The organism is Streptomyces sp. SudanB5_2050 (assembly GCF_964272335.1).
Classification (GTDB): Bacteria; Actinomycetota; Actinomycetes; order Streptomycetales; family Streptomycetaceae; genus Streptomyces; species Streptomyces rochei.
In genome coordinates this window covers 1,071,561-1,460,000 of record NZ_OZ186760.1, presented here as the reverse complement: position 1 = coordinate 1,460,000, position 388,440 = coordinate 1,071,561, and the positions used below count along the sequence as shown (strand labels likewise).

Sequence of the window (388,440 nt, the reverse complement as noted above, 5' to 3'; positions counted from 1 at the left end):
AGGCGAAGCTGAGAACTTAAGCGCCAGTAAACGGCGGTGGTAACTATAACCATCCTAAGGTAGCGAAATTCCTTGTCGGGTAAGTTCCGACCTGCACGAATGGCGTAACGACTTCTCGACTGTCTCAACCATAGGCCCGGTGAAATTGCACTACGAGTAAAGATGCTCGTTTCGCGCAGCAGGACGGAAAGACCCCGGGACCTTTACTACAGTTTGATATTGGTGTTCGGTTCGGCTTGTGTAGGATAGCTGGGAGACTTTGAAGCTCGCACGCCAGTGTGGGTGGAGTCGTCGTTGAAATACCAGTCTGGTCGTGCTGGATGTCTAACCTGGGTCCGTGATCCGGATCAGGGACAGTGTCTGATGGGTAGTTTAACTGGGGCGGTTGCCTCCTAAAGGGTAACGGAGGCGCCCAAAGGTTCCCTCAGCCTGGTTGGCAATCAGGTGTTGAGTGTAAGTGCACAAGGGAGCTTGACTGTGAGACCGACGGGTCGAGCAGGGACGAAAGTCGGGACTAGTGATCCGGCGGTGGCTTGTGGAAGCGCCGTCGCTCAACGGATAAAAGGTACCCCGGGGATAACAGGCTGATCTTCCCCAAGAGTCCATATCGACGGGATGGTTTGGCACCTCGATGTCGGCTCGTCGCATCCTGGGGCTGGAGTCGGTCCCAAGGGTTGGGCTGTTCGCCCATTAAAGCGGTACGCGAGCTGGGTTTAGAACGTCGTGAGACAGTTCGGTCCCTATCCGCTGTGCGCGTAGGAGTCTTGAGAAGGGCTGTCCCTAGTACGAGAGGACCGGGACGGACGAACCTCTGGTGTGCCAGTTGTTCTGCCAAGGGCATGGCTGGTTGGCTACGTTCGGGAGGGATAACCGCTGAAAGCATCTAAGCGGGAAGCCTGCTTCGAGATGAGGACTCCCACCTCCTAGAGAGGGTAAGGCTCCCAGTAGACGACTGGGTTGATAGGCCAGATATGGAAGCCGGGTAACCGGTGGAGTTGACTGGTACTAATAGGCCGAGGGCTTGTCCTCAGTTGCTCGCGTCCACTGTGTTGGTTCTGAAACCACGAACAACCCCGTCCATGGTCACGGACGGTGCGGTTGTCAGTTTCATAGTGTTTCGGTGGTCATAGCGTAGGGGAAACGCCCGGTTACATTCCGAACCCGGAAGCTAAGCCTTACAGCGCCGATGGTACTGCAGGGGGGACCCTGTGGGAGAGTAGGACGCCGCCGAACTCCTCTTAGAGCTCTGGCTCTTGGGCACACAGCCCGAGAGCCAGAGCTTTTTTGCGTTGAGGTAAGGTCAGGGAGCATCATTGGCTCGTTTCACCCCAGGAGGCCCCCGCGTGGAGGTCCAGGAGACCCGCGTGCAGACCGACCGGGTCCTCACCATCCCGAACATCCTCAGCATGGCGCGTCTCGTCGGCGTGCCGCTGTTCCTGTGGCTGATCCTTCGCCCGGAGTTCGGGGGCCCGCAGAGCGACGGCTGGGCGCTGTTGGTGCTGGCCCTGAGCGGTGTCAGCGACTACCTGGACGGAAAGCTCGCCCGGCGCTGGAACCAGATCAGCAGCCTCGGCCGGCTCCTGGACCCCGCGGCCGACCGGCTGTACATCCTGTCGACCCTGGTGGGCCTCACCTGGAGGGAGATCCTTCCGCTCTGGCTGACCGTCGTACTGCTGGCCCGCGAGGCGGTCCTGCTCGTCATGGTCGGCATCCTGCGACGGCACGGCTATCCGCCGCCGCAGGTGAACTTCCTGGGGAAGGCAGCCACCTTCAACCTGATGTACGCCTTCCCCTTGCTGCTGCTCAGTGACGGAAGCGGGTGGATCGCGTCACTCGCTGCCATTTTCGGATGGGCGTTCGCCGGATGGGGTACAACCCTGTACTGGTGGGCAGGTGTTCTCTACGTGGTACAGGTCCGCCGTTTGGTCCGAGCGGACACCACGACCGATTGAACTCGTCCGCCTGTTGAGCGGCCCCGGCGGCCGGATGGCCCGCACTGCAAAAGTGCGGGACCCTGGACGGGGGAAGTCGGTCAATCCGTCTCTTAGAGGAGGACGCTTCCGACATGAAGGCCGTCGTGATGGCCGGAGGCGAAGGCACGCGCCTTCGCCCAATGACCTCGAGCATGCCCAAGCCGCTCCTGCCGGTGGCCAACCGGCCGATCATGGAGCACGTTCTGCGGCTGCTCAAAAGGCATGGGCTCAACGAGACCGTGGTCACCGTGCAGTTCCTGGCCTCGCTGGTCAAGAACTACTTCGGTGACGGCGAGGAGCTCGGAATGGAGCTCACCTATGCCAACGAGGAGAAGCCACTCGGTACCGCCGGAAGCGTCAAGAACGCCGAGGAGGCGTTGAAGGACGATGCCTTCCTCGTCATTTCCGGTGACGCCCTGACCGACTTCGATCTCACCGACCTCATCAATTTCCACAAGGAAAAGGGCGCGCTCGTCACCGTCTGTCTGACACGCGTGCCCAACCCGCTCGAATTCGGCATCACCATCGTCGACGAAGAGGGCAAGGTCGAGCGGTTCCTGGAGAAGCCGACCTGGGGTCAGGTCTTCTCCGACACCGTGAACACCGGCATCTACGTCATGGAGCCCGAGGTCTTCGACTACGTCGACCCCGATGTGCCCGTGGACTGGTCCGGTGACGTCTTCCCGCAGCTGATGAAGGAGGGCAAGCCCGTCTACGGCTACGTCGCCGAGGGCTACTGGGAGGACGTCGGCACGCACGAGAGCTATGTGAAGGCCCAGGCCGACGTTCTGGAACGCAAGGTCGACGTCGACATCGACGGCTTCGAGATCTCCCCCGGCGTCTGGGTCGCCGAGGGCGCCGAGGTGCACCCCGACGCCGTACTGCGCGGGCCCCTGTACATCGGCGACTACGCCAAGGTCGAGGCCGGCGCCGAAATCCGGGAACACACCATCGTCGGCTCCAACGTCGTCGTCAAGAGCGGTGCCTTCCTGCACAAGGCGGTCGTGGCCGACAACGTCTACGTCGGACCGCACAGCAATCTGCGCGGCTGTGTCGTCGGCAAGAACACCGACATCATGCGCGCCGCGCGGATCGAGGACGGCGCCGTCATCGGGGACGAGTGCCTGGTCGGTGAAGAATCGATCATCCAGGGCAATGTGCGGGTCTACCCGTTCAAGACCATCGAGGCCGGTGCCTTCGTCAACACCTCGGTGATCTGGGAATCGAGGGGACAGGCCCACCTCTTCGGGGCGCGCGGGGTCTCCGGAATCCTGAACGTGGAGATCACCCCGGAACTCGCGGTACGCCTGGCCGGCGCCTACGCGACGACCCTGAAGAAGGGCTCCACCGTCACCACGGCCCGCGACCACTCCCGCGGCGCCCGCGCACTGAAGCGAGCGGTGATCTCCGCCCTGCAGGCCAGCGCCATCGACGTACGGGACCTGGAGAACGTTCCGCTGCCCGTGGCGCGGCAGCAGACGGCGCGCGGCAGTGCCGGCGGCATCATGATCCGGACCACGCCCGGGGTGCCGGACTCCGTGGACATCATGTTCTTCGACGGACAGGGCGCCGACCTCTCCCAGGGCAGCCAGCGCAAGCTGGACCGGGTGTTCGCGCGACAGGAGTACCGGCGGGCCTTCCCCGGCGAGATCGGTGACCTGCACTTCCCGTCCAGCGTCTTCGACTCGTACACCGGGTCGCTGCTGCGGGACGTCGACATCACCGGGATCGCGGACTCCGGGCTCAAGGTGGTCGTCGACGCCTCCAACGGCAGCGCCGGCCTGGTGCTGCCCAGCCTGCTCGGCAAGCTGGGCGTGGACTCGCTGACGATCAACCCCGGACTCGACGAGTCCAGGCCCACCGAGTCGGCCGACATGCGGCGCTCCGGGCTGGTGCGGCTCGGTGAGATCGTGGCGTCCTCGCGGGCGGCCTTCGGCGTGCGGTTCGACCCGGTCGGTGAGCGGCTCTCGCTCGTCGACGAGAAGGGCCGCATCATCGAGGACGACCGGGCGCTGCTGGTGATGCTCGACCTGATCGCGGCCGAGCGGCGCAGCGGACGGGTCGCGCTGCCGGTGACGACCACCAGGATCGCCGAGCAGGTGGCCGCGTACCACGGCACCCAGGTCGAGTGGACGACCACCTCGCCCGACGACCTCACCCGGGTCGGAGGCGAGGAAGGGGCGATCTTCGGCGGTGACGGCAAGGGCGGCTTCATCGTCCCGGAGTTCAGCAGCGTCTACGACGGCACGGCCGCCTTCGTACGGCTGATCGGGCTGGTGGCGCGCACGCAGCTCACGCTGAGCCAGATCGACGCGCGGATCCCCCGTGCGCACGTCCTCAAGCGCGACCTGGCGACCCCGTGGGCCGTCAAGGGCCTCGTGATGCGGCGGGTCGTGGAGGCGGCCGGAGACCGCTTCGTGGACACCACCGACGGCGTGCGTGTGGTGGAGGCCGACGGCCGCTGGGTGATGGTGCTGCCCGACCCGGCCGAGGCCGTCACCCACCTGTGGGCCGAGGGCCCGGACGACGCCTCCGCGCAGGCGCTGCTCGACGAGTGGTCCGCCGTGGTGGACAGCGCGGGCCGCTAGAAACACCCCGCACGCGTGCGTGCCGGACAAGTGTCCCCAAGGGGGCCTGTCCGGCACGCCGGTGGGGCCGTTCGGAGGTAGTGGCCGGGGCGTGCGACGATGTGCGGCATGCCGCAGCAACCCCCCGTTCGGAGCACATCCACGCGGCCCGCGCGCCCGGACGCGTCCATGTCCTTGCTGACCAACGTCATGGACCACAGCCTCGACGACGGATACGCCGAGGCCGCCGCGCGGAAGAAGGCCCAGGACGGCGGCGGGCTGCCCAGGACCCTTCGTGCCAAGCTCGGCCTGGCCGCCGGTCTCGTGCTGGCGGCCCTGGTCGTGACGGTCGGCGCCGCACAGGCGAGGGTCGCGGCGCCCGCCGTCGCCAAGGAGCGCGAGGAACTGGTCGACCGCATCGAGGAGGAGACCTCCGCGGCCGACAAGCTCCAGGAGAGCATCGAGGAGCTGCGCGGCGACGTGAGCGCGCGGCAGCGCGAGGCCCTCGAGAAGAACGGTGACAGCGACCGGTCCGACCTGGTCGGCATCCTGTCCGGCGCCATCGAGGTGCACGGGCCCGGAGTGAAGCTCGTCGTGGACGACGCCAAGGACGCCGGCACCGGCGGCGACGGGCAGCCGCGCGGCACCTCCGGATTCTCCGACACGGGCCGGGTGCGCGACCGGGACATGCAGCGTGTGGTCAACGGTCTGTGGGAATCGGGGGCCGAGGCGATCTCCATCAACGGGCAGCGCCTGACGGCGCTGTCGGCGATCCGGGCCGCGGGTGACGCGATCCTGGTCGACAACCGGCCGCTGGTACCGCCGTACACGGTGCTCGCGGTGGGGGACGGCGAACGGCTCAGCAGCCGGTTCCAGGACAGCGTGGACGGGTTCTACCTGCACGCACTCCAGGAGAACTACGGCATCCGCACCGCCATCTCCGTCGCGGACGACCTCGAACTGCCGGCCGCACCGAGCGTGATCGTACGTACAGCACAGCCGATAACCGAGAAGGGCACATCGTGATCGCCGTACTGGGCCTCGTCGTGGGAGTCGTGGCCGGCCTGCTGGTCCGGCCGGAGGTGCCGGCCGCCGTCGAGCCTTATCTGCCGATCGCCGTCGTCGCGGCGCTCGACGCCGTCTTCGGTGGTCTGCGGGCCATGCTCGACGGGATCTTCGACGACAAGGTCTTCGTGGTGTCCTTCCTGTCGAACGTGGTCGTGGCCGCCCTGATCGTGTTCCTGGGTGACAAGCTCGGTGTCGGGGCACAGCTGTCCACCGGTGTCGTGGTCGTCCTCGGCATCCGCATCTTCTCCAACGCCGCGGCGATCCGCCGCCACGTCTTCCGGGCGTGAGGCCGATGAGCGAACAGGACGAGCAGCGGGCGGCGAGCGGCCTGCGCAGGGAACTGCCCGACGAGGTACCGCCCTCGAAGTCCCCGGCGGGCGCGGCCGGGCCCGCCGACGCCCCGGGCACGGAACGCACGCAGGGGGAGCGGGCCGGACTGACCGGCAGGCAGCGCCTCGTGAAGGGGCTGTGGCCGCCGCGGCTGACCCGGGCGCAACTCATCGTGGCCCTCCTCCTGTTCGGCCTCGGATTCGGCCTCGCGGTCCAGGTCGCCTCCAACAGCGAGGGCGACGGCGCGCTGCGCGGCGCGCGGCAGGAGGATCTGGTCCGCATCCTCGATGAACTGGACGACCGAAGTCAGCGTCTAGAAGACGAGAAGCAGGGTCTCGAGAAGCAGCGCGACGAGCTGGAGAACAGCTCCGACCAGGCGGAGGAGGCCCGCAGGCAGACGCTCGAGAAGGAGCGGCAACTGGGCATCCTCGCGGGCACCGTGGCCGCGCAGGGGCCCGGCATCACGGTGACCATCGAGGACACGAAGGGGACGGTCGAGGCGAACATGCTGCTCGACGCCATCCAGGAGCTGCGCGCGGCGGGGGCGGAGGCGATCCAGGTGAACGGTGTCCGGGTCGTCGCCGGCACGTACCTGGCGGACTCCGACGAGTCCGTGAGCGTGGACGGGAACAAGATCAACGCGCCCTATCGTTTCCAGGTCATCGGCAAGCCGCAGGACCTCGAACCGGCTCTCAACATTCCTGGAGGTGTGGTGCAGACTCTGGAGAAGGAACAGGCCACCGTTACTGTTGAGAGGTCGAGCAAGATCGTCGTGGACGCCTTGCGAGCGGCGAAGCGGCCTGACTACGCTCGGTCGTCCTCCCAGTGAACCGGCGGTGCATGGGGGGCATCCGGCGAGGGCATGAGGTTGCGGGGGGTCGGCGCACCGATTGGGTGGTGCGTGGTGGAAACTGTCTGGTGGAGACGGACGTTGTGAAGGTGTCCGGGTCGGCCAGTACGTTCAGTCAGGGTTCGTCCTGCCCCACGGGCGGGTCTGTTTCGGTCAAGGGGAATCGCCCGTGAAGTTGTTTGCGAAGTTGTTCGGCAAGAGCGCGCGAGAGGGCCGCGAGAACGCGACCGCTCGCCATCGGGCACAGCCCGACGCGGAGGGCGGGCGCCCGATGTTCCGGGACCAGGTCGCTGGTCCGGGCGGTGACATTTCCGGTGGTCAGGGCGCGGCGTCTGTTGACCCTGCGCAGTCCGGCGGCATAGGTTTCGGCCAACCGTCAGCCTCAGGTGCGGGTGGAGGGTTCGCTCCCGGCCCGTACGCGTCGAATGCCCCGGCGGGGCAGCCGCGGCAGGAGGATCCGTCCATGTCGGCCCTGGTCTGTACGAGGTGCGGTAACCGCAACGCGGAGAACAGCCGCTTCTGCTCCAACTGCGGCGCGCCGCTGCGCCCCGGAGCCGTTCCGGAGCGTGCCTCCGAGACGACCTCCACGATCTCCATCTCGGGCCTGGAGGCGTACGACGCCGAGGCCACCGGCCAGACCGCGATGCCGTCGCTGTCCCCCGAGGCGCAGGCCGCCGTCGACGCGCTGCCGCTGGGCTCCGCGCTCCTGGTCGTGCGCCGCGGCCCGAACTCGGGCAGCCGCTTCCTGCTGGACGGCGAGCTGACCACCGCCGGGCGTCACCCGCAGAGCGACATCTTCCTGGACGACGTGACGGTCTCGCGCCGGCACGTGGAGTTCCGCCGCAGCCACGACGGCTCGTTCACGGTCGCCGACGTCGGCAGCCTGAACGGCACGTACGTCAACCGCGAGCGCATCGACCAGGTCGCCCTGTCGAACGGTGACGAGGTGCAGATCGGCAAGTACCGGCTGGTCTTCTACGCGAGCCAGCGGGGCTACTGACCGCCCCCGGGCCATCGCCCGGGGAACCCCCAGGGAAGGTCCATGCTTCAAACACCGAGCGGCGGTGCCGGGAACGGCACCGTCGCCCCGGACAGTGGGCTGATGAGCATCGGCGCGGTGCTGAACGCGCTGCGTGACGAGTTTCCCGACATCACCATCTCCAAGATCCGTTTCCTGGAGTCGGAGGGGCTCGTCGAGCCGCGGCGGACGCCGGCCGGGTACCGGAAGTTCAGCGCCCACGACGTCGAGCGTCTCGCCCGGGTGCTGCGCATGCAGCGCGACCACTACCTGCCGCTGAAGGTGATCCGGGAACACCTGGACGCCATGGAGCGCGGTGAGGCCGTCCCCTTGCCCGCGCTGGGCAGGCAGCGGGACGGAGAGCCGGCGCAGGAGCCGGCCGAGGGGCCCACCGTGGCCCGGATCGGCCGCGAGGAACTGCTCGCCGCCGCCGATATCGGCGAGCGGGAACTGGAGGAATGGGAGTCCTACGGGCTCCTGGCCCCGCTGCCCGACGGGAGCTACGACGCCGAGGCGGTGACCGTGGCCTCGCTGGTGGTCCAGCTGGGCGCGTTCGGCATCGAGCCGCGGCACCTGCGGGTGATGAAGGCCGCCGCCGACCGGGAGGCCGGTCTGGTGGACCAGGTGGTGGCGCCGCTGAAGCGTCACCGCAACCCGCAGACCCGGGCCCACGCCGAGGCCCGCACCAAGGAACTGGCGGGGTTGGCGGTGAAGCTGCACGCGGCGCTGGTGCAGACGGCCCTGGGCGTGCGGCTGCCCTGATCACACCCTCGTCCCGTCCCGACGCGCCTCGACGGGCCCCGGACACGTCCTGACCGCCGTGGCGCACGGGCTCCGGTCCGCGGCCGGATCGCCCACCCGGGCCCGGCCCGACTACCCAAATGTCCCGGGTACGGCCTAGGGTTGCTGTGTGAACGAGCTCGATGTCGTAGGTGTCCGGGTCGAGATGCCCTCCAACCAGCCGATCGTGCTGCTGCGCGAGGTGGGGGGCGAACGCTACCTGCCCATCTGGATCGGCCCGGGGGAGGCGACGGCGATCGCCTTCGCACAGCAGGGCATGGCTCCCGCGCGCCCGCTGACTCACGACCTGTTCAAGGACGTGCTGGAAGCCGTGGGCCAGGAGCTCACGGAAGTGCGCATCACGGACCTGCGGGACTCCGTCTTCTACGCCGAGCTGGTCTTCGCCAGCGGCGTCGAGGTGAGCGCGAGGCCCTCGGACGCGATAGCGCTGGCGCTGCGCACCGGAACGCCGATCTACGGCAGCGACACGGTGCTCGACGACGCGGGGATCGCCATCCCGGACGAGCAGGAGGACGAGGTGGAGAAGTTCCGCGAGTTCCTCGACCAGATCTCGCCGGAGGACTTCGGGACCAGCAACCAGTGAGCCGCGTGGGCCGGGACGCCGGAGGCGGCGCACGGCCCTCTCCGAGCACATTCGGCTAGCCTTTCCCCGCGATGGGCACGGGAAACCACTCGTAGGGTGATTATCACTCGGCGTGCCGAGTGTGGCGATCGTTGACGCACCCTTGGTGACTGCCTACCGTCGAGGAGGCAGGTCAAGGACGGAGGTCGGCGTGAGGATCAGCGGCGACGGTACGGCTGGGGGTGGCCCCGGGCACAGCCTCGGGGCGGGTGGTCCGTACCCTCCCCCCGGCACCCGGTTGCGTGCGGGCGGGGGCTATCCGCAGCACGGCGCGGCCGACCCGGTTCCGCAGCGCCCGGCGGCGGTGCCGAGTGGCGGAGGAGCGACGTCCATGGCGTCCGACCAGATCGGTTACCGGGGACCGACGGCCTGCGCGGCCGCCGGCATCACCTATCGGCAGCTCGACTACTGGGCCCGCACCGGCCTCGTCGAGCCCAGTGTGCGACCCGCGCACGGTTCCGGCACCCAGCGTCTGTACAGCTTCCGCGACGTGGTGGTGCTGAAGATCGTCAAGCGCTTCCTCGACACCGGTGTCTCCCTGCAGAACATTCGCACGGCCGTCCAGCACCTCAGGGAGCGCGGTTTCCGCGACCTGGAGCGGATGACGCTGATGAGCGACGGCGCCACGGTCTACGAGTGCACCTCTCCCGACGAGGTGCACGCCCTGCTCCAGGGCGGCCAGGGCATCTTCGGCATCGCCGTCGGAGTGGTGTGGCGGGACGTGGAGAGCGCGCTGTCCCAGCTGCACGGTGAGCGGATCGACACGGGCGAGACCCTGGTCGGGCACAATCCCGCCGACGAGCTGGCGCGGCGGCGCAACCGGGCGGTCTGAACGACGCCGCGCGCGGACGGGGCGTTGTCAGTGGCGTAGGGCACCATCGGAAGCGTGAGAACCGCGCCCACGATCCTGCATCTCGACATGGATGCCTTCTTCGCCTCGGTGGAGCAGGCGTCCAAGCCGAGTCTGCGGGGGAAGGCCGTGGTCGTGGGTGGCCTCGGGCCGCGCGGGGTGGTGGCCACCGCCTCGTACGAGGCGCGGGTCTTCGGTGTCCACTCGGCGATGCCCATGGGGCAGGCCCGGCGCCTCGCTCCCAACGCCGCGTACCTCGTCCCGCGCTTCGAGCTGTACCGGACGATCAGCGAGCAGGTGATGCGGCTCCTGCGGGCCCTGTCGCCGCTGGTGGAGCCGCTGAGCCTGGACGAGGCGTTCGTGGACCTGGAGGCGGGCGGGGCGGCGTGGGACGCGGCCTCGGCCCGGCTGGCGGGGGAGAAGCTGCGCGCGGACATCCGCGCGGTCACCGGCATCACCGGGTCGGTGGGGCTGGCCGCGTCCAAGATGCTGGCCAAGATCGCCTCGGAGGAGGCCAAGCCCGACGGGCTGGTCCTGATCCCGCCGGGGACGGAGCGGGCCAAGCTGGAGCCGATGTCCGTGCGCACGCTGCCCGGCGTCGGCCCGGCCACCGGCGACCATCTGCGGCGGGCCGGGATCACCACGGTCGGCGAACTCGCCGAGGCGGGCGAGGACGAGCTGGTGCGACTGCTGGGCAAGGCGCACGGGCACGCCCTGTACGCCATGGCCCTGGCCCGCGACGAGCGGCCGGTGGTGGCCGAGCGGGAGACCAAGTCGGTGTCGGTGGAGGACACCTATGACATCGACATCCATGACCGCACGCGGGTCGGCATGGAGGTGCGGCGGCTGGCGGACCGGTGTGTGCGCCGGCTGCGGGGTTCCGGGCTGTCCGGGCGGACCATCGTCCTCAAGGTGCGCAGGTACGACTTCTCCACGCTGACCCGGTCGGAGACGCTGCGCGGGCCGACGGACGACCCGGCGGTGGTGCGGGAGGCGGCGGCCCGCCTGCTGGACCTGGTGGACACCACGGGCGGGGTGCGCCTGCTGGGCGTCGGCGTCACCGGGCTCGCCGACTACACGCAGGAGGACCTCTTCGCACAGGCGGCGGGAGACCGTGCCGCCGAGATCGCCGACGACTCCGAGACCACGGCCGAGCCGGCCGCGGAACAGCGCCCGGCACCCGGTGAGCGCCGGTGGCCGGCCGGGCACGACGTGCGGCACACGGAGCACGGGCACGGCTGGGTGCAGGGCAGCGGCCTCGGCCGGGTCACCGTGCGCTTCGAGACGCCGTACTCGGAGACCGGCCGCGTCCGGACCTTCCCGGTCGACGACCCGGACCTGACTCCGGCGGATCCGCTGCCGCTGGTGCCGCCGGTCCCCATGGTCGCGGCCGTCCCGTGCAGACCCGGCGGCCCCGGGCCGGCGTCCGAGATCCACGGGGCGTCCGGGGCAGCCGCCGATGCGGCCTGGGCCGGCACGGGGTCGAGGGCCGAGGTGGAGACAGGTCCTGGGACTTGACGGGGGTCGGGATGCCCCGGGGCCGATGCCCGGGCCGGGTCCGGGGCCGGGGGAGTGACCGGCCCGGCAGCCGCGGGGCCGGACCCCGCGGGACGTGCGTCTCCGACTGCCGACTGCCGACTGCCGACTGCTGGCTGACGGCTGCCCGGCTGCCCGGCTGACGGGCGGTGCGGCGGGCCGGCGGCGCGGGTCCGAGCGTCAGGCGTCTTCCTTGCCCCGGCCGGCCAGCTTGCCGAAGTCGTGGTCGGGCGGCGGGGGAGGGGAGGCCACGTCCAGGCCGTAGTGGTGGTAGAGCTGGAGTTCCTGCTCCGGCGAGAGGTGGCGGCCGACGCCGAAGTCGGGGGCCTCCTTGATGAGGGAGCGGTCGAAGGGCACCCGCAGCGCGCCGTCCACCAGCTCACTCGGCTCCAGGGGCACGAACGCGTCCCTGCTGAACAGACCGGTGCGGATGGCCGCCCATTCGGGGACGCCGGTGGCGTCGTCGAGATAGACCTCGTCGACGGTGCCGATCCGGGCGCCGTTGCGGTCGAACGCCTTGCGGCCGATCAGGTTGCGCGGGTCTATCTCGGTACGCACGGGCCCTCCACATGGTCGTACTGGGGTCGTGCACCAGCCGACCCGCCAGCCGCCGAAATCATCCGTAGTCACTACGAAAGAGCACATAGGGCCGCTCGGCCACTCGAAGGTCCGTGCGGCGACCTCGCTGGTACTCTGGCAACGGCTGCTGACCCCGTGCGGGAGAGTCCTCCGGGCATCACCGGAGGCGCCGAAGGAGCAAATCCTCCCCGGAATCTCTCAGGCTCACGTACCGCACGGACGAGGTCACTCTGGAAAGCAGGGCGGGTGTCGACGGCTTCCGCTCTCACCGACGGTGAAAGCCGGGAGAGCCCTCGGGCCCCCGGTGAAGCTCTCAGGTCGAGATGACAGAGGGGGAGGCCGTCCGGGTACCCGCGCCGTGGTGCCCCTCGCAGGTCGTCAGACCAGGAGGCCTCCGCAATGACCGCCCATCGCACCCCGCTCACCGAACTCGAACAGGCCATGCCGTTCGAGCAGCGCCACATCGGCCCCGACCACGAGGCCCGGGCCAAGATGCTCGCGCAGGTCGGTTACGGTTCGCTCGACGAGCTGACGGCCGCCGCGGTGCCGGATGTGATCAAGAACGCCGACGCGCTGGACCTGCCCGGTGCCCGCTCCGAGGCCGAGGTGCTGGCCGAGCTGCGCTCGCTGGCCGATCGCAACCAGGTCCTCGACTCCATGATCGGCCTGGGTTACTACGGCACGTTCACCCCGCCGGTGATCCTGCGCAACGTCATGGAGAACCCGGCCTGGTACACCGCGTACACGCCGTATCAGCCGGAGATCTCCCAGGGCCGTCTGGAGGCCCTGCTGAACTTCCAGACGATGGTCGCCGAGCTGACCGGCCTGCCCACCTCCGGCGCCTCGCTGCTGGACGAGGGCACCGCCGCCGCCGAGGCGATGGCGCTGTCCCGGCGCATGGGCAAGAACAAGAAGGGCCTCTTCCTGGTCGACGCGGACGCCCTGCCGCAGACCATCGCCGTCATCCGGACCCGTGCCGAGCCGACCGGGGTCGAGGTCGTCGTCGCCGACCTCGCCGAGGGCATCCCCGCCGAGGTCGCCGAGCGGGAGATCAACGGCGTCCTGATCCAGTACCCGGGCGCCTCCGGTGCCGTCCGCGACATCAAGCCGGTGATCGACCGGGCGCACGAGCTGGGTGCCCTCGTCACCGTCGCCGCCGACCTGCTCGCCCTCACGCTGCTCACCTCGCCCGGCGAACTGGGCGCGGACATCGCGGTCGGCACGACCCAGCGCTTCGGTGTGCCGATGGGCTTCGGCGGACCGCACGCCGGTTACATGGCGGTGCACGAGAAGTTCGCCCGCAGCCTGCCGGGCCGCCTGGTCGGCGTCTCCGTGGACGCCGACGGCAACAAGGCCTACCGCCTGGCCCTGCAGACCCGCGAGCAGCACATCCGCCGCGAGAAGGCCACCAGCAACATCTGCACCGCCCAGGTGCTGCTCGCCGTGATGGCCGGCATGTACGCCGTCTACCACGGCCCTGAGGGGCTGCGGGCCATCGCCCGCCGCACCCACCGCTACGCCTCCGTCACCGCCGCGGGCCTCGCGGCCGGCGGCGTCGAGATCGTGCACGGCGCCTACTTCGACACGGTCACCGCGCGGGTGCCCGGCCGGGCCGACGCGATCGTCCACGCCGCCCGCGAGAACGGCATCAACCTGCGCCTCGTCGACGCCGACCACGTCTCGTTCGCCTGCGACGAGACCACCACGCGCGCCCAGGTCGGCGGCGTGTGGAACGCCTTCGGCGTCGAAGGTGACATCGAGGCGCTGGACGCCGCCACCGAGGAGACGCTGCCCGAGGCGCTGCTGCGCACCGACGACTTCCTCACCCACCCGGTCTTCCACCAGCACCGCTCCGAGACGGCGATGCTGCGCTACCTGCGCCGCCTCGCCGACCGGGACTACGCGCTGGACCGCGGCATGATCCCGCTGGGCTCCTGCACCATGAAGCTCAACGCGACCACCGAGATGGAGCCGGTCACCTGGCCCGAGTTCGGCCAGCTGCACCCCTTCGCGCCCGCCGAGCAGGCGCAGGGCTACCTGACGCTCATCCGCGAGCTGGAGGAGCGGCTCGCCGAGGTCACCGGGTACGACAAGGTCTCGCTCCAGCCGAACGCCGGGTCGCAGGGCGAGTTCGCCGGCCTGCTCGCCGTCCGCGGCTACCACCGCGCCAACGGCGACGACCAGCGCACCGTCTGCCTCATCCCGTCCTCCGCGCACGGCACCAACGCGGCGAGCGCCGTCATGGCCGGCATGAAGGTCGTCGTCGTCAAGACCGCCGAGGACGGCGAGATCGACGTCGAGGACCTGCGCGCCAAGATCGAGAAGCACCGCGACGAGCTGGCCGTGCTGATGATCACCTACCCGTCCACGCACGGGGTCTTCGAGGAGCACGTCGCCGACATCTGCGCCCGGGTGCACGACGCCGGCGGCCAGGTCTACGTGGACGGCGCCAACCTCAACGCCCTGGTCGGCCTCGCCAAGCCGGGCCACTTCGGCGGCGACGTCTCCCACCTGAACCTGCACAAGACCTTCTGCATCCCGCACGGCGGCGGCGGTCCCGGCGTCGGCCCCGTGGCCGTACGGTCGCACCTGGCGCCGTACCTGCCCAACCACCCGCTGCAGCCCGCGGCCGGTCCGCAGACGGGCGTCGGCCCGATCTCGGCGGCGCCCTGGGGCTCGGCCGGCATCCTGCCGATCTCCTGGTCGTACGTCCGGCTGATGGGCGGCGAGGGCCTCAAGCGGGCCACGCAGGTGGCCGTGCTGTCCGCCAACTACATCGCCAAGCGCCTGGAGCCGCACTACCCGGTGCTGTACACCGGTCCGGGCGGCCTGGTCGCGCACGAGTGCATCATCGACCTGCGCCCGCTGACCAAGGCGACCGGCGTCAGCGTCGACGACGTCGCCAAGCGGCTGATCGACTACGGCTTCCACGCGCCGACGATGTCCTTCCCGGTGGCCGGCACGCTGATGATCGAGCCGACCGAGTCCGAGGACCTGACCGAGCTGGACCGTTTCTGCGAGGCGATGATCGCCATCCGCGCGGAGATCGAGAAGGTCGGCTCCGGTGCCTGGCCCGCCGAGGACAACCCGCTGCGCGGCGCCCCGCACACCGCGGGCGCGCTGGGCGGCGACTGGGACCACGCCTACTCGCGCGAGGAGGCCGTCTTCCCGGCCGGGGTGTCCGCCGCCGACAAGTACTGGCCGCCGGTCCGCCGGATCGACCAGGCCTACGGTGACCGGAACCTCGTCTGCTCCTGCCCGCCGCTGGACGCGTACGAGGACTGAGCCGTCGTGCCGAGGCCCCGCCCGGACCCGCAGGGGGACCGGGCGGGGCCTCGACCGTCTTCGTGGTCACACCGTGGCCAGGGAGACCTCCGTCGACTTCACCAGCGCGACGACCGGGGCCCCGACGGCGAGACCGAGGTCGTCGGCGGCGTCCCGGGTGATGGCCGCGGTGAGTTCGGCGCCCTCGACGGCGACCTGGACGGACGCCATCGCCGCGCCGGTGCTCAGGGCGGTGACCGTGCCCGGGAGCCGGTTGCGGATGGACAGGCCCTCGACGCGGCCGGTGGCCAGGGAGACCTCCGTCGACTTCACCAGGGCGTGGACGGCGGTCCCGGGGGCCAGCGCGAGGTCGTCGGCGGCGTCCCGGGTGATCGCCGCCGTGACGTCCTGGCCGCCCGAGAGGCGGACCCGGACCGTCGCCATCGCCTCGCCCGAGGTGACGGTGGTGACGGTGCCGGGGAGCTGGTTGCGGATGCTCAGGCTCATGGAGGGCACGGTAGCCCGGCGAGGGCGTCATGCCGGGTATGCGTGCGTCTGCGTCGCCTTGACCGTCGCCCACACCGGTGCCCCCGGGTGGAGGCCGAGTTCGGCGGCGGCGACCGTGGTGAGGTCGGCGGCCAGCGGGAGTTCGCCCGTCAGGTCCGCGCGGATCTGGTCGCCGTGGGGCTCCAGGCCCGCGACCTCGCAGCGCCACAGGTTGCGCGCGCTGGCGCCCTCGGGGCGTTCCCCGTACAGGGTCACGGCACTCGGCGGGAAGGCCACGAAGACCGCCCCGGAGAGGTTCTCGGTGGTGGTGATGGCCGGGCCGGCGTCCAGGCGGACGGTGTGGCCGTCGGCGTGCCCGCGGTAGAGGTTCAGGCCGACCAGCCGGGCGATGTAGTCCGTGCGCGGCCGGCGGGCGATGTCGCCGGGGGCGCCCTCCTGCACGACGCGACCGTGCTCGACCACGACCAGCCGGTCGGCGAGCACCATGGCGTCCAGCGGGTCGTGGGTCACCAGTACGGCGACGGCCTCGAACTCGGCCAGGTGACGGCGGAGCTGGGCGCGCACCTCCAGCCGGGTGCGGGCGTCCAGTGCCGCGAGGGGCTCGTCCAGGAGGAGCAGCCGGGGGTGCGTGGCGAGGGCCCGGGCGAGCGCGACGCGCTGGGCCTGGCCGCCGGAGAGGCGGCGGGGCTTGGCACCCGCGTGCTCGGCCAGGCCCATGCGGTCCAGCCAGCCGGCGGCCAGCGCACGGGCCTGTGCCTTGCTCGCACCCCGGCAGCGCGGCCCGAACGCGACGTTGTCGAGCGCGGACAGGTGCGGGAAGAGCAGGTAGTCCTGGAAGACCACGCCGACCGGCCGGGATTCGGGGGGCGTGCGGTCCAGGTCGGTGCCGCCCAGGCGCAGGTGGCCGTCGCCGAGCGGCACGAGCCCGGCCAGTGCGCGCAGGGCGGTGGTCTTGCCCGCTCCGTTGGGGCCGAGCAGCGCGACGACGTCGCCGGGTGCGGCGGTCAGCGTGACGTCGAGCCGGAAGGTGCCGCGGTCCACGACGAGCCGGGCGTCGAGGCCACCGTCGGGACAGCGGCCGCCGGGCGGCTCCGTGACGGCGGGTTCTCGCGCGGGGACGGTCCGTCCCGCGCCGGTGGCGGGTCCGCCGGTATCGTTCATGTCGCCCTCGTCCGGTCCGCCGGACGCCTTCGCCCGGCCCGTCATGACGCCCTCATCCAGCGGTCCCGCAGCCCGGCCAGCACGGCGATGGAGACGGCCAGCAACACCAGACTGAGGGCGATCGCCGCCGCCGGGTCGTTCTGCAGGGCGAGGTACACCGCCAGCGGCATGGTCTGGGTCCGGCCCGGGAAGTTGCCCGCGAAGGTGATCGTCGCCCCGAACTCGCCCAGTGCCCGCGCCCACGCCAGCACGGCGCCCGCCGCGATGCCCGGCGCGATCAACGGCAGCGTGACCCGGCGGAAGGCGGTGAAACGGGAGGCGCCCAGCGTCGTGGCGGCCTCCTCGAAGCGGGGGTCGGCCGCACGCAGGGTGCCCTCGACGCTGATCACCAGGAACGGCATCGCCACGAAGGTCTCGGCGAGCACGACACCCGTCGTCGTGAAGGGCAGGGTGATCCCGAACCACGCGTCCAGCCACTGCCCGACGACGCCGTTGCGGCCGAACGCCAGCAGGAGCGCCACGCCGCCCACCACCGGGGGGAGGACGAGCGGCAGCGTCACCAGCGCCCGTACGAAGCCGCGGCCGGGGAACTCGGTGCGGGCCAGCAGCCAGGCCAGGGGCACGCCGACGACCAGACTCAACACGGTCGCCGAGGTGGCGCACAGCAGCGACAACCGCAGTGCCTGCCACACCTCCGGGCTGGTCAGCTGGTCGGGCAGATCGCGCCACGGAGCGCGGACCAGCAGCGCGACCAGCGGCAGCAGCAGGAAGGCCAGGCCGGCGAGCGCGGGCACCAGCAGCGGGACCGGCACCGTGCGGGTGCCGGACCGGCGGGGGCCGTGCTTGGTCATGGCGTGCCGAACCCGGCGTCCGTCAGCACCCGTTGCCCCTCGGCGGACTTCACCAGCGCGACGAACGCCTTCGCCGCGCCCGGGTTGGGCGCGTCCTCGAGGACGGTGATCGGGTAGTCGTTGACGGCCTCGGCCGCCTCGGGGAAGTCCACGCCCGCCACCTTGCCGCCGGCCGCCCTGACGTCGGTCCGGTAGACGAGGGCGGCGTCGGCCTCCTTCAGCTCGACCTTCGTCAGGGCGGCCTTGACGTCCTGCTCGTAGGAGACCGGGGTGAGGTCGAGACCGCCGGCCGCCAGTGCCTTCTGTGCCGCGGCGCCGCACGGCACGCTCTTGTCGCACAGCACCACCTTGAGGCCGGAGGCGGTGAGGTCCTCCAGGGAGGAGATCCGCTCGGGGTTGCCCGGCAGGGTGGCGATCTCCAGCCGGTTGCGTACGAAGGTGGAGGGTTCGCCGGCCGCGGCGCCGGCGTCGGTGACGGTGGCCATCGTCTTCGGGCTGGCGGAGGCGAAGACGTCCGCCGGGGCGCCGCTGGTGATGCCCGCGGCCAGGGAGTCGCTGCCGCCGAAGTTGAAGCTGACCTCGGTGCCCGGGTGCCGCTGCTCGAACGTCTCGCCGAGCTTCGTGAAGCTCTCCTTGAGCGAGGCGGCGGCGAAGACGGTGACCTGGCCGGAGACCTTCGACGAGGACCCGGCCGAGCCCGCGTCCTCGTCCGCGCCCGAGGACGACGAACAGGCGCTCAGGGTCAGCAGCACGGCGGCGCCCGCGCCGCTCACTCGCAGACTCCGGCGGATGCCGCCGCTCACTCGCAGACTACGGCGGATGCGGCGGGTCCTGGGCACGGAACGGGTCATCACGGGGCCACTCCCTCTGCGTCCTGGGCAGGAGCCCGGCAGGCCCGGTGACCGTGACCGGACGCACGGCGGACTCCCCGTTGCGTCGATCATACTGGCGCATCTGCCAGGTGTAAGTCTGCTGTGTCATCGCATGAGCGAGCCTCATGCGCCGAACACCTTGCATGTGCGTTCGTACAGCACGCCTCGGGCCGCGGGTCAGGTCCTGTCGACATGGACGTTCGTCGACTTCACGCGGGCCGTGGCCTCCATGCCGACCTCCAGGCCGAGTTCCTCCACCGCCTCCCGGGTCAGAAGGGAGACCAGGCGGTGCGGGCCGGCCTGGATCTCGACCTGTGCGGCCACGTCACCGAGCTTGATCGCCGTGACGATGCCGGGGAACGCGTTGCGCACCGAGGTGTGCGGCGTTTCCTCGTCGGTGCCCGCGGAACGGGCGAGTTCGACCGAGAAGGCGGCCAGGTCCCGCCCGTCGACCAGGCGCCGTCCGCCCTCGTCGCGGTGGGTGGTGATCCGGCCCGCGTCGGCCCAGCGGCGGGCGGTGTCCGGGCTGACGCCGAGCAGCCGCGCCGCCTGGCCGATCGTGTAGGACTGCATGCCGGTCACGATAGGGCCCGGGTGCGAGTGCGGTGGTCAGGGGGCGACCGTGGGCGGGGCGCGGTGCCGCGCGGTGGGCGCCGGAACGCGTCGCACGGGAGCGCCGTAAGAGAACCGTCAAAGGCGCGCAGACCACCGTATGGGACCCGTCAACAGCGGGCGTATCCGGTCACTTCCGGGGGTTTGCTCGAAGCGTCCTAGTCGCAACCGAACCTCACTCCAGGAGCTCACGATGGCCGACCTGGCCTTCGTCGTCGCCACGATCGCGGTGTTCGCGCTCGTGGCTCTCGTCGCCAAGGGGGTGACGAAGCTGTGACCGCCGAGAACGTCGTCGGCCTGGTCGTGGCCGTCGCCCTGCTGGGTTATCTCGTCCTCGCCCTGATCTTCCCGGAGAGGTTCTGAGAACTGACATGGGTCCCGTAACCGCCGGCGTGCTCCAGGCGCTGGCCCTGATCGGCGCACTGGCGCTCGCGCACATTCCGCTGGGCAACCACATGGTCCGGGTCTACACCTCCCCCCGCCACCTGCGGATCGAGAAGTGGATCTACCGGGGCATCGGCGCCGACCCGGACACGGAGATGCGCTGGCCCGCCTATCTGCGCGGCGTGCTCGCCTTCTCCTTCGCCGGTGTCCTCTTCCTCTACCTGCTCCAGCGCCTCCAGGGCGTCCTGCCGGGCTCGCTCGGCTTCGACTCCGTCGCCCCGGCGCAGGCCTTCAACACCGCCGCGTCCTTCGTCGCCAACACCAACTGGCAGTCGTACTACGGCGAGCAGACGATGGGGCACGTCGTGCAGACCGCCGGTCTCGCCGTGCAGAACTTCGTCTCCGCGGCGGTCGGCATGGCGGTCGCCGTCGCCCTCGTCCGCGGATTCGCGCGGGCCCGCACCGGCGAGCTGGGCAACTTCTGGTCGGACCTGGTGCGCGGGGTCACCCGGGTGCTGGTGCCGCTGGCCGTCGTCGGGGCGCTGATCCTGGTCGCCTGCGGGGTCGTCCAGAACTTCTCCGGGATCCACGAGGTCGGACAGTTCACGGGCGGCGTTCAGCAGTGGAACGGCGGGGCGGTCGCCTCGCAGGAGGTCATCAAGGAGCTGGGCACCAACGGCGGCGGGTACTTCAACGCCAACAGCGCCCACCCCTTCGAGAACCCGACGCCCTTCAGCAACCTGTTCGAGATCTTCCTGATCCTGCTGATCCCCGTCGCCCTCACCCGGACCTTCGGCCTGATGGTCGGCTCGGTGCGCCAGGGCTACGCGATCCTCGCGACCATGGCCGCCCTCTGGATCGGCTTCGTCGCGCTGATGATGTGGACCGAGTTCGCCCACCCGGGCCCCGCTCCGCAGGCGGCCGGCGGCGCGATGGAGGGCAAGGAACTGCGCTTCGGGATCGGCGGCTCGTCGCTCTTCGCGGTGACCACGACGCTCACCTCCACCGGCGCCGTCAACTCCTTCCACTCCTCGTACACCGGGTTCGGCGGCGGTATCACCATGCTGGGCATGATGCTCGGGGAGATCGCGCCCGGCGGCGTCGGCTCCGGGCTCTACGGCATGCTGATCATGGCGGTCGTCGCGGTCTTCATCGCCGGACTCATGGTCGGGCGGACACCGGAGTACCTGGGCAAGAAGATCGGCCCCCGCGAGATCAAGCTGGCGGCCTTGTACATCCTGATCACCCCGGCCCTGGTGCTGGTGTTCACCTCGCTCTCCATGGCCCTGCCCACGCCGCCCGACTCGATGCTCAACCCCGGCGCCCACGGGTTCTCCGAGATCCTCTACGCCTTCACCTCCGCCGCGAACAACAACGGCTCGGCCTTCGCCGGGCTGAACGCCGACACCGACTGGTTCAACACCACCACCGGCCTCGCCATGCTGCTCGGCCGCTTCCTGCCCATGGTCCTCGTCCTGGCCCTGGCCGGTTCGCTGGCCGCACAGCAGCCGGTGCCGGCCACCGCGGGCACCCTGCGGACCGAGAAGCCGATGTTCAGCGGCCTGCTGGCCGGCGCCGTCCTGATCATCGTCGGGCTCACCTACTTCCCCGCGCTGGCCCTGGGCCCGCTGGCCGAAGGGCTCGCCTGATGACCACCCGCGTACAGGAGCACGAGGACGCCATGTCCGCAGCCACCACCCCAACCGCCTCCGCACCCTCCGGCGCCGGGGTCCTCAAGCCCGCGCAGCTGCTCGCGTCGCTGCCCGAGGCGTTCCGCAAGCTCGACCCCAGGGTGATGGTCACGTCGCCCGTGATGTTCGTGGTGTGGATCGGCTCGGTGCTGACCACGGTCTTCTCCTTCAAGGACCCCGGGGACTGGTTCGGCTGGACGATCAGCGCCTGGCTCTGGCTCACCGTGCTCTTCGCCAACCTCGCGGAGGCGGTCGCCGAGGGCCGGGGCAGGGCGCAGGCCGACACGCTCCGCAAGGCCAAGACCGACACCGTCGCCCGCCGCGTCGACGGCGGCACCGTCCCCGGCACCGCCCTGCGCGTCGGTGATCTGGTGGTCTGCGAGGCCGGGGACGTCATCCCCGGGGACGGCGACGTCGTCGAGGGCGTCGCGTCGGTCGACGAGTCGGCGATCACCGGCGAGTCGGCCCCCGTCATCCGTGAGTCCGGCGGTGACCGCAGCGCCGTCACCGGTGGGACCAAGGTGCTCTCCGACCGCATCGTCGTCCGGATCACCACCGAGCCGGGCAAGACCTTCATCGACCGGATGATCAGCCTGGTCGAGGGCGCGGCACGGCAGAAGACGCCGAACGAGATCGCGCTGAACATCCTGCTGGCCTCGCTGACCGTCGTCTTCCTGCTGGCCTGTGCCACCCTGCCGTCCTTCGCCGACTATGCGGGCGCCCGTCTGACGCTGGTGGTGCTGGTGGCCCTGTTGGTGTGCCTGATCCCGACCACGATCGGCGCCTTGCTCTCCGCGATCGGCATCGCGGGCATGGACCGTCTGGTCCAGCGCAATGTGCTGGCCATGTCGGGCCGTGCCGTCGAGGCCGCCGGTGACGTCTCCACGCTGCTGCTGGACAAGACCGGCACCATCACGCTCGGCAACCGGCAGGCGGCGGCGTTCGTGCCGGTGCGCGGCACCACCGAGGCCGAGGTGGCGGACGCGGCGCAGCTCTCCTCGCTGGCCGACGAGACGCCCGAGGGCCGCTCGGTCGTCGTGCTCGCCAAGGAGAGGTACGGGCTGCGCGAGCGGCACCGGGGGGAGCTGGCCGGCGCGGAGTGGATCTCCTTCACGGCCCAGACCCGCATGTCCGGCGTGGACGTCGACGGCCGGCGCATCCGCAAGGGCGCGGCCGGCTCGGTGACCGCCTGGGTGCGCGAGCGCGGCGGGGAGGTCGCCGAGGACACGGAGCGGCTGGCCGACGGCATCGCCGAGGCGGGCGGAACGCCGCTGCTGGTCGCCGTGGAGGACGCCGACGGCGCCCGGATACTGGGCGTCGTCCACCTCAAGGACGTCGTCAAGCACGGCATGCGGGAGCGGTTCGAGGAACTGCGGCGCATGGGCATCAAGACCGTCATGATCACGGGCGACAACCCGCTGACGGCCAAGGCGATCGCGGACGAGGCGGGCGTCGACGACTTCCTCGCGGAGGCGACGCCCGAGGACAAGATGGCCCTGATCAAACGGGAGCAGGCGGGCGGCAAGCTGGTCGCGATGACCGGGGACGGCACCAACGACGCGCCCGCGCTCGCCCAGGCCGACGTCGGCGTGGCGATGAACACGGGCACCTCGGCGGCCAAGGAGGCCGGCAACATGGTCGACCTCGACTCCAACCCGACCAAGCTCATCGAGATCGTCGAGATCGGCAAGCAGCTCCTCATCACCCGGGGCGCGCTCACCACGTTCTCCATCGCCAACGACGTGGCCAAGTACTTCGCGATCATCCCGGCGCTGTTCGCGGCGGTCCACCCCGGCCTCGACAAGCTCAACATCATGCGCCTGTCCTCGCCGGACTCGGCGATCCTCTCGGCGGTGATCTTCAACGCGCTGATCATCATGGTGCTGGTGCCCCTGGCCCTGCGCGGCGTGCGGTACCGGCCGATGAGCGCGGACCGGATGCTGCGGCGCAACCTCGCGGTCTACGGCCTCGGCGGCCTGGTCGCCCCCTTCGTCGGCATCAAGCTCATCGACCTGCTCCTGTCCCTCATTCCCGGAATCGGTTGACCGCCATGAACAACTCGGTATCGAACACCGCCCGGTTGCTCGGCGCCGGACTGCGCGCCCTGCTCGTGCTGACCGTGGTGACGGGTGTCCTCTACCCGCTCGCGGTCACGGGTGCCGCCCAGGCCCTCTTCCGCGACCGGGCCAACGGCTCGCGGGTGGAGGCGGACGGCCGCGTCGTCGGCTCCTCGCTGATCGGCCAGTCCTACACCCTGCCGCCGGCGCCGGGGCAGGAGACGCCGGCGCCGGATCCGAAGTGGTTCCAGGGTCGCCCCGCCGACGGGCTGGGGGAGAACACCCTCAACACCCGGTACCGGCTGCTGCTGTCCGGCGCCACCAACCTGGCCGCCGACAACCCCGAACTGGTCGAGCGGATCAGGGCCGCGCAGACGGCCGTCATCGAGGACAACTCGGTGCCGGGCCACACCGTCGAGCGGTCCGACGTACCCGCCGACGCGGTGACCTCCTCGGGCTCGGGACTGGACCCCCACATCTCCCCGGCCTACGCCGAACTGCAGGTCCCGCGGGTCGCCCGGAACAACGGCCTGCCCGTCGAACAGGTCGGGAAGCTGGTCGAGGAGCACACCGAGGGCCGCACCCTCGGCTTCCTCGGCGAGCCGAGGGTGAACGTCCTGGAACTGAACATCGCCCTCGAGGAGCTGGCCTCCCGGAGCTGAGGGCGGGTGACCGCGCCGGAGGCGGCCCGGGGTACGGGCCACCTCGCGCGGTGACCGGCCGCGGACGCACGTCGGGGCCGGCGCGCGGACCGCACGTCCGCGGGCCGGCCCCTCGGTTCGCCGGGCGGAGCGGTGCCCGCCGCCCGGCCGGTGCTCAGGCGGCGGTCGTCAGACCCGCACCGAGGGGGCGGTGCGGCGCGATGACCCGGCCGTCCGGCAGGAGCTCACCGGTGTCCTCGAACAGGACGACGCCGTTGCACAGCAGGCTCCAACCCTGCTCCGGGTGGTGCGCCACGAGGCGGGCGGATTCCCGGTCGGCGGAGTCGGCTGAGGGGCACGGTGGCTGGTGCTGACACATGAGTGGGGTCTCTCGGTCTGTCGTGACGGGTGAGTGTGCTGTCTTGTCTGTCCCGCGGCGTGAAACGTCGTTCATGGCCGCCCCCCGTTGTTTCGGTCGGTCCGAACCAGTGTTGCCCCACGGGCGTCGTTCCGCAGGGATTTCGCGGCACCGCTTCTCACAGGTTGATGACGCGTCACCCGCGCGGACGGTTCATCCCAACTGCACTGTCCCTTCGGGTGGTTCGGCATGGCCGAATGGGGCTAGTCCGCGCGGGTGGGGTGACCAGGACCGGTCAGACGGGCGAGCGCAGCAACCGCGTCGGCGCCACCCGGTGCGTGAGGACCGGCAGCAGGTCGGCGACCCGGTGCGGCAGGTGGGCCGCGATGCCGGGAGGCGCCGGTGCCAGCGGCACCAGCAGATCGGTCGCCGCGGGGTGCCCGGCGGCGGCGTCCGCGGCGGTGTCGCCGTGCAGCCACAGCGTCAGCATGTACAGGCCGGGGACCGACAGCAGTCGCGGCTGGTACGCCTGGGGAACCGACTCGGCCTGGCGCAGCGCGCGCTCGGTCGAGGTGACGTACGGGCCTTCGAAGAAGCGCGAGAAGGCCCAGCCGTCCGGTGTCAGCACGGTCTCCGCCGCCGCCACGGCCCGGTCGCCGCAGCGGATCAGGAACCGCCACCCGGTCAGACGGGTCGCCGTCACGCCCTCCGGGGTGAGCCGCTCCAGCACATGTACCGGCAACGGGAGTTCGGGCGTGGTGGGTCCCTGCGCGCGCAGCAGCGAGGGCGTCCGGGCCTCCCGGACCGCGGTCGGAGAGGAGAGGGCGGTGAGGACGGTGCGCAGGGCGGGCGCGGGGGCCGGCGGGACATGCAGGGGCATGATGGGTCGCCTCTCATTCGAAGGCAGGGTGGCGCGAGGGCGGGGCGGACGACGCTGTCGGCTCACGGGGCTGGGGGAGGCAGGGGCCGGGGTCCGGAAACCGAGAAGTGGGTGGGACCTGTCGCGCCTCGACCGGCGGCAGGATCCATCGACCGTGGGCGCCGGTCATCTGCCTGTCAGCGGAGTTTATACGACATGTGTTCAGACTGTGTTTCCGCTAGCCGATTTCGGTAACCCGTTCAAGCTTGTATCCGGCCGCCGATATGCGGGAATCCTCCGGATTTCGAACCGGGTGTGCGACGGTGACCTCGGGGAATGCGCGCCGAGCGGTCGGCCGATTGTCATCGGCGTTTTTCACGAGTTACCGGGCCGGGAAACTGCTGGAGGTGCCATGCCCGGTGAATGTGCCAGCGGTCACATCGGCACAGCGTAGCGGGTGCCGGGCCGCCGCGACGACGTTATCGATCGCTTCGGCTGGGCATCATCCATCCTGACCGGTCGCCGGCGACCGGATCTTCGACGCACCGCTCCGAGAAGGGAAGCCTCCATGGGGGAGAAGGTCGTGGCAGGTCAGTTCGACCTGTCCGATCGCCAGCGCTACCGCGAGAAGCTCCAGCGGTGCCTGACCGGCCTGGAGCGACTGCTGGCGGAGAAGCGGTTCGACCGCCCGAAGAACCTGATGGGGCTGGAGATCGAATTGAATCTCGTCGGTACCGACGGGATGCCGAAAATGTTGAATGCGCAAGTCCTGGAACGCATCGCGAGTCGCGACTTCCAAACGGAACTCGCGATGTTCAACCTGGAAGTGAACATCGCGCCCCACCGGCTGGGCGGCCGGGTATTCGATCGTCTCGCCGAGGAGATCCGTACGTCCCTGGCATATGCGGACCGCAAGGCCGGCGAGGTGGACGCGGGAATCGCGATGATCGGAATCCTGCCGACGCTGGACCGCGACGACCTCGTCTCGTCGAACCTTTCCGCCGTCGACCGCTACGCCTTGCTCAACGAGCAGATCGTGGCCGCCCGCGGCGAGGACTTCACCCTCGACATCGAAGGTGTCGAGCGCCTGACCTGCACCTCCAAGTCCATCGCCCCGGAGGCGGCCTGCACCTCGGTGCAACTGCACCTCCAGGTCACCCCCGACCGCTTCGCCGCCGTGTGGAACGCCGCCCAGGCGGTCACCGCCGCGCAGATCGCCGTCGGTGCCAACGCGCCCTTCCTGTTCGGCCGCGAGCTGTGGCGGGAGTCCCGGCCCCCGCTGTTCCAGCAGTCCACCGACACCCGCCCGCCCGAGCTCCAGGCCCAGGGCGTCCGCCCGCGCACCTGGTTCGGCGAGCGGTGGGTCACCTCGGCGTACGACCTCTTCGAGGAGAACCGGCGCTACTTCCCGGCCCTGCTGCCGATCTGCGACGACGAGGACCCGCTGGAGGTCCTGGACGCGGGCGGCGTGCCCTCGCTCTCCGAACTCGTCCTGCACAACGGCACCGTCTACCGCTGGAACCGCCCCGTCTACGACATCGCCGACGGCGTGCCGCACCTGCGCGTGGAGAACCGCGTCCTGCCGGCCGGCCCCACCGTCACCGACGTCATCGCCAACGCGGCCTTCTACTACGGCGTGGTGCGGGCGCTCGCCGAGGAGCCCCGGCCGCTGTGGCACCGGCTGCCCTTCGAGGCCGCCGCGGCCAACTTCGAAGCCGCCTGCCGGCACGGCATCGACGCCCGCTTCGAGTGGCCCCGGCGCGGCCGGCTCGGCGGGACCACGGAGGTCGACGCCGCCGTCCTCGTCCGCGACGAACTGCTGCCGCTCGCAGAGGCCGGTCTCGACGCGTGGGGTGTGGAGCCCGCCGACCGGGACTTCTACCTCGGCGTCATCGAGGAGCGGTGCCGTCGCCGGGTCAACGGCGCGTCCTGGCAGGCCGCCACCTTCCACCGGGCACTGGAGGCGGGCCTGTCCCGGGAGGACGCGCTGGCCGCCACCACCCGCCGCTACGTCGAGCTGATGCGCGAGGGCGACCCCGTGCACCTGTGGCCGGTGGGCCTGCCGGAGCCGGCGACGACGGGCTGAGGGCCCCGGGCCGCCGCCTCGCCGCACGCGGACACCGGGCCCGCACCCCGCCGCGCACCGCCCCATACTGATCGGGCAAGCTGTGACGTCCCAGCTGGAGGCAGGTGTGCATGGCGGAGGCGGGCCCGGTGGACGATTCCTTCCCTCGACAGGCGGCGCACGGGGAGCCGGCTCCCCAGGAGCGGCCGTCGCGACGCACGCTGCGTGACGAGACGCTGCTCGTCCTGGCGCTCTCGCTCGGCGCGAGCGGGGTCTCCGCCCTGATCAGCTTCGTCGGCTCGGTCACCCGCCCCGGCGGGCTCAAGGACCAGGCGGCCACCCTCAACTCCTCCGCCGCGCCCGGCCGTCCCTGGCTGGACCTCGCCTGGCAGCTCTTCGGGATCACCACGGCCCTCGTCCCGGTCGCCCTCGTCGCCCACTTCCTGCTGCGCGAAGGGCAGGGCCTGCGCACCCTCGGCTTCGACCGCACCCGTCCGTGGCCGGACCTGGGCCGCGGTGCCGTGATCGCGGCCGTCATCGGCAGCACCGGCATCGCCTTCTACCTGGCCGCCCGGGGACTCGGTTTCAACCTCACCGTCGTTCCCGAGGCGCTTCCGGACGTCTGGTGGAAGTACCCGGTGCTGATCCTCTCGGCGGCGCAGAACTCCGTCCTGGAGGAGGTCATCGTCGTCGGCTATCTGCTGCGGCGGCTCGACCAGCTCGGCTGGAGTCCCGGCGCCTCGCTGGCGGCCAGTTCGGTGCTGCGCGGGTCGTACCACCTCTACCAGGGCATCGGCGGCTTCATCGGCAACATGGTCATGGGCGTGGTGTTCGTGTACCTGTACCGCCGGTGGGGACGCGTGGGCCCGCTGGTGGTGGCGCACACGCTGCTCGACATCGGCGCCTTCGTCGGCTACGCGCTGCTCGCCGGGAAGGTGGACTGGCTGCCGACGGCCTGACGCCGCTTCGGTGGAGGGGCGCACCCTGCTGGGCGGCCGCGCCCCTCCACCGGTTCAGGCCAGCAGTTCTCCCTCGATCACCGTCACCGCGCGGCCGCACAGCAGGGTGCGCTCGCCGCGCAGTTCGGTGCGGACCCGGCCGGAGCGGGGCGAGGCCTGGAGCCCGGTGAGGTCCGGACGGCCCAGGAGCCCGGACCAGTAGGGGGCGAGGGCCGTGTGGGCGCTGCCGGTGACCGGGTCCTCGTCGATGCCGACGTTCGGGAAGAAGCACCGGGAGACGTAGTCGTAGCCGCGGGCGGGGTCCTCCGCGCGGGCGGTGGCGATGATGCCGCGTTCGGAGTGGGCGGCCAGGGCCCTGTGGTCCGGGGTCAGAGCGCGCACGGTCTTCTCGTCGGCGACCTCGACCAGCAGGTCCCCGAGGTTCGGTCCGGTGTCGAGGACCGCGCGGGGCTCGGCGCCGAGTGCCTCGGCGACCCCCGCCGGGGCGTCGACCGGGGTGAGCGGCGCGGTCGGGAAGTCCAGGGTGATCGAGCCGTCCGCGGCCGGTGACGCGACGAGGACGCCGCTGCGGGTGGCGAACCGCACCGGCCCCTCGTGAGCGCCGGTGGTGTGCAGGACGTGGGCGGTGGCGAGGGTCGCGTGGCCGCACATCGCGACCTCGGTGGCCGGGGTGAACCAGCGCAGCGCCCAGTCGGCCTCGCCGCCGGCGGGCAGCCGGTGGGCGAACGCGGTCTCGGCGTGATTGACCTCCAGGGCGACCTGCTGGAGCCGGTCGTCGTCCGGGAACGCGTCGAGGAGCAGGACTCCGGCGGGGTTGCCCGCGAAGGGCCGGTCGGTGAAGGCGTCGACGATTCGGATGCGCATGCCCCGACGCTAGGCGCTCGCCGGAGCGGTGGACCAAGGCCAATCCCGAAGTTCTGGACCGATGCCCGGGGAACGCTTGCCGACCGACAGCTTCCGATATATCGTCGAGGCATCGGGATGGTTCGCGATTGGTTCGCGAAAGATCGCCGACTGAAACGACGAAGAACACATGGATGGAGTGATCGTCATGAACACCCACGGATACGAGCGTGGACACGGTGGGCACGGCCGCGGCGAGGCCGGCCCCTTCGGTCGCGGTGGCCGCGGCGACTTCGACGGCCGGCGCGCCGCCTTCGGCCCCTTCGGACCGGGCGGCCCCGGCGGCGGCCCCGGCGGCCTCTTCGGACCGGGATTCGGCCACGGGGGGCCCTGGGGCGCCCGAGGGCGCGGCGGACCCAGGGGCAGGGCCCGGCGCGGAGACGTACGGGCATCGATCCTGGCCCTGCTGAGGGACCGGCCGATGCACGGTTACGAGATGATCCAGGAGATCGCCGAGCGCAGCGGCGGGGCGTGGAAGCCCAGCCCCGGCTCGGTGTACCCGACCCTTCAGCTCCTGGAGGACGAGGGCCTGATCGCCAGCGAGAGCGAGGGCGGCAAGAAGCTGTTCGCGCTCACCGAGGCCGGCCGCGCCGCCGCCGAGGAGGGCCCCGAGGCTCCCTGGGAGGAGGCTTCGCGGGGCGTCGACTGGGAAGCCCTGAGCGAGGTCCGGCAGGCCGGGTTCGGGCTGCTGGAGGCGTTCGGCCAGGTCTGGAAGACCGGCAGCAAGGAGCAGCGGGAGAAGGCGCTCACCGTCATCGGCGACGCCCGCAAGAAGCTGTACCTGATCCTCGCCGACGAGGACTGACCGCCGGTCTCCCCGGTGCCCCGCGGATCCCTTCCGCGGGGCACCTCGGCGTCCGGGCGGCTCAGCGCAGGCGCCGTATCACCGCCGCGTCGAAGAGGTCCCAGGCGCGCGGGAGGGCGCTCTCGTCGTGGCAGTGCCACGCCTCCCAGAACAGATCGGCGAGCAGTGCTTCCTCGGGTGCGTACACCCGGTACACGTACTCCCTGCCGTCGACGGCGGGGAGGGACACGAGCCAGCAATCGCTCCTCATACCCCTGTCGGACCCGCGACGGCACGGATGGGTTGCCCCCGTGGGGCGCGGCAAGGCGGCGCGCCCCGAGAAGGGCGAAACGGCTTGATCTCATCCGTAAGGAGGAGATTCCGGCCGAGCGCGTCCACTCGGCGTGGGACGCCGAAATGCTCCCCTCCGGGGATGCTCCGGGCCCGTGCGGCTGATGAGCTAGGGGTTGTGCAACCCCGTATCCCCCGGCAGTCGGCCGGCGAGCAAGACCCCCGGCCCCCGGTCGGCACCGACGCCGATGACCGGTTCGGCCCGGAACTGGCGCCGGTGGTCACGGGCGCCCGCCGCCGAGCGGTGCGGGACGGCGACCGGCAGATCGACACCGCCCACCTGCTGCACTCACTTCTGGAGCACGACGCCGACGCCCGGGCCGTCCTCGGCGACGGCCCTCGGATCGCCCGGCTGCTCGGCTACCTCGTGCAGCGCAGCATCGGCTACGGCCTGCGCTGGCAGAGCGCCGTGGAGGACTCCGGCGCCGTACCCGTGGTGCCCGGGGCCGCCGGCTTCTCACCGCTGGCCGCTGCCGCTATGGAGGACGCCGGCGAGCGGGCCGCCCGGCGTGGACGGGACCGGGCCGGCGGCCTCGATCTGCTCGCCGCCCTCGTCGCCGACCCGCAGGCGCGCGCCGTGGAGGTGCTGGCCCGCGCCGCGATCGAACCCCGCGCGGTCCTCGCCGGGGTGACGGAGCACCAGGGCACGTCCAGTCGGTGAGACAGGTGTCAATGGGGATGACGCTCATGTCATCCCCTGTCATCATGTGCCGGTGCATACGTCTGACAGCGCCCGCGGCAGCAGCGGGAAGGGAGCCGGGCTCGGTCTGGCGCTCGCGTCCGCGGTCGCCTTCGGCGGGTCCGGGGTCGCGGCCAAGCCGCTGATCGAGGCGGGACTGGACCCGCTCCACGTGGTCTGGCTGCGCGTGGCCGGGGCGGCGCTGGTGATGCTGCCGCTCGCCGTGCGCCACCGCGCGCTGCTGCGCAGCCGGCCGGCCCTGCTCGCCGGGTTCGGCCTGTTCGCCGTGGCCGGGGTCCAGGCCTGCTACTTCGCGGCGATCTCCCGCATCCCCGTGGGGGTCGCGCTGCTCGTCGAGTACCTGGCGCCGGCGCTGGTGCTCGGCTGGGTGCGGTTCGTGCAGCGACGGCCGGTGACACGGGCGGCGGCGCTCGGGGTGGTCCTCGCGGTCGGCGGCCTGGCCTGTGTCGTGGAGGTCTGGTCGGGACTGCGCTTCGACGCCCTCGGGCTGCTGCTCGCGCTCGGTGCCGCCTGCTGCCAGGTCGGCTACTTCGTCCTGTCCGACCAGGGCAGCGACGCCGGCGAGGAGGCACCCGACCCCCTCGGCGTCATCGCCTACGGTCTGCTCGTCGGCGCTGCCGTGCTCACCGTCGTGGCCCGCCCCTGGTCGATGGAGTGGTCCGTCCTCGCGCACAGCGCCCCCATGGACGGGACTCCCGTCGCCGCCGCCCTGCTGCTGGCCTGGATCGTGCTCATCGCCACCGTGCTCGCCTACGTCACCGGCGTGGTCGCCGTGCGCCGCCTGTCGCCGCAGGTCGCCGGTGTGGTGGCCTGCCTGGAGGCCGTCGTCGCGACCGTGCTGGCCTGGGTGCTGCTCGGCGAGCACCTGTCCGCCCCGCAGATCGTCGGCGGCGCGGTGGTCCTGGTCGGCGCCTTCATCGCGCAGTCCTCGACACCCGCCAAGGGCTCCGCCGCCCCGGTGGCGAGCGGCGGACCGGAACGGGAGTTGTCCGGCCGCGGCACGGCGACCTAAGGTACGGATCATGCACTCCGACGCGCTCGTCCTCCCGCCTCCGGCCGCCTGAGGCGGGCCCTGTGACCAGTCCGGCGCGAGACCGCCGGGCCGGTCGGTGCTGCCCGCAGACGCAGTCCACGCGCCCCCGGTCGTCCCGGGGCCGCTCACCACTCCCGCGCCCCGTGCGCGTCTGCGGAGAGAAATCGTGTCGAATGCCGTTGCCGGCCTGCCCGTCGGGCGTGGCCTCCTCTATCTGATCGTCGCCGGTGTCGCCTGGGGCACCGCCGGTGCCGCCGCCTCGCTGGTCTACCGGGCCAGCGACATGGGGCCCGTCACCCTGTCGTTCTGGCGCTGTGCGATCGGGCTCCTCCTGCTGCTCGCCGCCCGCCCGCTCAGGCGCCGCCGCGAACGCCCCGCCGTGCGCGAACCGTTCGCCCGCAAGGCCCTGCGCGCCCTCGTGACGGGGCTGGGCCTCGCGGTGTTCCAGACCGCCTACTTCGCCGCGGTGCAGTCGACCGGCCTGGCGGTGGCCACCGTCGTCACGCTCGGCGCGGGCCCGGTGCTGATCGCGCTCGGCGCCCGCCTCGCGCTCGGGGAGCACCTGGGCCTGGGCGGAGTCACGGCCGTGGCCGGGGCGCTCGCCGGGCTCGCGGTGCTCGTCCTCGGCGGCGGGGGAACCACCGTGCGCCTGTCCGGGGTGCTCCTCGCGTTGCTGTCCGCGGCCGGGTACTCGGTGATGACCCTGCTCACCCGCTGGTGGGGACGGGACGGCGGGGCGGACGCGGCCGGTACGTCCGTCGGCGCGTTCGCCGTGACCAGCCTGTGCCTGCTGCCGCTCGCCCTCGCGGAGGGGCTGGTCCCGCACACTGCGGACCCGGCCCGGCTGCTGTGGCTCCTGGCGTACGTCGCCGCCGTGCCGACCGCCCTCGCCTACGGGCTCTACTTCGCCGGCGCCGCCGTCGTCCGGTCCGCCACCGTCTCCGTGATCATGCTCCTCGAGCCCGTCAGCGCGGCGGCGCTCGCCGTGCTGCTGCTCGGTGAGCACCTCACCGCGGCGACCCTCGCCGGCACGCTGCTGATGCTCGGCTCGGTGGCGGGGCTCGCGGTGGCGGAGACCCGGGCGGCGAGGACCCGGCCGGCCCCGGCGTGACCTCCGGCCTCCCTCCCGCCGGGTGAGTCTCCTCGCCCGGCGGGAGCGGGGGCGCGCGGTCGTACGGCGGGGCCCGGACGGACGGGTCAGCGCACCGCCAGGTAGTCCGGCAGTCCGGTGCCGGCCGCGAGGCCGGGGTCGGCGACCGGCGCGTCGTAGCCCTTGCGCAGCGGAAGGAGACCGGCCCAGTGCGCGAGGCCGAGGTCCTCGGGCTCGTCGTTCACGCCCCCGGTGCGCAGCTTGGCGGAGACCTCGTCCAGGTCCAGGCGGATGACGGCGGTGGCGGCCAGTTCCTTCTTGTTGGCGGGCCGCGAGTCCCGGGACCGCCCAGGGACGACCTGGTCGACCAGCGCGTCCAGGGCCGTGCGCTTCTCCTGCGGGTCCGTCACCTCGTACGCGGTGCCGTGCACCACCACCGACCGGTAGTTGATCGAGTGGTGGAAGGCCGAGCGGGCCAGCACCAGCGCGTCCACGTGCGTGACCGTCAGGCAGACCGGCAGCCCCGGGTCGGCGGCGCCCGTCATCCGCAGCGGGCGCGAGCCCGTCGAGCCGTGCACGTAGAGCCGTTCGCCGATCCGGCCGTAGAGCGTCGGCAGCACCACCGGGGCGCCGTCGCGGACGAAGCCGAGATGGCAGACGTAGCCCTCGTCGAGTATCGAGTGCACCAGCTCCTTGTCGTAGGACGCCCGGTCGGCGGAGCGGGTGGGGACGGTGCGGTCGGTGGGCGGGTAGGTGGAGCCGGGCTGTGGCTGCGTCCGCGTGGTCCCCTGCATGGCGCTCTCCATTGCACTAGTGCATAATTGGCTTTGTGCTAGGAGAATATCTGATCACGGGGCGGGGCGCAGCGGAGATTTCCGCGAGCGTGGAGCGCGCGGTGGGCTCCGGCGAGCTGGAGCCGGGCCAGGCGCTGCCGCCGATGCGGGAGCTGGCCGAGCGGCTGGGGGTGAACCCGAACACGGTCGCCGCCGCCTACCGCACGCTGCGCGAGCGCGGGGTCATCGAGACGGCCGGGCGCCGGGGGAGCCGGGTGCGCGCGCAGCCGGCCACCACCGGACGCGACTTCATCCAGGTCGACGTGCCGGAAGGGGTGCGCGACGTCTCCGACGGCAACCCCGATCCGGCGCTGCTGCCGCCGCTGGGTCCCGCCTTCGCCGCGGCGGCCGAGCAGGGGGACCGGGAGCCGGTGCTGTACGGCAGTTCGCCCGTGGAGCCGGACCTGCTGCGCCTCGCCCGGGCCGAACTCGACGCCGACGGCGTGCCGGACAGGCCCCTGGCCGTCACGTCCGGGGCGCTGGACGCGATGGAGCGGGTCCTCGCGGCGCACCTCAGACCGGGCGACGCCGTCGCCGTCGAGGACCCGTCCTGGGGCAGCCTGCTCGACCTCGTCCCCGCGCTCGGCCTGCGCACGGTCGCCGTCGGGGTCGACGACGAGGGGCCGCTGCCCGACGACGTACGGCGGGTCCTCGCGGCCGGCGCCCGTGCCCTGGTCGTCACGGACCGCGCGCAGAACCCCACCGGCGCCGCGCTGAGCGCCCCGCGCGCCCGCGCCCTGCGCGCCGTGCTGCGCGACCACCCCGACACGCTGCTGATCGAGGACGACCACGGCCACCGCATCGTCGACCTGCCCCTGCATCCCCTCGCCGGTACGACGCACCACTGGGCCTTCGTCCGCTCCGCCGCCAAGGCCTACGGTCCCGACCTGCGCCTCGCCGTGCTCACCGGGGACTCCGTCACCCTCGACCGGGTGCGCGGGCGGCAGCGGCTGGGCCCCGGCTGGGTCAGCCGCGTCACCCAGCGCGCCGTGGTCCGGCTGTGGGCGGACGGCTCGGTAGACACGTCGGCGGTGGCCGCGGCGTACGGGAGGCGTCGGGAGGCGCTGATCGGCGCGCTCGCCGACCGCGGGATCGCCGCGTACGGACGCAGCGGCATGAACGTGTGGATCCCGGTGCCGGACGAGACCGGCGCCGTCGCCCGCCTGCTGCAGGCGGGCTGGGCCGTCGCCCCCGGCGCCCGCTTCCGCCTGGGTACGCCGCCCGGCGTCCGGATCACCGTGTCGACCCTGGGGGAGGAGGACATCGGGCCGCTCGCGGAGGCGGTCGCCTCGGCGGTGGGGCCCGGGGCGGGACGGCTGCGCAGTCACGTCTGACGCAAGGGCCGCCCGTCGTGCCCGGCTGCCTGAGCCGTCGCCTTCTGGCGCTCCGCCCGGCGCTCCGGGGGCCGGGGCGGCTGCTTCCCGGCCTCTGGGGCCGTCCGCGGCCGGGACTGGGTCAGCGCCGCGCCCGCCAGGACGATCGCCGCGCCGACCGGCGTCGACCAGGACAGGGACTCGCCGAGGACCACGACACCGGCGGCCGTGGCGATGACGGGCGTGAAGTACGTGACCATCTGGGCCGTCGTCGGCCCGACCTCGGCGACCAGGGCGTACTGCAGCAGGAACGCGAACCCGGTGCCGAGGGTGCCCAGCGCCGCGACCGCCAGCACCGGCACCACTGGGAAGCCGGCCGGCATCGAGGTGAACAGCGGTGTCACCACCGCCAGTTGCAGCGTGGCGAGGCCCAGTTGCGCTCCCGTCAGCGAGAGGTGGGAGTGGCCGGAGCCGGCCAGCGTGCGGCGGACGTAGATCCAGCCGATCGGATAGCTGAGCGAGGCCAGCAGCGCCAGCGCCGTGCCCGTGACGTCCAGGCCGTCGAAGCCCTGCCAGACCCCCAGGACCGTCAGGACGCCGAGGAAGCCGATGCCGAGGCCCGCCACCCGTCGCCGCGTCGGCCGGTCCTCCGACAGGGCCACCAGCGACAGGGCCATGCCCCACAGCGGCGAGGTCGCGTTGCAGATGCCCGCGAGGGACGACGGAATGGTCAGCTCCGAGAAGGCGAACAGGGAGAACGGCAGCGCGTTGAGCAGGAGACCGGCGACCGCCAGATGCAGCCAGGTCCACGCCCCGCGCGGCAGCCGCTCCCGCTTCACCGCCATCGCCACGGCCACCACCGCCGTGCCGAAGACCAGCCGCCCCAGGGTGACCTGGAAGGGGGCGAACGCCTCGGTCCCCACCTTCATGAAGAGGAAGCTGAAACCCCAGACGAGGGAGAGGAGCCCGAAGCGCAGCCGCCAGTCGACGGTGCGGCGGACCGGGAGGGAGGAGAGGACACCGCTGCTCATGCGATCAACGATGGGGGAGCCGTTCTCGTAGCACAATCGAGATTTCGCACGCAGTATCTCGTAGCATCGCTTACATGTTGAACCTGGAGCGCCTGCGCACGCTCGACGCCCTGGCCCGGCACGGATCGGTCAGCGGCGCCGCCGCCGGTCTGCACATCACCACCTCGGCCGTCTCCCAGCAGCTGGCCAAGCTGGAGCGCGAGGCCGGACAGCGGCTGCTCGCCAAGAACGGGCGCGGTGTACGGCTCACCGACGCCGGCCGGCTGCTCGCCGAGCACGCGGCCCGCATCCTCTCCCAGGTCGAGCTGGCCCAGGCCGACCTGGAGGCACAGCGCGGGCAGGTGGCGGGCGAGCTGCGGCTGTCGGCGTTCCCCACGGCCGCCCGCGGGCTCTTCCCCGCGGCCCTGGCCGCCCTGCGCGCCGAGCACACCGCGCTGCGCCTGCGCTCCTGCGAGCTGGAGCCGGAGCGCGGCATCAACGGCGTGGTCCGCGGCGACCTCGACCTGGCCGTCGTACTGGACTGGTACAACAAGCCGATGCCGCTGCCCGACGGCCTGGTCAAGGCGCCGCTCCTGGACGACCCGGCCGACGTGGCCATGCCGGCCGGGCACCGGCTGGCGGACCGGGAGGAGGTGGACCTGGCCGAGTTCGCCGAGGACGAGTGGATCACGTGGGGAGAGGGCGAGTTCTGCCACGAGTGGCTGATGTTCACGCTGCGGTCCAAGGGCATCGAGCCGATCATCGGCCACCGCGCCGCCGAGACCCACACCCAGCTCGGGCTGGTCGCCGCGGGCCTGGGCGTCTGCATCGCCCCGCTGCTCGGCCGTCACCCGATGCCCGAGGGCGTCCTCACCGTGCCGATCAGACAACGGGTGCGCCGCCACGTGTACGTCGTTTGGCGCGCGGACGCCGACCGCCGCCCGTCGATCCGGGCGGCGGTCCAGGCGCTGCGGACGGCGGCGGAGCGGCTCGGCTGACCGGCCCTAGGGTGACGCCAGCTTGCGGAAGTCCCAGGAGACGACCTTCTCGGGCGTCAGCCGCAGCCAGGCGTGCCGGCCGTCGTGCGGCATCTCCTCCAGCCGGAAGTGCTTGCGGGCGAACAGTGTCTCCGGCAGGTCGAGTTCGGCGCACAGCTCCCCGGTGCGCGGCACCTCGCCCACGAACTCCACCCGGCCGGACAGCTCCGCGCCCCGCAACTCGTCGTACTCCTCGCCGGTGTCGACGACGATCGCCACCCGTGGGTCGCGCCGCAGATCGGCCCAGCGCCGGCTGCGGACCACCGAGTACAGCCACAGGGAGGCACCGTCCCAGGCGAACCAGAGCGTGCTCACGTGCGGAGTGCCGTCGGCCGAGACCGTGGCCACGCGGCAGGTGCGCTGCGCGGTGAGGAAGGCGTCCAGCTCGCCGGGCGTCATCATGATCCTCCGGCCCCGGCGCTGGGCGACGGTCATCCGGCCAGCCGGATCGAGTCCCCGCTGACCGTGATCCCCACGGCCGGCAGCGGCTTGGTCGCCGGGCCGCCCTGCACACTGCCGTCGGTGATCGAGAAGTTGCTGTTGTGGCAGGGGCAGTTGATGACGCCGTCGGACACGCTCTTCACGGCGCATCCCTGGTGCGTGCAGGTGGCGGAGAACGCCTTGAACTCTCCCGCCGTCGGCTGGGTGACCACCACCTTCTGGTCGGCGAACACCTTCCCGCCGCCCTCGGGGATGTCGGCGGTGGCCGCCAGCGCGGCTCCGGCGGCCTCGCCACCGCCCGAGTCGGCACCGGCACCCTCGGAGGCGGGCGGCGCGGCACCGTCGCCCGACGCGTCGTCGTCGGAGCCCGAGCAGGCGCTCAACGCGACGGCGAGTCCCGCCGCTCCGGCCGCCGCCACGACGGTACGACGGGCCGGGCCCGCGGGCTGAAAGGGGGCGCTGGTCATGCTGGGGTTCCTTCCGGGACGGATGCGTGATGATCTGCCGAGAGGTACGGCCCCGGGGCACATGCTGTTCAGACCGTGCCGAGATGCTGTCGTGCCGACGGTCGGACGGGCGTAAAACACGGCTGTCGATTCGCTGTCGACGCGGTCCCGGCCACGGTCCGCCGGTCCGCGCCACGCCGGTAACCTGGGGCGATGCTCAAGGAAGTCACCGCGACCCGCTACATCGCCCCCCTGCGCGAGGGCGGTTCGCTGCCGGGTCTCGTCGAGGCCGACGACCTGGGGACCTACGTCCTGAAGTTCACCGGCGCCGGGCAGGGCCGCAAGACGCTCGTCGCCGAGGTGGTCTGCGGGGAACTCGCCCGCCGGCTGGGCTTCCGGGTGCCGCGGCTGGTGACGGTCGAGGTCGATCCGGTGCTGGGGCTCGGCGAACCCGACCCGCAGGTGCAGGAGCTGCTGAAGGCGAGCGGCGGCACCAACCTCGGCATGGAGTTCCTGTCCGGCGCTCTCGGCTACGATCCGCTCGCCTTCGAGGTCGGCCCCGAGGAGGCCGGGCGGATCGTGTGGTTCGACGCGCTGGTCAACAACGTCGACCGGTCCTGGCGCAATCCCAACCTGCTGCGCTGGCAGGGCGAGGTGTGGCTGGTCGACCACGGCGCGACCATGATCTGGCACCACAACTGGCCGGGCGCCCGGACCTCCGCCGCCCGCCCCTACGACGCCACCGACCACGCCCTGAGCCGCTTCGCCCCCGACGTCGCGTCGGCCGCCGTCGCGCTCGCGCCGCTGGTCACCGAGGAGCTGCTCGCCGAGGTCACCGCCCGCGTCCCCGACGTATGGCTGCTGGACGAACCCGGATTCGCGAACCCGGACGAACTGCGGCGTGCCTACGCCCGGCCGCTGATCGAGCGGGCCGCCACCATCCACGAGCGCATCAGGACCGAGGGGGACCGGTGAGCGACCGCCACGTCTACGAGTACGCGCTGCTGCGCGTCGTGCCCCGCGTCGAGCGCGGGGAGTGCGTCAACGCCGGAGTGCTCGTGTACTGCCGGGCCCGGTCCTACGTCGGTGTCCGCACCCACCTCGACGAGGCGCGTCTGCTGGCCCTCGACCCGCGCGTCGACCTGCCCGGCGTCCACGCCGCGCTGCGTGCCGTGGAGGGCGTGTGCGCCGGCGGGGCGGCGGCGGGGCAGGCGGCCGGGGACGACCCGGGCCGTCGCTTCCGCTGGCTGATCGCGCCGCGCTCCACGATCGTCCAGCCGGGCCCGGTGCACACCGGTCTCACCACCGACCCGGCGGCGGAGACGGAGCGGCTGCTCGACCTGCTGGTCCGGTAGCCGCCCCGCGCGCCCTCCCGGGTCAGACGCGGCGACGGAGCCGGAACACGCACGCGGCGGCGAACGCGGCGCCCGCCACGCAGGCCAGTCCGATGCCGATGTCCCGGGCGCCCGGCCCGGCGCCCGCGGCTCCGCCCAGTCCGCCCCGGGTCCCGAGCGTCGGGGTGACGGCCGGGGAAGTGGCGGGGGCCGGGACGGCCGAGTTCGCTGTGGGCGTGGCGGCCGGGGCCGGGGTGGTGGGGGTCGGGCGCGGCTTGGACGTCGCGGAGATCGTCGGGTCCTGCCGCCGCGGCGCCCCGCCGGCCGAGCCGCCGGCCGCCTCCCGGGCGGCGTCGAAGCCGGCCTGATCGAACGAGCCCTGGTCGAAGGAACCCTGGTCGGTCCGGCCCTCGTCGGGCCACTCGGCGTCCGCACCGCCCTGGCCGAAGCCGCCTTGGTCGAAGCCGCCCTGGCCGAAGCCGCTCGGGTCGAGGTCGTCCCGGCCGTTCCCGCCCTGGCCGTTGCCGCCCTGGTCGGGCCGGTACTCGTCCGGACCGCCCGTGCCGGCTCCGGCTCCGTCGGTCCCTCCCTCGCCGGACGGGCCGTCGCCGAACGCGTCCGGCGAGAGCGCGTCCGGGGAGTACGCGTCCGGCGAGAGCGCACCGGGCGCGTACGGGTCGGCGGCGAACGGGTCCGCGCCGAGCGGGTCGCTGTCGGAGACGGACCGGGCCGCCTCGACGGGGGTGCGGGTCCAGGAATCCGGCTCCTGGGCGTGTGCGGGATCGGCCAGCGGCACGATCGCGGCGATCGCGACGGCTATGCCTGCGGCACCGGTACGACGGCGCATGGACGCCTCCTTTCCGGCCACGAGGGGCTCGGCCTCCGACGCTAGGGCTCCGGCGGCGCGTCGGCCCGCAGCGCTGGGCCGATCGGGTTGGGGCCGGCGGGGTGGCGCGGTGGTGGGCCCAGGTAATGGATCACACCGGGCCGGTGTCCCGTTGACACCGGGTGCCAGGGCTTCTAGCGTCACGTCTGCGGAAGGTACTAAGCGGTCGCTCACCCACGGTGGCAGGCCGTGGAATCCCGCACGGGCCGCATCCCCAGGACGAGGAGAAGCAGCAGATGTCCACCACTGAGCAGCGGGTAGCAGTCGTCACCGGAGCCGCGCGCGGCATCGGCGCCGCCACCGCCGTACGACTGGCCGCCGAAGGCCGCGCCGTCGCCGTCCTCGACCTCGACGAGGCGGCCTGCAAGGACACCGTCGAGAAGATCACCGCGGCCGGCGGCAAAGCGATCGCGGTCGGCTGCGACGTCTCCGACGAGGCGCAGGTCGAGGCGGCCGTCGCCCGGATCACCGAGGAACTGGGCGCGCCGACGATCCTCGTCAACAACGCGGGCGTGCTCCGCGACAACCTGCTGTTCAAGATGAGCGTCTCCGACTGGGACACCGTCATGAACGTGCACCTGCGCGGCGCCTTCCTGATGTCCAAGGCGTGCCAGAAGCACATGGTGGACGCCGGCTTCGGACGCATCGTCAACCTGTCCTCCTCGTCCGCGCTCGGCAACCGCGGCCAGGTCAACTACTCCGCCGCCAAGGCCGGTCTGCAGGGCTTCACCAAGACCCTCGCCAAGGAACTCGGCAAGTTCGGCGTCACCGCCAACGCCGTCGCCCCCGGCTTCATCGCCACCGAGATGACCAAGGCCACCGCCGACCGCGTCGGCATGGGCTTCGAGGACTTCAAGGCCGCCGCCGCCACCCAGATCCCGGTCGCCCGGGTCGGTGAGCCCGACGACATCGCCAACGCCATCGCCTTCTTCACCGGCGAGGCGGCCGGTTTCGTCTCCGGCCAGGTGCTGTACGTGGCCGGCGGACCGCTCGACTAGGGCGCGCGGAGAACAGGGAAGACTGGACACAGGGACCACTGACATGACTGAACTCCCCGCCCTCTCCGGCAAGGTCGCGCTGGTCACCGGCGCCAGCCGCGGCATCGGCTACGGCGTCGCCGAGGCACTGGTCGCGCGCGGCGACCGGGTCTGCATCACCGGTCGCAACGAGGAGGCCCTGAAGGAGGCCGTCGACAAGCTCGGCGCCGACCGGGTGATCGGCGTCGCCGGCAAGGCGCACGACGAGGCCCACCAGGCCGTCGCCGTCGAGCGCACGATGGAGGCCTTCGGCCGGGTCGACTTCCTCGTCAACAACGCCGGCACCAACCCGGTCTTCGGGCCGATCGCCGACCTCGACCTGAACGTCGCGCGCAAGGTCTTCGAGACCAACGTGATCTCCGCGCTCGGTTTCGCCCAGCGCACCTGGCACGCCTGGCAGAAGGACAACGGCGGCGCGATCGTCAACATCGCCTCCGTCGCCGGCCTGTCGCCCTCGCCCTTCATCGCCGCCTACGGCGTCAGCAAGGCCGCGCTGATCAACCTCACGGCACAGCTGGCGCACGAGTTCGCGCCGGGCGTGCGGGTCAACGCCATCGCCCCGGCGGTGGTGAAGACCAAGTTCGCCGCCGCGCTCTACGAGGGCCGCGAGGAGGAGGCCGCCGCGGGCTACCCGCTCGGCCGGCTCGGCGTGCCCTCCGACATCGGCGGCGCCGCCGCCTTCCTCACCTCCGAGCAGTCCGCCTGGGTCACCGGTCAGACGCTCGTGGTCGACGGCGGCATCTTCCTCAACGCCGGCGTGGCCTGATCCCGCCCGTCCCCGCTCCGCGGGGGCACGCGCCGCACACGGGCGCCGTCGATGACGACGGCGCCCGTGTCCGCGTGTCGAGACCACGGGGTCATGACAACGTAGTCATCGCCAAATGATCAAAACCCCTGTTCAGAAGGGGGTTCAGGTGACGTGGGGCTGCGGTATGGTCTGCCGACCCTTGGTACGGCGGATCGAGGAGCGTGCGCGTGTTCAACCGGAACCGAGGCCTGCGGCGGATCGCGGCCATCGTGTCCATATCTACGCTGGTCACCGGATGCGGCATCCTGTCGTCCGACAGCTCGGAGGACGAGGGACCCATCATCGTGGGCACGACCAGCGCGCCCAGCACCCTCGACCCGGCCGCCTCCTGGGACGGTTCCTGGGAGCTGTTCCGCAACGTGTACCAGACGCTCCTCAGCTACCCCAACGGCGCGACCGCTCCGCAGCCCGACGCGGCCGAGAGCTGCGCGTTCACCGACTCGACGAACCAGGTGTACCGCTGCGAGCTGCGCGAGGGCCTCACCTTCTCCAACGGGAAGCCGCTGGACGCCCAGGCGGTCAAGCACTCGATCGACCGCATCAAGGACATCAACGTCAACGGCGGTCCCGCCGGCCTGCTGGGCACCCTCGACCGGGTCCAGGCGCCGAGCGAGCGGGAGGTGGTCTTCCACCTCGCCGAGCCCGACGCCACCTTCCCCTTCGTCCTCGCCACGCCCGCGATGTCGATCGTCGAACCCGGCGGCTACCCGGCCGACGCCCTGCGCGAGGACGGGAAGGTCGTCGGCTCCGGCCCGTACGCGCTCCAGTCGTACGAGGACGGTGAGCGGGCCGAACTCGTCCGCAACGACCGCTACAAGGGGTTCGCCGACCGCCACAACGACGCGGTGACCATCCGGTACTTCAAGGACTCCGCCGGCATGGTGAAGGCGCTGCGCGACGGGGAGATCCAGGTCACCTACCGCGGCCTCGCGGCCGACGACGTCATCACCCTCCAGGGCAAGGCCAGCAAGGACGAGGACCTGCAACTGGTCGAGGGCAGCGGCACGGAGATCCGCTATCTGGTCTTCAACCCCGAGGACCCGTGGGCCGGCAAGAAGGAGGTCCGCCAGGCCGTGGCCCAGGTGATCGACCGCGCGGCGATCGCCCACAAGATCTACCAGGACACCGTCGACCCGCTGTACTCGATGGTCCCCAAGGGCCTGACCGGTCACACCACGGGCTTCTTCGACGATTACGGCGACCCGAGCGCCGACAAGGCCCGCGACATCCTCACCGACGCCGGCATCACCGAGCCCGTCCCGCTCACCCTCTGGTACACGAGCGACCGCTACGGCTCCGAGACCGCGCTGGAGTTCCAGGAGATCAAGCGCCAGCTCGACGCCTCGGGCCTGTTCGAGGTCAAGCTCGAGAGCCGCCCCTGGAAGACGTACGTCACCGGCTACCAGAAGGGCGAGTACCCGGTGTTCGGGCGCGGCTGGTCGCCCGACTTCCCGGACGCGGAGAACTTCATCGCGCCCTTCGTCGGCGAGCAGAACGCGCTCGGCACGCCCTACCCGGCGCCGGAGATCACCGGCGAGCTGCTGCCGCGCTCCCGCCGGGAGAGCGACCGCGCCAACGTCGAGAAGGACTTCGAGCGCGCGCAGCAGATCCTCGTGGAGGACGCGCGGCTGCTGCCGCTGTGGCAGGGCAAGCAGTACGTGGCCACCAGCACGGACATCTCCGGCGCGGAACGGGCCATGGACCCGTCGACGATCATGATGATGTGGCAGCTGTACCGCAAGACCAGCTGGTAGGCGCGGGCGGGCGGCGGGGCCGTTGTCAGTGGTCGCCGGTAGGTTTTGAGGACCGGAAGCGACCGCACAGCGTAAGGAAGTTGACGTGACCGACATCGCCATGCTGCCCGAGTCCTGGCGCGAGGTGCTGGGCGGCGAGCTGCAGCAGCCCTACTTCAAGGAGCTGATGGAGTTCGTCGAGGAGGAGCGGGCGAAGGGCCCCGTCTACCCCCCGCGCGAGGAGGTCTTCGCCGCGCTGGAGGCCACGCCGTACGACCGGGTGAAGGTGCTGGTCCTCGGGCAGGACCCGTACCACGGCGAGGGCCAGGGCCACGGCCTGTGCTTCTCGGTGCGGCCGGGTGTGAAGGTCCCGCCGTCCCTGCGGAACATCTACAAGGAGATGCACGCCGAGCTGGGCACCCCGATCCCGGACAACGGCTATCTGATGCCGTGGGCGAAGCAGGGCGTCCTCCTGCTCAACGCGGTGCTCACGGTCCGGGCCGGCGAGGCCAACTCGCACAAGGCACGCGGCTGGGAGCTGTTCACCGACGCGGTGATCCGCGCCGTGGCCGACCGGCCCGACCCGGCCGTGTTCGTCCTGTGGGGGAACTACGCGCAGAAGAAGCTGCCGCTGATCGACGAGGAGCGGCACGTGGTGGTGAAGGGCGCGCACCCCTCGCCGCTGTCGGCGAAGAAGTTCTTCGGCTCCCGGCCGTTCACGCAGATCAACGCGGCGGTCGAGAAGCAGGGCCACGAGGCGATCGACTGGACCATCCCGAATCTGGGCTGATCCGGGCGGCGGGCGGGCCGGCACCGACCGGCCCGCGCGCGTCACGGGCCGCCTGACCGGGATTACCGGTATGTGCCGTTAGCGTCGTCGGGGACAGCCGACGACGGGCACGGAGGACGCGGTGGCCAAGGGACAGGAGCAGGCGGCGCCGGACGCCGTCCTGACGCGGATCGGACAGGTCGCCATGCTGCACCACGCGGGCGACCGTGAGGAGGCCCGGTCCCGGTTCCTCGGCCTCTGGGCGGAGATCGGCGAGCACGGCGCCCCGCTGCACCGCTGCACCCTGGCCCACTACCTCGCGGACACCCAGGACGACCCGGGCGACGAACTGGCCTGGGACCTGCGGGCCCTGTCGGCCGCCGAGGAGCTGGCGGGGGAGGGCTCCGGGGACCGGGAGGGAGGCGGGGGCGAGCCGGCGGCCGCGCGGGCCCTGTACCCCTCGCTCCATCTGAACCTGGCCGCCGACTACGACCGGCTCGGCCACCGTGAGGCCGCCCGGCTGCATCTGCGACGGGCCCGCCGCGCCGCCGCCTTCCTGGCCGCCGACCGCTACGGCGACCGGGTGCGCGCGCAGATCGACCGGCTGGCCCGGCGGCTGGCCGACACCGGCCCGGACGGCGAGGCCGGTCCCGCCACGGAGGGGCCCGACCGTCCCGACGGCTGGTGGGGGCCGCCGCGGCAGCGCCCGTAGCGCCGCTCCGGCGTTCCCCGCCGCCGTACCGACGGTGCGCTTCCGCGCCCCGCCCCCGGCGCGGTGGGACCGGCGGCGGCCGAGGGGAGTCCACGCGAGCGCGGGACACGGGGCACGCGGTCGCGCGGACTCAGCGCCCGTACGTCTGCTCGCAGATGACCGACTCCGGGCTTCCCGGACGCCAGCCGCCGTACTGCTTCCCGAGGGAGCAGATGTTCGCGTCGGCTCCGGGGTCCTTGCCGGGCGACCGCGGGACGTCCGGGACCACGGCACGGGGCCGCTCGGGGGCCCGGGCCGGCGCCGACGCCTCGGGGCGGGCCGGGGGCGGCTGCTGCCCGGCGCGCTCCCGGGGGACCGGTGCCCGCTCCCGCGGCGGCGGCGCCGGGGGCGCGGTCCGACGCGGTTCGTCGGCCGTGCGGCCGGGGCTCCGGGAGGGGCCGATCATCTCCAGTGCCTCACGGGCCGGCGCCTGTACGACCCGTGGTTCGGACGGGCCGTCCGGGTGCGGCGCGGCCGAGCGGGCCCCGGCCGCCGACGGGTCGGCCGGGGCCGGACTCCGGACCGTCGTACAGCCGGTCAGGGACGCGGCCACGGTCACCAGGAGAGCTGCGGTGGTCGTCGTTCGATGCACCCGCGCCACTCTGGCGGGTCGGATCGCCGCCGCGGCGCCGGACAGGCGGAGGTTGCCCCGCACGGGTGATCCGCGGCCCCTTACGGAGGCCCGGGGGCCGGCCGGGCTGACGTCACTCGCCCGTGGCGCCGTCGAGGCGTTCGCGGATCAGGTCGGCGTGCCCGTTGTGGCGGGCGTACTCCTCGATCATGTGGGTGTGGATCCAGCGCAGGGTGTAGCGCTCACCGGTGCGCCGGTGCCTGCCCCGGGTCGGTGCGTCGAGGGGGACGTCGGCCGCGTTGCGCCGGGCCGCCTCGATCTCCGCCTGCCAGGTGGCCTCGGCCTCCTGGAAGGTGTCGGTCTCGGTCACCCGGAAGTCGCCGTCCGGGTCCTCGTCCGTGTAGTAGATCGGGTCGGCGTCCTCGTCCGCCAGCACCCTGCGGTACCAGCTCCGCTCCACCTCGGCCATGTGCCGCACCAGCCCCATGAGGGACAGCGTGGAGGGAGCGACGGCGGCGGTCCTGAGCTGCGCGTCGGTGAGGCCCTCGCACTTCCACGCGAGGGTCTGCCGGTGGTACTCCAACCAGCCTTCCAGCATGGTGCGTTCGTCGAGGTCGGGGACGGGTTCACGGCGTTCGGTCGTCATGTCCGCATCCTTGCCCACCCGGCCGCGCGCCACCACGTGATTTCAGCGGCCGATCATGCCGCCCAGCACCTCGCGCAGCCCCGCCCGCACCTCGGCGAGGCCCGGCACCTCGGCGTGGAAGGTCCCGGCCACGCAGCTGAACATCAGCCCGTCCGCCCACGCGACCAGCGACAGCACGTGCCGCGCGGGGTCGGCCGAGCCCATGGCCGTGACGAGGGCGCCCAGCTGCTCCCGGAAGCGGGCGCCCGCCGCGTCGAAGTGGGCGCGCAGCTCCGGGCGGCGCGTCGCCTCCAGGGCCAGCTCGTACCGCGCCAGCGTCAGATCGCGGTTGCGGGTCAGCGCCCGGTGCGTGGCCAGCGCCAACGCGTCCACCAGGGCGTCCAGGCCGGCCCGGGGGTCCGGCATCTCGTGCAGCGCCAGCGCCTTCGCCTCCCGGTCGGCCAGCCGGCGCACCGTCAGTTCCAGCAGCGCCTGCCGGGTCCGCGCGAGGTTGGAGGTGGAGCCCTGGGGGAGACCGGCGGCCTCGTCGACCGCGCGGTGCGTGAGTCCGCGCATCCCGCGCTCGGCGAGCAGGGCGAGCGCGGTGTCGGCGACGAGGTCGGCGCGGGAGGCGCCCGCAGGAGACGGGGGAGACGCGGGGGACACGGTGCGTGCGGACATGCACGCCAACCTACCTCGCTCACTACGGCTGTAGTACAGTCGAGGGGAAGGTGCACTACAGCTGTAGTGTCCGCGGTGGTCCGGAGGAGGAGCGGAGTCATGACAGCGACGAAGCGGGCGGTCGTGATCGGCGGCGGCATCGGGGGCCTCACCGCCGCGGCGGCCCTGCACCTGCGCGGCCTGCGCGTCACCGTCCTGGAGCGGGCGCCCTCGCTGCGGCCGATCGGCGCGGCCATCTCCCTGTCGCCCAACGCCCTGCGCGCCCTGGACGTCATCGGCCTCGGCGACGAGATCCGTGACCTCGCCGCCTGGCAGGGGGACGGGGGACTGCGCACGCCGGGCGGGCGCTGGCTCTCCCGCTCGAACGCCGAGGCCGCGGCGGCGCGTTTCGGCGGGCCGCTGGTGCTGCTGCACCGGGCCACGCTCATCGACCACCTGGCCGCCCGGCTGCCCGGGGGCGCCGTCCGCACGGCCGCCGACGCGCTGCTCGCCGACCCCGGCGACCGCGACCGGCCGGCCAGGGTGCGCACGCCGGAGGGCGAGCTGGAGGCCGATCTGGTCGTCGCCGCCGACGGCATCCACTCCGGCGTACGCGCCACCCTCTTCCCGGACCACCCCGGTCCCGTCTACTCCGGCTTCACCACCTGGCGGGTGGTGATCCCGGTCCCCGGCGCCGACTTCGCCTCGCACGAGACCTGGGGCCGGGGCCGGATCTGGGGGACGCACCCGCTCAAGGACGGCCGGGTCTACGCCTATGCCGCCGCCGTCACCCCGGCCGGCGGCCACGCGGCCGACGAGAGGGCCGAGCTGCTGCACCGGTACGGCGACTGGCACCACCCCGTCCCCGCCGTCCTCGCCGCCGCCCGCCCCGAGGACGTGCTCCGTCACGACGTGCACCACATCGCCGAGCCCCTGCCCGCCTACCACCGGGGCAGGGTCGCCCTGGTAGGCGACGCCGCGCACGCCATGCCGCCGACCCTCGGGCAGGGCGGCAACCAGGCGATCGAGGACGCGATCGTCCTCGCCCACCACCACGACGACCTGAGCGCCTACACGGCCGCACGCCTGCCCCGTACGACCGCCGTCGCCCGCCAGGCCGTCAAGGTGGCCCGGCTCAACCTGATGACCAACCGGGCCGGCGTCGTCGTCCGGGACGCGGCCCTGGCCGCCCTCTCCAAGGCCGGACCCGCTCTGTTCCTGCGGAGCTTCGACGGCATCGCCGACTGGCGGCCGCCGCAGCCCCCGTATGCTTCCCGGCAGACCCAGGTCGGCGAGCGTTAGAGGAGTGCACCCCGTGAAGGTCGGCGTCATCGGACTCGGCGACATCGCGCAGAAGGCGTACCTGCCGGTGCTCGCCGTCCTGCCCGGGGTCGAGCTGCACCTGCAGACCCGCACCCCGGCCACGCTCACCCGCGTGGGCGGGCGACTGCACCTGCCGCCCGCCCAGCTCCACGCCGACCTCGACGCGCTCCTCGGCGCCGGCCTCGACGCCGCCTTCGTGCACGCGCCGACCGCCGTCCACCCCGAGATCGTGACCCGGCTGCTGGAGGCAGGCGTCCCGACCTACGTCGACAAGCCGCTCGCCTACGAACTGGCGGACTCCGAGCGCCTGGTCACCCTCGCCGAGGAGCGCGGCACCAGCCTCGCCGTCGGCTTCAACCGGCGCCACGCACCCGGGTACGCGCAGTGCGCCGAGCACCCGCGCGAGCTGATCCTCATGCAGAAGAACCGCACCGGGCTGCCCGAGGACCCGCGCACCATGATCCTCGACGACTTCGTCCATGTCGTCGACACCCTGCGCTTCCTGGTGCCGGGGCCGGTCGACGACGTGACCGTGCGCGCCCGCGTCCGGGACGGTCTGCTCCACCACGTCGTCCTCCAGCTCGCCGGGGACGGCTTCACCGCCCTCGGCGTCATGAACCGGCTCAGCGGCTCGGCGGAGGAGATCCTCGAGGTCTCCGGCCAGGACACCAAGCGCCAGGTGGTCAACCTCGCCGAGGTGATCGACCACAAGGGCCAGCCGACCGTGCGGCGACGCGGCGACTGGGTCCCGGTGGCCCGCCAGCGCGGCATCGAACAGGCGGTGCTGGTCTTCCTGGAGGCCGTGCGCGCCGGCGAGGTGCTCAGCGCCCGGGACGCGCTGGAGACCCATGAGCTGTGTGAGCGGGTGGTACGCGCGGTGCACGAGCGTTCCGCCTGAGCCGCACCGTCCGTACGCCCTCGCCGACGCCCCAGGCCGCGAGGACCAGCAGTGACGCGTGCAGCGTCCAGTCACCGAAGCGGACATACGGCGTCGTCCCGTGCGTCACCGGGATGTCGTACACCCGCGACTCGCTCGCGTCCGTGCCGAGCCACGACCCGACGCGGGTGCCGTTCGCGTCGTAGACGGCGGAGACGCCCGTCAGCGTGGAGTGCACCATCGGCCGGCCGGTCTCGGCGGCGCGCAGGGCGGCGAGCGAGGCGTGCTGCGCCGGCGCCCAGGTGTGCTGGAAGGTCGACGTCGACGACTGGGCGAGCAGCACCTCGGCGCCGTCGGCGGCGAGCCGGCGGCTCATGTCGGGGAACGCGCTCTCGAAGCACACCATCGGGCCGATCCGCAGCCCGTCCCCGACGTCCATCACCACCTGCCGGTCGCCCCGCCTGCGGTCCTCGCCGGCGGCCTCGCCCACGGACGTGGCCCAGCCCAGCAGGGACCGGGCCGGGACGTACTCCCCGAAGGGGACCAGCCGCATCTTGTCGTACCGGTCGCCGGTCGGACCGTCGGGGCCGACGAGCACCGAACTCTTGTAGATGCCCGGCTTGTCCGAGCGCCGCGCGTCCACGTTGACCAGGATGTCCGCGCCGGTCTCCCGGGACAGCGCGGCGAGCCGCCGGGCCAGGTCGGGCCGGTCGTCCAGATCGAAGCCGACGCTGCTCTCGCCCCAGACGATCAGGTCGAGGTCCCGGCCGGCGAGTCCCCGGGTCAGCTCCTCCTCGCGGTCGAAGCGCCGCTCGGCACTGTCCGCCCCGGCGACGACCCCCGGCTGCACCACCCCGATCGCCACCCGCTCACCGTCGTCGGGCCGCGGTGCCCAGACCCAGGCGGCGGAGGTGGCCGCGGCGGTGGCCAGCAGCCCCGCGAGGGCGGGCACCCGCGCCCGGCGGACGGCGACGAGCACCGCGACGGCCACGTTCACGGCCACCACCAGGAAACTCAGCAGCCACACCCCGCCCACCGAGGCGAGTCGCAGCGCCGGCGCCACCTGCCACTGACTGGCCCCGAGCACCCCCCAGGGGCCGCCGAGCCCCTCCCAGGAGCGGACCAGTTCCACCGCCAGCCAGCCCGAGGGCAGCACCACGAGGGCCGCGGCCACCCGGCCGGCGGAGGCCGCCCCACCCAGCATCCGGCGCACCAGCCAGCCCCAGGGCGCCCACAACGCGCCGAGCAGCGCGGCGACGACGAAGGTGAACACGTGCAGGTTGGGCAGCAGCCAGTGGTGCATGGCCAGCATGAACCCGAAGCCGCCGCACCACCCGTCGTACGCCGCGCGCTTCCCGCCCGGCGCGGTCCGGGCCAGCAGCAGCCAGGGCACCAGGGCGACCCAGGCCCACCACCACAGGGCCGGGCCCGGGAAGGCGAGTACCGGGAGCGCGCCGGCGAGCACGGCGGCGGCCGAGCGGCGCCACGGGGAGGCGAGCCAGTGACCGAGCGTCTTCATGGGCGCCTCCCTACCCCGTGGTCCCTTCAGTGTGCGCTCTCGACGAGGGCGGATTCAGTTGATCACATCGGGTGTCCAGGCCCGGTGAAGCGCGGCCTCGCCTAGGATGATCGATGATCGATCAAACGCGCCGGGGTGCTCGCCCCGCCGATCCTCGCTGGAGGCAGTCATGGCACGTCCCATCACGGTGGTCACCGGTGGCAGCCGGGGTATCGGCGCGGCGACCTGTCTGCGGCTCGCGGCCGACGGCCACGACGTCGCCGTGGGTTACGTACGGGACGCCTCGGCCGCGGAGGCGGTGGTGGCCGGGGTGCGCGAGGCGGGCGGACGCGGCCTCGCGGTGCGGGCGGACACCTCGGTCGAGGCCGACGTCGAGCGGCTCTTCGACGTGGCGGAGGAGCGGCTGGGACCGGTGACGGGGCTGGTGAACAACGCGGCGGTGACCGGTCCGCTCGGCCGGCTCACCGACACCGACACCGACACCCTGCGCCGGGTCCTCGACGTCAATCTGCTGGGCGTGCTGCTGTGCGCCCGGCGCGCCGCGCGGCTGATGACCGCACGGGGCGGCGGCGTGATCGTGAACGTGTCGTCGGGGGCCGCGACCATCGGCAGCCCGGGGGAGTACGTCCACTACGCGGCGAGCAAGGCGGGCGTCGATGCCCTCACCGTGGGGCTGTCCAAGGAGCTGGGCCCGGACGGCATCCGCGTCAACGCGGTCGCGCCCGGGGTCACCGACACCGAGATGCACGCGGCCATGGGCGATGCGGATCGTGCCCGGCGGATGGGGGCGGCCGTCCCGCTGGGGCGGCCCGGCCGGGCGGAGGAGATCGCCGCGGCCATCGCCTGGCTGATGTCGCCGGACGCCTCCTACACCACGGGGGCGGTCCTGCGGGTGGCCGGCGGACGCTAGGGCCTGTCGTTCGGATCGGGGCGGCCGAGAGCGACGGTGCGTGCCACGCCCCGCGACGCCGACTTGATTGGAACGACAGGCCCGGGGGAGCGCCGGACGGGCCTCTCGGCCGAGGCGGCCGGTCAGGCCGCCTCGACGACCTCGCCGCGGATCGCCGAGGCCCATTCGACCACCAGCAGCTCGTACTCCGCGCGCTCCTGTGCCGACAGGGTCCCGCCCGCACGCCGCCACAGGGCACGGATCTGATCGTTCAGCTCCGCCGCGGAGCGCACGGAACCAGGGGTCACGGAATCGGGGGACATGCGGACAAGCCTAGGGGCAAGCACTGACAGTCCGCTACCGGACGGCTACGGAAGCGAGGGTCAGCCGGCCGACTCCGCGGCGTGCGGGCTCAGGACCCCCGCGAAGACCAGCACGATGATGACGATCCCGAGCGCGATGCGGTACCAGACGAACGGCATGAAGCTCTTGGTCGAGATGAACTTCATGAACCACGCGATCACCGCGTACCCGGTGACGAAGGCGATGACGGTCGCGAAGAGCGTCGGGCCCCAGGAGACGTGGTCGCTCTCCATCGCGTCGCTCAGCTCGAACAGCCCGGACGCCAGCACCGCCGGGATGGCAAGCAGGAACGAGTACCGGGCCGCCGCCTCGCGCCGGTAGCCCATGAAGAGGCCGCCGCTGATGGTCGCCCCGGAGCGGGAGACGCCGGGGATGAGGGCCATCGCCTGGCAGAGGCCGTAGATCAGACCGTCCCGGACGGACAGGTCCGTCAGTTCCTTGCGCTGCTGCGGCGCACGGTGCCGGCCGCCCTTCTCGTCCCGGGCCGCCATGCGGTCCGCGACGCCGATGATCACACCGACGACGATCAGCATGGTCGCGGTGATCCGCAGGTCGCGGAACGGACCCTCGATCTGGTCCTTGAGCGTCAGCCCCAGCACGCCGATCGGGATGGAGCCGACGATCACCAGCCAGCCCATGCGCGCGTCGGGGTCGCGGCGCATCTCCTTGTTCGTCAGCGACCGCGTCCAGGCGGAGAGGATCCGCCCGATGTCCTTGCGGAAGTAGATGAGCACGGCGGCCTCGGTGCCGATCTGCGTGATGGCGGTGAAGGCCGCGCCCGGGTCGTGCCAGCCGGAGAACGCCGCGGTCAGGCGCAGGTGCGCGCTGGAGGACACGGGAAGGAACTCGGTCAGCCCCTGGACGAGTCCGAGGATGAGTGATTCGAACCAAGACATGAAGTTACGGAGTCCAAGTGCCGGGCGAAAACGGGCATGGGCACACCGAACCGGCGTGCGGTGATCGGGATCAGGCGTGTCGAGGGGCAGCGTAGCGCCCCAAAGTGAAGATCAGCCCACAGGGGGGAGACGCCTTCCGGTCTCTCTTCCGGCTCTCTTCCGGCGCTCGTCCGCCCGTCGGCGGGCCCCGGCGCGAGCCCCCGTCAGCGCCCGCGCAGCCGGTGCCGCTTGCGCCAGGCCACCACCGCGCCCGCCAGGCCCGGCAGCGCGATGCAGGCCAGCGCGATCAGGAAGGCCGGCGAGGTCGGCGTCGAGGCACGGGCGCCGGCCACCACGTAGGCGGCGGTGTTGGGGATCGAGCCGAGCGCCGTCGCCAGCAGGAACGGCAGCAGCCCCATGCGGGAGACGGCCGCGCAGTAGTTGGCGGCGGCGAACGGCACACCCGGGAAGAGCCGGGCGGCCAGCATCGAGCGGAAACCGTGCCGGCTGAGCTGCCCGTCCGCCGCCTTCAGCCACTTGCCCCGCAGCAGCGGACGCAGCGCCTCCTGGCCCAGCACCCGGCCCAGGCAGAAGGCGATGCCCGCGCCGAGCACCGTCCCCGCCAGCGCCGAGGCGAGGCCGAGCTGCGAACCGAACAGGGCACCCGCGGCCAGGTTCAGCAGCGGACGCGGCACGAACGCGACGGTGCACAGCCCGTACGCCACCGCGTACGCGACCGCCGCGGCGGCCCCGCCGAGCTGCGGAGGCCAGCCGTCGGTCAGTAACTGCTGCGGCTGGAACAGCAGGACCGCCGTCGCGGCGGAGGCCAGCAGCAGGACGAGCAGGGAGAGCCGGGACCACGGGGAGAGCAGGACTCTGGTCAGGCGGGCGGCGAATCCGGTCGGCGGGACCGGCCCGGCGGCCGTGGCGACGGCGAGCTCTGCCGCAGCGGTCCGGGGAGAGACCGTGGCGGTGCCCCCAGAGCGGGTGGTGGCATCGAACATCCGGCGACACTAACCGACATATGTGTGTGATCGCCGTATGGTGCGTCTCATGAGCGTCACAGCCAGGGGAATTCCGGACGTGCCGCACAGCCCCTACGCGGACGCCGTGACGGAGCGGCTCACCGCCGTCTACGGTGCCGCCGCCGATCCCGAACGGGCCGCCGGCATGCGGGCGTACATGCGGGACGTCGCGCCCTTCCTGGGCCTGACCTCGCCCGTTCGCCGTTCCCTGTCCCGCACCGTGCTCGAGGGAACGCCCCGGCCCGACGAGCGGGACCTCATCGCCGTCGCGCTCCGCTGCTGGCGGATGCCCGAGCGCGAGTACCACTACTTCGCCGTCGACCTCCTGCGCCGGCATGTGACGCATTGCTCGTCCGGATTCCTGCCCGTGGCCCGGCATCTGGTCACCACGGTGCCGTGGTGGGACACCGTCGACCTGCTCGCCGCCCACGTCGTCGGGGCACTGGTCGCCGCCGACCGCGGACTCACCGCCGACATGGACGCCTGGAGCGCCGACGACGACCTGTGGCTGGTCCGCACGGCGCTGCTGCACCAGCTGCGCTACAAGGAACGCACCGACACCGAACGGCTCTTCGGCTACTGCCTGCGCCAGGGCGGCCACGGCGACTTCTTCGTCCGCAAGGCGATCGGCTGGAGCCTGCGCGAGTACGCCAAGACCGATCCGGACGCCGTACGCGCCTTCCTCGCCCGGCACGGCCGGCGCCTGGCACCGCTGTCCGTGCGCGAGGCCCTGCGCACCATCGGCCCCTAGCGGACCGGCGCACGCTCCCGCCCGCCCGGGCGTACTCCTGCCTGGGCGTACTCCCGCCCGGGCGAACTCCCGGGCGGCGAAAACCGTTCGACGCCGGACAGGGCCTCGGCGATGATCGACGTCATGTTCCGGCACGCCTTCCCCCTCGCAGCATCCGCGGTCGCGGATGCCCCGAAGGCTGCCGTCGTCCTCTTCCCGGCAGCCGTCGGCGGCGCCCGAAGCTGACCCTCCCCGGATCGTCCGGCGGACCCCGCAGGGGGAGGGTCGGCCCGTCCTCCCCGGGGTCCCACCACCGCCACGAGGCTTCGAGGAACCGCCATGTCCAAGACGGCGTACGTCCGCACCAAACCGCATCTGAACATCGGCACCATGGGCCATGTCGACCACGGCAAGACCACCCTGACCGCCGCCATCACCAAGGTCCTGGCCGAGCGCGGCGCCAGCAGCACCACCCACTACGTGTCGTTCGACCGCATCGACCGCGCCCCCGAGGAGGTGGCGCGCGGCATCACCATCGACCTCGCGCACGTCGAGTACGAGACCGACACCCGGCACTACGCCCACGTCGACATGCCGGGCCACGCCGACTACGTGAAGAACATGGTCACCGGCGCCGCCCAGCTCGACGGGGCGATCCTGGTCGTCTCCGCGCTCGACGGGATCATGCCGCAGACCGCCGAACACGTGCTGCTCGCCCGGCAGGTGGGCGTCGACCACATCGTGGTCGCGCTCAACAAGGCCGACGCGGGCGACGAGGAGCTGACCGACCTGGTGGAACTGGAGGTGCGGGACCTGCTCACCGCGCACGGCTACGGCGGCGACGCCGTGCCCGTCGTACGGGTCTCCGGGCTGAAGGCCCTGGAGGGCGACCCGCGGTGGACGGCCTCCGTGGAGGCGCTGCTCGACGCCGTGGACACGTACGTGCCCCTGCCCGAGCGGTACCTGGACGCGCCGTTCCTGCTGTCGGTGGAGAACGTGCTCACCGTCACCGGCCGCGGCACGGTCGTCACCGGCGCCGTCGAACGCGGCACCGTCCGCGTCGGCGACCGGGTCGAGGTGCTCGGCGCGTCCGTCGAGACGGTCGTCACCGGTCTGGAGACCTTCGGCAAGCCGATGGAGGAGGCGCAGGCCGGGGACAACGTGGCGCTGCTGCTGCGCGGGGTCGCCCGCGCCGCGGTGCGCCGCGGCCACGTGGTCGCCGCGCCCGGCAGTGTCGTCCCGGCGCGGCGCTTCCGGGCTCGGGTGTACGTGCTGTCGGCGCGCGAGGGCGGACGGTCGACGCCGGTCGCCACCGGATACCGGCCGCAGTTCTACATCCGGACCGCGGACGTGGTCGGGGACGTGGACCTCGGCGCGGCCGCCGTGGCCCGGCCCGGGGACACGGTCACCATGACCGTGGAGCTGGGGCGGGAGGTGCCGCTGGAGACCGGGCTCGGTTTCGCGATCCGTGAGGGCGGGCGGACCGTGGGGGCGGGGACCGTGACCGCCGTCGGCTGAGCCGGTCCTTGACACAATGGGCGGGTGAACGAAGCCGTACCCGTCAGCCGTGTCACCGACCACGGCACCGCCAAGCTCATGCCCGACGTCGACCGGGAACGGGCCTGGCTGCTCACCGTCGACGGGGCCCCGCAGTCGTACGTCGACCTGGACGAGCCGGCGCACCTGGAGTTCGAGTACACGCGCCGGCTCGGCCACGTCCTGGACACGGTCGCCGAGCCGGGGCGCGCGCTGGACGTGCTGCACCTCGGCGGGGGCGCGCTCACCCTGCCCCGGTACCTGGCCGCGACCCGGCCCGGTTGCCGGCAGGACGTGGTGGAGGCCGACCGGGGGCTGCTGGAACTGGTCGCCGAGCACCTGCCGCTGCCGGACGGCTCGGACGTCACCGCGCACGCCGCGGACGCCCGGGCCTGGCTGGAGAGCGCCCCCGCCGACTCGGCCGACGTCCTGGTCGCCGACGTCTTCGGGGGCTCGCGGGTGCCCGCGCACCTGACCTCCGTCGGGTACGCCCGCCAGGCCGCACGGGTCCTGCGCCCCGACGGCGTGTACGTCGCCAACCTGGCCGACACCGCGCCGTTCGGCTTCCTGCGCGGCCAACTGGCGACGTTCGCCACGCTCTTCGAGGAGCTGGCGATCATCGCCGAACCGGGCGTGCTGCGCGGACGCCGCTTCGGCAACGTCGTCCTCGTCGCCGCGCACCGGCCCGTGGACACGGCGGAGCTGGCCCGGCGCACCGCCGCCGACGCCTTCCCGGCCAGGGTCGAGCACGGGCGTGCCCTGCGGGACTTCACCGGCGGCGCGCGGCCGGTGCGGGAGGAGGACGCCGTGCCGTCGCCCGTGCCTCCGTCGGGGGCGTTCGGGATCGGCTGAGCGCCGCCCCGCGCCCCCCACGACGCCGTGTGCCGCGTGCCTACGACTCGGTCGGCGGCTCCTCGGTGAGGCGGACGGTGCTCAGGATCTTCTGGATCGTCGCCTCCGGCACCTCCTCCTTGACGCCCTTGGCGCCGTACAGGTTCCAGGTGACGAAGTCGCCCGCGCCGTTCTTGAAGGCGAAGGTGATCGCCTTGCCCTCGGTGTCGCACTTGCCCTTCTGGGGCGTGCCCTCGGAGTGCGCCGTGATGACGCTGCCCTCGAGACCGGAGGCGGTCTTGTACGCCTTCGCCTTGCCGTACTTGACGCTCTTCTTGTCCGGCTGGGTGTAACCGCCGTAGATCCACCACGGGACCCGGGTCTCGGCCGCCATGGTCGCGTCCTTGGCGCCGTTCTCCCCGCGGGTGCCGGCGGTGGCGAGGGCGGTGCTCTCCTTGCGGCCGTCCTTGTTCTCGTCCGTCGTGCACCACTCGGACTTGAGGTACGCCGGGGCGGTGACGGTGGTGCGGTCGGTCTTGCCGTCCTCGTCCCACTCGAAACCGACGCTGGTGTCGGTGCTGTCCAGCTCCCAGTCCGCCGGCACGTCGAACATGGTGCCGAAGCGCGGGTTGGCGACGACCTGCCAGCCCTCGACGGTGGCCTCCAGCTCGCCGCCGCCGCGCGGGTTGTCCCCGGAGCCGGAAGCGCTCGGGTCGGCGGTCGGGGACTGCGACGTGCCCTCCGTCGCGGTCGCCGTCGGCTTCGGGTCCTTGCCGTCGTCGGCCTGGTCGTCCTTGTCACCGCCCAGCACCAGGAAGCCGGTGACTCCGGCGGCCACCACCACCGCGAGCGCCGCGACGATCGCGACCAGCTTCGTCCGGTTCCCGCCACCGCCGCCGCTGCCGCCGGAGGCCGGCATCGGGGTGGTGACGGGCTGCGGAGTGCTCCACTGCTGCTGCCCGTACGCCCCGGGCTGCTGCTGGTAGCCGGGCTGCTGGTACGGATTCGGCTGCTGGTACCCCGGCTGCTGGTACGGATTGTTCTGCGGGTTCTGCTCGCCCCCGGGCGGCTGCTGTCCTGGCCACATGAGCAGTCACCCTAATGCCGCCGAGGACACGATTCGGTCACTGCCCTTTGTCAGGGACGTACCGAACGGTGGAGAGGATCTTCCGGACGGTGCCGTCCGGCACCTCGTCGGCGACGTCCGCCGCACCGTAGAACGACCAGGAGGCCAGGTCGCCGTCGGCGGTCTCGAAGGCGAACGTCGTGGCCTTGCCGTCCACGTCGCACTTGTCCCGCTTCTCCACCCCGGACGACCGGGAGGTGGCGACACTGCCCGCGATGCCGGAGGACGTGGTGAAGGAGGACACCGGTCCCGTCGTCACCTTGTCGCGCGCCGGCTGGGCGAAGGCCCCGTAGACCCAGGCCGCCGCGTTCTTCCGGGCGATCTCCTCCGTACCGCGCGCCCCGTCCTCGCCCCGGGTGCCCGCACCGGCCAGGGGGACGTGGTCGAGCCGGCCGTCCCGGTCGCTGTCCGCCGCGCACCACTGCTCCTGGAGGACGGCCGGGGCCCTCATGGCCACCAGGGGCTTGTCGTCGGGGTCGTCGTTCTCCGCCACGTACGTCACCCAGGTGGGCGCCTTCGGCACCCAGGAGTCCGGCACGTCGAAGGCGATGCCGAGGTCGGGGTTGGTGACGACCCGCCAGCCCGCCACGGTCGGCCGCGGGCCCTCCGCGCCGTCCGCCGGGTCGTCGGCCTCGGACGCGGACGGAGCGGAAGCGGGGTCGGCCCGGTCGTCCCCGCCGCGCAGCAGGACCGTCCCGGTGACGGCCGCGACGGCCACGACCACCGCGGCGGCCACGACCGCCACCACCGTCGTACGGCTGCCGCCCCCGCGCCCGCCGGGCGGCGGTCCACCCGGGAACGCGGGGGAGTGCCCGGTGTCCGCGGGCGGCTGTTGTCCTGGCCACATGGCCGGCAAGCATACGGCGATCATGCCGGGTGCCTGGCCCTCGGATGCTACTCGTGGGTAACCTTCGGTCATGAGCGCAGACCAGATGTCGATAGGCGAGTTGCTCGCCGCCACGGTGCCGATGGTCAGGACCCTGAACCTCGCGTACCTGGAGACCACACCGGAGAAGGCCGTGCTGGCCCTCCCCGACCAGAGCGAGTACCGCAACCACGTCGGCGGACCGCACGCCGGAGCCATGTTCACGCTGGGCGAGTCGGCCAGTGGCGCGATCGTGCTGGCGGCCTTCGGCGACCAGCTCTCCCGGGCGGTGCCGCTGCCGGTCAACGCGGAGATCGCCTTCAAGAAGATCGCGCTCGGTCCGGTCACGGCCACGGCCACGCTCGGCCGCCCGATCGCCGACGTGGTGGCGGAACTGGACGCGGGCAGCCGTCCCGAATTCCCGGTCAGTGTCGCCATCCAGCGGGAGGACGGCGCCGTCACCGGTGAGATGACCGTCACCTGGACCCTGCGTCCCAACGGCTGACACGCGCTGAACAGGTAGGCTTCCCGGGTCGCCTCGATCGAGGCGACCCGGGAAGCGGCGGAGCCCACCCGGACCCAGCCGCGGGGACGCGAATCGGAGGGTGTGGCGTTGCACGTCCAGGAGTGGCTCGACACGGTGCCCGCGGTGGCGGTCTACGCCGTGGTGGGGCTCGTCATCGGTCTGGAGAGCCTGGGCATCCCGCTGCCGGGCGAGATCATCCTGGTCTCGGCGGCCCTGCTCTCCTCCCAGCACGGCGGCATCGACCCGCTCGTCCTGGGCGCCTGCGCCAGCGCCGGCGCGGTGATCGGCGACTCGATCGGGTACGCCATCGGCCGCAAGGGCGGCCGGCCGCTGCTCGCCTGGCTGGGGAGGAAGTTCCCCAGGCACTTCAGCGAGGGCCACATCGCCACCGCGGAACGGTCCTTCCAGAAGTGGGGCATGTGGGCCGTGTTCTTCGGCCGCTTCGTCGCGCTCCTGCGCATCTTCGCCGGACCGCTCGCCGGTGTGCTGCGGATGCCGTACTGGAAGTTCCTGATCGCCAACGTCCTCGGCGGCATCGTCTGGGCGGGCGGCACCACCGCGGTCATCTACTACGTCGGCGTCGTCGCCGAGTCGTGGCTGAAGCGCTTCTCCTGGCTGGGCCTGGTGCTGGCGGTGGCCATCGGCATCGCCTCGATGCTGGTCCTCAAGCGCAAGGCGAAGAAGGCCCAGCCCCTCCCCGCCGCCGAGTAGGAGCGCCCCCGGAGCGCGGCGAACGGCGCGCCCGGCCGGGCGCGCCCCCCGACCGGCCTCCTACAGACCGCCCCCCACCGCTCCCCGGTGCTCCTCGGCCAGCGCCGCGTACATCGTGCCGTTCAGCGTGACCCCCTGACGCTCCTCCTCCGTCAGCTCCCGCTTCACCTTCGCCGGCACCCCCGCCACCAGCGACCCCGGCGGCACCCGCATCCCCTGCGGCACCAGCGCCTGCGCGGCCACCAGCGACCCGGCGCCGATCACCGCGCCGTTCAGGACCGTGGCGCCCATGCCGATCAGGCAGTCGTCCTCGACGGTCGCCCCGTGCACCACGGCGTTGTGCCCGATGGACACCCGCTCCCCGACGGCGACGGGGAAGCCGGGGTCGGCGTGGAGCGTGCAGTTGTCCTGGACGTTGCTGTCCGCGCCGACGGTGATCCGCTCGACGTCGCCGCGCAGCACCGCCCCGTACCAGACGCTCGTCCCGGCGTGCAGCGTCACATCGCCGACGACCGAGGACGTCGGAGCCACGAACGCTCCCGCGTCCACCTTCGGTTCCCTGCCGCCGATGCCCGTGATCAGCGCCTGCCGCGTCATCTTCGCCTCCTGCTCGGGTGGTGCCCCGGTGATGTAGGGGCACCGTACGCCACCCGGTGGGGTGAAGATCACAGCGCTCCCGCCTCATGGCCGCAGGGCGCGCGGACTACCGTGAGCGGGTGCCGAAGCGCAAGAACTCGACCCCGTCCTGGCGGACCCGCCTCGCGCAGCGGGCCGTCCACGCGGGCTGGGCCTGGGTGCAGCGCACCGGCTCCGTCACCGCCGCCCACCCCGGACGCTTCCGCTTCGGCGCGCTGGGCACGGGCACCCGCCTCGCCTTCCCGCTGGGCACGGTCTTCGGCGAGCCCTGGATCCACGTCGGCGCCCACTGCATCATCGGCGAGCAGGTCACCCTCACCGCCGGGCTCATGCCCGACCTCGACCTCGGCCCCGAACCGATCCTGCGCATCGGCGACGGGGTCGTCCTCGGCCGCGGCAGCCACGTCATCGCCGACACCTCGGTCACCATCGGCAGCGACTGCTACTTCGGCCCCTATGTCTACGTCACCTCCACCAACCACTCCTACGACGACCCGCACCAGCCCATCGGCAAGCAGTGGCCGCGGATGGACCCGGTGGAGATCGGCCCCGGCTGCTGGATCGGCACCGGCGCGGTGATCCTGCCCGGCGCCCGCGTCGGACGGAACGTGGTGGTCGCCGCCGGTGCCGTGGTCCGGGGCACGGTCCCCGACCACGCCGTGGTGGCGGGCGCCCCCGCCCGCGTCGTGCGGCGCTGGACGCCCGACGAGGGCTGGCAGCCACCCCTGCGGACCCCGGCGCCGGTGCCGATACCCGACGGGATCACGCCCGGTCAGCTCCGGGCACTGTCGCAGCTGGACGACGAGGCGGTGGCCCGGCTCGCCGAGTTGGACGACCCCGCGGAGCCGGCGCGGAGACTGGCGGAACCGGCGGGCGAGAGCTGAGCGTTCGGGTGCCCGCCGTGGTCGCGGGCGCCCCGCAGTACAGTGCGGTGAACCTTCGGACGGCCGGCGGCGGTCCACGGCCCGCACCGCGTCGTCCGAACCAGTGAACCAACGCATGGACGGAACGTGGCGGACCTCGACCTGCTGACCCAGTCCCTGGCGCGCAACGTCAGGCGCTGGCGCACCGAGCGCGGCTTCACCCTGGACGCGCTCGCCGCGCGGGCCGGCGTCAGCCGCGGCATGCTCATCCAGATCGAGCAGGCCCGCACCAACCCCAGCCTCGGCACGGTGGTGAAGATCGGCGACGCCCTGGGCGTCAGCATCACCACCCTCCTCGACTGGGAACAGGGCCCCACCGTCCGCGTCGTCCCCGCCGAGCAGGCGGTACGGCTGTGGCACACGGACGCCGGCAGTTTCAGCCGGCTGCTCGCCGGGAGGGAGGCACCCGGCCCGCTGGAGATGTGGCAGTGGCGGCTGATGCCGGGCGAGAGCAGCCCGTCCGACCCGCACCCCACCGGCACGGTCGAGCTGGTGCACGTCACCGCCGGGGAGCTGACGCTCACCGTCGACGGCGTGGCGCACCGCGTCCCGGCGGGGGCCAGCGCGTCCTTCGAGTCCGACACCCCGCACACCTACGGCAACGAGGGCGAGGAGCCGATGGAGATGATCATGGCGGTCTCGGTGCCGCCCGTCCGCTGAGACGGCCGTTCACCGAGGCCCCCGCCGTTGTTAGCGTGCGGCCATGCACGCACCCATCGGGAACTTCGACAGCGCCAAGCCCGCCCCGGACGTCCTCGACGAACTGACCCGCCCGGTCGCCGACGCCGTGCGCCACTGGCACGGCAGCGTCCCGGCCGACCAGATCGTCTACGTCGACACCGCGCCGGAGTGGGCCGACACCGCCACCTTCGTCGAGCACTACGGCCCTGAGCTGCTCGAACAGTCCGCCAACTGCGTGGTGGTCACCGGCAAGCGGGGCGGCGGCACGACCCTGGCGGCCTGCGTGGTCCTCTCCACCACCCGGGTCGACGTCAACGGAGTCGTGCGCCGTCATCTGGGCGCCCGCAAGGCGTCGTTCGCCCCCATGGACACGGCGACCGGCGAGACCGGCATGGAGTACGGCGGCATCACCCCGGTCGGACTGCCCGCCGACTGGCCCGTACTGGTGGACTCCGCCGTCGTCGACCTGCCGTACGTCCTCGTCGGCAGCGGACGCCGGCGCGGCAAGCTGCTGGTGCCGGGCAAGGCCTTCGCGGAGCTGCCGGGGGCCGTGGTCCTCGACGGGCTGGGCGTCGCCTGACGCTCACCCGGTGGTGTGGTGGGCGAGCGGCAGGTGCGGGTCGGCCTCGCCGGGCGCCGGTGCCGGGTCGGCGTGGACCAGGGCCGCGGTGAGGCGGGGCACGGCGTGCAGCAGGGCGTGCTCGGCCTCGACGGCGATGCGGTGGGCCCGGCGGACCGTCACCTCGCCGTCCACCACCAGCGCCACCTCGGCGCGCAACCGGTGCCCGATCCAGCGCAGGCGCAGCTCACCCACCCCGCGCACGCCGGGGACCTGGACCAGTGCCCGCTCGGCACGGTCCACCAGATCCGGGTCGACGGCGTCCATCAGCCGCCGGAACACCTCGCGGGCCGCGTCGCGGAGCACCAGCGCGATCGCGGCGGTGATCGCCAGCCCGACGACCGGGTCCGCGTGCCGCCATCCCAGCGCCGCCCCGCCCGCGCCCAGCAGCACGGCCAGTGACGTGAAGCCGTCCGTGCGGGCGTGCAGCCCGTCGGCGACCAGCGCGGCGGAGCCGATCTCCCGGCCCACGCGGATGCGGTACCGGGCCACCCACTCGTTGCCGGCGAAACCGGCCAGGGCGGCCCCGGCCACCGCCGGGAGGTGCGCCACCGGACGGGGATCGAGCAGCCGCTCCACCGCCGTCCACCCCGCGAGGACCGCGGAGGCGGCGATGGCCAGGACGACGACGATGCCCGCCAGATCCTCCGCACGCCCGTAGCCGTAGGTGAACCGCCGGGTGGCCGCGCGCCGGCCCAGCACGAAGGCGACGCCCAGCGGTACGGCCGTCAGCGCGTCCGCCGCGTTGTGCACCGTGTCGCCCAGCAGCGCCACCGACCCGGAGACCACCACCACGACCGCCTGGACCGCCGCCGTCGCACCGAGCACCGCCAGCGACACCCACAGCGCGCGCAGCCCCAGCGCCGAGGACTCCAACGCCCGGTCCACCTTGCCGGCGCTCTCGTGGGAGTGCGGGGTGAGACGGTGCGCGAGACGGTGCCACCGGCGGGCGCCCGTCCCGTCGTGACGGCGGTGGGAAGAGCGGTGGTGATCGTGGTGGTGCCGGTGCGGGTCGCTCACGGGGTGCCCCTTCCGGTGTGCCGGTGCGGTGGGTGGACGCCGGACGCCCACGGAGCCATTATGTGCGTATGAGCGCACGCATGCACCTGTCACCTGCGGACGACGCGCACCCGCGCACGCCGGGCGAGGAGCAGTTGGCGCTCGCCGCCGAACTCCTCGCCCTCCTGGGGGACCGCACCCGCCTCGCCCTGCTGCACGCCCTGATGGACGGCGAGGCCGACGTCACCACCCTCACCGAGGAGTGCGGGGCGGCGCGGCCGGCGGTCAGTCAGCACCTGGCCCGGCTGCGGCTCGCCGGGCTCGTGAGCACCCGCAAGGAGGGCCGCAGGGTCGTGTACGCGCTGCGCGACGGGCACCTGCGCCGGCTGGTCGGCGAGGCGCTGAGCGTGGCCGACCACCGGCTGCGCGACCGGCCGCCGCACGACTGACCGGCGGACTCGAACGCGGTGTGCCGCTGCGCCCGCTCCAGCAGGAACCGGGCCGGGCCGCGCCGCTCCAGGCCCCGCACGGCCCGTTCCTCGATGACCTCGGCGCGCGGGCGCCCCTCGATGGAGGCACAGGTCCCCGTCTCCAGGACCAGGCAGTCGATCCCGGATGGCGGCGTGCGTGGCCCGCGGGGAGAGCCGGGAAAGGGCCGGCCGCCTCGGCGTCGGCCGAGGGGCGGGTCGGGCCCGGACGGGGGAGTGCCGGCGTCAGCCGAGGCGCGGGATCTCGATGGCGGGGCAGCGGTCCATCACCATCTCCAGGCCCGCCGCCCGCGTCCGCTCGTAGGCGTCCTCGTCGATCACGCCGAGCTGGAACCAGACCGCCGCGGCGCCCTTCGCGACCGCCTCGTCGGCCACCGCTCCGGCCAGCTCGCTGTTGACGAAGACGTCCACGACGTCCACCTCGAAGGGGATGTCCGCGAGGGAGGCGTAACCCTGCTCGCCGTGCACCGTCTCCGCCTTGGGGTGCACCGGCACGACGCGCTTGCCGAAGCGCCGCAGCACCTCGGCGACCCCGTACGCCGCGCGCTGCCGGTTGGACGACAGGCCGACCACGGCCCAGGTGTCGCCCAGCTCGGTGAGGATCTTGCGGACCGTTGCCTCGTCGCCGTACACCGGCGGCCTCCTCGTACTCCCGGACGGCCCGCGTGCCGGGCCTTCGCACCGATCAACGGACCGCACCGCCCCGGGATTCCCCAGTGCGAGGCCGGGACGGGTGAGCGCGCCCCGGTGCGACGCGCCCCCGCCCCGCCTACGCTCGCCCCGTGCTGCGCATCGCCGACGCCCGAACGGGCCGTACCGTCCCCGCCGCCCCCGCCCGACGCGGGCCGACCCGTGTCCTGGCCCACCCGCCGGGCCCCGGCACGACCGGTCTGCGCGTGCTCCTCGTCGCCGACCTGCTGGTGCGGGCCCTGGAACTCGACGGCACGCCCGCCTGGGCGCTGCGATCCGGCGCGGACGGGGGTCACCGCCTGCGCGAGGAGGCGGAAGCCCTCGGCATCCGGCCGTTCGAGGACGTCGGCTCCGCGGGTCCGCGCACCGGGCAGACGGTGCACGTCGTGGGGGAGGGCGCCACCGTGCCGGAGGGAACGGTGGTCGCGGTGGCCCCCGTGACCCCGTCCGCACCCGATCTCTCCCATCCGGACGCCCTGCGCCTCGCCCTGCTGGCACAGAGCCACCACGCGCGCGTACGGCTGGACGCGACCGCGCTGGGCGAGGCCCGCGACACCCTCGCCCGGTGGCGCCGCGCGGTCGCCGACTGGGCGAGGCGGCCCTCGCGCCCCGTCCCCGGCGCGGTGCGCGACCGGCTGCGGGCCGCCTGGGAGGACGACGTGGACGCCCCCGGGGTGTTGGGGGTGCTGCGCGCGGTGGAGACCGATCCGGACCTGTCCGACGGAGCCCGGTTCGAGACCTTCGCCCACGCCGACCGGTTCCTCGGCCTCCACCTCACCCGGGACATCGGGGCTCCGGACTGACCCTCCCGCCGGCATCCGCCGATCCGCCGAGACCGCTGAGCCTCGTCGAGGTCCGCCGATCCGCCGATCCGCCGATCCGCCGATCCGCCGATCCGCCGAGATCCGCCGAGACCCGTGGAGGCCCGCCGCCCCCCGGCCGCGACGACCGGGCCGAGGGGCGCGGCGGGTGAGCGCATAGGCTGGCCGCATGCAGGACGAGTACCGCACGGTCGCCCGCGCGGGTGTGCACGAGACCGAGATCAACCGCTCCCGTTTCCTGTGCGCCCTCGCCCCGGCCGCCACCGAGCGGGAGGCCCAGGAGTTCATCGCGGGCGTGCGCAAGGAGCACGCGGACGCCACCCACAACTGCTGGGCGTACGTCATCGGGGCCGACGCCGCCGTGCAGAAGGCCAGTGACGACGGCGAGCCCGGCGGCACCGCCGGCGTCCCCATGCTGCAGATGCTGCTGCGCCGGGACATGCGGTACGTCGTCGCCGTCGTCACCCGCTACTACGGCGGCGTCAAGCTCGGCGCGGGCGGGCTCATCCGCGCCTACGGCGGCGCGGTCGGCGAGGCCCTGGACGACCTCGGCACCCTCACCCGGCGACGGTTCCGCCTGGCCACCGTGACCGTCGACCACCAGCGGGCCGGAAAGCTCGAGAACGACCTGCGCACGACGGGACGGGCGGTCCGCGACGTCCGCTACGCCGAGGCCGTCACCATCGAGATCGGCCTCCCCGAGGCCGACGTCGACGCCTTCCGGGGCTGGCTCGCGGACGCCACCGCCGGCTCGGCCCGGTTCGAGCTGGGCGGGGAGGCGTACGCGGATGCCTGACCAAGCACGGGCGAAAGGCGCGTAACGGACACCGTGCGGACGCTGGTCCCGGGCGAAACGGGAGTAACCACCCGGGCTGTCGGACCCTGCCGTTAGTCTCGGGGCTCATGCGACTGCTGCACACTTCCGACTGGCACCTGGGCCGGGCGTTCCACCGGGTGAACATGCTCGGCGCCCAGGCCGGGTTCATCGACCACCTCGTCGACACCGTGCGCGAGCACGACGTCGAGGCCGTGGTCGTGTCGGGGGACGTGTACGACCGCGCGGTCCCGCCGCTCGCCGCCGTCGAGCTGTTCGACGACGCCCTGCACCGCCTCGCCGCCCTCGGCGTGCCCACGGTGATGATCTCCGGCAACCACGACTCGGCCCGCCGCCTCGGCGTCGGCGCCGGACTCATCGACCGCGCCGGCATCCACCTGCGCACCGACCCGGCCGGATGCGGCACCCCGGTGGTGCTGCACGACGCGCACGGCGACGTGGCCTTCTACGGACTGCCCTACCTCGAACCGGCCCTGGTGAAGACCGAGTTCGGCGTGGACAAGCCCGGACACGAGGCCGTGCTCGCCGCCGCCATGGACCGGGTGCGGGCCGACCTCGCCGGCCGCGCGCCGGGCACCCGGTCGGTCGTCCTCGCGCACGCCTTCGTCACCGGCGGCGAGCCGAGCGACAGCGAGCGGGACATCACCGTCGGCGGCGTGGCCGCCGTGCCCCGCGGCGTCTTCGACGGCGTCGACTACGTGGCGCTCGGCCACCTCCACGGCTGCCAGACCCTCACCGAGCGCGTCCGCTACTCCGGCTCCCCGCTGCCGTACTCCTTCTCGGAGGCCGCGCACCGCAAGAGCACCTGGATCGTCGACCTGGACGCCGCGGGCGAGGTCACCGCCGAACGCGTCGACTGCCCGGTGCCGCGTCCGCTGGCCCGGCTGCGCGGCACCCTGGACGAACTGCTCGCCGATCCGGAGCTGACCGCGCACGAGGAGGCGTGGGTCGAGGCGACCCTCACCGACCCGGTCCGCCCGGCCGACCCCATGGCCCGGATCACCGACCGCTTCCCGCACACCCTGAGCCTCGCCTTCGACCCCGAGCGCGCCCCGGACGACCCGGCGGTGTCCTACGCGCGGCGGCTCGCGGGCCGCAGCGACCAGCAGATCGCGGAGGACTTCGTGAGCCATGTGCGCGGCGCCGGCCCCGACGACGACGAACGGACCGTGCTGCGGGACGCCTTCGACGCGGTGCGCGCCGACGAGACCCTGCGGGAGGTGGCCCGGTGAGGCTGCACCGGCTGGACATCACCGCCTTCGGCCCCTTCGGCGGATCGCAGAGCGTCGACTTCGACGACCTGTCGGCGGCCGGGCTCTTCCTGCTCCACGGCCCGACCGGCGCCGGAAAGACCTCCGTCCTGGACGCCGTCTGCTACGCGCTCTACGGCTCGGTGCCCGGCGCCCGCCAGAGCGGCCAGGGCATGAGCCTGCGCAGCGACCACGCCGCCGTCGGCACCCGCACCGAGGTGCGCCTCGAACTCACCGTCGCCGGACGGCGGCTGGAGGTCACCCGGCAGCCGCCGTGGGAGCGGCCCAAGCTGCGCGGCCGGGGCACCACCGTCGACAAGGCCCAGAGCCTGCTGCGCGAGTACGACGCGGGCGCCGGGACCTGGAAGGACCTCAGCCGCTCCCACCAGGAGATCGGCGAGGAGATCACCCAGCTGCTCGGCATGAGCCGCGAGCAGTTCTGCCAGGTCGTGCTGTTGCCCCAGGGCGACTTCGCGCGTTTCCTGCGCGCCGACGCCGAGGCGCGGGGCAAGCTGCTGGGCCGGCTCTTCGACACCCGGCGCTTCGCCGAGGTCGAGAAGTACCTCGCCGAGCGGCGTCGCGCCACCGAGGCGCGGGTGCGTGAGGGGGACGCCGCGCTGCTGGCCGACGCCCACCGGATGCAGCAGGCCGCCGGCGACACCATGGAGCTGCCGGAGCTGGCCCCGGGCGAGCCCGGCCTGGCCGACGCCGTGCTCGGCGCGGCCGCCGTCGCCCGCTCCACGGCCCGGGAGCTGCTGGCCGTCGCCGACAGCCGGCTCGCCGCCGCGGAATCCGTCCACGCCGCCGCCGAGCGCGACCTGGCCGGGGTGCGGGAGCTGGACCGGCTGCAGCGGCGCTTCGCCGAGGCGACGGAGCGGTCGCGGCGGCTGGCCGAGCGCGCCGACGTCCACCGCGCCGCGCAGGAGCGCATGGAGCGGGGCCGCAAGGCCGAAGCGGTGGCCCCCGCCCTGGAGTTGCGGGACGCCGCCGACGCCGAGCACCGGCGGGCGGCGGACACCGAGGCACAGGCGCGGGCCCTGCTCCCGCAGGACCTCGCCGACGCCGGTGCGACGGGCCTCGCCGCCGCCGCGCGCCGGGCCGCCGAGGAGCTGGGCGGTCTCGACGCGGCCCGGCGGGCCGAGCGGCGGCTCGCCGAGCTGACCGAGGAGCGCGCCGGTCTCGACCGCCAGGAACGCGCCGACGAGGAGGCCCTGCACGAGGCCGAAGCCTGGCTGGCCGGCTGGGAACAGACCCGCGACCGGCTCCAGGCCCGCGTCGAGGACGCCCAGGAGGCCGCGACCCGTGCCGAACAGCTCGCCGTGCAGCGCGACCCGGCGCGGCGCCGGCTGGCCGCGGCCCGGGAGCGGGACCGGCTCACCCACGACACCGAGGAGACCGCGCGGCGGGCGCTGGACGCGGCCGAGCGCGCCGTCGAGGCCCGAGCCCACTGGCTCGACCTCAAGGAGCAGCGGCTGAGCGGCATCGCCGCCGAACTCGCCGCCGACCTCACCGACGGCACGCCCTGCGCGGTGTGCGGGGCCACCGAACACCCGGCCCCCGCCCGGAAGATCGCCGGGCACGTCGACCGCGAGGCGGAGGAGCGCGCGCTGGCGCGCTACCAGGAGGCCGACGAGCGCCGCGCGGACGCCGAACGGCGGCTGAGCGCCGTACGGGAGGCGCTCGCCGCCGCCACGGCGGAGGCCGGGGACGCGCCCACCGCACGGCTCGCCGAGGAGACCGAGGAACTGGAGCGGCTGTACGCGGACGCCCGGACGGCCGCCTCGGGGCTGCACGCCGCCCAGGAGGAGCTGCGCGGGGCGGAGCGGGAGCGGGAGCGGCGGATCGCGGCCCAGCAGCAGGCGGCCGTCCGGGCCGCCTCCCGGGTCGCCCACCGGGAACGGCTGGAGACGGAACGCGCGGCACTGGAGGAGGAACTGGTCCGGGTCCGCGGCACCGCCGGCAGCGTGGCGGCCCGGGCCGCCCAGCTGGAGTGCCGCGCCGCGCTGCTCACGGAGGCCGCCGACGCCGCCCGGAACGCCGAGGACACCGCGCGGCGGCTCAAGGACGCCGACGCCCGCCTGGCCGACGCGGCCTTCCGCGCGGGCTTCGCCACCCCGAGCGAAGCCGCCGCCGCACTCCTCACCGACGACGCCCACCGCGAACTGCGGCGCCGGCTCGACGCCTGGGACGCGGAGGAGGCCGCCGTCCGCGCCGTCCTCACCGAGGCCGACACCGCCGCCGCGGCCCGGCGCCCGCCCGCCGACCCGGCCGCGGCGGAACGCGCCGCCGCCGACGCGGACCGCCGGCTGCGCGACGCCGTATCGGCACGCGACGCCGCCGTCCGGCGCTGCGCCGAGCTGGACCGGCTGTCCGCCCGCGCCACCACCGCCGCGCGCGGGCTCGCCCCGCTGCGCGAGGAGCACGACCGCGTCGCCCGCCTCGCCACCCTCACCGCGGGCACCTCGGCGGTCAACGAGCGCCGGATGCGGCTGGAGTCGTACGTGCTGGCGGCCCGTCTCGAACAGGTCGCCGCCGCCGCGACCGCGCGACTGCGGCGCATGTCCTCGGGCCGCTACACCCTCGTCCACTCCGACGACCGCGCCGGACGCGGGCGCAGCGGCCTCGGTCTGCACGTGGTCGACGCCTGGACCGGCCGCGAGCGCGACACGGCCACGCTCTCCGGCGGCGAGACGTTCTTCGCCTCGCTCGCCCTCGCGCTCGGCCTCGCCGACGTCGTCACGGACGAGGCCGGCGGAGTGCGCCTGGACACCCTCTTCATCGACGAGGGCTTCGGCAGCCTCGACGACCAGACCCTCGACGAGGTCCTCGACGTCCTCGACGCGCTGCGCGAGCGGGACCGCAGCGTCGGCATCGTCAGCCACGTCGCCGACCTCCGCAGGCGCGTCCACGCCCAACTGGAGGTCGTCAAGGGGCGGACCGGTTCCGTGCTGCGGCAACGGGGCACCGGCTGAGCCGTGCCCGGCGCCCGGACCGTGACGCGGTGGCTCAGCGGCCCAGCGGCCGGCGGGGGAGCGGCGAGGAGTAGACGACGCTCGTGGTGACCGATCCCAGCGCGCTGATCCGGCCGGACACCTCCTCCAGGTGCCGCATGGAGCGGGCCGCGACCTTGATGACGAAGCAGTCGTCCCCCGTCACGTGGTGCGCCTCCAGGATCTCCGGAGTGACCGCCACCAGGTCGTGGAACGGCTTGTAGTTGGCGGTCGGATGGCGCAGCCGCACGAAGGCCAGGATCGGCAGCCCCAGCCGCTCGGGGTCGACGACCGCCGCGTAGCCCTGGATGATCCCCGCCTCCTCCATCCGGCGCACCCGCTCGGTCACCGCGCTCGCGGACATCGAGACGGCACGGGCCAACTCGGCGTATCCCGCTCGCCCGTTGCGCTGGAGGGCGTCGAGGAGGAGCCAGTCGGTGGCGTCCGGGGTATACGTGGTCACCCGCGACAACTACCAGGGAATCACCGGCGAGAGCAAGGCATCGCCGGGGATTCTCCCTTCTGGCGGTGGGCCCGCCCGCCATAGGTTTGCGGTCAGGAGATCCACCGAGAACCGAGAAGGGGCCCCGACCATGAGTGCCGCCACCACCAACCCCGTGCTGCTCGTCGCCCCGGCGTCCCCCGCCGAAGCCGCCGCCCACTTCCGCGCGAGTCTCGCCTTCCACACCGACGTCTCCGACGTCGCCGCCGCCCTCGCGGCCGACGGCGACCCGGGTTTCGTCCTCGTGGACACCCGCTCCACCGAGGCATGGGACCAGGGGCACGTCCCCGGCGCCGTTCACCTGCCCACCGCGCTCGTCCCGGTGGAGGCCGGTCGACTCCTCGACCCGGCCGTGCCGGTGGTGACGTACTGCTGGGGTCCCGGGTGCGACGGAGCGGCCCGTGCCGCCCTCGCCCTGGCCGAACTCGGCTACCGGGTCAAGGAGATGCTCGGCGGCTACGAGTACTGGGTGCGCGAGGGCTTCGCCCACGAGACCGGGCGGGGCGTCGAGCGCCGTCCCGCCGACCCCCTGACCGCCCCGGTGGACGCGGCCGACTGCGGCTGCTGAGGGGCGGGCGGGTTCTCCCGCACGGCGGGACGCGCGGAGCCGGGCCCGCGCACCTCCCCGAGGCGCCCCGGGCCGGCACCTCCCGCGAGCGCACCGGTCGCGCGCCCATCGCCCCGGACCGGGGGCCGCAGGCGGTGCCGGCCCCCGAGGCGGAGGCGATAACGGCATGCGCGGCGGCGACCCGCCGTCCATCATGGGTGCCCATGCCCCGACTTCCGCACCCCACCCCCGACGAACTGCGCCGCGACCCCCTGCCCCTGCGCGGCCGCACCGCCCTGGTCACCGGAGCCAGCCGCCGCGGCGGCATCGGCCACGCCGTGGCCCGGCGGCTCGCCGCCTACGGGGCGAGCGTCTACCTGCACCACCACGTCCCGCACGACGCCGCCATGCCCTGGGGCGCCGACCGCACCGAGGACGTCGTCGCCTCCGTGCGCGCCGCGCTCGGCGACCCCGAGGCCACCGTGGTCGCCGGACCGGGAGACCTCTCCGACCCCGCGGCGCCCGGCGAACTCCTCGCCACGGCCGCCGAAGCGCTCGGCGGACGGCTGGACATCCTGGTCGCCAATCACGCCCTCAGCGGCTCGGACGGCACCCTCGACACCGTCGACGCGGCGATGCTCGACGCCCACTGGCAGGTCGACACCCGGTCGGTGCTGCTGCTCGTCCAGGCGTTCGCCCGGCACCGCGCCGCGCTCCCGGCCCGCACGCCCGGCGGACGCGTGGTGATGATGACCTCCGGCCAGGACATCGCGGGCGGCATGCCGGGCGAGATCGCCTACGCGCTGCAGAAGGGCGCGCTCGCCTCCATCACCCGCTCCCTGTCGACGGCCCTCGCCGACCACGCGGTCACCGTGAACGCGGTCAACCCCGGCCCCGTGGACACCGACTACATGACCGGCGAGGACTACGACGCCATCGCCGCGCTCTTCCCGGCCGGCCGGTGGGGCATGCCCGACGACCCGGCCCGCCTCGTCGCGTGGCTGGCCACGGACGAGGCGGAGTGGGTGACCGGTCAGGTCGTCGACTCGGAGGGAGGATTCAGGCGGTGACCGGCGGCCCGGCTCAGAGCCGGGACAGCTCGTCCACCAGATCGTCCAGACCCAGCGAACCCTGGGAGAGCGCCGCCATGTGCCACGCCTTCGGGTCGAAGGCGTCACCGTGCCGCTTGCGGGCGTTCTCCCGGCCCAGCAGCCACGCCCGTTCGCCGAGCTTGTAGCCGATCGCCTGGCCCGGGATCGTCAGGTACCGGGTCAGCTCGCTCTCCACGAAGTCCGCCGGGCGGCTGCTGTGCGCGCCGAAGAACTCCTGCGCCAGCTCCGGCGTCCAGCGCTCGCCCGGGTGGAACGGCGAGTCCGCGGGGATCTCCAGCTCCAGGTGCATGCCGATGTCCACGATGACCCGGGCGGCCCGCATCATCTGCGCGTCCAGGTAGCCGAGCCGCTGCTCCGCGTCCGTGAGGAAGCCCAGCTCGTCCATCAGCCGCTCCGCGTACAGCGCCCAGCCCTCGGCGTTGGCGCTCACCATGCCGACCGACGCCTGGTACCGGGACAGGTCCTCGGCGACGTGCGCCCACTGGGCGAGCTGGAGGTGGTGGCCGGGAACGCCCTCGTGGTACCAGGTCGAGACCAGGTCGTACACCGGGAAGCGGGTCTGTCCCATCGTCGGCAGCCAGGTGCGGCCGGGGCGGGAGAAGTCCTCCGACGGAGGCGTGTAGTACGGGGCCGCCGCGCTGCCGGGCGGGGCGATGCGCGACTCCACCTTCCGCACCCGCTCGGCCAGTTCGAAGTGGGTGCCGTCCAGCGCCTCGATCGCCTGGTCCATCAGGCCCTGCAGCCAGTCGCGGACCTCGTCGACGCCCTCGATGTGCTTGCCGTGCTCGTCCAGGTGTGCCAGCGCCACCCAGGGCGTCTCGGCGCCCGGCAGGATCTTCTCCGCCTCCCGCCTCATCTCGCCCAGCAGGCGGTGGTACTCGGCCCAGCCGTACGCGTACGCCTCGTCCAGGTCCAGGTCGGTGCCGTTGTAGTAGCGCGACCAGCGGGCGTAGCGCTCGCGGCCCACGGTGTCCGGGGCGCCCTCGATCCCCGGGGCGTACACGTCGCGCATCCAGTCCCGCAGCTCCACCACCGCCGCCGTGGCGCCCCGGGCCGCCTCGTCCAGTTCGGCGCGCAGCGCGTCGGGTCCGGCGGACGCGAAGTCCTCGAACCAGCCCCGGCTCTCGCCCGTGTCCGCCCACTCGCCGAGCTGCTCCACGAAGGTGGCGGTCGGCCGCGGCGACGCGTACAGCTTGCGCTCCAGGCCCAGGGCCAGGGACTCCCGGTACCCCCCGAGCGCCGCCGGCACCGCGCGCAGCCGCTCGGCGATCCGCGCCCAGTCCTCCTCCGTCTGAGTCGGCGTCACCGTGAAGACCTCGCGCACCGCGTGCGCGGCGGTGCCCATGTTGCCGACCGAGCGCAGACCCTCGTCCGCCTCGTGCACCGCGAGTTCCGCCGTCAGGCGCTCGCGCAGCAGCCGGGCGCAGCGGCGCTCCACGTCGCTGTCCCCGCCCGGCCGGCGCTCCGCCTCGTCCAGCCGCACGAGCGTGGCCCGCGCCAGCTCCGCGAGCGCCTCCTGCCCCGCGGGCGAGAAGTCGGGCAGACGGCTGGAGCTCTCCGGGACACCGAGGAACGTACCGGTGACCGGGTCGAGGGCGATGAGTTCGTCGACGTAGGCGTCGGCGACCTGGCGGGGCAGCGGGCTCTTGGTCTCTGACATGCGGACATAGTCATACGGATACCGGTGCCGCGTCAGCCCGCTTCGCCCGCCCGACGCCGCGGGCGGCCGGATTTCGCTCAGGGCGTGGCGGCGGGCGCGGCGGGCGGCAGCAGGGGACCGCACTCCCACTGCTGGAAGATCAGCCGGGTCTCGACCCGGGCCACCTCCCGCCGCGAGGTGAACTCGTCCAGGACCAGCCGCTGCAGATCGGTCATGTCCGCGACCGCGACATGGACCAGATAGTCGTCCGGGCCGGTCAGATGGAAGACGGTGCGCGACTCCGGGAGCGCCCGGATCCGCTCCACGAACGGCCCGACCAGCTCCCGCCGGTGCGGGCGTACCTGCACCGACAGCAGCGCCTGGAGGCCGCGCCCCAGCTTCGCCGGGTCCAGTTCGAGCCGGTGCCCGAGGATCACCCCGGCACGCCGCAGCCGGGACACCCGGTCCAGGCAGGTCGACGGTGCGACCCCGACCTGGGCCGCGAGGTCGCGGTAGGTGGTCCGGGCGTCGTTCTGCAGCAGCCGCAGCAGGTGGAGATCGACCGGATCCAGTACGACAGATTCCGCCATCGGCCGAACGTAGCACGGTCACCGGCCCGGCCGACCCGGTCGGTGTTCACCCTTCGGCCCATGGACTCTGCGCGCACGCACTCGACGTCACCGTCCGACGACGTACGCACCACCGGCCCCACGGGCAGGGCACTGGCCACCGAGGCCGTGCACGCCGGCCGCGACGATCTCGCGGCCCTGGGACTGCACGCCCCGCCCATCGACCTGTCCACGACCTACCCCTCGTACGACAGCCGCGGCGAGGCCGCCCGCATCGACGCGTTCGCCACCACCGGCGCCGACCCGGACGGCCCGCCGGTCTACGGCCGGCTCGGCAATCCGACCGTCGCCCGCTTCGAGACGGCGCTGGCCCGGCTGGAGGGGACCGAGGCCGCGGTCGCCTTCGCCAGCGGCATGGCCGCGCTGAGCGCCGTCCTGCTGGTGCGGGCGTCGGCGGGACTGCGGCACGTCGTCGCGGTGCGGCCCCTGTACGGCTGCAGCGACCACCTGCTGACCGCCGGGCTGCTCGGGTCCGAGGTCACCTGGACCGACCCGGCGGGCATCGCGGACGCGCTGCGCCCGGACACCGGTCTGGTGCTCGTGGAGTCGCCGGCCAACCCCACGCTGGCCGAGGTGGACCTGCGGGCCGTCGCCCACGCCTGCGGGTCGGTGCCGCTGCTCGTGGACAACACCTTCGCCACCCCCGTGCTCCAGCGCCCGGCCGGCCACGGTGCCCGGCTGGTGCTGCACAGCGCCACCAAGTACCTCGGCGGGCACGGGGACGTGCTGGCCGGAGTCGTGGCCTGCGACGAGGAACTGGCCGGGCGGCTGCGCCAGGTCCGCTTCGCCACGGGCGGCGTACTGCACCCGCTCGCCGGCTACCTCCTGCTGCGCGGGCTGTCGACCCTGCCCGTGCGGGTGCGGGCCGCCTCCGCCAACGCCGCCGTGCTGGTGGAGCGTCTCGCCGCCGACCCCCGGGTGGCCCGCGTGCACTATCCGCGCATCGGCGGCGCGATGGTCTCCTTCGAGGTCCACGGCGACCCGCACGAGGTCATCGGCCGCGTCCGTCTGATCACCCCCGCCGTCAGCCTCGGCAGCGTCGACACGCTCATCCAGCACCCGGCGTCCATCAGCCACCGCATCGTGGACGCCGACGACCGGCGGGGCGCCGGGGTCGGCGACCGGCTGCTGCGGCTGTCGGTCGGCCTGGAGGACGTCGACGACCTCTGGGCCGACCTGGACCGGGCCCTGGGGGAGCGGACCGCCGGGGCGTCCTCCTCGCGGGAGGCGCTGGTGCGGGCCGACTGACGGCCGCGGCCGGTCCACTCCCGGCGACGCCACGATCGGTCCACTCCCGGCGACGCCGCGACCGGTCCACTCCCGGCGACGCCGGGGGCCGGTTCAGTCCCGGCCGATCCGCTGTCCCTGCGGCAGTCGCGCCGCGGCCCGGGACGCGGAGTCCAGACGGGCCGTGATGACCAGGGTCCCCTCCTCGATCTGGTAGTCGAGGGGGAGGCCCAGGCCGCGCATCGCGGCGACCATGCCGGTGTTCGACGCCTGGGTCACCGCGTACACGCTCGCGCAGTCCGTCTCGGCCGCCATGGCCACGAGCCGGCCGAGGAGTTCGCCGCCGATGCCCCGGTGCTGCCAGGCGTCCTCGACCAGCAGGGCGACCTCCGTCTCGTCCCCGTCCCACAGCAGGTGCCCGAGTCCGACGATCCGCCCCGACGCCGTCTGCGCGGCGAGGGTGCGGCCGAAGCGCGGGCTGAGCAGGTGGTTGAGGTACCGGTCCGCGTCACCGACCGGACCGTGGTAGCGCATCCCCAGCGTCCGCGCGGAGCACCGTTCGTGCATCGCCTTCGCCGCCGGGACGTCACGCGTGTCGGCCCGGCGGACGGTGATGTCGCTCCCCTCCGCGAGCGTCAGCACGTCCCGGCCGCGCGGGAGGCGCGGACCGAGGCGGGCGTCCAGCTCCACCAGGGCCCGTGCCCGGGCGAACTCGGCCGGGGTGAAGGGCAGGTACGGACGCTCCACGGTGATCACGCCGCCCTCCGGGGCGCGCAGCCGCAGCACGGTGTCCTCCAGCGAGCCCTCCGGCGGCACCTCGCCGCCCGGTCGCCCGCCGGCCGCGGCGGGCAGCGAGCGGATGGTGCAGCGGCCCAGCAACTGGCGCAGCGCCAGCGGCAGTTCCGCCGCGTCCTGGGCGGTACGGGCCGCCAGAGCGAGCACCCGGGTGGGCGCGTCCACCAGGTCGTGGGCGTCCGCCCGCTCGGTCCAGGTGTCGGCGCCGCCCGCCGCCGACACCACCTCCACCAGTTCGGTCGCGGTCAGCTCGCCCGGGGCGCGCAGCAGGAACTCGTCCACCGTGCCCTCGGCCAGCGGGTGCGTCTGCAGGCTCAGGATGTCCACCCGCCGTTCCGCGAGGGCGGCGCACAGCGCGGCCAGTGATCCGGGCGCGTCGCGCACCGTGGTCCGCATCCGCCACAGGGCGCTGTCGACGCCCTCGCCGCCGTCGTCGGCGCGGCCGTCGGCGGCGGTCGTGGCGGCGGTGTCGTTCCCGATCCCGGCCCCGGCCCCGGACCCGGCGCCCGCCCCGCTCCCGGCCGCCGGCGCGGACGGCGGCCGGGAGCCGGTATCGTCCGTCGGCGGCGCGTGTCCGTGGCGCCGTGTCCACCGGGTACGGAAGCCCGCCGTGACCGCCAGTGCCGCCATCGAGGCGAGCAGCATCACCGGTACCCCGGGGACGTGTTCGGCGAGGTGGGCCACGGCATGCGTCACATCGGACATGTCTCGACTCATGCGGCCACTGTGAAGGAACGGTGTTGCGTGATCACGAACGCCCTGTGACGTCTGGGTAAAGAAGGCTTCCCGGGTATTCGTCGCATTTCGCCCGACGGGCGTCGCCGGACCGCGCACCGGGGGATGACGCCGGTGCGCGACCCGACCGACAGGCTACGGGACGCTACTGACCGACGCGGCCCGGCTGGAGCACCTTGGTGAACAGCACCGTGCCGTCCTGCTCGCGCAGCCGGACCGTCATCTCCGCGCTGTCACCGTCGATCTGGACCTCGCCGAAGAACTGGTAACCGCCCGCGGGCGACACGTTCGAGGCGGTCGGCGCCTTCACGAAGACCCGCTCGGGTCCGAAGGTCCCGTCGAGCGCGCTGGCCGGGAAGGCACCCGCGTTGAGCGGCCCCGACACGAACTCCCAGAACGGCTCGAAGTCCGCGAACGCCGCCCGCGAGGGCTGGTAGTGCTGGGCCGACGTGTGGTGGACGTCCGCCGTCAGCCACACCGTCCCGGTGATCCGCCGGTGCTTGACGAACCGCAGCAACTCGGCGATCTGCAGCTCGCGTCCGAGCGGCGCGCCGGGGTCGCCCTGCGCGATCGCCTCGATGTTCGCCTTCCCCTCGCCGCCGTCCGGCACGACGAGGCCGATCGGCATGTCGGCGGCGATGACCTTCCACACCGCGCGCGAGCGCGACAGTTCCCGCTTGAGCCACTCCAACTGCTCGCGGCCCAGGATGCCCTGCGGGTCTGTCCTCTGGTCGCCGGCGGAGTTGGCGTTGCGGTACGTGCGCATGTCCAGGACGAACACGTCCAGCAGCGGGCCCTGGCGCAGCACCCGGTGCACGCGGCCCTCCCGCCCGCCGGGGCGCAGGGTGGAGATCGGGAAGTACTCGGCGAACGCGCGCCGGGCCCGGGCGGCCAGCACGTCCACGCTCTTCTCCGTGTACCGGCCGTCGGTCTCCGCGATGGTCTGCCCCGGGTACCAGTTGTTGCGCACCTCGTGGTCGTCCCACTGGACGACCGACGGCACCCGGGCGTTGAAGCGGCGCAGGTTCTCGTCGAGCAGGTTGTAGCGGAAGTTGCCTCGGAACTCGGCGAGGGTCTCGGCGACCTTCGACTTCTCCTCGGTGGTGATGTTCCGCCAGGTGCTGCCGTCGGGCAGCTCGGCCGTCGCGGAGATGGGGCCGTCGGCGTAGATGGTGTCGCCGCTGCACAGGAAGAAGTCCGGGTCCAGGGCGCCCATCGCCTCGTAGATGCGGTAGCCGCCGAGGTCCGGGTTGATGCCCCAGCCCTGGCCCGCCAGGTCGCCGGACCACACGAAGCGCACCCCCTCGCGCCGGCGCACCGGCACCGTGCGGAAGGTGCCCGGCACCGGCTCGCCGGTGCGGCGCGGGTCGTCCGGGTCGGCGAGGAGCACGCGGTAGTGGATCTGCTCGCCGGGCGGCAGGCCGCGCAGCCGGGTCGTGCCGGTGAAGTCGGTGTCCGCCCCGAGCAGCGGCCCGTGCCAGCGGCGCGGGTTGCGGAACGACTCGGTCGCGGACGTCTCGACGATCATCCGGGCCGGCCGGTCGGACCGCACCCACACCAGACCCGAGTGGGAGGTCACGTCTCCCGTCTGCACGCCCCACCCCGCACCCGGCCGCCCGGAACGCGCGAACGCCGGCGCGGCCCCGAGGGCGGTGGGCAGGGTCAGGGCCGCGGACGCGGCCAGGGAGCCGCGCAGCACACTGCGACGGCCGGGCAACGGACGGTGTGACATGGATGCGCCTCCAGCGACGTCCAGGGACGGGATCCGGCCAGTGTGTCGGGCCGGTGTGCGCAGTCAGACCTACTGGGGCGGCGCGGCGCCCACGGAAACGGCGCGTGAACAACCGGCCGCCCGCGCCACCGCGCCGGCCCCCTCACACGGCCCTCGCCAGCGACTCCACTGCCGCCCGGATCCGTCCCGGCGTCAGATGCGCGTACCCCAGGACCAGGCGCACCGCCCGGCGAGCCGCCTCGTCGTCGCCCGCCCCGTGCCCGTACTCGGCCAGCGCGCGCACCGCGATCCCGGCGTCCGCGGCGCGCGCGAGGAAGTGCTTCTCGGGGCCGTACCGCTCGGGGAGGGTGGCGATGGCGTGGAGCCCGGCGGCGATGCCGGACACCCGCGAACCGGGGAAGTGCTCCTCGAGGGCGGCGACCAGCACATCGCGCCGCTCCCGGTAGGCGCGCTGGCACAGGCGCAGTTGGCGGTCGTACTCGCCGCGCTCCACGAAATGGGCGAAGAGCGCCTGGTCGAGAGCGGGATGACCGAGGTCGGTGGTGCGCTTGCGCTCGACGACGTCGTCCGCCAGCCACTCCGGCACCAGCAGCCAGCCCAGCCGCAGTCCGGGGGCCAGGGACTTGCTGACCGAACCGGTGTAGGCGACGCGTTCGGGATCGAGCCCCTGGAGCGCGCCCACGGGAGCCCGGTCGTAGCGGAAGTCGCCGTCGTAGTCGTCCTCCAGGAGGATCCCGTCCACGGACCGCGCCCAGTCCAGCAGCGCGGCGCGGCGCCGGGCCGAGTAGGCGATCCCGGTGGGGAACTGGTGGGCCGGCGTCGTCACCACGGCCCGGACGCCCGAGTCGTGCAGCGGACCGAGGGCGAGACCCTCGTCGTCCAGGGGCAGGGGCACGGTACGGACACCGGCCGAGGCGTACAGGTCGTCGTGCTGGGGGCTGCCCGGGTCCTCGACGCCGGCCGTGCGCACGCCGCGCGCGTGGAGCACGCTCGCGAGCAGCGCCGACGCCTGCGCCACACCGGAGACGACCAGGAGCCGCTCCGGGTCGGCCACCACGCCCCGGCGCCGCGTCAGCAACTCGGCCAGCGCGGTCCGCAGCCGCGGCAGTCCGCGCGGGTCCGGGTAGCCGAGGGCCTCGTGCGGCAACTCCGCCAGCACGCTGCGCTGCGCGGCGGCCCACGCCGAGCGCGGGAACAGCGACAGGTCCGGTGTCCCCGGCACGAAGCCCGTCCGGCCGCCGCCGGAGCGCGGGGCGAGATCGCGCGCGCGGGGCCGGGCCGCCCGCGCGGCGTCACCGACCCAGGTGCCGGCGCCCCGCCCGCTGCGCAGGTAGCCCTCGGCCGTCAGCTGCTCGTACGCCTCCGTGACCAGGCCCCGCGAGACCTTGAGGTCGGCCGCCAGGTCCCGGCTCGACGGCAGGCGGGTGCCCGGCGCGAGCCGGCCCGAGCGGACCGCGTCGCGCAGGGCCGCCTGCAGGGCCCGGCCGCGTGAGCGAGCCGGTGCCGCGGCGGCGGGCAGCAGCAACTCCCAGGCCGCGCTCGCGTCGACGGGATCCGGACGGCCGTCCGGACCGGTCGGTACTGGCACCATCGTCGATTCCCCCCCGCTTCCCCGTCCCCCAAAGGCCCCCACTTTACGAGGGGTTGGCGGCGAGGGGTGGCAGCCGCCGACGCGTAAACCGGAGTGACAGACCACAGCGAGGGGGCAGGCCGACGTGGATGCCAAGAACCGTTTCGAGACGAAGACCACCTTCGCTCTCTCCCGACTCGAATGGCTGGGCTTTCTCACCGTGTCGCTCGTGCTCGCGGTCCAGCACCATGACGAGATCCGCTGGGGCGTCTTCGTGCTGCTGTTCGCGGTGATCGACGTCGTCGGTTACCTGCCCGGCGCGATCGCCTACCGCCGCAGTCCGGACGGACGCGTCCCGCGCGGCTGCTACGTGGCCTACAACACGATGCACAGCCTGGTCACGGCGGGTCTCATCGCCGGGGCGTGGGCCCTGTTCGTCCGGCCGGAATGGGCCCTGCTCGCCCTTCCCGTCCACCTCATGGGCGACCGCGCCCTCTTCGGGAACTCCCTCAAGCCCTTCGGCGTCGCCTTCGAACCGGAGACCGTGCCGGCCTTCCGGGCCTTCGAACAGCGGTACCGCTCGGCGGCGGATTCCGAGGAAGGCGCCGCGCCGCGGACCTCCGTGGAGGACACCGATGCCGTCCGTGCTTGACACCCTGGCCGCGCACAGCGACAACCCCAGCGCGTTCCTGGCCCTCAACAGCGGGAACTCCTACTTCCACGACGACCGTTTCGAGGGTGCCTGCGCCTATCGCACCTCCGGTCGCTACGTGCTCCAGTTCGGCGGCCCGTTCACCGCGCCCGAACACCGCGCGCGGCTGCTCGACGCCTTCACCGCCCACGCCGGCCGCCGCGTGGTGGCCGTCCAGCTCCAGCGGGCGGACGCGGAGCTGTACGCGGCCCACGGCTTCACGGTCAACCAGATCGGCGCGTCGTACGCCGTCGACCTGAGCCGCTTCTCCCTGCGCGGCTCGCGCTTCGTCCGGCTGCGGAACAAGATCTCACGCGCCCGGCGGGCGGGCCTGGAGGTCGTCGAGGCGGCGCCCGGTGACGACGGCGCGGACCTGGAGCGGATCGACCGGAGCTGGCTGCGCGAGAAGGGGCGGCACGTCAAGGAGCTGAGGTTCCTCGTCGGTGAGCGCGACGGGAGCCTGCAGAAGCACCGCCGGCTCTTCGTCGGCCGCGTCGAGGGCGAGGCCGTCGGGTACATCAACTACTCGCCGGTCTACGGCAGCCGCCCCGGCTGGCTGCACGACCTGAGCCGGCGCCGCCCCGACGCCCCGCCCGGCGTGATGGAGGCGCTCAACGCCACCGTCATGGAACGGCTGACCGCCGACGGCGCCGGCTGGCTGCACTTCGGCTTCACCCCGTTCACCGGACTCGACCCCGGACACGAACTGCCCGGCGCCAGCCGCCTGTTCGGCCGGTTCGCCCGTCTGCTCGCCGAGAAGGGCGACGCGGTGTACCCCGCCGCCTCCCAGCTCGAGTACAAGCAGAAGTGGGCCCCGCACGCCGTCCTGCCGGAGTACATCGCCTTCCGCGGCAGGCCCCGCCCGGGCGCCGTCTGGCAGCTGCTGCGCGCCACCAACGCCCTGTGAGCCACCGCGTCCCGTCGCGGTGCCGAGCCCGTCCCGTCCCTCACCACCGAAGGACCGCATGCCCATGAGATTCCTCGAGCGTGAACGCGCCACCCTCGCCAAGCTGCTGCCCGACCTGGACCCCGCCCTGCGCGAGATCCCGCTGATGGAGCTGGAGCGGCCCGGCAGCCCGGGCATCCGGCACTTCCGTGCCGCCAAGGGCCCGGGGCTGCTCGTGCCCGAGTGCCACCGGGGCCGCGGCGCCACCGCGCTCGACGCCCTGCGGGTCCAGCGGGCCATCGGCAGCCGGTCACCGTCCCTGGCCGTGGCCACCACGATGCACCACTTCTCGATGGCCACCCTGGTGGGACTCGGCGGCCTCGGCGAGGGACCGGAGTGGATGCTGATCGAGGGCGTCGCCTCGACCGACCGCGTCATCGCCTCCGGCTTCGCCGAGGGCCGCAGCGGCGCCGGCATCCTCGACCCCTCGATGACCGCCACGGTGACCGCCGAGGGGATCAGGATCAACGGCGTGAAACGGCCGTGCAGCCTCGCCCGCTCCATGGACGTCCTCACCGCGAGCGTCCTGATCCCGCGCGAGGACGGCCGGGGCGACGAACTGGCCGTCGCCCTGGTGCCCGCCGAGAGCGAGGGCCTGAGCGTCAGCGGCTTCTGGTCCAGCGCCTTCCTGGCCGGAGCCGAGAGCGAACAGGTCACGCTCACCGACGTCCTCGTCCCGCCGGAGTTGCTGCTGCGCACCGCGACCGCCTCCGGCGAGCGGCTGGACGAACTCCAGACGGCCGGACTGGTCTGGTTCCAGGTGCTGATGACCGGCAGCTATCTGGGCGCCGCGAGCGCGCTGGTGGAACGGGTGCTGCTCAACGACCGCATCCCCGAGCACGAACGCGTGCGCCTCTTCGTGGAGACCGAGGCCGCCGCGGCCGCCGCCGAGGGCGTCGCCCGCCGCGTCGACGCCGGTGAGCTGGACGAGTCCGCGCTCGCCCAGGCGCTGTACGTGCGCTACGGCGTCCAGGACGCCCTCGCCCGCATCGTCCCGCGCGCGGTCGAACTGCTCGGCGGGCTGAACTTCATGACCTCCGACGAGGTGGGCCACCTCGCGGCCTGCGCCAACGGGCTCTCCCTGCACCCGCCCTCGCGGTCCCGGATGACCGGCCCGCTCTCCGCCTATCTGGCCGACCGGCCGCTCGCCGTCGCCTGACGCCCGCGCGCCCTCGCCCGACCTCACCCCACCACCGGTGACCGGTGGCCGAGACCCGTTGGGAGAACACACCCATGCAGTCGGACAACCCGCGTCTCACCGTGCTGCCCGCCGGCCGTACGGGGCCGCGCGACCGCCCCACCCTGCTGCTCACCGGCGGCTCCGGGGTGCTGGGGCGGGCCCTGATCGACGAACTGGCGCCCGACTTCGACCTGCTGTGCCTGCGCCGCAACACACCGCTGCGCGACCCGCGGGTGCGCGAGATCCAGGGCGACCTCGTCGCACCACGCCTCGGTCTGAGCCCGCTGGCCTGGCACGAGCTGGCCCTGGAGGTGGACGTGGTCCTGCACTCCGCCGCCGAGACCAACTGGCGCACCCCGCCCGAGGACATCGTCCGCACCAACCTGCGCGGCACGGACGCCATGCTCGACCTGGCGGCGCGGGCCGACGCCCCGCTGTACCTGGTCAGCACCGCCTTCGTGGCCAACACCCCGACCGAGGAGGACCACCGGCGCTTCCCCGGCGCCGCCGCCTACCTGGACTCCAAGGCGCGCGCCGAGCGCATGACCCGGGACGCGGGCGTGCCGGGCGCCATCGTGCGGCCCTCGGTGGTCATGGGCGACTCCGTCACCGGGCGGATCGCCGGTCAGCAGGGCCTGACCAAGACCATCGGGTCGATGATCCTCGGCCAGGTCCCCGTGCTGCCCGGCGCTCCGGACGCCCGGATCGACATGGTCCCCCAGGACCATGTGGCGCGGGCCGTCGGCGATCTGGTCCGGGGCGGTGTGGGGGACGGCGAGTTCTGGCTGACGGCGGGCAAGGACGCCATCGAGCTGCGCGAGTTCGCCGACGTCTGCGCGGACGTCGCCGAGCGCCACGGCCTGCCCCGGCCGCAGCGTCCCCGGCTCATCCCGGTCGAGGCGGTGCACCGGCTGCTGCTGCCCATGCTGGAGGGGACCGCGCTGCCCACGGCGGTCCGCCGACGGCTGGAGCACTACGCGGAACTGCTGCTGGTCTTCCAGCGGGAGCTGCCCTTCGACACCTCCCTGGGCGAACCCCACTGCGGCACCCGCCCGTCCCGCGCCGACCTCCGCGCCGCGCTGGAACGCAACGCGGAGAGCTGGGCGGCGGACCGGGCCGGACTGCTCGCCCGGCACCGGGCCGCCGGCCGCGCCCCGCGAGAGGCGGCGTCATGACGGTGTCGCCACCGCCGACGGGGACCAGCGCGTCCGGGCCCGCGCCTGCCCCGCCCGGCCGGGCCGACGTCGTCGGCCTCTACATGGAGCACATCGGCTCCGGCCGCGCCGTCATGGGCCGGGTCATGGGCGGCATGGCCGAGGTCCGTTCCGAGGGGGCGTGGATCCACGCCGACGACGGCCGCCGCTTCCTGGACTTCGGCGGCTACGGGGTCTTCCTCCTGGGCCACCGCCACCCGGCCGTCGTCGAGGCGGTGCACCGCCAGATCGACACCCACCCCCTGGCCAGCCGCGTCTTCCTGGAACCCGTCGCCGCCCTCGCCGCCCAGGCCCTCGCCGCCCACACCCCGCCCGGCCTCGACTACGTCCACTTCGTCAACTCCGGTGCCGAGGCCACCGAGGCGGCCCTGAAACTGGCCCGCGCCCACGGACGCACCTCGGTGATCACCACGCGCGGCGGCTTCCACGGCAAGACCCTCGGCGCGCTGAGCGTCACCGCCAACCCCACCTACCAGACCCCCTTCCAGCCCCTGCTCCCGGACGTCACCCAGGTCGCCTACGACGACCCGGCCGACCTCGAACGGGCGCTGGCCGCCCGCCGCGACCGGGCCTGCGTCGTCATCGAGCCCGTCCAGGGCGAGGGCGGCGTGCACATTCCCCGCCCCGGCTACCTCAGCCAGGTGCGCGCGCTGTGCCGCGCCTACGGCGCCCTGATGGTCGTCGACGAGATCCAGACCGGTATGGGACGGCTCGGCACCTGGTGGGGAGTGGACGCCGAGGGCGTCAGCCCCGACGTCCTGCTGGCCGGCAAGGGGCTGAGCGGCGGTGTGGTGCCCGTCGCCGCGATGACCGCTACCGCCGAGGCGTACGCGCCCTTCAGCCGCGACCCCTACCTGCACACCTCCACCTTCGGAGCCTCCCCGATCGCCTGCGCCGCCGCCCTCGCCACCGTACGGGCGATGGAGGAGGAGAACACCGTCGCCCGGGCCGCCGCCCTCGGGCTGCGCATCCTGGGCGGCGTGCGGGACGTCTGCGCCCCGTACGAGGGCGGGCTGGTCCGCGAGGTGCGCGGCCGGGGACTGCTGATCGGCATCGAGTTCGCGCGGGAGCAGGCGGTCGGCGAGATGCTGCTGGAGCTGATCGCCCGGGGCGTGCTCGTCAATCACTCCCTCAACTCCACCAGGGTGCTGCGGCTGACCCCGCCGGCCGCGGTGGGCGAAGCCGAGACCGGCCTGTTCCTCACCACCCTCGCCGAGGCCCTGCACACCACGGCCGGCCGCATGGCCGACTGACCCCGCCCCCGGCGCCCCCGCCCCGCGGCCTCCCGCCCCCGCGTCACGGCCCCCGGCCTCCCGCCCCCACCCCCGCGTCACGGCCCCCGGCCTCCCGTCCCCGACCCAAGCCTCCGGCAACCTCCGGGAAGGAACCCAACCCCCCATGCGCCACGTGGTCCTGCACGCCCTCGCCGACGGCCTGGCCCCCGCCGAGGTCTACCGCCGCATCAGCGACTTCCGCCGCTATCCCGAGTACAGCGACACCTTCCGGGAGGTGCGCGTCGAGCCGCCCCTGCCCGACGGCTCCACCGTGTCGGACTGGACCGTCGAGTTCCGGGGCGGGCTGATGCGGTGGCGGGAGCGCGACACCTACGCACCCGAGACCTTCTCCCTCGCCTTCGAGCAGCTCAGCGGCGACTTCCAGTCCTTCGAGGGGAGCTGGCGCTGCGAACCGCACGGCGGGGGCACCCTCGTCGTCTTCACCGCCGCCTTCGACCTCGGCATCCCCTCCCTCGCCGAGATCCTCGACCCGGTCGCCGAGTCGACCGTGCGGACCAACATCGCCCGCGTGCTGCGGGGCCTGGCGGACGCGGAGGTGATCGATGAACGCGCGACTGCGGCTCGTGGCTGACCGGACGGCGGTCGCCGGCGCCCCGCCCGGCACCGCCGGACAGCCGACCGGAGGGGGACCGCACGAGGAGCCGCTGCACGAGGAACCCGGCCCGGGCGCCGCCCGCTGCCTCGGGCTCTACGCCAAGCTGGCCGCCGGCGTGACCGTCGTGACCGCGCGCGGTGAGGACGGCCCGCTGGGCATGACGGTCTCCGCCGTCACCTCGCTCTCCGCCCGGCCCCCGCTGCTCCTGGCCTGTCTGCGCGACGGCTCCCGGACCCTGGCCGCCGTCCGGGCCCGCCGGGCCTTCGCCGTGCACCTGCTGCGCGAGGAACAGCAGGAACTGGCCGGGCGGTTCGCCAGTCCCACGACGACCGCCGCCCAGCGGTTCGCCGGCACCGACACCCGGCAGGTGCTCGGCGTCCCGGTGCTGGCGGGCGCCCTCGCCTGGTCGGTGTGCCTGACCGAGGACGTACGCCGCTACGGCGACCACCACCTCGTCGTCGGCCGGCTCGCCGCCGTGCACGTGGGCGGCGGGCGCCCGCTGCTGTGGCACGACCGCCGGTTCGGCGCGCTCACCGGGCCGCTGCCGGACGCCGTCGGATGACCGGGGAGCCGGCCGGAACGCCGTACTGGGAACCGTCGGAACTGCCGCCGCAACCCCAGCTGCACGGCGTGGTCACCGCGGACGTCGCCGTCGTCGGTGCCGGACTGGCCGGGCTGTCCTGCGCCTACCACCTCGCCGAACGCGCCCCCGGACTGGACATCGCCGTGCTGGACGCCGAGCAGCCGGCCGCCGGGGCCAGCGGCCGGGGCACCGGACTGCTGGGCCCCCGGGCCGGCCCCGCCGTGGACCGCGCGGTGCGCCGCTTCGGCCCGCGGACCGCGCGGCGCATGCACCGGGCCAGCGAGCGGGCGGTGCGGGACGTCCTCGACCTGTGCGCCCGGCTCGACGTGCCGTGCGGGCTGCGGCCCGGCGAACAGCTCATGGCCACCCGCTCGGCCGCGGGCCTGATCGCCCTCGCCCGCCGGGCCCGCGCCTGCCGTGACATCGGCCTGGACGTCCCCGTCCTCACCCCGGCGGGCATCCGCGACCGCGTCGGCGTGCCCTACCGGGCCGCCCTGCTGCACCGCCCCGCCGCCACCCTCGACCCGGCGGCCCTGACCTGTGCTCTCGCCCGCGCCTGCGCCGACCGGGGCGTACGGTTCTACGGCCGCAGCCCGCTGCTGGCCCTGCGGCCCGGCGACCTGGTCGGCCCCGAGCTGGTCCTCCCGCACGGCCGGCTCTACGCGGGACAGGCCGTGCTGGCCGTCAACTCCGCGGCCCAGGCGCTGGACCTGCCGGTCGGCACGGTGCTGCCCGTGGAGGTGTACGCCCTCGCCACCGAGCCGCTGAGCGCCTCCGCCTACGACGAACTGGGCGGGCGCGCCGGGCACTCGGTGGTGGACGCCGTGGCCCTGGCACCGTACTTCCGGCTGCTCCCCGACCGGGGTCTCGTGGCGGGCGGCGGCGCGGCCACGCTGCCGTCCGGACTCGGTGCCCCCCGGCTGAGAGTCCTGCGGGAGCGGGCGTGGGCGGGGCTGGAGCGCTGGCTGCGGTCGCTGCACCCCGAACTCGCCCGGGTGCGGATCAGCCACCGCTGGTCCGGCCGCATCGGCATGACCGCCGACGACCTGCCGGTGGTCGGGCCCGTGCCGGGCCACGAGGACGTCTGGTACATCGGCGGCTGCTGCGGGCACGGCCTGGCCCTCTCCGTGGCGCACGGCGCGCACGTCGCCGCCGCCCTGCTCGGCGAACCCGAAGAGGGCGAGCCGCTCCCGTGGCACCGCTCCCGGGCCCCGCGCCTGCCCGTCCGCGGACCCGTTCGGCCCCTGCTGCGGGCCTACGTGGACACGCTGGGGAGCCTTGCGCGGCATACATGCTGACGGCGGGCACCGTCCGCGTCCCGACCGCACCACCCCGATCCGATCAGGAGGACCCATGACGCGACCCCACCCCGGCACGGACGGCCGGCTGCCGCCGTCCCTGGCCATGGGCACCGCGGACGTCGCCTTTCACCTGGCCGCGGGCGGCAGGCCGCTGCCCGTGGTGTTCGCCTTCGGCTTCGAGGGCCGCGCGCCCACGCTGGACTCCGTCCGCGCGCGGGTCGCCGAGCGCGTCCACCGCGTCCCGACGTCGCGCTACCGCATCGCGCGGGACCGCCGCAGATTCCGGCGGGTGGACCGGATCGAGGCGGACCGCCATGTGCACGAGGCGTGGCTGCCCGAGGACACCGACGGTTCGGCGACCGGCCGCCTGATGCTGTCGCGGCCCCTGGCCACGGACGACCGGCCGGCCTGGGACGTGTGGCTGGTCCACGGCCCGGCGGGCCGGCACACCCTGGTCTACCGCACCGACCACGCCTACCAGGACGGTGTGGGCGCCGCCTGGACGGCCCGCGCGCTCCTCGGCGACGACCCGGGCGGCGGACCCGTTCCACGTCCCGCCGCCCGCCCCACCGCGCGCGGTCTGGCGGACGCCCTGGCCGAGGTGGCGGCGGCCTTCCGCGCACCCACCGCCAAACCGGCCTTCGACGGGGTCTCGACGGGCCGCGTCGACGTGTGCCACACCCGGACCCCGCTGGCCCGGCTCCGCGCCGTCGCCCGCGCCCACGGCGGCACGGTGACGGACGTGTACCTCGCCGCCCTGTCCCAGGCTGTGCGCACCTGGTACCTGAAGGACACCGGTCTGGTCCATCCGCCGCTGCCCGTGTCGATCCCGATGTCGGTGCGGGCCCCGGGGGAGGAGTTCGTCCCGGGCAACCGCATGGTGACCGCGCGGCTCCTGCTGCCCTGCGACGAGGAGTCACCGCGGCGGGCACTGGCCCGGATCGTGGCCGCCACCGGCCGGCTGCGCGAGAGCCGGCGGCGCGACGCCATGCGGCTGCTGCTGGCCGCCGCGCCCCGGGCGCTCGGTGCCCGCGTCGGCACCCGGCTCGTGCACGGCGCCGTCGTCGCCGGGCCGGTCAGCAGCGTGGACTTCGGCCCGGCCCTCATCCACCAGGGGGTCGCGGCCCGGCACGCGGCGGTCTTCACCAGCGTCGCCTCGGGCATCCGGTGCGTGACGACGCTGACCAGCCAGCACGACACCGCGTGCCTGAGCGTGGTGCACGACGTGGCCCTGGCGACCGCGGACGAGCTTCCCGACCTGTGGCTGGCGGCGCTGCTGGAGCTGGAACGGCCGTAGCCGCGGCGTCACGTGGGGCCCCGGACCGGTGTCCGGGGCCCCACGCGTGGCGGCTCAGGCACTGCCGCGCAGCGTCCCGGTCGTCAGGAACACGCACTTCGCCGCGGCCGTGCCCACCAGCGGAATGTACGGGGACAGCCGCTCCCTCACATAGGGCAGCGTGAACAGATCGGCGACGCCGGCGTCCCAGCCGTGCCGCGCCCACCAGCCTTCCGGCTCGGCGAGCCGCCAGTGCCAGGCCAGCCCGATCGTCGCCAGCGCCTCCATGAACGGCGCCACGAACGACGAGGACAGGGTCGCGGAGTTCACGCACTCGGCGCCGAACGTGCTGCCGGGCGCGGAGAGTTCGGTCATCGCGGTGACGACGGCCTCCACCTGAGGGGGCGGGAGGAAATAGAGGGGCGCCTCGCAGAGCCACGCCGTGCGCCGGCCGGGGTCGAAGCCCGCTGAGACCAGCTCCGCACCCCAGGACGCGGTGCCGTCGGCCTCGACGAGGGTGCGGCGCCCGCAGGAGGGGCGGCTCAGGTCCAGTACGTGTTCCTTGAAGGCCAGTACGGCGGGCTCCTCGACCTCGAAGACGTGGACCCCGGTGGGCCAGTCGAGGCGGAACGCGCGGGTGTCCAGGCCGGCGCCGAGCAGCACCACCTGGCGGCAGCCCTCCCGGGCGGTGGCGAGCAGGTGGTCGTCGAAGAAGCGGCTGCGCACCACCTGCCAGTCCGGCAGCAGCCGCTGCATCGGCCCGTCACCGGGCGGGCCCCCGGCGAACCCGGCGGCGTGCAGGAAGTCGGCCGCCCACGGGTCGCGGACCAGCGGCGCGGGCCGGCGGTACTCCGCGGCGTGTGCGGCGGCCGTCCACAGCGCGGCGCGTGAGATGCCGTCCGGGTCCCGGGCGGCGGCCGGCGCGGACGATGACTGCGCGGGTGCGGATTCCGGCATGGGTCCTCCTCGGAGTGGGGTGAGGGCGGGGCGGTGCGCGGCCCGGGTCAGCCGGAGCGGCGACGGCCCAGCAGGAAGGCCGCGGCACCCAGCGCGAGCATGCCCCTGGAGGGGCGGGTGGGCCGCTGGCCGCCCATCGCGGCGGGGGTGCGCGGCTCGTGGATGTTCAGCGCGAACTGGCGGTTGGCCACGTCGGACAGGACGCCCCGTACCTGATCGGGACTGGTGACCGCGGCCAGGAGCAGTTCCATGGAGTTGCGGGCGAACTGGTTGCGGCCGAGGAACTCCCGGCCCAGGGCGAACAGGATCTTCGGCACCTCTCCCTGGAACACCTCCGGCAACGTGATCTCGGGTGCCAGGCAGCGCACCGAGCCGTCCAGGTTCGCGAACGACTTGCCGAGCAGCGACACCGCCGGCGGCGAGCCGATGCCCCGTTTCGTCGCCTTGGCCAGCACGGTGGTGAGCGAGACGCCGAAGTTCATGTCCTCCAGGGCCAGATGGGAGACCTTGGGCACGAAGGCCGCCATGTCGGCGGCGAACGCGGGCATGTTGGCCCACGGCGTCATCCGGCCCATCTCCGCCCAGTGCTGCGCCAGTCCGGCGCCGTCGTTCTGCGCCAGCGTCATGAACAGCGGGAGCAGTTGCAGGCTGGTCCGCCGGTCGAGCCGGCCGACCATGCCCCAGTCGATCAGCGTCGCGGGCCCGCCGGGCGCCGCGAAGACGTTGCCGGCGTGCGGGTCGGCGTGGAAGAAGCGGTGGACGAAGTACCCGTGGTACATGAACCGCAGCAGATCCTTGCCGATCTCCACGCGCTCCTCGTCCGCGAAGTGCGCGCGGTCCACGTGCCGCACCGACTTCCCGTCGGCCAGCGACTGGACGAGGACCCGCGGACTGGCGTGCAGGACCCGGGGCACCTCCAGCGAGCGGAACGGCCGCACGTGCTCGCGGGCCTCGTCCATGTTGCGGGCCTCGCCGGTGAAGTCCAGCTCCGGCTCCATCGCGTCGAAGACCGAGCCCAGCATCGCCTCGACGTCGATGACCTCGTTGAACCGGGGCGCGACCCGGGCCACGATCCGCGAGGCCCGCCGCATCAGGGCCATGTCCGCGAGCACGCCCTCGCGGATGCCGGGGCGCTGGATCTTGACCACGGCCGGGCGCCCGCCGGGCAGCGTGACGCGGTACACCTGGGCGAGGGACGCCGCCCCGAGCGGGGCGGCGGTCTCGATGTCGTCGAAGCGCAGCTTCCAGTCCGCCCCGAGGTCCCGCGCCAGCACCGGCTCGAACTCCGAGAACGGCTGGACGTCGACCTCGTCGTGCAGGTTCTGCAGTTCGTCCCGGATGGACTGCGGCACCATGTCGGGCCGGGTGGACAGGATCTGGCCGAGCTTCACGTAGAAGGGGCCGAGGCTCTCCAGGGCGTGCCGTACCGCCTTGGCACGCCGCTGCTCCGGGCCCTCGGTCGGTCCGGAGTCGGGCCCGGCGGAGGCGGCGATGTCCTCCGCCGGGTGCCCCGTGTCCCGCCCGGTCCGCCTCCGCAGCCCGGTCGCCCGGCCCACCTCGTCGGCCACGAGGCTGCCCAGGACCTTGACCACGAGACGCAGCCGGTCTCCCACGACGGTCGTCATCGTGCGTGAGCCTCCTTGGGTGGATCGGACGCGGGGAACGGACGGCGTGCGCGGCAGCGGCCGGCCGGGGGGCGGGGAGCCTGCGCGACGGGTCAGCCGGAGGTGGAGGACTGGCCGCCCTGGGACTGGCCGCCACCCCCCTGCCCGGTCAGCCCCTGCAGCGCCGCGAGGCCCTGCTGCCCGGCCTGGGCCGGCAGGTTGGTCAGGTTCTGCAGGCCCTGGAGGGCGTCGAGGAGCTTGGGCAGCATCTGGAGCAGCTGGGTGAGCTGCGTCGGCAGGGACATGAGGTCACCGACGCCGCCGGCCGCCTGGCCGAGGCCCCCGGCGAGCTGCCCGAGCCCCCCGAGGGCCCCGGCCGCACCGCCGACCGCGGCGAGCGGATTGGCCGCACCGCCGAGCGCGGCCAGCGGATTGCCCGCCCCGCTCAGCGCGGCCAGCGGGTTGGCGGCGCCGGCGACGGCCGCGAGCGGGTTGCCGACGCCCCCGGCCCCGGTGAGCGCGGCCAGCGGGTTCTGCGCCGCGCCCGCGATCTGGGCCAGCTGGTGCGCGGCCCCTCCGCCGAGGGCGGCCAGCGGGTTGGCGGCACCCGCGAGGGCGGTCGCGGGATTGACGGCTCCCGCCAGCGCCCCCAGGGCGTTCGCGGGCAGGCCGGCCAGCGTGTCGATGGCGTTGCCCGAGCCGGACGTCCCGGGTTTGTCGGCCCGGTTGAGCATGTCGTCGAACGCCTCCTTCCCGCTGTCGGCCATGTTGCCGACCAGGTCCTTGAAGATGTCCTGGATGTTCTTGTTGTTGGACATGGGTGCGCTTCCTTTCCGTTTCGCTGTTTCTTCGCGGTGGGAGCGGTACGGGTGCGGGGCGTTATCGGGCGCGGCCCTCCAGTGCTTTGGCGCACACGTTCTTCAAGCGCGCCCGGCCCCTGGTGAAGGCGGCCTCGGCCGCCTTGACGGAAATGTTGTGGATGCGGGCGAATTCCGCAGTGGAAATCCCCTTGGCGCGGGCGAGTATGACCTCCTGTTCCCGTCCCCGCAGGTGTTGCACCTGGCCCAGCAGCCATCGACCGAAGTCCTCGTCGCAGACGTCCTCCTCGGTGGTGCCGGGGGAGTCGTGGAACGCCGCGCGCTGCAGCAGTCTGCTGCGTCTTTCCATGTCGCGGTAGAAATCGATGCAGAGGCGAAGCGCCACGGACGTCAGAAAGGCACCGAGTCGATTCCTGTCCAACGCGGCGTGGGCGGCTGCGCGGGCCATCGTTTCCTGAACGCAGTCCTCGGCGTCCTGAAAACTGGGCAGTCTTCGCCGAACCAACCGCATGAGGCGGTCCTGATGTTGGAAGATGTCTTCCCAGGAGCATTCAGCGGGCGATTGGCAGGTGGAATGTCGCACCATTGTTTATTGCAGCCCGTTGTCTCTCGGATTGAGCAGGGAGAACCGTGGCCGACTTTCTATTCGATCGGCCATGTGCTTTTCCTACCCGAGGCATTGGGGCGGCAAACCGGAATTTGTGCCTCCGGCAGTCGGCAGGAATGATTCTTCGCGGTCATTTCCGGGAGGCCGGACGCCGGGTCCAGTCGCGGTTCCAGTTGAACCACATGTCCCTTACGGTCTGGTGCACTTGGGAGCCGCCGGCGCGCAACTCGGTGGTGTACGCCTGGAGGGCCTCCTTGCCCACCAGCCGGGCGCCGCCGGTGAAATAGGAGCCCCGCACGTGCCGCGGTGAGCGGAACTTGCCCCACAGCAGGATCTTCATCAGCGGCCACAGGGTGAAGACCCCGGCCGGGCAGCGGTCGTCGGGGTCCAGCGTCCCCCACACCGACGGGGCCAGTCCGCTCTCGCCCAGCACCTCGTAGATACGGGCGATGGTCCTCTCCTTCGTCGACTCGCCCGCCCGATAGGCGAGTACGGCGTCCCGCGCCTGGTCGAACATCCGCTCGACCCAGGGGTTGTCCATCCCCTGGAGGCCCCGGTACGGCGGCTGCTCCAGCGCGTCGAAGCAGGCCGGGTCATGGGTCTTCTCGAACTCCACGGCGACCTGGTTCTGCGCGTTGGTGCCGTACAGGGTGGTGAGGGTCCACACCCGGTTCCAGGCGTTCCACAGCTCGAAGTCGTCGAAAGCGATGTAACTGCAGGACACCAGGTCGTCGTAGAACCGGAACATGCGCTTGGTCCAGTGGTCCAGGTACGCGAAGCGCGCGGTGTCGAAGTCGTCCTTGCGCACCGCCTCGATGAGCCGGTGGCCCAGCGCGTTGAGCGCCATCACGGTGACCGCGAGTCCGCTGGAGAAGAGCGGGTCGATGAAGTCACTGGCGTGCGGCAGCAGGCACCACCGCTCGCCGACCACCTTCTGCGAGGCGAACTGGGTGCGGTCGGTGGACACGTACGGCCGGACCGCCCGCGCGTGCTCGAACTGCTTCGCCACACTGGGGAACCGGCGCGCGTGGTGCCAGAACTCGTCCTGCGCCGAGAGGTCGTCCGGGCGCGGGTGCCGGTCGAGGTCGAGGTTGAGGCCGACGCTGCACAGCCCGTTCGTGCTGGTCGACTGGTTGTCGAAGGGGATCACCCAGAACCAGCCGCCCGGGAACATGTGGTGGAGCGTCCCCTGGCTGAACGGGCTGGGCATGCGGTGCTGTTCGCGGGGCGGCGACACGGCGTCGAAGGGCCGCACGTCCACCATGTGCGTGAAGATCGTGCGCGAGCGGGTGCGGTACGGCGGCTCCTGCCGCAGCCCCAGCCGCTCCGGCAGCACCGCCCGCATGCCGCCGGCGTCGACCACGTACGACGCCCGGAAGCTGCCGCGGTCGCGGGTGACGAGGGTGGCGCCGTCCTCCTCGAACTTCACGTCGTCCACCATGGTGTGGGTGTACGCGGTGACCCCGTAGGAGACGGCGACGTGGAACATGTAGGCGTCGACGTCCTGGCGGAAGTAGTGCGAGTCGGGGCCAAGCGGCGGCCCCCACGTCGGGTACTGGGTGCACTCGTCGGGCCGGGTGGGCTCGCCCTCCCGATGGTGGACGAAACTGAAGTTCCGCTTGACCCCGCAGTTCGACGAGACGTGGCGGCGCAGCGCCGCGTTGGTCGCCAGGTGCTCCAGCTCCGGGACGTCGTAGCGGCGGGCCAGCACCCGCAGGCCGAAGGTGGTCTCGGGGACGGTGGACTCTCCGATGGCGAAGCGGGGGTGGCCGCTGCCCTCGAGCAGCAGCACGCGCACACCGTGGCGTGCGAGCACGGTCCCCAGCATCGTCCCGCCGATGCCGCCTCCGACGATGACGACATCGAAAACACGCTGGTCCTCTTGCATGTCTGCGGTTCCTTTCGCGACGGGAAGGGCGAGTCGCCGGGCCTCGGTCACCGCCCGGTGGTCGAGGAGCCCGGCAGCACCCGGCGCAGCCCGCAGGCCACCACCCGGGCGGAGAAGGACACGGGGAACCAGGGGGTGGGGGCCTGTTCGGCCAGCACCCGCCGCAGCCCGGGGACCCGGCGCTCGCCGCGCCCGGTGACGTCGAGCCACGCACCGAAGTGCAGCAGCCGCGCCTCGGGCCCGGCGTCACGCGCGGGGAACGGCCGCATGTGCTCGCGCACCGCGCGGGTCAGCGTCGCGCGCCGTCCCGCCCCGACCTCGTGCTCGGTCAGGAAGCGATCGAGCAACTCGGCGCCCCGGCCCGCGAACCCACCGGGCCCGAGCGGCCCCCGTCCCACCAGCCCGGCGTCGTGGAACGCCGCGGCGGCCAGCAGGCCGACCCGGTCGTAGGCGGTCCCGAGGGACCGCGCACGCGCGTCGGCCAGCAGGAAGGTGCGCAGGGAGTGCACGGCGACGCGCGGCGGCAGTCCGCGCAGCGCCGTCAGGGCGGCACCCGCGAGGGGGTGTCCGAGCAGTTCCGCCAGGGCGGGCCGGCCGAGCAGCGGCTGCCACGCGGCGGGCAGCTCCCGCGGCGGTACCCCCATGGCCAACTCCTCTTTCCCCGCAGTGCGTTCCGGCTGTGTCGGTCTCATCTGTCCTTACGCTCGGCCCCGGTCGCACCCCCCAACGCACAACAGCCCTGCGAGCACCGCGCGTTGGCGCATGAGAGACGGCGCGCGGCGGGCGACACGCGCTCCGGGTGCGTCCGGCCCCGTGAATCGGTCGAATGAACGAACCCTAATAACCCGATGGGTGGAATTCTTTCCCCCGGTCGAGGGATAGGTGCCGAATTCGATGGACGCGACACTGGCGAACGAGGGGGACCCCGACCGAATTCCCAGCGGTATTCCCGACGACAGGGAGAGCGTCATGAGTTTTCTCAACCCCCGCCTGCCCGGAATCAATACGGACGACGTCACCACGGATCTCACCGAAGCCCCGCACCGGGTCGTGGGACTCACCCAGGCCGGCTCCGCGCAGGTCATCGCCACCGTCGACGTACAGGCCGGTGAGGACGACTGGAACGTCCCCGCCGGTGAGGAGCACCCCCGCCCCGTCGTGCTCGTCCACGGCACCTTCGGCAACCGCGGCTACACCTGGAACACGGCCACGCCGCTGCTGCGCCGGCACGGGCACCGCGTCTTCCGGCTCGACTACGGCCAGCACGGCAATCCCGTGATCTTCGGCCTCGGCGACATCAAGCACTCCGCCCGGCAGCTCGCGGACTTCGTCGACGAGGTGCTGCGGCGCACCGGGGCGCAGCAGGTCGACCTCGTCGGCTTCTCGCAGGGCGGCATGATGCCGCGCTACTTCCTCAACGCGCTCGGCGGAGGGCCCAAGGTGCACAACTTCGTCGGCATCGCGCCCAGCAACCACGGAGTCACCGCCCAGGGGCTGATGAACCTCGCCCGCCAGATCCCCGGCGCGGTGGAACTGCTCGAACAGGGCGCCGTCGGGGAGGTCGTGCCGGCCTGGCCGCAACTCCAGCACGACCACCCCTTCCAGCGCGAGCTGGCCGAACTGGGCGAGACGACGGAGGGCGTGCGGCACACCGTGATCGCCACCCGGTACGACGACGTGGTCACCCCGTACACGTCGTGCGCCCTGGAGGAGACCGAGGGCCGCTACGTGAAGAACGTCGTCCTCCAGGACATCGACCCGGACGACCGCACGCCGCACGTGAGCATGCCCTACAACCCGACCGTGCTGCGGGTGGTCCTCGAGGCGCTGGCCGGCTGAGGGCGGCTGCCGTCGAGCAGGACGCGGGCGACCAGCGCCGGGTCGTCGTTCATCGGGACGTGGCCGCACCCGGGCAGGCGCACCAGCCGGGCCCGCGGGAGGACGCGCTTGGCGCGCACGCCCTGCCGGGGCACGAGCAGCCGGTCCCGGCTGCCCCACGCCACGGTCACGGGGATGCCGGGGACGTCGTCGGTGAACTGCACGGTCCGCCCGGCCCGCAGGGTCTCGACGAAGCCCTCGGCGTGCGCGAGCGCGCGTGTCTCGGCGACCACGGCCTCGGGGGAGCGACGGGCGGGGCGGGCGTAGATCGTGCTGGTGAGCGCGGTACGGCCGGCCGCCGTACGGGACATGCGCTCGACCAGGGGGAGCGGCAGGGCCCGGGCGGTCCGGCGCATCCCCGTCAGCACCCCGAAGGCGTAGCGCCGCTCGGCCTGGCTCCAGAAGCCGGCCGGGGACAGGGCGGTCACCGACCGTGCCAGCCCGTCGCGGCCCATCTCCAGGGCCAGCAGGCCGCCCAGGGAGTTGCCCGCGACGTGCGGACGGTCCAGCCCCAGCGCCGCGCAGAAGGCGCCGAGGACCGCGGTGGTCGTCGGCAGGTCGTGCGGCAGCGACGGCGGCAGCGCGGCCGACTGTCCGAACCCGGGCAGGTCCACGGCTATCACCTCCCGTTCGGTCGCGAGGATGTCGGCCACCGGGTCCCAGGCCTGCCGGTGGTGGCCTATGCCGTGCAGCAGGAGCAGCGGTTCCCCGGCGCCCAGGCGGGCGTAGGAGAGGGTGACGTCCTGCGGGCCGTGCGCGGTGGGGGCGGTGAAGGAGAGCGTCGCGGACATGGGGCTCCTTGTCGGGAACGCGTGTACGAGGACGGTGTTGCGTAGACACCCTGTCAGCAATAGCTACCGACGGGTAGCCCCCGGGCGCCGCCGAGGTGCGCGAAGTCCGCGCGCGGTGGGCGATTTCACCTGGACACGGCCGGACGCGTGGGCTGGGATGGAGCGGTGACCACCGAAACCCCGACCGACGTCTTCGAAGAGCACCGCCCCGTCCTCGTGGGAGTCGCCTACCGCATGCTGGGCCGCCTGGCCGACGCGGAGGACGTGGTCCAGGAGGCATGGCTGCGCTGGTCCGGCGCCGACCGGTCCGCGGTCCGCGAGCCCCGCGGCTACCTGGTGCGGACCACCACCCGGCTCGCCATCGACCGGCTGCGCCAGATCAAGTCGCGCGGTGAGACGTACGTGGGTCCCTGGCTGCCCGAGCCCTACGTCACGGACTTCGGCGCCACCGTGCCCGACACCGCCGACCGGGCCGTCCTGGCCGACTCCGTGTCCCTCGCCGTCCTGGTGGTGATGGAGTCGCTGTCCCCGCTGGAGCGGGCGGTCTTCGTGCTCCGGGAGGCGTTCGGCTACCCCTACGCCGAGATCGCCGCGATGCTGGACCGCGGGGAGGCCGCGGTGCGCCAGCTCGCCGGACGGGCCCGCAAACACGTCGACGAGCGCCGGCCCCGCTACGACGTCGACCCGGTGCAACGCCGCGACCTCACCGAACGCTTCCTCGCGGCGGCGACCGACGGCGACCTCGACGGACTGCTGGCGCTGCTCGCTCCGGACGTGCGGCTGGTCGGCGACAGCGGCGGCAAGTCCCGGGCGCCGCTGCGCGTCGTGGAGAGCGCCGACAAGGTGGGCCGCTTCCTGCTCGGCGCCGCGCGCCGGACGATCCCGGACGTCTCCTTCCGCTTCCTGGAACTCAACGGAGGTCCGGCCCTGCTGGTCCTGTCCGGGGACGAGCCGGACTCCGTCCTCCAGGTGGACGTCGCCGACGGGCGTGCCCAGTCGGTCTACATCATCCGCAACCCCGACAAGCTGCGTCACCTGGCCGACGCCTAGACGCGTCCGGCCCACCGGCCACGCGGCCCGCCGACCCCTGCCGGTCCCGGCGGGGCCCGGCCCGTCCCCGCCGGTCCCGGTCCAGAGCCCCCGTCCCGTGCGACGGGGGCTTTCGCCGTCCGGCCACCGGATTGGTCTTGACCAAGGGTGCGGGCCGCCTTATCGTCGCAGAGAACTGCAACAACCTTTAATAAACAAGGGCGTCAAAACGCCGCCGGACCACGGCGATTGCGGAGGACAGGGTGGGGACCACGCAGTTGGAATCGGTACCGGAGCCCAAGTACTGGCATCTCAGGACCGTGCTGAGCGAGGCCCTGGACTCGGAGTTCTCGGTGGGCGAGGTCCTGCCCAACGAGCGCGACCTCGCCGCCCGCTTCGGCGTCGCCCGCGCGACGCTCCGCCAGGCCCTGGAACAGCTGGAACTGGAGGGCCGCCTCCAGCGCCGCCGCGGCGTCGGCACGACCGTCGCCCCGCCCCGCGTGGGCGTGGCCGTCGACACCGCGGGGCACGCCTGGCCGGGGACCGCCGACGAGGGCTGGGAAGCCGTCGACTGCGACCTCGCCGCGCCGCCCGCGGCCGTCGCCGACACCCTCGGCACCGCCCGCGACGAGCCGGTGCACACCGTCCGCCGCACCCGTGTGACGCACGGCCGGCCGGTCGCCGCCGAACTGCTCTACGTCCCGTCGGCCTCGGTGCCCGACCTCACCGCCATCGACGCGCCCTCGGGCGCCGCCCGCGCCCGTGCCGTGCTGCGCGAACTGCGGCGCGGCGAAGTGGAGCGCCGGGAGAGCGCCGTGGAGCTGGGCTCGGCCGGCGCCGAGGACGCCAAGGAGCTGGACCGCCTCCCGGGAGCGCCCGTCCTCGTCGTCACCACCCGCTACCTCGCCGAGGGGCGCACCGCCGCGCTCTCCGTCGCCACCTACCGCGCGGACACCTGCCGGCTCACCTTCGGGGACTCCGGCGACGTGGAGATCCACCACGGACCCCAGAGCCGCGCCTCCTGATCCGCCCCGGCGGCGGACGGCGGGTCAGCGGCGAGCCGTCGTGTTCTCCACGGCGAACAACTGCTCCTCCACCTGGTCGAGGGCCAGCCGCAGCGCGCCCGTCGCCACCGCGGCCTCCCCGAGGATCGACAGGGCGACCCTCGGCGGACGCAGGCAGTAGCGGGCCAGCTCGCGACGGAGCGGCTCAAGCACCCCGTCCAGCCCGGCCGCCCAGCCGCCCACGACGACCAGTTCCGGGTCGAGGGCCAGCACCAGGGCCGCCACGTCGTGCACCAGCCGCTGGATGAAACGCTCGACGGCCGCACGGGCCCGCTGGTCGCCGCCGCGGGCCTCGGCGAACACCTTGGCGACCGCCTGCTCGTCCAGCGGATGCAGCGGCTCGTCCGTGGTGGACAGCAGCGTCTCCGGCGTCACGTCCCGGCCCAGCAGGTGCAGCGCGCCGATCTCACCGGCGGCCCCGCCGTACCCGCGGTGCAGCCGGCCGCCGATCAGCGAACCGGCGCCCGGACTGAGGCCGGCCAGCACGAACACGATGTCGTCGGACTCCGTCGCCGCGCCCTTCCAGTGCTCGGCGACCGCCGCCGCGTTCGCGTCGTTCTCCACCAGCACCGGACACTTGAAGGAACGGCTCAGCCGCTCGCCCAGCCGCAGCCCCGTCCACTCCGGCAGCGCGGTGCTCAGCCGCACCGTGCCGTCCGCCTCGACGATCCCGGGCGAGGCGGCGCCCACGGCCCGCAGCGAGCCGCGCGCCACCCCGGCCCGGCGCAGCAGCTCGGCGACCGCGGTGCGCAGCCGCTCCAGCCGCTCGTCGGCCGGGGCGCTCTCGTCGACGTCCTTGGCCTGCGCGCCGATCACCCGGCCGTCCAGGTCGGACAGGAGCGCGGCCACCCGGTGCGGACCGATCTCCAGGCCCAGCAGGTGCCCGGCCTCCGCCCGGAAACGGAACCGCCGCGCGGGCCGTCCCTGCCGCCGGGCCGTGCCCTCGTCGGCGGCCGCCTCGACGACCAGGCCCGCCTCGATCAGCCCGTCCACGACGCCCTCGACGGTGGGCCGGGACAGCCCCGTCACCCGGGTGATCTCGGTCAGCGTCGCGCAGTCCGTGGACCGCAACGCGTGCAGCACCACGGCGGAGTTGATCCTCCGCAGCAGCGACGGGTCCCCGCCGGTCAGCCCGCCCAACGTCCGTCCTCCCAGCTCGTGCGCGTGTTCGCCGGATCGTACTCGGCCCGCTCGGCCCCGGCGAGTGCCGGTCCGCCCGCGAGCGGCCGGCCCGGTCGCCTCACCCGGGTGCCACGAACCCCGACTCGTACGCCGTGATCACCGCCTGCGTGCGGTCGCGTGCCCCCAGCTTCCCCAGAACCGCGCTCACGTGCGACTTCACCGTCTCCGTGCCCACGACCAGCCGGGCGGCGATCTCGGCGTTCGACAGCCCGCGCGCCATCAGCCGCAGCACGTCGCCCTCCCGCTCGGTCAGCCGCGCCCCCTCCAGCAGCGCCCGGGCGGCGCGGTTGCCGCCCCCGTCGGCGTACTCGGCGGCCAGTTGCCGCACCGACGCCGGGAACAGCAGCGACTCGCCCTCCGCGATCAACCGCACGGCGTGCACGATCTCCGCCGGCCGGGCCCGCTTCAGCAGGAACCCGTCGGCGCCCGCGCGCAGCGCCTCGTACACGTACTCGTCGTTCTCGAAGGTCGTCACCACGAGGATCTTCGGCGGATCGGCCACCGTCCGCAGCAGCGCCCGCGTGGCCTCGATCCCGTCCAGCAGCGGCATCCGTACGTCCATGGCGACCACGTCCGGCCGCACCTGCCGCACCAGCGGAATCACCGCCGCCCCGTCGGCCGCCTCCCCGACCACCTCGATGTCCGGCTGCGCCTCCAGCACGGCCCGCAGACCCGTGCGCACCAGGGGTTCGTCGTCCACGAGGAGCACTCTGATGGGCATCGGACCAGCGTAGATCAGCCCCGGGGCAGCTCCACACACACCTCCCAGTCACCGGCGCCGTCGGGGCCGGTGCGCGCCCGCCCTCCCAGCAGCGCGGCCCGCTCCCGTATGCCCCGCAGCCCGCTGCCGCGGCCGGGAGCGGCTCGGCCGTCCGGCAGCGGATTGCGCACCTCCAGGGTGAGCGCGCCCTCCGCCACCTCGACCCGCACCCGGGTCGGCACGGCACCCGCGTGCCGCAGGACATTGGTCAGCGCCTCCTGGAGGATGCGGTAGCCCTCGCGGGAGACCGGGCCCGGCAGGGTGTCCAGCGGGCCGCTGACCTCGGCGTCGACCTTGGCGCCGGAAGCCCGGGCGGACTCCAGCAGACGGTCGGCGTCCGCCAGGGTCGGCCGGGCGCCCACCGGCGGTCGCGCCTCCCGCAGGACGCCGAGCACCCGTTCCAGATCCTCCAGCGCGGCCCGGCCCGTCTCCTCGATCGCGGTCAGCGCGCGGTCCGTGAACTCCGGACTGTTCGCCGCCCGGGCGGCTCCCGCCTGCACGACGGCGACGGTCAGCGCGTGGCCGATGGAGTCGTGCAGCTCGCGGGCGATGCGGTTGCGTTCCAGGAGCTGCTCGGTGCGTTCCTCCAGCGCGGCGAGCCGCTCGGCGGCGGAGGGGCCGAGGAGTCGGCGCGCCGCGGCGGTGGCCAGCGCGCCGAGTCCGACCAGGACCGCGTACAGCACGACCAGCGGCACCGGCACCAACAGGGCGTAGGCCCAGTGCGGCTGCGTCCCGGCCACGACGCGCATGTCCTCCGGGACGTGGCCGACGGCGCAGGAGGCCGCGGTGTACGACAGGATCGGCAGCCAGACCGTGGCGAACGCGGTCACCGTGCCGAGCACCAGGCGCGTCTCCAGCCACAGCACGGTCCGGATCCGGTCGCGCCAGGTCGTGGCGGGCCGCACGGAGAACTCCGGCCGCTCGTCGCCCGGCGCCAGCAGCAGCCGCGCCTGCACGCCCTCGGCCACCCGGACGACCGGCACCAGACCGACCGCCGCCACCACCAGGACCGGCACCCAGTGGTTGCCGGGCTGGACGAACAACCACAGGCTGTACGCCGCCACGGGCGTCCACAGGTGCAGCAGACGCGTGTACGTCCTCCCGCTCAGCAGCGGGCGCAGGAACCGTGCCATCGCGCCATCGTGCCAGTCCGCGCGGACGACCGGTTCCCCCGAGCGGGGGAGACGCCGTCCACCGGCGGGGGAGGACCCGGCCCGCCGTCACCGGCGACGCTGTGTCCATGACCAGCATCGACGTCCAGAACCTCACCAAGGAGTACGGCACCCGACGAGTCGTCGACGACCTCACCTTCACGGTCCGGCCCGGCCGCGTCACCGGCTTCCTCGGTCCCAACGGCGCGGGGAAGTCCACCACCATGCGGCTGGTGCTCGGCCTGGGCCGGCCGACCTCCGGCACCGCGACCGTCGGCGGACGCCCCTACGCCGCCCTAGACGAGCCGCTGCGGCACGTCGGCGCCCTGCTCGACGCGGACGCCGCCCACGGCTCCCGCACCGGCCGCGACCACCTGCGCGTCCTGGCCGCGAGCAACCGCCTTCCCGAACGCAGGGTCGACGAGGTGCTGGAGGAGACCGGCATCGCGTCGGTGGCGCGCCGCCGGGTCAAGACGTACTCCCTGGGGATGCGTCAGCGGCTCGGCATCGCCGCCGCGTTGCTGGGCGACCCCGAGGTGGTGATGCTGGACGAGCCCTCCAACGGGCTGGACCCCGAGGGCATCATCTGGATCCGCGGCCTGCTGCGCCGGCTCGCGGCCGAGGGACGCACCGTCCTGGTCTCCAGTCACCTGATGAACGAGACCGCGTCCTTCGCCGATCACCTGGTCGTCCTCGGCCGGGGCAGGCTGCTCGCCGACACCCCGATGCGGGAGTTCATCGAGGCGCGGGTGCGGCCGAGCGTCCGTGTCCGGACCTCGGACGACACCGCGCTCCAGGCCGCTCTCGCCGACCACGGGCACGAGGCGGTGCGCCAGGAGGACGGGTCCTGGACCGTGCCGCACGCTCGGGTGGACGACATCGGCCGCGCCGTCTCCAAAGCCGGGGTGCCGATCCTCGAACTCAGCTCAGCCGAGGGCACCCTGGAGCAGGCCTACCTGGACCTGACCGCCGCCGAGACCGAGTTCGCCGCCCAGTCACCGTCCCAGGAGGTCTGACCCATGCCCTTCACGCCCGTACTCCGCTCCGAGGCGCTCAAGGTGCTCACCCTGCGCTCGCTGTGCGGCACCCTGCTCGCCGTCTTCGCGGTCACCACGGCGTTCTCGGCGCTGGCCGGGTCCTCCGGCACGTCCGAACCGGACTTCGACCCGCTGTACACGTCGCTGTCCGGAGTGATGCCCGGTCAGATCGCCGCCATCGCCTTCGGCGCCATGGTCGTCTCCTCGGAGTACCACCGGGCCGGGATCCGCGTCTCCCTGGCCGCCGTGCCCCGGAGAGGCCGCTGGTTCGCGGCGAAGATGACGGTCGTCGCCCTGCCGGTCCTCGTCGTGGGAACGGCCACCGCGTTCGCCGCCCTGCTCGCGGCGCGCGCCGGACTCGGCCCGGCCGCGGACGGTCTCACCACCGGGGAACAGGTGCGCGCGGTGGTGGGCTGCGGCGTCTACCTCACGCTGATCGCCCTGTTCGCCGCCGGACTCACGACCCTGTTCCGCAGCGGTGTGGCCACCCTGTCCGTCCTGATCCCGTTCATCCTCATCGTGTCCTTCGTGATCGGGGACGCGGCGGGCGGCGCCGCCGACTTCCTGCCCGACAAGGCGGGACAGATCGTCCTGCACCAGTCGTACGAGGGGCCTCTGGGACCCGCGACGGGACTCGCCGTCACCGCCGCGTGGGCGGCGGCCGCCCTCCTCGCCGGGGCCTGGCGCCTGCGCCACCGGGACGCCTGACGCCGAAGGCCGCCTGACGGCCCGCCAATTGTCAGTGGCGGCCGGTTTACTGGACGGCATGGACATCGCGCGGCACATCGCCCTCATCGACGAGCTGTGCTTCCGCCCCTTCCCGGCGGAGCACGGCCCGTCGGACGGGGACACGGCGGGGCCCGGCCACTTCACGGCGGTGCTGGAGAGCAGCCGCGGCCCGCGCGACGGCGACCAGGGGGAGCGCGCGGTGACCGTGGAGCAGTACGAGAAGTACCGCGACGCCCTCCACGAGCGCCTCGCCTCGCGCTGGGGGGAGACGGAGCCCTGGAATCTGCAGACGGTCCTCCTGCGCACGGAGCTGGAGGAGATACCCGAGCCGTGGGCGGCCCTCAGCGCCCGCGCGCGCCTGGCGTACGTGTGGGAGGCGGCGGGGACCGGCCGCTGGGTCGCGGTCGCCGTCGCCGACCGGGACGAGACGGACGAGGTGCGGCTGCTGGCCGTCGTCACCCAGGAGGCGCCCCCGTGACCTCGGGAGCGCCGACTACGCCTCCGGGTCCGACTCCGCCGCGACCCGCAGCCGGGCGAACTCCTCCGCCATGGTCTGCGCCGTCCAGTGCGCGTTGAGACCGCTCGGGTTGGGCAGCACCCAGACCCGCGTGTCCCCGATCGTCCGCTCCTGCGGTCCCACCTGGGCCTTCTTGTCGTCGAACGCCGCGCGGTACGCGGTGACACCGACGACGGCCAGCCAACGCGGCCGCAGCCGCGCCACCTTCAGCGCCAGCAGCCGGCCGCCCTCCCGGTACTCCTCGGCGGTCAGTTCGTCCGCCCGCGCGCTGGCCCGCTGGACGACGTTCGTGATGCCGAGCCCGTACGACAGCAGTTCGTCCTGCTCCGACGGCTTGAGCAGCCGCGGGGTGAACCCGGACAGATGCAGCACCGGCCAGAAGCGGTTGCCCGGACGGGCGAAGTGGTGGCCGGTCGCCGCCGTCATCAGTCCGGGGTTGATCCCGCAGAACAGCACGCGCAGGCCGTCCGCGACGACGTCCGGGACGAGACGGTCGCGGGCGGCCTCCAGCTCCGCCGGGGTGAAGCGCGTCAGAGGATCGCTCCGGGGGTGTACCCGGCGGCCTCCGGGCGCTGCTTCACGATCTCCTCGATCCGGCCGACGACGACGCCGACCTGGGCGGCCGCGGCGCCCGTGAAGGACAGCTTGTCGGCCATCAGCGCCTCCAGATCCGCCCGGTCCAGCGGGATGCGCTCGTCGGCGGCCAGCTTGTCGAGCAGTTCGTTGCGCTCGGCGCCCCGCTCGCGCATCGCCAGCGCGGAGGCGACGGCGTTCTCCTTGATCGCCTCGTGCGCGAGCTCGCGGCCGACACCGGCCCGCACCGCGCCCATCAGCACCTTGGTGGTGGCCAGGAACGGCAGGTAGCGGTCCAGCTCCCGGGCGACGACGGCCGGGAAGGCACCGAACTCGTCGAGCACGGTCAGGAACGTCTCCAGCAGCCCGTCCAGGGCGAAGAACGCGTCGGGGAGGGCCACCCGGCGCACCACCGAGCAGGACACGTCGCCCTCGTTCCACTGGTCGCCCGCCAGCTCGCCGGTCATCGACGCGTAGCCGCGCAGGATCACCGTCAGGCCGTTGACGCGCTCGCAGGAGCGGGTGTTCATCTTGTGCGGCATCGCCGAGGAGCCGACCTGGCCGGGCTTGAAGCCCTCGGTGACCAGCTCGTGCCCGGCCATCAGCCGGATCGTCTTGGCCAGCGACGACGGCGCCGCCGCCAGCTGCACCAGCGCGGTGACGACCTCGTAGTCCAGCGAGCGCGGGTAGACCTGGCCGACCGAGATGAAGGCCTCGGAGAAGCCCAGGTGACCGGCGATCCGCCGCTCCAGCTCGGCCAGCTTGTCCGCGTCCCCGCCGAGCAGGTCCAGCATGTCCTGGGCGGTGCCGACCGGGCCCTTGATGCCGCGCAGCGGGTAGCGGCCCAGCAGCTCCTCCACCCGGCCGTACGCCACCAGCAGCTCGTCGGCGGCGGTGGCGAAGCGCTTGCCCAGCGTCGTGGCCTGCGCGGCGACGTTGTGGGAGCGGCCGGCCATGACCAGCTCGGCGTACTCGCCGGCCAGCTTGCCGAGCCGGGCGAGCACCGCCACCGTGCGGTCGCGGACCAGCTCCAGCGACAGCCGGATCTGGAGCTGCTCGACGTTCTCCGTCAGGTCCCGGGAGGTCATGCCCTTGTGCACGTGCTCGTGCCCGGCGAGGTCGTTGAACTCCTCGATCCGCGCCTTCACGTCGTGCCGCGTCACCTTCTCGCGCTCGGCGATGGAGGCCAGGTCGACCTGGTCCAGGACGCGCTCGTAGTCGGCGATCGCGGCGTCGGGCACCTCGATGCCGAGGTCCTTCTGGGCCCGCAGCACGGCGAGCCAGAGCTGCCGCTCCAGCCTCACCTTCTGCTCGGGCGACCAGAGCGTGGCGAGCTCGGCGGAGGCGTAGCGTCCGGCGAGGACGTTCGGGATGCGGGGCTTGGCGGGAGCGGAAGTCACGTAGCGGAATTCTACTGGCGATTCCTGCAGGCCGGCGCCACGGGGTTCCTCGTCGGAACCTACGAAACCGCCGTGACCTGGACGATCAGGGGGTCAGGTCCTCGTACGGCAGCAGCTCGGGACGCTTCGGCGGGCGCCCGTCCCCGGACGAGCGGCCGGTCAGCCTGCGGCCGATCCAGGGCAGCAGGTGCTGCCGGGCGAACCGGACGTCCGCGCTCCGGCGCATGACCCAGCCGGGCGGGGGCGTCGGCGGGACCGGCGCGTGCCACTCCGGGTCCTCGGGCTCGTAGCCCAGCGACTGCCACACGGCCTCCGCGACCCGGCGGTGCCCCTCGGCGGTCAGGTGCAGCCGGTCCACGTCCCACAGGCGCGGGTCGGCCAGCGACCGGGCGCCGTAGAGGTCGACGACGACGGCGCCGTGCTCCCGGGACAGGTCGTCGATGATCGCGAACAGCGCCTCCATGCGCGGCCGGAACCGCTCCAGCACCGGACCCTGGCGGCCCGGGCTGCGCATCAGCACCAGCTGCTTGCAGTTCGGGGCGAGCCGCTCCACGGCCTGCGTCAGCAGGTCCCGCACCCGGGCCATGTCGCACTTGGGCCGCAGGGTGTCGTTGAGGCCGCCGACCAGCGTGATCACGTCGGCCCCCATGGCCGCCGCCACGTCGACCTGCTCGTCGACGATCTGCCCGATCAGCTTGCCGCGCACCGCGAGGTTCGCGTACCGGAAACCGGGGGCGCGGGCCGCCATCCGGGCGGCGAGGAGGTCGGCCCAGCCCCGGTAGGAGCCGTCGGGCAGCAGGTCCGACATGCCCTCGGTGAAGGAGTCGCCGACGGCGACGAGACTGGTGTGGGTGGGATTCGTCTGCATGGCGACAGAAATGGTAGCCCCACGCACATACCCGGCGGTCGGTCGCCCTCCGCCTCAGGCCCGCTGCCCGAACAGCTCCCTCAGCACGTCCTCCATGGTCACCAGCCCCGCCAGCCGCCCGTCGGAGCCCAGGACGGCCGCCAGATGGGTGCGGCTGCGGCGCATCGCGGTGAGCACGTCGTCCAGCGGGGTGCTCTCCCGCACCCGTGCGATGGGCCGCATGTCGCCGAGCCGGAACGGCAGGTCCCGCGGCGAGGCGTCCAGGGCGTCCTTCACGTGCAGATAGCCGACGATCCGCCGACCGTCGTCCACCACCGGGAAGCGGGAGAACCCGGACTGCGCCGACAGCCGCTCCAACTGCTCCGGGGTGATGCCCACCCGCGCGTGGACGACGCGTTCCAGCGGGAGCACCACGTCCCGCACCGGCCGCCGGCCCAGCTCCAGCGCGTCGTGCAGCCGCTCCTGGGCGCGGTCGTCGATCAGCCCGGCCTCGCTGGCGTCCTTGACGATCTGAGCCAGTTCCGCGTCCGTGAAGGTCGCCGAGACCTCGTCCTTGGTCTCCACCCTCAGCAGCTTGAGCAGCGCGTTCGCGAAGGCGTTGATGGTGAAGATCACCGGGCGCAGCGCCCGGGACAGGGCCACCAGCGGCGGCCCCAGCAGCAGCGCGCTGCGCACCGGCTCGGCCAGGGCGATGTTCTTCGGGACCATCTCGCCGAGCAGCATGTGCAGATAGGTCGCCAGCGCCAGGGCGATCACGAACGACACCGCGTGCCCCGCGCCGGAGGGCACGCCCACCGCGTGGAACACCGGCTCCAGCAGGTGCGCGATGGCCGGCTCGGCGACCACGCCGAGCACCAGCGTGCACAGCGTGATGCCGAGCTGGGCGGCCGCCATCAGCGCCGACACGTGCTGCAGACCCCACAGCACGCTCTTCGCCCGCCGGTCGCCCTCCTCGGCGTACGGCTCCACCTGGCTGCGGCGCACGGAGATCAGCGCGAACTCCGCGCCCACGAAGAACGCGTTGACGACGAGCGTCGCCAGACCGATCAGCAGCTGCAGTGCGGTCACCGCCCCGCCCCCCTCTCCTGCTCACCGGCGCGCGCGTCGTCGAGCGGCGCGTGCAGCAGGACCCGGGCCGCCCTGCGTCCCGTGGCGTCCTCGACGTCCAGCCGCCAGCCCTCGACCTCCAGGGTGTCGCCGACGGCGGGGATGCGGCCCAGCTCGGCCGCGACCAGCCCGGCCACCGTCTCGTACGGCCCCTCGGGCACCTTGAACCCCAGACGTGCCAGCCGGTCCACGCGTGCCGCGCCGTCGGCCCGGTACAGCGCGCGGCCCCGCCCGTCGGTGCCGGCCGGGGCCAGCTCGGGCGTCTCGTGCGGATCGTGCTCGTCCCGCACCTCGCCGACGACCTCCTCGACGATGTCCTCCAGCGTCGCCACGCCGGCCGTCCCGCCGTACTCGTCGATCACGACGGCCATGGTGCGCCGGCCGGAGAGCCGGTCCAGCAGCCGGTCGACGGTCAGTGACTCCGGCACCAGCAGCGGCTCGCGCATCAGCTCGGCCACCGGCATCCGCGCCCGCCGCTCGGCGGGCACCGCCAGCACGTCCTTGACGTGCGCGGTCCCCACCACGGCGTCGAGGGTGTCCCGGTAGACGGGGAACCGGGACAGCCCGGTCGCCCGCGTCGCGTTCGCCACGTCCGCGCACGTCGCCCGGGCGTCGAGGGCGACGACCTGGACGCGCGGGGTCATCACGTTCTGCGCCGTCAGATCGGCCAGGTTCAGCGTCCGGACGAACAGTTCCGCGGTGTCGGCCTCCAGCGCGCCCTCCTTGGCCGAGTGCCGGGCGAGCGCCGCCAGCTCCTGCGGTCCGCGGGCGGACGCCAGCTCCTCGGCGGGCTCGACGCCGAACCGGCGCACGACGCGGTTGGCCGTGTTGTTCAGATGGGTGATGAAGGGGCGGAAGGCCGCGCTGAACCAGCGTTGCGGACCGCCCACCCGCCTGGCCACGGCCAGCGGTGAGGAGATCGCCCAGTTCTTGGGCACCAGCTCGCCGACGATCATCAAGAAGACCGTCGACAGGGCCGTGCCCAGCACCAACGCCAGCGAGGAGGCCGCCGAGCCGGACATGCCCGCGCTCTCCAGCGGCCCCGAGATCAGGGCCGCGACCGACGGCTCGGCCAGCATGCCGACCACCAGGTTGGTGACCGTGATGCCGAGCTGCGCGCCCGAGAGCTGGAACGTCAGGTTCCGGACGGCCTTGAGCGCACTCGCCGCGCCCCGCTCACCGCGTTCCACGGCTCGTTCCAGCTCACCGCGCTCGACCGTGGTCAGCGAGAACTCGGCCGCCACGAAGGCGCCGCACATGAGCGAGAGCAGGACCGCCACCAGCAGCAGGAGCACTTCGGTCATCGGGTCACCTCGGATCCATGATCGGCCAGGAGGCGGAGGTGCGCGCGATGTCGTCCGCCGACGGTGGCACCGGCCGGGGTATCGCCGAGGAGGGCTCGCTCATGCGCCGTCGGTCACGACCTTTCCGTCGGTGAGGGGCTTCACCCACCGTCGCCACTGTTCCTCGGGCGCGTACCCGGCGGCCCGCCAGGCATGCTGGGCCCGCTCGTTGCGCCGCAGCACCATCGCGTCCCCGCGCCGCCCGCCGAGCCGGAGGAACCGCTCCTCCGCCGCCGCCAGCAGCGCGGAGCCGATCCCCTGACGCCGGTGGTCGGGGTGGACGGCCAGCCGGTACAGATGACAGCGCCAGCCGTCGAAGCCGGCGATCACCGTGCCGACCAGCTCGCCGTCCCGCTCGGCCAGGACCAGTGCCTCGGGGTCACGGGCGACGAGCCGTTCCACCCCCTCCCGGTCGTCGCTGATGCTCGTCCCCTCGGCGGCGGTCTTCCAGAAGGCCAGCACGGCGTCCAGGTCCTCGGGCCCGGCGGCCCGTACGCGCAGATCGGTCATGCCCCCGATCCCACCACGCACCGCGCGGGCCCACGCCCCCGTTCCGGCATGCGGACGGCCGGGCCCACCGGGACCGTCACTCGTCGCGCAGCGCCCGCATCACCGGCGCGAACGCCTCCATCGAGGGCTCCAGCACCGTCAGATACGTGAACCCGTACCGCTCGCGCTGGGCCCGCACCTGGGCCGTGACCTCCTCCAGGGTCCCCGCCAGGAAGATGGGCAGCTCCAGCACCTGCTCCACGCTCAGGTGCGGCACGTGCTCCAGGAGAGGCCGGACGGCGGCCTCACGGTCCTCGGTCACGACGACCGTCTGGACGAGCAGGTTCAGCTCGGCCGGTTCCGCGCGGCCCGCCGCGAACTCCCGGTACCGGCCGACGCGCTCCTCGAGGTCCTCGGCGGTGACGGGCGCCAGTTGCCCCGTCCGGCTGCCCCGCACCGTACGCGCGCCGGTGAACGCGGCGATGTCGGCGTGCCGGGCGGTCAGCTCCAGCATCCGGTCGCCGTTGCCCCCGATCAGGAGCGGCACACCGGACGTCTGCGCGGGGCGCGGCCGGTACTCCTCGTCGCCGAACAGCCGCTCCAGCTCCTCCACGGTGCGCCGCAGGTGGTCGACCCGCTCGCCCGGCGAGCCGAACGGCAGCCCGGCCGCCTCGTGCTCCGCCCGTACGTAGCCCGTGCCCAGCCCGAGTTCCAGACGTCCGCCCGTCAGGGCGTCCGTGGTGGCGACCTCGCGCGCGAGCAGGACCGGGTTCCACAGGCCCGCGTTGAGCACGAAGGTGCCCAGCCGGGGGCGCTCGGTGGCGCGCGCCGCCGCGACCAGCGCCGGGAACGGCGCCACCATGCCGAGATGGTCGGGGACCTGGATCACGTCGTACCCCAGCTCCTCCGCCCGCCGGCACTTCGCACCCCACTCCTCGGCCGGGGCGGGCACCGTCAGGTTGACACCGAAGCGGTACGGACGGGACATGAACTCTCCTCGCGCGGGCGGGAATTCGGGCTCCCGCAGTCAACCACCCGCGCCCGGCGGCCGTCAGCGCCTTCGCCCGCCCCGCCCCGCCCTTGCCGTTGCTAGCGTTCCGGCGCTAGCTTCGAGGTATGGCGAAGACCAGGAAGGCCCAGCTGAACGTCCGGGTGGACGAGGGCACCGCCCGGGCCGCCCGGGAGCGGGCCGTGGCCCGGGGGATGAGCGTCAACCGCTACATCGAGGAACTGGTCCGGCAGGACACCGGTGAGTCCGGCCGCGCCTTCGTGGAGGCGGCCGCCGACTTCATGCGGCAGTACGAGAAGGTCTTCGCCGAGGAGGTCGGCGAGGGACAGGGCCGCCGCTGAGCCGTCGCGCGCACCCCGATGAACGACCTCACGATCGATCTCGCCTGGCTGCTCATGCTCGCCGAACAGCGCACCCCCGGCGACCCCCAGGTCACCGACTGGGGCGCGCTGGTGGCGGCCGTCGCCCGCCACCGGGCCGAGATATTCGACACCCCCGTCTACGACGGTCCGCACGCCCGGGCGGCCGCGCTGCTCCAGCTGCTGATCCACGTCCCCGCCCTGGAGCGTTCCAACGCCCTGTTCGCCTCCGCCGTCGCCTACGCCTATCTGGTCGCCAGCGGCGTCGAGATCACCACCACCGCCGAGCGGGTGCGGGACCTCGCCCTGCTGGTCAAGAAGGGCGACGCGTCGGTCGACGCCATCGCGGACGAGCTGCGCCGGTGGAGCGCGTGACTACGCCCCGTCGCCGGGCGGGCGCCACGCCGTACCGAGCACGCAGTAGGAACTCGGCAGCGCCGGGCCGTTCTCCGGCATCGTCATCCGCCGGTAGGGCCCCAGCGTGAAGCCGGCCTCGCGCAGCGAGGCGACCGGCTCCCGGGACAGGTGGCAGCCACCGCTCAGCGGCGGCCACAGCGTCCGGTCGAGCGCACGCTGGGTGAAGGCCATCACCCGGCCGCCGCCGGCGCCGTGCTCGAAGAACCGCACCTCACCGCCGGGGCGCAGCACCCGCCGCACTTCGCTCAGGGCCCGCGGTACGTCGCGGACACTGCACAGCACCAGCGACACCACGGCCGCGTCGAACGCCTCGCTCTTGACCGGCAGCGCCTCGGCCGCGCCCGGTGCCACGTCCACCGGCACGTGGGCGCGCAGCGCCGCCTCGACGGCCAACTGCCGCAGCACGCGCTCCGGTTCGACGGCCACGACCTCGGAGACGGTGCCCGGGTAGTGGGAGAAGTTCAGTCCGTTGCCCGCGCCGATCTCGATCACCCGCCCGGACAGCCCGGCGAGCAGCCGCTCGCGCACGCGCCCCATGCCCATACGGGTCTCGGCGCGCACGCTGAACCGGGCGTAGCAGCGGGCGAACAGCGGATGGTGCACGGCGTCCCGCGGAACGGCGCGGGAACGGGCGGATCGGGCCGGCATGGGGGCCTCCCTCACGAGGTGGTGCCTCACCGTGATTGTCCCCCGCCCGCCCGTCCCGCATCCACCGCACACCCGTCCGTTTCCGTGCCCCGGGCGTGCCGGCCGGCGGACCCGGGGCACGGACGCGGAGGCGTTCGCCCGGCGGCGCGCGGTCAGGGCGCCTCCCGCCGGGCGAACACCTCCGCGTCCCACGTGCCCTCCAGCCGAGGCGCCAGCCAGTGCGGCGCCGAGGAGCGGAAGGCGGCGGGCGCGAGGGCGGCCGCCCCGGCCGGAACGGCGCCCAGGAGCGGCGCGCCGGCCACGTCGGGGAGGTCCGCGAGGTTGCAGCGCGCGGCGAGGTCCGGGGCCTCGGGCCAGCTGCCGATCACCACGCCCGGCAGGTCCAGGCCGCGGGAGCGCAGCTCGCGCGCGGTCAGCTCCGTGGTGTTGAGCGTGCCCAGCCCGGCCGGGACCACGAGCAGCACCGGCGCGCCCAGCAGCCCGGCGACGTCCGCCAGGGTCCCGCCGGCCGCGTCGAACCGCACGAGCAATCCGCCCGCGCCCTCGACCAGCACCAGGTCGTGCTCGGTGGCCAGCTTCGCCGCCGCCTCCGCCACGTCGTGCGGACGCACCGGCGCCAGGCGGGCCCGGCGCGCCGCCGTGGCCGGCGCCAGCGGCTCCGGGTAGCGGGCGACCTCCGCCGCCGTCACGCCGCCCGCGAGACGCGCCACCTCCCGCGCGTCCCCCGGCTCGTCCGGCCCCACGCCCGTCTGCGCGGCCTTCAGCACGGCCACCGACCGGCCGGCCGCCAGCGCCGTGGCGGCGACGGCCGCGGTCACGACCGTCTTGCCGATCTCCGTGCCCGTCCCCGTGATCACCAGTACCGGCATGTCATCCCTCCCGTGCCGCCGCGCACACGGCGCGCGCGATCCGTGCCACGTCCGCGTCGCCCGTCACGTACGGCGGCATCGTGTAGACCAGATCGCGGAACGGCCGCAGCCACACACCCTCGCGCACCGCCGCGGCCGTCGCCGCGCGCATGTCGACGGCGTGGTCGAGCTGCACCACGCCGATCGCCCCGAGCACGCGTACGTCCCTCACTCCCGGCAGTTCGCCGGCGGGCGCCAGACCCTCGCGCAGCCCCGACTCGATCCGCTTGACCTCCGCGAGCCAGTCCTGGCCGAGCAGCAGTCCGATGGAAGCGCAGGCCACGGCGGCCGCCAGCGGATTCCCCATGAACGTCGGCCCGTGGGCCAGCACCGGCACCTCGCCCCGCGAGATCCCCTCGGCCACCTCGGAGGTGCACAGCGTGGCCGCCATCGTCAGATAGCCGCCGGTCAGTGCCTTGCCCACGCACATCACGTCCGGCGTCACGGCCGCGTGCTCCGCCGCGAACAGCGCGCCCGTGCGCCCGAAGCCGGTCGCGATCTCGTCGAACACCAGCAGCACGCCGTGCGCGTCGCACGCCTCCCGGAGCACCCGCAGATACGCGGGGGAGTGGAACCGCATCCCGCCCGCGCCCTGCACCACGGGCTCGACGATCACGGCGGCCAGTTCGCCGGCGTGCCGCTCGATCGAGGCGCGCAGATGATCCGCGTACGTCTCCTCGTACTCCGTCGGCGGCGCGTCCGCGAAGACCTGGCGCGGCAGGACGCCCTGCCACAGCTCGTGCATCCCGCCCTCGGGGTCGCACACCGACATCGGCTGCCAGGTGTCGCCGTGATAGCCGCCGCGCCAGGTCAGCAGGCGCCGCTTCTCCGGCCGGCCCAGCGAGCGCCAGTACTGCAGGCACATCTTCACCGCGACCTCGACGGAGACCGAGCCGGAGTCGGCGAGGAAGACGTGCTCCAGGCCCTCGGGCGACATGTCGACAAGGATTTTCGCCAGTCGCACGGCCGGCTCGTGGGTGAGCCCGCCGAACATCACGTGGCTCATGCGCTCCAACTGCTCGCGCGCGGCCTCGTTGAGGACCGGATGGTTGTAGCCGTGGATCGCCGACCACCAGGACGACATCCCGTCGACCAGCTCGCCCGAGCCGTCGGCCGGGCGCAGCCGCACCCCGCTCGCCGACTCCACGACGAGCGGGTCCTGCCGGCCGGGCATGGGGCCGTACGGATGCCAGACGTGCCGCCGGTCGAGCGCCAGCAGCTCGTCCACGGTCAGCGCGGGCTCAGGCATTGGGCGCGAGGTCCGTTCCGGCACCACGGCGGCGCACGGCGACCAGGTCCGTGCGCGGCTCGCCGGCCACCGCGGGCACGGCGCCGGCGCCCTTCTCGGCCGGGGCGGAGCCGCAGAGGCTCCCTCCCTCGTGCGCGGAGCCGCAGCCCCCGCCCTCACCGTGCGACCCGCAGCCCGCGCCTTCCCCGTGCGAACCGCATCCGCCCCGGTCCGCGACCCGGTGCTCCGGCAGCGTCACCTCTCCGGCGCCCTCCACCTCGAACCCGGCGTCCGCGATCATCTCCAGGTCCGCCCGGCCGGCCTGCCCCTCGCTGGTGAGGTAGTCGCCGAGGAAGATGGAGTTGGCCAGGTGCAGGGCGAGCGGCTGCATCGTGCGCAGATGGACCTCGCGCCCACCCGCGATGCGCACCTCGACGTCCGGGCAGACGAACCGCGTCATCGCCAGGATGCGCAGGCACCGCTGCGGGGTGAGGTGCCACTCCTTGGCGAGCGGCGTGCCCTCCATCGGGATCAGGAAGTTGACCGGCACCGAGTCCGGGTCCAGCTCCCGCAGCGAGAAGACCACGTCGACCAGGTCCTCGTCGCTCTCGCCCATGCCCGCGATCAGCCCGGAGCAGGCGGACAGCCCGGCGGCGTGCGCCTTGTTGACCGTGTCCACCCGGTCGGCGTACGTGTGCGTGGTCGTGATGTCCCCGTACGTCGCCTCGGACGTGTTGAGGTTGTGGTTGTAGGCGTCGGCACCGGCCTCGCGCAGCCGCTCCGCCTGGCCGTCGGAGAGCAGGCCCAGACAGGCGCACACCTCGACGGCCTCGTTCTGCTCCTTGATGGCCTTGATGGTGTCCGAGACCCGGTCCACGTCCCGGTCGGTCGGACCGCGCCCGCTGGCCACCAGGCACACCCGCTTGGCACCCCCGGCCACGCCCGCGGCGGCGGCCTGCGACGCCTGGTCGGGCTTGAGCCAGGTGTACTTGAGGATCTCGGCCTTGGAGCCGAGCCGCTGCGAGCAGTAGGAGCAGTCCTCGGGGCACAGGCCCGACTTGAGGTTGACGAGGTAGTTGAGCTTCACCCGGCGGCCGAACCAGTGCCGGCGCACCTTGCCGGCCGCGGCCACCACATCGAGCAGGTCGTCGTCGGAAGTGGCGAGGACGGCAAGGGCCTCCTCGCGGGTCGGCGACTCACGCCGAAGCCCCTTGTTCACCAGCGTGTTCAGCAGGTCCATGAGAGCCGATCCTGTCCTACGGGGCCACCCGGGGCCAAGGAGAGTTTGCACAACACTGACAGATCACCGTGTGGGTATTGCCACACCTCGCGGGGGTGGCGGTACCGCTATCGTCTGTCCACTGCCTACAAAACCGACGGAGGACCGATCCATGGCGTTCGGCTGGATCGACGAGCAGGCCCTGGTGCGCCGCCGGGCGGGCCTCGTACGGACTCTGCGCCCCCGGCCGGCCGACTCGCCGCTGCTGGACCTGGCCAGCAACGACTACCTCGGACTGGCCCGGCACCCGGAGGTCACCGAGGGCGCGGCGCGGGCCGCGCGGGCCTGGGGCGCCGGGGCGACCGGCTCCCGGCTGGTGACCGGGACGACCGAACTGCACGCCGAACTCGAACGCGAACTCGCCGACTTCTGCGGCTTCGAGGCCGCGCTCGTCTTCTCCTCCGGCTACGCGGCCAACCTCGCCGCGGTGACCGCGCTGGCCCCGCACGGCTCCCTCGTCGTCTCCGACGCGGGCAACCACGCCTCGCTGATCGACGGCTGCCGGCTGGCGCGCGGCACGACCCAGGTGGTGGGGCACGCGGACCCGGACGCCGTGCGCAAGGCCCTGGCGACGCACGAGGGGCCCGCGGTCGCCGTCTCCGACACGGTCTTCTCGGTCGACGGCGACGCGGCGCCGCTGGCCGCGCTCGCGCAGGTGTGCCGCGCGTACGGGGCCGGACTGGTCGTGGACGACGCGCACGGCCTCGGGGTCCTCGGCGAGGGCGGGCGGGGTGCCGCGCGGGAGGCGGGTCTCGCGGGCGCGGACGACGTCGTCGTGACGGTGACGCTGTCCAAGTCGCTCGGCAGCCAGGGCGGCGCCGTGCTCGGGCCCGCCGAGGTGATCGAGCATCTGGTCAACGCGGCCCGCACGTTCATCTTCGACACCGGTCTCGCCCCCGCGGCGGCGGGCGGGGCGCTGGCGGCGCTGACACTGCTGCGCCGCGAGCCCGAACGGGCGGCGCGGGCGCGGGCGGTGGCGGCCGAACTGCACGCACGCCTGACCGCCGAGGGGCTGTCCGCGGTGCGTCCGGACGCCGCGGTCGTCTCGGTGCGCGCGCCCTCCCCGGAGGGGGCCGTCCGGTGGGCGGCCGACTGTCGTGCGGCCGGCCTGGCCGTGGGGTGCTTCCGCCCTCCCTCCGTGCCCGACGGCATCTCACGGCTCAGGCTGACCGCCCGTGCGGACCTCTCCGGGGTACAGATCGAACGCGCTGTGCGGGTCATCGGCGAAACGCGACCATGAGTCGGCGTGACACGGCCGTGCGCCGTCCGATGCCCGCCCGGATCAGCCGCTGTGGATGGCGGCGGTGAACGACGCCCAGCTCCCCGGGGAGAAGAGCAGCGCGGGTCCGGCCGGATCCTTGGAGTCGCGTACGGCGAGCAGACCGGCCCAGGGGCCGTCCGACGGCCGGGCCGTCTCCACACAGTTGTTCGCTCCGGTGCTGTAGCTGCTGCGCAGCCATCGCGCACCGGGCAGCGCCGTACTCACGGGGACGTTCCGGGGACGTGCCGACGTGGAATCCGACGTGGTGCCTGACATGGTGCCTCCTTACGCGCCTGCCGCGGTCGCGGCGATGAAGTCCAACGAGTCCTCGGGCGAAAGGGCATGAACCAGAAGGGCGTTGAAGGCCTCGGTGTAGGCCTCTACGTCTTCTTTCCGTTCGAGGTGCAGGCTACTCGTCAAGTGGTCGAGAACAACCACGTCCAGATCAGAAGTGCTCGAAAAAGAGAAGATTACGAAAGGGCCGGTGACACCGATGTGCGCCCCGGCGGCGAACGGCAGGACCCGGAGCGCGACATGGGGGAGGCGTGCGGCCTCGACCAGCCGCTCCAGCTGACGGGCCATGACCCCGGGCCCGCCCACCTCGCGCCGCAGCACCGCCTCGTCCAGGACCGCGCTCAGCTCAAGCGGCGGCTCGGCCCGCAGCACGTCCTGGCGGGCCAGCCGCACCTCCACCAGCGTGTCCAGCCGCTCCTCCGACAGTCCGTCCACCGCGGCGTGCGTCACCGCGCGGGCGTACTCGGGCGTCTGGAGCAGGCCGGGGACCACCGTGGTCTCCAGCGTGCGCATCGCGCTCGCCTGCGACTCCAGGCTGATGAAGTCGCGGTAGGTCGGCGGGAGCACCCCGCGATAGGCGTGCCACCAGTGATTCCGGCCCCCGCCCGGCCCGTCGGTGCCGGCCAGCACCTCCAGCAGCTCCCGCAACTGGGCGTCGTCCACGCCATAGGCGTCCAGCAGTAACCGCACGTCGGCCGGTTTCGCCCCGCTCGTGCCGGTCTCGATCCGGCTGACCTTCGACTGGTGCCAGCCCACCAGCCGGGCCGCCTCACCGCTGGTGATCCCCGCCGATGTGCGCAGGGCGCGCAGTTCGGCGCCCAGCTTCCGGCGGCGCACCACGGGACCGTGCTGCATGGGCCACTCCTCTACTCCTGACGAGCCGCCCACATACGCTCTGGGGTCGCAGAGTTCACCGCATCGAGCGACAGATATATGCATATCTTGGTGGATCGCCGCCCTTCGCGGGCCGGGTGATGGCAGTCTGGCGGCGAAGCACCAGTCCGGGACCGTACTCGAACCAGCCGCTCCGTGTCGGACTGCGGTCCCGTGGGAAAGGGACGACGTCGCCATGGCAGACCATCTGGAAGCATCCGTCACTCTGCCGAGCGATCCCGCCTCGGTGGCCGCCGCGCGGTCCTACGTGGTCGGCACACTGGCGGAGTGGGGACTGCCGGCGGAGGCGGAGGTGTCGGAGACCGTTCGGCTCATCGTCTCGGAGCTGGCGACCAACGCGGTCCAGCACACGTTCGGCCAGTCGCCCACGTTCACGGTGGACCTCGCGCTCGACCGCGACGAGCGGCTGCGCCTGGGCGTCACCGACAGCCATCCCCGGTTCCCCAAACGCCTGCCGGCCGCCGTCCAGCAGGACAACGGCCGGGGCATGGTGATCATCCGCTGGCTGACGGCGGAGTGCGGCGGCAAGCTGAGGGTGCGCCCGACACGCGAGGGCGGCAAGACCGTCTCCATCGAGCTTCCCTGGACGCCGCCGGACGGCGCCGGAGGGGTGACGGCGGGTCAGGACACCGTCACCCTCCCCGGCCGGGCTACTTGACCCGGCCGTACCAGACGCTGCCGGTCCAGATCTTCTGCAGGCGCACCACGTCCCCGGTCTTCGGGGCGTGCCAGATCTTGCCCTTCCCGGCGTAGATGCCGACGTGGTAGACACTGCGGCCCGAGTGGAAGAAGACCAGGTCACCGGCCTTGCGGTTGCCGGCCGAAATGTGCCGGGTCTTGTTGTACTGCTGGGCCGCCGTGCGCGGCAGCTTCTTGCCGGCCTTCTTGAACGAATACAGCGTCAGCCCGGAGCAGTCGAACCTGTGTGGTCCCACGGCGCCCCATGCGTACGGTGAGCCCTTCTTGGAGGCCGCGATCTGGAGCGCCTTGGTGGCGTGGGCGGCCGCGGACGCCTCGGAGGCGGCACCGGGGACCACGACGGAGCCGCCCACGGCGGCGAGGGTGAGAGCGGAGGCCGTACCGGCACGGGCCATCAGGGACGGGACTCGATTGAGCGCAGACATGCGCAACCCTTCGTCAGCCGCCTGTGAAGGATGACCTGTCGGATTCGGGCTGGCGAAGTTGCCCGGCCGCACGGATGCGGCTTCACCCCAAGGGTCACTCGGCCCGGCGTCGTCCTCCCGGAGACGGCCGTACCGGCGACCCGTCGTGCTCGGGTCCTCCACTCCTGCCGATCCACTCCTGTCGACCGGTCGTCCGGACGGCGGCAGGACTCGGCGTCCGCCCGGACCGCCCCGCCGCTGCGGCGGGGGCTTGTCGTCAGTCACGGATCTTGTCCCGTCCGGTGGGAAAATCCCAACGGAACGTGCCCTTTGTGTTGTTACTCACCACTCACCCGTTCGGGTGGACGCCCCTTCGTTCGACGTCTCGCCGCCCGTCAGGGCGACGTCGGGACCAGCGGCGCGAGCCGAAACGGCGGTGCCGGGGCGGACGGCCCGCGCAACCCGGGGCGGTCCCGAATCGGAGGTGTTCCTACGCTGAAAGGGGGTAAGCCGTTTGGTCCGTTTCGATGCCGTGCGCACGGGGGCCCGGACGGCGGGTCTCAGTCGGCGGGGTGCCGCGGGATGGCGATCCGTGCCGTCCGCCGCTCGCCGTCCAGTACCCGAAGGGCCCGGGCGAGCGTGCTCGCGTGCACTTCCGTCTCGCCCCTGCGGTGCATCAGTGCCAGCGCGTCGCGCAGGGCGCTCGCCTTGCCGACCAGCGCCTGGGCGGCGCGCAGTCCGCCGTAGGTGTCGCCGTCCCGTGCCGGGTTGATGCGTCCGAGCAGGTCCACGACCTCCAGGTAACGGTCGATCAGCTCGGCCTCCGCGCGGGTCAGGGCCGGCAGCGGAGGGGGCTCCGGTGGCAGCATCGGCGGCTCACCTCGCGCCGGGCGTGTGCCGCGGCGGGACCCCGCGGCCGGGCACGATCCGGTCCACCAGGCCGTACTCCAGCGCCTGGCGCGCGTCCAGCACGGTCTCCCGTTCGAGGTCCGCGCCCACCTGCTCCGGGGTGCGGCCGGTGTGCCGTACGAGGATCTCCTCCAGCCGGGCGCGGACGCGGGCCAGTTCGCCCGCCCGGACGGCCAGGTCGCGGGCCTGCCCGTGGACCGGCTCGGTCAGGGAGGGCTGGTGGATCACCACCCGTGCGCCGGGCAGCACGGCGCGCTTGCCGGGCGTGCCCGCCGCGAGCAGGACCGCGGCGGGCGGACCGGCCTGTCCCAGACAGGTCGTCGCCACGTCGCAGGCGATGTGGCGCATCGTGTCGTAGATCGCCGTCATGGCGGTGAAGGAGCCGCCGGGGGAGTTGACGTACAGGGCGATGTCGCGGTCCGGGTCCTGGTGCTCCAGGTACAGGAGCTGTGCCGGCACGTCGTTCGCCGAGGTGTCGTCGATCGGTGTTCCCAGGAAGACGATCCGTTCCTCCAGCAGCTTGGCGTACGGGTCCAGCGCCCGCTGCCCGGCACCGGTGCGCTCGGTGAACTCGGGCAGGACGTGACGGGCGGACGGCCTGGTCATGGCGAACCCCTCTCCTGACGGACGTGACGGAACCGGCTGCGGCTCCGCCACCTCTGTAGAAAATGTACAGGACGTACGTCGGTGGAGGGTGGTGTTCGCCGGATCGCCGTGCTCGCCGGTCGCGCAGGGGCGAACCGTAAGCTGGGGTCATGGCCTACGAGATTCCGGTGACGCAAGCCAGGGCTGAACTCGCCGACCTGATCAACCGGGTGGTCTACGGCGGTGAACGCGTCGTCGTGACGCGCCACGGCAAGCCTCTCGTCGCCCTCGTCTCCGCCGCCGACCTGGAGCGACTGGAACAGCTCCAGGAGCCCGCCGGGGACCAGGTGGTCACCTCGGTCTCCCGGGTCCGCGACGCCTCCGCCGGGGCCCCGCGCGAGCACCACCGCTTCGGCATCGCGGCGGAACACCGGGGGCCCGACCCGTCCTAGGCCCTGTCGGCACACTCCCGGACCGCTTGCCCCCACCCGCCCCGCGACGCGGGGTGCACGGCAGCGGTGACCCCCGCCCTGCGGGTGGGGGCGGGGGCGCGGTGGCGCGGTGGGGTCAGCTGACCGGAGTGGCGGCCGGTGCCGGGGCGGGGGCCGGGTCGGCGTCCGGTGTGCGGCGGCGCAGGGCGCCGCCGACGCACACGGCGGCCAGGCCCAGCACCGCCCACCAGGTCAGCGTCAGCGCCGACCCGGTCGCCGCGGCGCCGTCGAAGAAGGACACCGAGCGCAGCAGTGAGGTGCCCGCGCCCGGCGGCAGCCACTGGCCGATCGCCCCCGCCGGGCGCGGCAGCAGCTCGGGCGCCGAGGACGCCGCCGAGAAGGGGTTGCCCAGCAGCATCATCACCGCACCGCCCAGCACGAGCCCCGGACGGCCCAGCAGTGCGGCCGATCCGGCGACGCCCGCGCCCACGGCCAGGGCGGACAGCCCGAACACACCGGCCGCGGCCCACCAGTCCCCGGCGACCGCGCCGAGCCAGCTGTGTGCGATCGCCGCCGCGACCAGCCCGGTCAGCCCGGCGGCGCCCACCAGGGCGACCACGGCCCGGACGCCGCGCAGTCCCAGCAGGGTCGTCACCGCTCCCGTCGCGATCCCGGCCAGCGCCAGCGGCAGCACGCTCGCGCCCAGTGCCGCGCCGCGCGGGTCCGCGGCGGGCGCGGGCACCACGTCGACGACGCGCACCGCGGTCCCCGAGGCCGAGGTCCGTTCGGTCACGGCCTGCCGCAGCAACTGCGCGACGGCGGGGCCGGCGGCGGACGCCGTGAGCAGCTTCGGGCCCCGGTCGTCGGCCACCAGCGCGCCGTACACGGCCCGGTCCTCGACGGCCTCACGGGCCGCGGACTCGTCGGCGTAGCGATGGATCTCGAAGGCGTCCCCGCGCCCGGCGAGCCGCTGCTCCAGCTGCGCCACCGCGGCGGGCGGCCCCGCCACGCCGAGCGGCAGGTCGCGGGGTGCCGTACGGGCGGCCGGCCAGGCGAAGGCCCACAGGGCCAGTGAGACCAGCACCGGGACCAGGACGATCACGGCGATCAGGCGACGCGTGTCCATGGGGACTCCCTAAAAAGAAGGATCGTTCGTTTTGGCTACGCCCTCACCGTGCGACCGGGAGGGGCGCCTTGTCAAGAAGGAACGTTCGTTTTAGATTGGGCGTCATGGCCCGCGTATCCCAGGAACACCTCGACGCCCGTCGCCGGCAGATCCTCGACGGCGCCGCGCTCTGCTTCGCCCGCAACGGCTTCCACGCCACCTCGATGCAGGACGTGCTGAAGGAGGTCGACCTCTCGGCGGGTGCCGTCTACCGCTACTTCAGCGGCAAGGACGAGCTGATCGAGGCGATCGTCGCCGAGGTGCTGGGCGCCGTCCGGGACGTGTACGAGCGCGCGGCGCGGGAGGACCCGCCCGCCATGCCCGACGAACTCATCGCCCGCACCCTGGCGCACATGGCCCGGGAGCGGCCGGCGCTGACGGACGACGGCCAGTGGCTGTTCCCGCGGCTCATGATCCAGGCCTGGACCGAGACGCTGCGCAACGAGACGCTCTCCGCCCTCCTGGACGAGGGCTTCGCCAAGGTGCTGGCGGCCTGGGCGAAGGTCGTCGTCCGCTATCAGGAGGCGGGCATGATGCGTGACGACGTCGACCCGGACGCCGTCGCGCGGACGCTGATGGCGACGGTGCAGGGCTTCGGGGCCCAGTACGCGCTGTTCGGCAGCTTCTCGCCGGAGGCCCTGCAGGCAGGCGTGCGAGGGCTGTTGAGCATGCGGGAGGCACCCGACGCCACCGGTAATCAGTCGGTCAAGAATGCGTGACGCGGCGGAAACACTCTAGCCCTACTCTCCACCTCGATCCACCTGCGGTTTTTGAGCACCGGCGTGTGCATTCCGGCGCATTCCTGTGTGTTACATCTAGAGCCGTCGCGGTGGACGCGGCAGCCGGACGTCCGGTCCTGGCGTCATGCCCTGTGAGGTGGTAAATGCAACTGACCCCGCACGAGCAGGAGAGACTGCTCATCCATGTGGCCGCGGACGTGGCCGAGAAGCGCCGCGCACGAGGCGTGAAGCTCAACCATCCCGAGGTGGTCGCCCTGATCACCTCGCACATCCTCGAGGGTGCCCGGGACGGCCGCACGGTCGGCGAACTCATGGCCTCCGGACGCAAGTTGATCCAGCGCGTGGAGGTCATGGAGGGCGTGCCCGAGATGATCCACGACGTGCAGGTCGAAGCCACCTTCCCCGACGGCACCAAGCTGGTCACCGTCCACGATCCGATCATCTGACGGGAACGACAGCGCCATGATTCCCGGAGAGATCCTCTTCGCCGACGAGCCGGTCGCCTTCAACGAGGGCCGCGAGAGCGTCCGTCTGACCGTGCTCAACACCGCCGACCGGCCCGTCCAGGTCGGCTCCCACTACCACTTCGCCGAGGCCAACCCCGGTCTCGACTTCGACCGAGAAGCGGCCCGCGGCAGGCGGCTGGACATCGCCGCCGGCACCGCCGTCCGGTTCGAGCCCGGCATCCCGGTCGACGTGGACCTGATCGCCCTCGCGGGCGCCCGCGTCGTCGCGGGTCTGCGCGGCGAGACCGGAGGTGCCCTCGATGCCTGAGCTTTCCCGTACCGCCTACGCCGACCTGTTCGGCCCGACCACCGGCGACCGCGTCCGCCTCGCCGACACCGACCTCTTCGTCGAGATCGAGGAGGACCGCTCGGGCGGCCCCGGCCGCTCCGGCGACGAGGCCGTCTTCGGCGGCGGCAAGGTGCTGCGCGAGTCCATGGGCCAGTCGCGTGCCACCCGCGCCGAGGGCGCTCCCGACACCGTTGTCACCGGCGCCGTCGTCATCGACCACTGGGGCGTCGTCAAGGCCGACATCGGCATCCGCGACGGCCGCATCACCGGCATCGGCAAGGCCGGCAACCCCGAGACCATGGACGGCGTCCACCCGGACCTCGTCATCGGCCCCGAGACGGAGATCATCGCGGGCAACGGCAAGATCGTCACCGCGGGCGGCATCGACACCCACGTCCACTTCATCGCGCCGGCCGCCGTCGACGAGGCCCTGGCCTCCGGCATCACCACACTCATCGGCGGCGGCACCGGCCCCGCCGAGGGCAGCAAGGCGACGACCGTCACGCCCGGTTCCTGGCACCTCGCCCGGATGTTCGCCGCCCTGGAGTCCAGCCCCGTCAACATCGGCTTCCTGGGCAAGGGCTCCACCATGTCCAAGGAGTCCATGCGCGACCAACTGCGCGCCGGCATCCTCGGCTTCAAGATCCACGAGGACTGGGGCGCGACTCCGGCGGTGATCTCCGCCTGCCTGGACGTGTGCGAGGAGTCCGGTGTACAGCTCGCCGTCCACACCGACACCCTGAACGAGGCCGGCTTCGTCGGCGACACCTTCGACGCGGTGGCCGGCCGCACCCTGCACGCCTTCCACGTCGAGGGAGCCGGCGGCGGCCACGCACCTGACATGATCACGGCGGTGTCGCTGCCCAACATGCTGCCGGCGTCCACCAACCCGACCCGGCCGCACACCGTCAACACCGTCGAGGAACACCTCGACATGCTGATGGTCTGCCACCACCTGAACCCGGCGGTCCCCGAGGACCTGGCCTTCGCCGAGTCCCGCATCCGGCCCACCACCATCGCGGCCGAGGACATCCTGCACGACATGGGGGCGATCTCCATCATGTCGTCGGACGCCCAGGCCATGGGCCGCATCGGCGAGGTGATCCTGCGCACCTGGCAGACGGCGCACGTGATGAAGCGGCGGCGCGGATTCCTCCCCGGCGACCACCGGGCCGACAACCTGCGCGCACGTCGCTATGTCGCCAAGTACACCATCAACCCCGCCGTCGCCCAGGGCATCGAGCACGAGGTCGGCTCCGTGGAGACCGGCAAGCTCGCCGACCTGGTGCTGTGGGAACCGAAGTTCTTCGGGGTGAAGCCCCAACTGGTCCTCAAGGGCGGGCAGATCGCCTACGCGCAGGTCGGTGACGCCAACGCCTCCATCCCCACCCCGCAGCCGATCCTGCCGCGCCCGATGTTCGGGGCGCAGGGTACGGCGCCGGCCGCCAACTCGGTGGCCTTCGTGGCCGAGGCGGCCATCGACGACGGATTGCCGGAGCGCCTGGGCATCGGCCGGGAGCTGGTGCCCATCCGGTCGACCCGCGGCCGGACCAAGGCCGACATGCGGCAGAACGACGCCCTGCCGCGCGTCGAGGTCGCCGCGGACTCCTTCGCGGTGACCATCGACGGGGAGCTGGTCGAACCCGCCCCGGTTGCCGAACTGCCGCTCGCGCAGCGGTACTTCCTCTTCTGAGCGGCGACATGAGCCGCGCAGCGCTGCTCGTCCTCGCGGACGGCCGCTTCCCCGCCGGAGGGCACGCGCACTCCGGCGGGGCGGAGGCCGCCGTCCGGGCGGGACACATCACCGACGCCGCGAGCCTGGAGGAGTTCTGCCGAGGGCGGCTGCACACGAGCGGGGCCGTGGCGGCCTCGCTCGCGGCGGCCGCGTCCCTCGGCGTCGACCCCGCGGAACTCGACCTCGCCGCGGACGCCCGCACACCGTCGCCCGCCCTGCGGGTGGCGGCACGCAGACTCGGCCGGCAGCTGATGCGGGCCGCCCGCACCACCTGGCCGCATCCGGAACTGGACGCGCTGGCACGTCGGTTGCCGAAGGGAGCCCACCAGCCCGTCGTCCTCGGCCTGACCGCCCGCGCGGCGGGGCTCGAACCGCTGGACGCGGCGTACTGCTCCGCCTACGAGGGGGTGAGCGGGCCGGCCACGGCCGTCGTGCGGCTGCTCTCGCTCGACCCGTTCGACGCGACCGGCGTACTCGCGCGGCTCGCGCCCGACCTGGACCGGGTGGCGCGGGACGCCGTGGAGGCGGGACGGGCGGCCGTGGCCGAGGGGGTCGACGTGCTGCCCGCGCGGTCCGCGCCGCTGTTGGAGATCGGCGCGGAGGCGCATGCCGCCTGGGCGGTGCGGTTGTTCGCCTCCTAGCGGCGTCCTTCTCGCCCCCGCCGCCCCTTCCCTTCCCGCCTTCCCCGGGGCTCTGCCCCCTTCGACCCCGCCAGGGGGCTCCACCCCCTGGCCCCCCCGTCGGCCTGACGGCCCCGTCCTCGAACGCCGGACGGGCCGAAGCGGCCGGCCCAAGATTTCACAGGAGCCGTACCGTGCATCTCGGTGATCACCACACCACCCCCGCCGTCTCCGCCGACGCCCACCGGCCCGACGGGACCCGTCGCGCCCTGCGGATCGGGCTCGGCGGGCCGGTCGGGTCCGGCAAGACCGCGACCGTCGCCGCGCTCTGCCGGGCGCTGCGCGAGGAGTTGTCCCTCGCCGTCGTCACCAACGACATCTACACCCGCGAGGACGCCGAGTTCCTGCTGCGCGAGGCGGTGCTGCCGCCGGAGCGGATCAGCGCCGTCGAGACCGGCGCCTGCCCGCACACCGCGATCCGGGACGACATCTCCGCCAACCTCGAAGCGGTGGAGGACCTGGAGGAGGAGGTCGGACCGCTGGACCTCGTCCTGGTCGAATCCGGTGGCGACAACCTCACCGCCACCTTCTCCAAGGGACTGGTCGACGCCCAGATCTTCGTCATCGACGTGGCGGGCGGCGACGACATCCCGCGCAAGGGCGGGCCCGGCGTCAGCACCGCCGACCTGCTGATCGTCAACAAGACCGACCTCGCGCCGTACGTCGGCTCGGACCTCGCCCGGATGGCCGCCGACGCCAAGGCCCAGCGCGGTGAACTGCCGGTGATCCTGCAGTCCCTGCGCGGCGAGGACGGGGTCCGCGACGTGGCCGACTGGGTGCGGGGCCGGATCGCCGCGTGGACCGCGTGACCACCCCCGGCGGCGTCCGGGCGCGGGCACGCGTCCTCGCCCGGGGCGACGGGCGGGGCGGCACCGCCCTGCCCGTCCTGGAGGGCGAGGGGCCGCTCGCGGTGCGGCGGACCCGGGGGAGCGGTGCCGAGGCCCACGTCATGCTGGTCGGCGCGATGAGCGGGCCGCTCGGCGGCGACCACTTCACGGTGACCGCCGAGGCGGCACCCGGCGCCCGGCTGCGGGTCGGTTCGGCCGCCGCCACCCTCGCGCTGCCCGGCCAGGACAAGGCCCCGGCCCGTTACGACGTGCGTCTGACCGTCGGCGACGACGCAGAACTACGCTGGCTGCCCGAGCAGTTGATCTCCGCGCACGGCAGTGAACTGACCGTCGCCACGCGCGTCGACGTCGCCGCCGGCGGACGGCTCCTGCTGCGCGAGGAGCAGGTGCTCGGCCGGTCCGGTGAGGAACCCGGGCGGCTCACCAGCCGTCTGACCGTACGGGTCGCCGGACGGTGCGTCCTGGACCAGGAACTGGCCTGCGGACCCGGCGCGCCGGGCGGCTGGGACGGGCCCGCCGGGCTGGCGGGCCATCGGGCCGCCGGTCAGCTCGTCGTCGTACGGCCTCAGTTCGCCGCCGGTCCGCCGCCGGCGAGGCACTTCGCGCAGGGCGCGGCGGTGATGCCGCTCGCCGGGCCCGCGGTGCTGGTGACGGCCGTGGCACCGGACGGGCTGCGGCTGCGGCGGCTGCTGGAGGAAGGGCTGGCCTCGCTGGACTGAGGCCCGCCGATCGAACGCGAACATCCGTTTATCGGATTGGCAAAGAAGTAGTACCGCCCCTGTTCTCAGGTAACGCACAGCCGCGAGGATCCCCGTACTTGTCGCGAACACGTACGGGGAGGGCCACTTGAGCACGAGCAGACTGGGGCGGAGGACGACGGCGCTCGGCACGGCCGGAGCGCTCGTCACCGCCACGCTGATAGCCGGCGCCCTCGCGGCGCCCGCCGCGAGCGCCGCTCCGTCCACCGGCCAGGGCCACGGCAAGGGCGGGGACCGAGAGGCCCGGGGCGCCGCCATCGCCGCGGCCCGCGCCGCGAAGGCCGGCGTCGACTGGCAGGACTGCCCGGCCGACTGGAACCTGCCGAAGCCCATCCAGTGCGGCTACGTCACCGTCCCGCTCGACTACGCCCAGCCGTTCGGCAAGCAGATCCGGATCGCCGTCGACCGCATCGGCAACACCGGCACCGAGGCCGAGCGGCAGGGCGCGCTCATCTACAACCCCGGCGGCCCCGGCGGCTCCGGCCTGCGCTTCCCGGCCCGGGTGACGAGCAAGAGCGCGGTGTGGGCGAAGACGGCGAAGGCCTACGACTTCGTCGGTTTCGACCCGCGCGGCGTCGGCAAGTCCACGCCCATCTCCTGCGTCGACCCGCAGGAGTTCGTCAAGGCGCCCAAGATGGACCCCGTGCCCGACTCCGAGGCCGACAAGCGGGCCCAGCGCAAGCTCGCCCGCGAGTACGCCGAGGGCTGCCACGAGCGCAGCGGCTGGATGCTGCCGCACATGACCACCCCGAACACCGCGCGCGACCTCGACGTCGTCCGCGCCGCTCTCGGCGAGAAGAAGCTCAACTACCTAGGCGTCTCCTACGGGACCTACCTCGGCGCGGTCTACGGCACCCTCTTCCCGGACCACGTGCGCCGGATGGTCGTCGACAGCGTCGTCAACCCGTCCCGCGAGAAGATCTGGTACCAGGCCAACCTGGACCAGGACGTCGCCTTCGAGCAGCGCTGGAGGGACTGGCAGGACTGGGTCGCGGAGAACGACGCGACCTTCCACCTGGGCGACACCCGCGCCGAGGTCCAGGAGCAGTGGCTGAAGCTGCGCGCCACCGCGAAGAAGGCGCCGCTGGGCGGGGTCGTCGGCCCGGCCGAACTGATCTCCTTCTTCCAGAGCGCCCCGTACTACGACTCGGCGTGGGTGCCGGTCGCGACGATCTTCAGCAAGTACGTCGCCGGTGACACCCAGGCACTGGTCGACGCCGCCGCCCCCGACCCGTCCGACACCGCGGGCAACGCCTCGGCGGAGAACGGCAACGCCGTCTACACCGCCGTCGAGTGCGCCGACGCCAAGTGGCCCACCAACTGGCGCACATGGGACCGGGACAACACCCGGCTGCACCGCGACCACCCGTTCATGACCTGGGCCAACGCCTGGATGAACCTGCCGTGCGCCACCTGGCCGGTCAAGCAGCACACACCGGTGGACGTGAAGACCGGCAAGGGACTGCCGCCGGTGCTGATCGTCCAGTCCGAGCGGGACGCGGCCACCCCGTACGCGGGCGCCGTCGAACTGCACAAGCGGTTCGCGGGCTCGCGCCTGATCACCGAGCGGGACGCCGGTTCGCACGGTGTGACCGGTCTGGTCAACCCGTGCGTCAACGACCGGGTGGACACCTATCTGCTCACCGGGAAGGTGGACGCCGGGGACGTGACCTGCGCCCCGCACGCCACGCCCAAGCCGTAACGTCCGCGAGGCACGGGGGAGGGGCGGCCGGTCCGATCCGGCCGCCCCTCCCGCCGTCCCGCCACCGTCCTCACGCCCGCCGTGCCGCCGGCCAGGCGTCCTCCGCCGCGTAGTCGAAGAGGTCGCCGTAGTTCTCGAACATCTTCGGGTACGCCTCCCGCCAGTCCCGCCCGGCCAGCCGGTCCTCGATGAAGGCGACCGTCTCCGGCAGGGTCTCCGCGTACCGGACCACCGGGCGGTAGCCCAGCTGCCGCCGTGCCTCGGTCATGTCGCACACCACCGGCACCGGCACCGACCACGGCGTCCCGCCCACACCGCCCGGCGCCGGCGGGCCGTCCAGCAGCACGTCCTCGGTCTCCACGCCCATCACGGCGTCGATCGCCGCCGCGATCTCGGCCACCGTCGGCGCCTCGGGGTCCACCGCGTTCAGGACGCGGGTCCCGGGGCGCGGCGCGGCCAGCCGGATCAGCTCGGCGATGTTGTGCACGCTCGCCGGGTGGAAACGGCTCGCGCCGCCGTACGCGAGGACGCGCCGGCGCCGCCCGTCGAGGTTGCGCTTGACGAAGTACAGCTCGCGCGGCGTGCGGCAGTACGGGCCGTGGATCGCGCCCGCCCGCAGCAGCGTGACCGGCAGCCGGTCGCCCGCCGCGAGCAGGTCCCGCTCCAGCGCCGCCTTGCGGGTGCTGTACGAGGCGTTGCCCGGACGGACGGTGCGCTGCTTCTCGGTGACCGGGACCGGGTACTCGGGGAATCCGTCCGGCTCGGCCTGGGTGTCGAAGTTGCGGCCCTGGTCGTCCTCGTAGACCGACACGCTGGAGATCACCACCGCCGAGCCGACCCGCCCGGCGAGCGAGACCAACTGCCGGGCGTGCGCCCGTCCGAAGGCCACCATGTCCACCAGCACGTCGCAGCCGTCGCCGACCGCCGCCGCGAGCGCCGCGTCGTCCTCCCGGTCGGCCCGCACCACGCGTACGCCCTCCGGCCAGCCCCCGTCCCGGCCGCCGCCCCGCGAGACGGCCGTCACCTCCCAGCCGTCCCGGGCCAGCGCACCCACGGCCACCCGTCCGATCTGTCCCGTCGCTCCGAGCACCACAGCACGTGTCATACGGCGACCGTAGGCGCGTCCCCGGCCGCTCGGCCACGCCCTTCTGCCGACGGCAGACAACGGCCCTCTCCCATAGTGGCCCCTCCCGCGGCGGCCCCTACCGGGACGGCCGCCGCGGGAACCTCGGTCCCTTGGCGGCCCGCTCGGCCTCCTCGGCCTTCACCTCGGCCGCGTACCGGTCGACGTACTCCTGCCCGGACAGCGACAGGATCGCGTACATGATCTCGTCGGTGACGGCACGCAGCACGGCCTTCTCGCCCTCCATGCCCGCGTAGCGGGAGAAGTCCAGGGGCTCGCCGAACCGGATCACCACCGGGTGCAGCCGGGGGATCTTGCGGCCCGGGGGCTGCGCCTCGAAGGTGCCGATCATCGCGCACGGCACCACCGGCACCCCGGCCCTGAGCGCCATCACCGCGACACCGACCTTGCCCTTGTAGAGCCGGCCGTCGTGGGAACGGGTGCCCTCGGGGTAGATCCCGAGCAGTTCGTCCCTGCCCAGCACGCCGAGACCCTCGCGGATCGCGGCCTGCCCGGCCTCCTTGCCGGTGCGGTCGACGGGGATCTGCCCGGCGCTGCGGAAGAAGAACGCGGTCAGCCGGCCCTTGAGTCCCGGACCGGTGAAGTACTCGGCCTTGGCGAGGAAGGTGATGCGGCGCCTGAGCACCGCGGGCATCAGGAAGTGGTCCGAGAAGGAGAGGTGATTGCCCGCGACGATGGCCGCCCCCGACGCCGGCACATGGTCCAGGCCCTCGATCCGAGGGCGGAAGAGCACTCTCAGCAGGGGGCCGAGCAGCACGTATTTGAGGACGTAGTAGAACAAGGCGGCGCTCCTCACCCCGACGGGACGGCTCGTTCGCCGTGTTCTCACTGGTCAACCGGCGTCTGCCGGGCTGCCAGTGTAGGTGCGGGCCGGGCCGTCCGGAACCGGACGTGCCCGGCCCGCGGGCCGCTTCGTGGGCGTCAGAACTTCGGCGTCGGCGCCTGCGCCTCGACGATCTCCGCGGCCTCCTCGTCGGTCTGCACCGAGGGCGGGGAGCCCTCGAGGGGCTGCTGCGCCGTCTCCTTCATGCAGGCCACGGCCACCACACCGATCAGGGCGGCGGCCATCGCGTAGTACGCGGGCATCATGTCGGAGCCGGTCACGCTGATCAGCGCGGTGATCACCAGCGGCGTCGTGCCGCCGAAGAGGGAGGCCGAGAGGTTGTAGCCGACCGACAGGGACCCGTACCGCACATTGGTCGGGAACATCGCCGGGAGCGCCGCCGACATCGTGCCCAGCAGGCAGACCAGGGACAGGCCCAGCATCAGCATGCCGGCCGAGACGGCGAGCAGGCTGCCCTCCCGCACCAGCACGAACGCCGGGGCGGACAGCACGAAGAAGCCGATCATGCCGGCCATGAGCAGCGGCTTGCGGCCGAAGCGGTCGGAGAGCCGGCCCACCTGGTTGATGATCAGCATCAGCAGCACCATGGTCGCCACCAGGATCATCAGGCCGTGGCTCTCGCTGTAGTGCAGCTCGTCCGACAGGTACGTCGGCATGTACGACAGCAGCATGTAGTCGGTGATGTTGTACGCGCCGACCAGCGCGATGCACAGGATCAGCATGCGCCAGTGCGTGCGGAAGATCTTCGCCAGGTCGCCCCGCGCGGTGGTCTCCACCGCGGTCGCCGCCTCCGAGATGTGGACGTTGGAGTCCTCCAGCTTCAGGAAGGCGGGCGTGTCGTCCAGCTTCAGCCGCAGATAGATACCGACGATGCCGAGCGGCGCCGCCACCAGGAAGGGGATGCGCCAGCCCCAGGCGTCCATGGTGTCGCTGCCCAGCCACGCCGTCAGCGCGGTCACCAGGCTCGCGGCGCCGGTGTACCCGGCCAGCGTGCCCAGCTCCAGGAAGCTGCCGAAGAACCCGCGCCGCTTGTCCGGCGCGTACTCGGCGATGAAGGTGGAGGCGCCGCCGTACTCGCCGCCGGTCGAGAAGCCCTGGAGCAGCCGGAAGACGATCAGCAGGACCGGGGCCCAGAAGCCGATCGAGTCGTAGCTCGGGATGAGTCCGATGGCGGCCGTGCCGATCGCCATGAGGATCATCGTCAGCGCCAGCACCTTCTTGCGGCCGATCTTGTCGCCCATGGGCCCGAAGACCATGCCGCCGAGCGGGCGCACCAGGAACGCCACCGCGAAGGTGGCGAACGAGGAGAGCAGCTGCGCCGTGTCACTCCCGGACGGGAAGAAGACCCGCCCGATGGTGCCCGCCAGATAGGCGTAGATGCCGAAGTCGAACCACTCCATGGCATTGCCGAGCGAGGCCGCCTTCACGGCTCTCTTGACCGCGGCCTCGTCCGTGACCGTGATGTCCGACCGGCGCAGTCGGGGGTTCTGCCGGCGCCTGATGGCCCGGAACAGGGCCGGGTGACGGCGGATCGCCGCGGCGTCGGATTCCTGGCCGTTCTCGTTGGGGGACGTGGCGGCCTCCCTTTCCACGTGCAGACACCCGGGCGGGGCGCTGCTCGGTCGTACGATTCTCAGCTCGTACCCGTTCCCCCGATCATGCTGGTTATGGGCGTGACGTCGGTCATGTGGTTGGGCCGATGAGGTGAGCGGGCGAACCGATTAGGCTTCGCACATGCGGATCGCCGTCTCCTCCGACATGGACGAACCCGTGGCCCGGCTCCTCGTCGAGGAGCTGCGCGGACGCGGCCACGAGGTGCTGGCCCACGGTGCCCTGGACCCCGGGGCGGACCCCCAGTGGGCGGTGTGCTCGGAGCGGGCCGCGCGCGAGGTCGCCGACGGCACCGCCGACCAGGCGGTGGTGTGCTGCTGGACCGGCACGGGCGCGTCGATCGCGGCCAACAAGGTGCCGGGCGTACGGGCGGCCCTGTGCACGGACGCGTACTCGGCGGACGGCGCCCGCCGCTGGAACGACGCCAACGTCCTCGCCCTGAGCCTGCGGCTGACCTCGGGGCCGCTGCTGGCGGAGATCCTCGACGCCTGGTTCGCGGGCGCGCCCAGCGAGGACGCCGAGGACCGGGACAACGTGACGTACGTGGAGCGGCTCGACCGGGGCCGGGCCGCTCCCTGACGGGACGCTCAGGAGGTCAGGACCTTCTCCAGCGTCGCGAGCGCACCCCGCAGCTCCTCGGCGGTCACCGTCAGCGGCGGGGCCAGCCGGATCGTCGAGCCGTGGGTGTCCTTGACCAGGACCCCCTCGCGCATCAGCCGCTCGCTGACCTCGCGGCCGGTGCCGAGCGCCGGGTCGACGTCGACGCCCGCCCACAGCCCGCGCGCCCGGAAACCCACCACGCCCCTGCCGACCAGGGCGTCCAGCCCCTCGCGCAGCACCACGCCCAGCTCGGTCGCCCGGCGCTGGAACTCGCCCGTCTCCAGCAGCTCCACCACCGCCGTGCCCACCGCGGCCGCCAGCGGATTGCCGCCGAACGTCGACCCGTGCTCGCCCGGGTGCAGCACCCCCAGCACCTCCCGGCTGCCGACCACCGCCGACACCGGCACGATGCCGCCGCCCAGCGCCTTGCCGAGCAGCACCACGTCCGGCACCACCGACTCGTGCTCGACGGCGAGGGTGTGCCCGGTGCGGCCCAGCCCCGACTGGATCTCGTCGGCGACGAACAGGCAGCCGGCCCGGCGGGTCAGCTCCCGCACGCCCGCCAGATAGCCGTCGTCCGGGATGTTCACCCCCGCCTCGCCCTGGATCGGCTCGATCAGCACCGCCGCCGTCGTCCCGTCGACCGCGGCCTCCAGGGCCGCCAGGTCGTTGTACGGAACGATCTTGAAGCCGGGCGTGAAGGGGCCGAAACCGGCGCGGGCCGTCTCGTCCGTCGAGAAGCTCACGATCGTCGTCGTACGGCCGTGGAAGTTGTCCGCCGCGACCACGATCGTCGCCCGGTCGGCCGGGACACCCTTGACGTCGTAGGCCCACTTGCGGGCCACCTTGATGCCGCTCTCCACCGCCTCCGCGCCGGTGTTCATCGGCAGGACCATGTCCGTGCCGGTCAGCGCGGACAGCCGCTCGGCGAAGCCCGCGAGCCGGTCGTTGTGGAAGGCGCGGGAGGTGAGGGTCAGCCGGTCCAGCTGGCGGTGGGCGGCCTCGATCAGCGCCGGGTGGCGGTGGCCGAAGTTGAGCGCCGAGTACCCGGCCAGCATGTCCAGGTAGCGGCGGCCCTCCACGTCCTCGACCCAGGCGCCCTCGGCGCGGGCGACCACGACGGGCAGCGGGTGGTAGTTGTGCGCGAGGACGGGCTCCTCGGCGCGGATCAGCTCCTCGGAGCCGCGGGCGGTGCGGACGGGTGCGGTCATGAACGGGTCTCCCGGATCTCCTGGGTGCAGCACTTGATGCCGCCACCGGCCTTGTGGAACTCGGACAGGTCGACGGGGACGGGGACGTAGCCGCGGTCGCTGAGCCGGTCGGCGAGTTCCCCGGCCCCGGGGGCGATGAACACGTTGCGTCCGTCACTGACGGAGTTCAGCCCGAAGGCCATGGCGTCCTCGCGGGTCGCGATCACCGCGTCCGGGTACAGCCGCTCCAGCACCTCCCGGCTGCCCGGCGAGAAGGCCCCCGGGTAGTACGCCACGTTCTCGTCGTCGAGGACGAACAGAGCGGTGTCCAGGTGGTAGAAGTACGGGTCCACCAGCGTCAGCGAGATCACCGGCACGCCGAAGAACTCCTGCGCCTCGCGGTGCGCCTCGGGGGTCGTGCGGAAGCCCGTGCCGGCCAGGATCCACCGCCCGGCCGGGACCAGGTCCCCCTCGCCCTCGCAGACCGCCTCCGGATGCTGGACCTCGAAGCCCTCCGTCTTGAACCACGCCTCGTAGGCCACGGACTCGCCCCGGCGCTCGGGCGCGTGGAAGTGCGAGCCGAAGACCCGGCCCTCGACCACCACCGCGCAGTTCGCGGCGAAGACCATGTCGGGCAGGCCCGGGACCGGCGCGACGGTGTCCACGGTGTGGCCGTGCGCGCGGTAGGCGTCGACCAGTGCCTGCCACTGGTCCAGGGCGCGGATGACGTCGACCGGTCGGCCGGTGCTCATCCACGGGTTGATCGCGTACTGCACGGCGAAGTGTCTGGGTTCGCAGACCACGAAGCGCCGCCGGCGCGGCACACGGTTCTCGGGCACAGAGGGGTACCTCCGCTTCCTCACGGTGTGTGACGGGGGGTTGACACCACGGTAGGAAGCGGCGACCGCGCCCGACAAGCGACAAAGGCTGCGTGTCCACGCACCATCGCTGCGTTGTGTGCCAGGTCAGCGCACGTCTGCTGCGCCCTCCGGGGCGAGGAGGCCGGCTCCCGCCTCCGGACTCTCCGGGATCAGGTGGGACAGCACCATCACGCTGATCGTCTTGCGGATGAACGGCTCGGCACGGATGCGCTCCAGCACCTCCTCGAAGTGCTCCACGTCCCGCGCCCGCACGTGCAGCAGCGCGTCCGCGCCGCCCGTCACCGTCATCGCCGCCGTGATCTCCGGATACCCGCGCACCACCTCCGCCAGCCGCCTGGGCGGGGCCGCGCCCTCGCAGTACACCTCCACGTACGCCTCGGTGCGCCAGCCGAGCGCGGAGGGTCGCACCGTCGCCGTGAACCCCGTGATCACACCCGTCTCGCGCAGCCGGTCCACCCGGCGCTTCACGGCCGTGGAGGACAGCCCGATCTCCGCGCCGATCTCGGCGAAGGACGTCCTGGCGTTCGCCATCAGGGCGGTGACGATCTTCCGGTCGAGTTCGTCGAACGGGCTGGGCCTGCTGTTCATGCGGGCACTGTATCCAGCGGATACGTCCACCTCGGGGGCGTGTTCAGGCGTACGGATTACTCCTACACTCCACCTTCATGCTGCGCGCCCTGGCTGTCGACGACGAACGCCCCACGCTCGAGGAACTCGTGTACCTGCTGAACGCCGACCCCCGCATCGGCACGGCGGAGGGCGCGGGCGACGCGACCGAGGCGCTGCGCCGCATCAACCGGGCCCTGGAGTCGGGCCCCGACGGACCGGACGCCATCGACGTCGTCTTCCTCGACATCCAGATGCCGGGCCTCGACGGACTGGACCTCGCCCGGCTGCTGACCGGCTTCGCCCGGCCGCCGCTGGTCGTCTTCGTCACCGCACACGAGGACTTCGCCGTCCAGGCCTTCGACCTCAAGGCCGTCGACTACGTGCTCAAACCCGTCCGCAGGGAGCGGCTGGCCGAAGCGGTCCGCCGGGCCGTCGAACGCCGCGGCACCGCCTCCTCCCCGGCCCCGCGCATCCCCGTGCACGAGCCCGACCCCGACCACATCACCGTCGAACTCGGCGGCGTCACCCGCTTCGTCCCCGTCGACGACATCACCCACGTCGAGGCCCAGGGCGACTACGCCCGGCTGCACACCGACCGGGGCAGCCACCTCGTCCGCATCCCCCTGTCCACCCTGGAGGAGCGCTGGCGCGCCCGCGGCTTCGTCCGCATCCACCGCCGCCACCTCGTCGCCCTGCGCCACATCGGGGAACTCCGCCTGGACGCCGGCAGCGTCAGCGTCCTGGTCGGCACCGAGGAACTCCAGGTCAGCCGCCGCCACGCCCGCGAACTGCGGGACCTGCTCATGCGGAGGCCGTGAACCGTGCCCCAGGACCCCACCGAGCGCCGCGTCACCGTCACCGGCCCGCCCAGGCGCACCACGCGCGCCTCCGGCTACTACCGCCCCCGCACCGAGATCGACGAGCAGACCACCCTCGGCCACACCTACGTCCGCTCCCTCATGCGCAGCCAGCTGCGCGCCGGCCTCGCCGCGTTCGCGGTCCTCGGGCTGCTCGTCGGACCGCTGCCGCTGCTCTTCGCGGCGATGCCCGACGCCCGCCGCCTGGAATGGGCCGTCCTCGGCTTCGGCCTGTACGCCCCCCTCGTCCTCCTCGCCCGCTGGTACGTGCGCCGCGCCGAACGCAATGAGCGCGACTTCGTGCGCCTGGTCGAGGACCGATGACCCGCCGGACGAGGCCGTGAAGCCGTCATGAACTCCAGCTACGCCATACCCGCCGTCGCCCTCGTCGTCGTGGCCACCGTCCTCGTCGGCGCCTTCGGCCTGCGCATCTCCCGCACCACCTCCGACTTCTACGTCGCCTCCCGCACCGTCGGCCCGCGCCTGAACGCCGCCGCCATCAGCGGCGAGTACCTCTCCGCCGCGTCCTTCCTCGGCATCGCCGGCCTGGTCCTCGTCCAGGGCCCCGACATGCTCTGGTACCCGGTCGGCTACACCGCCGGCTACCTCGTGCTGCTCCTCTTCGTCGCCGCCCCGCTGCGCCGCTCCGGCGCCTACACGCTGCCCGACTTCGCCGAGGCCCGGCTCGCCTCCCAGGGGGTGCGGCGGCTGGCGGGCGCCTTCGTCGTCGGCGTCGGCTGGCTGTACCTGCTGCCCCAGCTCCAGGGCGCGGGACTGACCCTGACGGTGCTCAGCGGCGCGCCCGACTGGCTCGGCGGGGTGATCGTCGCCGTCGTCGTCACCGCCATCGTCGCCGCCGGCGGCATGCGCAGCATCACCTTCGTCCAGGCGTTCCAGTACTGGCTCAAGCTGACCGCCCTGCTCGTCCCCGCCCTCTTCCTGGTCCTCGCCTGGCAGGGCGACGGTGCCCCGGGCCGCCCCTTCGAGGAACCGGCCACCTTCCGCGAGCAGCGCTCCGTACGGGTCGACGACACCCTCACCCTCAAGCTGGAGCGGCCGCTCGCCGTCACCGTCGACGGCACCGTGGACGGCCGCGCCCACGACGGCACCCGGCTCCACCTGCCCACCGGCACCCATCGCATCGAGGCCGGCACCCGCCTCACCTTCGCCGAGGGCACCGCCGTCCCGGCCGCCGGACGCGGCGCCGACGACGCCCTGTCGCCCTCGCGGGCCGAGAGCCGCACCGAACGCCCGCTGTACGCCACGTACGGTCTGATCCTCGCCACCTTCCTGGGCACCATGGGCCTGCCCCACGTCGTGGTCCGCTTCTACACCAGTCCGCACGGCGTCGCCGCCCGCCGCACCACCGTCGCCGTCCTCGCCCTGATCGGCGCCTTCTACCTGCTGCCGCCCGTCTACGGCGCCCTCGGCCGCCTCTACGCCCCCGAGCTGACCCTCACCGGGGACGCCGACGCCGCCGTCCTGCTGCTGCCCGACCGGGTCATCGGGGGAGTGGGCGGCGACCTGCTGGGCGCGCTGGTGGCGGGCGGCGCCTTCGCCGCGTTCCTGTCCACCGCGTCCGGGCTGACCATGGCCGTCGCGGGCGTCCTCACCCAGGACGTGCTGCCGTCCCGGGGCGTGCCGCACTTCCGGCTCGGCACGGTCCTCGCCATGGCGGTGCCGCTGGCGGCGAGCGCCCTGGTCGGCGGGTTGCCGGTGGCCGACGCGGTGGGCCTCGCCTTCGCGGTGTCCGCCTCCTCCTTCTGCCCGCTGCTGGTCCTCGGCATCTGGTGGCGGCGGCTGACCCCGCCCGGCGCGGCGGCCGGGATGGTGGTGGGCGGCGGTTCCGCGCTGCTCGCCGTCGCCGCCACCATGGGCGGCTTCCCGGGCGGCGGCGGCGCCCTGCACGCGCTGCTGGCCTGGCCCGCGCTGTGGTCGGTGCCGCTGGGCTTCCTCACCATGGTGCTGGTCTCGCTGGCCACGCCGGCGCGGGTGCCGGCCGGGACGGCGGCGATCCTGGCCCGGTTCCACCTGCCGGAGGAGTTGCGCGCGGACGAACTGCGCAAGGAGGTGTCCCCGTGAGCGGCTCCGTCAGCGGTTTCCTGGCCGGTCTGGCCGTCGCCGTGCTGCCCCTGCTGGCCGCGGGTTTCTGGCTGGGGCGCCGCACGGCCCGCCCGCAGCACCTGGGCGGGCTCGGCACCCCGGTCGAGCACGCCACCTTCCAGACCCTGCACACCGCCTCCCTGGCCACGCCCCCGCTCAGGGCCGGTCTGACCGAGGAGACGGCCGGGAAGTCCGCCCGCAAGCTGCGCTCCCTGCTCGGCACGGACGCGCTGTGCCTGACCGACCTGGAGAAGGTCCTGGTCTGGGACGGCGCGGGCGCCCACCACCGCACCGAGATCATGGAACGCCTCGCCGGTCCGCTGGAGACCGGCCGCGGCGAGGCGTTCCCGCTCACCTGCGACACCCCCGACTGCGCGGTGCGCTGGGCGGTCGTCGCCCCGCTCACCGTCGACGACCGCGTCCACGGCGCCCTGGTCGCCTGCGCGCCCCGCGAGTCCGCGGTCCTGGTCCGGGCGGCCGGGGAGGTGGCCCGCTGGGTGTCGGTCCAGCTGGAGCTGGCCGACCTAGACCAGTCCCGCACCCGGCTCATCGAGGCCGAGATCAAGGCCCTGCGGGCCCAGATCTCCCCGCACTTCATCTTCAACTCGCTCGCGGTGATCGCGTCCTTCGTCCGCACCGACCCCGAGCGCGCCCGCGAGCTGCTGCTGGAGTTCGCCGACTTCACCCGTTACTCGTTCCGCCGGCACGGCGACTTCACCACCCTCGCCGACGAGCTGCACGCCATCGACCACTACCTGGCGCTCGTACGGGCCCGCTTCGGCGACCGCCTCTCCGTCACCCTCCAGGTCGCCCCGGAGGTGCTGCCGGTCACCCTGCCCTTCCTCTGCCTCCAGCCACTGGTCGAGAACGCCGTCAAGCACGGCCTGGAGGGCAAGTCCGACCGCTGCCGCATCCAGATCACCGCGCAGGACGCCGGCGCCGAGGCCCTGGTCGTCATCGAGGACGACGGCGCCGGCATGGACCCCGAGCTGCTGCGCCGCATCCTGGCGCGCGAGATCAGCCCCTCGGGCGGCATCGGGCTGTCCAACGTCGACGACCGTCTCCGCCAGGTCTACGGGGACGACCACGGCCTGGTCATCGAGACGGCCGTCGGCGCGGGCATGAAGATCACCGTCCGGCTGCCTAAGTACCAGCCGGGCGTGCACTCGGCGGGCCGCGTCGGCCGCCCGTGACACGGTGCGGAGGCCCCTGCGCGGGGCTCAGGCGCTGCGGGTGGCGACCATCCCCACGGTGATCAGTCCCAGCACGACCCAGCCGAACCACAGCCAGCCGTTGCTCCCGAGCGCCACCGTGTAGGCCGTCACCGCGACCAGGCCGCCGATGGTGAGCGCCCCCATCGTCTTCGTCGAACTGTCCGTGGAACCGGGCATCGCAACACCCTCCTCATGGTCCGTTCCCCTCCATGGTGCCCCCGTTCCGCCTCCGTACGGTGCGGACGACGAGATGCGGCCAGGATTTCCACGGACCCGCGGGCGCCTCGGCGAGCGCCACGCCGTCGGCCGATCGGGTGAAAGCGAGCACCCGGGCCCGGCCCGGCGGCCCGTACACACCGGTACGGACGGCCGGCCGGGGCCCCCGTTCAGCCGCCGCGTGTGTTCAGCGAGGCCAGATAGGCGTTGTACGCCTCGAGTTCCTTGTCGCCGTCGCGGTCGGCGGCCCGGTCCTTGCGACGGGCCTGCCGCTCCTCGGAGGCGTACCACTGGAACAGCAGGGCGAGCAGCACCAGCACGGACGGGACCTCGCTGAACGCCCAGGCGATGCCGCCGGCCGCGTTCTGGTCGGAGAGGGCGTCGATGCCGAGCGAGGCGGGCGGGTTCTCGAACGTCTCCACCATCGGCGAGGACGCCATCATCAGCGCGATGCCGAAGAACGCGTGGAACGGCATGCCGGCGAACAGCTCCAGCATCCGCATCACGTAGCCCGGCCGGTGCGGACCGGGGTCCACGCCCATGATCGGCCAGAAGAACACCAGCCCGACGGCGAGGAAGTGCACCATCATCCCGATGTGCCCGACCTTGGAGCCCATCAGGAAGTCGAAGAGGGGGGTGAAGTACAGCGCGTACAGGCTCGCGATGAACAGCGGGATGGTGAACGCGGGGTGCGTGATGATCCGCATGTAGCGGCTGTGCAGCAGCATCAGCAGCAGCTCGCGGGGGCCCTTGCGGCCACGGCCCGCCGTGGGCAGCGCGCGCAGGGCCAGGGTGATCGGCGCGCCGAGCAGCAGCAGGATCGGCGACACCATGCTGATGATCATGTGCTGCACCATGTGCACGCTGAACATGACCATGCCGTAGTCGTTGAGCTTGGTGCACATCATCAGCAGGACGCTCAGCACACCGACGACGAACGACACGGTCCGGCCCACCGGCCACTTGTCCCCGCGCCGGGTCAGCCGGACGACACCCCAGCCGTACAGCGCCAGTCCCAGGAGACAGGCGACGAGGAAGAAGGGGTCCGCCGACCACGCGAGACCTCGCCCCAGCGTGAACGGCGGCAGATCCGTCATCATGCCGTGCCCGCTGTGATCCATCCGCCGGCTCCTGTTTCGTGGGGGTTGAGCGCGGTTCAACGCCGCTTGTCCGAAGCCAAGCGTAGAACTGCCCCCGGCCACACTTGTGACCGGGGGGCAGTGAAACGCGCTCCGAAGGGGCGCGGGGAACTGCGCGATCAACCACACACGGTCCGCAGCCCGCGACGAACCTCGTGTCCCGAGGTCTCAGCGGCCCCGGGGGATCACAGCACGCACTCCGCCTCCGCGTAGCGCGCGTCCGGCACCGTCTTGAGCGACTCCACGGCCTCCGCGAGCGGCACCATCCTGATGTCCGTGCCGCGCAGCGCCGTCATCATCCCGAACTCGCCGCGGTGCACCGCCTCCACCGCGTGCCACCCGAACCGCGTCGCCAGCACCCGGTCGTACGCCGTGGGCGTCCCGCCCCGCTGCACGTGACCGAGGATCACCGGCCGCGCCTCCTTGCCGAGCCGCTCCTCCAGCTCGACGGAGAGCTGGCGGGCGATGCCGGCGAAGCGCTCGTGGCCGTAGACGTCCTTGCCGCCCTCGTCGAAGTCCATGGTGCCGGGCTTCGGCTTGGCACCCTCCGCGGCCACCACGATCGCGAACCGCTTGCCCGCCGAGAACCGCTCGCCGACCTTGGCGGTCAGCTCCTCGATGTCGAAGGGCCGCTCGGGGACGACGACGGCGTGCGCGCCGGCCGCCATGCCCGAGTGCAGCGCGATCCAGCCGGTGTGCCGGCCCATGACCTCGACGATCAGCACCCGCTGGTGGGACTCGGCGGTGGTCTTCAGCCGGTCCAGCGCCTCGGTGGCGACGGTGACCGCCGTGTCGAAGCCGAAGGTGACGTCGGTGACCGCTATGTCGTTGTCGATGGTCTTCGGCACCCCGACGATCGGCAGCCCGTTGTCGGACAGCAGCCGGGCCGCCTTGAGCGTGCCCTCGCCGCCGATCGGGATGATCGCGTCCAGGCCCAGTTCCTCGACGTGGCCGCGGGCCCGCTCCACGCCGTCCCGCAGGTGCTCGGGACGGACCCGGGAGGAGCCGAGGATGGTGCCGCCGCGGGCGAGTATGCCGCCCACCGCGTCGAGGTCGAGCTTGAGGTAGTCGCACTCCAGGAGGCCCTTCCAGCCGTCCCGGAAGCCGATGACCTCGTCGCCGTGGTCGACGACGGCACGGTGCACGACGGACCGGATGACGGCGTTCAGGCCGGGGCAGTCGCCGCCGGACGTGAGGACACCAATGCGCATAGCCCGAAATACCTTCTCAACGTGGCACGGGTCCGGACCGCGCTGTCCGGCTCGATCCCCGCCACCCTAGCGGCAACGGGGGGCGGGACCGAACCGTGCGTCCGCCTACTGGACGTGCCCGCTCACCTGTGCGGATGACGCATCAGACGGGTCGTCCGGGCAGGGGTCTCGCAGGTGTCGGGCAGGCGTCGGGCAGCCGTCAGGCGGGCTGCTGCGCCGCCGCGATGCGCTCGTTGCGCAGCGCCTCGTACCACCGGTCGTCCGTCGGCGGCAGCGCGTTCACGTCGAGGGCCAGCTTCAGCAGCAGGTCCGCGATCTGCGGGTTGCGGGCCAGCACCGGGCCGTGCATGTACGTGCCGAAGACCGTGTCGTTGTACGCGCCCTCCGTGCCGTCCCCGGTGCCGTTGCCGTTGCCGAAGCGGACCTGGGCGAGCGGACGGGCGGTGGGGCCCAGGTGGGTGACGCCCTGGTGGTTCTCGAAACCGGTCAGCGGGGGCAGGCCCAGGCGCGGGTCGATGTCGCCGAGGACGTCGCCGACGCACCGGGCGCCCTCGCCGCGGGTCGAGACCACGTCGAGCAGCCCGAGGCCCGGCTCGCGCTGGCCCAGGTCGTTGATGAACTCGTGACCCAGGATCTGGTAGCCGGCGCAGACGGAGAAGACGATGGCGCCGTTCTCCACCGCCCGGTGCAGACCGCCGTCGCGGCGCAGCCGCTCGGCCGCGAGCCGCTGCGGGCGGTCCTCGCCGCCGCCGATGAGGTAGATGTCGCCGGAGGTCGGGATCGGCTGGTCGCTGCGCACGTCGAGCCGTGCCACGTCGAGGCCGCGCTGCCGCGCCCGGCGCTCCACGACGAGGGCGTTGCCCTGGTCGCCGTACGTGCTGAGCAGGTCCGGGTAGATCCAGACGATCCGCAGTTGGTTGTCGCTCACGAAAGTCCCCTGAAGTCTCGCGGTCAGTTGCCGACGCGGCGGCGCAGGTCCTGGAAGGCGGTGTAGTTCGCGATGACCTCGATGCGTCCCGGCGGGCACATCGACACCGCCTGGTCGAGGTCCTCGCACACCTGGAACTGCTGGTTCGCGACCTCCAGGCGCACCGCGAGGTCCAGCTTCCGGTCCCCGATCACACAGATCGGGTGGCCGGTCAGCCGGGTGTAGTCCACGTCCCACAGCCAGGACGTGTCGGTGCCGTCGGCGCCGCGAGCGTTCACCGAGAGGATCACCGGGGCGGGCGGCGGGTCGATCAGGGAGAAGGTCTCCAGCCAGCCCGCCGGGTTCTTGGCGAGCAGCAGACGCAGGTCGCGGCCCTGGAACTGCACGACGTCGTAGCGGCCGGCGACCGCCTGCACCTGGTACATGCGCTCCAGCGCGACCTGCGGCGGCACCCCGAAGACGGCGGCGACGGCGGCCGAGGAGGCGGCGTTGGCCTTGTTGGCGCGGCCGGGCAGCTGGAGGTGGATCGGCCAGGCGGAGCCGTGCGGGTCCAGGACGTGGTCGCCGGAGAGCGCCCAGCTCGGCGTGGGACGCCGGAAGCCGCACTCGCCGCAGAACCAGTCGTCCCCGGGGCGCTGCATCACACCGCCGCACGCCGGGCAGGACCAGGCGTCGTCCTTCCACATCTGCCCGGCGGCGACCCAGATCACGTTGGGGGAGGAGGACGCGGCCCACACCACCAACGGGTCGTCGGCGTTGGCCACGATCACGGCCTTGGAGCCGGCCAGGCCCTCGCGCCAGTTCTCGGCGAGCATCCGGGTCTCGGCGGCGCGGTCGAGCTGGTCGCGGGAGAGGTTCAGGAGTGCGATGCACTTGGGCTCGGTGGCCTGGGCGACGCCCACGAGGTACTTCTCGTCGACCTCGATGACCCCGTACCGGGCGTCCGAACCGCCCGCGAGGGCCGAGGTGATGCCGGCCGGCATGTTGGCGCCGAGCGCGTTGGAGACGACCGGACCGGCCGCCTTCAGCGCCTCGGCGATGAGCCGGGTCGTGGTGGTCTTGCCGTTGGTCGCCGAGACCAGGGTCACGTCCAGGTGCTGGGCGAGCCGGGCCAGGAGGTCGGGGTCGAGTTTCAGCGCGACCCGGCCGCCGATCACCGAACCGCTGCCGCGCCCCGCGGCGCGAGACGCCGCCGCGACCGCCTTGCCCGCGGTCACGGCGATCTTGGCCCGCGGCGTGAGCGGGTCCGAGTTGCCTGCCATCAGTTCTCGATCCTCCTTGCGTACGCGCCGCGCCTTAGCCTGACCGGCCACGTGGTGGGGACCTCAGCCTATCGAGATCCATTCGCACTCCCGAATCGCGGCACCGGCCACGGGCTTCCGGCGGTGGGCGCGAGCCGCCGGGGGACACAGGGACCTTACTCTTGCCGCCATGCGACACGGCTCCATCCCGGGCGCCCACGGGCGCGTCCGGCCCCTCAGTCTCCTCGGAGACCCCGTCCTGCACGCCCCCTGCGCCGAGGTGACGGACTTCGGTCCGGAACTCGCCGCGCTCGTGGAGGACTTGTTCGCCACGATGTACGCCGCCCGCGGCGTGGGTCTGGCGGCCAACCAGATCGGCGAGCCGGTCCGGGTCTTCGTCTACGACTGCCCGGACGACGAGGACGAGCGCCACCTCGGCCATCTGGTGAACCCGCGGCTGGTGGAGACCGGCGGGGTGGTGGTGCGCGGGCCCGAGGGCTGTCTGTCGCTGCCCGGGCTGGAGGCCGGGACCGAGCGCCACGACGAGGCGGTGGTGACGGGCTTCACCGCGACCGGGGAACCGGTCACCGTGCGCGGCACGGGATTCTTCGCCCGGTGCCTCCAGCACGAGTGCGACCACCTGGAGGGCGGCATCTACGTCGACCGGCTCACGGGGTGGCGCAGGCGCCGGGTGCTGCGGCAGGCGGCCAGGGCGTCCTGGAGCCGTGCGGCGGACGTGCCGGAGGGCACACGGTAACGCGGTCAGAACCCGGGGCCGCCCGCCTTGTCCCCGGCCTCGGCGAGCCGGCCCCACAGCAGGTCGGCCAGGCTGCGCACCAGCTCCGCCCGGGAACAGGGGCGTTCGCCCAGCCACCAGTCCCCGGCGGCGTGCATCATGCCGACGATCCCGTGGCCCCAGACCCGGGCCAGCTGCTGGGTGCCCGGCCCCACGTCCAGGCGCTCCTCGATGACCTGCGCCAGCTCCTCACCCATGCGGCGCAGCAGCGGGGCGGAGTGCTTGCCGACGTCGAAGCCCTGCTCGGCCTGGTCGCCCGGGGAGGTGCTGCCCTCGGCCGGATGCATCAGGAAGCGGTACACCTGCGGGCGTGCCTCGATGGCCGCCAGATAGGTGTCCAGGGTGGACTCGACGCGCCTGCGCCGCTCCGCCGGGGCGTCCAGGGCGGCCCGCAGCGAGGAGAGGAGGGCGTCCGTGTGCCGCTGCGCGAGGGCGGCGTAGAGTCCGCCCTTGTCGCCGAAGTGCCGGTACAGGATGGGTTTGGTGATGCCGGCCTCGGCGGCGATGGCGTTCATCGAGGCCTGGGGGCCGTCGCGCAGCACCACCCGGTCGGCGGCCTCCAGCAGCTCGCGCCGTCTGCGGTCGGCAGACCGCTGCTGATCGGTCCGCTGTGTGGTGTCCATGTGCTCTCCCCACCCGTGCTCGTTCGGTGACGCCTGCGCAAACTAACACCCACAGGACGTGTGGCATCGAACGGGAGGGCGACGGGGTTTCGGGAGTTGACTTTTCCTACCCGTCGGTAACAGACTCGTGTTACCGCAAGTAACATGCACGTGCGTCACTGGAGGGGACATGGCCGAGTTCACCATGGAGCTGAGCGACGAACAGAAGGAGGTCCGGGACTGGCTGCACGGCTTCGCGGCCGACGTCATCCGTCCCGCGGCCGCCGAATGGGACGAGCGCGAGGAGACTCCCTGGCCGGTCATCCAGGAGGCCGCCAAGGTCGGCATCTACTCCCTCGACTTCTACGCCCAGCAGTACTTCGACCCCACCGGCCTCGGCATCCCCATGGCGATGGAGGAGCTGTTCTGGGGTGACGCCGGCATCGCCCTGTCCATCGTCGGCACCGGTCTCGCCGCCGTCGGCGTCCTCGCCAACGGCACCGAGGAGCAGATCGGCACCTGGATCCCCCAGATGTACGGCGACGCGAACGACGTGAAGGTCGCCGCCTTCTGCTCCTCCGAGCCCGACGCCGGCTCCGACGTCGCCTCCATGCGCACCCGCGCGGTGTACGACGAGGCCAAGGACGAGTGGGTGCTCAACGGCACCAAGACCTGGGCCACCAACGGCGGCATCGCCAACGTCCACGTGGTGGTCGCGGTCGTCGACCCGGAGATGGGCTCCAAGGGCCACGCGTCCTTCATCGTCCCGCCGAACACCCCCGGGCTGTCCCAGGGCCAGAAGTTCAAGAAGCACGGCATCCGCGCCTCGCACACCGCCGAGGTGATCCTGGACAACGTGCGCGTCCCCGGCTCCTGCCTGCTCGGCGGCAAGGAGAAGCTGGACGCGCGCCTGGCCCGCGCCCGGGAGAAGGCCAAGAAGGGCGGCGAGCGCGTCAAGAACGCGGCGATGGCCACCTTCGAGGCGTCCCGCCCGGCGGTCGGCGCCATGGCGGTGGGCACCGCCCGTGCCGCCTACGAGGTGGCGCTGGAGTACGCCCAGACGCGTGAGCAGTTCGGCCGCCCGATCATCGACAACCAGGGCGTCGCCTTCCAGCTGGCGGACATGCGCACGTCGATCGACGCGGCGCGGCTGCTGGTGTGGCGGGCGTCCTGGATGGCGATCAACGGCAAGCCGTTCACGGCGGCCGAGGGGTCGATGTCCAAGCTCTTCGCGAGCGAGACGGCGAAGAAGGTCACCGCCCAGGCGATCCAGATCCTGGGCGGCAACGGCTACACGCGGGAGTACCCGGTGGAGCGGATGCACCGGGACTCCGCGATCTACACCATCTTCGAGGGCACCAGCGAGATCCAGCGGCTGGTGATCGCCCGCACGCTCGCCGGGATGCCGATCCGCTAACGGTGCCTGAGCGGCGTCAGCTGCTCGATGTCGTACCTGGCCCGCAGTGCCTCGATCGCCGCGTGGTCCGGGGGACCCCCGCTCCCGAGGATCTCCAGCAGCTCCTCGAAGTAGCGCTCGTGGTCCGGGGGCGGGCTGGCCTGGAAGAACATCTTGGCCGGCTCGCCCGTCGGGTTCGCGAACGCGTGGGGGCAGCCGGGCGGTACGACGATGACCGTGCCCGGCGTGGCGCGGACCACCCGGTTGCCGGAACTCGACTCCCATTTCTGCCAGTTGTCCGGCGTACGGACGCGGGGCTCGAAGGCGAGCACGTCCAGCTCGCCCTCCAGCACGTAGAACAGCTCCTCGCTGCGGGTGTGCACATGGGCGCCGACGTCGAACCCCGGCGGCACGATCACCTCGAAGGTCGAGGCCATGCGCGAGTGCGAACCGGTCACCTTGAAGGTGACGTGCTGGGCCGGCGCCTGGACGACCCGTCCGTGCCCCGGCGGCACCAGCAGCCCCTCCGTCGCCGCCGCGAGCCCGCTCACCAGGTCACCGGCAGGGCCTCGGGCCCGCGGATCAACGCGCCCTTCTTGAAGGGGACCTCCTCGGGCGGCACCGCGAGCCTCAGGCCGGGCACCCGGTCCAGCAGGATGTCGACCAGCAGCTCCGACTCCAGCCGGGCCAGCATGCCGCCGGGGCAGTAGTGCGGGCCGAAGCCGAAGGACACGTGCGGGTTGGGAGCGCGGGAGAAGTCGATGGTGTCCGGGTCCGGGAAGACCTCCGGGTCCCGGTTGGCCGCCAGGTACGACACGTAGACCGCGTCGCCCGCCCGGATCCGCACCCCGCGCAGCTCCACGTCCTCCAGGGCGATCCGGGACAGCCCGACCGCGTTGCGATGGGGAATCCAGCGCAGCAGCTCGTCGATGGCCCGCGGACGGATCTCCGGCTCCGAGCGCAGGTGCTCGGCGAGTTCCGGGCGGGTCAGCAGCAGGTAGAACATCTGCCCGCTGTTGTTGGTGACCGCCTCGCCGCCGATCTGGAGCAGGACGGCGAGCCCGACCGCCTCGGTGAGGGTGACCTCCTCCCGGGCCACGGCGGCACCGAGGAGCGAGGCGACGTCCTCGCCGGTGCTGTCGGACCGCAGGCCGATCAGATCGGCGAAGTAGTCGTTCATCTCCCGCTTCGCCCGCTCGCTGACCTCCGCGCCGTGCGACGAGGAGAGGATCAGCTGCGTCCAGGTGTGCATGCTGTGCCGGTCGGCGGCCGGAACGCCCATCAGCTCGCAGATCACCGCGATGGGGAAGGGGCTCAGGACCGCCTCCGTGAGGTCGGCGGGCGGGCCGGCCCTCAGCATGGCGTCGACCAGTTCGTCGAGCATCCCGCGCGAGCGGGAGCGCACCCGCTCGACGCCCCTGGCCGTGAAGGCGGCGGCGACCGAGCGGCGCAGCCGGGTGTGGTCGGGCGGGTCCAGGAAGCCGACCGCGCCACGCGCCGGGATGAAGTGCGGGGCGAGCCGGGTGACCTGCCGGTCCATCACCGCCTCGCGGCCGAAACGGGGGTCGTTGGTGACCATGCGGACGTCGTCGTGCCGGGTCACCAGCCACGCCCAGCCCTCGCCGTTGGGCAGCGAGATCCGGGTGACGGGCCCCTCCCGCATCAGCTCGGTCAGGACGGGGTCGAAGTCGGTTCCGGCCAGGTCGAGGGCCGGCCAGTCGCGGACCGGGGGAGCGGTCCGGTCGATCGTGTCTTCACTCACGCTTGCCTCACGCCTCGCGATTCGTCGGCGGTCCGCCCGACGGCGGCCCGTTCGTCGGCGGTCTGCCAGCGGCCCAGGGACATCTCCGCGGTGATGCCCGGACCGAAACCGGCCAGCAGCCCGCGGGCCCCGTCCTGGACGCCGCCCTCGTCGAAGAGCCTGCGCAGCGCGTCCAGGACCACGGCGCTGGCGATGTTCCCGTACTCGGTGAGCGTGGCCCGGCTGAACCGGAAGGCGTGCGGATCGACCTTCAGGAACTTGCTGAGGTCGTCCAGAATCCGCGGCCCGCCCGCGTGCACCACGTAGAAGTCCAGGTCGGAGGCGTTCCACCCGTGGGTGCCCGCGAGGTCCATCAGGGCCGGTGCGAGCGGTTCCATGGTGGCCGGCACCCGCTTGTCCAGCAGGAAGTGGAAGCCGGTCGCCTTCACGTCGTACATGATCCACTCCTCGGTCTTGGGGATCAGGTACGAGCCGTTGCGCTCCAGCCGCACGCCGGTGCCGCCCCGGCCGCGGACCACGGCCGCGGCGATGCCGTCGCCGAACAGACCGTTGGAGAGCAGGGAGCCCACGCCGATGTCGGTGGGCTGGTAGCACAGCGAGCAGAACTCGCAGGCGACGATCAGCGCGTTGGCCTCGGGGTAGGCGGTGCAGAAGTCGTGCGCCCGGTTGACGGCGGCACCGCCGGCCGCGCAGCCGAGCTGGGCGATGGGTATCTGCCGCGTGGTGCTCTCGAAGCCCATCTCGTTGATCAGCCACGCCGTCAGCGAGGGCATCATGAAGCCCGTGCACGAGACGTAGATGATCACGTCGATGTCGGTGGTGAGCAGTTCCGCGTCGTCCAGCGCCCGCTGGACCACCGCGGGGACCCGGGCCTTGGCCTCCCGCTCGTAAAGCCGGTTGCGGTCCTCGAAGCCGGGGTGCTTCAGGGTCTCCTCGATGGGCTGCACGATGTGCCGGGTGCGGACCCCGGTGTTCTCTATCAGCCGGAGGGCCAGCGGCAGTTGGGGGTGGCCGGCGTGGCGCTCACGCGCCAGCTCCAGCGTCTCCTCCATCGTGATCACGTGCTCCGGGACGGACACCGAAGGTCTGCACAACGTCGCCATGAACCGTGCCTGCTTTCGCCTCGCGGAAGGCTCGCGCCCCCCGGCCGGAACGTGCCGCACCCTTTTCGGGATGCTCACCCACGATCACTCAGCGGGGCGGCGATCTCTCGCGGGACTACTCCGTCTCAGGGACCTGCCGGACGGCGCCGGCGGGGCAGGCCGGTGCCGTCAGGAGGACTGGCCGCTGCTGTGGGCGATGCAGGCCACGTCGATCCGGTCGGCCAGCTTGGCCAGCTCGATGGTCAGGGCCGCGACCGTGTCCTCGTCGAGACTCTCCTCGCCCGCCTCCACCAGCCGCAGCCAGCGCCCGCCCACCGTGCGCAGCAGCTTGCTCACGTCGGACGCGGCGACCTGGAGCGTGCCGCGGTCGTCGACGATCAGAGGCAGGGTCACTTCGCGGTTCACAAGGGGGATCGTAGTCGCGGAAGGCTCACGCTCCGTGCCACACGGTGGTGATGTTGCAGAACTCCCGGATTCCGTGCCCGGACAGCTCACGCCCGTAGCCCGACCGCTTGACCCCGCCGAACGGGAACGCCGGATGGGACGCCGTCATCCCGTTGACGTACACGCCGCCCGCCTCCAGGTCCCGCACGAAGCGCTCGACGTCGGCGTCGTCGCGGGTCCAGACATTGGAACTGAGCCCGAAGTCCGTGTCGTTGGCGATCAGCACCGCCTCGTCCAGATCGGCGGCGCGGTAGAGCGTGGCGACCGGGCCGAACGCCTCCTCGCGGTGGATGCGCATCTCGCGGGTCACGCCGGCCAGCACGGTCGGCGGGTAGTACCAGCCGGGCCCGTCCGGGCGTTCGCCTCCGCACAGCACCTCGGCGCCGCCGCGCACCGCGTCGTCGACCAGCTCCACCAGGTCCTCGACACCCTGCTCGCTGGAGAGCGGGCCCACCTCGGTCTCCTCGTCCATGGGGTCGCCCACCCTCAGCGCCTTCATGCCCTCGGTGAAGCGGGCGGCGAAGGCGTCGTAGACGTCGGCGTGCACGATGAACCGCTTGGCGGCGATGCAGGACTGCCCGGCGTTCTGCGTGCGCGCGGTCACCGCGACCTCGGCGGCCCGGTCGACGTCGGCGGACGGCATGACGACGAACGGGTCGCTGCCGCCCAGCTCCAGCACCGTCTTCTTGATCATCTCGCCGGCGGTGGAGGCGACCGCGCGGCCGGCCGGCTCGCTGCCGGTCAGGGTCGCGGCCCGCACGCGCTCGTCGCGCAGGACGTCGTCCACGGCCGCCGAGCCGATCAGCAGCGTCTGGAAGCAGCCCTCCGGGAAGCCGGCCCGGTGGAACAGGTCCTCCAGGTACAGGGCCGTCTGCGGCACGTTCGAGGCGTGCTTGAGCAGCCCGACGTTGCCCGCCATCAGCGCGGGGGCGGCGAACCGGATCACCTGCCACAGCGGGAAGTTCCACGGCATCACCGCGAGCACCGGGCCGAGCGGCCGGTAGCGGACCAGGGCACGGGAGGCGCCGGAGTCCTTCACATCGGCCTCGGCCGGCTCCTCGTCGGCGAGCAGCTCCGCCGCGTGGTCGGCGTACCAGCGCATCGCCTTGGCACACTTCGCGGCCTCGGCGCGGGCCTGCTTCACCGGCTTGCCCATCTCCGTGGTGATGACTTTGCCGATCTCCTCCCGGTCCGCCTCCAGCAGGTCGGCGGCGCGGTGCATCAGCCGGGCCCGCTCGTCGAACGCCGTCGTCCGGTACGTGCGGAAGGTGGCCTCCGCGAGCTGGAGCCGGCGCTCGATCTCCTCCTCGCCCATGGCCTCGTACGTCCTGAGCGTCTCGCCGTTCGCCGGGTTCACCGTCGCGATGGGCATGACCGACCTCCCTGGGTGCGCGTGCGTGCTTCGACCTTGGCGCGCGGTGGGGGGCGCCGCAACGCGGACGGGTCCCGTCGCCGCCGGTCGACTCTCGTCAGTGCGAGTGCTCAGCCAGCCGGTCGAGAAACGCGGCCTGCGCCTTGACGATCACCTCGCGCGCCCGGTCCACCGGGAACCACGCCACCCGGTCCAGCTCGGGGAACTCCACGATCCGCCCCGACCGCGGCGGCCACTCCATGCGGAAGGTGCCCGGTGCGACCGTCGCCGGGTCGAGGTCGGCCGCCACGGCCCAGGCGGTGACGACCTTCCCGCCGGCCTGCCGCACCTCGCCGAGCGGGACGGCCTCGCCCTCGGGCGGCGGCAGCCCCAGCTCCTCCTCGAACTCGCGCCGGGCCGCCTCCCACGCGGGCTCCGCCGGGTCGTACTCGCCCTTCGGGATCGTCCACGCCCCGGCGTCACGGCGGGCGTAGAAGGGGCCGCCCATGTGACCGAGCAGGACTTCGGTGCCCTCGGCGCCGGGCCGGTGCAGCAGCAGGCCCGCGCTGCGCCTCACGGGGCCGCCCCGGGGTGGGCGGCGAGCAGGGCCTCCACCGTGTCGGCCTCCTCGGGGCGCTTGTCCTCGCGGTAGCGGATCACGCGGGCGAAGCGGAGGGTGACGCCGGCCGGGTAGCGGGAGGAGCGCTGGAGGCCGTCGTAGGCGATCTCGACGACGAGTTCGGGGCGTACGGTCACGCCCCAGGGGTGCTCCTGGACGGCCAGCTCGCGGAGGCGTTCGGTCTGCCAGGCCAGCAGCGCGTCGGTCATGCCCTTGAAGGTCTTGCCGAGCATGGCGAAGGAGCCGTCCGAGGCGCGGGCCCCCAGGTGGAGGTTGGAGAGCTTGCCGGTGCGGCGGCCGTGGCCCCACTCGGCGGCCAGCACCACCAGGTCGAGCGTGTGGACGGGTTTCACCTTGAGCCAGGACGCGCCGCGCCGGCCCGCGCTGTAGGCGCCGTCGAGCCCCTTGACCACGACGCCCTCGTGGCCGCGCTCCAGCGTCGCGGCGAGGAACCGCTCGGCCTCCGGAACGCCTTCCGGTCCCTCCACCACCGTGCGCCGCACCCTGGTCGCCGCGGGCACCAGCCGGGCCAGCTCCGCGTGCCGCTCGGCCAGCGGCAGGTCGAGCAGGTCGCGGCCGTCGACGCGGAGCGCGTCGAAGAACACGACGGAGACGGGGACCGTCCGCGCCGCCGTGGCGACGTCCGTGCGGGAACCGACCCGGCCGGCGGTCTCCTGGAAGGACCGGGGGCGGCCGTCCGCGTCGAAGGAGATCACCTCGCCGTCGAGGACGAAACTCCCGCCGGGCAGTTCGAGGGCCGCCGCCCTCACCTCGGGGAGCCGGTCGGTGATGTCGTCGAGGGTGCGGGTGTAGAGGTGCACCGCGTCGCCGTCCCGGTGCACCTGGACGCGGATGCCGTCCAGCTTCTCCTCGACCGCGCAGGCGCCCAGCTTGCCGACCGCCTCGGCGACCGACGAGGCGCTGTGCGCCAGCATCGGCAGGACCGGGCGGCCCACGGTGAGCCGGAACCGGTCCAGGACGCCGGGGCCGTCCGCGAGCAGCGCCTCGGCGACCGTCTGCAGCGAGCCCGCGAGCATCACCGCCCGCCGTACGTCCGCCGGGGGCGCCCCGGTCGCCGCCGCGAGGCCCTCGACGGCCGCCGCGTCCAGGGCGCCCTGCCGGACCTCGCCGGTGAGCAGCCCGATCAGGAAGCGCTGCTCGTCCTCGGTCGCCGCGCCCATCAGCTCGCCGACCTGACGGGCCCGCTCGGCCTGCGCACCGGCTCCGGAGACCGCGCCGAGCCGGGTGAGCCGGGCGTCCACGTCGCGCACGGTCAAGGTCGGTGCGGCGGCCGGGGCGACCGGGCGGCTCAGCACCTTCCAGCCGACGCCGATCCGGCCCTGGGGGAGCCGTCCCGCCAGGTACGGGATGACGACCGGTACGTCCGCCGCCTCCGCCTCCCGGAACAGCTCCGCGAGCAGGGCGGTCTTCCGGGACCGCGCCGAGGTGGCGGCGACCTCCCGGGACACCTGGGCCAGCCGGGCAAGCAGCATGCAGTCATGGTGCACCGGGAAGGGCGGGTTCACACCCGAGAGCGCGCCGCGGCGTCTCACCCGGCGATCGCCGCGTCCAGGTCCGACATGATCAGGTCGCCGACGATCGCGGAGGCCGCGCGGTAGCCGCCGCTCGCCGCGTGGATCACCTGCTCGGCGAAGCCCAGCGCGTTGCCGGCGGTCCACAGGCCCGGCACGGAGGTCCGGCCCGTGGCGTCCACCACCGGGTAGGCCCCGAACGGGGTCTCCTGCAGCTCGGCGCCGAGCTGCTCCATCAGACCGGTCTGCGGCACGGCCTTCGGGGCGACGAACACCACCGAGCGGTCGTGCACCGTGCCGTCGGCCAGCCGTACGCCGGTGAGCCGGTCCTCCTCGACGCGCAGCCCGGCGACCTCGCCCGGCACCACCTTGACCCCGGCGGCGGCGAGCCGGCGCAGGTCCTCGTCGGACAGCTCCTCCTCGGCGACCCGGTGCAGGAAGAGGACGACGTCGTCCGACCAGCCGGACACCATCAACGCCTGGTGCACGCTCATCGGGCTCGCCGCCAGCACGCCGAAGCGCTCGTCGCGCACCTCCCAGCCGTGGCAGAACGGGCAGTGCAGCACGTCCCGGCCGAACCGCTCGGCGACGCCGGGCACCTCGGGCAGCTCGTCCTTGAGCCCGGTGGTGACGACGAGCCGACGTGCCCGCACGCTCCGCCCGCCGGCCAGCGACACCGTGAAGTCCTCCTCCCGCGCCACGTCCACCGCCCGGTCGCGGACGAGTTCCACGCCGTACCGGGCGATCTCCTCACGGCCGAGCGCCAGGAACTCCGCCGGCGCCATCCCGTCCCGGGTCAGGAAACCCTGCATGTGGTCCGAGGGCGCGTTGCGCGGCTCACCGGCGTCGACGACCAGGGTGCGCAGCCGGGAGCGGCCGAGGACGAGCGCGGCGGACAGTCCGGCCGCGCCACCGCCCACGACGACGACGTCGTACCGGTCGGCGGTGTCCGGGTCGTTGCTCAGGCCCTTGTTGTCCTTGTTGTCCTTGTTGCGGGTCACGGTGACCACCTCCACGGACAAGGTCCCTCGACCGCGCGGGATTGACAAATGAAGTTGCCGGTTCTGCAATAAACGCATGACTGCAGACGACGTCCTCGCCGGTGTCGGACCCAGGCTCCGCCAGGTGCGCAAGGAGCGGGAGGTGACCTTGGCGGCGCTCTCCGAGACCACCGGCATCTCGGTGAGCACCCTGTCCCGGCTGGAGTCGGGGCTGCGCAAGCCCAGCCTCGAACTGCTGCTGCCGATCGCCCAGGCCCACCAGGTGCCGCTGGACGAGCTGGTGGGCGCGCCGCCGGTCGGCGACCCGAGGGTGCGCGCCGAGCCGATCGTGCGGCACGGCCGGACCCACTGGCCCCTCACCCGTCAGCCGGGCGGGCTCCAGGCGTTCAAGGTGCTGGAGCCGCAGCGCAAGGAGGAGCCGGACCCCCGCACCCACGAGGGCTACGAGTGGCTGTACGTCCTCTCCGGCCGGCTCCGGCTCGTGCTGGGCGACCACGACGTGGTCCTGTCGGCCGGGGAGGCCGCCGAGTTCGACACCCGGGTCCCGCACTGGTTCGGGTCGACGGGGGAGGGGCCGGTGGAGTTCCTGAGCCTGTTCGGACCGCAGGGCGAACGGATGCACGTACGGGCGCGACCGGCGCGGGGGTGACCTCCGGACCGTGACGGACGACTGCCCGCGACCTGTTCCCTGATCGGCAAGCGACCGCTTAGTATGCGGGAGACCGGACGGACGACGCAGTCGGTGGAGGCCCCGCATGCAGGCATGGCAGGTGCACGAGAACGGTGAGCCGGGCGAGGTGATGCGCCTCGCGGAGGTGGCGCCGCCGACCCCCGGCGAGGGCCAGGTCCTGCTGAGGGTCCGCGCCGCCAACATCAACTTCCCGGACGCGCTGCTGTGCCGCGGCCAGTACCAGGTCAGGCCGCCGCTGCCGTTCACGCCGGGCGTGGAGATCTGCGGCGAGACCGAGGACGGGCGCCGCGTCCTCGCCAACCCGGCGCTGCCGCACGGCGGCTTCGCGGAGTACGCCCTCGCGGACGCCCGCGCGCTGCTGCCCGCGCCGGAGGCCCTGGACGACGCCGAGGCCGCCGCCCTGCACATCGGCTACCAGACCGGCTGGTTCGGCCTGCACCGCCGGGCCCGGCTCCAGGCCGGCGAGACCCTGCTGGTCCACGCCGCCGCCGGAGGGGTCGGCAGCGCGGCCGTGCAGCTCGGCAAGGCCGCCGGCGCCACCGTCATCGGGGTCGTCGGCGGCCCCGAGAAGGCGGCCGTCGCCCGCGAACTGGGCTGCGACGTGGTCGTCGACCGGCACGGCGAGGATGTCATCGCCGCCTTGAAGGAGGCCACCGGCGGCCGGGGCGCCGACGTGATCTACGACCCGGTGGGCGGCCCGGCCTACGCCCAGTCCGCCAAGACCGTCGCCTTCGAGGGCCGGATCGTCGTCGTCGGCTTCGCGAGCGGCACGATCCCCAGCCCCGCGCTGAACCACGCCCTGGTGAAGAACTACGCGATCCTCGGCCTCCACTGGGGCCTCTACAACACCAAGAACCCCGAGCTGGTCCGGCACTGCCACGACCAGCTCACCGAGCTGGCCGCGCGCGGCGCGATCAAGCCGCTGGTCAGCGAGCGGGTCAAGCTCGCGGAGGCCGCGGACGCCGTGCAGCGCGTCGCCGACGGCAGGACGACCGGCCGTGTGGCCGTCGTGCCCGAGACGTCCGTCGCACCGGAGAACCTGGACAAGGGAGCCGCCGCATGACCGACGCAGCACACCTGCGCCGCCGTACCGAGGAGCTGCTGGCCGCTCACCCGCCGGCGACCACCGACCGACTGGACTTCCTCCGGGCCCGCTTCGACGCGGGACTCGCCTGGGTCCACTTCCCGCAGGGCCTCGGCGGGCTCGGCGTCCCCCGCTCCCTCCAGGCGGTCGTCGACGCCGAACTGGCGGCCGCGGGCGCCCCCGACAACGACCCCCGGCGCATCGGCATCGGCCTCGGCATGGCCGCCCCGACCATCCTCCAGTACGGCACCGAGGAGCAGAAGAGCCGCCTGCTGCGACCGCTGTGGACCGGCGAGGAGGTCTGGTGCCAGCTCTTCAGCGAGCCGGGCGCCGGATCCGACCTGGCCGCGCTCGGCACCCGGGCCGTCCGGGACGGCGAGGACTGGGTCGTCAACGGGCAGAAGGTGTGGACCTCCAGCGCGCACCTCGCCCGCTGGGCCATCCTCATCGCCCGCACCGACCCGGACCTGCCCAAGCACAAGGGCATCACCTACTTCCTCTGCGACATGACCGACCCCGGCGTCGAGGTCCGGCCGCTGCGCCAGATCACCGGCGAGGCCGAGTTCAACGAGGTCTTCCTCACGGACGTCCGCATTCCCGACGCCATGCGCCTCGGTGAGGTCGGTGACGGCTGGCGGGTCGCGCAGACCACGCTCAACAACGAGCGCGTCGCCATCGGCGGCACCGCCGTCCCGCGCGAGGGCGGCATGATCGGCAAGATCGCCGCGACCTGGCGCGAACGCCCCGACCTGCGCACCCACGACCTGCACCAGCGGCTGCTCGGCCTGTGGGTGGAGGCCGAGGTCGCCCGGCTCACCGGAGTGCGGCTGCGCCAGCAGCTCGTGGCCGGGCAGCCCGGCCCCGAGGGCGCCGGCATGAAGCTGAACTTCGCCCGGCTCAACCAGGAGATCAGCGGCCTGGAGGTCGAACTCCTCGGCGAGGAGGGCTTGCTGTACGACGACTGGACCATGCGCCGTCCCGAACTGGTGGACTTCACCGGCCGCGACGCCGGATACCGCTACCTCCGGTCCAAGGGCAACAGCATCGAGGGCGGGACCAGCGAGGTCCTGCTGAACATCGTCGCCGAGCGCGTCCTGGGCCTGCCCGCCGAGCCGCGCACCGACAAGGACGTCGCATGGAAGGACCTCGCCCGATGAGCGCACAGCCGGATCTGCTCTACTCGGAGGAGGAAGAGGCGCTGCGCGCCGCCGTCCGGGACCTGCTCACCGACCACTGCGACCCGGCCGGCGTCATCGCCCGCACCGAGTCGGACACCCCGCACGACCTGCCGCTGTGGAAGACGCTGGCCGGCTCGATGGGCCTCGTGGGCCTCCTGGTCCCGGAGTCGCTGGGCGGTCAGGGCGCCACCCACCGGGAAGCGGCCGTGGTGCTGGAGGAGCTGGGCCGGGCCGTCGCCCCGGTGCCGTACCTGACCAGCGCGGTCGTCGCCACCGAGGCGCTGCTGGCCTGCGGGGCCGACGACCTGCTCACCGAACTGGCCTCCGCCACGACCGTCGCCGCACTGGCCGTGGGGCTGCACGTCGCCCCGGAAGGCGCCGTCCCGCACGTCCGGCTCGAGAACGGCATCCTGCGCGGCGAGTTGACCGGCATCGCCGACGCGGCCGTCGCCGACGTGCTGCTGGTGCCCGCGGACGACGGGGGCCTGTACGCCGTGCGCGCCGCCGACGCTGCGGTGACCGTCACCCCGCAGGTCTCCCTGGACCTGACCCGGCCGGTGGCCCGCGTCCGCCTCGACGGCGCGGCCGGGCCGCGACTGGGCGACGCGGGGCCCGCCGTACGGCGTGCCCTGCGGTCCGGAGCCGGCCTGCTCGCCTCGGAGCAACTGGGCCTCGCCGACTGGCTGCTGACCGAAACGGTCCGCTACCTGAAGGAACGCAAGCAGTTCAACCGGCAGGTCGGCGGGTTCCAGGCGCTCAAGCACCGGCTCGCCCGGCTGTGGCTGGAGGTGGCGGGCCTGCGCGCCGCCGCCCGCAACGCCGCCGACGCGCTGGTGACCGGCGCGGACACCGACGTGGCGGTCGCCGTGGCCCAGGCGTACGCGGCCCACGTCGCCGTGCGCGCCGCCGAGGAGGCCCTGCAACTGCACGGCGGCATCGGCATGACGTGGGAACACCCGGTCCACCTGTACCTCAAGCGGGCCAAGGCCGACTCGATCGCCTACGGCACCCCCGGCGCCCACCGGGAGGCGCTGGCCGAGGCGGTGGACCTGCGCGCACCCTGACGTACGGCCGTCACGTCCGGAGATGCCCGTCCCCGTGGGGGCGGGCATCTCCGTGTCCTGCGCGTCCGCGCACGTGAACGACCGGCGGCGGTCCGGCCAACTCCCCGCACGGCCCTGCTCCCCGAGGCCCTCGGGACCCCATACTCACAGGCGTCCCGTACGGCATCACCAGGGAGGCAGAGCATGGCCCTCACCACCCGACGCAGAGCCCTCACCACGTTCGGCGCCGCCCTCGCGGGCGCCGTCGCCCTGCCCGCCGGCACCGCACTGGCGTCCGAAGGCAGGCACGGGCCGCGCCCGTTGTGGCGCGCGCACGCCCACAACGACTACGAGCACCCCCGGCCCCTCCTCGACGCCCTCGACCACCGCTTCGGCAGCGTCGAGGCCGACATCTACCTCGTCGGCGGCCAACTCCTGGTGGCGCACGACCCCGAGGACCTCGATCCGTCCCGCACCCTGGAATCCCTCTACCTCGACCCGCTCGCCGCCCGCGTCCGCGCGCACCACGGCCGGGTCTACCGGCGGGACCGCCGCGCCCTGCAACTCCTGATCGACATCAAGACCGAGGGGGCGGCGACCTATCTCGAACTCGACCGCCGACTGGCCCGCTACAAGCACCTGTTCACCACCTACGCCCACGGCCGGGTCCACCCCGGCGCCGTCACGACGGTGATCTCCGGCGACCGGGCCGCCCGCGCCCCCATGGAGGCCCAGCGCACCCGCCGCGCCTTCTACGACGGCCGGCTCAGCGACCTCGGCGGTCCGGCCCCGGCCTCCTTCGTCCCGCTGATCAGCGACAACTGGACGCTCAACTTCACCTGGCGGGGAGTGGGCGCCTTCCCGTCGGCCGAGCGGCGCAGGCTGCGGGAGATCGTCGACACGGCGCACGCCCGCGGGCAACGGGTGCGCTTCTGGGCGACGCCGGACCTGGCGGGACCCGCACGGGACGCCGTGTGGAGCGAACTCCTCGCCGCGGACGTCGACCACATCAACACCGACGACCTCGCCGGCCTGGAGGCGTTCCTCGACGCCCGCCGCGACGCCTAGCGCCGGCCGGACACCACTCGTTCGGAGGACAGGTCAGCCGCCCGGACGAACCCTCCGCTACGCCACACTTGCGGCCGAACGCCGCGAAGTGGACGTGGCGGAGGAGGTTGACGATGGCCGTTTCCATCTCTGTGGTGCTGTTGCTGTCCGTCCTGGCGGTGATCTTCCTGCGCAACGGCGGGTTGAAGGTCTCACACGCCCTGGTGTGCCTGCTGCTCGGCTTCTACCTGGCCGGCACCAGCATCGCCCCGACCATCAGCAGCGGCCTGACCGCGACGGCGGACATCGTGGGCAGCCTCAGACCGTGACGGCCGGCGCGGGGCGGTGTGCGGCTACGCGCCGACGAGGCGTGAGCGGATGAGGAAGCGGACCCCCTCGGGCGCCTCCAGCGAGAAGCCGCTGCCCCGGCCCGCGACGACGTCCACGATCAGCCTGGTGTGGCTCCACACCTCGTACTGGCTGCGCGACATCCAGAACGCCACCGGCTCCGCCACGCCTTCGACGACCAACTCGGCGAGCAGGACGTCCGAGGCGCCGGTGCGGAACTCGCCGGCCGGGTAGCACATGGGCGCGCTGCCGTCGCAGCAGCCGCCGGACTGGTGGAACATCAGCGGGCCGTGCGCCTCCCGCAACCTCCGCAGCAGCACGGCCGCCTCGGGGGTGAGTTCGACGCGGGGGGTCTCCTCGTATGTGTCGCGCATGCCCCGCATGCCAGCACGGGGAGGGTTGCGAGAGGGTTGCGAGCCCGGGGGCGGCGGCTCAGACCTCCCCGGCCGCGGCGCGAGGCAGCACCGTGACGCGGTGGAAGTTGCACTCCGAGGACGGGTCCGCCGGCGGCCTGGCCTGATGGGTCTTGAGCGCGATGCTCACCAGGCTCAGCAGCAGGTCCACGTCCGCGTCGCAGTCCAGGTGCACCGTCACCCAACGCGAGCCGGGCACCAGGCGGATGGCGCTGGAGCCGCCGAGGTCGTACTGGAACCGCTGGATGGCCCGCCGGGTCAGGTGGAGGTCCACGTCCCGGTCCGAGTGGAAGTGGACGATCTCGTCACGGACGGAGCGCAGCGCCCGTCCGGTTCCGCAACTGGCCGGACCCGCGGTGAGGTCGGGCCAGGCTTGCAGCCGCTCAAGGGCGCGCTGGGCCAGAGTCATGCCCCCATCGTCGCTCGATCACCGCGCCGCAACCAGAGGTTGAGCGATTTGTAACCGGCACGTGAGGTAAGCGGCGCCTGCGGGGCCGGGGAGACGCCGCGCGTACGGGCGCGGCGCGACGCCTCCCCGGCCGATCCGGCCTACGGCGTCACGCAGCCGATCGTGCCCACCGGGAAGTCGTTGCCCGTGGACGTCGCGGTGAAGCCGAAGGTCACGCTGCCGTCCGGTGGGATCACCCGATTGTGATCCACGTTGCGCACCGTGACCGTACCGTCGGTCCCTCTGGAGAGCGAACCGTTCCACACCCCGCCGAGTGTGGTCCCGTCGCCGGGCCGCCACCGCACGGCCCAGCTGTTCAGCGGCTGCGTACCGTGGTTCATGACCTCCACGGAGCCCTGGAAGCCGCCGTTCCAGGAGTTCTCCACGTTGTAGACGGCCATGCAGTCACCGGTGTGGGTGGGCGGCGGGGTCGTCGGGTCCGTCGGGGTGGGCGTCGGCTCCGGCGTGCCGCCCGAGCCGCGGATGCCGGTCACCTCGCCGTTGCCGCCGTCGAAGACGACGTCGGAGCAGGAGAAGAAGTTCTCCTGACTGTCCGAACGCACCCACTGCATGAAGATCAGCGCGTCGCCCGAGCGTCCGGACGGCAGCGCCAGGTCCCAGTAGTAGTGGCCCCCGTCGGCACCGGCCGAGCCCTGCTGGGCCGGGTCGGTCACCGTCTGGATCAGCTCGAGGTCGTCCCAGCCCAGCTCGGACGTGGGGGACCAGCCCGGCTTGGTGAGATACACCCGGAAGTCGCCCGGGTGCGCGGCCCAGTTGCTGTACCGCACCTTGATCGTCGAACCGGACGTCAGATGCGTCCGCGGCCAGTCCGCCCGCGCCGCGTTGTACGCCGAGAAGTCGTACGGGGAGCGGTCGCCGGCGCTGCACAGCGTGCCGTCCGGCACATAGCCCGCGCCGCGCCCGCCCGCGTTGGAGTCGAGCACCGCGAACCAGTTGTACAGCGCCGTGGCGCCGCTCTGGTCGAGCGCGGCCCGGCACGCCGGGTTGGTCGGGTCCAGGGCGCCGGTGCCGGTCTTGGCGTCCAGTTGGCACAGGTAGGTCCGCGAGCCGGGCATCATCGCCACACCGTGCGCCTCGGCGCGTCCCTGCCCCAGCAGGAAGGTCACGCCGAGCGCGCTGAGCAAGGTGGCCAGTACCGCCGCGAGGGTGAGGGATCTGCTGCGTCGAGCCATGGGGTCTCCCGTCGATGATCAGTGCATGACATTTCTCGGGTCGTGTGCGACGTGTGCGCCGCGTACGCCGTGTGCGACGTGTGCGACGTGTGCGACATGTGCGCGGGGTGTGCCGGGGACGCGTGGTGGAACCCCCGCCCGTCCGGGGAAGGCGTGTCGGCCGGACGGGCGAGGGGGTAGGGGGGCGGCGCAGGGCGTGGGGCAGTGCCGCTACGCCGTGGTGCAGGAGACGTCGTTCAGACGGAAGCCGCTCGGCTCGGCGAACGCGCCGCCGTACGTCCCCTGGAAGCCGAAGGTGACGCTGCCGCCGGCGGCGATGCGGGCGTTGTAGCCCACGCCGGTCGCCGTGACGGTGCCCGCGTCGGGGCTGACCGAGGCGTTCCAGGCGTTGGTGATCCGCTGGCCGGAGGGCAGGGCGAAGGCGAGCCGCCAGGCGTCGACGGGGGCCTGCCCGGTGTTGCGGACGGTGACGTCCGCGGTGAAGCCGCCCTGCCAGACGTGCGGGTCGTACGTCACCTCGCACGCCGTCGGACCGCCCGGTCCGGGGTCGGTGCCGGGGCCGCCCGGGGTGCCGCCGGTCTCGACGGTGGAGGAGAAGGAGTTCACGGAGAGCCCGGCCCCGTTCTGCCACGGCTCGAAGCCCGCCTGGACGCTCGTCAGGTACCAGTCGTTCTCCGCCAGTCCGCGTGCGACGGTGGCCCGGACGAAGTCCATGACGTCGAAGCTCCAGGAGCTGATCGCCGACGGGGCGACGAAGGAGAGGACGTCGTTGGAGCCGTTGCTGCCCGTCCACACCTCCCAGTTCCGCCCGCCCACGGTGGCCGTGCCGACCGGGGAGCCGATGGGCTGGATCGGGCCCACCCGGTTGAACCAGATCATGATCTCGGTCCGGTTCACCCCGTCCGTCCGGGGAGTCGGGTCCAGCCAGATGTCGTACGAGGCGTTGTAGACGGCGTCGCCCACATAGCCGTACGAGATGCTCGAGGGCGCGGCCGAGACGGTGTCGAGCCGGGCGGGCAGGGCGGTGCCCGGCGAACAGTTCGTGTAGTGGCAGCCGTTGAAGACGGACGGGTACGACTTCGGTGCTCCGTCGGTCGGCACCGAGCCGTCGGCCCGGTCGATCCGGAAGCCCGTGGCGGTGGAGGTGACGCACTGGGGTGCGCTGGTGCCCCAGCGGTTGTTCTGGACCACGTACCGTCCCTGGATCGTCGTCGTCCCGAACGGCTCGCAGAGAGTGGTGTCCGCCTGGGCGGGGGTCGCCGTGGCGGTGACGAGCGAGGCGACCACCGCGAAGGCCGCGATCAGTGCGCCCAAGGCCGCGCGCAGGGGGCGGAGTCGGGGGCGTAACGGTTGCATGGGGGGCCTCTCCGGGGGTGTGGGGGAGGAGATGGGGGGAGGGAGGGGCCGGTGCGGGAGCGCTCCCGACTCCCCACTGATGGGAGCGCTCCCACTTACCGGTTGCAGGGGACTGTAGAAGCGGTTCATGTTCCTGACAAGACGGTGCGCGCCGACGTTGTCGAAGAATTTTCGAAACGGCAGGTGGGAGGGGTGGCGTTGCGGTGAGAAGCCGCGACCGGCGGGTCCGGGGAGGGAAGTGGAGCGCTCCCGGGAACGGCGGTGGACGGCTCGGGCGGAGTCCGGTTCAGGCGGAGTCCCGGAGCACCAGCTCCGTCCGGAGGATGACGTGTCGCCAGGCCACGGGTGAGTCCTCCATCTCCTCCAGCAGGAGCCGCACCATGGTCCGGCCGATCTCCTCCAGCGGTTGCCGGACCGTCGTCAGCGGCGGCTCCATGGGACGGGCGGGGTGGAAGTCGTCGAACCCGATCACCGCCACGTCCTCAGGCACCCGTCGGCCCGCCTCGCGCAGCGCGCCCAGCGCTCCCGCGGCCAGGGTGTCCGAGGCGGCGAAGACCGCGTCGAGATCCGGATGCCGGGCCAGCAGCTCGGCCGTCGCCCGCCGGCCGCTCTCCTCCGTGAAGTCCTCCCCCGCCACGATCAGCGAGTCCCTGACCTCCACGTCCGCCCGTTCCAGGGCCTCCCGGTACCCGCGCAGCCGACACTGGGCGACGTACATGTCCAGTGGTCCGCCGAGGGCGCCGATCGTGCGGCGGCCACCGTCCAGCAGGTGCGTGACCGCGTCGCGCGCGCCGCCGGTGTTGTCCGCGTCGACGTACGTGACGCTCTCGTCGCCGGAACGCCGGCCCAGCATGACGGTCGGCAGCCCCGCCTTGGCGAGCATGTCCGGCAGGGGGTCCTGGGCGTGCACGGACATCAGCAGCACGCCGTCGACCCGACCGCCTCGTGCGTACTCCACGAAGCGCTGCCGCTCGGTGTCCGAACGGACCAGGGTGAGCAGCAACTGCACCGGCGTGTCCGTGAGCGCGTCACCGACGGCGCGCACGATCTCGGTGAAGAACGGTTCACCGAACTGCCGCCAGTCCGGCTCCGTCATCACCAGCGCCACGGCGTCCGCGCGGTGCCCGGCCAGGGAACGCGCCGCCAGGTTCGGGACGTACCCCAGTTCGTCGATGGCCCGCTGCACGGCGCGGCGGGTCGAGTCCCGCACGCCCGCCGCTTTGTTGATGACCCTGGAGACGGTGCCCCGTCCCACACCGGCGAGGGCTGCCACCTCCTCCAACGTGGGCGTACCGGGACGCTGTCTGCCCATGCGCGCCTCCCCCCGACGAGATCGTCCGATACTACGGTCACCGCGGTCTCTCGCGCGGCTCGGCCGGGGGATCGGGGAGGCTGCCGGGGATCTTCGCGCCGGAGACGAGCGGACCGGGGTGGGGCGGCGGCGAGCCACGCGCGGGCGAAGCGGCCGCTGTCGGACGGGAGCAGTCGGCCGAAGGGGTCGCGTGCCCGGTCCGCCGCCGCGGCGTGCAGCTCGGTGAGCAGCTCTCCCGCGGTGACGAGGCCGTGCCCGCGCAGCCGGGCGGCGTCGGGGCCCCGGTCGCCCGGGAGGGCGAGCACCCGGCGGCCTCCCGACACCGCTTGGTGGACCCGGCGGCGCAGCAGGTGTACCGGGGCTTCGTCGACGGCGGGACCGGACTGCGGGGCGGGCGGAAGCGCGGTCGCGGGCGCGGTCGGCAGATCGGCACGGCGCAGCCGGTCGACACCCAGGTCGAGGCGTGTCGCACGGTCACAGCTGCTGGGCACGCTGCTTCACGCCGAGTCCGACCGCGAACCCCCGCAGCTCCTCCAGGTCGTCGAGGAGCTTCGGATGCGGCAACCGGAGGAGGTCGGGGGGGGATGTGGACCGTGTCCCCGTCGATGGGGCACACGACCTTGGTCAGTCGTCCAGCCGCACCGGCATCAACAGCGCGAACGCCGTCTCGTCGTCCGTGCGGCGGATCGCCACCGGCGCCGTGGGCGCCCCGAATTCGAGCACCACCCGGTCGCGGCCGGCGGCGGCGATCGCCTCCAGGAGGAAACCGCGGTCGACGGCCACGACGCTCCCGTCGCCGTCGCCGTCCTCGCAGACGGAGACCGTGCCGTCGTCCGCCACCTCGAGCACGCTGACCTCGGCGGAGGCGTCACCCCGCTCACGTCCCGCGCCGAGGCGGACGGGACCGGACTCCAGTTCCCGGCGGAACGCGGCCGCATCGACGAGGGCCCGCCGTCCGGACGGCAGATGGACGAGCCGGCGGTAGTCGGGGAAGTCGTGGGCGAGGCATTGCCCGGCCGCCTGGCGGTCCCCGGCCTCCAGCGTCACCCGCTCGCCCTCCACGGCGAGCCCGACGGGCCCGTCCCCGTCCAGCAGCGCGCGCATCGCGTCGGCGAGCGCGGCGGGCACGGTCACCTGTACCCGGGGCCCGCCGTGCCCTTCGGTGCCGATCCCGGCGACGGCCAGCCGGTAACGGTCGGTGGCCACGAGGCGGAGGGTGTCGCCCTCCACGTCGAACAGGACACCGCCGAGCATCGGCAGACCGGGGTCGGAACTCACCGCGTACCGGACCGCGTCCAGCGCGGCCGCCAGATCGGGGGCGGGGACGGAGAGCCGGGCGGCGGCGGTGCGTGGCGTGGTGGTCATGGGGTTCTCCCTCTGGTCGAGAAGCGATCGGAGTGCGGAGAACTCGGTACGGGCATCGGCGAGACCTCGTTCGAGACGGCGCAGATGCGCCTGGAGCAGCCCGCGCACCAGATCGGTGTCCGCACCGGACCAGCCGGCCAGGATCAGCCGGATGTCCGCCAGCGGCATGCCGGCCCGCCGCAGCCGTGCCAGCAGCCGCGCCTCGTCCAGCTGTTCCGGCGCGTACCAGCGGTAGCCGCTCACCGGGTCCACCCAGGCGGGCACCAGCACGCCGGCCCGGTCGTAGAACCGCAGGGCGCTCACGCCGAGGCCGCTGTCGCGGGCCATCTCCCCAATGCTGCGCATCTCGCTCTCCACGTCCGCGACTGTGGACCCTTGACCAGGTCGAGGGTCAACACCGGTCCCGCGGGCCCCACGGCTCACCCCGCCGTCTGCCATTCTTGCGCCGTGCGAGAGCCCGCCCCCGTGACGCCCGACGCCCCCGAGACGATGAGGACACCCCTGCTCACCCAGGAGTGGCTCGACCTGGCCTTCGTCCACTGGGCCGTCGAGCCCGCCGCCGTGGCGGGTCTCATGCCGCGCGGCACCGTCCCCGACACGCACGACGGGCTGACGTACGTCGGCCTCGTCGCCTTCCGGATGCACCGGGTCGGCTGGTTCCGGCTGCCCGGGGTGCCCTACCTCGGCTCCTTCCCGGAGACCAACGTGCGCCTGTACTCGGTGGACGCCCAGGGGCGGCGCGGTGTGGTCTTCCGGTCGATGGACGCCTCACGGCTGGTGCCGGTGGTGATGGGCCGCTTCGCCTTCCGGCTGCCCTATCTGTGGTCCCGGATGAGCGTCCGCTCCGCGGGCGGCACCGTGAGCTACGCGAGTTCCCGCCGCTGGCCCGGCCCGCGCGGCGCGTACAGCCGCGTCACCGTACGCGTCGGCGCGCGCATCGCCGAGCCCACCGCGCTCGAGCACTTCCTCACCGCCCGCTGGGGCATGCACAACGCGTTCCTCGGCCGGGCCTCGTACCTGCCCAACCACCACCCCCGCTGGCCCCTCCACCGCGCCGAACTCGTCACCTGCGACGAGAACCTGATCGTGGCCGCGGGCGTCCCCGCCCCCGTCGAAGCTCCCGTCAGCGTGCTGTACTCACCGGGTGTCCGGGTCCGCCTGGGGCGGCCCGCACGGCCCGCGGCGCTCCTGCCCCTCGGCCCTTGACCGCACGGCACGATGGTCGTCCGCCCCGGCGCCCCCTCAGGGAGCCGCCGGGGCGGCAGGCCGTGCGGGGCGGGGTACCGGACTCAGTCGTCGTACGACAGCCCGTGCCCGGCGGGGAAGAGGACCCGGGCCGGATCGTCCGCCCGCTGGACGGGTACGGGCAGGCTGCCGCGCGGCTGGGACCTGCCGGTGATCACCCGGGCGGCGGCGCGCAGTTCGACCTCGGTCCAGCAGTAGGAGACCAGTGAGGCCGGGACGTCGCCCAGGTGCGCGATGTCATAGGGGTTGCGCACGGCGAGGTGGACGACGGGGACGCCCGTCGCGAGCAGCCGGGACACCAGGGTGCGCTGGGCACTGGCGGCGTCGACGTTGTCGGTGGTGACCACCACCGCGTCCCGGCCCCGGGCGGCGGCCACCGCTTCGTCGATCTTCGCCGCGTCGGGTGCCCGGCCGGTGGCCAGGTGCGTGGTGCTGCAGCCCAGTTCGTCGAAGGTCCTGGCCAGCTCGGGCACCGTGGTGCGGGTGCTGTCGGTCGGGAAGGCCGGGCTGGCGCCGACCACCAGCAGTTTCCGCTGTCGGCGGCGCAAGGGGAGCGCCGCGTCCTCGTTGACCAGCAGGGTGGTGGTGCGCTCGGCGATCCGTGCGGCGGCGATCCGGTGCCTGCGGGCGCCGACGACCCGGTCGACCTCCTTCGGGGAGACGTAGGGGCTGCCGCTGAGCAGGCCGACCTTGTCCTTGAGCCGCAGGATGCGCAGGACCGACTCGTCGAGGCGCTCCTCGGTGATCTCCCCACTGTGCACGGCGGCCAGGACGCCCTTGTAGGCGACGTCGATGTTCGGCGGGAAGAGAAGCTGGTCGACGCCGGCCTTGAGGGCGAGCACCGGCACGCGGTCGTCGCCGTACTTGGTGCGCACACCGCGCATGTTGAGGGCGTCGGTGACGATCACTCCGTTGAAGCCGAGTTCCCCGCGCAGTACCCCCTGGAGGATCGCCGGCGACAGGGTGGCCGGCTCATTGCTGGGGTCGAGGGCGGGGACCTGGAGGTGCGCCGTCATGATCGAGTCGACGCCGGCGGCGATCGCGGCCCGGAAGGGCGGGGCGTCGATACGCTCCCACTCCTCGCGGGTGTGGGTGATCACGGGCAGACCGGTGTGGCTGTCCTCGCCGGTGTCGCCGTGGCCCGGGAAGTGCTTGGCGCAGGCCACGACGCCGGCCCGCTGGTACCCCGTCACCTGGGCCGCGACCATGCGGCCGACCGCGCGGGGATCGGCGCCGAACGAGCGGACGTTGATGATGGGGTTGGCCGGATTGACGTTGACGTCGGCGACCGGGGCGAAGTTCTGACGGATGCCCAGGGCGGCCAGCTCGGTGCCCGATATCAGTCCGGCGGTCCGCGCGTCGGAGAGGGAGCCGCCCGCGCCCAGCGCCATCGCGCCGGGCAACTGGGTGGCGCCGCTGCCGATGCGGACGTTGGCGCCGTGCTCTTGGTCGATGGAGATCAGGGACGGGACGGGGGTGGGCAGGGCGAGCGAGGCCCGCTGCACGCCGTTGGTCAGATCCGCGATCTGGCGGGGGTCCTGGATGTTGTTCGCCCAGCCGGAGAAGTAGATGACACCGCCGACGTGGTACTTGGCGATCAGCTCGGCCACCGTGCGGACGCCCAGTTCCCTGAGGTTGCGCTCCTGGTCGAGCGCGCTGGGAGAAGTGGCCGACGTACCGTAGAAGTACGGCACGAACAGCTGGCCGATCTTCGCCTCGATGCTCATCCTGGCGATGATGCGCGCGAGGCGGTCGTCGCGCTGGCGCGCCGCCGCGGGTGCGGCAGCCGCGCCCACGAGGCCCGTCGTGCTCGCGGCCACCACGGTCGCGGAGGCGAGCACGGTTCGTCTGGACAGACTTCGGTCCTGCATGCGGACATGCTCCTTCCAGCCTTGCCCGTCAAGGGAATCGGCGGAAACGTGAAGGGCTCCGAACTGCGGGAAACCTAGCCCTCACGCACGGGCAGGGCAATAGGTCTAGACAAATTGGGTCCAGACCACGGGCGCCCGCCGGGCATCCGCCCGGACAGGCGCCCCTCTTCGGCGTCTGGAAGAAGCCCAGCGTCCGCAAGAAGCCCAGCGTCTAGAAGAAGCCCAGCTTCTTCGGGGAGTAGGAGACGAGGAGGTTCTTGGTCTGCTGGTAGTGCTCCAGCATCATCTTGTGGTTCTCCCTGCCGATCCCCGACTGCTTGTAGCCGCCGAAGGCGGCGTGCGCCGGGTAGGCGTGGTAGCAGTTGGTCCACACGCGGCCCGCCTGGATCGCGCGGCCCGCGCGGTAGGCGGTGTTCATGTCGCGCGTCCACACGCCGGCGCCGAGGCCGTACAGGGTGTGGTTGGCGATCTTGATCGCGTCGTCGAAGTCGTCGAAGGAAGTGACCGACACGACCGGCCCGAAGATCTCCTCCTGGAAGATCCGCATGCGGTTGTGGCCCTCGAAGACCGTCGGCTGGACGTAGTACCCGCCCTTCAACTCGCCCTCGTGCTCGATGCGTTCACCGCCGGTGAGTACCTTGGCGCCCTCCTGCCGGCCGATGTCGAGGTAGGAGAGGATCTTCTCCAGCTGGTCGTTGGACGCCTGGGCGCCGATCATCGTGTCGGTGTCCAGGGGGTGGCCCGGCTTGATCAGCTCGGTCCGGGCGACGGCGGCCTCCATGAACTCGGCGTAGTGGCCCCGCTGGACCAGCGCCCGGGAGGGACAGGTGCACACCTCGCCCTGGTTGAGGGCGAACATGGTGAAGCCCTCGAGCGCCTTGTCGCGGAAGTCGTCGTCCCGGGCCCAGACGTCGTCGAAGAAGATGTTCGGTGACTTGCCGCCGAGTTCCAGCGTGACCGGCTTGATGTTCTCCGAGGCGTACTGCATGATCAGCCGCCCGGTGGTGGTCTCCCCGGTGAACGCCACCTTCGCCACCCGCGGACTGGACGCCAGCGGCTTGCCCGCCTCCACACCGAAGCCGTTGACGACGTTCAGGACGCCCGGCGGCAGCAGGTCGGCGACGAGGCCGAGCCAGTAGTGGATCGAGGCCGGGGTCTGTTCGGCGGGCTTCAGGACGACCGCGTTGCCGGCGGCCAGCGCGGGAGCCAGCTTCCAGGCGGCCATCAGGATCGGGAAGTTCCACGGGATGATCTGGGCCACCACGCCCAGCGGCTCGTGGAAGTGGTAGGCCACGGTGTCGTCGTCCACCTCACCGAGCGAGCCCTCCTGGGCGCGGACCGCGCCCGCGAAGTAGCGGAAGTGGTCGATGGCGAGCGGGATGTCGGCCGCCAGCGTCTCGCGCACCGGCTTCCCGTTCTCCCAGCTCTCGGCGACCGCCAGGCGCTCCAGGTTCGCCTCCATGCGGTCGGCGATCTTCAGCAGGATGTCGGAGCGCTCGGTCACCGAGGTCCGTGCCCATCCGGGGGCGGCCTCGTGCGCCGCGTCGAGCGCCCGCTCCACGTCCTCCGCCGTGCCGCGCGCGACCTCGGTGAACGGCTGCCCGTTCACCGGCGACGGGTTCTCGAAGTACTGCCCGCGCACCGGCGGCACGTACTCGCCGCCGATGAAGTGGTCGTAACGCGACTGGTAGGAGACGATCGCGCCCTCGGTGCCGGGCGCCGCGTAACGGGTCATCCTGTCTGCCTCCCTCGTCGAGCAGCCGTCCGCCGTTGGACGGCTCTGCGCGCGAGGCTAGGAAGCGGAACGTTGCAGACAGGTTGCGTGAGCGGCGGGGCGCCCCCGGAGGCGCCGGTGCCCTCTCACCATGCCCCCGGCGCGGCCAGCTCGGACTCCAGCGCGGCGAGCCGGGACCGGGTCGCGGCCGTCGGGCGCACCGCGGCCAGGGCGCGCCAGACGTCGAGGTCGTCCTCGCCCCACGGCGCGTGCGCCCAGTCGGCCAGCAGGTCGGGGTCCGCGCAGGCGATCAGCGCGGCACGCAGCCCGTCGGCGAGCCGACGCCGCAGCCGCTCGACCGCCGGGGCCCGGGAGCCGGGCAGCAGGGGACCGGCGTACGCCGAGGCGGCCGCCGTGACGGCACCGGCCCGCAGGCGGCGCTCGACCACCGTGGCGTCCGACTCGACGGGCATCGTCAGCCGGTACGGCCGCGACGCCAGCCGGGCGGGACCGAGGACGGCCCGCAGCCGGGCCAGTTCGGCGCGCAACGTCACCGGTGGAACCGCCTCGTCCTCGTAGAGCGCGCACAGCAACTCGTCACCGGTCAGACCCTCCGGGTGGTGGGCCAGCAGCACGACGATCTCGCTGTGCCTGCGACTGAGCCGCACTCTGCGGCCCTCCAGGGTGAGCAGCGCCTCGTCGCGGCCCAACGCGGTCAGCTCGGCCACCTCGGCGGCGGGCGGCTCCGGCGCGAGCAGCGCCAGCTGTGACTCCGCGGCACGGGCGACCGCCCGGACGAACCCCAGACTGTGCGGATGCGCCAGGCCGTCCCCGCCGGTGATGTCCACGGCGCCGAGCACCCGGCCGGTGCGGGGATCGTGCACGGGGGCCGCCGCGCACGTCCACGGCTGGACCCGGCGGATGAAGTGTTCGGCGGTGAAGACCTGCACCGGCCGGCCGACCGCCACCGCCGTGCCGGGAGCGTTCGTCCCCACCGCCGACTCCGACCAGCGGGCGCCCGGCACGAAGTTCATCCGGTCCGCCCGGCGCCGGGTCGCCGGATGCCCCTCGACCCAGAGCAGCCTGCCGTGCGCGTCGCAGACCGCGAGCAGATGCTCGCCGTCGGCGGCGAACGTGCCGAGGAGTTCCCTGATCAGCGGCATCACCGGCGCCAGCGGGTGCTCGGCCCGGTAGGCGCCGAGGTCGTCCTCCATGAGCTCCACGCTGGCGGTGCCGTCCGGGCCGACGCCCGCCCGGACCGAGCGCCGCCAGGACTCCGCCACCACGGGGCGCACGGGCTGCGGCACCGTGCCCGCCTCGGTGAAGGCTTCGTGCGCCCGCCGCAGCGTCCGCGCGCGCTCCACGGGATCGGCCCCCGGTTCCAGAGCCAGCCACGAATCGGTCAACTCGGCCTCCCCGGACGGCGCAGCGACGGGGCCATCGTCACTCCGCGGAGGCGCGTGAACAACCTCTTCGACCGGGCGGATCACCCGAATGTGGCCTTCCGTCGTGGGTGTGCCCAGGATCAGACGAAGTTGACCAGTCTGATGTACCGGGTCCAGTCCCACAGCGGCCCCGGGTCCGTGTGGTCGCTTCCGGGCACCTCGTGGTGCGCGATGATGTGCTCGCGGTCCTTGGGGATGCCGTACGTCGCGCAGATCGCCGCGGTGAGTCTGGCCGACTGCTCGTACATCGCGTCGGTGAAGTACTCCGGCCGGTCCACCCACCCCTCGTGCTCGATACCGATGCTGCGGGTGTTGTAGTCCCAGTTCCCCGCGTGCCAGGCGATGTCCGCCTCGCGGACGCACTGCGCCACGTGTCCGTCCGACGATCGCACGACGTAGTGGGCCGAGACCTGCTTGTCCGGGTTGCGGAAGATCGAGAGGGTGTCGGCGTACGTCTCCTGCGTGACGTGGACGACGACGAAGTCGACGGGGTAGGCCGAGGGGCGCGTCGACCGGGTGTAGTTGGACGCGCTCGCCGGCTGCCAGTCGAGGGAGGGGTACTCGACGGCACGGGGATCGACGTCGGGCCCGGGCCGTCCGCCGGGCCGGCGCCCCGCACCGGCTCCGGGCCGTGCGCCGGCGCCCGACTGTGCCGACGCCGGCGTGCCGGAGAACAGCGCCAACGGGACGGTGGCGAGTGCGGCGCCCTGCAACAGGCGCCGCCTGGTCGGTGCGGGTGCTGTCCTTTCGCCTTCCATGGACTGACCTTTCGTCGGTGGGGCCCGGGGCCCGGTGGTGGGGGGCTGGTCTCGTCGGGAGGATCGGCGCCGTGGCCGGGACGGAGCCCGGTGGGCGCCTTCGGCGCGCGACGTCCGCCGAGGAGGGGTGAGGGGGTCGGTGCGGACGTCCGCCGCCCGCCGCGACGGGTGCGTCCGCGCGAATCACCGTACGGGCAGCGGGGGTTGCGCAGAAGAGCGCCGCGCCGTTCCGTGGACAGCAGCGGCCTTGTGGACAGCGCACTCACTCGATCGAGTGACCGGCAGGAGGGAGCCGGATGGCAGGAGTGGGGCAGGAGGGGGCAGGAGGGTGTCCGGCCGGGGCTCAGACCCGCTCCGCCACCACCGCGGGGTCGTCCAGGACGGCGCGCACCACCGAGTGCGCCGCTCCGAGCAGCGGCCCCCGTGGCCCCAGCTCCGACACGGCCACCGGGCAGGCGGGACCGGCCGTGCGCCGGGCCAGTTCGGCGCGCAGCGACGGGAGGAGCCACGGAGCGAGACCGGCCAGCGCCCCGCCCAGCACCACGCTCTCCGGGTCCAGCAGGTTGACCGCGCCCGTCAGCGCGATGCCCAGCGCCGTGCCCGCCTCGCGCAGGGCGTGCCGTACGGCCTCGTCGCCCTCCGCCGCCCGTCCCGCGAGGAGCCCCACGCGGTCCTCGCCCGGTTCGAGGCCGGCGGCGCGCAGCACCGCCTTCTCGCCGGCGTACTGTTCCAGGCACCCCCGCCCGCCGCAGGCGCACTCCGGTCCGTCCGGACGGACGGGCACGTGGCCCAGCTCGCCGGCGAAGCCGCGGATGCCGCGCAGCAGCCGCCCGTCGACGACGACGGCCGCACCGATACCGATCTCGGCCGAGACATGCAGGAAGTCCCGCGGGGTGCCGTCGCCCAGCCAGAGTTCGGCGAGGGCGCCGAAGTTGGCCTCGTTGTCGACGGTCGGCGGCAGCTCCGGCGGCAGCAGCGCACCCAGGTCGGTGTCGTGCCAGTCCAGGTTCGGGGCGTGCACGACGGTGCGGCCGTCCCGCGCCACCAGGCCCGGCACGGCCATCGCGAGCCCGGCCGGCCACAGTCCCTCGGCCTCGGCCTCGGCGACCACCTGCCGCACCAGGCCGGTGAGCTGTTCGACCACCGGCTCCGGGGAACGGCCCCGGTTGCTGCCGTGGCGCACCACCCGCGACCGCAGCCGGCCGCGCAGGTCCACCGCGCAGACCGCCAGGTGGTCGACGCCGACCTCCGCCCCGATGCCGGCCGGGCCCCGCTCGCTGACGGCGAGCGCGGAGCCGGGCCGCCCGACGCGGCCGGGGCGCTCGGGGCCCAGTTCCTCCAGCAGTCCCCAGCGGACCAGGTCGTCGACGAGGGTCGACACGGCGGCACGCGTCAGCCCGATCCGGGAGGCCACGGCCGCGCGCGACAGCGGGCCCTGAGCGCTGACGGTGTGCATCACTCGGGCGAGGTTGCGCCGGCGCATGCCCTGCTGGGTGTCCGGCAGTGCGCGCCCGGGACGGGCCGGTTCGCTGTGGGCTTCGTGCGGCGGTGCGGTCATGCCTCCGTCAGTCCTTGGTCGGTCTCTCGCTCGTCCGGTCCTCGGTCACACGCCCGCCGACGCCGACGCCGCCGCAGAGTCCGAGGCGGCCGTGGAGCACGGCGGTCCCGGATCCGTCCGGCGGTGCCCGAGGACGCTCCCGGGGAAGCGTCCGTGGACGTCGGCGGCGACCGGTCACCGTGGCCGCACCGGCTCCGGAAGGGGGCCCCGGAACCGGCGTCGGCACCGTCCCGGGCGGCCCGGTCCCGCCATGGACGGTCCGCGACCGTGCCCGCCGGCGCCCTCGTCCGGCCGGGCGAGGTGCGGTGCGGCTCCGGCCGGTCTCAGTCGGAGCCCGGGCCCCGTTCCAGCAGGGGCGCCGCGTCGGAGAGTACCCCGGAGATCCTCGCCAGCGTCGCCTCGTCCCGCTCCACGGCGTCCAGGACCGGCCCGGCCGAGGTCTTCCAGCGGCGGGCCACCGCCGCCGCGTCCTCGCCGGTCAGCAGGCCGGCCGCCTGGGCGGCGGCACCGAGCGCGACCAGTTCCCGGGCCTCGGGGATCTGCACGGGGCGCCCCGACAACCTCCGTACGGTCTGCTGCCAGGCCTTCCCGCGAGCACCGCCGCCGATCAGCAGCAGCGGCGCGGACGGGTCCGCGTCGGCGTCCAGGACGAGGTCCAGCGCGCCGAGCAGCGAGTGGACCGCCCCGTCGTAGGCGGCCTGGAGGAGCTGGCCGGCGGTGGTGTCGTGACGCAGTCCGTGCAGGAGGCCGGAGGAGCGCGGCAGGTTCGGGGTGCGCTCGCCGTCCAGGTAGGGCAGGAGCGTGACACCGGTGCCGGGCTCGACGGCCTCCCGGTCCAGGCCCACCAGGGCGGCGACGCGGTCGACGGCGAGCGTGCAGTTGAGGGTGCAGGCCAGCGGCAGCCAGTCGCCGCGCGCGTCGGCGAAGCCCGCCACGGTCCCCGTCGGGTCGGCGAAGCGGTGCCGGGAGACGGCGTACACCGTGCCGGAGGTGCCGAGGCTCATCACCGGCACGCCGGGCCGCAGCCCGAGGCCGAGTGCGGCGGCCGCGTTGTCACCGGTGCCGGCGGCGACCAGGGTGCCCTTGGAGAACGGCAGGTCGTGGCCGTCGCGCACGGTCCCGGCCACCTCGCCGGGCCGCACCAGACGGGGCAGCAACGCGGGGTCGAGTCCCACGCGGGCGAGGGTCTCCTCGTCGTACGCCTCGGTCCCGGACGCCCACCAGCCGGTGCCGGAGGCGTCGCCGCGGTCGGTGGTGCCCTCGCCGGTGAGGCGTTCGGTGAGGTAGTCGTGGGGGAGCCGTACGGCCTTCACCGCGCGGACCGCATCCGGCTCGTGCTCGGCCAGCCAGGCCCACTTGGTGACCGTGAACGAGGCGCTGGGCACGCTGCCGGTGCGCTCCGCCCAGCCCTTGGGGCCGCCCAGTTCCTCGATCAGGCGGCGGGCCTGCGGGGCCGAGCGCACGTCGTTCCACAACAGGGCCGGGCGCACCGGTTCGCCCCGGGCGTCCAGCGTGACGAGACCGTGCTGCTGACCGCCGACGGAGACCGCGGCGGCCTCCCGCGCCGCGTCGCCGCACTGGTGCAGGGCCTCGCGCAGCGCGTCCCACCACTGGCGCGGGTCGCTCTCGCGGCCGGCCCCTGAGGACACCGTGTGGGGTGCCTGACCGCTCGCGACGACCTGGCCGGTGGCCGCGTCGACGACCAGCGCCTTGGTGGACTGCGTGGACGTGTCCACGCCGACGACGAGCGGACCCTCGGCTGCTGACATCGGGCTTCTCCCTCTTCCGCGGCTCTGCGGGATCTGACGTGAGCTGTGCTGTCCGGACTCCCGGCCCGCCGGAACGGGCCCGGCTGACCTGGGCTTTCGTGCCGCGCCGGCCGTGGTGGTCCGGACGTCACTCCTTCGGGGACACCTTGTCCCTTCCCAGGAACGTGTGTGCATACTAATTTGTAAAGCGCCATGACGAAATAGTCGGCAGCGAGTGATCGGCAGCGAGTGAGGAGCCGCGGAATGAACTACCAGCCCACTCCCGAGGACAGGTTCACGTTCGGTTTGTGGACGGTCGGCTGGCAGGGCCGGGACCCCTTCGGTGACGCCACCCGACGGGCTCTCGACCCGGCGGAGTCGGTGCGCCGCCTGGCCGAGCTGGGCGCCTACGGTGTCACCTTCCACGACGACGACCTGATCCCGTTCGGGTCCGACGACACCGAGCGCGAGGGCCACATCAAGCGCTTCCGGCAGGCACTGGACGCGACCGGCATGAAGGTGCCGATGGCGACGACGAACCTGTTCACGCACCCGGTCTTCAAGGACGGCGCGTTCACCGCGAACGACCGGGACGTGCGCCGGTACGCGCTGCGCAAGACGATCCGCAACATCGACCTCGCGGTGGAGCTGGGCGCGAGCGTGTACGTCGCCTGGGGCGGCCGGGAGGGTGCCGAATCCGGTGCGGCCAAGGACGTCCGCGACGCGCTGGAGCGGATGAAGGAGGCCTTCGACCTGCTGGGCGAGTACGTCACCGAGCAGGGCTACGACCTGAAGTTCGCCATCGAGCCGAAGCCGAACGAGCCGCGCGGCGACATCCTGCTCCCGACGGTGGGGCACGCGCTGGCCTTCATCGAGCGGCTGGAGCGGCCGGAGCTGTACGGCGTGAACCCGGAGGTCGGCCACGAGCAGATGGCGGGCCTGAACTTCCCGCACGGCATCGCGCAGGCACTGTGGGCGGGCAAGCTCTTCCACATCGACCTCAACGGCCAGTCCGGCATCAAGTACGACCAGGACCTGCGCTTCGGCGCGGGCGACCTGCGGGCCGCCTTCTGGCTCGTCGACCTGCTGGAGCGTGCCGGGTACACGGGTCCGCGGCACTTCGACTTCAAGCCCCCGCGGACCGAGGACCTCGACGGCGTGTGGGCGTCGGCGGCCGGCTGCATGCGCAACTACCTGATCCTCAAGGACCGCGCGGCCGCCTTCCGCGCCGACCCGGAGGTCCAGGAGGCCCTCGCGGCGGCCCGGCTGGACGAGCTGGCCCGCCCGACCGCCGAGGACGGCCTCGCGTCCCTGCTGGCCGACCCGACCGCCTACGACACCTTCGACGTGGACGCGGCCGCCGCGCGCGGTATGGCCTTCGAGCACCTCGACCAGCTCGCCATGGACCACCTCCTCGGCGCGCGCTGAGGCACCGGTCAGGCCACCCGCCGCGAGGCGGGACGCGGGGGAAACCCGGGAGACCCCTCGGGCCCGGCCCCCGGTACGCGGGCTTCGGCCCCGCCCGCTCGCCGGGCGGGGCCGAAGCCCGCGTCCGTACTCCGTTACTCCGTACTCCGTGCGCCGACGGCGAGCCGGCCACTCCGGGCGGCCGGCCTCGCGGCGGCGATGCACTGGTCAGGGCCGTCCCTACGGGCGTGGTGCCCCGATTCAGGTCGGCCTCACGGGTGCGACGCACCGGTTCGGATCGGCCTCAGGGGACGACGGTCCGGTTCGGATCGGCCTCAGGGGACGACGCTCCGGTTCGGATCGGCCTCAGGGGTACGTCGCACCGGTTCGGACCGGCCTCAGGGGTGCCCGCGCTGTTCCTCCCGCGCCGTTCCTCCCGCGCCGTCCCGACGGCCCGTCAGGGCTCGTCGCCGGCACTCGGCACCGCCGAAGCGAGGGCCGTCGCCGGGTCCTGGGCCGCGCCGCCCGCGGGGACCCAGCTCCCGTGCTCCTCGCGGTACGGCCACCAGCGGCCGTCACGGTCCAGACGGAGCTGGTGCGGCGCGCCGACGACGGTCCAGTGGTTAGCCCGCGCCCGCAACGACGGCCGCTCGTCCTCGTCCCAGGCCGATTCGAGCGCGGCCCGCGCCCGTGCCAGCGCGTCGCCCTCGACCGTCCACTCCTCCTCCAGCACCGACAGCGCGGCCGGACCCCCGAGCCGCCACGCGCGTACGGCGGCGGCCAACGACTCCGGGGTGCGTCCCGAGCCCTCGGCGAGCCGGCGCAGCACGTCCGGCTCCGGATCGGCGGCGGCCAGGCGCACGGCGTCCTGCGAGGCGTCCGGCCCGGGGGCCACGGCCTGTCGGTCGTGTCCCTCGCGCAGCGCCTCCGCGAGCAGACGGTGCGCCTCCGCCGCGGCGCGGTGGGCCAGGAAGCCCAGGGCTTCCGGGTCGACGTCGGGCGGCGGCGCGGTCCCGGTGTCCAGGGAGAGCGGTGTACCCGGCTCCTCCCGGAGGCCGGGTGGCGCGGGCAGCGGGGGCAGGAGGTCCCCCACCGCGTACGCCTCGGCCGCGTCCACGCCGTCCGGGTGAGGGACGACCTCCTCCGCGCGGGCGCCACCGTGCGACTGGAGGGCGTCGAGGACGGCGCTCTCCGCGCGGCCGCGCATCAGCAGCAGCACGAAGGGGTCCTGGTCCAGCAGCCCGGCGACCTGGTAGCAGAGCGCCGCCGTGTGCCCGCAGTGGTCCCAGGCGCCGCAGTCGCACTCCGGTTCCAGGTCGCCGAGGCCCGGCAGCAGGTCGATGCCCGCGCTCGCGGCGTCCTCCACGAGGTGGGGCGGCATGTCGTGGTCGAGCAGCGCCGCCACGTGCCCGGACCGCTCGATCGCGAGGTCGAGGAAGCGGTCCCACTGCGCGTCGGACAGCCGCTCCAGCAGGACGTCGGCCCGGTGGGTCGTGCCGTCCCGGTCCCGGACGACCGCGGTGATGCGCCCCGGTCGTACCGACACCGCGCCGACCGCCCCCGCGCGCGCGAGCCGGCGGCCCGTCTTCACCTGCGCCGCGTCCATCGCCGCGTCCTCCAGGGCCTTCAGCCAGGCCCGGCCCCACCAGCTCCGCGCGAAACCCCGGCCGTGCGTGGGCGGCAGCGGGGCGAACGTCCGTTGTGCGTCCTCGTCGTACCGGGTCATCGCGTACCTCCTCGCAGCTCCACCAGCTCGGCCAGTTCCGCGTCGGTCAGCTCGGTGAGGGCCGACTCGCCCATGCCCAGGACCGCGTCGGCCAGCTCCCGCTTGCGGTGCAGCAGCGCCGCGATGCGGTCCTCCACGGTCCCCTCGGCGACCAGCCGGTGCACCTGTACCGGACGGGTCTGACCGATGCGGTACGCGCGGTCGGTGGCCTGCGCCTCCACAGCCGGGTTCCACCACCGGTCGTAGTGCACGACGTGCTCCGCGCGGGTCAGGTTCAGTCCGGTGCCGGCCGCCTTCAGGGAGAGCAGGAAGACCGGGACCTCGCCGTCCTGGAACCGCCGCACCATCGACTCCCGGGCCGCGACGGACGTACCGCCGTGCAGGAGGAGCGAGGGCACCCCGCGGGCGGCCAGGTGTCCTTCGAGGAGCCGGGCCATCCGCACGTACTGGGTGAAGACCAGCACGCTCGCACCCTCGGCGAGGATCACCCCGAGCAGCTCGTCCAGCAGCTCCAGCTTCCCCGACCGGCCCGTGGTCCGGGGCCGTTCCTCCTTCAGGAACTGCGCCGGATGGTTGCAGATCTGCTTGAGGCCCGTCAGAAGCTTCACGATCATGCCGCGGCGCGCCATGCTGTCCGTCCCGGCGATCTCCGTCAGCGCCTCGCGCACCACCGCCTCGTAGAGGGCCGTCTGTTCCGCGGTCAGCGACACGGGGTGGTCGGTCTCGGTCTTCGGCGGCAGCTCCGGCGCGATCCCCGGGTCCGACTTGCGGCGGCGCAGCAGGAACGGCCGGACCAGCCGCGCCAGCCGGTCCGCGGCCCCCGGGTCCTGGCCGCCCTCGACCGCCTGCGCGTAGTGCCTGCGGAAGGTGCCGAGCCGGCCCAGCAGGCCCGGGGTGGCCCAGTCGAGCACGGCCCACAGCTCCGAGAGGTTGTTCTCCACGGGGGTGCCCGTGAGCGCCACGCGGGCGCGTGCGCCGATGGAGCGCAGCTGCCGCGCGGTCTCCGAGTAGGGGTTCTTCACGTGCTGCGCCTCGTCCGCGACGACCAGGCCCCACGGCACGGCCGAGAGTCGGGCGGTGTCCAGGCGCATGGTCCCGTAGGTGGTGAGCACGAACTCACCGGCCGCCAGGTCCGACAGGTCCCGCCTCGTGCCGTGGAAGCGGCGGACGGGCGTCCCGGGCGCGAACCGTTCGATCTCACGCTGCCAGTTGCCCATGAGGGAGGTCGGGCAGACCACCAGGGTGGGCCCGGCGGCCGAGGGGTCGGTCTGCCGGTGCAGGTGCAGGGCGATCAGCGTGATGGTCTTGCCGAGACCCATGTCGTCGGCGAGGCAGCAGCCCAGGCCCAGCGACGTCATGCGCACCAGCCAGTCGAGCCCCCGTCGCTGGTAGTCGCGCAGCGTGGCGTGCAGCGCGGCGGGCTGGGCGACGGCGTCCTGCGGCCGGGGGTCGGTGAGGCGTTCCCGCAGGGCCGCCAGCCATCCCGTGGCGCGCACCTCCACGCGGCCGCCGTCCACCTCGGTCGAGCCCGTGAGGGCGGCGGCGAGCGCGTCGACGGGGGTGACCTTGCGGTCCTGCCGGGTGCGGACGCGCCGGGCCTCCTCGGGGTCGACGAGCACCCACCGGTCGCGCAGGCGCACCACGGGCCGGTCCGCCTCGGCGAGCCGGTCCAGCTCCTCGCGGGTGAGCCGCTCGTCGCCCAGGGCGAACGACCAGCTGAAGGAGAGGAGCGCGTCGGCGGACAGGAACGACGGTCCGGTGTCCGACGACGCCGTGCGCGGGCCCGGGCCGTCGTCGGGCGGTCCCACCTCGGCGCGGGTGGTCAAGCCACGGGCCAGCTCCCGCGGCCAGTGCACCTCGACGCCCGCGCCGGCGAGAGCCCGGGAGCCCGCTCCGCGGAGTTCGGCGACCTCCTCGTCGGCCAGTTCGACGGCGTCCGGCACGGCGGCCGACAACAGCGGCGTCAACGCGGGCCAGGCACGAGCCGCGCGGCGCAGCGCGAGCAGTGCGTCCATCCGCGCGCGCGTCCCGAACGCGTCCCCCGCGGTGTCCGCCCACACCTCGGTGGCGTCCGCGACGACGGCGGGATCGCGCACGCTGTGCACCTGGAGCACGGCCCGGAACCGCGGCCGGGCCTCCGGGGACTCGGCAGTGTCGAGGCCCCGTACCTCGACACGCAGGGACAGGCGCACCCCCGAGTCGTGGCCGGCCGAGACGTCGGCGGTCCACGAGCGGAGCCCGGGCAACCGTCGCGGGACCGGCGAGGCGTAGGCGGGACCGGCCGTCACCAGATGAGCGGCGGGGGAGCGGGGCAGCGTGTCGGCGACCGAGTCGAGGAAGGCGCGGACCAGTCGCTCCGGGTCGGGCAGTCGCAGGGGTCCGGCGCCGTCGAGGGGGACGGCGTGCGCCTCGGGCGGCATGGCGGCGGCCAGGTGGAGCACCCGCTCGGTCTCCTCCGGGCCCAGCGGACCCGTGCGCCAGGCGTCGTGATCGGTTCCGGACAGACCGGGCAGCAACAGCCCGCGCGCCACCAGGTGCAGGGCTTCGAGCGCGACGGCGCCCCAGAAGACGGTCGACCGGTGCGCGTCGGTGCGGGGCCGCGCGCGGGTGAGGAGGGGCAGGGCCGCCCGCACCGGCAGCAGCACGGCCGGCACCCGCGTCGGACGCACTCCCTCGCCGTCGGGCAGGGCGACCGTCAGTTCTTCCACCGAACCGGCCGAGGGGGCGACAGGACGCTCCCCATCGGGCCGCCAGAAGGCCGTCCGGCCGGCGCGGGCGGGATCGCCGGGCAGGAAAACGGCGTGGCAGCGGGCGAGTTCGGCGATCTCGGAGGGTGTTGCCGAAGGAACGGTCTGCGCGATGATGACGTATTCCTCAAATTTGACTACTTGGGGAAGCGGTCGCCGAGTGTACTCCACTTCCGGCGGCGGGAAGTGCGGTCGCGGTGTGGCTTGGGTCACTATGCAAGGAGAGGCGTTTCGGCACGGACGTCGGCAGCGGTTCCTCGGCAGCAGCTCCTCGGGGGCGCTTCAGGGTCCGGTCTCAGGGATGTCTCAGGGTCGCGGTCGGAACCGCCGGAAGCGCGGACCCGTTTTCAGGACAGAGAGCGGCGGTGGCCGCGAAGGAGGCGAGACCCATGTCGAAGAACGCCAAGGTCGCAGCAGGGGGTGTGGCGGCCGGGCTCATCCTGCTGATCTGGCTGCCCTGGTGGGCCGCCCTGCTGATAGTCCTGGGAGTCCCGGCCGCCGCGTACCTCACCCTGGACCCCTCGCAGCGGCGCAGGCTGCGCCGCGTCACGCGCAAGGAGCTGGGCCGCTGAGGCACCGCGGTCGCTGAGTCACTGCGGTCGCTGAGGTGCTGCGGTCGCCGGGGCGCTGCGGTCGCCGAGGGCTACGGCCGGGCCGCCCCGGCTCCGTCCAGGGCGCAGGCGTTGACCACATCACCGTCCGCGGGCCTGTCGACCGTGTGGTCCGCGGGCGGCGCGGTGCCCTGTTCCACCCACGCCGTCAGCGCGTCGAACGCCGAACGGAAGCACGGCAGGATCGGCCGCAGCCGCTCGGGATACGTGTCGTACAGCCCGTCGACATGCGTTCCGCCGGCGATCGTGTAGTAGCGGTGCAGCCCGCCCCGCCCGCGCGCGTCGATCATGCGCGCGTACACGTCGGAGTCGGCGGCCTTGGGCAGCAGCGCGTCCATGTCGCCGTGCAGGGTGATCAGTGGCTTGCCGATGCGTCCGGTCAGCGCCACCCGTGCCACCGCCCGGTGGACGGAGGCGGGGCGCCGCGCGAAGTCGTACGCCGCGTCGGACGGGCACGGCGCCAGGATCTCCTCCACGGTGGACCCGGCCGTGGGACCTGGACAGCGCGGGTCGTACGCCGGGTCGAACTCGGCTCGGTAGATCTTCTGCGTCAGACCCCAGTAGGACTTCTCGTGGTACGGCCACAGGAACGCGGAGCCGCGCGCGAAGCCGGCTGCGTACAGGTCCTCGTCCCGTGCCGCGCCGAAGGTCCGGGCGACCGTGACCGGAAGTGAGGTGAGCAGGTGGGGGCCGTGAGTGGTCCACAGCGCGCCCTCCCAGTCCACGCCGCCGTCGTACAGCTCCGGGTGGTTCTCCAACTGCCATCGGGTGAGGTAGCCGCCGTTGGAGATGCCGGCGATGTAGGTGCGACGCGGCGCGTGCCCGTAACGCTGGGCCGCCACGCGCCGGGCGGCCCGGGTGAGCTGGGTGGTCCGCGCGTTCCACTCCGCGACGGCGTCTCCGGGCCGGACGCCGTCGCGGTAGAAGTCGGTTCCGCTGTTGCCCTTGTCGGTCGCCGCGTAAGCGTAGCCCTGGGCCAGGACCCGGTCGGAGATCGCCTTGTCCGTGGCGTACTGCTTGCGTGTCCCCGGTGCGCCCGTCACGACGAGGCCGCCGTTCCAGTCGTCGGGCAGCCGGATGACGAACTGGGCGTCGTGCCGCCAGCCGTGCGTGTTGTTGAAGCGTGACGAGTCCGGGAAGTAGCCGTCGACCTGGACGCCGGAGATCCGGGACGGCGCCCTCGTGCCGCCGGCCGTCAGCCCCGCCTGGTCGGCGAGATCGGTGTACGGGGTGCCCGCCAGCCCCGTGGTCGTCAGATCGTCCAGGCACGCGGTGCGTTGCAGGGCCGCTCCCGGCACCCGCACCCGCTCCTGACGGGCGCAGTGCCCACTCCCGTCGGTGGCCGCGGTGGCCGGCCCCGGCGCGGTGAGCGAGACGGCCGTGAGAGCGGCGGCGAGGAACGGGACACCACGGAGCGTACGCATCGGGCCTCCAGGCGCGACGGGGGAGTGGAGCGGAGGGCTGCCCCATCGTGCGGGCCGGTCCCGACACCCTCCATGGGCTGGGGCCACATGGAAAGAGAGCCGGACATGGGGTCGGAAACAGTCCCGGAGGTGAACCTCCTCCGGCTCCCCGGCTCCCGTCGGCAGCGGCGCGTTCCTGCGCGCCGGTCAGCTCGGCCGTACGGCCATCTTGTCCAGCGCCTCCAGGAGGCCCGGCAGCGACGGCCCCCGGCCCACGGGCAGGACCTCGCCGGGCTCCTCGTCGAGCAGGACGAAGGCGATGTCGTCGGTCCGGGCGACCAGCGACCAGCCCGGGCCGTCGGCCCTCAGGGTCCGCGCGTCGCCCGACGCGAACGACGACCGCACCCGGCCCAGGGGTGGAGGCGTGTCGAGGTAGGCACGGGCCTCGGCGAGGACCCGCCGGACGCCGCTGTGCCCGAAGGACCCGGCGCCGGATTCGCCCGTGGACCCGGTGCCGTCGGTCGTGCTGGTGCCGTCCGTCGTACCCGGGCGGTCCGTCGTACCGGTCCCGCCCTCGCCCGTGGGACCGTGCGCGGCGTCGGCCCGGGGCCCCGCACCGGCCTCGTCCCCCGTAGCGTGCCCTGCCTCGTCGGCGCCGGCGGGCCCGGCCTCCTGCGGATCGGCCCCTTGCGGGCCGTCTTCCGGAGCGCCGGCCGCCGGCCCGTTCTCGGGAGTGCCGGGCGTAGAACCGTCGCCGGGAGTGCCGGGCGCCCGCCCGTCCTCCGCGGGGCTGTGTGCCGGCCCGTCCTCCGCCGGGCCGCCCACCGCGGAACCGGGACCCGCGGCGGGCGCGGGGAACTCCGCGTCGTCGACCTGCTCCCGCCACTGTGTCCACTGCAGGGCGATCTCGTCCGCCCCCAGACGCCGCTGCGCGGGCCCCCAGGAGCTGGTGTCGGGCGGCGACAGCGCGGGCCCGTCGGCGGACTCGGGGGCGGGATCGTGCGGCGCGGGCACACCGGGGGCGGCCACGGCGACCGCGAGCGGCCAGCCGGGCAGCGCGGCGACGACCGTCCGCTCGTCCGGCGACAGGTCGTACTCCATGCCGCAGTCCCAGGACGCCACGGCGACGGCGACCAGCGAGACGTCGTCGACGACGACGGTCCACCGCGCGCCCTCGCCGTCCTGGCCCAGCACCAGGCCGTAGCCGTCGGCCAGCGGCGGGAGTCCGAGCGCCGCGCACGCCTCCACGTAGTCGTCGCCCAGCACACTCGGGAACTTCGCCGGCGTCAGCAACACCGCCGTGAGCACGTAGAGCGCATCCTCCGCGGCGGCGACGGCGTCCTCGTCCGTCCCGGCCATCCCAGCCTCCCCATCGGTTCGTCCAATGGCGCGCACCCTAGTGCGACCGGGAAGCCCTTGTCACGACTCCCAGACGCACCCGAGCTGCAGTTTTCCGGCTGGACGGGGGCGAATCGCCCCCCGGGCACCCCGTCAGCTCGCGGGCAGCCCCAGCAGTGCCCGGGCCACATCCTGGGGCGACCGGTCGCTCTCACGCGCGAGGGCGACCACGGCCCGGCACGCCAGCTCGTTCACGCCGAACGACAGTGCCTCCGGGGACACCCAGCCCCTCGCCTCGTCGATCCTCTCCTGGTCGTCCTCCGCGCACGCGGAGACGTAGACGGCGGCGGCCTCGAACAGGTTGTGCGAACGTGCTTCCCCCGCCGTGTCCCCGTGCGTGCGCCGTGTGGCCCGAGATCTGGCCCAGTTCTCGCGGATCTTCCCGAACAAGCGGATCACCCTCCCCTGTCGACTTCCTGGCTGATCGTGTATCTCCCGCTACTCAACGTAGAGTTGAACCCTCGACGGCAGAAGGGGACGGCCACGGTGAAGCGATACGAGCGCCTGGAGCAGATCCGGCGGATGGACCCGTACGAGGACGCGTCGGAGATCTACCGGCTCTCCTCCGCCTACGAATTCCCCTGGGACTTCGCCCGCGCTCTGGAACTGGCCCTCTACCGCACCTACGCCGTCCCGAGCATCGGCCGGTTGCTGGCCGAGACGGCCGAGTTCACCGGCCGGCCCCAGAAGCGGTACGACGACACGGCGCTGCTGCTCGACGCCATCGTCGAGCACGGCTTCGACAGCGAACAGGGCCGCACCTCCGTCCGCCGCATCAACCAGATGCACCGCAGCTACGACATCTCCAACGACGACATGCGCTACGTCCTGTGCACCTTCGTCGTCACCCCCAAGCGCTGGATCGACAGCTACGGATGGCGCAGGATGTCGCGTCACGAGACCGTCGCCTCGGCGGTCCACTACCGCACACTGGGCCGGTACATGGGCATCAAGGACATCCCCGGCTCGTACGAGGAGTTCGAAGCCTGCCTCGACGCCTATGAGCGGGCCCACTTCGCCTGGGACGAGGGCGCCCGCCGGGTCTCCGACGCCACCCTCGACCTCATGGCCTCCTGGTACCCCGGCGTCCTCGCCCCGCTGCTGCGCACCGGCACCCTGGCCCTGCTCGACGAGCCCCTGCTGCGGGCCTTCCGCTACCCGGCGCCGAGCCCCGCCGTCCGCGCGCTCGTACGCCGCGCGGTGCGGCTGCGCGGACGGACGGTCCGGCTGATGCCGCCGAGGAACACCCCCCACCACGCCCGGCAGAACCGGGAGATCAAGGGCTACCCGAACGGCTACCGGCTGGCCGAGCTGGGCACCCGTCCCGTGCCGGGCGTGCGGGGCTGCCCGGTCCGTCACCTCGACACGCCGGTCGCCGAGTGAGCGTCGTCTCCGCGGCCCTCCGGGCCGGCCCGGGCGGTCGTCAGCTCTCCCGCACGGCCAGGGCCAGGAAACGGGCGTCCTCGTCCACGTAGGACGTCATGCGCCATCCCGAACCGGCCAGCAGCGGCCGGAGACGGGGCTCGGCGCGCAGGTCGTCCGAGGTGATCCGCCGCCCCTGTCGCGCCGCCAGCGCGGCCCTGCCGATCGGATGGAACAGGGCGAGAACACCACCGGGCCGGACCACGCGCGCCAACTCCCGCAGATTCGCGGGCGGATCGGGCAGGTGCGCCACGAGGCCCGCGGCGAACACGGCGTCCAGCGACCGGGAACGCAGGGGCAGGGCCGCGACGTCGGCGAGCAGCAGCCGCCCGTCGCGGTCCCGCCCGGCTCGTACGGCGGCCTGGAGCATGGCGGGCGTCAGGTCCGCCCCGACGACCAGACCCGAGGGACCCACGGCGGCGCGCAACGGGGGCAGGGCCCGCCCGGTGCTGCAGCCCGCGTCGAGCACGCGGGCCCCGTCGGACAGACCCAGCTCGGCGACCGCGGCGGTGTAGGCGGGGCCGTCGTCGGGGAACCGGCTGTCCCAGTCGGCGGCGCGGGCGCCGAAGAACTCCTGGACGTGCGTGTGGTCGTCGCTCATGCTCCGCATGATCCCGCACCCGCGACGGCACGGAGGGCGCCACGGTGCACATGTTCGAACCTGACGCGATCGTTCCAGCGCTTCTCTGTGTCACATAGCAACAGCTTTCGAAACGCGCCCCCGTTGTGCGCCCTCGGCGGGTCTAGCGTCCCGGGGCCATGGGACACCTGGACCACGCCGCCCTCGGCTGGCTGACCCCCGTGCTGTCGTACGCGATGGCCTGTACCGGCGCGGCCCTCGGGCTGCGCTGCACCGTGCGCGCCCTCGCCGTCACCGGGCGGGCGCGCCGCAACTGGCTGCTCACGGCCGCCTCGGCGATAGGCACCGGGATCTGGACGATGCACTTCGTCGCGATGCTCGGTTTCCGGGTCAGCGGCACCGACATCCGCTACGACGTGCCGCTCACGCTCGCGAGCCTGCTGGTCGCCATGGTCGTGGTCTGTGCCGGCGTCTTCGCGGTGGGGCGCGGGCGCGGGAGGACGCGGGCCCTGGTGCTCGGCGGACTCACCACGGGACTGGGCGTGGCCAGCATGCACTACCTGGGCATGGCCGCCGTGCGCCTGCACGGGGACGTGAGCTACGACCCGCCGCGGGTCGGCCTCTCGGTCCTCATCGCCGTCGCCGCGGCCACGGCGGCCCTGTGGGCGGCGCTCAACATCAAGTCCGCCCTCGCGGTGACCATCGCGTCCCTGATCATGGGAGCGGCCGTGAGCAGCATGCACTACACCGGCATGTTCGCGGTGAGCGTGCGGGTGACGCCGTCCGGTGAAGCGCTCCCCGGAGCCACCGCGATGCAGTTCATCTTCCCGCTCGCCGTCGGTCTGGGGTCCTACCTCTTCCTGACCTCGGCCTTCGTCGCGCTCTCGCCCACGGCCGGGGAGCACGGGACCTCCGCCCCGGCCCGCCGGCCCTACGGGACCGCAACCGGCAGTACGGCCGGGACCACAGGCGCGAGTTCGGCCGGGAGCACAACCGGCAGTTCAGCCGGCAGCACGGGCGCGAGCGAGGCCGGAAGCTCCAGCGCGGCCCCGGCCGGTAGCGGACGCCCCGGGCAATGACGATCCGGCGGCAGCGTCCCGAACCCACCCCGAGCGAGGAGACCATGCGCACACCACGGACGTCTTCCGCGGACGGCACCGAGCCGCCGGTCGGGCCACCCGTGCGCGGCCGTCGGGCACACGCCGGGCCACCGGCGGCGGACGAGGGCCCGACGGACCCCATGGCGGCGCCCCGGCCTCCGCCCGGCACGCGCGCCCGGCGCCGGCGCATACGTCCCCGAACGGTGCGAGCCAGGATCGTCTGCCTCCTGATGGTGCCCGTCGTCTCCCTGCTGACCCTGTGGGCGTACGCCACCGTCACGACGGCGCAGGACATCGCCCGGCTGCGCCAGGTACAGCGGGTGGAGGCCGAGGTCCGGGCTCCCGTCGGCGAGGCCGTAGCCGCCCTCCAGGCGGAGCGGCGCGCGGCGGTGCACCGCGTCACCGACCCCTCGGCGGTCCCGGGCGACGACTACCGGGAACTCACCGCGCGGACCGACCGCGCGGTCGCGGAGCTGCGTCTGGGCGACCGCCACACGGTCGCCGACAGCGGGGAACTCCCCACCGGAGTCGCCCGGCGGCTCGAAACGTTCGTCACCGGGGCCGAAGGGCTCGGACCACTGCGCGCCGCCGTCCTCGCCGGCGACGCGGACTGGAAGGAGGCGTACGGCCGGTACACGGCGGCGATCGCGGCCGCCTTTCCCGTGGGCGGCGCGCTGAGCGGCGTCCAGGACGCCGACCGGGGATCCGAGGCCCGGGTCCTCGTCGAGTTCGCCCGCGCGGGCGAGGCGCTCGCCCAGGAGGACGCCCTGCTGGCCGGGGTCCCACGCGCCGACGGCCTCGCCGGCGAGCGGCTGCGGTTGTTCACCGGCGCCGTCGACAGGCGGCGGACCCTCACCGAGTCCGCGGTCGCCGACCTGCGCGGCTCCGAACGCGCCGCATGGCGGGACCTGGCCGCCGACGGCGCCACGCGACCGTGCGCGCCGCCGAGGACGACGTGCTCGCCCCGGACCCCGGCGGTCCGGCGCCCGGGTCGGCGGCCCCGGTCACCCGCTGGGACGAGGCGCACGCGCGCGTGCGGGACGGCATGCGAGCGATCGAACTGGACGCCGGACGACATGTCGCCGACCGGGCCGACCCGTTCACGCGGGGTGTGCTCACTCCCGCCGGCGCCGCCGTCCTCCTCGGCCTCCTCGCCGTCGCCGCCTCGCTCGTCATCTCCGTGCGCATCGGCCGCGGCCTCGTGGTCGAACTGGTCGGCCTGCGCGACGGCGCCCTGGAGATCGCCCGGCGCAGACTTCCCGAGGCCATGCGCAGACTGCGCGCCGGCGAGGAGGTCGACGTCGACGCCGAGGCACCGCAGGGGCCGCCCGCCGAGGACGAGGCCGGACAGGTCGCCGAGGCCCTGGACACCGTGCATCGGGCCGCGCTGCGGGCCGCGGTGGAGCGCGCGGAGCTCGCCGGCGGCATCTCCGGGGTCTTCGTCAACCTCGCCCGCCGCAGCCAGATCCTGGTCCACCGCCAGCTGAGCCTCCTGGACCGCATGGAACGCCGCTCCGACGACCCGAACGAACTGAGCGACCTGTTCCGCCTCGACCACCTCACCACCCGCATGCGGCGGCACGCCGAGAGCCTGATCATCCTCTCCGGCGCCGCGCCCGGCCGTGCCTGGCGCATGCCGGTCTCCCTCACGGACGTGGTCCGCGCGGCCGTCTCCGAGGTCGAGGACTACGCGCGCGTGGAGGTACGGCACCTCCCGGAAGCGTCCGTCGTCGGCGCCGCGGTCGCCGACCTCACCCACCTCATCGCCGAACTCATCGAGAACGCCGCCCAGTTCTCGCCGCCGCACACGCGGGTACGCGTCACCGGCGAGCCGGTCGGCAACGGGTACGTCGTCGAGGTCGAGGACCGCGGGCTCGGCATGGGCAGGGAGACGCTCGCCGAGGCCAACCGCCGCATCGCCCGCTCCGAGGCGCTCGACCTCTTCGACAGCGACCGTCTCGGCCTGTTCGTGGTCAGCCGGCTCGCGGCCCGCCACGACATCAAGGTGCACCTGAAGACCTCGCCCTACGGCGGCACCACCGCCGTCGTCCTCCTGCCCACGGGCCTCCTGGACGACGGCACGCCGGGACGTCCGTCCGGAGCGGCACCCCTGGCGTCGCCGCCCGAGTTCGCCGGGTACGGGTCCGTACCCGCCCCCGTCGGGCACCCGGAGCCCGTCCCCGTACCGGCAGGGCGCCCGGCACTGGCGGCCTCCGCACCGGCGGCGGGGGAGGACCCGGCACCTCCACGGCCCCGAGGAGCGTCCCCCTTGCGCCTGCACCGCCCCCACGACCCGCCCGCGCCCGCCGACGACCCCGGCCCGCCACCCACCACGGGCCGGGCCACCGACCCGGGACCGTCACATCCCCGAGGCCGACCCACCGGCATCGGACCGTCCCCCCTCGCGGCCCGACCGGCCGACGAAGGGCTGTCACCCTTCACGGGCCGCCGGGCCGACGACGGACCGTCGCCTCTCGCGGGCCGGCCGGCCGATGACGGTTCGTCGCCCTTCATGGGCCGCCGAGCCGATGACGGACCGTCGCCTTTCACGGCGCGACCGGCCGACGAGCGGCCGTCCCCGAGCGCAGCCCGGCCGGCCGACGACGGACCGTTCCTCCTCGCGGACCGGCCCACCGACGACCGGCCGCCACCCACCAAGGGCCGGCCCACCGACCCCGGACCGTCCCCCACCGAGGGCCTGCCCGCCGAGAACGGCGGGGCGTACACCACGGCCCGGTCCGACGACCTGCCCCGCCGCGTGCGGCAGGCCAGCCTCGCCCCCCAACTGCGCGACGCGCGCCCGGCGGACCCCGAGCCGCCGCCGGCCCCGCCCGGCCGGGACGAACGCACCCCCGAACTCGTACGGGAGCGCATGGCGGCCTACCGCGACGGCTGGTCGCGAGGCGGCGGCCGGCCCCCCGGTCGTCGCCCACCGCAGGACGCGCGGGCCGACGACCACGGAGCAGAAGGAGACCCCGCATGATCCACGATCCCGGCACCGGGAGCGCCCGGCGGACCCGCGAACTCGACTGGTTGCTGGACGACCTCGTGGGGTGCGTGCGAGAGGTGCGGCACGCCGTGGTGCTGTCGAACGACGGACTCGCGGTGGGCGCGTCGACCGGTCTCGGCCGGGAGGACGCCGAGCACCTCGCGGCGGTCGCCTCCGGCTTCCACAGCCTGGCCAAGGGCGCGGGCAGGCACTTCGGTGCCGGAGGCGTGCGCCAGACCATGGTCGAGATGGACGACGGATTCCTCTTCGTGGCCGCCGCCGGCGACGGCTCCTGCCTCGCCGTCCTCACCGCCGTGACCGCCGACATCGGCCTGGTGGCCTACGAGATGGCACGGCTGGTCAAGCGGGTGGGCGAGCACCTGCGCACCGCGCCGCGCGCCGTGGCGCGCCCGCCCGCCGGCGGATGACCCGGGAGGGCCGCACGGATGACCGACCACACCACGGGCACCGACCGGGACCGGCCGGGCAGCCAGTGGTACGACAACGAGGCCGGGCCGCTGGTCCGCCCCTACGCGATGACCGGCGGACGCACCCGGCCCGGCCCCGAGTGGGTGCGGTTCGACCTGATCGCCCTCGTCACACGCGTCCCCGGCGCGCCGGGCTCCGACGACGCCGTGCTCGGCCCGGAACACCGGACCCTGGTCCGCCTGTGCCGGTCCGAGACCCAGTCGGTCGCCGAGCTGGCCGCGGACGCCGACCTGCCCGTGGGAGTCGTCCGGGTCCTCCTCGGCGACCTGGTGGAACTCGGCTGTGTGACCGTGAGCCGCCCCGTACCTCCGGCCCGTCTGCCGGACGAACGGATTCTGCGGGAAGTGATCGACGGACTCCGCGCACTGTGAAGGAGCCGACAGCCATGACCGGCACGACCGTGCACCACCCGACGGACCGGGAGAAGTGAACGATGGTCTCCGAGCACGCAGACGCCACCGACGGCGACACGACGGCGCTGGCGTTGAAGATCCTGGTCGCCGGAGGGTTCGGCGTCGGCAAGACCACCCTGGTGGGCGCGGTCAGCGAGATCCGGCCGCTGCGCACGGAGGAACGACTCAGCGAGGCCGGCCGGCTGGTGGACGACACCGAGGGCATCGACCGCAAGGTCACCACGACCGTCGCGATGGACTTCGGCCGCATCACCATCCGGTCCGGTCTGTCCCTGTACCTCTTCGGCACACCGGGCCAGGATCGGTTCTGGTTCCTGTGGGACGAGCTGTCCCAGGGTGCGCTCGGCGCCGTGGTCCTCGCGGACACCCGGCGCCTGGCGGACTGCTTCCCGGCCGTGGACTACTTCGAGCACCGGCACATCCCGTTCGTGGTGGCCGTCAACTGCTTCACGGGGGCGCGCCGGTACGGGACGCAGGACGTCCTGCGCGCCCTCGACCTCGATCCGGGGACCCCCGTGGTGCTGTGCGACGCCCGGGACCGCGATTCGGGCAAGGAGGTGTTGATCCGGCTCGTCGAGTACGCCGGGCGGATCCACACCGCCCGGCTGCTCGACTCGGTGCGCTGAGGGCACCGGCTCCCGCCCCGGCCGGGTCTCAGTCCGCCACGGCCTTCTGCGCCAGCACCTTGTCCACGGTGACGCGGACGAGGAGTTCACCCGGGACGCCGTTGCGCGCCCCGAACTCCTCGGCGCGTTCCTCACCCATGTACCGGGCCCCGATGCGCGCGGCCCAGTGCCGGAGGTCGGCCGGGTCCCGCGAGAGGCGGGCGCGGCCCTGCAGCACGACGAAGTCGAAGGGGGGCCGGTCGTCGTCCACGCACAGGGCGACGCGGCCGTCACGGGCCAGATTGCGCCCCTTCACGGTGTTCTCGCCGGTGTTGAACACCACGTCGTCCCCGTCCAGCAGGAACCAGATCGGGGCCACGTGCGGGCTGCCGTCCGCCCGGACGGTCGAGAGCTTGGCGGTGCGGGTGCCGTCCGAGACGAACGCCCGCCATTCCTCATCGGTCATCTTCTCTGCCATGCCCACATCCTCCTTGCCCGGAGCACGGGCGTGGTGAAGGCTGGCGGGCAGATCCCCCGGCACGGGGGAGACGCACGCATACGGGGACGACACGGGGAGACCGGATCATGGCGCAGAACCAGGGACTCGGCTGGCTGCTGGACGATTTGACGGAACGCGTCCCACACGTCCGGCACGCGTTGGTGCTCTCCAACGACGGGCTGGTGACCGGGGCCAGTACGGGGCTGCGCCGCGAGGACGCGGAACACCTCGCGGCGGTCTCGTCCGGACTGCACAGCCTGGCCAAGGGCTCGGGACGCCACTTCGGCGCGGGTCAGGTACGGCAGACGATGGTCGAGTTCGACGACGCCGTGCTGTTCGTCACCGCGGCGGGCTCGGGAAGCTGCCTGTGCGTACTCAGCGGAGCGGAGGCCGACATCGGGCAGATCGCCTACGAGATGACCCTGCTCGTGAACCGGGTCGGCGAGCACCTCGACGTCGATGCCCGTCAGCCGGGCCGGATATCTCCCACAGAGCTCTGACCTGGTCGTTCAGCACTCCTGCGGGGGCACCTCGAAGGTTTTCCACAGGGTCGGCGCGAAAGGGGCCGGGGCGGCTACGGTTTCTGTGTCAGGCGGGCGCCGACCGGCGCCCGGCCGCACACTCCACGGGGGAGACCACCATGTCCGGCAGCACTCGCACGCACGGAACCACCACCACGACCGCCCGGCGCGTCGCCCGCACCGGCTCGACCGAGGCCGAGCCCGGCCTCGCGGCGCGGGGACCCGGCCTCGAACGCCCCGAGGCCGGCCTCGCCGTGCGCAGACCCTGACCGAAGGCTTGCCCGCGACCTGACTAGAGGGCCCGGAACAGTCCCTCCTGGACGACGGACACCAGCATCCGCCCGTCCCGGTCGTAGATGCGCCCCCTGGCCAGCCCACGTCCCCCGGTCGCGATCGGCGACTCCTGGTCGTACAGGAACCACTCGTCCGCACGGAACGGCCGGTGGAACCACATGGCGTGGTCCAGCGACGCCATGTCGAAGCCCCGCGGGCCCCACAGCGGTTCCACCGGGATGCGCACCGCGTCCAGCAGGGTCATGTCGCTCGCGTAGGTCAGGGCGCAGGTGTGCACGAGCGGGTCGTCACCGAGCGGGCCGACCGCGCGCATCCACACGGCGCTGCGGGGCTCGGCGTCCTCGACCTCCTCGGCGCTCCAGCGCAGCCGGTCCACGTAGCGGATGTCGAAGGGCTGGCGGCGGGCCATCCGCTCGAACTGCTCGGGCAGCGCGCCCAGGTGCTCCCGCACCTCGTCGGCGACCCTCGGCAGGTCCTCCGGGTCCGGGACCTTGCGGGCCGGCGGCAACTGGTGCTCGAAACTCCCCTGTTCAGGCTTGTGGAAGGAGGCGGTCAGCGTGAAGATCGTGCGGCCCTGCTGCACCGCGGTGACCCTCCGGGTGGTGAACGACCGCCCGTCCCGGTCCCGTTCGACCTGGTACACGATCGGCACGCCCGGGCGGCCCGGGCGCAGGAAGTACGCGTGCAGCGAGTGCACCGGGCGGTCGCCGTCCGTGGTGCGTCCCGCGGCGACCAGCGCCTGGCCGGCCACCTGGCCGCCGAAGACCCGTTGCAGCGACTCCTCGGGGCTGCGGCCGCGGAAGATGTTGACCTCGATCTGCTCCAGGTCGAGCAGGGCGACGAGGCTCTCGGCCGGATTCGTCATGGGTGGTTCTCTCCTGTGCTCACAGCTGGCCGACATCGGTGACGCGGACGACCGCCCGGCCCTCCGCGTCGGAGGCCGTCAGGTCGACCTCCGCGCTGATGCCCCAGTCGTGGTCGTCGTTCGGGTCGTCGAAGATCTGCCGCACCCGCCACAGGCCGTCGCGCGGTTCCTCCTCGATGACCAGCAACTTGGGGCCGCGGGCGTCGGGGCCGGTGCCCAGGTCGTCGTACTCGTCCCAGTACGCGTCCATGGCCTCGCCCCAGGCGTCGGCATCCCAGCCGGCCTCGCCGTCCATCTCGCCCAGCTCCTCGACCTGGTCGAGGGCGGCGAGCTCGACGCGGCGGAACATGGCGTTGCGGACCAGGACGCGGAAGGCCCGCGCGTTGGCGGTGACCGGCCGCACCTGGTCGGCCTTCTCCTGCGCCTCCTCGGCGGTCATCTCCTCCGGGTTGGCCAGCTGCTCCCACTCGTCCAGCAGGCTGGAGTCGACCTGGCGCACCATCTCGCCCAGCCACTCGATCAGATCCTGGAGGTCCTCGGACTTCAGGTCGTCGGGGACGGTGTGGTCGAGCGCCTTGTAGGCGCTCGCGAGGTAGCGCAGCACGATGCCCTCGGTGCGGGCCAGCTCGTAGTGGGAGACCAACTCCGTGAAGGTCAGCGCCCGCTCGTACATGTCCCGGATGACCGACTTCGGCGACAGCGGATGGTCACCGACCCACGGGTGGCTCCGGCGGTAGGTGTCGTAGGCGTGGAAGAGCAGCTCCTCCAGGGGCTTCGGGTACGTGATGTCCTGGAGGCGCTCCATGCGCTCCTCGTACTCCACGCCGTCGGCCTTCATCGCGGCGACCGCCTCGCCGCGCGCCTTGTTCTGCTGGGCGGCCAGGATCTGCCGCGGATCGTCCAGCGTCGACTCCACGACGGAGACCATGTCCAGTGCGTACGAGGGGGACTCGGGGTCCAGCAGCTCGAAGGCGGCCAGGGCGAAGGTGGACAGCGGCTGGTTCAGCGCGAAGTCCTGCTGCAGATCCACCGTGAGCCGCACGATGCGCCCCTCGGCGTCCGGCTCGTCCAGCTTCTCGACGATGCCGCCGTCCAGCAGCGAGCGGTAGATGGCGATCGCCCGGCGGATGTGCCGCAGCTGCTGCTTGCGCGGCTCGTGGTTGTCCTCCAGCAGGTGCCGCATGGCCGCGAAGGCGTTGCCGGGCCTGGCGATCACGGACAGCAGCATGGTGTGCGTGACCCGGAAACGGGAGGTGAGCGGCTCGGGATCGGACGCGATGAGCTTCTCGAAGGTGCTCTCCGACCAGGCGACGAAGCCCTCGGGAGCCTTCTTGCGGACGACCTTCCGCCGCTTCTTCGGATCGTCGCCGGCCTTGGCGAGCGCCTTCTCGTTCTCGACCACGTGCTCGGGCGCCTGGGCGACGACGAAGCCCTCCGTGTCGAACCCCGCGCGCCCGGCCCGGCCCGCGATCTGGTGGAACTCGCGGGCCCGCAGTGTGCGCACCCGGGTGCCGTCGTACTTGGTCAGGGCCGTGAACAGCACCGTGCGGATGGGCACGTTGACGCCCACGCCGAGCGTGTCCGTACCGCAGATCACCTTCAGCAGACCGGCCTGGGCGAGCTTCTCCACCAGCCGCCGGTACTTGGGGAGCATGCCGGCGTGGTGGACGCCGATGCCGTGCCGGACGTAACGGGAGAGGTTGCGGCCGAACTTGGTGGTGAAGCGGAAGTTGCCGATCAGATCGGCGATCTTCTCCTTCTCCTCACGCGTGCACATGTTGATGCTCATCAGCGCCTGCGCCCGCTCCACGGCCTGCGCCTGCGTGAAGTGCACGATGTAGACGGGCGCCTGCCGGGCCTCCAGCAGATCGGTGAGCGTCTCGGTGAGCGGCGTGTAGCGGTACTCGTAGGAGAGCGGCACGGGCCGGGTGGCCGAGCGGACCACCGCCGTGGGGCGGCCGGTGCGTCGCGCGAGGTCCTTCTCGAAGAAGGAGACGTCACCGAGGGTGGCCGACATCAGGACGAACTGCGCCTGCGGCAGCTCCAGCAGCGGGATCTGCCAGGCCCAGCCGCGGTCGGGCTCCGCGTAGAAGTGGAACTCGTCCATGACGACCTGGCCGATGTCCGCGTGCCTGCCGTCGCGCAGCGCGATCGACGCCAGGACCTCGGCGGTGCAGCAGATGACCGGCGCGTCGGCGTTGACGGAGGCGTCACCGGTGAGCATGCCGACGTTCTCGGTGCCGAAGAGCTTGCACAGCTCGAAGAACTTCTCCGACACCAGAGCCTTGATCGGGGCGGTGTAGAAGGTGACCTCGTCACGGGCGAGGGCCGCGAAGTGGGCGCCCGCGGCGATCATGCTCTTCCCGGAGCCGGTGGGCGTCGACACGATCACGTTCGCGCCGGAGACCACCTCGATCAGCGCTTCCTCCTGATGGGGGTAGAGCGTGAGACCGCGCTCCTGGGCCCACGCCTCGAAGGCTTCGTACAGGGCATCGGGGTCGGCGGTCCGCGGCAGCTGATCGATGAGGGTCACGCCCCCATCTTGCCTGGCCTCGGCCGCGATGGGGGAATCGGCTGTCCGCGTGAAGATCACGAACGCTACGCTGGGTCGCCGACGAGGCTTCGGCCGACCGGGACAACTGCACAGCGGCACACGAGGAATGGGGCGGGCAACGGCGATGATGGGACCAGCGCACTCACTGTCGGGCGCCGCGGCGTGGCTCGGCGTCGGAGCGGCGACCGCCGCGGCCGGGCACCCGATGCCCTGGCCGGTGCTGCTCGCCGGAGCGCTGATCTGTGCCGGAGCCGCGCTCGCCCCGGACCTCGACCACAAGGCGGCCACCATCTCGCGGGCCTTCGGACCGGTCTCACGGGGGCTGTGCGAGATAGTCGACAAACTGTCCTACGCCGTCTACAAGGCGACGAAGAAGCAGGGCGACCCGCGCCGCTCCGGCGGCCACCGCACACTGACCCACACCTGGCTGTGGGCGGTCCTGATCGGCGGCGGCACCTCGGTGCTGGCCATCACGGGCGGCCGCTGGGCGGTGCTGGCGATCCTCTTCGTGCACATGGTGCTCGCCATCGAGGGCCTGCTCTGGCGGGCGACCCGGGGTTCCAGCAGCGACGTGCTGGTCTGGCTGCTGGCCGGGACCAGCGCCTGGATCATCGCCGGGATACTGGACAAGCCGGACGGCGGTGCCGACTGGCTGTTCACGGCGCCGGGCCAGGAGTACCTGTGGCTGGGGCTGCCGATCGTGCTCGGAGCGCTGGTGCACGACATCGGGGACGCGCTGACCGTCTCGGGCTGCCCGATACTCTGGCCGATACCGGTGGGGGGCAAGCGCTGGTATCCCATCGGCCCGCCGAAGGCCATGCGCTTCCGGGCGGGCAGCTGGGTCGAGCTGAAGGTGCTGATGCCGGCGTTCATGCTCCTCGGCGGAGTGGGCGGCGCGGCGGCGCTCAACTTCATCTGAGGGCCGCACGGCCACAGCCCCGCGGGCCCGCGTCGGGGTCCGCGCCGGGGCACGGACCCGGTCGCCCGGCCCGTTCAGCCGGTGCCGCCGGCGCCCTGCCCCTCGCCTCCGCCGCCGTAGCGCCGCTCGAAACGGGCGACGCGTCCCTCGGAGTCCACGGTCCGCGCCTTGCCCGTGTAGAAGGGATGGCTCTCGGAGGAGATCTCCACGTCCACCACCGGGTAGGTCTCGCCGTCGTCCCAGGCGATCGTCTGGTCGCTGGTGGCGGTGGAACGCGTGAGGAAGGCGTATCCGGCGCTGCGGTCCCGGAAGACCACGGGCCGGTACTCGGGGTGTTTGTCCTGCTGCATCGCTGCTCCTCGTGCGGCGCGGATGATCGGGGCGGCGGCGGGACGCCGCCGCGGGGGGCGTCAGCCGGGCAGGGAGTCCTCGTCGACGACGTGCATCGCGGCCTCCTCGGCGGAGGCGGCGGCACCGTCGATGCCCACGTCCGTGGCGACCAGGGCGGGCTCCTCGTCCTCGTGCGCCCCCTCGTCGGGGGCCACGAGCCGGCCGGAGCGGTCCGTGCCGACCTCGTTGTCCAGCAGTTCCCCGTCGGTGCCGTCGGAATCGCCCAGTCCGTCGCCGTCCGGGGCGAGCACGTCCGGCCGCTCCTCGGACAGCCGCTGTTCCAGCGTCTCGCCCCGCCGGCGTTCGGCGGCGGTCACACCGGTGTGTTCCACCGCCCAGGGGCGTTCGGGCGGGGACCAGCCGCGGTCGAGGGGGTCGTCCACACCGTCGTACTCGAGGGTGTCCTCGCCGTCGAGCAGCCCCGTGTCCTCGCGCTGCTCGGATCCGTCGGGCTGATAGACGTCGTCTCCCCATCCGCCGACGCTGTTCACGGGTACCTCCAGGGGGGTGGGGCGGGACCCCGTCTCGCCGTGGTCCGCGGCGGGCCGCCGCTGCACGGGGCACAGGCGACACCCCTCGCGGAACCACGCGGTCCCGGGGGCTCCCCCGAGCCGGTGCCTCCTCCCAGCCTTCCACTCCCGTTCGGGAACCCGCAACGGCACGGCCGTCGACCGGGTCCCCGCCACCGGTGCCCCGCCGGGCCGCCCGGTGGCCCGGACCGGTACACGGCGGGGACCGCTCCCGACCGGTGCGGGCCCCGCGGCCGCGCCGTCAGGGTGCCCGGCCCGGTGCCGGGCGGCGTGCCCTCACCCGTGCCAGGACCGCCACAGCGCCGCGTAGGCACCGTCCGCCGCGACCAGTTCGTCGTGGCTGCCCAGCTCGCTGATCCGCCCGTTCTCCACGACGGCGATGACGTCCGCGTCGTGGGCGGTGTGCAGCCGGTGCGCGATCGCGATCACCGTGCGGCCGTCCAGGACCCTGGCCAGGGACCGTTCGAGGTGGCGGGCCGCCCTGGGGTCGAGCAGCGACGTCGCCTCGTCCAGCACCAGCGTGTGCGGGTCGGCCAGCACCAGGCGGGCCAGCGCGATCTGCTGGGCCTGGGCCGGCGTGAGCGTGAAGCCGCCCGAACCGACCTCGGTGTCCAGGCCCTCCTCCAGCGCCCGGGACCAGACGTCCGCGTCGACCGCGCCCAGCGCCGCCCACAGCTCGGCGTCGGTGGCGCCGGCCCGGGCCAGACGGAGGTTGTCGCGCAGCGAACCCACGAAGACGTGGTGCTCCTGGTTGACGAGGGCGACGTGCGAGCGGACCCGTTCGGCGGGCATCCGGGACAGCTCCGCGCCACCGAGGGTGATCCGGCCGTCGCGCGGACCGTAGATGCCGGCCAGCAGCCTGCCCAGCGTCGACTTGCCGGCCCCCGACGGTCCGACGAGCGCGACCCGCGTGCCGGGAGCGACCTTCAGCGACACCTCGCGCAGGACGTCCACCCCCTCGACGTAGCCGAAGTGGACACGGTCGGCGTGCACGTGCCGTCCGTCGGGGGCCAGGGCGGCGTCACCGGCGTCCGGCTCGATGCCGCGCACACCCACCAGCCGGGCCAGGGACACCTGGGCCACCTGCAGCTCGTCGTACCAGCGCAGGATGATGCCGACCGGGTCGACCAGCATCTGCGCGATCAGCGCCGCGGTGGTCAGCTGACCGACCCCGATCCAGCCCTGGAGGACGAACACACCGCCGATCAGCAGGACGGAGGCGAGCACGGTCACATGGGTGATGTTGATGACCGGGAAGAGCACCGAGCGCAGCCACAGGGTGTAGCGCTCCCAGGCCGTCCACTCCTTGATCCGGCGCTCCGACAGCTCGATGCGGCGGGCGTCCAGCCGGTGCGACTCGACGGTGCGCCCGGCGTCCACGGTCTCGGCGAGCGCGGCGGCCACGGCGGCGTACCCGGCGGCCTCCGAGCGGTAGGCGGAGGGAGCCCGCCGGAAGTACCAGCGGCAGCCGATCACCAGCAGCGGCACCGCGAGCAGCACCACGGGCGCCAGCGGCGGGGCCGTGACCACGAGCCCGCCGAGCAGCAGCACCACCCACACGGCACCGATCGCGAGCTGGGGCACGGCCTCGCGCATGGCGTTGGCGAGCCGGTCGACGTCCGTCGTGATGCGGGAGAGCAGGTCTCCGGTCCCGGCCCGTTCCAGGACGCCGGGCGGCAGCCCGACCGACCGCACCAGGAAGTCCTCGCGCAGGTCGGCCAGCATCCGCTCGCCGAGCATCGCCCCGCGCAGCCGCACCTCCCGCACGAACACGGCCTGGACGGCGAGCGCGAGCACGAACAGCGTGGCCGTGAGACCCAGGTGCAGTTCCCGGGCGCCGTCCGACACCCGCTCCACGAGGCCGCCCAGCAGATAGGGGCCCGCCATGGAGGCGATCACCGCGACGGTGTTGACGGTGACCAGGAGGGCGAACGCGCGACGGTGCCGGCGCAGCAGTTCGCCCGCGTAGGCGCGTACGGTCGCGGGCGCGCCGACGGGCAGGGTGCTCGCCGTCGTCGGGGCCGCCGGGTCGTACGACGGTGGCGCGACGCCGATCATGCCGTCTCCTCGATCTCTTCCAGTCGGTGCAGTACGTCTCGGTGCAGTACGTCGTCGCCGGGGGCGCCGCCTTCGAGGACCGCCGAGTCCCGGTGCGCGGCGCTCTCCTCGTCGGTCTCGCGGGTCACCACCGCGCGGTACCGGGGCTCGCCGTGCAGCAGGTCCCGGTGGGTGCCGGTCGCGGCGGCCTTGCCGTCGTGCAGGAACACGACCCGGTCCGCGCGGTCGAGCAGCAGCGGCGACGAGGTGAAGACCACGGTGGTCCGCCCCTCGCGCAGCGACCGCACGCCCTGCGCGATCCGCGCCTCGGTGTGCGAGTCCACGGCGGAGGTCGGCTCGTCCAGCACCAGTGCCTCCGGGTCCGTGATCAGGGACCGGGCCAGGGCGAGCCGCTGGCGCTGCCCGCCCGACAGGGAGCGGGCGCGTTCGGTGATGCGGGCGTCCAACGGGTCGTCCGCGCCGACCGATCCCTGCACCAGGGCCGCCAGCACGTCCCCGCACTGGGCCGCGGCCAGCGCGTCCTCGGTGTCGACCGCGCCGGAGGAGGGCACGTCGAGCAGTTCGCGCAGCGTGCCGGAGAGCAGCACCGGGTCCTTGTCCTGCACCAGGACGGCGGTGCGCGCGGCCTCCAGGGGCAGCTCGTCGAGCGGCACCCCGCCCAGCAGCGCGGAGGTGCCCTTCTCCGAGGGGTGGCCGCCGAGGCGCTCCGCCAGGCGCCCGGCCGCGTCCGGATCGCCGCACACCACGGCGGTGAACCGGCCGGAGGGCGCGAGCAGCCCGGTCTCCGGGTCGTACAGATCCCCGGTCGGCACCTCGGCCGGGCGTGATCCGGCGGTGTCGGTGGCCCGCTCCAGGGCCAGCACACGCGCGGCCCGTTTGGCGGAGGGCCGGGAGAAGGAGTACGCCATGGCGATCTCCTCGAAGTGCCGCAGAGGGTAGGTGAGGAGCATGACGGAGCTGTAGACGGTGACGAGTTCGCCGACGCCGATACGCCCTTCGCGGGCCAGGTGGACGCCGTGCCAGACCACCGCGATCAGCAGCAGTCCGGGCAGCAGCACCTGGATCGCGGAGATCAGGGACCACATGCGGGCGCTGCGCACGGCCGCGTGGCGCACCTCCTGGGAGGCGGCGCGGTAGCGCTCGAGGAAGAGTTCCTCGCCGCCGATGCCGCGCAGCACCCGCAGCCCGGCGACGGTGTCCGAGGCCAGTTCGGTGGCGCGGCCGGCCTTCTCCCGCTGGACGTCGGCCCGCCGGGTGGCCCGGGGCAGGAGCGGCAGTACCGCGAGGGCCAGCACGGGCAGGCCCAGGACCACGACGACACCGAGCGCCGGCTCGTAGACGACGAGGGCCACGCAGACCAGCACGATGGTCAGCGCCGCCGCCGTGAAGCGGGAGACGGCCTCCACGAACCAGCCGATCTTCTCCACGTCACCAGTGGAGACGGCCACGACCTCCCCGGCCGCGACGCGGCGGGTCAGGGCCGAGCCCAGCAGGGCGGTCTTGCGGGCCAGCAGTTGCTGGACGCGGGCCGCCGCGGTGATCCAGTTGGTGACGGCGGCGCGGTGCAGGAAGGTGTCGCCCAGCGCGTTGCCCGCACAGCACAGCGCCATGAGGCCACCGGCGACGGCGAGTCGGGAGCCGGAGCCGTCGACGACGGCCTGGATGGCGAGACCGACGCAGAACGGCAGGGCGGAGACGGAGGCGAAGTGCAGCAGGCCCCAGGCCAGCGACTTGAGTTGTCCACCCAGCTGGTTGCGGAAAAGCCACCACAGGAATCGGGGCCCCGAGCGTGCGTCCGGCACACCCGGGTCGGGGAACGGAAGGTCTTGGATCTGCATGACGTCCCAGTGGCTCGTGTCAGGGAGGTGCCGTTGCCCACGGCATGAAGAAGCTGCAAACCGTGAAAGGTTCGCGTCGCGGCGTGCCCAAAATCAAGCGGTTTTCCGCGGTGGGGCATGAATCCGGCTGCCGTCCGACGCCCTGTTTCCGGGCGGCTCGGCGCGGGTGCGACCATGGACCGATGCGGACGGGTACTGGACGGCGTGCGGCGGTCGCGGCGGCGGCTCTCGGGTTCCTGCTGGCGGCCTGCGGCGGCCCGTCCGGACAGGGCGCGCGGGAGGCGGGGAGCGGACACCCCTCGGCGAGCCGGAGCGGCGGTGCCGCCACCGCCGACCCGACGGCGATCCCGGGCCTCGGTGAGCGGTTCCACCGCCGCATACCCGCCGACTCGCGCCAGGTCGTGGTGGTGTACGGCGAGGGCGTCGACTCCGCGCGGTCCACGGTCGCGCTGTACACGAAGCGGGGCTCCGCGTGGCACCGGGACCGCGTCTGGGCGGCGCACAACGGCACCAAGGGGTGGACGACCGACCACCACGAGAACGACAAGCGCAGCCCCGTCGGCGTGTTCACCCTCAGCGACGCGGGCGGCGTGCTCCCGGACCCCGACGGATCACCCGGCGCCGGGCTGCCCTACACCCGGTCCGGTTCCTTCGCCGCACCGCGGTCGTGGGGCAGGTCGTACTGGCACGACTTCGACTACGTGATCGCCATCGACTACAACCGCGTGAAGGGCACCCCGCCGAACGACCCGACCCGCCCCGAGGGCACCTCGAAGGGCGGGAGTATCTGGCTGCACATGGACCACGGCAGCGGCACGTCCGCCTGCGTCAGCCTGCCCGAGGAGGGCATGGAGCACCTGCTGCGCACGCTCGAACCGGACCTGCACCCGGTGGTCGTCATGAGCGACCGGGCGCACCTGAGGGCCTGACGGCGCGTCCGCCCGTCACGCCCTCCGCTGCTCCGGCGGCGAGGGCGGGCCGTCGACGAGCGCGCCCAGGAGTCCGCCGAGGAGCGTGCGCTGATCGTCCGTCAGCGGCGCGAGGATCTCCTCGGCGGCGGCGCGGCGCCCGGCGTGCAGTTCGCGCAGGGCGGCGCGGCCGTCGTCGGTCAGCTCGATCCTGATCACCCGTCGGTTGCCGGGGTCCGGGACGCGGCGTACCTTCCCGGCGGTCTCCAGTCCGTCGACCAGTGTCGTCACCGCTCGGGGCACGACCTCCAGGCGCTCGGCGAGATCCGCCATGCGGGGCGGCGAGCCGTAGTGCGCCAGGGTGCGCAGCAGCCGGGACTGGGCCGGAGTGATGCCGAGGCCGCGGTGCTCGAGATGACGCTTCTGAATGCGGTGCACCCGGCGGGTGAGGCGCAGCAATTGCTCGGCGAGCAGTCCGTCGGGATCGGGGGCGGTCATACGGGAACAATATCAGGACGATGTTCATTGTGAGTATAGGTAACAATGAGCTATGGTCCGTAAAGTCCCGCCGGACCGGTGCGTCCGAGCCGTACGGCCACGGCCGGCCGCCCCCGTCCCGACCCTCCGTAGGAGCCCATGCACCCCGACCGCGAATCCGCCTGGCAGGCGCCCGCCGACGCGAAGGAACAGCCCCGGCAGGTGCGCCGCATCCTGAGACTCTTCCGCCCGTACCGCGGCCGCCTCGCGGTGGTCGGCCTGCTCGTCGGCGCGGCCTCGCTCGTCTCGGTCGCCACCCCCTTCCTGCTGAAGGAGATCCTCGACGTCGCGATCCCCGAGGGGCGCACCGGTCTGCTGAGCCTGCTGGCCCTCGGCATGATCCTCGGCGCCGTCCTCACCAGCGTCTTCGGGGTGCTGCAGACGCTGATCTCCACGACCGTGGGCCAGCGGGTCATGCACGACCTGCGCACCGCCGTCTACGGCCGCCTCCAGCGCATGTCCCTGGCCTTCTTCACCCGCACCCGCACCGGCGAGGTCCAGTCCCGCATCGCCAACGACATCGGCGGCATGCAGGCCACCGTCACCTCCACGGCGACCTCCCTGGTCTCCAACCTCACCAGCGTCGTCGCCACGATCGTCGCCATGGTGGTGCTCGACTGGCGCCTGACCGTCGTCTCGCTGCTCCTGCTCCCGGTGTTCGTGTGGATCAGCCGCCGCGTCGGCCGCGAGCGCCGCAAGATCACCACTCAGCGGCAGAAGCAGATGGCGGCGATGGCCGCCACCGTCACCGAGTCGCTCTCCGTCAGCGGCATCCTGCTCGGCCGCACCATGGGCCGCTCCGACTCGCTCACCCGCGCCTTCGCCGACGAGTCCGAGGGCCTGGTCGACCTGGAGGTGCGGTCGAACATGGCGGGCCGCTGGCGGATGGCCGTCATCACCATCGTCATGGCGGCGATGCCGGCGGTCATCTACTGGACCGCCGGCATCGCCCTCCAGCTCGGCGGTCCGGATGTCTCCCTCGGCACGATCGTCGCCTTCGTCTCGCTCCAGCAGGGCCTGTTCCGTCCCGCCGTGAGCCTGCTGTCGACCGGTGTCCAGATCCAGACCTCGCTCGCGCTCTTCCAGCGCATCTTCGAGTACCTCGACCTGCCCGTGGACATCACCGAGCGGGAGGACCCCGTCCGTCTCGACCACGTCAAGGGCGAGGTCCGCTTCGAGGGCGTCGAGTTCCGCTACGACGACCGGGGCCGCCCGGTCCTCGACGGGATCGACATCACCGTGCCCGCCGGCAGCAGCCTCGCCGTCGTCGGCCCGACCGGCGCCGGCAAGTCCACGCTCGGCCACCTGGTGCCGCGGCTGTACGACGTGACCGGCGGCCGGGTCACCCTGGACGGGGTCGACGTGCGCGATCTCGACTTCGACACCCTCGCCCGCGCGGTCGGCGTCGTCTCGCAGGAGACGTACCTCTTCCACGCCTCGGTCGCCGAGAACCTGCGCTTCGCCAAACCGGACGCCACCGACGCCGAGCTGGAGGAGGCGGCGCGGGCGGCGCAGATCCACGACCACATCGCCGCCCTGCCCGACGGCTACGACACGGTCGTCGGTGAACGCGGGCACCGGTTCTCCGGCGGGGAGAAGCAGCGCCTGGCCATCGCCCGCACCATCCTGCGCGACCCGCCCGTCCTGGTCCTCGACGAGGCGACCAGCGCCCTGGACACCCGGACCGAGGCCGCCGTGCAGGAGGCCATCGACGCCCTGTCCGCCGACCGGACCACGATCACCATCGCGCACCGCCTCTCCACCGTCCGCGACGCCGACCGCATCGTGGTCCTCGACTCCGGGCGCCTGGCGGAGCAGGGGACGCACGAGGAGTTGCTGGAGCGGGACGGGCGGTACGCCGCCCTGGTCCGCCGGGACGCCCGACTGGAACCGACAAAATGAAGATATGCCAGGTTTGTCCGCTTTTCAGGGTTACCGTGCCCGCATGCAGACGAACACGCCGCCACGCAGCCCGAGAGGCACCAGGAGAACGATCCGACTGACGCGCCGGGGCCGCATCGCCCTGATCGCGACCGGCGCCGTCGTGGCCGGTACCGCCGTGGCGGTGCCGCTGCTGATGACGGACGACGAGGGGGACCCCCGTCCCACCTCCCTGGTGATCCCGGAGGGCCGGCGCGCCACCCAGGTCTACGACGCCGTCGACAAGGCCCTCGCCCTGCCCGCGGGCACCACCAAGAAATCCTTGGCCAAGGCCCACCTCAAGCTTCCGAACGACGCCGAGGGCAACCCCGAGGGCTACCTCTACCCGGCGACCTACCCGCTCGGCGAGAACCCGACCCCCGAGAAGCTGCTGACGGCCATGGTGGACACGGCGAACGAGAAGTTCACGGGCGCGCCCATCGCCGCCGGTGCCCAGCGCAACGCGCTCAACGTCTACCAGGCGGTCACCATCGCCAGCATCGTGCAGGCCGAGGCCGCCACCGAGGAGGACATGGGCAAGGTGGCCCGGGTGGTCTTCAACCGGCTGGAACGCGGCATGCCGCTGCAGATGGACTCCACCATCAACTACGCGCTGGGCCGCTCCACCCTGCACACCACCACCGAGGACACGAAGATCGACAGCCCCTACAACTCGTACCAGCGCATGGGGCTGCCGCCCACGCCCATCGCCAATCCGGGCGAGGACGCGATGCGCGCCGCGATCGACCCGACGCCGGGCGACTGGCTGTACTTCGTCACCGTCAAGCCCGGCGACACCCGGTTCACCGCCGACTACGCGGAACACCAGCGCAACGTCGCCGAGTTCAACCGCCTCGCGCGCAGCGCGTCCGGCGGGGCGCGGGACACGTGACCCGGCGGGGCGTCACGCGGCGACCGGCTCCTGTTCGGCCAGCAGCCGCCTGATGTCCCGTACGGCCGCGCGTCCCGCCCGGTTGGCGCCGATGGTGCTGGCCGACGGCCCGTAGCCGACGAGATGGACCCGCGGGTCGGCGACGGCGCGCGTCCCCTCGACCCGGATCCCGCCGCCCGCCTCCCGCAGGCGTCGCGGCGCCAAATGGTCGATGACGGGCCGGAACCCGGTCGCCCACAGGATCACGTCGGCGGCCACCCGCCGCCCGTCGGCCCACTCCACGCCCTCCTCGGTGATCCGGTCGAACATGGGCAGGCGGTCCAGCACACCGGACTCCAGCCCGGCGCGGATCGCGTCGTTCAGCGGGAGTCCGGTCACGGACACCACGCTCTTCGGGGGCAGCCCCCGCCGCACCCGCTCCTCGACGAGCGCCACCGCCGCCCGGCTCGCGTTCTCGTCGAAGGGCCCTTCCCGGAACACGGGCGGCCGCCTGGTCACCCACGTGGTGGCGGCGGCGTACGGGGCCAGCTCCAGCAGGTGCTGCGTCCCCGAGGCGCCCCCGCCCACCACGACCACGCGCTGTCCCGCGAACTCCTCGGGGCCCGCGTACCGCGCGGTGTGCAGCTGCCGCCCGCGGAAGGTCTCCTGGCCCGGGTAGCGCGGCCAGAAGGGCCGGTCCCAGGTGCCGGTCGCGTTGATCAGCGCCCGCGTCGACCACGCCCCGTCCGACGTCTCGACCAGCAGACGCCCGCCCGTGCCCTCCCGCACCGCGCGGACGTCCACGGGCCGCCGCACCCGCAGGTCGAAGGTCTCCTCGTAGGCCGCGAAGTACTCGCCGATCACCTCGGCCGACGGCCGCGCCGGATCCGCCCCGGTCAGCTCCATGCCCGGCAGCGCGTGCATCCCGTGCACCTTGCCGTACGTCAGCGACGGCCAGCGGAACTGCCACGCGCCCCCCGGCCCCGGGGAGTGGTCCAGGACCACGAAGTCGCGCTCCGGCTCGAAACCGGTGCGCCGCAGGTGATGGGCCGCGGCGAGTCCCGCCTGACCGGCACCGATGACGACGACCTCGACCTCACGTGTGTGGTTCACGCTTGCACCAACGGCGGAGCGCGCCCCGGTCTTCCCCCGATGTCAGGATGGGGGCATGCCAGATGCCTTCACCACCCGGGTCCTGAACCTCGCCACCGGATCGACGGAACGCGTCGCCGACATCACGGGCGACTGCGAGTCCTTCCTGCGCGAGGTCGCGGCCGGCCGCGACGGCCTGCTCAACGTCTTCGTCCCGCACGCCACCGCCGGCATCGCCGTCATCGAGACCGGCGCCGGCAGCGACGACGACCTGCTGTCCGCCCTGCACACGCTGCTGCCCGCCGACGACCGCTGGCAGCACCGCCACGGCAGCCCCGGTCACGGCCGCGACCACGTCCTGCCCGCCTTCGTGCCGCCGCACGCGACGCTCCCGGTGATCGGCGGGCGGCTGGAGCTGGGGACCTGGCAGTCGGTGTGCCTGGTCGACACCAACCGGGACAATCCCGACCGCCAGGTCCGGCTGAGCTTCCTCGGCTGACCGAGGGAGCCCGGCGGCCTCAGGCCCCCTGCTCCACCGCCATCTCGCCCAGCTCCGACCAGCCGTCCTGGTCGAGCGTCGTGTTCACGATGCGCGGCGTCCGGGCCAGGTAGCGCGGCAGCTTCTCCTGCGCGGCCCGGAAGTGCGCCGACTGGACGTGCGCGGCGCCCGCCTCATCGTCGCGGAACGCCTCGACCAGGACGTACTCGGACGGGTCCTCCACGCTGCGGGACCAGTCGAACCAGAGGCAGCCGGGCTCCTCGCGGGTGGCCCGGGTGAACTCCCCGGAGATCTCCGGCCACTGGTCCGCGTGTTCCGGGAGCACCTGGAACTTCGCCGTAATGAAGATCATGACGTTCGCTTTCTGTGAGGGGTCGACCGGAGGGTTCCGGTCACGGCACCAGGACGGCGCGCCCGCGGACCCGTCCGGCGTCCAGGTCCGCCAGTGCGTCCCGGAACCGGTCGAGCGGATACGTCGCCGTGTGCAGCCGCACCCGGCCCTGCGCCGCGAGCACCATCAGCTCGCACAGGTCGGTGTAGCTGCCAACGAGATTACCGATGAAGTTGATCTCGGACGAAATGACGTCGATGGTCGGGACGTCGATGTTCTCGCCGTACCCGACGACGTGGTAGTCGCCCGCCCGGCGCAGCATCCGGACCCCGTCGCGGGTGGCGCCGCCCTCGCCGACGAAGTCGACGACGACCTCGGCACCGTGGCCGCCGGTCAGTTCCCGCACCCGCTCCACGTGGTCCCCGTCGGCGACGACGCCGTGGTCGGCGCCGACGGACCCGGCCAGCTTCAATGCCTCCGGGTTGCGGTCGACGACGATGAGTTCGGCGGCGGTGAGGGCCTTGAGCACCTGGATGCCGATGTGGCCGAGGCCGCCCGCGCCGATGACCACGCACCGGTCGCCCGGCCTGAGCCGCCGCGCCGCCTTGGCCGCCGCGTGGTAGGCGGTCAGGCCCGCGTCGGCGAGGGCCGCGACCTCGGCCGGTTCGAGGGAGTCGTCGAGCCGGACGACGCTGCGGGCCGACGTCCTGAGGTACTCGGCGTAGCCGCCGGACGTGTCGATGCCGGGGAAGAGCGACTGCGCGCAGTGGACGTCGTCACCGGCCCGGCAGGCCCGGCACAGCCCGCAGGTCACCAGGGGGTGGACGATGACCTTGTCGCCCTCGGCGACGCCGGTGACGGCGCTGCCCACGGCGTGCACCCAGCCCGCGTTCTCGTGCCCGATCGTGTAGGGCAGGCGCACGCCGGACTTCTCGGCCCACTGCCCTTCCAGGATGTGCAGGTCGGTGCGGCACACCCCGGCGCCGCCGATCCGCACGATCACGTCGTGCGGGCCGGACACCTCGGGGGCCGGCACCTCGGCCATGCGGATGTTGTCGAGCGGGTGGTCGCCGTACCCGACGACCTGGACTGCTCTCATGCGATGTTCTCCCTCGTCGTCGTGGGGTGCCCGGCGGGTGCCGTGCCGTGCGCGGCGGGGGCGGCGTCCACCGGGTGCCCCTCGTCGCCGGATCGAGGCGCCTGGTCGGCGGCGGAGTCCGGGTAGCGGGTGCGCAGCAGCCCCCGGCAGAAGTGCGCGTTGCCGTCGATCGAGATGCGCACGGACCGGGCGAAGCGCAGGCGCAGCGGGATCTCGCCGGGCGGGAAGGGCCGGCCCTCGTCGTCCACGAGCGCCGGGTCGGCGGGAGCGGTGCCCAGCCCCAGCGCGGCGCGGCGGCGCAGCAGGGCCCGGGTCGCCGCGGTGTCCGGCAGGTCGCCGAGCACCACCTCGCCCAGCCGCTCCTCGGCCAGACCCGGCCGGGCGCGCAGCAGCGCCGTCAGCGCCCGTTCCATGGCGGCCGTGTGCGCCTTGCGGCGGAAGACCTCCCGCAGCTCCTCCAGGTCCCGCTCCGCCTCGTGCCCGAAGGTGCCGCGGTACCCGGCGTCGGCCGCCAGCCCCCGGTTGATCAGGTCGGAGTCGTGGTGGTCGTCGAGCAGGACGGTGACCTCGCGGGCGCCGGGCAGCGCGGTCAGGGCGTCCTTGGCGTCGGAGGCCATGAGGTAGGCGAAGTTCGGTGAGCAGAACGACGTGGGCAGCCGCAGCCGCACGGTGATCCGGCCGTCGTCCGCCGTCAGCGAGCGGACGAAGCCGAGGTCGGTGATGGGTTCGTCCAGCTCGGGGTCGTACACCGTGTCCAGCGCGGCGCGCGCCGCCGTCCTCAGGTGCGCGGCCCGCATGTCAGGCCACCGCCTCTTCGGGCAGCCGGCACTCGGCGGGTACGTCGATGCCGTACATGGCGGCCGCGTTCAGCCCGAGGATCTTCTTCTTCTGGGCGACGGTGAGCTGCGGGTACTCGTCCATGTCCGCCGGTATCCGGAAGTCGACGAACCGCTCCACCAGCCACCTCGGCGTCCACAGCGCGTAGTCGCTGGAGAACTGGATGCGGTCCTCGCCCAGCCAGTACAGCAACTCGCCGATGATCTGGGCGAAGTAGCGGGGCCGGGTGTGCATGAACGGGATGGCGACGGCGAGCCCGGCGTGCACGTTGGGCTCCTGGGTGGCGATCCAGCAGAAGTCCTCCAGCCGGGGCAGGCCGCAGTGCTCGACCACGAAGTTCAGGTCGGTGAAGTCGGTGGCGGCCTTGTCGACGTCGGCCACGTCGAAGGCGTCCCGGTCCAGCGGGCGGATGGTGGGGCCCTTGTGGATGTGGATGTTGCGGATGCCCAGCTCCCGGCAGGTCTCCAGGTAGCGGTAGGTCCAGGGATCGTCGAGCTTGTAGCCGCGGGAGTCGCCCTTCCACTCGGCGGTGTAGAGCTTGACGCCCTGGAGCCCGAAGCGTGCGGCGTCCTCGCGCAGCCGCCCGAGGCCGGCCTCCTCGAAACGCGGGTCGAAGTAGTGGTTGTAGGTCAGCTTGCCGGGGTGCTTGCGGGTGAGCGCGAAGGCCTCCTCGGTCTGCCCGAAGCCGGTGCGGTAGAACGCGCCCAGCCGGGCCGGCTGGAAGATCGCGTGGTCGACGTACCCGTCGACGAACAGGTCCTTCATCAGCCGCTCGCCGCCGTAGTACAGGTAGTCCTCGTACGGCCACAGCTCCGACTCGGGGCTGAGGTTGCGGTGGTAGTCGTAGAAGCAGTCGATGAACTGCTTCCCGTGGATGTTGCGCTGGTTCTCGGGCCGCGCGTCCCAGAGAGCGACGTGCGCGTCCACGATGAAGTAGTTCTCGCCGTCCTTGCGGTACATGGCGTCCCTTCCCTCTCGCCGGCAGCTTGTGGAGCACCGTAGGAAGCGGGGGAGGGGCGGCGGCAGCCGTCGGGTGTCTCACTTTGAGACGCCCGCACCGGCGAGAACCGGACCGTCCGGCAGTAGCGTGACCGGGGTCGGCGCAACGACGCGTCCCGCGGAGGTCGAAGTGGACAACGCGCACCCGGACGTCGCCCCCGGGCGGGGCGGCGAGGCCGCCCGGCTCCCCACCCGCCTCAGGGCGTCGTGGCGGCGCAGCGAGACGTACGGACTGACGCCGGAGGAGATGCGGCCCGTCTTCACCGGCTCGGTGGACACCGGGTCACTGCTGTACGAGTGCGGTCACGAGGTGCTGAAAGGGCTGCGCACCACCCTGGCGAACGAACCGGTCAGCATGATGATCACCGACCACGAGGGCCTGGTGCTGTGCCGGCTCAGCGACGACGCCACGATCGACCGGTCCCTGGACCGGGTCCACCTGGCGCCCGGCTTCTACTTCGCCGAGTCCAACGCCGGCACCAACGGCCTCGGCCTCGCCCTCGCCGACCGTGCCCCGTCGCTGGTGCGGGCCGGGGAGCACTTCTGCGCCGGACTGCGCGGCTACACCTGCGCCGCGGCCCCCGTGCTCGACCCGGTCACCGGGCAGGTGGCCGGCACCGTCAACCTCACGACCTGGTCGGACTCCTCCTCGCAGCTCCTGCTGGCGCTGGCCCAGGCCACCGCCGGGAGCACCACGGCGCTGATGCTGGCGCGGGGCTCGGGCCGCCGGATGCGCCCGCTGCCGCGCGGGGAGGTGTTCCGGGTCTACGCCGAAGGCTCCGAGGGCTACGACGACACCGAGCGGCCCCTGTCCGCGGCCTGGCGCCAGTGCGTGGGAACGGCCCGCACGGCGCTGGCCGAGGGGCGTGTCGTGGCGGCCGTCGGCGAGAGCGGCGCGGGCCGGACGGCGCTGCTCTCGGCGGCGCGCCGGCCCGCCGCCCCGCGTGAGCGGGTGCTCGCGGCCCGTCCTCCGGCGCCGGAGGACATCCGGGCCTGGCTGACGCTGTGGACACCGGAGCTGGCCAAGGACGACACCTGTGTCATCGTCTCCCGGGTGGACACGCTGCCCGCGTGGGCGGCGGCCGAGCTGGCCGGGATGTTCGCCCGGGTCCGCCGCCCGGACGGGGGAGCGGCCGGCCGCATGCAGCCGTTCGCGCTGACCGCGTCCGACTACTCGGCCGTCCCGTCCGAGCTGGCCCCGCTCGTGGACACCGTGATCGAGGTGCCCCCGCTGCGCGACCGCTCCGACGACGTGATGCCGCTCGCCCGCCACTTCGCGCGCCGCCACCGGGGCCACGAAGTGACCTTCACGCCGGCCGCCGTACGGGCCCTGACCTCCTACGAGTGGCCGGAGAACGTCCGTCAGCTGCGGAGCGTGGTGCGCGGGGCGGCCTCCCGGGCGGACGAGGTCGACGCGCGGCACCTGCCCGCCGAGGTCTTCACCGGCTCCCGGTCCCGGCTCGGCCGCCTCCAGGAGCTGGAGCGCGACGAGATCGTGCGCTGTCTGACCGAGCCCGGCACGACGATGGCGGAAGCGGCGGAACGCCTGGGCATGAGCCGGGCCACGCTCTACCGCAGGACGGCCCGGTACGGGATCGACGTACCGGGCCGCACCCACCGCTCCTGACCCCTAGCCGGGGCCGCCCGCGCCGGGCCGGGATCACACGCCGGTGCCCGCCCGCTTGCGGACCACCAGCCGCTTCAGCAGCGGCCACGCCAGCAGCAGCACGATCACCGCGTACACCGTCACCGCGAACGGCGTGTCGACCAGGCCGGTCACGCTGCCGTCGCTGATCTGCAGGGCCCGGCGCAACTGCTGCTCGGCGTTGGGGCCGAGGATGACGCCGATCACGGCGGGCAGGATCGGCAGCCCGTAGCGCCGCATGCCGAAGCCGACCAGGCCGATGATCAGCAGGGTCACCAGGTCGACGACCTCGCCGCCGACCGCGTACGCGCCGACCGCCGCGAAGAACATGATCCCCGCGTAGAGGTAGGGCCGCGGGATGCGCAGCAGCTTGGCCCACACCGGCGCCAGCGGCAGGTTGAGCGCGAGCAGCAGCACCATGCCGACGAAGAGGGAGGCGATCAGACCCCACACCAGCTCGGGCTCGCGTTCGAAGAGCAGCGGGCCGGGCTGGATGCCGTACTGCTGGAAGGCGGCCAGCATGACCGCCGCCACCGCCGTGGTCGGCAGCCCCAGCGTCAGCATGGACACCAGCGTGCCCGCCGCCGAGGCCGAGGCCGCGGACTCCGGGCCCGCCACACCCTCGATGGCGCCCTTGCCCCACTCGTCCTTGTGCTTGGACAGGCGCTTCTCCGTGACGTACGAGAGGAAGGTCGGGATCTCCGCGCCGCCCGCCGGGATCGCGCCGAACGGGAAGCCGATGAAGGGGCCGCGCAGCCAGGACTTCCAGGTGCGCTTCACATCACCGCGGCCGAGCCAGGGCCGGCCCACCGGGATCGGCTCCGCCGCCCCGCGCCTGAGGTGCGCCGCCACCCACAGCGCCTCGCCGATCGCGAACAGTCCGACCGCGACGATCACCACGTCCACGCCGTCGGCGAGCTGGAGCGAGCCGAAGGTCAGCCGCTGCTGGCCGGTCATCTGGTCCAGGCCCACCAGGCCGATCGTCAGACCGATGAGCAGGGAGGCCAGACCCCGGATGCGCGAGGAACCCAGCACCGAGGTCACGGCGATGAACGCCAGCACCATGATGGCGAAGTAGTCCGGCGCGCCGATGTCCACCGCCAGGTCCGCCACCGTCGGCGCCAGCGCCACCAGCAGGACCGTGCCGATCATGCCGCCCGCGAAGTGGCCGATGGCGGCGGCGGCCAGCGCCTGCGCCCCGCGTCCCGCCTTCGCCATGGGGTTGCCCTCCATGGCGGCGACCACGGCGGCGCTCTCGCCGGGGGTGTTGAGCAGGATGGAGGTGGTCGAACCGCCGAACATCGCCCCGTAGTAGATACCGGCGAACATGATGAACGCGGCGACCGGATCGAGCCCGTACGTCACCGGCAGCAGGAGCGCCACCGCCATCGCCGGGCCGATGCCCGGCAGTACGCCGATGGCCGTGCCCAGCAGCACACCGAGGGCGGCCCACAGCAGGTTGACCGGCGTGAGGGCGGTACCGAAGCCGTCCATCAGGGAGTTGAGGGCGTTCATGTCAGAGCACTCCCATCAGCGGGCCGCCGGGGAGCGGCACACCGAGCAGCTTGTCGAAGACGACGTAGGTGAGCAGGGACAGCACGGCGGCGATCAGGGGGTCGCGGTCCACCCGGCGGCTGCCCAGGGCGAAGGCCGCGCCCCAGAACAGCAGCGCGCCCGCGACGGGGAAGCCGGCCGGCTCGATCAGTACGGCCGCGCCCAGGAAGATGCCGGAGAGCAGCAGCACCGTGCGCCAGTCGGCCGGTTCGGACAGGTCGACGTCCTCCCCGCCCTCGGCCTCGCCCCGGCCGCCGCGCAGGACGTCCACCGCCAGCAGCGCGGCGATCACCAGCAGACCGATGCCGACGACCATCGGCACGGTCCTGGGGCCCACCGGGCCGCGCTGGGTGATGTCGACGTCCATGGTCAGCGCGTCGGTCAGGACCAGCACCCCGAGGGCCAGCAGCAGGACGCACACGCCCAGTTCGGAGTGGTCGCGCAGCCACGAGCGCCGGTCGGGGGCGGTCTTCGGGTTCGTCTCGGCAGCAGGTGTCGTCACAGTCCCAGCTCCTTCAGCACCGACACCACGCGCTTGTCCTGGGCGTCCAGGAAGGCGCCGAACTCCTCACCGGCGAGGAAGGCGTCGTCCCAGCCGTTCTGCTCCAGGGACTTCTTCCACTCCGGGGAGGCGTGCAGTTCCTCGACCAGGCGGGTGAGCTTGTTCCGCTCCGCCTCGGACAGGCCGGGCGGGGCGACGATGCCGCGCCAGTTGGTGAAGTCCACGTCGTAGCCGGACTCCTTGAGGGTCGGCGCGTCCTCGAGGTCGTCGACCCGCTCCGGGCCGGTCACCGCGAGCACCCTCAACTCGCCCGCCTTGATCTGGTCCAGGTACTCGCCGACGCCGGAGACGCCGAAGCCGACCTTGTTGCCGAGGATCGAGGCGAGCAGCTCGCCGCCGCCGTCGAAGGGGATGTAGTTGACCGACTTGGGGGAGATCCCGGCCGCCTGCGCCATCAGCATCGGAGCGAGGTGGTCCGGCCCGCCCGGTGACGAGCCGCCTCCGACCGGCACCTTGCCGGGATCCTTCTTCCAGGCGGTGATCAGCTCGTCGATCGTCTTGTACGGGGAGTCCTTGGCGACCACCACGACGTCCTGCTCCTCGGTGAGCCGCGCGATCGGCGTCGTGTCGGCGAGGGTCTTCGGCGCGTGGTTGGAGCGGGCCGCGCCCACCACACCGAGGCCCATCGACATGGCGAGCTTGCCGTTGCCGTGCTCGCTCACCAGTCGGCTCAGCCCCACCGTGCCGCCCGCTCCGGGCAGGTTGAAGACCTCGATGTTGTGGGTGAGACCGGCGTCCTCGGCGTTCTTGGCGGCCGTGCGGGCGGTGATGTCGTAACCGCCGCCGGGCGTGTTGGGGACCATGAAGCGCAGGCCGGGGATCTGCGTGCCGGTCTCGGAGTCGCTGCCCGTGGAGAGCAACGGCGGTCCCGCGAGCACGAGCACGGCGGCCCCGAGCAGGGCAAGGGGGGTGCGCAGGCGCACGTATGACACCACCTGTCGGTTGGGTAGATCGGTACGGGGGGTGGCCCTGTGGGGGAGGGTGACGTGGGCCACATGGTGCCTGTGCGTCGGTCTTCTGTCTTCCTTGCGGAACCAAGGGAGGTTGTGGTCATTGCGGTCGCCGCGACGGCCCTCCCGGTCGTCGCCGCGGGCGCCCTCCCGGGCCGGCCGTTCGGTCGCCGTCGGGTCGCCGGTTCATTGCGAAGACGGCACATCCCTTTCCTTCGCCGCAGGTGAGCGCCATGATGGCGAGCCGGCACACCCGCTCGCCCGCCCGTGCCGCCGTCCCCGCCCGCCCCGCGTTCCCCGTCCGCCCTTCCTGCCGTCCCCCGCCTTTTCCTCCCGTCCCTCGTCCGCCCTTCCTCCCGTCCCCCGCCTTTCCTGCCGTCCCCGCCCTTCCCCTTCGTCAGTCGAGAACGAGTCCGCCGTGGCCCCCACCTTCCGCCGTCAGACCCTCGCGGGCGAGATGCTGGTCCTCCAGCTCGCCATCGTCGTGGTCGTCCTGCTCGCGGTCGCCGCCGTCTCGCTCGCCCAGTCCAGGGCCACCTTCAACCGCGTCGAGGGCCGCCGGGTCACCGCCCTCGCCGAACAGCTCGCCGCCACGCCGCTGGTGCGCAGCCAGCTCCTGCGTCCCGTGCCGCAGGAGGCCCTGGCCCCGCTGGTCAACGCCACGCAGACCCAGTCCGGCGTCACCTCGGTCACCGTGGCCGACGCCGAGGGCCGTGTCGTCAGCTCCACCGACCCCACGCTGATCGGCGGCCGGCTGCCGCACGGCGAGGGCGCCACCGACGGACGCGGCTGGTCGGGGCCGCTGACGGTGCAGGGCAGCCGGGAACTCGTCGCCCAGGTGCCGGTGCTCGGCGCCACCCGCCAGACCCTCGGCCGCCACCTCGGCACGGTGATGGTCGGCGAGGCCGACCCGACGGTGTGGCAGCGCCTCAGCGGAGCCTCCTCCTACCTGCTCGCCTACCTCGGCATCGCCAGCGGCCTCGGCGTGGCCGGCTCCTGGCTGCTCGCCCGGCGGGTGAAGAGGCAGACCCTCGGCCTGGAACCGCGCGAGATCGCCGGTCTCGCCGAGCACCGGGAAGCCATGCTCTACGGCATCGCCGAGGGCGTGGTCGCCCTCGACCCGCAGCACCGGCTCACCCTGGTCAACGAGATGGGCCGGCGGCTGCTCGACCTGCCCGCCGACTGCGTCGGCCAGAGCCTGGACGGCCTCGGTATCGACGGGCGGCTGCGCGACGTCCTGGCCGGGACCGCGCCCGAGGCGGCGAAGCCGCGCGACGAGGTCGTGGTCCGCAACGGGCGGGTCCTGGTCATGAACCGGATGACCGTCACCAAGGACGGCCGTCCGCTCGGCTCGGTCACCACCCTGCGCGACCGCACCGAACTGGCCCGCCTGGAGCGGGAGATCGGCTCCTTCCGCTCCACCTCCGAGCTGCTGCGCGCCCAGGCCCACGAGTTCGCCAACCAGCTGCACACCATCTCCGGGCTCATCCAGATCGGCGAACAGGACGAGGTGGTGCGCTACATCCGCGCCCTCAACCAGCGCCGGCAGTCCCTCGACGTCACCCTCAGCCGCCGGGTCCGGGACACCGCCGTCGCCGCGCTGCTGACGGCGAAGACGTCCCTCGCGGCCGAGCGCCGGGTCGCCCTGCGCCTCTCGGACCGCACGGCGCTCGACCGGCTCGCCCCCGAGGACGCCGCCGACGTCGCCACCGTGGTCGGCAACCTCGTCGACAATGCCGTGGACGCCGCCGCGGCGGCCGGTGACGACCACGGGGCCTGGGTCGAGGTCGAGCTGAGGCAGGACGCCTCCAGCGTGGAGATCGTGGTCCGGGACTCCGGGCCCGGCGTGGCCCCCGAACTGGCCCGCGAGGTCTTCGCGCACGGCTTCACCACCAAGGCCGCCCGGCAGGGCGAGCGCGGCATCGGCCTGGCGCTGACGCGGCTGGTCTGCGAGCGTCACGGCGGCGAGATCTCGGTGACCAACACCCCCGAGGGGGCCATGTTCACCGCACGCATGACCGTCAGCCACCTCACCGACGCGGTGGCGGAAGGAGCAGCACCATGACGGGTACGAGCGGCACGGCCGGTCCGGCCGCCACCACCGCCACCACCGCGACGAGCACCGCGTCCGCCACGCGTGCGACGCGCGCCGGGACCGCCGTGTCCGGGGCGCGGGTGCCCCGGGACGACGGCTCCGCCATCGGCGTGCTGGTGGTCGACGACGACTTCATGGTGGCCCGGGTCCACCGGGCCTTCGTCGAGCGCGTCGAGCCCTTCCGGGTCATCGGGGTCGCCGGTACCGGCGAGGAGGCCCTCACCGCCGTCGCCGAGCTGCGCCCCGACCTCGTCCTGCTCGACCTGTATCTGCCGGACCTCTTCGGCCTCGACGTCATCCCCAGGCTGCGCGCGGCGGGCCACGACTGCGACGTCATGGTCATCAGCGCGGCCCGGGAGGCGGACGCGGTGCGCGGCGCCGTACGGCACGGCGTGGTCGACTACCTGCTCAAACCGTTCGAGTTCGAGGACCTGCGGGTCCGGCTGGAGCGCTACGCCGTCCAGCGGGGCCGGCTCCTCGGCACCGTGGTCCGCAGCCAGGCCGACGTCGACCGGGTGCTGGCCGGCGCGGCGGCACCGGTCGCGCCGGCCCTGCCGAAGGGCATGAGCGCGGAGACCGCCGAGCTGGTCGAACGCACCCTCCGTGCGGCCGAGGGCACCCTGTCGGCCAGTGAGTGCGCCGCGCTGACCGGCGTGTCCCGGGTCAGCGCCCGCCGCTATCTGGAGTACTTCCACACCGCGGGCCGTGCGGACGTCTCCCTGCGCTACGGGGTGGCGGGCCGCCCCGAGCGCCGCTACCGCTTCCGGGACGCGGTCACCGGCCGGGCGCTCCCGCCCGCAGCCCGTCCATGACGAAGTCCAGGAACCGGGTGACCCGCGGCTGCCAGTCGTCGCCCGGCCCGATCAGCCACAGACCGCCGATGACGACGAAGAAGTCGTCGCCGGAGACCCCCGGGCGGATGGTGCCCGCCTCCTCGTTGGCCCGCAGCAGCAGGCCGGCCGCGTCCATGAGCGGAGTGGGGCGCGGCTTCTCCGGCGCCCCCGGCGCACTGGTGACCAGCCGGATCGCGTCGGCGAGACCCGCCTTGGTCATGGCGAACTCGGCGAGGTGGTCCATCCACTCCCGCAGCGCCCGCTCGGGCCCCCGGTCGGCCAGCAGCCGGGGTGCGGCGTCGGCCACCTGCTGCATCCCGTAGCGGTAGATCTCCAGGACCAGCGCCTCGCGGCTCGGGAAGTGGCGGTAGAAGGTGCCCTGCCCGACCCCCGCCTTCTTGGCGATGGCGCTCAACGGGGCGTTCGCGCAGTGCGTCAGTTCCTCCGTGGCCACTTCCAGGATGCGTTCGCGGTTGCGCTGGGCGTCCGAGCGCAGGGGAGTGTCCGGCTTGTCCTTCTTCGGCTGCGGCACTCGTCCTCCTACCGGGTTCGTGACCGAATCCCGACCTTGCTAAGCGGACAACTGTCCGTTACGTTTTCGAGTGGGCGGACAGTTGTCCGGTTACCCGCCCACTCTAGCGGCGGACGCGGCCGGTGGAACCGGCCGGTGACCTCCGCCCAGGGACAGACCCCCCGCCTACAGCCCGTTTCCTGTCACCAGACACCAAAGAAGGCTGAACATGGCCCCAGCGCCCTCGTCGACGTCCAGCGCCGTCACCCTGAACATCAACGGCGAGAAGCACCACCTGACCGTCGACCACCGCACCACCCTGCTCGACGCCCTGCGCGAGCGACTCGACCTCACCGGCACCAAGAAGGGCTGCGACCAGGGCCAGTGCGGTGCCTGCACCGTCCTGGTCGACGGGCGCCGCACCGTCTCCTGTCTGAATCTCGCCGTCGCCGCCGAGGGGCACGAGATCACCACCGTCGAGGGCCTGGCCGACGGCGACCGGCTGCACCCGGTGCAGCAGGCCTTCCTCGACCTCGACGGCTACCAGTGCGGCTACTGCACGCCCGGCCAGATCTGCTCGGCCGTCGCCGTCATCGAGGAGCACGCGGCCGGCTGGCCCAGCGCCGCCACCGAGGACGTCCGGCCCGAGGCCGGACCGCCACCCCTGACGCCGGAGGAGATCCGCGAACGGATGAGCGGCAACCTGTGCCGCTGCGGCGCCTACGTCTCCATCCTCCAGGCGGTCGCCCGCGCCGCCGGGGAGCACGCCGAGGCGACCGACGGAAAAGCGAAGGAGACGACCGCATGAGGGAGTTCGGCTACCGGCGCGCCCGTGACGTCTCCGGAGCGCTGGCCCTGCTCGCCGCCGACCCCGACGCTCGCTACCTCGGCGGCGGCACCAACCTCGTCGACCTGATGAAGGCCGGCGTCGAACGACCCGCCCACCTCGTCGACGTCCGCGAACTCCCCCTGGACGGCATCGAGGTCACGCCCGAGGGCGGACTGCGCGTCGGCGCCACCGTCACCAACAGCGACCTCGCCGCGCACCCCGAGGTGCGCCGCCGCTACCCGGCACTGGCCCAGGCGGTCCTGGCCGGCGCCTCCGGGCAGCTGCGCAACATGGCCACCGTGGGCGGCAACCTCCTCCAGCGCACCCGCTGCGGCTACTTCACCGACGTGAGCAAGCCGTGCAACAAGCGGGCGCCGGGCAGCGGTTGCCCCGCCGTCACCGGCGAGCACCACAACCACGCCATCCTGGGCGCCACCGACCACTGCGTGGCCGTGCACCCCTCCGACATGGGGGTGGCCCTCACCGCCTTCGACGCGGTCGTCACCTACGAAACCCCCGACGGACCGGCCGAGTCACCGCTGGCCGACTTCTACCTCCCCGTCGGCGACACCCCGCACCGCGAGACCGCCCTGCCGCCCGGTGCGCTGATCACCGGCGTGGTCCTGCCTCCCGCGCCGGTCGCCGCACGCTCCCGCTACCGCAAGGTGCGCGAGCGTGCCTCGTACGCCTTCGCCATCGGCTCGGTGGCCGCCGCGCTCGACGTCGAGGACGGCGTCGTACGCGACGCGAGGCTGGCCCTCGGGGCGGTCGCCTCCCGGCCCTGGCGCGCCCGCGCCGCCGAACGGGTGCTCGTCGGCGGCCCCGCCGACGGCGCGGCCTTCGCCGCCGCGGCCGACGCCGAACTCGCGGCCGCGAAGCCGCTGCCCGACAACGGATACAAGGTGACCCTCATGCGCAACCTCATGGTGGCCGTCCTGACCGAACTCGCCGAGGAGGCCACCCGATGACCACCGCCACGACCGGCCCTACGGCGGTCAAGGGCGCCGTCGGCACCGCGCACACCCGCGTGGAGGGCCGCGACAAGGTCACCGGGGCGGCCCGCTACGCCGGCGAGATCCCCTTCGCCGACCTCGCCCACGGCTGGCTGGCCCTGTCCACCGTCGCCCGTGGCCGCGTCCGCTCCCTCGACACCGACGCCGTCCTCGGCATGCCGGGCGTCCTCGCCGTGCTCCATCACGGCAACGCGCCGCGCGTCGACACCGACTACGTCGGCATGCTGGGCATCCCGCCGGACCCCACCGCCGCCGTCTTCCAGGACGACCGGGTGCCGCACGTCGGCTGGCCGGTCGCCCTCGTGGTCGCCGAGACGCCCGAGCAGGCCAGGGAGGCCGCCGAGGCCCTCGTCGTCACCTACGACGAGGAGCCGCACGACACGGTGCTCACCGCGGACCACCCCGGCGCCTACCCTGCCGACGGGCACATGCCCGCCGAGACCGAGAAGGGCGACCTGGCGGCCTCGCTCGCCGCGTCCGCCGTCGTCGTGGACGAGGAGTACACCACCCCCGAAGAGCACCACAGCATGATGGAGCCGCACGCGGCCACGGCCCTGTGGGACGGCGGCCGGCTGGAGGTGATCGACTCCAACCAGGGTGCCACCTGGGTCCAGACCGAGCTGGCGAAGATGTTCTCCCTCGACGAGTCGGCCGTGCGGGTGCGCTCCGAACACATCGGCGGCGGCTTCGGCAGCAAGGGCCTGCGCGCCCACCAGGTGTCCGCCGTGATGGCGGCGACCGTCCTGCAGCGGCCGGTGCGCGTGGTGATGACCAGGCGCCAGATGTTCTCGCTGGCGGGCCACCGCAGTCCCACCGTCCAGCGCGTCCGGCTCGGCGCCGACGCCGACGGCCGGCTGCGCGCCCTGGAGCACCGCTCGCTGAACCAGACCTCGACCGTGTACGAGTTCGTCGAGCCCGGCGCCGGCGTCGCGAGGGTCATGTACGACGCCGACGCCCACCGCACCGCCAATCACGTCGTACGGCTCGACGTGCCGTCCCCGACGTTCATGCGCGCTCCGGGCGAGGCGCCGGGGTCCTTCGCCATCGAGTCGGCGCTGGACGAACTCGCCGAGCGCTGCGGCGTCGACCCGATCGAACTGCGCCTGCGCAACGAGCCCGAGGCCGGCCCGGTCTCCGGACTGCCGTTCAGCAGCCGCAACCTGGCGGCCTGCTTCCGCGAGGGCGCCCGCCGCTTCGGGTGGGCGGAGCGCGACCCGCGTCCCGGCATCCGCCGCGAGGGACGCTGGCTGCTGGGCACCGGCACCGCCGCGGCCTCCTTCGGAGCGGGCGCCGGACCCTCCACGGCCCTGCTGACCGCCGAGGCCGACGGCACCTTCACCGTGCGGATCTCCGCCGCCGACCTCGGCACCGGCGCCCGGACCGCGCTCACCCTGGTCGCCGCCGACGCGCTGGAGGTCACGCCCGAGCGGGTCCGGGTCCGGATCGGCGACAGCGACTTCGGGCCGGCGATGATCGCGGGCGGCTCGATGGGCACCCGCTCCTGGGCCTGGGCGATCACGGAGGCGGCCCGCGAACTGCGCGAGCGGCTCGCCCTGGGCCCGGCCGTCCCCCCGGAGGGCATCACCGTGCGCTCCGACACGACCGAGGCACTCGGCGCCCTCGCACAGAAGGAACGGCACTCCTACGGGGCGCAGTTCGCCGAGGTCGCCGTGGACACCGCCACCGGCGAGGTGCGGGTCCGGCGCATGCTCGGCATCTTCGCGGCCGGCCGCATCGTCAACCCCCTCACCGCCCGCAACCAGCTCGTCGGCGGCATGATCTGGGGCATCTCCATGGCCCTGCACGAGGAGGCGGTCCGGGACCGCGCCACGGGCGGGCTGTACGCCCCCGACCTGGCCGGCTACCACGTCGCCACCCACGCCGACGTGGGCGACGTCGACGCCGACTGGGTGGACGACCACGACCCGGACGACCCGGTCGGGATCAAGGGCGTCGGCGAGATCGGCATCGTCGGCGCGGCGGCGGCCGTCGCCAACGCCGTCCGGCACGCGACCGGCGTGCGCCACCGCAGCCTCCCGATCCGTCCCGACCGGGTGCTGTCGGCGCGCGCCGACGGGAGCGGCACCGATGCTTGACATCGCCGCCGAGCTGCACGGCTGGCTGGAGGAGGGCCGCGAGTTCGCCGTCGCCACCGTCGTCTCCGTCGGCGGCAGCGCGCCGCGCGGACCCGGCGCGGCCCTCGCCGTCGACAGCGAGGGCACGGCGATCGGCTCCGTCTCCGGCGGCTGCGTGGAGGGCGCGGTGTACGAGCTGTGCGCCGCCGCCCTGAGCAGCGGGGAGACGGTGCGCGAGCGCTTCGGCTACAGCGACGAGGACGCCTTCGCGGTCGGCCTCACCTGCGGCGGGGTCATCGACGTACTGATCACGCCGGTCGGCGCGGGCTCTGCCGAGCGGGAGGTGTTCCGGGCGGCGCTGTCCACCGCCGCCCGGGGCGGCACCGCGGCTCTCGCCCGGGTCGTCGAGGGCCCCGCCGAGCTGCTGGGCCGGGCGCTGCTGGTCCGCTCCGACGGCTCGTACGAGGGCGGTCTCGGCGGCCGGCCGGACCTGGACCGCACGGCGGTCGCCGAGGCGGGGGCCCTGCTGCACGCGGGCCGCACCGGCACGGTCGGCCTGTCGGAGGACGGCTCGCACTGCCCCGGCGGGCTCACCCTGCTCGTCGAGTCACGGGTGCCGCCGCCCCGCATGATCGTCTTCGGCGCGGTGGACTTCGCGGCGGCGCTGGTGCGGGCCGGCAAGTTCCTCGGCCACCATGTGACGGTGTGCGACGCCCGGCCCGTCTTCGCCACGCCCGCCCGCTTCCCCGAGGCCGACGAGGTCGTCGTCGACTGGCCGGACCGCTACCTGCGGAGCACCCCCACCGACGAACGCACGGTGCTGTGCGTCCTGACCCACGACGCCAAGTTCGACGTGCCGCTGCTGACGGAGGCCCTGCGGATGCCGGTCGCCTTCGTCGGGGCGATGGGCTCGCGCCGCACCCACGAGGACCGCGACCGGCGGCTGCGCGAGGCGGGCGTGACCGAGCGCGAACTCGCCCGCCTCCGCTCTCCGATCGGCCTGGACCTGGGCGCCCGGACCCCCGAGGAGACGGCGCTCTCCATCGCGGCGGAGATCGTCGCCGTGCGGCACGGCGGAACCGGGCTCCCCCTGACGGGCGGCGCCGCCCCGATCCACCGCCAACTGACCGGAGCCCCGGCCTGACAGGGCGGCCGGTGGCCTGACACGGCGGCCGGTCCGGACGGTCGGCACGTCGGCAGGGGGGTGATCCGTCGCCCGTCGCCCGTCGCACCCGTCGCCCGGCGGCGCGGGACGGACGTCGGCGGGCACTGGCAAGGGGGCGGGAGAGTTGGTCCAGGGCCCCGGCTCGGCTTCCGGCTGCCTGCCGGGCGGCGGCCGGTCCGGACAGCCGCCGCCCGGACCGGCCGGCACGCCGGGCGAGGGTGGTCCGCCGCTCGCCGGTACGGGCGGGGCCGGCAGGCGACGGCCAGCCGGTGGAGGCCCCTCCGGGCGGACACCGGCTTCGCGTCCGCGCGGACACCGGTGGTCTGCCGCCCGTGCGGTGATCGGCCGCCGGTCCACGCCGTGACCGGCGACCGGGCCGGGCGGCGGCTGCCCGTCCCTCATGCCGTCACGGCTGTCCGGGCGCCGGTGACCGGAACGGAACCGCTCCCGGCGTCGTCGGAACACCCGACTCGGCCTCCCGGACACGGGTCGTCCCGGCGACCCCGTGATCCAGCAGCGGCCCGACCTCCAGTCCCGCCGCGCGGCAGTCGCCCACGAGGCCGGGCAGGGCGGCGAGCGCCGCCCGCCAGCTGCCGGGGGCGGACGCGTGGTCGGTGTCGTGGAGGAGGACGGTGCCGCCCCCGCGCAGGTCGGCCGCGACCGTGGCGCGCACCGAGCCGGGCGTGGCGTCCTGCCGCCAGTCCTTGCCCCACGCCGTCCACAGCACCGGCCGCAGGCCGAGGCGCCGGGCCGCGGCCCAGCGGCCGGTGGTGAGGATGCCGTAGGGCGGGCGGTACCAGCGCGGGGTCCGTCCGGTGGTCTCGTGCATCACCCGGACGGCCCGCCGCAGCTCGCGCGCGTCCCGCGCCGGTGACGGCAGCCAGGGACGGTCGTGCGACCAGCCGTGGACGGCGAGTTCGTGCCCGCGCCGGGCCAGCTCACGGGCCTGCGCCGGATGCCGTACGACGTTCTCGCCCAGGACGAAGAAGGTCGCCCGCACGCCGAGCCCGTCGAGCACGTCCAGGAAGAGCGGCGTGGACACGGGGTCGGGCCCGTCGTCGAAGGTGAGGGCCACGTGATCGGGGCGGCCCTTTCCGGCCAGCGCGGGCAGCAGTCGCCGGCGCGGCCCGTGCAGCCAGGTCGCGGCCGGGCCGATGTGCGCCAGAGCGGCGGCGACCGGGACGACGGCGCACGCCGCCCGTGCGGCACGGGAACCCTCACTCATACGTCGGCCTCTCCTGTCCTGCCCGTCCTGCCCGTCCCGCTCGCTCCGGTCCCGCCCGGGCCTCTCCCGCGCGGTCCGGTCCGCTCCTGCCCCCTCCGAGTTCCGTCCGGCGCCGTCCTCGGCGTCGCGACGCCGGCCCCGCCTGCCGTCATGCCCCCCGCCGTCCCTGCTCCCACGCGTCCGTCCCCGGCCCGTCCCGCGCCGCCGGGGCCGTGTCCCACGCGCCGTGGACCGACGGTGCCCGCGCCAGCCCCACGCTGCCCAGACCGATCAGGGCGATGCCGACCACCTCGGGCAGCACCCGCACCCCGAGCGCGATCTCCTCGCCGAACAGGGCCCAGCCCAGGGCGACACTGGTCAGCGCGTCGCCGAGGGTCAGCGCCGGCTGCGACGCCGCGAGGGTCCCCGCCCGCAGCGCGCTCTGCAGCAGCAGGAAGCTGATGACGCCGACCACGCCCGTCGCGTACACCGGCCACTGGGTCAGCACCGCGCCCACCCCTTGCGGGAGCCGGCCCGTGACCTCCTTCAGCAGCGCCGCCGTACCGCCGAACGCCACGGCCGACGCCGAGCCGAACAGCGCGGCCCGGGGCGCGCCCCGCACCAGGCTGCCGACCGAGGCGAGGGCCGTCACCACGACGAACAGCACCAGGCCCGCCCAGCCCCACCGGCCGGGGTCGGCGGTGTCGTGGCCGGCCGCCGGCGCGGCGGCGCCCAGGAACAGGGCGAGACCGGCGGCCAGCGCCACGAACGCCAGCCACGTCCGCAGGTCCGGGCGACGGTGGAAGACCAGACTTCCGACCATCAGGGTGAACAGCAGCTCACTGGCCATCAGGGGCTGCACCACGGCCAGACTCCCCACCGCCAGCGCCGCCCCCTGGAGTACCGTCGTGAGCGCCAGCAGCAGCGCCCCGCCCACCCAGTAGCGGTCGCGCACCAGCCGCAGCAGGGAGCGCACCACCGTGTGCCGGGCCCCTGCCCGGCCCTCGTCCTGGGCCGCCGCCCGGCGCTGCAGCACCGACGCCGCCGCGTTGGACAGCGCCGCCAGCAGGGCCAGGACGACGGTGAGGGCACTCACCGCCGCGCGCTCCCGCTCATCCGGAACTCATCCGCGCCGCACGTCATCCGAACCGCGCGGCCAGCCGCCGGTACAGTCCCGGTGCCGCTCCCCGCACCCGGCACGGCAGCCGCAGCCAGCCGGGCACGTACACCTCGTCCCGGCCCCGCTCCACCGCCGTCCGCACCGCCTCGGCCACCCGTTCGGGAGGCACCGGACGCGGCCGGGACCGTCGGTAGGGAGTGCCGCGGTGCTCGAAGAACGGGGTGTCGACGACACCGGGCACCACATGCGTGACCCCCACGCCGGTGCCGCGCAACTCATAGCGCAGCGCGTCCGCGAAGGCGCCGACCGCCGCCTTGGCGGCGGAGTACACGGCCTCGTCGCGCACCGCCACACTCCCCGCCAGCGACCCGATCAGCACCACCCGCCCCGACCCGGCCTCCACCATGCCCGGCACCACCAGCCGCACCAGTCGCAGCGTGGCCCGCACATTGACGTCCAGCACCTGGTCGAGGGCGTGCGCGGGCATGTCGCGGAACTCACCCGCCCAGCCGACCCCGGCACCGGCCACCAGCAGATCCACCGGGCCCACCGTGGCCAGGGTGAAGTCGGCGAGCTGCCGGTCGGCACCGGGCACGGCGAGATCCGCGGCGAACGCCGTGGCCGAGGTGTCCTCGGCCACCGTGCGCAGCCGTTCCCGGTCCCGTCCGCTGAGCACCAGCCGCCAGCCGCCCTCGTCGCCGAGCCGGCGGGCCACGGCCGCGCCGATGCCGGAGGACGCGCCGGTGACGAGCGCGGTGCGCGTGCGCGTGCCCGTTCCGCCGACGGGCTCCCGCCCCGGCCTGGCGTGGCCCGCGTGGGGCGCGACGACCTGCGGTCCTGGGGCGGACCGGGGGCGGGAGAACGCGTGGGTCATGAGGACCACCTTGGCTCGGGCCGTACACCTGAACCCGGCCGGCCGAGCTGTCGGGCCCCGGCGTGCGGCCGGACGGGCGGTCTCGGAGTATCCCCGAGCGAGCGCCCGAAACGCTCAGGTTTGTACGGTTTGGAACACTTCGGGCGGGCAACTGGAGCGCCGTGCCTCCTCGCAGCCCCTCCGCGCCCCTCCGGTCCGCCCCGCGCCGCCCGGCGCGCGGCAGACGTCTGCTGGTGGTCAGCGCGAGCATGGGCGCCGGGCACGACACGGTCGCCGCCGAACTGGTCCGCCGGGCCCGGGAGCGCGGTGACGACGCCCGGGTCGTCGACGTCCTCGCCCTGCTGCCGTACGGCCTGGGCGCCGCGCTCCGGCACTTCTACCGAGGGTCGGTGCGCCACTTCCCCTGGGCGTACGCCGCTCTCTACCGCCTGTTCCTGCGCCCGGGCCCCGGACGCCGCCCCGGCGGCACTCCGCTGGCCCGGCTCGCCGGGGGCCGCCTGGTCGAGCTGGCGGGACGTACGGGTGCGGACGTGGTCGTCCCGGTCTTCCACCTCGGCGCCCAGCTCACCGGCCACCTCCGGGCCCGCGGGCTGCTGTCCGTGCCCAGTGTCGTCCTCGTCGTCGACTTCGAGGTCCACCGGCAGTGGCTCCACCCGGGCAACGACCGGCTCCTGTGCCTGACGCGGGAGGCGGCGCGCGAGGCGCGGGCGGGCACCGGCACCGTCGCGGAGGTCTGCGGTCCCGTGGTGGCGCCGGAGTTCTTCGCCGACGCTCCCGGCGCGGACGGATGGCGCTCGCTCTTCGGCCGGCTCGGCCCCGGCCGTCCGGCCGTGGTGCTCTCGGCGGGCGCCTGGGGGGTGGGCTCGCACCTGGACGGGACCGTCCGGCTCCTGGCGGGGAACGGTTTCCTGCCGGTCGTGCTCTGCGGGGACAACGGACGGCTGCGCCGCGGCCTGTCCGCCGTGCCCGGCGTGCTCGCGCTGGGCTGGGTGACGGACATGCCCGGCCTGCTGCACGCGGCCCGCGCCCTGGTGGACAACGCCGCCGGCCAGACCGCCGTACAGGCGCTCGCCGCCGGGCTGCCGGTCGTCGGGCACCGTCCGATCCCCGGCCACGGCGCGCAGGGAGTGCGCCGGATGGCCGCGCTGGGTGTGTCGGAGGTCGCCGAGGACGACGCCGCTCTGCTCGGCGTCCTGCGGAGGCTCACCGCCCCGGGGCCGGCCCGGCGGGAGCGGATCGCCGCCGGGCGCGCGCTGTTCACGGACGACGCGCTCACCCGGATACTCGCCGCCGCCGACGCCGAGCCCACGCCGGGACCGTGAGCCCACGCCGGGACCGTGAGGCCACGCCCGGACCGTGAGGCCACGCCCGGACCCTAAGCCCACGCCGGGACGATGAGCCCACCCCCGGACCGTGAGCCCACGCCCGGCCGTCAGGCCACCCCGCCGTGAGGCCACCCCGCCGTGAGGCCACCCCCGGACCCTGGGAACCAGGCCCGTTTCCCCACCCCGCCGAGGGGCACCCGCCCGGCGGCGAGAACCGGTGACCGGTGAAGGAGGAGGCGGCGCCGTGCGGCTCCACGAATTCCTGACCCTGGTACGCGACCGCGGCGAGTACCACAGCGACGACGAGGCCGAGCAGGTCACCGCGGCGGTCCTGTGGGTGCTGGCGTCCCGCGTCGGCCCTCAGGAGGCCGCCTCCCTGGCCGCCGACCTGCCGGCGCCCCTGGACGAGGCGCTGCTCCTGGAACGCGGGCGTTCCGAGGCGTTCGGCCGCGCGGAGTTCCTGCGGCGCGTGGCCCAGCAGACCGGCGCCCGGCCACGGACGGCGGAGTGGGACGCGGGCGCGGTGCTCGCCACCCTCGGCGAGGCGGTGCCCGGCGAACGCGTCGACCATCTCCTCGCCCGTCTGCCCGTGGACTGCGCCGACCTCTTCGGCCGAAGGGGCGGCCCCGAAGGAGGTACCCATGACGGACGGTGAACAGCGCTACGACGACGGGGACGACACCCCCTTGCGCGGTTACGCGACGCTCGCGACGACCTTCGTGGCGGGGGCCGGTGTGTTCGCCCTGACCGCGTGGCGCCGCGGGCTGCGCCTGCCCGACACCGTCCCCGCCTGGGACGTGGCCCTGCTGGGAACGGCGACGTTCAAGGCGTCCCGGCTGCTGACCAAGGACAAGGTCACCAGCTTCCTGCGGGCGCCGTTCACCCGGCGCGAGCGGGAGGGGGAGGGCAGCGAGGTGATGGACGCCCCGCGCGGCACGGGCCTGCGGCGGGCCGTCGGTGACCTGGTCTCCTGCCCCTTCTGCACCTCCACCTGGGTGGCCGGCGGGCTGGTCGGCACCTACGCCGTCGCGCCCCGGGCCGCCCGGCTGGTCTGCGCCGGCCTGAGCGCCGTGGTGGTCTCGGACTGGCTGCAGTACGCCTGGAGCGCCACCGAGCAGAAGGCCGAACAGTGAGCGGCGGGTGAGCGACTGATCAGGGGCGGGAGGGCGGTCAGTCGCGCTCGGCTTGCTCCGCCCGCTCGGCGTGCAGCTTCTTCACCCGGGCCGCCTCCTTGCGGACGTCGGCCTGCACGGCCCGCTCCCGCTCCAGCCACTCGGGCCGCTCCTCCTTGAGCGCCTCGATCTGCTCGGTGGTGAGGGGCTCCGCCACCCCGCCCCGGTGCAGCCCGGCGATGGAGACGCCCAGCTTGGCCGCCACCACCGGCCGCGGGTGCGGGCCGTCGCGGCGCAGGTCCCGCAGCCACGCGGGCGGGTCGGTCTGGAGCGCGTTCAGCTCGGCGCGCGTGACGACGCCCTCCCGGAACTCGGCGGGTGTGGCCTCGAGGTACACACCCAGCTTCTTCGCCGCGGTCGCGGGCTTCATGGTCTGGGTGTTCTGGTGCGACGTCATGGTGTCAAGGGTATCGAGCGTGTGAGCGGCCCGAGACCACGCCCGGTAACCTGGCCCGGTGACAGGCTCGGAAGAAACCCCCTCGTTCCGGCTCGCGTACGTCCCGGGGGTGACGCCCGACAAATGGGTGCGCATCTGGAACGAGCGGCTGCCCGACGTCCCGCTGACCCTGACCCAGGTCCCCGCCGCCGAGGCGCCGGGCGTGCTGCTGGGCGGCGGCGCGGACGCCGGTCTGGTGCGGCTGCCCGTCGACCGGAGCGCCCTCAGCGCGATCCCGCTCTACACCGAGACCACGGTCGTCGTGATCCCCAAGGACCACCTGGTCACCGCGGCCGACGAGGTGACCGTCGAGGACCTGGCCGACGAGATCGTGCTGCACCCCCTGGACGATGTCCTCGGCTGGGAGCGGCCCCCGGGCCGGCCCGCCCTGGAGCGTCCGGCGACCACGGCCGACGCCGTCGAGCTGGTGGCCGCCGGGATCGGCGTGCTGCTCGTCCCCCTGTCGCTGGCCCGGCTGCACCACCGCAAGGACCTCACCTACCGGACGGTCACCGACGCCCCCGAGTCGAGCGTGGCGCTGTCCTGGCCCGAGGACGCGCACAGCGACCGGGTGGAGGACTTCATCGGCATCGTCCGGGGCCGCACCGTCAACAGCACCCGGGGCAGGCAGCCCGCGCAGGCGCCGCGGAAGGGCGAACGGACCCAAGCCGCCCCCGCACGGCGCACACCGGCGGGCGGGAAGCAGACCGGCGGCGCCCGACGCGGCGCGGGCGGCACCGCCCGCGGCGGCGGGAACGCGGGCAGGGGCGGCGGGAAGGGCGGCGGCAGCGGCAAGGGCGCCAAGCGCGGCCGACCCCGCCGCGGCTGACACCGAAGCGCCCTCGTCTCACCGGACCGTCGGACTGGGGCTGGGCGCCGAGGTGTTGACCTCCAGGCCGGGCGGCGAGGTGAGGGAGAGCACCGGCTCGCCCGGCTGCGGGGCGGGCGGGGTGAGCTGCGCCTTGGGGAGGTTCGGCGGGGCGGACTGCTGGAAGTTGACCTGGTCGAAGTTGACCAGGCCGGTCTTCTCCAGCACCGTGATGTGGTCCAGCACGGTGTCGTTGGCCTGGTCGGCGAGCTGCCGCACCAGGGAGTTCTTGGTGTTGGCGCGGATGTCGGCGATGGCCGGGAAGATCTGCCCGTGCGTGATGCGCATGATGTTCACCGCGGTGGTGTCGAACTGTCTGCCCGTGGTCCCGTCCACCGTCGCCACGAACTGCTGCTGCTGCGGTGAGGCCAGGTTCGGCAGGGTGATGCCCAGCTCCGGCGCGATCCTGCGGCAGGTCGCGTCGAGCCGGGCGTGACCGACGACCAGGTGCTCGCCGGCCTCCTTCATCTCCGGCGTCGTCCCCCGCTCCATGGCCATCAGCCCCAGCGGGTGCTCCCACAGCCCGGCGGCCCGGACCTTCACCACGAAGTCACGGTCGGCCTCGGTCAGCGGCCCGTAGAGCGTGTCGGCGATGATCCGGGCCTGGTCGTTGCCCGTGTTCCGCACCCCCAGCATGGTCGGGTAGGCGAGCGCGGTGAGGGTGAGGACCAGGGCACCGGCCACGAAGGCGGCCCCTGCCGTGGTGCGCGTGATGCGCATCGTGCCTCCTGGAGCGAGGACAGGCTCGGACACCAGGAGGTACGGACGGGGGCGGCGAAGCGATCACCTCGACGGGTAAAAAATCCGGCGGGTGGCCGCCCCGTCCACCGCGAACGCGTCAGCCGGCCCGTACCGACCGCTCCAGCCACGCGTACGCCGCCCGCGCGCTGAACTCGCTCTGCCCGCCACGCACCAGCAGTTGGGCGGTGGTGAACTCCGGGGCGTCCGCCTGGGCGGCGACGTAGGGGATCGCGATGCAGCGCATCCCGGCCGCGTGCGCGGCGGCGGCTCCCGGCGCGGCGTCCTCCAGGACCACGCAGTCGGCCGGGTCCGCGCCGAGCCGTCGAGCCGCCTCCAGGAAGACGTCCGGGGCCGGCTTGCCCCGCGCCACCTCGTCGGCCGAGACCACCGTGGGCAGCAGCGAGTCCAGCCCGGTGCGGGCCAGGATCGCGGAGATGGCCTCGGGCGACGACCCCGAGGCCACCGCCAGCGGCACCCCTTCGCCGGCGAGCAGTTCGACGAACTTCCGCATCTCGGGGTAGGCGCGGGCGGAGGTGCGGGCCAGGTCGAGGTAGTGGCGGTTCTTGACGGCGAGCAGTTCCTCGACCGGTGCCCGCAGCCCGTAGCGCCGCTTCCAGTCGGCGACCGTCTCCTGGGTGCTGATGCCCACGTACCCCTCGTGGTCGGTCCAGGTGAAGTCGTCGACGCCGTACTCGGCGAGGGTCTGCCGGCCCGCCTCGTAGTAGTTCGGCTCGCTGTCCACGAGCGTGCCGTCGAGATCGAAGATGACCGAGATGCCGTCGAGAGAACTCATGCGTCCAGCATGCCAAGGATCACCGGCGCGCCGAACGCCCGATCGACTCCACGAGGGGCAGCAGCCGGTGGGGCACCCGCTCGCGCAGCGCCACCTCGCTACGGGTGCGCACCACCCCCGGCAGGCTGATCAGCTTCTGGACCACGTCCTCCAGGTGCGCGTTGTCGCGGGCCACGACCCGGGTCAGCAGGTCCCCGCCGCCGGTGATGGAGAAGGCCTCGACGATCTCCGGGACGGCGGCCAGCGCCTCGCCCACCTCGTCCAGGTGGCCCTGGGTGACCTCGATGTGCACGAACGCGAGCACCGGATGGCCCAGCGCGGCGGGGGAGAGGGACGGCGCGGTGCCGGTGATCACGCCGTCGCGCTCCAGCCGGTCCAGCCGGGCCTGGAGCGTGCCGCGGGCGATCCCGAGGACGCGGGCGTACTCGCGGACGCTGGTGCGGGGCTGCTCCAGCAGCAGCCGCAGGATGCGGGTGTCCAGTTCGTCGACGGCCATGGCGCGGGGTCCCTTCGTCGGCCATTGGCTCTCCGGTGGCCGTAAGAGTGCCGCCGAAACTGTACCAATGGCCCAGTGAAAAAGGAGCCTGTTGAGCCACTGGTGGAAGGGATGCTCCCATAGGGAGGTCGATGGCGCTGCGGACTCCGCGGCGCCTTTTTCATGCCAGTGACTCGAGGCCGGTGGGCGAGGGGGCGGTAATCAGTGCTGAAGAAGGTGTTCGTGAGCCCGGACCCGGGACGGTCCCGGCTGCGCTTCGCGGCGCGGGCCGTCCTCGGCATCGGGCTGGCCGTAGCCGCCTGCGGCGTGGCCGGCACCTCCCTGGTGGGCGCGATCACCGGCGGGCTCGCCGCGCTGCTCGCGCTGTTCACCGTCACCGACGCCACCGTGCGCGGACAGGCGGTCACCACCGCGCTGCTGCCGGTCGTCGGACTGCCCGTGCTCACCGCCGCCGCCGCGCTGCACGACCTCCCCGTGGCGCGGGACCTCACCTTCCTCGCCGTCGTCGGCGCGGGCGTCTACGCCCGGCGCTGGGGCCCGCGCGGACACAGCCTCGGCGTGTTCGCCTTCATGACCTTCTTCATCGCGCAGTTCCTGCACGCGACCACGGACCGGCTGCCCGAGATGTACGCGGCCGTCCTGCTGTCCGTGGCCACCGCCGCGGCGGTGCGCTTCGGCCTGTGGTGCTACGAACGCCGCCTGCCCCCGCCCGCCGCCCCCGCGCCTCCGGCCGGCACCGGGCTCGCCCGCATCACCACCCGCCAGGCCGTCCAGGCCACCGCGGGCGCCGGCTTCGCGCTGGTCGTCGGCCAGCTCGTGTCCGACCAGCGCTGGTACTGGGCGGTCGGCGCCACCTGGTGGGTCTTCGTCAACACCACCTCGCGCGGCGAGACGCTGGTCCGCGGCTTCCGCCGGGTCCTCGGCACGGTCGTCGGCATCGGTCTCGGCTTCCTGATCGCCTTCCCGCTGGCCGGGGCCGCGGTGCCCACCGCCGTGCTCGCCGCCGCCTGCGTCTTCGGCATCTTCTACACCGCCGCGGTCTCCTACACCTGGATGATGCTCTGCGTCACCCTGCTCGCCGAACTGCTCTACGGCCTGCTGGGCTTCCTCAGCCCCGGGCTGCTCGCCCTGCGGCTCGTCGAGACCGGCGTCGGGGCGCTCGGCGCCGCGCTGGCCGTGCTCTTCGTCCTCCCCGTCACCACGCACGCCGTCACCGACGCCTGGATCCAGCGCGCCCTGCGCTGCGTGCACGCCTGCACCGCCGAGGCCGCCGCCCGTCTCGCCGGCAACGAGGGCGCCGACCCCGCGCACCGGGTGGCGGAACTGGAGCAGCTTCTGGGCCGGGTCCGGCTGTCCCTGTCCCCGCTCGTCCACCCGCTGAACCCGATGCGCGGCCGCAAGCGCCGCGCCCGGCGCGTCCTCGCCCTGCTCGACGACTGCGCGCGGGAGATACGCGGCCTGGTCGCCGTCGCCGCCGACCCGGAGGCCTCGCACGACGCGCGGCTGGCCGCCGCCTGCTGGCGCGTCGAGGCCGCCGTCGAGGCGCTCACCGGGGGCGGCCGCGTCCCCGCCCACGCGCAGGGGGCGCACACCGCCGAACCCGCGCTCGCCCACCTCCACGGCCTGGAGCGAGCCCTCACCGAACTCGCGGCACCCCTGCGGGCGCCCTCCGGCTCGCCGCTCGCCGGCGCCTGAGCCCTCCGCCCCGCGCCTTCGCCAGGTCCGGACCGCAACTGATCGACTGCTACCGTCGCCCCGGGGCAGGCGATCGGCCGGCCCGGTCGGTCCGGCACCCGACGGGGCGCCGGAGGCGACGGCCCGGCACGCGGCGGTACGAGACGAGAGGGACCACTGGTGACAGACGGCGACATGCGGCGGCGGGCGTTCATCGGGTCGTTCACGGCGGCCGGCGGGCCCGGCATCGTCACCGCGGCCGTCGCGCCGGGCACCGGCGAGCTGACGGTCCTCAGCGGCACCGACCGCCTGCCCGACCCGTCCTTCCTTGCCCTGGCACCGGACGGGAACACGCTCTACGCCGTCAGCGAGACGGCCGAGGGAGCGGTCGCCGCCTTCCGCGTGAGCGGGGACAAGCCCGAGCCCGCCGGCCGCCCGGTGTCCGTCGGGGGCGACGGCCCCACCCACCTCGCCCTCCACGCCGGGCACGTGCTGACGGCCAACTACGGCTCCGGCAGCGTCACCGCCGTGCCGCTGCGCGCCGACGGCACCCTCGCCCGGGCCGCCTCCGGCGTCCTGCGCCACACCGGATCGGGCCCGCACGCCCAGCGTCAGCAGGGACCGCACGCCCACCAGGTGCGCCCGGACCCGAGCGGGCGGTGGGCCGTCAGCGTGGACCTCGGCACCGACTCGGTGCGGGTGTGCACCCTGACGGACGGCGCCCTCACCGTGCACCGGGAGACCGCGCTGCGCCCCGGCTCCGGGCCGCGGCACCTGGCCTTCCACCCCGACGGCTCCCACGCCTACGTCGTCAACGAACTCGCGCCCACCGTCACCGTCTGCCGCTGGGACGCGGCCGAGGGCGTGCTGCAGCCGCTCACCGAGGTGCCGGTGCTCCCCGGTGCCCCGGCCGGTGACGCCTACCCGTCCGGCATCGTGGCCTCGCCCGACGGCCGCTTCGTGTGGACCGCGACCCGCGGCGAGGACGTCCTGTCCGTGTTCGCCGTGGAACCGGACGGACTGCGGCTGACCGGGACCGTCCCCTGCGGCGGACACTGGCCGCGGGAGATCGCCGAGTCGGGCGGCTTCCTGTACGTGGCGAACGAGCGCTCCGGCGACGTGACCTGGTTCGCCCTCGATCCGGCGACCGGGGTGCCGCGCCGGGCCGGCTCCCTGGCCCTCCCGGCGGCCTCCTGCGTGATCTTCGGCTGACGCACCCCCCGTACTGCCACGGTGCCCCGGCGGACCGGGGGCGCCATCCGTACCGGCCCACGGCCCGCCCGGCCCCCGCACGGGTACGACCACGGGCCCGCTCCGTCGCCGGAGCGGGCCCGTGGTCCCGTATGTCCCGGGTGCGTCAGCGCACCGGTGCGCCCTGGGGCTGCTGCGGCGAGATGCCGAGCGCCGTCGTGTACTTGGCCAGCGTCAGCTTGCCGATCGCCGGATAGGGGCCGAGCGGGTCGGAGGTGGAGCAGCCCGCCTCCTTGGCCGCCTCCTCCAGCAGGGACGCCTCGATCTCGGGGCCGATCAGGTACGGCGCGAGCGCCAGCTGCTGGGAACCCGAGGAACGCAGCTGCTCGGCCACGGACGCGATCGAGCCCTCCTCGTCCAGGGCCGCCGCCATCACCGGCACGGCCAGACGGGCCGCGAGCAGCATGCCGGTGATCCCGGCCGCCTGCACGGCCTCGTCACCGCCCACGGAGGCCAGGATGATGCCGTCCGCGGCGGTGGCCACGGTGAAGAGCCTGGCCCGGTCGGCGCGGGCCAGCCCCGCCTCGGAGAGCCGCACGTGCAGCGCCTCGGCCAGCAGCGGGTGCGGGCCGAGCACGTCGGTCAGCTCGGCGGCGACCTTGCTGTCCATGACGGCCTGGCGGATGCGGCGCAGCAGCGCGCTGTCCGGTCCGGCGAGCAGCGGTACGACGACGGCGACGGGCCCCTCGGGCTCCTTCACCTCCAGGCCGGCGGCCACCGCCTGCTCGTAGCGGGCGGTGCGCTCCTCGGCGGCCCGGGCGAGGACGGTCGACAGGGTGGGGAACTCCTCGTCGTCCCCGTCGAGCCAGCCGATCCTGGCGTCGAGGCCGGGAAGTTCCGAACGGGCGATGCTGACGACCTCGTCGGTGAGGCCACGGGTGGCGCTACTGGGCGTCCCCGGAACCGCGAGGACGAGCGCCGGCGCGCCCTCGGGAGCCACCAGGGGTTCGGGACGGCGGTGCCGTCCGGGCTGGCGGGGGCGCGGCATTCGTACTGGCAGGCCGGACGCGGGCCCAGTGGGGGAGCTCATGGCGCCGCATGTTACTGGTTTCCTGGGTTTCCCTGTTCGGGGAGGGTGCAGGTGAGCGGTATCCGTCCGGTTTTGTCTGAAGAGTGATGTACGGATCGGCCGACATCGGCACGATTCACCTCGGTGGAGGACCGATTCTCAGCCGTCCGGGTCAGCCGTCACCCACAGCATTTTTTCATCACCCGGAAGGGTGAACGAGCCGGTCGCCAGGTCGCTCGCGATCCGCACCGAACCGTGCAGTGGATCACCCTCGGCGGCCGTCCGCCGCGCGTGCGGGAGCCGCTTCGCCAGCTCCTCCTCCAGCGGCACGGCCAGGGCGTCGCCCAGCTTCAGCAGTCCACCGGTGACGGCGACCAGGGGCTCGCCCCCGGGCGGACACACCGCGGCCGCCGAATCCGCCATGTGCCGGGCGGCGGCCCGCAGGACGTCCGCGGCGACCGGGTCACCGGCCGCGCAGGCGGCCACCTCCGGCGCGAACGAGGCGAGGACGGCGGGACGGTCGGTACGCGGATAGATCCGGCCGGGCAGCCCCGCCACCGGCCCGAACCGCTCCTCGGCCCGGGCCAGCAGCGCCGCCGAACCGCCCGGGCGCCCGTCGTGGGCGCGCAACGCCGCCTCCAGCCCGGCCCGTCCGATCCAGGCCCCGCCGCCGCAGTCGCCCAGCAGATGGCCCCAGCCGTCCGCCCGGTACCAGCGCTCCAGGTCCGTACCGGTCGCGATCAGGCCCGTACCGGCGGCCACCACGGCGCCCGTCCGCGGGCCGAGGGCGCCGACGTACGCGGTCACCGCGTCCGCGACCAGGGCGACCGTCCGCACGCCCAGGTCCCGGGCCAGGGCACCCGGCATCTCGGCGCGCAGGGCGTCGCCCAGGGTGGCCAGCCCCGCGGCCCCGACGACCACGGTGCCGATCCGGACGACACCGGTCTCCTCCCGCAGCGACTCCGCCATGGGCAGCAGCTGCCCCAGCAGATGCCCGGGGTCGATGCCGCGCGCGCCGGTGCGGACCGCCTCCCGCGACGCGCGCCGTCCGAGGACCCGTGGGCCGTCCCCGTCGCCACCGGCCGTGCCGAGGACGACCCGCAGCCCCGAGCCGCCGGAGTCCACGGCCAGGAAGCCGGGCGTCACGGCAGGCGCCAGTCGACCGGCTGACCTCCCAGGCGGACCAGCAGGTCGTTGGCCCGGCTGAACGGACGGGACCCGAAGAATCCCCGGTCGGCCGACATCGGCGACGGGTGCGCGGACTCGACCGCCGGGAGGTCGCCGAGCAGCGGGCGCAGATTGCGGGCGTCGCGTCCCCACAGGATGGACACCATCGGCTTCCCGCGTGCCGCCAGAGCGCGTATCGCCTGCTCGGTGACCTCCTCCCAGCCCTTGCCGCGGTGGGCGGCGGGCTTGCGCGGGGCCGTGGTGAGCGCCCTGTTGAGCAGCAGAACACCCTGCTCGGTCCACGGGGTCAGGTCCCCGCTGGAGGGCTGCGGGAGATTCAGGTCGGTGTGCAGTTCCCGGAAGATGTTGACGAGGCTGCCGGGCAGCGGACGCACCTCGGGCGCGACCGAGAACGACAGCCCCACCGCGTGCCCCGGGGTCGGGTAGGGGTCCTGTCCGACGATCAGTACGCGGACGTCGTCGAAGGGCTGTTGGAAGGCCCGCAGTACATGCGCCCCGGCGGGGAGGTAGGTGCGTCCGGCGGCGATCTCCGCGCGCAGGAACTCACCCATCGCGGTGATCCGCCCGGCGACGGGTTCCAGGGCCTTCGCCCAGCCCGCTTCGACGATTTCGTGCAAGGGTCGTGGTGCCACGGGCGTCACCCTACTGCCGTACGGGTGACGCCGATCAACCGGTGGCGGCGGCCGGTCCCCCCGGTCCGGTTCATCCGACGACCGCGGCCCGCACGCACAGCACGTCCGGCAGGTGGGAGGCCAACTGCCGCCAGCTGTCGCCGTCGTCGTCCGAAGCGAACACCTCGCCGTTGCGGTTGCCGAAGTAGACGCCGGCCCGCTCCGCGTCGTCGGTGCACAGCGCGTCGCGCAGCACCGTGCCGTAGTGGTCCTCCTGCGGCAGTCCCGCCGACAGCGGCTCCCAGCTCTTGCCCGCGTCGGCCGTGCGGAAGACCCGGCAGCGGCGGTCCGCCGGGACCCGGTCGGCGTCGGCGTTGATCGGGAAGACGTACGCCGTGTCGCCGCGGTGCGGGTGGGCGGCCACCGCGAAGCCGAACGTCGACGGCAGCCCCTCGCCGATGTCCGTCCAGTGCGCGCCGGAGTCGTCGCTGCGGTACACGCCCCAGTGGTTCTGCAGGTAGAGCCGGTCCGGGGTCGCCGCGTCCCGGGCCACCTTGTGCACGCACTGGCCGAACTCCGGGTTCGGGTCCGGCAGGAAGACCGCGGAGACACCGGAGTTGGACGGCGCCCAGCTCGCGCCGCCGTCCGTGGTGCGGAAGACGCCCGCGGTCGACACGGCGACCGTGACGGACTCCGGGTCCCGGGCGTCGGTGAGGACGGTGTGCAGCCCCTCGCCACCGCCGCCCGGCACCCACTGCGAGCGCGTGGGGTGCTCCCACAGGGGCCGGACCAGCTCGAAGCTCTCGCCCCGGTCCTCCGACCGGTACAGCGCGGCCGGTTCCGTGCCCGCGTAGACCACGTCCGGCTCCGCGGCGGCCGGGTGCAGCTGCCACACCCGCTCCAGCGAAGCACCGGTCTCCTTGGGGAACTTGACCGCGGGCTGGGCGGGCTCGGTCCAGGTCCGCCCCAGGTCGTCGGAGTGGAACACCGACGGCCCCCAGTGCGCGCTGTCGCCGCCGGCCAGCAGCCGCGGGGTGTCGCCGCGGGTGTCGAGGGCGACCGAGTACACCGCCTGCGCGTTGAAGTAGGGACTCTCGTCGAACTCCCAGGTGCCACCCCGCCGGCGCCCGATGAACAGGCCCTTGCGGGTGCCCACGGCGAGCAGTACCTCGGTCATGCCGATCACCTCCGCGGCGTCCTCGTCGACGCCTTCGTCTCGGACACGGGCCAGTCTGCACCCCACCACTGACAGTCACCTCTGGAAAGGGTGACGCCGCAGGTCACGGCGGTGATGTCGCGCTCGCGGAGGACAGGGGCGCGGTCCGCTCCGAGGCCGTGGCGGCGGCTTCAGGCCCGTGGCGGCGGCTTCAGGCCCGTGGCGGCCGCTTCAGGCCCGCGGCGGCAGCGCCCGCTCCAGGATGCCGCCGAGGTCCGCCCCGGCCGGCAGCGTGCCGAAGGCGTGCCCCCAGTCGCCGCCGAGCCGGCTCGCGCAGAACGCGTCGGCCACGGCGGGCGGGGCGTGGCGGACCAGCAGGGAGCCCTGGAGGGTGAGGGCCATCAGCTCCACCAGGCGGCGGGCCCCCGTCTCGGACGCCTCCGCCAGTCCCGACTCCAGCCGGGCCACGGCGGCGTCCAGCCGGGCGTCCGCGCCCCGGGCGAGGGCGAGTTCGCCGAAGAGGGCGTGCGCGGTCTCGGGCGAGCGGCCCAGCGCCCGCAGCACGTCCAGGGCGTTGACGTTCCCCGAGCCCTCCCAGATCGACAGAAGCGGTGCCTCGCGGTAGTGGCGGGGCATGCCCGACTCCTCCACATAGCCGTTGCCGCCCAGGCACTCCAGGGCCTCGGCGGTGAACGCGGGGCCCCTCTTGGTCACCCAGTACTTGCCGACGGCGGTGGCGATCCGCCGGAAGGCGGCCTCCCCGGCGTCCCCGCGCACCGCCCGGTCCGCCGCGCCCGCCAGCCGCAGCGTGAGCGTCGTCGCCGCCTCCGACTCCAGCGCGAGGTCGGCCAGGACGTTGCGCATCAGGGGCTGGTCGACCAGGCGGGCACCGAACGCGCCGCGGTGCCGTACGTGATGTCCCGCCTCGACGAGCGTCTTGCGCATCAGCGTCGCCGAGGCCATCACGCAGTCCAGCCGGGTGCAGTTGACCATCTCGATGATCGTCTTGACGCCCTGCCCCTCGGGCCCGACCAGCCAGGCGACCGTCCCGTCGAACTCGGGCTCGGACGACGCGTTGGAGCGGTTGCCGAGCTTGTCCTTGAGGCGCTGGACGCGGAAGGTGTTGCGGGTGCCGTCGGGCAGGACGCGCGGGACCAGGAAGCACGACAGGCCCCCGGGGGCCTGGGCCAGCACCAGGAACACGTCGCACATCGGCGCCGACGTGAACCACTTGTGCCCGCGCAGCGTGTACACCCCGGACTCGGCGGTCGGGGTGGCCGCGGTGGTGTTCGTGCGGACGTCGGAGCCGCCCTGCTTCTCCGTTATCCCCATGCCGGCCAGCAGGCCCCGCTTCCCGGTGGGCGGCCGCAGCCCCGGCTCGTACTCCCGGCTGGTCAGCAGCGGCTCGTAGACCTTCGTCAGCTCCGGCTCGGCGCGCAGCGCGGGCACGGCGGCGTAGGTCATCGACGTGGGACAGCCGTGCCCCGCCTCGGTGTGCCCCCACACCAGTCCGCCGGCGGTCCGGGCGACGTGGGCCCCCGGCCGCTCGTCCGCCCACGCCGAGCCGGCCAGCCCCTCGCCGACGGCCACCCGCATCAGGTGGTGCCAGCTGGGGTGGTACTCGACCTCGTCGATCCGGTTGCCGTACCGGTCGTGGGTGCGCAGCACGGGCTCGTGGCGGTTGGCCAGGTCGCCCCACTCCTGGGCCTGGGCGCTGCCCGCCCGCAGGCCGAGCCGCCGCAGCTCCTCCTCGGCCCATCCGGCGCCCTCCCGCCGCACGCCCTCCAGCAGGGCCGTGTCCGCGGAGGCGTCGTAGGGGGCCAGGGGAGGGGGCTGGTTGGTGACGTCGTGCGTGGCGTACCCCACCGGACGGCCCGCGGACTCCTCGTACGGCTCCTGCGTGAGTGTCGTCATGAGGTCGAGTGTTGCACCGGCGCTGCGGTCGCAGCAATAGTGCAACAGAGGGGTGCACGTACAGTACGGCCCATGAACGGCTCCGCGTCCCCGGGCGACCCCGCGCTGCGTCCGCTGTCCGCGCGGTCGGTCGTGCTGAGCCTCCTCCTCGGTACGCATCCCCCCGAACTGTCCGCCCGCGAGCTGGTGCGGCTGGTGGAGGGCTTCGGTGTCGGCGGGTCCACCGTGCGCGCGGCCCTCAGCCGGATGACCGCCGCCGGTGACCTGCGGCGTACGGAGGCCGGCTACCGCCTCAGCGAGCGGCTGCTGGAGCGCCAGCGCCGCCAGGACGAGGCCGTGCGCCCGCACACCCGCGCGTGGCGGGACGACTGGGAGATGGTCGTGGTCACCGCGACGGGGCGCGGCCCCGCCGAACGCGCCGATCTGCGCGCCCGGCTGACCGCCCTGCGCCTGGCCGAGGTCCGCGAGGGCGTCTGGCTGCGCCCGGCCAATCTCCGCCGTCCGCTGCCGGCCGACCTGGACCGGGTGGCCGACGCGTACGTCTGCCGCCCCGCGCGTCCGGGCCGCGAACTCGCCGCCCGGCTGTGGCCGCTGGACGCCTGGTCCGCCACGGCCCGGGAACTGCTCGCCCGGGTCGACCGGGCACGGCGGCCGGCCGACCGGCTCACCGCCTTCGCCGCCGTCGTGCGCCATCTGCTCGCCGACCCCGTCCTGCCCCCGGAACTGCTGCCGGGCGACTGGCCGGGCCCGGCCCTGCGCGACGCCTACGAGCGCTTCCGGCGGGAGCAGGCCGGTCAGCTCCGGGCCACGGACGCCCGGGGCTGACCGGCTGCGGGGTCACGCGCCGACGGGGCGCGTCACCTGTAGGTGATGTCCGACGACGTGTACTTGCAGTGGGTGCCGTCGGGGCCCGAGCCGTTCGAGTCCGGCTCGTCGCCGTCGTCGTTGCCGATGTACTTCTGGCACGGGACGATCTTCCTGTCGCCGTCCCCGACGATCGTGATGTTGCGCAGGGTCGCGCTGTCGCCGTAGTTGGTGTTGATCCCGGCGATCCGGCTGCCCTTCCAGCTCACCTCGATGGTGTCGAGGTTGATCGTGCGCTTGTACTGCGTCGAGCAGTTGCCGCAGGAGCGGACGAAGGTGCCGAAGTTCTTGACGGCGAAGTTCGACACGTTGAGCGTGCCGGCGCCGTTGAACTGGAACACCTTGTCGCCGGCCTCCTTGGCGCCGCCCCCGGTCACGGTGTAGACGTTCGACGACGAGGAGCCGCGGAAGGTCGCCGCGTCCTCGCCGACGTCCTCCCACCAGACGTTCTGCAGCGTGCAACTGCCCTTGCAGTGGATGCCGTCGGCGGCCGGCGCGCCGAGGATCACGTTCTTCAGGACGGCGCCCGGGGCCAGTTCCAGGATCGGCCCCTGGTCCTCGTCCTGGCCCCCGGAGCCCAGGTCGCCGGTGCCGTAGAGGCGCTTCATCCCGTAGTCCTTGGTGCCGGAGACCGAGATGGTGGAGGAGACGCCCTGGCTGCCGTTGGGGGTCGGCCAGGTGGTGGCCTGGGCCGATGACGCCCCGGAAGTCATGAGCATGCCAACCGAGAGGCCGAGGGCGGCCAGCGTGCCGGTCGCGGCGCGCCACCGCGCGTGGGGGTGTGTCGCAGCGGTCATGTTCTGGTCCCTTCCGTCAGGGAGTGGGGGTGGAACGGAACATGTACATGAACGTTGTTCAGGATGTTGTCCGGTGTCACGGGCGCTGCCGGGCTCTTGAGGCCTCGCAGCGCCCGTGACGGTCATGCTGATGAACGGACCGTAGAGGGCAAGCGCTTTCTAGTCAACGCCTCGCGCACGACTCCGTCTCACATGCCCCAGCCGTACTGGTCCGGCATGCGGACCGTGTCGCCCATGTCGCCCAGCTCCCGGGCCGCCTGCTGCGCCCAGGACGGGCTGCGCAGCAGCTCGCGGCCGAGGAGCACGGCGTCGGCCTCGTCGTTGGCCAGGATTTTCTCGGCCTGCCGGACGTCGGTGATCAGGCCGACGGCGGCGACGGGCAGGGTGGTACCGGCCTTGACGCGCGCGGCGAACGGCACCTGGTAGCCGGGGCCGGTGGGGATGCGGACGCGCGGCACGTTGCCCCCGGTGGAGACGTCGAGCAGGTCGATGCCGTGGGCCTGGAGGTCGGTGGCGAAGCGCACGGTGTCGTCGGGCGTCCAGCCGCCCTCCTCCAGCCAGTCGGTCGCCGAGATCCGGAAGAACAGCGGCTTGTCGTCCGGCCACACCGCCCGGACCGCGTCGACGACTTCGAGGGCGAAGCGGGTGCGGTTCTCGTACGAACCGCCGTAGGCGTCGGTGCGGTGGTTGGAGTGCGGCGACAGGAACTCGTGGATCAGGTAGCCGTGGGCGCCGTGGATCTCGACGATCTCGAAGCCGGCCGCCAGCGCGCGGCGGGCCGCGTCCGCGAACTGCCCGACGATCTCCTCGATCTGCGCCGTCGTCAGCTCGGTCGGCACCGGATGCCGCTCGTCGAACGCCAGCGCGCTCGGGGCCGCGGGCTGCCAGCCGTGCGCGTCGGGGCCCACGGGGGCCCCGCCCTTCCACGGCTGCGCGGTCGACGCCTTGCGGCCCGCGTGGGCCAGCTGGATCGCCGGCACGGTCCCCTGCGACCGCAGGAAGTCCGTGATCCTGCGGAAGGCGTCGGCCTGGGTGTCGTTCCACAGGCCCAGGTCCTGCGGGGAGATCCGGCCCTCGGGCGACACGCCGGTGGCCTCGACGATGATCAGTCCGGTGCCGCCGACCGCGCGGGCGCCGTAGTGCGCGAAGTGCCAGTCGCCGGGCACGCCCGCCAGGGGCCCCTCCGGCGCGGCGGAGTACTGGCACATGGGAGGCATCCAGACCCGGTTCGGAATCGTGGTGTCCCGCAGCTGGAGAGGCTGGAAGAGGGCGCTCATGGCGGACTGCTCCCTTGGTCGAGCGGCCGGGTGGCCGGGTGGTCCGGGAAGGGGGTACGGCTCGTACGATAGCCCTCGTAGTACGGCAGGTGTCAAACTACGGCGACCTTCGTACAATGAAGACCTTCGAGGGGCCCCGCCGGCCGGCGGTCCCCCTCCCGGACGACTGGAGCCGCCGTGACCCCCGCCGCCACCGCCGCCGGTACCCGCGACCTGCCCCATCCGGCACGGGACGACATCCGGTTGGAGGACGTGCTGCACGCGCTCTCCGACCCGGTGCGGCTGCGCATCGTGCGCGACCTCGCCGCCGACAGCGACGCGCTCTTCTCCTGCTCCCACTTCGACCTGCCGGTCACCAAGTCCACGACCACGCACCACTTCCGGGTGCTGCGCGAGAGCGGAGTGATCCGGCAGACCTACCGGGGCACGGCCAAGATGAACGGCCTGCGCAGGGACGACCTGGACGTCCTCTTCCCGGGGCTGCTCGACGCCCTGCTGGCCGCCGCGGCCCGCCAGGCCGCCCGCGTCGGCACCGGCTGACCGGCGCCTCCCCTCGGCCCGTACGCCGACAGGGTGCTGCGGCCGGTGAACGGTCCGCCTCCCGCGCGTGTTCTGTTCGTATGGAATGTGATCATGCGGTTACGTTCCGTGTATGCTCGACGCATCCTTCGTTGATCGTTCTCTTCAGCTTTCCGATCGCTGTCCGGACGACGGCGAGGTGTCCGTGCGGCAGACCTGGGTGGTGCGCGAAGGCGCCGGCGACGCCTCGTGGTTCGACGTCCGGCTGAGCTTCGCCGACGGTGCGCGGCTGGAGGCGCTCGCCGTGCTGTCCCACCGGGGGGTGCGGATCGAGGACGTACGGGCGCAGCCCCCGCTCTCCCTCGACGACCTGGCCGTGCTCGCCGAATGGCTCGAGCACCCGCTGCTCGCCGCCTGCCTGCCGCCCTGCGCCGGTGCGGCGCCGGTCGCGGCGCGGCGGGCCCGGCCCGCCCGGCCGGGCGGCAGGGAGGAGCGTCGGCTCGTCGCCGAGCGGTACCGGGCCGCCCGGGAGGAGGGCGGTGACCCGGTCCTGGCGGTGATGCGCGCGACCGGGCACAGCCGGCGCAGGTCGCTCAGGCTGATCGGGCAAGCCCGCGACGACGGCTTCCTGAGTCCGCGCCGCGCACGGCGCTGAGGTGGCGGGGCGTCAGAGCATCCCGCGCATCCGGGAGATCTCGCTGGTCTGCTGAGCCACCACGTCGTCGGCCATCTCCTCCACCTGCACGTTGTTGCCCTGCGACTTGACGTCCGTGGCCATGCTGATCGCGCCTTCGTGATGGGTGATCATCAGCGTCAGGAAGAGCTGGTCGAAGGCCTTGCCCCGTGCCTTGCGCAGCTTCTCCAGCTGGGCCTCGGTCGCCATCCCCGGCATCCCGGCGTGGTGGTCGTGACCGCCGCCGCTCTCCTCCTTGCCGTGGCTCTTCAGCCAGCCCTTCATCGCCTGGATCTCCGGCCCCTGTGCCGCCGAGATGCGCTCGGCGAGCTTCTTCACCCGGCCGGACGCCGCCTGGCGAGGCACCAGTTCGGTCATCTCCAGGGCCTGGGCGTGGTGCTGGATCATCATCCGCGCGTACGACACGTCCGCCGAGTTGGGGGAGTCGTCGTCGGCGCGCTGCTTCTCGGCCTCCTCGGCGGACAGGGTGCGGTTGCCCCCGCCCGGCTCGCCGGGGGCGATCACCGAGGGCCCGGCCGCGTTCGCGGTCCCGCCGTCCGGGCCGGAATCGCAGGCCCCGAGCCCGAGCACGGCCAAGGCGGTCAGCGCGGCCGTGACGAGCGACGCGCGGGTCGACGCGGGGCGGAAGGGCACAACGACCTCCTGTGACTGGGGGTGCCCCCAAGGGGGAAGCGACGCGGAGCACCTCGTGAGTGCGATGACCGTCTTAGCACGCTTCCGCGTGCCACTGATCAAAAAACTTCATTGCGATCCTGTTGCCCCCTGTTGGTATGTGCATGGCGAAGACGATACTGCGGGGTGCGTGAGCCGTTCCGACGGAACGGACGTAGGGAGGAAACAGTGATCCTGTTGAACGACCCGCGAACGCGGCGCAGACGTCTGGGAGTCGCGGCGGTCGCCGCCGGTCTCCTGTCCGCGCTGCTCACGGCCGGTCCGGCCGTGGCGACCCCGGACCCCGGAGACGCCCCGGCGACGTCGAAGGAGGTGTCCAAGAGCGCGCGCGCCGAAGTGCGCGACGCCATCCAGGGCGGCGAGATACCCGGCCAGGACCAGGTGGTCCACTCGGACAACATCGAGCACCTGGCCAACATCCCCAAGGACGCGCTGCCCGGCACCAACTCGGACCTGGCCTTCCAGGGCCGGTACGCCTTCGCCGGCAACTACGACGGCTTCCGCATCTTCGACATCAGCAACCCGAAGAAGCCGAAGACCGTCGCCCAGGTGCTGTGCCCCGGCTCGCAGAACGACATCTCCGTCTCCGGCGACCTGCTGTTCCTGTCGACCGACTCCTCGCGCAGCGACAGCAGTTGCAACAGCACCACCCAGCCGGCGACCGAGAAGTCCTCCTGGGAGGGCATGAAGGTCTTCGACATCAGCGACAAGCGGAACCCGAAGTACGTGGCGGCCGTCGAGACCGCCTGCGGTTCCCACACCCACACGCTGGTGCCCGAGCGCAAGAACGTCTACATCTACGTCTCCTCGTACTCGCCGAACGCCGCGTACCCGGACTGCCAGCCCCCGCACGACGGCATCTCCGTCATCAAGGTGCCGCGCAAGGCGCCCGAGCGGGCGGCCGTGGTGGACTTCCCGGTGCTGTTCCCGGGTGAGGGCCCCGACGGCGGCGGCAACCCGGGCGGGCCGACCAACCCGGGCGTCTCCAAGACCACCGGCTGCCACGACATCACCGTGCTGCCCTCGAAGGACCTGGCGGCGGGCGCCTGCATGGGCGACGGCATCCTGTTCTCCATCGAGGACCCCGAGCGGCCGAAGGTCATCGACCGGGTCCAGGACAACGTCAACTTCGCCTTCTGGCACTCGGCCACCTTCAACCAGGGCGCGAACAAGGTCGTCTTCACCGACGAGCTGGGCGGCGGCGGTGCCGCCACCTGCAACGCGGAGATCGGCCCGAACCGCGGCGCCGACGGCATCTACGACATCGTCGGCCGGGGCGACCACCGCAAGCTGGTCTTCCGCAGCTACTTCAAGATCCCCCGCCACCAGGCGGACACCGAGAACTGCGTGGCCCACAACGGCTCGCTGATCCCGGTCAAGGGCAAGGACATCATGGTCCAGGCCTGGTACCAGGGAGGTGTCTCGGTCTGGGAGTTCACCGACTCCTCGCGTCCGAAGGAGATCGCCTACTTCGAGCGCGGGCCGCTGAGCACGGAGGCCATCTCCACGGGCGGCTCCTGGTCGGCGTACTACTACAACGGCTACATCTACTCGAACGACATGGCGAAGGGCTTCGACGTCCTCAAGCTCAGCGACCGGCGCACCGACCCCGCCAAGCGGGTCCACCTGCGTGAGCTGAACACGCAGACGCAGCCGGACTACTTCGACTGAGCCGTGCGGCCGGCCGGGTCCTGCGGGAGCGGCCGGCCGGACACCCCGGTCGCGAAGAACCGCGACAGGTCCGTGTCGCACGAGGTCCCGTCGGGCGCCGCGGCGTCCGGCGGGACACCCAGCTCCCAGGCCAGCCGGTAGCGCTTGAACAGCTCGGCGCGCAGCACCGGCACGGGCATCGGCACCCCCGGCACCAGGGCGGCGAACACGGCGCCCATCAGCAGCGCCCGCAGCATCGGGTAGTCGCGGTCGACGTCCCGCGAACCGTGCCGGGCCACGGTGTCCCGCAGCAGCTCCGCCAGCCGCCGTTGCTCCGGGCACGGCACGAAGCCGACCTCGGCCTGGAGCAGCCCCGCCATGTGCTGGCGCATGAGGACCGGCCGCTCGCGGGCGAGGCCCAGGATCGCGTCGATGGCCCGTGCCATCCGCTCCGCGCCCTCGTCGGTACGGGGCTCGCGCTCCAGCGCCTCCTCCAGCGTGCGGTGCATCAGCCGGTGCACGGCCGACTGCACGAGCTGGCGCTTGCCGGGGAAGTAGTACGAGACCAGGCCGCGTGCGGAGCCGGCGCGGTCGGCGATGGCACCCAGGGTGGTGGCCTCGTACCCGTGCTCGCCCACCAGCTCGACCGCCGCCTGCAGGAGCCGCTCCTTGGAACGCCTGCGCAACTCTTCATTGACCGAGGCGCTGCGCGGGGACATCCTTTACTCCTGCGTTGACTGGCCGACAGCCAACTATACTCGGCGCAGGCGGACGGACCTGGTGTCCGGTCCGGCCACCGTCTGCCTCGGGCGACACGGGGGATCGTCCGAGGCGGACGGGCACCTCGGGTGGTTGCCTCGGGCTACGGAGACGATCGGCGAACCCTCCCCACCACGGAGGACGAGACGCCGCGCCGGCCGACAGGGACGCGGCCTACGGCGTCGACGCAACGGTCCCGGGTCGACGGCGCCGGTGGACGAGTGCCGCGAGGGCCACCACCAGGGCGCCCAGGAGCCAGCCGCCGAGGACGTCCGTGGCCCAGTGGACGCCCAGCCAGACCCGGGTCACCCCGACGCCGGCCACGGAGACCACCGCCGCGGCCAGGGCGGCGCGGCGCACGCCGTCGGCGGCACCGTAGTGGTGGACCAGCCAGACGAGCAGGCCGCACACGAACGTGGCGGTCATCGCGTGCCCCGACGGGAAGGCCGCGAAGTGCGCCGAGTCCACGGGGTCGGGCCAGACGGGACGGGCGCGGTCCACGGCCGCCTTGAGGAGCTGCTGCAGCAGACTTCCCAGCAGGCACGCCGCCCCCAGCCACACGGCCGTCCACCGGTCCCCGCGCCGGAACCACAGCCACAGCACCACCGCCGCGCACAGCAGCCGCATGGTCCAGGTGTCCCACACCCAGTCGGTGAGGATCCGCATGGCGTGCGTGATGCCCGGCTCCTCGACCGCCCAGCGGTGCGTCGTGCCGGCGATGTCGTCGTCCAGGTCGATCAGCGGACGCCATTCGAGGGCCACGAGGGTGAGCAGCAGCGCGGAGCACACGGCCAGCGTCCAGGTGACGCGGAGCGCGGTGCGGGGCCGCGGGGGACGGGGCGGGGAGTCGACGGGGTGCGTCTGCATGGTGCGATACTCGCCGAAGCGGAGGGTTCGAAACCAATTCACCCGGCGTTCGCCGGTTTCCGGGCCCTGCCGAGGGGCGGGAGAGGGGCGACGGCGGCCTAGCCCAGCGCCCGCAGCCCGGGTACGAAGGCCACCAGGACCGGGACCACCGGCACCAGCGCGGCCGCCGCCGTCAGCCGCAGCCGACGGGCCGCCGACAGCCGGTTCGGCGGGGTGAGCAGCCGGTGCACGCGCTGCGGGACGTGGGCCTGCGCCGACGGGCAGGGGCCGAACACGCCCCGGTCCTCGTTGAGTTCCACCAGGGCCAGCGCGGTCGTCAGCCGGCCGAAGCGGCGGGAGGCGACGTCGTCGGCGGCGAGTTCCACCAGGCGGTGCATCTCGTCGCGGAACGCGGCGAACACCGGCACCTGCGGGAACCCGTCGGCCAGGGCGGCCGAGCAGTGCAGCAGCCAGTCGTGCCGGGCCTGCGCGTGCCCCTTCTCGTGGGCGAGCACCGCGTCGAGCTGCCGGCCCTCGAGGCGGCGCAGCGCGGCGGTGGTGACGACCAGCTGCGGGGGAGTGCCGGGGAGCCACCAGGCGTCGGGCCGGTCGCCCTCGAGGACCACGAGCCGGTCCGGGCCGGGCGTCTCGCCCGGCAGCAGGGGAGCGCGGCGCAGGAGTTCGGCGCGGCGCTCCCGGCGCCGGGCCCGGGCCCGCACAATCTCGCGCGCCAGCATCGCGGCGCTCCACAGCCCGGCGCAGGCCAGTGCCACGGCTGTGGTGTCCGCCCAGAGCCCCGACGTGCCGAGCGCGTACGCCTCCACCACCGGCCGCGGCGCCGTCGCGAAGACACGGCCGCCCACCGCGTGCCAGGCCGCCGCCGCGCTGAACGTCATCGACAGCGCGCAGCACACGAGCACGGCCGCCACCACGCACTGCCACACCCACAGGGCCACCACCGGTTCACGGTCCGGCCAGTCGGCGCGGGCGAGCAGCCTCGGGGCGAGCACGGCGGTGAGGGCGCCGAGCAGCATCAGTGCCGCGGGGAGGATCATGGGGGCAGCCTATGAGCGCGGCGCCGCCCGCAGTGCGGCCCGCGGCACAAAGTGACGCAGACAACCAACGATCGCGCGCGGTGGGCCGGGCGGGGACGCCCATCGGTGCCGAGGTCGGGTGCGGTGCCGGTGCCGGTCCGACCGTCGGCCGTCGGGTGTCACATGGTCAGCAGCATGGCCAGCATCGCGATGCCCATCGAGAGCCGGCACGCCCGCGCCAGCTCCGGCCGGTCGCCCCACCCGGCCGCCGCTCCGCTCCCCGCCGCACCGCCCCCGGCGACGGCGGCCACCGGCAGGAGGCGTACGCCGGTCAGCAGCACGTACCCGGTGAAGTAGAGGAGCAGGGCCCCGGTCAGCAGCGGGACTCCGGACGGGCCGTGCCCATGGGCGTGGGCGGGGGAGCCGGCCATCGCCAGCGCCATGTACACCATGGCCGCGTCGCCGACGAGGTGGTGGAGGTGGTGCCGTCCGGTCCGGGCCGCCCACAGGGCGCGCAGCCCGGCGGCGCCGAAGACCGCCGCGTAGACGGGCCAGGCCCAGGCGGGCGGGGTGAAGACGGCGGCGGGGACGGCCATGGCGGCCATGCCGAACCCCATGAGCGCCTCGCCGCCCGCGGCGCGGCGCTGCTCCTCGACGCCGCTCCGCATCCGCAGCAGGCAGTACGCGCCGGTCGCCGCGCACAGCGCGACGAGCAGCCACCCGGACGACGCCGGTCCGTGCACGTGTGCCTCCCCCGCTCGCGGCTCGACGGCCGCTCCCCGACGGTCGGTCAAGGTCTGCCCGGGACATGCGGCGCGCACGCGAGCGCAAGGGTGTACACGGGGGGTACCGCGGGGGAGCACGACGCGTCGCCGCTGGTCGGGGCGATCGGCCCCGATCGGCCCCGACCGGCCGAGTGCATCACCCCGAGAGGTTATTTACAGGTAAAACACCTGTTAACCTTTTACTCATGAGCAGTGCGACCCCCACCCCCGGCACCTCGCTCGGCCGCCACCTGTCCCTGACCGGTGTGCTGGGCCTGCGCCGTCCCTCCGAGATCTGGTTCAAGCCCGCCCTCAGCTCGGTGGCCGCCGTGGCCCCGCCCAACCTGATCCTGCTGGCGCTCGGCCGGCTCGACCTGGCGATGTACACCATGGCCGGGTCGCTGTGCGCCCTCTACGCGCACAACCGCCCCTACGCCGCCCGCGCCCGCGTCCTGGCCTGGGTGGTGCTCGGCATGCTCGGCGGGGTCGCCGTCGCCCTGGTCACCGCCTCGCTCACCCGGAACGCCGTCGTCCTGGTCACCGTCGGCGCCCTGCTGGCGGCCGCCCAGAAGACACTGTGCGACGCCACCCGCATCGGGCCGCCCGGCAACGTCATCCTCACCTTCATCAGTTCCGCCGCCCTGTTCGTCCCGCAGACCTTCGCGCAGATCCCCGGGCACCTGGCCCTGGGCGCCGCCGCGGGCGCCTGGGCCTGGATCGTCGGCATGGCGCCCGCGCTCGTCCGCCCGCACGGCCCGGAACGCCGGGCGACCGCCCAGGCGCTGAACGCCGCGGCCGCGTACGCCGACACCCGCGGCACCGGCGACGGCCACACCGCCGCGCGCGCCGCCGGGTACGCCGCCGTACAGGCCGCCTGGCAGACGCTGCTGGCCCTCCCCGCGCAGGGGACCCGTGCCACCACCAGGCGCGCCCTGGAACACCTCGTCGTCCGCGCGGAGGTCGCGCTCGCCGCGCCGGCCGACGCGGAGCCGGAGCGGTTGCGCGACTGGGCCCGCGCCCTGCGCGGCACCGGCCGGATCCCGCGGACCGGTCCCGTGCCGGGCGCCGCCGACGAACTCCTGGGCGTGGACACCGAACTCGCCGCGCCGCCCGCGCCCCTGTGGCGGCGGCTCGGCCCGCTGGCCCCGATCGCCCTGCGCACCGCCCTCGGCTGCGCCCTGGCCGGCTACGCCTCCCTCGCCCTCGGCATCGGCCGCCCGTACTGGGCCCTGGTCACCGCCGCCGCGCTCTACCAGGCCAACCTGACCCTGACCTGGAGCCGGGCCGTCCAGCGCGTCGTCGGCAACCTCGCCGGGGTGCTGCTCTTCGCCGCCCTGGCCCCGCTGGCCCACCTCGGCCAGGCCCTCCTGGTGCTCTTCTGCCTCGCCCTCAACTTCGGGGCGGAGGCGCTGATCACCCGCAACTACTGGCTCGGCAGCGTCTGCGTCACCCCGATGGCGCTGCTCATCACCGAGTTCGCCGGCTACCAGCGGCCCGGCGAGCTGATCACCGAGCGCGTGGTGGACACCCTGGTCGGCGCCCTGGTCGGATTCCTCGCGGCGGTGGTCGTCACCAACCGGCGCGCCGGCAGCCGCGTCGGACAGGCGGTGGGCGTGGCCGACCGGGCCCGGGAGCACGCCGCCCGCCTGCTGGCGGAGCCCGACCCCGCCCCCGCTGCCCTGGAGGCCGCCCGCCGCGCTCTGGCCGCCGCGCTGACCGACCTGCGGGCCACCGTCGACGCCGCCGCGGGCGAATGGTGGGGAGGCGCGCTGCCCCAGGAGAGGGTCGTGCTCGCCGAGCAGGCCGGACACCGTACGCTCGCGGCAACGGTGCGACGCCAGGCAGCGCGTGCGGACCGGGACACGCGCACGAGGACGGAGGACGTACGGCCATGACGGCAACCGACGGGGGCTCGGCGACCGGGGGCGACGGGGGAGCCGGTGACACGGGGCAGGGGCCGGGCGGGGACACCGTCGCCGCGGTCGTGCGGCAGTGGCGGGCCGTCCACCCCGGCCTCGACACCGGACCGATGGAGATCATCGGCCGGATCAACCGCTGCGCCGCCCTGCTCCAGCAGGCCGAGGACGCCCCGCTGCGCCGGGCCGGGCTGAGCCGCGCCGAGTTCGACCTGCTCGGCGCCCTGCGCCGCACCGGACACGAGCTGACCCCGGGCGACCTGGCCCGCGAGACCTTCTCCTCCGGCGCCGCGGTCACCAAGCGCCTCAAGCAACTCACCGAACGCGGACTGGTGGAGCGGCGCGGCGACACCCGCGACCGCCGGGTCGCCCACGTCCGTCTCACGGACACCGGCCGCGACCTGGTCGACGGCATCCTGCCCGAACAGCTCGCCTACGAGTCCGCCGTCCTGTCCGGCGTAGCGGGACCCGACCGGGAGGAGCTGGCGGCGCTCCTGGGGGTGCTGCTGGGCCGGCTGGAGAGCCGTCCGCAGGCACTGCGGATCTGAGGTCCGAGGGAGGACGGGGGCCGGGGCCGGGCGGGCTCCGGGGGTCCGAGGCGGGCGCCGGCCCGCCCGGCATCGCGAGGGCCGATCAGCGCTCGTCGCCCGCCCGGTACACGCCGAACATCGCCCCCTGGGGATCCCGGAGCACCGCGATGCGGGGCCCGTCGGGAGGCGAGGTGGGTTCCATGAGCACGGTGCCGCCGCCGTCGGTCGTGTCGGCCGCGGCGGTGTCCACGTCCTCCACCGCGAAGTACGGCAGCCAGTGGGCCGGGACCTCGTGCGGGAACTTGTCGTCCATCGTGACCATGCCGCCGAAGTCCGCGCCGGCGATGCCCCACTGCGGATAGCGGTCCGACGCGGACACGGTCCAGCCGAAGACCGTGGTGTAGAAGTCGGCGGCCAGGTCCGGCTCCCGGGTCAGCAGTTCCACCCAGCCGAGCGCCCCGGGCGCGTTGAAGAGGCCGGCGCCGGGGAACGACCGCCCCTGCCACATCTGGAACACCGCGCCGCCCGGGTCGGCGGCCACCGCGAACCGGCCGGAGTCGAAGACGTCCGTGGGCTCCTGCAGCACCGTCCCGCCGGCCGCCGCCACCTGCCGCACGGCGGTGTCCGCGTCGCGGACCGCGAACGACACGTTCCAGGCGACCGGCTGCGCCGGCTGGTACAGCGGCGTCAGGGCGGCGACGGCCGCGTCACCGAGCCGGGCGATCGTGTAGCCGCCCGCCTGCTGCCGGGAGTCCGTCTCGGGACGCCAGCCGAACAGCGCGGTGTAGAAGCGCCTGGCCGCTTCCAGGTCACTGGTTCCCAGCTCGGCCCAGCATGGGCCGCCGGGCACCGGTTCGTGGAGCTTCATCGCGTGGGCGTCCTTCCGCTCGGCCGCAGACCCTTCCCACCCCTCCAGCACGCTAAGGCCGGGCCCGGACCGCGGCCATCCGGGCAGCACCGCACCGGCCGCCGCCGGGACCGCCCCGGGGTCGGCGGGGACCACCCCGAGGTCGGCCGGGACGGTCCCGGCGGTTCAGATCCCCGGCCGGTAGCGCAGCGGATGGTCCGCCGGCACCTCCACCAGCACGATCTGCGTGCCGTCCGGGTCCGCGATCCACATCTCCACCAGGCCCCACGGCTCCCGCACCGGCTCCCGCACGATCTCGACGCCCTTGCCCCGCAGCTCGTCGTGGGCCGCCGCCGCGTCCGCGACCTGGAGCCACAGCTTGAGCGCGGGAGTCACCGGCGCCTCGGCGCGCCCGGACACCTCCAGGAAGCCGCCGCCGAGGAAATACACGGTGCCCCGCTCCGGTCCGGTCCCGAACTCCCGGTGGACGGCGAGGCCCAGCTGCTCGCCGTAGAACGCCCGGGAGCGGTCGGGGTCGGTGGGGCGGAGCAGGGTCCGGCTGCTGAGTACATGCACCATGCGGCCGACACTAGCGGCGGCGTTACTCTCTTCGGTGCCCCCGCCGCGCCCGAGCACGAACCGGAGACGCCCCCATGGACACCACCGCCGGCCACCTGACCTACCGCGACGCCACCGACGCCGACGTGGACGAGATCGTCGCGCTCATAGAGTCCGCCTACCGGGGCGAGGCCAGCCGCGCCGGGTGGACCACCGAGGCGGACATCCTCCAGGGGCAGCGCACCGACCCGGAGGGCGTGCTGGAGGTGATCAAGTCGCCGGACAGCCGCCTGCTGACGGTCGAGCGGGACGGCACGGTCGTGGCCTGCTGCCAGCTCGAGCACCGCGGCGCGCACGCCTACTTCGGGATGTTCGCGGTCAGCCCGGCGCTCCAGGGCGCGGGTCTGGGGAAGACGATCATCGCGGAGGCGGAGCGGCAGGCCCGGGCGACCTGGGGCGTCACCGAGATGCACATGACCGTGATCTCCGTGCGCGAGGACCTCATCGCCTGGTACGAGCGCCGCGGCTACCGCCGTACGGGAGAGATGACGCCCTTCCCGTACGGCGACGAGCGGTTCGGCATTCCGCAGCGGGACGACCTGCAGTTCGAGCTGCTGGTCAAGCCGCTGGCGTGAGGCGGCCCCGGCCGCATGGGTCCCGGCCGCCCGCGTCCCGGCCGGCGCCGCTCAGGCGGTGAAGCGGCCGGTGCGCTTGATCTCCGGGTAGTCGGTCGTCGCGCCGTCGAGGCCCAGGGCGCGCACCAGCCGCAGGTGATCCTGGGTGTTCACGGTCCAGGAGAAGACCCTCAGGCCCTCCTTGCGGGCCTTCTCGACGATCTCCAGCGTGATCCGGTTGATGTCCAGGCACAGGGAGCCGGCACCCGCCGCCACCGCCCGGTCCACGACCTCGGGGCCGTAGAACTGCGCGACCAGCGCGGTCCGCACCCCCGGCACGAGCCGGGCGATCTCGACGATCGCCTCGTCGTGGAACGAGATGACCTCCACCCGGTCCGCCAGGTCCCGCCGCACCATCACCTCGGCGAGCGTGCGGGCGGCCGCGACGTCCTTGATCTCGGCCTGCACCGGCAGCGAGACGGCGTCCAGCACCTCCTCGAAGACCGGGACGCGCTCCCCGCGCCCGGCGTCCAGCGCGCGCAGCTCCTCCAGGGTCTTGTCGGCGATCGCGCCGGTGCCGTCCGTGGTGCGGTCCACGTCCGCGTCGTGCATGACGACGAGCGCGCCGTCCTTGCTCAGGTGCAGGTCCAGTTCGACGACGTCGAGGCCGGCCCGCTCGGCGGCGACGAAGGAACGCAGGGTGTTCTCCGGTTCGACACCCATCGCTCCGCGGTGCCCGATGGTGAGGAAGTTCAAGGCTCGACTCGCTTCCGTAGACGGCGGCGATGGCAGGGCGCAGCCTAACGGCCCTGCGGGACCGTTTCCCCGCTGCCGCGCTGGGTATACGGAATCCGGCATCTCGCAGGAAAAAATGCGGTGAACCCTGGGGTGCGGCAGGATTATTTACGGATGCTCCCCTTGAAGGGAGGAACCTCGTACGCATACGGTGTCCTGACGCAAGCTTCTCCTGTGGAGGATGGGACATGACGGAAATTCTTGTGCAGGTCGGTGCGGAGGAGAAGGTTCCTCCGGCGAGCAGGGTGGTCGAGCACCCGGCGTGGCCCGTGCTCAAGGATGCCGTGGAGCGCATCAGGCCCTGGCAGTCCAAGGACGGGTCGATCGACTTCGACGCCGAGGGCGCCCCGGAGCGGGCCGTCGCCGAGGACGCCGTGCGCCGTGTCGCCGGTGCCGTCGAGGAGCTGTCCCCGCTGCTCCCGCACGACCGCGCCTACCATGAGGCGCTGGTGAAGGACCTCGGCCGCTGGGCCGACGGCGGCTTCCGGGTGCCCGACTTCCTCGACTCGCTGCTGGCCTTCCAGCCCGCCGCGAACCGTGCGGACGGCCTCCAGCACCTGGTCGTCTTCCCGATGTACACCCAGAACGGCAACCCGGACCGCAACCTCGAGGCGGTCGTGCTGCGCATGGTCTGGCCGGACTGGCTGGCCGAGCTGGAGCGCACCCGCTACGACAACCCGCTCTTCTGCGGCATCACCTTCGAGGACTTCACGGCCGGCTACGACACCAACTCCGCCGTGCTCTTCCCGGAGACCATCGCCGTGCGCGAGGCCCCGGAGCGCTTCTCCTGGGGCGGCATCTTCTGCGACCGCGAGGCCGCCCGCTTCCGTCGCGTCACGGACGCCGCCGTCGGCATCCTGGGCCTGGAGCTGCCCGAGGACGTCGCCGCGATGGTCCACGACCAGAAGCGCTGCGAGGAGGCGTTCGTCCTGTGGGACATGGTCCACGACCGCACCCACAGCCACGGCGACCTGCCCTTCGACCCGTTCATGATCAAGCAGCGCCAGCCGTTCTGGATGTACGGCCTGGAGGAGCTGCGCTGCGACCTCACCGCCTTCAAGGAGGCCGTGAAGCTGGAGGCCGACGGCGTCCCGCAGGCCCGCGACGTGCAGTACGCGGTCCTCTTCGACCGCATGTTCCGCTTCCCGGTCACCGGCGAGCGGGTGCGCAACTACGACGGACTCGGCGGCCAGCTCCTCTTCGCCTACCTGCACAAGCACGACGTCGTCCGCTGGACCGACAACAAGCTCTTCATCGACTGGCAGCGCGCCCCGCAGGTCACCAACCAGCTCTGCGCCGAGATCGAGACCCTCTACCGCGACGGCATCGACCGCCCCAAGCTCGTCCACTGGTTCGCCGGCTACGAGCTGGTCTCCACCTACCTCGCCCCGCACCCGGGCTCGAAGTGGGCCAAGGGCCCCGACGCCCTGGACCTGAGCCTGCCGCCGCGCAAGCTCGTCGACGACGTGCTCCCGGACGAGTTTCCGCTGAGCATGTTCTACGAGGCCCTGTCCAAGAAGCTGAAGAACGTGATCGCCTCCACCAAGGGCATCACGGCCTCGGCCGACGACGCCGAGCGGGTCGCCGCGTGAGCGACGGCACCGGCGGGCAGGAACAGGCACGGCAACAGGCTCGGGAGGCGAGGACCATGGGGAACGGGGCGCTCGACGGCGCGGTGATCGCGGTGGCCGGGGCGGGCGGACCCGCCGGACGGGCCGCACTGCTGCGGCTCGCCGAGGCGGGCGCGACGGTCGTCGGCTCGGACAACGACCCGGAGCGGCTGGCGGAGGCGGTCGACGCGGCGCGCTACGCGCACGGCGGCGCCGACGTCACGGGTGAGACGGTCGACCTGCTCGACCTCGACTCCACCCGCGCGTGGGCCGACCGCATCGAGAAGGATCACGGCCGTGTCGACGGCCTGGTCCACCTCGTCGGCGGCTGGCGCGGCAGCCAGACCTTCACCAAGACCGACCTCGGCGACTGGGATCTCCTGGAGAAGCTGCTCATCCGCACCGTGCAGCACACCTCCCTCGCCTTTCACGAGGCCCTCCAGCGCAGCGACCGCGGCCGCTACGTCCTGATCAGCGCCGCCGGCGCGTCCAAGCCCACCGCGGGCAACGCCGCCTACTCGGCCGCCAAGGCCGCGTCCGAGGCGTGGACGCTGGCCATGGCGGACTACTTCCGCAAGGCGGGGGGCGAGCAGGGGCCGACGTCCGCTGCTGCGATCCTGGTGGTCAAGGCGTTGGTGCACGACGCGATGCGCGCCGAGCGTCCCAACGCGAAGTTCGCGGGCTTCACGGACGTGCGTGACCTCGCCGAGGCCGTCGCCGGAGTCTGGGAGAAGCCCGCCGCGGAAGTGAACGGAAACCGTCTGTGGCTCACCGAGAAGCCGTGAACCCCCCGAAGACCGACGCGCGTCGCCACCACGACCCCGAGGTCCGCGGTTTCGCCAGTGACAACTACGCCGGCGCGCACCCCGAGGTGCTCGCCGCGCTGGCCCTGGCCAACGGCGGACACCAGGTCGCCTACGGCGAGGACGAGTACACCGAGAACCTCCAGCGGGTGATCCGCAGCCACTTCGGCTCCGACGCCGAGGCCTTCCCGGTCTTCAACGGCACCGGCGCCAACGTCGTCGCGCTCCAGGCGGTCACCGACCGCTGGGGCGCGGTGATCTGCGCCGAGAGCGCGCACATCAACGTCGACGAGGGCGGCGCCCCCGAGCGCATGGGCGGCCTCAAGCTGCTCACCGTCCCGACCCCCGACGGCAAGCTCACCCCCGACCTGATCGACCGGCAGGCGTACGGCTGGGACGACGAGCACCGCGCGATGCCGCAGGTCGTCTCGATCACCCAGAGCACCGAGCTGGGCACGCTCTACACGCCGGACGAGATCCGTGCCATCTGCGAGCACGCCCACGCGCACGGCATGAAGGTGCACCTGGACGGCTCCCGGATAGCCAACGCCGCCGCCTCCCTGGACGTGCCCATGCGCACGTTCACCAACGCGGTCGGCGTCGACCTGCTCTCGCTCGGCGGCACCAAGAACGGCGCCCTGTTCGGCGAGGCGGTCGTGGTCCTGAACCAGGACGCGGTGCGCCACATGAAGCACCTGCGCAAGCTGTCCATGCAGCTCGCCTCCAAGATGCGCTTCGTGTCGGTGCAGTTGGAGGCGCTGCTCGCCAAGGACCTGTGGCTGCGCAACGCCCGCCACTCCAACGCGATGGCGCAGCGCCTCGCCGAGGGCGTGCGCGCCGTGCACGGCGTGGAGATCCTCTACCCGGTGCAGGCCAACGCGGTCTTCGCCCGCCTGCCGCACGAGGTGAGCGAGCGTCTGCAGAAGCGGTTCCGCTTCTACTTCTGGGACGAGGCCGCCGGCGACGTGCGCTGGATGTGCGCCTTCGACACCACCGAGGACGATGTCGACGCCTTCGTCGCCGCCCTCAAGGAGGAGATGGCGCGCTAGGCACCCCCGGGGATGCATAGGTATGCGGTCACCTGAAAAGTCATTGACTGGCGGGTGATCGCGTTCCTATGCTCTGCGGGCATGGAGCTGATCCAGCAGAACCCCGACCTGTCCGCCTACCTGGACGCCGACGAGGTGATCGACCATGACCACCCGTCGGTGCGGGAGGTGGCCGCGAGACTCGCCAAGGAGGCGGAGGACTCGTATGCCTATGCGCGGCTGGCCTTCGAGTTCGTGCGCGACACCATCCCGCACTCGCAGGACTCGGGTGATCCGCGCGTCACCTGGCGGGCCTCCGACGTCCTGGAGCGGCGCACCGGCATCTGTTACGCCAAGGCCCACGCGCTGACCGCGCTGCTGCGCGCCGAGGACATTCCGACGGCCCTGTGCTACCAGCGGCTCGACGTGGTGCACGGACTGGTCGCCGTACGGTTCGACGGGGCCTGGCACCGGCAGGACCCGCGCGGCAACAAGCCCGGCGTGGACGCCAGGTTCTCCCTGGGGCGGGAGCGGCTGGCCTTCACGCCGGACCGCGAGGCCGGGGAGGCGGACTACCCGCAGCTGTACGCCGCGCCGCATCCGGCGGTGCTGGCGGCCCTGCGGGCGGCCACCGACCGGGCGCACCTGTGGGCGACGCTCCCGGCCTCGCTCTGAGGCGTCCGGTTCAGTGCGCCTCGGCGGTGCGCAGCTGCTCCGGCGTGGGGGCGGTGCCGCCGAGGTGGGCCGGCATCCACCAGGTGTCGTCCGCGCCGCGCGGGCGCACCGGGTAGGCGCGCTGGGCCGCCTCCAGCAGCTCCTGCACCCGCTCGCGCAGCCGGCGGGTGATGGCCCCCGCGTACTGGTCGCGGGAGGCCTCGATCGCCTCGCCGACCCGGATGGTGATCGGGGTGTGGCTGCGCTTGAAGTTGCGCGGGTGGCCCTTGGTCCACAGCCGCTGCGTGCCCCAGACGGCCATCGGGACCAGCGGGACGCCGGCCTCCTGCGCCAGGCGCGCGGCACCCGACTTGAAGCTCTTCAGCGTGAACGACTCGGAGATCGTCGCCTCCGGGAAGACGCCGACGATCTCGCCGGAGCGCAGCGAGTCCAGGGCGTGCGCGTACGCCGCCTCGCCGCGCTTGCGGTCCACGGGGATGTGCTTCATTCCGCGCATCAGGGGACCGGACACCCGGTGCCGGAAGACCGACTCCTTCGCCATGAAGCGCACCAGCCGCTTCTGCGGCAGTGCCGCCAGGCCGTCGAAGATGAAGTCCAGGTAGCTGATGTGGTTGCTCACCAGTACGGCGCCGCCCGAGCGCGGGATGTTCTCCGAACCCTGGCAGTCGATCTTGAGGTCCCACACCTTGAACAGGGTGCGGGCGAGACCGATCGCCGGGCGGTAGACGAGTTCAGCCATGGGCGGGTCGAACCCTTCCTTGTCAGCCTGGGAAGGGAAACTCCCAGTCGAAAGTTACGCAGCCGTAGGTTTACGGCTTGTCGCAGATCGTGCCCCAAGAACGGCCGGTGTACCAGCCTTGGTGCCCGCAGTCGGCGAGATCCTCATCACGTCAGCGGACGCTTCGTGGCCGAAAATCGATGGCGCAGCGGGAATCTCCTCCGGCCGGGGCACGCTGAACGGAGGGACGAACGGACCGGTGGCACGCCTGCGGCGTGTCCATGAGTGCCGCGAAGGCGGCGGAACGAGGGTGCGCGGGTGCACGGTCAGGACGAGGTGAGGAGTCCGGATCCATCCCCCGGTCCGCGGTCCCGTGAGTCCGGTCCGGGCGGCGCCGTGGGCGACCGCCGGCTCGGTCCGGCCGACCTCGGCGCGGACCTGGGCGCTCGCGCCACACTCGTGCAGTTCTCCAGCGCCTTCTGCGCCCCCTGCCGTGCCACCCGGCGTGTGCTCGCCGAGGTGGCCCGCATGGTCCCCGGTGTCGCCCACGTGGAGGTCGACGCCGAGGCCCGCCTCGAACTCGTCCGTTCGCTCGGCGTGCTCAAGACGCCGACCGTGTTCGTCCTCGACGCGGCCGGCCGGATCGTGCGGCGCGCCGCCGGGCAGCCGCGCAAGGCGGACGTGATCGCCGCGCTGGGCGAGGCGGTGCGAGTGGTGTGAGTACCGTCACGCCGCCCGTGAGGCGTTCTCCACAGCTTCCACATCCCGGGACGTAATTGACTGTGTGTGCCATCCGTCGTCAGCCTGCCCGTACGGCCCAGGTCCCGGCCCCGCGGACCGAGAAGCAACGCAGAAGGACTCCCCGTATGACGGCCACACCCGGCCTCACCGCGTCCCCGCTCGCCACCGCCGACCTGCTGCGGTCCGCGTTCCGGCGGCACGCCGCGGGCGTCGCGGTGATCACCGCGCGGGGGGAGGCCGGCCCGGTCGGCTTCACCGCCACCTCCCTCACCTCGGTCTCCACCGCACCGCCCCTGCTCTCCTTCGGCATCGGCACCGGCTCCTCCAGCTGGCCCGTGGTCTCCGAGGCCGAGTACGTCGGCGTCCATGTGCTCGGCGAACACCAGGAGGACCTGGCCGCCACCTTCGCCCGCAGCGGCGCGGACCGCTTCGCGGCGCCCACCGCCTGGCGCGACGGCCCCGAGGGCGTGCCGGTCCTGGACGGCGTCCTCGCCTGGCTGGTGTGCCGGATCGTGGGCCGGGTGCCCGCGGGGGACCACCGCGTCGTACTGGCCGAGGTGCTGCTCGGCGACCCCGAGGGTGCCGGGCGCCCGCTGCTGTACCACCAGGGGCGTTACAACGGCCTGCGCGACTGACCGCGTCCCGGGACGGCTTCTGCGAAGCGGTCGAGTTCCGGTTACGCTGCGTTGCGAAGGTCACAGTTCAAAGCGCTTGCTTAGCGGGCAGGGACTGGGTGTACTGACGAGTAATATTTCGGGACGGAGCGCAGGTCGCCCCGCCCGGGATCGGCCGCTTGGGGCGCCTATGCTGCCTGCAAGAGGCAGCACTGAAATGTCGACGCAGTAGGAGAGCCGGCGTGAGCTTGAGGATCGTTGTCACTGTGAAGTACGTGCCCGACGCCACTGGCGACCGGCACTTCGCCGATGACCTGACCGTCGACCGCGACGACGTCGACGGTCTGCTCTCCGAGCTGGACGAGTACGCGGTCGAGCAGGCGCTGCAGATCTCGGAGAACTCCGACGACGACGTGGAGATCACCGTCCTGACGGTGGGTCCGGAGGACGCGAAGGACGCGCTGCGCAAGGCGCTGTCCATGGGCGCGGACAAGGCGATCCACGTCGAGGACGACGACCTGCACGGCACCGACGCCATCGGCACCTCGCTGGTCCTGGCCAAGGCGATCGAGAAGGCCGGGTACGACCTGGTCGTCTCCGGCATGGCCTCCACCGACGGCACCATGGGTGTCGTCCCGGCCCTGCTCGCGGAGCGCCTGGGCGTGCCGCAGGTGACGCTGCTTTCCGAGGTGTCGGTCGAGGACGGCACCGTGAAGGGCCGCCGTGACGGCGACGCCGCCACCGAGCAGCTGGAGGCCTCCCTGCCGGCCGTCGTGTCGGTCACCGACCAGTCCGGCGAGGCCCGCTACCCGTCCTTCAAGGGGATCATGGCGGCCAAGAAGAAGCCGGTGGAGTCCTGGGACCTGTCCGACCTCGACATCGACGAGGACGAGGTCGGTCTCGAGAACGCCTACACCACGGTCGAGTCCGCGACCGAGCGCCCGGCGCGCACCGCGGGCACCATCGTCAAGGACGAGGGCGAGGGCGGCAAGCAGCTCGCCGAGTTCCTCGCGGGCCAGAAGTTCATCTGAGCCCCGCCGGTTCCGCCGACCGCCCCTCACATCTCGCAAGCAGGAGAGAAGAAGTCCCATGGCTGAAGTTCTCGTCTACGTCGACCACGTGGACGGTGCCGTCCGCAAGCCCACCCTGGAGCTGCTGACCCTCGCCCGCCGCGTCGGCGAGCCCGTCGCCGTCGCGCTGGGCAACGGCGCCGGCGACACCGCCGCCGCCCTCGCCGAGCACGGCGCGGTCAAGGTCCTCACCCACGAGGCCGCCGAGTACGCCGACTACCTGGTCGTCCCGAAGGTCGACGCCCTCCAGGCCGCCGTCGAGGCCGTCTCCCCGTCCGCCGTGCTGGTCCCGTCCTCCGCCGAGGGCAAGGAGATCGCCGCCCGCCTGGCGCTGCGCCTGGGCTCCGGCATCATCACCGACGCCGTCGACCTGGAGGCCGGCGACGAGGGCCCGGTGGCCACGCAGTCGGTGTTCGCCGCCGCCTTCACCACCAAGTCCCGTGTCTCCAAGGGCACCCCGGTCATCACGGTCAAGCCGAACAGCGCGGCCGTCGAGCCGGCCCCGGCCGCCGGCGCCGTCGAGGCCCTGTCGGTCACCTTCTCCGCCGCCGCGACCGGCACCAAGGTCACCTCGCGCACGCCGCGTGAGTCGACCGGCCGTCCGGAGCTGACCGAGGCCGCGATCGTCGTCTCCGGCGGCCGTGGCGTCAACGGCGCGGAGAACTTCGCGATCATCGAGGCGCTCGCCGACTCGCTCGGTGCGGCCGTCGGTGCCTCGCGCGCCGCGGTGGACGCGGGCTGGTACCCGCACACCAACCAGGTCGGCCAGACCGGCAAGTCCGTCTCGCCGCAGCTGTACATCGCCTCCGGCATCTCCGGCGCGATCCAGCACCGCGCGGGCATGCAGACCTCGAAGACGATCGTGGCGATCAACAAGGACGCCGAGGCCCCGATCTTCGAGCTGGTCGACTACGGCGTCGTCGGCGACCTCTTCGACGTCGTCCCGCAGCTCACCGAGGAAGTGAAGTCCCGCAAGGGCTGAGCCCTCCGTCAGGACGCCGGCCTCCAGGACCCGATCGGGGTCCTGGAGGCCGGCGTTTTCTGTCGTACGGGACGGGTGCGGGCCTCCGCGCGGCCGAGGGGCGGAACACCGCCGGGAAGAGCGGCCACCGTTCCGGTCTCCACCATTTCTCCACCATGATCACTACAACCCTGTTCGGTGGTGATGGACATCACGGCGCATACCTGAGGGTTACCCGATTTCTGCCCGGTTTCTGCATTGGACGAGTCCGCCAACCCCCGGTTTTCATAAGGGGCTTGTATCGCAGGGGGCGGCGAGATCTCCCCTCGTCCGAGAAGGGAGTCGGGATGTCACCATCACGACGGATATTCAGCAGACGCCAGTCACTGGCCATTTTCGGGGGAATCGCGGCGGGCACCGCACTGCCCCTCGGGGTGTTCGGATCCCGGCCCGCGTACGCGGCGGGCTCGGCCGCCGACGGCGGTACACAACTTCCCGACACCGACCGCGGCAAGGTCGTGCACGCGTACCGGACCGGCGGACGCGCGGTGCGCACGGCCGCAGCCGCGGCGCTCGTGGGCAGCGCGGAGGACGTGGCCGCGTTCCTCGGCACCAGGCTGCCGGCGGCCACGGCCGAGGACAACCGGTTCACGCTCACCGAGGCCCTGGTCAACGCGGGCAAGGCGACGCGCGCCGGGATCGGGCAGGCGCTGTCCGGCGGGGACGCGGCGGTCGCCGCCTATCTGCAGGGCGGCTTCCAGTCGGCGGTGCACGAGGACCTCGAAGTGGCCGTGACCACGGTCAACGCACACGGCGGCAGGGCCGTGAAGCGCGAGTCCTCCGAAGCGCTCGCGGCCGGTACGGACTTCGCGCTGCGGGACTTCCTCAGCACCGGACAGTACGACGCGCACGACGAGGACCAGCGCGTCCAGGTGACCTCCATCCTCGTGACCGCCTCGCCGCAGGTGCGGGAGTACGCGGAGCGGGCGCTCGACGACGGATCGCCGCGGGCGATCCAGTGGTTCCTGACGACGGGCCAGTACATCGCCCGGGCGCGGGACGAGGAGTCGGCGGAGATCCAGCAACTGGTCAAGATCGTGGAGTCGGAGGGGCGGCGCGCCGAGCGCAAGACCGACGAAGCGGTCGAGCTGTCCGAGCAGGCGGTCCAGGCCGCCGACAAGGCCAAGGCGGCCGCGCTGGAGGCGAAGGCCGAGGCGCAGGCCGCCGAGCAGGACGTGCAGCGCTCGGCCAGGGCGGCCAACAAGGCGGCGCGGGCGGCCCAGGGTGCCGCGGCCGCCGCCTCGACCGCGGTGTCCGCCTCACGCACCGCGCAGGCCGCGGCCCGCCGCTCGGTGGCCGCCGCGAACGCCGCCGCCGCGGCCGCGGCCGCGGCGGGGCGCGCCGCGTCCCGGGCCTACCACGCCGCGATCAGCGCCTCCAAGAACGCGAACATGGCGGAGGCCGCCAACCAGGCGGCGCAGGCCGCGCGGGCCATGGTCACCTGGGTGCGCACGGTGGCCGCGAAGGCCAAGCTCGCCGCCCTCGCCTCCGACGCGGCCGAGGCCGCGGGCAACGCCGCCGCGGGTGCCGCGGTCAACTCGGCCGCCGCCGCGCGCGCTTCGGCCGACGCCGCCGTGGCCGCCGGCGCCGCGCAGTCCGAGGCCGCCGAGGCGCAGCGCGAGGCCGCCATCGCGGAGGCCGCCGCCGGCCGGGCGACGGCGGCCGCGAGCCGGGCCTCGACGCTCTCCCGCAGGTCCGCCGCCGCCGCGCGCACCGCGTCCGCCGCCGCCGACAGTGCGGCCGACCACGCGGAGAAGGCGGCCGACGCCGCCGAGGAAGCGGCTCGGCACGCCGGCGAGGCCGTGGACTACGCCAACCGCTCCACCGCCGCCGCGAACGCCGCCGTGGAAGCGGCGAACAAGGCGTACGACGCCGTCACCGAGGCGCGCACGGTCGAGCAGGAGGCCCGGGAAGCCGAGATCGCGCGGCTCGACGAGGAGACCGAGGAAGCGATCGAGGTCGCCCGTCAGCAGCGGCGCGCGGAGACCGACCGTCTGGAGCGCGCCAACCGGGAGCGCACGCAGGAGGCGCGGCTCTCCGAGGAACTCGTCGCGCTGATCACCGCGATGGAGGCCGCGCTCAAGGACGGCCGGACCGGGGAGGCCGTCAGCAAGGGGCGGCAGGCCGCCGTCCGGCTGCTCGACGGGTCGGGCACGTGGACCCGGGAGGCCGCCGCCTACGCGCTGGCCGGCGTGGACGAGGACGTTCTGCGCTGGATCGAGGCCGACCGGCTCATCGCCCTGCGGCAGGACAACGCGGAGTTCGTCGCGGCCACCGCCGCGATCTCCACGCAGAACGTGGCCCAGGCGGCCGCCGCGGCGCTGCAGACCGAGGACGCCGCCACCATCAGGACCTTCCTGGAGAAGGGCGCGGTCGAGGCGGCCAGGGACGACAACGAGGTCGAGGTCACCACGCTCCTCGCGGACCCCTCCACCGGTACCGCCGTACGGCGCGCCGCCGAGGCCGCCCTGGCGGACGGCTCCGCCGAGGCGCTGCACACCTTCCTGCACGTGGAGCGTGCCGCGGCCGTCCACGAGGACGACAAGGTGGCGGCCACCACGCTCCTGGAGACCGGCGGCCCCTATGTGCGGGCCGCGGCGATGGTCGCCCTCGAGGGCGACACCCACATGCTGCGCCGGTTCATCGGCACCACGCAGCACGAGTTCGCGCGCATCGACCACGACCACGCCACGCACATCAGCGCGGTCCGCGCGGCGATCGCGCGGGCGGCCAAGGTCGCGCAGGACGCGCTGGAGGACGCGGCACGCGCCTCCGAGGCCGCGGCCGTCGCCCGGCAGGCCGCCAAGGAGGCCACCGAGTGGGCCACCAAGGCCGAGGGCTGGGCGCAGGACGCCAAGGCATCCGCCGAGGAGGCCCGGCAGAACGCGGAGGCCGCCGAAGCCTCCGCCGCGGCCGCGGCGCAGTCCGCCAGGACCGCGTCCGCCGCCGCCGCCGAGGCCCGCAAGGCGAGCAGTGTCGCGCGGGACGCGGCCAACCGGGCCGTGCGCTCCGCCGAGACGGCCGCCTCCTACGCCGCCGACGCCCAGGCCTCCGCCACGCGCGCCCGGCAGGCCGAGCTGGCGGCGGGCAAGTCCTTCGCCGAGGCGGCCGTCGCCGCGACCGAGGCGTGGGTCGAGGTCGTCCAGGCCGCGATCCGGCAGGCGATCCAGGACGCGATCGACAACTCGAAGGTGCCGATCGACGGCGAGACCGGCCTGCCCGACGGCGCCGAGAGCTGTCTGACGCCCTTCGGCGACCCGATCGAGCACCGCAACAACACCAACCCCTGGGAACTGGGGTGGAGCTGGCTCACCGGGAGCGGCCCCCGCTCGCAGTGCTTCGGCCCGGACGACGAGTTCACCGGCATCTACCGCGAGCACACGCACACCAAGGGGGTGCTCGAGTACTTCCTCCGGGAGTGGCAGCGGACCGGGAAGTACGAGCTGGGCCGCACCTACATGTACGACTACGCGCTCAGCGGCCCCGAAGGGGTGGGCAAGTACCTCACGGACTACGGGACGCTCGCCACGGCCGGGCTCACCGGCAACCTGGCGTACACGTTCCTGGGCTCCCACCAGGTCCGTATGACCCCCATCCGGGAGAACGCGGACGGGTCGGTCACCTGGCGCTACACCGCGTACAACGAATCGGACATCGAGTCGGCGACGCACCCGCCGGTCATCGGGTACACGGACCTGTGGAGCGACACCGTGGGCGCGTTCGTCGACAAGGTCATCGGTGACGAGGGGCCGATGTCGCCCAAGACCCAGGTGATCGAGTTCAACGTCACGCTCGGCCCGTGATCCGCGGCAGGACGCGCCGGCGATGGCTCTTCGCCGTGCTCGCGGGCTGCGCGGTGCTCGTGGCGGGGTGCTCGGGGGAGATCGATCCCGCGAAGCTGCCCGGGGTGTACCGCGACGACGGCGGCGGGACGATCGAGCTCTCGGCGGACGGCACCTTCACGGCCACCGGTGTGACGACGAGCGAAGGCGCGGAGCCGGTCGATTTCAGCGGCAGCTGGGACTACGAGGATCCGGGCACGTCGAGCGACTTCGTGTACCTGGGGGTCGAGGACGGCGGGCTCGGCAGGACCGGAGGGATACAGCTCTACGTGGACGACCAGGACACGCTGTACTTCCGGTCCGATCCGGACGGGCCGGTCACACAGGAGCTGGACAAGGTGAGCTAGGGCGGTGAGGTCGCGGAGTTCTCCTCCGCGCCCTTTCCCCTTCCTTTCGAGCACCTTTTGCGTCTCTTGCCGGGTCGCAATGCGGGCTGTTGCGAAGTCGCTGTAGAGACCACCACAAACCCTTGTCGAACGTGTTGCGAAACACGAGGGAAACTCGTCGGATGCCCGAATTCTTTCCGTTTCAGGAATCGGACGCGCCCGCCGAGTTCCCGCTTCGACAAGGGACTTGAATCAGAAGAACTGTCGACAATCTAGGACTGTGATGAAGATACGCAGCGCATGCGTGCGCATTCTGGGCGCCGCGGCCACCGCCGGCGTCCTGGCATGGGCCGTGCTGGCCCAGGGCGGCGCGGACGCCGCCGCCGGGTCCTCCACCGAGAGCGTCGCCGAGGCCGCGCCCGGCTACGCCGTCGAGGACTACAACTACCCGGACGCCGACAAGATCCTGGCCGAGCAGAACGTCGTGCTCAAGCGCGGCGACGGCCACATCGTGCTCGCCGACTGCGCCAGCGGGGACAACCTCCTGCAGTTCCTCGCGCGCGACCACGAGGACGTCTGCTTCCGGGTCACCGCCGACGAGGGCTTCCTGACCCTGGAACTGCCCGCGGTGCACGGGGTGAAGACGGACGACTCCGCCAACACCCACCTGGAGATGACCGCCGAGGGCGACCAGGTCGAGTACGACATCCCCGCGGACACGTGGAAGGGCGTCGGCGAGTCCGTCGACGGCCGCGAGCACGTCCTGGTCGAGATCCGCGTCACCAACTAGCCGGCGCCTTCACGTGATTGAGGTAACCACTCGTATGTCTTCCCACAGACGTCCCCGTCTGGCCGCGCTCGGCGCGGTCCTGGCCGCCGGGTCGCTCGCGCTGAGCGCGGTGCCCGCCGCCGCCGTCACCGGCGGCACCCCGGTCGCCGACGCGGACACCACCCACGCCTACACCGCGAAGATCACCGTCGGTGCCCACGACCGCGGCTGCTCCGCCGTCCTCGTCGACGCCGAGTGGCTGCTCACCGCGGCCAGCTGCTTCGCCGAGGACCCGGCCGTCTCGCTCGCCGTCCCGGCCGGCGTCCCCGACCGGCCGACGACCGCAGTCATCGGCCGCTCCGACCTCTCCGGCACCCAGGGCGCCGAGCGCCGCGTCGTCGAGATCGTGCCGCGCACGGACCGCGACGTGGTCCTGGCCCGCCTCAACCGGCCCGTCACCGGCGTGGCCCCGGCCCAGCTCGCCACCGCCGCGCCCGCGGCCGGCGCGGAGCTGACCTTCGCCGGATACGGCCGGACGAAGACCGTCTGGGCGCCGCTCCAGCTGCACACCGGCACCTACACCGTCGACTCCGTCGCGGCCACCTCCGCGGGCGTCACCGGCAAGAACGGCGCGGCCGCCTGCATGGGCGACGCCGGCGGCCCGGTCGTCTCCGGGGGCAGGCTCGTCGGCCTCAGCAGCCAGTCCTCCCAGGGCGGCTGCCTCGGCGTCGACGCGACCCAGACCTCCACCGCGGGCGTCATCGCGCGCGTCGACGACCTCGCGCCCTGGATCGCCGAGAAGGCCGGCGCCACCCGCATCGTCGACTTCAACGGCGACGCCGTCGAGGACATCGCGATCGGCGACCCGATGGCCACGGTCGGCACCGACACCACCGCGGGCCTGGTCCGTGTCGTCCACGGCGGCGGCAAGGGCACCGCCGAGATCACCCAGGACCTCGACTGGGTGCCCGGCGGCGCGGAGGCCGGGGACCACTTCGGCAACCACCTCGCGACCGTCGACTACAACGAGGACGGCTACACCGACCTCGTCGTCTCCGCGTCCGAGGAGAACGTCGGCAGCGCCGTCGACGCCGGCTTCGTCGACATCCTGTTCGGGGGCGAGAACGGCCTCGGCAGCGGCCCCGCCGCCCGCCACTTCGAACAGGGCGCGGGCAACGGCTCCATCGCCGCCTCCACCCCCGAGACCGGCGACCGCATGGGCGCCTCCCTCGCCGCGGGCACCACCGCCGAGGGCAGGCCGTGGGTGCTGATCGGCACGCCGGGCGAGGCGCTCGGCTCGCTCGCCAAGGCGGGCGGTGCCTTCTACGTGCACGGCGACACCAACGTCAGCGTCAACCAGGACACGGGGGCCGTTCCCGGTGCGGCCGAGGCCGACGACGCCTTCGGCACGTCCGTCGCGGGCGACTCCAACTTCATCGCCATCGGCGCCCCCGGTGACGCCATCGGCGGTCACGCGAACGCCGGCAACCTGGCCGTGCTCAGCCACAAGCTGGGCGCCGACGGACGGCCCACCGTCGTCGCCGGAATGGACCAGGACAACGAGAAGATCAGCGGCGGCGCCGAGGCCGGTGACAAGTTCGGCCAGGCCCTCGCGCTGGTCGCCTACCGCCCGTCCGGCGCGGCCACGGCCACCGACTCGATCCTCGCCATCGGCTCGCCCGGCGAGGCCCTGGCCGCCGAGACCGGCGCCGCGCAGCAGGCCGGCGCGGGCAACGTCATGCTCGTGCACATCAAGGCCGACGGCACCTGGGACTACCTGCACGCGCTCAACCAGGGCTCCGGGACCGACGACCGCTCCGGCACCATCGAGGCCGGGGACGGCGTGGGCTCGGCCCTCAGCGCGGTCAACACCGCGCCCCGGGAGGTCGGCTCCGCCGCCACGCTGAAGATCGCCGTGGGCAGCCCCGGTGAGGACCTCGCGGGCGTCACCGACGCCGGTGCCGTCCACACCTTCTCGCTGATGGGTCCGGCGGGCGCCGACGACCTGTGGATCGAGGCCGGCGACGGCGACGGAATCCCCGGTTCCCCGGGCGAGGGCGACAAGCTGGGCACCAGCATCCACTTCACCCCGCGCAACCTCTACGCCGGTATGCCCTACGGTCCCACCGCCACCGGCGCCCTGCACGTCCTGCCGTTCCCGAACGCCGTTCCGGGCGGCACGAGCAGGCCGGCCACCACGTACCAGCCGGGCCAGGGCGGACTTCCGGCCCACGGTGAGTACTTCGGGTACTCGGTGCGGTAACGGCTGCCGCCGTACGGCATGAGCCTCCCGCGGATCGTCCGGCGACGCTGCCGGTCGATCCGCGGGCAGGTCCCCCCTCGGCCCCGCCGGGCTTCGGCCCGGCGGGGCCGAGTGCTGCCCGGCGACGGGCGGCGGGTGCGGGCGCTGGAGGCGGACCCCGCCGTGTGCGCAGGATGGTGTTGACCGGCGGGGAACCGACGGATAACTTCGCTCTACGGATTATTGATTCCGTTCAGCGGAAAACTGAAGCCAGGAGGGTGTGGGATGGGTCAGCAGGAGAAGGTGGCTACGAGCCTCGCGGGCGCCGTCGGCGAGGAGATCAGCGCCTCCCTCGCACCGGTCGACGCGGAGCTGGAGCGCCGCTACCCCGGGGACCCGGGCACCCGCCAGCCCGTGCACACCGTCTACGTCCCCGGCGACGTCTTCGCCGCCGACACCGTCCGCACCTGGGGCGACCGGGCCCTGGCCGCCCTCGACGAACACGCCCCCGACGCCGCGTCCTTCGCCGCCGTCCTCGGCCTCGCCGACGACCTCGCCGAGCCGGTGTACAGCCGCGTGCGCGCCAAGCTGGAGCGCGAGCCGATCGAGGACCTGCGGGTCGACTTCGAGGACGGCTACGGCAACCGTTCCGACGCCGAGGAGGACGAGGCGGCGGCCCGCGCCGCCCGGCTGATCGCCGAGGTGTACGAGCAGGGCACCGCGGCCCCCTACATGGGCATCCGCATGAAGTGCATGGAGGCCCCCGTACGCGCCCGGGGCATCCGCACCCTCGACGTCTTCCTCAGCGGTCTGATGGAGGCCGGCGGCCTCCCCGACGGACTGGTCCTCACCCTGCCCAAGGTGACCTACCCCGAGCAGGTCACCGCCATGGTGCGGCTCCTGGAGGCCTTCGAGAAGGCCCGCGGCCTGGAGCCCGGCCGGATCGGCTTCGAGATCCAGATCGAGACCAGCCAGTCCATCCTGGCCGCCGACGGCACCGCCGCCGTCGCCCGCATGATCCAGGCCGCCGAGGGCCGCGCCACCGGCCTGCACTACGGCACCTTCGACTACAGCGCCTGCCTGGGCGTCTCCGCCGCCTACCAGGCCAGCGACCACCCCGCCGCCGACCACGCCAAGGCGGTCATGCAGGTCGCCGCCGCGGGCACCGGCGTACGCGTCTCCGACGGCTCCACCAACGTCCTGCCGGTCGGCCCGACCGAGAAGGTCCACGACGCCTGGCGGCTGCACTTCGGCCTCACCCGCCGCGCGCTGGCCCGCGCCTACTACCAGGGCTGGGACATGCACCCCGGCCACATCCCGACCCGTTACGCGGCCGTCTTCGCCTTCTACCGCGAGGGCTTCGAGCAGGCCGCCGCCCGGCTGGCCCGCTACGCCAACCGCACCGGCGGCGACGTCATGGACGAGCCCGCCACCGCCAAGGCCCTCAGCGGTTACCTGCTGCGCGGTCTGGACTGCGGCGCCCTCGACATCGGCGAGGTCGCCCGGCTCACCGGCCTGACCCGCGCCGACCTGGAGGGCTTCTCGGCCCCGCGGCGCGGCGACCTCACGGCATCGGCGCAGTAGGCGGCGGCAGCGCGTCGTCCGGCGTCCGGCCGGAGCCCACGTACCGCTCCAGGCCGGACGCCGTCACCCGCTCCTCCTGAGCGAACAGCCGCGTTCCCCGCTCGCACAGCCGCCGGTCGGCCCGCGCCCGCGCGCAGAACTCCTCGGGCGTCGTCCCGAACAGCTCCCGCAGCCGGGCCGACCCGCGCAGCAGGTCGGTGATGAGCGGCCGCTGCTCACCCGGATGCCGCCGCGGGGCACCGGTGCCGTCGCGCAGCACGCCGTGGCGGTTGACGTAGGCGTACGCGCCGCGCAGCACCGTGCCGTCGCCCGGCTCGACGCGTACGTCGGGGGCGGGGAGCCAGGCGCGGTCGAAGTTGCCGGACGCCATCGGCACCCCCTCGCTGGCGTCGATCACGGCGAGCTGCTCGGCGTCCAGCCACAGCAGGAACAGCTCCCGCACGGTGCCCGGCGCGCTCACCGGCGAGGCGGACACGTAACCCATGCGGCTGACGTGGGCGGAGACGCCGACGTCCAGGCCGGTGACCCGGGAGCGGACCATCGGGAGCGGCGATTCGATCCCGAACTCGGCCATCTTGTGCCGCAGTTGGCCCGGGCTGGCGTTGGAGCCGATCGCCAGCACGGGCGTCCGGTCCTCGTAGGTCAGCCGGTCCGGCGGCAGCAGCCGGTCGCCGTGCAGCACCCCCGACTCCCGCGGCCAGGCGCCCGGGTACAGCAGCGGCTCCTCGCGCGGGACACCGTCCAGGCCGAGCGCCCGCAGCGTCCGGTCCCCGGCATCCGGGCCCCTCTCCGCCGGGGTCCCGGCCCCTGAGCCGTCCCGGCTCGTACGTCCCTCGGCCACGGCGGCTCAGTCCGCCGGCGGCAGCTCGCCCGAGCCGCGGGTGACCAGCTTGGTCGGCAGCTCGATGCGGTCGGGCGCGAGCAGGCTGCCGTCGAGCTGCCGGAAGAGGCGCTCGGCCGCGGTGCGGCCGAGGGCGGCGGCGTCCTGGGCGACCACGGTGACGCCCGGCTGGAGCAGGTCGGCCAGCTCGATGTCGTCGAAACCGACCAGGGCGACACCCCGGTCGTGCTCGGCCAGGACGCGGATCACGGTGACCGTCACCCGGTTGTTGCCCGTGAAGATCGCGGTGACCGGACTCGGGCCCCTGAGCATGTCCTCGGCCGCCCGGCGCACCCGCTCGGGGTCGGTGACGCCCAGCGACATCCAGGAGTCCTCGACGGCTATGCCCGCGTCCTCCATCGCGGCCCGGTAGCCGCGCAGCCGCTCGGCGGCCGTGTGGATGCGGGGCATGTCGCCGATGAAGCCGATCCTGCGGTGCCCGTGCGCGATCAGGTGGGCCACCCCGTCGCGGGCACCGCCGTAGTTGTCGGAGAGCACCACGTCCGCGTCGATCCGCCCCGCCGGCCGGTCCACGAACACCGTGGCGACGCCCGCCTTCAGCTCCGGCTCCAGGTACCGGTGGTCGTCCCCGGCGGGGATCACCACCAGCCCGTCCACCCGCCGTGCGCACAGGGCCAGCACCAGTTCCTGCTCGCGGTCCGGGTCCTCGGCGCTGGACCCGTTGATCAGCAGGGCGCCGTGCGAGCGGGCCACCTCCTCGACGGCGCGGCTGAGCGGCCCGTAGAAGGGGTCGGCCAGGTCCTCCAGCACCAGGCCGATGCTGGCGGTACGGCCCTTGCGAAGCACCCGTGCGCTGTCGTTGCGGCGGAAACCGAGCGCGTCGATGGCCTCCTGGACGCGCCGCTCGGTCTCCGGGGTGACGCCCGGCTCACCGTTGACCACCCGGGAGACGGTCTTGAGACCGACGCCGGCCCGGGCGGCGACGTCCTTCATGGTCGGGCGGTTGCCGTAACGGTTCCCGGGGAGGCGGTCTGCGCGGCGGGGCGTGTCGGGCACGGTGCGGTGTCCTGTCCTGTCGTCCACGGGGAAGCGTCGGCTCCTGTCGTCCACGGTGTTCGGTCGTCCACGGTGTTCGGTCGTCCACGGTGTTCAGGGGGATGTGTCGGTCATGCGTTTGTATGAGGATGTGGCGTCGAGCATAGAGCCTGGACAACGTTGTCAGATGCGGGAGACACTGTCCAACGCACTCTCCGACCCCCGTCCCCACCGCGGGGTCGACCCGCTGTGCGCTCATGTGTTCGCATTCTTTTCATTTGTTTCGGTCCGACGGGGAGATCCGACTCTGATGCACACCGACCTCGTGGCAGCGCTGGACATCGGCGGCACCAAGATCGCCGGAGCGCTGGTGGACGGCCACGGCCGTATCCAGGCGCGGGCCCAGCGTGCCACTCCCGCCCGGGAGGACGGCGACACCGTGATGGGCGCGGTGGAGGCCGTCCTCGGGGAGCTGGCGGCGTCGCCGTTGTGGGGGCGGGCCACGGCCGTCGGCATCGGCAGCGCCGGACCGGTGGACGCGTCCGCCGGCACGGTCAGCCCGGTGAACGTGCCCGGCTGGCGCGACTACCCGCTCGTCCGGCGGGTCCGCGAGGCCGCCGGCGACCTGCCCGTCGAGCTGATCGGCGACGGGGTCGCCATCACGGCGGCCGAGCACTGGCAGGGCGCCGCGCGAGGGCACGACAACGCGCTGTGCATGGTGGTCTCCACGGGTGTCGGAGGCGGCTTGGTCCTCAACGGGCGGCTGCACCCCGGCCCGACCGGCAACGCCGGGCACATCGGCCACATCAGCGTGGACCTGGACGGGGACCCGTGCCCGTGCGGTGCGCGGGGCTGCGTGGAGCGCATAGCGAGCGGGCCGAACATCGCGCGGCGCGCCCTGGACGCCGGCTGGCGGCCGGGCCCGGACGGCGACACCTCCGCCGCCGCGGTGGCCGCGGCGGCCCGCCTGGGCGACCCCGTCGCCGTGGCCTCCTTCGAGCGGGCCGCGCAGGCGCTGGCGGCCGGGATCGCCGCCGCCGCGACCCTGGTCGAGATCGACATCGCCGTGGTCGGCGGCGGAGTGGGCAAGGCGGGTGACGTGCTCTTCGCCCCGCTGCGCAAGGCGCTGACCGACTACGCCACCCTCTCCTTCGTGCAGCGTCTCGCGGTCGTGCCCGCGCAGATGGGGACGGACGCGGGGCTGGTCGGAGCGGCCGCGGCGGCCCTCACCAGGACGGCGGACGCTCGCCCCGCCCGGGTCTGAACTCCGGCCGGGCGGGAGCCGGGGCACGGGCCGGCCGCGGCTCCCGCGCCGTCACCCGTGACTCCCGCGTCCCGGGCGCAGTTGAAGCAGGCATGAAGAAGCGCAGCATGCTCGCCATCGCATCCCTGGCCACCGGTTTCGTCGTCGCGGCCGTCAGCCCCTCCCACGGCGCCCCGGCCGAACTGCCCCTCGGCCTCGACGTGGAGGACACCGTCAGCACCGTCGAGGACACCGTCACCGTCGAGAGCCTGTCCGTGGACCAGGACACCCTCGGGCAGCTGGGCCGCTGAGCCGTCCCTCCTTCCCCCCCGGCGCCGGCGCCCCCGTGTGGGCGTCGGCGCCGGTTCCGTAGGTCCTCAACTGGGCCTGGTTTCCGTGGCAGGGTGGAGCGGGCAAGCCACAGGGGGCCAACAGAAGAGGGGGACCTGTGACCGTCGTCTGGATCAACGGCGCGTTCGGTGCGGGGAAGACCACCACCGCACGGGAACTGATCGAACTGATCCCGAACAGCACGCTCTTCGACCCCGAGATCATCGGCGGGACGCTCGCACACCTGCTGCCGCCCAAACGCCTGGCCGAGGTCGGCGACTTCCAGGACCTGCCGATCTGGCGCCGCCTGGTCATCGACACGGCGGCCGCCATGCTCGCCGAACTCGGCGGGACCCTCGTGGTCCCCATGACGCTGCTGCGCCAGGAGTACCGGGACGAGATCTTCGGCGGCCTCGCCGCCCGCCGGATCACCGTCCGGCACATCCTGCTCGCCCCGGCTGAAACGATCCTGCGCGAGCGGATAGCGGGCCGCGAGATACCGGCGGACCTGCCCGACGGAGAGATACGCGTTCGACAGTGGTCCTACGACCACATCGAGCCGTACCGGGCCGCACTCGCCTCCTGGCTGACCGCCGACGCGCACCCGGTCGACACCGGCGCCCTCACCCCGTACGAGGCCGCCGCGCGGATCGCCGAGGCCGTCGGCACGGGCTCCGTGCCGGCCTGCGACATCGTGCAGACGCCCGAACCCACCGCCGAGACCCTCGCGGCGGGCGTCCTGCTCTTCGACGAACAGGACCGCGTCCTGCTCGTCGACCCCACCTACAAGGCCGGCTGGGAGTTCCCCGGCGGTGTCGTCGAACCCGGCGAGGCACCCGCCCGGGCGGGGATGCGCGAGGTCGCCGAGGAGACCGGCATCCGCCTCGCCGAGGTGCCCGCCCTGCTGGTCGTCGACTGGGAACGGCCCGCACCCCCCGGCCACGGCGGGCTGCGGCTGCTCTTCGACGGCGGCCGGCTCGACCCGGCCGACGCCGACCGGGTCCTGCTGCCCGGCCCGGAACTGCGTGCCTGGCGCTTCGTCACCGAGGACGAGGCCGCCGCACTGCTGCCCCCCGTCCGCTACGAACGACTGCGCTGGGCCCTGCGCGCCCGGGAACGCGGCGCGGCGCTGTACCTGGAGGCCGGCACCCCGGTCGGCCGGAGTCAGCCGGACGCCCCGTAGGCGCGCACCGAGGCGCGCAGCGCCCGTGCCGCCCCACCGGTCACGGGGTCACCGTGCCCGAAGCAGGCCACCTCCGCGTCGAGGTCCGCCAGCTTCCGGAAGGAGTCGACGGCCCGGTCCCGGTCGACGTTGAACACGCCGAGCATCACCTCGCCGTCGACCGGTGAGACGGCGACGGCGTCCCCCGTGAACAGCACGCCGTGGTGCGGGAGGTGCACCGCGATACTCCCGTCCGTGTGGCCCGGGACGTGCACCGTCCTCGCCCCGCCGCCGAAGTCCAGGACGTCGCCGTCCGCCACCTCCGTCACCCGCTCCGGACGCTCGAAGCCGCCCTGCGGGAGCAGCCGGACGGCTGCCGCGTGCAGGGGCCGCTCCCAGTCCTCGAACACGGGGGGCGGCCCCGGCACCTCGCCCCGTACCACCGGCGCCTCCACGGCGTGGGCCACCACCTCGGCCCCGGTGAGCGCCGCGACCTCGGCCGCACCGCCCGCGTGGTCCTCGTGGAAATGGGTGAGGACGACCCGCCGCACGCGTCCGACGGCTTCCACCGCCGCGGCGATCCGCGCGCCGGACCCGGCCGGACCGGCGTCGATCAGCGTCAGGTCGTCGCCGTCGCGCCACGCGTAGGCCTGGCCGACCGGGAAGCGCAGCAGGTGCAGACGGGGGAGCAGCTCGATCACGTCCATGGCACGACCGTAGGCGGGGCCCCGCCCGCGGGCGAGGCCCCTCTGCCCACGGCAGAACCGGGGCCCGGCCGGGCTCAGCCCGCCGCGTAGTTGCGCAGGAACAGCGCCTCCGCGACCGACAGCCGCTCCAGCTCCTCGGGGGACACGCTCTCGTTCACGGCGTGGATCTGTGCCTCCGGCTCGCTCAGCCCGATCAGCAGGATCTCCGCCCGCGGGTACAGCGCGGCCAGGGTGTTGCACAGCGGGATGGAGCCGCCCTGACCGGCGTACTGCATCTCCTCGCCCGGGTACGCCACCGCCATCGCGTCCGCCATGGCCTGGTACGCCGGGCTCGTGGTGTCGGCGCGGAACGCCTGGCCCTGGCCGATCTGCTCGACGGCGACACGCGCGCCCCACGGCGTCCGGGACTCCAGGTGGGCCTGGAGCAGCTTGGTGGCCTCACCGGCGTCCACGCCCGGCGGCACCCGCAGGCTGACCAGCGCTCGGGCGCTCGCCTGCACCGACGGGGTGGCGCCGACCACCGGCGGGCAGTCGATGCCGAGCACCGTGACGGCCGGCCGCGCCCAGATCCGGTCGGCGACCGAACCCGAACCGATCAGCTCCACGCCGTCCAGCACCCGGGCGTCCCGGCGGAACTGCTCCTCGTCGTAGGCCAGTCCCTCCCACGCGCTGTCCGACGCCAGCCCGTCGACGGTCGTCGAACCGTCCTCGGCGCGCAGCGAGTCCAGCACGCGGATCAGGGCGGCCAGCGCGTCGGGCGCCGCGCCGCCGAACTGACCGGAGTGCAGGTTGCCCTCCAGCGTGTCGACCTTCACGCGCACCAGGGTCATGCCGCGCAGCGTCGAGGTGACCGTCGGCAGACCGACGCGGAAGTTGCCCGCGTCGCCGATGACGATGGTGTCCGCGGCCAGCAGCTCCGGGTGCTGCTCGGCGTACCGCTCCAGGCCGCCCGTGCCCTGCTCCTCCGAGCCCTCGGCGATGAACTTGACGTGCACCGGCACGCCGCCGTCGGCCTTGAGCGCGCGCAGGGCGAGCAGGTGCATCAGCACGCCGCCCTTGCAGTCGGCCGCGCCGCGCCCGTACCAGCGGCCGTCGCGCTCGGTCAGCTCGAACGGAGGGGTCGCCCAGGCGGCCTCGTCCAGCGGGGGCTGCACGTCGTAATGGGCGTAGAGCAGCACCGTCTTGGCGCCCTCGGGCCCGGGCAGGTAGCCGTACACGGACTGCGTGCCGTCCGGGGTGTCCAGCAGGTCCACGTCCTGGAAGCCCTCGGCGCGCAGCGCGGAGGCTATCCAGTTGGCGGCGCCGACGCTCTCGCTGCGCGGGAACTGGTCGAAGTCCGCCACCGATTTGAAGGCCACCAGCGCGGTGAGCTCCTCCTTCGCCCTGGGCATCAGCGAGGAGACGGTCTCGGCGACCGGATTCGACGACATGGGCACGCTCCTTGTAGGTGCGACGTTGTACCGATGAGTACTGGGGTTGGTGGGCCGATCCTCCCACAGTGGCCTGCGGCGATGCCCGCCGTAGGATGCGGGGGTCAGGTGCGGCATGCGGTTTGATCGGAGCAGTAGACCATCGTGAGCAGCGAGAACTCTTCGGCGGACGACACGCGTCAGGTCTGGGACGTCGTCGTGGTGGGCGCGGGACCGGCGGGGGCCTCGGCCGCCTACGCGGCGGCGGTCGCGGGGCGGCGCGTGCTGTTGCTGGAGAAGGCGGAGCTGCCCCGCTACAAGACGTGCGGCGGCGGCATCATCGGTCCCTCGCGCGACACCCTCCCACCCGGCTTCGAGCTGCCCCTGCGGGACCGTGTGCACGCGGTGACCTTCTCGCACAACGGGCGCTTCACCCGCACCCGGCGCTCCCGCCAGATGCTGTTCGGTCTGATCAACCGGCCCGAGTTCGACCAGCAGCTGGTCGAGCACGCCCAGAAGGCGGGCGCGGAGCTGCGTACGGGGGCCACGGTCACGCGGGTGGAGCAGCACGGGTCGGCGGTGCCGGACCGGCGCACCGTCGCCGTCGTCCTGCAGGGCGGCGAGACGGTGCTGGCGCGGGCCGTCGTCGGCGCGGACGGCAGCGCCAGCCGGATAGGCGCGCACGTCGGGGTGAAGCTCGACCAGGTCGACCTCGGCCTGGAGTCGGAGATCCCGGTGCCGGAGACGGTCGCCGAGGACTGGAAGGGGCGGGTCCTCATCGACTGGGGGCCGATGCCCGGCAGTTACGGCTGGGTCTTCCCGAAGGGGGACACGCTGACGGTCGGGGTGATCTCGGCGCGCGGCGAGGGCGCGGCGACCAAGCGGTACCTGGAGGACTTCGTCGGCCGGCTCGGCCTCGCCGGCTTCGAGCCCAGCGTCTCCTCCGGTCACCTGACCCGTTGCCGGGCCGACGACTCCCCGCTCTCCCGCGGCCGGGTCCTGGTCTGCGGGGACGCGGCGGGGCTCCTGGAGCCGTGGACGCGCGAGGGCATCTCCTTCGCCCTGCGCAGCGGGCGGCTCGCGGGCGAGTGGGCGGTGCGGATCGCCGAGGCGCACGACGCCGTGGACGCGCGCAAGCAGGCCCTGAACTACGCGTTCGCCATCAAGGCCGGGCTCGGCGTCGAGATGAGCGTCGGCAAGCGGATGCTGGCGGTCTTCGAGCGTCGTCCGGGGATCTTCCACGCGGCCCTGACCGGGTTCCGTCCGGCCTGGAAGGCGTTCAAGGACATCACGCAGGGCTCGACCTCGCTGGGCGAACTGGTCCGCGCCCACCCGCTGGCCCAGCGGGCGCTGGCGGCGATGGACCGCCGTCCCGCGGGTGCGGCGGAGCCGCCGTCCGCTCCGGCCTCGACGGCGGACCCGGGCGCACGGGACGCCGGGGGCGCCGAGCGCTCCGCGGGCGACGAATCCGGGGCCTGAGCGTCGGGCTCCCGTGCCGGCGGGGCCGGGGGCGTCCCGCGCATGCTCGTGGGCGGGTGTTCCGCGTGCGGTGAGCGGGGGAGCACCGGTGCCGGAGGCTTCCCGTAGGCCCGTAGGCCCGTAGGCCCGTAGGCCCGTAGGCCCGCAGGCCCGCAGGGCACGCCCACGGCCCGGGGGTGCGCGGCCGGGAGGCCGACTCGGACTTCCCCCTTTCGGTGGGGGTGCGCGGCGCCTCCGGCTCGCGCCCGCGCCCGCGCCTGACGCGGGACGCGGGACGGCCGGCCCCAGCAGGGTGCGGGGGCACCGCCCTGACTTGGGTGCGGGGGAGCACCGCCCTCACACCCCGTGAGCGACCACGGCGTACTTCCAGGGGAGTACGCGTGATCACCACGCGCGGGTGACGTCGCGACAGCCTCGCGGCGTCTAGCGTGGCGGTCATGGACGGACAGCGCGGACGCGCGGGCGGGCCGCCGCAGTGGTGGCGGCACGGGCCCCCGTGGTGGCACGGGGGCGGTGACGACCGGCCCCGGCCTCGGTGGCCCTGGCGCTCCACGGTGCTGCTCACGGCCTTCGTGCTGGTCGGCTCCGGCTTCGCCGCCCACTCCCAGGAGGGCGAGCGCGTCGCGCTGGATCCCTTCGCGCGCGTGCTGCTGCTCCTGACGGGCGCGGCGCTGCTGTGGCGGCAGCGGTACCCCGTGCCGGTGGCCTTCGGCACGGCGGCCACCACCTTGGTCTACCTGGCCACCGGATACCCCTACGGCCCGGTCTTCCTGGCCGTCGCGGTGGCCTGCTTCAGCGCCGTGGTCTCCGGACACCGCAGAGCCGCGTGGACGGCCATGGCGACGCTGTGGGCGGGGCACGCGCTGCTGGCACACTGGCTGTACCCGTGGCTGCCGCCGTCCGGGGACGCCGCCGCGTCCTGGGGCGAGGAGGGCGTGGTCGCCACCTGGGTGGTGGCGATCGTCGCGGTGTCGGAACTGGCCCGCACCCGGCGCGAGCAGTGGGCCAGGGACCGGGCCGAGCGGGCCAAAGCGGCGAGGCGGCGCGCGGACGAGGAACGGCTGCGCATCGCCCGCGAACTGCACGACGTCCTCGCGCACAGCATCTCTGTCATCAACGTGCAGGCGGGCGTGGGCCTCGCGCTCCTCGACACCGACCCCGAGCAGGCGCGGACCGCGCTCACCACCATCAAGGCCAAGAGCAAGGAGGCCCTGGGCGAGGTGCGCCAGGTCCTCGACACCCTGCGCGCCCCGGGTGACGCGCCCCGCACGCCGGCCCCGGGGCTCGGCCGGCTGCCCGAACTGGTCGAGCAGGCGGCGAGCGCCGGGCTCACCGTGGAGGTCGAGGGAGAGCCGCCGGCGCTGCCGCCCGGTACCGATCTCGCCGCCTTCCGCATCGTGCAGGAGGCCCTCACCAACGTCGTCCGGCACTCCGGTTCCCGGCACGCGCGCGTGGGCCTCGCCCGGGAGGGCGGCGCGCTGCGGCTGCGCGTCGACGACGACGGCCCCGCGACCGGCGCCGAGGCCGGCGGCAGCGGCAACGGGCTGGCGGGCATGCGGGAGCGGGCGGCGGCGCTGGGCGGCACCATCGAGGCGGGCCCGCGCCCCGACGGCGGCTTCCGGGTGCTCGCGCTCCTGCCGATCGGCCCCGACAGCCTCAGCGACCCCGAGAACCCCGAGATCCCGAAGAACCCCGAGAACGCCCGTGCCACGGAGGAGGACCGGTGATCCGCGTACTGCTCGCCGACGACCAGTCACTGGTGAGGGCAGGTTTCCGGGCCCTGCTGGACGCGCAGCCGGACATCGAGGTGGCCGCGGAGGCCGCCGACGGGGAGGAGGCGGTCCGCGCGGTCCGCGAACTGCGCCCCGACGTCGTCCTGATGGACATCCGCATGCCCCTGCTGGACGGTCTGGCGGCGACCCGCCGGGTCACCGGGGACGTAGCGCTGCGCGACGTGAAAGTGGTCATGCTCACCACCTTCGAACTCGACGAGTACGTCTTCGAGGCGATCCGCTCGGGTGCCTCCGGCTTCCTGGTCAAGGACACCGAGCCGGAGGAACTGCTGCGCGCCGTGCGGGCGGTGGTCGCCGGTGACGCCCTGCTCTCGCCCGGCGTGACGCGCCGGCTGATCGCCGAGTTCGCGGCCCGCTCCAAGGAGCCGGCGGCCGCCGGCCGGCTGGCCGGGCTCACCGAACGGGAACGGGAGGTGATGGCCCTGGTCGGCATCGGACTGTCCAACGACGAGATCGCCCGCCGCCTGGTCGTCAGCCCCCTCACCGCCAAGACCCACGTCAGCCGCACCATGGTGAAGCTGGGCGCCCGGGACCGGGCCCAACTGGTGGTGCTGGCCTACGAGTCCGGGTTGGTGCGGCCCGGCTGGCTGGGCTGACCGTCGCGCCCGAAGCGGAGCAGCACGGCGGCCACCCGGACGAGGAACACGACGGCCGCCAGCACCGTGCCCGCCCCGACGAGCACGGAGCGGACGCCGCCCGTCAGCCCGAAGACCCAGGCGGGCCCCGCCACGGCCCCGAACAGCACGGCCGCGGCGAACACCGCACTGCACAGCGCGTAACCGATCTCGACCGTGATCGCGTCCCGCTCACCCTGCGTACGCCGTCCCCCGTGAGTCGTCATGGGGGAAGTCTCGCAGACGGTGGCCGGCCGGGTCCGGCCGCGCGACCCCCGTCACTCTCAGACGACGCCCGACTTCTCGCGCCACAGCGCGGCGAGCGAGGCGTCGCCGGCCACCTCGGGCACCGGCCGGCGGTTCCACAGCGCCGAGTAGAGCCGCGAGGCGGGCCCGGACAGCTCGCAGTCGGCGTCGCCGGCGGCGGCCCGCTCGGTCACGGGCGGCTCGGCGGACAGCCGTACGGTCCACACGGCGCCCGGCACGTCCGTCGCCCGCACCCGCAGCGTGCGGGGTTCCGGGGTGCGGACGGCGCTCTTCGGGCGGGCGTGGAAGCCGCACAGCAACTCGTCGATGCCGTCCACCGCGAAGTCCGCGGCGACGCCGGTGACGGCGCCGCCGGCGGCCGACTCGGCGTCCATCCGGTGCACGGTCGTCTCGTGCGCCTGCCGCCGCGCCCAGAACGCCAGCGGGGACGGCGCGGGCAGGAAGTGCCAGCAGCGCACATCGGGCGCGGCACCGGCGAGGGTGTCGACGAGCAGCCCGTGTCCCTCCCGGAACCAGGCCAGGAGAGCGGTGCCGTCCAGGTCCGGCAGTCCGCCGTCGGGCCGCGGCGCGGTGTGCCCCTCGGCGACGAACGACGTCGCCCAGCGGTGCACCGCCCCGGTGTGCCGCAGCAGGTCCCGCACCCGCCAGCCGGGGCAGGTCGGCACGTCGGCATCGGTGCCGGCCGACTCGGCGGCCGTGGCCAGCAACGAGCCTTCGTGGGCCAGGGTCTTGACGTGAGCGGAGGTGTCCATGCGGGGAGTGTGCCGCAGGGACCGGCACCGGCCGCAACCACCCACGGGAGCCGGGACCTCGGCCCCCGTTCCGTAGGCTCCCGTTCCGCACGTCCCGACGGCCGGATCGGTGCGGTGGCGCGGTCCGGTCCGCACTCCGGCGTGGACATCGCGCTCGCACCGGGTAGTTACCAGGAGGGTCCCGACGCGAACCGGAATCTCGGGAACCGGCCCGCCGGGTCGGTGTCCGCGGGCCCGACCAGAGCGCCGCGCCCCGCGCGGGCTTCGTACGAGGAGCGGAGGCTGAGCATGCCCCAACCACCCAGCGCGGGCGCCACCGTGACGCACCGGCCGCCGGAGGACGACCGCCGGGACCCGGTCCGCCGGCGCGCACGTGCCGCACGGGGGTCCTGCGACGCACCCGGCGGCCGGTCCTGGCCGGAGCGTGCGTGATGACCGAACCGATGGCAGCCGGCAGCTTCCTGAGGGCCCTGCGGGACGAGGGGCTGACCGTCGTCGAGGTCGGCGACTGGCGCCACCACAACCGCAACCACACGGGAGCCTGGGGACCCGTGCACGGGGTGATGATCCACCACACGGTGACGAGGGGCAGCGCCGCCACGGTCGACATCTGCCGCAAGGGCTACTCCGGGCTGCCCGGACCGCTCTGCCACGGTGTCATCACCAAGGACGGCCGCGTCCATCTGGTCGGCTACGGCCGCGCCAACCACGCGGGTCTCGGCGACGACGACGTGCTGCGGGCGGTGATCGCCGAACGCGCGCTGCCCGCCGACAACGAGGCGAACACCGACGGCAACCGGCACTTCTACGGCTTCGAGTGCGAGAACCTGGGCGACGGTCAGGACCCCTGGCCGGCCGCGCAGTTGGAGGCGATCGAGCGCGCCGCCGCCGCGATCTGCCGCCACCACGGGTGGAACGAGCGGTCCGTCATCGGTCACCTTGAATGGCAGCCCGGCAAGGTCGACCCGCGCGGCTTCACCATGGCCTCGATGCGCGACCGGATCAAGAACAGGCTGGCCGGCTCGTCCGGCCGTCCCGAGGAGGACGACGTGCCCACGTACCTGTCGCTCGGCATGACCGACCCGCTGACCCTGCAGCCGGGCCAGTGGAAGACCATCGCCTGGAACGAGGAGTACTCCGACGGGGCGGACGACCACTTCGCGGGCGGGCAGACGTTCGCCCACAACGCGCACTACAACGGTCTGCTGACCCTCGTGGGGCAGGGCGTCGCACGGGGCGACGAGCTCCAGGTCCGGGTCGCCGAGGACGAGGACGGCGGTGGTCCGACGGTCCGCACGTTCGACCCGATCGAGGTGGTCGGCACCAGCGGCGGCACCTACGGGGGCGTTCCGGTCCTCGGCGTCGTCGGCGCGGGCCGGCGCGCGAAGATCCAGCTCTGCCACTTCGGCCCCGAGCCGGTCACCATCACCCGTGCCACGCTGCGGGCGCACGTCTGGCCGCTGTGACCGCGCGGGCGGCCGGCCCCTGCGGGCCGGCCGCCCGACCGGGTGAAGGGTCCGCCGGTCAGCCCGTCTCCGCCGCCCGGCGGGTCGCGACCGCGACGAGCACCGCCACCGCCGCGAGCGCCGCCACGCTGGTGAGCGCCGTCGGCAGGGAGAACCAGTCGGCCATGAAGCCGATCGCGGGCGGCCCGAGCAGCATGCCGCCGTAGCCCAGGGTGGAGGCGGTCGCGACACCGGCGGGGCCGCCGAGAGCACCTGCCCGTTCGATCGCGACCGGGAAGATGTTGGCGAGTCCCAGGCCGGTGATCGCGAAGCCGAACAACGCCGCCCACACGGACGGCGCGAGCGAGCCCAGCAGCATGCCGGCCACGGCGGTGGTGCCGCCGGCCACCACCGTGGTCGTACGGCCCAGACGCTCCAGCAGGATCGTGCCGGTCAGCCGCCCGACCGTCATGGCGAGCGCGAAGCACGAGTAGCCGGCCGCGGCGAGGCCCGGGGAGGCGTCGAGGTCCTGGGCCAGGTGCAGCGCGCCCCAGTCGGCCATGGCGCCCTCGCCGTAGGCGGTGCACAGGGCGATCACGCCGAAGGTGACGACGAGGCGGCGGGTGCGCCGGTCGAGCCGGCGTGGCGCGCCCTGGCCCCGGACAGCGCCGTCCGGTGGGGCGGCGGGTGCGCAGCGCAGCAGGGCGCGGCCCGCGAACAGGGTCACGACGAGGCCGATGACGGTGAGGCAGAGCAGGTGCCGCACGGGTGACAACGACCCGGCGACCAGCCCGCCGAGCCCCGCGCCGACCATGCCGCCGAGACTGAACGCGGCGTGGAAGCTGGGCATGATGGGGCGCCGCAGCGCGGCCACCAGGTCGACGGCCGCGCTGTTGAAGGCGACGTTGATCCCGCCGTAGGCGCTGCCGAACACCAGCAGGACCAGGCCGAGGGCGAGCGCGGAGTGGGTCAGCGGGGGCAGCGCGACGCTCAGGCAGAGCAGGACCGCGCAGGCGACGGTGACGGGGTGGCTGCCGTAGCGCCGGCAGAGCCTGCCGGTGAGCGTCATGGTGACGACGGCACCCGCCGAGACACCGAGCAGCGCCAGGCCCAGGGCACCGGCCGAGGCGCCGGTCTGCTCCTTGATGGCGGGGATGCGGACGACCCAGCCGGCGAAGACGAAGCCGTCGAGGGCGAAGAAGGCGGTCAGGGCGGTTCGCAGACGGGTCAGGTCGTTCCGGGGGCCCGGCACGGCACTGTGCGAACGGGATTTGTTTATTTGCGGCACAAAGTCAGGCTAGAGGCGCGGCCGGGGACCGGCAAGGCCCGGTCGCGCCGACCCGGCGGCGCCGGGCGGGAAGGGCTGCCCGGGACGCAGCGACGCAGGTCAACGCCCCGCGCGTCGCATACGCTCGACACCACCATGAAGAACAACCTCACCCCCCTGGAGCCGAAGGCCGACAAGGCCACGGTCAGACGGCACAACCTCAGCCTGGTCCTGAGAGCGGTGCACGACGCGGGGGAGGCGACCCGGGCCGGCGTCGCCACGCACGTCGGACTGACCCGTGCGGCGGTCTCTTCCCTGGTCGAGCAGTTGCTGGAGTACGGGTTCGTCTCCGAGGGCGGCAAGACGAGCAGTGGACAGGCGGGCCGGCCCGGCACCGTCCTCAGGGTGGCCAGGTCGGGTCCCGCCGGGCTCGGTGTCGAGATCAACATCGACTACGTCGCCGTCTGCGTCGTCGACCTCGCCGGCACCGACCGGGTCCGGCTCGTGGAGCACGTCGACAACCGCGGTGTCCAGCCCTCCGAGGTACTGACGCGCGCGGCCCGGCTGGCCGCGCGCGCCATCGGCTCGGCGGCCGAGCAGGATCTCGCGCCGGCCGGTGCGCACGTCGCCCTGCCCGGACTGGTGACCGGCGGCACCGTCCGCCAGGCCCCGAACCTCGGCTGGCGACGCGTGGCCGTCGAGGGACTGTTCGCCCAGGCGCTCCTCGCCCTGCGCCCTGCCCACCGCCCGCTGCCGGTCAGCTCCGACAACGAGGCCAACGCCGCCGCCCTGGCCGAGCTGTGGTTCGGCGCCGGTACGGAGGGCGTGCGCAGCTTCCTCTACCTCACCGGGGAGATCGGCATCGGCGGAGCCCTCGTGCTCAAGGGGGAGTTGCTGCGGGGCGCGCACGGCTTCGCCGGCGAGATCGGCCACATGGTCGTCGACCCGGAGGGCCCCCGGTGCCGTTGCGGGGCCCGCGGCTGCCTGGAGCAGTACGCCGGGCAGTCCGCGCTGCTCGCGGCGGCCGGCATCGACGCGGACGCCGGTGTGCAGGGCGTCGCCGAGCTGGAACGCCGTGCCCGCAAGGGCGATGCGGCCGCCCTGTCGGCGATCGAGGGGGCGGGACGACGCCTGGGCGTCGTGGTGTCGGGAGCCGTGAACCTCTTCGACCCGGACGCGGTGATGCTCGGCGGCGTCTACCGCGAGCTGATGGACTGGCTGGCGCCCGCCGTCGACCGCGAACTCGCCCTCCGGGTGGTCTCCGGGCTGTGGCGCGAGGACGGGAAGCGGCTGCGGGCCTCCTCCTCCCGGGGCGACGCGGCCCGCGGCGCGGCCGGCGTGATCGTGCGGGAGGTGCTGGCCGACCCGGCGGCGTACGCCGAACGGGACCGGGGCTGACGGCGCCGCCGGTCCCCGCGCCCGGAGTCAGCCGCGGTTGGCGGCGATCATCTCCCGGTACCAGTGGTAGCTGTCCTTCGGTGTGCGCTCCTGGGTCTCGTAGTCGACGCGGACGATGCCGAAGCGCTTGTCGTAGCCGTACGCCCACTCGAAGTTGTCCAGCAGCGACCACACGTAGTACCCGCGCACGTCCACGCCCGCGTCGATCGCCGCCCGCAGCGCGACGAGATGGTCGCGCAGGTAGGCGACGCGGTCGGCGTCGTGCACCGAGCCGTCGGCGGCGGGGGTGTCGTGCTCGGCCGACCCGTTCTCCGTGATGTGGACCGGCGGCAGCGCGTCCCCGTACTCCTTCTTCAGCCGTACCAGGAGTTCGGTGAAGCTGTCGGGGACGACCGGCCAGCCCATCGCCGTCTCCCGGACGCCGGGCAGCCGGACCTCCTCGTAGCGGTTGTCGGTCGCCACCCGCCGTGCCGGGTCGCTCTCGCGGTGCGGGGCGTCGGCGACCACGATCGGCCGGTAGTAGTTGACGCCGAGGAAGTCCAGCGGCTGGGAGATCAGCTCCAGGTCGCCCTCGCGCCGGAAGTCCGCGCCGGTGATCAGCTCGCCCCAGGTCTCCTCCTCGGTGGCCGGATAGCGGCCCGCGAGGATCGGCTCGGTCCACACCAGATTGTGCTGGGTGTCCGCGCGGACCACGGCCGCCAGGTCGGCGGGGGAGTCCGTGGCCGGGAGGTTGCGGTCCAGGTTGAGCGTGATGCCGACCTCGCGCACCCCGGCCGCCCGCAGCGCCTTCACCGCCAGACCGTGGCCGACCAGCAGATGGTGGGCGGCGGCCAGCGCCGGCCGGCCCTCCCGGGCACCGGGTGCGTGCCGGCCCACCGAGTAGCCGAGGAAGGCGCTGCACCACGGCTCGTTGAGCGTGATCCAGCGCGGCACCCGGTCGCCCAGGTGCTCGGCGACCCGGGCCGTGTACTCGGCGAACCGCTCCGCCGTCTCCCGCACCCGCCAGCCGCCCCGGTCCTCCAGGGCCTGCGGCAGGTCCCAGTGGTACAGGGTGGCGGCCGGCTCGATGCCCGCCGCCAGCAGCTCGTCGACCAGACGGGAGTAGAAGTCCAGGCCCTTCGGGTTCACCGCGCCCGAGCCGTCCGGCACGATGCGCGGCCAGGCGATCGAGAAGCGGTAGGAGTCCACGCCCAGGTCGCGCAGCAGCGCCACGTCCTGGGGGTAGCGGTGGTAGTGGTCGCAGGCCACGTCACCGGTGTCGCCGTTCACCACCAGACCGGGGGTGTGGCTGTAGGTGTCCCAGATCGACGGACCGCGGCCGTCCTCCCGGGCCGCGCCCTCGATCTGGTACGAGGCGGTCGCGGCGCCGAAGACGAAACCGGGCGGGAAGCCGGGGTACTCACTCATGCTGTACTGCTCAACTCCTGGACGAGGACGATTACTTGACGGAGCCACCGGTGATCCCGGCGGCGATGTACTTCTGGGCGAGGACGAGCAGGATCGCCGCCGGCACAGCGGAGAGCACGGAGGCGGCCATCACCGAGCCCCAGTCGCCCACGTGCGCGCCGATGTACTGGTAGATGCCGAGCGTGATGGGCTTGACCTCGTCGGTGGTGTTCAGGGTGAGCGCGAACATGAAGTCGCTCCACGAGAACAGGAACGCGAAGAGCCCCGAGGTGATCAGCGAGTTGCGGCTCATCGGCAGCACCACCCGCACGAAGGTCCGCACCGGACCGGCCCCGTCGATCTGCGCGGCCTCGATCACCTCGCCCGGGATCGACACCATGAAGGAGCGCATCAGCACGATCGAGAACGGGATGCCCAGCGAGGCGTCCGCCAGCATCAGACCGAAGTAGGAGTTGACCAGGCCCAGATCGACGTACGAGTTGTAGAGCGCGTTGGCGATGACGATGCCCGGCACCATCTGGGTGATCAGCGTGCCGAACACGATCGTGCGCGAGCCCCGCAGCCCGAACCGCGCCAGCCCGTACGCCGCCGGCGCCGAGATCAGCAGGCAGATGGCGACCGCGCCGAGCGACACGGCCAGCGAGGTCAGCAGGTGCCCGCCCTGGTCGCTGATGGCCTTCGAGAAGCCGGACAGGTCCAGACTGCCCGGTACCGGGTCGACCTTCAGCAGCCCCGACTCGGGCTGCAGCGCGGTGTTGAGCATCCAGTACAGCGGGAACAGCATCACCGCGAGGACGAGCACACCGGCGACGGTGGAGCCCCAGCGGCGCCGGGACGCGTTGGGCGTGTGGGTGGCCATCGTCGGTCACTTCCCCTCGGTGCGGTTGGCCCGCAGATAGAACACCGCGAACACGGCGGAGATCAGGATGAGCACGTTGCCGACCACGGCGCCGGCGCCGAAGTCCAGCTGGACGAAGGAGTTCTGGTAGGTCAGCGTGCCGAGCGTCTGGGTCGCGTCGGCCGGGCCGCCGTCGGTGAGGGCGAGGATCAGGTCGAGGATCTTCACCGTCGACATGAAGCCGAGCACGAGCACCACCGTGATGACCGGCTTGAGCATCGGCAGGGTGACCGAGCGGAAGGTCCGCCACGCCGAGGCGCCGTCCAGCGCGGCGGCCTCGTGCAGCTCCTTCGGGATCTCCTGGAGGCCGCCGTAGAGGATGACCATGTTGAACGGGATGCCGATCCAGATGTTGACCAGGATCACCGACAGCAGGGCCATGTCGGGGCTGGTCAGCCAGGGGGTGTGGCCGCCGATGCCGAGGGTGTCCAGGAAGGAGTTGAGGACACCGGTGTCCTGGTCGAGGATGCGCCGCCAGACGATGCCGGACACCACCATGGGCACCAGCCAGGGCAGCAGGATCAGCGAGCGCAGCACGCCGTTCAGCGGGAAGCGGCGGCTGAAGAAGACCGCCAGCGCCATGCCGATGCAGAACTGCCCGAGCAGCGAGCCGGCCGTGAACACGAGGGTGTGCCACAGGGCCTTGCCGAACAGGGCGTCGTGGAAGACGTTCGACCAGTTGTCGGCGCCGTTGAAGGGCGCCTCACCGGTGAAGAAGGTCTTCGGCGTGTAGTGCTGGAAGCTCATCACGACGTTGCGGACCAGCGGGTAGCCGAAGAAGAGCAGCATGAAGACGACGGCGGGGGCGACGAACCCCCACTGCGTGAGCCGGCGCTGGCGCGCGATCCGGGCCGGGTCGGGTGCCGCGGCCGGTGCGGACGCCTTCTCGGGCGTCCGGGCGGTGACGGTGGACGTGGTCATGGGCGCGTACCTCAGTTCCCGCTCGTGGCCCGCTGCTGGGCGCGCTTCAGGGCGGTCTCGCCGGACTGGCCGGTCAGGGCGGACTGGAAGGCGCTCTGCAGGGCGAGCGACACGCTCGACCAGCCGGCGCCCAGCTTCGCCGTCCGGGACCGGGCGACGGCCACCTGATCGGCGAGGGAGTCCAGCTCCGGCACCCGTTCGCGCCAGACGGCGGCGGCCTTGGCGTTGGCCGGCACCATCCAGCTGTTGAGCGCGTAGGTCAGCTGCTCCTCCTCGCTCGACAGACAGGCGACGATCTTCCCGGCGGTCTTCTCCCGTGCCTCGTCGCCGGTGTTCGGCACGGTGAGCACGGCGCCGCCCAGCGGTCCGACCGAGTCCTCGCCGGCCTCGGGCACCGGGATGGGGGCGATGCCCCAGTGCAGCGACTCGTCGGTGTTGAGGGTCTCCACCTGCCACGGACCGTTGATCATCATCGCGGCGTTGCCGGCCATGAACTGGTCGTTGACGTCCGCCTGCGTCCAGTTGACCGTCGACTTCGACAGCGAGCCGTCCCCGAGCAGGCCCTTCCAGTAGTCCAGTGCCTCCACGACCCGGGGACTGTCCAGGTCGGTCTCGTCACCGCCGTTGGACCACATGAACGGCAGGAACTGGAAGACGCCGTCCTCGGCGCCGCCCGCGCTCAGCGCCAGGCCGTACCGCTTGCCCTGGGTGAGCCGCTGCGCGGTCTCCCGCAGCTCCGCCCAGGTCGTGGGCACCTCGACGCCCGCCTTGTCGAGCACGTCCTTGTTGTAGAAGAGCGCCAGCGTGTTCACCGACCGCGCGGCGCCGTAGTACGTCCCCCGGTACGAGCCGAAGTCGACGATGCCCTCGGGGACGTCCTCGGTGCTCAGCCCGAGGGACCGCAGGTCGGTCAGGCCGCCCGCGTCCGCGAAGGTCGGCATCTCCGACGCGTCGAACTGCACGATGTCGGGCAGCGACTTGGACGACGCCATGCGCAGCGCCTTCGTCATCACCTGCGCCGCCGGGACGCTCTGCTGCTCGATGGTGACGCCCAGCCGCTCGCCGCACCGGGCCATCGCCTCCGCGTCCCAGCGGTGGTAGGACTCGTCGGTCGAGGAGTTCAGCACGGTGTACACGTCGGCGTCCCGCTGCTGTCCGCAGCCGGTCAGCGCGGCCCCCGCGACCAGGACACAGACGGCCGCGACCGGGGCGACGACTCGGCGTGAACGTCCTCGCCCGTGGTGCCCGGTGGCAGGAGGGTGTGCTGTCAAGGCGAGCGAGGTGAAGCGCTTCGACATGGTGCGGCCCTTGCTGTCGTACCGTCCGGCTCCCTCGCCGGACCGTTTTGTTTGATGTGATGACTAATACGTCAAGGACCTGCTGTCGCGCTAGAGGAAAGTGGCCCCGGTCTCGCCGCTCCGTGGCGTGAAGGGAGTGTTCTTGTCGGTAATAGTGCCTGCTCAGAGGCGTGAACCCGATCGCAGCCCCTCGGCGGCCGCATTTGTTTTGTGTACGATCAAAATGCTGCGGGACGGCCTCCGTGCTCCCATCCGACAGCTCCCGTCCCACCCGAGGAAGATCATGAAGTTCACCGACGGCTTCTGGCTCATCCGCGAGGGCGTGCAGATCTCGTACGCCACCGAAGTACGCGACGTGCGCCCCGAATCGAAGCGCTTCACCGCCCATGCCGCCGTGAAGAGGGTGACGCGCAGGGGCGACACGCTCAACGCGCCGCTCCTCACGGTCGAGTGCTTCTCTCCCATCGAGGGCGTCATCGGCGTCCGCGTCACCCACCACGCCGGCAAGCGCCGGCCCGGCCCCGACTACGCGCTCACGACCGAGGCCGACGGCGCCGGCACGGTGCGCGAGGACGGCTCCGTCACCGAGCTGACCAGCGGCCCGCTGACCCTGCGTCTGGACCGCGAGGGCCCCTGGGGCCTCACCTTCCACGACGCGGACGGACGCGAGCTGACCCGCGCGAACGCCAAGGGCACCGCGTTCGCCACCACCGGCGACGGCGCGCACCACATGCTGAGCCGGCTCTCCCTCGGCGTCGGCGAGCAGGTCTACGGACTCGGCGAACGCTTCACCCCGTTCATCAAGAACGGCCAGGTCGTCGACATGTGGCAGGCCGACGGCGGCACCAGCAGCGAGCAGGCCTACAAGAACATCCCGTTCTACCTCTCCTCACGGGGCTACGGCGTCTTCGTCAACCATCCCGGAGCCGTCTCCTTCGAGGTCGGCTCCGAGTCCGTCGGCCAGGTGCAGTTCAGCGTCGAGGACCAGACGCTGGAGTACTACGTCGTCGCCGGTCCCACCCCCAAGGACGTGCTCACCCGCTACACCGCCCTCACCGGCCGCCCCGCCCTGCCGCCCGCCTGGTCCTTCGGCCTCTGGCTCACCACCTCCTTCACCACGTCCTACGACGAGCACACGGTGACCTCGTTCGTCGACGGCATGGCCGAGCGCGGCATCCCGCTGACCGTGTTCCACTTCGACTGCTTCTGGATGCGCGAGTACCAGTGGTGCGACTTCCGGTGGGACCCGGACGTCTTCCCCGACCCGGACGGCATGCTGGCCCGGCTCAAGGCCAAGGGCCTGAGGATCAGCGTCTGGATCAACCCCTACATCGCCCAGAAGTCCCCGCTCTTCGAGGAGGCCGCCGCCCTCGGGCACCTGGTGCGCCGCGCGAACGGCGACGTCTGGCAGTGGGACCTGTGGCAGGCGGGCATGGGCCTGGTCGACTTCACCAGCCCCGCCGCCCGCGACTGGTTCGCCGGGAAGCTCAAGCCGCTGCTCGACCAGGGCGTGGACTGCTTCAAGACCGACTTCGGCGAGCGCATCCCCACCGACGTCGTCTGGCACGACGGCTCCGACCCGGAGCGGATGCACAACTACTACACCCACCTGTTCAACCGCACCGTCTTCGAACTCCTCGAGAAGGAACGGGGGCAGGGCGAGGCCGTCCTCTTCGCCCGCTCCGCGACCGCGGGCGGCCAGCAGTACCCCGTCCACTGGGGCGGCGACTGCTGGTCGTCCTTCGAGGCGATGGCCGAGTCGCTCCGGGGCGGCCTGTCCCTGTCCCTGAGCGGCTTCGGCTTCTGGAGCCACGACATCGGCGGCTTCGAGGGCACCCCCGACGAGGCGGTCTTCAAGCGCTGGCTGGCCTTCGGCCTGCTCTCCTCGCACAGCCGCCTGCACGGCTCCTCCTCCTACCGGGTGCCGTGGGAGTTCGGCGAGGAGGCGGTGGACGTCGCCCGGCGCTTCACCCTCCTCAAGCACCGCCTGATGCCCTACCTGTACGGCGTCGCCGCCGAGGCCCACCGCACCGGCGTGCCCATGATGCGGCCGATGGTCCTGGAGTACCCGCACGACCCGGGCTGCCGGACGCTGGACCGCCAGTACATGCTCGGCCCCGACCTGCTCGTCGCCCCGGTCTTCACCGAGGACGGCGAGGTCGAGGTCTACCTCCCCGAGGGCACCTGGACCCACCTCCTGACCGGCGACCGCGTCACCGGCCCCGCCTGGCGCACCGAACGGCACGGCTACGACAGCCTGCCGCTGTACGTCCGTGAGGGCGCCGTCCTGCCGCTGGCCGCCGACGACAGCCGCCCCGACGGCGACTGGCTGGACGCCCCGGCGCTGCTGGTCCACCCGCCCGCCGGGCCCGGCTACGAGGCGGAGGTCACCGTGCCCGACCTGCTGGGCACGCCGGCCGCGACCTTCCGGGTGCGGCGCGAGGGGGAGGTGCTGCGGGTCACCGCGTCCGGCACCGACCGCCCGTTCGCCGTACGGGTCGCGGGCGGCGCGAGCGCGGAGGGCACCGGCGAGGTGACCGTGCCGCTGGGGTGAGCCCGCCGGGTCAGGGGGTGAGGGTGCCCAGCGCGGTGAGGAGGCGGTCCACGTCGTTCGCGTCGGTGTACGGCGCGAGTCCCACCCGTACGGCGCCCTCGTCGCCCAGTCCCAGCCGGCGCGATGCCTCCAGGGCGTAGAAGGAGCCGGCGGGCGCGTCGACCCCGCGTTCGGCGAGCCGGCCGTACACCTCGGCGGGGCTGAGGCCCGCCACGGTGAAGAGCAGGGTCGGGGTGCGCCGGGCGGCCCGTGAGTACACGGTGATCCCGCCGAGGTCCGCGAGCCCCCGCTCGATCCGCTCGCGCAGCGCCTCCTCGTGCGCCTCCAGGGCCGCGAAGGAGGCGGCCAGCCGGTCCCGGCGGCTGCCGCGCGCCTGAGGCTCCAGCCCCGCGAGGAAGTCCACCGCGGCACGGGCCCCGGCCAGCAGCTCGTACGGCAGCGTGCCCAGCTCGAAGCGCTCGGGGACGGCGTCGCTGGAGGGCAGCAGCTTGTCGGGCCGCAGCGTCTCCAGGAACTCCGGCCGGGCCGCCAGCACCCCCAGGTGCGGGCCGAGGAACTTGTAGGGCGAGCACACCAGCGTGTCCGCGCCCAGCGCCGCCAGGTCCACCACGGCGTGCGAGGCGTAGTGCACCGCGTCGACGTGCAGCAGCGCGCCGACCCCGTGCGCCAGGCGGGCGACGGCCGCCACGTCGGGCACGGTGCCGATCAGGTTGGAGGCGGCGGTCACCGCGACCAGCCGGGTGCGCGGGGAGAGCACCGCCTCGATGTGCTCGGGGAGGAGTTCCCCGGTGGCCGGGTCGAAGTCGGCCCAGCGCACGGTCGCGCCGGCCGCCTCGGCCGCCTGCACCCAGGGCCGGATGTTGGAGTCGTGGTCGAGGCGGGTGACGACCACCTCGTCGCCGGGCTGCCAGGTCCGGGCGAGCGTGCGGGACAGGTCGTAGGCGAGCTGGGTGGCGCTGCGGCCGAAGACGACGCCCCGGGGGTCGACGCCCAGCAGATCGGCCAGGGCGCCGCGGGCGTCCGTGACGATGCCGTCCGCGTTGCGCTCGCCCTCGGTCGTCCGGCCCCGGTTGGCCAGCGGACGGGCCAGGGCCTCGGCGACGGCGTCGATGACGGGCTGCGGGGTCTGGGTGCCGCCCGGGGCGTCGAAGCGGGCGGAGCCGGACTTCAGGGCGGGGATCTGCGCGCGGATCGCGTCGACGTCCAGGGCCATGTGCTCACTCCAACCGAAGGCGGGCGTTCCCGCCTCATGATCGCAGCCGGGTGCCGATCGGAACAGACGCCCTCGAGGACGGCCGCGCACGGTTCAGGCGTCCGCGGCGTGGGCCGGCTGCTTCTCCCGGCCGCCGGGGTGCCGGTGCCGCCAGATCCAGAAGACCGCGCAGGACAGCAGTGCCCAGCCGCCCAGCACCAGGAACGGGAACAGGTGCTGGTGCCCCTGGAAGTACACCGCCGTGTGCTGCGCGTTGACCGAGGCGCCGGGCGGCAGCCACTGGCCGATGGCCCCCAGCGGGGACGGCAGCAGCGGCCAGGACACCGCGCCGCCGGACGAGGGGTTGCCCAGGAGCACCATCAGACCCCAGGTCGGCAGCATCGCCCAGCGTCCGAAGAGGGTGTTGAACATCGTGAAGACCATGCCCGACGCGAACAGGGTGAGCGCCAGGATCATCCAGGACTCGACGAACGGCAGGTCCAGCGCGTCCAGCAGCCAGTCCACCGTCGCGGCGATGGCGAACCCGCCGAGCAGCGCGTAGGCCGCCGTGAAGAGGATGCGCTCGAACGGGGTCAGGGAGCGGGCGTGCACGCTCAGTTGGATCGCACCGACGAAACCGATGATGACCGCGGCGAGCGAGATGTAGAAGATCGCGAGCCCGCGCGGGTCGCCCTCCTGGAGGGGATTGACGTCCCGGACGGTGACGTCGACGCCGGTCTCCTTCCCCACGGCCGGTGCCGTGTCGGCCAGCACCTCGGCGACCGAGGCGCCGGACGCGCTGGACAGGTCGAGCACGGCGGTGCGGCCCTCGTCGCGGATCTCGAAGATCCCGAAGACCTCCTGGTCCTGCATCGCCTCCCGGGCCTCGGCCGTGCTGTCGTAGGGGTGCACCTTCACGGAGGCGTTCAGCGCCTTCTCCAGGCCGTCCAGGAAGGCCCGGCCGCGCGCCTGTTCGTAGGAGCCGACCACCGCCGTGGGGATCGAGTGCGGGGTCGGGTCCGCCATCGAGTAGGTGTACGAACCCGCGAAGAGCCCCGCGGCCGCCGCGAGGATCAGCACCAGCACGGTGGCCGGCCAGAACGGCGACTGGCGGAAGGTGGACCATCGCCGCCCGCGCGTCGGGGGCTCGGCATGGGCACCGTGGGACGAGTGGGCCATGTGCCGGACGCTTTCACAGAAGGGGGGCGAGGGCATCACGGACGCCCTCGCCCGGGGGAGCACGGAGGGTGACGGCGGCCCGTCGCGGAGCCGTCGTCGGGTGACACGGGCTCAGGCGTGCACCAGCGGCGTGTCCACCAGGTGCTCCGCCACGAACCACGCCTGCAGTTCGTTGGTGCGCACGACGTCGGAGACGAGGATGTCGTTGGTGCCGTCGTCGCCCATCTCCTGGGTGCGGGCGGCCGCGTCGTGGCACTCGGTCAGGATCAGCTCGTGCGCCTCCAGCAGGCGCGACAGCATCGCCGGTACCTCCTCGACACCGTCCGGCGGGCGCGGCACGGTGGTGATCTCGGCGACGTGGCGGGGGTCGCCGATGGCGACGCCGCCGAGCGTCTGGACGCGCTCGGCGACCGTGTCGATCAGCTCCAGCTGTTCGCCGGCGTGCTTGTCGAGCAGCAGGTGCAGTTGGTAGAACGTCGCCCCGCGCATCAGCCAGTGGTACTTCTTGTACAGGTCGTGCAGGATGCGGGTGTCCGCCAGCACCTTGTTCAGCCGCTGGCAGGAGTAGAGCCGCGTGTCCATGGACAACGCCACGGGGAACTGCTTGACGGTTCCGAACTCCTGGATGACGCGCCCCTTCTGGTGCAGCCAGGGCTGGCTGCCGTCGGACCTGTGCTCCACGGACGACGACTTCGGCTTGCTCACGCCTTGTTCCTTCCGGAGGACTGAAGACTGCGCCGGCGCGGTGCGGCCGGCCCCCATCCCCCCGCCGACAGTCGACCAGCCGTCGGCCGCGCCCGCAAACGCTGGGGGGTTGTACGGCCGTTCTCCCTCCGCTTAGGGTCTGCCGGAGTGAAAGCGCTTTCTAACGGCGTGCGTGCCTCTCGCGCGCCGGCGTCCGAGGAGGACCGCATGCCCCCACGTCCCGCCCGCCGCCGCGTCGCCGTGGTCGGTACCGGCGCCATCGTCACCGGCGGCCACCTGCCCGCCCTGAGGGCCCACGCCGACCGGACGGAACTGGTCGCCGCCGTGGACGTGGACCCGGCCCGGCTCGACGCCTTCCGGGCCGAGGCGGGCGGGGACGTCGCCGGGTACGCGTCGGTGGGCGACATGCTGGACGCCGTACGGCCCGACCTCGTCGTCATCGGCACGCCGCCCTCCCTGCACCGGGAGCAGGCGGTGGCCGCGCTCAAGGCGGGCGCCTGGGTGCTGTGCGAGAAGCCGCTGTGCCTCTCGCTGGCCGAGTACGACGACATCGCGGCGGCCGAGGAGGCATCCGGGGCGTACGCGTCCGTCGTCTTCCAGCACCGCTACGGATCGGGCGCCGCGCACGCCCGCGACCTGATCACCAGCGGCGAGCTGGGCGCCCCGCTGGTCGCCCACTGCCAGACCACCTGGCACCGCGACGCCGCCTACTACGCCGTGCCCTGGCGCGGACGCTGGTCCACCGAGGGCGGCGGCCCGACCATGGGGCACGGCATCCACCAGTACGACCTCCTGCTGCACCTGCTGGGCCCCTGGGCGGAGGTGCGGGCCATGGCCTCGCGGCTGGTCCACGACACCGAGAGCGAGGACGTCTCCACCGCCCTGGTGCGGTTCGAGAACGGCGCCCTCGCCACCGTCGTCAACAGCGTGCTCTCCCCGGACGAGGTGAGCCGCGTCCGCGTCGACTGCGCCGACGCCACCGTCGAGCTGACCCACCTGTACGGGCACCGCAACACCGACTGGACCTACACCCCGGCCCGGCACGTCGACCCCGCGCGCGCCGCCGCCTGGCGCACCCCGGCGGCGGACGTGCCCAGCTCGCACACCGCACAGCTCGGCGCCGTGCTGGACGCCTGGGACGCGGGCGAGCGCCCGCCCGGCAGCGGCCGGGACGCCCGCGCCACGCTGGAGTTCGCCGCCGCGCTCTACAAGGCGGCGTTCACCGGGCGGCCGGTCCGCGCGGGCGAGATCGCGCCCGGCGACCCCTTCCACGCCGCCATGCACGGCGGCCACCCCGACTGGGCCCCGAAGGAGCGCGCATGAGCACCCTCCGCGTCACCCACACCCACGGCGACCACGTCACCGTCACCGCCGCGTGCGGCACCGAGATCCTCCGTTACGTCTACCGGCCCGACCGCGACGCCTTCGAGTCCCGCAAGCCCTACGCCCACCCGGTGCGCACCCTCGCCGGACGCACGGTGACCGGCTACCGGCCCCACGACCACCGCTGGCACAAGGGCCTGCAGATGACGGCCAGCCACCTGTCCGGTCAGAACTTCTGGGGCGGCAACTCCTACGTCCACGGCGAGGGTTACCGGCCGCTGCCCGAACGCATCGGCTCGATGCGGCACGACGGCTTCCCCGAGCTGGCGGCCGAGGACGACCGGCTCACGCTGACCGAGCACCTCACCTGGATCGAGAACGGCGGCGCCGAGTGGGCCCGCGAGGAACGCGGCCTGACCCTCCACTCGGTCGACGAGGAGGCCGGCGCCTGGGCCCTGGACTGGTCGATCCGCCTCACCAACACCCGGGGCGAACCGCTGGTGTTCGGCTCCCCGACCACCGCGGGCCGGGAGATGGCCGGCTACACCGGCCTCCAGTGGCGCGGCGCCCGCGACTTCACCGGCGGCACCGTCTTCGCGCCCGGCACCGAGGCGGACGCCGCCGCGCTGATGGGCACCCAGGGCCCCTGGCTCGCCTTCACCACCGAGCACGACGAGGTCGACGCGCACTCCACGCTCGTCTTCGCGCACGCGCCCGAGAACCTCGACGAGAAGCGGGCGATCCACCCCTCGCACTGGTTCGTGCGCGCCGAACCCATCCCCAGCGTCGCGTTCTCCTGGGCGTTCTTCGAGGAGTTCGAGCTGCCGCCGGGCGAGTCCTTCGCCTACCGCTACCGCGTCGTGGTCGCCGACGGCGCCTGGGACCGCGACCGGGTCGGCGCCCACCTGGACGGTCTGGCGTGGTGAACGGCCCCGGCCCCCGGTTCGACCGTCCCCTGCCCGGCGCCGTCGGCCTGTCCCACCTGTGCCCGTACGACTGGGAGGCGGCCGACGGCGTCCGCGGTGGCAGCCCGCACCTGCATCTGGTGTGCACGGAGGCGTACGTGGTCACCGGCGGACGCGGCTCGGTGCAGACGCTGAGCCCCGACGGCTACCGGGACGTCCCGCTGGAGCCGGGCTCCCTCGCCTGGTTCACGCCCGGGACCGTGCACCGCATGGTGCAGGGCGGCGGACTGCGCGTCACCGTGCTGATGGAGAACAGCGGCCTGCCCGAGGCCGGCGACGCCGTCTTCACCTTTCCGCCCGAGGTGCTGGCCGACCCGGAGGCGTACGCCGAGGCCGCCGCGCTGCCGCCGGGCGGTGGCCCGAAGACGCGGGCGGCGGCCCGACGTCGCAGGGACCTCGCCGTCGAGGGGCACCTCGGCCTGCGCGAGGCCCTGGTCGCCGGGGACGCCGGCCCGCTCCGCCGGTTCCAGCGGACCGCCGCACGCCTGGTGCGCCACCGGGTGCCCGGCTGGCGGGAGTTGTGGCGAGCCGGCGCGTCGGCCGCCGCCGCCCGCACAGGGCAGCGGCTCGACGCCCTCGCCGACGAGGACCCCGCGTACCTCGCCGACGCCACCGCGTACGAGGCGGCGCCCACCGCGCACGGCGGCCACGGGATGTGCGGGCACCGGGACGAGTACGCGCTGCCGGGGACGACGCTGCCGTACCGGGGCGAGTGACCGGGGCGAGTGACCGGGGCGAGTGACCAGGGCGAGTGACCGGGCCGTGACACGGGGCCCGCGCCGGTCCCGACCGGCTCGCGTCGGCTCATGCGGCCGTCGACGTGCCTCGTGGTCACGGGAGTTGAGGTCGGAGGGCCCCGCGCGCGGACCGTCGTTCACGTCCAAATCCCTTGGCGGACCGAAGAGTTAAGAAGACATTGGCGCGACGGAAGTGTGAAGTGGGTGTGAGGATGCGCATCATCTTGGCATGAACCTGTGGCCCGAGGGGCGGGTCACAGCCTCATGGAGGTGTGGGATGCACCGCAGACTCGCCACCGGACTCGCCGCCACGGCCCTGTCCGTCACCACCGTGTTCGCCACCGCCGCGACCGCCGAAGCCGCTCCCGCCGACAAGCCGCAGGTGCTCTCCAGTTGGACGCAGACCAGCGCGTCGAGCTACAACGCCTGGGCCGCGGCGCGGGCCAACCAGTCCGCCTGGTCCGCCTACGGGTTCGACTGGACCACCGACTACTGCTCCTCCTCGCCGGACAACCCCTTCGGCTTCCCCTTCAGCAACTCCTGTGCGCGGCACGACTTCGGGTACCGCAACTACAAGGCCGCGGGCACCTTCTCCGCCAACAAGGCGCGCCTCGACAGCGCCTTCTACGAAGACCTCAAGCGAGTCTGCGGCCGGTACAGCGGCGCCACGAAGACCGCCTGCAACAGCACGGCGTGGACGTACTACCAGGCAGTGCGGGCCTTCGGCTGACGCGACCGTCACCCGTGCGGGGCGGCGGGCGCCCGCGGCGGCGCGTAGACCGACCGCACGCCCGGCACGGGGGAGGCCGCCGCTGCCGCAAGCGCGGCGGCCGCCCCGGCGATGCCCAGCACGGCGCCCGCCGCCACGTCACCGGGGTAGTGCACACCGGTGTGGACCCGGGAGTAGCCGACGGCGCCGGCCAGCGCGCCGAGCGGGACCGCCGCGACGGGCAGGACCACGCCGACCGCCGTGGCGAACGCCACCGCGCAGGCCGTGTGACCGGACGGGAAGGACGCGGAGGCGGGCATGGGCACGTACCGGTCCACCGTCACCCGCGCGCCCTCCCGGTCCGGGCGCGCCCTGCGCACCAGACGCTTGCCCAGCAGATTGGCGGCGGCCGACGTCACGGCGACCGCGCCCAGCCCCACGACGGCGGCGCGCCGGGGCCGGGAACCGGCCGACGCGAGCGCGGCGGCGATGCCGAGGGAGAGCTTCGAATGGTCGGCCGCGTGGGACAGCCGGCGCAGCGCGCGGTCGAGCGTGGGGGTGGGCGTCGCGGCCACCGCCGCGTACAGCGCGCCGTCCACGGCACGCAGATCACCGAGCACGGCGGAGAGGCCGCCGTCGCGGGAACGCCCGCGCGCGGCGCCCGGGGCGAGCGGGCCGCCGGTCTCCCCGGCGGCGTCGGTCGGATCGGTCATGGGCTCCTGCTCCGCGGGCGAGGGGAACGGCCGGCGTTCCCGGGCACCTGATCGGTCGGCGTACCAGCCTGTTCCGTCCCGGCGCGTGCGGCGCGTCCACGACGGCCGTACGGGTGACGCCGCGAGCGCCGGGCTCGGGGCTCCGTGTCCCCTTCGCCTGGCCGTCGTGGCGTCCTCCGCCGGTCGCCGGTCGCCGGTCGCCGGTCGCCGGTCGCCGGTCGCCGGGCGTCGGTCGTCGGTTGCCGGTCCCCGGGCGGCGCGCCTCGGTCGTCGGTCGTCGGGCGGTCGGCAACGCGTCGCGGGTGCGGGCGTACGCGGGCCGTCGGCCGGCCCCGGAGTGGGATCGGCCGACGGCTCGGGAGTGGCGGGTGATCAGCTCGCGGCCTTGAAGCCCCGCAGCCGCAGCGAGTTGCCGACGACGAAGACCGAGGAGAAGGCCATGGCCGCTCCGGCGATCATCGGGTTGAGGAGTCCGGCCGCGGCGAGCGGCAGAGCGGCGACGTTGTAGGCGAAGGCCCAGAAGAGGTTGGACCTGATGGTGCCGAGCGTCCTGCGGGCGAGGCGGATGGCGTCGGCGGCGGCGCGCAGGTCGCCGCGGACGAGGGTGAGGTCGCCGGCCTCGATGGCGGCGTCGGTGCCGGTGCCCATGGCGAGCCCCAGGTCGGCCTGGGCGAGCGCGGCGGCGTCGTTGACCCCGTCCCCGACCATCGCCACCGAACGGCCCTCGTCCTGGAGGCGCCTGACGACATCGACCTTGTCCTCCGGCATGACCTCGGCGACGACGTGCTCGGGAGCGATCCCGACCTCCGCCGCCACCGCCTCGGCGACGGCCCTGTTGTCGCCGGTGAGGAGGATCGGGGTCAGGCCCAGCGCGCGCAGCCGGGTGATGGCCTCGGCGCTGGTGTCCTTGACCGCGTCGGCGACCTCCAGGACCGCCCTGGCCGCACCGTCCCAGGCGACCGCGATGGCGGTGCGGCCGGACGCCTCGGCCTCGGCCTTGGCGCGGGCCAGGCCGGCGGGCAGTTCCATGGCCCACTCGGCGAGCAGCTTCTCGCGGCCGACCAGCACGGCGTGGCCGTCGACGATGCCCTGGACGCCCAGGCCGGGGATGTTGGCGAAGTCCTCGGGCGCGGGCAGCGCGCCCAGCTTCTCCAGCGCCCCGTCGGCGACGGCGCGGGCGATCGGGTGCTCGGAGGCGTGCTCCAACGCGCCCGCCAGCCGCAGGACCTCGGACTCCTCGGTGCCGTCGGCGGTGTGCACGGCGAGCAGCGTCATACGGCCGGTCGTCACGGTGCCGGTCTTGTCGAGCACGATGGTGTCGACCTTGCGGGTGGACTCCAGCACCTCGGGGCCCTTGATGAGGATGCCGAGCTGGGCACCGCGCCCGGTGCCGACCATCAGCGCGGTCGGCGTGGCCAGGCCCAGGGCGCAGGGGCAGGCGATGATCAGGACCGCGACGGCGGCGGTGAACGCGGCGGTCAGCCCCGAGCCGTTGCCGATCCAGAAGCCGAGGGTGGCCAGCGCGAGGGCGATGACGACGGGCACGAAGACACCGGAGACCCGGTCGGCGAGCCGCTGGGCGGCGGCCTTGCCGTTCTGCGCGTCCTCCACCAGCTTCGCCATCCGCGCGAGCTGGGTGTCGGCGCCGACCCGCGTGGCCTCGACCACCAGCCGGCCCCCCGCGTTCACGGTCGCGCCGGTGACCGCCTCGCCCACGCCGACCTCCACCGGCACCGACTCACCGGTGAGCATCGAGGCGTCGACGGCCGAGGTGCCCTCGACGACCGTGCCGTCGGTCGCGATCTTCTCACCGGGACGGACCAGGAAGCGGTCGCCGACCTTCAGCTCACCGACCGGGATCTGCTCCTCGCGGCCGTCGCGGAGGACCGTGACGTCCTTGGCGCCCAGCTCCAGCAGGGCCTTGAGCGCGGCGCCCGCCTTGCGCTTGGAACGGGCCTCGAAGTAGCGGCCGGCCAGGATGAAGGCGGTGACCCCGGCGGCGGCCTCCAGATAGATGTTCCCGGCACCGTCGCTGCGGGCGATGGTCAGCTCGAAGGGGTGCGTCATGCCCGGCGTGCCCGCGGTGCCGAAGAACAGCGCCCACAGCGACCACAGGAACGCCGCCGAGGTGCCCACCGAGATCAGCGTGTCCATGGTGGCCGCGCCGTGCCGGGCGTTGGTGAAGGCGGCCTTGTGGAAGGGCCAGGCCGCGTACGTCACCACCGGCGCCGCCAGCGTCAGCGACAGCCACTGCCAGTACTCGAACTGCAGCGCCGGCACCATCGCCATCGCGATGACCGGGACGGCCAGCACCACCGCGGTGACCAGCCGCTCCCTGAGCGGCCGCAGCTCGTCGGCGGCCTCCGCGGGCTCCGCGCCGGGCCCGGACCCGGCACGCGCCGGCTCGGGCTCGGGCTCGCGCGCCGTGTACCCGGTCGCCTCGACGGTGGCGATCAGCTCGGGGACGGACACGTCGCCGGTGTAGCTGACCTTGGCCTTCTCCGTCGCGTAGTTGACGGTGGCGGTGACCCCGTCCATCCGGTTGAGCTTCTTCTCGATCCGGGCGGCACACGAGGCGCAGGTCATGCCGCCGATGGCGAGTTCCACCTCGGCCGGTGCTCTGGTCGTGCTCGTGGTCATGGCTGCTGCTCCTGACGCCGGTGCCTGATGTGGATACCCAGCGGGGGTACCTCCTGTCGACCACATGTATACCCCCCGGGGGTAGGCAACGCAAGCCTTCGCTTCACTTGACTGGTTACCCCCTGGGGGTATGGTGAAGTGCATGAAGCGGTCTCCCGGGAGTCGGGGACCCTTGGATTCGAGGAGACGACCCGCCATGCGCACCGGACTGAGGATCACCGCGTTCACCGCCGCACTGGCCGCCACCTTCGGCACCGCGTACGGCGTCGGCAGGACGGTCGAGCCGGTCGTCGCCGAGAGTGCGCCCGCACCGCACGACACCCACGACCGCACCCCCTCCGCCTCCGAGGCGGGCGGCGATCACGGAGGGCACGAGGCCGAAGCCGCCGGCGGGCTGCAGATCTCCGAGAGGGGCTACACCCTCGACCTCGCCACTCCGCGTGTCACAGCCGGCCAGAAGGCGGAACTGCGCTTCACCGTCCGGGACGCCGACGGTGACGCCGTCACCGCCTACCAGCGCGAGCACGACAAGGAAATGCACCTCATCGTGGCCTCACGCGACCTGGTCACCTACCGCCACCTGCACCCCACCCGCGCCGCCGACGGCACTTGGAGCACCCCCGTCGACCTGCCCAGCGCCGGCGGCTACCGGGTCTTCGCCGACTTCACCCCGGCGGGGAAGGACGCGCGCAACCTCACCCTCGGCGCCGACCTCGCGGCCTCCGGCCGCTACGAACCCGCCGGCCTCCCGGCCCCCGACCGCACGGCCACGACCGACGGCTACCAAGTCGCCCTGTCCGGCTCGCTGCGCCCCGGCGAGCCGGGCGAGCTGACGCTGAGGGTCTCCCGCGACGGCAAGCCCGTCACCGACCTCCAGCCCTACCTCGGCGCCTACGGCCACCTGGTCGCCCTGCGCTCCGGCGACCTCGCCTACCTCCACGTCCACCCCAACGGGGAGCCCGGCGACGGCACCACCGAGCCCGGACCCGCGATCTCCTTCACGGCCACCGCGCCCAGCACCGGCACCTACCGTCTCTTCCTCGACTTCAAGCACGAGGGCGAGGTCCGCACCGCGGCGTTCACCGTGAGGGCGGGAGCGGCGCCCGACCCTCAGGCTCCGGCCCCGACCACCACGACCGAGCACTCCGACGGCCACGGTCACTGAGCCGACGGCCGAGCGGCGCTCGGTCACCCACCGGCGAGACCCCGTTTCCGGCCCACCGGCGAAACCCGGTCTCGGCCCACCGGCGAACCTCCCGGCTCACCGATGCGACCCCGCGACCCCGCCCGGCCCTGACTCAGGCCAGCACGACCCGGACCCCGGCGTCCTCGAACCGCCGCACCAGGTCCGGGTCGGCCGCCCCGTCCGTGACCAGCGTGTCCACCGACTCGGCCGAGCAGATCCGGGCGAACGCCCGACGGCCGAGCTTGCTGGAGTCGGCGGCGACGACCACGCGCTCGGCGCGCTCGCACAGCAGCCGGTTGATCGCGGCCTCGGCCTCGTCGTGTGCCGCGGCCCCGTGGGTCACGTCGAAGGCGACGACGCCCAGCACCGCCACGTCGACCGTCACCTGGCCCAGCACCCCGTCCGCGAGCGGACCGATCAGCTCGTACGACTGGGCCCGCGCCACCCCGCCCGTCACCACGATCTTGAACTGCGGCCGGACGGCCAGCTCGTTGGCGATGTTCAGCGCGTTGGTGACCACGGTCAGCGCCGGCGTCCCCGAGGCCAGGTCCGTACGCACGGCCAGGGCGCGCGCCACCTCGGTGGTGGTCGTGCCCCCGGTCAGCCCCACCGCCTCGCCCGGCGCCACCAGGGCGGCGACCGCCTGGGCGACGCGCTGCTTCTCCGAGGCGTTGCGGGCCGTCTTGTAGCGCAGCGGCAACTCGTAGGACACCCCGTGCACGACCGCGCCGCCGCGGGTGCGCACCAGCATCTGCTGCTCCGCCAGTCGGTCGAAGTCGCGGCGGATCGTCGCGGCCGAGACCTCCAGCTCGGCCGCCGCCTCCTCGACGTCCAGCCGGCCGCGCTCGACGAGCAGCTCCAGCAGCGCCTTCCAGCGGGCGTCGCGCGACATCCGCGCCTCCGTTCCTCGATCTTCCGCCGACCCTAGCGCACCGTCCTCTTCCTCAGATTGCTTGATTGTGCTCGAAAGATAGCTATATCTTGCAGGAACAATCAGATGACTCCGTGACCGGGGAGTGTGCGGCATGACGTACGTCGAGGACGAGCTCACCAGCCAGCCCGAGTGCTGGACCCGCGCCGCGGCCGAGGCGGCCCGGCACACGCCCGCACTGCCGGCGGCGGGGGAGCGGGTGGCGATCGTCGGCTGCGGTACCTCGTACTTCATGGCCCAGTCGGCCGCGGCGCTGCGCGAGGAGGCCGGCCAGGGCGAGACCGACGCGTTCGCCGCCTCCGAGTTCCCGCGGGGCCGCGCGTACGACCGGGTCGTCGCCCTCACCCGTTCGGGCACCACCACCGAAGTGCTGGAGCTGCTCGCCGGACTGAAGGGCCGGACCAGGACGGTCGCCCTCACCGCCGACCCGCGGACACCGGTCATGTCCGCCGCCGACGACGTGGTGGTACTCGACTTCGCCGACGAACGCTCCGTCGTGCAGACCCGGTTCGCGACCACCGCCCTGACCCTGCTCCGCGCCCACCTGGGCCTGCACACCGACGCCGTCGTCGCCGACGCCCGCGCCGCACTCGCGGCCGAACTGCCCGAAGGGCTCGTCGGGAGCACGCAGTTCACCTTCCTCGGCCGGGGCTGGACCGTCGGACTGGCCAACGAGGCCGGCCTCAAGATGCGCGAGGCATCCCTGTCCTGGACCGAGGCATACCCGGCGATGGAGTACCGACACGGCCCCATCAGCATCAGCACCGCCGGAACGGCCACCTGGATGTTCGGCGAGGCCCCCGACGGACTGGCCGACCAGGTGCGGGAGACCGGCGCGAGGTGGGTGCCCGGTGACCTCGACCCGCTCGCCGAACTGGTCCGCGCCCAGCGGCTCGCCGTCGCCGTCGCCGCCGCCCGCGGCCTCGACCCCGACCGGCCCCGCCACCTCACCCGCTCGGTGATCCTCGCCCCCTGACGCCCGCCCTCCGACGCCCGGGAGCCCTACCGTGCCCCTCGCCAGCACCGGCGACCTGGTGGCCCGAGCCGCAGCCGCGCGCTCCGCCGTCGCCGCCTTCAACGTCATCACCCTGGAGCACGTCGAGGCCGTCGTGGCGGGCGCCGAGTCCGTGCGCACGCCCGTCGTCCTCCAGGTCAGCGAGAACGCCGTGAAGTACCGCTACGGGCGCGTGCTGCCCCTGGCCCGCGCGGCCGTCGCCGCCGCCGAGGCCGCGACCGTGCCCGTCGCCCTCCACCTCGACCACGTCCAGAGCGACGGCCTGCTGCGCCAGGCCCCGGACGCCGGGTTCAGCTCCGTGATGTACGACGCCTCCCGGCTGCCGTACGCGGAGAACCTCGCGGCGACCCGGGCCGCCGCCGACTGGGCGCACTCCCGGGGCCTGTGGATCGAGGCCGAACTGGGCGAGGTGGGCGGCAAGCACGGCGCTCCGCCGCTCGACGCCCACGCCCTGGGCGCCCGCACCGACCCCGCCGAGGCGCGGGCCTTCGTCGCCGATTCCGGCGTGGACGCCCTTGCCGTCGCCGTCGGCAGCTCCCACGCCATGACCACCCGCACCGCCACCCTCGACCACGAGCTGCTCAAACGGCTGGCCGGCACGCTGGACGTCCCGCTCGTGCTGCACGGTTCGTCCGGAGTGCCGGACGGCGAACTGACCGCCGCGGTGGCGGGCGGCATCGCCAAGGTCAACGTCGGCACCGCGCTCAACCTGGCCATGACCGGGGCGATCAGGGAGTACCTGGGCGCCCGGCCCGAGGCGGCCGACTCCCGCGGCTATCTCGCCGCGGGCCGCGAGGCGATGGTGCGGACAGTGGCGGCGATCACCGAGGTGGTCGCCGGGACTGCTTCCTGACGGCCTTCAGCACCACGAACTTCCGGTCACCGGCGATCAGTTCGCTGTTGCCGAACAACCGCCGCAGCCCGACGTGGTAGCCCAGGTGCCGGTTCCCGACCACCCACAGCTCACCCCCGGGGCGCAGCACCCGCCGCGCCCCGGCGAACATCCGCCGGGCGGTGGCGTCGGTGGTCGCCTGGTGGGAGTGGAAGGGCGGGTTGTTCACCACCAGGTCGACACTGCCGTCCGGGATCCCCTCCAGCCCGTCGGCCACCCGGAATTCCGCCCGCCCGGCCGCGCCGCTCGCCCCGTACGTGGCCTCGGCGGAGGCCACGGCCTGGAAGGACTCGTCGGTGAACAGCACCTCGGCGTCCGGGTCGGCCAGCGCCACCGCCGTACCGACCACGCCGTTGCCGCAGCCCAGGTCGACCACGCGGCGGAAGCGGCGGGTGTCCGGCAGGTGCCCGAGGAGGAACCGGGTGCCGATGTCGAGCCGGTCGGCGCAGAAGACACCGGCGTGGTTGACGACGGTCCGGCCGGAGACCGGGCCGACGTCCTCGGGGAGCCGGTAGCGCAGGGGCCAGGGGTTGGCGGGCCGCTTCAGCGAGAGGTCCGGGGTCGAGAAGATCAGCCGGGCCTTCTTCACGGCCAGCGAGGTACGGGTCGGCCCGACGATCCGCTCGAACAGCCGCAGCGTCGAGGTGTGGATCTCCTTCACCATCCCGGTGCCGACCACCACCGTGCCCTCGTGCAGCGCCGGGGCCAGCCGCAGCAGCTGGTCCTCCAGGAGCGCCAGGCTCTTCGGCACCCGCACCAGCAGCACGTCCACCCGGTCCGGCGGCGGGTCCTGCGTGGTGAGCAGCCGCACCGCGCCCGTCTCGACGCCCGCCCGCTCCAGATTGGCGCGGGTCGCCTCCCGGGTGAGGTGGGAGTCGGTGATCTGCACCGGCCGGTGCGCGGCCAGCGCCGTGACCAGGGCGCCCCAGCGGTCGCCGACGACCACCACCGTGCCGGACAGCGGAACCTCCTGCTCCGCGAGGTGCCCGAGCAGGTACTCGTCGGAGGCGTCCCAGGCGCGGAGCCGGTCGCGGGGGTCCTCGGGGAAACGGGTGAGCACCAGCTCGCCCCACGGGGTCGTCATGCGGTCGCTGCGGTCGTTCATCGTGCGTCCAGGCTAGCCGAGCCGCAGCTCAGCCCGGGTCGGGCAGGATGGGGGCATGGAGGCCGAGCTGTTCCCCAGGGCACGCGCCCGGATCGCGCCCGGTGCCGTGCACGTACCCGACTGGCTGGAGCCCGCACGGCAGCGCGAGCTGCTGGCGGACTGCCGCGCGTGGGCCCGCCCGCCGGCCGGACTGCGCACGGTCCGCACCCCCGGCGGCGGCACCATGACCGCACGGCAGGTCTGCCTCGGGTGGCACTGGTACCCGTACGCGTACGCGCGCACCGTCGTCGACGGCGACGGCGCCCCCGTGAAACCCTTCCCCGACCGGCTCGGCGAGCTGGCCCGCCGGGCGGTCGCCGACGCCCTGGGCGCCGACGCGGTGGCGGACACGCCGTACGACGTCGCGCTGATCAACTTCTACGACGCCGACGCCCGCATGGGCATGCACCGCGACGCCGACGAGCGGTCCGAGGCGCCCGTGGTCTCCCTGAGCCTCGGCGACACCTGCGTCTTCCGCTTCGGCAACCCCGAGACCCGGACCCGCCCCTGGACCGACGTGGACCTGCGCAGCGGCGACCTCTTCGTCTTCGGCGGGCCGTCGCGGCACGCGTACCACGGGGTGCCGCGCGTGCACCCGGGCACCGCACCGCCCGAGTTGGGGCTCACCGGACGGCTGAACATCACGCTTCGGGTCAGCGGGCTCTGAGGCCACGGCGGCTCGGGATCATGGGAGACTCGCCCTCATGAGCGGCAAGGCGGACCCCCGGGCGGCGGGGGAAGGGACCACCTCGAGGACGCGGCTGGACCGGGGGCGCGGCGCGCTCGGACCCGCGTTGGAGCTGGTGCACACCGGACGCGCCCCCACCCGTGCCGTCCTCACCGCGGAACTGGGCGTGACCCGGGCCACGGCCGGCGCGGTCGCCGCCGAACTGGAGGCGCTCGGCCTGATCAGGGTCGACGCCCGGCCCGGAGCGGCCGCCGGCTCCCAGGGTCGGCCCTCCCACCGCCTCGCGGTCGCCGAGGACGGGCCCGTCGCCCTCGCCGCCCAGATCCACGCCGACGGGTTCCGCGCCGCCCTGGTCGGCCTCGGCGGCCGTATCGTCGCCACCGCGCCCGGCTGCGAGGTCGTGGACGCCGACCCGGCGAAGGTCCTCGGCTCCGTCGTCAAGGCGGGAGCGGAACTGCTGCGCGAGACCGGGCGGCGTTGCGTCGGCGCCGGGCTCGCCGTCCCGTCCGCGGTGGCGGAGCCGGAGGGCCTGGCCCTCAACCCGCTCCACCTCGCCTGGCCGGCGGGCGCCCCCGTGCGCCGGATCTTCGCCGAGCAGGTGCGCGCCGCCGGCATCGACGGGCCCGCCTTCGCCGCCAACGACGTCAACCTCGCCGCGCTCGCCGAACACCGGCACGGCGCCGGGCGCGGCGCCCGCGACCTGCTGTGCGTGGCCACCGGCCACCGGGGCGTCGGCGGCGCCCTCGTCCTCGACGGGCGCCTGCACAGCGGCAGTTCCGGTCTCGCGCTGGAGGTCGGCCATCTCACCGTCAACCCCGACGGAGGACCCTGCCACTGCGGCAGCCGGGGCTGCCTGGACGTGGAGACCGACCCGCTGGCCTTCCTCACCGCCGCCGGCCGCACGCCGGGACCGGAGGTCTCCCTGCTCCAGCAGTCCTACGACCTGATCCGCGACCACTACGCCGACCCGGCCGTCCGCACCGCCACCGAGACCCTGATCGACCGCCTGGGACTGGGGCTGGCCGGACTGGTGAACATCCTCAACCCGGACCGCATCGTCCTCGGCGGACTCCACCGCGCGCTCCTCGACGCCGACCCGGAGCGGCTGCGCGCGGTCGTCGCGGACCGCAGCCTGTGGGGCCAGAGCGGCGGCGTGCCGATCCTGCCCTCCGGCCTGGACCACAACAGCCTGGTCGGCGCGGCCGAACTGGCCTGGCAGCCGGTCCTGGACGACCCGCTGAGCGCACCGGTCTGAGGGCGCCCTCAGACCGTGGGCCGGTCACCGCCGCTCGGCGCGTGGCCGAGGTCGACGACGCAGAAGATGTTGCCGTCCGGGTCGGCGAGGACGACGAAGTCGGGGTCGGGCGGATACAGGTCCCAGTCCACGGCCCGTGCGCCGAGACCGATCAGCCGCCTGACCTCCGCCTGCTGCTCCTCGGCCGAGTCCACGAAGAGGTCCAGGTGGACCCGGGGACGCGGCTCCGCCGGCGACTCGCTGTACAGCAGCCCGAGCGCCCGGCCGGAGCCGTCCGCGTGGTACAGCGTCCGCCAGGTCTCGCTCTCCCACTCCTCGGTGGCGACCAGGTTCAGCGCCGCCGACCAGAACTCCACCGCACGGGGCACGTCCGTGACGCCGACGACGGGGATGCCGAGTCTCACCATGCCGCCGAGCCTAGGCCGTCGTCCCGCGCGGCGCGATCACCTCGCGTACTGGGCGATTCCGTGACCCAGCGACCAGTCGGGGGAGTCGTTCTCCGTCAGGGTGACGAAGACGTTGCGGGGCTCTGTGTCGGCGTACGCCTCGGCCAACTCGGCGATCCGCCGGTACAGCGCCCGCTTCCGCTCGGCCGGCCGCCCCGAGCGCAGCGTGATCGCGACGAACACGATGCCCTCGTCCCGATGGACACCGAGGTAGTCGTCCCAGCGCAGGGTGGTGCGGGCTCCGTCGTGGCCGGTCAGGACCTGGAACCGGTCGTTCGTCGGGATGCCGAGCGTCTCGACCAGGGCGTCGTGCACGGCGCGGCCGAGGGCGTCGAGGCGGTCGGCGTCCGTTCCGAAGGCGTCGATGCGCACGAAGGGCATGGTGGGGTCTCCCGTCGGGGAAGTCGTGTCCTGTGGCGTGTGGCCGGCCGTCAGCGCCAGTCCGCGGCGAACGCCCGCGCGGGGTTGTCGACCAGCACGCGCCGCACCGCTTCCTCTCCCACGGCGAGCGCGAGCCGGGGCGCCACCCGGCGCAGCAGGTGGGGCATCCCCGGCCCGCCGTCGACCGACCGGGCGGCGACCGTCGTCGTGTCACCGCCGAGCAGCACCTGGTCGCCGTGACCGGCCTCGACGAGGTCCCGTACCGCGTCGGGCATCCGCCAGTCGGTGGCGTGATGGGCCCGCGAGGGTCCGTCGAAGGCCAGGTAGCACCCTGAGGCGGCGGCCTGCCGGTGTGCCACCGGGTCGGGCAGGCGATTGAGGTGGCCGAGTATCACGCGGTGCGGCGGCACGCCGAACTCGCCGCACAGCAGGTCCAGTACGTCCGGCGCGCCGGTGCCCAGCTCCAGGTGCACCGCTACGGGTGCCCCCGTCGCGTGGTGCGCCTCGGCCGCCGCCGACATCACCCACCGCGCGTGCGCGTCGAGCCCGTGGAAGCCGCCGGCCACTTTGATCAGCCCGGCGCGCACGCCCGACGTGCCGATGCCCTCGGTCAGTTCGGCGACGAACACCTCCGCCGCCCGGCCCCGCAGCGCGGCGAGCACGTCCTCGGCGTAGTGCACGTCCTGGTGCAGCCCGGTCGCGGCCACCAGACGCACCCCCGTCTCCCGGGACAGCGGCGGCAGGTCGGCGGCCCGCCGGCCCAGTCCGTACGGCGTCCACTGCACCACCGCGCCCCCGCCGTGCGCCCGGAAGGCGGAGAGTTCCGCGCGGGCCGCGCCCACGCTGTTCAGTTCCTCGCCGGGCAGCCGGGGACTGGCGAAGAACACGTGGTCGTGGGCGTCACACACGCCCAGCTCGCCCGGGTCCACGTCCCCGAGCACCGTGCGGACCGCGCTCACCACTGGCGTCCCCGCGGCAGCCGGTCGCGCCCCGGCGCGGACAGGTGCAGTACCTCGAAGACGTCGCCCTCGGCCCCGTCGGGCGCCTCGTGCGCGTGCAGGGAGAAGTGGACCAGCTCCCAGCGGGCGGTGTCCACGGCCGCCGCCGCGAGCAGCGTCCCGGCCTCGCCCGCCAGCCGGCCGGTCTCCCGGACGGCCCGTGCGGCGGTCTCCGCCAGCGGCACCCCCTCGGGCACCGGCCGCCGCCGCCTCACCGCCCAGCGCGCGGGCGAGCGGGCGGCGTCACCCTCCTCGTACGCCAGTCCCGTCCACTGCCGCACCGAGGGTCTGCCGAAGTCGTCGGTGGGCCGCTGGAAGGCGCCTTCCCAGAGGAAGGAGTTCATGCCCTCCACGGTGTCCCACAGGTAGAAGGGCGCGTACTGGTCGACCGGCGAGCCGTGGACTCCCCGCTCGCGCAGCAGATACGCCTTGAGCCCGAGTCCGGGCCAGCCGTCCAGCAGGTGCCCGGTGCGGGCCACCCGCTCCCGGACACGGCCCGTCCCGTAGCCGGCGGGCAGGGTGAACGCGTACTGCATGGCGTGCATGGAAGTCTCCTCGGGCGGGTGCGAAGTCCCCTAGCGGGTACGGTCCTCCGGCGGCGCCAGCAGGGCGAGCAGGCCCCGGACGGCCGCGTCGAAGGCGGTGGGGGAGCCGGACGCGCGGGCGAGGACATAGCCTCCCTGGACGGTCGCGACGACGGCCGCGGCGATCTCCCCGCCGTCCAGCGAGGGCGCGAACTCGCCGCGCTCCTTGCCCTCCTCGACGATCTGGGCGAGCCGCGCGCGCAGCCAGTCCAGCGTCTCGTCCACGGGCGCGCGCAGGGCGTCGTCGGCGATCACGTCCGGGTCCATCGTCAGACGCCCGACCGGGCAGCCGCGCAGCACGTCGCGCTCCCGCCGCAGATACGCCTCGACGCGCTCGTACGGCGTGCCCGGACCGCTCAGCACGCCCTCGGCCGTGGCCCGCATCTCCTGGGCGGTCCGGCGGATGGCGGCCAGCGCGAGGTCGGGCTTGCCCTTGAAGTGGTGGTACATGCTGCCCTGCCCGGCGCCCGAGCGCTCCAGGATCGCCTTGGGGCTGGTGCCCACGTAACCGCGCTCCCACAGCAGCTCGCGGGTGGACTCGATCAGTCGCTCCGGCGTGCTCATGAAGCCACTGTACATACTAGTAGTTACAGAAGTCGACCGGTGCGGGGAGCATCGCTGGGGGGCCGGTGTACTCCCCGCGTCGTATCCGCACTGCCACCGCTCGTGCGACGCCCCGGGCCCCCTTCGGCGCGACCCTCGGAGGCGAGACGAGGACGTCACGACCCACCGAGGAGTTGGACGACATGCAGACACTGGCACACTTCGGCGACGGCGGGCCCGGCCCCTGGATCCTGCTCTTCCCCCTCATCTGGGCCCTGGTGATCGCCGGCGGCGTCACGCTGCTGCGCCGCGCCGGCCGTCGCGGCCCCGGCCGGCGCGGCGCCCCGGACGACTCGCCGATCACCGTGCTCGGCCACCGCTTCGCCTCCGGGGAGATCGACGAGGACGAGTACTGGCGCCGGCTGTCGGTGCTGGACGAGCGGTTCGGCCGCACGGGCAAGGGCCGTGCGGCATGACCACGACGACCGCCGCCCCGGCCGCCGCCGCATCGTCGGCGCGGTGACGGAGGAGGGCGGCGCGGTGAGGGGGAGGGCGGCGCGGTGACGGGGGAGCGCGGCGGGGACGCCGGGCACCCGCGGAGCGCCCCGGCGCCCTGCCGGCGGGCGGGCACGCCCCCACGCCGTCCCGGCACCGCCCGGGTGCCGGGACGGCGCCGGGCGGTCATGGTGCGCGCCACGCGGGCGCCGACGGTGTGGGTGTGACGGACCGACCGGGACGCCGGCGGCGGCCGGCCGGGAGCCGCCGGCCCGCGGTGACGAAGGGTCACCGCCCGGTCAGCCGGGAACGGCGGACCGGGCGGGAGCGGGTTGGGGACGGCCGAGGTCGACCGCGTGCTCGACCTCGGTGAACGCGGCGGCCGGCACCTCCTCGACCAGACGCCGGGGCGGACGCGCGGAGGCCGGCGGCGCCGTGAGCGGGGCGGCCGGGACGGCGGCCGTCGGGAGCGTGAACCAGACGACCTTGCCGGCATCACCGTCCGGCCGCGCGCCCCAGCTCTCGCTCATCGCGGCCACCATGGAGAGCCCGCGCCCGCATGTCGCCAGCGGATCGGCGTCGTCCACGACGGGCAGTCGCGGATCGCGGTCGCGCACGGACACGGTGAGCCGGTCGAGGAGCAGCTCTATCTCCACGGTGCACGTCTTGTCGGGACGGGCATGCAGGTGCACGTTGGTCAACAACTCCGTCACGCCGAGCGCTGCCCGGTCGATCAGGGAATCCATATGCCAGTAGCGCAATTGCGCAGATACGATTCTGCGGACCTGGCCGATCCGCGACGGCAGGGCTTGAAGCTCCACCGTGCAGTGTCTGCTTGGGTGACTGATCACGGCTGCGACTCCCCGACTAGAGGTCCGGAAGAACACGGAGTTCGGATCCAGCAGGGCGCACGCGGCGCGCCGCCGCCTGCTGTCGTGGCCGGCGGGCTGGTTCGCAGCGTTATCGCCGGTAAACCCAGAGTGACGTGAGACCAGCGTGACGCAAGGGGTGAGGCACCGCAACTTACGGACATCTCAAGCGCGTCGCCCCGCGGCCCTGCGCACCGCCTCGATGAAACGCCCGGCCGCGGGCGGCCCCGGCTCACCGGGCGCGGGGTCCCGCTCGCCGAGCGTGAGCAGGTACCGCTTGCCGTTGAGGTCGGCGAGGGCGCGGTCGTGCGGGGCGAACCAGGGCCGGGAGGCGCGCACCGCCTGCACCGGGGCGCTGTCGATCTCGCTGCCGTAGCTGGTGAGCAACTCCACCCTGCCGCCGCTGATCCGGACCGTCCCGGCCCGGGTGAGCGAACGCAGCCGCTTGCCGATCCGCACGCCCGTGGCCCTGAACTCCGGCTCCGCCATGCCGTCGCCCCCTCGTGCCCGTCGGTTGCCGGACCGTACGCCTCGCCGGGCCGGTACCGGCTCGTCTCGTCCTCTCCAGTGTGTGCCCGCGGTCACGGGACCCTCCCGGGCCCCGTCCCGCCCGCTGGCAGTCTGCCCGCACCGCGCGGCGAGCACCAGTGCGCGCCGCCTCTTTCCGAGGGCGGCCGGAGCACTCGCGCGAATGCGCCCCCACCGGCCGCCCCGATACGCCCCAGCGGCGCCTTTGAGGCTCCCAAAGGTGTGTTTATGCAGGTGAGAAGCGTGTTGAAGGTGCTTATGATCGAGGCGTCGGCCGCGCGACGCGCCGTCGGCGCGCAGCGTAAGGAGCCCCGTCGTGAGCACCACCCCCCAGCAGTCCCGCACCGGCGCCACCCTCGACGTCGACCACAGCGACCCCGCCTACCGGACCTGGCTGAAAGAAGCCGTCCGCAAGGTCCAGGCCGACAACAACCGCTCGGCCGACACCCACCTGCTCCTGTTCCCGTTGCCCGAGCGGTGGGGCATCGACCTCTACCTGAAGGACGAGTCCACCCACCCCACCGGCAGCCTCAAGCACCGGCTCGCCCGCTCGCTCTTCCTCTACGGCCTGTGCAACGGCTGGATCCGGCCGGACCGCCCCGTGATCGAGGCGTCCAGCGGCTCCACCGCCGTCTCCGAGGCGTACTTCGCGAAGCTGATCGGCGTGCCCTTCGTCGCCGTCATGCCCCGCACGACCAGCGCCGAGAAGATCCGCCTGATCGAATTCCACGGCGGGCGCTGCCACTTCGTGGACGACTCCCGCCGGATGTACGAGGAGTCCGCACGCCTCGCGGCCGAGACCGGCGGCCACTACATGGACCAGTTCACCTACGCCGAACGCGCCACGGACTGGCGCGGGAACAACAACATCGCCGAGTCGATCTTCCGCCAGCTCCGCCTGGAGCGGTTCCCCGAGCCGGCGTGGATCGTCGCCACGGCCGGGACCGGCGGCACCTCGGCGACCCTGGCGCGTTACGTGCACTACATGCAGTACGACACCCGCGTCTGTGTCGCCGACCCGGAGAACTCGTGCTTCTTCGACGGCTGGACCACCGGCGACCCGGACGTCACCTGCGACTGCGGCTCCCGGATCGAGGGCATCGGCCGGCCCCGCATGGAACCGAGCTTCGTGCCCGGAGCGATCGACCGCATGATGAAGGTGCCGGACGCGGCGAGCGTCGCCGCCGTCCGGGCGCTGGAGCGGGCCATCGGCCGCAAGGCGGGCGGCTCCACGGGCACCGGGCTGTGGAGCGCGTTGAAGATCGTCGCCGAGATGGTGGCGGAGGGACGGCGGGGCAGTGTGGTGACGCTGCTGTGCGACCCGGGGGACCGGTACCTCGACAAGTACTACTCGGACACCTGGCTCGCCGAGCAGGGCCTGGACATCGGGCCGTACACGGCGGCGATCGAGTCCCTGCTGCGCACGGGCGCCTGGCCCGGCTGACCGGCGTCCGGCCGGCGCGTCGCGGGAGCCGGTGGGCGGCTCGGAGTCACTCGGCCGCGGCCGTGTCCGGCTCGCCCGCCACCACCAGGCCCACGTGCTCCGCGATCTCCGCCCGGGCCTCCACCGGCAGGCCGGAATCGGTCACCAGCGTGTCCACCTGCTCCAGCGCCGCGAACGAACTCAGGCCCACGACACCCCACTTGGTGTGGTCCGCGACCACCACGACACGCCGTGCCGACTGCACCAGACGCCGGTTGGTCTCCGCCTCCGCCAGATTCGGTGTGGACAGTCCGGCCTCGGCCGATATCCCGTGCACGCCGAGGAACAGCACGTCGAAGTGGAGCGTCGCGATCGCCTGGTCGGCGACCGGGCCGACCAGGGAGTCCGACGGTGTGCGCACCCCGCCCGTGAGGACCACCGTGGCCGCCCCCTGCCGGGCCCCCGAGGCGCGCTGCGCCAGGTGGAACACGTCGGCCACGCGCACCGAGTTGGTGACCACCGTCAGCTCCGGCACGTCCACCAGGCGGTGCGCCAGCGCGTACGTCGTCGTGCCGCCCGACAGCGCGATCGCCGCGCCCGGCGCCACCAGCTCCGCGGCGGCCCGCGCGATGTCCTCCTTGGCGGTCGGCTCCAGGCCGGACTTGGCCTCGAACCCCGGCTCGTGCGTGGACGCCTCGACCACCGGGACCGCTCCGCCGTGCACCTTCTCCAGCACGCCCTGCCGGGCCAGCGCGTCGAGGTCGCGGCGGACCGTCATGTCCGACACGCCGAGCTTGCGGGTCAGCTCGTTGACCCGGACCCCGCCCCTGCGACGCACCTCGTCGAGGATCAGGGCGCGGCGCTGCTCCGCGAGGAGGTTCGAATTCTCACTCACGTACGCTCCGGTCCTTTCGCCGCGACACCGTCCGACACGCCCGGCGCACCCGTCCCGACGGGGGACTCTCCAGGCTCCGGTGCGCGGACGTCCCATCCTCGCACGCCCGGCCACGGCCCGCGCCACCGCCCGCCCGCCGCGCACATGTCACGCCCGTCCCGCCCCGGCGTCACCCGTCCCACAGTTCGGGGAGATTCCGTGCCGAGGGGTGTGCGGCGCCCGCCGAACAGAGATCCTTGTGCCCGCACGTACACAGCCGACGGCACGTCACCGGGGGAGCAGGGACAGTGGAACAGGCGCAGCAGCGGACAGGGGCGGGCGGGCAGGACGCTCCCGCGCCGCGTGACGGGGAGGACGGGAGAAGCGGCACCGCTCTCGAACTCCTCGTCCACGGAGTGGGCGGCACGACGCCCGCCGAGATGCTCGACGACCCGCGGACCGTGCGGGTCACCGGCGACCACATCGCGGCCGTCTTCCGTCGCGCCGAGGACGCGGACGCCGAGTCCCGGCCCGAGGACTACCGGGGCCGGCCGGTGCCCGAGGCCTACGTCTGGTGCAACCTCACCTCGGGCAACGGCACCCGCGCCCTGTGGCTGCTGCTCCTTCCGTTCATGGTGGTCAACCTCGCCCACTGGATGCGGCCCAGCGCACGCGGCCGGACGCGGACCGTCCGCCTCTACGGGCTGCTGGTGCGGCTCGCGGGGCTGACCCTGACGGTGCTGCTGGTCGCCGGGGCCTGCGAGGTCGCGCTCGACCTGGTGGCCTGGCAGTGCGCGGGGACCCGCGCGTGCGCCGAGCGGCACTCCTGGCTGGGGTTCCTGTCGCCGGTGATGTCGGACGGCGGCTGGTGGAGCACGCCCGGGCGCAGGCTGGCCCTCGCCGCCGCGGTGCCCGCCGCGCTCGCCGGCCTGCTGTGGTACCTGTCGCTGCGCACCTGGCGGGCGTACGAGTCCCAGCAGCCCATGGACCGCGAGGACGGTCCCGGAGACGGCCAGGAGGCCGCGCCGGCAGACGGCCACGGGGTCGCGCCGGAGGAAGGCCGAGGGACCGCGCCGGGGGAGGACCCGGCCCATACGGCGCTGGGCCGGCCCGGGTTCTGGTACGGGCGCCGGCTCGTGGCCCGGCTGCGCGCCGCGCACACCGCCGCCGCCCTCCTCACGGTCGCCGCCGCGGTCGGCGCCCCCGCGGCCCGCTTCGACCGCCGCCCGGGCGGACCCGCGCTGCTCGACACGCTGGGCTGGCTCCTGATGGCGGCGCTGGCCGCCGGGGCGGTCGTCGTGGTCGCGGTGGTCTGCCGCCGCGGCCGCAGCGAGCGGCACCTCGACCGGGAACTCGACCGGCGCCTGGTGCGACACCTGCCGCTGGCCGCCCTGGCCCTGTTCGTCCTCGCCCTCCTGTACGGCGGCTGGTCACGCCCGGGCTGGTCGTCGGCCGGGCGGCTGCCCGGGGACATGACCTTCGGCGGCATCGTCCTGGTCCAGGGCCTGCTGGTCGTCGCGCTCGCCGTGGTCGCCCACCTGCTCCACCGCAGCCGCCCCGACGCCCGTGCCGCCATCCGCGGCCTCGGCGGGCCGGCCGTCGCCATGCTGGCCTGCGCGCTGGGCGGCGTGATGTCCGGCGGTGTCGCCCAGCGCGTCTCGGACTGGCTGGACGGCACCGGCACCTCCATCGACGGCCCTCCGGTCCTGCTGACCTGGCAGGCGTCCGTCATCCCGCCGCTGCTCGTCGTCGTCCTGCTGCTCTGCGCCGCGCTGGCCCGGCACACCTGGCGCCTGGCCCGCGCCGAACGGGACGACATCGAGAGCGACCACCCGGGCGAGGCCGGCGACCCGGGCCGCACCCGGCGCATCGCGCTCACCCGCGCCCTGGCCACCCTCACCGACCGCGCGCCCCTCCTGGTCGCCATCGTCTCCGCCACCACCCTGCTGCTGGGGGCCGGGGCCCTGGTGGGTGCCCTCACGACCGACCGGGCGCCCGCAGACGCGGCGCGGGGGACCTACGCCGTGCTCCACGGCGCCGCCGAGACCGCGCAGGCGTTGGGGTCCTGGCTCATCGGCCTCGGTTTCATACTGTTCGTCACCTGGGGCAGGCGCGCCTACAAGGACGCCTCCGCACGGCGCACCATCGGCATCCTGTGGGACGTCGGCACCTTCTGGCCGCGCGCCGCCCACCCCTTCGCACCGCCCTGCTACGCGGAGCGCGCGGTGCCCGACCTCACCTGGCGGATGGCCACCTGGACCCGGGCGACCGGCGGGCGGCTGGTCATCTCCGGGCATTCGCAGGGCAGCGTCCTCGCCGCCTCGGCCGCCTGGCAACTGGAGCCGTCCGCCCGCAAACGGGTCGCGCTGCTCACCTACGGCTCCCCGCTGGAGCGCCTGTACGGCCGCTGGTTCCCGGCCCACTTCGGGCCCGCCGCGCTCGGCTCCCTGCACGAGGAGGTGGACTGCTGGCGCAACCTGTACCGGACCACCGACCCGATCGGCGGCCCGATGCGCCTGCCCGGCGACCCCGGGCCGGACGTGGACCGCGCGCCCCTCAAGGACCCGTTGACCTACGGCCGTACGGAACTCCATCCGCTGCCCGCGCCGATCCTCGGCCACTCCGACTACCAGGCCGACCCGGCCTTCGCCGAGGAACGCCGGCGGCTGCTGGCGCGGCTGCGCCCGGACGTACCGGGTCCCCGCCAGACCGGCCGCGCCCCTTCCGTCCCGGCGGCGGACGGCGGGACGACGGGCAACTGCTAGGGGACGGCGGGCGCGGGCCGGGCCCGTCCGGCGGCACGGGCCCGGGCCGCCACCGCCTCCTCCGCCGCCCGGCGTCGCGGCCGGGCGGTGCTACGGCAGCTCCGGCAGGTCCTCGGCGTAGAGCAGGGTCAGGTCGTCCGTGCTCGGGTCGGTCAGCTGGGCGACCCGGCCGGCGTGCCGTTCCACCATCGCCTCGAAGGTCTGGCGGGCGGTACGGCCGTTGCCGAAGGCCGGCCCCTTCGGGATCTCCGTGAAGTACTTCGTCAGCGCCTCGGCCGTGCCCGGCGCCAGCCGGTACTCGTGCTCGTCGGCCTGCTGCTCCACGATCCGCAGCAACTCCCCGGGGCCGTAGTCGCCGAAGGTGATGGTCCGCGAGAAACGGGACGCCACGCCCGGATTGACGGACAGGAAGCGCTCCATCTCCGCCGTGTAGCCGGCGACGATCACCACGACCGAGTCCCGCTGGTCCTCCATCAGCTTCACCAGCGTGTCGATGGCCTCCTTGCCGAAGTCCCGGCCGGCGTCCTCGGGGGAGAGGGCGTACGCCTCGTCGATGAACAGCACGCCGCCGTGCGCCCGCTGGAAGGCCTCCTGGGTGCGGATCGCCGTGGAGCCGATGTGCTCACCGACCAGGTCGACGCGCGACACCTCGACGAGATGTCCCTTCTCCAGCACCCCGAGGGAGGCGAGGATCTCGCCGTAGAGCCGGGCGACCGTCGTCTTGCCGGTGCCGGGGGAGCCCGTGAACACCAGGTGGCGCTTGACCGAGGCGGCCTTCAGACCCGCCTGCTGCCGGCGCCGGCCCACCTCGATCATGTCGGTCAGGGCCCGCACCTCGCGCTTGACGCTGTCCAGGCCGACGAGGGCGTCCAGTTCGCCCAGCACGGCCTTCGAGTCCCGCGCCGGCCCGGGCGGTTCGGTACCGGTGATCAAGGGTTCCTGCTCGGTGCTGCGCTGCCCGGGGATCGAACCCAGCAGGCCGGGGGACCGGCTCACCGTCTGCACGGCCGGCTCCGGCACGGCGGGCGCCGTGGGACCGCCGCTCTCGTCGCTGGTGCAGTCCTCGACGAGCGGACCGGAGTCACGGCCCGCCTCCGCGCCGCCGTCCGCGAACTCGTACCCGCCCCGCGCGCACCGCTCGGTACGGCACTTCCTGAGCGTCGTACGGCAGCCGTCGATCACATGGAAGCCGTACCCTGCGCTGCCGGTCACGCGGCAGTTCAGGAAACTGCCGCGGCCCCCCGCCGACACGTAGACGCCCGCCTCCGAGGGGGAGTCGACCGTGCAGCGCTCGATGGTGGGGTCGGCGCCCTTGGTGACGATCACACCGGTGCGGTTCCCGTCCAGGGTGCAGTTGTTGAGGGTGCCGCCGCTGCCGTGGTCGCGGAACCAGGCGCCCGTGGCGGCGTCGCTGATGCGGCAGTCGTCGAGCTGCGCGGTGGCTCCGTCGCTCACCGACACCGCGGTGTTGCGCACCTGGGACAGATCGCTGTCCACGACGTCCGCGCGCGAGCCGCGGTCCAGCACGAACAGCGCGTCCGGCACGTCGTGCACCCGGCAGGAGTCGAGGACGGCGGTCGCGCCGTCGCTCACCCAGACCGCCGGGTAGTCACCGGTGCTGTCGAAGATCTCGCACTGGTTGGCGTCCACGCGGGTGCCGGGGTCCCACACCGACAGGCCGTTGCGCCCGAACTGCCGCACGCTGGTGCGGGTCAGGGTGAGGACGGAGCGGGAGCGCAGGTCGACCGCGTTCTCCGGGACGTCGTGGATGCGGCAGTCGGCGAGGGTGAGGACGGCGTCCGTGTCCAGGGTGACGCCGTCGCCGGTGGTGCGGTGCACATCGCAGTCGGTCAGGTGCGCCGTGGCCCGGCCGGTCACCTGCACCCCGCTGCCCCGCACCTCGTACACCTCGCAGCCCACGGCCTCCAACGCCGACCCCTCGCCCGTCACCGTCAGGCCCGAACCCGCGGCGTGGTGCACCCGGCAGCGGTCCAGCCGGGGATGGGCGCCGGAGCGCACCGTGACGCCCGCCTGTCCGGCCGAGACGACCTCGCACTCCTCGAACACGCCGCCCCCGCCGTCCACGACGGCGACTCCGGCACCGGCCGGATTGTCCACCACGCAGCGCCGCACCGTGGGCCGCGCGCCACCGCGCACCTCTATCCCGGAGGCGGAACGCGCGACCACCCTGAGTCCCAGCAGCTCCGGCGTGCCGTCCTCGACGAGCACCGCGGGGGCCGCCGCGTCCTGACCCTCCACGTGCAGGTCCTGGATCACCGCCGAGGCGCGCACGGTCAGCGGGACGCCGTCCACGGGGGCGATCCGCACCGAACCCTGTGCGCCCTCGGGCCCGCGCAGGGTCACCGCCCGGTGCACGACGAGGTTCTCCCGGTAGGTCCCGGGGGCGACGGTGAGGACGTCACCGTCGGCCGCGGCCTCCAGGGCGGCGGCGAGCGATGCGTACTCCCCCGTGCGGCGCCGCCACCGCGAGGTGCCGGTGTGCGTCACCTGGACCGTGCCCTGTGCCATGGCGTTGCTGTGCCCCCACCTCGTCGTACGCGGGTCTTCGCCGATTCGGTTCGGCCGGTCCACCGTAGCGTGCGCGCAGGCGGTGAGTTGACCGGAGGCGGAAGCACGTCAACTGTCCGCGCCGGTCCTGCCCCAGTCCGGGCCGGCCCGCCCCCACTCCCGGTCCAGGCGCGCGTACCGGTGGTGGACCATGCGCCGGACGGTGATCCGCCGGGCGGCCTCCACCAGGGCCGCGGCCAGTGCCGCGGCGCCGATCCCGGCGAGCACCGCGTGCGTGGTCGCCGTCTCGGCGTCCAGCGGACGGGCCACGGTCCGGCCCTCGTCGTCGGTCCATATCGCGAAGCGGTCGCCGGGGGCCGGGTCGTCGAGGCTCGCCATGAGGGCCGCCTCGTGCCGGGACCCGTCCGGTGCGGTCCAGTCGGCCAGCACCCGGCTGCGCAGATCGCCGCCGGAGGCGCCCTCGGGGTCGACGGTCAACGGCGCGCGCTCCAGCGGGCGCACGACGGTGGCCGTCACCCGGTGCCGTGACGCGTGCTGCTCGCGTACCGAACGCTGCAGCGTGTCCTGGGCCGAGCCGCCCGCGAGCGCGCCGACCAGCGGAGCCACGGTCAGGATCATCAGCAGACCGACGAGCGCCACCCACGCCTCGGCCAGGTCCGTCGGACGGCACAGCGGATTGTGCCGCCAGCGCCAGAGTCCAGCGATCGCCCGCACGATCCGCGCCCCCTTCCCGCTCCCCGCCGGGTTTCTCTCACGAACCTCTCACACAGGCCCAACGCGCGGGCCGCGGACCGGGTTCCCCCCTCCGGACGGGTGACCGGAACCGGTCGCCGGGCGTCCGTGGGCCATCCGTCAGCCGGAGATCCGCACCGGGTCGCCCACCCGGATCGTGCCCCGGCCCTCGGGGACCAGGTTCTGCCCGAAGACCAGCTTGCCGTCGGAGCGGCGGTGGAGGCCGAGGCTGTGCAGGGGCTCCCTGCCCCGGTCCGCGGTGAACTGGTCGGTGGTCGTCACCACGCAGCGCCCGCACGGCTTGGCGACCCGGAAGGCCACCTCGCCCACGGTGACGCGGGACCAGCCGTCCTCGTCCCAGGGCTCGGTGCCGGAGACCACCACGTTCGGCCGGAACCGGTTCATGGGCAGCGGGCCCTCGTCCGCGTGCTCGCCCCGCGCGATCAGGGTGTTGAGGGCGTCGAGGGAGGCCGTGGTGGTGAGCAGCAGCGGGAAACCGTCGGCGAAGGTGACGGTCTCGCCCGGCAGCGCGTACTCCGGGTCCACGGGCCGGCGGGTGGCGGGATCGTCGAGGTGCACCAGCCGGACGTCCTCCTCGAGGAATTCGCTGCACCAGGCGTGCGCCGCCTCGTCCTCGGCGGGGACCACCTCGACCTTGTCCCGGAAGAGCTGCGCCACCACGGTGGCCCCCGCACGCGGGACCGGCACCGCGAGCGGCTCCCGGCCGGGTGCGGACAGCCGGACGCCGCCGCCGGGCAGCAGCTCGGCGGCGGCCAGGGCGATGCGCGGCTGCCTGCGTTGTGTGACGACCTTTCCCCCGTCGTCGATCAGCATCCAGCGGCGGTCTCCGGCCAGCCCCCAGGGCTCCACGACGGCCTCCCGGAGCGACAGGCTCCGGGACGCCTTGACCGGATGGACGTGAATCGACTGCAGTCGCGCGTTCCCCATGGGGTCATCGTGCCAGGCGGCACCGACAACCCCGGACGCGACTCAGTAACCGCGGTACTGCTGCTGGTGATACGGGTCCTGGTACGGCGCCGGGGCCGGCCGGGGAGCCGCGGGGCGCATCGCCTCGTAGCCCGCGGGGCCGGGCGCCGCCGGGCGGTGCGGCTGCGGCTGCTGCGGCCCGGGGTAACCACGCGGAGCGGTCGCCTGCTGCGGGATGTAGGCGGCGGGCGCCTGCTGCAGCGGGGCGGGCTGGGGAGCCTGCTGCTGCGGGTAGCCGTAGGAGGGCTGCGAGGGGCCGGCCGGGAGGGCGGGCAGGGAGGAAGGCAGGGCGGGCAGGTGGCTGCCGGGCGCGTCGTACGCGGCGGGGACCCGGATCGGGGCGATCTGCGGGGTGCCCCGCTCGGCCACGAGCGAGTCGTAGATCGGGGTGTCCGGGAAGGAGGCGGAGTAATAGCCGCCGCCATAAGTGGAGCGGGGGGAGGTCATGGCACATAAGTTAAGCCCACGATGTGCTGGTTGGGGAGACCGATAAGAGGGTTGTTTTCCGTGTCCGCGGTGACCGGGCATCCCCAATGCGAGCGAATTCGGCGAAAAGGGGCGACACGCCGCGCGATCTTGGGGTAAAGGGCGAGTTCCGGGCGGGTTACCGGCGGTTGTCCCGACCTCCGCCCGTACCTCTCGTGAGGACGTGCGACCGGGGAATAGGTTGGGCGCGGAGAACTTGGCGACCGCCGGGACGCGACCCGGCTCGGTGACACGCGATGGGGGCGGACATGTCAATGTCGAAAGGCTCGAACACCCCGGTGCCCACGACGGCGCTCCGGGTCGAGCTGGGGTGGCGGACCGGCCCGGGCGTGCCCGACGCGGACGCCTCGGCGCTGCTCCTGGTGGGCGGCAAGGTGCGGTCCGACGCGGACTTCGTCTTCTACAACCAGCCGGCGCACTCCTCCGGCGCCGTCCGCCACGAGGGCAAGCGGGAGAGCGGCGGCCGGGTGACCGACAGCCTGCTCGTCGACCTCACGCGGGTGGAACCCTCGATCGAGACGGTGATCCTCGCCGCCTCCGCCGACGGCGGGAGGTTCGGGCAGGTCCCCGATCTGTACATCGAGGTCCGCGACGCCGCGGCGAACACCGTGGCCGCCCGCTTCGACAACCCGGGCGCGACCGTCGAAACGGCCTTCGTCCTCGGCGAGTTCTACCGACGTCAGGGCGCCTGGAAGTTCCGCGCCGTCGGCCAGGGCTACGACAGCGGCCTGGAGGGCCTGGCCACGGACTACGGCATCTCGGTGGACGAACCGCAGCGCACACCCCCGGCCCCCGCGCCCGCCCCCGTCGCACCCCCGCCCGCCCCGCCGTCGCCCGTGTCGGCTCCCACGGCTCCGCCCGCCCCGCCGGCCCCTCCCGCGGCGAGCCCGGCCGCCGCGCCGCCGCCCCGGTCCGCGACGCCCCCCGCCGAGCCGGTCCGACTGACGAAGGTCACGCTCACCAAGGCGGCCCCCTCCGTCTCGCTGACCAAACAGGGCGGCACCTCCGGCGCCATGCGCGTCAACCTCAACTGGCAGGTGCGCAAGCAGTTCTCCGGCTGGGCGCGCAAACTCGGCCGCCCGGTCGCCCTGCACGACGACCTCGACCTCGACCTGTGCTGCCTGTACGAACTCACCGACGGCAGCAAGGGCGTCGTCCAGGCCCTCGGCAACGCCTTCGGCGCCCTCGACCGGCCGCCCTTCATCCACCTCGACGGCGACGACCGCACCGGCGCCGTGGCCACCGGCGAGAACCTCACGATCAACCTGGACCACAAGCGGTACTTCCGGCGCGTCCTCGTCTTCGTCACCATCTACCAGGGAGCCCGCTCCTTCGCCGACCTGCACGCCACGGTCACCCTGCAGCCGCAGTACGGCGCCCCGATCGACTTCTCGCTCGACGAGTGCACCGTCCCCTCGACGGTGTGCGCCCTCGCCCTCATCACCAGCACCGGCGACGACCTCGTGGTGCGGCGCGAGGCCCGCTACCTGGTGCCGGAGCGCGGGGTGAGCCCGCAGCGGACGGTCGACCACGCCTACGGGTGGGGCATGAACTGGACCCCGGGCCGCAAGTGACGCACCGCGCGCCCGCGCCCGTCCCCGCCCGTCCGGAGGCTCAGCCCTCGTCGGCCACGGCGCCCGGACGGGCGTAGGTCCGGCCCTTCCAGGCCGCGCCCCGCCCCCGGTAGTGCTGCACCGCGGAGTCGACCGTCATCAGCAGATAGAGGAGAGCGGTGAACGGCAGCAGCGGGGCGAGCCACAGCGGCTGCCCGTAGTACCGCAGCATCGGCACGTAGGTGCCCGCCATCACCAGCCAGGCGGCGGCGCCCAGGGACGCCGCCGCCGCGTTCCCCGTCGCCGCGCCCACGGCCGAGGCGGCCGGCGGCACCAGATACACCAGCGCCAGACCGGCCACCGTCCCGGCGAGCACCACCGGGTTGTGCCGCAGCTGCGCGTAGGCGCTGCGCGAGACCATCCGCCACAGGTCGTGCAGCCGCGGATACGGGCGCACGCTGTCCACCCGGTCCGCGAGGCCCAGCCAGACCCTCCCGCCGGTGCCCTTCACCGCCCGGGCGAGCGCCACGTCGTCGATGACGGCGTGCCGGATGGCGTCCGGGATACGGGCCCGCTCGGCGGCCTCCGCGCGCAGCAGCACGCAGCCGCCCGCCGCGGCCGCCGTCCGCGTCGCCTTCCCCGGTCCCCGGCCGCCGCCACCGGTGGACCGGACCCCGCCGATCCACCGGAAGGGATACAGCTGCGCGAAGAAGTAGACGAAGGCCGGGACCACCAGCCGCTCCCACACGCTCTCCACCCGCAGCCGGGCCATCTGCGAGACGACGTCGAATCCGCCGGTGCGGGCCGCCGCCACCAGCCGGCGCAGGCTGTCCGGCGCGTGGGCGATGTCCGCGTCCGTCAGCAGCAGGTACTCGGGCTCCCGCGTGCGGGCCAGCCCGATGCCGTGCCGCACCGCCCAGAGCTTGCCGGTCCAGCCGGCCGGCGGCTCCCCGGGGGAGGCCACGGTGAGCGGCAGCCCCTGCTGCCGCCGCGCCAGCTCGCGGGCCAGTTCCCCCGTCCCGTCGGTGCTGCCGTCGTCGACCAGGAAGACCTCCGCCCGCCCCGGATAGTCCTGGGCCAGCAGCGTCGGCAGACTCGCGGGCAGGACACCCGCCTCGTCGCGCGCCGGGACGACGACGCAGACGGAGGGCCACACGTCCGGTTCCTCCCGGGCCGGCAGCCGGACGTCCGTGCGCCAAAAGAAGCCCCTGGCGAGCAGCAGCCACAGCCAGGCGGCGAACGAGAGGGCGGAAACGACGGTCAGGGCCACGGTCCACGCATCGGCGCTCACATGCGCAGTCTGCCCCACGACCAGGGGCCGCGACGGCGCATCGACTATGGTGGCGGGGTGAAGATCGCGCTCATGGACTCCGGAATCGGTCTGCTGGCGGCCACCGCCGCGGTACGGCGCCTGCGACCGGACGCCGATCTCATCCTCTCCCTGGATCCCGACGGCATGCCCTGGGGGCCGCGCACCCCCGAGGACCTCACCGCACGCGCCCTCGCCGTGGCCGAGGCGGCCGCCGCGCACCGCCCGGACGCCCTGATCGTCGGCTGCAACACCGCCACCGTGCACGCGCTGCCCGCGCTGCGCGCCCGCCTCGAACCCCAGGTGCCGGTCGTCGGCACCGTCCCGGCGATCAAGCCCGCCGCGGCCGGCGGCGGTCCCGTGGCGATCTGGGCGACGCCCGCCACCACCGGCAGTGCCTACCAGCGGAACCTGATCGAGGAGTTCGCCGGGGACACCGAGGTCACCGAGGTGCCGTGCCCGGGGCTCGCCGACGCCGTCGAGCACGCGGACGAGGCGGCGATCGACGCGGCCGTCGCCGCCGCGGCCGCGCTGACGCCCGACGACGTGACAACGGTCGTCCTGGGCTGCACCCATTACGAACTGGTCGCCGAACGCATCCGCGCCGCCGTCCAGCGCCCCGACGGACCGCGCCTGGTGCTGCACGGCTCGGCGGGCGCGGTCGCCGCCCAGGCGCTGCGCCGCATCGGGGTCCGCCCGGACCCCGGCGCCCCGGCCGACGGCACCCTCACCGTGCTGCTGAGCGGACGCGAGGGCACCCTGCCCGCGCCCGCGCTCGCCTACGACGAGGGCCGGCTGCTGCGCTCGGTGACGCCGGCGCGCTGACCGCCGTCCGCCCGGTCGGCCCAGTCACGCTGCGCGACGAGGTACCGGCGCAGCGAAACCTGAGTAACCTCATATCCATGAGGCGTCGCCACGGCGAGAGCATCCCCCCACCGCACGTCTGGACCGGACGTGCCACCAACCGGGTCCAGTGGTTCCTGGCCCTCATCGGCGCCGCCTGCCTGGCGTTCGGCATCGCGCTCGCCGTGGAGTCGGCCTGGGAGTCCGGCGGCGCCCCGCTGGTCATGGCGGTCGTCGGCTGCATCGCCGCGGGACTGCTGGTCCTCTTCGGCACGCTCGCCTTCGTGCACGTCGCCCTCAGGGTCGACGAGGAGTGTCTGGAGGTGCGCTGCGGCCACATCGGTGTGCCCCGCCGCCGCATCCCCCTCTCCCAGGTCGCCGGCGCGGAGTTCGCCCCGCACGTCACCCCGCGGCACTGGGGCGGCTGGGGCTACCGCTGGCGTCCGGAGAAGGGCACCGCGGTCGTCGTGCGCCGTGGTGAGGGGCTGATCCTGCGCCTGTGGGACGGCCACACCTTCACCGTCACGGTGGACGACGCGGAGACGGCCGTCCAGGTCATCAAGGCCCGCCTGCGACCGAGGGCACCCGGCCCGGCCCACTGACCGCGCCGGGGCGGCGCCGGGGCGCACGGGAGCGGTCCGGCACCGGCCGCGCACGGTGCGTCGCCGCCGGGGACCGTGCTGTCGGCCGCATGGTCACCCGCCGTACACTCCGGGGGGTGACAGCCACCGCACCTCCCGTCGGCGAGCCGGACCGGACGCAGCCGCGGAACACGCCCGCCTCGCCCGCCGCCGCGCGGCTCCTGCGCCTCCTTCCCGCAGCCGTCGCCGCGCTCTGCGGAGTGCTGCTCTACGTCAGCTTCCCGCCGCGCACCCTGTGGTGGCTGGCCCTGCCCGCTTTCGCCGGTCTCGGCTGGGCGCTGCGCGGCCGCGGCTGGAAGGCGGGCCTCGGCCTCGGCTACCTCTTCGGCCTCGGCTTCCTGCTGCCCCTGCTGGTGTGGACCGGTGTGGAGGTCGGCCCCGGCCCCTGGCTCGCGCTGGCCGCGATCGAGGCGGTCTTCGTCGCGCTGGTCGGCGCGGGCGTCGCGGTCGTGTCGAGACTGCCCGGGTGGCCCCTGTGGGCGGCGGCGCTGTGGGCCGCCGGGGAGGCCGCGCGCGCTCGGGTGCCGTTCGAGGGCTTCCCTTGGGGCAAGATCGCCTTCGGGCAGGCGGACGGTCTCTTCCTGCCGCTCGCCGCGGTCGGCGGTACCCCGGTCCTCGGCTTCGCGGTCGTCCTGTGCGGCTTCGGCCTCCACGAGGCCGTCCGGGCGGCCCTCCGGTCCCGCCGTACCGGTCGGATCCACCGGAGCGCGGCGGCCGCGGCCCTCCTGAGCGTGGCGGTCCCCGTCCTCGGTGCCCTCGCCGCCCGTCCGCTGGTCAGCGCCGAGGCGGAGGACGGCACCGCCACCGTTGCCGTCATCCAGGGGAACGTGCCGCGCGCGGGCCTGGACTTCAACGCCCAGCGCCGCGCCGTGCTCGACTACCACGCGCGCGAGACGGAGCGCCTGGCCGCCGAGGTGGAGGCGGGGAAGGCGGACCGGCCCGACTTCGTGCTCTGGCCGGAGAACTCCTCGGACATCGACCCCTTCGCCAACGCCGACGCCCGCGCGGTCATCGACCGGGCGGCCAGGGCGATCGGCGCGCCCATCTCGGTGGGCGGCGTCGTGGAACGCGACGGCAGGCTCCTCAACGAGCAGATCCTGTGGGACCCGGACAAGGGTCCCGTCGACACCTACGACAAGCGGCAGATCCAGCCGTTCGGCGAGTACCTGCCGCTGCGCTCGCTGATCGGGGCGATCAACGACGAGTGGACCTCGATGGTCAGCCAGGACTTCAGCCGGGGCACGGAGCCGGGCGTGTTCACCATGGCCGGCACCGAGGTGGGGCTCGTCACCTGCTACGAGGCGGCCTTCGACTGGGCGGTGCGCTCGGAGGTCACCGACGGCGCCCAGCTGATCTCGGTACCCAGCAACAACGCGACCTTCGACCGCAGCGAGATGACGTACCAGCAGCTCGCCATGTCCCGCGTCCGCGCGGTCGAGCACAGCCGTACCGTCACCGTGCCGGTGACCAGCGGCGTCAGTGCGATCATCATGCCGGACGGCAGGATCACCCAGAGGACCGGCATGTTCGTCGCGGACTCGCTGGTCCAGGAGGTGCCCCTGCGCTCCTCGCAGACGCCCGCCACCCGGCTGGGCGTCGCCCCCGAGATCGTCCTGGTGCTGGTCGCCGCCGGAGGGCTCGGCTGGGCCGTCGCCGCCGGTGTGCGCGGTCGGCGCGCCGGTGGCGTGTAGCCGTACGCCCGCCGCACGCCCCGCGACAGCGCCGGGGGCGGTCCGGTCCGCCCGTTAGGGTCGGGCCCATGGCTACTCCCGACTTCATCCGCGACCTGCGCACCACCGCCGGACACCAGCTGCTGTGGCTCCCCGGAGTCACCGCCGTCGTCTTCGACGAGGAGGGCAGAGTGCTGCTGTGCCGGCGCTCGGACAACGGGCGCTGGTCCCTGATCGGCGGCATCCCGGAGCCGGGGGAGCAGCCCGCGGCCTGCGCCGTGCGCGAGGTGGAGGAGGAGACCGCCGTACGGTGCGTCGTCGAGCGGCTGCTCCTCGCCCAGGCGCTCGACCCGGTCACCTACGACAACGGGGACGTCTGCCAGTTCATGGACATCACCTTCCGCTGCCGGGCCGTCGGCGGGGAGGCCAGGGTCAACGACGACGAGTCGCTGGAGGTGGGCTGGTTCGCGGTGGACGCCCTGCCGGACCTCGGGGAGTTCGGACGGTTCCGGATCAAGCAGGCGTTGTCGGATGGCCCCACATGGTTCGACACCACTGGCTGCATCTGAAGTATGGAGCGCGCCCACATGGGGGCGGGGGTGCGGGCTGCCTAGGGTCGGCACATGACCTCGCCCCGTGTCCTTCCGGCTCCCCACGCCTCCTCGCTCGACCTGCGCGGTCGCACCGCCCTCGTCACCGGTGCGGCCGGCGGCATCGGCCGTGCCTGCGCGCGCCGGCTCGCCGCGGCCGGGGCCGAGGTGAGAGCCGTCGACCGGGACGCCGCCGGACTGGACGCGCTCGCCGAGGGCTGCGGCGACCTGGCGGGCGGAGTCACGCCGCACGTGCTGGACCTCACCGACCTGGAGGCCGCCGAGTACGCCGCCGCCGGCACCGACATCCTCGTCAACAACGCGGGACTGCAACTGGTGCGTCCCATCGAGGAGTTCCCGCCGGACGTCTTCCACACCGTGCTCACCGTCATGCTGGAGGCCCCCTTCCGCCTCATCCGCGGAGCCCTCCCGCACATGTACGGGCAGGGCTGGGGCCGCATCGTCAACATCTCCTCCGTGCACGGCCTGCGCGCCTCGGCCTACAAGGCGGCGTACGTGGCCGCCAAGCACGGGCTGGAGGGGCTGTCCAAGACCGCCGCGCTCGAAGGCGCCGCCCACGGCGTCACCTCCAACTGCGTCAACCCCTCCTATGTGCGCACGCCCCTGGTCGAGAAGCAGATCACCGACCAGGCCAGGGCGCACGGCATCCCCGAGGAGCAGGTGCTGACCGACGTACTGCTGCGGGACAGCGCCGTGCGGCGGCTCATCGAACCGGAGGAGGTCGCGGAGGCCGTGGCCTACCTGTGCGGCCCGCAGGCGTCCTTCGTCACCGGCGCGTCGCTGGCCCTGGACGGCGGCTGGACCGCCCACTGACCGGGCGGCGGCCCGCACACCGAAGAGGGCGGCGCCGCCGGCCGGCCCGGGTTTTCCACAGGCCTGCCGGGACGACCGCGCGATGGGGAATCCTGTGAGCATGTCCCGCGATCACGTGCAGTCCGCCGAGCGCTCCGCCGACGACGCGCCGGCGCCGCCCGGCGCCGCGGCGCGCCGGACGCCGGCGGCCGTCGAGACGCCCTTCCTCGACCTGCTGGCCAGAGGCGCCTCGGCCGACGCCTACGAGCAGCCGGTGCTCGTCGCCCGCGCCGAGGGAGCCCCGGCCGAGCGGATCGCCGCGCTCGAACACGCCAAGGGCCTCGCCCTGCGCGTCCGCTCCGAGCTGGAGGGGCGCCGGCGCCGGGAGGCCGAGCTGTCCGCGCTCTTCGAGACCGCCCACGATCTCGCCGGGCTGCGTGACCTGGACGCCGTGCTGCGCGCCATCGTGCAGCGGGCCCGCTCCCTGCTCGGCACCGACGTGGCCTACCTCAGCCTCAACGACCCGGCCCGCGGCGACACCTACATGCGGGTCACCGAGGGCTCGGTCGCCGCCCGGTTCCAGCAGCTGCGACTCGGCATGGGGGAAGGGCTGGGCGGCCTCGTCGCCCAGACGGCCCGTCCCTACGTCACCGACGACTACTTCCAGGACGCCCGGTTCCAGCACACCCGCACCATCGACGCGGGCGTACGCGACGAGGGGCTGGTCGCCATCCTCGGCGTCCCCCTCATGCTCGGCCACCACGTCATCGGCGTGCTGTTCGCCGCGGACCGGCGCGCCCGGGTCTTCGAACGCGAGCAGATCGCCCTGCTCGGCTCCTTCGCCGCCCTCGCGGCGGCCGCCATCGACACCGCGAACCTGCTCGCCGAGACCCGCTCGGCCCTCGCCGACCTGGAGCGGGCCAACGAGATCATCCAGGACCGCAGCGGTGTCATCGAGCGCGCCTCGGACGTGCACGACCGGCTCGCCGAACTCGTCCTGCGCGGCGGTGGCGTCCACGACGTGGCGGCCGCCGTCTCCCAGGTCCTTGACGGCACCGTCGAGTTCACCGAGGCCGCCGCGGCACCGGCACGCGCCCTGGAGACGTCCCGCGCCGAAGGACACGCGGTCCGGCACGAGGACGACTGGATCGCCGCCGTCACCGCGGGCGACGAGCTGTTCGGCGCCCTGGTGCTCCGCGGCCATCCCGGGCTCGACCCCGTGGACCAGCTCACCCTGGAGCGGGCCGCGATGGTCACCTCCCTCCTCCTGCTCGCCCGGCGCTCCGCCGCCGAGGCCGAGCAGCGCGTCCGGGGCGAGCTGCTGGACGACCTGCTCGACGCCCGCGACCGCGACCCGCGCCTGCTCGGGGACCGTGCCCGACGCCTCGGCGCCGACCTGACCGCCACCCACGTCGTGCTCGCCGCCCGCCTCGACGCCACCGCGCCCGACGCCGACCACGAGGCGGACGCCCGCCGACGGCTGTGGGCCGCCGCCTCCCACCTCGCCGCGACCGGGCACGGTCTGGCCGCCGCCCGGGACGGCGGCACCGTCCTCCTGCTGCCCCTCGCCCGGGGCGACGACGCGACGGACCTGGCCCGCCGTACCGCCCGGCACCTCGGCACCGCCGTCCACGAGGCCGTCACCGTCGGTGCCTCGGCGCCCGTGGAGGACCTCGTGACCCACCCGGACGCGGTGGCCGCCGCGTACACCGAGGCCCGACGCTGCCTCGACGCCCTCGGCCTGCTGGGGCGCTCCGGGGACGGCGCCGCCGCCGAGGACTTCGGATTCCTGGGCCTGCTGCTGGCCGGCGACCGGAACGTCACCGGTTTCGTCGACCGCACCATCGGCCCGGTCGTCGCCTACGACGAGCGGCGCGGCACCGACCTCGTGCGCACCCTCGACGCCTACTTCGCCTGCGGCATGAGCCCCGCCCGCACCAAGGACGAGCTGCACGTCCACGTGAACACGGTCGCCCAGCGCCTGGAGCGCGTCGGCCGCCTCCTGGGCGACGACTGGCAGAGCCCGGGCCGCGCGCTGGAGATACAACTGGCCCTCAGGCTCCACCGCCTGTCGATACCGCAAGCGCACTGACCCCCGCACGCCCGGGGCGTACGGGGGCCGGCGGCACGGTCCGTCAGAGGGTGCGCGCCTTCGGAGCGGGGGACGCGGTCTGCTCGGTCCCGCCCGGCTGCCCGTCGTCCGCGGAAGCCGCCACCTCGGTCAGGTCCCGGTTGCGCGTCTCCTTGGCCACGCCCACGGCGATCAGCGTGAGCACGACCGAGGCGATGACGTAGAGGGAGATCGGGGTCGAGCTGTCGTACTCGTCCAGCAGCGCGGTGGCGATCAGCGGCGCGGGGGCGCCGGCCGCGACGGAGGCGAACTGGGCGCCGATGGACGCACCCGAGTAGCGCATCCGGGTCGCGAACATCTCGGAGAAGAACGCCGCCTGGGGGGCGTACATCGCCCCGTGCAGCACCAGGCCCACGGTCACCGCGAGGAGCAGGCCCCCGAAGTGACCGGTGTCGATCAGCATGAAGAACGGAAACGTCCACAACCCGACCCCCGCCGCGCCCAGCAGATACACGGGACGCCGGCCGACCCGGTCCGACAGCGCGCCCCAGGCCGGGATGACGGCGAAGTGCACGGCCGAGGCGATCAGCACCGTGTTGAGCGCGGTCTGCTTGGAGACGTCGGCGGCGGTGGTGGCGTAGACGAGGATGAAGGCCGTGATGACGTAGTAGCTGATGTTCTCCGCCATGCGGGCGCCCATCGCGATCAGCACATCGCGCCAGTGGTGCCGCAGCACGGAGACCAGCGGAGCCGGCTCGGCCTTCGACGCACGCGTCTCGGCCTGCGCCAACGCCTGCTTGAACACCGGTGACTCGTCGACGGAGAGACGAATCCACAGGCCGACCATGACCAGTACGCCGGAGAGCAGGAAGGGTATGCGCCAACCCCAGCTGTTGAACGCGGCGTCCGAGAGCACGGCCGTCAGCAGCGCCAGCACACCGGTCGCCAGCAGCTGCCCCGCCGGCGCCCCCGTCTGCGGCCACGACGCCCAGAAGCCGCGCCGCCGGGCGTCCCCGTGCTCCGACACGAGCAGCACGGCCCCGCCCCACTCACCGCCGAGGGCGAAACCCTGAACCAGTCGCAGCACGGTCAGCAGCACGGGAGCGGCCGTGCCGATGGTCGCGTGCGTCGGCAGCAGCCCGATCGCGAAGGTCGCCCCGCCCATCATCAACAGGCTCAGCACCAGCAGCTTCTTGCGCCCGAGCCGGTCGCCGTAGTGCCCGAACACCAGGGCCCCGAGCGGGCGCGCGGCGAACCCGACGGCGTAGGTCAGGAACGACAGCAGCGTGCCGACCAGCGGGTCCGAGTCCGGGAAGAACAGCTTGTTGAAGACGAGCGCGGCGGCGGAGCCGTAGAGGAAGAAGTCGTACCACTCGATGGTGGTGCCGATGAGGGACGCGGCGACGATGCGCTTGAGGTTGTTCGGGGCCGGCGGGGCGGTTGCGGGCGACGACATCGGCACCACTTCCTGGGGATCTGCGGGGACGGTTGCGTGTCGCCATACCGTAGGAATCCGCAGGTGAGGCGCACATGTGGCGGGGCGACATAGTTCGAGGGTTGGCTATGCGTGCGGCCACCATGCGTAGAGGACTCGGCTGGAGAGGCGGGCGCCGCTCCTCCGTGCGCCACGTTCGTTCCGGCGGCTACCGAGGCGCCGCCGGGGTCTCGTCCTCTGCTACCGCAGGGCCGTGGCGTTGGCGGGTGAGCCGACTCCGCCCGTGAGGTGCAGCGGTTTGACCGTCAGGAGACTGTCCCAGCGGCCGGTGGCCCGGCAGTCCGCGGCCAGGGCCGTCAGGTTCCACAACTCGCCCAGGGGGAGCCCGAGTTTGGCGATCAGTTCCTGGTGCATCATGCCGGCGTCCTCGGGCGCGCTGTGCAGGAAGTCGCTGTCCGGCAGGACGGGCAGGACCTCCACGGCGAAGGTGTCGGTGGCCATCAGGGCGATGCGGTGGTCCCAGCACCAGGCGGCGAAGTCGCGGGTCTGGGCGAACCCGGTGGCGCGCCGCGACTGTCTCGTCTCGGCGCGGGTGGCGGGGTCGGTGGTGAGGTACCACCGGGCCCATCCGGTGTGGACGAGGACGAGGTCGCCGTCCTCGACGCGGGCGCCCTGTGCGTCCAGTGCCGCGTCGAGCAGGTCCGGGGTGAGGGCGGGGCCGGCGGCGTGGTCGAGCGGGGTGCCGCGGTCGCGCAGCAGGCCCTCGACGTCGATGAGCAGTCCTCGTCCGGCCAGCGGTGTCTCGGCCCACAGCTGGACGCCCAGGCGTGGGCTGCGCGGGGTGATGTCCTCGTCGGGGACACCGTTGTAGAAGCCGTGTCCGGAGGCGCGACGGTGGCGCAGTCCGTCGATCTGGGTGCTCGCCTGGAGGTGGAAGTCGTCCAGGACGTCGTCGCGGGCCTGGTCGTGCTTGGCGGTGATGCGGTGCCGGGGAATGCCGCGTGCCTTGGACATGGGCGGGTCGAAGGCGTCGAGGGGGTAGTCGAGGTTGAGGGCGCGGCCGTCTCGTACGCACCGCGCGGCGCGCAGGATCTGCGGGGAGCCGGCGAGGTTGGCCATGCCGCGTTCGGGTTCGCCGTCGAAGAGGTGCCAGCTGGATCCGGGGGGCGCGTCGGTACGGTCGAGGAGTTCGGCGTAGGTCGGCAGGAGCGGCATGGGGGAGCTTTCGGGTCAGGGGCAGCGGGCGGCGATGGCCCCCGCCGCGTGGCGGACTTCGGTGACGATGCGGGCGTGGTCGGTCTCGGGCAGGTCGCTGCTGGGCCCGACGACGCTGAGTGCGCCCAGCAGGTGGCCGTCCTTGAGGACGGGGGCGCTGACGGAAGTGACGTCCAGGACGCGTTCGTCCTGGGACAGGGCGAATCCGTTCTCCTTGATGGCGCGCAGTTCGGCGATCAGATCCTCGGCGGTGACCTGCCGGCCGGAGGCCCGGGCGAAGGGTACGGCGGCGGCGACACAGCTCTCCTGTTCGTGCTCGGGCAGCCAGGCCAGCAACGCCTTCCCGGCGCCCAGGTGGAGGGGCAGCTTGTCTCCGATGGGCAGTTGGTAGCGGAGCGGGTTGCGGCCCTCCACGCGGGCGATGGGCACGCGGGCGGTTCCGACGCGGACGAACAGGGTCGGGGTGAGGCCGGTGGTGGCGGCCAGTTCCTGGAGGATGGGCAGGGCCACAGGGGTGAGCCGGTTGTTGACCAGGAAGGCGTGAGCGGTGGCGACGGCGGCGGGGCCGGCCACGTAGCCGGTGTCCTCCTTGGCCGCGTAGCCGCGGTCGACCAGGACGTTCAGGATGCGCTGGGCGGTGGCCACGTGGAGGTCCGCACGGCGGGCGACGTCACTCAGACGCAAGGGCAGTCGGGCGTCCTCCAGGACGCCCAGCACATCCAGGGCCCGGTCGACCGAACGCATGGTGCTGGCGGAGGTGGTGGCCATCGGCGGGTCTCCTGTGGCAGTCGGCGTGGCACGCGGTGTGCCGTAGTCCGATAAGAGTTATCAGACCGTCGCCGCCGACCGGCGCGAGCGCCCCTTCCCACGGCTCTCCCCGGCTATGGGTGCGTGCTGCCCGCGGGCTGCAGTTCCTTGGCCGGGCCGGAGCCGTCCTCCGTCTTCTCGGGTGTCAGGTAGGAGAGGAGGAAGGCGATCAGTCCGCTGATGCCGGCGACGACGAAGGTGGGCGGTCCGGCGTGCTCCTCCACGGCGGCGACCCAGCCGGCGTCGCCGACGACGAGACCCAGGGTCTGGCCGAGGACGAGGAGGACGCCGCCGGCGAGGAAGCCGACGAGGGTGAGGCGGAAGAGGAACTGGAGCTGTCGGACGGGCATGGGAGCCTCCGGTTCAGACGGGCAGGACGCCGGTGGCCACGGCGGCGCCGATGAGCAGGATCGGGACGCAGTAGTAGGTGAGCAGGGGGACGAAGGTGCGAGACGGGTCCACGCCGGCGATGCCGCTGGCGACGTAGATGGGCGCTCCGGACGGGGGTGAGGCGCCTTCGGTGGAGGCGAAGATCAGGACGGCGACACAGGCGGTGGCCGGGGAGACACCGGCGCCCATCAGCGCGGAGACCGCGACCGGCCCGATGGCGGCCATGGTGGCGCTGGCGGTGAGCGGGATGGCGACGCCGACCACGAGGACGCCGACGATCAGGGCCATGACCCACAGCGGCGCGTCCACCCCGGAGAGCAGTTCGGTGAGCTGCTCGGGCAGGCCGAGTTCGCCCAGGGCCCCGGCCGCGGCGAAGGCGGCGACGATGGTGACGCCGAGGACACCGAACTTCGGGGCCGCCCCGCCCAGCAGCTCCCACCACGCCTTGCCCGTGCTGGGCAGGTGGCGGCGGCCGAGCACCAGGACCAGGGCGATCATCAGGACCGGTATCCAGGTGATCAGGCTGATCATGTCGGACATCTTCACGCCGTCCGTCCACCGGCCCAGCGCACCCGCGAGCGGCCCGCGGGTCAGCAGCAGCGGCACCGCGATGCCGCCGAACAGCAGCAGGCTGGTCCACCCCGCGCCCAGGGTGCGGCGCAGCGGCTTGAGTTCGCCGGTGTCCACCGCCTGGATGCCGTGCCGGCGGACCATGACGAACGCGGCGACGAGCCGGTAGCCCAGGCACCACAGTCCGCCCAGGAACAGCGGCAGCACGATGTCGTCGGTGGACACCACCGAGGCGACACCCGCCGAGCCCATGAGGATGAACATGGTGGAGCTGAAGGGGAAGGTGACCCCCATGCCCGCGCCGCCGGCGGCGACGGTCGCCGCGAGTTCGCCACTGACCCGGGAACGCTTCATCCACGGAATGGTCACCGAGCCGACGGCCGCGGTCACCGCCGCCCCCACGTGCGCGATGGCGCCGAAGACACCGGCGGCCACGGTCGAGGTGTAGATGGGGCCGCCGCGCAGACGGCCGAGCAGCGAGTTCAGGATGTCCAGCAGATGGTCGAGAACCGGGGTCCGGGCCAGCACGTAGCTCATGAACACGAAGGCCAGGGCGGCGAAGGTCACCTCCTCCTGCATCGCCTCGGCCAGACTGCCCCACATCACATGGAGGATGTCGCCGCCGGAGAACAGGCCGGTGACCAGGAACCCGACGATCAGCGCCTCACCGATGTTGCGCTTGAGGACGGAGTTCCACACGAGGATGGCCGCGATGTAGCAGCCCAGCGCCCATACGGCGATCACGACTCTCCTCCGCTTGCGGCCTGGCCGCCCGTGGTGGCACGGATCCGGGCGCGGCGGTCGGCTTCGTCGGCTTCGACCGCGCGGGCGGCGTCGAGCACCGACCCTGCCTTCTCGGCCGCGACCACGGCAACTCCGTCGCTGTCCGCGACGACCAGGTCACCGGGGCGGCAGACCAGCCCGCCCACCGCGACGGGCACGTTGACGTGTCCGGGACCGAACTTGTAGGGCCCGGCCGGGGTCACGGCGCGCGCCCACACCGGGAAGCCGATCTCGGCCAGCACATCGACGTCACGTGCGGCGCCGTCGAGGACCATGCCCACCGCACCACGGGCCTTGGCGCGCTCGGCGATCAGCTCGCCGATCAGGGCGCGGGAGGTGTCGCCCTCGCCGTTCACCACGATGATGTCGCCGGGGGCCGCGATCCTGACGGCCTCGTGCACGGCCTTGTTGTCGCCGGCCCGCGTCCACACGGTCAGGGCCCGCCCGATCGCCCGCGCACCCGGCCACAGCGGCCGGATGCCCGAGTCGAGCAGGGCGAGACGGTCGACCGCGTCGCCGATGTTCGCCGTGGCCACGTCCCGGTGGGCGGCCAGGAGTTCGTCCGTGACCCGCGGTACGGCACGCAGTCCCTCGGGGCGGGCGGCGAGCTGATGCACATGGCCGATCGCGCGGGCGAGTTCGGCGTCCAGGTCGAGGTCGGCCATGAGGTCCGCGGCGGCCGATGCCTCGAAGGCGCGGCGCACCCCGTGCTTGGCGGTCCCGGTGTACAGCCGCTCCAGCGTGCTCTCTCCACCGGCCAGTTCGGACGCGATCTGCTCACGCACCCACGTCTCGTCCCCCGCGGCGCGGCCCGCCTCCACGGTCTGCACGATGATCGCGCCCAGGCCCTTCATGAACACGCTGCGCAGCAGCTTGCGGGCCGAGGCGGCCCCCGGCTCCGAGCCCAGGTCCTCCACCGGCGCCCCCAACGCGCCGAAGTAGTCGGCGACCGCGGTGGCGCCCGGGCCACTGGTCATCAGTGCCGTGCGGTGACGGTACGTGGGCACGGAACCGATCACCGACACGTCCGCGAACACGGCCTTCGACGAGGCGGTGACGGCCTGGGCGATCTCCCCCTTCAGCCCGGGAGCGGCGGCGTTCATGTCCGCGTACACCGTGGCCGGCCCCAGATGCGGAGCTGCCTCCCGGGCCACCGCGAGGGCCGCCTTCGCCCCGGTCAGTCCGAGGACCAGGTCGCAGCCGCGCACCGCGTCCTCGATGCCGCCCGCTCGCTCGACGCCCTCCGGCGTGGGCACGTCCCCCGGGTCGTATCCCGTCACCGACCAGCCGTTCTCGACGAACCCGGCGGCATAGAGGCTTCCCGCCTCGCCCAGTCCCAGCACTCCGACGCGCATGCGTGGTCTCCTTGCCACCCGCACAGGGGATTATCATTGCGTGATAACACTTATCGTTTGGTGAGCAGTTGGATGTTGCCTGCGCGTGAAGCGGGCGTCAAGAGCCGAAGAATGATCGATCAAACGACCCGGGGCAGGGGACCGCGGGGGCGCCCCATCCGTCCCGTGGATGGCGCGCATCGGCACTGTCGATGAACCAGGGGATTCCGCCGGGGCGGACGCGCACTGCACAGTTGCGCCTACGTCACCGACCAGCGGGGCCCGTGACGGCCCGCGGCCGGATGCGCCAGGGCACAGCCCTGACTGCCGGACCGCACCGGCCGGCGGTGACGTACGCCCCCGTCACCTGTGGGAGAGGAAACCGCCATGCCCGCTTACCGGTCGGACCGCCTGAGACGCGGCGTCGGTGTCGCCCCGACCCACCGATTCCAGCCCGCCGCGCCGGCCGTCGCACGGCTCGTCGCGGGAGCCGTCATGATGGTTCACGGCATCGACAAGCTCGTCGACGGACCGGCCGGGTTCGGCGCGTTCCTGAGCGGGACGAGCGTGCCCGCGCCGGACGTGACGGCATGGGCGGTCACGATCGGGGAGACGGCCGGCGGGCTCTTCCTCGTCCTGGGGCTGCTGTCACGATGGACCGCGCTGTTGCTGACGGTCCATCTGTGCCTGGCGATGGCGCTGGTCAACGCGGACACCGGGTTCATGACGCCCCAGCAGGGGGCCGCGAGCGGTTCGGGGATCGAGTTTCCGCTGATGACGGTGGCGGTCCTTCTCGTCGTCCTGCTCGCCGGGCCAGGACCGCTCGCGCTCGACCGCGTTCTCGGCGTCGAAGCGGGCGCTCCGGGGCGTCGCGGGCCCGGGTCCGGGTCTGCGTCTGCGTCTGGGTCCGGGTCCGGGTCCGGGGCCGAGTCCGGGGCCGACCAGCCGTCCGCGGTGCGCGCATCGGTCATCAGCGGCGCGATCGGGGGCGCGATCGGCGCGGTGATGAGCGCGTTGGTCAACTACCTGGCCGTCGGGCTGCCTTCCAGTGCCGGAGCGAACGCGGTCAACCACGCCGTGTCCGGGCTGATCAGCGGCTTCCTTGCCGGGTTCCTCGGGCTGCTGACCCACCAGCGTCGCCACGGCCCCGGAGCGCGGCAGCCCGCGGTCGGCGACACCCCGCCCGTCCCCGCCGCTCCGGCGGTGCCCGAGGTCTGACGGGCGGCCGAAGGTCCGACGGACGGCCGACGAGAACCCCGCGTCGAACACCGCACGCCCTCTTCGGGAGAGACCCACCTGTGTGTCACGTTCCGCGGCCACGGCGGCCGGTGCGCTGCTGCCCCTGGGCTCCACCCCTTCAGCCCGTGCGGATGATTTCCACGGCCGGAGGAAGCATCTCTGCTCCGACCACCCTTGCTGCGGCGGGCAGCCTGAGCGTGCGGAGGGAGAACACATGCCGCAGCGAACTCACGTCGATGTCGGGAAGAGGGGTCTCGAACGTCAGCTCGGTCAGACGGGGAAACGGCGCGAGCCACTCCCAGGAGCAACGGAGATCAGCGGCGACGGACAGCCCCACGAGGCGATCGACCACGCAGAATTGTTTGATCTCTTCGGGGCTGAGACAGCGGGACGACAACGCTGGAGGCCAGTCGTGCCCCGATGCTCACAGGTTCCATGACGGCTTCAGCGTAGAACTCCCGGGCTGGGCGGGGGTGTTCAACGGGTCATCGGGTACCGAAGAGCCGCCGGAGTGATCAAGGGTGGACAAGCGACCGCCGGCGGGCCCGGTGCAGGGCGGCCCCGGGGCGGTCGAGGGCCTTTCTTGAGCGGGCGATCCAGATAAGTTACGGTGGGGCCATGGCAAGGACCCGGGAGTTCGACACCGAGGGCGCGGTGAGTCGCGCCATGGAGCTGTTCTGGACGCGTGGGTACGAGGCGACCTCGGTGCGCGATCTGACCCGGCATCTGGGGATCGGGCAGGGGTCCCTGTACGCGGCGTTCGGCGACAAGGACGGCCTGTACCGGGCCGCGCTGGAGCACTATCGCACCACCCTCGCGGCGGCCGCCCTGCGTGGCCTCGAGGAGGAGGGGGCGGATGCCCGCGCGGCGATCCGCGCGCTGCTGACGGAGCGGATCCGGATCGCCGTCGGGCGCGGCGGGCAGGGCTGCCTGGCCGTCAACGCCGTCTGCGAGCGGCTGCCCGAGGACGTGGCGACCCGGCGCACCGTGCGCGACATGCAGGACGCGAGCCGGGAAGCGCTGGCCGAGGTGCTGCGTGTCGCGAGGGAACGGGGCGAGATCGCCGAGCGGCACGACCCCCACACGGTCGCCGCCTTCCTCGTCACCTTCCTCAACGGCCTGCTGGTCTCCGCGAAGATCACCCCGGATCCGGCCGCCCTCGAACCCCTCGTCGACGTCGCCCTGGCCACTCTCGACTGACGGCCTGCGCCGTCCCGGCCGGACGTCTTTCCTGCCTTGATTCTGTAACGAACGCCCAAGAAAACGAACGCCCAAGAAACCGGAGGAGCCCATGATGTACGACCATGACGGAGCGCCCCTGCGCACCGGCCGTGCCGCCGTCAACGGCACGAGCCTGCACTACCGGACGGCCGGCTCCGGCCCCGCCGTGGTGCTGCTGCACGGCGTGCCGAAGACCGGCTACCACTGGCGCCACCTGGTCCCGAAGCTGACGCCCCACCACACCGTCGTCGTCCCCGACCTGCGCGGTCTCGGTGACTCCGCGCGCCCCGCGGACGGCTACGACTCCGCGACGATGAGCGACGACGTCGCCGAGCTGATGGCCCGCCTCGGACACGAGACCTACGCGGTGACCGGTGAGGACTGGGGCGCGGTCATCGGCTACCAGCTCGCCGCCCGCCACCGTGACCGCGTGACCTCCCTGGTCTTCGCCGAGGCGCTGTTCCCCGGCTTCGGCTTCGAGGACCACACGGCCCTCACGCCCGAGAACGTCTCCGGCATGCACTTGTGGCACCTGGGCTTCTACTTCACGCCCGACGTGCCCGAGATGCTGATCTCCGGGCACGAACGCGAACTGATCACCCACATGATCAAGAGCGAGCGCAGTCACCCCGACACCGCCACCTCCGACGCCGTGGAGGAGTACGTGCGCTGCTACTCCATGCCCGGCGGCATCCGCGCCATGCTCGCCGTCTACCGGGCGATGCTCACCGACGCCGAACAGAACCGGGAGGCCGCCCGGAAGAAGCTGGACATCCCCGTCCTTGCGCTCGGCGGTTCCGCCTTCGTCGGCGAGCGCGCCGCGGAGCAGGCCCGGTTCGTGGCCGACGACGTCACCGGACACGTCTTCGACGCGGGCCACGACCTCGCGGAGGAAGTACCCGACGAGATGGCCGCCGTGGTCCTGCCGTTCCTCGCCGCGCACCCCTAGGTCCTGTCGTCACACTCCCGTCCGCCCGGAGGCAGACGGGAGTGTGACGACAGGGCCTGGCCCGGCATGCCCGGCGGCGGCCGGACACGACGCCCGGTCCGGTGCCGGTCCCGCCAAGGCCCCGGGGGCGGGCCCGAGTTGCGGACGTGCGTTCGGCCGGCTCCTCGGCCGGCCGGGGGACGGCGCGGTCGACGGGCCGCGTGCGAGGATGGCGCCCGTGACCGGATCGCCTTCCTCGTCCGCCGCCGAGGGCACGCCCCGCGACCTCGACTCCCGTGCCGCCGCCGAGGGCACGCCCCGCGACCTCGACCCCCGTGCCGCCGCCGAGGGCGAACCCCGGGACCGGGACCGCGCCCTCGGCCCCCGCGCCGCCGCCGCGCTGGTGTTCGGCTCCTCGGCCGCCGTCCTGGTCGTCGAGATCGTCGCCCTGCGGCTGCTGGCCCCCTACCTCGGGCTCACGCTGGAGACCAGCACCATGGTCATCGGCATCGCCCTCACCGCGATCGCGCTCGGTTCCTGGCTGGGCGGGCGCCTCGCGGACCAGGTCGATCCGCGCCGGCTCATCGGTCCCGCCCTCGGGGTGTCGGGCGCCGTCGTGGCACTCACCCCCGCCGTGCTGCGCAGCACCGCGGAGTGGGCGCCCGTGCTGCTCCTGCTCGTCGCGGCCCTGACCATCCTGGTCCCGGGCGCGCTGCTCTCCGCGGTGACGCCGATCGCGACCAAGCTGCGTCTCACCAGCCTCGCCGAGACCGGTACGGTCGTCGGCCGGCTCTCCGGCGTCGGCACCGTCGGCGCCATCGTCGGCACCGTCCTCACCGGCTTCGTCCTGGTGTCGCGGTTGCCCGTCAGCGGCATCCTGATCGGTCTTGGCGCGCTGCTGGTGGCCGCCTCGGCGCTGGTCGAGTGGCGGACCCGCGGATGGAGCGGCACCCCGGCCCTGGCCCTGGTGGTGATCGCGGGGGCCCTGGCCGGCGTGGCCGCGCCCGGCGGCTGCGACGCGGAGACCAAGTACCACTGCGCCCGGGTCGTGGCCGACCCGGACCGGGACGGCGGCCGCACCCTCGTCCTGGACGGAGTGCGGCACTCCTACGTCGACGTCGACGACCCGAAGCACCTGGAGTTCGCCTATGTGCGGGCCATCGCCTCGGTGGTCGACACCGCCTTCCCGGCGGGCGAGCCGATCGACGCCCACCACCTGGGCGGCGGGGGACTCACCCTGCCGCGCTACCTCGCGGCCACCCGGCCCGGGACGCACAGCGTGGTGTCCGAGATCGACGGCGGGGTCGTGCGCATCGACCGCGAACGGTTCGGCCTGCGGCCGGAGGTCGGCATTGAGGTGCGCACGGAGGACGGCAGGCTCGGCCTGCGGCGGTTGGCGACGGGCAGCCGCGACCTCGTCGTCGGCGACGCCTTCGGGGGTGTCAGCGTGCCGTGGCACCTGACCACCGCGGAGGCGATGGCCGACGTGCGGCGGGTGCTGAACGACGACGGCCTGTACCTCGCCAACCTGATCGATCACGGTGGCATGGACTTCGCGCGGGCGGAGGCGGCCACCCTCGCCGAGACGTTCGAGCACGTGGTCCTCGTCGGTGAGCCCGCCGACATCGGCTCCGACCGGACCGCCGCCCCGGACGGAGGCAATCTGGTGGTGCTGGCGTCCGACCGGCCGGTCGACCTCAGCGCGGTCCAGAAGGCGCTGGACGGCCGGCGGGTCGGCTGGGTGACCGCCGCCGGTGAGGACCTGACCTCGTGGATCGGCGATGCCCGGCCGCTCACCGACGACTACGCGCCCGTCGACCAACTCCTCCAGCCGTCCGGCCGGCGGGCCGGGTGAGCGGCCGCGGCGAGGGCGGTGGGACACGCCTGTGGGCCGCCCTGGCCGCCCTGGCGACCGTCGCCGGGGGGCTCGGCCTGCGGGCGGTGACGACCGGAGACGTCGCCAAGTACGGCGGGGACGCCCTCTACACCCTGCTGGTCTTCGCGCTCGTCCTCCTGGCGGCGCCCCGGACGCCGCCGGTCCGGGCCGCCGCACTCGCCCTGGCCGTCAGCTGGGGCGTCGAGTTCCTGCAGCTCAGCTCCGTGCCGGCGGAACTGTCCCGGCGCAGCACCGCCGCCCGACTGGTCCTGGGCTCGACCTTCAACGCGCCGGACCTGTTCTGGTACGCGGTGGGCGCGTCGGCCGGTTGTCTCGTCGTCACGTACGGGAGGACCAGGACCCTCCGGGACGGGCGTCCTGCGCCGTCCGCGAGCCGTGGGACGTAGGACGTGGGACTTGGGACGTGGGACATAGAACGTAGGACACAGAACGTAGGACGTATGGCCGGTAGGACGCGTTGACGGTGTGTCTGGGGACCGCTTCCATGGCTGAGGGTCCCGGCCGCGGGGCCGGGGAGACGTGTCGACCGGGGGGAAACATGCGTCTTGGGGGAAGAGCGGCCGCCGTGGCCGCCGTGGCCTGGGTGTGCGCCGCCGTGCAGACGGCGCCCGCGGGGGCCTTGGAGCTGAGACCCGGCACGGACCATGTGAACGTCACGTCCGACGACGTGCTGGGCAACGGGCAGAGCAGGTACGCCGCCATCAGCGCCAACGGCCGCTACGTGGCCTTCTGGTCGTACGCCTCGAATCTGGCGCCCGGCGACACCGACGACGCGGCCGACGTCTACGTGAAGGACCTGCGGACCGGCCGGGTGCACTGGGCCAGCGACCTGGCCCGGGGCATGGACCGGGGCACGCCCTCCGTCGCCCCGTCCCTCAGTGCCGACGGCACCCGGGTCGCCTACCCGACGCCGGACGGCACCGCCGCGTACGTCCACGACCTCCGCACGGGCCGCACCGAGCCGGTCGGCGACGACACCGACGCACGGTTCGGCAGCCTCAACGCACCCGCGCTGAGCGGCGACGGACGGTACGTCGCCTTCGCGGCACGGCCGTCGGGAGAGCCGACGGCAGCGCCGCGCATCCGCGTGCACGACCTCCGGCGGGGGACCGGCGAGTGGGTCGACGACCCGGTGGCCGGGGACCGGCAGCGGGTCGCGGGACCGACCCTCAGCCACGACGGCCGGTACGTCGCCTATCTGGCGACGGACCCCGCGGCGGCCGACACCGACACCCATGTCCAGGTGCTCGACCGGCGGACGGACCGGCGGACCCGTGTCGACCCGGAGTGCGTCGACGATCCGGCCGAGTACGGGGTGAGCGACCCGGTGATGGGGGCGGACGGCCGGCACGTCTCGTTCCGCTTCAAGTGCCGGACGCTGCCGCCCCGGGGCACCAACGACACCGGTGACGTCTTCGTCAGGGACCTGAGGGACGGTTCGCTGCGCCATGTCCTGGGCCCGAAGCCGCAGTTCGCCACGCACTCGGGGCGGTTGAGCGCCGACGGGCGGCACATCGTGTTCGTGGCGGCCGAGGAGCGGGTGCCCCGCGGCCCGCTCCAGGTCGTCTACCTGCTCGACCTGCGCACCGGCCGCCTCGACACGGTCACCGCCCGGCCCGACGGCACCCCCAACCAGAGGCCGGCGTCCGGCCCGTCCACGGACGCGCACGGCCGGACGGTCGCCTACGACGCCGAACCGCGCGACCTGCTCGGCGAGTCGTCCACCGTCACCGAACGGCAGGTCCTCGTCACGCGCCCGCGCTGATCCGGGCCCCGGGCGCCCGCCCCGGCACCCGGTGTGCCGGGGCGGCCCGTCCGCCCGGTGGCCCGCTGCTCTGCCGCACGACCAGACGCGTCGCCAGTTCGATGCGCCGGGCCGCGCCGCCGGGGACGTCGGGGCGGAAGAGCATGCGGGCCGCCTCCTCGGCCATGTGCCGCAGCGGCTGGTGCACCGTGGTCAGCGGCGGGCTCGACCACTGGGCCGGCGGCACGTCGTCGTAGCCGACCACCGACAGGTCCTCCGGGACGCGCAGGCCCCTGAGCCGGGCCGCCTCCAGCACCCCGAGGGCCTGGAGGTCACTGCCCGCGAAGACGGCCGTCGGCGGCTCGGGGCCGTCCAGCAGGTCCCCGGCGTGCGCGAAGCCGCTGTGCACCTGGAAGTCGCCGAAGCGGACGAGACGGGGGTCGAACGGCAGGCCCGCCATGGTCAGCGCCGAGCGGTACCCGTCGAGACGGGCCCGGGAGCACAACATGTCCTCGGGGCCGGTGACGATCGCGACGCGTTCGTGCCCGTGGTCGGTGAGATGACGCGTCGCCGCGAGACCCCCGGCCCAGTTGGCGGAGCCCACGGACGGCACGTCGGGGTCCGGGTCGCCGGCCGGGTCGACGATGACGAAGGGGATGTCCCACGAGCGGAGCCGGTGCTTCACCTCCGCCGGGAGCGACGAGAAGACCAGCACGACACCGAGCGGCCTGCGCCGCAGCACTCCCTCGATCCACTCCGGGCCGGGCGCGTGCCGGGTGCCGCTCCGGGTGAGCACGACCGTCGCCCGGTTGGCCTTGGCAACGTTTTCCACCCCCTTGACCAGCTCCACCGCCCAGACGCTGTCCAGCTCGTGGAAGACCAGTTCGACCAGCGGGGTGCGGGGTGGGCCCGCGACCCGGCGCCGGTAGCCGTGCGCGGCGAGGAGCCGCTCGACCTTGGCTCGGGTACCGGTGGAGACATCCGAACGACCGTTGAGGACCTTCGAAACTGTCGGCAGCGAGACCCCCGCCTCTTTCGCCACCTCGGCCAACGTCACCTTGGCGCCCACCTCGACTTCACCGTGCATGCCAACAGGGTAGGTCATGCGGTCGATAACGTTTTGAGTCGGCTCGCGCACGGCCATTGACCAAAAATCCCGACTGACTCTACTGTCCGACGGCATGGACTTTCGGTGATGGCGCCGAAACTTTCGAAAGGCGAACGATGAAGACACGTGCGCGCTTGCCCAGACTGGTCGCCACCGGTGCGACGCTCGCCCTGGCGCTGAGCCTGTCGGCCTGCGGCGACGGGAACGGCGGGGCGTCGTCGGACGACGGCAAGATCCATGTCCTGGTCTACGGGGACGCCAGCAACAAGGTCGAACAGCAGATCGTCGACACCTTCAACAAGACGTCCGACGTCAAGGTGGTCCTCGACACCATCCCCGGTGCCGACTACCAGAAGAAGCTCCAGACGATCATCAGCACGCCGCAGGCCCCGGACGTCTTCTTCAACTGGGGCGGCGGCAGCATCAAGCCGTTCGTCAAGGCCGACCTGCTGCTGCCGCTGGACGACTTCATCAAGAAGAACCCGGACCTGAAGGACAAGTTCCTGCCGTCCGTCTTCGACAGTGCCGTCGTCGACGGCAAGCCGTACGGCATCCCGATGCGCGGCACCCAGCCGGTCCTGCTCTTCCACAACAAGAAGGTCCTCGCCGAGGCGGGCGTCCAGCCGCCGAAGACCTGGGACGAACTGCTCGCCGCGGTGGACAAGCTCAAGGACGAGGGCGTCACGCCGATCGCGCTCGGCGGCGGCGACGTCTGGCCCACCCAGATGTGGTTCCAGTACCTCTACGACCGCATAGCCGGTCCGGAGCTGTTCGCCAAGGCCGTCGGGGGCGACAAGAGCGCCTGGGAGAGCCCGGAGAGCAAGAAGGCCCTGGACATGATCAAGGAGCTGGTCGACTCCGGCGCCTTCGGCAAGAACTACGACTCCGTCAAGTACACCAACGGCGGCTCGGTCCAGCTGGTGGCCTCCGGCAAGGCCGGCTTCGAGCTGATGGGGTCCTGGTACTACTCCCAGCAGCTCACGGACCACCCGGACTTCGCCGAGAAGGACCTCGGCTACACCGCCTTCCCGTCCGTCGAGGGCGGCAAGGGCGACCCGGCCAACGTCGCCGGCAACACCAACAACTACTACTCGGTGATGAAGAAGACCAAGCACCCCGAGGCCGTCGCCGAGTTCCTGAAGCTCATGTACTCCGAGGAGTTCGTCAAGGCGCAGCTGGACATCGGCAACCTGCCGACCACCACCGACACCGACAAGTTCATCGACGGTTCGGGCACCCCCGAGTACTCCCGCTTCCAGTACGACCTCGTCGCCGACGCCCCCTCCTTCCAGCTGTCCTGGGACCAGGCGTACCCGCAGAAGGCGAGCTCGGACATGCACAAGGCCGTCCAGCAGTTCTTCAACGGGCAGCTCGACACGGACGGCTTCATCAAGGCCATGCAGGCCCTCCCGACCGAGTGACGAACGGCTCATGACCACACAGATCACGAACGCCCGGCCCGCCGCCGGACCCCGCAAGGAGTCCCGGCGGCGGCCGCCGGCCTCGTCCACGACGAAGGTGGGCCGCCCCGGCTTCGCCTGGGCACTGCCCGCCGCAGTCTTCTTCGTCCTCTTCGCGATCGTCCCGCTGATCATGGTGGCGGTGCTGTCCTTCATGAGCTGGGACGGTCTCAGCTCGCCCGAGTTCGTCGGCACGGACAACTGGTCGCGCCTCATCGACGACCCGGTCATGCTCAAGAGCATCTGGCTGACCCTGCTGCTGACCGTGCTCGGCGTGGTCCTCCAGACGCCGCTGAGCATCCTGCTCGGCGTCTGGGCCGCCGGTCACCAGCGCAACCGCGCCGTCCTGTCGGTCATCTACTTCATCCCGCTGCTGCTGTCCGCGACGGCGGTGTCCGTGCTGTGGCGGGCGCTGCTCGACCCGAACTTCGGCATCCCCGCCTCCGCGACCTGGCTGTTCGGCGACGGCAACCTGTTCGGCGAACAGGCCACCGCCATCGGGGTGCTGGCCTTCGTCAGCACCTGGCAGTTCACCCCGTTCCACACCCTGATCTACCAGGGTGCCGCCCGCGCGGTCCCGCCGGTGCTCTACCAGGCGGCGGCGATCGACGGGGCGGGCCGCTACCGGCAGTTCTTCCACATCACCCTGCCGCAGCTGCGCACCTCCATGATCACCTCGATGATCCTGATGATCGTCGGCGGTCTGACCACCTTCGAGACGGTCCTCATCCTGACCCAGGGCGGCCCCGGCACCGACACCACCATCAGCGCCTACTACATGTACGACAAGGCGTTCAAGAGCTTCGACTACGGCACCGGTTCCGCCATCGCCCTGGTCCTGGTCGTCGCCGCCACGATCATCTCGCTGGTCGTCGTCCGGGTCTCCGGCTACGACAAGATGCGCAGCTCCATGGAGGGTGTGTCATGAGGCGCCGACCCAACTACGTGGCCGGTGCCGGCTCGCTCGTCTGGCTGTTCCTGGTCGGCCTGCCGCTGTACGTGCTGCTCGCCGCCACCCTGCGCACCCGCCAGGACTACGCCGAGAACGGCCCGGTCTCCTTCCCGGACAGCTTCACCCTCGACAACTACACCGGTGCCTTCGACTCGGGCTTCGGCCAGTACTTCCTCAACACCCTCGTCGTCACCGCCAGCGTGATCGCCATCGTGCTGCTGCTGGTCCCGCCGCTCGCCTACGCCATCGTGCGCAGCCGCGGCCGGGCCACGTCGGCGATCTTCCGGCTGTTCCTGCTCGGCCTGGCCATCCCGGCCCAGGCCGTGATCGTGCCGATGTTCTACCTGATCAGCGAAGCCGGCCTGTACGACAACCTGCTCGGTGTCATCCTGCCCACGGCCGCCTTCTGCCTGCCGATGTCGGCGCTGATCCTCAGCGGCGCGATGCGGGACATCTCGCCGGAGCTGTACGAGGCCATGGCGATGGACGGCGCGAGCCCGCGGCGCATGTTCTTCCAGCTCGTCATGCCGCTGTCCCGGGGCGGACTCTCCACGATCGTGGTGTTCTCCGCGCTCCAGGCGTGGAACGGCTTCCTGTTCCCGCTCGTCCTGACCCAGTCCGACTCCACCAAGGTGGTCACCCTGGGTCTCTACAACTTCCAGACCGAACACGGCATCGACATCCCCGGTCTGCTGGGAGCCGTGGTGCTGTCCATGGTGCCCGTCCTGCTCGTCTATCTGTTCGCCCGTCGTGCCCTGGTCCAGGGGCTGATGGGCGTCGGAGGAAAGTGACCGCCAACGTGGCCGTTGAGACCACCCCCGAAATCCCCCTCTGGAACGACCCCGCCCACTCCGTCTCCACCAGGGTCTCCGCGCTGATCGAGGCGATGACCCTCCAGGAGAAGATCGCCCAGCTGTACGGCGTGTGGGTCGGCGCGTCCGACGAGGGCGGAGACGTCGCCCCCCATCAGCACGACATGGAGGAGGCCGTCGACCTCGACGCCCTCCTGCCCACCGGACTGGGCCAGTTGACCCGCCCGTTCGGCACCGCCCCCGTCGACCCGGCGCTGGGCGCGCTGTCCCTGCTGCGCACCCAGGCACGCATCGCCGCCGCCAACCGGTTCGGCATTCCCGCCCTCGCGCACGAGGAGTGCCTGGCCGGGTTCGCCACCTGGGGCGCGACCGCCTACCCCGTCCCACTGTCCTGGGGCGCCACCTTCGACCCCGAGCTGGTGCACCGCATGGCCGCCGCCATCGGCCGCGACATGCGCTCCGTCGGCGTCCACCAGGGCCTCGCCCCCGTCCTGGACGTGGTGCGCGACGCCCGCTGGGGCCGGGTCGAGGAGACGATCGGCGAGGACCCGTACCTCGTCGGCACCATCGGCACCGCCTACGTCCGGGGCCTGGAGGACGCCGGGATCGTCGCCACCCTCAAGCACTTCGTCGGCTACTCCGCCTCCCGCGCCGGCCGCAACCTCGCACCCGCCCCCGTGGGCCCGCGCGAGCGCGCCGACGTCCTGCTGCCGCCCTTCGAGATGGCGGTCCGCGAGGGCGGCGCCCGGTCCGTGATGCACGCCTACACGGACATGGACGGCGTGCCCGCGGCGGCCGACGAGGACCTGCTGACCGGACTGCTCCGGGACACCTGGGGCTTCGACGGCACCGTCGTCGCCGACTACTTCGGCATCGCCTTCCTCAAGACCCTGCACGGCGTCGCCGCCGACTGGGCGGACGCCGCGGGAGCCGCGCTCGGGGCGGGCGTCGACATCGAACTGCCCACCGTCAAGACCTTCGGAGCGCCCCTGGCCGAGGCGGTGGCGGACGGGCGGGTCCCCGAGGCGGTGATCGACCGGGCCCTGCGCCGGGTGCTCACGCAGAAGGCCGAACTCGGCCTGCTCGACCCGGACCGGGACCCCGTCCCCTCCGCGCTCGCCGGCGCCGACCTGACGGACCCCGAAGCCCTGCGCGGACGGATCGACCTCGACGGCCCGGAGAACCGGGAGCTGGCCCGCACCATGGCCGAGGAAGCGGTCGTGCTCCTCGGCAACGACGGCACCCTGCCGCTCGGCCGCCCCCGCCGCATCGCCCTGGTCGGCCCCAACGCCGACGAGCCCACCGCCGTACTGGGCTGCTACTCCTTCCCCCAGCACATCGGCGTCCACCACCCCGACACCCCCGTCGGCATCGAACTGCCCACGCTGCGCGACACGCTGGCCGCCGAGTTCCCCGAGGCGGAGATCACCGTCGTACGCGGCACCGGGGTCGACGACGGGGACGTCTCCGGCATCCCCGAGGCCGTACGGGCGGCCCGGGAGGCCGACGTCGTCGTCGCCGTCCTGGGCGACCGCGCCGGACTGTTCGGCCGGGGCACCAGCGGTGAGGGCTGCGACGCGGAGTCGCTGGCACTGCCCGGCGCGCAGCAACAGCTCCTCGATGCGCTGCTCGACACCGGCGAGCCGGTCGTGACGGTGCTGCTGGCGGGCCGCCCCTACGCCCTGGGCCGGGCGGTGGCGGAGTCCGCCGCGATCGTCCAGTCCTTCTTCCCCGGGGTGGAGGGCACCGCCGCCCTCGCCGGGGTGCTCAGCGGGCGGACGAACCCGTCGGGCCGGCTGCCGGTCAGCGTGCCCCGGGGCGCGGGGGCCCAGCCGACCACCTACCTCGGGGCGCGGCTCGCCCACGCCAGCGAGGTGTCCAACATCGACCCGACGCCCGCCTTCGGCTTCGGGCACGGCCTCGGCTACACCACCTTCGCCTGGAGCGACCTCGCGGTGGACGCCGACCGAGCCGCCACCGACGGCGAGTTCTCGCTGGCGCTCACCGTCCGCAACACGGGCGAGCGGTCCGGTACCGAGGTCGTCCAGCTCTACCTGCACGACCCGGTCGCCTCCGTCGTCCAGCCGGTGCAGCGCCTCATCGGGTACACCCGCGTGCCGCTGGAGCCGGGGCAGGAACGCCGGCTGCGCGTCACGGTCCCGGCCGACGTGGCCTCCTTCACCGGTCGCGACGGCCACCGGATCGTCGAGCCGGGCGAGCTGGAGCTGCGGTTCGCCGCCTCCAGCACCGATGCCCGACTGACGGCGTCGGTCACCCTCACCGGACCGGCGCGCCGCGTCGACCACACCCGTCGGCTGCACGCCGTCTTCGGACCGGAGGACACCGCCGACACCGCCGACGCCTGAGCCGCCGGCGGGACCACGAGCGGCGCACCCGGCAACCCGCCCGGGTGCGCCGCTCGTCGGCGGCCGGCCCGCCTCTACGATGGGGCCCATGACGCGACGCTCAGCCGGACGCCAACTCCAGTTCGTCGGCCTCGCCCACGGCGCCGTCGGCGCGGTGGTCTACCGCGACGTGCTCGCCGACCTCGCGCGCGGGAACCCCCTCGGCTCCGTGCCGGACCGGGGCGACCGGGCCACCGCCTTCTGGTTCCTGGCCGCCGCGCCCGCCCTCTGGATGGGCGGCCGGCTCCTGCGGTCCGCGGAGGAGCACCGGGACGTCCCGGCCCAGCGCGCCGCCGGCGCCGTGCTGGCCGCCGTCGGCGTGGCGGGGACCGCGGTCATGCCCAAGGGCGGCTTCCCGGCCCTCGCCGCGATCGGCGGCCTGGTGCTGCGCAGGACGCTGCGCGGCTGAGCCGGGTCAGCGCACCACGTCGAAGATCTGCTTCTGCATGCCGTTGGCGTAGACCTCGTGCTCGACGAGCTTCAGCTTCTGGGTGTCCTTGTCCGTGGTGCTGAACAGCCGCTTGCCCGCGCCGAGCAGCAGCGGGAAGACGAGCAGGTGGTAGCGGTCGATCAGGCCGGCGTCCGACAGGTTCCGGTTCAGCGCGGCGCTGCCGTGGACGATGATCGGACCGCCCTCGGACTCCTTCAGCGCGGCGACCTCGTCGAGCGAGCGCAGGATGGTGGTCTCGTTCCAGTTGGAGACCAGATCGTCCTCGGTGAGGGTGGTGGAGACGACGTACTTCGGCATCACCTTGTAGTCGGCGAACTCCTCCATGTCCGGCCACACCGGGCTGAACGCCTCGTAGCTGACCCGCCCCATCAGCAGGGCCGTGGCCTCCTTCTGCTCCCGGCCCTTGAGTTCGTACGCCTCCGGCAGGAACTCCACGTCCTTGAAGGTCCACCCGGAGTTCCGGTAGCCGGGCTCGCCGCCCGGGGCCTCCACGACGCCGTCGAGGGAGACGAAGGCGGTGCTGATCAGGGTGCGCATCTCGGGTTCTCCACTGTCTCAAGTCCGTTGTCAGTGCGTTCAGGATGTACGACCGGCGGCCGGCGGGAAACTCATCGGTCCCTTCCGGCGGGGAGTTCCTGGAGTACCGGTACCTGGCGATGCCGTCCCGCTGACCACCCCGCTTTGCATGGTCATGCGTCATCATGCATACTCTTCCTATGTCCAAGGTCCTCACCTCCCTCCCCACCGGCGAGCGCGTCGGTATCGCCTTCTCGGGCGGCCTCGACACCTCGGTCGCGGTCGCGTGGATGCGTGACAAGGGCGCCGTCCCCTGCACGTACACCGCCGACATCGGCCAGTACGACGAGCCCGACATCGCCTCGGTGCCCGACCGCGCCAAGACCTACGGCGCCGAGGTCGCGCGTCTGGTCGACTGCCGCGCGGCGCTGGTGGAGGAGGGCCTGGCCGCCCTCACCTGCGGGGCGTTCCACATCCGCTCGGGCGGTCGTGCCTACTTCAACACCACGCCGCTGGGCCGCGCCGTCACCGGCACCCTGCTGGTGCGGGCGATGCTCGAGGACGACGTCCAGATCTGGGGCGACGGCTCGACGTTCAAGGGCAACGACATCGAGCGGTTCTACCGCTACGGCCTGCTCGCCAACCCGCAGCTGAGGATCTACAAGCCGTGGCTGGACGCCGACTTCGTGACGGAGCTGGGCGGCCGCAAGGAGATGTCGGAATGGCTCGTGGCCCACGGCCTTCCCTACCGTGACTCGACGGAGAAGGCGTACTCCACCGACGCCAACATCTGGGGCGCTACCCACGAGGCCAAGACGCTGGAGCACCTGGACACCGGCGTGGAGACCGTGGAGCCGATCATGGGCGTGCGGTTCTGGGACCCGTCCGTCGAGATCGCCCCCGAGGACGTCACCATCGGCTTCGACCAGGGCCGCCCGGTGACGATCAACGGCAAGGAGTTCGCCTCCCCGGTCGACCTCGTGATGGAGGCCAACGCCATCGGCGGCCGGCACGGCCTGGGCATGTCCGACCAGATCGAGAACCGGATCATCGAGGCCAAGAGCCGCGGCATCTACGAGGCGCCCGGCATGGCCCTGCTGCACGCCGCCTACGAGCGCCTCGTCAACGCCATCCACAACGAGGACACCCTCGCCCAGTACCACACCGAGGGACGGCGCCTGGGCCGGCTGATGTACGAGGGCCGCTGGCTCGACCCGCAGTCGCTGATGATCCGGGAGTCGCTGCAGCGCTGGGTCGGCTCGGCCGTCACCGGCGAGGTCACGCTGCGGCTGCGGCGCGGTGAGGACTACTCGATCCTCGACACCACGGGCCCGGCGTTCAGCTACCACCCGGACAAGCTCTCGATGGAGCGCACCGAGGACTCCGCGTTCGGTCCGGTGGACCGGATCGGCCAGCTCACCATGCGCAACCTCGACATCGCCGACTCCCGCGCCAAGCTGGAGCAGTACGCCGGGATCGGCCTGATCGGGACCGCCAACCCCGCCATCGGTGCCGCCCAGGCCGCCGCGACCGGTCTCATCGGCGCCATGCCGGAGGGCGGCGCCCAGGCCATCGCCTCCCGCGGCGAGGTCTCGGCCGACGACGAGCTGCTGGACCGCGCGGCGATGGAGTCCGGCACGGACTGACCGCGTACCGGGGGAGACCCCACCGGCAAGGGCCGGCTCGACGCCTACGGGCGTCGGGCCGGCCCTTCGTTTTCTCTCGGCGGTGCACGACTTGCGTCCCGTACGAGATTGGACGAGTGGCTCGGCGGCGCGCAGAGACGACATGACGAGGTCAACGACGACGCAAGCGCATCGCAAGCGGCGCAAGCTGTTTGCGCTCCGAATCCGGCCTTAACGAGGACCGTTGACAAACAGGTGACGCGCTAGAAATCTGATGACGCACTTTCCGCAAAGAATCGACTGTCCTGCTCAATTGACGCACATGGTCGGTGCTTCCCCCGTGTCCGCCGGCCTGTCGCGCTCCCCGGATCCCCACGGAACAAGAGGACCCCATGAGATGGAGATCTCTCGGCCGACGGTCGCTGACGGGCACCGTCGCGGCCGGGCTGCTGACGGCCGGGCTGCTCCCGCTGCCCTTCACGGCCGGCGCACGGGCCGCCACCGACGCCGCCGAGGTCAACCTCGCCCTCGGCCGCCCGGCGACGGCGGGCGGTTCCCACGGCGCCTACCCGGCGGGCAACACCACGGACGGCACCCAGGCGACCTACTGGGAAGGCCCGGCAGGCTCCTTCCCGCAATGGGTGCAGGTCGACCTCGGCGAGGCCCGAGACGTCGAACGGGTGGTCCTCAAGCTGCCCGCCGGCTGGGAGAGCCGCACCCAGACCCTCTCCCTCCAGGGCAGCACCGACGGCTCCACCTTCCGCACCCTCGACGCCTCCTCGGCCCGCGCCTTCGACCCCGCCCGCGCCAACACCGTCGCCCTCGCCCTCGACTCGCCCGCCGACACGCGCTACGTCCGCGTCCACGTCACCGGCAACACGGGCTGGAACGCGGCCCAGCTGTCCGAGCTGGAGGTGTACGGCGACGACGTGGTCACCGAGCCCCCGCCCACCGGCACCAACCTGGCCCGCAACAAGCCGGTCGAGGCCACCTCGTCGGTCCACTCCTACGTCGCGGCCCACGCCACCGACGACTCCACCTCCACCTACTGGGAGGCCGCCGGCCACCCCGCCGACCTCACCGTGAAGCTCGGCACTGACGCCGACGTCAGCGCCGTGGTCGTCAAGCTCAACCCGGACCCCGTCTGGTCCGCCCGGACCCAGGGCATCCAGGTGCTCGGCCGCGCGCGGGGCGAGAGCGACTTCACCTCGCTGCGGGCCCGCGCCGACTACGCCTTCAGCCCCGGCAAGGACAACACCGTGACCATCCCGGTCACTGCCCGGGTGTCCGACGTACGGCTCCGCTTCTTCTCCAACACCGGCGCGCCCGGCGGCCAGGTCGCCGAGTTCCAGGTCGTCGGTGCCGCCGCGCCCGCACCCGACCTGACCGTCACCGGCCTCGACTGGTCGCCCGCCGACCCGTCCGAGCGGGACGAGATCACCGTGAACGCCACGGTCCGCAACGCCGGGACCGCCCGCTCGGCCGCCACGACCACCGAGGTCACCGTCGAGGGCGTCACCGCCGGCAGCGCCGAGGTGCCCGCGCTCGACCCCGGCGGGACCGCCGAGGTCGAGGTCGCCACCGGCACCCACGCGGCCGGGGACTACGCGGTCGCCGCCGTGGTCGACCCCCGGAACACGGTCGCCGAACTCGACGACTCCAACAACAGCCGCACCGCCTCCGGCCGGCTGGTCGTCGACCGGGCCCCCGGCCCCGACCTGGAGGTCCGCTCCATCACCACCGACCCGGCCGACCCGGCCGTGGGCGCGCCCGTCTCCTTCACCGTCGCGGTGCACAACCGCGGCACCGGCGCCGTCGCGGCGGGCTCGGTGACCCGGCTCCAGGCCGGCACCACCACCCTGGACGGCTCGACCGGCCAGGTGCCCGCGGGCGCCACCGTCAACGTGCCGATCAGCGGCACCTGGAAGGCGACGAGCGGCGGCGCCACGCTCACCGCCACCGCCGACGCGACCGGCGTGGTCACCGAGACCAACGAGAACAACAACGTGCTCGCCAGGTCCATCGTCGTCGGACGCGGCGCCGCCGTCCCGTACATCGAGTACGAGGCGGAGGACGGCCGCTACGAGGGCACCCTGCTCACCACCGACGCCAAGCGCACCTTCGGCCACACCAACTTCGGCACCGAGTCCTCCGGCCGCGAGTCCGTCCGGCTCGACTCCACCGGACAGTACGTCGAGTTCACCTCCACCACGCCCACCAACTCCATCGTCGTACGCAACTCCGTCCCCGACGCCCCCGGCGGCGGTGGAGCCGAGGCCACGATCAGCCTCTACGCCGACGGGGAGTTCGTGCGGAAGCTGACCCTGTCCTCCAAGCACAGCTGGCTGTACGGCAACACGGACGACCCCGAGGGCCTCACCAACCGGCCCGGCGGTGACGCGCGGCGGCTGTTCGACGAGTCCCACGCGCTGCTGGACCGCACCTTCCCGCAGGGCACCGAGTTCCGCCTGCAGCGCGACGCGGGCGACACGGCCGCCTTCTACGTCATCGACCTGATCGACCTGGAGCAGGTCGCGCCGCCGAAGACCAAGCCCGACAGCTGCGTCTCGATCACCGAGTACGGTGCCGTCCCCGGTGACGGACTCGACGACACCGACGCCCTGCAGCGCGCCGTCACCGCCGACCAGAAGGGCGAGATCCCCTGTGTGTGGATTCCGGCCGGGCAGTGGCGACAGGAGCAGAAGATCCTCACCGACGACCCGCAGAACCGGGGCCAGTTCAACCAGGTGGGCATCAGGGACGTCACCATCCGCGGCGCCGGCATGTGGCACTCCCAGCTCTACACCCTGACCCCGCCGCACGAGGCCGGCGGCATCAACCACCCGCACGAGGGCAACTTCGGCTTCGACATCGACCACAACACCCAGATCTCCGACCTCGCCGTCTTCGGCTCGGGCACCATCCGCGGCGGCGACGGCAACCACGAGGGCGGCGTCGGGCTCAACGGCCGCTTCGGCAAGGACACCAAGATCAGCAACGTGTGGATCGAGCACGCCAACGTCGGTGTCTGGGCCGGCCGCGACTACTCGAACATCCCCGAGCTGTGGGGCCCCGGTGACGGCCTGGAGTTCACCGGCATGCGCATCCGCAACACCTACGCCGACGGCATCAACTTCGCCAACGGCACCCGCAACTCCACCGTCTACAACTCCTCCTTCCGCAACACCGGCGACGACGCGCTCGCCGTCTGGGCCAGCAAGTACGTCAAGGACACCTCCGTCGACATCGGCCACGACAACCACTTCCGCAACAACACCGTCCAACTCCCGTGGCGGGCCAACGGCATCGCGATCTACGGCGGCTACGGCAACACCGTCGAGAACAACGTCGTCTCCGACACCATGAACTACCCGGGCATCATGCTCGCCACCGACCACGATCCGCTGCCCTTCTCCGGGCAGACCCTGATCGCGGGCAACGCCCTGCACCGCACGGGCGGCGCCTTCTGGGGCGAGGCGCAGGAGTTCGGCGCCATCACCCTCTTCGCGCAGGGTCACGACATCCCGGGGGTCACCATCCGGGACACCGAGATCCTCGACTCCACCTACGACGGCATCCAGTTCAAGACGGGAGGCGGTGCGATGCCGGACGTGAAGATCAGCAACGTCCGCATCGACAAGTCGAACAACGGCTCCGGCATCCTCGCGATGGGCGGCGCCCGGGGCAGCGCGACCCTGACCGACGTCACGATCACCAACTCGGCCGAGGACGACATACGCGTCGAGCCGGGCTCCCAGTTCCGGATCGACCGCTAGGAACGGCGCACCGGCCGGCGGACCGCTCACGGCCCGCCGGCCCGCCTCACTCGCTCGGCGACGCGGCCCGCACCGCGTCGCCGAGCCTTTCCGGTGACCGCTCGACGGGGAAGCGACCGTCCTCCTCGCGGCGCTCGGCGTTCAGCTCCTCGACCGCGCCGAGCGCGTCACCGATCGTCGCGTAGTCCACCGCGATGAAGTTCACCGGTCTGCCGCGCCGCCGCTCGCAGGTGTGCGCCCGCTCCAGCACCCGCTCGCGCGCGTTGACGGTCCCGGCGTCCAGCCGCCGGCCACCGCCCGCGGTGACGAAGTGGTTGAGCAGGAACAGGCGCTTGTCGGTGCCGCCCCGGTTCGGCAGGCAGGACATCTCGTCCGGGCTGCGGAAGGCGAAGGGCGTCTCCATGCCGTACCGGTAGAAGTTCCGGTACCACGGCGCGGGTCCGTCGGCCTTCTCCGTGAAGACCACCAGACGCCGGCCGCCGTCGATCATCTCGCCCAGCTCCGGCCACGGACGGTCCGGGTCCGGGTCCGGCTCGTACAGCAGGTCGGTCAGCCCGGCCTGCTCGAAGGCGGCCTGGGTGTCCACGGCGCCGACCCCGTCCTGGAGGATCAGCGTGACGACCTCCGTGGGGTTCGCCCGCAGCCAGTCGCCGATCTGCCGCAGCGTGGGCGCCAGTTCGAGCGCCCCGGCCCCGCACACCGAGTGGCACAGCCACAGGCCGGGCTCCGGAGGGTTCACCCGCTCCAGGATGCCGGTGAGCCGCCGCCGCAGCGCCGGCGAGAAGTCGGAGGTGCTGAGCCGGTCCGCGACCTCCTCCGGCCGCTCCCAGCGGTGCGTGTCCAGGAGCAGGACGCGCACCCCGGCGTCGAGCTGGCCGACGACGTCCGGGTCCTGGAGGGGACCGATGAAACGGTCCGCGGTCGTGGCCATCGCGTTGTGCGAGGCCAACTGCGCGATCTCGTCGTAGCGGGCGTCGCACAGCTCGGCGCTGCCCTGGCAGACGCGGGGCGAGGACCCGGTGATCGCCACCGGCGCCAGCATCGTGCCGACCAGCGCGCACGCCGTGACGGCGAAGGTCAGCGCCGGGCCGTGCCGGGGATCGGTCAGCACCGGCATGCCCGGCCGGGTCTCCCACACCCACCCGACGGTGATCAGCAGGGCGCCCGCGGCGAGCAGGATCACCGCGACGAGCACGGCGGTCGTCAGGAGCCGGTCCACGGCCGTGGCCTGGACGTCGGTGAGGAGTTCCGTCGCCGACGGGGGCCAGGAGGCCGGCGCCCCGAACAGGGCGCCGACCGGCATGAGGCGCAGCAGCAGCACCGTCAGGGCCGTCAGCGAGGCGGCTGCCGCCAGTACCCACCCGAGGGGCATCAGCCGACGTCTGACGGGACCGGGCGTGGACAGCCACAGCAGGGTCAGCGCGGCGGCGCACAGCACCGCCGCCGCCGGTTCCACCACCTCCTGGAAGAGGCGGGTGACGGAGCGGGCGCGGTCCACCGCCGCCAGCTCCTCCCGTGCCGGGGCGACGTCGACGGTGATGACCCAGGTGCCCTCCCGCGCCTCCCGCAGCAGTTCCGCGGCGGCCGCCCGCACCTCCTCGGTCAGCGCGACCGGCGCGACCGAGGCCAGCGCCGCGGCCACGTCCCCGCGGTCCAGGGCCGACTGCACCGTGGGGCGGAGACCGGCCCGCTCCCCGGCGGGCACCAGGCGCATCAGCGCGTCCGTCGCGGCCACCGCCTGCCCGTGGGACAGCGGCAGCGTCGGCAGGTCCTCCAGCGGCGCCTCACCGGCCACCACCTGCGCCGCCAGCTCCGACAAGCGCTGTACGAACGCCTGGAAGTCGGGTTCGGCCCGCTGTTGCAGGGCGGCGACGGCGTCACCGAAGTACGCCTGGCTCAGCCGCTCCACGTTCGCCACCACGGGCTCCAGGTCGACCGTGACCCGCAGCCGGTCGCGGTCCCCCTCCAGGTAGTGGATCACCTCGGCGATCTGCCGGTCGCCCATGGCGCGCAAGGTCTCCGGCGGGATCACCACCTTGAGGTTCGAGGTGATGGTGGACTGCGGAACGGGCAGCCGGTCCAGCAGCTCCTGGGTCAGCGGCGTACCGGCCGGGTCGACCAGCACCTCGTCGTAGAACCGCTGGTAGGCCCGCTCGTCCTCCAGCACCTGGGAGTAGAACTCCGCATCGAGGACGGTACTGCGCACGACGGCCGCCGCCGCCAGCACGGACAGGCTCAGCACCGCCACGCACCAGATCAGCACCCCGGCCCAGGGGGAGCGCCGAACCAGTCCGTCCATGACCCCATTCTCGTTTCGGCCGACCGTCGTGCGACACCGGCGCGCGACCCGGCGTCCGGGTGGTACGCCCTCACACGCATGCCCCGGCACGGTCGGCCGATGCGGGTCACCTCGCGCTCGGCACCCCCGACTCGGAACGCGCGAGGGGCGGCGGAAGCCCGGCTCCCACCGCCCCTCACCGTGCGCCGCGGCGATCAGGCCGCCGGCGCCGGGTACGTCGGGTACTCCACCCCGGAGACGTGCTGCACGACGCGGACGACCTGGCAGGAGTAGCCGAACTCGTTGTCGTACCAGAGGTAGAGGATGGCGTTGTCGCCCTCGACCTTCAGCGCGCCGGCGTCCACGATCGAGGCGTGGCGCGAGCCGATGAAGTCGCTGGAGACCGCGTCGGGGGCGCTGATGAAGTCGATCTGGCGCTTGAGCGGCGAGGTCAGCGACACCTCGCGCAGGTGGTCGAGCACGTCCTCGCGGGTGGTCTCGCGGGCGAGCTGGAGGTTGAGGATCGCGATCGAGACGTCCGGCACGGGCACGCGGATGGAGCTGCCGGTGATCTTCGCCTTGAGGTCCGGGAGGGCCTTGGCGACGGCGGAGGCGGCGCCCGTCTCCGTGATCACCATGTTCAGCGGCGCGCTGCGGCCGCGGCGGTCCGACTTGTGGTAGTTGTCCAGCAGGTTCTGGTCGTTGGTGAACGAGTGGACGGTCTCCACGTGACCGCGCTCCACGCCGTACTCGTCGGCCATCGCCTTCAGCGGCGGGACGATCGCGTTGGTGGTGCAGGACGCGCAGGACAGGATGCGCTCGTCCGGCTTGATGGTGTCGTGGTTGACCCCGTGCACGATGTTGGGGACGTCGCCCTTGCCCGGCGCGGTCAGCACGACCTTGTCGATCCCGGGGCGCAGGTGCTTGGACAGGCCCTCCCGGTCACGCCACTTGCCGGTGTTGTCGATGAGGATGGCGTCCTTGATGCCGTACGCCGTGTAGTCGACCTGCGTCGGGTCGTCGGCGTAGATCACCTTGATGGCGTTGCCGTTGGCGAGGATCGTGCTGCTGTCCTCGTCGACCGTGATCGTGCCCTGGAACTGGCCGTGCACCGAGTCGCGGCGCAGCAGCGAGGCCCGCTTGACGAGGTCCTGCTCACCGCCGCCGCGGACGACGATGGCGCGCAGCCGCAGGCCGTTGCCCGAGCCGGCCTTCTCGATGAGCAGGCGCGCCACGAGCCGGCCGATGCGGCCGAAGCCGTACAGGACGACGTCGCGGCCCTCGCGGCGGTCGATCTTGTTGGCGCCGGTGGCCCCGGCGACGGCGTCGGCGGTGAACTCCTCGACCGACAGACCGCGGTCGTCGCTCCGGTAGGTCGCGGCGAGCATGCCGATGTCGATCTGCGAGGGCCCGAGGTCGAGCGCGGTCAGGGCCCGCAGGAAGGGCATCGTCTCGGTGACCGACAGCTCCGCGCCGGCGATCTGCCGGGCGAAGCGGTGCGTCTTGAGGATGCTGACCACCGACTTGTTCACCAGGGAGCGGCTGTGCAGCAGGACGGTGACGTCCCGCTCGCGGTGCAGCTTCCCGATCATCGGGATCATCGACTCCGCGATCTCCTCGCGGTTCTTCCAGTTGGTGAACGAGTCGTCGTTGACAGTCACGTCTCTATCTTTCGAGCTAGGCGGCGCTCATATGCTAACCCCATCGCCCTTATGATCGATCAAGTGGGCCGTACTGTGATCAGATGATCGGTATCCGGGGTGCGTCGACCGGCCGTGGCGTCGCACATGATTGCGACCCGTGCGATCGGGTACGCGAGGCTGGTCCGCCCCCGCGCCGATCACCGGGGCGGGGATGCCACCGCCGTCACCAGGGATCTGTCATGGAAACACCCGCGAACGACAACTCCGTCTCGCCCGCCCAGCGCGCGCTGGACGCACTTGCCGAGAACACCGAGGACACGGCGGCGCTCGACACGCTCGCCGGCAGCGACGTCCTCGTCCCGGTGCCCGACGACGCAGGCGACCAGGAGGACGCCGATCCGGGCATGCTGGCGCTCCCCGTGCTGGAGCAGCAGGGCGGGCGGCAGGTGGTGCCGGTGTTCACCTCCGAGCTGGAGATGGCGGGCCTGCTGCCGTACGTCTCCCGCTACCGGATGGTGCCGCTGGGCGCCCTCGCCGCGCAGTGGCCGGCCGACGACCTGTCCCTGTCCATCGACGCCGGCTCCGAGCACCGCCTCACGCTCACGTCCGACGGGGTGCGGACCCTGCTGGCCCGGCCCTAGACGCCCGCCGCCGGCCCGGGGCAGCGGCCCCGGGCGCGGGCGTCCTCCTCGTCGCCGAGCATGCGGGCCAGCACGGCCCGCTGCAGCGGCAGCACCCGCGCGTGCAGCTCGCGGCCCCGGCGGGTGAGGGCGACGTACACGCCGCGCCGGTCCTCCGCGCACATCGAGCGCTCCACCAGCCCGTCCTTCTCCAGCCGGGCGATGAGACGGGACAGCGCGCTCTGGCTGAGGTGGACCCGGCCCACCAGATTCTGCACCCGGCACTGGGAACCGTCCTCGGGCCCCTCGGTCACCAGGAGGTCGAGCACCTCGAAGTCGCTCGCGCCCAGACCGTGCGGGTGCAGCGCGCGATCGATCTCGCACATGGTGCGCGCGTGCACCGAGAGGATCTCCCGCCAACGCTCCTCGAGCCGCGCACCGGCGGTCCTGGCTGCCATACGTGCACGGTAACACCGGGGCCGTCGTCGGTTGTCCGGGCGACCGACGCGCACGCGAGAAGCCCGCCCCGCACGCGCGGACCGGGCTCCGGAGCGGGACTCAGGCCGAGGCCCGCCGCACCAGTTCCGTCGGCAGGATCACGGCGGCCGGGTCCTCGCCGCCGATCTGGGCCAGCAGCACCCGGACCATCTCCGCGCTGATGCGGTCCCACGGCTGCCGGATGGTGGTCAGCTGCGGGCCGGCGGCGACCGCGGCCGGAGAGTCGTCGAAGCCGCCCACCGCCACGTCCTCGGGCACCCGCCGCCCGGCCCGCTGCAACGTGGCCAGCACCCCCTGCGCCATCAGGTCGGAGGCGACGAAGACCGCGTCCACGTCCGGGGCCCGCGCCAGCAGCCGCTCGGCGCCCGCCTCGCCGCTGGCCCGGCTGTAGTCGCCGGAGACCACCAGCCGCTCGTCGAAGGCGACGCCCGCCTCCGCCAGCTCCTCCTTGTAGCCGGCCAGCCGCTCCACACCGCCCGGGGTGTCCAGGGGCCCGGTCACCATCCCCACCCGCCGACGCCCCAGCGACAGCAGGTGGCGGACCATCTCCCGGGCGCCGTCCCGGTCGTCGGCGGCCACGTAACTCACCTTCGACCCCAGCCCGATCGGCTTGCCGCACGCGACCAGCGGCACCCCCGCCGCACGCAGCTCCTCGGCGACCGGGTCCCCGGAGTGGCTGGAGACCAGCAGCACCCCGTCGACGTGTCCCGCCGTGATGTACCGCGTGATGCGCCGCCGTTCGTCCTTCGTCCCGGCCAGCATCAGCAGCAGCGGGACGTCGTGCGCGGCCAGCGCCTGGGTGCAGCCGCGCAGCAGGACGTTGAAGTTGGGGTCCTCGAAGAACCGCTCCTGCGGCTCGGTGAGCAGGAAGCCCACCGAGTCGGAGCGCCCGGTGATCAGCGACCGGGCGTGCCGGTTGACGACGTACCCCGTCTTGCGGATGGCCGCGTTGACGGCCTCCTCCGCGGCCGGACTGACGTAGTGCCCGCCGTTGAGCACCCGTGACACCGTGCCCCGCGAGACCCCGGCCTCGCGTGCCACGTCGTGGATCGTGGGCGGTCGGCGCCGGCCCCCCGTGTTGCTCATGGTCATGACTTTACGGCCCCGGAGAGCAGGTCGAGGCTCCAGAAGCGCTGGACGACGAGGAACAGGGCGACCAGCGGCAGCACGGCGAGGAAGGCACCGGTGATCACCAGCGTGTAGAGCGCCGGGGTGTTCGCGCCCTGCTCCAGCAGCGTGTGCAGGCCGAGCGTGATCGGGAACTTCTCGTCGTCGCTGAGCATGATGTACGGCAGCAGGAAGTTGTTCCACACGGCCACGAACTGGAAGAGGAACACCGTCACCAGCCCCGGCACCATCATCGGCAGCGCGACGCGGGTGAAGATCCGCCACTCGCCCGCCCCGTCCATCCGCCCGGCCTCCACCACGTCGGCGGGCACGGCCGCCGCGGCGTAGATCCGGGCCAGGTAGACGCCGTACGGGGACAGGACCTGCGGGAGCAGCACGGACAGGTACGAGTCCGTCATCCCCGCCTCGGCCAGCAGCAGGTACTGCGGCACCGCGAGGATGACCGGCGGCATCAGCACACCGGCGAGGAGCACGTTGAACAGCGCCTCCCGGCCGCGGAAGCGGTAGGTCGCCAGCGCGTAGCCGCTGACCGCCGACACGGCCGTGGACAGCAGGGCACCGAGACCGGCGTACAGGGCCGAGTTGGCCATCCACCGCCAGTAGACCCCGTCGCGGTAGGCGCTCAGGTCGCCCACGTTGTCGGTGAAGCCCGTCCCCGGCAGGAAGGTGAAGGTGGAGAACAGTTCGCTGCCCGACTTGGTGGCGGCGACGACCACCCAGACCACGGGCAGCAGACAGTAGAGCGCGCCGAGGGCCAGCGTGAGCGTCGGGACCAGTGCCGTCCGGCGGCGGCGCGGCGGTCCCTGGGCGGTGCCGGGCGTGGTGCCGGCGGCCGGGCGGGTCTTGCGGACGGCCAGGGTGCTCATCGGGCTGCCTCCTGCTTGTTGCGCCGGTTCGAGGCCCGCAGGAACCCGAAGGACAGCACCAGGGTGACGAGCGCGATGATCGCCGCCTGCGCGGCGGCGGAGTGGATGTCGCCCTTGCCGAAGGCGTCCTGGTACACCTTCATCAGCGGACTCCAGGTCGTGGACACGGAGTTGGTCAGGGGCTTGAGGGTGGTCGGCTCGCTGAACACCTGGAGGGTGGCGATGATCGAGAAGAAGAACGTCAGCACCAGCGACGGGGCCACCATGGGGATCTTGATCCGCAGGGCGATCTGCAGCGGGGAGGCGCCGTCCAGCTTCGCCGCCTCGTACACCTCGGCGGGGATGGCCCGCAGCGAGGTGTAGATGACGATCATGTTGAAGCCGGTGCCGCCCCACACGGCGATGTTCGCCAGGGCGAAGTAGAGCGGACCGCCGTCGAGCAGGTCGGGCTGCGGCAGTCCCAGTCGGTCGAGCGCGAAGTGGAACGGGCTGACGTCCGGCAGGTACAGGAAGCCCCACAGCAGCGCCGCCACCACGCCCGGGATGGCGTACGGCAGGAAGATCGCGAGCCGGGTGACCGGGGTGAACCGCACCCGGTCGGAGTCGAGCATCAGCGCGAACAGCAGGGCCAGGCCCAGCATCACGGGCACGACCAGGCAGCCGTAGCCGAGGACGCGCAGCGCCCCGTCCAGCAGCTCGCTGTCGCCCAGGGCGTCGGTGTAGTTCTGGAAGCCGGCCCAGACCTCCTCCCGGGCCCCGGCGCCCAGGCCCAGCCCGGACACCTCCACCTTGCGGAAGCTGAGATACACCGCGTAGCCGATGGGCAGGGCGAAGAACAGCAGGAACAGGGTGGTCGCGGGGAGGAGGAAGAAGTAGGGGGCGCGCAGGGCTCCCCTGCGTGCCGTCGTGCCGGTCACCGCGCGACCTCGAAGCCCTGCTTCTCCAGGTCGGCGACCGTCTCCTTCTGCATGGTGCCGAGGGCGGCGGAGAAGTCCGACTTGTTCTTGGCGGCGGCGCCGAAGGCGTCCTTGAAGGAGGTGTAGGCGACGTTGACGTTGGGGCCCCAGGCCGAGGGCGCCGTCGTCTTCGCGATGTCGGCGGCCTTGGTGTAGAAGTCGGGCTGGTTGGCGAAGAACGCCGGCGGCTCGGCGAAGGCGCCGCTGAGCTGGGCCGAGGTGGACGCCGGGTAGATGCCGCCCTCCTTGGCCAGCGCGCCCAGCGCGTCGGCGTCGGTGTTCAGCCACTCGGCGAACTTCGCGGCGGCTTCCCGGTTCTCCGAGTCGGTGGTCACCGCGGTGGAGGAACCGCCCCAGCTGCCGGTGCGGTTCTCGCTCCCGGACCACTGGGGGAGCGGGGCCATGGCCCACTTGCCCTTGGTGTCGGGCGCGGCCGTGGTCAGCGTGCCGGGCGCCCACACCGCGCTGACCCAGGCGATCTGCTTGCCGGTGTTCAGCGCCTTGTTCCAGGCGGGGGTGTACATCGGCTGGTTGTCGATGGCGCCCTCCTTTACGAGACCGCCCCAGAAGTCGGCGACCTTCCTGGTCGCCTCGTCGTCGATGCCGACCTTCCACTTCTCGCCCTCGGTCGTCCACCACCGGGCGCCGGCCTGCTGGGCGAGCCCGGCGAAGAGGCCGGAGTCGTTGGCGGAGAAGGTGGTGAGGTCCTTGTCGGGAGCGGCCTTCTTCAGCTCGCGCGCGGTCCGGGCGAACTCCTCCCAGGTGGCGGGGACCTCGAGTCCGTACTGCTCGAACAGGTCCTCGCGGTAGTAGAACATCATCGGCCCGATGTCCTGCGGCACGGCGTAGACGGCGTCCGTGCCCAGCGTCGTCTGCTGCCAGACGCCGTCGGCGAACTTGCCCTTCACGTCGTCGACCTCACCGGATATGTCGGCGAGCGCGTCGTTGCTGACCAGCGTGGGCAGCGCCTGGTACTCGGCCTGCACCAGATCCGGCGCCTGGCCGGCCTTGTGCGCGGTGAGGATCTTGGTGACCAGCGTGTCGCCGGACGCCTGCTTCTTCACCGTGACGGTGATCTGCTGCTCCTTGCCCGGCCCCTTGTTCCACAGGTCGACGACCTTGTCCATGCCGGGCGTCCAGGTCCAGTACGTCAGCGAGACCGGTCCCGACCGGGCGTCGCCGCCGTCGTCGGACGAGCCGCAGGCGGCGAGGGTGCTCGCCCCGAGGGCGACGGCGACGGCGGAAGTCACCAGGCGGCGGCGCTTCGTGTACGGCATGGAACTCTCCCCTGACCTGGGTCCCCACCTGCTGCGGAGACCTGCCATGCTTCTGTGAGCGTTCACAGTAGAGAAACATCCCGGACACTTGTCAATGGTTGTTGCTGTGCGGTTATGTTGGGCTCGCAGCGCATCCGATGTGTGTGCACGTTCCCACTTTTTCGATCGACACCGGGAGACCATCCATGCCGGAGACCACCCCCAGGGGCCTCACCGGGCTCGCCTTCGGCGGGGACTACAACCCCGAGCAGTGGCCCGAGCACATGTGGCAGGAAGACGTCCGGCTGATGCGCGAGGCCGGGGTCACCATGGTGAGCGCGGGGATCTTCTCCTGGGCCCTGCTGGAGCCCGCCCCGGGCACGTACGACTTCGGCTGGCTGGACCGGCTCCTCGACCTGCTGCACGACAACGGCATCCGGGTGGACCTCGGCACGCCCACCGTCGTCCCGCCCGCCTGGTTCTACCGGGCCCACCCCGAGGCCCTTCCCGTCACCGCCGACGGGGTGCGGTACGAGTTCGGCTCACGCGGCGCCATCTGCCACAGCAACGCCGACTACCGTGCCGCCGCGGCGAACATCACCACCCGGCTCGCCGAGCGCTACGGCACTCACCCGGCCCTCGCGCTCTGGCACGTCCACAACGAGTACGGCGTCCCCGTCTCGGCCTGCTACTGCGACTCCTGCGCCGCGCACTTCCGCCGCTGGCTCGCGACCGCGTACGGCACGGTGGACGCCGTCAACGAGGCGTGGGGCACCGCGTTCTGGGGCCAGCGCTATGCCGGCTTCGACCAGATCAACCCCCCGCGCACCACCCCGACGGTCGGCAACCCGGCCCAGGCGCTGGACTACAAGCGCTTCGCCGACGCCACCATGCGCGAGAACTTCATCGCCGAGCGGGACATCCTGCACCGCCTGTCGCCCGGCGTCCCGGTCACCACCAACTTCATGACCGCCCTCAGCCAGTGCGACTCCGTCGACTACTGGGCCTGGGGCCGTGAGGTCGACCTCGTCACCAACGACCACTACCTGATCACCGACGGCCGCCGCACCCACGTCAACCTTGCCATGGCCGCCGACCTCACCCGCTCGGTCGCGGGCGGCGCCCCCTGGCTGCTGCTGGAACACTCCACGTCGGGCGTCAACTGGCAGCCCCGCAACCCGGCCAAGGCCCCCGGCCAGATGGCCCGCAACTCCCTCGCCCACGTGGCGCGCGGCTCCGAGGGCGCCATGTTCTTCCAGTGGCGGCAGTCCCGGCGCGGCGCCGAGAAGTTCCACTCGGCGATGCTGCCCCACGGCGGCACGGACACCCGCGTGTGGCGCGAGGTGGTGGAACTCGGCGCGTCCGTCGACTCCCTGCGCCCGGTCCGCGGCACCCGCACCGAGGCCGACGTCGCCATGGTCTGGGACTGGCACTCCTGGTGGGCGCAGAACCTCCAGTGGCGCCCCAGCGAGGACCACGACCCGCGCGAACGCGCCGACACCTTCTACGAGGCGCTCTACGACCGCCACCTCACCGTCGACTTCGCCCACCCCGAAGCCGACCTGTCGCCCTACCCCCTCGTCGTCGTCCCCGCGCTGTACCTGGCGACGGAGGCGGCCGGAAACAACCTCCGGGAGTACGTGGAGCACGGCGGCACCCTCGTCGTCTCCTACTTCTCCGGCATCGTCGACGAGCACGACGCCGTCCACGAGGGCCCCTGCCCGGGCGCGCTCAGGGACGTGCTCGGCCTCACCGTCGAGGAGTTCTCCCCCCTGCTGGCGGGCGAACGGGTGCGGCTCACCGGCCCGGACGGCGGCGAGCTGCACGGCGACGTGTGGACGGAGTTCGTCGTGCCGCGCGGCGCCGACCCGGTGTGGACGTACGCCGACGGACTGACCGCGGGCCGGCCCGCCGTCACCCGGCACCGCCTCGGCGAGGGCACCGCCTGGTACGTCTCCACCCGGCTCGGCGCCGACGGCCTGGACACCGTCCTGGGCGGGGCCGCCGAGGACGCGGGCATCGCCCCCCGCACCGACTTGCCGCGCGACGTCGAGGTGGTCCGCCGCACCGGCGCATCGGGCACCTACCTCTTCGCGGTCAACCACACCGCCTCGGACGCCAAGGTGCCGCTGGACGCGCACGGCACCGAGCTGCTGACCGGGGAGCGGCCGGCCGGCCGCCTCGCCGTCCCGGCCGGCGCGGTCCGGGTCGTACGGCTCGACGGCTAGCCGTCGCCACCCGAGCTTCCCCCTGCACGATCCGCTCCATCTCCTCCATCCCCCACGTCGAAGGGACGACGGACGACGATGCACCAGCCCGGACGCACACTCAAGGCACTGCTCCCGCCCCTGGTGGCGGGGCTCGCCCTCACCACCCTGCCCGCCCAGAGCGCTTACGCGGCCGGCACCCTCACCAACGCCGGTTTCGAGGCCGGCGGCACCGGCGCCGCCACCCCGAGCGGCTGGTCGGAGTACGGCGCGGGCGGCGCCTCGTACACCGAGCCCGGCGGGCGCGGCGGAGGCCACCGGCTGAGCCACTGGTCGTCCACCGCCTACCGGGTCGAGACGTACCAGCACCTGTCCGGACTCGCCAACGGCGACTACCGGCTGACCGCCTGGGTCCGTTCCGGCGGTGGCCAGAACGCCGCCTGGATCGCCCTGAAGAACTGCGGCGGCGCCGAGCGGCGCACCGACCTCCCGGTCTCCGCCGACGGGTGGATCCGGATCGTCGTGCCCGTCCGGGTGACGAACCACCAGTGCACCGTCAGCGTCCACAGCGACGCGCACGCCGGTGACTGGATCAACGTCGACGACCTGACCTTCGCGCCGGGCGCGCCCACCGGACTGCCGGTCAAGGGCGCCGACGTCTCCTCCCTCGCCAAGAGCGAGGCGAAGGGCGGTGTCTACCGGACGGCATCCGGCGCGAAGGCCGACGCCCTCGGCGTCCTGGGGGCCGCCGGCATGAACTACGCCCGCCTCAAGGTGTGGGTGGACCCGGCCGACGGCTACAACGACAAGGCCCGGGTGCTGGAGACCGCCCGGCGCGTCAAGGCACAGGGCATGAAGCTGCTGGTCGACTTCCACTACTCGGACACCTGGGCCGACCCGGGCGCCCAGAAGAAGCCCGCCGCCTGGGCCGGGCACTCCTACGCGCAGCTGAAGACGGACGTGTACGACCACACCTACGACGTGCTCAGCGCGCTGGAGGCGCAGGGCACCGGCGCCGACATGGTGCAGGTGGGCAACGAGATCAACGGCGGCATGCTGTGGGACGAGGGGTCCACTGACGACTGGCCCCGCCTCGCCGGGCTGCTCAACAGCGGCTACGACGCGGTGAAGAAGGCGGACCCGGGCACGCCGGTCGCGCTGCACCTCGCCGAGGGCGGCGACCTGGAGGGCACCCGCTGGTGGTTCGACAACGCCGTCGCGCACGGGGTCCGGTTCGACGCCGTCGGGCTGTCGTACTACGGCTACTGGCACGGACCGCTCTCCGCCTTCCAGACCACCCTGGACGACACCGCGGCCCGTTACGGAAAGCCCGTCTTCGTCGCCGAGACGGCCTACCCCTTCCGGCTGGACAGCGAGGACGCGCACGAGAACATCATCGACACCGCGGCCGAACTGGTGCCGGGCTATCCGGCGACCCCGGCCGGTCAGAGCGCGTGGATGAACACCGTGGCGGACATCGTGGAGGCCGTCCCGAACGGCCGCGGCCTCGGAGTCTTCTACTGGGAAGCGACCTGGACGGCGGTGGAGGGCAACGGCTGGGACCCGGCCGACCCGGCCTCCGGCAACGGCTGGGAGAACCAGGCGCTGTTCGGCTACGACGACCGGGCCCTGCCGGCCACGGCGTGGTTCCGCCACCGCTGACGCCGCCGGCAGACCCCGTGAGCGCCCGCGTCGGCGCTCACGGGGGTGACATCGGCCGACGCGCTCCCACGGTGACGGACGGCTCACGGAGCGTGTAGTAGGACGTGGATGCCATGAGCGCCATCAGCATCGGTCAGGCCGTCGTCCTCGGAGCCGTCGAGGGGGTGACCGAGTTCCTGCCGGTGTCCTCCACCGGTCACCTCAAGATCGTCGAGGGGCTGATGGGCATCCCGGTCGACGACGACGCCGTCATCGGTTTCTCGGCGGTCATCCAGGTGGGCGCGATCGCCGCCGTCCTCGTCTACTTCCGCAAGGACATCGCGCGGATCGCCACCGCGTGGCTGCGCGGGCTGACCGACCGGGAGGAGCGGTACCACCACGACTACAGGTTCGCCTGGTGGGTGATCGCGGCGACGGTCCCGATCGTGCTCGTGGGCCTGGCCGCCAAGCCGCTGATCAAGGGGCCGCTCGCCTCGCTGTGGGTGGTGGCCGGCTCGCTCATCGTCGGCAGCGGCGTGATGTGGGTCGCCGACCGGACCGGCCGGCACAAGAGGGGCGAGGACGACACGTCGTTCAAGGACGCGATGCTGGTCGGCGGCTCCCAGATCCTCGCCCTGCTCTTCCCCGGCTTCTCCCGCTCCGGCGCCACCATGTCCACCGCCCTGATGCTCGACCTCGACCGGGTGGCCGCCACCCGGCTCTCCTTCTTCCTCGGCATTCCCGCCCTGACCGGCGCCGGCGTCTACGAACTGAAGGACGCCCTCGGCGCCGGGACGGGGGCCGCGCCCCTGGCGGTCGGGACCCTCGTCTCCTTCGTGGTCGCCTACGCCTCCATCGCCTGGCTGCTGAGGTTCGTCGCCAAGCACTCCTTCAACGCCTTCGTGCTCTACCGGACCGCCGTCGGTCTCCTGCTGTTCGCACTGCTCGGCACCGGCGTACTGCGGAGCTGACCGCGGTACGCCGGGGCGGTGCACGGACCGCTCAGCCGGCGTTGCGCAGCGGCTCCCCGACGCTGCGCATGTGGCGCAGCGCCTCCCGGTGCGAGGCCAGCAGCCCCGTCTGGTGGTAGGGGACGCCCAGTTCGGCGCAGTACCGCTCGGTGATGACCTGGGCCTTGCCGAGGGCCGGGGTCGGCATGCTGGGGAAGAGGTGGTGCTCGATCTGGTAGTTGAGACCGCCCATGAAGGCGTCGACGAGGAAGCCGCCCCGCACGTTGCGGGAGGTGAGGACCTGGCGGCGCAGGAAGTCGAGCCGGGTGCCCTCCTCGATCATCGGCATGCCCTTGTGGTTGGGGGCGAAGACCGACCCCAGGTAGATCCCGAACAACCCCTGGTGGACGGCGATGAAGGCGAGCGCCTTGCCGGGGGACAGGACGGTGAACAGGCCGCCGAAGTAGAGGGCGAAGTGGGCGACGAGCAGCGTGCCCTCGAGGACCGGTCGTTTCATGGACGGGCCGCGCAGGGCCTTGAAGCTGTTGAAGCTGAGGTTCAGCCCTTCCAGGGTCAGCAGCGGGAAGAACAGCGCGGCCTGGTGCTTGCCGATGAAGCGGGGCAGGCCCTTGGCCCTGCTCGCCTGGCCCCGGGACCAGACCAGGATGTCGGGCGAGACGTCCGGGTCCTTCTCCTCGTGGTTGGGGTTGGCGTGGTGGCGGGTGTGCTTGTTCATCCACCAGCCGTAGCTCATGCCCAGCAGCAGGTTGGCGGTCAGCAGGCCGCCCGCCTCGCTGGGGCGGCGGCGGGTGAAGACCTGACGGTGGGCGAGGTCGTGCGCGGCCAGCCCCAGCTGCCCGAAGACGACGGCCGCCCCGACCGCGACGAACAACTGGCTCCAACTGTCCCCGAGGGCCAGGAAGGCGGCGACGGCGCCCGCGAGCGCCAGCGCGACCGCGCCGAAGCGGACCGTGTAGTACAGCGGGCGGCGCCGCAGCAGCCCCGCGTCGGCCATACGCCGGTTGAGTTCGGAAAAGTCGCTGCCCTTCCCGCGTCCCTTTTCCTTGTCGCGCGTGGGCGTGCTCTCGACGAGCACCGTTGAATTGACCATGTACTTCAGTATGTGAACGGCCCGCCTCCGGCAGAATGGCGTTGCCCCCCGAGCGGGGGTGTGGCCAGCACCACCCCGCGACCTGGGGTTCCTCCCCTCGGCCGCGCACCCGGGCGGGCCCGGAGGGACAATGGCGATCATGAGTACGCCGACGACCTTCCAGCCGGTTCTGGAGCGCATCGCCGAGGAGATCGAGCGGACCCCGGGCAGCGGCAGGCCCGCGGACTACATCCCGGCGCTGGCCGCCTGCGACCCGCGCCGCTTCGGCATGGCCGTCGCCGAGCCGGACGGCACGGTGTACGGGGTGGGGGACTGGCGCGAGCCGTTCTCCGCGCAGTCCATCACCAAGGTGTTCACCCTCGCCCTCGACCTGGCCCGCGAGGGCGACGCGCTCTGGGAGCACGTGGGCCGCGAACCGTCCGGCAACCCCTTCAACTCCCTGGTGCAGCTGGAGTACGAGAACGGCATCCCGCGCAATCCGTTCATCAACGCGGGCGCCCTCGTCGTCACCGACCGCCTGCACACCCGTACCGGGGACGCCGCGGGGGAGCTGCTCGACTTCCTGCGGGCGGAGAGCGGCAACCCCGGGCTGACCTACGACGAGGAGGTCGCCGCCTCCGAGACCGCGCACGGCGACCGGAACGCGGCCCTCGGCCACTTCATGGCGTCGTACGGCAACATCGACAACCCCGTGCCGGTCCTGCTGGAGCAGTACTTCCGGCAGTGCTCCGTCGCCGCCTCCTGCGCGGACCTCGCCCTGGCGACGGGTTTCCTGGCCCGGCACGGCATCCGCGCCGACGGCTCCCGGCTGCTGAGCCGCAGTCAGGCCAAGCAGGTCAACGCGGTGATGCTGACCTGCGGGACGTACGACGCGGCCGGCGACTTCGCCTACCGGGTGGGCCTGCCGGGCAAGAGCGGCGTCGGCGGCGGCATCATCGCGGTCGTGCCGGGCCGCTGCACGCTGTGCGTGTGGAGCCCCGGCCTGGACGAGCGGGGGAACTCGGTGGCCGGGGTCGCGGCCCTGGACCGCTTCACCACCCTCACGGGGCTGTCGGTCTTCTGACCGGGGCTCGGCGGGACGCCACCGGTGGCCGTCATCCCCGCTCGACGCGGACGAGCTTGAGCCGCAGGACGAACGCCACGGCACCGGCGCCCAGCCCGGCGACGCCCACGATCGCCCCGGTCTCCGGCCAGCCGGGCTCGTCCCGTGGCGGCCGGGCCGTGGTGACCGTCGCGGGCACGGCCTCGGGTCCCCGGGGCGGGCGGGCGGACGCGGGCACCAGCGTCCCCACCGGGTCCACCCGGTCACCGGCCTCGAACCCCCAGTCCAGCAGTGCCCGGGCCTCCTCGTAGACGGCGTGGCCGCCGCCCTCCTGAGGGTTCATCACGGTGACGACCAGGGTCCGTCCGTCGCGGCGGGCGGCGGCGATGAGCGTGTTGCCGGCATTGCTGGTGTAGCCGTTCTTGACCCCGATCAACCCGGGGTACGGCCGCACCCCGTCCGCGCCGGTGAGCAGCCGGTTGGTGTTCATGATCCCGTACGCCTCACCGTCCTGGCCGGGGAAGAGCGCGTCGACCTTCGCGCAGTACCGGGCGAAGTCCGGGTTCCTGAGCCCCGCCCGGCCGAAGACCGCGAGGTCGTACGCCGACGACACCTGCCCC

370 protein-coding genes, 2 rRNA genes, 3 pseudogenes and 2 riboswitches (2 of these 377 running past the window's edge) are annotated in these 388,440 nt (G+C 73.3%); of the genes and pseudogenes, 187 read left to right on the top strand and 188 right to left on the bottom strand.

Annotated features, from left to right (window positions below; all coding sequences use genetic code 11):
* From ACFZP7_RS06440 to ACFZP7_RS06385, 12 genes are all read left to right on the top strand, one after another.
* Positions 1-1,029, top strand: a 23S ribosomal RNA gene (locus tag ACFZP7_RS06440) (it extends 2,094 nt beyond the left edge of the window).
* A gap of 87 nt (positions 1,030-1,116) precedes the next feature.
* A 5S ribosomal RNA gene (rrf, locus tag ACFZP7_RS06435) occupies positions 1,117-1,233 on the top strand.
* Positions 1,234-1,343: 110 nt separating this feature from the next.
* Complete coding sequence (locus ACFZP7_RS06430) at positions 1,344-1,952, top strand: CDP-alcohol phosphatidyltransferase family protein (RefSeq protein ID WP_355517924.1); 609 nt, start codon at positions 1,344-1,346, stop codon at positions 1,950-1,952.
* Between the two features lie 113 nt (positions 1,953-2,065).
* Positions 2,066-4,561, top strand: coding sequence for a mannose-1-phosphate guanyltransferase (locus ACFZP7_RS06425; RefSeq protein ID WP_029393809.1), 2,496 nt, complete (start codon positions 2,066-2,068; stop codon positions 4,559-4,561).
* 168 nt (positions 4,562-4,729) lie between these two features.
* On the top strand, positions 4,730-5,566 hold the full coding sequence (locus ACFZP7_RS06420; RefSeq protein ID WP_019327636.1) for a DUF881 domain-containing protein: 837 nt from the start codon (positions 4,730-4,732) through the stop codon (positions 5,564-5,566).
* A complete protein-coding gene (locus tag ACFZP7_RS06415) occupies positions 5,563-5,895 on the top strand; it encodes a small basic family protein (protein WP_003977440.1) in 333 nt (110 codons plus the stop codon). Before ACFZP7_RS06420 ends, ACFZP7_RS06415 begins: the two co-directional genes overlap by 4 nt.
* Before the next feature lie 5 nt (positions 5,896-5,900).
* Entirely contained in the window at positions 5,901-6,767 is an 867-nt protein-coding gene (locus tag ACFZP7_RS06410; RefSeq protein WP_127445328.1) for a DUF881 domain-containing protein, read from the top strand.
* Between the two features lie 61 nt (positions 6,768-6,828).
* On the top strand, positions 6,829-7,788 hold the full coding sequence (locus tag ACFZP7_RS06405; RefSeq protein WP_162602072.1) for an FHA domain-containing protein: 960 nt from the start codon (positions 6,829-6,831) through the stop codon (positions 7,786-7,788).
* 42 nt (positions 7,789-7,830) lie between these two features.
* Positions 7,831-8,568, top strand: coding sequence for a MerR family transcriptional regulator (locus ACFZP7_RS06400; protein ID WP_385627867.1), 738 nt, complete (start codon positions 7,831-7,833; stop codon positions 8,566-8,568).
* 148 nt (positions 8,569-8,716) lie between these two features.
* A complete protein-coding gene (locus ACFZP7_RS06395; protein WP_019327631.1) occupies positions 8,717-9,190 on the top strand; it encodes a bifunctional nuclease family protein in 474 nt (157 codons plus the stop codon).
* 190 nt (positions 9,191-9,380) lie between these two features.
* Positions 9,381-10,061 (top strand): MerR family transcriptional regulator, encoded by a 681-nt coding sequence (locus ACFZP7_RS06390; RefSeq protein ID WP_185912756.1) that lies wholly within the window; start codon positions 9,381-9,383, stop codon positions 10,059-10,061.
* A gap of 54 nt (positions 10,062-10,115) precedes the next feature.
* Positions 10,116-11,597, top strand: coding sequence for a DNA polymerase IV (locus ACFZP7_RS06385; protein WP_385634061.1), 1,482 nt, complete (start codon positions 10,116-10,118; stop codon positions 11,595-11,597).
* Positions 11,598-11,795: 198 nt separating this feature from the next.
* Here the strand turns inward: ACFZP7_RS06385 and ACFZP7_RS06380 are convergent, their stop codons facing one another.
* The gene (locus tag ACFZP7_RS06380) at positions 11,796-12,173 is read right to left on the bottom strand and encodes a PRC-barrel domain-containing protein (protein WP_019327628.1); all 378 of its coding nucleotides are present in this window, start codon (positions 12,171-12,173) and stop codon (positions 11,796-11,798) included.
* 149 nt (positions 12,174-12,322) lie between these two features.
* A riboswitch (glycine riboswitch) is annotated at positions 12,323-12,418 on the top strand.
* 175 nt (positions 12,419-12,593) lie between these two features.
* Between ACFZP7_RS06380 and gcvP the strand changes: the two genes are divergently transcribed.
* A complete protein-coding gene (gene gcvP / locus ACFZP7_RS06375) occupies positions 12,594-15,479 on the top strand; it encodes an aminomethyl-transferring glycine dehydrogenase (protein WP_385634060.1) in 2,886 nt (961 codons plus the stop codon).
* A gap of 66 nt (positions 15,480-15,545) precedes the next feature.
* Here the strand turns inward: gcvP and ACFZP7_RS06370 are convergent, their stop codons facing one another.
* The 5 genes from ACFZP7_RS06370 to ACFZP7_RS06350 all read right to left on the bottom strand — a co-directional run bounded on the left by ACFZP7_RS06370 (position 15,546) and on the right by ACFZP7_RS06350 (position 19,422).
* Entirely contained in the window at positions 15,546-15,965 is a 420-nt protein-coding gene (locus tag ACFZP7_RS06370; protein WP_385634059.1) for a molybdopterin-binding protein, read from the bottom strand.
* Positions 15,966-15,992: 27 nt separating this feature from the next.
* Positions 15,993-17,171 carry an ABC transporter ATP-binding protein gene (locus ACFZP7_RS06365; protein WP_385634058.1) on the bottom strand — a complete coding sequence of 393 codons (1,179 nt, stop codon included), beginning with the start codon at positions 17,169-17,171 and terminating at the stop codon, positions 15,993-15,995.
* Positions 17,168-17,977, bottom strand: coding sequence for an ABC transporter permease (locus tag ACFZP7_RS06360; protein ID WP_385634057.1), 810 nt, complete (start codon positions 17,975-17,977; stop codon positions 17,168-17,170). Before ACFZP7_RS06360 ends, ACFZP7_RS06365 begins: the two co-directional genes overlap by 4 nt.
* Positions 17,974-18,828: a molybdate ABC transporter substrate-binding protein gene (gene modA / locus ACFZP7_RS06355; protein WP_385634056.1), complete on the bottom strand. Its 855-nt coding sequence runs from the start codon at positions 18,826-18,828 to the stop codon at positions 17,974-17,976. The genes ACFZP7_RS06360 and modA overlap by 4 nt, the downstream gene beginning before the upstream one ends.
* Positions 18,829-19,026: 198 nt before the next feature.
* Positions 19,027-19,422 (bottom strand): molybdopterin-binding protein, encoded by a 396-nt coding sequence (locus tag ACFZP7_RS06350; protein WP_046249298.1) that lies wholly within the window; start codon positions 19,420-19,422, stop codon positions 19,027-19,029.
* A gap of 312 nt (positions 19,423-19,734) precedes the next feature.
* On the opposite strand from ACFZP7_RS06350, the gene kdpF reads away from it, so the two are divergent.
* The 4 genes from kdpF to ACFZP7_RS06330 are packed head-to-tail and all read left to right on the top strand — an operon-like array spanning position 19,735 to position 24,255.
* Positions 19,735-19,824 carry a K(+)-transporting ATPase subunit F gene (kdpF, locus tag ACFZP7_RS06345; RefSeq protein WP_009326374.1) on the top strand — a complete coding sequence of 30 codons (90 nt, stop codon included), beginning with the start codon at positions 19,735-19,737 and terminating at the stop codon, positions 19,822-19,824.
* 8 nt (positions 19,825-19,832) lie between these two features.
* Positions 19,833-21,494, top strand: a complete 1,662-nt coding sequence (gene kdpA / locus ACFZP7_RS06340) for a potassium-transporting ATPase subunit KdpA (RefSeq protein ID WP_031020774.1) — start codon at positions 19,833-19,835, stop codon at positions 21,492-21,494.
* A complete protein-coding gene (gene kdpB / locus ACFZP7_RS06335) occupies positions 21,494-23,581 on the top strand; it encodes a potassium-transporting ATPase subunit KdpB (RefSeq protein ID WP_385634055.1) in 2,088 nt (695 codons plus the stop codon). Before kdpA ends, kdpB begins: the two co-directional genes overlap by 1 nt.
* A gap of 5 nt (positions 23,582-23,586) precedes the next feature.
* Positions 23,587-24,255, top strand: coding sequence for a potassium-transporting ATPase subunit C (locus ACFZP7_RS06330; RefSeq protein ID WP_385634054.1), 669 nt, complete (start codon positions 23,587-23,589; stop codon positions 24,253-24,255).
* Between the two features lie 154 nt (positions 24,256-24,409).
* On the opposite strand, the gene ACFZP7_RS06325 is transcribed toward ACFZP7_RS06330, so the two are convergent.
* Both ACFZP7_RS06325 and ACFZP7_RS06320 read right to left on the bottom strand, forming a co-directional pair.
* Positions 24,410-24,613, bottom strand: coding sequence for a DUF5999 family protein (locus ACFZP7_RS06325; RefSeq protein ID WP_029393806.1), 204 nt, complete (start codon positions 24,611-24,613; stop codon positions 24,410-24,412).
* A 274-nt stretch (positions 24,614-24,887) separates the two neighbouring features.
* Entirely contained in the window at positions 24,888-25,472 is a 585-nt protein-coding gene (locus tag ACFZP7_RS06320) for a hypothetical protein (RefSeq protein ID WP_046250091.1), read from the bottom strand.
* Positions 25,473-26,019: 547 nt separating this feature from the next.
* On the opposite strand from ACFZP7_RS06320, the gene ACFZP7_RS06315 reads away from it, so the two are divergent.
* Positions 26,020-27,537 (top strand): glutamate-cysteine ligase family protein, encoded by a 1,518-nt coding sequence (locus tag ACFZP7_RS06315; RefSeq protein WP_019327614.1) that lies wholly within the window; start codon positions 26,020-26,022, stop codon positions 27,535-27,537.
* A gap of 110 nt (positions 27,538-27,647) precedes the next feature.
* Complete coding sequence (locus ACFZP7_RS06310; RefSeq protein WP_030976271.1) at positions 27,648-28,475, top strand: CPBP family intramembrane glutamic endopeptidase; 828 nt, start codon at positions 27,648-27,650, stop codon at positions 28,473-28,475.
* Between the two features lie 54 nt (positions 28,476-28,529).
* Here ACFZP7_RS06310 and ACFZP7_RS06305 read toward each other — a convergent pair whose 3' ends face one another.
* Entirely contained in the window at positions 28,530-29,339 is an 810-nt protein-coding gene (locus ACFZP7_RS06305) for a PhzF family phenazine biosynthesis protein (protein WP_385634053.1), read from the bottom strand.
* Between the two features lie 187 nt (positions 29,340-29,526).
* On the opposite strand from ACFZP7_RS06305, the gene ACFZP7_RS06300 reads away from it, so the two are divergent.
* Positions 29,527-30,183: a PadR family transcriptional regulator gene (locus tag ACFZP7_RS06300; protein ID WP_385634052.1), complete on the top strand. Its 657-nt coding sequence runs from the start codon at positions 29,527-29,529 to the stop codon at positions 30,181-30,183.
* Positions 30,184-30,244: 61 nt separating this feature from the next.
* On the opposite strand, the gene ACFZP7_RS06295 is transcribed toward ACFZP7_RS06300, so the two are convergent.
* Positions 30,245-30,412, bottom strand: coding sequence for a hypothetical protein (locus tag ACFZP7_RS06295; protein WP_019327610.1), 168 nt, complete (start codon positions 30,410-30,412; stop codon positions 30,245-30,247).
* A gap of 219 nt (positions 30,413-30,631) precedes the next feature.
* Here ACFZP7_RS06295 and ACFZP7_RS06290 point away from each other — a divergent pair, with 219 nt between their 5' ends.
* The 3 genes from ACFZP7_RS06290 to ACFZP7_RS06280 all read left to right on the top strand — a co-directional run bounded on the left by ACFZP7_RS06290 (position 30,632) and on the right by ACFZP7_RS06280 (position 33,357).
* Positions 30,632-31,174: a Clp protease N-terminal domain-containing protein gene (locus tag ACFZP7_RS06290; RefSeq protein ID WP_193516063.1), complete on the top strand. Its 543-nt coding sequence runs from the start codon at positions 30,632-30,634 to the stop codon at positions 31,172-31,174.
* Between the two features lie 46 nt (positions 31,175-31,220).
* Positions 31,221-32,225, top strand: a complete 1,005-nt coding sequence (locus ACFZP7_RS06285; RefSeq protein WP_019327608.1) for a DMT family transporter — start codon at positions 31,221-31,223, stop codon at positions 32,223-32,225.
* A 187-nt stretch (positions 32,226-32,412) separates the two neighbouring features.
* Positions 32,413-33,357 (top strand): DMT family transporter, encoded by a 945-nt coding sequence (locus ACFZP7_RS06280; RefSeq protein ID WP_019327607.1) that lies wholly within the window; start codon positions 32,413-32,415, stop codon positions 33,355-33,357.
* An 86-nt stretch (positions 33,358-33,443) separates the two neighbouring features.
* Here the strand turns inward: ACFZP7_RS06280 and ACFZP7_RS06275 are convergent, their stop codons facing one another.
* Positions 33,444-34,130 carry a pyridoxamine 5'-phosphate oxidase family protein gene (locus tag ACFZP7_RS06275; RefSeq protein ID WP_019327606.1) on the bottom strand — a complete coding sequence of 229 codons (687 nt, stop codon included), beginning with the start codon at positions 34,128-34,130 and terminating at the stop codon, positions 33,444-33,446.
* A 35-nt stretch (positions 34,131-34,165) separates the two neighbouring features.
* Between ACFZP7_RS06275 and ACFZP7_RS06270 the strand changes: the two genes are divergently transcribed.
* Positions 34,166-35,503, top strand: coding sequence for an aminotransferase class I/II-fold pyridoxal phosphate-dependent enzyme (locus ACFZP7_RS06270; protein WP_385634051.1), 1,338 nt, complete (start codon positions 34,166-34,168; stop codon positions 35,501-35,503).
* On the opposite strand, the gene ACFZP7_RS06265 is transcribed toward ACFZP7_RS06270, so the two are convergent.
* A complete protein-coding gene (locus ACFZP7_RS06265) occupies positions 35,494-36,513 on the bottom strand; it encodes a DMT family transporter (RefSeq protein WP_385634050.1) in 1,020 nt (339 codons plus the stop codon). The genes ACFZP7_RS06270 and ACFZP7_RS06265 overlap by 10 nt on opposite strands.
* Positions 36,514-36,587: 74 nt before the next feature.
* On the opposite strand from ACFZP7_RS06265, the gene ACFZP7_RS06260 reads away from it, so the two are divergent.
* On the top strand, positions 36,588-37,490 hold the full coding sequence (locus ACFZP7_RS06260; RefSeq protein WP_385634049.1) for a LysR family transcriptional regulator: 903 nt from the start codon (positions 36,588-36,590) through the stop codon (positions 37,488-37,490).
* Positions 37,491-37,496: 6 nt separating this feature from the next.
* On the opposite strand, the gene ACFZP7_RS06255 is transcribed toward ACFZP7_RS06260, so the two are convergent.
* Complete coding sequence (locus ACFZP7_RS06255) at positions 37,497-37,964, bottom strand: pyridoxamine 5'-phosphate oxidase family protein (RefSeq protein ID WP_019327602.1); 468 nt, start codon at positions 37,962-37,964, stop codon at positions 37,497-37,499.
* Positions 37,961-38,437, bottom strand: coding sequence for a Rieske (2Fe-2S) protein (locus ACFZP7_RS06250; protein WP_125771790.1), 477 nt, complete (start codon positions 38,435-38,437; stop codon positions 37,961-37,963). The genes ACFZP7_RS06255 and ACFZP7_RS06250 overlap by 4 nt, the downstream gene beginning before the upstream one ends.
* A gap of 192 nt (positions 38,438-38,629) precedes the next feature.
* Between ACFZP7_RS06250 and ACFZP7_RS06245 the strand changes: the two genes are divergently transcribed.
* Together ACFZP7_RS06245 and ACFZP7_RS06240 are read left to right on the top strand one after the other, a co-directional pair.
* Complete coding sequence (locus tag ACFZP7_RS06245) at positions 38,630-39,391, top strand: HipA family kinase (protein WP_220671709.1); 762 nt, start codon at positions 38,630-38,632, stop codon at positions 39,389-39,391.
* The gene (locus tag ACFZP7_RS06240; protein WP_019327599.1) at positions 39,388-39,771 is read left to right on the top strand and encodes a DUF3037 domain-containing protein; all 384 of its coding nucleotides are present in this window, start codon (positions 39,388-39,390) and stop codon (positions 39,769-39,771) included. Before ACFZP7_RS06245 ends, ACFZP7_RS06240 begins: the two co-directional genes overlap by 4 nt.
* 22 nt (positions 39,772-39,793) lie before the next feature.
* On the opposite strand, the gene ACFZP7_RS06235 is transcribed toward ACFZP7_RS06240, so the two are convergent.
* Positions 39,794-40,597, bottom strand: a complete 804-nt coding sequence (locus tag ACFZP7_RS06235) for a hypothetical protein (protein ID WP_385634048.1) — start codon at positions 40,595-40,597, stop codon at positions 39,794-39,796.
* Between the two features lie 275 nt (positions 40,598-40,872).
* On the opposite strand from ACFZP7_RS06235, the gene fabG reads away from it, so the two are divergent.
* The 5 genes from fabG (at position 40,873) to ACFZP7_RS06210 (ending at position 45,695) form a co-directional block, all read left to right on the top strand.
* The gene (gene fabG / locus ACFZP7_RS06230) at positions 40,873-41,634 is read left to right on the top strand and encodes a 3-oxoacyl-ACP reductase FabG (RefSeq protein WP_019327597.1); all 762 of its coding nucleotides are present in this window, start codon (positions 40,873-40,875) and stop codon (positions 41,632-41,634) included.
* A gap of 43 nt (positions 41,635-41,677) precedes the next feature.
* Positions 41,678-42,439: an SDR family oxidoreductase gene (locus ACFZP7_RS06225; protein WP_019327596.1), complete on the top strand. Its 762-nt coding sequence runs from the start codon at positions 41,678-41,680 to the stop codon at positions 42,437-42,439.
* 209 nt (positions 42,440-42,648) lie between these two features.
* On the top strand, positions 42,649-44,235 hold the full coding sequence (locus ACFZP7_RS06220) for an ABC transporter substrate-binding protein (protein ID WP_031020797.1): 1,587 nt from the start codon (positions 42,649-42,651) through the stop codon (positions 44,233-44,235).
* 85 nt (positions 44,236-44,320) lie between these two features.
* Positions 44,321-45,004 (top strand): uracil-DNA glycosylase, encoded by a 684-nt coding sequence (ung, locus tag ACFZP7_RS06215; RefSeq protein ID WP_046249042.1) that lies wholly within the window; start codon positions 44,321-44,323, stop codon positions 45,002-45,004.
* Positions 45,005-45,125: 121 nt separating this feature from the next.
* Entirely contained in the window at positions 45,126-45,695 is a 570-nt protein-coding gene (locus ACFZP7_RS06210) for a hypothetical protein (protein WP_385634047.1), read from the top strand.
* Positions 45,696-45,825: 130 nt separating this feature from the next.
* On the opposite strand, the gene ACFZP7_RS06205 is transcribed toward ACFZP7_RS06210, so the two are convergent.
* From ACFZP7_RS06205 to ACFZP7_RS06195, 3 genes are all read right to left on the bottom strand, one after another.
* Positions 45,826-46,335 carry a hypothetical protein gene (locus tag ACFZP7_RS06205; RefSeq protein ID WP_385638356.1) on the bottom strand — a complete coding sequence of 170 codons (510 nt, stop codon included), beginning with the start codon at positions 46,333-46,335 and terminating at the stop codon, positions 45,826-45,828.
* Positions 46,336-46,438: 103 nt separating this feature from the next.
* Positions 46,439-46,951: a DinB family protein gene (locus tag ACFZP7_RS06200; RefSeq protein WP_385634046.1), complete on the bottom strand. Its 513-nt coding sequence runs from the start codon at positions 46,949-46,951 to the stop codon at positions 46,439-46,441.
* Between the two features lie 42 nt (positions 46,952-46,993).
* Positions 46,994-47,611, bottom strand: coding sequence for a TetR/AcrR family transcriptional regulator (locus ACFZP7_RS06195; protein ID WP_385634044.1), 618 nt, complete (start codon positions 47,609-47,611; stop codon positions 46,994-46,996).
* A 99-nt stretch (positions 47,612-47,710) separates the two neighbouring features.
* Between ACFZP7_RS06195 and ACFZP7_RS06190 the strand changes: the two genes are divergently transcribed.
* Together ACFZP7_RS06190 and ACFZP7_RS06185 are read left to right on the top strand one after the other, a co-directional pair.
* Entirely contained in the window at positions 47,711-48,892 is a 1,182-nt protein-coding gene (locus tag ACFZP7_RS06190) for an FAD-dependent monooxygenase (RefSeq protein WP_127442208.1), read from the top strand.
* Between the two features lie 13 nt (positions 48,893-48,905).
* Entirely contained in the window at positions 48,906-49,811 is a 906-nt protein-coding gene (locus tag ACFZP7_RS06185; RefSeq protein ID WP_385634042.1) for a Gfo/Idh/MocA family protein, read from the top strand.
* Here the strand turns inward: ACFZP7_RS06185 and lnt (ACFZP7_RS06180) are convergent.
* A complete protein-coding gene (gene lnt / locus ACFZP7_RS06180) occupies positions 49,735-51,309 on the bottom strand; it encodes an apolipoprotein N-acyltransferase (protein WP_385634041.1) in 1,575 nt (524 codons plus the stop codon). The genes ACFZP7_RS06185 and lnt (ACFZP7_RS06180) overlap by 77 nt on opposite strands.
* A gap of 169 nt (positions 51,310-51,478) precedes the next feature.
* On the opposite strand from lnt (ACFZP7_RS06180), the gene ACFZP7_RS06175 reads away from it, so the two are divergent.
* A complete protein-coding gene (locus ACFZP7_RS06175) occupies positions 51,479-52,219 on the top strand; it encodes an SDR family oxidoreductase (RefSeq protein WP_062138121.1) in 741 nt (246 codons plus the stop codon).
* Positions 52,220-52,341: 122 nt separating this feature from the next.
* Here the strand turns inward: ACFZP7_RS06175 and ACFZP7_RS06170 are convergent, their stop codons facing one another.
* The 3 genes from ACFZP7_RS06170 to ACFZP7_RS06160 all read right to left on the bottom strand — a co-directional run bounded on the left by ACFZP7_RS06170 (position 52,342) and on the right by ACFZP7_RS06160 (position 54,440).
* A complete protein-coding gene (locus ACFZP7_RS06170; RefSeq protein ID WP_030976321.1) occupies positions 52,342-52,521 on the bottom strand; it encodes a hypothetical protein in 180 nt (59 codons plus the stop codon).
* A gap of 60 nt (positions 52,522-52,581) precedes the next feature.
* A complete protein-coding gene (locus tag ACFZP7_RS06165) occupies positions 52,582-53,457 on the bottom strand; it encodes an undecaprenyl-diphosphate phosphatase (protein ID WP_385634040.1) in 876 nt (291 codons plus the stop codon).
* A 203-nt stretch (positions 53,458-53,660) separates the two neighbouring features.
* Positions 53,661-54,440, bottom strand: coding sequence for a TVP38/TMEM64 family protein (locus ACFZP7_RS06160; RefSeq protein WP_019327583.1), 780 nt, complete (start codon positions 54,438-54,440; stop codon positions 53,661-53,663).
* Between the two features lie 49 nt (positions 54,441-54,489).
* Here ACFZP7_RS06160 and ACFZP7_RS06155 point away from each other — a divergent pair, with 49 nt between their 5' ends.
* The 3 genes from ACFZP7_RS06155 (at position 54,490) to ACFZP7_RS06145 (ending at position 57,579) form a co-directional block, all read left to right on the top strand.
* Positions 54,490-55,212, top strand: a complete 723-nt coding sequence (locus tag ACFZP7_RS06155; RefSeq protein WP_270883439.1) for a DNA alkylation repair protein — start codon at positions 54,490-54,492, stop codon at positions 55,210-55,212.
* 318 nt (positions 55,213-55,530) lie between these two features.
* On the top strand, positions 55,531-56,709 hold the full coding sequence (tuf, locus tag ACFZP7_RS06150; RefSeq protein ID WP_385634039.1) for an elongation factor Tu: 1,179 nt from the start codon (positions 55,531-55,533) through the stop codon (positions 56,707-56,709).
* Positions 56,710-56,733: 24 nt separating this feature from the next.
* Positions 56,734-57,579 (top strand): spermidine synthase, encoded by an 846-nt coding sequence (locus tag ACFZP7_RS06145; RefSeq protein ID WP_019327579.1) that lies wholly within the window; start codon positions 56,734-56,736, stop codon positions 57,577-57,579.
* Positions 57,580-57,619: 40 nt separating this feature from the next.
* Here ACFZP7_RS06145 and ACFZP7_RS06140 read toward each other — a convergent pair whose 3' ends face one another.
* Together ACFZP7_RS06140 and ACFZP7_RS06135 are read right to left on the bottom strand one after the other, a co-directional pair.
* Positions 57,620-58,645 carry a hypothetical protein gene (locus ACFZP7_RS06140; RefSeq protein ID WP_137960724.1) on the bottom strand — a complete coding sequence of 342 codons (1,026 nt, stop codon included), beginning with the start codon at positions 58,643-58,645 and terminating at the stop codon, positions 57,620-57,622.
* A 37-nt stretch (positions 58,646-58,682) separates the two neighbouring features.
* A complete protein-coding gene (locus ACFZP7_RS06135) occupies positions 58,683-59,531 on the bottom strand; it encodes a hypothetical protein (RefSeq protein ID WP_385634038.1) in 849 nt (282 codons plus the stop codon).
* A gap of 85 nt (positions 59,532-59,616) precedes the next feature.
* On the opposite strand from ACFZP7_RS06135, the gene ACFZP7_RS06130 reads away from it, so the two are divergent.
* Both ACFZP7_RS06130 and ACFZP7_RS06125 read left to right on the top strand, forming a co-directional pair.
* On the top strand, positions 59,617-60,054 hold the full coding sequence (locus tag ACFZP7_RS06130; protein WP_019327577.1) for a DUF4442 domain-containing protein: 438 nt from the start codon (positions 59,617-59,619) through the stop codon (positions 60,052-60,054).
* Between the two features lie 108 nt (positions 60,055-60,162).
* A complete protein-coding gene (locus tag ACFZP7_RS06125; protein WP_046249867.1) occupies positions 60,163-60,786 on the top strand; it encodes a DedA family protein in 624 nt (207 codons plus the stop codon).
* 60 nt (positions 60,787-60,846) lie between these two features.
* Here ACFZP7_RS06125 and ACFZP7_RS06120 read toward each other — a convergent pair whose 3' ends face one another.
* Entirely contained in the window at positions 60,847-61,383 is a 537-nt protein-coding gene (locus ACFZP7_RS06120; protein WP_030976342.1) for a gamma carbonic anhydrase family protein, read from the bottom strand.
* A gap of 119 nt (positions 61,384-61,502) precedes the next feature.
* Here ACFZP7_RS06120 and ACFZP7_RS06115 point away from each other — a divergent pair, with 119 nt between their 5' ends.
* The 3 genes from ACFZP7_RS06115 to ACFZP7_RS06105 all read left to right on the top strand — a co-directional run bounded on the left by ACFZP7_RS06115 (position 61,503) and on the right by ACFZP7_RS06105 (position 63,606).
* Entirely contained in the window at positions 61,503-62,306 is an 804-nt protein-coding gene (locus ACFZP7_RS06115) for an acyltransferase (protein WP_029393799.1), read from the top strand.
* Between the two features lie 126 nt (positions 62,307-62,432).
* Positions 62,433-63,005, top strand: coding sequence for a helix-turn-helix domain-containing protein (locus ACFZP7_RS06110; protein WP_019327573.1), 573 nt, complete (start codon positions 62,433-62,435; stop codon positions 63,003-63,005).
* A gap of 43 nt (positions 63,006-63,048) precedes the next feature.
* Complete coding sequence (locus ACFZP7_RS06105) at positions 63,049-63,606, top strand: YbaK/EbsC family protein (protein ID WP_385634037.1); 558 nt, start codon at positions 63,049-63,051, stop codon at positions 63,604-63,606.
* A 3-nt stretch (positions 63,607-63,609) separates the two neighbouring features.
* On the opposite strand, the gene ACFZP7_RS06100 is transcribed toward ACFZP7_RS06105, so the two are convergent.
* Positions 63,610-64,665, bottom strand: coding sequence for a cation diffusion facilitator family transporter (locus tag ACFZP7_RS06100; protein WP_385627826.1), 1,056 nt, complete (start codon positions 64,663-64,665; stop codon positions 63,610-63,612).
* A gap of 68 nt (positions 64,666-64,733) precedes the next feature.
* On the opposite strand from ACFZP7_RS06100, the gene ACFZP7_RS06095 reads away from it, so the two are divergent.
* Entirely contained in the window at positions 64,734-65,093 is a 360-nt protein-coding gene (locus ACFZP7_RS06095; RefSeq protein WP_019327570.1) for a metalloregulator ArsR/SmtB family transcription factor, read from the top strand.
* Positions 65,094-65,101: 8 nt separating this feature from the next.
* Here ACFZP7_RS06095 and ACFZP7_RS06090 read toward each other — a convergent pair.
* A pseudogene (locus tag ACFZP7_RS06090) lies at positions 65,102-65,254 on the bottom strand (4-hydroxybenzoate 3-monooxygenase); the annotation flags it as partial.
* A 103-nt stretch (positions 65,255-65,357) separates the two neighbouring features.
* Positions 65,358-65,765, bottom strand: a complete 408-nt coding sequence (locus ACFZP7_RS06085; protein ID WP_019327569.1) for a CoA-binding protein — start codon at positions 65,763-65,765, stop codon at positions 65,358-65,360.
* 149 nt (positions 65,766-65,914) lie between these two features.
* Here ACFZP7_RS06085 and ACFZP7_RS06080 point away from each other — a divergent pair, with 149 nt between their 5' ends.
* From ACFZP7_RS06080 to ACFZP7_RS06065, 4 genes are all read left to right on the top strand, one after another.
* Positions 65,915-66,625 carry a hypothetical protein gene (locus ACFZP7_RS06080; RefSeq protein WP_385634036.1) on the top strand — a complete coding sequence of 237 codons (711 nt, stop codon included), beginning with the start codon at positions 65,915-65,917 and terminating at the stop codon, positions 66,623-66,625.
* Between the two features lie 187 nt (positions 66,626-66,812).
* Positions 66,813-67,439 carry a YigZ family protein gene (locus ACFZP7_RS06075; protein WP_030976350.1) on the top strand — a complete coding sequence of 209 codons (627 nt, stop codon included), beginning with the start codon at positions 66,813-66,815 and terminating at the stop codon, positions 67,437-67,439.
* A gap of 107 nt (positions 67,440-67,546) precedes the next feature.
* Positions 67,547-68,710, top strand: coding sequence for an exonuclease SbcCD subunit D (locus ACFZP7_RS06070; protein WP_385634035.1), 1,164 nt, complete (start codon positions 67,547-67,549; stop codon positions 68,708-68,710).
* Positions 68,707-71,700: an AAA family ATPase gene (locus ACFZP7_RS06065; RefSeq protein ID WP_385634034.1), complete on the top strand. Its 2,994-nt coding sequence runs from the start codon at positions 68,707-68,709 to the stop codon at positions 71,698-71,700. Before ACFZP7_RS06070 ends, ACFZP7_RS06065 begins: the two co-directional genes overlap by 4 nt.
* Positions 71,701-71,734: 34 nt before the next feature.
* On the opposite strand, the gene ACFZP7_RS06060 is transcribed toward ACFZP7_RS06065, so the two are convergent.
* Positions 71,735-72,181: an Lrp/AsnC family transcriptional regulator gene (locus tag ACFZP7_RS06060; protein WP_019327563.1), complete on the bottom strand. Its 447-nt coding sequence runs from the start codon at positions 72,179-72,181 to the stop codon at positions 71,735-71,737.
* Positions 72,182-72,311: 130 nt separating this feature from the next.
* Here ACFZP7_RS06060 and ACFZP7_RS06055 point away from each other — a divergent pair, with 130 nt between their 5' ends.
* Both ACFZP7_RS06055 and ACFZP7_RS06050 read left to right on the top strand, forming a co-directional pair.
* The gene (locus tag ACFZP7_RS06055; protein WP_019327562.1) at positions 72,312-72,788 is read left to right on the top strand and encodes a rhodanese-like domain-containing protein; all 477 of its coding nucleotides are present in this window, start codon (positions 72,312-72,314) and stop codon (positions 72,786-72,788) included.
* Between the two features lie 203 nt (positions 72,789-72,991).
* Positions 72,992-73,837, top strand: coding sequence for an SDR family oxidoreductase (locus ACFZP7_RS06050; protein WP_385634033.1), 846 nt, complete (start codon positions 72,992-72,994; stop codon positions 73,835-73,837).
* Positions 73,838-73,850: 13 nt separating this feature from the next.
* Here the strand turns inward: ACFZP7_RS06050 and ACFZP7_RS06045 are convergent, their stop codons facing one another.
* Entirely contained in the window at positions 73,851-75,539 is a 1,689-nt protein-coding gene (locus ACFZP7_RS06045; protein WP_385634032.1) for a DUF885 domain-containing protein, read from the bottom strand.
* 77 nt (positions 75,540-75,616) lie between these two features.
* Positions 75,617-76,108, bottom strand: coding sequence for an Lrp/AsnC family transcriptional regulator (locus ACFZP7_RS06040; protein WP_019327559.1), 492 nt, complete (start codon positions 76,106-76,108; stop codon positions 75,617-75,619).
* A 60-nt stretch (positions 76,109-76,168) separates the two neighbouring features.
* On the opposite strand from ACFZP7_RS06040, the gene ACFZP7_RS06035 reads away from it, so the two are divergent.
* Positions 76,169-77,395, top strand: a complete 1,227-nt coding sequence (locus ACFZP7_RS06035) for a PLP-dependent aspartate aminotransferase family protein (protein ID WP_031020859.1) — start codon at positions 76,169-76,171, stop codon at positions 77,393-77,395.
* A 93-nt stretch (positions 77,396-77,488) separates the two neighbouring features.
* Here ACFZP7_RS06035 and ACFZP7_RS06030 read toward each other — a convergent pair whose 3' ends face one another.
* The 3 genes from ACFZP7_RS06030 to ACFZP7_RS06020 all read right to left on the bottom strand — a co-directional run bounded on the left by ACFZP7_RS06030 (position 77,489) and on the right by ACFZP7_RS06020 (position 82,227).
* A complete protein-coding gene (locus ACFZP7_RS06030; protein ID WP_385638353.1) occupies positions 77,489-78,874 on the bottom strand; it encodes a GNAT family N-acetyltransferase in 1,386 nt (461 codons plus the stop codon).
* Positions 78,875-79,049: 175 nt separating this feature from the next.
* Positions 79,050-80,636, bottom strand: coding sequence for an alkaline phosphatase (locus tag ACFZP7_RS06025; RefSeq protein WP_029393797.1), 1,587 nt, complete (start codon positions 80,634-80,636; stop codon positions 79,050-79,052).
* Between the two features lie 142 nt (positions 80,637-80,778).
* Positions 80,779-82,227, bottom strand: a complete 1,449-nt coding sequence (locus ACFZP7_RS06020; RefSeq protein ID WP_385634030.1) for a PLP-dependent aminotransferase family protein — start codon at positions 82,225-82,227, stop codon at positions 80,779-80,781.
* 124 nt (positions 82,228-82,351) lie between these two features.
* On the opposite strand from ACFZP7_RS06020, the gene ACFZP7_RS06015 reads away from it, so the two are divergent.
* The 9 genes from ACFZP7_RS06015 (at position 82,352) to ACFZP7_RS05975 (ending at position 91,308) form a co-directional block, all read left to right on the top strand.
* Entirely contained in the window at positions 82,352-82,858 is a 507-nt protein-coding gene (locus ACFZP7_RS06015) for a membrane protein (RefSeq protein WP_031020866.1), read from the top strand.
* Entirely contained in the window at positions 82,842-83,804 is a 963-nt protein-coding gene (locus ACFZP7_RS06010; protein WP_046251730.1) for a bifunctional lysylphosphatidylglycerol flippase/synthetase MprF, read from the top strand. The genes ACFZP7_RS06015 and ACFZP7_RS06010 overlap by 17 nt, the downstream gene beginning before the upstream one ends.
* Positions 83,805-83,868: 64 nt before the next feature.
* Positions 83,869-85,002 (top strand): acyl-CoA dehydrogenase family protein, encoded by a 1,134-nt coding sequence (locus ACFZP7_RS06005; protein WP_031020871.1) that lies wholly within the window; start codon positions 83,869-83,871, stop codon positions 85,000-85,002.
* A 74-nt stretch (positions 85,003-85,076) separates the two neighbouring features.
* The gene (locus ACFZP7_RS06000; protein ID WP_220672314.1) at positions 85,077-86,198 is read left to right on the top strand and encodes an SDR family oxidoreductase; all 1,122 of its coding nucleotides are present in this window, start codon (positions 85,077-85,079) and stop codon (positions 86,196-86,198) included.
* Entirely contained in the window at positions 86,195-87,490 is a 1,296-nt protein-coding gene (locus ACFZP7_RS05995; protein ID WP_385634028.1) for an aspartate aminotransferase family protein, read from the top strand. The genes ACFZP7_RS06000 and ACFZP7_RS05995 overlap by 4 nt, the downstream gene beginning before the upstream one ends.
* A 145-nt stretch (positions 87,491-87,635) precedes the next feature.
* On the top strand, positions 87,636-88,103 hold the full coding sequence (locus ACFZP7_RS05990; RefSeq protein WP_019327549.1) for an aromatase/cyclase: 468 nt from the start codon (positions 87,636-87,638) through the stop codon (positions 88,101-88,103).
* On the top strand, positions 88,075-88,689 hold the full coding sequence (locus tag ACFZP7_RS05985; RefSeq protein WP_185912212.1) for a flavin reductase family protein: 615 nt from the start codon (positions 88,075-88,077) through the stop codon (positions 88,687-88,689). Before ACFZP7_RS05990 ends, ACFZP7_RS05985 begins: the two co-directional genes overlap by 29 nt.
* Entirely contained in the window at positions 88,686-90,008 is a 1,323-nt protein-coding gene (locus ACFZP7_RS05980) for an FAD-binding oxidoreductase (RefSeq protein WP_019327547.1), read from the top strand. Before ACFZP7_RS05985 ends, ACFZP7_RS05980 begins: the two co-directional genes overlap by 4 nt.
* A 55-nt stretch (positions 90,009-90,063) precedes the next feature.
* The gene (locus ACFZP7_RS05975) at positions 90,064-91,308 is read left to right on the top strand and encodes a wax ester/triacylglycerol synthase domain-containing protein (protein WP_385634026.1); all 1,245 of its coding nucleotides are present in this window, start codon (positions 90,064-90,066) and stop codon (positions 91,306-91,308) included.
* Between the two features lie 54 nt (positions 91,309-91,362).
* Here ACFZP7_RS05975 and ACFZP7_RS05970 read toward each other — a convergent pair whose 3' ends face one another.
* The 6 genes from ACFZP7_RS05970 to ACFZP7_RS05945 all read right to left on the bottom strand — a co-directional run bounded on the left by ACFZP7_RS05970 (position 91,363) and on the right by ACFZP7_RS05945 (position 97,805).
* Positions 91,363-92,244: an SAM-dependent methyltransferase gene (locus tag ACFZP7_RS05970; protein WP_385634025.1), complete on the bottom strand. Its 882-nt coding sequence runs from the start codon at positions 92,242-92,244 to the stop codon at positions 91,363-91,365.
* Between the two features lie 47 nt (positions 92,245-92,291).
* Positions 92,292-93,869, bottom strand: coding sequence for an ABC1 kinase family protein (locus ACFZP7_RS05965; protein ID WP_385634024.1), 1,578 nt, complete (start codon positions 93,867-93,869; stop codon positions 92,292-92,294).
* 92 nt (positions 93,870-93,961) lie between these two features.
* Positions 93,962-94,666 (bottom strand): hypothetical protein, encoded by a 705-nt coding sequence (locus ACFZP7_RS05960; protein WP_019327543.1) that lies wholly within the window; start codon positions 94,664-94,666, stop codon positions 93,962-93,964.
* Positions 94,667-94,727: 61 nt separating this feature from the next.
* Positions 94,728-95,252 carry an RNA polymerase sigma factor gene (locus ACFZP7_RS05955; RefSeq protein ID WP_162602074.1) on the bottom strand — a complete coding sequence of 175 codons (525 nt, stop codon included), beginning with the start codon at positions 95,250-95,252 and terminating at the stop codon, positions 94,728-94,730.
* Positions 95,253-95,403: 151 nt separating this feature from the next.
* Positions 95,404-97,161 carry an NAD(P)/FAD-dependent oxidoreductase gene (locus ACFZP7_RS05950; protein ID WP_385634023.1) on the bottom strand — a complete coding sequence of 586 codons (1,758 nt, stop codon included), beginning with the start codon at positions 97,159-97,161 and terminating at the stop codon, positions 95,404-95,406.
* Positions 97,162-97,208: 47 nt separating this feature from the next.
* The gene (locus tag ACFZP7_RS05945; RefSeq protein ID WP_125769974.1) at positions 97,209-97,805 is read right to left on the bottom strand and encodes an HD domain-containing protein; all 597 of its coding nucleotides are present in this window, start codon (positions 97,803-97,805) and stop codon (positions 97,209-97,211) included.
* Positions 97,806-98,130: 325 nt separating this feature from the next.
* Between ACFZP7_RS05945 and ACFZP7_RS05940 the strand changes: the two genes are divergently transcribed.
* Positions 98,131-99,000 (top strand): triacylglycerol lipase, encoded by an 870-nt coding sequence (locus tag ACFZP7_RS05940; RefSeq protein WP_210903840.1) that lies wholly within the window; start codon positions 98,131-98,133, stop codon positions 98,998-99,000.
* Here the strand turns inward: ACFZP7_RS05940 and ACFZP7_RS05935 are convergent.
* Entirely contained in the window at positions 98,952-99,830 is an 879-nt protein-coding gene (locus ACFZP7_RS05935) for an alpha/beta fold hydrolase (RefSeq protein WP_385634022.1), read from the bottom strand. The genes ACFZP7_RS05940 and ACFZP7_RS05935 overlap by 49 nt on opposite strands.
* Positions 99,831-99,995: 165 nt before the next feature.
* Here ACFZP7_RS05935 and ACFZP7_RS05930 point away from each other — a divergent pair, with 165 nt between their 5' ends.
* Both ACFZP7_RS05930 and ACFZP7_RS05925 read left to right on the top strand, forming a co-directional pair.
* A complete protein-coding gene (locus ACFZP7_RS05930) occupies positions 99,996-100,880 on the top strand; it encodes an RNA polymerase sigma-70 factor (protein ID WP_109203380.1) in 885 nt (294 codons plus the stop codon).
* 242 nt (positions 100,881-101,122) lie between these two features.
* A complete protein-coding gene (locus ACFZP7_RS05925; RefSeq protein ID WP_031021565.1) occupies positions 101,123-101,884 on the top strand; it encodes a GntR family transcriptional regulator in 762 nt (253 codons plus the stop codon).
* A gap of 24 nt (positions 101,885-101,908) precedes the next feature.
* Here ACFZP7_RS05925 and ACFZP7_RS05920 read toward each other — a convergent pair whose 3' ends face one another.
* The 3 genes from ACFZP7_RS05920 to ACFZP7_RS05910 all read right to left on the bottom strand — a co-directional run bounded on the left by ACFZP7_RS05920 (position 101,909) and on the right by ACFZP7_RS05910 (position 104,998).
* Positions 101,909-103,063 (bottom strand): ROK family transcriptional regulator, encoded by a 1,155-nt coding sequence (locus tag ACFZP7_RS05920; RefSeq protein WP_385634021.1) that lies wholly within the window; start codon positions 103,061-103,063, stop codon positions 101,909-101,911.
* Between the two features lie 100 nt (positions 103,064-103,163).
* A complete protein-coding gene (locus ACFZP7_RS05915; protein WP_031021570.1) occupies positions 103,164-103,826 on the bottom strand; it encodes a response regulator transcription factor in 663 nt (220 codons plus the stop codon).
* 14 nt (positions 103,827-103,840) lie between these two features.
* Positions 103,841-104,998 carry a sensor histidine kinase gene (locus ACFZP7_RS05910; RefSeq protein WP_385634020.1) on the bottom strand — a complete coding sequence of 386 codons (1,158 nt, stop codon included), beginning with the start codon at positions 104,996-104,998 and terminating at the stop codon, positions 103,841-103,843.
* Positions 104,999-105,105: 107 nt separating this feature from the next.
* Here ACFZP7_RS05910 and ACFZP7_RS05905 point away from each other — a divergent pair, with 107 nt between their 5' ends.
* From ACFZP7_RS05905 to ACFZP7_RS05895, 3 genes are read left to right on the top strand one after another with little or no spacing between them, the layout of a single operon-like run.
* Positions 105,106-106,032 (top strand): ABC transporter ATP-binding protein, encoded by a 927-nt coding sequence (locus tag ACFZP7_RS05905; RefSeq protein WP_385634019.1) that lies wholly within the window; start codon positions 105,106-105,108, stop codon positions 106,030-106,032.
* Positions 106,033-106,035: 3 nt separating this feature from the next.
* Positions 106,036-106,761 carry an ABC transporter permease gene (locus ACFZP7_RS05900; protein WP_210903846.1) on the top strand — a complete coding sequence of 242 codons (726 nt, stop codon included), beginning with the start codon at positions 106,036-106,038 and terminating at the stop codon, positions 106,759-106,761.
* A 58-nt stretch (positions 106,762-106,819) separates the two neighbouring features.
* Positions 106,820-107,260, top strand: coding sequence for a hypothetical protein (locus tag ACFZP7_RS05895; protein ID WP_127442225.1), 441 nt, complete (start codon positions 106,820-106,822; stop codon positions 107,258-107,260).
* Positions 107,261-107,275: 15 nt separating this feature from the next.
* Here the strand turns inward: ACFZP7_RS05895 and mug are convergent, their stop codons facing one another.
* The 7 genes from mug to ACFZP7_RS05860 form a co-directional block, all read right to left on the bottom strand.
* A complete protein-coding gene (mug, locus tag ACFZP7_RS05890; protein ID WP_107053350.1) occupies positions 107,276-107,833 on the bottom strand; it encodes a G/U mismatch-specific DNA glycosylase in 558 nt (185 codons plus the stop codon).
* On the bottom strand, positions 107,830-109,272 hold the full coding sequence (purB, locus tag ACFZP7_RS05885) for an adenylosuccinate lyase (protein WP_385634018.1): 1,443 nt from the start codon (positions 109,270-109,272) through the stop codon (positions 107,830-107,832). The genes mug and purB overlap by 4 nt, the downstream gene beginning before the upstream one ends.
* 85 nt (positions 109,273-109,357) lie before the next feature.
* The gene (locus ACFZP7_RS05880) at positions 109,358-110,140 is read right to left on the bottom strand and encodes an SGNH/GDSL hydrolase family protein (RefSeq protein ID WP_385634017.1); all 783 of its coding nucleotides are present in this window, start codon (positions 110,138-110,140) and stop codon (positions 109,358-109,360) included.
* Positions 110,141-110,194: 54 nt separating this feature from the next.
* Positions 110,195-111,208 (bottom strand): hemolysin family protein, encoded by a 1,014-nt coding sequence (locus ACFZP7_RS05875; protein WP_127436486.1) that lies wholly within the window; start codon positions 111,206-111,208, stop codon positions 110,195-110,197.
* A complete protein-coding gene (locus ACFZP7_RS05870) occupies positions 111,205-112,551 on the bottom strand; it encodes a hemolysin family protein (protein WP_031021583.1) in 1,347 nt (448 codons plus the stop codon). Before ACFZP7_RS05870 ends, ACFZP7_RS05875 begins: the two co-directional genes overlap by 4 nt.
* Positions 112,552-112,650: 99 nt before the next feature.
* Complete coding sequence (locus tag ACFZP7_RS05865) at positions 112,651-113,100, bottom strand: GNAT family N-acetyltransferase (protein WP_019327523.1); 450 nt, start codon at positions 113,098-113,100, stop codon at positions 112,651-112,653.
* 76 nt (positions 113,101-113,176) lie between these two features.
* Positions 113,177-114,067, bottom strand: coding sequence for an LLM class F420-dependent oxidoreductase (locus ACFZP7_RS05860; protein WP_385634015.1), 891 nt, complete (start codon positions 114,065-114,067; stop codon positions 113,177-113,179).
* Positions 114,068-114,195: 128 nt separating this feature from the next.
* On the opposite strand from ACFZP7_RS05860, the gene ACFZP7_RS05855 reads away from it, so the two are divergent.
* Both ACFZP7_RS05855 and ACFZP7_RS05850 read left to right on the top strand, forming a co-directional pair.
* Entirely contained in the window at positions 114,196-114,429 is a 234-nt protein-coding gene (locus ACFZP7_RS05855; RefSeq protein WP_019327521.1) for a hypothetical protein, read from the top strand.
* Between the two features lie 18 nt (positions 114,430-114,447).
* Positions 114,448-114,822: a hypothetical protein gene (locus tag ACFZP7_RS05850; RefSeq protein ID WP_030977019.1), complete on the top strand. Its 375-nt coding sequence runs from the start codon at positions 114,448-114,450 to the stop codon at positions 114,820-114,822.
* Here ACFZP7_RS05850 and ACFZP7_RS05845 read toward each other — a convergent pair whose 3' ends face one another.
* The 4 genes from ACFZP7_RS05845 to bioB form a co-directional block, all read right to left on the bottom strand.
* The gene (locus tag ACFZP7_RS05845; protein WP_385634014.1) at positions 114,823-115,512 is read right to left on the bottom strand and encodes a class I SAM-dependent methyltransferase; all 690 of its coding nucleotides are present in this window, start codon (positions 115,510-115,512) and stop codon (positions 114,823-114,825) included.
* Positions 115,513-115,664: 152 nt separating this feature from the next.
* On the bottom strand, positions 115,665-116,381 hold the full coding sequence (gene bioD / locus ACFZP7_RS05840; RefSeq protein ID WP_019327518.1) for a dethiobiotin synthase: 717 nt from the start codon (positions 116,379-116,381) through the stop codon (positions 115,665-115,667).
* Between the two features lies 1 nt (position 116,382).
* Positions 116,383-117,669 (bottom strand): adenosylmethionine--8-amino-7-oxononanoate transaminase, encoded by a 1,287-nt coding sequence (locus tag ACFZP7_RS05835; RefSeq protein WP_385634013.1) that lies wholly within the window; start codon positions 117,667-117,669, stop codon positions 116,383-116,385.
* Complete coding sequence (gene bioB, locus ACFZP7_RS05830; RefSeq protein WP_062136263.1) at positions 117,662-118,888, bottom strand: biotin synthase BioB; 1,227 nt, start codon at positions 118,886-118,888, stop codon at positions 117,662-117,664. The genes ACFZP7_RS05835 and bioB overlap by 8 nt, the downstream gene beginning before the upstream one ends.
* Before the next feature lie 151 nt (positions 118,889-119,039).
* Between bioB and ACFZP7_RS05825 the strand changes: the two genes are divergently transcribed.
* Positions 119,040-120,167 carry an 8-amino-7-oxononanoate synthase gene (locus ACFZP7_RS05825; RefSeq protein WP_385634012.1) on the top strand — a complete coding sequence of 376 codons (1,128 nt, stop codon included), beginning with the start codon at positions 119,040-119,042 and terminating at the stop codon, positions 120,165-120,167.
* Positions 120,168-120,209: 42 nt separating this feature from the next.
* On the opposite strand, the gene ACFZP7_RS05820 is transcribed toward ACFZP7_RS05825, so the two are convergent.
* Positions 120,210-120,464, bottom strand: coding sequence for a DUF397 domain-containing protein (locus ACFZP7_RS05820; RefSeq protein ID WP_030977039.1), 255 nt, complete (start codon positions 120,462-120,464; stop codon positions 120,210-120,212).
* Between the two features lie 9 nt (positions 120,465-120,473).
* Positions 120,474-121,337 carry a helix-turn-helix transcriptional regulator gene (locus tag ACFZP7_RS05815; RefSeq protein ID WP_019327513.1) on the bottom strand — a complete coding sequence of 288 codons (864 nt, stop codon included), beginning with the start codon at positions 121,335-121,337 and terminating at the stop codon, positions 120,474-120,476.
* A 214-nt stretch (positions 121,338-121,551) separates the two neighbouring features.
* Between ACFZP7_RS05815 and ACFZP7_RS05810 the strand changes: the two genes are divergently transcribed.
* The gene (locus tag ACFZP7_RS05810; RefSeq protein WP_030977041.1) at positions 121,552-122,034 is read left to right on the top strand and encodes an ATP-binding protein; all 483 of its coding nucleotides are present in this window, start codon (positions 121,552-121,554) and stop codon (positions 122,032-122,034) included.
* On the opposite strand, the gene ACFZP7_RS05805 is transcribed toward ACFZP7_RS05810, so the two are convergent.
* From ACFZP7_RS05805 to ACFZP7_RS05795, 3 genes are all read right to left on the bottom strand, one after another.
* On the bottom strand, positions 122,027-122,500 hold the full coding sequence (locus ACFZP7_RS05805; protein WP_029393792.1) for a C40 family peptidase: 474 nt from the start codon (positions 122,498-122,500) through the stop codon (positions 122,027-122,029). The two genes, ACFZP7_RS05810 and ACFZP7_RS05805, sit on opposite strands and share 8 nt — an antisense overlap.
* Before the next feature lie 3 nt (positions 122,501-122,503).
* Positions 122,504-122,648: riboswitch (cyclic di-AMP (ydaO/yuaA leader) on the bottom strand.
* 391 nt (positions 122,649-123,039) lie between these two features.
* Positions 123,040-123,348: a hypothetical protein gene (locus ACFZP7_RS05800; RefSeq protein WP_031021597.1), complete on the bottom strand. Its 309-nt coding sequence runs from the start codon at positions 123,346-123,348 to the stop codon at positions 123,040-123,042.
* A 7-nt stretch (positions 123,349-123,355) separates the two neighbouring features.
* Positions 123,356-123,994 (bottom strand): ATP-dependent Clp protease proteolytic subunit, encoded by a 639-nt coding sequence (locus ACFZP7_RS05795; protein ID WP_385634011.1) that lies wholly within the window; start codon positions 123,992-123,994, stop codon positions 123,356-123,358.
* Between the two features lie 149 nt (positions 123,995-124,143).
* Between ACFZP7_RS05795 and ACFZP7_RS05790 the strand changes: the two genes are divergently transcribed.
* Positions 124,144-124,425 carry a type II toxin-antitoxin system Phd/YefM family antitoxin gene (locus ACFZP7_RS05790; RefSeq protein WP_086878280.1) on the top strand — a complete coding sequence of 94 codons (282 nt, stop codon included), beginning with the start codon at positions 124,144-124,146 and terminating at the stop codon, positions 124,423-124,425.
* A 115-nt stretch (positions 124,426-124,540) separates the two neighbouring features.
* Here ACFZP7_RS05790 and ACFZP7_RS05785 read toward each other — a convergent pair whose 3' ends face one another.
* A complete protein-coding gene (locus tag ACFZP7_RS05785; RefSeq protein WP_385634010.1) occupies positions 124,541-125,530 on the bottom strand; it encodes an ABC transporter permease in 990 nt (329 codons plus the stop codon).
* Positions 125,531-125,634: 104 nt separating this feature from the next.
* Here ACFZP7_RS05785 and ACFZP7_RS05780 point away from each other — a divergent pair, with 104 nt between their 5' ends.
* From ACFZP7_RS05780 to ACFZP7_RS05745, 8 genes are all read left to right on the top strand, one after another.
* Complete coding sequence (locus tag ACFZP7_RS05780; RefSeq protein ID WP_019327506.1) at positions 125,635-126,288, top strand: TetR/AcrR family transcriptional regulator; 654 nt, start codon at positions 125,635-125,637, stop codon at positions 126,286-126,288.
* 164 nt (positions 126,289-126,452) lie between these two features.
* Entirely contained in the window at positions 126,453-126,755 is a 303-nt protein-coding gene (locus tag ACFZP7_RS05775) for an urease subunit gamma (protein WP_031021602.1), read from the top strand.
* Between the two features lie 16 nt (positions 126,756-126,771).
* Positions 126,772-127,083, top strand: a complete 312-nt coding sequence (locus ACFZP7_RS05770; RefSeq protein WP_019327504.1) for an urease subunit beta — start codon at positions 126,772-126,774, stop codon at positions 127,081-127,083.
* The gene (locus tag ACFZP7_RS05765) at positions 127,076-128,797 is read left to right on the top strand and encodes an urease subunit alpha (protein ID WP_019327503.1); all 1,722 of its coding nucleotides are present in this window, start codon (positions 127,076-127,078) and stop codon (positions 128,795-128,797) included. Before ACFZP7_RS05770 ends, ACFZP7_RS05765 begins: the two co-directional genes overlap by 8 nt.
* Positions 128,798-128,805: 8 nt before the next feature.
* The gene (locus ACFZP7_RS05760) at positions 128,806-129,480 is read left to right on the top strand and encodes an urease accessory protein UreF (RefSeq protein ID WP_385634009.1); all 675 of its coding nucleotides are present in this window, start codon (positions 128,806-128,808) and stop codon (positions 129,478-129,480) included.
* A gap of 173 nt (positions 129,481-129,653) precedes the next feature.
* Positions 129,654-130,328 (top strand): urease accessory protein UreG, encoded by a 675-nt coding sequence (ureG, locus tag ACFZP7_RS05755; protein ID WP_019327501.1) that lies wholly within the window; start codon positions 129,654-129,656, stop codon positions 130,326-130,328.
* Complete coding sequence (locus ACFZP7_RS05750) at positions 130,316-131,086, top strand: urease accessory protein UreD (protein WP_210903855.1); 771 nt, start codon at positions 130,316-130,318, stop codon at positions 131,084-131,086. The genes ureG and ACFZP7_RS05750 overlap by 13 nt, the downstream gene beginning before the upstream one ends.
* Positions 131,087-131,213: 127 nt before the next feature.
* Entirely contained in the window at positions 131,214-132,827 is a 1,614-nt protein-coding gene (locus ACFZP7_RS05745) for an alpha/beta hydrolase (protein WP_385634007.1), read from the top strand.
* Between the two features lie 70 nt (positions 132,828-132,897).
* Here the strand turns inward: ACFZP7_RS05745 and ACFZP7_RS05740 are convergent, their stop codons facing one another.
* The 3 genes from ACFZP7_RS05740 to proP all read right to left on the bottom strand — a co-directional run bounded on the left by ACFZP7_RS05740 (position 132,898) and on the right by proP (position 136,407).
* Positions 132,898-133,932, bottom strand: coding sequence for an NAD-dependent epimerase/dehydratase family protein (locus ACFZP7_RS05740; protein WP_385634006.1), 1,035 nt, complete (start codon positions 133,930-133,932; stop codon positions 132,898-132,900).
* A gap of 97 nt (positions 133,933-134,029) precedes the next feature.
* Positions 134,030-134,752: a 1-acyl-sn-glycerol-3-phosphate acyltransferase gene (locus ACFZP7_RS05735; protein WP_030969058.1), complete on the bottom strand. Its 723-nt coding sequence runs from the start codon at positions 134,750-134,752 to the stop codon at positions 134,030-134,032.
* 140 nt (positions 134,753-134,892) lie between these two features.
* The gene (gene proP / locus ACFZP7_RS05730; RefSeq protein WP_359480860.1) at positions 134,893-136,407 is read right to left on the bottom strand and encodes a glycine betaine/L-proline transporter ProP; all 1,515 of its coding nucleotides are present in this window, start codon (positions 136,405-136,407) and stop codon (positions 134,893-134,895) included.
* 142 nt (positions 136,408-136,549) lie between these two features.
* On the opposite strand from proP, the gene ACFZP7_RS05725 reads away from it, so the two are divergent.
* The gene (locus ACFZP7_RS05725; RefSeq protein WP_019327495.1) at positions 136,550-137,005 is read left to right on the top strand and encodes an RpiB/LacA/LacB family sugar-phosphate isomerase; all 456 of its coding nucleotides are present in this window, start codon (positions 136,550-136,552) and stop codon (positions 137,003-137,005) included.
* An 8-nt stretch (positions 137,006-137,013) separates the two neighbouring features.
* Here ACFZP7_RS05725 and rocD read toward each other — a convergent pair whose 3' ends face one another.
* The 3 genes from rocD to ACFZP7_RS05710 form a co-directional block, all read right to left on the bottom strand.
* Positions 137,014-138,237 (bottom strand): ornithine--oxo-acid transaminase, encoded by a 1,224-nt coding sequence (gene rocD / locus ACFZP7_RS05720; RefSeq protein WP_031021622.1) that lies wholly within the window; start codon positions 138,235-138,237, stop codon positions 137,014-137,016.
* Complete coding sequence (ddaH, locus tag ACFZP7_RS05715) at positions 138,234-139,055, bottom strand: dimethylargininase (protein WP_019327493.1); 822 nt, start codon at positions 139,053-139,055, stop codon at positions 138,234-138,236. Before ddaH ends, rocD begins: the two co-directional genes overlap by 4 nt.
* Before the next feature lie 126 nt (positions 139,056-139,181).
* Positions 139,182-139,685, bottom strand: a complete 504-nt coding sequence (locus ACFZP7_RS05710; protein WP_019327492.1) for an Lrp/AsnC family transcriptional regulator — start codon at positions 139,683-139,685, stop codon at positions 139,182-139,184.
* A gap of 77 nt (positions 139,686-139,762) precedes the next feature.
* Between ACFZP7_RS05710 and ACFZP7_RS05705 the strand changes: the two genes are divergently transcribed.
* Genes ACFZP7_RS05705 through ACFZP7_RS05690 form a run of 4 tightly spaced genes read left to right on the top strand, consistent with a single transcriptional unit; the run spans position 139,763 to position 143,859 of the window.
* Complete coding sequence (locus tag ACFZP7_RS05705) at positions 139,763-140,524, top strand: LytTR family DNA-binding domain-containing protein (RefSeq protein ID WP_019327491.1); 762 nt, start codon at positions 139,763-139,765, stop codon at positions 140,522-140,524.
* A 3-nt stretch (positions 140,525-140,527) separates the two neighbouring features.
* The gene (locus tag ACFZP7_RS05700; protein ID WP_019327490.1) at positions 140,528-140,887 is read left to right on the top strand and encodes a hypothetical protein; all 360 of its coding nucleotides are present in this window, start codon (positions 140,528-140,530) and stop codon (positions 140,885-140,887) included.
* A 27-nt stretch (positions 140,888-140,914) separates the two neighbouring features.
* On the top strand, positions 140,915-142,645 hold the full coding sequence (locus ACFZP7_RS05695) for a cation acetate symporter (protein WP_385634005.1): 1,731 nt from the start codon (positions 140,915-140,917) through the stop codon (positions 142,643-142,645).
* Positions 142,642-143,859, top strand: a complete 1,218-nt coding sequence (locus tag ACFZP7_RS05690) for a sensor histidine kinase (RefSeq protein ID WP_019327488.1) — start codon at positions 142,642-142,644, stop codon at positions 143,857-143,859. The genes ACFZP7_RS05695 and ACFZP7_RS05690 overlap by 4 nt, the downstream gene beginning before the upstream one ends.
* 27 nt (positions 143,860-143,886) lie before the next feature.
* Here ACFZP7_RS05690 and ACFZP7_RS05685 read toward each other — a convergent pair whose 3' ends face one another.
* From ACFZP7_RS05685 to ACFZP7_RS05665, 5 genes are all read right to left on the bottom strand, one after another.
* A complete protein-coding gene (locus ACFZP7_RS05685; protein ID WP_019327487.1) occupies positions 143,887-144,057 on the bottom strand; it encodes a membrane protein in 171 nt (56 codons plus the stop codon).
* Between the two features lie 209 nt (positions 144,058-144,266).
* On the bottom strand, positions 144,267-145,217 hold the full coding sequence (locus ACFZP7_RS05680) for a cytochrome c oxidase assembly protein (protein WP_030969071.1): 951 nt from the start codon (positions 145,215-145,217) through the stop codon (positions 144,267-144,269).
* A gap of 203 nt (positions 145,218-145,420) precedes the next feature.
* A complete protein-coding gene (locus ACFZP7_RS05675; RefSeq protein WP_019327485.1) occupies positions 145,421-146,446 on the bottom strand; it encodes a 6-phosphofructokinase in 1,026 nt (341 codons plus the stop codon).
* Positions 146,447-146,645: 199 nt separating this feature from the next.
* Positions 146,646-147,374 carry a type 1 glutamine amidotransferase gene (locus tag ACFZP7_RS05670; protein ID WP_019327484.1) on the bottom strand — a complete coding sequence of 243 codons (729 nt, stop codon included), beginning with the start codon at positions 147,372-147,374 and terminating at the stop codon, positions 146,646-146,648.
* Positions 147,375-147,397: 23 nt separating this feature from the next.
* A complete protein-coding gene (locus ACFZP7_RS05665) occupies positions 147,398-148,636 on the bottom strand; it encodes a MurT ligase domain-containing protein (RefSeq protein WP_019327483.1) in 1,239 nt (412 codons plus the stop codon).
* 169 nt (positions 148,637-148,805) lie between these two features.
* Here ACFZP7_RS05665 and def point away from each other — a divergent pair, with 169 nt between their 5' ends.
* Positions 148,806-149,372, top strand: coding sequence for a peptide deformylase (gene def, locus ACFZP7_RS05660; RefSeq protein ID WP_030969073.1), 567 nt, complete (start codon positions 148,806-148,808; stop codon positions 149,370-149,372).
* A 5-nt stretch (positions 149,373-149,377) separates the two neighbouring features.
* Here the strand turns inward: def and ACFZP7_RS05655 are convergent, their stop codons facing one another.
* Positions 149,378-150,034 carry a TetR family transcriptional regulator gene (locus ACFZP7_RS05655; protein WP_019327481.1) on the bottom strand — a complete coding sequence of 219 codons (657 nt, stop codon included), beginning with the start codon at positions 150,032-150,034 and terminating at the stop codon, positions 149,378-149,380.
* A 169-nt stretch (positions 150,035-150,203) separates the two neighbouring features.
* Here ACFZP7_RS05655 and ACFZP7_RS05650 point away from each other — a divergent pair, with 169 nt between their 5' ends.
* Positions 150,204-151,430: an acyl-CoA dehydrogenase family protein gene (locus ACFZP7_RS05650; RefSeq protein ID WP_385634004.1), complete on the top strand. Its 1,227-nt coding sequence runs from the start codon at positions 150,204-150,206 to the stop codon at positions 151,428-151,430.
* On the opposite strand, the gene ACFZP7_RS05645 is transcribed toward ACFZP7_RS05650, so the two are convergent.
* The 8 genes from ACFZP7_RS05645 to ACFZP7_RS05610 form a co-directional block, all read right to left on the bottom strand.
* Complete coding sequence (locus tag ACFZP7_RS05645) at positions 151,427-151,960, bottom strand: cupin domain-containing protein (protein ID WP_019327479.1); 534 nt, start codon at positions 151,958-151,960, stop codon at positions 151,427-151,429. The genes ACFZP7_RS05650 and ACFZP7_RS05645 overlap by 4 nt on opposite strands.
* On the bottom strand, positions 151,957-153,171 hold the full coding sequence (locus ACFZP7_RS05640) for a cytochrome P450 (protein WP_385634003.1): 1,215 nt from the start codon (positions 153,169-153,171) through the stop codon (positions 151,957-151,959). Before ACFZP7_RS05640 ends, ACFZP7_RS05645 begins: the two co-directional genes overlap by 4 nt.
* A complete protein-coding gene (locus tag ACFZP7_RS05635) occupies positions 153,168-154,334 on the bottom strand; it encodes a type III polyketide synthase (protein ID WP_385638350.1) in 1,167 nt (388 codons plus the stop codon). Before ACFZP7_RS05635 ends, ACFZP7_RS05640 begins: the two co-directional genes overlap by 4 nt.
* Positions 154,335-154,442: 108 nt before the next feature.
* Positions 154,443-154,679: a DUF6213 family protein gene (locus ACFZP7_RS05630; protein ID WP_030969080.1), complete on the bottom strand. Its 237-nt coding sequence runs from the start codon at positions 154,677-154,679 to the stop codon at positions 154,443-154,445.
* Between the two features lie 25 nt (positions 154,680-154,704).
* Positions 154,705-156,090, bottom strand: a complete 1,386-nt coding sequence (locus tag ACFZP7_RS05625) for an NADP-dependent succinic semialdehyde dehydrogenase (RefSeq protein ID WP_127442233.1) — start codon at positions 156,088-156,090, stop codon at positions 154,705-154,707.
* 97 nt (positions 156,091-156,187) lie between these two features.
* The gene (locus ACFZP7_RS05620) at positions 156,188-156,646 is read right to left on the bottom strand and encodes an NUDIX domain-containing protein (protein ID WP_031021632.1); all 459 of its coding nucleotides are present in this window, start codon (positions 156,644-156,646) and stop codon (positions 156,188-156,190) included.
* Positions 156,643-158,181, bottom strand: coding sequence for an ATP-dependent DNA ligase (locus tag ACFZP7_RS05615; protein WP_385634002.1), 1,539 nt, complete (start codon positions 158,179-158,181; stop codon positions 156,643-156,645). Before ACFZP7_RS05615 ends, ACFZP7_RS05620 begins: the two co-directional genes overlap by 4 nt.
* Positions 158,182-158,237: 56 nt before the next feature.
* Positions 158,238-159,185 (bottom strand): NAD(P)/FAD-dependent oxidoreductase, encoded by a 948-nt coding sequence (locus ACFZP7_RS05610; protein ID WP_385638347.1) that lies wholly within the window; start codon positions 159,183-159,185, stop codon positions 158,238-158,240.
* A 112-nt stretch (positions 159,186-159,297) separates the two neighbouring features.
* Between ACFZP7_RS05610 and ACFZP7_RS05605 the strand changes: the two genes are divergently transcribed.
* The 6 genes from ACFZP7_RS05605 to ACFZP7_RS05580 all read left to right on the top strand — a co-directional run bounded on the left by ACFZP7_RS05605 (position 159,298) and on the right by ACFZP7_RS05580 (position 164,593).
* A complete protein-coding gene (locus tag ACFZP7_RS05605) occupies positions 159,298-159,870 on the top strand; it encodes a helix-turn-helix domain-containing protein (protein ID WP_029393787.1) in 573 nt (190 codons plus the stop codon).
* Positions 159,871-159,976: 106 nt separating this feature from the next.
* Positions 159,977-160,975 carry an NADPH:quinone oxidoreductase family protein gene (locus tag ACFZP7_RS05600; RefSeq protein WP_385634001.1) on the top strand — a complete coding sequence of 333 codons (999 nt, stop codon included), beginning with the start codon at positions 159,977-159,979 and terminating at the stop codon, positions 160,973-160,975.
* The gene (locus ACFZP7_RS05595; RefSeq protein WP_385634000.1) at positions 160,972-162,153 is read left to right on the top strand and encodes an acyl-CoA dehydrogenase family protein; all 1,182 of its coding nucleotides are present in this window, start codon (positions 160,972-160,974) and stop codon (positions 162,151-162,153) included. The genes ACFZP7_RS05600 and ACFZP7_RS05595 overlap by 4 nt, the downstream gene beginning before the upstream one ends.
* Complete coding sequence (locus tag ACFZP7_RS05590) at positions 162,150-163,238, top strand: acyl-CoA dehydrogenase family protein (protein WP_385633999.1); 1,089 nt, start codon at positions 162,150-162,152, stop codon at positions 163,236-163,238. The genes ACFZP7_RS05595 and ACFZP7_RS05590 overlap by 4 nt, the downstream gene beginning before the upstream one ends.
* A gap of 183 nt (positions 163,239-163,421) precedes the next feature.
* The gene (locus ACFZP7_RS05585; protein ID WP_385633998.1) at positions 163,422-164,285 is read left to right on the top strand and encodes a phosphatidylinositol-specific phospholipase C/glycerophosphodiester phosphodiesterase family protein; all 864 of its coding nucleotides are present in this window, start codon (positions 163,422-163,424) and stop codon (positions 164,283-164,285) included.
* A gap of 113 nt (positions 164,286-164,398) precedes the next feature.
* Entirely contained in the window at positions 164,399-164,593 is a 195-nt protein-coding gene (locus ACFZP7_RS05580) for a hypothetical protein (RefSeq protein ID WP_029393786.1), read from the top strand.
* 24 nt (positions 164,594-164,617) lie between these two features.
* Here ACFZP7_RS05580 and ACFZP7_RS05575 read toward each other — a convergent pair whose 3' ends face one another.
* The 6 genes from ACFZP7_RS05575 to ACFZP7_RS05550 form a co-directional block, all read right to left on the bottom strand.
* On the bottom strand, positions 164,618-164,986 hold the full coding sequence (locus ACFZP7_RS05575; RefSeq protein ID WP_029393785.1) for a DUF779 domain-containing protein: 369 nt from the start codon (positions 164,984-164,986) through the stop codon (positions 164,618-164,620).
* 58 nt (positions 164,987-165,044) lie between these two features.
* Positions 165,045-165,434 (bottom strand): luciferase family protein, encoded by a 390-nt coding sequence (locus ACFZP7_RS05570; protein ID WP_019327464.1) that lies wholly within the window; start codon positions 165,432-165,434, stop codon positions 165,045-165,047.
* 140 nt (positions 165,435-165,574) lie between these two features.
* Positions 165,575-166,666, bottom strand: coding sequence for a lytic polysaccharide monooxygenase (locus ACFZP7_RS05565; protein WP_019327463.1), 1,092 nt, complete (start codon positions 166,664-166,666; stop codon positions 165,575-165,577).
* A gap of 210 nt (positions 166,667-166,876) precedes the next feature.
* Positions 166,877-168,022, bottom strand: a complete 1,146-nt coding sequence (locus tag ACFZP7_RS05560; protein ID WP_385633997.1) for a GH12 family glycosyl hydrolase domain-containing protein — start codon at positions 168,020-168,022, stop codon at positions 166,877-166,879.
* A 286-nt stretch (positions 168,023-168,308) separates the two neighbouring features.
* Positions 168,309-169,334 (bottom strand): LacI family DNA-binding transcriptional regulator, encoded by a 1,026-nt coding sequence (locus ACFZP7_RS05555; protein WP_385633996.1) that lies wholly within the window; start codon positions 169,332-169,334, stop codon positions 168,309-168,311.
* Between the two features lie 624 nt (positions 169,335-169,958).
* Complete coding sequence (locus ACFZP7_RS05550) at positions 169,959-171,044, bottom strand: MerR family transcriptional regulator (protein ID WP_385633995.1); 1,086 nt, start codon at positions 171,042-171,044, stop codon at positions 169,959-169,961.
* Between the two features lie 144 nt (positions 171,045-171,188).
* On the opposite strand from ACFZP7_RS05550, the gene ACFZP7_RS05545 reads away from it, so the two are divergent.
* Complete coding sequence (locus tag ACFZP7_RS05545) at positions 171,189-171,905, top strand: YqjF family protein (RefSeq protein ID WP_203613422.1); 717 nt, start codon at positions 171,189-171,191, stop codon at positions 171,903-171,905.
* Positions 171,906-171,988: 83 nt separating this feature from the next.
* Here the strand turns inward: ACFZP7_RS05545 and ACFZP7_RS05540 are convergent, their stop codons facing one another.
* The 6 genes from ACFZP7_RS05540 to xylB form a co-directional block, all read right to left on the bottom strand.
* Positions 171,989-173,815 carry a glycoside hydrolase family 3 protein gene (locus ACFZP7_RS05540; RefSeq protein ID WP_385633994.1) on the bottom strand — a complete coding sequence of 609 codons (1,827 nt, stop codon included), beginning with the start codon at positions 173,813-173,815 and terminating at the stop codon, positions 171,989-171,991.
* Between the two features lie 211 nt (positions 173,816-174,026).
* Entirely contained in the window at positions 174,027-175,550 is a 1,524-nt protein-coding gene (locus tag ACFZP7_RS05535; RefSeq protein WP_385633993.1) for an aldehyde dehydrogenase family protein, read from the bottom strand.
* Positions 175,551-175,675: 125 nt separating this feature from the next.
* Complete coding sequence (locus tag ACFZP7_RS05530) at positions 175,676-176,935, bottom strand: GAF domain-containing protein (RefSeq protein ID WP_385633992.1); 1,260 nt, start codon at positions 176,933-176,935, stop codon at positions 175,676-175,678.
* Between the two features lie 119 nt (positions 176,936-177,054).
* The gene (locus ACFZP7_RS05525) at positions 177,055-177,732 is read right to left on the bottom strand and encodes an N-acetylmuramoyl-L-alanine amidase (protein ID WP_385633991.1); all 678 of its coding nucleotides are present in this window, start codon (positions 177,730-177,732) and stop codon (positions 177,055-177,057) included.
* A gap of 343 nt (positions 177,733-178,075) precedes the next feature.
* On the bottom strand, positions 178,076-179,290 hold the full coding sequence (locus ACFZP7_RS05520; protein WP_385633989.1) for an ROK family protein: 1,215 nt from the start codon (positions 179,288-179,290) through the stop codon (positions 178,076-178,078).
* A 323-nt stretch (positions 179,291-179,613) separates the two neighbouring features.
* Entirely contained in the window at positions 179,614-181,059 is a 1,446-nt protein-coding gene (gene xylB / locus ACFZP7_RS05515) for a xylulokinase (protein ID WP_385633988.1), read from the bottom strand.
* A gap of 243 nt (positions 181,060-181,302) precedes the next feature.
* Here xylB and xylA point away from each other — a divergent pair, with 243 nt between their 5' ends.
* Positions 181,303-182,466 (top strand): xylose isomerase, encoded by a 1,164-nt coding sequence (gene xylA, locus ACFZP7_RS05510; protein WP_019327446.1) that lies wholly within the window; start codon positions 181,303-181,305, stop codon positions 182,464-182,466.
* A gap of 436 nt (positions 182,467-182,902) precedes the next feature.
* Here xylA and ACFZP7_RS05505 read toward each other — a convergent pair whose 3' ends face one another.
* Complete coding sequence (locus tag ACFZP7_RS05505; protein ID WP_385633987.1) at positions 182,903-184,171, bottom strand: SWF or SNF family helicase; 1,269 nt, start codon at positions 184,169-184,171, stop codon at positions 182,903-182,905.
* Positions 184,168-187,032, bottom strand: a complete 2,865-nt coding sequence (locus ACFZP7_RS05500; protein WP_385638345.1) for a DEAD/DEAH box helicase — start codon at positions 187,030-187,032, stop codon at positions 184,168-184,170. The genes ACFZP7_RS05505 and ACFZP7_RS05500 overlap by 4 nt, the downstream gene beginning before the upstream one ends.
* A 275-nt stretch (positions 187,033-187,307) precedes the next feature.
* On the opposite strand from ACFZP7_RS05500, the gene ACFZP7_RS05495 reads away from it, so the two are divergent.
* Positions 187,308-187,490 carry a hypothetical protein gene (locus tag ACFZP7_RS05495; protein WP_019327443.1) on the top strand — a complete coding sequence of 61 codons (183 nt, stop codon included), beginning with the start codon at positions 187,308-187,310 and terminating at the stop codon, positions 187,488-187,490.
* A gap of 71 nt (positions 187,491-187,561) precedes the next feature.
* Here ACFZP7_RS05495 and ACFZP7_RS05490 read toward each other — a convergent pair whose 3' ends face one another.
* The 3 genes from ACFZP7_RS05490 to ACFZP7_RS05480 form a co-directional block, all read right to left on the bottom strand.
* Entirely contained in the window at positions 187,562-188,953 is a 1,392-nt protein-coding gene (locus ACFZP7_RS05490) for a tannase/feruloyl esterase family alpha/beta hydrolase (protein ID WP_385633986.1), read from the bottom strand.
* A 186-nt stretch (positions 188,954-189,139) separates the two neighbouring features.
* On the bottom strand, positions 189,140-190,291 hold the full coding sequence (locus ACFZP7_RS05485) for a hypothetical protein (protein ID WP_385633985.1): 1,152 nt from the start codon (positions 190,289-190,291) through the stop codon (positions 189,140-189,142).
* A gap of 132 nt (positions 190,292-190,423) precedes the next feature.
* The gene (locus ACFZP7_RS05480) at positions 190,424-190,720 is read right to left on the bottom strand and encodes a hypothetical protein (RefSeq protein ID WP_030974220.1); all 297 of its coding nucleotides are present in this window, start codon (positions 190,718-190,720) and stop codon (positions 190,424-190,426) included.
* A 96-nt stretch (positions 190,721-190,816) separates the two neighbouring features.
* On the opposite strand from ACFZP7_RS05480, the gene ACFZP7_RS05475 reads away from it, so the two are divergent.
* Positions 190,817-191,713, top strand: a complete 897-nt coding sequence (locus ACFZP7_RS05475) for an oxygenase MpaB family protein (RefSeq protein ID WP_046250214.1) — start codon at positions 190,817-190,819, stop codon at positions 191,711-191,713.
* Between the two features lie 40 nt (positions 191,714-191,753).
* Here the strand turns inward: ACFZP7_RS05475 and ACFZP7_RS05470 are convergent, their stop codons facing one another.
* Positions 191,754-192,353: a class I SAM-dependent methyltransferase gene (locus ACFZP7_RS05470; protein ID WP_385633983.1), complete on the bottom strand. Its 600-nt coding sequence runs from the start codon at positions 192,351-192,353 to the stop codon at positions 191,754-191,756.
* Between the two features lie 158 nt (positions 192,354-192,511).
* On the opposite strand from ACFZP7_RS05470, the gene ACFZP7_RS05465 reads away from it, so the two are divergent.
* From ACFZP7_RS05465 to ACFZP7_RS05445, 5 genes and pseudogenes are all read left to right on the top strand, one after another.
* Positions 192,512-193,411, top strand: a complete 900-nt coding sequence (locus ACFZP7_RS05465) for an MHYT domain-containing protein (protein ID WP_355517684.1) — start codon at positions 192,512-192,514, stop codon at positions 193,409-193,411.
* A 44-nt stretch (positions 193,412-193,455) separates the two neighbouring features.
* A pseudogene (locus ACFZP7_RS05460) lies at positions 193,456-195,513 on the top strand (nitrate- and nitrite sensing domain-containing protein); the annotation flags it as partial.
* 898 nt (positions 195,514-196,411) lie between these two features.
* Positions 196,412-196,849: a roadblock/LC7 domain-containing protein gene (locus tag ACFZP7_RS05455; protein WP_019327435.1), complete on the top strand. Its 438-nt coding sequence runs from the start codon at positions 196,412-196,414 to the stop codon at positions 196,847-196,849.
* A gap of 18 nt (positions 196,850-196,867) precedes the next feature.
* Positions 196,868-197,281 carry a DUF742 domain-containing protein gene (locus tag ACFZP7_RS05450; RefSeq protein WP_030974230.1) on the top strand — a complete coding sequence of 138 codons (414 nt, stop codon included), beginning with the start codon at positions 196,868-196,870 and terminating at the stop codon, positions 197,279-197,281.
* Between the two features lie 62 nt (positions 197,282-197,343).
* Positions 197,344-197,949 (top strand): ATP/GTP-binding protein, encoded by a 606-nt coding sequence (locus ACFZP7_RS05445; protein ID WP_046250218.1) that lies wholly within the window; start codon positions 197,344-197,346, stop codon positions 197,947-197,949.
* A gap of 28 nt (positions 197,950-197,977) precedes the next feature.
* Here the strand turns inward: ACFZP7_RS05445 and ACFZP7_RS05440 are convergent, their stop codons facing one another.
* On the bottom strand, positions 197,978-198,406 hold the full coding sequence (locus tag ACFZP7_RS05440; protein WP_019327432.1) for a PPOX class F420-dependent oxidoreductase: 429 nt from the start codon (positions 198,404-198,406) through the stop codon (positions 197,978-197,980).
* A gap of 107 nt (positions 198,407-198,513) precedes the next feature.
* On the opposite strand from ACFZP7_RS05440, the gene ACFZP7_RS05435 reads away from it, so the two are divergent.
* Together ACFZP7_RS05435 and ACFZP7_RS05430 are read left to right on the top strand one after the other, a co-directional pair.
* Positions 198,514-198,927 carry a roadblock/LC7 domain-containing protein gene (locus ACFZP7_RS05435; protein WP_019327431.1) on the top strand — a complete coding sequence of 138 codons (414 nt, stop codon included), beginning with the start codon at positions 198,514-198,516 and terminating at the stop codon, positions 198,925-198,927.
* A gap of 140 nt (positions 198,928-199,067) precedes the next feature.
* Positions 199,068-199,217, top strand: a complete 150-nt coding sequence (locus ACFZP7_RS05430; protein ID WP_385633982.1) for a hypothetical protein — start codon at positions 199,068-199,070, stop codon at positions 199,215-199,217.
* A gap of 23 nt (positions 199,218-199,240) precedes the next feature.
* Here the strand turns inward: ACFZP7_RS05430 and ACFZP7_RS05425 are convergent, their stop codons facing one another.
* Together ACFZP7_RS05425 and ACFZP7_RS05420 are read right to left on the bottom strand one after the other, a co-directional pair.
* Entirely contained in the window at positions 199,241-200,107 is an 867-nt protein-coding gene (locus tag ACFZP7_RS05425) for an acyl-CoA thioesterase II (protein ID WP_019327429.1), read from the bottom strand.
* A 19-nt stretch (positions 200,108-200,126) separates the two neighbouring features.
* Positions 200,127-202,640 carry an RNA helicase gene (locus tag ACFZP7_RS05420; protein ID WP_019327428.1) on the bottom strand — a complete coding sequence of 838 codons (2,514 nt, stop codon included), beginning with the start codon at positions 202,638-202,640 and terminating at the stop codon, positions 200,127-200,129.
* Positions 202,641-202,785: 145 nt separating this feature from the next.
* Here ACFZP7_RS05420 and ACFZP7_RS05415 point away from each other — a divergent pair, with 145 nt between their 5' ends.
* Positions 202,786-203,580 (top strand): metal-dependent hydrolase, encoded by a 795-nt coding sequence (locus tag ACFZP7_RS05415; protein WP_385633981.1) that lies wholly within the window; start codon positions 202,786-202,788, stop codon positions 203,578-203,580.
* A 74-nt stretch (positions 203,581-203,654) separates the two neighbouring features.
* On the opposite strand, the gene ACFZP7_RS05410 is transcribed toward ACFZP7_RS05415, so the two are convergent.
* The 4 genes from ACFZP7_RS05410 to ACFZP7_RS05395 form a co-directional block, all read right to left on the bottom strand.
* A complete protein-coding gene (locus tag ACFZP7_RS05410) occupies positions 203,655-203,930 on the bottom strand; it encodes a type B 50S ribosomal protein L31 (protein ID WP_019327426.1) in 276 nt (91 codons plus the stop codon).
* A 60-nt stretch (positions 203,931-203,990) separates the two neighbouring features.
* Positions 203,991-204,461, bottom strand: coding sequence for a DUF5709 domain-containing protein (locus ACFZP7_RS05405; RefSeq protein ID WP_029393774.1), 471 nt, complete (start codon positions 204,459-204,461; stop codon positions 203,991-203,993).
* Positions 204,462-204,776: 315 nt separating this feature from the next.
* Positions 204,777-206,558, bottom strand: coding sequence for an ABC transporter ATP-binding protein (locus ACFZP7_RS05400; RefSeq protein ID WP_385633980.1), 1,782 nt, complete (start codon positions 206,556-206,558; stop codon positions 204,777-204,779).
* Positions 206,555-208,396, bottom strand: coding sequence for an ABC transporter transmembrane domain-containing protein (locus tag ACFZP7_RS05395; protein ID WP_385633979.1), 1,842 nt, complete (start codon positions 208,394-208,396; stop codon positions 206,555-206,557). The genes ACFZP7_RS05400 and ACFZP7_RS05395 overlap by 4 nt, the downstream gene beginning before the upstream one ends.
* Before the next feature lie 182 nt (positions 208,397-208,578).
* Between ACFZP7_RS05395 and ACFZP7_RS05390 the strand changes: the two genes are divergently transcribed.
* Positions 208,579-209,325, top strand: a complete 747-nt coding sequence (locus ACFZP7_RS05390) for a hypothetical protein (protein WP_385633978.1) — start codon at positions 208,579-208,581, stop codon at positions 209,323-209,325.
* A 15-nt stretch (positions 209,326-209,340) separates the two neighbouring features.
* Here the strand turns inward: ACFZP7_RS05390 and ACFZP7_RS05385 are convergent, their stop codons facing one another.
* Entirely contained in the window at positions 209,341-209,802 is a 462-nt protein-coding gene (locus tag ACFZP7_RS05385; protein ID WP_019327420.1) for a MarR family winged helix-turn-helix transcriptional regulator, read from the bottom strand.
* Positions 209,803-209,940: 138 nt separating this feature from the next.
* Here ACFZP7_RS05385 and ACFZP7_RS05380 point away from each other — a divergent pair, with 138 nt between their 5' ends.
* Both ACFZP7_RS05380 and mltG read left to right on the top strand, forming a co-directional pair.
* Positions 209,941-211,743, top strand: coding sequence for an ABC transporter ATP-binding protein (locus tag ACFZP7_RS05380; protein ID WP_030974251.1), 1,803 nt, complete (start codon positions 209,941-209,943; stop codon positions 211,741-211,743).
* A gap of 43 nt (positions 211,744-211,786) precedes the next feature.
* Entirely contained in the window at positions 211,787-212,653 is an 867-nt protein-coding gene (mltG, locus tag ACFZP7_RS05375; RefSeq protein WP_355517665.1) for an endolytic transglycosylase MltG, read from the top strand.
* Positions 212,654-212,665: 12 nt separating this feature from the next.
* On the opposite strand, the gene ACFZP7_RS05370 is transcribed toward mltG, so the two are convergent.
* The gene (locus tag ACFZP7_RS05370) at positions 212,666-213,745 is read right to left on the bottom strand and encodes an NAD(P)-binding domain-containing protein (RefSeq protein ID WP_385633977.1); all 1,080 of its coding nucleotides are present in this window, start codon (positions 213,743-213,745) and stop codon (positions 212,666-212,668) included.
* A 55-nt stretch (positions 213,746-213,800) separates the two neighbouring features.
* On the opposite strand from ACFZP7_RS05370, the gene ACFZP7_RS05365 reads away from it, so the two are divergent.
* Positions 213,801-214,223 carry a YjbQ family protein gene (locus tag ACFZP7_RS05365; RefSeq protein ID WP_019327416.1) on the top strand — a complete coding sequence of 141 codons (423 nt, stop codon included), beginning with the start codon at positions 213,801-213,803 and terminating at the stop codon, positions 214,221-214,223.
* 19 nt (positions 214,224-214,242) lie between these two features.
* Here the strand turns inward: ACFZP7_RS05365 and ACFZP7_RS05360 are convergent, their stop codons facing one another.
* Genes ACFZP7_RS05360 through ACFZP7_RS05345 form a run of 4 tightly spaced genes read right to left on the bottom strand, consistent with a single transcriptional unit; the run spans position 214,243 to position 217,450 of the window.
* Positions 214,243-214,575: a putative quinol monooxygenase gene (locus ACFZP7_RS05360; RefSeq protein WP_030974253.1), complete on the bottom strand. Its 333-nt coding sequence runs from the start codon at positions 214,573-214,575 to the stop codon at positions 214,243-214,245.
* Between the two features lie 40 nt (positions 214,576-214,615).
* Complete coding sequence (locus tag ACFZP7_RS05355; RefSeq protein ID WP_385633976.1) at positions 214,616-215,653, bottom strand: NAD(P)-dependent alcohol dehydrogenase; 1,038 nt, start codon at positions 215,651-215,653, stop codon at positions 214,616-214,618.
* Positions 215,650-216,450, bottom strand: coding sequence for an iron-sulfur cluster assembly protein (locus ACFZP7_RS05350; RefSeq protein WP_385633975.1), 801 nt, complete (start codon positions 216,448-216,450; stop codon positions 215,650-215,652). The genes ACFZP7_RS05355 and ACFZP7_RS05350 overlap by 4 nt, the downstream gene beginning before the upstream one ends.
* Before the next feature lies 1 nt (position 216,451).
* Positions 216,452-217,450 (bottom strand): amidohydrolase family protein, encoded by a 999-nt coding sequence (locus ACFZP7_RS05345; RefSeq protein ID WP_385633974.1) that lies wholly within the window; start codon positions 217,448-217,450, stop codon positions 216,452-216,454.
* A gap of 169 nt (positions 217,451-217,619) precedes the next feature.
* On the opposite strand from ACFZP7_RS05345, the gene ACFZP7_RS05340 reads away from it, so the two are divergent.
* A complete protein-coding gene (locus ACFZP7_RS05340) occupies positions 217,620-219,116 on the top strand; it encodes a GAF domain-containing protein (protein ID WP_385633973.1) in 1,497 nt (498 codons plus the stop codon).
* A 33-nt stretch (positions 219,117-219,149) separates the two neighbouring features.
* Here ACFZP7_RS05340 and ACFZP7_RS05335 read toward each other — a convergent pair whose 3' ends face one another.
* From ACFZP7_RS05335 to ACFZP7_RS05325, 3 genes are read right to left on the bottom strand one after another with little or no spacing between them, the layout of a single operon-like run.
* Positions 219,150-220,649: a tripartite tricarboxylate transporter permease gene (locus tag ACFZP7_RS05335; RefSeq protein ID WP_019327410.1), complete on the bottom strand. Its 1,500-nt coding sequence runs from the start codon at positions 220,647-220,649 to the stop codon at positions 219,150-219,152.
* A gap of 1 nt (position 220,650) precedes the next feature.
* Entirely contained in the window at positions 220,651-221,190 is a 540-nt protein-coding gene (locus ACFZP7_RS05330; RefSeq protein WP_175461578.1) for a tripartite tricarboxylate transporter TctB family protein, read from the bottom strand.
* The gene (locus ACFZP7_RS05325; protein WP_046250227.1) at positions 221,187-222,173 is read right to left on the bottom strand and encodes a tripartite tricarboxylate transporter substrate binding protein; all 987 of its coding nucleotides are present in this window, start codon (positions 222,171-222,173) and stop codon (positions 221,187-221,189) included. The genes ACFZP7_RS05330 and ACFZP7_RS05325 overlap by 4 nt, the downstream gene beginning before the upstream one ends.
* A 445-nt stretch (positions 222,174-222,618) precedes the next feature.
* Here ACFZP7_RS05325 and ACFZP7_RS05320 point away from each other — a divergent pair, with 445 nt between their 5' ends.
* The gene (locus tag ACFZP7_RS05320) at positions 222,619-224,265 is read left to right on the top strand and encodes an ATP-binding protein (RefSeq protein WP_046250228.1); all 1,647 of its coding nucleotides are present in this window, start codon (positions 222,619-222,621) and stop codon (positions 224,263-224,265) included.
* Positions 224,262-225,107 (top strand): response regulator, encoded by an 846-nt coding sequence (locus ACFZP7_RS05315; RefSeq protein ID WP_127442259.1) that lies wholly within the window; start codon positions 224,262-224,264, stop codon positions 225,105-225,107. Before ACFZP7_RS05320 ends, ACFZP7_RS05315 begins: the two co-directional genes overlap by 4 nt.
* Here ACFZP7_RS05315 and ACFZP7_RS05310 read toward each other — a convergent pair.
* Positions 225,070-225,660, bottom strand: a complete 591-nt coding sequence (locus ACFZP7_RS05310; protein WP_019327405.1) for a TetR/AcrR family transcriptional regulator — start codon at positions 225,658-225,660, stop codon at positions 225,070-225,072. The two genes, ACFZP7_RS05315 and ACFZP7_RS05310, sit on opposite strands and share 38 nt — an antisense overlap.
* 208 nt (positions 225,661-225,868) lie before the next feature.
* Between ACFZP7_RS05310 and ACFZP7_RS05305 the strand changes: the two genes are divergently transcribed.
* The 4 genes from ACFZP7_RS05305 to ACFZP7_RS05290 are packed head-to-tail and all read left to right on the top strand — an operon-like array spanning position 225,869 to position 230,700.
* A complete protein-coding gene (locus ACFZP7_RS05305; protein WP_031018740.1) occupies positions 225,869-226,447 on the top strand; it encodes a (2Fe-2S)-binding protein in 579 nt (192 codons plus the stop codon).
* On the top strand, positions 226,444-227,436 hold the full coding sequence (locus tag ACFZP7_RS05300; protein WP_359417946.1) for a xanthine dehydrogenase family protein subunit M: 993 nt from the start codon (positions 226,444-226,446) through the stop codon (positions 227,434-227,436). Before ACFZP7_RS05305 ends, ACFZP7_RS05300 begins: the two co-directional genes overlap by 4 nt.
* On the top strand, positions 227,433-229,577 hold the full coding sequence (locus tag ACFZP7_RS05295) for a xanthine dehydrogenase family protein molybdopterin-binding subunit (protein WP_031018737.1): 2,145 nt from the start codon (positions 227,433-227,435) through the stop codon (positions 229,575-229,577). Before ACFZP7_RS05300 ends, ACFZP7_RS05295 begins: the two co-directional genes overlap by 4 nt.
* On the top strand, positions 229,570-230,700 hold the full coding sequence (locus tag ACFZP7_RS05290) for an XdhC family protein (RefSeq protein WP_385633972.1): 1,131 nt from the start codon (positions 229,570-229,572) through the stop codon (positions 230,698-230,700). Before ACFZP7_RS05295 ends, ACFZP7_RS05290 begins: the two co-directional genes overlap by 8 nt.
* A 427-nt stretch (positions 230,701-231,127) precedes the next feature.
* On the opposite strand, the gene ACFZP7_RS05285 is transcribed toward ACFZP7_RS05290, so the two are convergent.
* The 3 genes from ACFZP7_RS05285 to ACFZP7_RS05275 all read right to left on the bottom strand — a co-directional run bounded on the left by ACFZP7_RS05285 (position 231,128) and on the right by ACFZP7_RS05275 (position 233,919).
* A complete protein-coding gene (locus ACFZP7_RS05285) occupies positions 231,128-231,946 on the bottom strand; it encodes a polysaccharide deacetylase family protein (RefSeq protein ID WP_385633971.1) in 819 nt (272 codons plus the stop codon).
* Positions 231,947-232,094: 148 nt separating this feature from the next.
* On the bottom strand, positions 232,095-233,021 hold the full coding sequence (locus ACFZP7_RS05280) for a DMT family transporter (RefSeq protein ID WP_019327399.1): 927 nt from the start codon (positions 233,019-233,021) through the stop codon (positions 232,095-232,097).
* Between the two features lie 43 nt (positions 233,022-233,064).
* The gene (locus ACFZP7_RS05275) at positions 233,065-233,919 is read right to left on the bottom strand and encodes an SDR family NAD(P)-dependent oxidoreductase (RefSeq protein ID WP_385633969.1); all 855 of its coding nucleotides are present in this window, start codon (positions 233,917-233,919) and stop codon (positions 233,065-233,067) included.
* Positions 233,920-234,167: 248 nt separating this feature from the next.
* Between ACFZP7_RS05275 and ACFZP7_RS05270 the strand changes: the two genes are divergently transcribed.
* From ACFZP7_RS05270 to ACFZP7_RS05260, 3 genes are all read left to right on the top strand, one after another.
* Complete coding sequence (locus tag ACFZP7_RS05270; protein WP_385638342.1) at positions 234,168-235,241, top strand: MGDG synthase family glycosyltransferase; 1,074 nt, start codon at positions 234,168-234,170, stop codon at positions 235,239-235,241.
* A 247-nt stretch (positions 235,242-235,488) separates the two neighbouring features.
* The gene (locus ACFZP7_RS05265; protein WP_385633968.1) at positions 235,489-235,899 is read left to right on the top strand and encodes a DUF2267 domain-containing protein; all 411 of its coding nucleotides are present in this window, start codon (positions 235,489-235,491) and stop codon (positions 235,897-235,899) included.
* Complete coding sequence (locus ACFZP7_RS05260; protein WP_019327395.1) at positions 235,886-236,377, top strand: DUF1360 domain-containing protein; 492 nt, start codon at positions 235,886-235,888, stop codon at positions 236,375-236,377. Before ACFZP7_RS05265 ends, ACFZP7_RS05260 begins: the two co-directional genes overlap by 14 nt.
* Positions 236,378-236,414: 37 nt before the next feature.
* On the opposite strand, the gene ACFZP7_RS05255 is transcribed toward ACFZP7_RS05260, so the two are convergent.
* Positions 236,415-236,813, bottom strand: a complete 399-nt coding sequence (locus tag ACFZP7_RS05255; RefSeq protein ID WP_385633967.1) for a DUF5997 family protein — start codon at positions 236,811-236,813, stop codon at positions 236,415-236,417.
* Positions 236,814-236,871: 58 nt separating this feature from the next.
* On the opposite strand from ACFZP7_RS05255, the gene ACFZP7_RS05250 reads away from it, so the two are divergent.
* Positions 236,872-237,681, top strand: coding sequence for a LysR family substrate-binding domain-containing protein (locus ACFZP7_RS05250; protein WP_385633966.1), 810 nt, complete (start codon positions 236,872-236,874; stop codon positions 237,679-237,681).
* Positions 237,682-237,699: 18 nt separating this feature from the next.
* Here the strand turns inward: ACFZP7_RS05250 and ACFZP7_RS05245 are convergent, their stop codons facing one another.
* The 3 genes from ACFZP7_RS05245 to ACFZP7_RS05235 all read right to left on the bottom strand — a co-directional run bounded on the left by ACFZP7_RS05245 (position 237,700) and on the right by ACFZP7_RS05235 (position 239,750).
* Positions 237,700-238,440, bottom strand: a complete 741-nt coding sequence (locus ACFZP7_RS05245) for a DUF4142 domain-containing protein (RefSeq protein WP_210899735.1) — start codon at positions 238,438-238,440, stop codon at positions 237,700-237,702.
* A 118-nt stretch (positions 238,441-238,558) separates the two neighbouring features.
* Positions 238,559-239,254, bottom strand: coding sequence for an HAD family hydrolase (locus tag ACFZP7_RS05240; RefSeq protein WP_385633965.1), 696 nt, complete (start codon positions 239,252-239,254; stop codon positions 238,559-238,561).
* Between the two features lie 19 nt (positions 239,255-239,273).
* Positions 239,274-239,750: an Lrp/AsnC family transcriptional regulator gene (locus ACFZP7_RS05235; RefSeq protein ID WP_019327390.1), complete on the bottom strand. Its 477-nt coding sequence runs from the start codon at positions 239,748-239,750 to the stop codon at positions 239,274-239,276.
* Positions 239,751-239,954: 204 nt separating this feature from the next.
* On the opposite strand from ACFZP7_RS05235, the gene ACFZP7_RS05230 reads away from it, so the two are divergent.
* Both ACFZP7_RS05230 and ACFZP7_RS05225 read left to right on the top strand, forming a co-directional pair.
* Complete coding sequence (locus tag ACFZP7_RS05230) at positions 239,955-241,445, top strand: FUSC family protein (RefSeq protein WP_192341610.1); 1,491 nt, start codon at positions 239,955-239,957, stop codon at positions 241,443-241,445.
* A gap of 159 nt (positions 241,446-241,604) precedes the next feature.
* Positions 241,605-242,636, top strand: coding sequence for a lactonase family protein (locus tag ACFZP7_RS05225; RefSeq protein ID WP_031018720.1), 1,032 nt, complete (start codon positions 241,605-241,607; stop codon positions 242,634-242,636).
* A 145-nt stretch (positions 242,637-242,781) separates the two neighbouring features.
* Here the strand turns inward: ACFZP7_RS05225 and ACFZP7_RS05220 are convergent, their stop codons facing one another.
* The 5 genes from ACFZP7_RS05220 to ACFZP7_RS05200 all read right to left on the bottom strand — a co-directional run bounded on the left by ACFZP7_RS05220 (position 242,782) and on the right by ACFZP7_RS05200 (position 248,553).
* Positions 242,782-243,705 (bottom strand): sirohydrochlorin chelatase, encoded by a 924-nt coding sequence (locus ACFZP7_RS05220; RefSeq protein ID WP_127436529.1) that lies wholly within the window; start codon positions 243,703-243,705, stop codon positions 242,782-242,784.
* Between the two features lie 138 nt (positions 243,706-243,843).
* Positions 243,844-244,830 (bottom strand): N-acetylglucosamine kinase, encoded by a 987-nt coding sequence (locus ACFZP7_RS05215; RefSeq protein WP_385633964.1) that lies wholly within the window; start codon positions 244,828-244,830, stop codon positions 243,844-243,846.
* Positions 244,827-245,504 carry a uracil-DNA glycosylase gene (locus ACFZP7_RS05210; protein ID WP_029393769.1) on the bottom strand — a complete coding sequence of 226 codons (678 nt, stop codon included), beginning with the start codon at positions 245,502-245,504 and terminating at the stop codon, positions 244,827-244,829. Before ACFZP7_RS05210 ends, ACFZP7_RS05215 begins: the two co-directional genes overlap by 4 nt.
* Before the next feature lie 70 nt (positions 245,505-245,574).
* Positions 245,575-246,729, bottom strand: a complete 1,155-nt coding sequence (locus ACFZP7_RS05205; RefSeq protein ID WP_029393768.1) for a sialidase family protein — start codon at positions 246,727-246,729, stop codon at positions 245,575-245,577.
* Between the two features lie 141 nt (positions 246,730-246,870).
* Positions 246,871-248,553 (bottom strand): acyl-CoA dehydrogenase family protein, encoded by a 1,683-nt coding sequence (locus tag ACFZP7_RS05200; protein WP_385633963.1) that lies wholly within the window; start codon positions 248,551-248,553, stop codon positions 246,871-246,873.
* A 72-nt stretch (positions 248,554-248,625) separates the two neighbouring features.
* Between ACFZP7_RS05200 and ACFZP7_RS05195 the strand changes: the two genes are divergently transcribed.
* A complete protein-coding gene (locus ACFZP7_RS05195; protein WP_127442270.1) occupies positions 248,626-249,378 on the top strand; it encodes a PaaX family transcriptional regulator C-terminal domain-containing protein in 753 nt (250 codons plus the stop codon).
* A gap of 32 nt (positions 249,379-249,410) precedes the next feature.
* On the opposite strand, the gene ACFZP7_RS05190 is transcribed toward ACFZP7_RS05195, so the two are convergent.
* Entirely contained in the window at positions 249,411-250,214 is an 804-nt protein-coding gene (locus tag ACFZP7_RS05190) for a pectate lyase (RefSeq protein ID WP_385633962.1), read from the bottom strand.
* Positions 250,215-250,402: 188 nt separating this feature from the next.
* Positions 250,403-251,491 (bottom strand): NADH:flavin oxidoreductase/NADH oxidase, encoded by a 1,089-nt coding sequence (locus ACFZP7_RS05185; protein ID WP_355517616.1) that lies wholly within the window; start codon positions 251,489-251,491, stop codon positions 250,403-250,405.
* Positions 251,492-251,668: 177 nt separating this feature from the next.
* On the opposite strand from ACFZP7_RS05185, the gene ACFZP7_RS05180 reads away from it, so the two are divergent.
* The gene (locus ACFZP7_RS05180) at positions 251,669-252,031 is read left to right on the top strand and encodes a transcriptional regulator (protein WP_019327379.1); all 363 of its coding nucleotides are present in this window, start codon (positions 251,669-251,671) and stop codon (positions 252,029-252,031) included.
* Between the two features lie 178 nt (positions 252,032-252,209).
* Positions 252,210-252,665 (top strand): DUF6214 family protein, encoded by a 456-nt coding sequence (locus tag ACFZP7_RS05175; protein WP_086875454.1) that lies wholly within the window; start codon positions 252,210-252,212, stop codon positions 252,663-252,665.
* Positions 252,666-252,677: 12 nt separating this feature from the next.
* On the opposite strand, the gene ACFZP7_RS05170 is transcribed toward ACFZP7_RS05175, so the two are convergent.
* Positions 252,678-253,337, bottom strand: coding sequence for a DUF305 domain-containing protein (locus ACFZP7_RS05170; RefSeq protein ID WP_019327377.1), 660 nt, complete (start codon positions 253,335-253,337; stop codon positions 252,678-252,680).
* Between the two features lie 207 nt (positions 253,338-253,544).
* Here ACFZP7_RS05170 and ACFZP7_RS05165 point away from each other — a divergent pair, with 207 nt between their 5' ends.
* Positions 253,545-255,047, top strand: coding sequence for an LVIVD repeat-containing protein (locus ACFZP7_RS05165; RefSeq protein ID WP_125537500.1), 1,503 nt, complete (start codon positions 253,545-253,547; stop codon positions 255,045-255,047).
* Here ACFZP7_RS05165 and ACFZP7_RS05160 read toward each other — a convergent pair.
* The 4 genes from ACFZP7_RS05160 to ACFZP7_RS05145 all read right to left on the bottom strand — a co-directional run bounded on the left by ACFZP7_RS05160 (position 255,035) and on the right by ACFZP7_RS05145 (position 258,408).
* Complete coding sequence (locus ACFZP7_RS05160) at positions 255,035-255,745, bottom strand: TetR/AcrR family transcriptional regulator (protein WP_385633961.1); 711 nt, start codon at positions 255,743-255,745, stop codon at positions 255,035-255,037. The two genes, ACFZP7_RS05165 and ACFZP7_RS05160, sit on opposite strands and share 13 nt — an antisense overlap.
* Positions 255,746-255,959: 214 nt before the next feature.
* A complete protein-coding gene (locus ACFZP7_RS05155) occupies positions 255,960-256,652 on the bottom strand; it encodes a phosphatase PAP2 family protein (RefSeq protein WP_385633960.1) in 693 nt (230 codons plus the stop codon).
* A gap of 98 nt (positions 256,653-256,750) precedes the next feature.
* Positions 256,751-257,686, bottom strand: coding sequence for a M56 family metallopeptidase (locus ACFZP7_RS05150; RefSeq protein ID WP_109203438.1), 936 nt, complete (start codon positions 257,684-257,686; stop codon positions 256,751-256,753).
* 158 nt (positions 257,687-257,844) lie between these two features.
* A complete protein-coding gene (locus ACFZP7_RS05145) occupies positions 257,845-258,408 on the bottom strand; it encodes a DUF5134 domain-containing protein (protein ID WP_030974312.1) in 564 nt (187 codons plus the stop codon).
* A 227-nt stretch (positions 258,409-258,635) separates the two neighbouring features.
* On the opposite strand from ACFZP7_RS05145, the gene ACFZP7_RS05140 reads away from it, so the two are divergent.
* Both ACFZP7_RS05140 and ACFZP7_RS05135 read left to right on the top strand, forming a co-directional pair.
* The gene (locus tag ACFZP7_RS05140; RefSeq protein WP_127436534.1) at positions 258,636-260,324 is read left to right on the top strand and encodes an FUSC family protein; all 1,689 of its coding nucleotides are present in this window, start codon (positions 258,636-258,638) and stop codon (positions 260,322-260,324) included.
* A complete protein-coding gene (locus ACFZP7_RS05135; protein WP_019327370.1) occupies positions 260,321-260,893 on the top strand; it encodes a MarR family winged helix-turn-helix transcriptional regulator in 573 nt (190 codons plus the stop codon). The genes ACFZP7_RS05140 and ACFZP7_RS05135 overlap by 4 nt, the downstream gene beginning before the upstream one ends.
* An 85-nt stretch (positions 260,894-260,978) precedes the next feature.
* Here the strand turns inward: ACFZP7_RS05135 and ACFZP7_RS05130 are convergent, their stop codons facing one another.
* Both ACFZP7_RS05130 and ACFZP7_RS05125 read right to left on the bottom strand, forming a co-directional pair.
* Positions 260,979-261,743, bottom strand: coding sequence for a VOC family protein (locus ACFZP7_RS05130; RefSeq protein ID WP_019327369.1), 765 nt, complete (start codon positions 261,741-261,743; stop codon positions 260,979-260,981).
* A 165-nt stretch (positions 261,744-261,908) separates the two neighbouring features.
* On the bottom strand, positions 261,909-262,301 hold the full coding sequence (locus ACFZP7_RS05125) for a VOC family protein (protein ID WP_031018699.1): 393 nt from the start codon (positions 262,299-262,301) through the stop codon (positions 261,909-261,911).
* Positions 262,302-262,375: 74 nt separating this feature from the next.
* On the opposite strand from ACFZP7_RS05125, the gene ACFZP7_RS05120 reads away from it, so the two are divergent.
* Positions 262,376-262,915: a GNAT family N-acetyltransferase gene (locus ACFZP7_RS05120; protein ID WP_385633959.1), complete on the top strand. Its 540-nt coding sequence runs from the start codon at positions 262,376-262,378 to the stop codon at positions 262,913-262,915.
* A 51-nt stretch (positions 262,916-262,966) separates the two neighbouring features.
* On the opposite strand, the gene ACFZP7_RS05115 is transcribed toward ACFZP7_RS05120, so the two are convergent.
* Positions 262,967-263,650 (bottom strand): glycerophosphodiester phosphodiesterase family protein, encoded by a 684-nt coding sequence (locus ACFZP7_RS05115; protein ID WP_019327366.1) that lies wholly within the window; start codon positions 263,648-263,650, stop codon positions 262,967-262,969.
* Positions 263,651-263,877: 227 nt separating this feature from the next.
* Here ACFZP7_RS05115 and ACFZP7_RS05110 point away from each other — a divergent pair, with 227 nt between their 5' ends.
* From ACFZP7_RS05110 to ACFZP7_RS05095, 4 genes are all read left to right on the top strand, one after another.
* The gene (locus tag ACFZP7_RS05110; RefSeq protein ID WP_385633958.1) at positions 263,878-265,281 is read left to right on the top strand and encodes a DUF6421 family protein; all 1,404 of its coding nucleotides are present in this window, start codon (positions 263,878-263,880) and stop codon (positions 265,279-265,281) included.
* 56 nt (positions 265,282-265,337) lie between these two features.
* Positions 265,338-266,084, top strand: coding sequence for an SDR family NAD(P)-dependent oxidoreductase (locus ACFZP7_RS05105; protein WP_019327363.1), 747 nt, complete (start codon positions 265,338-265,340; stop codon positions 266,082-266,084).
* The gene (locus ACFZP7_RS05100; RefSeq protein ID WP_385633957.1) at positions 266,081-267,151 is read left to right on the top strand and encodes a threonine aldolase family protein; all 1,071 of its coding nucleotides are present in this window, start codon (positions 266,081-266,083) and stop codon (positions 267,149-267,151) included. The genes ACFZP7_RS05105 and ACFZP7_RS05100 overlap by 4 nt, the downstream gene beginning before the upstream one ends.
* An 81-nt stretch (positions 267,152-267,232) precedes the next feature.
* Positions 267,233-267,805, top strand: a complete 573-nt coding sequence (locus ACFZP7_RS05095) for a transglutaminase family protein (RefSeq protein WP_385633956.1) — start codon at positions 267,233-267,235, stop codon at positions 267,803-267,805.
* 10 nt (positions 267,806-267,815) lie between these two features.
* On the opposite strand, the gene ACFZP7_RS05090 is transcribed toward ACFZP7_RS05095, so the two are convergent.
* Positions 267,816-268,544, bottom strand: coding sequence for a 1-acyl-sn-glycerol-3-phosphate acyltransferase (locus ACFZP7_RS05090; protein ID WP_030974320.1), 729 nt, complete (start codon positions 268,542-268,544; stop codon positions 267,816-267,818).
* 375 nt (positions 268,545-268,919) lie between these two features.
* Between ACFZP7_RS05090 and ACFZP7_RS05085 the strand changes: the two genes are divergently transcribed.
* The 9 genes from ACFZP7_RS05085 (at position 268,920) to ACFZP7_RS05045 (ending at position 280,732) form a co-directional block, all read left to right on the top strand.
* On the top strand, positions 268,920-269,243 hold the full coding sequence (locus tag ACFZP7_RS05085; protein WP_260612927.1) for a thioredoxin family protein: 324 nt from the start codon (positions 268,920-268,922) through the stop codon (positions 269,241-269,243).
* Between the two features lie 146 nt (positions 269,244-269,389).
* Complete coding sequence (locus ACFZP7_RS05080) at positions 269,390-269,899, top strand: flavin reductase family protein (protein WP_030974324.1); 510 nt, start codon at positions 269,390-269,392, stop codon at positions 269,897-269,899.
* Positions 269,900-270,120: 221 nt separating this feature from the next.
* Positions 270,121-270,909, top strand: coding sequence for an electron transfer flavoprotein subunit beta/FixA family protein (locus tag ACFZP7_RS05075; protein WP_029393765.1), 789 nt, complete (start codon positions 270,121-270,123; stop codon positions 270,907-270,909).
* A 58-nt stretch (positions 270,910-270,967) separates the two neighbouring features.
* Positions 270,968-271,930, top strand: a complete 963-nt coding sequence (locus ACFZP7_RS05070) for an electron transfer flavoprotein subunit alpha/FixB family protein (protein WP_019327356.1) — start codon at positions 270,968-270,970, stop codon at positions 271,928-271,930.
* Between the two features lie 326 nt (positions 271,931-272,256).
* Positions 272,257-275,772, top strand: a complete 3,516-nt coding sequence (locus ACFZP7_RS05065) for an ALF repeat-containing protein (RefSeq protein ID WP_223779711.1) — start codon at positions 272,257-272,259, stop codon at positions 275,770-275,772.
* Positions 275,769-276,158 (top strand): hypothetical protein, encoded by a 390-nt coding sequence (locus ACFZP7_RS05060; RefSeq protein ID WP_355517948.1) that lies wholly within the window; start codon positions 275,769-275,771, stop codon positions 276,156-276,158. Before ACFZP7_RS05065 ends, ACFZP7_RS05060 begins: the two co-directional genes overlap by 4 nt.
* Positions 276,159-276,420: 262 nt before the next feature.
* Positions 276,421-276,927: a hypothetical protein gene (locus ACFZP7_RS05055; protein ID WP_031018688.1), complete on the top strand. Its 507-nt coding sequence runs from the start codon at positions 276,421-276,423 to the stop codon at positions 276,925-276,927.
* Positions 276,928-276,961: 34 nt separating this feature from the next.
* Positions 276,962-279,169, top strand: a complete 2,208-nt coding sequence (locus ACFZP7_RS05050; protein WP_385633955.1) for a trypsin-like serine protease — start codon at positions 276,962-276,964, stop codon at positions 279,167-279,169.
* A 264-nt stretch (positions 279,170-279,433) separates the two neighbouring features.
* Positions 279,434-280,732, top strand: a complete 1,299-nt coding sequence (locus ACFZP7_RS05045; protein ID WP_385633954.1) for a DUF6986 family protein — start codon at positions 279,434-279,436, stop codon at positions 280,730-280,732.
* On the opposite strand, the gene ACFZP7_RS05040 is transcribed toward ACFZP7_RS05045, so the two are convergent.
* Together ACFZP7_RS05040 and ACFZP7_RS05035 are read right to left on the bottom strand one after the other, a co-directional pair.
* The gene (locus ACFZP7_RS05040; RefSeq protein ID WP_385633953.1) at positions 280,713-281,573 is read right to left on the bottom strand and encodes a hypothetical protein; all 861 of its coding nucleotides are present in this window, start codon (positions 281,571-281,573) and stop codon (positions 280,713-280,715) included. The genes ACFZP7_RS05045 and ACFZP7_RS05040 overlap by 20 nt on opposite strands.
* Positions 281,574-281,579: 6 nt before the next feature.
* Positions 281,580-282,656 (bottom strand): LacI family DNA-binding transcriptional regulator, encoded by a 1,077-nt coding sequence (locus tag ACFZP7_RS05035; RefSeq protein WP_031018680.1) that lies wholly within the window; start codon positions 282,654-282,656, stop codon positions 281,580-281,582.
* A gap of 262 nt (positions 282,657-282,918) precedes the next feature.
* Here ACFZP7_RS05035 and ACFZP7_RS05030 point away from each other — a divergent pair, with 262 nt between their 5' ends.
* The 3 genes from ACFZP7_RS05030 (at position 282,919) to ACFZP7_RS05020 (ending at position 285,364) form a co-directional block, all read left to right on the top strand.
* Positions 282,919-283,872 (top strand): ROK family protein, encoded by a 954-nt coding sequence (locus ACFZP7_RS05030; RefSeq protein ID WP_031018678.1) that lies wholly within the window; start codon positions 282,919-282,921, stop codon positions 283,870-283,872.
* A 92-nt stretch (positions 283,873-283,964) separates the two neighbouring features.
* Positions 283,965-284,162: a hypothetical protein gene (locus ACFZP7_RS05025; protein ID WP_019327080.1), complete on the top strand. Its 198-nt coding sequence runs from the start codon at positions 283,965-283,967 to the stop codon at positions 284,160-284,162.
* Positions 284,163-284,299: 137 nt separating this feature from the next.
* A complete protein-coding gene (locus tag ACFZP7_RS05020; RefSeq protein WP_031018676.1) occupies positions 284,300-285,364 on the top strand; it encodes an NUDIX hydrolase in 1,065 nt (354 codons plus the stop codon).
* Here the strand turns inward: ACFZP7_RS05020 and ACFZP7_RS05015 are convergent.
* Together ACFZP7_RS05015 and ACFZP7_RS05010 are read right to left on the bottom strand one after the other, a co-directional pair.
* A complete protein-coding gene (locus ACFZP7_RS05015; protein WP_030974349.1) occupies positions 285,346-286,050 on the bottom strand; it encodes an MBL fold metallo-hydrolase in 705 nt (234 codons plus the stop codon). The two genes, ACFZP7_RS05020 and ACFZP7_RS05015, sit on opposite strands and share 19 nt — an antisense overlap.
* Positions 286,051-286,124: 74 nt before the next feature.
* Positions 286,125-287,480: a dipeptidase gene (locus ACFZP7_RS05010; RefSeq protein WP_127440731.1), complete on the bottom strand. Its 1,356-nt coding sequence runs from the start codon at positions 287,478-287,480 to the stop codon at positions 286,125-286,127.
* Between the two features lie 144 nt (positions 287,481-287,624).
* Here ACFZP7_RS05010 and ACFZP7_RS05005 point away from each other — a divergent pair, with 144 nt between their 5' ends.
* From ACFZP7_RS05005 to ACFZP7_RS04995, 3 genes are all read left to right on the top strand, one after another.
* Entirely contained in the window at positions 287,625-288,938 is a 1,314-nt protein-coding gene (locus ACFZP7_RS05005; RefSeq protein ID WP_385633952.1) for a geranylgeranyl reductase family protein, read from the top strand.
* Positions 288,939-289,375: 437 nt separating this feature from the next.
* Positions 289,376-290,665, top strand: a complete 1,290-nt coding sequence (locus tag ACFZP7_RS05000) for a sensor histidine kinase (protein WP_385633951.1) — start codon at positions 289,376-289,378, stop codon at positions 290,663-290,665.
* The gene (locus ACFZP7_RS04995) at positions 290,662-291,327 is read left to right on the top strand and encodes a response regulator transcription factor (protein WP_355517965.1); all 666 of its coding nucleotides are present in this window, start codon (positions 290,662-290,664) and stop codon (positions 291,325-291,327) included. Before ACFZP7_RS05000 ends, ACFZP7_RS04995 begins: the two co-directional genes overlap by 4 nt.
* Here the strand turns inward: ACFZP7_RS04995 and ACFZP7_RS04990 are convergent.
* The gene (locus ACFZP7_RS04990) at positions 291,288-291,572 is read right to left on the bottom strand and encodes a DUF6332 family protein (protein WP_355517968.1); all 285 of its coding nucleotides are present in this window, start codon (positions 291,570-291,572) and stop codon (positions 291,288-291,290) included. The two genes, ACFZP7_RS04995 and ACFZP7_RS04990, sit on opposite strands and share 40 nt — an antisense overlap.
* Before the next feature lie 57 nt (positions 291,573-291,629).
* Positions 291,630-292,364, bottom strand: a complete 735-nt coding sequence (locus ACFZP7_RS04985) for a maleylpyruvate isomerase family mycothiol-dependent enzyme (RefSeq protein WP_385633950.1) — start codon at positions 292,362-292,364, stop codon at positions 291,630-291,632.
* Positions 292,365-292,807: 443 nt separating this feature from the next.
* On the opposite strand from ACFZP7_RS04985, the pseudogene ACFZP7_RS04980 reads away from it, so the two are divergent.
* A pseudogene (locus ACFZP7_RS04980) lies at positions 292,808-293,380 on the top strand (N-acetylmuramoyl-L-alanine amidase); the annotation flags it as partial.
* A gap of 508 nt (positions 293,381-293,888) precedes the next feature.
* On the opposite strand, the gene ACFZP7_RS04975 reads toward ACFZP7_RS04980, so the two are convergent.
* Positions 293,889-295,061 carry an MFS transporter gene (locus tag ACFZP7_RS04975; protein ID WP_385633949.1) on the bottom strand — a complete coding sequence of 391 codons (1,173 nt, stop codon included), beginning with the start codon at positions 295,059-295,061 and terminating at the stop codon, positions 293,889-293,891.
* Positions 295,062-295,232: 171 nt separating this feature from the next.
* Here ACFZP7_RS04975 and ACFZP7_RS04970 point away from each other — a divergent pair, with 171 nt between their 5' ends.
* Positions 295,233-296,474, top strand: a complete 1,242-nt coding sequence (locus tag ACFZP7_RS04970) for an ROK family protein (protein ID WP_192341620.1) — start codon at positions 295,233-295,235, stop codon at positions 296,472-296,474.
* 27 nt (positions 296,475-296,501) lie between these two features.
* Here ACFZP7_RS04970 and ACFZP7_RS04965 read toward each other — a convergent pair whose 3' ends face one another.
* From ACFZP7_RS04965 to ACFZP7_RS04950, 4 genes are read right to left on the bottom strand one after another with little or no spacing between them, the layout of a single operon-like run.
* A complete protein-coding gene (locus tag ACFZP7_RS04965; protein WP_019327093.1) occupies positions 296,502-297,881 on the bottom strand; it encodes a GH1 family beta-glucosidase in 1,380 nt (459 codons plus the stop codon).
* 31 nt (positions 297,882-297,912) lie between these two features.
* Entirely contained in the window at positions 297,913-298,740 is an 828-nt protein-coding gene (locus tag ACFZP7_RS04960; RefSeq protein WP_019327094.1) for a carbohydrate ABC transporter permease, read from the bottom strand.
* A gap of 6 nt (positions 298,741-298,746) precedes the next feature.
* Entirely contained in the window at positions 298,747-299,700 is a 954-nt protein-coding gene (locus ACFZP7_RS04955; RefSeq protein ID WP_385633948.1) for a carbohydrate ABC transporter permease, read from the bottom strand.
* An 11-nt stretch (positions 299,701-299,711) separates the two neighbouring features.
* Entirely contained in the window at positions 299,712-300,998 is a 1,287-nt protein-coding gene (locus ACFZP7_RS04950) for an ABC transporter substrate-binding protein (RefSeq protein ID WP_385633947.1), read from the bottom strand.
* A 283-nt stretch (positions 300,999-301,281) separates the two neighbouring features.
* On the opposite strand from ACFZP7_RS04950, the gene yicI reads away from it, so the two are divergent.
* Positions 301,282-303,552, top strand: coding sequence for an alpha-xylosidase (gene yicI / locus ACFZP7_RS04945; protein ID WP_385633946.1), 2,271 nt, complete (start codon positions 301,282-301,284; stop codon positions 303,550-303,552).
* Between the two features lie 10 nt (positions 303,553-303,562).
* Here the strand turns inward: yicI and ACFZP7_RS04940 are convergent, their stop codons facing one another.
* From ACFZP7_RS04940 to ACFZP7_RS04930, 3 genes are all read right to left on the bottom strand, one after another.
* A complete protein-coding gene (locus ACFZP7_RS04940) occupies positions 303,563-304,765 on the bottom strand; it encodes a cysteine desulfurase-like protein (protein WP_385633945.1) in 1,203 nt (400 codons plus the stop codon).
* Positions 304,766-304,858: 93 nt separating this feature from the next.
* A complete protein-coding gene (locus tag ACFZP7_RS04935) occupies positions 304,859-305,923 on the bottom strand; it encodes an ABC transporter permease (protein ID WP_385633944.1) in 1,065 nt (354 codons plus the stop codon).
* A gap of 111 nt (positions 305,924-306,034) precedes the next feature.
* A complete protein-coding gene (locus tag ACFZP7_RS04930; RefSeq protein ID WP_019327101.1) occupies positions 306,035-306,628 on the bottom strand; it encodes a Dps family protein in 594 nt (197 codons plus the stop codon).
* Between the two features lie 207 nt (positions 306,629-306,835).
* On the opposite strand from ACFZP7_RS04930, the gene ACFZP7_RS04925 reads away from it, so the two are divergent.
* The 4 genes from ACFZP7_RS04925 (at position 306,836) to ACFZP7_RS04910 (ending at position 310,383) form a co-directional block, all read left to right on the top strand.
* Complete coding sequence (locus ACFZP7_RS04925; protein WP_385633943.1) at positions 306,836-307,951, top strand: Gfo/Idh/MocA family protein; 1,116 nt, start codon at positions 306,836-306,838, stop codon at positions 307,949-307,951.
* Positions 307,948-308,877 (top strand): PmoA family protein, encoded by a 930-nt coding sequence (locus tag ACFZP7_RS04920; RefSeq protein WP_385633942.1) that lies wholly within the window; start codon positions 307,948-307,950, stop codon positions 308,875-308,877. The genes ACFZP7_RS04925 and ACFZP7_RS04920 overlap by 4 nt, the downstream gene beginning before the upstream one ends.
* Positions 308,871-309,632, top strand: a complete 762-nt coding sequence (locus ACFZP7_RS04915; protein WP_385633941.1) for a cupin — start codon at positions 308,871-308,873, stop codon at positions 309,630-309,632. The genes ACFZP7_RS04920 and ACFZP7_RS04915 overlap by 7 nt, the downstream gene beginning before the upstream one ends.
* Before the next feature lie 298 nt (positions 309,633-309,930).
* Positions 309,931-310,383, top strand: coding sequence for a phospholipase (locus tag ACFZP7_RS04910; RefSeq protein WP_019327105.1), 453 nt, complete (start codon positions 309,931-309,933; stop codon positions 310,381-310,383).
* A gap of 8 nt (positions 310,384-310,391) precedes the next feature.
* On the opposite strand, the gene ACFZP7_RS04905 is transcribed toward ACFZP7_RS04910, so the two are convergent.
* Together ACFZP7_RS04905 and ACFZP7_RS04900 are read right to left on the bottom strand one after the other, a co-directional pair.
* The gene (locus ACFZP7_RS04905) at positions 310,392-311,075 is read right to left on the bottom strand and encodes a phosphatase PAP2 family protein (protein ID WP_385633940.1); all 684 of its coding nucleotides are present in this window, start codon (positions 311,073-311,075) and stop codon (positions 310,392-310,394) included.
* A 372-nt stretch (positions 311,076-311,447) separates the two neighbouring features.
* Positions 311,448-313,715: a heavy metal translocating P-type ATPase gene (locus tag ACFZP7_RS04900; RefSeq protein WP_385633939.1), complete on the bottom strand. Its 2,268-nt coding sequence runs from the start codon at positions 313,713-313,715 to the stop codon at positions 311,448-311,450.
* 196 nt (positions 313,716-313,911) lie between these two features.
* Between ACFZP7_RS04900 and ACFZP7_RS04895 the strand changes: the two genes are divergently transcribed.
* The gene (locus tag ACFZP7_RS04895) at positions 313,912-314,880 is read left to right on the top strand and encodes a hypothetical protein (RefSeq protein WP_385633938.1); all 969 of its coding nucleotides are present in this window, start codon (positions 313,912-313,914) and stop codon (positions 314,878-314,880) included.
* Positions 314,881-315,013: 133 nt separating this feature from the next.
* On the opposite strand, the gene ACFZP7_RS04890 is transcribed toward ACFZP7_RS04895, so the two are convergent.
* Positions 315,014-315,793 (bottom strand): DeoR/GlpR family DNA-binding transcription regulator, encoded by a 780-nt coding sequence (locus ACFZP7_RS04890; protein WP_216880781.1) that lies wholly within the window; start codon positions 315,791-315,793, stop codon positions 315,014-315,016.
* A gap of 133 nt (positions 315,794-315,926) precedes the next feature.
* Here ACFZP7_RS04890 and ACFZP7_RS04885 point away from each other — a divergent pair, with 133 nt between their 5' ends.
* A complete protein-coding gene (locus ACFZP7_RS04885; protein ID WP_125537517.1) occupies positions 315,927-316,808 on the top strand; it encodes an SIS domain-containing protein in 882 nt (293 codons plus the stop codon).
* A 31-nt stretch (positions 316,809-316,839) separates the two neighbouring features.
* Positions 316,840-317,700 (top strand): ketose-bisphosphate aldolase, encoded by an 861-nt coding sequence (locus ACFZP7_RS04880; protein WP_385633937.1) that lies wholly within the window; start codon positions 316,840-316,842, stop codon positions 317,698-317,700.
* On the opposite strand, the gene ACFZP7_RS04875 is transcribed toward ACFZP7_RS04880, so the two are convergent.
* Positions 317,669-318,823 carry a methyltransferase gene (locus tag ACFZP7_RS04875; protein ID WP_385638340.1) on the bottom strand — a complete coding sequence of 385 codons (1,155 nt, stop codon included), beginning with the start codon at positions 318,821-318,823 and terminating at the stop codon, positions 317,669-317,671. The two genes, ACFZP7_RS04880 and ACFZP7_RS04875, sit on opposite strands and share 32 nt — an antisense overlap.
* A gap of 76 nt (positions 318,824-318,899) precedes the next feature.
* Between ACFZP7_RS04875 and ACFZP7_RS04870 the strand changes: the two genes are divergently transcribed.
* Positions 318,900-319,550 carry an alpha-ketoglutarate-dependent dioxygenase AlkB gene (locus ACFZP7_RS04870; RefSeq protein ID WP_031018634.1) on the top strand — a complete coding sequence of 217 codons (651 nt, stop codon included), beginning with the start codon at positions 318,900-318,902 and terminating at the stop codon, positions 319,548-319,550.
* Between the two features lie 37 nt (positions 319,551-319,587).
* Positions 319,588-320,826, top strand: a complete 1,239-nt coding sequence (locus tag ACFZP7_RS04865) for an ROK family protein (protein ID WP_385633936.1) — start codon at positions 319,588-319,590, stop codon at positions 320,824-320,826.
* A gap of 8 nt (positions 320,827-320,834) precedes the next feature.
* On the opposite strand, the gene ACFZP7_RS04860 is transcribed toward ACFZP7_RS04865, so the two are convergent.
* Genes ACFZP7_RS04860 through ACFZP7_RS04840 form a run of 5 tightly spaced genes read right to left on the bottom strand, consistent with a single transcriptional unit; the run spans position 320,835 to position 323,799 of the window.
* Positions 320,835-321,233, bottom strand: a complete 399-nt coding sequence (locus ACFZP7_RS04860; protein ID WP_164289759.1) for a VOC family protein — start codon at positions 321,231-321,233, stop codon at positions 320,835-320,837.
* A 36-nt stretch (positions 321,234-321,269) separates the two neighbouring features.
* On the bottom strand, positions 321,270-321,653 hold the full coding sequence (locus ACFZP7_RS04855) for a tautomerase family protein (RefSeq protein WP_385633935.1): 384 nt from the start codon (positions 321,651-321,653) through the stop codon (positions 321,270-321,272).
* Positions 321,654-321,703: 50 nt separating this feature from the next.
* A complete protein-coding gene (locus ACFZP7_RS04850; protein WP_385633934.1) occupies positions 321,704-322,612 on the bottom strand; it encodes a phosphotriesterase in 909 nt (302 codons plus the stop codon).
* Complete coding sequence (locus ACFZP7_RS04845) at positions 322,609-323,196, bottom strand: DUF4865 family protein (RefSeq protein WP_385633933.1); 588 nt, start codon at positions 323,194-323,196, stop codon at positions 322,609-322,611. The genes ACFZP7_RS04850 and ACFZP7_RS04845 overlap by 4 nt, the downstream gene beginning before the upstream one ends.
* A gap of 30 nt (positions 323,197-323,226) precedes the next feature.
* Positions 323,227-323,799 (bottom strand): TetR/AcrR family transcriptional regulator, encoded by a 573-nt coding sequence (locus ACFZP7_RS04840; protein ID WP_185931269.1) that lies wholly within the window; start codon positions 323,797-323,799, stop codon positions 323,227-323,229.
* A 182-nt stretch (positions 323,800-323,981) separates the two neighbouring features.
* On the opposite strand from ACFZP7_RS04840, the gene ACFZP7_RS04835 reads away from it, so the two are divergent.
* Positions 323,982-324,254 (top strand): SHOCT domain-containing protein, encoded by a 273-nt coding sequence (locus ACFZP7_RS04835; protein WP_031018624.1) that lies wholly within the window; start codon positions 323,982-323,984, stop codon positions 324,252-324,254.
* Positions 324,255-324,572: 318 nt separating this feature from the next.
* Here ACFZP7_RS04835 and ACFZP7_RS04830 read toward each other — a convergent pair whose 3' ends face one another.
* Both ACFZP7_RS04830 and ACFZP7_RS04825 read right to left on the bottom strand, forming a co-directional pair.
* Positions 324,573-325,124 carry an ATP-binding protein gene (locus tag ACFZP7_RS04830; RefSeq protein WP_385633932.1) on the bottom strand — a complete coding sequence of 184 codons (552 nt, stop codon included), beginning with the start codon at positions 325,122-325,124 and terminating at the stop codon, positions 324,573-324,575.
* A gap of 183 nt (positions 325,125-325,307) precedes the next feature.
* Positions 325,308-325,631, bottom strand: a complete 324-nt coding sequence (locus tag ACFZP7_RS04825) for a hypothetical protein (protein WP_019327122.1) — start codon at positions 325,629-325,631, stop codon at positions 325,308-325,310.
* A gap of 355 nt (positions 325,632-325,986) precedes the next feature.
* Here ACFZP7_RS04825 and ACFZP7_RS04820 point away from each other — a divergent pair, with 355 nt between their 5' ends.
* Positions 325,987-327,114, top strand: coding sequence for a PLP-dependent cysteine synthase family protein (locus ACFZP7_RS04820; protein WP_030979087.1), 1,128 nt, complete (start codon positions 325,987-325,989; stop codon positions 327,112-327,114).
* 46 nt (positions 327,115-327,160) lie between these two features.
* Here the strand turns inward: ACFZP7_RS04820 and ACFZP7_RS04815 are convergent, their stop codons facing one another.
* On the bottom strand, positions 327,161-327,988 hold the full coding sequence (locus ACFZP7_RS04815; RefSeq protein WP_031018619.1) for a DeoR/GlpR family DNA-binding transcription regulator: 828 nt from the start codon (positions 327,986-327,988) through the stop codon (positions 327,161-327,163).
* A 287-nt stretch (positions 327,989-328,275) separates the two neighbouring features.
* Here ACFZP7_RS04815 and ACFZP7_RS04810 point away from each other — a divergent pair, with 287 nt between their 5' ends.
* Complete coding sequence (locus tag ACFZP7_RS04810) at positions 328,276-330,732, top strand: hypothetical protein (protein WP_385633931.1); 2,457 nt, start codon at positions 328,276-328,278, stop codon at positions 330,730-330,732.
* Positions 330,733-330,822: 90 nt separating this feature from the next.
* Here ACFZP7_RS04810 and ACFZP7_RS04805 read toward each other — a convergent pair whose 3' ends face one another.
* The 4 genes from ACFZP7_RS04805 to ACFZP7_RS04790 all read right to left on the bottom strand — a co-directional run bounded on the left by ACFZP7_RS04805 (position 330,823) and on the right by ACFZP7_RS04790 (position 335,427).
* A complete protein-coding gene (locus ACFZP7_RS04805) occupies positions 330,823-333,261 on the bottom strand; it encodes a right-handed parallel beta-helix repeat-containing protein (RefSeq protein ID WP_185930595.1) in 2,439 nt (812 codons plus the stop codon).
* Between the two features lie 108 nt (positions 333,262-333,369).
* On the bottom strand, positions 333,370-333,975 hold the full coding sequence (locus ACFZP7_RS04800; protein ID WP_019327127.1) for a hypothetical protein: 606 nt from the start codon (positions 333,973-333,975) through the stop codon (positions 333,370-333,372).
* Positions 333,976-334,113: 138 nt separating this feature from the next.
* Positions 334,114-334,941 (bottom strand): MOSC domain-containing protein, encoded by an 828-nt coding sequence (locus ACFZP7_RS04795; protein ID WP_127445646.1) that lies wholly within the window; start codon positions 334,939-334,941, stop codon positions 334,114-334,116.
* Between the two features lie 42 nt (positions 334,942-334,983).
* A complete protein-coding gene (locus tag ACFZP7_RS04790) occupies positions 334,984-335,427 on the bottom strand; it encodes a DUF6643 family protein (protein WP_019327129.1) in 444 nt (147 codons plus the stop codon).
* A 293-nt stretch (positions 335,428-335,720) separates the two neighbouring features.
* On the opposite strand from ACFZP7_RS04790, the gene ACFZP7_RS04785 reads away from it, so the two are divergent.
* The gene (locus ACFZP7_RS04785; protein WP_385638338.1) at positions 335,721-337,040 is read left to right on the top strand and encodes a TerD family protein; all 1,320 of its coding nucleotides are present in this window, start codon (positions 335,721-335,723) and stop codon (positions 337,038-337,040) included.
* Positions 337,041-337,080: 40 nt separating this feature from the next.
* On the opposite strand, the gene ACFZP7_RS04780 is transcribed toward ACFZP7_RS04785, so the two are convergent.
* Entirely contained in the window at positions 337,081-338,328 is a 1,248-nt protein-coding gene (locus ACFZP7_RS04780) for a glycosyltransferase (RefSeq protein ID WP_031020641.1), read from the bottom strand.
* A 39-nt stretch (positions 338,329-338,367) separates the two neighbouring features.
* On the opposite strand from ACFZP7_RS04780, the gene ACFZP7_RS04775 reads away from it, so the two are divergent.
* The 6 genes from ACFZP7_RS04775 (at position 338,368) to ACFZP7_RS04750 (ending at position 344,977) form a co-directional block, all read left to right on the top strand.
* Positions 338,368-339,153, top strand: a complete 786-nt coding sequence (locus ACFZP7_RS04775) for a glutamate racemase (RefSeq protein WP_385633930.1) — start codon at positions 338,368-338,370, stop codon at positions 339,151-339,153.
* 77 nt (positions 339,154-339,230) lie between these two features.
* Positions 339,231-339,773 (top strand): hypothetical protein, encoded by a 543-nt coding sequence (locus tag ACFZP7_RS04770; protein ID WP_019327133.1) that lies wholly within the window; start codon positions 339,231-339,233, stop codon positions 339,771-339,773.
* 116 nt (positions 339,774-339,889) lie between these two features.
* Positions 339,890-341,503, top strand: a complete 1,614-nt coding sequence (gene lnt / locus ACFZP7_RS04765; protein WP_385633929.1) for an apolipoprotein N-acyltransferase — start codon at positions 339,890-339,892, stop codon at positions 341,501-341,503.
* A gap of 68 nt (positions 341,504-341,571) precedes the next feature.
* Positions 341,572-342,051, top strand: coding sequence for an NUDIX domain-containing protein (locus ACFZP7_RS04760; protein WP_046248224.1), 480 nt, complete (start codon positions 341,572-341,574; stop codon positions 342,049-342,051).
* Positions 342,052-342,105: 54 nt separating this feature from the next.
* Complete coding sequence (locus ACFZP7_RS04755; protein ID WP_019327136.1) at positions 342,106-342,906, top strand: 3-hydroxybutyrate dehydrogenase; 801 nt, start codon at positions 342,106-342,108, stop codon at positions 342,904-342,906.
* Between the two features lie 100 nt (positions 342,907-343,006).
* On the top strand, positions 343,007-344,977 hold the full coding sequence (locus ACFZP7_RS04750) for a helix-turn-helix domain-containing protein (protein ID WP_385633928.1): 1,971 nt from the start codon (positions 343,007-343,009) through the stop codon (positions 344,975-344,977).
* A gap of 43 nt (positions 344,978-345,020) precedes the next feature.
* Here ACFZP7_RS04750 and ACFZP7_RS04745 read toward each other — a convergent pair whose 3' ends face one another.
* The 6 genes from ACFZP7_RS04745 to ACFZP7_RS04720 form a co-directional block, all read right to left on the bottom strand.
* Entirely contained in the window at positions 345,021-346,412 is a 1,392-nt protein-coding gene (locus ACFZP7_RS04745; RefSeq protein ID WP_385633926.1) for an MFS transporter, read from the bottom strand.
* Positions 346,413-346,631: 219 nt separating this feature from the next.
* Positions 346,632-347,606 carry a cyclase family protein gene (locus ACFZP7_RS04740; protein WP_185912764.1) on the bottom strand — a complete coding sequence of 325 codons (975 nt, stop codon included), beginning with the start codon at positions 347,604-347,606 and terminating at the stop codon, positions 346,632-346,634.
* A 15-nt stretch (positions 347,607-347,621) separates the two neighbouring features.
* Positions 347,622-348,374 carry an IclR family transcriptional regulator gene (locus ACFZP7_RS04735; protein WP_031020656.1) on the bottom strand — a complete coding sequence of 251 codons (753 nt, stop codon included), beginning with the start codon at positions 348,372-348,374 and terminating at the stop codon, positions 347,622-347,624.
* A gap of 113 nt (positions 348,375-348,487) precedes the next feature.
* Positions 348,488-348,763: a hypothetical protein gene (locus tag ACFZP7_RS04730; RefSeq protein ID WP_385633925.1), complete on the bottom strand. Its 276-nt coding sequence runs from the start codon at positions 348,761-348,763 to the stop codon at positions 348,488-348,490.
* Positions 348,764-348,776: 13 nt separating this feature from the next.
* Positions 348,777-350,117 carry a TRAP transporter large permease subunit gene (locus ACFZP7_RS04725; RefSeq protein WP_031020660.1) on the bottom strand — a complete coding sequence of 447 codons (1,341 nt, stop codon included), beginning with the start codon at positions 350,115-350,117 and terminating at the stop codon, positions 348,777-348,779.
* Complete coding sequence (locus ACFZP7_RS04720) at positions 350,114-351,511, bottom strand: NAD(P)-binding domain-containing protein (RefSeq protein ID WP_385633924.1); 1,398 nt, start codon at positions 351,509-351,511, stop codon at positions 350,114-350,116. The genes ACFZP7_RS04725 and ACFZP7_RS04720 overlap by 4 nt, the downstream gene beginning before the upstream one ends.
* A 366-nt stretch (positions 351,512-351,877) precedes the next feature.
* On the opposite strand from ACFZP7_RS04720, the gene ACFZP7_RS04715 reads away from it, so the two are divergent.
* Entirely contained in the window at positions 351,878-352,708 is an 831-nt protein-coding gene (locus tag ACFZP7_RS04715; RefSeq protein WP_385633923.1) for a DoxX family protein, read from the top strand.
* A 139-nt stretch (positions 352,709-352,847) separates the two neighbouring features.
* On the opposite strand, the gene ACFZP7_RS04710 is transcribed toward ACFZP7_RS04715, so the two are convergent.
* Positions 352,848-353,081: a hypothetical protein gene (locus tag ACFZP7_RS04710; RefSeq protein WP_158718830.1), complete on the bottom strand. Its 234-nt coding sequence runs from the start codon at positions 353,079-353,081 to the stop codon at positions 352,848-352,850.
* Between the two features lie 266 nt (positions 353,082-353,347).
* On the opposite strand from ACFZP7_RS04710, the gene ACFZP7_RS04705 reads away from it, so the two are divergent.
* The 5 genes from ACFZP7_RS04705 (at position 353,348) to ACFZP7_RS04685 (ending at position 358,540) form a co-directional block, all read left to right on the top strand.
* Positions 353,348-353,929, top strand: coding sequence for a TetR/AcrR family transcriptional regulator (locus ACFZP7_RS04705; RefSeq protein ID WP_385633922.1), 582 nt, complete (start codon positions 353,348-353,350; stop codon positions 353,927-353,929).
* Positions 353,930-354,020: 91 nt separating this feature from the next.
* Positions 354,021-354,899 (top strand): alpha/beta fold hydrolase, encoded by an 879-nt coding sequence (locus ACFZP7_RS04700; RefSeq protein WP_270883461.1) that lies wholly within the window; start codon positions 354,021-354,023, stop codon positions 354,897-354,899.
* Positions 354,900-355,116: 217 nt separating this feature from the next.
* Positions 355,117-356,733, top strand: a complete 1,617-nt coding sequence (locus tag ACFZP7_RS04695) for a fused MFS/spermidine synthase (protein WP_385633921.1) — start codon at positions 355,117-355,119, stop codon at positions 356,731-356,733.
* On the top strand, positions 356,730-357,161 hold the full coding sequence (locus tag ACFZP7_RS04690) for a DUF2809 domain-containing protein (protein WP_385633920.1): 432 nt from the start codon (positions 356,730-356,732) through the stop codon (positions 357,159-357,161). Before ACFZP7_RS04695 ends, ACFZP7_RS04690 begins: the two co-directional genes overlap by 4 nt.
* A 179-nt stretch (positions 357,162-357,340) precedes the next feature.
* Positions 357,341-358,540, top strand: coding sequence for a hypothetical protein (locus tag ACFZP7_RS04685; RefSeq protein ID WP_385633919.1), 1,200 nt, complete (start codon positions 357,341-357,343; stop codon positions 358,538-358,540).
* On the opposite strand, the gene ACFZP7_RS04680 is transcribed toward ACFZP7_RS04685, so the two are convergent.
* A complete protein-coding gene (locus ACFZP7_RS04680) occupies positions 358,524-359,606 on the bottom strand; it encodes a LacI family DNA-binding transcriptional regulator (protein WP_359481043.1) in 1,083 nt (360 codons plus the stop codon). The two genes, ACFZP7_RS04685 and ACFZP7_RS04680, sit on opposite strands and share 17 nt — an antisense overlap.
* A 137-nt stretch (positions 359,607-359,743) precedes the next feature.
* Here ACFZP7_RS04680 and ACFZP7_RS04675 point away from each other — a divergent pair, with 137 nt between their 5' ends.
* The 5 genes from ACFZP7_RS04675 (at position 359,744) to ACFZP7_RS04655 (ending at position 365,665) form a co-directional block, all read left to right on the top strand.
* A complete protein-coding gene (locus ACFZP7_RS04675; protein WP_030977491.1) occupies positions 359,744-361,048 on the top strand; it encodes an ABC transporter substrate-binding protein in 1,305 nt (434 codons plus the stop codon).
* A 10-nt stretch (positions 361,049-361,058) separates the two neighbouring features.
* On the top strand, positions 361,059-362,015 hold the full coding sequence (locus ACFZP7_RS04670; RefSeq protein WP_030977489.1) for a carbohydrate ABC transporter permease: 957 nt from the start codon (positions 361,059-361,061) through the stop codon (positions 362,013-362,015).
* Positions 362,012-362,830, top strand: coding sequence for a carbohydrate ABC transporter permease (locus ACFZP7_RS04665; RefSeq protein WP_019327147.1), 819 nt, complete (start codon positions 362,012-362,014; stop codon positions 362,828-362,830). The genes ACFZP7_RS04670 and ACFZP7_RS04665 overlap by 4 nt, the downstream gene beginning before the upstream one ends.
* A complete protein-coding gene (locus tag ACFZP7_RS04660) occupies positions 362,827-365,217 on the top strand; it encodes a glycoside hydrolase family 3 N-terminal domain-containing protein (protein WP_385633918.1) in 2,391 nt (796 codons plus the stop codon). Before ACFZP7_RS04665 ends, ACFZP7_RS04660 begins: the two co-directional genes overlap by 4 nt.
* Positions 365,218-365,305: 88 nt before the next feature.
* The gene (locus tag ACFZP7_RS04655; protein ID WP_031020675.1) at positions 365,306-365,665 is read left to right on the top strand and encodes a DUF6463 family protein; all 360 of its coding nucleotides are present in this window, start codon (positions 365,306-365,308) and stop codon (positions 365,663-365,665) included.
* 6 nt (positions 365,666-365,671) lie between these two features.
* Here the strand turns inward: ACFZP7_RS04655 and ACFZP7_RS04650 are convergent, their stop codons facing one another.
* Positions 365,672-366,244: a dihydrofolate reductase family protein gene (locus ACFZP7_RS04650; protein ID WP_270890368.1), complete on the bottom strand. Its 573-nt coding sequence runs from the start codon at positions 366,242-366,244 to the stop codon at positions 365,672-365,674.
* Between the two features lie 179 nt (positions 366,245-366,423).
* On the opposite strand from ACFZP7_RS04650, the gene argG reads away from it, so the two are divergent.
* Together argG and ACFZP7_RS04640 are read left to right on the top strand one after the other, a co-directional pair.
* The gene (gene argG / locus ACFZP7_RS04645; protein ID WP_030977480.1) at positions 366,424-367,869 is read left to right on the top strand and encodes an argininosuccinate synthase; all 1,446 of its coding nucleotides are present in this window, start codon (positions 366,424-366,426) and stop codon (positions 367,867-367,869) included.
* A gap of 371 nt (positions 367,870-368,240) precedes the next feature.
* Positions 368,241-371,624, top strand: a complete 3,384-nt coding sequence (locus ACFZP7_RS04640; protein WP_385633917.1) for a CARDB domain-containing protein — start codon at positions 368,241-368,243, stop codon at positions 371,622-371,624.
* A 46-nt stretch (positions 371,625-371,670) separates the two neighbouring features.
* Here ACFZP7_RS04640 and ACFZP7_RS04635 read toward each other — a convergent pair whose 3' ends face one another.
* Positions 371,671-373,923 carry a hypothetical protein gene (locus ACFZP7_RS04635; RefSeq protein ID WP_385633915.1) on the bottom strand — a complete coding sequence of 751 codons (2,253 nt, stop codon included), beginning with the start codon at positions 373,921-373,923 and terminating at the stop codon, positions 371,671-371,673.
* 194 nt (positions 373,924-374,117) lie between these two features.
* Positions 374,118-375,563: a glyceraldehyde-3-phosphate dehydrogenase gene (locus ACFZP7_RS04630; RefSeq protein WP_019327154.1), complete on the bottom strand. Its 1,446-nt coding sequence runs from the start codon at positions 375,561-375,563 to the stop codon at positions 374,118-374,120.
* 221 nt (positions 375,564-375,784) lie between these two features.
* Here ACFZP7_RS04630 and ACFZP7_RS04625 point away from each other — a divergent pair, with 221 nt between their 5' ends.
* The gene (locus ACFZP7_RS04625; protein ID WP_019327155.1) at positions 375,785-376,186 is read left to right on the top strand and encodes an SseB family protein; all 402 of its coding nucleotides are present in this window, start codon (positions 375,785-375,787) and stop codon (positions 376,184-376,186) included.
* Here the strand turns inward: ACFZP7_RS04625 and ACFZP7_RS04620 are convergent.
* The 5 genes from ACFZP7_RS04620 to ACFZP7_RS04600 all read right to left on the bottom strand — a co-directional run bounded on the left by ACFZP7_RS04620 (position 376,183) and on the right by ACFZP7_RS04600 (position 380,890).
* Entirely contained in the window at positions 376,183-376,623 is a 441-nt protein-coding gene (locus ACFZP7_RS04620) for a MarR family transcriptional regulator (RefSeq protein ID WP_031020681.1), read from the bottom strand. The two genes, ACFZP7_RS04625 and ACFZP7_RS04620, sit on opposite strands and share 4 nt — an antisense overlap.
* Before the next feature lie 100 nt (positions 376,624-376,723).
* Entirely contained in the window at positions 376,724-377,755 is a 1,032-nt protein-coding gene (locus tag ACFZP7_RS04615) for a LacI family DNA-binding transcriptional regulator (protein ID WP_030977474.1), read from the bottom strand.
* A complete protein-coding gene (locus ACFZP7_RS04610) occupies positions 377,752-378,657 on the bottom strand; it encodes a carbohydrate ABC transporter permease (protein WP_030977472.1) in 906 nt (301 codons plus the stop codon). The genes ACFZP7_RS04615 and ACFZP7_RS04610 overlap by 4 nt, the downstream gene beginning before the upstream one ends.
* Positions 378,654-379,574, bottom strand: coding sequence for a carbohydrate ABC transporter permease (locus ACFZP7_RS04605; protein WP_385633914.1), 921 nt, complete (start codon positions 379,572-379,574; stop codon positions 378,654-378,656). The genes ACFZP7_RS04610 and ACFZP7_RS04605 overlap by 4 nt, the downstream gene beginning before the upstream one ends.
* Positions 379,571-380,890 (bottom strand): ABC transporter substrate-binding protein, encoded by a 1,320-nt coding sequence (locus tag ACFZP7_RS04600; protein ID WP_385633913.1) that lies wholly within the window; start codon positions 380,888-380,890, stop codon positions 379,571-379,573. Before ACFZP7_RS04600 ends, ACFZP7_RS04605 begins: the two co-directional genes overlap by 4 nt.
* 185 nt (positions 380,891-381,075) lie before the next feature.
* Between ACFZP7_RS04600 and ACFZP7_RS04595 the strand changes: the two genes are divergently transcribed.
* The 3 genes from ACFZP7_RS04595 to ACFZP7_RS04585 all read left to right on the top strand — a co-directional run bounded on the left by ACFZP7_RS04595 (position 381,076) and on the right by ACFZP7_RS04585 (position 385,688).
* Positions 381,076-383,097, top strand: a complete 2,022-nt coding sequence (locus ACFZP7_RS04595; protein ID WP_385633912.1) for a beta-galactosidase — start codon at positions 381,076-381,078, stop codon at positions 383,095-383,097.
* Positions 383,098-383,175: 78 nt separating this feature from the next.
* Positions 383,176-384,738 (top strand): arabinogalactan endo-beta-1,4-galactanase, encoded by a 1,563-nt coding sequence (locus tag ACFZP7_RS04590; protein ID WP_385633911.1) that lies wholly within the window; start codon positions 383,176-383,178, stop codon positions 384,736-384,738.
* A gap of 113 nt (positions 384,739-384,851) precedes the next feature.
* Positions 384,852-385,688 (top strand): undecaprenyl-diphosphate phosphatase, encoded by an 837-nt coding sequence (locus ACFZP7_RS04585; protein WP_385633910.1) that lies wholly within the window; start codon positions 384,852-384,854, stop codon positions 385,686-385,688.
* Positions 385,689-385,719: 31 nt separating this feature from the next.
* Here ACFZP7_RS04585 and ACFZP7_RS04580 read toward each other — a convergent pair whose 3' ends face one another.
* The gene (locus ACFZP7_RS04580) at positions 385,720-386,778 is read right to left on the bottom strand and encodes an acyl-CoA desaturase (RefSeq protein WP_210899910.1); all 1,059 of its coding nucleotides are present in this window, start codon (positions 386,776-386,778) and stop codon (positions 385,720-385,722) included.
* 130 nt (positions 386,779-386,908) lie between these two features.
* On the opposite strand from ACFZP7_RS04580, the gene ACFZP7_RS04575 reads away from it, so the two are divergent.
* Positions 386,909-387,841 (top strand): glutaminase, encoded by a 933-nt coding sequence (locus ACFZP7_RS04575; RefSeq protein WP_019327165.1) that lies wholly within the window; start codon positions 386,909-386,911, stop codon positions 387,839-387,841.
* Positions 387,842-387,872: 31 nt separating this feature from the next.
* On the opposite strand, the gene ACFZP7_RS04570 is transcribed toward ACFZP7_RS04575, so the two are convergent.
* Positions 387,873-388,440 carry the 3' portion of a D-alanyl-D-alanine carboxypeptidase family protein gene (locus ACFZP7_RS04570; protein ID WP_385633909.1) on the bottom strand. 407 nt of this gene lie beyond the right edge of the window, so 568 of the gene's 975 nt are visible here — the last part of the coding sequence; its start codon lies off the right edge, out of view; the stop codon is at positions 387,873-387,875.

Coding starts and splice junctions, on each gene's coding strand:
- ACFZP7_RS06425 (WP_029393809.1), top strand. CDS start 2,066: ATGAAGGCCGTCGTGATGGCCGGAGGCGAAGGCACGCGCCTTCGCCCA.
- ACFZP7_RS06420 (WP_019327636.1), top strand. CDS start 4,730: ATGTCCTTGCTGACCAACGTCATGGACCACAGCCTCGACGACGGATAC.
- ACFZP7_RS06410 (WP_127445328.1), top strand. CDS start 5,901: ATGAGCGAACAGGACGAGCAGCGGGCGGCGAGCGGCCTGCGCAGGGAA.
- ACFZP7_RS06400 (WP_385627867.1), top strand. CDS start 7,831: ATGCTTCAAACACCGAGCGGCGGTGCCGGGAACGGCACCGTCGCCCCG.
- gcvP (WP_385634060.1), top strand. CDS start 12,594: ATGACCGCCCATCGCACCCCGCTCACCGAACTCGAACAGGCCATGCCG.
- ACFZP7_RS06370 (WP_385634059.1), bottom strand. CDS start 15,965: ATGAGCCTGAGCATCCGCAACCAGCTCCCCGGCACCGTCACCACCGTC.
- ACFZP7_RS06365 (WP_385634058.1), bottom strand. CDS start 17,171: ATGACGGGCCGGGCGAAGGCGTCCGGCGGACCGGACGAGGGCGACATG.
- ACFZP7_RS06360 (WP_385634057.1), bottom strand. CDS start 17,977: ATGACCAAGCACGGCCCCCGCCGGTCCGGCACCCGCACGGTGCCGGTC.
- modA (WP_385634056.1), bottom strand. CDS start 18,828: ATGACCCGTTCCGTGCCCAGGACCCGCCGCATCCGCCGTAGTCTGCGA.
- ACFZP7_RS06350 (WP_046249298.1), bottom strand. CDS start 19,422: ATGCAGTCCTACACGATCGGCCAGGCGGCGCGGCTGCTCGGCGTCAGC.
- kdpA (WP_031020774.1), top strand. CDS start 19,833: ATGGGTCCCGTAACCGCCGGCGTGCTCCAGGCGCTGGCCCTGATCGGC.
- kdpB (WP_385634055.1), top strand. CDS start 21,494: ATGACCACCCGCGTACAGGAGCACGAGGACGCCATGTCCGCAGCCACC.
- ACFZP7_RS06330 (WP_385634054.1), top strand. CDS start 23,587: ATGAACAACTCGGTATCGAACACCGCCCGGTTGCTCGGCGCCGGACTG.
- ACFZP7_RS06325 (WP_029393806.1), bottom strand. CDS start 24,613: ATGTGTCAGCACCAGCCACCGTGCCCCTCAGCCGACTCCGCCGACCGG.
- ACFZP7_RS06320 (WP_046250091.1), bottom strand. CDS start 25,472: ATGCCCCTGCATGTCCCGCCGGCCCCCGCGCCCGCCCTGCGCACCGTC.
- ACFZP7_RS06315 (WP_019327614.1), top strand. CDS start 26,020: ATGGGGGAGAAGGTCGTGGCAGGTCAGTTCGACCTGTCCGATCGCCAG.
- ACFZP7_RS06310 (WP_030976271.1), top strand. CDS start 27,648: ATGGCGGAGGCGGGCCCGGTGGACGATTCCTTCCCTCGACAGGCGGCG.
- ACFZP7_RS06305 (WP_385634053.1), bottom strand. CDS start 29,339: ATGCGCATCCGAATCGTCGACGCCTTCACCGACCGGCCCTTCGCGGGC.
- ACFZP7_RS06300 (WP_385634052.1), top strand. CDS start 29,527: ATGAACACCCACGGATACGAGCGTGGACACGGTGGGCACGGCCGCGGC.
- ACFZP7_RS06275 (WP_019327606.1), bottom strand. CDS start 34,130: ATGCAGGGGACCACGCGGACGCAGCCACAGCCCGGCTCCACCTACCCG.
- ACFZP7_RS06265 (WP_385634050.1), bottom strand. CDS start 36,513: ATGAGCAGCGGTGTCCTCTCCTCCCTCCCGGTCCGCCGCACCGTCGAC.
- ACFZP7_RS06260 (WP_385634049.1), top strand. CDS start 36,588: ATGTTGAACCTGGAGCGCCTGCGCACGCTCGACGCCCTGGCCCGGCAC.
- ACFZP7_RS06255 (WP_019327602.1), bottom strand. CDS start 37,964: ATGACCGTCGCCCAGCGCCGGGGCCGGAGGATCATGATGACGCCCGGC.
- ACFZP7_RS06250 (WP_125771790.1), bottom strand. CDS start 38,437: ATGACCAGCGCCCCCTTTCAGCCCGCGGGCCCGGCCCGTCGTACCGTC.
- ACFZP7_RS06245 (WP_220671709.1), top strand. CDS start 38,630: ATGCTCAAGGAAGTCACCGCGACCCGCTACATCGCCCCCCTGCGCGAG.
- ACFZP7_RS06235 (WP_385634048.1), bottom strand. CDS start 40,597: ATGCGCCGTCGTACCGGTGCCGCAGGCATAGCCGTCGCGATCGCCGCG.
- fabG (WP_019327597.1), top strand. CDS start 40,873: ATGTCCACCACTGAGCAGCGGGTAGCAGTCGTCACCGGAGCCGCGCGC.
- ACFZP7_RS06225 (WP_019327596.1), top strand. CDS start 41,678: ATGACTGAACTCCCCGCCCTCTCCGGCAAGGTCGCGCTGGTCACCGGC.
- ACFZP7_RS06200 (WP_385634046.1), bottom strand. CDS start 46,951: ATGACGACCGAACGCCGTGAACCCGTCCCCGACCTCGACGAACGCACC.
- ACFZP7_RS06195 (WP_385634044.1), bottom strand. CDS start 47,611: ATGTCCGCACGCACCGTGTCCCCCGCGTCTCCCCCGTCTCCTGCGGGC.
- ACFZP7_RS06190 (WP_127442208.1), top strand. CDS start 47,711: ATGACAGCGACGAAGCGGGCGGTCGTGATCGGCGGCGGCATCGGGGGC.
- lnt (WP_385634041.1), bottom strand. CDS start 51,309: ATGAAGACGCTCGGTCACTGGCTCGCCTCCCCGTGGCGCCGCTCGGCC.
- ACFZP7_RS06175 (WP_062138121.1), top strand. CDS start 51,479: ATGGCACGTCCCATCACGGTGGTCACCGGTGGCAGCCGGGGTATCGGC.
- ACFZP7_RS06170 (WP_030976321.1), bottom strand. CDS start 52,521: ATGTCCCCCGATTCCGTGACCCCTGGTTCCGTGCGCTCCGCGGCGGAG.
- ACFZP7_RS06165 (WP_385634040.1), bottom strand. CDS start 53,457: ATGTCTTGGTTCGAATCACTCATCCTCGGACTCGTCCAGGGGCTGACC.
- ACFZP7_RS06160 (WP_019327583.1), bottom strand. CDS start 54,440: ATGTTCGATGCCACCACCCGCTCTGGGGGCACCGCCACGGTCTCTCCC.
- ACFZP7_RS06155 (WP_270883439.1), top strand. CDS start 54,490: ATGAGCGTCACAGCCAGGGGAATTCCGGACGTGCCGCACAGCCCCTAC.
- tuf (WP_385634039.1), top strand. CDS start 55,531: ATGTCCAAGACGGCGTACGTCCGCACCAAACCGCATCTGAACATCGGC.
- ACFZP7_RS06140 (WP_137960724.1), bottom strand. CDS start 58,645: ATGTGGCCAGGACAGCAGCCGCCCGGGGGCGAGCAGAACCCGCAGAAC.
- ACFZP7_RS06135 (WP_385634038.1), bottom strand. CDS start 59,531: ATGTGGCCAGGACAACAGCCGCCCGCGGACACCGGGCACTCCCCCGCG.
- ACFZP7_RS06130 (WP_019327577.1), top strand. CDS start 59,617: ATGTCGATAGGCGAGTTGCTCGCCGCCACGGTGCCGATGGTCAGGACC.
- ACFZP7_RS06120 (WP_030976342.1), bottom strand. CDS start 61,383: ATGACGCGGCAGGCGCTGATCACGGGCATCGGCGGCAGGGAACCGAAG.
- ACFZP7_RS06105 (WP_385634037.1), top strand. CDS start 63,049: ATGCACGCACCCATCGGGAACTTCGACAGCGCCAAGCCCGCCCCGGAC.
- ACFZP7_RS06095 (WP_019327570.1), top strand. CDS start 64,734: ATGAGCGCACGCATGCACCTGTCACCTGCGGACGACGCGCACCCGCGC.
- ACFZP7_RS06075 (WP_030976350.1), top strand. CDS start 66,813: ATGCAGGACGAGTACCGCACGGTCGCCCGCGCGGGTGTGCACGAGACC.
- ACFZP7_RS06070 (WP_385634035.1), top strand. CDS start 67,547: ATGCGACTGCTGCACACTTCCGACTGGCACCTGGGCCGGGCGTTCCAC.
- ACFZP7_RS06055 (WP_019327562.1), top strand. CDS start 72,312: ATGAGTGCCGCCACCACCAACCCCGTGCTGCTCGTCGCCCCGGCGTCC.
- ACFZP7_RS06050 (WP_385634033.1), top strand. CDS start 72,992: ATGCCCCGACTTCCGCACCCCACCCCCGACGAACTGCGCCGCGACCCC.
- ACFZP7_RS06045 (WP_385634032.1), bottom strand. CDS start 75,539: ATGTCAGAGACCAAGAGCCCGCTGCCCCGCCAGGTCGCCGACGCCTAC.
- ACFZP7_RS06040 (WP_019327559.1), bottom strand. CDS start 76,108: ATGGCGGAATCTGTCGTACTGGATCCGGTCGATCTCCACCTGCTGCGG.
- ACFZP7_RS06035 (WP_031020859.1), top strand. CDS start 76,169: ATGGACTCTGCGCGCACGCACTCGACGTCACCGTCCGACGACGTACGC.
- ACFZP7_RS06030 (WP_385638353.1), bottom strand. CDS start 78,874: ATGTCCGATGTGACGCATGCCGTGGCCCACCTCGCCGAACACGTCCCC.
- ACFZP7_RS06025 (WP_029393797.1), bottom strand. CDS start 80,636: ATGTCACACCGTCCGTTGCCCGGCCGTCGCAGTGTGCTGCGCGGCTCC.
- ACFZP7_RS06020 (WP_385634030.1), bottom strand. CDS start 82,227: ATGGTGCCAGTACCGACCGGTCCGGACGGCCGTCCGGATCCCGTCGAC.
- ACFZP7_RS06010 (WP_046251730.1), top strand. CDS start 82,842: ATGCCGTCCGTGCTTGACACCCTGGCCGCGCACAGCGACAACCCCAGC.
- ACFZP7_RS06005 (WP_031020871.1), top strand. CDS start 83,869: ATGAGATTCCTCGAGCGTGAACGCGCCACCCTCGCCAAGCTGCTGCCC.
- ACFZP7_RS06000 (WP_220672314.1), top strand. CDS start 85,077: ATGCAGTCGGACAACCCGCGTCTCACCGTGCTGCCCGCCGGCCGTACG.
- ACFZP7_RS05995 (WP_385634028.1), top strand. CDS start 86,195: ATGACGGTGTCGCCACCGCCGACGGGGACCAGCGCGTCCGGGCCCGCG.
- ACFZP7_RS05990 (WP_019327549.1), top strand. CDS start 87,636: ATGCGCCACGTGGTCCTGCACGCCCTCGCCGACGGCCTGGCCCCCGCC.
- ACFZP7_RS05985 (WP_185912212.1), top strand. CDS start 88,075: ATGAACGCGCGACTGCGGCTCGTGGCTGACCGGACGGCGGTCGCCGGC.
- ACFZP7_RS05980 (WP_019327547.1), top strand. CDS start 88,686: ATGACCGGGGAGCCGGCCGGAACGCCGTACTGGGAACCGTCGGAACTG.
- ACFZP7_RS05975 (WP_385634026.1), top strand. CDS start 90,064: ATGACGCGACCCCACCCCGGCACGGACGGCCGGCTGCCGCCGTCCCTG.
- ACFZP7_RS05970 (WP_385634025.1), bottom strand. CDS start 92,244: ATGCCGGAATCCGCACCCGCGCAGTCATCGTCCGCGCCGGCCGCCGCC.
- ACFZP7_RS05965 (WP_385634024.1), bottom strand. CDS start 93,869: ATGACGACCGTCGTGGGAGACCGGCTGCGTCTCGTGGTCAAGGTCCTG.
- ACFZP7_RS05960 (WP_019327543.1), bottom strand. CDS start 94,666: ATGTCCAACAACAAGAACATCCAGGACATCTTCAAGGACCTGGTCGGC.
- ACFZP7_RS05955 (WP_162602074.1), bottom strand. CDS start 95,252: ATGGTGCGACATTCCACCTGCCAATCGCCCGCTGAATGCTCCTGGGAA.
- ACFZP7_RS05950 (WP_385634023.1), bottom strand. CDS start 97,161: ATGCAAGAGGACCAGCGTGTTTTCGATGTCGTCATCGTCGGAGGCGGC.
- ACFZP7_RS05945 (WP_125769974.1), bottom strand. CDS start 97,805: ATGGGGGTACCGCCGCGGGAGCTGCCCGCCGCGTGGCAGCCGCTGCTC.
- ACFZP7_RS05940 (WP_210903840.1), top strand. CDS start 98,131: ATGAGTTTTCTCAACCCCCGCCTGCCCGGAATCAATACGGACGACGTC.
- ACFZP7_RS05935 (WP_385634022.1), bottom strand. CDS start 99,830: ATGTCCGCGACGCTCTCCTTCACCGCCCCCACCGCGCACGGCCCGCAG.
- ACFZP7_RS05915 (WP_031021570.1), bottom strand. CDS start 103,826: ATGCCCATCAGAGTGCTCCTCGTGGACGACGAACCCCTGGTGCGCACG.
- ACFZP7_RS05910 (WP_385634020.1), bottom strand. CDS start 104,998: ATGGCACGGTTCCTGCGCCCGCTGCTGAGCGGGAGGACGTACACGCGT.
- ACFZP7_RS05905 (WP_385634019.1), top strand. CDS start 105,106: ATGACCAGCATCGACGTCCAGAACCTCACCAAGGAGTACGGCACCCGA.
- ACFZP7_RS05900 (WP_210903846.1), top strand. CDS start 106,036: ATGCCCTTCACGCCCGTACTCCGCTCCGAGGCGCTCAAGGTGCTCACC.
- ACFZP7_RS05895 (WP_127442225.1), top strand. CDS start 106,820: ATGGACATCGCGCGGCACATCGCCCTCATCGACGAGCTGTGCTTCCGC.
- ACFZP7_RS05880 (WP_385634017.1), bottom strand. CDS start 110,140: ATGCAGACGAATCCCACCCACACCAGTCTCGTCGCCGTCGGCGACTCC.
- ACFZP7_RS05870 (WP_031021583.1), bottom strand. CDS start 112,551: ATGACCGAAGTGCTCCTGCTGCTGGTGGCGGTCCTGCTCTCGCTCATG.
- ACFZP7_RS05865 (WP_019327523.1), bottom strand. CDS start 113,100: ATGACCGATCTGCGCGTACGGGCCGCCGGGCCCGAGGACCTGGACGCC.
- ACFZP7_RS05860 (WP_385634015.1), bottom strand. CDS start 114,067: ATGTCCCGTCCGTACCGCTTCGGTGTCAACCTGACGGTGCCCGCCCCG.
- ACFZP7_RS05855 (WP_019327521.1), top strand. CDS start 114,196: ATGGCGAAGACCAGGAAGGCCCAGCTGAACGTCCGGGTGGACGAGGGC.
- ACFZP7_RS05850 (WP_030977019.1), top strand. CDS start 114,448: ATGAACGACCTCACGATCGATCTCGCCTGGCTGCTCATGCTCGCCGAA.
- ACFZP7_RS05845 (WP_385634014.1), bottom strand. CDS start 115,512: ATGCCGGCCCGATCCGCCCGTTCCCGCGCCGTTCCGCGGGACGCCGTG.
- bioD (WP_019327518.1), bottom strand. CDS start 116,381: ATGCCGGTACTGGTGATCACGGGGACGGGCACGGAGATCGGCAAGACG.
- ACFZP7_RS05835 (WP_385634013.1), bottom strand. CDS start 117,669: ATGCCTGAGCCCGCGCTGACCGTGGACGAGCTGCTGGCGCTCGACCGG.
- bioB (WP_062136263.1), bottom strand. CDS start 118,888: ATGGACCTGCTGAACACGCTGGTGAACAAGGGGCTTCGGCGTGAGTCG.
- ACFZP7_RS05825 (WP_385634012.1), top strand. CDS start 119,040: ATGGCGTTCGGCTGGATCGACGAGCAGGCCCTGGTGCGCCGCCGGGCG.
- ACFZP7_RS05820 (WP_030977039.1), bottom strand. CDS start 120,464: ATGTCAGGCACCACGTCGGATTCCACGTCGGCACGTCCCCGGAACGTC.
- ACFZP7_RS05815 (WP_019327513.1), bottom strand. CDS start 121,337: ATGCAGCACGGTCCCGTGGTGCGCCGCCGGAAGCTGGGCGCCGAACTG.
- ACFZP7_RS05810 (WP_030977041.1), top strand. CDS start 121,552: ATGGCAGACCATCTGGAAGCATCCGTCACTCTGCCGAGCGATCCCGCC.
- ACFZP7_RS05805 (WP_029393792.1), bottom strand. CDS start 122,500: ATGTCTGCGCTCAATCGAGTCCCGTCCCTGATGGCCCGTGCCGGTACG.
- ACFZP7_RS05800 (WP_031021597.1), bottom strand. CDS start 123,348: ATGCTGCCACCGGAGCCCCCTCCGCTGCCGGCCCTGACCCGCGCGGAG.
- ACFZP7_RS05795 (WP_385634011.1), bottom strand. CDS start 123,994: ATGACCAGGCCGTCCGCCCGTCACGTCCTGCCCGAGTTCACCGAGCGC.
- ACFZP7_RS05790 (WP_086878280.1), top strand. CDS start 124,144: ATGGCCTACGAGATTCCGGTGACGCAAGCCAGGGCTGAACTCGCCGAC.
- ACFZP7_RS05785 (WP_385634010.1), bottom strand. CDS start 125,530: ATGGACACGCGTCGCCTGATCGCCGTGATCGTCCTGGTCCCGGTGCTG.
- ACFZP7_RS05780 (WP_019327506.1), top strand. CDS start 125,635: ATGGCCCGCGTATCCCAGGAACACCTCGACGCCCGTCGCCGGCAGATC.
- ACFZP7_RS05775 (WP_031021602.1), top strand. CDS start 126,453: ATGCAACTGACCCCGCACGAGCAGGAGAGACTGCTCATCCATGTGGCC.
- ACFZP7_RS05770 (WP_019327504.1), top strand. CDS start 126,772: ATGATTCCCGGAGAGATCCTCTTCGCCGACGAGCCGGTCGCCTTCAAC.
- ACFZP7_RS05765 (WP_019327503.1), top strand. CDS start 127,076: ATGCCTGAGCTTTCCCGTACCGCCTACGCCGACCTGTTCGGCCCGACC.
- ACFZP7_RS05760 (WP_385634009.1), top strand. CDS start 128,806: ATGAGCCGCGCAGCGCTGCTCGTCCTCGCGGACGGCCGCTTCCCCGCC.
- ACFZP7_RS05740 (WP_385634006.1), bottom strand. CDS start 133,932: ATGACACGTGCTGTGGTGCTCGGAGCGACGGGACAGATCGGACGGGTG.
- ACFZP7_RS05725 (WP_019327495.1), top strand. CDS start 136,550: ATGCGGATCGCCGTCTCCTCCGACATGGACGAACCCGTGGCCCGGCTC.
- rocD (WP_031021622.1), bottom strand. CDS start 138,237: ATGACCGCACCCGTCCGCACCGCCCGCGGCTCCGAGGAGCTGATCCGC.
- ACFZP7_RS05710 (WP_019327492.1), bottom strand. CDS start 139,685: ATGAACAGCAGGCCCAGCCCGTTCGACGAACTCGACCGGAAGATCGTC.
- ACFZP7_RS05705 (WP_019327491.1), top strand. CDS start 139,763: ATGCTGCGCGCCCTGGCTGTCGACGACGAACGCCCCACGCTCGAGGAA.
- ACFZP7_RS05695 (WP_385634005.1), top strand. CDS start 140,915: ATGAACTCCAGCTACGCCATACCCGCCGTCGCCCTCGTCGTCGTGGCC.
- ACFZP7_RS05685 (WP_019327487.1), bottom strand. CDS start 144,057: ATGCCCGGTTCCACGGACAGTTCGACGAAGACGATGGGGGCGCTCACC.
- ACFZP7_RS05680 (WP_030969071.1), bottom strand. CDS start 145,217: ATGGATCACAGCGGGCACGGCATGATGACGGATCTGCCGCCGTTCACG.
- ACFZP7_RS05675 (WP_019327485.1), bottom strand. CDS start 146,446: ATGCGCATTGGTGTCCTCACGTCCGGCGGCGACTGCCCCGGCCTGAAC.
- ACFZP7_RS05665 (WP_019327483.1), bottom strand. CDS start 148,636: ATGGCAGGCAACTCGGACCCGCTCACGCCGCGGGCCAAGATCGCCGTG.
- def (WP_030969073.1), top strand. CDS start 148,806: ATGCGACACGGCTCCATCCCGGGCGCCCACGGGCGCGTCCGGCCCCTC.
- ACFZP7_RS05655 (WP_019327481.1), bottom strand. CDS start 150,034: ATGGACACCACACAGCGGACCGATCAGCAGCGGTCTGCCGACCGCAGA.
- ACFZP7_RS05650 (WP_385634004.1), top strand. CDS start 150,204: ATGGCCGAGTTCACCATGGAGCTGAGCGACGAACAGAAGGAGGTCCGG.
- ACFZP7_RS05625 (WP_127442233.1), bottom strand. CDS start 156,090: ATGCCCATCGCGACGGTGAACCCGGCGAACGGCGAGACGCTCAGGACG.
- ACFZP7_RS05615 (WP_385634002.1), bottom strand. CDS start 158,181: ATGCTGCTTGCCCGGCTGGCCCAGGTGTCCCGGGAGGTCGCCGCCACC.
- ACFZP7_RS05605 (WP_029393787.1), top strand. CDS start 159,298: ATGACTGCAGACGACGTCCTCGCCGGTGTCGGACCCAGGCTCCGCCAG.
- ACFZP7_RS05600 (WP_385634001.1), top strand. CDS start 159,977: ATGCAGGCATGGCAGGTGCACGAGAACGGTGAGCCGGGCGAGGTGATG.
- ACFZP7_RS05595 (WP_385634000.1), top strand. CDS start 160,972: ATGACCGACGCAGCACACCTGCGCCGCCGTACCGAGGAGCTGCTGGCC.
- ACFZP7_RS05590 (WP_385633999.1), top strand. CDS start 162,150: ATGAGCGCACAGCCGGATCTGCTCTACTCGGAGGAGGAAGAGGCGCTG.
- ACFZP7_RS05585 (WP_385633998.1), top strand. CDS start 163,422: ATGGCCCTCACCACCCGACGCAGAGCCCTCACCACGTTCGGCGCCGCC.
- ACFZP7_RS05580 (WP_029393786.1), top strand. CDS start 164,399: ATGGCCGTTTCCATCTCTGTGGTGCTGTTGCTGTCCGTCCTGGCGGTG.
- ACFZP7_RS05575 (WP_029393785.1), bottom strand. CDS start 164,986: ATGCGCGACACATACGAGGAGACCCCCCGCGTCGAACTCACCCCCGAG.
- ACFZP7_RS05570 (WP_019327464.1), bottom strand. CDS start 165,434: ATGACTCTGGCCCAGCGCGCCCTTGAGCGGCTGCAAGCCTGGCCCGAC.
- ACFZP7_RS05565 (WP_019327463.1), bottom strand. CDS start 166,666: ATGGCTCGACGCAGCAGATCCCTCACCCTCGCGGCGGTACTGGCCACC.
- ACFZP7_RS05560 (WP_385633997.1), bottom strand. CDS start 168,022: ATGCAACCGTTACGCCCCCGACTCCGCCCCCTGCGCGCGGCCTTGGGC.
- ACFZP7_RS05555 (WP_385633996.1), bottom strand. CDS start 169,334: ATGGGCAGACAGCGTCCCGGTACGCCCACGTTGGAGGAGGTGGCAGCC.
- ACFZP7_RS05550 (WP_385633995.1), bottom strand. CDS start 171,044: ATGCGCAGCATTGGGGAGATGGCCCGCGACAGCGGCCTCGGCGTGAGC.
- ACFZP7_RS05545 (WP_203613422.1), top strand. CDS start 171,189: ATGAGGACACCCCTGCTCACCCAGGAGTGGCTCGACCTGGCCTTCGTC.
- ACFZP7_RS05540 (WP_385633994.1), bottom strand. CDS start 173,815: ATGCAGGACCGAAGTCTGTCCAGACGAACCGTGCTCGCCTCCGCGACC.
- ACFZP7_RS05535 (WP_385633993.1), bottom strand. CDS start 175,550: ATGACCCGTTACGCGGCGCCCGGCACCGAGGGCGCGATCGTCTCCTAC.
- ACFZP7_RS05525 (WP_385633991.1), bottom strand. CDS start 177,732: ATGGAAGGCGAAAGGACAGCACCCGCACCGACCAGGCGGCGCCTGTTG.
- ACFZP7_RS05520 (WP_385633989.1), bottom strand. CDS start 179,290: ATGACCGCACCGCCGCACGAAGCCCACAGCGAACCGGCCCGTCCCGGG.
- xylB (WP_385633988.1), bottom strand. CDS start 181,059: ATGTCAGCAGCCGAGGGTCCGCTCGTCGTCGGCGTGGACACGTCCACG.
- xylA (WP_019327446.1), top strand. CDS start 181,303: ATGAACTACCAGCCCACTCCCGAGGACAGGTTCACGTTCGGTTTGTGG.
- ACFZP7_RS05505 (WP_385633987.1), bottom strand. CDS start 184,171: ATGACCCGGTACGACGAGGACGCACAACGGACGTTCGCCCCGCTGCCG.
- ACFZP7_RS05495 (WP_019327443.1), top strand. CDS start 187,308: ATGTCGAAGAACGCCAAGGTCGCAGCAGGGGGTGTGGCGGCCGGGCTC.
- ACFZP7_RS05490 (WP_385633986.1), bottom strand. CDS start 188,953: ATGCGTACGCTCCGTGGTGTCCCGTTCCTCGCCGCCGCTCTCACGGCC.
- ACFZP7_RS05485 (WP_385633985.1), bottom strand. CDS start 190,291: ATGGCCGGGACGGACGAGGACGCCGTCGCCGCCGCGGAGGATGCGCTC.
- ACFZP7_RS05470 (WP_385633983.1), bottom strand. CDS start 192,353: ATGAGCGACGACCACACGCACGTCCAGGAGTTCTTCGGCGCCCGCGCC.
- ACFZP7_RS05465 (WP_355517684.1), top strand. CDS start 192,512: ATGGGACACCTGGACCACGCCGCCCTCGGCTGGCTGACCCCCGTGCTG.
- ACFZP7_RS05455 (WP_019327435.1), top strand. CDS start 196,412: ATGATCCACGATCCCGGCACCGGGAGCGCCCGGCGGACCCGCGAACTC.
- ACFZP7_RS05450 (WP_030974230.1), top strand. CDS start 196,868: ATGACCGACCACACCACGGGCACCGACCGGGACCGGCCGGGCAGCCAG.
- ACFZP7_RS05445 (WP_046250218.1), top strand. CDS start 197,344: ATGGTCTCCGAGCACGCAGACGCCACCGACGGCGACACGACGGCGCTG.
- ACFZP7_RS05440 (WP_019327432.1), bottom strand. CDS start 198,406: ATGGCAGAGAAGATGACCGATGAGGAATGGCGGGCGTTCGTCTCGGAC.
- ACFZP7_RS05435 (WP_019327431.1), top strand. CDS start 198,514: ATGGCGCAGAACCAGGGACTCGGCTGGCTGCTGGACGATTTGACGGAA.
- ACFZP7_RS05430 (WP_385633982.1), top strand. CDS start 199,068: ATGTCCGGCAGCACTCGCACGCACGGAACCACCACCACGACCGCCCGG.
- ACFZP7_RS05425 (WP_019327429.1), bottom strand. CDS start 200,107: ATGACGAATCCGGCCGAGAGCCTCGTCGCCCTGCTCGACCTGGAGCAG.
- ACFZP7_RS05415 (WP_385633981.1), top strand. CDS start 202,786: ATGATGGGACCAGCGCACTCACTGTCGGGCGCCGCGGCGTGGCTCGGC.
- ACFZP7_RS05410 (WP_019327426.1), bottom strand. CDS start 203,930: ATGCAGCAGGACAAACACCCCGAGTACCGGCCCGTGGTCTTCCGGGAC.
- ACFZP7_RS05400 (WP_385633980.1), bottom strand. CDS start 206,558: ATGATCGGCGTCGCGCCACCGTCGTACGACCCGGCGGCCCCGACGACG.
- ACFZP7_RS05395 (WP_385633979.1), bottom strand. CDS start 208,396: ATGCAGATCCAAGACCTTCCGTTCCCCGACCCGGGTGTGCCGGACGCA.
- ACFZP7_RS05390 (WP_385633978.1), top strand. CDS start 208,579: ATGCGGACGGGTACTGGACGGCGTGCGGCGGTCGCGGCGGCGGCTCTC.
- ACFZP7_RS05385 (WP_019327420.1), bottom strand. CDS start 209,802: ATGACCGCCCCCGATCCCGACGGACTGCTCGCCGAGCAATTGCTGCGC.
- ACFZP7_RS05380 (WP_030974251.1), top strand. CDS start 209,941: ATGCACCCCGACCGCGAATCCGCCTGGCAGGCGCCCGCCGACGCGAAG.
- mltG (WP_355517665.1), top strand. CDS start 211,787: ATGCAGACGAACACGCCGCCACGCAGCCCGAGAGGCACCAGGAGAACG.
- ACFZP7_RS05365 (WP_019327416.1), top strand. CDS start 213,801: ATGCCAGATGCCTTCACCACCCGGGTCCTGAACCTCGCCACCGGATCG.
- ACFZP7_RS05360 (WP_030974253.1), bottom strand. CDS start 214,575: ATGATCTTCATTACGGCGAAGTTCCAGGTGCTCCCGGAACACGCGGAC.
- ACFZP7_RS05355 (WP_385633976.1), bottom strand. CDS start 215,653: ATGAGAGCAGTCCAGGTCGTCGGGTACGGCGACCACCCGCTCGACAAC.
- ACFZP7_RS05350 (WP_385633975.1), bottom strand. CDS start 216,450: ATGCGGGCCGCGCACCTGAGGACGGCGGCGCGCGCCGCGCTGGACACG.
- ACFZP7_RS05345 (WP_385633974.1), bottom strand. CDS start 217,450: ATGTACCGCAAGGACGGCGAGAACTACTTCATCGTGGACGCGCACGTC.
- ACFZP7_RS05335 (WP_019327410.1), bottom strand. CDS start 220,649: ATGAACGCCCTCAACTCCCTGATGGACGGCTTCGGTACCGCCCTCACG.
- ACFZP7_RS05315 (WP_127442259.1), top strand. CDS start 224,262: ATGACGGGTACGAGCGGCACGGCCGGTCCGGCCGCCACCACCGCCACC.
- ACFZP7_RS05305 (WP_031018740.1), top strand. CDS start 225,869: ATGGCCCCAGCGCCCTCGTCGACGTCCAGCGCCGTCACCCTGAACATC.
- ACFZP7_RS05300 (WP_359417946.1), top strand. CDS start 226,444: ATGAGGGAGTTCGGCTACCGGCGCGCCCGTGACGTCTCCGGAGCGCTG.
- ACFZP7_RS05295 (WP_031018737.1), top strand. CDS start 227,433: ATGACCACCGCCACGACCGGCCCTACGGCGGTCAAGGGCGCCGTCGGC.
- ACFZP7_RS05290 (WP_385633972.1), top strand. CDS start 229,570: ATGCTTGACATCGCCGCCGAGCTGCACGGCTGGCTGGAGGAGGGCCGC.
- ACFZP7_RS05285 (WP_385633971.1), bottom strand. CDS start 231,946: ATGAGTGAGGGTTCCCGTGCCGCACGGGCGGCGTGCGCCGTCGTCCCG.
- ACFZP7_RS05275 (WP_385633969.1), bottom strand. CDS start 233,919: ATGACCCACGCGTTCTCCCGCCCCCGGTCCGCCCCAGGACCGCAGGTC.
- ACFZP7_RS05270 (WP_385638342.1), top strand. CDS start 234,168: ATGGGCGCCGGGCACGACACGGTCGCCGCCGAACTGGTCCGCCGGGCC.
- ACFZP7_RS05260 (WP_019327395.1), top strand. CDS start 235,886: ATGACGGACGGTGAACAGCGCTACGACGACGGGGACGACACCCCCTTG.
- ACFZP7_RS05255 (WP_385633967.1), bottom strand. CDS start 236,813: ATGACGTCGCACCAGAACACCCAGACCATGAAGCCCGCGACCGCGGCG.
- ACFZP7_RS05245 (WP_210899735.1), bottom strand. CDS start 238,440: ATGCGCATCACGCGCACCACGGCAGGGGCCGCCTTCGTGGCCGGTGCC.
- ACFZP7_RS05240 (WP_385633965.1), bottom strand. CDS start 239,254: ATGAGTTCTCTCGACGGCATCTCGGTCATCTTCGATCTCGACGGCACG.
- ACFZP7_RS05235 (WP_019327390.1), bottom strand. CDS start 239,750: ATGGCCGTCGACGAACTGGACACCCGCATCCTGCGGCTGCTGCTGGAG.
- ACFZP7_RS05220 (WP_127436529.1), bottom strand. CDS start 243,705: ATGAGCTCCCCCACTGGGCCCGCGTCCGGCCTGCCAGTACGAATGCCG.
- ACFZP7_RS05200 (WP_385633963.1), bottom strand. CDS start 248,553: ATGACGACACTCACGCAGGAGCCGTACGAGGAGTCCGCGGGCCGTCCG.
- ACFZP7_RS05195 (WP_127442270.1), top strand. CDS start 248,626: ATGAACGGCTCCGCGTCCCCGGGCGACCCCGCGCTGCGTCCGCTGTCC.
- ACFZP7_RS05190 (WP_385633962.1), bottom strand. CDS start 250,214: ATGACCGCTGCGACACACCCCCACGCGCGGTGGCGCGCCGCGACCGGC.
- ACFZP7_RS05185 (WP_355517616.1), bottom strand. CDS start 251,491: ATGAGCGCCCTCTTCCAGCCTCTCCAGCTGCGGGACACCACGATTCCG.
- ACFZP7_RS05160 (WP_385633961.1), bottom strand. CDS start 255,745: ATGTCCCCGCGCAGCGCCTCGGTCAATGAAGAGTTGCGCAGGCGTTCC.
- ACFZP7_RS05155 (WP_385633960.1), bottom strand. CDS start 256,652: ATGCAGACGCACCCCGTCGACTCCCCGCCCCGTCCCCCGCGGCCCCGC.
- ACFZP7_RS05150 (WP_109203438.1), bottom strand. CDS start 257,686: ATGATCCTCCCCGCGGCACTGATGCTGCTCGGCGCCCTCACCGCCGTG.
- ACFZP7_RS05140 (WP_127436534.1), top strand. CDS start 258,636: ATGAGCAGTGCGACCCCCACCCCCGGCACCTCGCTCGGCCGCCACCTG.
- ACFZP7_RS05135 (WP_019327370.1), top strand. CDS start 260,321: ATGACGGCAACCGACGGGGGCTCGGCGACCGGGGGCGACGGGGGAGCC.
- ACFZP7_RS05130 (WP_019327369.1), bottom strand. CDS start 261,743: ATGAAGCTCCACGAACCGGTGCCCGGCGGCCCATGCTGGGCCGAGCTG.
- ACFZP7_RS05125 (WP_031018699.1), bottom strand. CDS start 262,301: ATGGTGCATGTACTCAGCAGCCGGACCCTGCTCCGCCCCACCGACCCC.
- ACFZP7_RS05120 (WP_385633959.1), top strand. CDS start 262,376: ATGGACACCACCGCCGGCCACCTGACCTACCGCGACGCCACCGACGCC.
- ACFZP7_RS05110 (WP_385633958.1), top strand. CDS start 263,878: ATGACGGAAATTCTTGTGCAGGTCGGTGCGGAGGAGAAGGTTCCTCCG.
- ACFZP7_RS05105 (WP_019327363.1), top strand. CDS start 265,338: ATGGGGAACGGGGCGCTCGACGGCGCGGTGATCGCGGTGGCCGGGGCG.
- ACFZP7_RS05095 (WP_385633956.1), top strand. CDS start 267,233: ATGGAGCTGATCCAGCAGAACCCCGACCTGTCCGCCTACCTGGACGCC.
- ACFZP7_RS05090 (WP_030974320.1), bottom strand. CDS start 268,544: ATGGCTGAACTCGTCTACCGCCCGGCGATCGGTCTCGCCCGCACCCTG.
- ACFZP7_RS05080 (WP_030974324.1), top strand. CDS start 269,390: ATGACGGCCACACCCGGCCTCACCGCGTCCCCGCTCGCCACCGCCGAC.
- ACFZP7_RS05070 (WP_019327356.1), top strand. CDS start 270,968: ATGGCTGAAGTTCTCGTCTACGTCGACCACGTGGACGGTGCCGTCCGC.
- ACFZP7_RS05065 (WP_223779711.1), top strand. CDS start 272,257: ATGTCACCATCACGACGGATATTCAGCAGACGCCAGTCACTGGCCATT.
- ACFZP7_RS05055 (WP_031018688.1), top strand. CDS start 276,421: ATGAAGATACGCAGCGCATGCGTGCGCATTCTGGGCGCCGCGGCCACC.
- ACFZP7_RS05050 (WP_385633955.1), top strand. CDS start 276,962: ATGTCTTCCCACAGACGTCCCCGTCTGGCCGCGCTCGGCGCGGTCCTG.
- ACFZP7_RS05045 (WP_385633954.1), top strand. CDS start 279,434: ATGGGTCAGCAGGAGAAGGTGGCTACGAGCCTCGCGGGCGCCGTCGGC.
- ACFZP7_RS05030 (WP_031018678.1), top strand. CDS start 282,919: ATGCACACCGACCTCGTGGCAGCGCTGGACATCGGCGGCACCAAGATC.
- ACFZP7_RS05025 (WP_019327080.1), top strand. CDS start 283,965: ATGAAGAAGCGCAGCATGCTCGCCATCGCATCCCTGGCCACCGGTTTC.
- ACFZP7_RS05015 (WP_030974349.1), bottom strand. CDS start 286,050: ATGGACGTGATCGAGCTGCTCCCCCGTCTGCACCTGCTGCGCTTCCCG.
- ACFZP7_RS05010 (WP_127440731.1), bottom strand. CDS start 287,480: ATGTCGTCGAATCCGGTCGCCGAGACCGTCTCCTCGCTGATGCCCAGG.
- ACFZP7_RS05000 (WP_385633951.1), top strand. CDS start 289,376: ATGGACGGACAGCGCGGACGCGCGGGCGGGCCGCCGCAGTGGTGGCGG.
- ACFZP7_RS04990 (WP_355517968.1), bottom strand. CDS start 291,572: ATGACGACTCACGGGGGACGGCGTACGCAGGGTGAGCGGGACGCGATC.
- ACFZP7_RS04985 (WP_385633950.1), bottom strand. CDS start 292,364: ATGGACACCTCCGCTCACGTCAAGACCCTGGCCCACGAAGGCTCGTTG.
- ACFZP7_RS04970 (WP_192341620.1), top strand. CDS start 295,233: ATGAAGAACAACCTCACCCCCCTGGAGCCGAAGGCCGACAAGGCCACG.
- ACFZP7_RS04965 (WP_019327093.1), bottom strand. CDS start 297,881: ATGAGTGAGTACCCCGGCTTCCCGCCCGGTTTCGTCTTCGGCGCCGCG.
- ACFZP7_RS04960 (WP_019327094.1), bottom strand. CDS start 298,740: ATGGCCACCCACACGCCCAACGCGTCCCGGCGCCGCTGGGGCTCCACC.
- ACFZP7_RS04955 (WP_385633948.1), bottom strand. CDS start 299,700: ATGACCACGTCCACCGTCACCGCCCGGACGCCCGAGAAGGCGTCCGCA.
- ACFZP7_RS04950 (WP_385633947.1), bottom strand. CDS start 300,998: ATGTCGAAGCGCTTCACCTCGCTCGCCTTGACAGCACACCCTCCTGCC.
- yicI (WP_385633946.1), top strand. CDS start 301,282: ATGAAGTTCACCGACGGCTTCTGGCTCATCCGCGAGGGCGTGCAGATC.
- ACFZP7_RS04940 (WP_385633945.1), bottom strand. CDS start 304,765: ATGGCCCTGGACGTCGACGCGATCCGCGCGCAGATCCCCGCCCTGAAG.
- ACFZP7_RS04935 (WP_385633944.1), bottom strand. CDS start 305,923: ATGGCCCACTCGTCCCACGGTGCCCATGCCGAGCCCCCGACGCGCGGG.
- ACFZP7_RS04925 (WP_385633943.1), top strand. CDS start 306,836: ATGCCCCCACGTCCCGCCCGCCGCCGCGTCGCCGTGGTCGGTACCGGC.
- ACFZP7_RS04920 (WP_385633942.1), top strand. CDS start 307,948: ATGAGCACCCTCCGCGTCACCCACACCCACGGCGACCACGTCACCGTC.
- ACFZP7_RS04910 (WP_019327105.1), top strand. CDS start 309,931: ATGCACCGCAGACTCGCCACCGGACTCGCCGCCACGGCCCTGTCCGTC.
- ACFZP7_RS04905 (WP_385633940.1), bottom strand. CDS start 311,075: ATGACCGATCCGACCGACGCCGCCGGGGAGACCGGCGGCCCGCTCGCC.
- ACFZP7_RS04900 (WP_385633939.1), bottom strand. CDS start 313,715: ATGACCACGAGCACGACCAGAGCACCGGCCGAGGTGGAACTCGCCATC.
- ACFZP7_RS04895 (WP_385633938.1), top strand. CDS start 313,912: ATGCGCACCGGACTGAGGATCACCGCGTTCACCGCCGCACTGGCCGCC.
- ACFZP7_RS04890 (WP_216880781.1), bottom strand. CDS start 315,793: ATGTCGCGCGACGCCCGCTGGAAGGCGCTGCTGGAGCTGCTCGTCGAG.
- ACFZP7_RS04885 (WP_125537517.1), top strand. CDS start 315,927: ATGACGTACGTCGAGGACGAGCTCACCAGCCAGCCCGAGTGCTGGACC.
- ACFZP7_RS04875 (WP_385638340.1), bottom strand. CDS start 318,823: ATGACGACCCCGTGGGGCGAGCTGGTGCTCACCCGTTTCCCCGAGGAC.
- ACFZP7_RS04870 (WP_031018634.1), top strand. CDS start 318,900: ATGGAGGCCGAGCTGTTCCCCAGGGCACGCGCCCGGATCGCGCCCGGT.
- ACFZP7_RS04865 (WP_385633936.1), top strand. CDS start 319,588: ATGAGCGGCAAGGCGGACCCCCGGGCGGCGGGGGAAGGGACCACCTCG.
- ACFZP7_RS04860 (WP_164289759.1), bottom strand. CDS start 321,233: ATGGTGAGACTCGGCATCCCCGTCGTCGGCGTCACGGACGTGCCCCGT.
- ACFZP7_RS04855 (WP_385633935.1), bottom strand. CDS start 321,653: ATGCCCTTCGTGCGCATCGACGCCTTCGGAACGGACGCCGACCGCCTC.
- ACFZP7_RS04845 (WP_385633933.1), bottom strand. CDS start 323,196: ATGCACGCCATGCAGTACGCGTTCACCCTGCCCGCCGGCTACGGGACG.
- ACFZP7_RS04840 (WP_185931269.1), bottom strand. CDS start 323,799: ATGAGCACGCCGGAGCGACTGATCGAGTCCACCCGCGAGCTGCTGTGG.
- ACFZP7_RS04835 (WP_031018624.1), top strand. CDS start 323,982: ATGCAGACACTGGCACACTTCGGCGACGGCGGGCCCGGCCCCTGGATC.
- ACFZP7_RS04825 (WP_019327122.1), bottom strand. CDS start 325,631: ATGGCGGAGCCGGAGTTCAGGGCCACGGGCGTGCGGATCGGCAAGCGG.
- ACFZP7_RS04805 (WP_185930595.1), bottom strand. CDS start 333,261: ATGGCACAGGGCACGGTCCAGGTGACGCACACCGGCACCTCGCGGTGG.
- ACFZP7_RS04795 (WP_127445646.1), bottom strand. CDS start 334,941: ATGGGGAACGCGCGACTGCAGTCGATTCACGTCCATCCGGTCAAGGCG.
- ACFZP7_RS04790 (WP_019327129.1), bottom strand. CDS start 335,427: ATGACCTCCCCCCGCTCCACTTATGGCGGCGGCTATTACTCCGCCTCC.
- ACFZP7_RS04785 (WP_385638338.1), top strand. CDS start 335,721: ATGTCGAAAGGCTCGAACACCCCGGTGCCCACGACGGCGCTCCGGGTC.
- ACFZP7_RS04770 (WP_019327133.1), top strand. CDS start 339,231: ATGAGGCGTCGCCACGGCGAGAGCATCCCCCCACCGCACGTCTGGACC.
- ACFZP7_RS04760 (WP_046248224.1), top strand. CDS start 341,572: ATGGCTACTCCCGACTTCATCCGCGACCTGCGCACCACCGCCGGACAC.
- ACFZP7_RS04755 (WP_019327136.1), top strand. CDS start 342,106: ATGACCTCGCCCCGTGTCCTTCCGGCTCCCCACGCCTCCTCGCTCGAC.
- ACFZP7_RS04750 (WP_385633928.1), top strand. CDS start 343,007: ATGTCCCGCGATCACGTGCAGTCCGCCGAGCGCTCCGCCGACGACGCG.
- ACFZP7_RS04745 (WP_385633926.1), bottom strand. CDS start 346,412: ATGTCGTCGCCCGCAACCGCCCCGCCGGCCCCGAACAACCTCAAGCGC.
- ACFZP7_RS04740 (WP_185912764.1), bottom strand. CDS start 347,606: ATGCCGCTCCTGCCGACCTACGCCGAACTCCTCGACCGTACCGACGCG.
- ACFZP7_RS04735 (WP_031020656.1), bottom strand. CDS start 348,374: ATGGCCACCACCTCCGCCAGCACCATGCGTTCGGTCGACCGGGCCCTG.
- ACFZP7_RS04730 (WP_385633925.1), bottom strand. CDS start 348,763: ATGCCCGTCCGACAGCTCCAGTTCCTCTTCCGCCTCACCCTCGTCGGC.
- ACFZP7_RS04720 (WP_385633924.1), bottom strand. CDS start 351,511: ATGCGCGTCGGAGTGCTGGGACTGGGCGAGGCGGGAAGCCTCTATGCC.
- ACFZP7_RS04715 (WP_385633923.1), top strand. CDS start 351,878: ATGCCCGCTTACCGGTCGGACCGCCTGAGACGCGGCGTCGGTGTCGCC.
- ACFZP7_RS04705 (WP_385633922.1), top strand. CDS start 353,348: ATGGCAAGGACCCGGGAGTTCGACACCGAGGGCGCGGTGAGTCGCGCC.
- ACFZP7_RS04700 (WP_270883461.1), top strand. CDS start 354,021: ATGATGTACGACCATGACGGAGCGCCCCTGCGCACCGGCCGTGCCGCC.
- ACFZP7_RS04680 (WP_359481043.1), bottom strand. CDS start 359,606: ATGCACGGTGAAGTCGAGGTGGGCGCCAAGGTGACGTTGGCCGAGGTG.
- ACFZP7_RS04675 (WP_030977491.1), top strand. CDS start 359,744: ATGAAGACACGTGCGCGCTTGCCCAGACTGGTCGCCACCGGTGCGACG.
- ACFZP7_RS04670 (WP_030977489.1), top strand. CDS start 361,059: ATGACCACACAGATCACGAACGCCCGGCCCGCCGCCGGACCCCGCAAG.
- ACFZP7_RS04665 (WP_019327147.1), top strand. CDS start 362,012: ATGAGGCGCCGACCCAACTACGTGGCCGGTGCCGGCTCGCTCGTCTGG.
- ACFZP7_RS04655 (WP_031020675.1), top strand. CDS start 365,306: ATGACGCGACGCTCAGCCGGACGCCAACTCCAGTTCGTCGGCCTCGCC.
- ACFZP7_RS04650 (WP_270890368.1), bottom strand. CDS start 366,244: ATGCGCACCCTGATCAGCACCGCCTTCGTCTCCCTCGACGGCGTCGTG.
- argG (WP_030977480.1), top strand. CDS start 366,424: ATGTCCAAGGTCCTCACCTCCCTCCCCACCGGCGAGCGCGTCGGTATC.
- ACFZP7_RS04640 (WP_385633917.1), top strand. CDS start 368,241: ATGAGATGGAGATCTCTCGGCCGACGGTCGCTGACGGGCACCGTCGCG.
- ACFZP7_RS04635 (WP_385633915.1), bottom strand. CDS start 373,923: ATGGACGGACTGGTTCGGCGCTCCCCCTGGGCCGGGGTGCTGATCTGG.
- ACFZP7_RS04625 (WP_019327155.1), top strand. CDS start 375,785: ATGGAAACACCCGCGAACGACAACTCCGTCTCGCCCGCCCAGCGCGCG.
- ACFZP7_RS04620 (WP_031020681.1), bottom strand. CDS start 376,623: ATGGCAGCCAGGACCGCCGGTGCGCGGCTCGAGGAGCGTTGGCGGGAG.
- ACFZP7_RS04615 (WP_030977474.1), bottom strand. CDS start 377,755: ATGACCATGAGCAACACGGGGGGCCGGCGCCGACCGCCCACGATCCAC.
- ACFZP7_RS04610 (WP_030977472.1), bottom strand. CDS start 378,657: ATGAGCACCCTGGCCGTCCGCAAGACCCGCCCGGCCGCCGGCACCACG.
- ACFZP7_RS04600 (WP_385633913.1), bottom strand. CDS start 380,890: ATGCCGTACACGAAGCGCCGCCGCCTGGTGACTTCCGCCGTCGCCGTC.
- ACFZP7_RS04595 (WP_385633912.1), top strand. CDS start 381,076: ATGCCGGAGACCACCCCCAGGGGCCTCACCGGGCTCGCCTTCGGCGGG.
- ACFZP7_RS04590 (WP_385633911.1), top strand. CDS start 383,176: ATGCACCAGCCCGGACGCACACTCAAGGCACTGCTCCCGCCCCTGGTG.
- ACFZP7_RS04585 (WP_385633910.1), top strand. CDS start 384,852: ATGAGCGCCATCAGCATCGGTCAGGCCGTCGTCCTCGGAGCCGTCGAG.
- ACFZP7_RS04580 (WP_210899910.1), bottom strand. CDS start 386,778: ATGGTCAATTCAACGGTGCTCGTCGAGAGCACGCCCACGCGCGACAAG.
- ACFZP7_RS04575 (WP_019327165.1), top strand. CDS start 386,909: ATGGCGATCATGAGTACGCCGACGACCTTCCAGCCGGTTCTGGAGCGC.